General features: G+C 66.4%; 425 protein-coding genes, 12 tRNA genes and 3 pseudogenes (1 of these 440 only partly in view). 246 read left to right on the top strand and 194 right to left on the bottom strand.

The features are described 5' to 3' along the window. Positions 1–313 precede the first annotated feature (313 nt). The 5 genes from GST15_RS06300 (at position 314) to GST15_RS06280 (ending at position 3,922) form a co-directional block, all read left to right on the top strand. Positions 314–811: a hypothetical protein gene (locus GST15_RS06300; protein WP_159016348.1), complete on the top strand. Its 498-nt coding sequence runs from the start codon at positions 314–316 to the stop codon at positions 809–811. Between the two features lie 128 nt (positions 812–939). Then, positions 940–1,764, top strand: coding sequence for a hypothetical protein (locus tag GST15_RS06295; protein WP_159016347.1), 825 nt, complete (start codon positions 940–942; stop codon positions 1,762–1,764). A gap of 49 nt (positions 1,765–1,813) precedes the next feature. Further along, the gene (locus GST15_RS06290; protein WP_159016346.1) at positions 1,814–2,368 is read left to right on the top strand and encodes a hypothetical protein; all 555 of its coding nucleotides are present in this window, start codon (positions 1,814–1,816) and stop codon (positions 2,366–2,368) included. 96 nt (positions 2,369–2,464) lie between these two features. Continuing rightward, a complete protein-coding gene (locus GST15_RS06285) occupies positions 2,465–2,602 on the top strand; it encodes a hypothetical protein (RefSeq protein WP_159016345.1) in 138 nt (45 codons plus the stop codon). A gap of 66 nt (positions 2,603–2,668) precedes the next feature. Further along, positions 2,669–3,922, top strand: coding sequence for a formimidoylglutamate deiminase (locus tag GST15_RS06280; RefSeq protein ID WP_159016344.1), 1,254 nt, complete (start codon positions 2,669–2,671; stop codon positions 3,920–3,922). Between the two features lie 78 nt (positions 3,923–4,000). On the opposite strand, the gene GST15_RS06275 is transcribed toward GST15_RS06280, so the two are convergent. Continuing rightward, positions 4,001–4,504 (bottom strand): methylated-DNA--[protein]-cysteine S-methyltransferase, encoded by a 504-nt coding sequence (locus tag GST15_RS06275; protein WP_159016343.1) that lies wholly within the window; start codon positions 4,502–4,504, stop codon positions 4,001–4,003. Positions 4,505–4,597: 93 nt separating this feature from the next. On the opposite strand from GST15_RS06275, the gene GST15_RS06270 reads away from it, so the two are divergent. Together GST15_RS06270 and GST15_RS06265 are read left to right on the top strand one after the other, a co-directional pair. Further along, positions 4,598–5,155: a YybH family protein gene (locus tag GST15_RS06270; protein ID WP_233263066.1), complete on the top strand. Its 558-nt coding sequence runs from the start codon at positions 4,598–4,600 to the stop codon at positions 5,153–5,155. Positions 5,156–5,239: 84 nt separating this feature from the next. Then, a complete protein-coding gene (locus tag GST15_RS06265) occupies positions 5,240–5,551 on the top strand; it encodes a hypothetical protein (RefSeq protein WP_159016342.1) in 312 nt (103 codons plus the stop codon). A gap of 63 nt (positions 5,552–5,614) precedes the next feature. Here the strand turns inward: GST15_RS06265 and GST15_RS06260 are convergent, their stop codons facing one another. Continuing rightward, positions 5,615–6,442 carry a class I SAM-dependent methyltransferase gene (locus GST15_RS06260; RefSeq protein ID WP_233263065.1) on the bottom strand — a complete coding sequence of 276 codons (828 nt, stop codon included), beginning with the start codon at positions 6,440–6,442 and terminating at the stop codon, positions 5,615–5,617. A gap of 362 nt (positions 6,443–6,804) precedes the next feature. Here GST15_RS06260 and hutU point away from each other — a divergent pair, with 362 nt between their 5' ends. The 4 genes from hutU to GST15_RS06240 all read left to right on the top strand — a co-directional run bounded on the left by hutU (position 6,805) and on the right by GST15_RS06240 (position 12,569). Next, positions 6,805–8,484 (top strand): urocanate hydratase, encoded by a 1,680-nt coding sequence (gene hutU / locus GST15_RS06255; RefSeq protein ID WP_159016341.1) that lies wholly within the window; start codon positions 6,805–6,807, stop codon positions 8,482–8,484. An 85-nt stretch (positions 8,485–8,569) separates the two neighbouring features. Next, a complete protein-coding gene (locus tag GST15_RS06250) occupies positions 8,570–9,844 on the top strand; it encodes a M24 family metallopeptidase (protein WP_159016340.1) in 1,275 nt (424 codons plus the stop codon). Between the two features lie 195 nt (positions 9,845–10,039). Next, entirely contained in the window at positions 10,040–10,258 is a 219-nt protein-coding gene (locus tag GST15_RS06245; protein ID WP_159016339.1) for a polyprenyl synthetase, read from the top strand. Positions 10,259–10,523: 265 nt separating this feature from the next. Beyond that, entirely contained in the window at positions 10,524–12,569 is a 2,046-nt protein-coding gene (locus GST15_RS06240) for a M13 family metallopeptidase (protein WP_159016338.1), read from the top strand. A 149-nt stretch (positions 12,570–12,718) separates the two neighbouring features. Here the strand turns inward: GST15_RS06240 and GST15_RS06235 are convergent, their stop codons facing one another. From GST15_RS06235 to bla, 6 genes are all read right to left on the bottom strand, one after another. Then, on the bottom strand, positions 12,719–13,162 hold the full coding sequence (locus tag GST15_RS06235) for an SRPBCC family protein (protein ID WP_159016337.1): 444 nt from the start codon (positions 13,160–13,162) through the stop codon (positions 12,719–12,721). 303 nt (positions 13,163–13,465) lie between these two features. Then, positions 13,466–15,166: a hypothetical protein gene (locus GST15_RS06230; protein WP_159016336.1), complete on the bottom strand. Its 1,701-nt coding sequence runs from the start codon at positions 15,164–15,166 to the stop codon at positions 13,466–13,468. Positions 15,167–15,375: 209 nt separating this feature from the next. Then, positions 15,376–16,152 (bottom strand): ABC transporter permease, encoded by a 777-nt coding sequence (locus tag GST15_RS06225; protein ID WP_425482199.1) that lies wholly within the window; start codon positions 16,150–16,152, stop codon positions 15,376–15,378. Beyond that, positions 16,149–17,141 (bottom strand): ABC transporter ATP-binding protein, encoded by a 993-nt coding sequence (locus GST15_RS06220; RefSeq protein WP_159016335.1) that lies wholly within the window; start codon positions 17,139–17,141, stop codon positions 16,149–16,151. Before GST15_RS06220 ends, GST15_RS06225 begins: the two co-directional genes overlap by 4 nt. A gap of 10 nt (positions 17,142–17,151) precedes the next feature. Next, positions 17,152–18,402: a GGDEF domain-containing protein gene (locus GST15_RS06215; protein WP_159016334.1), complete on the bottom strand. Its 1,251-nt coding sequence runs from the start codon at positions 18,400–18,402 to the stop codon at positions 17,152–17,154. Between the two features lie 111 nt (positions 18,403–18,513). Further along, positions 18,514–19,377 (bottom strand): subclass B3 metallo-beta-lactamase, encoded by an 864-nt coding sequence (gene bla, locus GST15_RS06210; protein ID WP_159016333.1) that lies wholly within the window; start codon positions 19,375–19,377, stop codon positions 18,514–18,516. Between the two features lie 229 nt (positions 19,378–19,606). On the opposite strand from bla, the gene GST15_RS06205 reads away from it, so the two are divergent. Next, entirely contained in the window at positions 19,607–21,040 is a 1,434-nt protein-coding gene (locus tag GST15_RS06205; RefSeq protein ID WP_425482211.1) for an amidohydrolase family protein, read from the top strand. A 160-nt stretch (positions 21,041–21,200) separates the two neighbouring features. On the opposite strand, the gene GST15_RS06200 is transcribed toward GST15_RS06205, so the two are convergent. Beyond that, the gene (locus GST15_RS06200; RefSeq protein ID WP_233263064.1) at positions 21,201–21,725 is read right to left on the bottom strand and encodes a GFA family protein; all 525 of its coding nucleotides are present in this window, start codon (positions 21,723–21,725) and stop codon (positions 21,201–21,203) included. 55 nt (positions 21,726–21,780) lie between these two features. Continuing rightward, entirely contained in the window at positions 21,781–22,140 is a 360-nt protein-coding gene (locus tag GST15_RS06195; protein WP_159016331.1) for a DUF1428 domain-containing protein, read from the bottom strand. A gap of 266 nt (positions 22,141–22,406) precedes the next feature. On the opposite strand from GST15_RS06195, the gene GST15_RS06190 reads away from it, so the two are divergent. Next, on the top strand, positions 22,407–24,419 hold the full coding sequence (locus GST15_RS06190; protein WP_159016330.1) for a PAS domain-containing hybrid sensor histidine kinase/response regulator: 2,013 nt from the start codon (positions 22,407–22,409) through the stop codon (positions 24,417–24,419). Positions 24,420–24,563: 144 nt separating this feature from the next. Here the strand turns inward: GST15_RS06190 and GST15_RS06185 are convergent, their stop codons facing one another. The 4 genes from GST15_RS06185 to GST15_RS06170 form a co-directional block, all read right to left on the bottom strand. Next, positions 24,564–25,220, bottom strand: a complete 657-nt coding sequence (locus GST15_RS06185) for an NAD-dependent epimerase/dehydratase family protein (protein ID WP_159016329.1) — start codon at positions 25,218–25,220, stop codon at positions 24,564–24,566. Between the two features lie 80 nt (positions 25,221–25,300). Next, positions 25,301–25,561 (bottom strand): GIY-YIG nuclease family protein, encoded by a 261-nt coding sequence (locus tag GST15_RS06180; protein WP_199268717.1) that lies wholly within the window; start codon positions 25,559–25,561, stop codon positions 25,301–25,303. 57 nt (positions 25,562–25,618) lie between these two features. Next, on the bottom strand, positions 25,619–25,807 hold the full coding sequence (locus GST15_RS06175; RefSeq protein WP_159016328.1) for a hypothetical protein: 189 nt from the start codon (positions 25,805–25,807) through the stop codon (positions 25,619–25,621). Positions 25,808–26,195: 388 nt separating this feature from the next. After that, a complete protein-coding gene (locus GST15_RS06170) occupies positions 26,196–27,755 on the bottom strand; it encodes a TPR end-of-group domain-containing protein (RefSeq protein ID WP_159016327.1) in 1,560 nt (519 codons plus the stop codon). 373 nt (positions 27,756–28,128) lie between these two features. Here GST15_RS06170 and GST15_RS06165 point away from each other — a divergent pair, with 373 nt between their 5' ends. Continuing rightward, the gene (locus GST15_RS06165; protein ID WP_159016326.1) at positions 28,129–28,746 is read left to right on the top strand and encodes a short chain dehydrogenase; all 618 of its coding nucleotides are present in this window, start codon (positions 28,129–28,131) and stop codon (positions 28,744–28,746) included. Positions 28,747–28,768: 22 nt separating this feature from the next. Here the strand turns inward: GST15_RS06165 and GST15_RS06160 are convergent, their stop codons facing one another. Then, complete coding sequence (locus tag GST15_RS06160; protein ID WP_159016325.1) at positions 28,769–29,029, bottom strand: hypothetical protein; 261 nt, start codon at positions 29,027–29,029, stop codon at positions 28,769–28,771. A gap of 164 nt (positions 29,030–29,193) precedes the next feature. Between GST15_RS06160 and GST15_RS06155 the strand changes: the two genes are divergently transcribed. Further along, the gene (locus GST15_RS06155) at positions 29,194–29,871 is read left to right on the top strand and encodes a GNAT family N-acetyltransferase (RefSeq protein WP_159016324.1); all 678 of its coding nucleotides are present in this window, start codon (positions 29,194–29,196) and stop codon (positions 29,869–29,871) included. Positions 29,872–29,990: 119 nt separating this feature from the next. After that, on the top strand, positions 29,991–30,851 hold the full coding sequence (locus GST15_RS06150; protein WP_159016323.1) for a hypothetical protein: 861 nt from the start codon (positions 29,991–29,993) through the stop codon (positions 30,849–30,851). A gap of 48 nt (positions 30,852–30,899) precedes the next feature. Here the strand turns inward: GST15_RS06150 and GST15_RS06145 are convergent, their stop codons facing one another. The 3 genes from GST15_RS06145 to GST15_RS06135 all read right to left on the bottom strand — a co-directional run bounded on the left by GST15_RS06145 (position 30,900) and on the right by GST15_RS06135 (position 34,480). Continuing rightward, a complete protein-coding gene (locus tag GST15_RS06145) occupies positions 30,900–31,247 on the bottom strand; it encodes a hypothetical protein (RefSeq protein ID WP_159016322.1) in 348 nt (115 codons plus the stop codon). A gap of 173 nt (positions 31,248–31,420) precedes the next feature. Next, positions 31,421–33,643: a penicillin acylase family protein gene (locus GST15_RS06140; RefSeq protein WP_159016321.1), complete on the bottom strand. Its 2,223-nt coding sequence runs from the start codon at positions 33,641–33,643 to the stop codon at positions 31,421–31,423. A gap of 78 nt (positions 33,644–33,721) precedes the next feature. Continuing rightward, positions 33,722–34,480, bottom strand: a complete 759-nt coding sequence (locus GST15_RS06135; RefSeq protein ID WP_159016320.1) for a COG4705 family protein — start codon at positions 34,478–34,480, stop codon at positions 33,722–33,724. Positions 34,481–34,623: 143 nt separating this feature from the next. Between GST15_RS06135 and GST15_RS06130 the strand changes: the two genes are divergently transcribed. Together GST15_RS06130 and GST15_RS06125 are read left to right on the top strand one after the other, a co-directional pair. After that, a complete protein-coding gene (locus GST15_RS06130) occupies positions 34,624–34,770 on the top strand; it encodes a hypothetical protein (protein WP_159016319.1) in 147 nt (48 codons plus the stop codon). A 127-nt stretch (positions 34,771–34,897) separates the two neighbouring features. Further along, the gene (locus GST15_RS06125; protein WP_159016318.1) at positions 34,898–35,578 is read left to right on the top strand and encodes a 2OG-Fe(II) oxygenase; all 681 of its coding nucleotides are present in this window, start codon (positions 34,898–34,900) and stop codon (positions 35,576–35,578) included. A 5-nt stretch (positions 35,579–35,583) separates the two neighbouring features. On the opposite strand, the gene GST15_RS06120 is transcribed toward GST15_RS06125, so the two are convergent. From GST15_RS06120 to GST15_RS06085, 8 genes are all read right to left on the bottom strand, one after another. Continuing rightward, the gene (locus GST15_RS06120; protein ID WP_159016317.1) at positions 35,584–35,805 is read right to left on the bottom strand and encodes an RNA-binding S4 domain-containing protein; all 222 of its coding nucleotides are present in this window, start codon (positions 35,803–35,805) and stop codon (positions 35,584–35,586) included. Between the two features lie 67 nt (positions 35,806–35,872). Next, entirely contained in the window at positions 35,873–36,559 is a 687-nt protein-coding gene (msrA, locus tag GST15_RS06115) for a peptide-methionine (S)-S-oxide reductase MsrA (protein ID WP_159016316.1), read from the bottom strand. 28 nt (positions 36,560–36,587) lie between these two features. Further along, positions 36,588–37,175, bottom strand: a complete 588-nt coding sequence (msrB, locus tag GST15_RS06110; RefSeq protein WP_159016315.1) for a peptide-methionine (R)-S-oxide reductase MsrB — start codon at positions 37,173–37,175, stop codon at positions 36,588–36,590. Positions 37,176–37,343: 168 nt separating this feature from the next. Continuing rightward, entirely contained in the window at positions 37,344–37,739 is a 396-nt protein-coding gene (locus GST15_RS06105) for a DoxX family protein (protein ID WP_159016314.1), read from the bottom strand. Between the two features lie 154 nt (positions 37,740–37,893). Continuing rightward, entirely contained in the window at positions 37,894–38,607 is a 714-nt protein-coding gene (locus GST15_RS06100; RefSeq protein ID WP_159016313.1) for a general secretion pathway protein GspB, read from the bottom strand. Continuing rightward, positions 38,608–40,137 carry an ExeA family protein gene (locus tag GST15_RS06095; RefSeq protein ID WP_159016312.1) on the bottom strand — a complete coding sequence of 510 codons (1,530 nt, stop codon included), beginning with the start codon at positions 40,135–40,137 and terminating at the stop codon, positions 38,608–38,610. Positions 40,138–40,193: 56 nt separating this feature from the next. Further along, on the bottom strand, positions 40,194–41,141 hold the full coding sequence (locus GST15_RS06090; protein WP_159016311.1) for a DMT family transporter: 948 nt from the start codon (positions 41,139–41,141) through the stop codon (positions 40,194–40,196). Positions 41,142–41,215: 74 nt separating this feature from the next. Beyond that, the gene (locus GST15_RS06085) at positions 41,216–42,094 is read right to left on the bottom strand and encodes a hypothetical protein (RefSeq protein WP_159016310.1); all 879 of its coding nucleotides are present in this window, start codon (positions 42,092–42,094) and stop codon (positions 41,216–41,218) included. A gap of 279 nt (positions 42,095–42,373) precedes the next feature. Between GST15_RS06085 and GST15_RS06080 the strand changes: the two genes are divergently transcribed. Together GST15_RS06080 and GST15_RS06075 are read left to right on the top strand one after the other, a co-directional pair. Beyond that, complete coding sequence (locus tag GST15_RS06080) at positions 42,374–42,553, top strand: hypothetical protein (RefSeq protein ID WP_159016309.1); 180 nt, start codon at positions 42,374–42,376, stop codon at positions 42,551–42,553. Between the two features lie 380 nt (positions 42,554–42,933). Then, the gene (locus GST15_RS06075; protein WP_159016308.1) at positions 42,934–44,205 is read left to right on the top strand and encodes an NRAMP family divalent metal transporter; all 1,272 of its coding nucleotides are present in this window, start codon (positions 42,934–42,936) and stop codon (positions 44,203–44,205) included. Positions 44,206–44,233: 28 nt separating this feature from the next. Here GST15_RS06075 and corA read toward each other — a convergent pair whose 3' ends face one another. The 5 genes from corA to GST15_RS06050 all read right to left on the bottom strand — a co-directional run bounded on the left by corA (position 44,234) and on the right by GST15_RS06050 (position 49,041). Further along, positions 44,234–45,232 (bottom strand): magnesium/cobalt transporter CorA, encoded by a 999-nt coding sequence (corA, locus tag GST15_RS06070; protein ID WP_159016307.1) that lies wholly within the window; start codon positions 45,230–45,232, stop codon positions 44,234–44,236. Positions 45,233–45,270: 38 nt separating this feature from the next. Then, entirely contained in the window at positions 45,271–46,494 is a 1,224-nt protein-coding gene (locus GST15_RS06065) for a lipoprotein N-acyltransferase Lnb domain-containing protein (protein WP_233263062.1), read from the bottom strand. Next, positions 46,481–47,359, bottom strand: coding sequence for a CorC family transporter (locus tag GST15_RS06060; protein ID WP_159016305.1), 879 nt, complete (start codon positions 47,357–47,359; stop codon positions 46,481–46,483). The genes GST15_RS06065 and GST15_RS06060 overlap by 14 nt, the downstream gene beginning before the upstream one ends. A gap of 111 nt (positions 47,360–47,470) precedes the next feature. Next, positions 47,471–47,956: an rRNA maturation RNase YbeY gene (gene ybeY / locus GST15_RS06055; protein ID WP_159016304.1), complete on the bottom strand. Its 486-nt coding sequence runs from the start codon at positions 47,954–47,956 to the stop codon at positions 47,471–47,473. Between the two features lie 86 nt (positions 47,957–48,042). Next, positions 48,043–49,041, bottom strand: a complete 999-nt coding sequence (locus GST15_RS06050) for a PhoH family protein (protein WP_159016303.1) — start codon at positions 49,039–49,041, stop codon at positions 48,043–48,045. Positions 49,042–49,172: 131 nt separating this feature from the next. Here GST15_RS06050 and GST15_RS06045 point away from each other — a divergent pair, with 131 nt between their 5' ends. The 4 genes from GST15_RS06045 to GST15_RS06030 are packed head-to-tail and all read left to right on the top strand — an operon-like array spanning position 49,173 to position 52,909. Continuing rightward, a complete protein-coding gene (locus GST15_RS06045) occupies positions 49,173–49,850 on the top strand; it encodes a TetR/AcrR family transcriptional regulator (protein ID WP_159016302.1) in 678 nt (225 codons plus the stop codon). Continuing rightward, a complete protein-coding gene (locus GST15_RS06040; RefSeq protein ID WP_159016301.1) occupies positions 49,843–50,814 on the top strand; it encodes an HlyD family secretion protein in 972 nt (323 codons plus the stop codon). The genes GST15_RS06045 and GST15_RS06040 overlap by 8 nt, the downstream gene beginning before the upstream one ends. Positions 50,815–50,846: 32 nt before the next feature. Then, positions 50,847–51,785, top strand: a complete 939-nt coding sequence (locus GST15_RS06035) for an ABC transporter ATP-binding protein (protein WP_159016484.1) — start codon at positions 50,847–50,849, stop codon at positions 51,783–51,785. Further along, the gene (locus GST15_RS06030; protein ID WP_159016300.1) at positions 51,782–52,909 is read left to right on the top strand and encodes an ABC transporter permease; all 1,128 of its coding nucleotides are present in this window, start codon (positions 51,782–51,784) and stop codon (positions 52,907–52,909) included. The genes GST15_RS06035 and GST15_RS06030 overlap by 4 nt, the downstream gene beginning before the upstream one ends. Before the next feature lie 90 nt (positions 52,910–52,999). On the opposite strand, the gene miaB is transcribed toward GST15_RS06030, so the two are convergent. Next, on the bottom strand, positions 53,000–54,418 hold the full coding sequence (miaB, locus tag GST15_RS06025; protein ID WP_159016299.1) for a tRNA (N6-isopentenyl adenosine(37)-C2)-methylthiotransferase MiaB: 1,419 nt from the start codon (positions 54,416–54,418) through the stop codon (positions 53,000–53,002). Between the two features lie 139 nt (positions 54,419–54,557). On the opposite strand from miaB, the gene GST15_RS06020 reads away from it, so the two are divergent. The 6 genes from GST15_RS06020 (at position 54,558) to GST15_RS05995 (ending at position 59,571) form a co-directional block, all read left to right on the top strand. Continuing rightward, on the top strand, positions 54,558–55,454 hold the full coding sequence (locus GST15_RS06020; protein WP_159016298.1) for a lytic transglycosylase domain-containing protein: 897 nt from the start codon (positions 54,558–54,560) through the stop codon (positions 55,452–55,454). 154 nt (positions 55,455–55,608) lie between these two features. Further along, entirely contained in the window at positions 55,609–56,259 is a 651-nt protein-coding gene (gene petA, locus GST15_RS06015) for a ubiquinol-cytochrome c reductase iron-sulfur subunit (RefSeq protein ID WP_159016297.1), read from the top strand. Between the two features lie 3 nt (positions 56,260–56,262). Further along, a complete protein-coding gene (locus GST15_RS06010; protein ID WP_159016296.1) occupies positions 56,263–57,534 on the top strand; it encodes a cytochrome b in 1,272 nt (423 codons plus the stop codon). Beyond that, on the top strand, positions 57,527–58,288 hold the full coding sequence (locus GST15_RS06005; protein WP_159016295.1) for a cytochrome c1: 762 nt from the start codon (positions 57,527–57,529) through the stop codon (positions 58,286–58,288). Before GST15_RS06010 ends, GST15_RS06005 begins: the two co-directional genes overlap by 8 nt. Before the next feature lie 178 nt (positions 58,289–58,466). Then, the gene (locus GST15_RS06000) at positions 58,467–59,102 is read left to right on the top strand and encodes a glutathione S-transferase N-terminal domain-containing protein (protein ID WP_159016294.1); all 636 of its coding nucleotides are present in this window, start codon (positions 58,467–58,469) and stop codon (positions 59,100–59,102) included. A gap of 34 nt (positions 59,103–59,136) precedes the next feature. Continuing rightward, on the top strand, positions 59,137–59,571 hold the full coding sequence (locus tag GST15_RS05995; protein ID WP_159016293.1) for a ClpXP protease specificity-enhancing factor: 435 nt from the start codon (positions 59,137–59,139) through the stop codon (positions 59,569–59,571). A 31-nt stretch (positions 59,572–59,602) separates the two neighbouring features. Here the strand turns inward: GST15_RS05995 and GST15_RS05990 are convergent, their stop codons facing one another. Next, on the bottom strand, positions 59,603–59,929 hold the full coding sequence (locus tag GST15_RS05990; protein ID WP_159016292.1) for a DUF3301 domain-containing protein: 327 nt from the start codon (positions 59,927–59,929) through the stop codon (positions 59,603–59,605). Between the two features lie 105 nt (positions 59,930–60,034). Between GST15_RS05990 and GST15_RS05985 the strand changes: the two genes are divergently transcribed. Continuing rightward, positions 60,035–60,814, top strand: coding sequence for an FHA domain-containing protein (locus GST15_RS05985; protein ID WP_159016291.1), 780 nt, complete (start codon positions 60,035–60,037; stop codon positions 60,812–60,814). Positions 60,815–60,891: 77 nt separating this feature from the next. Here GST15_RS05985 and nadC read toward each other — a convergent pair whose 3' ends face one another. Beyond that, positions 60,892–61,773, bottom strand: a complete 882-nt coding sequence (nadC, locus tag GST15_RS05980; protein ID WP_425482210.1) for a carboxylating nicotinate-nucleotide diphosphorylase — start codon at positions 61,771–61,773, stop codon at positions 60,892–60,894. A 2-nt stretch (positions 61,774–61,775) separates the two neighbouring features. After that, positions 61,776–62,045, bottom strand: coding sequence for a Trm112 family protein (locus tag GST15_RS05975; RefSeq protein ID WP_159016290.1), 270 nt, complete (start codon positions 62,043–62,045; stop codon positions 61,776–61,778). A 59-nt stretch (positions 62,046–62,104) separates the two neighbouring features. On the opposite strand from GST15_RS05975, the gene purE reads away from it, so the two are divergent. Continuing rightward, positions 62,105–62,629, top strand: a complete 525-nt coding sequence (gene purE / locus GST15_RS05970) for a 5-(carboxyamino)imidazole ribonucleotide mutase (protein ID WP_159016289.1) — start codon at positions 62,105–62,107, stop codon at positions 62,627–62,629. A gap of 34 nt (positions 62,630–62,663) precedes the next feature. Beyond that, positions 62,664–63,806 carry a 5-(carboxyamino)imidazole ribonucleotide synthase gene (locus GST15_RS05965; protein ID WP_159016482.1) on the top strand — a complete coding sequence of 381 codons (1,143 nt, stop codon included), beginning with the start codon at positions 62,664–62,666 and terminating at the stop codon, positions 63,804–63,806. Between the two features lie 196 nt (positions 63,807–64,002). Here GST15_RS05965 and GST15_RS05960 read toward each other — a convergent pair whose 3' ends face one another. Continuing rightward, positions 64,003–64,581, bottom strand: a complete 579-nt coding sequence (locus tag GST15_RS05960; RefSeq protein ID WP_159016288.1) for a superoxide dismutase — start codon at positions 64,579–64,581, stop codon at positions 64,003–64,005. A gap of 182 nt (positions 64,582–64,763) precedes the next feature. Here GST15_RS05960 and grxD point away from each other — a divergent pair, with 182 nt between their 5' ends. From grxD to GST15_RS05910, 10 genes are all read left to right on the top strand, one after another. Continuing rightward, the gene (grxD, locus tag GST15_RS05955) at positions 64,764–65,084 is read left to right on the top strand and encodes a Grx4 family monothiol glutaredoxin (protein ID WP_159016287.1); all 321 of its coding nucleotides are present in this window, start codon (positions 64,764–64,766) and stop codon (positions 65,082–65,084) included. Continuing rightward, positions 65,081–65,836: an SDR family NAD(P)-dependent oxidoreductase gene (locus tag GST15_RS05950; protein ID WP_199268716.1), complete on the top strand. Its 756-nt coding sequence runs from the start codon at positions 65,081–65,083 to the stop codon at positions 65,834–65,836. Before grxD ends, GST15_RS05950 begins: the two co-directional genes overlap by 4 nt. Beyond that, a complete protein-coding gene (locus GST15_RS05945; RefSeq protein ID WP_159016286.1) occupies positions 65,833–66,435 on the top strand; it encodes a MarC family protein in 603 nt (200 codons plus the stop codon). The genes GST15_RS05950 and GST15_RS05945 overlap by 4 nt, the downstream gene beginning before the upstream one ends. 44 nt (positions 66,436–66,479) lie before the next feature. Continuing rightward, on the top strand, positions 66,480–67,892 hold the full coding sequence (ppnN, locus tag GST15_RS05940) for a nucleotide 5'-monophosphate nucleosidase PpnN (protein WP_159016285.1): 1,413 nt from the start codon (positions 66,480–66,482) through the stop codon (positions 67,890–67,892). A gap of 131 nt (positions 67,893–68,023) precedes the next feature. Continuing rightward, the gene (locus GST15_RS05935; protein WP_159016284.1) at positions 68,024–68,635 is read left to right on the top strand and encodes a GspH/FimT family pseudopilin; all 612 of its coding nucleotides are present in this window, start codon (positions 68,024–68,026) and stop codon (positions 68,633–68,635) included. Between the two features lie 5 nt (positions 68,636–68,640). Continuing rightward, positions 68,641–69,117, top strand: a complete 477-nt coding sequence (gene pilV / locus GST15_RS05930; protein ID WP_159016283.1) for a type IV pilus modification protein PilV — start codon at positions 68,641–68,643, stop codon at positions 69,115–69,117. Continuing rightward, positions 69,114–70,157 carry a PilW family protein gene (locus GST15_RS05925; protein ID WP_159016480.1) on the top strand — a complete coding sequence of 348 codons (1,044 nt, stop codon included), beginning with the start codon at positions 69,114–69,116 and terminating at the stop codon, positions 70,155–70,157. The genes pilV and GST15_RS05925 overlap by 4 nt, the downstream gene beginning before the upstream one ends. Before the next feature lie 53 nt (positions 70,158–70,210). Then, positions 70,211–70,708: a pilus assembly PilX family protein gene (locus GST15_RS05920; protein WP_425482198.1), complete on the top strand. Its 498-nt coding sequence runs from the start codon at positions 70,211–70,213 to the stop codon at positions 70,706–70,708. Between the two features lie 13 nt (positions 70,709–70,721). After that, positions 70,722–74,291: a PilC/PilY family type IV pilus protein gene (locus GST15_RS05915; RefSeq protein ID WP_159016281.1), complete on the top strand. Its 3,570-nt coding sequence runs from the start codon at positions 70,722–70,724 to the stop codon at positions 74,289–74,291. Position 74,292: 1 nt separating this feature from the next. Then, positions 74,293–74,751 (top strand): type IV pilin protein, encoded by a 459-nt coding sequence (locus GST15_RS05910; RefSeq protein ID WP_233263061.1) that lies wholly within the window; start codon positions 74,293–74,295, stop codon positions 74,749–74,751. A 37-nt stretch (positions 74,752–74,788) separates the two neighbouring features. Here the strand turns inward: GST15_RS05910 and GST15_RS05905 are convergent. Continuing rightward, positions 74,789–74,865: transfer RNA gene (locus GST15_RS05905), tRNA-Asn, on the bottom strand. 43 nt (positions 74,866–74,908) lie between these two features. Continuing rightward, positions 74,909–75,454: a GspH/FimT family pseudopilin gene (locus tag GST15_RS05900; RefSeq protein WP_159016478.1), complete on the bottom strand. Its 546-nt coding sequence runs from the start codon at positions 75,452–75,454 to the stop codon at positions 74,909–74,911. Between the two features lie 144 nt (positions 75,455–75,598). Here GST15_RS05900 and uvrB point away from each other — a divergent pair, with 144 nt between their 5' ends. After that, positions 75,599–77,629 (top strand): excinuclease ABC subunit UvrB, encoded by a 2,031-nt coding sequence (gene uvrB, locus GST15_RS05895; RefSeq protein WP_159016280.1) that lies wholly within the window; start codon positions 75,599–75,601, stop codon positions 77,627–77,629. 3 nt (positions 77,630–77,632) lie between these two features. On the opposite strand, the gene GST15_RS05890 is transcribed toward uvrB, so the two are convergent. Together GST15_RS05890 and GST15_RS05885 are read right to left on the bottom strand one after the other, a co-directional pair. Then, positions 77,633–78,346, bottom strand: coding sequence for a hypothetical protein (locus GST15_RS05890; RefSeq protein WP_159016279.1), 714 nt, complete (start codon positions 78,344–78,346; stop codon positions 77,633–77,635). Next, on the bottom strand, positions 78,343–78,981 hold the full coding sequence (locus GST15_RS05885) for an aspartyl/asparaginyl beta-hydroxylase domain-containing protein (RefSeq protein ID WP_159016278.1): 639 nt from the start codon (positions 78,979–78,981) through the stop codon (positions 78,343–78,345). The genes GST15_RS05890 and GST15_RS05885 overlap by 4 nt, the downstream gene beginning before the upstream one ends. Positions 78,982–79,157: 176 nt before the next feature. On the opposite strand from GST15_RS05885, the gene GST15_RS05880 reads away from it, so the two are divergent. The 15 genes from GST15_RS05880 (at position 79,158) to GST15_RS05810 (ending at position 100,142) form a co-directional block, all read left to right on the top strand. Continuing rightward, positions 79,158–79,232 (top strand) — tRNA-Val (locus GST15_RS05880). A 182-nt stretch (positions 79,233–79,414) separates the two neighbouring features. After that, positions 79,415–81,319: a threonine--tRNA ligase gene (thrS, locus tag GST15_RS05875; protein ID WP_159016277.1), complete on the top strand. Its 1,905-nt coding sequence runs from the start codon at positions 79,415–79,417 to the stop codon at positions 81,317–81,319. Between the two features lie 51 nt (positions 81,320–81,370). Then, positions 81,371–81,895: a translation initiation factor IF-3 gene (gene infC / locus GST15_RS05870; protein WP_233263086.1), complete on the top strand. Its 525-nt coding sequence runs from the start codon at positions 81,371–81,373 to the stop codon at positions 81,893–81,895. A 325-nt stretch (positions 81,896–82,220) separates the two neighbouring features. After that, positions 82,221–82,418 carry a 50S ribosomal protein L35 gene (rpmI, locus tag GST15_RS05865; RefSeq protein WP_159016276.1) on the top strand — a complete coding sequence of 66 codons (198 nt, stop codon included), beginning with the start codon at positions 82,221–82,223 and terminating at the stop codon, positions 82,416–82,418. A gap of 11 nt (positions 82,419–82,429) precedes the next feature. After that, the gene (gene rplT, locus GST15_RS05860; RefSeq protein WP_159016275.1) at positions 82,430–82,789 is read left to right on the top strand and encodes a 50S ribosomal protein L20; all 360 of its coding nucleotides are present in this window, start codon (positions 82,430–82,432) and stop codon (positions 82,787–82,789) included. A 167-nt stretch (positions 82,790–82,956) separates the two neighbouring features. Then, entirely contained in the window at positions 82,957–83,952 is a 996-nt protein-coding gene (gene pheS / locus GST15_RS05855; RefSeq protein WP_159016274.1) for a phenylalanine--tRNA ligase subunit alpha, read from the top strand. A gap of 69 nt (positions 83,953–84,021) precedes the next feature. After that, positions 84,022–86,394 carry a phenylalanine--tRNA ligase subunit beta gene (gene pheT, locus GST15_RS05850; RefSeq protein WP_159016273.1) on the top strand — a complete coding sequence of 791 codons (2,373 nt, stop codon included), beginning with the start codon at positions 84,022–84,024 and terminating at the stop codon, positions 86,392–86,394. A 45-nt stretch (positions 86,395–86,439) separates the two neighbouring features. Then, the gene (locus tag GST15_RS05845) at positions 86,440–86,742 is read left to right on the top strand and encodes an integration host factor subunit alpha (protein WP_159016272.1); all 303 of its coding nucleotides are present in this window, start codon (positions 86,440–86,442) and stop codon (positions 86,740–86,742) included. Then, positions 86,735–87,091 (top strand): MerR family transcriptional regulator, encoded by a 357-nt coding sequence (locus tag GST15_RS05840; protein WP_159016271.1) that lies wholly within the window; start codon positions 86,735–86,737, stop codon positions 87,089–87,091. The genes GST15_RS05845 and GST15_RS05840 overlap by 8 nt, the downstream gene beginning before the upstream one ends. A 196-nt stretch (positions 87,092–87,287) precedes the next feature. Next, positions 87,288–87,364: transfer RNA gene (locus GST15_RS05835), tRNA-Pro, on the top strand. A 345-nt stretch (positions 87,365–87,709) separates the two neighbouring features. Beyond that, a complete protein-coding gene (locus GST15_RS05830) occupies positions 87,710–95,893 on the top strand; it encodes a hypothetical protein (protein ID WP_159016270.1) in 8,184 nt (2,727 codons plus the stop codon). Positions 95,894–96,074: 181 nt separating this feature from the next. Beyond that, a complete protein-coding gene (locus GST15_RS05825; RefSeq protein ID WP_233263060.1) occupies positions 96,075–97,307 on the top strand; it encodes a TIGR03032 family protein in 1,233 nt (410 codons plus the stop codon). After that, entirely contained in the window at positions 97,304–97,750 is a 447-nt protein-coding gene (locus GST15_RS05820) for an EF-hand domain-containing protein (protein ID WP_159016269.1), read from the top strand. Before GST15_RS05825 ends, GST15_RS05820 begins: the two co-directional genes overlap by 4 nt. 55 nt (positions 97,751–97,805) lie before the next feature. Beyond that, the gene (locus tag GST15_RS05815; protein WP_159016268.1) at positions 97,806–98,378 is read left to right on the top strand and encodes a hypothetical protein; all 573 of its coding nucleotides are present in this window, start codon (positions 97,806–97,808) and stop codon (positions 98,376–98,378) included. Positions 98,379–98,510: 132 nt separating this feature from the next. Next, positions 98,511–100,142 carry a M4 family metallopeptidase gene (locus GST15_RS05810; protein ID WP_159016475.1) on the top strand — a complete coding sequence of 544 codons (1,632 nt, stop codon included), beginning with the start codon at positions 98,511–98,513 and terminating at the stop codon, positions 100,140–100,142. A 176-nt stretch (positions 100,143–100,318) separates the two neighbouring features. Here the strand turns inward: GST15_RS05810 and dxs are convergent, their stop codons facing one another. The 8 genes from dxs to GST15_RS05770 all read right to left on the bottom strand — a co-directional run bounded on the left by dxs (position 100,319) and on the right by GST15_RS05770 (position 109,335). Continuing rightward, a complete protein-coding gene (gene dxs / locus GST15_RS05805) occupies positions 100,319–102,226 on the bottom strand; it encodes a 1-deoxy-D-xylulose-5-phosphate synthase (RefSeq protein WP_159016267.1) in 1,908 nt (635 codons plus the stop codon). A gap of 64 nt (positions 102,227–102,290) precedes the next feature. Then, a complete protein-coding gene (locus GST15_RS05800) occupies positions 102,291–103,499 on the bottom strand; it encodes a hypothetical protein (protein WP_159016266.1) in 1,209 nt (402 codons plus the stop codon). Between the two features lie 90 nt (positions 103,500–103,589). After that, complete coding sequence (locus GST15_RS05795) at positions 103,590–104,261, bottom strand: HNH endonuclease (protein ID WP_159016265.1); 672 nt, start codon at positions 104,259–104,261, stop codon at positions 103,590–103,592. Between the two features lie 81 nt (positions 104,262–104,342). Then, positions 104,343–106,133, bottom strand: coding sequence for an acyl-CoA dehydrogenase C-terminal domain-containing protein (locus GST15_RS05790; protein WP_159016264.1), 1,791 nt, complete (start codon positions 106,131–106,133; stop codon positions 104,343–104,345). Between the two features lie 37 nt (positions 106,134–106,170). Further along, positions 106,171–106,611: an LEA/WHy family protein gene (locus GST15_RS05785; RefSeq protein WP_159016263.1), complete on the bottom strand. Its 441-nt coding sequence runs from the start codon at positions 106,609–106,611 to the stop codon at positions 106,171–106,173. Positions 106,612–106,785: 174 nt separating this feature from the next. Next, positions 106,786–107,475, bottom strand: coding sequence for a M23 family metallopeptidase (locus tag GST15_RS05780; RefSeq protein WP_159016262.1), 690 nt, complete (start codon positions 107,473–107,475; stop codon positions 106,786–106,788). 37 nt (positions 107,476–107,512) lie between these two features. Then, the gene (locus GST15_RS05775) at positions 107,513–108,517 is read right to left on the bottom strand and encodes a L,D-transpeptidase family protein (protein WP_159016261.1); all 1,005 of its coding nucleotides are present in this window, start codon (positions 108,515–108,517) and stop codon (positions 107,513–107,515) included. A 41-nt stretch (positions 108,518–108,558) separates the two neighbouring features. Further along, positions 108,559–109,335 (bottom strand): murein L,D-transpeptidase catalytic domain family protein, encoded by a 777-nt coding sequence (locus tag GST15_RS05770; protein ID WP_199268715.1) that lies wholly within the window; start codon positions 109,333–109,335, stop codon positions 108,559–108,561. Between the two features lie 189 nt (positions 109,336–109,524). On the opposite strand from GST15_RS05770, the gene GST15_RS05765 reads away from it, so the two are divergent. The 3 genes from GST15_RS05765 (at position 109,525) to GST15_RS05755 (ending at position 114,222) form a co-directional block, all read left to right on the top strand. Beyond that, complete coding sequence (locus GST15_RS05765; RefSeq protein ID WP_159016260.1) at positions 109,525–111,345, top strand: monovalent cation:proton antiporter-2 (CPA2) family protein; 1,821 nt, start codon at positions 109,525–109,527, stop codon at positions 111,343–111,345. Positions 111,346–111,465: 120 nt separating this feature from the next. Continuing rightward, entirely contained in the window at positions 111,466–112,200 is a 735-nt protein-coding gene (locus tag GST15_RS05760) for a response regulator (protein ID WP_159016259.1), read from the top strand. 12 nt (positions 112,201–112,212) lie between these two features. Continuing rightward, complete coding sequence (locus tag GST15_RS05755) at positions 112,213–114,222, top strand: PAS domain S-box protein (RefSeq protein WP_159016258.1); 2,010 nt, start codon at positions 112,213–112,215, stop codon at positions 114,220–114,222. A 12-nt stretch (positions 114,223–114,234) separates the two neighbouring features. Here the strand turns inward: GST15_RS05755 and GST15_RS05750 are convergent, their stop codons facing one another. After that, positions 114,235–114,855 carry a helix-turn-helix domain-containing protein gene (locus GST15_RS05750; protein WP_159016257.1) on the bottom strand — a complete coding sequence of 207 codons (621 nt, stop codon included), beginning with the start codon at positions 114,853–114,855 and terminating at the stop codon, positions 114,235–114,237. 246 nt (positions 114,856–115,101) lie between these two features. Beyond that, entirely contained in the window at positions 115,102–115,629 is a 528-nt protein-coding gene (locus GST15_RS05745) for a hypothetical protein (RefSeq protein WP_159016256.1), read from the bottom strand. A 197-nt stretch (positions 115,630–115,826) separates the two neighbouring features. On the opposite strand from GST15_RS05745, the gene GST15_RS05740 reads away from it, so the two are divergent. The 4 genes from GST15_RS05740 to GST15_RS05725 all read left to right on the top strand — a co-directional run bounded on the left by GST15_RS05740 (position 115,827) and on the right by GST15_RS05725 (position 120,281). Beyond that, a complete protein-coding gene (locus GST15_RS05740) occupies positions 115,827–116,483 on the top strand; it encodes a BON domain-containing protein (protein ID WP_159016255.1) in 657 nt (218 codons plus the stop codon). A gap of 86 nt (positions 116,484–116,569) precedes the next feature. Then, positions 116,570–119,113, top strand: a complete 2,544-nt coding sequence (locus tag GST15_RS05735) for a cation-translocating P-type ATPase (protein WP_159016254.1) — start codon at positions 116,570–116,572, stop codon at positions 119,111–119,113. A gap of 86 nt (positions 119,114–119,199) precedes the next feature. Next, on the top strand, positions 119,200–119,490 hold the full coding sequence (locus GST15_RS05730) for a BON domain-containing protein (protein ID WP_159016253.1): 291 nt from the start codon (positions 119,200–119,202) through the stop codon (positions 119,488–119,490). Between the two features lie 17 nt (positions 119,491–119,507). Beyond that, positions 119,508–120,281, top strand: a complete 774-nt coding sequence (locus tag GST15_RS05725; protein ID WP_159016252.1) for an SDR family NAD(P)-dependent oxidoreductase — start codon at positions 119,508–119,510, stop codon at positions 120,279–120,281. Positions 120,282–120,351: 70 nt separating this feature from the next. Here GST15_RS05725 and GST15_RS05720 read toward each other — a convergent pair whose 3' ends face one another. The 4 genes from GST15_RS05720 to GST15_RS05705 all read right to left on the bottom strand — a co-directional run bounded on the left by GST15_RS05720 (position 120,352) and on the right by GST15_RS05705 (position 122,351). Beyond that, entirely contained in the window at positions 120,352–121,194 is an 843-nt protein-coding gene (locus GST15_RS05720) for a universal stress protein (RefSeq protein ID WP_159016251.1), read from the bottom strand. A gap of 189 nt (positions 121,195–121,383) precedes the next feature. Further along, a complete protein-coding gene (locus tag GST15_RS05715; RefSeq protein WP_159016250.1) occupies positions 121,384–121,629 on the bottom strand; it encodes a hypothetical protein in 246 nt (81 codons plus the stop codon). A 131-nt stretch (positions 121,630–121,760) separates the two neighbouring features. Beyond that, a complete protein-coding gene (locus GST15_RS05710; protein WP_159016249.1) occupies positions 121,761–121,952 on the bottom strand; it encodes a hypothetical protein in 192 nt (63 codons plus the stop codon). Positions 121,953–122,138: 186 nt separating this feature from the next. Continuing rightward, positions 122,139–122,351: a hypothetical protein gene (locus tag GST15_RS05705; RefSeq protein WP_159016248.1), complete on the bottom strand. Its 213-nt coding sequence runs from the start codon at positions 122,349–122,351 to the stop codon at positions 122,139–122,141. A 344-nt stretch (positions 122,352–122,695) separates the two neighbouring features. Here GST15_RS05705 and GST15_RS05700 point away from each other — a divergent pair, with 344 nt between their 5' ends. After that, the gene (locus GST15_RS05700) at positions 122,696–123,703 is read left to right on the top strand and encodes an ArsJ-associated glyceraldehyde-3-phosphate dehydrogenase (RefSeq protein WP_159016247.1); all 1,008 of its coding nucleotides are present in this window, start codon (positions 122,696–122,698) and stop codon (positions 123,701–123,703) included. Between the two features lie 3 nt (positions 123,704–123,706). Beyond that, positions 123,707–124,930, top strand: coding sequence for an organoarsenical effux MFS transporter ArsJ (gene arsJ / locus GST15_RS05695; protein ID WP_159016246.1), 1,224 nt, complete (start codon positions 123,707–123,709; stop codon positions 124,928–124,930). A gap of 27 nt (positions 124,931–124,957) precedes the next feature. Here the strand turns inward: arsJ and GST15_RS05690 are convergent, their stop codons facing one another. The 5 genes from GST15_RS05690 to GST15_RS05670 form a co-directional block, all read right to left on the bottom strand. Beyond that, positions 124,958–125,827, bottom strand: a complete 870-nt coding sequence (locus GST15_RS05690; RefSeq protein WP_159016245.1) for a LysR family transcriptional regulator — start codon at positions 125,825–125,827, stop codon at positions 124,958–124,960. An 82-nt stretch (positions 125,828–125,909) separates the two neighbouring features. Beyond that, complete coding sequence (locus GST15_RS05685) at positions 125,910–126,968, bottom strand: YeiH family protein (RefSeq protein ID WP_159016244.1); 1,059 nt, start codon at positions 126,966–126,968, stop codon at positions 125,910–125,912. A gap of 195 nt (positions 126,969–127,163) precedes the next feature. Further along, positions 127,164–127,694: a TlpA disulfide reductase family protein gene (locus GST15_RS05680; RefSeq protein WP_233263059.1), complete on the bottom strand. Its 531-nt coding sequence runs from the start codon at positions 127,692–127,694 to the stop codon at positions 127,164–127,166. Between the two features lie 2 nt (positions 127,695–127,696). Then, the gene (locus GST15_RS05675) at positions 127,697–128,758 is read right to left on the bottom strand and encodes a transporter (protein WP_159016243.1); all 1,062 of its coding nucleotides are present in this window, start codon (positions 128,756–128,758) and stop codon (positions 127,697–127,699) included. 117 nt (positions 128,759–128,875) lie between these two features. Further along, positions 128,876–128,951, bottom strand: a tRNA-Phe gene (locus GST15_RS05670). Positions 128,952–129,156: 205 nt separating this feature from the next. Between GST15_RS05670 and GST15_RS05665 the strand changes: the two genes are divergently transcribed. Beyond that, positions 129,157–129,588, top strand: a complete 432-nt coding sequence (locus GST15_RS05665) for a DUF6491 family protein (RefSeq protein WP_159016242.1) — start codon at positions 129,157–129,159, stop codon at positions 129,586–129,588. On the opposite strand, the gene GST15_RS05660 is transcribed toward GST15_RS05665, so the two are convergent. Genes GST15_RS05660 through ftsY form a run of 4 tightly spaced genes read right to left on the bottom strand, consistent with a single transcriptional unit; the run spans position 129,582 to position 133,422 of the window. After that, a complete protein-coding gene (locus GST15_RS05660; protein ID WP_159016241.1) occupies positions 129,582–129,854 on the bottom strand; it encodes an oxidative damage protection protein in 273 nt (90 codons plus the stop codon). The two genes, GST15_RS05665 and GST15_RS05660, sit on opposite strands and share 7 nt — an antisense overlap. 2 nt (positions 129,855–129,856) lie before the next feature. Continuing rightward, positions 129,857–130,903 (bottom strand): A/G-specific adenine glycosylase, encoded by a 1,047-nt coding sequence (gene mutY / locus GST15_RS05655; RefSeq protein ID WP_159016240.1) that lies wholly within the window; start codon positions 130,901–130,903, stop codon positions 129,857–129,859. Continuing rightward, on the bottom strand, positions 130,900–132,195 hold the full coding sequence (locus GST15_RS05650; protein ID WP_159016239.1) for an AsmA family protein: 1,296 nt from the start codon (positions 132,193–132,195) through the stop codon (positions 130,900–130,902). Before GST15_RS05650 ends, mutY begins: the two co-directional genes overlap by 4 nt. A 24-nt stretch (positions 132,196–132,219) precedes the next feature. Continuing rightward, positions 132,220–133,422, bottom strand: coding sequence for a signal recognition particle-docking protein FtsY (gene ftsY, locus GST15_RS05645; RefSeq protein ID WP_159016472.1), 1,203 nt, complete (start codon positions 133,420–133,422; stop codon positions 132,220–132,222). Between the two features lie 57 nt (positions 133,423–133,479). Between ftsY and rsmD the strand changes: the two genes are divergently transcribed. From rsmD to GST15_RS05605, 8 genes are all read left to right on the top strand, one after another. Next, on the top strand, positions 133,480–134,106 hold the full coding sequence (gene rsmD / locus GST15_RS05640) for a 16S rRNA (guanine(966)-N(2))-methyltransferase RsmD (protein ID WP_159016238.1): 627 nt from the start codon (positions 133,480–133,482) through the stop codon (positions 134,104–134,106). Next, positions 134,103–134,606 carry a pantetheine-phosphate adenylyltransferase gene (gene coaD / locus GST15_RS05635; RefSeq protein ID WP_159016237.1) on the top strand — a complete coding sequence of 168 codons (504 nt, stop codon included), beginning with the start codon at positions 134,103–134,105 and terminating at the stop codon, positions 134,604–134,606. The genes rsmD and coaD overlap by 4 nt, the downstream gene beginning before the upstream one ends. Before the next feature lie 41 nt (positions 134,607–134,647). Further along, positions 134,648–135,136: a hypothetical protein gene (locus GST15_RS05630; protein WP_159016236.1), complete on the top strand. Its 489-nt coding sequence runs from the start codon at positions 134,648–134,650 to the stop codon at positions 135,134–135,136. Positions 135,137–135,181: 45 nt separating this feature from the next. Beyond that, positions 135,182–135,436 (top strand): YfhL family 4Fe-4S dicluster ferredoxin, encoded by a 255-nt coding sequence (locus GST15_RS05625; RefSeq protein ID WP_159016235.1) that lies wholly within the window; start codon positions 135,182–135,184, stop codon positions 135,434–135,436. Then, positions 135,433–137,154, top strand: coding sequence for a gamma-glutamyltransferase (gene ggt / locus GST15_RS05620; protein WP_425482195.1), 1,722 nt, complete (start codon positions 135,433–135,435; stop codon positions 137,152–137,154). The genes GST15_RS05625 and ggt overlap by 4 nt, the downstream gene beginning before the upstream one ends. A gap of 65 nt (positions 137,155–137,219) precedes the next feature. Continuing rightward, complete coding sequence (locus tag GST15_RS05615; RefSeq protein ID WP_159016233.1) at positions 137,220–138,110, top strand: MBL fold metallo-hydrolase; 891 nt, start codon at positions 137,220–137,222, stop codon at positions 138,108–138,110. Further along, a complete protein-coding gene (locus GST15_RS05610; RefSeq protein WP_159016232.1) occupies positions 138,107–138,811 on the top strand; it encodes a TMEM43 family protein in 705 nt (234 codons plus the stop codon). Before GST15_RS05615 ends, GST15_RS05610 begins: the two co-directional genes overlap by 4 nt. Positions 138,812–138,815: 4 nt before the next feature. Then, the gene (locus GST15_RS05605; protein ID WP_159016231.1) at positions 138,816–139,202 is read left to right on the top strand and encodes an MAPEG family protein; all 387 of its coding nucleotides are present in this window, start codon (positions 138,816–138,818) and stop codon (positions 139,200–139,202) included. Between the two features lie 65 nt (positions 139,203–139,267). Here GST15_RS05605 and GST15_RS05600 read toward each other — a convergent pair whose 3' ends face one another. Beyond that, positions 139,268–140,779, bottom strand: a complete 1,512-nt coding sequence (locus GST15_RS05600) for an aminotransferase class III-fold pyridoxal phosphate-dependent enzyme (RefSeq protein WP_159016230.1) — start codon at positions 140,777–140,779, stop codon at positions 139,268–139,270. A gap of 203 nt (positions 140,780–140,982) precedes the next feature. On the opposite strand from GST15_RS05600, the gene queA reads away from it, so the two are divergent. The 5 genes from queA to secF all read left to right on the top strand — a co-directional run bounded on the left by queA (position 140,983) and on the right by secF (position 146,475). Further along, positions 140,983–142,023, top strand: coding sequence for a tRNA preQ1(34) S-adenosylmethionine ribosyltransferase-isomerase QueA (gene queA / locus GST15_RS05595; protein ID WP_159016229.1), 1,041 nt, complete (start codon positions 140,983–140,985; stop codon positions 142,021–142,023). Next, positions 142,020–143,138, top strand: a complete 1,119-nt coding sequence (gene tgt / locus GST15_RS05590) for a tRNA guanosine(34) transglycosylase Tgt (RefSeq protein WP_233263058.1) — start codon at positions 142,020–142,022, stop codon at positions 143,136–143,138. The genes queA and tgt overlap by 4 nt, the downstream gene beginning before the upstream one ends. A 92-nt stretch (positions 143,139–143,230) precedes the next feature. After that, on the top strand, positions 143,231–143,584 hold the full coding sequence (gene yajC / locus GST15_RS05585) for a preprotein translocase subunit YajC (protein WP_159016228.1): 354 nt from the start codon (positions 143,231–143,233) through the stop codon (positions 143,582–143,584). Between the two features lie 58 nt (positions 143,585–143,642). Next, on the top strand, positions 143,643–145,511 hold the full coding sequence (secD, locus tag GST15_RS05580) for a protein translocase subunit SecD (RefSeq protein WP_159016227.1): 1,869 nt from the start codon (positions 143,643–143,645) through the stop codon (positions 145,509–145,511). Positions 145,512–145,524: 13 nt separating this feature from the next. After that, positions 145,525–146,475: a protein translocase subunit SecF gene (secF, locus tag GST15_RS05575; RefSeq protein WP_159016226.1), complete on the top strand. Its 951-nt coding sequence runs from the start codon at positions 145,525–145,527 to the stop codon at positions 146,473–146,475. Positions 146,476–146,571: 96 nt separating this feature from the next. Here the strand turns inward: secF and GST15_RS05570 are convergent, their stop codons facing one another. Further along, positions 146,572–147,402 carry an inositol monophosphatase family protein gene (locus GST15_RS05570; RefSeq protein WP_159016225.1) on the bottom strand — a complete coding sequence of 277 codons (831 nt, stop codon included), beginning with the start codon at positions 147,400–147,402 and terminating at the stop codon, positions 146,572–146,574. Between the two features lie 87 nt (positions 147,403–147,489). Here GST15_RS05570 and GST15_RS05565 point away from each other — a divergent pair, with 87 nt between their 5' ends. Beyond that, a complete protein-coding gene (locus tag GST15_RS05565) occupies positions 147,490–148,338 on the top strand; it encodes an RNA methyltransferase (RefSeq protein WP_159016224.1) in 849 nt (282 codons plus the stop codon). Between the two features lie 33 nt (positions 148,339–148,371). Here GST15_RS05565 and GST15_RS05560 read toward each other — a convergent pair whose 3' ends face one another. Continuing rightward, complete coding sequence (locus GST15_RS05560; protein ID WP_159016223.1) at positions 148,372–148,998, bottom strand: exopolysaccharide biosynthesis protein; 627 nt, start codon at positions 148,996–148,998, stop codon at positions 148,372–148,374. After that, positions 148,988–150,295, bottom strand: a complete 1,308-nt coding sequence (locus GST15_RS05555; protein ID WP_159016222.1) for a hemolysin family protein — start codon at positions 150,293–150,295, stop codon at positions 148,988–148,990. The genes GST15_RS05560 and GST15_RS05555 overlap by 11 nt, the downstream gene beginning before the upstream one ends. A 235-nt stretch (positions 150,296–150,530) precedes the next feature. On the opposite strand from GST15_RS05555, the gene GST15_RS05550 reads away from it, so the two are divergent. Then, positions 150,531–151,157 (top strand): DUF47 domain-containing protein, encoded by a 627-nt coding sequence (locus GST15_RS05550; RefSeq protein ID WP_159016221.1) that lies wholly within the window; start codon positions 150,531–150,533, stop codon positions 151,155–151,157. A gap of 24 nt (positions 151,158–151,181) precedes the next feature. Continuing rightward, entirely contained in the window at positions 151,182–152,300 is a 1,119-nt protein-coding gene (locus GST15_RS05545) for an inorganic phosphate transporter (RefSeq protein WP_159016220.1), read from the top strand. Positions 152,301–152,386: 86 nt separating this feature from the next. On the opposite strand, the gene GST15_RS05540 is transcribed toward GST15_RS05545, so the two are convergent. Next, positions 152,387–152,797: a YbjN domain-containing protein gene (locus tag GST15_RS05540; RefSeq protein ID WP_159016219.1), complete on the bottom strand. Its 411-nt coding sequence runs from the start codon at positions 152,795–152,797 to the stop codon at positions 152,387–152,389. Positions 152,798–152,838: 41 nt separating this feature from the next. Here GST15_RS05540 and GST15_RS05535 point away from each other — a divergent pair, with 41 nt between their 5' ends. Both GST15_RS05535 and GST15_RS05530 read left to right on the top strand, forming a co-directional pair. Next, entirely contained in the window at positions 152,839–153,183 is a 345-nt protein-coding gene (locus tag GST15_RS05535; protein ID WP_159016218.1) for an MGMT family protein, read from the top strand. 77 nt (positions 153,184–153,260) lie between these two features. Beyond that, on the top strand, positions 153,261–153,938 hold the full coding sequence (locus tag GST15_RS05530) for a rhomboid family intramembrane serine protease (RefSeq protein ID WP_159016217.1): 678 nt from the start codon (positions 153,261–153,263) through the stop codon (positions 153,936–153,938). A 116-nt stretch (positions 153,939–154,054) separates the two neighbouring features. Here the strand turns inward: GST15_RS05530 and GST15_RS05525 are convergent, their stop codons facing one another. The 3 genes from GST15_RS05525 to GST15_RS05515 form a co-directional block, all read right to left on the bottom strand. After that, a complete protein-coding gene (locus tag GST15_RS05525; protein WP_159016216.1) occupies positions 154,055–156,064 on the bottom strand; it encodes a M13-type metalloendopeptidase in 2,010 nt (669 codons plus the stop codon). Between the two features lie 262 nt (positions 156,065–156,326). After that, a complete protein-coding gene (locus GST15_RS05520) occupies positions 156,327–158,438 on the bottom strand; it encodes a M13 family metallopeptidase (RefSeq protein WP_159016215.1) in 2,112 nt (703 codons plus the stop codon). A gap of 95 nt (positions 158,439–158,533) precedes the next feature. Next, on the bottom strand, positions 158,534–160,645 hold the full coding sequence (locus tag GST15_RS05515; RefSeq protein WP_159016470.1) for a M13 family metallopeptidase: 2,112 nt from the start codon (positions 160,643–160,645) through the stop codon (positions 158,534–158,536). 256 nt (positions 160,646–160,901) lie between these two features. On the opposite strand from GST15_RS05515, the gene GST15_RS05510 reads away from it, so the two are divergent. Together GST15_RS05510 and GST15_RS05505 are read left to right on the top strand one after the other, a co-directional pair. Further along, the gene (locus GST15_RS05510) at positions 160,902–162,275 is read left to right on the top strand and encodes an MBL fold metallo-hydrolase RNA specificity domain-containing protein (protein ID WP_159016214.1); all 1,374 of its coding nucleotides are present in this window, start codon (positions 160,902–160,904) and stop codon (positions 162,273–162,275) included. Between the two features lie 319 nt (positions 162,276–162,594). Then, on the top strand, positions 162,595–163,917 hold the full coding sequence (locus tag GST15_RS05505) for a DEAD/DEAH box helicase (protein WP_159016213.1): 1,323 nt from the start codon (positions 162,595–162,597) through the stop codon (positions 163,915–163,917). 88 nt (positions 163,918–164,005) lie between these two features. Here GST15_RS05505 and GST15_RS05500 read toward each other — a convergent pair whose 3' ends face one another. From GST15_RS05500 to GST15_RS05475, 6 genes are all read right to left on the bottom strand, one after another. Continuing rightward, on the bottom strand, positions 164,006–164,731 hold the full coding sequence (locus GST15_RS05500) for a queuosine precursor transporter (protein WP_159016469.1): 726 nt from the start codon (positions 164,729–164,731) through the stop codon (positions 164,006–164,008). 44 nt (positions 164,732–164,775) lie between these two features. Then, a complete protein-coding gene (locus GST15_RS05495; RefSeq protein ID WP_159016212.1) occupies positions 164,776–165,480 on the bottom strand; it encodes a DUF502 domain-containing protein in 705 nt (234 codons plus the stop codon). 46 nt (positions 165,481–165,526) lie between these two features. Further along, positions 165,527–167,581: a bifunctional serine/threonine-protein kinase/formylglycine-generating enzyme family protein gene (locus tag GST15_RS05490; RefSeq protein WP_159016211.1), complete on the bottom strand. Its 2,055-nt coding sequence runs from the start codon at positions 167,579–167,581 to the stop codon at positions 165,527–165,529. A 78-nt stretch (positions 167,582–167,659) separates the two neighbouring features. Continuing rightward, positions 167,660–168,535, bottom strand: a complete 876-nt coding sequence (trxA, locus tag GST15_RS05485) for a thioredoxin (protein WP_159016210.1) — start codon at positions 168,533–168,535, stop codon at positions 167,660–167,662. Positions 168,536–168,648: 113 nt separating this feature from the next. Next, entirely contained in the window at positions 168,649–168,900 is a 252-nt protein-coding gene (locus GST15_RS05480; protein WP_159016209.1) for a SemiSWEET transporter, read from the bottom strand. Positions 168,901–168,916: 16 nt separating this feature from the next. Further along, a complete protein-coding gene (locus GST15_RS05475; protein ID WP_233263057.1) occupies positions 168,917–170,248 on the bottom strand; it encodes a metal-dependent hydrolase family protein in 1,332 nt (443 codons plus the stop codon). Positions 170,249–170,456: 208 nt separating this feature from the next. On the opposite strand from GST15_RS05475, the gene leuS reads away from it, so the two are divergent. The 6 genes from leuS to rlmH are packed head-to-tail and all read left to right on the top strand — an operon-like array spanning position 170,457 to position 176,524. Then, entirely contained in the window at positions 170,457–173,198 is a 2,742-nt protein-coding gene (gene leuS / locus GST15_RS05470) for a leucine--tRNA ligase (protein WP_233263085.1), read from the top strand. A 54-nt stretch (positions 173,199–173,252) separates the two neighbouring features. Beyond that, the gene (locus GST15_RS05465; protein ID WP_233263056.1) at positions 173,253–173,813 is read left to right on the top strand and encodes an LPS-assembly lipoprotein LptE; all 561 of its coding nucleotides are present in this window, start codon (positions 173,253–173,255) and stop codon (positions 173,811–173,813) included. A 19-nt stretch (positions 173,814–173,832) separates the two neighbouring features. Beyond that, the gene (holA, locus tag GST15_RS05460) at positions 173,833–174,867 is read left to right on the top strand and encodes a DNA polymerase III subunit delta (protein WP_159016207.1); all 1,035 of its coding nucleotides are present in this window, start codon (positions 173,833–173,835) and stop codon (positions 174,865–174,867) included. Next, positions 174,864–175,559, top strand: coding sequence for a nicotinate-nucleotide adenylyltransferase (nadD, locus tag GST15_RS05455; protein WP_159016206.1), 696 nt, complete (start codon positions 174,864–174,866; stop codon positions 175,557–175,559). Before holA ends, nadD begins: the two co-directional genes overlap by 4 nt. Positions 175,560–175,600: 41 nt before the next feature. Further along, positions 175,601–176,023, top strand: coding sequence for a ribosome silencing factor (gene rsfS, locus GST15_RS05450; RefSeq protein ID WP_159016205.1), 423 nt, complete (start codon positions 175,601–175,603; stop codon positions 176,021–176,023). 30 nt (positions 176,024–176,053) lie between these two features. After that, positions 176,054–176,524, top strand: coding sequence for a 23S rRNA (pseudouridine(1915)-N(3))-methyltransferase RlmH (rlmH, locus tag GST15_RS05445; protein ID WP_159016204.1), 471 nt, complete (start codon positions 176,054–176,056; stop codon positions 176,522–176,524). Between the two features lie 47 nt (positions 176,525–176,571). Here the strand turns inward: rlmH and GST15_RS05440 are convergent, their stop codons facing one another. The 3 genes from GST15_RS05440 to GST15_RS05430 all read right to left on the bottom strand — a co-directional run bounded on the left by GST15_RS05440 (position 176,572) and on the right by GST15_RS05430 (position 178,372). Continuing rightward, on the bottom strand, positions 176,572–177,231 hold the full coding sequence (locus tag GST15_RS05440; RefSeq protein WP_233263055.1) for an energy transducer TonB: 660 nt from the start codon (positions 177,229–177,231) through the stop codon (positions 176,572–176,574). A gap of 213 nt (positions 177,232–177,444) precedes the next feature. Continuing rightward, on the bottom strand, positions 177,445–177,636 hold the full coding sequence (locus tag GST15_RS05435; protein WP_159016203.1) for a hypothetical protein: 192 nt from the start codon (positions 177,634–177,636) through the stop codon (positions 177,445–177,447). Position 177,637: 1 nt separating this feature from the next. Continuing rightward, positions 177,638–178,372, bottom strand: coding sequence for an SIMPL domain-containing protein (locus tag GST15_RS05430; RefSeq protein WP_425482209.1), 735 nt, complete (start codon positions 178,370–178,372; stop codon positions 177,638–177,640). 142 nt (positions 178,373–178,514) lie between these two features. Between GST15_RS05430 and GST15_RS05425 the strand changes: the two genes are divergently transcribed. The 4 genes from GST15_RS05425 to tldD all read left to right on the top strand — a co-directional run bounded on the left by GST15_RS05425 (position 178,515) and on the right by tldD (position 186,058). Continuing rightward, positions 178,515–179,114: a Maf family protein gene (locus GST15_RS05425; protein WP_159016202.1), complete on the top strand. Its 600-nt coding sequence runs from the start codon at positions 178,515–178,517 to the stop codon at positions 179,112–179,114. Further along, entirely contained in the window at positions 179,111–180,607 is a 1,497-nt protein-coding gene (gene rng, locus GST15_RS05420; RefSeq protein ID WP_159016201.1) for a ribonuclease G, read from the top strand. The genes GST15_RS05425 and rng overlap by 4 nt, the downstream gene beginning before the upstream one ends. A 48-nt stretch (positions 180,608–180,655) precedes the next feature. Next, a complete protein-coding gene (locus tag GST15_RS05415; protein ID WP_159016200.1) occupies positions 180,656–184,528 on the top strand; it encodes a YhdP family protein in 3,873 nt (1,290 codons plus the stop codon). Between the two features lie 87 nt (positions 184,529–184,615). Beyond that, positions 184,616–186,058 carry a metalloprotease TldD gene (tldD, locus tag GST15_RS05410; RefSeq protein ID WP_425482194.1) on the top strand — a complete coding sequence of 481 codons (1,443 nt, stop codon included), beginning with the start codon at positions 184,616–184,618 and terminating at the stop codon, positions 186,056–186,058. A gap of 146 nt (positions 186,059–186,204) precedes the next feature. On the opposite strand, the gene yjgA is transcribed toward tldD, so the two are convergent. Next, positions 186,205–186,753 (bottom strand): ribosome biogenesis factor YjgA, encoded by a 549-nt coding sequence (yjgA, locus tag GST15_RS05405; RefSeq protein WP_159016198.1) that lies wholly within the window; start codon positions 186,751–186,753, stop codon positions 186,205–186,207. Positions 186,754–186,794: 41 nt separating this feature from the next. Here yjgA and pmbA point away from each other — a divergent pair, with 41 nt between their 5' ends. The 3 genes from pmbA to GST15_RS05390 all read left to right on the top strand — a co-directional run bounded on the left by pmbA (position 186,795) and on the right by GST15_RS05390 (position 189,213). Next, the gene (gene pmbA, locus GST15_RS05400; protein WP_233263054.1) at positions 186,795–188,183 is read left to right on the top strand and encodes a metalloprotease PmbA; all 1,389 of its coding nucleotides are present in this window, start codon (positions 186,795–186,797) and stop codon (positions 188,181–188,183) included. After that, complete coding sequence (locus GST15_RS05395) at positions 188,179–188,625, top strand: DUF4870 domain-containing protein (protein WP_425482208.1); 447 nt, start codon at positions 188,179–188,181, stop codon at positions 188,623–188,625. The genes pmbA and GST15_RS05395 overlap by 5 nt, the downstream gene beginning before the upstream one ends. Before the next feature lie 126 nt (positions 188,626–188,751). Beyond that, positions 188,752–189,213, top strand: coding sequence for a DUF4870 domain-containing protein (locus GST15_RS05390; RefSeq protein WP_159016195.1), 462 nt, complete (start codon positions 188,752–188,754; stop codon positions 189,211–189,213). A 39-nt stretch (positions 189,214–189,252) separates the two neighbouring features. Here GST15_RS05390 and GST15_RS05385 read toward each other — a convergent pair whose 3' ends face one another. From GST15_RS05385 to GST15_RS05350, 8 genes are all read right to left on the bottom strand, one after another. After that, a complete protein-coding gene (locus tag GST15_RS05385; protein WP_159016194.1) occupies positions 189,253–190,605 on the bottom strand; it encodes a M48 family metalloprotease in 1,353 nt (450 codons plus the stop codon). A gap of 112 nt (positions 190,606–190,717) precedes the next feature. Then, a complete protein-coding gene (locus GST15_RS05380; RefSeq protein WP_159016193.1) occupies positions 190,718–192,589 on the bottom strand; it encodes a CHASE2 domain-containing protein in 1,872 nt (623 codons plus the stop codon). A 101-nt stretch (positions 192,590–192,690) separates the two neighbouring features. Continuing rightward, on the bottom strand, positions 192,691–193,581 hold the full coding sequence (locus GST15_RS05375) for a polyprenyl synthetase family protein (protein ID WP_159016192.1): 891 nt from the start codon (positions 193,579–193,581) through the stop codon (positions 192,691–192,693). Beyond that, positions 193,574–193,846, bottom strand: coding sequence for an exodeoxyribonuclease VII small subunit (locus tag GST15_RS05370; RefSeq protein ID WP_159016191.1), 273 nt, complete (start codon positions 193,844–193,846; stop codon positions 193,574–193,576). Before GST15_RS05370 ends, GST15_RS05375 begins: the two co-directional genes overlap by 8 nt. Before the next feature lie 31 nt (positions 193,847–193,877). Then, positions 193,878–195,173 (bottom strand): tRNA lysidine(34) synthetase TilS, encoded by a 1,296-nt coding sequence (gene tilS, locus GST15_RS05365; RefSeq protein ID WP_159016190.1) that lies wholly within the window; start codon positions 195,171–195,173, stop codon positions 193,878–193,880. Between the two features lie 11 nt (positions 195,174–195,184). Further along, positions 195,185–196,144, bottom strand: a complete 960-nt coding sequence (locus GST15_RS05360; RefSeq protein ID WP_159016189.1) for an acetyl-CoA carboxylase carboxyltransferase subunit alpha — start codon at positions 196,142–196,144, stop codon at positions 195,185–195,187. Between the two features lie 155 nt (positions 196,145–196,299). Next, the gene (dnaE, locus tag GST15_RS05355) at positions 196,300–199,821 is read right to left on the bottom strand and encodes a DNA polymerase III subunit alpha (RefSeq protein WP_159016188.1); all 3,522 of its coding nucleotides are present in this window, start codon (positions 199,819–199,821) and stop codon (positions 196,300–196,302) included. 129 nt (positions 199,822–199,950) lie between these two features. Beyond that, on the bottom strand, positions 199,951–200,583 hold the full coding sequence (locus GST15_RS05350) for a YkvA family protein (protein ID WP_159016187.1): 633 nt from the start codon (positions 200,581–200,583) through the stop codon (positions 199,951–199,953). Positions 200,584–200,815: 232 nt separating this feature from the next. Here GST15_RS05350 and GST15_RS05345 point away from each other — a divergent pair, with 232 nt between their 5' ends. Beyond that, positions 200,816–203,335 (top strand): ATP-binding protein, encoded by a 2,520-nt coding sequence (locus GST15_RS05345; protein ID WP_159016186.1) that lies wholly within the window; start codon positions 200,816–200,818, stop codon positions 203,333–203,335. Here GST15_RS05345 and GST15_RS05340 read toward each other — a convergent pair. The 14 genes from GST15_RS05340 to rpsB form a co-directional block, all read right to left on the bottom strand. Next, positions 203,269–203,979, bottom strand: coding sequence for a ribonuclease HII (locus GST15_RS05340; protein ID WP_159016185.1), 711 nt, complete (start codon positions 203,977–203,979; stop codon positions 203,269–203,271). The genes GST15_RS05345 and GST15_RS05340 overlap by 67 nt on opposite strands. Further along, on the bottom strand, positions 203,976–205,172 hold the full coding sequence (lpxB, locus tag GST15_RS05335) for a lipid-A-disaccharide synthase (protein WP_233263053.1): 1,197 nt from the start codon (positions 205,170–205,172) through the stop codon (positions 203,976–203,978). Before lpxB ends, GST15_RS05340 begins: the two co-directional genes overlap by 4 nt. Before the next feature lie 7 nt (positions 205,173–205,179). Then, on the bottom strand, positions 205,180–205,971 hold the full coding sequence (gene lpxA, locus GST15_RS05330) for an acyl-ACP--UDP-N-acetylglucosamine O-acyltransferase (RefSeq protein WP_159016183.1): 792 nt from the start codon (positions 205,969–205,971) through the stop codon (positions 205,180–205,182). Positions 205,972–205,973: 2 nt separating this feature from the next. Continuing rightward, positions 205,974–206,444 (bottom strand): 3-hydroxyacyl-ACP dehydratase FabZ, encoded by a 471-nt coding sequence (gene fabZ, locus GST15_RS05325; protein ID WP_159016182.1) that lies wholly within the window; start codon positions 206,442–206,444, stop codon positions 205,974–205,976. After that, entirely contained in the window at positions 206,441–207,478 is a 1,038-nt protein-coding gene (lpxD, locus tag GST15_RS05320) for a UDP-3-O-(3-hydroxymyristoyl)glucosamine N-acyltransferase (RefSeq protein ID WP_159016181.1), read from the bottom strand. Before lpxD ends, fabZ begins: the two co-directional genes overlap by 4 nt. Before the next feature lie 22 nt (positions 207,479–207,500). Continuing rightward, on the bottom strand, positions 207,501–210,038 hold the full coding sequence (gene bamA, locus GST15_RS05315) for an outer membrane protein assembly factor BamA (protein WP_159016180.1): 2,538 nt from the start codon (positions 210,036–210,038) through the stop codon (positions 207,501–207,503). A gap of 73 nt (positions 210,039–210,111) precedes the next feature. Continuing rightward, a complete protein-coding gene (gene rseP, locus GST15_RS05310; protein ID WP_159016179.1) occupies positions 210,112–211,461 on the bottom strand; it encodes an RIP metalloprotease RseP in 1,350 nt (449 codons plus the stop codon). After that, a complete protein-coding gene (locus GST15_RS05305) occupies positions 211,458–212,684 on the bottom strand; it encodes a 1-deoxy-D-xylulose-5-phosphate reductoisomerase (protein ID WP_159016178.1) in 1,227 nt (408 codons plus the stop codon). The genes rseP and GST15_RS05305 overlap by 4 nt, the downstream gene beginning before the upstream one ends. 83 nt (positions 212,685–212,767) lie before the next feature. Beyond that, positions 212,768–213,607, bottom strand: a complete 840-nt coding sequence (locus tag GST15_RS05300) for a phosphatidate cytidylyltransferase (RefSeq protein ID WP_159016177.1) — start codon at positions 213,605–213,607, stop codon at positions 212,768–212,770. Further along, positions 213,604–214,383, bottom strand: coding sequence for a polyprenyl diphosphate synthase (gene uppS, locus GST15_RS05295; RefSeq protein WP_159016176.1), 780 nt, complete (start codon positions 214,381–214,383; stop codon positions 213,604–213,606). The genes GST15_RS05300 and uppS overlap by 4 nt, the downstream gene beginning before the upstream one ends. A 7-nt stretch (positions 214,384–214,390) precedes the next feature. Beyond that, positions 214,391–214,948: a ribosome recycling factor gene (frr, locus tag GST15_RS05290; protein ID WP_159016175.1), complete on the bottom strand. Its 558-nt coding sequence runs from the start codon at positions 214,946–214,948 to the stop codon at positions 214,391–214,393. A gap of 123 nt (positions 214,949–215,071) precedes the next feature. Continuing rightward, positions 215,072–215,794, bottom strand: coding sequence for a UMP kinase (gene pyrH, locus GST15_RS05285; RefSeq protein WP_159016174.1), 723 nt, complete (start codon positions 215,792–215,794; stop codon positions 215,072–215,074). Positions 215,795–215,906: 112 nt separating this feature from the next. After that, positions 215,907–216,776, bottom strand: a complete 870-nt coding sequence (tsf, locus tag GST15_RS05280) for a translation elongation factor Ts (protein ID WP_159016173.1) — start codon at positions 216,774–216,776, stop codon at positions 215,907–215,909. 120 nt (positions 216,777–216,896) lie between these two features. After that, positions 216,897–217,766 (bottom strand): 30S ribosomal protein S2, encoded by an 870-nt coding sequence (gene rpsB, locus GST15_RS05275; RefSeq protein ID WP_159016172.1) that lies wholly within the window; start codon positions 217,764–217,766, stop codon positions 216,897–216,899. A gap of 321 nt (positions 217,767–218,087) precedes the next feature. Between rpsB and map the strand changes: the two genes are divergently transcribed. From map to dapE, 5 genes are all read left to right on the top strand, one after another. Beyond that, positions 218,088–218,864, top strand: coding sequence for a type I methionyl aminopeptidase (gene map, locus GST15_RS05270; protein ID WP_159016171.1), 777 nt, complete (start codon positions 218,088–218,090; stop codon positions 218,862–218,864). Continuing rightward, positions 218,861–221,488, top strand: coding sequence for a [protein-PII] uridylyltransferase (gene glnD / locus GST15_RS05265; protein ID WP_159016170.1), 2,628 nt, complete (start codon positions 218,861–218,863; stop codon positions 221,486–221,488). The genes map and glnD overlap by 4 nt, the downstream gene beginning before the upstream one ends. Continuing rightward, positions 221,440–222,378 (top strand): 2,3,4,5-tetrahydropyridine-2,6-dicarboxylate N-succinyltransferase, encoded by a 939-nt coding sequence (gene dapD, locus GST15_RS05260; protein ID WP_425482207.1) that lies wholly within the window; start codon positions 221,440–221,442, stop codon positions 222,376–222,378. The genes glnD and dapD overlap by 49 nt, the downstream gene beginning before the upstream one ends. 121 nt (positions 222,379–222,499) lie before the next feature. Then, the gene (locus GST15_RS05255; RefSeq protein ID WP_159016168.1) at positions 222,500–222,865 is read left to right on the top strand and encodes a Spx/MgsR family RNA polymerase-binding regulatory protein; all 366 of its coding nucleotides are present in this window, start codon (positions 222,500–222,502) and stop codon (positions 222,863–222,865) included. Further along, complete coding sequence (dapE, locus tag GST15_RS05250; RefSeq protein ID WP_159016167.1) at positions 222,862–223,992, top strand: succinyl-diaminopimelate desuccinylase; 1,131 nt, start codon at positions 222,862–222,864, stop codon at positions 223,990–223,992. The genes GST15_RS05255 and dapE overlap by 4 nt, the downstream gene beginning before the upstream one ends. A gap of 150 nt (positions 223,993–224,142) precedes the next feature. Here the strand turns inward: dapE and GST15_RS05245 are convergent, their stop codons facing one another. Genes GST15_RS05245 through parC form a run of 3 tightly spaced genes read right to left on the bottom strand, consistent with a single transcriptional unit; the run spans position 224,143 to position 229,462 of the window. Then, positions 224,143–226,518, bottom strand: a complete 2,376-nt coding sequence (locus GST15_RS05245) for a penicillin acylase family protein (RefSeq protein WP_159016166.1) — start codon at positions 226,516–226,518, stop codon at positions 224,143–224,145. Between the two features lie 41 nt (positions 226,519–226,559). Beyond that, on the bottom strand, positions 226,560–227,216 hold the full coding sequence (locus GST15_RS05240; protein ID WP_159016165.1) for a thiopurine S-methyltransferase: 657 nt from the start codon (positions 227,214–227,216) through the stop codon (positions 226,560–226,562). Between the two features lie 2 nt (positions 227,217–227,218). Further along, positions 227,219–229,462 (bottom strand): DNA topoisomerase IV subunit A, encoded by a 2,244-nt coding sequence (gene parC, locus GST15_RS05235; protein WP_159016164.1) that lies wholly within the window; start codon positions 229,460–229,462, stop codon positions 227,219–227,221. Positions 229,463–229,618: 156 nt separating this feature from the next. On the opposite strand from parC, the gene GST15_RS05230 reads away from it, so the two are divergent. Continuing rightward, a tRNA-Leu gene (locus GST15_RS05230) sits at positions 229,619–229,705 on the top strand. Positions 229,706–229,777: 72 nt separating this feature from the next. Here GST15_RS05230 and GST15_RS05225 read toward each other — a convergent pair. Further along, positions 229,778–230,830 carry an NAD(P)-dependent alcohol dehydrogenase gene (locus GST15_RS05225; RefSeq protein WP_159016163.1) on the bottom strand — a complete coding sequence of 351 codons (1,053 nt, stop codon included), beginning with the start codon at positions 230,828–230,830 and terminating at the stop codon, positions 229,778–229,780. Between the two features lie 540 nt (positions 230,831–231,370). Here GST15_RS05225 and GST15_RS05220 point away from each other — a divergent pair. The 4 genes from GST15_RS05220 (at position 231,371) to GST15_RS05205 (ending at position 236,341) form a co-directional block, all read left to right on the top strand. Beyond that, complete coding sequence (locus GST15_RS05220) at positions 231,371–233,011, top strand: ArnT family glycosyltransferase (protein WP_159016162.1); 1,641 nt, start codon at positions 231,371–231,373, stop codon at positions 233,009–233,011. Positions 233,012–233,046: 35 nt separating this feature from the next. Continuing rightward, positions 233,047–234,105, top strand: coding sequence for a PIG-L deacetylase family protein (locus GST15_RS05215; protein WP_159016161.1), 1,059 nt, complete (start codon positions 233,047–233,049; stop codon positions 234,103–234,105). 110 nt (positions 234,106–234,215) lie between these two features. Continuing rightward, positions 234,216–234,926, top strand: a complete 711-nt coding sequence (locus GST15_RS05210) for an MtnX-like HAD-IB family phosphatase (protein ID WP_159016160.1) — start codon at positions 234,216–234,218, stop codon at positions 234,924–234,926. Between the two features lie 11 nt (positions 234,927–234,937). Beyond that, the gene (locus GST15_RS05205; protein WP_159016464.1) at positions 234,938–236,341 is read left to right on the top strand and encodes an aspartate aminotransferase family protein; all 1,404 of its coding nucleotides are present in this window, start codon (positions 234,938–234,940) and stop codon (positions 236,339–236,341) included. A gap of 11 nt (positions 236,342–236,352) precedes the next feature. Here GST15_RS05205 and GST15_RS05200 read toward each other — a convergent pair whose 3' ends face one another. The 11 genes from GST15_RS05200 to GST15_RS05150 all read right to left on the bottom strand — a co-directional run bounded on the left by GST15_RS05200 (position 236,353) and on the right by GST15_RS05150 (position 245,999). After that, the gene (locus GST15_RS05200) at positions 236,353–237,567 is read right to left on the bottom strand and encodes a beta-ketoacyl-[acyl-carrier-protein] synthase family protein (protein ID WP_159016159.1); all 1,215 of its coding nucleotides are present in this window, start codon (positions 237,565–237,567) and stop codon (positions 236,353–236,355) included. A gap of 40 nt (positions 237,568–237,607) precedes the next feature. Continuing rightward, the gene (locus GST15_RS05195) at positions 237,608–237,874 is read right to left on the bottom strand and encodes an acyl carrier protein (RefSeq protein WP_159016158.1); all 267 of its coding nucleotides are present in this window, start codon (positions 237,872–237,874) and stop codon (positions 237,608–237,610) included. 51 nt (positions 237,875–237,925) lie between these two features. Continuing rightward, complete coding sequence (locus GST15_RS05190; protein WP_159016463.1) at positions 237,926–238,321, bottom strand: DMT family transporter; 396 nt, start codon at positions 238,319–238,321, stop codon at positions 237,926–237,928. Between the two features lie 41 nt (positions 238,322–238,362). Then, positions 238,363–238,719 carry a DMT family transporter gene (locus GST15_RS05185; protein ID WP_159016157.1) on the bottom strand — a complete coding sequence of 119 codons (357 nt, stop codon included), beginning with the start codon at positions 238,717–238,719 and terminating at the stop codon, positions 238,363–238,365. After that, positions 238,716–239,555, bottom strand: a complete 840-nt coding sequence (locus tag GST15_RS05180; RefSeq protein WP_159016156.1) for an alpha/beta hydrolase — start codon at positions 239,553–239,555, stop codon at positions 238,716–238,718. The genes GST15_RS05185 and GST15_RS05180 overlap by 4 nt, the downstream gene beginning before the upstream one ends. Before the next feature lie 52 nt (positions 239,556–239,607). After that, complete coding sequence (locus GST15_RS05175; protein ID WP_159016155.1) at positions 239,608–240,564, bottom strand: HlyD family secretion protein; 957 nt, start codon at positions 240,562–240,564, stop codon at positions 239,608–239,610. After that, a complete protein-coding gene (locus tag GST15_RS05170) occupies positions 240,561–241,244 on the bottom strand; it encodes an ABC transporter ATP-binding protein (RefSeq protein ID WP_159016462.1) in 684 nt (227 codons plus the stop codon). Before GST15_RS05170 ends, GST15_RS05175 begins: the two co-directional genes overlap by 4 nt. Positions 241,245–241,315: 71 nt before the next feature. Next, the gene (locus GST15_RS05165; RefSeq protein WP_159016154.1) at positions 241,316–242,449 is read right to left on the bottom strand and encodes an ABC transporter permease; all 1,134 of its coding nucleotides are present in this window, start codon (positions 242,447–242,449) and stop codon (positions 241,316–241,318) included. A 1-nt stretch (position 242,450) separates the two neighbouring features. Further along, positions 242,451–243,830 (bottom strand): TolC family protein, encoded by a 1,380-nt coding sequence (locus tag GST15_RS05160; RefSeq protein ID WP_159016153.1) that lies wholly within the window; start codon positions 243,828–243,830, stop codon positions 242,451–242,453. Positions 243,831–243,871: 41 nt separating this feature from the next. Next, positions 243,872–245,287, bottom strand: coding sequence for a sensor histidine kinase (locus GST15_RS05155; protein WP_159016152.1), 1,416 nt, complete (start codon positions 245,285–245,287; stop codon positions 243,872–243,874). A gap of 16 nt (positions 245,288–245,303) precedes the next feature. Then, on the bottom strand, positions 245,304–245,999 hold the full coding sequence (locus tag GST15_RS05150; protein ID WP_159016151.1) for a response regulator: 696 nt from the start codon (positions 245,997–245,999) through the stop codon (positions 245,304–245,306). Between the two features lie 274 nt (positions 246,000–246,273). On the opposite strand from GST15_RS05150, the gene rnr reads away from it, so the two are divergent. Genes rnr through GST15_RS05135 form a run of 3 tightly spaced genes read left to right on the top strand, consistent with a single transcriptional unit; the run spans position 246,274 to position 249,798 of the window. Continuing rightward, positions 246,274–248,718, top strand: a complete 2,445-nt coding sequence (rnr, locus tag GST15_RS05145; protein ID WP_159016150.1) for a ribonuclease R — start codon at positions 246,274–246,276, stop codon at positions 248,716–248,718. Between the two features lie 43 nt (positions 248,719–248,761). After that, entirely contained in the window at positions 248,762–249,508 is a 747-nt protein-coding gene (rlmB, locus tag GST15_RS05140) for a 23S rRNA (guanosine(2251)-2'-O)-methyltransferase RlmB (protein ID WP_159016149.1), read from the top strand. A gap of 23 nt (positions 249,509–249,531) precedes the next feature. Beyond that, positions 249,532–249,798: a CBU_0592 family membrane protein gene (locus tag GST15_RS05135; RefSeq protein ID WP_159016148.1), complete on the top strand. Its 267-nt coding sequence runs from the start codon at positions 249,532–249,534 to the stop codon at positions 249,796–249,798. A 4-nt stretch (positions 249,799–249,802) separates the two neighbouring features. Here the strand turns inward: GST15_RS05135 and rnt are convergent, their stop codons facing one another. The 8 genes from rnt to pstS (GST15_RS05095) all read right to left on the bottom strand — a co-directional run bounded on the left by rnt (position 249,803) and on the right by pstS (GST15_RS05095) (position 257,284). Further along, positions 249,803–250,441, bottom strand: coding sequence for a ribonuclease T (gene rnt, locus GST15_RS05130; RefSeq protein WP_233263051.1), 639 nt, complete (start codon positions 250,439–250,441; stop codon positions 249,803–249,805). An 82-nt stretch (positions 250,442–250,523) separates the two neighbouring features. Further along, the gene (gene phoU, locus GST15_RS05125; RefSeq protein ID WP_159016147.1) at positions 250,524–251,222 is read right to left on the bottom strand and encodes a phosphate signaling complex protein PhoU; all 699 of its coding nucleotides are present in this window, start codon (positions 251,220–251,222) and stop codon (positions 250,524–250,526) included. Positions 251,223–251,232: 10 nt separating this feature from the next. Further along, a complete protein-coding gene (gene pstB / locus GST15_RS05120; RefSeq protein ID WP_159016146.1) occupies positions 251,233–252,048 on the bottom strand; it encodes a phosphate ABC transporter ATP-binding protein PstB in 816 nt (271 codons plus the stop codon). Between the two features lie 37 nt (positions 252,049–252,085). Next, a complete protein-coding gene (gene pstA / locus GST15_RS05115; RefSeq protein WP_159016145.1) occupies positions 252,086–252,937 on the bottom strand; it encodes a phosphate ABC transporter permease PstA in 852 nt (283 codons plus the stop codon). Continuing rightward, positions 252,937–253,902: a phosphate ABC transporter permease subunit PstC gene (pstC, locus tag GST15_RS05110; protein ID WP_159016144.1), complete on the bottom strand. Its 966-nt coding sequence runs from the start codon at positions 253,900–253,902 to the stop codon at positions 252,937–252,939. Before pstC ends, pstA begins: the two co-directional genes overlap by 1 nt. An 18-nt stretch (positions 253,903–253,920) precedes the next feature. After that, positions 253,921–255,006: a phosphate ABC transporter substrate-binding protein PstS gene (gene pstS / locus GST15_RS05105; protein WP_159016143.1), complete on the bottom strand. Its 1,086-nt coding sequence runs from the start codon at positions 255,004–255,006 to the stop codon at positions 253,921–253,923. Positions 255,007–255,069: 63 nt separating this feature from the next. Continuing rightward, entirely contained in the window at positions 255,070–256,146 is a 1,077-nt protein-coding gene (locus tag GST15_RS05100; RefSeq protein ID WP_159016142.1) for a threonine aldolase family protein, read from the bottom strand. Positions 256,147–256,264: 118 nt separating this feature from the next. Next, positions 256,265–257,284 carry a phosphate ABC transporter substrate-binding protein PstS gene (gene pstS, locus GST15_RS05095; protein ID WP_159016141.1) on the bottom strand — a complete coding sequence of 340 codons (1,020 nt, stop codon included), beginning with the start codon at positions 257,282–257,284 and terminating at the stop codon, positions 256,265–256,267. Positions 257,285–257,518: 234 nt separating this feature from the next. Between pstS (GST15_RS05095) and GST15_RS05090 the strand changes: the two genes are divergently transcribed. After that, positions 257,519–258,754: a porin gene (locus tag GST15_RS05090; RefSeq protein ID WP_159016140.1), complete on the top strand. Its 1,236-nt coding sequence runs from the start codon at positions 257,519–257,521 to the stop codon at positions 258,752–258,754. A 31-nt stretch (positions 258,755–258,785) separates the two neighbouring features. Here GST15_RS05090 and nth read toward each other — a convergent pair whose 3' ends face one another. Continuing rightward, the gene (gene nth, locus GST15_RS05085; RefSeq protein WP_159016139.1) at positions 258,786–259,493 is read right to left on the bottom strand and encodes an endonuclease III; all 708 of its coding nucleotides are present in this window, start codon (positions 259,491–259,493) and stop codon (positions 258,786–258,788) included. A 382-nt stretch (positions 259,494–259,875) separates the two neighbouring features. Next, positions 259,876–260,658: an enoyl-CoA hydratase/isomerase family protein gene (locus GST15_RS05080; RefSeq protein WP_159016138.1), complete on the bottom strand. Its 783-nt coding sequence runs from the start codon at positions 260,656–260,658 to the stop codon at positions 259,876–259,878. 191 nt (positions 260,659–260,849) lie between these two features. On the opposite strand from GST15_RS05080, the gene GST15_RS05075 reads away from it, so the two are divergent. From GST15_RS05075 to GST15_RS05065, 3 genes and pseudogenes are all read left to right on the top strand, one after another. Beyond that, a complete protein-coding gene (locus tag GST15_RS05075) occupies positions 260,850–261,530 on the top strand; it encodes an FKBP-type peptidyl-prolyl cis-trans isomerase N-terminal domain-containing protein (RefSeq protein ID WP_159016137.1) in 681 nt (226 codons plus the stop codon). 94 nt (positions 261,531–261,624) lie between these two features. Further along, positions 261,625–262,433: pseudogene (locus tag GST15_RS05070) on the top strand (NUDIX hydrolase). Then, positions 262,430–263,278: a sulfurtransferase gene (locus tag GST15_RS05065; RefSeq protein WP_159016136.1), complete on the top strand. Its 849-nt coding sequence runs from the start codon at positions 262,430–262,432 to the stop codon at positions 263,276–263,278. Before GST15_RS05070 ends, GST15_RS05065 begins: the two are co-directional and overlap by 4 nt. Positions 263,279–263,332: 54 nt before the next feature. Here the strand turns inward: GST15_RS05065 and GST15_RS05060 are convergent, their stop codons facing one another. Beyond that, entirely contained in the window at positions 263,333–264,094 is a 762-nt protein-coding gene (locus GST15_RS05060) for an enoyl-CoA hydratase/isomerase family protein (protein WP_159016135.1), read from the bottom strand. Positions 264,095–264,171: 77 nt separating this feature from the next. Here GST15_RS05060 and GST15_RS05055 point away from each other — a divergent pair, with 77 nt between their 5' ends. Beyond that, on the top strand, positions 264,172–264,618 hold the full coding sequence (locus GST15_RS05055; protein ID WP_159016134.1) for a copper chaperone PCu(A)C: 447 nt from the start codon (positions 264,172–264,174) through the stop codon (positions 264,616–264,618). A gap of 9 nt (positions 264,619–264,627) precedes the next feature. On the opposite strand, the gene GST15_RS05050 is transcribed toward GST15_RS05055, so the two are convergent. Together GST15_RS05050 and uvrA are read right to left on the bottom strand one after the other, a co-directional pair. Further along, positions 264,628–265,134, bottom strand: coding sequence for an acyl-CoA thioesterase (locus GST15_RS05050; protein ID WP_159016133.1), 507 nt, complete (start codon positions 265,132–265,134; stop codon positions 264,628–264,630). A gap of 38 nt (positions 265,135–265,172) precedes the next feature. Beyond that, a pseudogene (gene uvrA, locus GST15_RS05045) lies at positions 265,173–268,010 on the bottom strand (excinuclease ABC subunit UvrA); the annotation flags it as partial. Between the two features lie 351 nt (positions 268,011–268,361). Between uvrA and rplU the strand changes: the two are divergent. From rplU to obgE, 3 genes are all read left to right on the top strand, one after another. Continuing rightward, on the top strand, positions 268,362–268,682 hold the full coding sequence (rplU, locus tag GST15_RS05040) for a 50S ribosomal protein L21 (RefSeq protein ID WP_159016131.1): 321 nt from the start codon (positions 268,362–268,364) through the stop codon (positions 268,680–268,682). Positions 268,683–268,694: 12 nt separating this feature from the next. After that, entirely contained in the window at positions 268,695–268,952 is a 258-nt protein-coding gene (rpmA, locus tag GST15_RS05035; RefSeq protein ID WP_159016130.1) for a 50S ribosomal protein L27, read from the top strand. 88 nt (positions 268,953–269,040) lie between these two features. Further along, a complete protein-coding gene (gene obgE / locus GST15_RS05030; RefSeq protein WP_159016129.1) occupies positions 269,041–270,147 on the top strand; it encodes a GTPase ObgE in 1,107 nt (368 codons plus the stop codon). 67 nt (positions 270,148–270,214) lie between these two features. Here the strand turns inward: obgE and rpsT are convergent, their stop codons facing one another. Next, a complete protein-coding gene (gene rpsT / locus GST15_RS05025) occupies positions 270,215–270,484 on the bottom strand; it encodes a 30S ribosomal protein S20 (RefSeq protein WP_159016128.1) in 270 nt (89 codons plus the stop codon). Between the two features lie 143 nt (positions 270,485–270,627). Between rpsT and murJ the strand changes: the two genes are divergently transcribed. The 22 genes from murJ (at position 270,628) to radA (ending at position 300,012) form a co-directional block, all read left to right on the top strand. Next, complete coding sequence (gene murJ, locus GST15_RS05020; protein ID WP_199268725.1) at positions 270,628–272,220, top strand: murein biosynthesis integral membrane protein MurJ; 1,593 nt, start codon at positions 270,628–270,630, stop codon at positions 272,218–272,220. A 32-nt stretch (positions 272,221–272,252) separates the two neighbouring features. Further along, positions 272,253–273,203 carry a bifunctional riboflavin kinase/FAD synthetase gene (locus GST15_RS05015; protein WP_159016126.1) on the top strand — a complete coding sequence of 317 codons (951 nt, stop codon included), beginning with the start codon at positions 272,253–272,255 and terminating at the stop codon, positions 273,201–273,203. Further along, positions 273,200–276,058, top strand: coding sequence for an isoleucine--tRNA ligase (ileS, locus tag GST15_RS05010; RefSeq protein ID WP_159016125.1), 2,859 nt, complete (start codon positions 273,200–273,202; stop codon positions 276,056–276,058). The genes GST15_RS05015 and ileS overlap by 4 nt, the downstream gene beginning before the upstream one ends. Continuing rightward, positions 276,058–276,552: a signal peptidase II gene (lspA, locus tag GST15_RS05005; RefSeq protein WP_159016124.1), complete on the top strand. Its 495-nt coding sequence runs from the start codon at positions 276,058–276,060 to the stop codon at positions 276,550–276,552. Before ileS ends, lspA begins: the two co-directional genes overlap by 1 nt. 7 nt (positions 276,553–276,559) lie before the next feature. Then, positions 276,560–277,510: a 4-hydroxy-3-methylbut-2-enyl diphosphate reductase gene (gene ispH, locus GST15_RS05000; RefSeq protein ID WP_159016123.1), complete on the top strand. Its 951-nt coding sequence runs from the start codon at positions 276,560–276,562 to the stop codon at positions 277,508–277,510. Positions 277,511–277,557: 47 nt separating this feature from the next. After that, a tRNA-Thr gene (locus GST15_RS04995) sits at positions 277,558–277,633 on the top strand. A 133-nt stretch (positions 277,634–277,766) separates the two neighbouring features. Beyond that, positions 277,767–278,201, top strand: a complete 435-nt coding sequence (locus tag GST15_RS04990; RefSeq protein WP_159016122.1) for a low molecular weight protein-tyrosine-phosphatase — start codon at positions 277,767–277,769, stop codon at positions 278,199–278,201. A 247-nt stretch (positions 278,202–278,448) separates the two neighbouring features. Continuing rightward, positions 278,449–280,863 (top strand): non-hydrolyzing UDP-N-acetylglucosamine 2-epimerase, encoded by a 2,415-nt coding sequence (gene wecB / locus GST15_RS04985; RefSeq protein ID WP_159016121.1) that lies wholly within the window; start codon positions 278,449–278,451, stop codon positions 280,861–280,863. A 132-nt stretch (positions 280,864–280,995) separates the two neighbouring features. Beyond that, a complete protein-coding gene (locus GST15_RS04980; RefSeq protein WP_159016120.1) occupies positions 280,996–283,251 on the top strand; it encodes a polysaccharide biosynthesis tyrosine autokinase in 2,256 nt (751 codons plus the stop codon). Between the two features lie 43 nt (positions 283,252–283,294). Beyond that, positions 283,295–284,692, top strand: coding sequence for an asparagine synthase-related protein (locus tag GST15_RS04975; RefSeq protein ID WP_159016119.1), 1,398 nt, complete (start codon positions 283,295–283,297; stop codon positions 284,690–284,692). Further along, complete coding sequence (locus GST15_RS04970; protein ID WP_159016118.1) at positions 284,689–286,233, top strand: asparagine synthase-related protein; 1,545 nt, start codon at positions 284,689–284,691, stop codon at positions 286,231–286,233. Before GST15_RS04975 ends, GST15_RS04970 begins: the two co-directional genes overlap by 4 nt. Next, positions 286,230–287,366 (top strand): right-handed parallel beta-helix repeat-containing protein, encoded by a 1,137-nt coding sequence (locus GST15_RS04965; protein ID WP_159016117.1) that lies wholly within the window; start codon positions 286,230–286,232, stop codon positions 287,364–287,366. Before GST15_RS04970 ends, GST15_RS04965 begins: the two co-directional genes overlap by 4 nt. A 391-nt stretch (positions 287,367–287,757) precedes the next feature. Beyond that, complete coding sequence (locus GST15_RS04960) at positions 287,758–288,873, top strand: right-handed parallel beta-helix repeat-containing protein (protein WP_159016116.1); 1,116 nt, start codon at positions 287,758–287,760, stop codon at positions 288,871–288,873. A 417-nt stretch (positions 288,874–289,290) separates the two neighbouring features. Then, positions 289,291–290,352 carry a glycosyl hydrolase family 28-related protein gene (locus GST15_RS04955; RefSeq protein WP_159016115.1) on the top strand — a complete coding sequence of 354 codons (1,062 nt, stop codon included), beginning with the start codon at positions 289,291–289,293 and terminating at the stop codon, positions 290,350–290,352. A gap of 424 nt (positions 290,353–290,776) precedes the next feature. After that, positions 290,777–291,916, top strand: a complete 1,140-nt coding sequence (locus GST15_RS04950) for a right-handed parallel beta-helix repeat-containing protein (protein WP_159016114.1) — start codon at positions 290,777–290,779, stop codon at positions 291,914–291,916. Between the two features lie 166 nt (positions 291,917–292,082). Then, on the top strand, positions 292,083–293,465 hold the full coding sequence (locus GST15_RS04945) for a lipopolysaccharide biosynthesis protein (protein WP_159016113.1): 1,383 nt from the start codon (positions 292,083–292,085) through the stop codon (positions 293,463–293,465). Between the two features lie 74 nt (positions 293,466–293,539). Next, positions 293,540–294,694 carry a hypothetical protein gene (locus GST15_RS04940; protein WP_159016112.1) on the top strand — a complete coding sequence of 385 codons (1,155 nt, stop codon included), beginning with the start codon at positions 293,540–293,542 and terminating at the stop codon, positions 294,692–294,694. A 7-nt stretch (positions 294,695–294,701) separates the two neighbouring features. Next, positions 294,702–295,907, top strand: coding sequence for a glycosyltransferase family 4 protein (locus GST15_RS04935; protein ID WP_159016111.1), 1,206 nt, complete (start codon positions 294,702–294,704; stop codon positions 295,905–295,907). Between the two features lie 13 nt (positions 295,908–295,920). Further along, positions 295,921–296,727, top strand: a complete 807-nt coding sequence (locus tag GST15_RS04930) for a YdcF family protein (RefSeq protein ID WP_159016110.1) — start codon at positions 295,921–295,923, stop codon at positions 296,725–296,727. Positions 296,728–296,958: 231 nt separating this feature from the next. Continuing rightward, positions 296,959–298,056 (top strand): polysaccharide biosynthesis/export family protein, encoded by a 1,098-nt coding sequence (locus tag GST15_RS04925; protein WP_233263050.1) that lies wholly within the window; start codon positions 296,959–296,961, stop codon positions 298,054–298,056. Positions 298,057–298,256: 200 nt separating this feature from the next. Then, positions 298,257–298,511, top strand: a complete 255-nt coding sequence (locus GST15_RS04920; protein WP_159016109.1) for a hypothetical protein — start codon at positions 298,257–298,259, stop codon at positions 298,509–298,511. Between the two features lie 112 nt (positions 298,512–298,623). Next, a complete protein-coding gene (gene radA, locus GST15_RS04915; RefSeq protein ID WP_199268713.1) occupies positions 298,624–300,012 on the top strand; it encodes a DNA repair protein RadA in 1,389 nt (462 codons plus the stop codon). Positions 300,013–300,069: 57 nt separating this feature from the next. Here the strand turns inward: radA and GST15_RS04910 are convergent, their stop codons facing one another. The 5 genes from GST15_RS04910 to GST15_RS04890 form a co-directional block, all read right to left on the bottom strand. Beyond that, positions 300,070–301,632 (bottom strand): DHA2 family efflux MFS transporter permease subunit, encoded by a 1,563-nt coding sequence (locus GST15_RS04910; protein WP_159016108.1) that lies wholly within the window; start codon positions 301,630–301,632, stop codon positions 300,070–300,072. Between the two features lie 5 nt (positions 301,633–301,637). Next, positions 301,638–302,825, bottom strand: a complete 1,188-nt coding sequence (locus GST15_RS04905; RefSeq protein ID WP_159016107.1) for an HlyD/EmrA/EmrK family protein — start codon at positions 302,823–302,825, stop codon at positions 301,638–301,640. Then, the gene (locus GST15_RS04900; RefSeq protein ID WP_233263049.1) at positions 302,822–304,234 is read right to left on the bottom strand and encodes an efflux transporter outer membrane subunit; all 1,413 of its coding nucleotides are present in this window, start codon (positions 304,232–304,234) and stop codon (positions 302,822–302,824) included. Before GST15_RS04900 ends, GST15_RS04905 begins: the two co-directional genes overlap by 4 nt. Positions 304,235–304,293: 59 nt before the next feature. Then, entirely contained in the window at positions 304,294–304,746 is a 453-nt protein-coding gene (locus tag GST15_RS04895; RefSeq protein ID WP_159016105.1) for a MarR family winged helix-turn-helix transcriptional regulator, read from the bottom strand. An 82-nt stretch (positions 304,747–304,828) separates the two neighbouring features. Then, a complete protein-coding gene (locus GST15_RS04890) occupies positions 304,829–305,617 on the bottom strand; it encodes a cytochrome C assembly family protein (RefSeq protein ID WP_159016104.1) in 789 nt (262 codons plus the stop codon). A 101-nt stretch (positions 305,618–305,718) separates the two neighbouring features. Here GST15_RS04890 and ffh point away from each other — a divergent pair, with 101 nt between their 5' ends. The 6 genes from ffh (at position 305,719) to GST15_RS04860 (ending at position 310,192) form a co-directional block, all read left to right on the top strand. Further along, entirely contained in the window at positions 305,719–307,086 is a 1,368-nt protein-coding gene (gene ffh, locus GST15_RS04885) for a signal recognition particle protein (protein ID WP_159016103.1), read from the top strand. A gap of 340 nt (positions 307,087–307,426) precedes the next feature. Continuing rightward, a complete protein-coding gene (gene rpsP, locus GST15_RS04880; RefSeq protein ID WP_159016102.1) occupies positions 307,427–307,699 on the top strand; it encodes a 30S ribosomal protein S16 in 273 nt (90 codons plus the stop codon). A 64-nt stretch (positions 307,700–307,763) separates the two neighbouring features. After that, positions 307,764–308,258, top strand: coding sequence for a ribosome maturation factor RimM (gene rimM / locus GST15_RS04875; RefSeq protein WP_233263080.1), 495 nt, complete (start codon positions 307,764–307,766; stop codon positions 308,256–308,258). A gap of 11 nt (positions 308,259–308,269) precedes the next feature. After that, positions 308,270–309,043, top strand: a complete 774-nt coding sequence (trmD, locus tag GST15_RS04870) for a tRNA (guanosine(37)-N1)-methyltransferase TrmD (RefSeq protein WP_159016100.1) — start codon at positions 308,270–308,272, stop codon at positions 309,041–309,043. A 121-nt stretch (positions 309,044–309,164) separates the two neighbouring features. After that, positions 309,165–309,560 carry a 50S ribosomal protein L19 gene (gene rplS / locus GST15_RS04865; protein WP_159016099.1) on the top strand — a complete coding sequence of 132 codons (396 nt, stop codon included), beginning with the start codon at positions 309,165–309,167 and terminating at the stop codon, positions 309,558–309,560. A gap of 227 nt (positions 309,561–309,787) precedes the next feature. Beyond that, a complete protein-coding gene (locus GST15_RS04860; protein WP_233263048.1) occupies positions 309,788–310,192 on the top strand; it encodes an RNA-binding S4 domain-containing protein in 405 nt (134 codons plus the stop codon). On the opposite strand, the gene GST15_RS04855 is transcribed toward GST15_RS04860, so the two are convergent. Together GST15_RS04855 and mutS are read right to left on the bottom strand one after the other, a co-directional pair. Then, complete coding sequence (locus tag GST15_RS04855) at positions 310,187–310,840, bottom strand: DUF937 domain-containing protein (RefSeq protein WP_159016098.1); 654 nt, start codon at positions 310,838–310,840, stop codon at positions 310,187–310,189. The genes GST15_RS04860 and GST15_RS04855 overlap by 6 nt on opposite strands. Positions 310,841–310,913: 73 nt before the next feature. Next, complete coding sequence (gene mutS, locus GST15_RS04850) at positions 310,914–313,517, bottom strand: DNA mismatch repair protein MutS (RefSeq protein ID WP_159016097.1); 2,604 nt, start codon at positions 313,515–313,517, stop codon at positions 310,914–310,916. 208 nt (positions 313,518–313,725) lie between these two features. Between mutS and GST15_RS04845 the strand changes: the two genes are divergently transcribed. From GST15_RS04845 to GST15_RS04800, 10 genes are all read left to right on the top strand, one after another. Beyond that, on the top strand, positions 313,726–314,109 hold the full coding sequence (locus GST15_RS04845; protein WP_159016096.1) for a DUF302 domain-containing protein: 384 nt from the start codon (positions 313,726–313,728) through the stop codon (positions 314,107–314,109). Positions 314,110–314,204: 95 nt separating this feature from the next. Next, the gene (locus GST15_RS04840; RefSeq protein WP_159016095.1) at positions 314,205–315,119 is read left to right on the top strand and encodes a cation diffusion facilitator family transporter; all 915 of its coding nucleotides are present in this window, start codon (positions 314,205–314,207) and stop codon (positions 315,117–315,119) included. A gap of 85 nt (positions 315,120–315,204) precedes the next feature. Further along, on the top strand, positions 315,205–315,702 hold the full coding sequence (locus tag GST15_RS04835) for a CinA family protein (protein WP_159016094.1): 498 nt from the start codon (positions 315,205–315,207) through the stop codon (positions 315,700–315,702). Between the two features lie 45 nt (positions 315,703–315,747). Further along, on the top strand, positions 315,748–316,401 hold the full coding sequence (gene lexA / locus GST15_RS04830) for a transcriptional repressor LexA (RefSeq protein ID WP_159016093.1): 654 nt from the start codon (positions 315,748–315,750) through the stop codon (positions 316,399–316,401). A gap of 167 nt (positions 316,402–316,568) precedes the next feature. Next, positions 316,569–317,600 carry a recombinase RecA gene (gene recA, locus GST15_RS04825; protein ID WP_159016092.1) on the top strand — a complete coding sequence of 344 codons (1,032 nt, stop codon included), beginning with the start codon at positions 316,569–316,571 and terminating at the stop codon, positions 317,598–317,600. A gap of 27 nt (positions 317,601–317,627) precedes the next feature. Then, positions 317,628–318,125, top strand: a complete 498-nt coding sequence (locus tag GST15_RS04820) for a regulatory protein RecX (protein ID WP_159016091.1) — start codon at positions 317,628–317,630, stop codon at positions 318,123–318,125. A 118-nt stretch (positions 318,126–318,243) separates the two neighbouring features. Beyond that, positions 318,244–320,889 (top strand): alanine--tRNA ligase, encoded by a 2,646-nt coding sequence (alaS, locus tag GST15_RS04815; protein WP_159016090.1) that lies wholly within the window; start codon positions 318,244–318,246, stop codon positions 320,887–320,889. A gap of 130 nt (positions 320,890–321,019) precedes the next feature. Further along, positions 321,020–321,247: a carbon storage regulator CsrA gene (gene csrA, locus GST15_RS04810; RefSeq protein WP_159016089.1), complete on the top strand. Its 228-nt coding sequence runs from the start codon at positions 321,020–321,022 to the stop codon at positions 321,245–321,247. Positions 321,248–321,286: 39 nt separating this feature from the next. Continuing rightward, positions 321,287–321,379 (top strand) — tRNA-Ser (locus tag GST15_RS04805). Positions 321,380–321,436: 57 nt separating this feature from the next. Beyond that, positions 321,437–321,513 (top strand) — tRNA-Arg (locus tag GST15_RS04800). Positions 321,514–321,533: 20 nt separating this feature from the next. Here the strand turns inward: GST15_RS04800 and thiD are convergent. The 5 genes from thiD to GST15_RS04775 form a co-directional block, all read right to left on the bottom strand. Beyond that, positions 321,534–322,370 carry a bifunctional hydroxymethylpyrimidine kinase/phosphomethylpyrimidine kinase gene (thiD, locus tag GST15_RS04795; RefSeq protein ID WP_159016088.1) on the bottom strand — a complete coding sequence of 279 codons (837 nt, stop codon included), beginning with the start codon at positions 322,368–322,370 and terminating at the stop codon, positions 321,534–321,536. Continuing rightward, entirely contained in the window at positions 322,367–324,079 is a 1,713-nt protein-coding gene (locus tag GST15_RS04790; RefSeq protein ID WP_199268712.1) for a SulP family inorganic anion transporter, read from the bottom strand. Before GST15_RS04790 ends, thiD begins: the two co-directional genes overlap by 4 nt. A gap of 52 nt (positions 324,080–324,131) precedes the next feature. Beyond that, a complete protein-coding gene (locus GST15_RS04785) occupies positions 324,132–325,532 on the bottom strand; it encodes a PhoH family protein (protein WP_159016087.1) in 1,401 nt (466 codons plus the stop codon). 85 nt (positions 325,533–325,617) lie between these two features. Continuing rightward, the gene (locus tag GST15_RS04780; protein WP_159016456.1) at positions 325,618–326,082 is read right to left on the bottom strand and encodes a peroxiredoxin; all 465 of its coding nucleotides are present in this window, start codon (positions 326,080–326,082) and stop codon (positions 325,618–325,620) included. 23 nt (positions 326,083–326,105) lie between these two features. After that, on the bottom strand, positions 326,106–326,720 hold the full coding sequence (locus GST15_RS04775; RefSeq protein ID WP_233263047.1) for a glycine cleavage system transcriptional repressor: 615 nt from the start codon (positions 326,718–326,720) through the stop codon (positions 326,106–326,108). Between the two features lie 118 nt (positions 326,721–326,838). On the opposite strand from GST15_RS04775, the gene dapA reads away from it, so the two are divergent. The 3 genes from dapA to GST15_RS04760 are packed head-to-tail and all read left to right on the top strand — an operon-like array spanning position 326,839 to position 328,798. Then, a complete protein-coding gene (gene dapA, locus GST15_RS04770) occupies positions 326,839–327,744 on the top strand; it encodes a 4-hydroxy-tetrahydrodipicolinate synthase (RefSeq protein WP_159016455.1) in 906 nt (301 codons plus the stop codon). 18 nt (positions 327,745–327,762) lie between these two features. Then, positions 327,763–328,299, top strand: coding sequence for a hypothetical protein (locus GST15_RS04765; RefSeq protein ID WP_159016085.1), 537 nt, complete (start codon positions 327,763–327,765; stop codon positions 328,297–328,299). 43 nt (positions 328,300–328,342) lie between these two features. After that, the gene (locus tag GST15_RS04760; RefSeq protein ID WP_159016084.1) at positions 328,343–328,798 is read left to right on the top strand and encodes a hypothetical protein; all 456 of its coding nucleotides are present in this window, start codon (positions 328,343–328,345) and stop codon (positions 328,796–328,798) included. Here the strand turns inward: GST15_RS04760 and fdxA are convergent. Next, positions 328,795–329,118 (bottom strand): ferredoxin FdxA, encoded by a 324-nt coding sequence (fdxA, locus tag GST15_RS04755; protein ID WP_159016083.1) that lies wholly within the window; start codon positions 329,116–329,118, stop codon positions 328,795–328,797. The two genes, GST15_RS04760 and fdxA, sit on opposite strands and share 4 nt — an antisense overlap. 102 nt (positions 329,119–329,220) lie before the next feature. After that, positions 329,221–329,296 (bottom strand) — tRNA-Glu (locus GST15_RS04750). 158 nt (positions 329,297–329,454) lie between these two features. Between GST15_RS04750 and pcnB the strand changes: the two genes are divergently transcribed. The 5 genes from pcnB to panD all read left to right on the top strand — a co-directional run bounded on the left by pcnB (position 329,455) and on the right by panD (position 333,484). Further along, on the top strand, positions 329,455–330,825 hold the full coding sequence (gene pcnB, locus GST15_RS04745; protein WP_159016082.1) for a polynucleotide adenylyltransferase PcnB: 1,371 nt from the start codon (positions 329,455–329,457) through the stop codon (positions 330,823–330,825). Between the two features lie 8 nt (positions 330,826–330,833). Then, positions 330,834–331,310 carry a 2-amino-4-hydroxy-6-hydroxymethyldihydropteridine diphosphokinase gene (gene folK / locus GST15_RS04740; RefSeq protein WP_233263046.1) on the top strand — a complete coding sequence of 159 codons (477 nt, stop codon included), beginning with the start codon at positions 330,834–330,836 and terminating at the stop codon, positions 331,308–331,310. A 39-nt stretch (positions 331,311–331,349) separates the two neighbouring features. Beyond that, a complete protein-coding gene (panB, locus tag GST15_RS04735; RefSeq protein WP_159016080.1) occupies positions 331,350–332,168 on the top strand; it encodes a 3-methyl-2-oxobutanoate hydroxymethyltransferase in 819 nt (272 codons plus the stop codon). Next, positions 332,165–333,016 carry a pantoate--beta-alanine ligase gene (panC, locus tag GST15_RS04730; protein ID WP_159016079.1) on the top strand — a complete coding sequence of 284 codons (852 nt, stop codon included), beginning with the start codon at positions 332,165–332,167 and terminating at the stop codon, positions 333,014–333,016. The genes panB and panC overlap by 4 nt, the downstream gene beginning before the upstream one ends. An 87-nt stretch (positions 333,017–333,103) precedes the next feature. Then, a complete protein-coding gene (panD, locus tag GST15_RS04725; RefSeq protein WP_159016078.1) occupies positions 333,104–333,484 on the top strand; it encodes an aspartate 1-decarboxylase in 381 nt (126 codons plus the stop codon). A gap of 3 nt (positions 333,485–333,487) precedes the next feature. Here the strand turns inward: panD and queG are convergent, their stop codons facing one another. Next, entirely contained in the window at positions 333,488–334,498 is a 1,011-nt protein-coding gene (queG, locus tag GST15_RS04720) for a tRNA epoxyqueuosine(34) reductase QueG (RefSeq protein ID WP_159016077.1), read from the bottom strand. Between the two features lie 100 nt (positions 334,499–334,598). Here queG and GST15_RS04715 point away from each other — a divergent pair, with 100 nt between their 5' ends. From GST15_RS04715 to GST15_RS04690, 6 genes are all read left to right on the top strand, one after another. Next, positions 334,599–336,074 carry an NAD(P)H-hydrate dehydratase gene (locus tag GST15_RS04715; RefSeq protein ID WP_159016076.1) on the top strand — a complete coding sequence of 492 codons (1,476 nt, stop codon included), beginning with the start codon at positions 334,599–334,601 and terminating at the stop codon, positions 336,072–336,074. Then, positions 336,071–336,586: a tRNA (adenosine(37)-N6)-threonylcarbamoyltransferase complex ATPase subunit type 1 TsaE gene (gene tsaE / locus GST15_RS04710; protein WP_159016075.1), complete on the top strand. Its 516-nt coding sequence runs from the start codon at positions 336,071–336,073 to the stop codon at positions 336,584–336,586. The genes GST15_RS04715 and tsaE overlap by 4 nt, the downstream gene beginning before the upstream one ends. A gap of 48 nt (positions 336,587–336,634) precedes the next feature. Then, a complete protein-coding gene (locus tag GST15_RS12935) occupies positions 336,635–338,125 on the top strand; it encodes an N-acetylmuramoyl-L-alanine amidase (RefSeq protein WP_325064764.1) in 1,491 nt (496 codons plus the stop codon). A 90-nt stretch (positions 338,126–338,215) separates the two neighbouring features. Continuing rightward, positions 338,216–339,991 (top strand): DNA mismatch repair endonuclease MutL, encoded by a 1,776-nt coding sequence (gene mutL, locus GST15_RS04700; protein ID WP_159016074.1) that lies wholly within the window; start codon positions 338,216–338,218, stop codon positions 339,989–339,991. A gap of 32 nt (positions 339,992–340,023) precedes the next feature. Then, on the top strand, positions 340,024–340,947 hold the full coding sequence (locus tag GST15_RS04695; protein ID WP_199268711.1) for a DUF1684 domain-containing protein: 924 nt from the start codon (positions 340,024–340,026) through the stop codon (positions 340,945–340,947). Positions 340,948–340,955: 8 nt separating this feature from the next. Then, entirely contained in the window at positions 340,956–341,894 is a 939-nt protein-coding gene (locus tag GST15_RS04690) for a TraB/GumN family protein (RefSeq protein WP_159016073.1), read from the top strand. Between the two features lie 19 nt (positions 341,895–341,913). Here GST15_RS04690 and rnfB read toward each other — a convergent pair whose 3' ends face one another. From rnfB to GST15_RS04675, 3 genes are all read right to left on the bottom strand, one after another. Further along, a complete protein-coding gene (gene rnfB / locus GST15_RS04685) occupies positions 341,914–342,366 on the bottom strand; it encodes an Rnf electron transport complex subunit RnfB (RefSeq protein ID WP_159016072.1) in 453 nt (150 codons plus the stop codon). Then, positions 342,363–344,420 carry a methionine--tRNA ligase gene (gene metG / locus GST15_RS04680; protein WP_159016071.1) on the bottom strand — a complete coding sequence of 686 codons (2,058 nt, stop codon included), beginning with the start codon at positions 344,418–344,420 and terminating at the stop codon, positions 342,363–342,365. Before metG ends, rnfB begins: the two co-directional genes overlap by 4 nt. A gap of 114 nt (positions 344,421–344,534) precedes the next feature. Continuing rightward, entirely contained in the window at positions 344,535–344,978 is a 444-nt protein-coding gene (locus tag GST15_RS04675; RefSeq protein ID WP_159016070.1) for a DUF2147 domain-containing protein, read from the bottom strand. Positions 344,979–345,193: 215 nt separating this feature from the next. Between GST15_RS04675 and apbC the strand changes: the two genes are divergently transcribed. Continuing rightward, complete coding sequence (apbC, locus tag GST15_RS04670; protein WP_159016069.1) at positions 345,194–346,276, top strand: iron-sulfur cluster carrier protein ApbC; 1,083 nt, start codon at positions 345,194–345,196, stop codon at positions 346,274–346,276. Positions 346,277–346,395: 119 nt separating this feature from the next. Continuing rightward, a complete protein-coding gene (dcd, locus tag GST15_RS04665; protein ID WP_159016068.1) occupies positions 346,396–346,965 on the top strand; it encodes a dCTP deaminase in 570 nt (189 codons plus the stop codon). A 7-nt stretch (positions 346,966–346,972) separates the two neighbouring features. Here dcd and pcp read toward each other — a convergent pair whose 3' ends face one another. From pcp to GST15_RS04620, 9 genes are read right to left on the bottom strand one after another with little or no spacing between them, the layout of a single operon-like run. Further along, entirely contained in the window at positions 346,973–347,632 is a 660-nt protein-coding gene (pcp, locus tag GST15_RS04660; RefSeq protein WP_159016067.1) for a pyroglutamyl-peptidase I, read from the bottom strand. A gap of 49 nt (positions 347,633–347,681) precedes the next feature. Beyond that, positions 347,682–348,680: a DUF979 domain-containing protein gene (locus GST15_RS04655; protein WP_159016066.1), complete on the bottom strand. Its 999-nt coding sequence runs from the start codon at positions 348,678–348,680 to the stop codon at positions 347,682–347,684. Further along, entirely contained in the window at positions 348,673–349,350 is a 678-nt protein-coding gene (locus GST15_RS04650) for a DUF969 domain-containing protein (protein ID WP_159016065.1), read from the bottom strand. Before GST15_RS04650 ends, GST15_RS04655 begins: the two co-directional genes overlap by 8 nt. Next, positions 349,347–350,099 carry a 5-oxoprolinase subunit PxpA gene (locus GST15_RS04645; protein WP_159016064.1) on the bottom strand — a complete coding sequence of 251 codons (753 nt, stop codon included), beginning with the start codon at positions 350,097–350,099 and terminating at the stop codon, positions 349,347–349,349. Before GST15_RS04645 ends, GST15_RS04650 begins: the two co-directional genes overlap by 4 nt. 9 nt (positions 350,100–350,108) lie before the next feature. Beyond that, entirely contained in the window at positions 350,109–351,983 is a 1,875-nt protein-coding gene (locus GST15_RS04640; protein WP_159016063.1) for a DUF885 domain-containing protein, read from the bottom strand. Positions 351,984–352,042: 59 nt separating this feature from the next. Continuing rightward, on the bottom strand, positions 352,043–353,014 hold the full coding sequence (locus tag GST15_RS04635; RefSeq protein ID WP_159016062.1) for a 5-oxoprolinase subunit C family protein: 972 nt from the start codon (positions 353,012–353,014) through the stop codon (positions 352,043–352,045). Then, on the bottom strand, positions 353,011–353,703 hold the full coding sequence (gene pxpB / locus GST15_RS04630) for a 5-oxoprolinase subunit PxpB (RefSeq protein ID WP_159016061.1): 693 nt from the start codon (positions 353,701–353,703) through the stop codon (positions 353,011–353,013). The genes GST15_RS04635 and pxpB overlap by 4 nt, the downstream gene beginning before the upstream one ends. Continuing rightward, positions 353,703–354,128 (bottom strand): HIT domain-containing protein, encoded by a 426-nt coding sequence (locus tag GST15_RS04625; protein ID WP_159016060.1) that lies wholly within the window; start codon positions 354,126–354,128, stop codon positions 353,703–353,705. The genes pxpB and GST15_RS04625 overlap by 1 nt, the downstream gene beginning before the upstream one ends. Positions 354,129–354,151: 23 nt before the next feature. Next, a complete protein-coding gene (locus GST15_RS04620) occupies positions 354,152–354,817 on the bottom strand; it encodes a dienelactone hydrolase family protein (protein ID WP_159016059.1) in 666 nt (221 codons plus the stop codon). A gap of 70 nt (positions 354,818–354,887) precedes the next feature. Between GST15_RS04620 and rimO the strand changes: the two genes are divergently transcribed. Genes rimO through GST15_RS04600 form a run of 4 tightly spaced genes read left to right on the top strand, consistent with a single transcriptional unit; the run spans position 354,888 to position 359,268 of the window. Beyond that, the gene (rimO, locus tag GST15_RS04615) at positions 354,888–356,258 is read left to right on the top strand and encodes a 30S ribosomal protein S12 methylthiotransferase RimO (protein WP_159016058.1); all 1,371 of its coding nucleotides are present in this window, start codon (positions 354,888–354,890) and stop codon (positions 356,256–356,258) included. 47 nt (positions 356,259–356,305) lie between these two features. After that, complete coding sequence (locus GST15_RS04610) at positions 356,306–357,190, top strand: cytochrome b/b6 domain-containing protein (RefSeq protein WP_199268710.1); 885 nt, start codon at positions 356,306–356,308, stop codon at positions 357,188–357,190. Then, positions 357,183–357,953 (top strand): molybdopterin-dependent oxidoreductase, encoded by a 771-nt coding sequence (locus GST15_RS04605; RefSeq protein ID WP_159016057.1) that lies wholly within the window; start codon positions 357,183–357,185, stop codon positions 357,951–357,953. The genes GST15_RS04610 and GST15_RS04605 overlap by 8 nt, the downstream gene beginning before the upstream one ends. A 19-nt stretch (positions 357,954–357,972) precedes the next feature. Next, positions 357,973–359,268 carry an NRAMP family divalent metal transporter gene (locus GST15_RS04600; protein ID WP_159016056.1) on the top strand — a complete coding sequence of 432 codons (1,296 nt, stop codon included), beginning with the start codon at positions 357,973–357,975 and terminating at the stop codon, positions 359,266–359,268. Between the two features lie 12 nt (positions 359,269–359,280). Here GST15_RS04600 and greB read toward each other — a convergent pair whose 3' ends face one another. The 4 genes from greB to GST15_RS04580 form a co-directional block, all read right to left on the bottom strand. Further along, positions 359,281–359,784, bottom strand: a complete 504-nt coding sequence (gene greB, locus GST15_RS04595; protein ID WP_159016055.1) for a transcription elongation factor GreB — start codon at positions 359,782–359,784, stop codon at positions 359,281–359,283. A 62-nt stretch (positions 359,785–359,846) separates the two neighbouring features. Further along, on the bottom strand, positions 359,847–360,272 hold the full coding sequence (locus tag GST15_RS04590; RefSeq protein ID WP_159016054.1) for a hypothetical protein: 426 nt from the start codon (positions 360,270–360,272) through the stop codon (positions 359,847–359,849). A 187-nt stretch (positions 360,273–360,459) separates the two neighbouring features. After that, a complete protein-coding gene (locus tag GST15_RS04585) occupies positions 360,460–360,972 on the bottom strand; it encodes a copper resistance protein NlpE (protein WP_159016053.1) in 513 nt (170 codons plus the stop codon). Positions 360,973–361,007: 35 nt separating this feature from the next. Then, positions 361,008–362,522 (bottom strand): helicase HerA-like domain-containing protein, encoded by a 1,515-nt coding sequence (locus GST15_RS04580; protein ID WP_159016052.1) that lies wholly within the window; start codon positions 362,520–362,522, stop codon positions 361,008–361,010. 201 nt (positions 362,523–362,723) lie between these two features. On the opposite strand from GST15_RS04580, the gene GST15_RS04575 reads away from it, so the two are divergent. Next, on the top strand, positions 362,724–364,271 hold the full coding sequence (locus tag GST15_RS04575) for a transglycosylase SLT domain-containing protein (protein ID WP_159016051.1): 1,548 nt from the start codon (positions 362,724–362,726) through the stop codon (positions 364,269–364,271). 43 nt (positions 364,272–364,314) lie between these two features. Here the strand turns inward: GST15_RS04575 and asd are convergent, their stop codons facing one another. Continuing rightward, a complete protein-coding gene (gene asd, locus GST15_RS04570) occupies positions 364,315–365,157 on the bottom strand; it encodes an archaetidylserine decarboxylase (RefSeq protein WP_159016050.1) in 843 nt (280 codons plus the stop codon). Continuing rightward, complete coding sequence (locus GST15_RS04565; RefSeq protein WP_425482206.1) at positions 365,154–365,720, bottom strand: SCO family protein; 567 nt, start codon at positions 365,718–365,720, stop codon at positions 365,154–365,156. The genes asd and GST15_RS04565 overlap by 4 nt, the downstream gene beginning before the upstream one ends. A gap of 167 nt (positions 365,721–365,887) precedes the next feature. Here GST15_RS04565 and prmB point away from each other — a divergent pair, with 167 nt between their 5' ends. The 10 genes from prmB (at position 365,888) to glmM (ending at position 376,886) form a co-directional block, all read left to right on the top strand. Beyond that, positions 365,888–366,805: a 50S ribosomal protein L3 N(5)-glutamine methyltransferase gene (prmB, locus tag GST15_RS04560; RefSeq protein WP_159016048.1), complete on the top strand. Its 918-nt coding sequence runs from the start codon at positions 365,888–365,890 to the stop codon at positions 366,803–366,805. Then, positions 366,802–367,902, top strand: a complete 1,101-nt coding sequence (gene aroC / locus GST15_RS04555; RefSeq protein WP_159016047.1) for a chorismate synthase — start codon at positions 366,802–366,804, stop codon at positions 367,900–367,902. Before prmB ends, aroC begins: the two co-directional genes overlap by 4 nt. Before the next feature lie 57 nt (positions 367,903–367,959). Continuing rightward, complete coding sequence (locus GST15_RS04550; RefSeq protein WP_159016046.1) at positions 367,960–368,976, top strand: aspartate-semialdehyde dehydrogenase; 1,017 nt, start codon at positions 367,960–367,962, stop codon at positions 368,974–368,976. Positions 368,977–369,049: 73 nt separating this feature from the next. Beyond that, positions 369,050–370,828 carry a FimV/HubP family polar landmark protein gene (locus GST15_RS04545; protein ID WP_233263045.1) on the top strand — a complete coding sequence of 593 codons (1,779 nt, stop codon included), beginning with the start codon at positions 369,050–369,052 and terminating at the stop codon, positions 370,826–370,828. Between the two features lie 27 nt (positions 370,829–370,855). Further along, entirely contained in the window at positions 370,856–371,644 is a 789-nt protein-coding gene (gene truA / locus GST15_RS04540; RefSeq protein WP_159016044.1) for a tRNA pseudouridine(38-40) synthase TruA, read from the top strand. A 10-nt stretch (positions 371,645–371,654) separates the two neighbouring features. Continuing rightward, on the top strand, positions 371,655–372,329 hold the full coding sequence (locus tag GST15_RS04535) for a phosphoribosylanthranilate isomerase (RefSeq protein ID WP_159016043.1): 675 nt from the start codon (positions 371,655–371,657) through the stop codon (positions 372,327–372,329). Between the two features lie 56 nt (positions 372,330–372,385). Then, positions 372,386–373,600 carry a tryptophan synthase subunit beta gene (trpB, locus tag GST15_RS04530; RefSeq protein ID WP_159016451.1) on the top strand — a complete coding sequence of 405 codons (1,215 nt, stop codon included), beginning with the start codon at positions 372,386–372,388 and terminating at the stop codon, positions 373,598–373,600. A 65-nt stretch (positions 373,601–373,665) separates the two neighbouring features. Then, complete coding sequence (gene trpA, locus GST15_RS04525) at positions 373,666–374,484, top strand: tryptophan synthase subunit alpha (protein ID WP_159016042.1); 819 nt, start codon at positions 373,666–373,668, stop codon at positions 374,482–374,484. A 153-nt stretch (positions 374,485–374,637) separates the two neighbouring features. Continuing rightward, positions 374,638–375,528, top strand: a complete 891-nt coding sequence (gene accD / locus GST15_RS04520; protein ID WP_159016041.1) for an acetyl-CoA carboxylase, carboxyltransferase subunit beta — start codon at positions 374,638–374,640, stop codon at positions 375,526–375,528. Continuing rightward, entirely contained in the window at positions 375,525–376,886 is a 1,362-nt protein-coding gene (gene glmM, locus GST15_RS04515) for a phosphoglucosamine mutase (RefSeq protein WP_159016040.1), read from the top strand. The genes accD and glmM overlap by 4 nt, the downstream gene beginning before the upstream one ends. 6 nt (positions 376,887–376,892) lie before the next feature. Here the strand turns inward: glmM and GST15_RS04510 are convergent, their stop codons facing one another. Continuing rightward, entirely contained in the window at positions 376,893–377,570 is a 678-nt protein-coding gene (locus GST15_RS04510) for a DUF6445 family protein (RefSeq protein ID WP_159016039.1), read from the bottom strand. An 86-nt stretch (positions 377,571–377,656) separates the two neighbouring features. Here GST15_RS04510 and tpiA point away from each other — a divergent pair, with 86 nt between their 5' ends. From tpiA to GST15_RS12790, 9 genes are all read left to right on the top strand, one after another. Continuing rightward, positions 377,657–378,427 carry a triose-phosphate isomerase gene (gene tpiA / locus GST15_RS04505; protein ID WP_159016038.1) on the top strand — a complete coding sequence of 257 codons (771 nt, stop codon included), beginning with the start codon at positions 377,657–377,659 and terminating at the stop codon, positions 378,425–378,427. An 11-nt stretch (positions 378,428–378,438) separates the two neighbouring features. After that, on the top strand, positions 378,439–378,897 hold the full coding sequence (gene secG, locus GST15_RS04500; RefSeq protein ID WP_159016037.1) for a preprotein translocase subunit SecG: 459 nt from the start codon (positions 378,439–378,441) through the stop codon (positions 378,895–378,897). A 99-nt stretch (positions 378,898–378,996) separates the two neighbouring features. After that, positions 378,997–379,081: transfer RNA gene (locus tag GST15_RS04495), tRNA-Leu, on the top strand. Between the two features lie 177 nt (positions 379,082–379,258). Then, on the top strand, positions 379,259–380,485 hold the full coding sequence (locus GST15_RS04490) for a tyrosine-type recombinase/integrase (protein WP_159016036.1): 1,227 nt from the start codon (positions 379,259–379,261) through the stop codon (positions 380,483–380,485). A 154-nt stretch (positions 380,486–380,639) separates the two neighbouring features. After that, positions 380,640–381,131, top strand: a complete 492-nt coding sequence (locus GST15_RS04485; RefSeq protein WP_159016035.1) for a hypothetical protein — start codon at positions 380,640–380,642, stop codon at positions 381,129–381,131. Positions 381,132–381,235: 104 nt separating this feature from the next. Next, positions 381,236–381,475, top strand: coding sequence for a helix-turn-helix transcriptional regulator (locus GST15_RS04480; RefSeq protein WP_159016034.1), 240 nt, complete (start codon positions 381,236–381,238; stop codon positions 381,473–381,475). Between the two features lie 128 nt (positions 381,476–381,603). Then, positions 381,604–381,777, top strand: coding sequence for a hypothetical protein (locus tag GST15_RS04475; protein ID WP_159016033.1), 174 nt, complete (start codon positions 381,604–381,606; stop codon positions 381,775–381,777). Between the two features lie 271 nt (positions 381,778–382,048). Beyond that, positions 382,049–382,960: an AAA family ATPase gene (locus GST15_RS04470; protein WP_159016032.1), complete on the top strand. Its 912-nt coding sequence runs from the start codon at positions 382,049–382,051 to the stop codon at positions 382,958–382,960. 118 nt (positions 382,961–383,078) lie between these two features. Beyond that, positions 383,079–383,609 (top strand): HGGxSTG domain-containing protein, encoded by a 531-nt coding sequence (locus GST15_RS12790; protein WP_199268709.1) that lies wholly within the window; start codon positions 383,079–383,081, stop codon positions 383,607–383,609. Positions 383,610–383,946: 337 nt separating this feature from the next. Here the strand turns inward: GST15_RS12790 and GST15_RS04460 are convergent, their stop codons facing one another. From GST15_RS04460 to GST15_RS04445, 4 genes are all read right to left on the bottom strand, one after another. Next, entirely contained in the window at positions 383,947–384,216 is a 270-nt protein-coding gene (locus GST15_RS04460; protein WP_159016031.1) for a hypothetical protein, read from the bottom strand. A 372-nt stretch (positions 384,217–384,588) separates the two neighbouring features. Further along, positions 384,589–384,768: a hypothetical protein gene (locus GST15_RS04455; RefSeq protein ID WP_159016030.1), complete on the bottom strand. Its 180-nt coding sequence runs from the start codon at positions 384,766–384,768 to the stop codon at positions 384,589–384,591. A 113-nt stretch (positions 384,769–384,881) separates the two neighbouring features. Then, positions 384,882–385,184, bottom strand: coding sequence for a hypothetical protein (locus tag GST15_RS04450; protein ID WP_159016029.1), 303 nt, complete (start codon positions 385,182–385,184; stop codon positions 384,882–384,884). A gap of 87 nt (positions 385,185–385,271) precedes the next feature. Then, complete coding sequence (locus GST15_RS04445) at positions 385,272–385,577, bottom strand: hypothetical protein (RefSeq protein ID WP_159016028.1); 306 nt, start codon at positions 385,575–385,577, stop codon at positions 385,272–385,274. A gap of 266 nt (positions 385,578–385,843) precedes the next feature. Here GST15_RS04445 and csrA (GST15_RS04440) point away from each other — a divergent pair, with 266 nt between their 5' ends. From csrA (GST15_RS04440) to GST15_RS04315, 26 genes and pseudogenes are all read left to right on the top strand, one after another. Then, the gene (gene csrA / locus GST15_RS04440; protein WP_159016027.1) at positions 385,844–386,017 is read left to right on the top strand and encodes a carbon storage regulator CsrA; all 174 of its coding nucleotides are present in this window, start codon (positions 385,844–385,846) and stop codon (positions 386,015–386,017) included. A gap of 1,168 nt (positions 386,018–387,185) precedes the next feature. Continuing rightward, entirely contained in the window at positions 387,186–387,542 is a 357-nt protein-coding gene (locus GST15_RS04435) for an NADH-quinone oxidoreductase subunit A (protein ID WP_159016026.1), read from the top strand. Next, positions 387,533–388,108, top strand: coding sequence for a NuoB/complex I 20 kDa subunit family protein (locus GST15_RS04430; protein WP_159016025.1), 576 nt, complete (start codon positions 387,533–387,535; stop codon positions 388,106–388,108). Before GST15_RS04435 ends, GST15_RS04430 begins: the two co-directional genes overlap by 10 nt. Beyond that, positions 388,105–388,848, top strand: a pseudogene (locus tag GST15_RS04425) (NADH-quinone oxidoreductase subunit C); the annotation flags it as partial. The gene GST15_RS04430 and the pseudogene GST15_RS04425, both read left to right, overlap by 4 nt. Positions 388,849–388,952: 104 nt before the next feature. Continuing rightward, positions 388,953–390,251 (top strand): NADH-quinone oxidoreductase subunit D, encoded by a 1,299-nt coding sequence (locus GST15_RS04420; RefSeq protein WP_199268724.1) that lies wholly within the window; start codon positions 388,953–388,955, stop codon positions 390,249–390,251. Then, positions 390,248–390,775, top strand: a complete 528-nt coding sequence (gene nuoE / locus GST15_RS04415) for an NADH-quinone oxidoreductase subunit NuoE (protein WP_159016023.1) — start codon at positions 390,248–390,250, stop codon at positions 390,773–390,775. Before GST15_RS04420 ends, nuoE begins: the two co-directional genes overlap by 4 nt. A gap of 9 nt (positions 390,776–390,784) precedes the next feature. Beyond that, the gene (nuoF, locus tag GST15_RS04410) at positions 390,785–392,149 is read left to right on the top strand and encodes an NADH-quinone oxidoreductase subunit NuoF (protein WP_159016022.1); all 1,365 of its coding nucleotides are present in this window, start codon (positions 390,785–390,787) and stop codon (positions 392,147–392,149) included. Then, on the top strand, positions 392,146–394,362 hold the full coding sequence (nuoG, locus tag GST15_RS04405) for an NADH-quinone oxidoreductase subunit NuoG (RefSeq protein ID WP_159016021.1): 2,217 nt from the start codon (positions 392,146–392,148) through the stop codon (positions 394,360–394,362). The genes nuoF and nuoG overlap by 4 nt, the downstream gene beginning before the upstream one ends. Further along, positions 394,359–395,426, top strand: coding sequence for an NADH-quinone oxidoreductase subunit NuoH (gene nuoH / locus GST15_RS04400; RefSeq protein WP_159016020.1), 1,068 nt, complete (start codon positions 394,359–394,361; stop codon positions 395,424–395,426). Before nuoG ends, nuoH begins: the two co-directional genes overlap by 4 nt. Positions 395,427–395,439: 13 nt before the next feature. Continuing rightward, positions 395,440–395,928 carry an NADH-quinone oxidoreductase subunit NuoI gene (gene nuoI / locus GST15_RS04395; RefSeq protein WP_159016019.1) on the top strand — a complete coding sequence of 163 codons (489 nt, stop codon included), beginning with the start codon at positions 395,440–395,442 and terminating at the stop codon, positions 395,926–395,928. Positions 395,929–395,946: 18 nt separating this feature from the next. Continuing rightward, a complete protein-coding gene (locus tag GST15_RS04390; protein WP_159016018.1) occupies positions 395,947–396,594 on the top strand; it encodes an NADH-quinone oxidoreductase subunit J in 648 nt (215 codons plus the stop codon). Between the two features lie 8 nt (positions 396,595–396,602). Beyond that, positions 396,603–396,914, top strand: a complete 312-nt coding sequence (nuoK, locus tag GST15_RS04385) for an NADH-quinone oxidoreductase subunit NuoK (RefSeq protein ID WP_159016448.1) — start codon at positions 396,603–396,605, stop codon at positions 396,912–396,914. 3 nt (positions 396,915–396,917) lie between these two features. Beyond that, positions 396,918–399,038, top strand: a complete 2,121-nt coding sequence (nuoL, locus tag GST15_RS04380; protein WP_159016017.1) for an NADH-quinone oxidoreductase subunit L — start codon at positions 396,918–396,920, stop codon at positions 399,036–399,038. Positions 399,039–399,105: 67 nt separating this feature from the next. Further along, positions 399,106–400,620 (top strand): NADH-quinone oxidoreductase subunit M, encoded by a 1,515-nt coding sequence (locus tag GST15_RS04375; RefSeq protein WP_159016447.1) that lies wholly within the window; start codon positions 399,106–399,108, stop codon positions 400,618–400,620. A 13-nt stretch (positions 400,621–400,633) separates the two neighbouring features. Further along, the gene (gene nuoN / locus GST15_RS04370; protein ID WP_159016016.1) at positions 400,634–402,073 is read left to right on the top strand and encodes an NADH-quinone oxidoreductase subunit NuoN; all 1,440 of its coding nucleotides are present in this window, start codon (positions 400,634–400,636) and stop codon (positions 402,071–402,073) included. Positions 402,074–402,115: 42 nt separating this feature from the next. Further along, a tRNA-Met gene (locus tag GST15_RS04365) sits at positions 402,116–402,192 on the top strand. Between the two features lie 223 nt (positions 402,193–402,415). After that, positions 402,416–403,012: a ribosome maturation factor RimP gene (locus GST15_RS04360; RefSeq protein ID WP_159016015.1), complete on the top strand. Its 597-nt coding sequence runs from the start codon at positions 402,416–402,418 to the stop codon at positions 403,010–403,012. 4 nt (positions 403,013–403,016) lie between these two features. Next, on the top strand, positions 403,017–404,528 hold the full coding sequence (nusA, locus tag GST15_RS04355) for a transcription termination factor NusA (RefSeq protein WP_159016014.1): 1,512 nt from the start codon (positions 403,017–403,019) through the stop codon (positions 404,526–404,528). A gap of 91 nt (positions 404,529–404,619) precedes the next feature. Beyond that, on the top strand, positions 404,620–407,205 hold the full coding sequence (gene infB / locus GST15_RS04350; protein WP_159016013.1) for a translation initiation factor IF-2: 2,586 nt from the start codon (positions 404,620–404,622) through the stop codon (positions 407,203–407,205). A 3-nt stretch (positions 407,206–407,208) separates the two neighbouring features. Then, positions 407,209–407,586, top strand: coding sequence for a 30S ribosome-binding factor RbfA (rbfA, locus tag GST15_RS04345; RefSeq protein WP_159016012.1), 378 nt, complete (start codon positions 407,209–407,211; stop codon positions 407,584–407,586). A gap of 169 nt (positions 407,587–407,755) precedes the next feature. Next, positions 407,756–408,721: a tRNA pseudouridine(55) synthase TruB gene (truB, locus tag GST15_RS04340; protein ID WP_159016011.1), complete on the top strand. Its 966-nt coding sequence runs from the start codon at positions 407,756–407,758 to the stop codon at positions 408,719–408,721. Between the two features lie 231 nt (positions 408,722–408,952). Then, positions 408,953–409,213, top strand: a complete 261-nt coding sequence (gene rpsO, locus GST15_RS04335; protein ID WP_159016010.1) for a 30S ribosomal protein S15 — start codon at positions 408,953–408,955, stop codon at positions 409,211–409,213. A gap of 184 nt (positions 409,214–409,397) precedes the next feature. Further along, positions 409,398–411,506, top strand: coding sequence for a polyribonucleotide nucleotidyltransferase (gene pnp, locus GST15_RS04330; protein ID WP_159016009.1), 2,109 nt, complete (start codon positions 409,398–409,400; stop codon positions 411,504–411,506). A gap of 154 nt (positions 411,507–411,660) precedes the next feature. After that, positions 411,661–412,338: a guanitoxin biosynthesis heme-dependent pre-guanitoxin N-hydroxylase GntA gene (gntA, locus tag GST15_RS04325; protein WP_159016008.1), complete on the top strand. Its 678-nt coding sequence runs from the start codon at positions 411,661–411,663 to the stop codon at positions 412,336–412,338. Further along, positions 412,328–412,918 (top strand): DUF1989 domain-containing protein, encoded by a 591-nt coding sequence (locus GST15_RS04320; RefSeq protein ID WP_159016007.1) that lies wholly within the window; start codon positions 412,328–412,330, stop codon positions 412,916–412,918. Before gntA ends, GST15_RS04320 begins: the two co-directional genes overlap by 11 nt. Beyond that, positions 412,908–413,987 (top strand): hypothetical protein, encoded by a 1,080-nt coding sequence (locus GST15_RS04315; protein WP_159016006.1) that lies wholly within the window; start codon positions 412,908–412,910, stop codon positions 413,985–413,987. Before GST15_RS04320 ends, GST15_RS04315 begins: the two co-directional genes overlap by 11 nt. On the opposite strand, the gene GST15_RS04310 is transcribed toward GST15_RS04315, so the two are convergent. The 4 genes from GST15_RS04310 to GST15_RS12915 form a co-directional block, all read right to left on the bottom strand. Beyond that, positions 413,878–414,873 (bottom strand): putative bifunctional lysylphosphatidylglycerol flippase/synthetase, encoded by a 996-nt coding sequence (locus GST15_RS04310; protein WP_159016005.1) that lies wholly within the window; start codon positions 414,871–414,873, stop codon positions 413,878–413,880. The two genes, GST15_RS04315 and GST15_RS04310, sit on opposite strands and share 110 nt — an antisense overlap. Then, complete coding sequence (locus tag GST15_RS04305; protein ID WP_159016004.1) at positions 414,873–415,640, bottom strand: lysophospholipid acyltransferase family protein; 768 nt, start codon at positions 415,638–415,640, stop codon at positions 414,873–414,875. The genes GST15_RS04310 and GST15_RS04305 overlap by 1 nt, the downstream gene beginning before the upstream one ends. Then, complete coding sequence (locus GST15_RS04300; RefSeq protein ID WP_159016003.1) at positions 415,637–416,470, bottom strand: GNAT family N-acetyltransferase; 834 nt, start codon at positions 416,468–416,470, stop codon at positions 415,637–415,639. Before GST15_RS04300 ends, GST15_RS04305 begins: the two co-directional genes overlap by 4 nt. Before the next feature lie 90 nt (positions 416,471–416,560). Further along, complete coding sequence (locus GST15_RS12915; RefSeq protein ID WP_267902539.1) at positions 416,561–416,683, bottom strand: hypothetical protein; 123 nt, start codon at positions 416,681–416,683, stop codon at positions 416,561–416,563. A gap of 247 nt (positions 416,684–416,930) precedes the next feature. Between GST15_RS12915 and pgaB the strand changes: the two genes are divergently transcribed. Genes pgaB through pgaD form a run of 3 tightly spaced genes read left to right on the top strand, consistent with a single transcriptional unit; the run spans position 416,931 to position 420,752 of the window. Then, the gene (gene pgaB, locus GST15_RS04295; RefSeq protein WP_159016002.1) at positions 416,931–418,961 is read left to right on the top strand and encodes a poly-beta-1,6-N-acetyl-D-glucosamine N-deacetylase PgaB; all 2,031 of its coding nucleotides are present in this window, start codon (positions 416,931–416,933) and stop codon (positions 418,959–418,961) included. 5 nt (positions 418,962–418,966) lie between these two features. Continuing rightward, positions 418,967–420,265 carry a poly-beta-1,6-N-acetyl-D-glucosamine synthase gene (gene pgaC / locus GST15_RS04290; protein WP_159016001.1) on the top strand — a complete coding sequence of 433 codons (1,299 nt, stop codon included), beginning with the start codon at positions 418,967–418,969 and terminating at the stop codon, positions 420,263–420,265. Next, positions 420,258–420,752 carry a poly-beta-1,6-N-acetyl-D-glucosamine biosynthesis protein PgaD gene (pgaD, locus tag GST15_RS04285; protein ID WP_159016000.1) on the top strand — a complete coding sequence of 165 codons (495 nt, stop codon included), beginning with the start codon at positions 420,258–420,260 and terminating at the stop codon, positions 420,750–420,752. The genes pgaC and pgaD overlap by 8 nt, the downstream gene beginning before the upstream one ends. A 36-nt stretch (positions 420,753–420,788) precedes the next feature. On the opposite strand, the gene GST15_RS04280 is transcribed toward pgaD, so the two are convergent. Beyond that, complete coding sequence (locus tag GST15_RS04280) at positions 420,789–421,310, bottom strand: c-type cytochrome (protein ID WP_159015999.1); 522 nt, start codon at positions 421,308–421,310, stop codon at positions 420,789–420,791. Between the two features lie 263 nt (positions 421,311–421,573). Between GST15_RS04280 and GST15_RS04275 the strand changes: the two genes are divergently transcribed. Both GST15_RS04275 and GST15_RS04270 read left to right on the top strand, forming a co-directional pair. Then, positions 421,574–422,050: a YbhB/YbcL family Raf kinase inhibitor-like protein gene (locus GST15_RS04275; RefSeq protein WP_159015998.1), complete on the top strand. Its 477-nt coding sequence runs from the start codon at positions 421,574–421,576 to the stop codon at positions 422,048–422,050. Between the two features lie 97 nt (positions 422,051–422,147). Continuing rightward, positions 422,148–423,578 carry a M20/M25/M40 family metallo-hydrolase gene (locus GST15_RS04270; RefSeq protein ID WP_159015997.1) on the top strand — a complete coding sequence of 477 codons (1,431 nt, stop codon included), beginning with the start codon at positions 422,148–422,150 and terminating at the stop codon, positions 423,576–423,578. A gap of 48 nt (positions 423,579–423,626) precedes the next feature. On the opposite strand, the gene pruA is transcribed toward GST15_RS04270, so the two are convergent. The 3 genes from pruA to GST15_RS04255 form a co-directional block, all read right to left on the bottom strand. Next, the gene (gene pruA, locus GST15_RS04265; protein ID WP_159015996.1) at positions 423,627–425,264 is read right to left on the bottom strand and encodes an L-glutamate gamma-semialdehyde dehydrogenase; all 1,638 of its coding nucleotides are present in this window, start codon (positions 425,262–425,264) and stop codon (positions 423,627–423,629) included. Positions 425,265–425,421: 157 nt separating this feature from the next. Further along, positions 425,422–426,531, bottom strand: coding sequence for a DNA polymerase IV (gene dinB / locus GST15_RS04260; protein WP_159015995.1), 1,110 nt, complete (start codon positions 426,529–426,531; stop codon positions 425,422–425,424). Between the two features lie 76 nt (positions 426,532–426,607). After that, positions 426,608–428,011: a GntP family permease gene (locus GST15_RS04255; protein ID WP_159015994.1), complete on the bottom strand. Its 1,404-nt coding sequence runs from the start codon at positions 428,009–428,011 to the stop codon at positions 426,608–426,610. Between the two features lie 172 nt (positions 428,012–428,183). Between GST15_RS04255 and GST15_RS04250 the strand changes: the two genes are divergently transcribed. Together GST15_RS04250 and GST15_RS04245 are read left to right on the top strand one after the other, a co-directional pair. Further along, positions 428,184–430,430, top strand: a complete 2,247-nt coding sequence (locus GST15_RS04250) for a TonB-dependent receptor (RefSeq protein WP_233263044.1) — start codon at positions 428,184–428,186, stop codon at positions 430,428–430,430. Between the two features lie 132 nt (positions 430,431–430,562). Continuing rightward, positions 430,563–433,919 carry a hybrid sensor histidine kinase/response regulator gene (locus GST15_RS04245; protein WP_159015993.1) on the top strand — a complete coding sequence of 1,119 codons (3,357 nt, stop codon included), beginning with the start codon at positions 430,563–430,565 and terminating at the stop codon, positions 433,917–433,919. 73 nt (positions 433,920–433,992) lie between these two features. On the opposite strand, the gene GST15_RS04240 is transcribed toward GST15_RS04245, so the two are convergent. Next, positions 433,993–434,658, bottom strand: coding sequence for a response regulator transcription factor (locus GST15_RS04240; protein WP_159015992.1), 666 nt, complete (start codon positions 434,656–434,658; stop codon positions 433,993–433,995). Positions 434,659–434,674: 16 nt separating this feature from the next. Then, the gene (locus tag GST15_RS04235; RefSeq protein ID WP_159015991.1) at positions 434,675–435,439 is read right to left on the bottom strand and encodes a 3-hydroxybutyrate dehydrogenase; all 765 of its coding nucleotides are present in this window, start codon (positions 435,437–435,439) and stop codon (positions 434,675–434,677) included. Positions 435,440–435,545: 106 nt separating this feature from the next. On the opposite strand from GST15_RS04235, the gene GST15_RS04230 reads away from it, so the two are divergent. Together GST15_RS04230 and GST15_RS04225 are read left to right on the top strand one after the other, a co-directional pair. Beyond that, positions 435,546–437,375, top strand: coding sequence for a 3-hydroxybutyrate oligomer hydrolase family protein (locus GST15_RS04230; protein WP_267902538.1), 1,830 nt, complete (start codon positions 435,546–435,548; stop codon positions 437,373–437,375). A gap of 64 nt (positions 437,376–437,439) precedes the next feature. Beyond that, on the top strand, positions 437,440–437,688 hold the full coding sequence (locus GST15_RS04225; RefSeq protein ID WP_159015989.1) for a hypothetical protein: 249 nt from the start codon (positions 437,440–437,442) through the stop codon (positions 437,686–437,688). Between the two features lie 165 nt (positions 437,689–437,853). On the opposite strand, the gene GST15_RS04220 is transcribed toward GST15_RS04225, so the two are convergent. After that, complete coding sequence (locus tag GST15_RS04220) at positions 437,854–439,767, bottom strand: potassium transporter Kup (RefSeq protein WP_425482192.1); 1,914 nt, start codon at positions 439,765–439,767, stop codon at positions 437,854–437,856. A 169-nt stretch (positions 439,768–439,936) separates the two neighbouring features. On the opposite strand from GST15_RS04220, the gene GST15_RS04215 reads away from it, so the two are divergent. The 8 genes from GST15_RS04215 (at position 439,937) to GST15_RS04180 (ending at position 447,992) form a co-directional block, all read left to right on the top strand. Beyond that, entirely contained in the window at positions 439,937–441,448 is a 1,512-nt protein-coding gene (locus GST15_RS04215) for an ATP-binding protein (protein WP_159015988.1), read from the top strand. A 20-nt stretch (positions 441,449–441,468) separates the two neighbouring features. Then, entirely contained in the window at positions 441,469–442,167 is a 699-nt protein-coding gene (locus tag GST15_RS04210; RefSeq protein WP_159016444.1) for a response regulator, read from the top strand. Between the two features lie 174 nt (positions 442,168–442,341). Beyond that, positions 442,342–442,959, top strand: a complete 618-nt coding sequence (locus GST15_RS04205; RefSeq protein ID WP_159015987.1) for a CDP-alcohol phosphatidyltransferase family protein — start codon at positions 442,342–442,344, stop codon at positions 442,957–442,959. 58 nt (positions 442,960–443,017) lie between these two features. Beyond that, the gene (phaE, locus tag GST15_RS04200) at positions 443,018–444,112 is read left to right on the top strand and encodes a class III poly(R)-hydroxyalkanoic acid synthase subunit PhaE (protein ID WP_159015986.1); all 1,095 of its coding nucleotides are present in this window, start codon (positions 443,018–443,020) and stop codon (positions 444,110–444,112) included. Then, positions 444,109–445,179, top strand: coding sequence for a class III poly(R)-hydroxyalkanoic acid synthase subunit PhaC (locus GST15_RS04195; RefSeq protein WP_159015985.1), 1,071 nt, complete (start codon positions 444,109–444,111; stop codon positions 445,177–445,179). The genes phaE and GST15_RS04195 overlap by 4 nt, the downstream gene beginning before the upstream one ends. A gap of 14 nt (positions 445,180–445,193) precedes the next feature. Beyond that, positions 445,194–445,628, top strand: a complete 435-nt coding sequence (locus tag GST15_RS04190; RefSeq protein WP_425482205.1) for a hypothetical protein — start codon at positions 445,194–445,196, stop codon at positions 445,626–445,628. 441 nt (positions 445,629–446,069) lie between these two features. After that, positions 446,070–447,551 carry an asparagine synthase-related protein gene (locus GST15_RS04185; RefSeq protein WP_159015984.1) on the top strand — a complete coding sequence of 494 codons (1,482 nt, stop codon included), beginning with the start codon at positions 446,070–446,072 and terminating at the stop codon, positions 447,549–447,551. 216 nt (positions 447,552–447,767) lie between these two features. Continuing rightward, positions 447,768–447,992 (top strand): hypothetical protein, encoded by a 225-nt coding sequence (locus GST15_RS04180; RefSeq protein WP_159015983.1) that lies wholly within the window; start codon positions 447,768–447,770, stop codon positions 447,990–447,992. Positions 447,993–448,089: 97 nt separating this feature from the next. Here GST15_RS04180 and GST15_RS04175 read toward each other — a convergent pair. The 13 genes from GST15_RS04175 to GST15_RS04115 form a co-directional block, all read right to left on the bottom strand. After that, positions 448,090–448,176, bottom strand: a tRNA-Leu gene (locus GST15_RS04175). Between the two features lie 24 nt (positions 448,177–448,200). Further along, the gene (locus tag GST15_RS04170) at positions 448,201–448,794 is read right to left on the bottom strand and encodes a cysteine dioxygenase family protein (protein WP_159015982.1); all 594 of its coding nucleotides are present in this window, start codon (positions 448,792–448,794) and stop codon (positions 448,201–448,203) included. Positions 448,795–448,910: 116 nt separating this feature from the next. Next, entirely contained in the window at positions 448,911–450,032 is a 1,122-nt protein-coding gene (gene metX, locus GST15_RS04165) for a homoserine O-acetyltransferase MetX (protein ID WP_159015981.1), read from the bottom strand. A gap of 9 nt (positions 450,033–450,041) precedes the next feature. Continuing rightward, positions 450,042–451,040 (bottom strand): tetratricopeptide repeat protein, encoded by a 999-nt coding sequence (locus GST15_RS04160; RefSeq protein WP_159015980.1) that lies wholly within the window; start codon positions 451,038–451,040, stop codon positions 450,042–450,044. Beyond that, positions 451,040–451,477: a cytochrome c-type biogenesis protein gene (locus tag GST15_RS04155; protein WP_159015979.1), complete on the bottom strand. Its 438-nt coding sequence runs from the start codon at positions 451,475–451,477 to the stop codon at positions 451,040–451,042. Before GST15_RS04155 ends, GST15_RS04160 begins: the two co-directional genes overlap by 1 nt. After that, positions 451,474–452,034, bottom strand: a complete 561-nt coding sequence (locus tag GST15_RS04150) for a DsbE family thiol:disulfide interchange protein (protein ID WP_159015978.1) — start codon at positions 452,032–452,034, stop codon at positions 451,474–451,476. The genes GST15_RS04155 and GST15_RS04150 overlap by 4 nt, the downstream gene beginning before the upstream one ends. Next, positions 452,031–453,968, bottom strand: coding sequence for a heme lyase CcmF/NrfE family subunit (locus GST15_RS04145; RefSeq protein ID WP_159015977.1), 1,938 nt, complete (start codon positions 453,966–453,968; stop codon positions 452,031–452,033). Before GST15_RS04145 ends, GST15_RS04150 begins: the two co-directional genes overlap by 4 nt. A gap of 4 nt (positions 453,969–453,972) precedes the next feature. Further along, positions 453,973–454,437 carry a cytochrome c maturation protein CcmE gene (gene ccmE, locus GST15_RS04140; RefSeq protein ID WP_159015976.1) on the bottom strand — a complete coding sequence of 155 codons (465 nt, stop codon included), beginning with the start codon at positions 454,435–454,437 and terminating at the stop codon, positions 453,973–453,975. Beyond that, positions 454,434–454,598, bottom strand: a complete 165-nt coding sequence (gene ccmD, locus GST15_RS04135; protein ID WP_159015975.1) for a heme exporter protein CcmD — start codon at positions 454,596–454,598, stop codon at positions 454,434–454,436. Before ccmD ends, ccmE begins: the two co-directional genes overlap by 4 nt. Next, entirely contained in the window at positions 454,595–455,344 is a 750-nt protein-coding gene (gene ccmC / locus GST15_RS04130; RefSeq protein ID WP_159015974.1) for a heme ABC transporter permease CcmC, read from the bottom strand. Before ccmC ends, ccmD begins: the two co-directional genes overlap by 4 nt. A gap of 8 nt (positions 455,345–455,352) precedes the next feature. Next, positions 455,353–456,024, bottom strand: a complete 672-nt coding sequence (ccmB, locus tag GST15_RS04125) for a heme exporter protein CcmB (RefSeq protein WP_159015973.1) — start codon at positions 456,022–456,024, stop codon at positions 455,353–455,355. Then, positions 456,021–456,662, bottom strand: a complete 642-nt coding sequence (gene ccmA, locus GST15_RS04120) for a heme ABC exporter ATP-binding protein CcmA (protein ID WP_159015972.1) — start codon at positions 456,660–456,662, stop codon at positions 456,021–456,023. Before ccmA ends, ccmB begins: the two co-directional genes overlap by 4 nt. A gap of 30 nt (positions 456,663–456,692) precedes the next feature. Beyond that, positions 456,693–457,157 (bottom strand): DUF3293 domain-containing protein, encoded by a 465-nt coding sequence (locus tag GST15_RS04115; RefSeq protein ID WP_159015971.1) that lies wholly within the window; start codon positions 457,155–457,157, stop codon positions 456,693–456,695. 85 nt (positions 457,158–457,242) lie between these two features. Between GST15_RS04115 and GST15_RS04110 the strand changes: the two genes are divergently transcribed. Next, positions 457,243–457,416, top strand: the start of a protein-coding gene (locus GST15_RS04110; protein WP_159015970.1) for a pyridoxal phosphate-dependent aminotransferase. The gene runs 984 nt beyond the window's last position; 174 of the gene's 1,158 nt are visible here — the first part of the coding sequence; the start codon lies at positions 457,243–457,245; its stop codon lies off the right edge, out of view.

Raw genomic sequence — 457,416 nt, 5'->3', positions numbered from 1 at the left:
TCGTCTGTTTTGCCCCGCTGCATGCCGTCAGCAATCCGCGTGGATTCTGTCACAGCCGGTTTCGGGCCAATGAACATGCGGCCGCCGCGTTTCATGTCCGGTCCTCGACGGTTTTCTGGTTCTTGCATGAGGGCCGGCGATTTCCGCACAGCCCTGCTGCCGGAGCCTTCGCATGCACCCATATCATCCCCGCGGCCTGCCACGTTGCCTTGCGGCATGCATGGTCCTGGTCGGGATCGTCGCCTGTTCGAACCCCTCCCGCGCTCCGGGTGAGGCGACCGCCTCGGTTGCGACCCCATCCGCCCCGGCTGCCGTGGACGCCTCCTCCGAGCCGGCTGCCGCGGCGGTGGATCCGGACAGTCCTTGCCGCGTGCTGGGTGATGCGACGGTTCGTGCGGTGTTTCCAGATGCAAAGGCCGGCGCACGCAACCGCAGTCGCGAGGAATACGGCATCACCGCCTGCCAGTGGTCGACAGGCAGCGGCGACTTCACCGCGGAGATCTGGCAGGCGAAGGGAAGCACCGCCGACAATGAAATCCGCGGCCTGGCAACGGGATTCGTGGATCCCACGAAGCCCGATGCGCAGGGCAATGTCCGCTTCGAACCGGTGCCCGGCGTCGGCGACCAGGCGTTCGCGGTGGTTGAAAACAAGGACGCGGCGAAAGGCATCCTCGCCGATGTCGCGCTGCTGGTGGCAAGCCACGGCGACAGGATCCTCGTGCTGACCTCCACCGATCTTGCCCGCGGAGATCGCGCGGATGCGTTGAAGACGCTGGCGACACTGGGTGCCGACGCCGTCGCGCGGCTCTAGCGATGCAACGCCGCGCAGCCGATGCAGCCGGGCCAGTCGCGAACCTCAGTGCAATGCCACGGCGACCCGGCGCGTCGCAACCATCCAGCTGCATTGCGCGCCTGACCATCGCCATCGAGGAACATCCCATGCAACACACCATCGTCCCCCGCGTCACGATGCTGTCGGTCATCCTGGCTGCGTGCACCTTCGCCCCGATCGCCGCGCGCGCCGATCCACCCGGCTCACCGGCGGTGACCTGCACCGGTGGCGGCCTGTCCGCGCCACCGACATTTTCCCAGGTGTCGCCGGGCCGGGCCGAGTATCACTTCAGCGGCGTCTGCGAAACGCGTGACGGCCGATCGTTCGGCTATCGCGCCACCGCGACATGGACGCCGTCCGAAACGCGCGACGGGAACGCGAACGCGTCGGAGATCTATCGCATCGACATGCTGTCCGGCCAATCGCGGACATTCGATGTCGTGCTGGGGGGGCGCTGCGAGCGCGACCCATGGTTGCACGGCGTCAACTGCACGCGCGTGGGCGACAACATCGGGGACGACGTGCGCGAACTGTGGCCCGACCTCGCCCAATCGCCATTCCCGGCGTCCAGGCGCGGCATTCCCGATGACCAGCGCGCCGGGCTGATCGCCGACTACGATCGGGCCAACCTCGCCGTCGTCCCCTCCGGCGCATTTACCGATCGCGTTCGTGCGCACGCCGTCGACCGGTTGCGCACGACGCCCGCGCAAGCCGGCGCTGCGTCCACGCCGGCCGACGCCGTCAGCCTCAATCCGCAACCCTTGCCACCAGGCCCCCCGGACAAACAGGTGGAACCGGCGACACCCTCCCGCGCCGGGCAGGCCGGAATCATCATCGTCAGCGGCAAGGGCGCGACGCAGGTCGTGCGCAAGGTGTTGCCGCCAACGCCTGTCGACCAGCCCGTCGACCAACCCGTCGCGCCACGACCCTGACACCACTGCGGCGCGCCCGCGCTCCGCACCTCACTGGAGACACAAGCCCATGCACCACGCCATCCGCCCGCTCGCCGTCGCCGCGCTCTGCCTGCTCGGCGCGCAGGGATGTTCCAGGCCCACGCCGTCGGCAGCATCCGGTCCTGCCACCGACACCACGCCAGCGGCCGCGCCGGAGCTCAGCGCGCAAGCGATCCAGGCGAAGATCGACGCGCAGAACAAGGCGCATCCAAAGGCCTGCGACATCGTGACCGCGCAGGAGATGTCGACCATCCTCGGCACGCCGGTGAGCGGCGAGCTGCACGAAGGCTCGGTCGACAAGTCCGAGTGCATCTACAAGCCCGACAACGCGGTCAGCCCGTACGTCGAGTTCACCGTCGAATGGGGCGAGGGCGAATCGGCCATGGCCGCGGCCGGCGTGATGGGAAAGATCGCGCCGGGCATCGCCGATCCCTATGCGGGCATCGGCGACAAGGCCATCGCCGTGGGCACGGGATTGATGATCAAGACCGGCGACGACCTGGTCACCATCATGTTTTCCGGCGTGACCGACGCACCGGCGAAGGCCAGGAAGATCTTCGACACCGCCAAGCCGCGGATCTGACCTGATCCACACGTCGCCGACGGCCTAAGCCGTTGCGATGGCGGGGCGGTGCGCACGAACGACGGCGCGTCGCTCCGCGGCGCGTCGGACGCGGCCGTGACCAGCCGCTCGGCCAGGGCCTTGTACACGGGCACATGGCAGGCCAGCGCGGTCGCGCCGAGCAGCACGGCGTTCGGCGCCACCCCACAACAGCAGGGCAAGCCCGACCTTGGCATCGGGTCGCTGGCTCATTGATTCATTGCCTCACGCAGCCCGCGCGTGCTCGTGCAGAATGCCGTCCATGCCATCGGGAACGCCACCATGATCTGGACACCGCAAGGCTGGCACGGCGTGCAAGGCGATGTCGACGGCCGATGGCGCGTTCCCGGCATCGCGAACCTGCATTCGCATGCCTTCCAGCGCGCGATGGCGGGCATGGCCGAGCGCCAGACCGATGCATCGGACTCGTTCTGGACGTGGCGCGAGACGATGTACCGCTTCGCCGCGCGCTTCGATCCCGACACGCTGCACGCCGTCGCCGCGCAGTTGTACGTCGAGATGCTCGAGGCCGGCTACACCAGCGTCTGCGAATTCCATTACCTGCACCACGCGCCCGACGGCAACGCGTACGCCGATCCGGCCGCGATGTCGCAGGCACTGGTCGCTGCCGCGCGCGACACCGGCATCCGCATGACCCTGCTGCCGGTGCTGTACATGAGCGGCGGCTTCGACGGGCGCGCGCTCGGCGAGCGCCAGCGACGCTTCGGCCACGCGGTCGACGGCTTCCTCGCGCTGCTCGAACTGCTGCGCCGGCAGGAAGGCGACATGCTGCGGATCGGCTGCGCCCTGCACAGCCTGCGCGCGGTGCCGGCCGATGCGATGCAGGCGGTGATCGCCACGTTGCCAGCGCAATCCCCACTGCACATCCACATCGCCGAGCAACTCGGGGAAGTGCAGGATTGCCTCGCCCTGCGCGGCGCGCGTCCGGTCGAATGGCTGCTCGCCAACGCCGATGTCGACTCGCGGTGGACGCTGGTCCACGCCACGCATCTCACCGATGCGGAAGTCGCGGGCATCGCCGGCAGCGGCGCCACCGTCGCCATCTGCCCGACCACCGAGGCCAACCTCGGCGACGGCCTGTTCCCCCTGCGCGCCTACCTGGATGCCGGCGGCGCCTGGGGCATCGGCTCGGATTCGCAGATCTCGGTGTCGCCGGTCGAGGAACTGCGCTGGCTCGAATACGGCCAGCGCCTGGCCACGCACCATCGCAACATCGCGGTGCGGGCCGACAGTGCCAGCGTCGGCGAGACCCTGCTGCGCGACGCGCTCGCCAGCGGCGTCAACGCGACCGGGTTCGTCGCCACCGATGACTGGATCACGCTGGATGCCGATGCGCCGCAATTCGCCGGCATGACGCCAGCCGACGCGATCGATCGCTGGATCTTCAGCGGCAATCGCAACCTGGTGCGCGATGTCCACGTCGACGGACAACAGCGCGTCGCCGATGGCCGCCATCGCGACCGCGATGCCATCGCCGCGCGCTTCCGCGCCGCCATGTCGAAATTACTCGCATAGCTGCTCTTCGCAGGAGCGGCTTATAGCCGCGAGCTGTTGTTTCTTCGCGCTCGACAGGCTCGCGCCTGCAAGGTGCTCCTACGAAGAGCCGAAAAGATCCCCGGTCTCGATCGCTCCTTCCAGCTCCAGCAAAAACCGCTTCGTCGGCAGTCCGCCACCGAATCCGGTGAGGCTGCCGTCGGCGTCGATCACGCGATGGCAGGGCACCACGATCGGCAACGGATTGCGTCCATTGGCAGCGCCGACCGCGCGCATCGCATTCGGCTTGCCGATGCGCGTGGCCAGTTGCGCATAGCTGATGGTTTCGCCGTAGGGGATGGTGCGCAGTTCCTGCCAGACGTCGAGCTGGAAATCGGTTCCCCGTGGCGCGAGCGGCAGCTCGAACGTGCATCGCGTGCCGGCGAAGTAGTCATCGAGTTGCGCGCGCGTCTCGCGCAGGATCGTGTCGTCGTCGGCCGACTCCCAGTCGTTGTCGCGCCTCGCGGGATGCCGCGGACCGTCGAACTCGATCAGGCGCAGGCCGACGTGATCCGCGGCCAGCAGCAAGGGGCCCACCGGGCTGGGGACGACCGAATAGCGCATGCGCGCAGGCTAGCACCGCAGCCGCGACCGGACTTCCGGCACGGGCACGGCTTGCGCGGCGGGCCCATGCTGCAGCCACCACCGGAGATCGCCATGGATATGTCCCGATCGCTCGCCGCACTCGCGTTGCTGGCTCCCCTGGCCGCTGCGATGGCCGCAACGCCGGTCGACGTCAAACCGGCGCCACCGCAGGCACGCATGTCCGCCGCCGAGTGCGAAGTCTGGGCGCGCGAACTCAGCTTTGCCCAGTCGGTCGCCGAGCACGATGCGACCGCGTTCGCGACCCACGTCGAAGACAACGCGGCGTTTTCCGCGGCCAGTCCACAACCGCTACGCGGGCGTGACGCGATCACCAGGGCCTGGGCAGGACTGATCGTGGGCAAGCCGGTATTGCTGAGCTGGTATCCCGATCGCACCACGATTGGCGGTGCGCCCGACATTGCCGTCTCCAGCGGCCCGGCGCTGTTCGAGGACGTCCGGCCGGGGGCCGATCCGCATTTCTCGATCGGCCGCTTCCAGTCGGTCTGGCATCGCGGCATCGACGGCGTCTGGCGCGTCCTGTTCGACGATGGCGTCCCGCCGACGCCCGCGACGCAGGCGCAGGTGGACGCCTTCCATGCCGGACGCCAGCCGGTGTGTCCACGCGGCTGACAGCGGCTTAAACGCCCGGCCCCGACTCACGTCCGAAACCTTCCGCAAGGCGTATAAAACACGGGTCGACGTTGGAGGTGACCCATGAAACGCATCCTTTTCGCCAGCCTGCTGTGTGGCCTGGCATTCGCGGCGGCGGCCCAGCAACCACCGTTCGCGCAGGCGCCCGAGCCGCATGAGCTGAAGGCGGCCGACGCGAAGAACCAGGCGACCAATCCGTTCTGCCTGCAGGAAACCGGCTCGCTGATCACCAAGGCGCACAACCAGCGCGTCAAGTCGGATGCCGACAAGCGATGCGCACCGGTCCCGGGACGCGTGTGGTCGCGTCGCGACATCGAACGCACCGGCCTGGACATGGCCGATGCCTTGCGACAGCTGGATCCGTCGATCCACTGACGCGTCGCTCGAGCAATCAAGAACGCCCGGCATTGCCGGGCGTTTGCGTATCCGCAGCTTTCGTTACTTCGCCGACTTCGGCTTGCGGAACTTGTACGCGAACTGATCGGTATGGCCACGGATCGCCGGGTCGAACACCTTCAGCGTGTGGTCGTCGGCCGGATTGCGCAGCACCTCGCTCTCGCCGACATATTCGAAGCCCGCATCCGTGACCTGCTTCCTGACGAAAGCCGGATCGATGCGATGCAGCGTGTCGGTATCGCGCAGTCCCGAGCCGGTCTCGGCGGCGTGGTCGATGACGATGTAGGTGCCGCCCGGCTTCAGCGCGGCGAACACCGCCTTGTCGAGCAACGCCGGATCGGTCGGACCCATGAACGTATCCGGATAGTCGTGGTAGTTCTGCGAGGTGAACGCCACGTCGACCGGCTTCGGCACGCGCAACGCGGCCGCAGGCTGGATCAGGATCTCGATGTTGCCGTAACCCTGCTTGCCGAGCGCGCGCATCCTGTCGGCGCCTGGATGGCCCTTCTCCATCTCGGCCGGCAATTCCGCATAGACCGTGCCCTTCGGCCCGACGACCTTGCTGAAGACGCGGGTGAAGTAACCGCTGCCGGGGATCAGTTCCAGCACGCGATCACCGGGCTTGGCTTCGGAGAAAGCGACCAGCTCGGCGACGTGCCGGCGCGCGTCGATCTTCGCGTCCTCGGCACGGCCGGGGTCGGCGACCGCCTTCGCCACGGCCGCGGGCACGGAAGGCGCGGGCATGTCGTGCATCCCTTCCATGCCCGGCATCGACGCCATGTCGTGCGTGGTTGGGGCCTGGGCGAAGGCCGCTGCGGTCGCCAGGCTGGCGAGGGCAACGGCGAGGGCGGACGTGGCGAACCGGTTCATGGCGCACTCCTTGGCGGCGGGGGACAGTGACGCTAGCAAGCGCCGGAACGCGCTGCCACTGCCTGAGGTCACCGGCCGGCGCCACGCTCTTCGTAGGAGCGGCGTAAGCCGCGACCGGAAGCCCCCATGTGCTGCGGCCGCCGCTCTTCGTAGGAGCGACGTAAGTCGCGACCGGAAGCCCCATGCACATAGGCATCTCGCTCTTCGTAGGAGCGACGTGAGTCGCGACCATGAGCTTCACGGGCGCGGCGTGGCTTCCGGTCGCGGCTTACGCCGCTCCTACGAAAGGCCCATTCCATCGGCCCCGGAGCAGCCCAAACCCCCGATGCGATAATCCGGCCATCACGCGACCAGGCCCACCCATGTCCAACCGCAACGATCCATCCCGTTTTGATGCAGGCCGCCACATCCGCGCCCCGCGCGGAGCCACGCTCACCTGCAAGTCCTGGCTGACCGAGGCGCCATACCGGATGCTGCAGAACAACCTGGACGCCGAAGTCGCCGAGAACCCGGCCGAGCTCGTCGTCTACGGCGGCATCGGCCGCGCCGCGCGCAACTGGGAGTGCTACGACGCGATCCTCGAATCGCTGAAGACACTCAACGACGACGAGACCCTGCTGATCCAGTCCGGCAAGCCGGTCGGCATCTTCCCCACGCACGTCGACGCACCGCGCGTGCTGCTGGCCAACTCCAACCTCGTCCCGCACTGGGCGACGTGGGAGCACTTCAACGAGTTGGATAAGAAGGGTTTGATGATGTACGGCCAGATGACGGCCGGTTCGTGGATCTACATCGGCTCGCAGGGCATCGTGCAGGGCACCTACGAAACCTTCGTCGAGATGGGCCGCCAGCATTACGCCGGCGACCTCACCGGCAAGTGGATCCTCACCGCGGGGCTGGGTGGCATGGGCGGCGCGCAGCCGCTGGCCGCGTCCTTGGCCGGCGCGTGCAGCCTCAACATCGAGTGCCAGCAGTCGCGCATCGACATGCGCCTGCGCACGCGTTACGTCGACGAGCAGGCCAGCGATCTCGACGACGCCCTCGCGCGCATCGAGAAATACACCAAGGCAGGGCAGGCGAAATCCATCGCGCTGCTCGGCAACGCCGCCGAAATCCTGCCGGAACTCGTGCGTCGCGGCGTGCGTCCCGACGCCGTCACCGACCAGACCAGCGCGCACGATCCGGTGCACGGCTACCTGCCGATCGGCTGGACGGTCGAGCAGTGGTTCGCGGAACAAAAGAACAACCCCGAACACGTGCGCGACACCGCCAAGCAGTCGATGCGCGTGCACGTCGAGGCGATGCTCGCGTTCCAGGCGATGGGCGTGCCGACCTTCGACTACGGCAACAACATCCGCCAGATGGCCTTCGACGAAGGCTGCAAGAACGCCTTCGACTTCCCCGGTTTCGTCCCCGCCTACGTGCGCCCGCTGTTCTGCCGCGGCGTCGGCCCGTTCCGCTGGGTCGCGCTCAGCGGCGATCCCGAGGACATCGCCAGGACCGATGCCAAGGTCAAGGAACTCATCCCCGACGACAAGCACCTGCACCGTTGGCTCGACATGGCCAGCGAACGCATCGCCTTCCAGGGCCTGCCCGCGCGCATCTGCTGGGTCGGCCTGGGCCTGCGCGACAAGCTCGGCCTCGCCTTCAACGAGATGGTGCGCAACGGCGAACTGAAAGCCCCGATCGTGATCGGCCGCGATCATCTCGATTCCGGCAGCGTCGCCTCACCGAATCGCGAAACCGAATCGATGAAGGACGGCTCCGATGCCGTCAGCGACTGGCCGCTGCTCAACGCGATGTTGAACGTCGCCGGCGGCGCGACCTGGGTCTCGCTGCACCACGGCGGCGGGGTCGGGATGGGCTACTCGCAGCACTCGGGCGTGGTGATCGTGTGCGATGGCACGGTCGAAGCCGACAAGCGGATTGCGCGGGTGTTGTGGAATGACCCGGGGACCGGTGTGATGCGGCATGCGGATGCTGGGTATGAGGAGGCGAGGGAGTGTGCTCGGGAGATGGGGTTGAAGTTGCCGATGGTGTGAAACCCGCTTGCGCCCCGGCGCGGACACTCGCGCGCCGACTCGGCCGCATACTGCGAAGCATCCTTGGCATCGGTCCGGAGTCTTCATGCGTCGTCGCGACTTCCTCACTGCGGCTGTAGCTGTCACCGGCGCCGCGTCCACGTCACTCCTGCTGTTCGGCCGGTCGGCCAAAGCCGCGCCTCCTGCGCCTGCCGGGCTGGCCGGATTGACCTCCATGACCGCCGGCGCCAAACCAATCTCGGTCGAGGAGCGCCTGGCGCGCATCGCCAAGCTGCAGCGACTGATGGTCGACCAGAAGATCGGCGCCTTGATCCTGGAGTCGGGCTCGAGCCTGGATTACTTCACCGGCGTCCAGTGGCGTCGCTCGGAGCGTACGACGGCGGCCGTGATCCCGGCCCGGGGCGACGTCGTCGTCGTGACCCCGGCCTTCGAAGAACCCTCGATCCGCGAGACCCTGGCGGTGGGCGGCGACGTGCGGCCCTGGAATGAGGATGAGAGCCCGTTCGCGCGACTGGTTGGCGCGCTTCGCGACCGCGGCGTCACCTCCGGCCCGATCGCCTTCGAATCCACGACGCGTCTTTTCATCGTCGACGGCGTGCGCGACGCAAGCGCGGGGGCCTACAGCGTGGTGTCCGGCGATGCCCTGGTGAAAGCCGTCCGGCTGATCAAGTCGCCGGCCGAACTCGCACTGATGCAGACCGCCAATGACGTCACGCTGGCGGCGCTGCGCCACGTCCATGGCAACGTCCGCGCGGGCATGCGTCCCGACGAGATCGCCGCCATGGTGAACGCCGCCACCGTGGCCCTCGGCGGTGAGCCGGAATTCGCGCTCGTGCTGATCAACGAGGCCAGCGCCTATCCGCACGGCTCGAAGCAGCCGCAGACCCTGCGCGAGGGCTCGGTCATCCTGATGGACGTGGGCTGCACCGTGCATGGCTATCAATCGGACATCTCGCGCACCTGGGTGATGGGCCAGCCAAGCGCGAAACAACGAAAGGTCTGGAATACCGTCAAGCGGGGCCAGGAGCTTGCGCTGGCGACCGCCAAGCTGGGCACACCGGTCGGCGCCATCGATGACGCCGTGCGCGCCTACTACGAAAAGGAAGGCTGGGGCCCCGGCTACCACCTGCCCGGTCTTCCTCACCGCACCGGCCACGGCATCGGCCTGGATGGCCACGAGCCGCCTTATCTTGCCCATGGCGACGCCACACTGCTGGCACCCGGCATGTGTTTTTCCGACGAGCCGGGCCTCTATATCCCCGGCGAATTCGGCATCCGGCTGGAAGACTGCTGGCACATGACCGAGACCGGTCCGAAACTTTTCACCGCGCTGGCCAGGTCAATCGATGATCCGATCTGATCCAAAACAGGGTGAAAAACAGGGGTCAGAGTGCACTTTCCCGCTGGTGCCCCGGGTGCGCATTCGCTTACCCGGGCTACGTTCTTTGGCGGCTGGCGGCTTCCAACGAAAAACGCGGGTCCGAAAAACGCGGGTCGGAGTCGACTTCTCTCCGCACGGCGCACAATGCATCCCCGCGAAATCAATCGGACAGTCATGGACGCCGAAACACTCATCAGCGCTGCCTTGCGCGAAGCGGGCTACGGGCCCGACGCCATCGGCTCGGCGCTGCCCAGGATCATGCGCATCCTGGATGCGGAGGACGTTCGCGTCGCCGTCGGCCGCAGCCTGTCACGCAAGGAACGCGAATACGTGCGCGTACAACTCGAGCTGGGGCTCAGCGTGTCGGAGATCGTTGCCGGGTTGAAGCGTTGAGCCAACGTAGCCCGGGTAAGGCGAAACACGGGTCAGAGTGCACTTTCCGACCAGCCCCACTTGCCTTGTGTCTCGCTCGGGCGATGGGCCAACGTAGCCCGGGTAAGGCCGCAGGCCGCACCCGGGACGCGAGGGGGAAGCCCCGGGTGCGCTTCGCTTACCCGGGCTACGGTCAATCGTACGCCGGCCGCCCATGACCTCCAGCCCTTGCCACTGCCGGGCTTCACCGGGACAGTGCGCGACTGATCTTCCCCCGGAGCGCCTGATGGCCCGTCTCACGATTTCCCTCCGCGTCACGTTGCTGTCGGCCGCATTGGCGTTCGCCACGGGCAGCGCGTTCGCCGCTGACGCGCCGCAGGATTTCCTCGCCGCGCACATGGATATGTCGGTCGATCCGGGCGTGGATTTCTTCCAGTACGCGAATGGCGGGTGGCTGAAGGCACATCCGATCCCGGCGTCCGAGGCGGCATGGGGCATCGGCAACGAGGTCGATGACGAGCTGTACGCGCGCCTGCGCGGGATCAGCGAGTCGGCGGCGGCGCAGAAGGCGGTGCCCGGCAGCGACCAGCAGAAGATCGGCGATTTCTGGGCGACCGCGACCGATGTCGCGCAGGCCGATCGCCTCGGCCTGCATCCGCTGGATGGCGAGCTTAAGCGCATCGATGCGATCACCTCGCCTGATGGCGTGCTCGACACGGCGTTCGCGCTCCAGCCGCTCGGTGTGCGCAGCCTGTTCCGGATCGGCATCGGACAGGACGACAAGGACAGCGCGACGATGGCGGTGCAGGTCGGGCAGGGCGGCCTGGGGCTGCCGGAGCGCGACTTCTACTTCAATCCGGAAGCGGGTGTTGCGAAGATCCGCGCCGCGTATGTCGACCACATCGCGCGTACGTTCACGCTGCTCGGCCGCGACCCGGCCACGGCGCAATCGGCCGCCGCGAAGGTGATGGCATTCGAGACCGCGCTGGCGACGGCGTCGCGAAAGCTCGAGGACCTGCGCGATCCGGAAAAGAACTACAACAAGATGGCGCCGGCGGAATTCACCGCGAAGTACACGCCGTCGATCGACTGGAGCGCGCGGCTCGCGGCCTGGGGCATTCACCCCGCCTACGTGATCGTCGGCCAGCCGGAATTCTTCGCGGCCGAGGACACGCTGCTGCGCGGGACGCCGGTGCCGGTGCTGCAGGATTACCTGCGCTACCACCTGGTCGACGACTACGCGCAGTACCTGTCGAGCGCGGCGGACACGGAGTACTTCGATTTCCACGGCCGCGCGATGTCCGGGCAGCAGGAGCAGCGCCCGCGCTGGAAGCGTGCGCTGGATGAAGAGAACGACGCGATGGGCATGGTGCTCGGTCGCATCTTCGTCAAGCAGTACTTCCCGCAGGCCTCCAAGCAGCGCTACACGGCCATGGTCGAGGCGATCCGCGGCACCTTCCATGACCGCATCGAGCGCCTGGACTGGATGGGCGCGGACACCAAGGCCAAGGCGCTGGCCAAGCTTGCGGCGGTCACGCCCAAGGTCGGTTATCCGGACAAGTGGAAGGATTACTCGGCGCTGGTGGTCGGGTGCGACTCGTATGCGGCGAACGTCATGGCGGCGCAGCGCTGGCAGTTCAACGACAACCTGGCGAAGTTCGGCAAGCCCGTCGATCGCACCGAATGGGACATGACGCCGCAGACGTACAACGCCTACTACAACCCATCGAACAACGAGATCGTGTTGCCGGCGGCGATGTTCATGGTGCCGGGCGTGCCGGATGCGCAGGTCGATGACGCCGTCGCCTACGGCTACGTCGCCGCGGGCACGATCGGCCACGAGATCACCCACGGTTTCGACGACCAGGGCCGCCAGTACGACGCGAAGGGCAACCTCTCGGGTTGGTGGACCGCGCAGGACACCGCGCGCTTCAACACCGCCGCGCAGCGGATGGTCGACGAGTTCAATGCCTACGAACCGCTGCCGGGCCTGCACATCAACGGCAAGGCGAGCCTGGGCGAGAACATCGCCGATTACGGCGGCCTGCTGCTCGGCCTGGAAGCCTTCGAGAAGACGGCGCAGTACAAGAAGGGTGAAACGATTGGTGGACTGACGCCGACGCAGCGCTACTTCCTCGGTTACGCACTCGGCTGGATGAGCCAGCAGCGCGATGAACGCCTGCGCCAGCGGCTGCTCTCCGACGTGCACGCGCCGGCGAAGTGGCGCGTGCTGGGGCCGATGTCGAACATCCCCGAGTTCTACAAGGCATTCGGCGTGAAGCCGGGCCAGCCGATGTGGCGCGCGCCGCAGGATCGCGTCCGCATCTGGTGATGCCGTCGCCGGCGTCAGCGCCGGCCGGCACGGTCCGCCGAACCTTCTATCGGCGGACATCCTGCTGCGCTGGCGTGGTGGCGCCCATGAATACTGCTCGTCGGTGACGTGTTCCATCCACTCGACCGACGTGAGTGTTCGCGCGCGGCCTACCCCTGGACCTCGGCCTCCACCAGTTTGCCGAGCAGTTCCAGCGATTGCTGCCAGCCGAGATAACACTGCTCGAGCGGGATGACGTCCGGCAGGCCTTCCTGCACGACGTTGAGTTCGGTGCCGCAGGACACCGCCTTGAGGGTGATGGTGACCATGATCTCGCCGGGGAGGTTGGGATCTTCGAAGCGGTCGCTGTAGCGGATGCGTTCGTTCGGCACCAGCTCCAGGTAAGTGCCGCCGAAGGAGTGGGTCTGGCCGGTCGAGAAGTTGGTGAACGACATCCGGTAGCGTCCGCCGACACTTGCATCCAGCTCGTGGACCTTGCCGGTGAAGCCGTGCGGCGGCAGCCACTTGGCCTTGGCATCGGCATCGAGGAAGGCGCGGTAGACGCGCTCGGCCGGAGCGCGCAGCACGCGGTGGAGGCGGACGGTGCTTGGCATCGGATTCTCCTTGGGTGATGGAAGGGTGCTTCCCTGTGCGACGTTTGGATGGGACCGGAATCGACAAGCCAGCGTAGCCCGGGTAAGGCCGCAGGCCGCACCCGGGGCATCATCGCGATTCGATCCCGGATGCGCTTCGCTTATCCGGGCTACGGTGATCGACACAGGCGGCCCGAGCGGGGTTTCCTGCAGGTCCACGCCGCCCATGCCGACCATGTGGCAGGAGTTGCAGCTGATCGCGTGGCTTTCGGAGAGGCGGGGTTCGAAGTGCCGCCGCGTTTGGCATGGCCGCCTGGCGCGCCGTCAACGCACGCGCGTCAGGTAGATGCCCGCCCATCCGGCTTCCTCGCTGGCCATCGACGCATTGATGACGAGCTGGCTGCCGCGGAAGCCTTCGCGCTCGATGCCCACGCTGGTGATCGGCAGGGCGACGCCCGTGTCCGGATCGACCGCCTTCGGGTCGAGCGCGGTGCCCGGCATGCCCGTGGCGGCCAGTGTCCGCAGGGCGGGCACGATCGCGGGCCGCAGGTAGATGCCGTCCACCAGGTCCACGTAGCTGCCGCCCACGAGTGGCCCCTTGCGGGCCTTGAACGCGGCGCGGAACAGTGGGGACGAGGGCAAGCCCGAGACCGAGACGAAGGCCGCCGAGCGCCAGCGCGCCGGCTCGCCGTCCTCTTCCGTCGCCTCGCCGGGCACCTGGCCGGAGAAGGTCCAGAACAGGAAGGTGCTGAACGTCGTCGGCGACTTGGCGATCGCCCATGTGCGATGCAGCACGGTGTCGTGCACGAACATCCCCTGGTGCACCGGCACCTGCACCGTGTGGCCGTTCGGGTACTGCTGGCGGCAGAAGGCGAGCAGGTCGGCGTTGCCGTCATCCGGGCAGGTCAGCACCAGCGGCTCGGTCTCCAGGCCCCAGGCGCCCCAGAAGGCGACGAAGCGGCCGTCGAAGGAGAGCCCTTCGCCCAGCTGGCGGAAGCGCTGCCCAGTGGCTTCGCCGGGTACGTGGTCGCCGATGCGGACCAACGCGCGCAACGCCGGAAGCGGCTGCGCGAGCGGCGCCAGGTAGATGCCGCCGGCGGTCGGCTGGTCTTCGTTGTCCACGCCGAGGAACACCATCCGGCTACCGGCGGCGGTCGGCGGGGCGGTCGAGCCGAAATGCGTGGCCGTGCCGGGGATGTAGCTGTCGCTGTTGGCGATCAGCACGACCGGCAGGGTGCCGCTGCCCGGCGACAGCGGCGCGCCGTTGGCGATCGGGAAGGGGGTGTTGGTCAACCGGCGGTAATACACGCCGGTCTTGCTGGTGGTGCCGACGGTGTAGTTGCCCTTGAACACGATGGTGTCGCGGCGGGTCACCGACGGCGCGCCCGGGATGATGTCGAACGCCGTGCCCGGCTGCTCCGGGACCTGGAAGAAGGAGAACGCCGGCACGCTGCCCAGGCGGCTTTCGCCGGTCACCACCGGACCGAACGGGTTCGCATAGACGCCATTGGTGCCGACCTGCTCGACCACCTCGCCGGCGTCGTCCACCACCTGCCAGACCGGCGGATGGTTACCGCGCGTGGCCACCGTGGACGACGTCGCGTCGATGCGCGGGAACGCCGGCGTCTCTCGGAACGTGGTGCCGCGGTTGTTCGGCTGCGGCACCACCGTGGTGCGGTCGAGCACGCGGATGATCGCGCCACCCGCCGCCATGTTGCGCCTGTAGATACCTTGCAGCGGCTCACCCTGGCCGCTGCCGCCGCGGCTGCGCGCACGGAACACGACCAGGCCCGCCCGGTTCACGGACGGCTGGTTGAAGCTGTTGAACGTGCGGCAGGCCGGCGTGGGCGCGCTGGGTGCGCAGGTGGACGAGGGAATCAGGTTCCCGTTGTTCGCCACCGTCGTCCACTGCGCGTTGCTCTGGGGGGCGCCCCAGGCGAGCAGGGGCAGGAGCAGCGACAACGGCAGGACAGGTCGCGCCACGCGGAGCGCGCGGCGTGGGGTGGACGCGATGGGCATGTGCATGAAGGATCTCCGGGGAATGGGAATGGCACGCGAGCCAGCCTGCCTTCCACGCGAGAGCCGTTGTTGATCTTCGTCAATGAGGGAGAGTGTCCTGCGCGGGGCAGTCCCGCGCCTGCCCGCGGCCTTCACGCGACGCTGGCGGAGCGGCGCGCGGTCAGTTGACCTCGATCAACACCCGCGCGTGCCACGGCGTCATCCGGGCGCCTCCCTCACGCCTTGAGCTTGTATCCCGTCCGGAATACCCACCACACCGCCACGAGGCATAGCACCAGGAAGCCCAGCGTCATGCCCGCGCTGACGACGACGTTGACGTCGGAAATCCCGTAGAAGCTCCAGCGGAACCCGCTGATCAGGTACACCACCGGATTGAACAGGGTGATCTTCTGCCACAACGGCGGCAGCATGTTGATGGAGTAGAACGCGCCGCCCAGGAAGGTCAGCGGGGTGACCACCATCAGTGGCACGACCTGCAGTTTCTGGAAGTCATCCGCCCACAGCCCGATGATGAAACCGAACAGGCTGAAGGTCACCGCCGTCAGCAGCAGGAAGCACAGCATCCAGAACGGGTGCAGGATCGTGTAGGGCACGAACAGCCGTGCGGTGATGAGGATCAGCACGCCGAGCATCACCGACTTCGTTGCCGCCGCGCCGACATAGCCGATCACGATCTCGATCGGGGAGATCGGCGCGGACAACAGCTCGTAGATCGTGCCCGCCCACTTCGGCATGTAGATGCCGAATGATGCATTGGAGATGCTCTCGTTGAGCAGCGACAGCATGATCAGGCCGGGAATGATGAAGGCCGCATAGCTGACGCCGTCCACGTGTCCCATGCGCGAGCCGATCGCCGCGCCGAACACCACGAAGTACAACGACGTCGACAGCACCGGCGACGCGATGCTCTGGGTGATGGTGCGGAAGGTGCGCGCCATCTCGAATCGGTAGATCGCGCCGATGCCATACACGTTGATGCCATGCGCGTTCATGCGCGCGTCTCCCGGCCGCCGGGTGCCACCGCTGGCCTGCTGCCTTCGCGTGCGCCGGAGTGCACCAGGCTGACGAAGATGTCCTCCAGCGAGCTTTCGCTCGAGTGCAGGTCCTTGAAGTCGATGCCCTGTTCGCCCAGGCGTCGCAGCAGTGCGGCGATTCCGGTGCGCTCGGCCTGCGCGTCGAAGGTGTAGACGAGTGCCTGGCCGTCGTCGACCAGCTCCAGGGGTTCGCCGGCCAACGCGTCGGGAATGCGCCCGAGCGGCGTCTGCAGCTGCAGTGTCAGCTGCTTCTTGCCCAGCTTGCGCATCAGCACATGCTTGTCCTCGACCACGATCAGATCGCCCTTGCTGATCACGCCGATGCGGTCGGCCATCTCCTCGGCCTCTTCGATGTAGTGCGTGGTCAGGATGATGGTGACGCCGTTTTCGCGCAGCTCACGCACCATCTGCCACATGTCGCGGCGCAGTTCGACGTCCACGCCCGCGGTCGGTTCGTCGAGGAACAGGATCCGCGGCTCGTGCGACAGCGCCTTGGCGATCAGGACACGGCGCTTCATGCCGCCGGACAGGGCCATGATCCGGCTGTCGCGCTTGTCCCACAGCGACAGCGCGCGCAGGACCTTTTCCAGGTGCGCCGGATCCGGCGGCCTGCCGAACAGGCCACGGCTGAAACGCACCGTCGCCCACACGCTCTCGAACGCATCCGTCGACAGTTCCTGCGGCACCAGCCCGATCGCCATGCGTGCGGCGCGCGACTCGCGCACGATGTCGTGGCCGTCGGCGAACACCGTGCCCGACGTCGCATTGACGATGCCGCAGACGATGTTGATCAGCGTGGTCTTGCCGGCGCCATTCGGCCCCAGCAGCGCGAAGATCTCTCCGCGGCGGATGTCGAGGCTGACGTCCTTGAGCGCGTGGAAGCCCGAGGCGTAGGTCTTGCTGACGTTCTGGATCGAGACGATGGGTGCCGCGGCGGTCGACGTCATGCGTGGATCCTCACCCGGACGGAATAACGCGGTCGGCGATCGTCAGGGCTGAAGCGCGCCGGGCAATGTGGCGATCACTGGATCGGGTCGACCCCTCGCCCGATGCGGCAGCAGGCTCCTGTGCGGCAACGCAGAAGCGGTTCCGGCCCAACTCCTTGGCCTGGTAGAGCGCGATGTCGGCACGGTGGATCAGCGAGGACCACGATCGATCGCCTCCCTGATCCGGCAGCGACGCAAATCCCACGCTGATCGTGATCGGATGCTGGTCGTGCACGCGGTACTGCCGTACGGCCGCCAGCAATCGCTCGCCCAGGAGCGCGACACTCTCGCTGCCCGCGCCGGGAAAGACGAGGCAGAATTCCTCGCCGCCGTAACGTCCGACCAGATCCACGTTCCGGCACGCGTCATGGAGCAGCTGCGCGATATCCGCCAGTACGAAATCGCCGGCTTCATGCCCGAGGTTGTCGTTGACGCGCTTGAAGAAATCGATATCGACGAAGGCCACGGTCAGCGGCTGGCGACTGCGGATGGCCACCGCCACTTCGCGCTCGCCGCCGGCAACAATGGCGCGCCTGTTCAGCATGCCGGTCAATTCGTCATGCGTGGCCAGGTGGTTCTTGGCGTCGACCAGTCGCTCGAAGTACAGCAGCAACAAGCCGGTTGCATAAAGGAAGATGCCGCCCAGCGGAACGAGGTACAGGATCGTGATGCCCGTCGGCGACTGGGTCATTGGCAGGAAATCCGGATCCTGCCGGATGGCCGCCGCGATTCGCACGATGTTGTTCACCATCAGCAGCGCGGTGGCGCCCAGCGTCAGGAGGCTGCCGAAACTGTGCCGTGACGGCATGCCGATCAACAGGACGCGGCAACTCAGCACGAGCAGCAACAGCATCGTGCTCGACAGCAGCAGGATGCGGTTGAACGTCGAGGCCCCAGTCAGTCCGAGCAGGAAGAACAGCAGGCAGAAGCCGGCCCCGAGCATCCATGCCAGCTTGCTCCGCGGCATCTTGAAGAAGACCTGCAGCCCCCACAGTTGCAGGATTCCGCCAAAGACCAGGCAGGTGTTGCCGATCAGCTGCACGATTGAAGGCGCGCGGTTGCCGATGACGACCAGGAGCACTCCGATCACGATGAGGATCGCGGCCGACGCCCAGTAGCGCGTGGAGCGCTCCGGCCGCGCGGCAAAATGCGCGCCGGTCATGACCAGGGCGATGCAGAGTTGGGCGATGATGAGCGCGAAAGCAGCCGTCAATGCATCCATCGGTCGAGCCAGCCCTCTTGGTAACCGCGCTGCGTTGTACGGGCGCTCGCCAAGCGTAGCGCGCAAGGCGGATGAAAGTCGCCCTGCGGCGATCGCAGCACAGCCTGGGGCTTACCGGACCGCCGTTTCCGTGATCTGGGCCTGCAATTCCCCCTCGGCGCCGTCGGCATAAGCCTGGCAGCCCATCGGCTGCGGGTGCGGATTCGCTGCATTGGCGAAATCCCATCCACTGGCGTCCGCGTGTGGCGTCAGCAGGACATCGCAGGGCAGGGCACGGACGATCGCGAAGCTGTGATGGAAGTCGTCGACGATGTGCGGGTAGCGCGGGTTGCCGACGAGCTTGTAGCCGGGCGCCGTGAGGCTGTCGACGTAGGCGATGTGCTGCGTCTTTCCGTAGCGCGTGTCGTCCCAGGTCCACGCGATGCTGCCCGGCGTGTGCCCGGGGATGAAGTGTGCGGTGAGCCGGACGTTGCCCAGCGCCACGACCTCGCCATCGTGCAGGACGCGGTCCGTCTGCACGGGCGGATACACGAAGTCGTCGCCGAAATGGATGTCGTTGCCGCCGCCGCTGGCCATCAGCACAGCGCTCTCGGCGCTGTTGAGCACCTGGGCGCCGGTCGCGCGCTTGATCGCGGCGATCGAGCCGGCGTGGTCGCCATGCGCGTGGCTGGCGAGGATCAGTTTGAGTTCCCCGGGCGCGACGCCGAGCGCGCGCATGTTGGCCAGCAGCATGTCGGCCACCTGCGGCAGGCCGCCGTCGATCAGCAATGCGCCATCGTCGGTCCTCACCAGGAGCGCGGTGATTCCGGCGGTGCCGATCTGCCACGTGTGGTCGCTGATGCGCACCGGCGCAACCGGTTGTCGCCACGCGTCCGGCGAGTGGTAAGCCTTGCCCTGGGGCAGCAGTGGCTCGGCGGCGCCAGCGAGGCCGCAGGCGGACAGCAACAGGCACGCGAGCGACAGCGATCGGAACATTGCGCGGGATCCGTAGTGGAAAGGCGTGCCAGTGTGCATCAGACCGGCCTTGAGTCATCGACTCGTCGTCCATCGAGACCTGTGCGTCCGACGTCCGCATGGAGGATGTGGGCCAAGACCCGCACTACAATTCGCCGGTGGGCCCGGGCCCACCGAGCCCATGGTGCCGTCAACCCCAATCGAGAAAGACATGCGCCTGCATCGATCCCACAGCCGTCATTCGTTCGCCCTGCGCGCCTCCTCGCTACTGGCGTTATGCCTTGCGGCACCGATCCACGCGCAGCTGCCCACGCTCTCGACGCAGGCGCGCTCCTTCGTGACGGTCGACCAGCCACTGGTGGCAATCACGCATGTGCGGGTCATCGATGGCAACGGTGGGCCCGCGCGCGAGGACCAGATGGTCGTGCTGCGCGACGGCCGCATCGCTTCGGTGGCCGCGCATGCGGGCGCGCCGACGGGCGCGACGGTGATCGACGGCAGCGGGCACACGCTGATCCCGGGCCTGGTCGGCATGCACGACCACATGTTCTATCCGGCGCCGGCGGTGAACCCGGGCGCGAAGGAAGCGCTGTATCCCGAGCAGGCGTCGAGTTTCCCCAAGCTCTACCTCGCCGGGGGCGTCACCACCATCCGCACCACCGGCAGCACCGAGCCGTACACCGACCTGGCGGTGAAGCAGGCCATCGATGCCGGCAGGATCGCCGGCCCGAAGATGCACACCACCGGGCCATATCTCGAAGGCGTCGGCAGCTTCGCCCCGCAGCTGCATGAACTCACCGGCGCCGCCGATGCGCGCGACACCGTCGATTACTGGATCGGCGAAGGCGCGACGTCGTTCAAGGCCTACATGCACATCACCCGCGCCGAGCTGGCCGCGGCGATCGATGCGGCGCACGCGAAGCACATCAAGGTCACCGGCCACCTGTGTTCGATCGGATTCCGCGAGGCCGTGGACCTCGGCATCGACAACCTCGAGCACGGACTGGTGGTGGACACCGAGTTCCTGCCCGGCAAGATGCCGGATGTCTGCCCGGATACGAAACTCGCGGGCGCGCAACTGGCGGCCATGACCATCGACGATCCGCGCCTGCAGCAGCTGATCGCGCTGCTCGTCGCCAGGCACGTGGCGGTGACGTCGACGCTGCCGGTGTTCGAGACCTTCGTGCCGGGTCGGGCACCGATCGACCCGCGCGTGCTCGATGCGATGCTGCCGCAGGCGCGCGCGCAATACCTGGAAACACGGGAGGCGACCGCGAAGAAGACCGACTCGCCGTGGCCGAAGCTGTTCAAGCTGGAACAGGATTTCGAGCGCGCCTTCGTCGAGAAGGGCGGCACCCTGCTCGCCGGCCTCGACCCGACCGGCTACGGCGGGGTGATCGCCGGTTATGGCGACCAGCGCGAAGTGGAACTGCTGGTGGAGGCGGGCTTTACCCCGGTGCAGGCAATCCAGATCGCGACCATGAACGGCGCGCGCTTCCTCGGCGTGGACAAGGAACTGGGTTCGATCGAAGCGGGCAAGGCCGCCGACATCGTCCTCGTCAGGGGCAACCCAGCGCAGGACATCCACGATATCGAGCAGGTGGAGCTGGTGTTCAAGGATGGCGTGGGCTACGACCCGGCGAAACTCGTGCAGGCGGCCAACGGCACGGTCGGCTTGCGCTGATCATCGCTGTCCAGCAGTCAGTCCATCCACGAACCTTGCCGGTTCGTCCGAAAATTCCCCTGGCTGGTCGAGGAACGCCGCGTGCGCGGAATCCCTCGAGTGGCGCGAAGCCCCGTGGACAACGCCTCAAAATCGACCGTCTGCCATGGACTGCGCCCCGCTATTCGGGAACGGCCTCACCTGACCCGCCGAGTTCGGCCGGGAAGTCCCTCAGCTTCGGCAATCCGTCCTTCATCGGCAAGACCGTTTCCGCATAGTTCACGTGCACGCCGGGTTTGAAGTCCATGGACGGGATGATCGCGGCATACACGTCGATCAGGCCAAAGCCCGGATGGTCGGTCATCACGTGGCCGCCGCAAGTCGTGCAGAACTGGCGATCGCTCTTTTCGGTTTTCCGGAAATGGCCGATGGACCCCTGGCCCTGCGTGACCTTCACGTTTTCGGGCTTCCACAACGTGAATGCATTCACCGGTCCGGCGGACCAGGAGCGGCAGGATTCGCAGTGGCAGTAGCCCATCGCCTCGGGCGAGCCGGTGACTTCGATCTGGACGGTGCCGCAGAAGCAGGTGCCGGAATGCGTGCTGGTCATGTCGTGGTTCTCTCGGGGCACGGTGATGGTGAAGGGCGTCCAAGCTGGAATCATCAATTGCAGTGGCAAGCCCCTGGTGCGGACGATGCCGCCCACATGGGACGCATGCTCACAGCCGCGCCCTCGCTCGTCGCCTCGCGACAGCGCTGGATCAGTGGGTCCTGCCCAGTTCCGTGACCGGCGCGAAGCCGCCGAAGATCATGCGCTTGCCGTCGAACGGCATCGATTCTGGGGTCATCCGTGGATCCTTCATGACGCGCTCCATTCCGGCGTCGCGGGTGGCCTTGTCGGGCCATTCGATCCACGAGAACACCACCGTTTCGTCGGGTCTGGCCTGCACGGCGCGGCGGAAGTCGGTGACCTTGCCCTCGGGGACATCGTCGCCCCAGCATTCGACGACGCGGGTCGCGCCACATTCCATGAAGACCGAATCGCCGCTGTTGGCGTGCGCGATGAACTGGTCCTTCTTCGTGCTCGGCACGGCCATCACGAAGCCATCGATGTACGACATGGTGTTCCTCCTTTGGTTTTGGAGCTGGCGAAGGCGCCAGTGCGGATGCCATCGCTCATTGCGACGAACGCAGCGGCCCGGATCGACAGGCCACTGACCTGCGCAGCCGGGATCGCTGTCGACCAGGCTTTCGCACGGACGTGAACGCGCTGCACAATCAAACTGAACAGCCGTTTGCTTCTATCATCCGGAACCCCCATTGATCGGCGTTGATGTCCGCGCTTGCGGGCCGATCCCCTCGCGTTGGAGCAGTCGGAGTGCAATGCATGAATGAGCCGGGCGTGCCCGTGTTCCTGTCGGGCGGCGGTGAGGTCGGGGCGATGATGCGCGCGCACGACTGGTCGACATCACCGCTGGGCCATCCCGCCGGGTGGCCGCAGTCGCTGCGTTCGGTCGTCGGTTTGATCCTGAACTCGAAATTCCCGATGTTCGTCGCATGGGGTCCCGAGCTCGGGTTTCTCTACAACGACTCCTATGGGCAGATCCTGGGCGACAAGCACCCCTCGGCACTGGGTGGCAGATTCGAGGACATCTGGCGCGAAATCTGGAGCGACATCCATCCCATCATCGTCCAGGCACTGGATGGGCAAGCCTCGTTCCATACCAACCTGCCATTGACCATCAACCGCAGGGGCTTCGACGAGTCGGCCTGGTTCACCTTCTCGTACTCGCCGGTTCGTGATGAGAGCGGCGCGATCGCAGGCATGTATTGCGCGGTGAACGAAACGACGGTGGACGTGCTCAACGAGCGCAACCGGATCGAGGAGAACGAGCGGCTCCAGCGACTGTTCGAGCAGGCACCCGGCATCATGGCGGTGCTGCGTGGGCCCGATCACGTCTTCGACCTGGCCAACGCGGCCTACCTGGAACTGGTCGGCAATCGTGAGCTGGCAGGCAAGCCGGTCCGCGTTGCCCTGCCCGAACTCGGCGGCCAGGGTTTCTATGAATTGCTCGACCATGTCTACGCCAGTGGCGAGGTCTACCGTGGCCATGCGGCGCCGGTGAAACTGCAGCGCGGCTCCGGCGAGCTGGAAGAACGCTTCATCGATTTCGTGTACCAGCCGATCAGGTCGGGCGCTGGCGCCGTCACCGGCATCTTCGTCGAAGGCAACGACGTCACCGCAGCCGTGGTTGCGAACAACGAGTTGCGTGCCGCCAACCGGCGCAAGGATGAATTCCTCGCCATGCTGGCCCACGAACTGCGCAATCCGCTTGCACCGATCAGTTCTGCCGCGGACCTGCTCCGGCTCGCGGGTCCGGAGTCGGCAATGGTCCGCCAGACGAGCGAGATCATCACCCGGCAGGTCAAGCACATGATCGGCCTCGTCGACGACCTGCTCGACGTCTCCCGCGTGACCCGCGGGCTGGTGTCACTGCAGAAAGCGACGCTGGACCTCAATGGCGTCGTCGCCGACGCGATCGAGCAGGTGCTGTCCCTCGTGCAGGCCCGGCGCCAGCATCTGTCGCTGAAGCTTCCGACCGACCCGGTCCTGCTGCAAGGCGACCGCACGCGGCTTGTCCAGGTGTTCGCCAACATCCTCAACAACGCGGCGAAATACACCCCCAACGATGGGCATATCGACGTGCGACTGGATGTCGGTCCGGACTGGGTCGAGTTGCGCGTGCAGGACGACGGCATGGGGATGTCGTCGGAGTTGCTGCCGCACGTCTTCGATCTGTTTACGCAGGCCGAGCGGTCGCCGGATCGATCACAGGGAGGCTTGGGATTGGGCCTGGCGCTGGTGAAGAGCCTCGTGGGGCTGCATGGCGGGAGCGTTTCGGCGCATAGCGACGGGCCAGGCCTTGGCAGCACGTTTGTCGTCCGACTGCCGCACGTCGCGGGAGCGATTGAAACCAGGGACTGGCCAGCCACATCCGACGCGGGCGGTATTGCACCCATCCCCCTGCGCCTCATGGTCGTCGATGACAACGCCGACGCCGCGGACGTCCTGTGCCTGCTGTTGGAGGCGTTGGGACATACCACGTCCTCGGAACACGATGCCGAGCGGGCGATCGCGCGAGCGCGCCAGCAGGCGCCGCAGATGCTGTTCCTCGATATCGGATTGCCGGACATGGATGGGTACGAACTCGCGCGGCGCCTGCGGGCAATGCCCGAGACCGCCGACGCCGTCTTTGTCGCCGTGACCGGCTACGGGCAGCCCGATGACAGGGCGCGGGCAAGGCAAGCAGGCTTCGACCATCACATGGTCAAGCCGGTCAAGTTGGAGGCCGTACGCGAATTGCTCGACAACTACTCACCCGCGCGCAAGGCCGGTTGACGCGCGCGCACGGGACGGTCGACCACGTCGCGCTCGGCGACAACGAAGCCGCGCACATCCACCCGAAGGGCCGCGACGACGTCCTGCCGGTGAGACGCACCTTCCAGCATCACTTCCGGTAGATGTGACAGGCCAGGGTGACCTTCAGGCGCCGAGCCGGTTGATCTCCGCGTTCTCGACCACCGCAGGCGGATTGTCCTGCCGCAACAGTTGCAGCATCGCGCGACCGACGCGGTCGGTGGTCGTCATCAACCTTGGCAACATGCGCACGCCCAGGCCCATCAACGGGCCGGCGAGCGTGTACGCGACCGCGAGTGCGGCATGCGGCGAGCGCACGCCGTCCCCGGGCTGGATGATGCCGGGACGCAGCATCACCGTGCGGAATGGCAGGGCAGCGAGCGCGCTTTCGGTTTCACCCTTGACGCGCATCGGCATGATCCGGCTCTCGGGATCCGCTCCCGCGCCGGAAATGTAGATGAAGGTCATGCCGGGGTTGAGTTGCCCGACCGTCCGCGCGACATGCAGGGTCAGGAACAACGTCACATGACGATACGCGCCTTCCCTCGCGCCCGGCACCTGCGCACCGGCGCAGTAGAGGCAGGCATCGAATGGATGCAGGCGATCCTCGATTGCATTGAGCGCGGCGAAGTCGCGCACCACGAGTTCTTCCAGCTTGGGATGGGTCTGTCCGCTGGAGCGGCGGCCAAGCGAGACGACGTGGCTGACGTCCGGATCGTGCAGGCATTCGCGCAGCACGCCCTGGCCGACAAGGCCGGTGGCACCGGTGATCAGGATGCGCATGGCCGACTCCGCGAAAGGCAAGGAACCAAGCCTACTGCGCGCGAGGTGAAAGCGGCCGGGTGGCATGGACCACGGCTGGGCTATGCGCTGCCGCTGTCCCCTGCGCACAGCGCGCGCTTGCGCGCCGGCGTCAGTTGCTTGATCGCGTACTCGGCGCGGCTGGCGGAGGAACGGTCAGGATGCTCGAATCGCGCGAGCAGCCGCGACGGTGGCCGCGAACGGGTATAGCGGGCGCCCGTGCCGGCGACATGCTCGGCATAGCGCCGTTCCACGTCGGTGGCGATCCCGGTGTACAGGCTGCCGTCGGTGCATTCGATGATGTAGACGTACCAGCGGCCCATGCCGCGAGTGTAGCGGGGCACCGGGCGTGCGGAAAAACGCCTCCGTGCAGGCGCAGGTCAGCGTGCGATGCCACTGCCCGACAACTGCATCAGCGTGCTGGTGGCCTTCGCGCCGGACCACACGCTCCATCCGATCAGCAGGCCGAGTGCAGGCTGGCCCGTGTGTTGCTTGAGATAGCACCAGAAAACGACGGCGGCCAGATGGAAGCCGATCGCATACAGGCACAGGCGCTTGTCTTTGTTCATGGGTGTGACTGTCCTCTCGGCCGTCGCTGGGGGCCTTGCTGGTGATCGGATGGCCAGCCGTACCGCTGCTGGATGTTGCGTGGATGGATGGCGTCGTCCGGCCGATCCCGACATGGGAATGCCGACCCCGCATGGCAGCGACCTCCGACAGGAAATCATCGGAGGCGCGTGTCGTATCCGTCCAGGGATTGCGGCCGACTACTGCCGGCGCATGGACGATGTGAATCGTCCGTGCGCGGCTGCAGGCACTGCGCTCACGTGATGATTCTGTCATGACGCTCCGCGTTTTCTGTGGCTTGCGTCAGGATTCCACCACTCCGGAAACGTCGATGGCCGCTTGTTCTGCGATGTTCATCCGGCTCGCGCATTCAGGTGTTCCGGCCTGTGATCAGCCCAGTCGTGCCAGCAGCTTCTGGAACCGGGGGCTCTGGCGCAGGGAGGCGAGGTCGCTGTCGTTCTCCATCCAGGCCCGGGCGCCCCATCCCAGTTCGGCGGCACGCTCGAGCAGGTCCATCGCGCGGTCGTGCTCGTCGAGTTGCGCGAACGTGCACGCCGCGTTGTAGCAGACCATCGGCTCGTCATCGCTGGACTGCAGCGCCAGGTTGGCCCACTCGATCGCCTTGTCCCTCTCGCCCATGGTCGCGAAATTCGCCGCGCCCATGTAGCGGGCGCGCGCGTCGCCCGGATTCGCTTCCAGCGCCCGCTCGATCAATCCGATCGCGCGTTGCCGCGCCTTGCGCTCATCGTCCTTCCGGCCCATCTCGCTGTAGGCCTGGCTCAGGTAGACGATCGGCAGGTAATCGGCAGGACTGACCTCCGATGCACGCAGGAACAACCACGCGGCTTTTTCGAAGTTTCCGCGCGAGCTGCAGATCGCTCCGTAGAGGAAATAGGGTTCGAACAGGTTCGGGTTCAGCATCATGGCCGTTTCGAACTGCCGCTCGGCCAGGTCGAATTGCCTGCTCACGTACAGCGCCAGCCCGCGGGAGGCATGTGCCTCGGCGGAGTCCGGGTCCAGCTGCAGCGCCCGCTCGCTTGCACGCATGGCGTTGGCGACGTGCCCGGGGCTGGGCTCCATGAAGCGATGACGCATCGCATAGGCATCGGCAAGGCCGGCCCACGCCGCGGCGTATTTCGGATCCTTGTCGATGGCGCGCTCGTACATTTCGATGGCGCGCATGGAGTCGCGCCGGTTCCACGAGTAGAAGTACCTGCGGCCGCGCAGGTAGTCGTCGTAGGCCCCGACGTCGGCAGTCGCGACGTACTGGATCGCGCGACGTTCCTTCGGCGACAGGGTGACCTTCAATGCATCGACGATGCTCTGTGCGATGTCGTCCTGGATGGCGAACACATCCTGCAACTCGCGGTCGTAGGTCTCCGCCCACAGGGTGGAATCCGATGCCACGTCGATCAACTGTGCGGTGATGCGCACGCGGTTGCCGGAACGGCGCACGCTGCCCTCCAGGACCGTACCGACGTCGAGCTTGGCCGCGACCATCGGGATGTCGATCTCCTTGCCCTTGAAGAAGAACGACGACGTGCGCGACGCCACCTGCAGCTGCGGCAGCTTCACCAGCAGGTTGAGGATTTCCTCGGAAATGCCGTCGCTGAAATACTCGTTGTCGTGGTCGCCGCTCATGTTGACGAACGCAAGCACCGCGATGCTGCGGCGGGTCTCGTCACGCGGCGATGCCTGATGCTTCCGGCGTGCCTGGCCAACATCCACATGGAGCTGCGTGGGCTTCGTGGCTACTGGATCGTGGCCGGTGCGCTCGATGCCGCGAGGGCCGAGATCGAACAGCCAGGCCATGACCACCGCGAACGGAAACCCGAGCGCGACCAGGACGATGATCAGGGTGAGCGACCAGGCGGGGACATTGAGCGGCGGCAACACGGTGGCAGCGACTTCAACCATCACCCAGCCGATCGCCGCATACACGACGGCCACGCGGATGACACGGCGGCGGTGAAGCTCTGCGACAAAGCCCCTGTGTCTTTTTCCGCTGTCACCTGAATCCATGCGCTACCCCGGGGGCTGCCACGGGCGGGCGTCGCGGCCGGCAGGCGGGGCCGTGATTGCCGCCTGCCGCTGCCACGATCCAAGGCCTTGTTTTTCAAACGACGTGGCTGCTCGGCTCAGGCCATCGGCGACGGCCCGGCAGGTATCCTTTGCATGGCGAGCGCGTTCAGCGAGCAGCGGTGGCGACGTTTCGACGATGCCTCATCGCACGCTCGCGGCCTGGCGCGCCTGTCTGCAATCACGCGATGCAATCCGCTGGAGTGTCCACACTGCGTTATCAGCGCGCGTTGGCGAACCATGGATGACAAGGGAGACGACGATGAAGATCCTGCTGGTCGGTGCCAACGGAACACTGGGGCGAGCGGTCGCTGCGGAGCTGCGCGTGCGTCATGAATTGATCCCTGCCGGACGCAGGACCGGTGACGTGCACCTGGACCTGGCCGACGCCGACAGCATCGACGCCGCGTTGCAGTCGGTCGGGCCGCTGGATGCCGTGATCTCCGCCGCCGGCCACGTCGCTTTCGGCCCGCTGCTCGAGTTGACCGACGTGCAGTGGCATCTCGGGCTGTCGGAGAAACTCATGGGGCAGGTGAACCTGGCCCTGCTCGCCGTGCCCCACCTGCGTGATGGCGGCTCGATCACGCTCACCACCGGCGTGGTGTCGACCGACCCGATCCGCGGCGGCGCATCGGCAGCGATGGTCAATGGCGGGCTGGAATCCTTCGTGCGTTGTGCAGCGCTGGAACTGCCGCGCGGGCTGCGCATCAACGCAGTCAGCCCGGGCGTGCTGCTGGAATCCATGCACGAGTACGCACCGTTGTTTCGCGGCTTCGAGCCGGTGCCTGCCGCACGCGCGGCGCTGGGTTTCGCCCGCAGCGTGGAAGGCGGCGATACCGGCAAGACCTACCGGCTGTTCTAGCCGGCGGATCCGGGGCGCGCGCCTAGCGCCGCTCGTTGCGCTCGTCCTGGTCGCCGTCGCTGCGAACGTCGTCGAGGAAGGACGTCCCGTCGGCATTGCGATCGCCCGGCTGGTCATCGAGCGCGGCATCCAGCAGGTCGGCCTGGTCATCGACGCCGATGTTGTCGATCGCCGATTGCGAACGCGGATCCAGCGACGGCGGACGCATGGGGCGCCGCTCCACCGGTTCCGTGCGCGGATCGCCACCGGGCGCCGGCGCACCGGTTTTGTTGGTCTTTTCCATCGCACTACCTCCAGCATTGGCCGATGCCACGACAGCGACTCGAAGCCGTGCCATGACTGTCGATCACTATCTGCGCGCGGGCGTTAGCGACGCGACAAGGCCAGCCGTCGCCGGCATCGCGCCGATTGCTCGCCTGCGCGCGACCGACGAGGCAGAATCGACGGATGGAAACCTGCGAGCTCGACAATCCATTCTGGTCATCACTGGCCAGTCGCCATCGCGCGCTGGCGCAACGCTCGGGAGGTGTTGCGCGCTACCCGGCCGACTTCGCGCCGTTCATCGGCGTGCGGGATGCCGACGTGGATGTTGGCGAGGCGCTGGCTTCGCTGGTCGCGCCGGGCGAAACCCTGTTGCTGCTCGGCGTTGCGCCGCGCGTATCCGGAGACTTTCAACTCGAGCCATTCGCGGACCTGGCGCAGATGACCTGCGCCGAGCCCATCCCGGTGATCGACGGGCCGGACGTCATCGCGCTGGCCGACGCGCACCGCGCCGACGTGCTGGCGCTGACCGCGCTGGTCTATCCGCATTACTTCCGGCCGCGCACGATCGAGCTGGGCCGCTATGTCGGCATCTACCAGGATGGTCGCCTGGCGGCGATGGCCGGCGAGCGCCTGGGCATGGATGGTCACCAGGAAATCAGCGCCATCTGCACGCATCCGGATTTCAACGGACGCGGCTACGCCCGTCGCCTCACCGCCATGCTGTCGAACGACAACATCGAACGCGGCCGCATCCCCTTCCTGCATGTGAGCCACGAGAACCTGCGCGCGAAACGCCTGTACGAACAGATCGGCTATCGCCACCGCCGCGACATCGGCTTCTGGGCACTGCGCCGCGCGTAAATCCCAATCCGCGCATTGCGTCGCGGTTTGGGACCGGAGGCGGCGTCCACAATTTGCGCCGGAGCGGCGCATGCGCTGTCCTGGTCGCGGGGATTCGTGTGTCCGGACGGGGGAAACCAATGACGCGACTGGGCTTGTGGCTGTCCATGGGGATGACGCTGTTCGGGGTCCCCGGCGTGTCGGCCGCGGAAAACGCCGAATCCCCGAGCGACGTCAGCAAGGATCACCCGCAGCCATTCCTGGGCGGCTTCCTGCGCGAATCGCGGATCGTCTATCCGCTGAAGGTCGGCGAATGGGAGGCGATCGGCGAGCACCGGTTCGACGAGCAGGAATACGGTGTGTCCGTCCGCTATGCCCATGGCCGGGACAGCGATCGATGGATCGACGTCTACTTCTATCCGGCCGGCGTCCTGTCGGCGGCGCAGTTTGCCGAGGCTGCGCGCACTGAAGCCGACCTCATCGGCCAGGCCCATCGGCAGGCCGGTCACGCGGACTTCGACATCGGCGAATTGCAGGCGTTTTCTGTGGCGTCGGTTCCTGTCGCTCCGGCCGCGGCGATCCCGGCACGCGCGGTCGACCTGGGCTACACGATCCATGGCACTGCATACAGCTCGGCGATGACGCTGCTGCTCGATCACCTGTATTTCGTCAAGGCGCGCTACAGCATCGAGCAGGCCAGGCTGTCGCGCGAGGACACCCTTCGACAACTGGAGCAATTCACCGCGCAGCTGCATCCCAGCCTGGTCGTGCTCAGCACGGGCGATTGCTCGATGTCCTCGCAGATCGACGCGGGCACCGGTCGCGTCACCGCACGCGCCCCAGTTCCGGATGGCCGACTGTTGGCGGGTTGCGTTGGTGAATCGCCGGTCAACCCGGATGTCGTCGATGGCATGCGCGAAATCCGGATCGAATATCGCGCGCCGGATGGCGAGGGTCATCCTTCGCGGTCGATCGGCATCGGGCGGATCAAGGTCGGCTGAGCGCGGGGCGCTGGCCGACGTTCGGCGCCGATGAAGTCCGGCCGTGAATCAGCGACCGGTCGCCCTGTCGTCGCCGCCCGGCGCGAAATCCCGCACCCAGGTATGGGTCGGCGACGCATGCAAGGGCTGGTGGCAAACCCGGGTATCGATGATCGTGCGCAGGTCAGCCGCGCTCAGGCTGGATGTGGCCGCATCGGTCGCGTTCGCGGGCGATGACCCGGACAAGGGCGCAGACGCCAATTGCCGGGCGACGGCACTGAGCAGGTCCGCCGTGGCTTCCCGCAATGCATTGCGCTCGGCCTCGGAATGCCAGGCGCGCGCCTGCAGCTCACCGGCACGCTCATCGCAGGCCTGTGCCAGCTCGCTCAATTCACGATCGAGATAGGGATTGTCCAAGTGGCGAATCCTGCATGCCGGAAGTGGAAGGCGTGATGAACACCACGCGTGGCGCCATGGCATCGAACTGCGCGGATCATCCGCCAGCCAGCCACGCCCGGCATCTGCCGTTACGCCTATTGCGTCCGGACGCGTGATGCGCTCACGCGGCGTGCCGCGACGCGTGAGCGCAATCACAATCCGGGGTGATACACGCGCTCCGTATGTCCCTTGAGCTGTTCGGGCCAGAAGTACACCGTCCGCAGGTTGCCGGTGGTGTAACGCTCGGCCTCGTCCTTGAAGTGCGCGGAGTCGGGGTGGCCGCTTTCGCCGCCGGCGGTGATGGCGCGCGCGCTGACCTTGTCGCCGAACTCGACGACCGCGACGAAGCTGTTGCCGCTGGTGCCGTAGTAACGTTTCGTCCCGGGCCAGCGGTGCGCGCCGAACGATGCGAGCGAGCCCCATCGCGACGACACGAACGGCACCGGGATGCTGGGCTTGGCATCGTTGAACGGCTGCACGATGGCGCCGTCGATGCGCTGGAAGCGATTGATCTCGCCCCAGGGCACGCCCCAGCTGCCGAAGTCCTCCTGCAGGCGGTCGGTTGCCTCGACGAGCGCATCCAGGCGTGCCTTCGGGCCAGCCTGTCCGGCCATGTAGTCATAGATCGAGGCGTGCGCGGAATTGGCACCCGCGTGCACCTTGTCCCACAACGTGTTGCCCCAGAACACTGCAAGCGACGTCGGCATCGACGCGATGCCCCAGCGATCGTCCCAGTTGCGCAGCAGCGCGATCGGGCCGGCGAGCCGTGGCCTGAGCGGGTCGTTGGCAGGCAGTGCGTCGTAATCGCGGATGAGTACCGGAACCAGTTGCGCGAAGGCCGGCAGGTAGGAATCGAATGCCGAGGTGATCAGCGAGGGCAGGGTGAAGTCCCGTTGTCCGGACAGCACGCGCGTGGCGTGGATGCCGCGCGGATTCTCGCCGGACGTGTCCATGTAGCGCGGGTAGTCCGCTTGCTTCGGGCTGTCCGCGCCGGCGGCGGAGTAGGGCCAGTTGTTGGTGTTGAACAACCAGCCATTGGGCGGATTGAGCAGGTGCGGCGCCTCGTCCAATGCATGCAGGCCGTGCCAGTCGGTCGCCGGGTCGCTGCCGTCGACCGGCTGCGTGTAATCGAAGCGATCGTCGCGCCTGGGGATGAACTGCGGATGCAGGTAGGCGATCTCGCCCTTGTCGTCGGCGAAGATCGTGTTGTTCGACGAGTTCGCCTTCAATCCGGCGACCTTCATGTAGCTGGCGTAATCGGTCGCCCTGGTCCGCAGCCAGCTTTGTTCCAGCGCCTCGATCGGCTTGTTCATCAGCGCGACGGCAATCCACCTGCCATCCTTCGCGCGCACGATCGGGCCGTGGTGCGTTGCGTACACGGTGAAGCGGCGCTCGGCCATCGCGCCGTCCTTGCCGCGATACGGCACGACGATCTCGCGCGTCGTGACCGGCCGCAGGTCCTTGCCGTAACGGTAGGCCAGTTGCTTGTCCCGGCGCACGATCGTCTCGGCGAATTGGTCGACGACGTCGGCGCCGGTGGATGTGTGCATCCAGCCCACATGCCGGTTGAAGCCCTGGTAGACGAAGAACTGCCCCCAGGTCACCGCGCCATAGGCATCCAGCCCCGCGTCGCTCGACATCTGCAACTCGGAGCGGAAGAAAAACGACGTGTGCGGATTGATGAGCAGCAGCGCGTGGCCGTCGGCGCTGAGCCTTGGTGCGATGGCGATACCGTTGGAGCCCGTTGGCTCGTCCCAGCTCGACGGCGCCTGCGTGCTTGCGACCGCGCCTGGATTGCCGCCATAGAAGGCCGCGAGATCGTCGAGCGAAACGCGCTCGATGTCGCCGCCGATGCTGCCCTCGGTGAAGCTCAGTGCCATCCATGGTTCGAAGTGCGTGATGACGCGCGGATGCACGTCGGGATGCGTGGCGAGGTAATGATTCAGGCCGTCGGCCCAGGCGATCATCAATGCCTGCAGCCAGGCGGGGCTTTTCGCGTACAGCGCCTGCAATTGCACCGGGTCGATGAAGAGCTTCTGCCGCAGGTCCTGCCAGATCGCGGACTCGCCCTCGGCCTCGGCGAGCCGGCCCATCGCGTTGAGGTAGTTGGTCTCGACCCGATTGAAGTCGTCCTCGGCCTGCGCATACGCCATGCCGAACACGGCGTCGGCGTCGGTCTTGCCGTGCACGTGCGCGATGCCCCAGTCGTCGCGGGTGATCGTGACCGCCTGCGCCTCGCGCTGCCAGCGCGTGCTGTCGTCGGTCCGCACTTGCGCGCTGGTTGCCAGGCTGGTCGCGAGCAGCGCGACCGGCATCAGCATGGGCGCCATGCAGCGCATCAGGCGGGCGGTGTTCGTCGGGGTGCGTGCGGGCATCGGCTTCGGATCGCGGGGACCAGCCGCAATCGTAGGGGCAAACGCGGCCGGGTTCATTCCCGTCCCGCGTCTGCAGGATCAGTGCGCCCGGGCCGATGCCTTCTGCGGGAATACCAGGATGCAGGCCACCATGAAGGCCAGCAGCGCGAGCGACGCGGTGTAGCGGCTCAGGTCCAGGCCGCCGCTGGCGACTGGTTTGTCGAGGAAGTCGCCCACCACCGCGCCCAGCGGACGGGTCAGGATGAAGGCGGCCCAGAACAATGTCGTGCGCGACACCCTGGTCCAGAAGAACAGCGCGGCGACGATCGCGAGCAAGCCGGAAAAGATCAGCGCGCCGCCGCCGTAGCCGAGCCCGGCCGTGTCCGCGACCCAGTCGCCCAGCGCGGTGCCGAGCGTCTGCGAGAACATGATCGTCACCCAGTAGAACAGCTCGGATTTGGGATCGCCCACCGACTCGACCGAGATGGTGCCGAGGGTGCGATGCCAGGTGAACAGCGAGAGCAGCAGCAGCGACAGCAGGATCGTCGTGCCGCCGGTGTAGCCGATCCCCAGCGAACGATCCGCATAATCGGCCAGCGTCGTGCCCACCGTGGTGGTGGCGATGATCGTTGACCAGTACAGGAAGGGGTGGAATTTCTTCGCCGCGATCTGCGCGACGACGAAGGCGATGAAGATGGCCGCGAAAATCGCGGTGCCGACCAGGTAGCCGAGGTTCATCGACATGGTCACCGCATCGCCACCGGTTTCGCCCAGGGTCGTTGCCGCGATCTTGATGAGCCAGAAGCCGAACGTGACGTGCGGCACCTTGGCGAGCATCGATTGTTCACGTGCGTCCATGGGATTCCTTGCGATGGCGTGGGGGCATTGTGCAGTAGCCGCTGAATGCGGCCGGCGGAAGCCTGCGATGAAGGGCTTGTGATCGGGCTCTCAGACTCGGCATTGCAATGAGAGTTTCATTGCCCTCCGAGAGGGGGTATCCGATGAGCACCAAGATCCCGGGCCGTGGAGACCGGTTTGAAGCACTGATGCGGGGCGTTCTCGCCCTGGCGTTGATTGCGGGCGTGGCCTGGGCCATGACCCACGGCGGCCCGAATCCCGGCCCCGGCCTGAGCATTCCGCTGCACTGACGGCGACCTTGCCTGCTGCTGCAGGCATGCCGTTCGCGGCCCGGGCGCTGATCCCGGAGGGCCTCCGGCTTTGAAACCCGCTGGCGCAGTGGTCCAATGCGCGTCGGAGTTGCGACGCGGAGAGGACATGACGCTGCTGACAGACAGGATTGCGCCGGCCACGGTGGTGCGGGATGCGCCGTTCCCGCTGCTGGTCGCAACGGACGTCCTTGATCGCGATGCGGAGCAGGCGCTCGGCCAGGACTTCCCGCAGTACCGGGGCGCTGGCTTTTTTCCCTTCGCCAGCAGCGATTGCGGCCCCGCCATGAATACCCTCGTCGGCGAACTCACCACACCCGCATTCGCCGACCGGGTCGGCGAGCTGCTCGGCATCGAGCGGCTATCGCAATATCCGGTGCTGGTCACCATCTGCCGCGCGCTGAACCTGCGGCACGGGACCATCCACACCGACAGCCAGTCCAAGGTCGCCAGCGCGCTGGTGTATCTCAATCCCGAGTGGGCGCCATCGCACGCCGGTTGCCTGCGCTTCCTGTCGGCCAGCAACGACATCGAGGCGCTGGTCGCGCCGGAAATCAAACCGGTGTTCGGCACGCTCACGGCCTTCCGCCGCACCGACAATTCCTTCCACGGGCATCTTCCCTATGAAGGCGAGCGTCGCGTGATCCAGGTCGCGTGGGTGGTCGATGCCGCGGCCGTGGAGCGCAAGACACGCCGCGGACGTTTTTCCCGGGTGATCAAGCGAATCGCCGGCCGCCTGGATGGCTGGTTCGGCAAGGGTCGCGACAAGGACGCTTCGCACCTGGACTGATGCCGTCAGGCCGCCGCGACGACCTGGATGTCGACGTCACCGACGCGGACCGACTGTCCGGCGCGGATCTTGCAGGTCTTGCGCAGTTCGACGTTGCCGTCGACGGTGACAACGCCGCTGGCGACCAGCGCCTTGCCGGCACCGCCGCTATCGCACAGGCCAACGAGTTTCAGCAGCTGGTTGAGCTCGACATGGTCGCGCTCGAGATCGAAGCGGATGTGCTGCATGGATGATCGCGCGCAGTGGGGTGGGCCACCCTCGCAGCGTTGCGAGGGGCATGCAAGCGTTGCCGGCTCAGCCACCCTTGTAGAGCGTCGGGAACAGTTGCTTGAGATGCACGAGCTTTGGCGCATCGTTGTAGACGATGTAGGGATCGTTCGGATGCAGTTTCAGGTAATCCTGGTGGTAAGCCTCGGCCGGATAGAAGGCCTTCAGCGGCTCGACCCGGGTCACGATCGGCGCCGGAAACACCCTGGCCGCGGTCAACTGCGCGATGTAAGCCCTGGCGACCTTCTGCTGCGCGTCGCTGGTGGTGAAGATTTCCGATCGGTACTGGGTGCCGACGTCGGGGGACTGCCGGTTGAGCTGGGTCGGGTCGTGCGCGACCGAGAAATACACCTTGAGCAACTGGCCGTAGCTGACCTTCGAGGGGTCGTAGACGACCTTGACCGATTCGGCATGCCCGGTGCGCCCGGTGCTGACGGTGTCGTATTCGGCGGAGCCGCTGTTGCCGCCGCTGTATCCCGACGTCGCCTGCCGGACACCCTTGACGTGTTCGAAGACGGCTTCGACGCCCCAGAAACAGCCGCCGGCGAATACCGCGGTCTGTTCGCCCGCGGCCGCAGTTGACGGCAGGTCGAGCGTGGGATCGGGCAGGGCCACCGGCTTGCTGCGGGCGAATCCGGCACTGCAGGCCATCAGTCCCGCGAGCAATGCCGTGGCGAGGATGGACTTGCCGGCTCGAAGCGATGGCTTGCGCATGGCGACTCCAGATTTGAAGCGATGGGGATCAGGCTTTGGCGAAACGCAGCGCGGCGGAGTTCATGCAGTAGCGCAGGCCCGTCGGCCTGGGGCCGTCGTCGAACACATGCCCCAGGTGCGCGTCGCAACGCGCGCAGGAGACCTCCGTGCGTGTCATGCCGAAGGTGCGGTCGGTCTTTTCGACGACATTCTGCCTGGCGATCGGCTGCCAGAAACTCGGCCAGCCGGTCCCCGATTCGAACTTCGTCGCCGAATCGAACAACGCGGTATCGCAGCAGATGCAGCGGAAGACGCCCTTGTCGTGCACGTTGAGCAGCGGACCGGTGTATGCACGCTCGGTATCGGCATGGCGCGTGACCTGGAACGCAAGCGGCGAGAGTTGCCGGCGCCACTGCGCGTCGGTCTTCACCACCTTGTCTGCCTGCACCGTGCGCAGCCGCCTGCCGTCGTTGCTGAACTCGACGAGTGCAACCTTGCCCGGCGCCACCTTCTTGGCGGGCGCCGCGGCCTCGCTCTTGCGGGCGCAGCCAAGCGCCAGCGCCGTGACTGCCAGCGTGGACGACAGCAGGAAACCGCGGCGGGACGGATCAGGGACGCGCTTGGATGGATTGTTCATGGCAGCACATACGACCTGGATGCGGGCCCGGATGCAGGCTGGAAGCGAGTCGTTCAGCCTGGTGGTGTCGATCTGACACGCGGTGCGGCAAAAGGTTCGCAGCGGCCGGGGCGCGCGAGGCCACCGGTCGTCGGTTGAGGCGGAGCAGCCGTCCCTGGCGGGGGGTCGTCAGCGCCCGTTGGCGCTGTAGCGGCCCGGGCCGAGCAGGGCCAGGGCCACGGCCGTCGCCAGGAACATTCCCTGCAGTTCGAGCGCCCAGCCACCTTGTTCGTTGAGCTGGCCCAGCTGGCCCATGTGCGCCAGTGCGAATGCGAACAGCATGTTGATCGCAATGAGCAGCGCGCCGATCCGGGCATGGAAGCCGGCCAGCAGCATCAGCGGCCCGAGGACTTCACCAACCAGGGCCCCGTAGGCGATGTAGGACGGCCAGCCGTGCGCGGTCACCATGCCTTCGATGGGGCCGACGCCACCCCTGAGCTTGGCGATGCCGTGCAGCAGTATCAACACGCCCAGCGCGATGCGCAGGACCAGCTTGCCGATATCGGCTTGCGAATTCTGGTTCATCCCCGATTCCCCGATTCATGTTGGACCATCCGGAGGATAGCCGCAGCAACACACGCTGTCGCGTGCATCGGCCACCGAGGCGGCTGCGTCGGCCCGGGAGGAATTTGCGCCAGCGCAAGGCGGTCCGGCCGGGGCCGGGCTGCAGTCGTCACCGTCAGCGAATCGGCAACTTCAACCGGCGGCCATTCCAGTCCAGCAACACCCCGTCGGCGACGATGGCCGTGACCACCGCATCACCGATCCGATCGCCTTCATGCAGGCGGTTGCCATCGATGATGACCAGCCGCTGCGCCGGGTCGTCGTTCCACAGGTGCATGCTCATCTTCAGCGGCGGCAGTGCCTTGCGCTCGTCGACCGAGAGGTCGGACAGCGACTGTGTCGCGGCGGGGCTGGTCATCGCAGTCATTGCGGGCGCAGCCGTCACCGGTGGTGGCGTGATCGGCGCGGTCGCAGTCGCAGTTGTGGTGGCCGGTGCACGCGCGGGATCGGTCGATATGGGCTCGATACGCACGGGTGGCGAAGGTCGCGTCGTGGCGTCGGTCTTGTCGGCCATCGGCACATCGGGTTCGGTGCGCGCCGGTGACGCGGGTGGCGGCGACAGGTGTCGTACCGGGGGCAGGGACGGCACCTGTGGCGCGATGCGTGGGATGCGCGCTGCCGGCGCGGTGGCGGGCGTCGCCGGTGCAAGGGCGGTGCGGGCGATCCAGAGGGCCAGCAACAACGCGACGAGCGCGATCCACGCGACCCGGGAAGCGCCCAGGTGCGATCGTGCAGCAGGTGCAGGCGGCAGTTCGGCAAACACGTCGGGCACCGTCGCGCGTCGCCGCTGGGCTTCGGATTTCCGCAGCGCTTCGAGGATGAGCGACATTCAGTCCAGTCCCCGCGACAAGCGTGGACCGGGTGCGTCGGCGGCCAAGGCAAAACCGGTTTCGGGGCCGGCGACACCGTCGGCGACCAGGCCGTGGTCGGACTGGAACCGTCGCAGCGCATCGATGTCTGGAGGCAACGTCGCTGGCGTCGCGGGCGAGCGCCAGATGGCGGCGTATTCGCCCTTCCAGGCGCGCTGCAGCGCAACGCGCGGCACCTCCACGGCGGGACCATCCAGTTGCAGCCGGACCCGCAACGCACCCACGCCGAGCAGCTCGGCCCAGGCATCGCGGCCATCGCTGCGCAGGTGCAACAGCACCGGGCGCCCGATCGCTGCCAGCTTGTCCAGCGTGGCCCGTGCGCGCAGGCAATGCACATCCGTCGCAAGCAGTGGGGCGCATTGCATTGCGATGGCGACGTCGGCTGGATCGGTTGGCAAGCGCCACGACGCCAGCAGGCTCCGCCATGCGTCGGGCGATGCGCTACCGGCCGCCGCGATGCGCGTCGCAAGTTCACCAGCATCGAGGAAGGGCAGGGCCGGTGGCGTCGCCGGCACTGCCGCGGGCGCCATAGCGACCGGATGCGCGGTCGCCGAAGCCATGGCCGTGGGTGCCATCGGGGGTCCGTTCCACAACGCAATCGCCGTCACTGCAACGACGATGGCAAGTGCGGCGACCGCCGCGAGCAGCCTTCCGGACATCGCCTTGCGCACCGCCGATGTCGACAATGCTTCCTTCGCGGCGAGATCCACGATGCCCGCTTCCACGGTGGTGGCATCGCGCGCATAACCAGCCAGCAGGCTGCGTTCGGCCAGGACGTTGATCAGCCGTGGCACGCCGCCGGAATGGGCATGCAGGCGCCTGATCGCCGATCGCGAAAACGGCAGGTGCACCCCGCCTGCGATGGCGTGGCGATGGCGCAGGTAGCGCTCGGTCTCGCCCGCGTCCAGCGGCGTCAGGTGGAATCGCGCGGTGATGCGCTGCGCCAGCTGACGCATGTCCTCGCGCGCCAGCAGCGTGCGCAGTTCCGGCTGGCCCAGCAGGATGATCTGCAGCAGCTTCTGCGTGTCGGTTTCAAGGTTGGTGAGCAGGCGCACCTGTTCCAGCGCATCGATCGACAGATCCTGCGCTTCGTCGATGATCAGCACCACGCGCAATCCCTGCGCATAGGCGTCGAGCAGGTAACGGTTGAGCGCGTCGACCAAGCCCTTGAGGCTGCCGCGGCGTCCCTCGACGTCGACGTGCAATTCCTCGCACAGGGTCTCCAGCAGTTCGACCGGTGTCAGCCGCGGATTGAGGATGAGCGCGACGCGCGTGTCCGCCGGCAGTTGCTCCAGCAGCAGCCGGCACAGGGTGGTCTTGCCGGTGCCGACTTCGCCGGTCAGCTGCACGAATCCGCCGCCACCGCCCTGGCCGATGCCGAACAGCAGGTGCGCCAATGCGTCCCGGTGGCGCTCGCTGAGGAACACGAAGCGCGGGTCGGGCGTGATCGAGAACGGCGGCTCACGCAGCCCGTAGTGCTCGAGGTACATGCAGGTCCCGTCCGGAAGAGGCCGTTAGCCTGCCACGAAACCCACCGCGGCGAGCATCACTCGGTGATGTCCCGGGATTCACCCGTGGCCAGGACGTCCAGGTCGCGCAGCCGCTGTGGACGGCTGACCAGCGGATAGAGCACGACCGCGCCCAGGATGATCGCCACGCCGGCGTAGAAGGCTGGCGAGAGTTCGCGCTGCTCGCCCAGCAGGAGGATCGCCAGCACGATGGCGTAGACCGGCTCCAGGTTCACCGCCAGCTGCGCGGCGAACGCGCTCATGTGGCGCAGCGCAACCAGTGACAAGGTGAAGGGCAGCAGCGTGCACAGCACCGACAGCGCCAGCAGGTACAAGGCGTCGTGCATGCCCGGCAACACGAACAGCGTGCCGGCGAACGCCGGGAACAGGAATGGCATCGCAGGCGCCAGCAACGTCATTGCCAGCGTGCCGGCGCCCAGTTCGACGGCTGTCACCGTCAGCGGGTCGGCGTGCTCGACCAGGCGCTTGTTCAGCGATGAGAAACAGGCAACGAACAACGCCGAGATCGTGCCCATCAGGATGCCAAGCCGCATGCCGTGCGGGACGCCGCCGACGACGAGTGCCACGCCCGGCAGGACCGCGATGCCGAGCGCCAGTTCCCGTCGCGAGAATTTGCGGCGTGCGAGTTTCGGCTCGATCAGCGCCGTGAACACGGTCGCCAGTGCCATGCAGGTCGCACCGACCGATGCATTCGACAACTTGATCGCGCCGTAGAAGGTCAGCCAGTGCAGCGACACGAGCACGCCGATGCCGGCGTAGGAGAACAGCAGCCTGCGCGACATCGCGCGCAGTCCACGCCAGACCTGCGGGACGAGCGCCAGCGCCGCGACCACGATCAGCATGCGCCACCACACCAGCGGCAAGGCCGGCAGCGTGATGAGCTTGCCGAGGATGGCCGTGAATCCCCACAGCAGGACGCAGGCATGGATCTGCAGGAAAGCCCTGCGTGTATCGGTCAGCGGCATGTCGGCATTATCGCCTGCCGCTGGCTCCCCGCCCGGTGTCGGGCGGGACTTGTGTCAGAAACCGGTTCGCGCGATCAATTGAACGAGAAGGTGCACGGGACGGGAGAAACGACGGGGGCGCCATTGTTCAGGGCGTCCAGCCAGTTCTTCAGCTGCTCCTGGTAGGCGCGCTCGGGGTTGCCCGCCGGCGTCATCGGATCGGACAGCAGCGAATTGTTGGCCAGCGCCATCAACTGGTTGATGGAGCCGCCAAAGGGCGCATAGATCCGGTTGCCATTGACGAAGCCGGCTTCCACGTTGAGCCGCATCGCGGCCAGGTGCGACGACAGTTTGTACGCCATGTTGGTGGCGGTGCTGGCGAGCAGCCATGCACGGAATTGCGGGTAGGTGACCGGATTGAAATCCACGCCGTTGATGCTGCTCAGGTTGAGGCTCGACAACGTCGTGAATTCCGGCGCGAGGGTGCCGCCGTCCATCAGCGTGTCGAGGCCGTTCTTGTTGCTCCAGTATCCAGGCGTGCGACCGCCGCTGGGCTTGGTGCAGTAATTGCCGAATGACAGCTGTGCGGTATTGCCCGCAGCGACCTGGATGCCCGTCTGTGGGTTGATCGGGTTGCCTTGCGCGTCATGCGGTGAGGACTGTACCCAATTGGCCTGCAACGGACTGGCTTCACGCAACGAATAGTCGCTGGCGGGAAGCAGCGATCCGAAGGTGGCATAGCCGAATGAATCGGTCGGCAGGGTGGAGCTGTAGAGCTTGCTTGCCGACTCGAGGGTCATGTTCCAGCCGATCAGCCGGGGCTCGCCGGCGTCATGCACCCCGTTGGCGTTGGCGTCATAGAACTTCTTGACGGTCACCGTGCCATGGCAGACACAGCCGGCGTAGACGGCGCCGGCGAGCAGGGCGGTTGAAAGGACGACGGCCTTGGCCGTCCGCGATTGGGGCAACTTCATGTCCATATGCATCACCGGAAGAGGTTTGAGGGTGGGGCGTATTCACGATTGCGCACGGCAATTGAAAATTCGCAGCGCCGTCATAACCCCGGCCCTGTGATGAACAGGACAAATTTGAGACATTGATCACAGATCGATACTTTTCCGGTGGCGCCCCACGCGGCGGGTTTGGGGCCCCGCTTTACAGGGACACTGACGAGGGTTCAGCCTGCGACACAAGCGCGGGCGTGCCAGCCGGAGCCAGCCCCGTCCCGCGGCGGGCGACAGGGGGGAAAGGCAATGTCAAACGTATTCACGCCACCCGAGCGGTATCGCGGGCCTGACCGGCGCACCGGCAACGATCGCCGCAAGACGTCGGACCGGCGGGACGAGATCCGCTTCGACCTGACCAAGGAAGACCGGCGCAAGGGCAAGGACCGCCGCAGGCATGGCGGCTGGGACGACACTCCGATTCGCTGAGTGCAGTGCGACCCGCGAAACGAGGACGGATCGACGCGCCGGACATCGCCGTACGCTGCATCGATCCCGGTGGACAATCCGACGATGGGGCATGTATCGTGCGCCCACTTTCCTTGTTGGAACCTCAGTGGACAGCGACTGTTGTAGCCGATCCGGTATTGGCAACTGACGGCAGGGTCAACGCAGGTTCCTCTGCCGCTGCCTTGCCGCCTACATGGCGGGCTGCGGTTTCCCGGATTCATTCGATCCGGTCGTCCGACTCCCTTCTGATTTGATGAAGCCGCGTATGCGCGGTTCTTCCTGCTCGCTTCGGCGGGCGGCGAGGGCCGCCGCGTTCGCAGCCAGCGACCTGCTGCGCAGGTTCAGGATCACGGACTGTGATGACGACTTCCACGACTGCGCCCTTTTCCGTGCGTCGCATATTGCGGGCACTGGGCCCGGGGGTAACCACGGGCGCTGCTGACGACGATCCTTCCGGCGTAGCGACGTATTCGATCGCCGGCGCGCAGTTGGGGACGTCGCTGCTCTGGACAGCCTGGCTGACCTGGCCCCTCATGGGTGCGGTTCAGATGATGAATGCCCGGATCGGCATGGTCACCGGGATGGGGCTGGCAGGCGCATTCCGCACCAAGTTCCCGCGCTGGATCGTCGGAGTGCTGTCGTTGGCGTTGCTGGTCGCGAACGTCATCAATATCGGTTCGGACCTTTCCGGCATGGGCGATGCGGCCGAAATGCTTGGCGCCGGCTCGTCTCGCATCTACGTCATCGTCTTTGGCGTTGGTATCGGCCTGGCCTGCATCCGTCTTCGTTATCACCAGATCGCCAGCGTGCTCAAGTGGCTGGCGCTCGTATTGTTTGCTTACGTCATTACTGCGTTCATCCTCGAGCCGGATTGGCCGACGGTCATGCGGGCATCGGTAACTCCGTCCTGGCCCAGTGGCAAGGTGGCCTGGGAGACGCTGGTGGCGATACTGGGAACCACGATCAGCCCCTACCTTTTCTATTGGCAAGCTGGGCAGGAAGTGGAAGAAAAGAAGGCCAAAGGACGACGCATGCTGGTACAACGCGAGGGTGCGACCAGCCGCGAGCTCGCCGATCGCCGCATCGACGTCGGCGTGGGCACCTTTTTTTCGAACATGGTGATGTTCTTCATCATCCTCGCGACGGCGCTGACCCTGCACAAGGCGGGCATCACCCGGATCAGCAGCACCCGTGAAGCAGCCGAAGCTTTGCGCCCACTGGCCGGCGACTTTGCCTACTGGCTTTACACGCTGGGCATCGTCGGGGTCGGCCTGCTCGCGATACCGACGTTGGCCGGCTCGGCCTCGTACGCCTTTGCCGAAACCTTCGATTGGGCCTACGGGCTGGACCAGAGACTGCGCAAGGCCGGTTCGTTCTATGCCGTCTTCGCCTTCGCGATCCTTGCGGGAATCGCGCTCGATTTCCTCAGTGTCAATCCGATCAAAGCGTTGTTCTGGACCGCGGTCATCAACGGTGTGCTCGCCCCCTTCCTGCTCGTTGGATCGCTGATCATTGCGAGTGACCGCAAGATCATGAATGGCCAGACGAGTTCACTTCTCAGTCGCGCGGTGGTCGGCTTGACCGCGGCGTTGATGTTCGGCGCCGCAATCGGGATGTTCGTTCTGCAGTGATCCGGGCGATTGCAGCAAGCGTCATTCCCTAGAGCCAGTGGACCTTTTTCAGATAGCGGTACAACCCAACGCAGACCGCCAAGGTAATCGCGATCACCACGAAGTAGCTGTAACGCCATGAAAGTTCCGGGATCTGGTGGAAGTTCATTCCGTACCAGCTTGCAATCAGCGTCGGCGCCGCCAGCAGCGCCGCCCAGCCGGCCAGCTTCTTGACGATTTCGCCCTGGGCGATCGTCACCAGCGACAGGTTGACGCTCATCGCCGCGGTCAGCATCTCGCGCATCGTGTCCGTGGACTCGTTGACGCGCAGGGCGTGGTCGAGCACGTCGCGGAAATACGGGCGGACTTCCTTCGGGATCAGGTCGCCGTGCATGCGCGTGAGTTGCGACAGGATGTCCTGCATCGGCGCGACGGCCAGGCGCAGTTGCGTGAGCTCGCGCTTGAGCTCGTACAGCTTGATGATGGTCTGGCGCCGGTAGGCCTCGGCGAAGATGTCCTGCTCGAGCTGGTTGAGTTCCTCTCCGAACTCGGTCGCGATCGGGAGGTAGTGGTCGGTGACGAAATCAAGGATGGCGTAGAGCCCGTAGGACGGCCCCAGCGACAGCAGTTCCGGCTCGCGTTCCACGCGCGCGCGGACAGGTGCATACGACAGCGATGCTCCGTGCCGCACGGTGACCAGGTAGCGCTTGCCCAGGAATGCATAGGTCTCGCCGAAGCGGATGTGGCCCTCGTCGACCTGCGCCGTGTGCATCACCACGAACAACGAATCGCCGTAGGCCTCGATCTTGGGTCGCTGGTGCGCGTGCTGCGCATCCTCGATGGCCAGGTCGTGCAGGCCGAATTCCTCCTGCAGCTTGTCCAGCAGGCCTTCGCCGGGCTCGTGCATGCCGACCCAGACGAAGCTGCCATCGTCCACGGCCAGCACGTCGCTGATCTGGTCCAGGGTGATGTCGCGGCGCTTCCCTTGCCGGTCGTAGGCCGCGCAGTTGATGACGCAGGCAGGCAGTGGCGTGTTGGGCTCGTCCATCGGCGCATCCTCCCCCGGAGCGGCGGTCGCCGACAAGGTCAGCGACGCCGCAGCGTCGTGGAAATGGCCAGGTGGAGCGGCAACAGCAGCGCGATCCAATGCGTGTTGTCCTGCTCCGGGAACGGCAGCCATCGCATGATCCAGGCCAACATGGCGCAGACAACCACCAGGCGCAGCACGCCGTCGAACACCGCCCCGCCACTGCGGCCGCGGGCAATGCGCCACCCGCCGGGCAACAGCAGCAGGCAGGCCGGATTGAACAGCAACAGGTTCTGGTTGGCCCAGCCGGCGCGATGCGCGGTATCGAACCAGATGAACAACATCAGCGCGCCGAGCAGTCCGCACGCCGTCCAGAAGACCATCGAGATCGCGGCCAATGCCCGCGGCGAACGCCGGCCCAGCACGGCCAGGGCGATCGCGGCTGCCATGCCCCACAGCAGCCACGGCCACCAGGGCCGCGCATATTCCGCCGGCTCCGGCGCGATCCGGTGCGGCAACAGTTGCTGCTCGGAGTCGACCAGCGGACTGCCGTCGGAGGCGGTGGCCTCGCGCAGGCTGTCGGCCAGGCGCATCGGGACGAATGCTTCCTGCCAACGCGCCAGTGGAACATCAGCGAACGGCCCCAGGCCGATGTCGAATCCCAGCCACATCAGCGGCGCCGGGGACGCCAGGCGCACCGCTTCGCTGCGATAGGTGTTGCCCCGCGAGCGCGCCGCCAGTTGTTCGTGCAGGCGGCCCGCGAGCGCGCGATTGATGGCGTCGCGCACGCGCGTGGAACAGTTGTCGGTGAAATAGTCGTAGTTGTAGCGCGCCTTGTCCGGCAGCGCGTTCTGCGCCAGCGAGTCGGCCAGCTCCGCGGCCTGCGCGGGCGCCAGGTGCAGCCACTGCACCGACACGCCACGCCCGACCTCGCGGTAGTAGGCCAGGTCGTCGCGCAGCGGCAGCGCGACCAGCTGGTAGCGCATGTGCCCGTGGATGAAGCGCGACAGGAAGTCCGGCTCGGACGGATCGAAGAACCCGAAGTTGTAGGAGATCGCTTCACCACGCGCCGGGTCCTCGACGATCAGTGCGTCATGGCCGAAGCGCTCCCAGAAGATCCGGCCCGGCAGCATGGTCATCACGCCGATACGCAAGGCGGGCGTCGCCGTCGGCGCTGCGGCGGGCGTGGGTGGTGGCGCAATGGCCTGCGCCGCCGCCGCCGTGCCGGCGAGCAGCACGAACAGCAGTCCCGACAGCCATCGCGCGCGGCTAGTGATCGGCATGCACGCTGACATGCAGCGCATGCAACCGCCGCGCATCGGCGCGGGCGATCCGGAAGCTGAAGCGGCCGAGCGTCAGTTCCTCGCCGGCCTCGGGCAGGTGCCCGATCGCAGCGGTGATCAGGCCGCCGATCGTGTCGTACTCGTCATCGTCGAAATCCGCGCCGAAGCGCTCGTTGAAATCCGCGATCGGCGTCAGCGCATCGACCGCGTACTGTCCATCGGCCTGCGCCGCGATCAGCGCGGTGGTGTCCTCGGCTTCATCGTGCTCGTCGTCGATCTCGCCGACGATCTGCTCCAGGACATCCTCGATCGTGACCAGCCCGGCGACGCCGCCGTACTCGTCGATGACGATCGCCATGTGGTTGCGCGACTGGCGGAATTCGCGCAGCAGCACGTTCAGCCGCTTCGACTCGGGGATCAGGATCGCCGGCCGCAGCAGTTCGCGCACGTTGACCGGATGGCTGCCATGGTCGTAGTCGGCGACGACGCCGCGCAACAGGTCCTTGGCCAGCAGGATGCCGAGGATCTCGTCGCGGTCCTCGCCATGCACCGGGAATCGCGAATGCCCGGACTCGACGACCTGTTTCAGCAGATCGACGAAGGCATCGTCGGCGCACAGGGCGACCATCTGCACGCGCGGGATCATCACGTCGCCGACGATCATGTCGGAGACCGCGATCGCGCCTTCCATCATGCGCAGGGTGTCGGCCGCGATCAGGCCATCGCCCTGCGCATCGCGCAGCAGCTCGACCAGGTCTTCGCGGGTGGACGGCTCTCCGGACAGCATCGAGCCGATACGGTCGAGCCACGAGCGTCGTTCCGGCGGGCGCTCGGGAGGGGGGTTGCTGGTGTCGTCCTCGGACATCTTGTTCGTGCAGGCGCCCTGGGGCGGGCGAGGGAAGTCTAGCGCGCGGCGGAGCCCAGCCAATGAAACCGGCAACGGCCAGTGCCCGCCAGGTGGCCGTCGACGGCGGTTTCAGCGCTCGACATAGGGATCCTCGACGCCAATCCCGGCGAGGATTTCCCGCTCCAGCTGCTCCATGCACTCCGCCTCGCGGTCATCGCCATGGTCCCAGCCGAGCAGGTGCAGGGTGCCGTGCACGGTCAGGTGGGCGTAATGCGCCAGCAGGGGTTTCTTCTGCTCCCGGGCCTCGCGGGCAATGACCGGTGCGCAGAGCACCAGGTCGCCGAGCAGCGGCATGGTGACGCCTTTGGGCAGCTTCACCTCGTCGGTTTCGGCGGGGAAGCTCAGCACGTTGGTCGCGTAATCCTTGCCCCGGTAGTGCCGGTTGAGGGCGCGGCCTTCGCGCGCGCCGACCAGGCGCACGGCGAGGTCGGCTTCGCGGATCCGGTTCTGCAACGCCGCGGCGATCCACTTGCGGAAGCTCGCCGACGCTGGCAATCCGGCGCGCGGCACGGCATAGCCGACGGAAACGTCCAGGCTGACGGGACCCTTCGTCATCGTGGCGGGAACATCAGCGACAGGATCGGAACGGGCAACGGATGCATGACCACCTGCGGGGATTCGGACGGCGCACGCTGCGCATGCTACGCCGCTCCTGTTTCCGCATCGTGAGCATCGCGCGCTTCATATGCGTTGACGATCCGCGCCACCAGCGCATGGCGGACGACGTCGCGCGACTCGAAGAACGTGAAGCTGATGCCCTCGACGCCGCGCAGCACCTCGACGGCGTCCCGCAGCCCGGATTTCTGGTGCTTGGGCAGGTCGATCTGGGTCATGTCGCCGGTGACGACAGCCGTCGAACCGAAGCCGATGCGGGTCAGGAACATCTTCATCTGCTCGATCGAGGTGTTCTGCGCCTCATCCAGGATCACGAAGGCATCGTTGAGCGTGCGCCCGCGCATGTAGGCCAGCGGTGCGATCTCGATGACGTTCTTTTCCAGCAGCTTGATGACCTTTTCGACGCCGAGCATCTCGTAGAGCGCGTCGTAAAGCGGCCGCAGGTAGGGATCGACCTTCTGGCTGAGGTCGCCGGGCAGGAAGCCCAGTTTTTCACCCGCTTCCACCGCCGGACGCACCAGCACCAGACGTTGCACGCGCGATTCGTTCAGCGCTTCGACGGCCATCGCGACCGCGAGGAAGGTCTTGCCGGTACCGGCGGGCCCGATGCCGAAGTTGATGTCGTGCGTGGCGATTGCGTGCAGGTAACGCGCCTGGTTGGCGCCGCGGCCGCGGATCGTGCCGCGGTTGACCTTGATCGTCACCTCCTGCGGTTCGATTTCGCTGGTGGGCGCCGCCGCTGATTCGCACTCGGCAAGCCGCAGGTGGATCGACGGCGGGGACAGTGTTTCGTCGGCCGTGTCGTCCCAGAGCGTGCGCAGCAGCCGTTCGCCCCTGGCGACATCGGCCTTCGAACCGGTGATCCGGAAGACGTTGCCACGATTGGCGATCTCCACGCCCAGGCGCAATTCGACCAGGCGCAGGTGCGCGTCGAAGGGCCCGCTGAGATTGGCCAGGCGTTCGGCGTCGGGTGGGTCGAGGACGAATTCCGCGCTGGACGCGGCTGGCGTGGTACGCGAAGGCATCAGGGGCTGTCTTCAGTTCTGCGCGCGCAGGCGCGGCGTCCAAGCTTGCTACGGCGTGCCGCCAATCGCAAAAGAAGGCCACGCCGACGCATGGGCTTGCATATTTAATTAAACATGTAATTAAATATGGCATGAGCCAGGCAGCCACAGGAAAACCCCAGCCACGCCGGGCCGGTCGTCCCGCCGGCGACGGACCGGACCAGCGCGAGCGCCTGCTCGATGCGGCGGTGGCCTGCTACTCGCGGATCGGCATCGGCGCAACGTCGCTGCGCAGCATCGCCCGCGAAGCCAACGTCAACCCGGCGCTGCTGCATTACTACTTCGGCGACAAGTCGCAGTTGCAGGAAGCCGTCATGCAGGAGCGCCTGGTCGCCGCATTCGACACGGTGCGGGCGTCGCTGCAACGCGCCGACGGCGACATCGCCGCGCAGGTGGCCGCCTTCGTCCGGGGCATGGACGAAGCCATCGCCCGTTACCCGTGGCTGCCCGCCTTGTGGGTGCGCGAAGTCCTGTGCGAAGGCGGCGCGTTGCGCCCGCTGCTGGTGGATCGCGTCGCGCCGCTGATCCCGCGCGCGATGGCGGCGCGCTTCGCCCAGGCGCAGCGCGACGGCGAGATGAATCCGCGGCTCGATCCGCGCCTGCTGGTGGTGTCGCTGGTGGGGCTGACGTTGTTCCCCGCTGCCGGAGCGCCGATCTGGCGTCAGATGTTCCAGGCCGACGACATCGACGCGGACGCAATGCGCGAACACACCATCGCACTGCTCGACAACGGCCTGGCACTCGCCGCTCCCGGAGCCCACCATGCATGACGTTCGTAAAACAGCTGGAGTCCGCCGCTTCGCATTGGCGGTGCTGGTGGCCATGGCATCCGCGGGTTGTGCCCAGCCATCGAGCCAGGCCCTTGGCACGCTGGAATACGACCGGATCACGGTGCCGGCACCGGCATCGGAGCGCGTCGTCGCGGTCGCGGTGCGCGAGGGCGAGCGCGTCCGTGCCGGGCAATTGCTGCTGCGACTGGAAGACACGCGCACGCTGGCGACAACGCAGGCCGCGCAGGCGCAGGCGCGGCAACAACGCGAAGCACTTGCCGAGTTGCGTGCCGGCCCGCGCGTGGAGGCGATCGCCCAGGCGCGCGCGCAACTGGCTGCGGCGCAGGCGCAGGCGCGTGACGCCCAGGCGTACTCCGCGCGGCTGGTGCCGCTGGGACGCAGGCAGCTGGTCGCCGCCGCCGATGTCGATCGGGCGCGAGCGGCCGCCGGCAACGCACAGGCGCAGGTGCGGGCCGCCGAGGCGGCGCTTGCCGAGCTCGAACACGGCACCCGCAGCGAACGGGTCGGGCAGGGCGTGGCGGCGCTGCAGGCATCGGAGGCCCAGGCCGCGGCCCAGGTCGTGACCTTGCGGAAACTCGATGTGACCGCCACCCGCGACGGGGTCGTCGACAGCCTTCCCTACAAGCTCGGCGACCAGCCGCCGGTCGGCGCGCCACTGGCGGTGCTGCTGGTGGGGCCGGCGCCATACGCACGCATCTATGTGCCCGAACGACAGCGTGCGCGGGTGCATGTCGGCGACAGCGTGCGCGTGCAGGTCGAAGGCGTCGCCGACGCCTTCGTCGGCCACGTGCGCAGCGTGCGCAGCGAACCCAGCTTCACTCCCTATTACGCGCTGTTCGGCGCCGATGCGGCGCGGCTGAGTTACCTGGCCGAAGTGCAACTCGGGCGCGATGCGGCCCGGCTCCCGGCGGGGCTGCCGGTGCAGGCGCAATGGAACCGGTAAGCGGACGCGATGCCGCGTCCCCGGATATCGCCATCCGGGCGCAGGGATTGACCAAGCGCTTCGGCGATCTGGTGGCCGTCGACAAGGTCGACCTGCGCGTCCCCAAGGCGCAGGTCTACGGGTTCCTGGGCCCGAACGGCTCCGGCAAGTCGACCACCATCCGCATGCTGTGCGGCCTGCTGACGCCAACCGCCGGCGAGATCGAGGTGCTCGGGTTGCAGGTGCCGCGCCAGGCGGAAGCGCTGCGGCGTCGGATTGGATACATGACGCAACGCTTTTCGTTGTTCGAAGACCTTACCGTGCGCGAGAACCTGGAGTTCCTCGCGGCGGTGCAGGATGTCCCCCGCGCGAAGGCCGCCGGGCGCGTCGATGCATTGGTCGAGCAATACCGTTTCCAGGGGATGGAGCGACAGCTCGCCGGCACCCTCAGTGGTGGCCAGAAGCAGCGCCTCGCGCTGGCCGGCGCGGTCGTGCACTCGCCCGAATTGCTGTTCCTGGACGAACCGACCAGCGCCGTCGATCCGGAATCGCGCCGCGATTTCTGGGAGAGTCTGTTCCAGCTGATCGACGGCGGCACCACCATCCTGGTGTCCACGCACCTGATGGACGAAGCCGAACGCTGCCATCGGCTGGCGATCCTCGACCATGGCGTGCTGGTGGCGGATGGCACGCCGACCGCGCTGGCGGATTCGATCAAGGGCCGCACCGCCGTCGTCCACGTCGCACAGCCAAGGCGCGCGCACGCAATCCTTGGACGCTTGCCGGGCGTGCTGAGCGTCGCCCAGGTCGGCAATGCGTTGCGGATCCTCGCCGATGACAGTGGCGACATCGCGACGCGCGTCCGCGATGCGCTCGCCGCTGCAGGGATGCCTGCGCAAGTGGAGGCCGCGCCACCGAACCTGGAGGATGTCTTCGTCGCCGTGACGCGGCATCGCGGCGGTGCCGACTCGCAACGCGAGCGTGCGGCATGAACCTGCGGCGGATGCTGGCGGTCGTCGTCAAGGAACTGCGCCAGCTGCGCCGCGACCGCGTCACCCTGGCGATGATCCTGGGCATCCCGGTGATGCAGCTGGTGCTGTTCGGATTCGCGATCAACCTCAACCTGCGCGGATTGCCGGCGGCGATCGCCGACGAGGCCGGCACGTCAGCATCGCGCGCGATGGTGATGGACATGTTGGCCACCGGCGTCATCCGCCCGGTCGCCCCCGCGCGCACCCCGCAGGACCTGATGGCGTTGCTGCAGCGCGGGACGATCAGCATCGGCGTCGCGATCCCCCGCGATTTCGACAGGCGCCGCATCGATGGCCGGGAAGCCGTGCAGGTATTGGTCGACGGCAGCGACACGGTCGTGCAGAGCGCGGCGATGCAGCTGGCGCAGATGCCGCTGGACAGCACCGCCCCGGTCGCGGCGCAGGCGGCCACGCAACGGCGCCTGGGTCCGGACCAGGCCGCCGCGAACCCGGTCAGCGTGGTCGCGTTCTACAACCCCGAACGGCGCTCGGCCGTCAATATCGTCCCCGGCCTGATCGGGGTGATCCTGACCATGACGATGGTGCTGTTCACGGGAGTCGCGATCGTGCGCGAACGCGAGCGCGGCAACCTGGAGATGCTGATCGCAACGCCGCTCAGCCGCACGGAGCTGATGGTCGGCAAGGTGCTTCCGTACGTCGTGATCGGCCTGCTGCAGACGACCGTCGTGCTGGCGCTGGGTGTCTGGCTGTTCAAGGTCCCCGTCCGCGGCAGCCTTCTCGACGTCTACCTGGCCTCGGTGCTGCTCATCGTCGCCAACCTGACGCTGGGACTGCTGATCTCGACCAAGGCGCAGTCGCAATTCCAGGCGATGCAGATGACGTTCTTCGTCTTCCTGCCATCGATCCTGCTGTCGGGTTTCATGTTTCCCTTCGACGGGATGCCGGTTGCGATCCAGTGGCTGGCCGAAGTGCTGCCGCTGACGCATTTCCTGCGCATCATCCGCGGGGTGATGCTGCGCGGCGCCGACCTGTTGACGCTGTGGCCGGACGTGGTGGCACTGCTGGTATTCACCACGGTGATGATGCTCGCGGCGATCCTGCGCTTCCGCAAGCGCCTGGATTGACCTGCATTTTGTGGGAGCGACGTGAGTCGCGATCGATATCGCATTGGCAGAGTCATCGCGACTGACGTCGCTCCCACAAGAGCCGCTCTGCTAGGCGGCTTCGACCACCCGCCCGCGCAATGAATTGCTCATCGCCTGGGTGATCACGACGTCGACGAACTGCCCGACCATGCGCGGATCCCCGGCAAAATTGACCGACCGCATGTTCTCTGTCCTGCCGGTCAACTCGCCCGGGTCGCGTTTGGATGGACCCTCGACAAGGATGCGCTGCACGCTGCCCAGCATCGCTTCGGAGATCGTCGCGGCATGCGCGCTGACGTGGGCCTGCAGGCGCTGCAGCCGTGCCTGCTTGACCTGCGCCGGGGTGTCGTCGGCAAGGTCGGCCGCGGGCGTGCCGGGACGGCGCGAATAGATGAATGAGAACGACTGGTCGAAGCCGATGTCCTGGATCAACTTCATCGTCCTGTCGAAATCGGCATCGGTTTCACCCGGGAATCCGACGATGAAATCCGACGACACCGAAATATCCGGCCGCACGGCGCGCAGCTTGCGGATCTTCTGCTTGAACTCCAGCGCGGTGTAGCCGCGCTTCATTGCCGACAGCACGCGATCGGATCCCGACTGCACCGGCAGGTGCAGGTAATTGGCCAGTTGCGGGACGTCGCGATACGCCTCGATCAGCGAGTCGGAAAATTCCAGCGGGTGCGATGTCGTGAAACGGATCCGGCCGATGCCCTCGATCTCGGCAATGGCGCCGATCAGCAACGCGAGGTCGGCGAACTCTTCGCCCGGTCCGCCGTCGACCGTGGCGATCGGGCCGCGATAGGCGTTGACGTTCTGGCCGAGCAGGTTGACTTCGCGCACGCCCTGCGCGGCCAGTTGCGCGACCTCCACCAGCACGTCCTCGAACGGGCGGCTGACTTCCTCGCCGCGCGTGTAGGGCACCACGCAGAACGAACAATATTTCGAGCAGCCTTCCATGATCGAGACGAAGGCACTCGGGCCGTCGGCGCGCGGCTCGGGCAGGCGATCGAACTTCTCGATCTCCGGGAAGCTGATGTCGACCTGCGACTTGCCGGTGTCGCGGCGTGCACGGAGCAGCTCGGGCAGGCGATGCAGGGTCTGCGGGCCGAATACCAGGTCGACGTACGGCGCGCGGTCGAGGATCGCCGCACCTTCCTGGGACGCCACGCATCCGCCGACGCCGATCAGGACCGGGCGGTCGCCGCTCTTCAGCGCCTTCCAGCGACCCAGCTGGCTGAAGACCTTGTCCTGCGCCTTCTCGCGGATCGAGCAGGTGTTGACCAGGATGACGTCCGCTTCCTCGACGTTGGTGGTCAGCTCCAGGCCTTCGGAATCCAGCAGGACATCGGCCATGCGCGCCGAGTCGTACTCGTTCATCTGGCAGCCGTGGGTCTTGATGAAGACCTTTCCGCGCGGCGCGGGCGAGGACTCGACCGAGGGGGCGACGGGGACCGGATGCAGGGCGGGAAAGCTGGGTGTCGTCATGGATGGATCCGGGAGGGCGGTGGGGAGTCCGCGCCGGGCGCGCAGTGTATCCGGCCGTCGCCGGCCGGATGTCCGTGAACGTGACCTTCATACAGATCAAGTACTTGTCAAGGTCGAACCCCGGCGGTAACGTCGCCGCATGAACGGGGGCCGGGTGATCCTGACGTTGATCTGCCTGCTGGCGGCGGCCCCTGCCGTTGCCGGCACCGTCTACCGTTGCGACAGTGGCGACGGGGTCCGCAGCTATTCCAGCCGACGGATCGCCGGTGCCAGCTGTGCGGTCGTGAGCAGTTACCGGACGCAGGCCTACCAGCCGCCGCCCGCGACGCCCCGGGTTCCTTCGGCCCCGTCGGGCAGCGTCATGACGGCAAATGGAACGACAGCCGGCATCACCCGCGACGCATTGCCGGCGGCGGACAGCGCCCCCAGGCGTCCCCGATTCCTGCGCATGGGCGCCTCGACGACGTTTTCCTATGTCGATGCACGCGGCGTGCGCAATTTCAGCAACCGCCGGCCGCGTGGCGTGGCCAACGTGACGGTCAGCCGGGTCGAATATCCGATCTTCGAGATGGAGACCTGCTTCGCCTGCGCGGCGGCGCCGCAGGTGAACTTCTCCAGCATCCGCCTGAACACGGATGCCTACCGGACCGAAATCGCCGCCGCATCGCGGGATTACGGCGTCGAGGAAGCGGTCGTGCGCGCCATCATCCACGCCGAGTCCGCCTTCCGCCCCAACGCGCTGTCGCGTGTCGGTGCCCAGGGGCTGATGCAGTTGATGCCAGCCACCGCGCGCCGGTTCGGGGTCGGCAACCCCTTCGACGCCGGGCAGAACATTCGTGGCGGGGTGCAGTACCTGGCTTTCCTGCTGAAGCGCTTCAATGGCGACCTGGCCCTGGCCGCCGCCGGCTACAACGCGGGCGAGGGGGCCGTCGACAAGTACAAGGGAGTGCCGCCCTACAGTGAGACCCGACGCTACGTCCAGCGGGTGGGCCTGCTGGCCCAGCGCTACCGGGGCAGCAGCTTCGCCGCGCGCTGAGGCGGGGTCCGTATGCCCGGATCGACTCGTCGGCGCGGAAACGTTGTCGGTCGATTCAGCCTTCCGTTACACTTCCCCGTCTTTGCGGTGTCGGTTCCTGCGCAAGCGCGGTACCGGCAACCTGCCTGACTATTGAATTCTTGCGGAGTGCCTGATGGGCAATGATGCGGTCGAAGAGCGCCTGGAGGATCAGCCGATCAACCAGGGCCGGCGGCGGTTCCTGACTGCGACCACCGCCGTGGTGGGAGCGGTGGGGGTTGGTTTCGTCGCGGTTCCGTTCATCAAGTCCTGGAACCCGAGCGCGAAGGCCAAGCTGGCCGGCGCGCCGGTGAAGCAGGACATCAGCGCCTTGCAGGACGGCATGCGCATCGTCCTGGAGTGGCGCGGCCAGCCGATCTGGATCGTCAAGCGCACCAAGCAGATGCTCGACATCCTGCCGACCCTGGACTCGCGCCTGCGCGATCCCAAGTCGACGAATGCCGACCAGCAGCCGGCCTACGTGCTCAAGGGCGACTACCACTATCGCTCGATCAAGCCGGAAATCTCCGTGCTTGTCGGCATCTGCACCCACCTGGGCTGTTCGCCCGAGATGGTGGCCGAAATCAAGCCCGAGCCGTTCGATCCGGACTGGAAGGGTGGCTATTTCTGCCCCTGCCATAAATCGCGCTACGACATGGCCGGTCGCGTGTACGACGGCGTCCCGGCGCCGTTCAACCTGGCGGTGCCGCCGCACAACTATGAAAGCGACACGATGATCGTCATCGGCCTCGATCCCGGGTCATCCACCAGCACGGGAGCTGCGTAAGCCATGGCGAATGTCATCACCCGTACCGCCGGCAACGTGATGGATTGGGTCAACGCGCGCGCGCCGGGCATGATGCCCATGTATCGCAAGCACATGACCGAGTACTACGCGCCGAAGAACTTCAACATCTGGTACTACTTCGGCTCGCTCGCGATGCTGGTGCTGGTCAACCAGATCGTCACCGGCATCTTCCTGACGATGCACTTCAAGCCGGCCGCCGACCAGGCGTTCGCGTCCGTCGAATACATCATGCGCGACGTGGAGTGGGGCTGGCTGATCCGCTACATGCACACGACCGGCGCCTCGCTGTTCTTCATCGTCGTGTACCTGCACATGTTCCGCGGCCTGCTGTACGGCAGCTACCAGAAGCCACGCGAGCTGGTCTGGCTGCTCGGCATGGTCATCTACCTGGTGCTGATGGCCGAAGCCTTCATGGGCTACGTGCTGCCGTGGGGACAGATGTCCTTCTGGGGCGCGAAGGTGATCATTTCGCTCTTCGGCGCCATTCCCTACATCGGGCAGGGCCTGACCGAATGGATCATGGGTGACTACCTGCCCGCGGATGCGACGCTGGGTCGTTTCTTCGCGCTGCACGTGATCGCGCTGCCGCTGGTCCTGCTGCTGCTGGTCGTGCTGCACTTGGGCGCCCTGCACGAAGTCGGGTCCAACAATCCCGATGGCGTCGACATCAAGAAGGGGCCCAAGGGCAACCGCTGGTCGCCGACCGCCCCGACCGATGGCATTCCCTTCCATCCGTACTACACGGTCAAGGACCTCGTCGGCGTCGGCTTCTTCCTGATGCTGGCGGCCTTCATCATCTTCTTCGCGCCGACGTTCGGCGGCGTGTTCCTGGAGCCGGACAACTTCACCGCGGCCAACCCGCTGGTGACGCCGACCCACATCAAGCCGGTCTGGTATTTCACCCCCTACTACGCGATGTTGCGCGTGGTCCCGTCGTTCTTCGCGATCAAGCTCTGGGGCGTGCTGGTGATGTTCGGCGCGATCGTGGTGCTGTTCCTGGTGCCATGGCTGGACAAGAGCCCGGTCAAGTCCTATCGCTACCGCGGCAAGCTGTCATGGCTGATGCTGGGCATGCTGGCGGTGTGCTTCGTATGGCTGGGCAAGATCGGCGGAGGCCCGGGCACCGATCCGGCCGAAGTGATCATTGGCCGGATCCTGACCTTCCTCTACTTCGTGTTCTTCATCACCATGCCGCTGTGGACCAAGCTCGACAAGACCAAGCCGGTGCCTGCCCGGGTGACGACGCATGACTAAGTCCGCCATCGCCAGGGCACTGCCCGCGCTGTTTGCCGCCGTGCTGCTCACCGGCACGCTGTTTGCCGCGCCGGCCTTCGCCGAGGAGGGTGCAGACCTTCCGCGCGCCGGCACCGACCTCTCGGATCGTGCCTCGCTGCAGCGCGGCGCCGCGTTGTTCATGAACTACTGCTCGGGCTGCCACTCGCTGCAGTACCTGCGCTACTCGCGCATGGCCAGTGACCTGGGCCTGACCGAAGAGCAGGTGCAGGACAACCTCAATTTCACCGGCAGCAAGGTCGGCGAGCACATGCAGGTCGCGCTCACCAAGGACGAGGGCCAGCAGTTCTTCGGCAAGGCGCCGCCGGACCTGAGCGTGATCGCGCGCGTGCGCGGCAGCGACTGGATCTACAACTACCTCAAGTCGTTCTACGTCGACGAAGCGCGTCCGGTCGGCTGGAACAACACGATCTTCCCCAATGCATCGATGCCCAACCCACTGTGGCAGCTGCAGGGCGTGCAGCATGCCCAGCTCGGCAAGCCCGATGCCGGCGGCGACCGCCCGGTGGAGAAGCTGTTGATTCCGCAGCCCGGCGAGCAGACGGCCGAACAATTCGACCAGACGGCTCGCGACATCGCCACTTTTCTCGAGTACGCGGGTGAACCGGCTGCAATCCAGCGCGAGAGTCTCGGCGTCTGGGTGATCCTGTTCCTGGCGTTCTTCACGTTCCTTGCCTGGTTGCTGAAGAAGGAATACTGGCGCGACGTGCACTGAGCGCCCGTCACTGGCCCGTGTGCGCCCATGATGGGTGCGCGCGGACCACGGGAACGGCTGTCCTGGACGGCTGATCCCGGATAAAGGGGGGCGTGCCCGGGAGACCGCGGCGACCGACTGCAAGGGGCAGCCGGCGTCAATGCGATTGGCGGATTACCAGTCGCTGGAGAGGCCGATGATGGCTACGAGCCCGCGCATGCGTAACGCACTGACCCTGTTCTCATCCGTCGACGATGTGTTGTGCCACCGCGTGCGGTTGGTACTGGCTGCGAAGGGTGTCACCTACGACCTGATTCCGGTCGATCCGCAGAACCCGCCCGAAGACCTGATCGACCTCAACCCTTACCATTCGGTACCGACCCTGGTCGAGCGCGAGCTCGTGCTGTATGCGGCGTCGGTGGTGAGCGAATACCTGGACGAGCGCTATCCGCACCCACCGTTGATGCCGGTCGATCCCCTGTCGCGCGCGCGATTGCGCCTGGCGATGCTGCGCATCGAGCACGATTGGGTTCCCCAGGTGCAGGCGATCCAGCTGGGCAACAAGCAGCAGGCCGAAGCCGCGCGCAAGCGCCTCAAGGAACTCCTGACCGCCGCGGTTCCCCTGTTCAAGGCGAGCAAGTTCTTCCTCAATCCCGAAATGAGCCTTGCCGATTGCGCCATGGCGCCGATCATCTGGCGCCTCGATGCGCTGGGCGTCGGCCTGCCGAAGGACGGGAAGTCGATCGAGGACTATGGCAACCGCATTTTCCGCAACCCCGGATTCGCCCGCAGCCTGACCCCGCAGGAGAAGAACCTGCGCCCGATGCCCGCGTGAGCAGCCCCCTGGTGCGGACAACCCGCAGAACGGCATGACCGACGACGCAGCGCAGATGACCAGCCACCGCCCGTACCTGTTGCGGGCGCTGTACGAGTGGATCTCCGACAACGACATGACGCCGCACCTGCTGGTCGATGCCGGACAGGCCGGCGTGCAGGTGCCTTCGCACACGGTCAAGGATGGCAAGGTCGTTCTCAATATCGCCGCCCGCGCGGTTGGGTCGCTCGAGCTTGGCAATGACGCGGTGCAGTTCACCGCGCGGTTTGGTGGGGTCAGCCATCCGGTTTACGTGCCGGTTTCCGCGATCCTGGCGATCTACGCGCGCGAGACCGGGCAGGGGATGGCCTTGCCGGAGGATTCCAGTGCCCAGGGCACCGATGGCGAGCCACCCACGCCGCCCTCCGATCCGGGCGGCAGCGAGCCCGCCCCGCCCAAGCGCGGTGGGCACCTGCGCATCGTCAAATAAGTGCGGGCCGGCCCAGGCCCGCCACGCCAGATCAATGCAGTGGCATGACGCCGGTTCCCCGCACCGGACCGCTGAAGCTCACCAGGCGCTCTCCCCGCAACACCAGTCGGCCGATGTGGCGGTCGTCGCCATCGTGCGAGTACTCGAAGCGGAAGCTGCGTTCGAATCCCAGCCGGCCATCGTCGCCACGGCGGAGCCGCAAGCCGCTGGCATGGACGCTCTCGTCCAGCCATTGCACTCCCGCCGCGCGGCAAGCGTCCCGTCCAACCTGGCCGGCACGCTCGGCCGCGGCACGGGAGGCGCTCCAGGCCACGAAGCCCAGGGACAGGCAAACCATGAGGATCAGCAAGGTCGGCATCCGACCAATGTGCAGCACGCAAACGTGACGGGCAAGCCGGGCGTTGCGCCGGCTTCACGCATACACTCCGATCCTCCCCCCTCCTGTCGAGCCAGGTGACCCCGCATGAAACTCGTCTTTCCAGGTGGTGAGCATCCCCAGGTGCTGCTCGGCCCCGGGATCAACCGGATCGGATCGGATCCGCAGGCCAACATCGTGCTCGACCGGCCAGGGGTGCGGCCGCAGCACTGCGAGCTGCATGTGACGTCACACGGCGTCACCTTGCACGTCCCGCCCGGGACGACGGTCAGCGTGAATGGCCGCGCGGTGGACGGCCTCATCGCCCTGCGTCCGGACGACAGCGTTGCCTTCGACCGCGTCCTCGCGCGCCTGTCCTCGATGGAGGGCGCGCCCATCCTGCGACACGGCGATGCGCTGCCGCTTCCCGCCAATGATGATCCCGGAGCCACTGCGGTCCGTCCGGTGCTGCCGAAGTTCGTGCTGCGCTGTGTATCCGGGCAGGGTTTCGGCCGTAGTTATCCGTTGATCGGTCCGACGGTCGTCGGCCGCGCGCCCGAATGCGTGCTGCGCCTGGACGAATCCGGGCTGTCGCGCCAGCACGCGCGCCTGGTCCCGACCAGCGACGGCGTCCAGGTCGAGGACCTGGGTTCGACCAATGGCAGCTTCGTGAACGGCAAGCGGGTCCAGCGCGGCTTTGCCGGGCCGGGCGACGAAATCGGATTCGATACCTTGCGCTTCAGGGTGACATCCCCCGGGCAGCAGGAGCCGCCGGTCTCCAGAAGTGCTCCAGGTGCCAGTGTCAAAGTCGGCTTGTCGCCGTGGTGGTGGGTTGGGCTGGCGGCTGCGGGGCTGGCCGCCATCTGGGTGGCCGCGTTGCTGCGCTGATTGCATCGGCGTGCTCGTCGAGAGACGGGCAGCCTGGGAGCAGCGGCCGGCAACATCGCCAGCCAGCAATCCGGGAATCAGTCGCGTGGGGGCGGTGGTCCCAGCTTCATCGACAGGTCGATGGCGTGCACATGCTTGGTCAGCGCCCCGATCGAGATGAAGTCCACGCCATCCTCGGCGATGGCGCGCAGGCCAGCGAGACCGACGCTGCCGGAAACCTCCAGCGGGATCTTCCGCAGGAATGGCGCCGACGACGCGATGCGCACAGCCTCGCGTCGCATCGCCGCATCGAAATCATCGATCAGCACGCGATCGCAACCCGCGTGCAATGCCTGTGCGAGTTCGCCGAGGTTTTCCACTTCGACGATCAGCGGCAGTCCCGGGTGCAGCGACCGCGCGGAGGCGATCGCAGCGGCGATGGAACCGGCCGCGCGTACGTGGTTTTCCTTGAGCATGACCGCATCGAACAGGCCCATGCGGTGGTTGCAGCCCCCACCGGCGCGCACGGCGTATTTCTGCGCCTGGCGCAATCCGGGGATGGTCTTGCGCGTGTCCAGGATGCGCGTTCCGGTGCCCGCCACCGCCGCGACATGGGCGGCAGTGGTGGTCGCCGTCCCGCTCAGCGTCTGCAGGAAGTTCAGCGCGGTGCGCTCGGCGCTCACCAGCGCACGCGATCGTCCCGCCAGTGTCGCCAGGACCGTCCCTGACGCGACCCGGTCGCCATCGCTGACGTTCCATCGGATGTCGACGTCGGGATCGAGGGCGCGATGGCAGGCATCGAACCAGGGCTGGCCGCAGACGACCGCATCTTCCTTGCACAGCAGGTAGGCGATGTCCGCCACATCGGGAAGCAGGGCGGCGGTGACGTCGCCGCCGCCGAGATCTTCGGCGAGTGCCGACTGGACATCGGCACGGATGATCTCCGGTCCGGGCGGATGCAATGACGCCAGGCCGGGCACGCTCACGCGGCTGGAAAATCCGGGATCTGGCCGAGCGCGATCGCTTCCTCGACAAGCAGCACCGGGATGCCATCCTCGATGCGATACGCCAGCTTGCGGTCGCGCGTCACCAATGCTTCCTTCACGCGCTCGTCCTGGACGGATCCATCGACGCGATGGACGCCACCGTCGGCGACGGCACGATTCAGCACGTCCAGTCCACGCGCCTCCAGCATCGCCAATGGCTGGCGGGTCGCGGGGCAAGCGAGGATTTCGAGCAGCTTGCGGTCCATGGCAATACCGGACTCGTGCGGGAGGCCGGTAGAATACGTCTTTGCGACGGGGGACGACCATGCCTGCCAACCAGACAAGCCCGGCGACGGCGCACACAACCCCGACCGTTGGCGTCGTGATGGGTTCTCGCTCGGACTGGGAGACGATGCAACACGCGGTCGCGATCCTGGAGAAGCTCGGCGTCGCGCATGAAGTCCGCGTCGTCTCCGCGCATCGCACGCCCGACGTCCTCTTCGAATACGCGGCGACAGCACATGGGCGCGGACTGCGCGCGATCATCGCCGGTGCAGGCGGCGCGGCGCATCTACCCGGCATGCTCGCGGCCAAGACCGCGGTCCCCGTGCTTGGCGTCCCGGTGCAAAGCAAGACGCTCGGCGGACTCGACTCGCTGCTGTCGATCGTGCAGATGCCCGCGGGTATCCCGGTGGCCACCTTCGCCATCGGAAACGCCGGCGCCGCCAACGCCGCGTTGTTCGCGGCCGCCATGCTCGCAGCACATGACGCGGGCATCGCACAGGCGCTTGCGGCCTATCGCGAACGACAGACCGCCGATGTCCGTGCCAATGACGATCCGCGCAACTGACGCGCATGGCACCGACGCAAGCGCAGGCGCGGCGATGACGACGGTCGGCATCCTAGGCGGCGGCCAGCTGGCACGCATGCTTGCGCTCTCCGGCGCGCCACTGGGATTGCGTTTCCTGGTCATGGATTCGGCCGCCGATGCCTGCGCCGGACAGTTCGCCCCGATGGTGGTGGGCGACTACCGCGATACAGCCGCGCTGGCGGAATTCGCATCGCGCATCGACGTCGCCACGTTCGATTTCGAGAACGTCCCGTCCGAATCGGCACAGTGGCTCAGCGAGCGCGTGCCGGTGTTCCCCAGCCCGCGTGCGCTGGCGACCGCGCAGGATCGCCTGGCGGAAAAAACATTGTTCGTCGAGTTGGGCATTCCGGTGCCGCCGTTCGCGGCCATCGCATCGCGCGAGGACCTCGATGCCGCGCTGGCCCGCATCGGCACGCCTGCGATCCTCAAGACCCGTCGCCTCGGCTACGACGGCAAGGGTCAGTTCCGCATCCGTTCCAGCGAGGATGCCGGGGCGGCGTGGACGGCGCTGGGCGCACAGGCGACGACGGTCGGATTGATCCTGGAAGGTTTCGTCGCCTTCCAGCGCGAGCTGTCCGTGGTGGCGATGCGCGGACGCGACGGCGAATTCCGCGCATGGCCGTTGACCGAGAACTGGCATGTCGACGGCGTGTTGTCGGCGAGCCTCGCGCCGGCGATGGCTGACGCGGCCTTGGTCGAGACCGCACATGGCCACGCGCGCAAGCTTGCCGATGCACTCGACTATGTCGGCGTCTTCGCGCTGGAGCTGTTCTGTCGCGATGGCGTCCTGCTCGCGAATGAGCTGGCGCCGCGCGTGCACAACTCCGGTCACTGGACGATCGAGGGCGCCGAGACATCGCAATTCGAGAACCACCTGCGCGCCGTGCTCGGACTCCCGTTGGGTGCGACGCGAGTGCTTGGCCATGCCTGCATGCTCAACTGGATCGGCAGCATGCCCGATGCGAATGCGGTCCTGCGCGAGGCAGGCGGTCATTGGCACGACTATGGAAAGGATCCCCGCAAGGGCCGCAAGGTCGGCCATGCGACGTTGCGCGCCGACAGCCCCGATCAGCTGGCGGAAGCATTACGCCGGGTAGGCGAGGCGTTGGGGCGCGGGGAGCAGGTTGCTCCGGTGATCGAGCGCTTGCGGGGCTGATTTTCGCCTTCGTATTGAATCTGGGGTTTGCTTCAACGCTTTCGCCAACGGCGAAAGCGTTCAAGCGCCGCAGGCAAGCATTTGCTCAAGCGAGCGCCGCCAACTGCGAAAGCATTGAAGCGCTGCCGGCATGACCACCCACAAAACAGAAACGGCCAGGTTTCCCCGGCCGTCCCAAAATCATGAAGCTTGCGCGTCAACGCATGTTCGACGCCGCAAACTCCCAATTGACCAGGTTCCAGAACGCCTCAACGTACTTCGGGCGCGCATTGCGATAGTCGATGTAATACGCGTGCTCCCACACATCGCAGGTCAGCAGCGCGGTGTCTTCGCCCGTGAGCGGGGTGACGGCGTTGGAGGTGCTGACCAGCGCAAGCGCGCCGTCCGGTCGCTGCACCAGCCAGGCCCAGCCCGATCCGAAGGTCTTGACCGCCAGGTCGCTGAACTGCTCCTTGAAGGCGTCGAAGCTGCCAAAGGCCTTGGTGATCGCATCGGCGAGCTTGCCGGAAGGCTCGCCGCTGGCGCCAGGCTTCAGACAGTTCCAATAGAAGCTGTGGTTCCAGACCTGGGCGGCGTTGTTGAACATCGCGCCCTGCGCCTTGCGGACGATGTCCTCCAGCGACATCGCCTCGAACGGCGTGCCGAGGATCATCTTGTTGAGGTTGTCCACATAGGCCTTGTGGTGCTTGCCATAGTGGTAATCGATTGTTTCGCCGGAGATATGCGGCTCCAGCGCGGTGCGTTCGAAGGGCAGGGGTGGCAGTTCGATGGCCATGGGCATTCCTTTTGCGAGGGTAGGTCGGGCGTCGCATCGGCCTGGGTCGCCGCTTGCGGGCGCGCAGGGGCAAGGCCGGAAGCAGCCGGGTCAGGACGAAGGCTTACAATGGCGATTCTAACCCCACGTCGCGTTACCGCCCCATCAAAGGTCGATGCGGCGATCACGCAGGAGAAATATCCATGCCAGTGCTGGAGCAGCTCAAGGCCGAGGTCGAAGGCCACCCGATCGTATTGTTCATGAAGGGGACACCGCAGTTCCCGATGTGCGGTTTTTCCAGTCGCACGATCCAGGCGCTGAAGGCCGCCGGCGCCACCGACCTGCACACGATCAACGTGCTCGAAGAACCGGAGGTCCGCGCCAACCTGCCGCGCTATTCCAACTGGCCCACGTTCCCGCAGTTGTTCATCAACGGGGAGCTCATTGGCGGTTGCGACATCACCATGGAGCTGTACGAGTCCGGTGAGCTGGCGCGCATGATCGCGGAGACGCAGAAGGCGTGAGCGCGGCGACGGCGGACACTGACGGCGACATCGCTGCGACGCCCCTGCACGGCCGCGTCGTGCTGGTCACTGGCGCCCACGGCGGCCTGGGCCAGGCGGCATCCGTCGCATGCGCGAAGGCGGGCGCGACCGTGGTCCTGCTCGGGCGCAAGGTGCCGCGCCTGAACCGGCTCCACGATCGCATCGCCAGCGATGGCGGCGAGGCCCTGCTCTATCCGCTGGACCTGGAAGGCGCGTCGCCCGACGACTACGCCGAGCTCGCCACGCGCGTGGAATCCGAACTCGGGCACCTGGATGGCGTGCTGCACTGCGCGGCGCAATTCCGCGGACTGACGCCGCTGCTGCACACCGATCCGGCGGCGTTCGCACGCGCGATCCACGTCAACCTCACCGCGCCCTGGTGGCTGACGCAGGCATGCCTGCCGTTGTTGGCGAAGTCGGCGGACGCGGCAGTCGTCTTCACGCGCAATGATCTTGCGCAGACGCGCCAGGCGTTCTGGGGCGGCTATGGCGTCGCCCAGCATGGGCTGGACGCGCTGGTCGCCATCCTGCACGCGGAGCTCGCCAACGGTCCGATCCGTGTCAGCGCGCTGCAACCGGGTCCGATGCGCACCGGCCTGCGCGCGATGGCCTATGTCGAGGAAGACGACTTGCTGGCGCGCGATCCGGCGCTGTATGCCGACGCCTGCGTCACCCTGTTGTCGGCAGCGGGAATCGACCGGCGCGGGCAGGTGTGGAACCTCACGCCATGACGATCGCCTCGGCGGCGTTGCTGCTGTTCCTCATCCTGGATCCGCTGGGCAACATCCCGGTATTCCTCGGACTGTTGCGGACGCTGCCTCCGCAACGCCAGCGCGTGGTGCTCGCCCGCGAGATGCTGATCGCGCTGGTGGTGCTGATGCTGTTCCTGTGGGGCGGTCGCTATGCGCTCGGCCTGATGCACCTGCGGCAGGAATCGGTCTCGATCGCCGGTGGCATCGTGTTGTTCCTGATCGGCCTGCGGATGATCTTCCCGCCGCCGGAAGGCCTGATGGGGGAGTTGCCCGAGGGCGAACCCTTCATCGTGCCGATGGCCATTCCGCTGATCGCCGGCCCATCGGGAATGGCGGCGGTCATGTTGATGGGCAGCCAGGAGCCCGACCGCATGGGCGCGTGGAGCCTGGCGCTGATGATCGCGTGGGTTGCGACCGCCGCCATCCTGTTCTCGTCGACCTACCTGTACAAATGGCTCGGTTCGCGGGTGCTCACCGCCATCGAGCGCCTGATGGGCATGGTGATCGTCGCCATTTCGGTGCAGATGCTGCTCGACGGCCTGATCACCTACCTGCGGCTTGCCCCGGCAGCGGCGTGATGGCGCAGACGCCGCCCGCGCCGCAGTCCAAGAAGGATCCAACAATGGATGACGTGACAGTGGGCGATGCGGCGGTCAGCGACATCCATACGGCGAGGCTTCCGAGCGTCGATGCCAGCATCTATCCGCGTGGCGGGCTGGACGTGCTGTCGCGCGAGGAAGTGATGCGCCTGCGGGACGCGTCCGCCGGCGGCATGCACGAGCTGTTGCGACGTTGCGCGCTGGCCGTGCTGACCACCGGCAGCACCGCCGACGATCCCCGCGCGGCGCGCGAGATGTATCCGGATTTCGATATCCATGTCCTGCAGCAGGATCGCGGATTGCGCCTGGAACTCGTGGGCGCCCCGGGCATGGCATTCGTCGATGGCCGCATCATCACCGGCGTGGCGGAGCTGTTGTTCGCGGTCGTGCGCGACCTCGTCTACACCTCGGTCGAACTCGCGCCGGACTACGCGAATGAACTCGGCACCTCGGCCGGCATCACCGACGCCGTGTTCCGGCTGCTGCGCAACGCACGGGTCCTGCATCCATCGCAGCCCAACCTGGTGGTGTGCTGGGGCGGACATTCGATCAATCGCGACGAATACAACTTCAGCAAGGCGACCGGCTACGAGCTCGGCCTGCGCAACCTGGACATCTGCACCGGGTGCGGCCCAGGCGCGATGAAGGGGCCGATGAAGGGCGCGACCATCGGGCACGCGAAACAACGGCGGCTGCAGACGCGCTACATCGGCATCACCGAGCCCGGGATCATCGCGGCCGAATCGCCCAACCCGATCGTCAACCACCTGGTGATCATGCCGGACATCGAGAAGCGGCTCGAATCGTTCGTGCGCATGGGCCACGGTTTCGTGGTGTTTCCCGGTGGCGTCGGTACCTGCGAGGAAATCCTCTACCTGCTCGGCATCCTGCTGCGCGAAGAGAACGCGCACCTGCCATTCCCGCTGGTCTTCGCCGGGCCCACGTCGGCGGCGCCGTATTTCCAGCAGATCGACCAGTTCCTGCGGCTGACGCTGGGCGAAGCGGCGACCGCGCGCTACCGCATCGTCACCGGCGATTGCGCCGAAGTCGCCCGGCAGATCGCGCGGGGCATCCGCGACGTCCGCGAGTACCGGCTCGCCAACAAGGATTCGTTCTACTTCAACTGGTCGCTCGACATCCCGCTGCCGTTCCAGCAGCCGTTCGTGCCGACCCATGAAGCGATGGCCGCGCTCGACCTCCACCACGGCCGCAAACCATCGGATCTGGCCGCCGACCTGCGACGCGCCTTCTCCGGCATCGTCGCCGGCAACGTCAAGGAAGAGGGCATCCAGCGCGTTGAACAGTACGGCCCGTACCAGATCCACGGCGACCCGGACATGATGCAGGCCCTGGACGCGCTGCTGCGCGCATTCGTCGCCCAGCGCCGGATGAAGATCGCCGGGGACTACAAGCCCTGCTACCAGATCGTGGCCTGAGGCCAGGGGCGGCGCATCCCCCCGGCAGGTAGCGCCCGTCCACCCGGGGCCGCCGCTCGTCCGGTAGAGCTTGCAAGCTGCCCGGCCGGGCGCCAAGAGTGCAGCCTGCCCAGGGGTGGAGATGGCGGGACATGGGGAAGACGCGTCAAGCGGGTTTCACGCTGATCGAGCTGATGGTGGCGCTTGCCGTGATGGCGATCGTCCTGTCCTTCGCCATCCCCAGCTTCGAGTCGATCGTCAACTCCAACCGGCTTTCCAGCGCGGCCAACGAGATGGTCGCGTCGATCCAGACGGCGAAGATGGAATCGCTGCGCCGCAACCGGCGTGCCGTCGTCTGCCTGAGCGACGCCCCCAATCTCACGACCCCGGCTTGCAGCGGCTTGACCAGCACCACCGGCGGCTGGATCACCTTCGTCGATGAGAACGCCAACGGGACATTCGATAACACGGCGACTCCTCCCATCCCTGCCGACACGCTGTTGCGCACCAGCCTGATCAAGGCGCCGGTGCAGGTCCTGGTGAGCGCCCAGCTGCCGGCGGGGAAGCTCATCGTGCGGTCCGACGGGCTTGCCCGTGACAACACCGGCACCGCGCTTCTCAGTGGCAGCCTCGATGTCTGCATCCCGACCAGGCGCCCGGCGGAAAACGTGCGGCACGTGAACATCGGGTTCGGCAGCGCTGTTTCCATTGCCTCCGAAAACGAGAGCGCCGCCTGCAACACACCCGCGAACTACGTCCCGTGAAGCCCATGCCCATCCGACAGTCACGCCGCAGCACGCCACGCAACATCGCCGGCGTCGGTTTGATCGAAGTCCTGATCGCCGTCGTCATCCTCGCCTTCGGCATGCTCGGCATCGCCGCGTTGCAGGCGGCGAGCCTGCGCAACAGCCAGAGCGCAATGGAGCACAGCCAGGCGACGGTGCAGACCTACGCCATCCTGGACGCGATGCGCGCCAACCTGGCCGTGGCCCGTATCGGCGGATACGACCTCGCCACGATGACCTGCAACGCCCCCGATACCGGCGACCTGGCGGCAAACGACCTGCACAACTGGATCACATCGCTCCACAGCACTCTCGGCGACAGCGCCTGCGGACAGATTGCCTGCGGAAGCCTCGCCTGCGACATCAAGGTGCAATGGGACGATTCCCGCGGCACCAGCGCCAATGCGACGGACGCGACCAATGCCGCGACCCACACCGTGGAAACGCAGACCCGGCTATGAATCCAATCCGATTCCAGTTCCGCTCCCCGGCGCCGATGCGCGGCGTCACCCTGATCGAGCTGATGGTGGCGCTCGTGCTGGGCCTGATCGTGACAGGCGCGGCGTTGACGTTGTTCGTCACCAACCGCAAGACCTACACCGCGTCGGAAAGCCTGGGCCGCATCCAGGAGAGCCAACGCACGGCGTTCGAGCTCATGTCGCGCGACGTGCGCGAGGGCGCCGGCAATGCCTGCGAGAAAGGGCTCAGCGTCGCCAACGTCGTCAACTCGCCCAGCGGCAACTGGTATACGGATTTCGCGGGCGGGATCAAAGGCTATGACGGCGGAACAGATTTCAGCGGTGGGCCGCTATTCGGCACGACAAAATTCCTGCGGGTCGCCGGCACCGACGCCATCGAGCTCAAATCGTCCGTATCGAGCGGCCTGGCCGTGGTGACGATGCCAGGCCATACCTCGTCGGACATCAAGGTGAACGACCCCAACAACGACCTGCATGACGGCGACATCGCGATGGTCTGCAATTTCGACCATGCCGCGATTTTCCAGATCACCAACGTCAACCTGGGCGTCAACGTCGTCCACAACAACGGCACCGGCACTCCCGGGAATTGCAGCAAGGGCCTGGGCTTCCCGACCGATTGCACCGACACCAACGGCAATGCCTATGACTTCGGCGACCACCAGCCGGCGGTCCTGGCTAAGCTGCGCGCCACCCGCTGGTACATCGGCTACAACGGCCGCACTTACAACGGCCAGCCCAGTCGCTCGTTGTACCTGAGCAACGTCAAGAACACCGGCGGCACCCTGAGCGTCGTCAACAACGAGATCACCCAGGGCGTGCGCGACATGCAGCTGACGTACCTGGTGCAGGGCGCCTCCAGCTATGTCGGAGCCAGCGCGATCGCCACGGCCGACTGGGCGAAGGTCGTGGCCGTGAGCATCGACATGGTCATGGAAGGCGAGGACAAGGTCGGTACGGACCAGGCCGTGCTCCAGCGGGGCCTCCAACACATCGTCACCCTTCGGAATCGCGCGCTATGAATCGCGGATCATCCAGTCGTCCCCAAACCCAACGCGGTGTCGCCCTCGCGGTCGTGTTGATCCTGCTGCTGGTGATGACGCTGCTTGGCTTGGCCAGCTTGCGTGGCACGCTGATGGAAGAGCGCATGAGCGCCAACCAGGTCGATCGCAGCCTGAGTTTCCAGGCCGCGGAAGCCGCGTTGCGCGAAGGCGAAGCCGTGGCTGCCGGCAAGCCGACGCTTCCCGGCGGCGGCGTCGTGGGAAGCGGCTGCCTGAATGGTTTGTGCGCCAAGCCGGACCCGGCTGTCGTGACGCCGGTCTGGCAGGATCCGACGGTGTGGGCATCGGCTCCATCCGCCGTGGTGAACCTGGGCAACAAGACCGCAACCCCGAAGTACATCGTCGAGTTGCTGGCGGACGATGTCCCGCCCCACGGCAGCTGCACCACCAGCGGCGACGTCTCGCCCGATGCTGAATGTTCCGGTACCGAGCGCCGCTATCGAATCACCGCGCGCAGCGATGCTGCCGATCGCGCGCAGGTGATGTTGCAATCCATCTATGCAGTGCCCTGAGGCGAGACCAGCCATGAACGCGACCAAGAAAACGACTGCAGCCCGGCCGCCATCGCTGGTCAATCGGCTGCTGCCGTCGTTTGCCGCCCTGCTGTGCACCCTCATCGCCGCGCCGCTCCAGGCGGTGACGTTCCCGGCGGTTCCGCTGCAGTCCGGCGCGGCCTATCCGCCGGCGAACATCATGTTCATCCTCGATGACTCGGGATCGATGTCGTCGGACTACATGCCCGACGTCGTGCCGTCGACCAGCCCAGTCAACATCGCCCTCAACGCGTATCCGCGCAACACGCTGTATTACGACCCCAGCATCAACTACCTGCCGTGGATGAAGTCCGACGGGACGCGTTACACGGGCGGCACCGCATACACCAGCGCCTACAGCGACAGCGATGAGCTGCTCAGCGCGGTCGACCTGTCGAACAACACGCGCACGTTCTATGTGCCGAAGACCGGCGCGACCAACATGGCGCTGACCGCGAGTTACTACCGGTACCAGATCCCGGCCGGCGGCGGCGACATGGTGCGATCGGAGTACGGCGCGGCAACCCAGTCGGGCTCTGGCTTCCCAATGACCGGTTTGACTGACACAGCGGGAGCGATGACCCCTTTCAGCTTCCCCGTTCCGGCGAATGTCAACTCGTTAACGGTCACCACGGCCGGCGGTTCCTACGGGACCAACGGCGGGGCCAATAACGGCATTGGCAACGGCGCGGAGCTGTATGTCCGGTCCGGAGCGGCGCCAACGACGGGCACGTATACCTGCCGCTCCATTGGCGGCGGCAACGGCCAATCGTGCACCATCAATAATCCCGCGGCGGGCACGTGGTATGTCGGCGTGTATCGCAGTTCCAATTACAAGAACGTGACTCTCGATGTTTCGTTCGACATCCGCTGCGGAAGCGGTTCGGGAAGCAACGACTGGATCAACTGCACCTCGGCAACCCCGACCGGGCGAACCCTCGCCAACGAGTTGACCAACTACGCGACCTGGTACTCCTATTTCCGGACGCGCATCAAGCTGGCCAAAGCCGGTGCGAGCGAAGCATTCGGCCAGATCGGTTCCAACCTGCGGGTCGGCTTCGACACGATCTGGGCCCGCAATCGTTTCCCGATCCCGGTCGGCACCAACAATGGCCAGTTCACCGGCACCAACCGCGACACCTGGTACGCGCGCCTGGTTGCGGCGACCGCGAGTGGTTACACCCCGCTCAAGGGCGCCCTGCAGCGCAACGGCGAATACTTCAGCGACACGTCGGCCACCGGTCCATGGGGGCCGGAGACCGGCTCCGACCAGATCAGCTGTCGCCAGAATTTCTCGATCCTGACCACCGACGGTTACTGGAACTCCAACAGCGGCTACACCAGTCCGGTCGGCGATGCGGATGGCACCGCGGGTCCCACGATCACGTCGCCCACGGGTGGGTCGTTCACCTTCAACGCCACCAACCCGTATAAGGACAATTTCAGTACGAATCCGAATACGCAACCGAACACACTGGCCGACGTGGCGATGTACTACTGGAAGCGCGACCTGGTGACCACGCTTCCCAACAACGTGCCGACGTCGGTCGCTGATCCTGCGTTCTGGCAGCACATGGTGACGTTCAGCGTCTCCATCGGCCAGCAGGGCACGCTCAATCCGAAGACCGACCTGCCCGGCATCACCAACGGCAGCCTGCACTGGCCCGATCCGACCCCAACCGAGAACGCCACCCGCATCGATGATCTCTGGCATGCGGCGGTCAACGGGCGCGGCAGTTTCGTGGCGGCGAACAATCCCAACGAATTCGCGCAGGGCCTGGTCGACGCGCTGGCCACGGTCGCGGCGCGACTGGGTTCGGCTTCCAACGTGACCGCCAACAGCACCTCGTTCACCTCCGACACGCGCGTCTTCCAGGCGAGCTACGTGTCGGGCAAGTGGACCGGCGAGCTGTCCGCATACGACGCAACCCAGGCCGGCGTGTCCTCGACACCCGCCTGGCAGGCAGGTGCGTTGATCCCGACGTCCGGTCGCAACATCATCACCTGGAACGGGAGTGCCGGTGCCACGTTCCCGACGGTTGCGCAGACAACGGCATTGGCGCGCACCACCGGCCTCGCCCCGGTCACCGGCGCCAGCAATGCGGCCTACATTGCCGGCGCGACAACGCTGGAGAAGCGCAATGGCGGCACCCTGCGCGACAGGGCGTCGCTGCTTGGCGATATCGCGTATTCCTCGCCGATGTATGTCAAGGACAGCGAAACCATCTTCGTCGGCGCCAACGACGGCATGCTGCACGCCTTCAATGCGCTGACCGGTGCGGAGCGCTTCGCATACGTCCCCGGCGGCATCAGCTTGCCCAACCTGGCGACCTTGAGCGACCCGCAATACACGCACCAGTACTTCGTCGATGGTCCGGTGGCCGTCTCGACGCTCAAGCAGACGCCTGGCAAGAACTACTTCGTGGGCTCCCTTGGCCGCGGCGGCAAGGGCGTGTTTGGCCTCGACGTCACCAATCCGGGCAGCTTCGGCGCGAGCAACGCCCTATGGGAGCGCACGAGCGACGCGGACATGGGCCAGGTCCTCGGTGAGCCGCTCGTGGTCACGCTGAACGATGGAACCAAGGCGGTGCTGGTCAGCAACGGCGTCAACAGCAGCACCCATACCGCGGCGTTGTTCATCCTCAACATCGCCACCGGTGCGGTGATCAAGGAAATCAACACCAATGTCGGCAATGCCGGCAGCGAAAACGGGCTGTTCGCCCCGCGCGGATGGGACGAGGACGGCAACGGTACGGTCGACTACGTCTACGCCGGCGACCTCAAGGGCAATCTCTGGAAATTCGACCTGAGCGGGGCGACGTCGTCGAGCTGGAACCTGGCCCTGTCCGGCGTGCCGCTGTTCACGACCCAGAGCGGCCAACCGATCACGGCGGGACTGGGCCTGGCCCGCGATCCGCTCACCGGCAAGCGCTGGATCTTCGTGGGAACCGGCAGTTTCCTCACCACCGGTGATTCGTCCGACAACACCGTGCAGTCCATGTACGGCCTCATCGACGATGGCACGTCGACCGCAGTGCAGTTGAGCGACCTGGTCAAGCGCAACATCGTCGTGACCGGCACAGTCAACGGCAAGGCGGTTCGCGGATTCGAAGCGAATTCCACGATAAATCCCGCGAAGAAGGGTTGGTATATCGACCTGGACAACCCGACTCCCGGCGAGCGCATCGTCAGCAACCCGCGCGTCAAGGGTGCGGCGTTGCTCGTCGCGAGCATCATTCCGCCCAGCACCAATACCTGCGATGCCGGCGGCACCGGCTACATCAATGCGCTCGATGCGTTCAGCGGTACCAGCCTGACCCAGCCATTCTTTGACGTGAATGGCGATGGACAGGTCAACGCCAGCGATCAGATCAATGATTCGAATGGCAACCCCGTGCCGGTCGGTTCGGTCGACCTGGGCGTGGGCATGCCCACGTTGCCGACCGTCATCGACAAGCTGCTGGTCGTGGGCGGCTCGAAGGGCAGCCTCGGATCGGTGCTGGTCAATCCACAGGGCGGCTCCAACCAGCGAATCTCCTGGCACGAAATCCTGAGGGACTGACATGAGCACTATCGGATCCATGCATGGCCGGCGCGCCGTCGCTGGCTTCAAGAGTCCACTGGGCTCGGGCGGCTTCACCCTGATCGAGCTCATGGTGACCGTGGCGATCGTCGGGATCCTGATGGCGATCGCGGTGTCGAGCTATGAGTTCGCCACCGTGAAGACGCGCCGTGGCGCTGCCGAGGGCTGCCTGCTCGAGGCGGCGCAGTACATGGAGCGCTACTACACGACCAACCTGAAATATACCGACGCGACCATACCGACCTGTACGACGGACGTGACGCCGCACTACACGGTCGCGTTCTCGGGGACGCCGGACGCCAAGAGTTACACGCTGCTGGCTACGCCGGTCGCGGGAAGCCGCCAGGAAAGCGCGGATGCGAAATGCGGGGCGCTGGGGGTGAACCAGATCGGCACCAAGACAGCATCGGGCCCGGCGGGCGTTGCGGAGTGCTGGTAAGAAAAAAGGCCTGCATTTCTGCAGGCCTTCGCGTATCTGGCGCCCGAAGTTGGACTCGAACCAACGACCCCCTGATTAACAGTCAAGTGCTCTAACCGGCTGAGCTATTCGGGCGGGGGCGTCATTGTGACGTCCGGCGTAATCCGGCGCAACCGGCCTAACCCGGATTCACGCACGACCGAGCCGCCGTCGCGGTGGGCTTGCCTTGTCGCAGGCGCCCACTGTTCGCCAGGACCAGGGTGGTTGCCTGCGCGGGGCCGCGGCCGTCGCAGATCGTGAATGTGACGTTGGAGCCTGCGGTGGCGCCGCCATGTGGCTGGAACACGATCCGCGTGCGTTGCGGCGTGCTGCGCAGGTGCGTCCCGCCCTGGAGAGGTGATTGCCGGCGCAACAGCGTCTCGCCGGGCCCGTGCGCGCGATTGCCGTCGATGTCCGCGAACGCGATCCAGCCCCGGGTCCAGTCCACGCTGCCGCTGCAGGTGGCGCCATTCGCGCTGGAGCACACGACGACGTCGACCTGCGTCAGGACCGAATGATCCAGGGCAGCCACCAGCGATTCACCCAGGTCGATCCGGGCCGAGCCGGTATGCGTGGCTGCCGCCACGTTGCTGTAAGCCGGCACCGCGATGCCGAGGCCGATTGCGATGATGGCCATGGCGACCATCGCTTCGACAAGGGTAAAGCCGCTCTGGGGACGATGCATGTCGACAAGCTCCTGTTGGTCGGCACAGGATGCGCAGGCAGCCGCGCACGCGCCGTCGTCCCAGCCCGCCCGCGAAGGTAGGAAAAGGCCCTGATCGTCCCCATCTCCTGTGGACGCCACATCCAACGGTTCGACCACGCATCGATGAACGACCTCATCCATCCCGCAGGATTCCAGCTGGTGTCGCCGTATTCGCCGGCCGGTGACCAGCCGCAGGCGATCGAAAAGCTGATCAAGGGCTTCGAGGCCGGCGTGGCGCGGCAGACGTTGCTGGGCGTGACCGGCTCTGGCAAGACCTACACCATCGCCAACGTGATCCAGGCGGTGCAGAAGCCGACCCTGGTGATGGCGCCCAACAAGACGCTGGCCGCGCAGTTGTACGGCGAGTTCCGCGCATTCTTCCCGCACAACGCGGTCGAATATTTCGTCAGCTATTACGACTATTACCAGCCCGAAGCCTACATCCCGTCGTCGGACACCTTCATCGACAAGGACAGCTCGGTCAACGAACACATCGAGCAGATGCGCCTGTCGGCGACCAAGGCGCTGCTCGAGCGGCGCGACGCCATCATTGTGTGCACGGTGTCGGCCATCTACGGCCTCGGCGATCCCGGCGAATACCACAAGATGGTGCTGCACATGGTGCGCGGGGAGCGCATCGACCAGCGCGAGCTGATCCGCCGGCTCACCGAGATGCAGTACAGGCGCAACGAGGTCGAGCTCACCCGCGGCACGTATCGCGTGCGCGGCGAGACCATCGACATCCATCCCGCGGAATCAGACGCCGAGGCGCTGCGCATCGAACTGTTCGACGGCGAGATCGAGACGCTGACGCTGTTCGACCCGCTCACCGGTGAAACGCTGCGGCGTTTGCCGCGCTACACGATCTACCCGAAATCCCATTACGTCACCACGCGCCGCACCGTGCTGGACGCGGTCGAGGCGATCAAGCTGGAGCTGCGCGAGCGGCTGGAAGTCCTTTACTCGCAGAACAAGCTCGTCGAGGCGCAACGACTCGCGCAACGCACGCAGTTCGACCTGGAGATGATGGCCGAGGTCGGCTACTGCAACGGCATCGAGAACTATTCGCGCCACCTGACCGGGCACATGCCCGGCGAGCCGCCGCCGTGCCTGTTCGACTACATCCCGCCGGACGCGCTGCTGGTGGTCGACGAATCGCACGTGACCGTTCCGCAGCTCGGCGCGATGTACAAGGGCGACCGGTCGCGCAAGGAAACGCTGGTGGAGTTCGGCTTCCGCCTGCCGTCGGCGCTCGACAACCGGCCGCTCAAGTTCGAAGAGTGGGAAGGGCGCGCGCCACGCGCGATCTTCGTCTCGGCCACGCCCGGGCCGTACGAGCTGCGCATGTCCGAAGGCGAGGTGACCGAACTGGTGGTGCGCCCGACCGGCCTGGTGGATCCGCCGGTCGAGATCCGCCCGGTGGCGACGCAGGTCGACGACGTGCTCGGCGAGATCACCTTGCGCGTCGCGATGGGCGATCGCGTGCTGATCACGACGCTGACCAAGCGCATGGCGGAGAACCTCACCGAATACCTCGCCGACCACAACGTCCGGGTGCGCTACCTGCATTCGGACATCGACACGGTCGAGCGTGTCGAGATCATCCGCGACCTGCGGCTTGGGAAGTTCGACGTGCTGGTCGGAATCAACCTGCTGCGCGAAGGCCTCGACATGCCGGAGGTCTCGCTGGTCGCGATCCTGGACGCCGACAAGGAGGGCTTCCTGCGCTCGACCGGGTCATTGATCCAGACCATCGGCCGCGCCGCGCGCAACCTGCGTGGCAAGGCGATCCTGTATGCCGATCGCATGACCAACTCCATGCAGCGCGCCATCGACGAAACCGACCGCCGCCGCGCCCGGCAGGTCGAGTACAACATCGAGCACGGGATCACCCCGCAGTCGGTCGCGCGGACGATGGTCGACATCTTCGAAGGTGCGCGCGCCGAGCCCGGCGAGAAGAAGGGTCGTGGCAAGGGCAAGCGCGTCGCCGAAGCGGGCGAGGACTACGCGCTGATGAGCCCGACCCAGCGCAACACGCGCCTGCGCGAACTCGAGCAGCGCATGTACCAGCACGCGCGCGACCTGGAGTTCGAGGACGCGGCGAAGGTGCGCGACCAGATCCGGCGGCTCAAGGACGCCAGCCTCGCCGGCTAGCGTTCAGTCGGTCGCAATCGAAGCCGCTTCGTCGAAGCGGAAGCCGTGTCGCTGGATGAGTTCCGCATCCTTGGCCGCGACCAGCTCGCGCGTCGGCGCGTCGTAGTACGCGCTGTAATGCGCGTGTGCGCTGGTGTTGATCGGTGCGCGGTCGCGCAGCCATTCCTGCATCGTTGGCGTCAGGTCGATCCCGACCGACGGCAGGAAGTCGCGGAGGCCTTCGCGCAGGCGCGCCATGTCGATCAGCGTGGTGTTCGACACGTCGCCGTACATGCGCCGGTACAGGAAGCTGTAGAAGCCCAGGCCGCTGCCTGCCAGCGGCGCGACGCTGTCCTTGGACAGGTTGATGCCGCGATTGGGCAATTGCGACGGCAGGCGTTCCATCCATGCCGCCAGCCATCGCGGATCGTCGCCAAGGCGCATGAGGTTGCGCAGGGTGCCGGCAAAGTCCAGCCGCCGCGCGTCGCTGGCCAGCTGGAAGAGCGCATTGGGCTGCGGCATCGCGTGCTGGAAGCTGTACCAGGACACGTAGTAGTCCCAGGGATTGCGGGCCGTTCCCAGGATCGGCAACTGCCGCGCGGCCGCCGGGATCGAATCGCGGGGCAGGTGATAGCCGACCTGTTGGCAGCCGGGCATGCATTCGACCAGGAATCGATTGACGAAACTGCCGCCGGACTTGTGCAGGTGCAGGAAGACGAACCGGTCCGTGACGATCATTGCGCGGCGCCGATCCTCACCCGCTGTTCGATGTCCGCATCGACGATGCCGAGATCGTGTTCACCCGCGCGGATCAGGTCGCACAGCGCGGGGGTCGGCAGGAAATCGCAGATCAGGTGCAGCCGCGGTTCCGACCAGGCGCTGTACACGCCATGCGAGGTGGAATTGTTCAGCGCCCAGGTTTCACCGGCCTGCATTCGATAAACCCGGTCCTTGCAGAACATGGACACGGACGGATCGGTCACGATCGGCACGTGGATCCGCAGCGTGCGCAGGAAATATTCCCCGTTGTCGACATGCATCCTGATCACGCCGTGCGGGAGCAGCTTGGCGAGCAGGCAGCGCATCGGCGGCGCGGGGATCAACTCGCGGATGAGCGACTGCACGTAGGGCAGGTGCTGCAGAGGCTCGCGATCCTCGATGGGCTTTGGCCCCTCGATGGGCGCGTAGCCGCGCAGGAAGACGCCCTCGGTCGGCTGGTGCACGCCGACCCGGCCGCCGCGCGTGCCCCAGTACGAAGGCGGCAGTCGCGCCACCTCCTGCCGGAGCCGATCGAGATCGATCTTGACGGGCAGGCGAACGCAACCACCGATCAGCTGGTCCTTGTCGACGGCGGGGAGGTCGGGATCGTTCATCGGATGCATCGGCGGGGCCGGCGTCATCATTGGGCAAGCTCGCGGAAGGTGCAAACGTGATCGGTCCGGGGCCAGCCATCCAAGGCAACCGCCGCCGCCATCCGCCTTGCCCATCCGTTTTGTTGTCCGCGACTGCCGGCTGGGCTAAACTGCGCGTCCTCTTGCGAGGGGATTGCGGGCGGTTAGCTCAGCGGTAGAGCATTACCTTGACATGGTAGGGGTCACAGGTTCGAACCCTGTACCGCCCACCACGCCTCATCGGCGTGGATCCAATCCTTCACCAGCCACAGCCAGGTGGCCCGCGGAAACGCCGGCCGAGCGTGCGACATGAGCACTACCATCGCCCATCGCTGATACGCCCGAGGCTTCCGCGGATGCAGGCGCCCTCGTGGCGCCTTTTTTGTTTTTCGCACCCCCTGGAAATGCGGACCCCATGATCGCCATCACGCTCCCCGACGGCAGCCGCCGCGAATTCGACCAGCCCGTATCCGTCGCCGATGTGGCCACGTCCATCGGGCCTGGCCTGGCCAAGGCCGCGTTGGCCGGCAAGGTCGATGGCAGGCTGGTCGACACCAGCCATCGCATCGACAACGACGCCGCGCTCGAAATCGTCACCGACAAGCATCCCGATGCGCTCGACGTGTTGCGCCACTCGACCGCTCACCTGCTGGCCCAGGCCGTGCAGCGCCTGTTCCCGGGCGCGCAGGTCACCATCGGCCCGGTGATCGACAACGGCTTCTATTACGACTTCGCCTACGAGCGGCCGTTCACGCCCGAGGACCTGCCGGCCATCGAGGCCGAGATGCAGAAGATCGCCAAGGAAGCGGTGCCGGTATCGCGCAGCGTCAAGTCGCGCGACGACGCGACCGCGTTCTTCCGTGGCCTGGGCGAGGAATACAAGGCGCAGATCATCGAATCGATTCCCGCCGACCAGGATCTCTCGCTGTATACGCAGGGCGAATTCACCGACCTCTGCCGCGGTCCGCACGTGCCGTCCACCGACAAGCTGCGTGCGTTCAAGCTGATGAAGGTTGCCGGCGCGTACTGGCGCGGCGACCACAACAACCAGATGCTCAGCCGCATCTACGGCACCGCGTGGTTGAACGACAAGGACCTCAAGGCCTACCTCACGCAGCTCGAGGAAGCCGAGAAGCGCGACCACCGCAAGATCGCCAGGCAGCAGAACCTCTTCCACCTGCAGGAAGAAGCCCCGGGCCTGGTGTTCTGGCATCCGAAGGGCTGGTCGGTGTGGCAGGTGGTCGAGCAGTACATGCGCAAGGTCTACCGCGACAGCGGCTACCAGGAAGTCCGCTGCCCGCAGATCCTCGATGTCGCGCTTTGGAAGAAGTCCGGTCACTGGGACAACTACCAGGACAACATGTTCTTCACCGAGTCGGAGAAGCGCACCTACGCGCTCAAGCCGATGAATTGCCCGGGCCACGTGCAGGTCTTCAACCAGGGACTGCACAGCTATCGCGACCTGCCGATCCGCTACGGCGAGTTCGGCGCCTGCCATCGCAACGAGCCGTCGGGCGCGCTGCACGGCATCCTGCGGGTGCGCGGATTCACCCAGGACGACGGCCATATCTTCTGTACCGAAGACCAGATCGAGGCCGAGGTCACCGCGTTCCACCGGCAGGCGATGGCCGTCTACGCCGATTTCGGTTTCACCGACGTGCAGCTCAAGCTTGCCCTGCGTCCCGAGCCCCGGTTGGGCGACGACGCCACCTGGGACAAGGCCGAGGCGGCGCTGCGCAATGCACTGCGCGCCTGCGGGGTCGAGTGGGAGGAGCTGCCAGGCGAGGGCGCCTTCTACGGCCCGAAGATCGAGTACCACCTCAAGGATGCCATCGGCCGCACCTGGCAGCTGGGCACGATGCAGGTCGATTTCATGATGCCCGGCCGGCTCGGCGCGGAGTACGTGGACGAGGGCAGCCAGAAGCGGCACCCGGTGATGCTGCACCGGGCCATCGTCGGATCGATGGAGCGTTTCATCGGGATCCTGATCGAGCACCACGCGGGCAATTTCCCGTCCTGGCTGGCGCCCATTCAGGCCGTCGTGATGAATATCACCGACGCCCAGGCCGACTGGGTCGAGGAAGTCCGGAAAACCCTTGCAAATCAAGGAGTCCGCGTCAGCGCCGATTTGCGGAACGAGAAGATCGGCTATAAGATCCGCGAGCACACGCTGCAGCGGGTGCCATACCTGCTGGTGGTCGGGGACCGCGAGAAGGACAATGGCGCAGTGGCCGTGCGCACGCGGTCGGGGGAGGATCTGGGGACCATGTCCGTCGCCGATTTCGCCTCGCGTTTACATGGTGAGCACACCGCTCGTTGAAGACTGGCCCGGTCGCCCTGCGACCGGCACATTTATTCCGGAGATCGCAACATCAGCACCCCTGAAAAGCAGAACCGCAAGAACAACGAAATCCGCGTACCACGTGTGCGCGTGATCGGCAGCGATGGCGAGATGGTCGGCGTCCTGTCGCGCGAGGAAGCGCTAGCCAAGGCCGAGGAAGAAGGCCTGGACCTGGTCGAGATCCAGCCCAACGCTGATCCGCCGGTCTGCCGCATCATGGATTTCGGCAAGTTCAAGTTCGAGCTGCAGAAGAAGGCGAACCTCGCCAAGAAGAAGACCAAGCAGGTCGAGATCAAGGAAATGAAGTTCCGTCCGGTCACGGATGAGGGCGACTACCAGATCAAGCTGCGCAACATGCGGCGCTTCCTCGAGGAAGGCGACAAGATCAAGGTCAACATCCGCTTCCGCGGCCGCGAGATGAGCCATCAGGAGCTCGGCCGCGAGATGGCGAACCGGATCGAGGGTGACCTGGGCGAGGACATCGTCATCGAGTCGCGCCCGCGCCTGGAAGGCCGGCAGATGGTGATGATGATCGCGCCGAAGAAGAAGACCTGACGCCAGCGGTCGATTCCCGCGGGAACCAGGAGGGGCGCTGCGAGGCGCCCTTTCTCATTGGAGGGTGCGGGCCCAGCGGGCGCCGATCAAACCCACTGATTTCCAAGGAAATATTTGCATGCAGGCCGCCCAGCCCGCATAATGCGCGGCCCGGTTCGCCGGGTGTGATGTACCAGCAACACAGGACCTGTCGCGGACTCCCATGGTAAATCATGGGAATCAACGACTTACGACCGGCAAGGGCAGGACGGAAAGCGTGGCACCTTTCGTGAAAAACGGGAGACCACCGCCCAGCCAGTGACAGAAACCGAAAGGACCTCCCGCAATGCCCAAGATCAAGACCAATCGGGCGGCGGCCAAGCGCTTCCGGAAGACCGCTTCCGGCAAGTTCAAGTGCGGCCACGCCAACAAGAGCCACATCCTCACCAAGAAAGCGACCAAGCGGAAGCGCAACCTCCGGCAGACGAACCACGTCCGCCCCGAGGACGCTGGACGTCTGAACCGCATGCTTCCGTACTTGTGAGGAGATGAGAAATGGCACGAGTTAAACGTGGTGTACAGGCGCGTCGCCGCCACAAGAAAATCCTGAAGCAGGCCAAGGGCTACTACCACGCCCGCCGCAAGGTCTTCCGCGTCGCCAAGCAGGCGGTGACGAAGGCCCTGCAGTACGCCTACATCGGCCGCAAGCAGCGCAAGCGCCAGTTCCGTTCGCTGTGGATCGCGCGCATCAACGCCGCCGCCCGCATCAACGGCATCAGCTACAGCCGCTTCATGAACGGCCTGCTCAAGGCCGGCATCACCCTCGACCGCAAGGTGCTGGCGGACATCGCCGTGCACGATGCGGTGGGTTTTGCGGCGCTGGCCGAGAAAGCAAAGGGCGCGCTCGCAGCGTAGGTCTTGCCCCGGCTGTCGCGCTGACCTCGCGCGATGCCCGGACGATGCAATACACGCATGGGGAAGGGCGCAAGTCCTTCCCCATTCGTTTTTTGGGACGCGCATGTGCGAGGCCGGAATGCACCGCGCATGGCTGCTCTTGTCGATGACGCAGGAAACACGCGCGAATGAGCGAAATTGAAACAGTCGTGTCACAGGCGCTGTCCGATATCGCCTCGGCCAGTTCGCCCGATGCGGTCGAGTCCCTGCGCATTTCGCTGCTGGGCAAGCAGGGCAGCATCACCGCGCAGCTGAAGTCGCTGGGTGGCCTTCCCGCCGACCAGCGCAAGGCCGCCGGCGAAGCGATCAATCGGGCGCGTGACGCCATTGGCGAGGCGCTGGCCGCGCGCAAGGCAGCGTTGGAGGCGGCGGCCCTGGACGCCCGCATGGGGACCGAATCGATCGATGTCACGCTGCCCGGGCGCAACGCCAGCCGTGGTGGCCTGCATCCGGTCAGCCGCACGCTGGAACGCATCACCGATATCTTCGGCCGGCTCGGCTACGCGCTCGCCGACGGCCCGGAAATCGAGGACGACTGGCACAACTTCGAAGCCTTGAACTTCCCGCCGCACCATCCGGCACGCGCCATGCACGACACCTTCTACTTCGGTGATGGGCGGCTGCTGCGGACCCACACGTCCGGCGTGCAGGTGCGCTACATGAAGGACCACGCGCCACCATTGCGCATGATCGCCGCCGGCAAGGTCTACCGCAGCGACAGCGACCAGACGCATACGCCGATGTTCCACCAGGTCGAGGGACTGCTGGTCGACGAACATTCCAGCTTTGCCGACCTGAAGGGCACGCTGGCGGAGTTCGTCCGCGCCTTCTTCGGGCGCGACTTCGAGATGCGCTTCCGGCCGAGCTATTTCCCCTTCACCGAGCCCTCGGCGGAAGTCGATATCGCCTGGCAACAGCCTGACGGTTCGATGCGCTGGCTGGAGGTGCTCGGTTGCGGCATGGTCCATCCCAGCGTGCTGCGCAACGTCGGCATCGACCCGGAGCGTTACACCGGTTTCGCCTTCGGCCTTGGCGTGGAGCGCTTCGCGATGCTGCGTTACGGCGTCGACGACCTGCGCAGCTTCTTCGACAACGACGTGCGCTTCCTGCGCCAGTTTGCGTAGGCGGGTCTTGACCCGCCGAACCAGGTTCCAGCAATGGCGGGTCAAGACCCGCCCTACGGATTCCAAGCAATGAAATTCTCCGAAAACTGGCTGCGCGAACACGTCAAGACGACTGCGACACGCGATGAACTCGCCGCGACGCTGACGGCGATCGGCCTTGAGGTCGAGGAGATGTCGGTGCTCGGCAATGCGTTCGATGGCGTGGTCGTCGCGCGCATCATCGAGTGTGCACGGCATCCCGAAGCCGACCGCCTGCAGGTGTGCAAGGTCGATGCGGGCAATGGCGAAACGTTGCAGATCGTGTGCGGCGCGCCCAACGCGCGCCCGGGCCTGCTCGCGCCGCTGGCCAAGGTCGGATCGCGAATCGGCGACATCACGATCGGCGCGGCAAGGCTGCGCGGCGTGGAATCCAGCGGCATGTTGTGTTCTGCCAAGGAGTTGGGCCTGGACACCGATGCGTCCGGACTGCTCGAGTTGCCGTCCGATGCACCGGTCGGATCCCCGCTGGCGGGCTACCTGGGGCTTCCCGACGCCAGCATCGCGCTGAAACTCACTCCGAATCGCGCCGATTGTTTCAGCGTTCGCGGCATCGCATTCGATGTCGCGGCGGCGTGCGGAAGCGAGGTCATCGCCCACGAGGCAACGCCGGTCGCCTCGACCGTGGCGACGATGCTGGATGTCACGTTGGATGCCGGTGCGGATGCGCCGCGCTACCTCGGTCGCGTCATCGAGGGCGTCGATCCCGCGCGCAGCACACCCATCTGGATGGCGGAGCGATTGCGGCGCAGCGGCATCCGTCCGATCAGCCTGCTGGTCGATATCGCCCAGTACGTCATGCTCGAAGTCGGCCAGCCCATGCATGCCTACGATCGTGACCTGCTGCGCGGACCGATCGGCGTGCGGCGTGCGCGGGCGGGCGAATCGCTGGTATTGCTCGATGGTCGTGAAGCCGCCATCGATGCCGGCTTCCTGGTGATCACCGATGCGGATCGCCCGGTCGGACTGGCCGGCGTGATGGGTGGGATGGACACGCGCGTGACCCAGGCAACCCGGAATGTCTTCCTCGAGGCCGCGCATTTTTCGCCGGACGCCATCATCGGCCGCGGACGCAAGCTGGGCCTGCATACCGACGCCGGACATCGCTTCGAACGGGGCGTCGATCCGGAGTTGCCGCGGCAAGCCATCGAGCGGGCAACGCAGTTGGTTGTCGAACTGGCCGGCGGCGCAGCGGGACCCGTGACCGAAGCGACATTGCCCGCGCATCTGCCCAGGCCCAGGGAGATCGTGCTGCGTCGCGCGCGGCTGGCCCGCATCCTGGGCACGGCAATTGGCGATGCGGACGTGGAACGCATCCTGCGCGCACTGGGCCTGGGCGTTGCGTCGACGTCGGAAGGTTGGCGGGTGACCGCGCCGACGCGTCGCTTTGATCTGTCGATCGAGGAAGACCTCATCGAGGAAATCGCGCGCATCCACGGTTACGACCGGATTCCGTCGACGTTGCCACGGGGCGCGAGTCGCCTTGTGGCGCCGTCCGAGATGCGCGTCGACGATGCGACGGCGCGCCGTCATCTCGCCGCGCGCGACTTCCTCGAAGCGATCAACTACGCATTCGTGGATGCGGGCCTCCTGGCAACCTGGCATGCAGCCGACGCAGCCGTGCCGCTGGCCAATCCACTCAGCGCGGAACTCGGCGCCATGCGCACGCAGTTGTTGCCGGGACTGGTCGCGGCGCTTGCGCGCAACAAGGCGCGCCAGCAGTCGCGCGTGCGCCTGTTCGAACTGGGCAAGGTGTTTGCGAAGTCCGGTGCCGATGCGCCACTGGAAACCCTGCGTATCGCGGCGGTCGCGACCGGCGACGCCCTCGCCGAACAGTGGGGCGAGCCGGCGCGCCAGGTCGACTTCCATGACCTGAAAGGTGATCTGGAGAGCCTGGCTGCGCTGTCGGGAGCGACGCTGGCGTACCGCGCCTCGTCGGCGCCCTGGGCGCATCCGGGTCGCAGTGCCGACGTGTTTCGCGACGGACGCCACCTGGGCTGGATCGGCCAGCTGCATCCCCGCCTGCAACAGTCGCTGGACATCGGCGGCCAGGTCCTGGCATTCGAGCTGGACCTCGAGCCGCTGCTGCTTCGCGCCATGCCCAGGGCAACGCCGCTGTCGCGGTTTCCGTCCGTCCGCCGCGACCTCGCGTTCGTCGTCGCGGACGAGGTGTCCTGGGAGGCGTTGGAAGCAGTGGTCAAAGTGGCGGCGGGCCCTTGCCTGCAGCAGCTGCGGCTGTTCGACCGCTATGCCGGCAAGGGGGTGGAAACCGGATTCAAGAGTCTCGCTATGGGCTTGATTCTGCAGGATGAATCCCGCACCCTGACCGACCGCGATGTGGAGGCGGTGGTGGCCAATGTGACGGCCGCGCTGCAACGCGATTACAGCGCACGCATTCGTGAGTGAGATGCACGCGGCAAACACCCAGCTGATCGTTTACAGGGGAACGATATGGCTCTGACCAAGGCTGAAATGGCCGAGCGTCTGTATGACGACGTTGGACTGAACAAGCGCGAGGCGAAGGAATTCGTCGACGCGTTTTTCGACGCCTTGCGCGAAGCGCTTGAAGGTGGCCGCCAGGTCAAGTTGTCCGGCTTCGGAAACTTCGACCTGCGGCGCAAGAACCAGCGTCCCGGACGCAATCCAAAGACCGGCGAGGAAATTCCGATTTCCGCACGCACCGTCGTGACCTTCCGCCCAGGGCAGAAGCTCAAGGAGCGGGTCGAGGCTTACGCGGGGGTTGCGCATGCTTGATCCGGGCAGCAACCGCGAACTGCCGCCTATCCCGGCGAAGCGCTACTTCACGATTGGCGAGGTCAGCGAGCTGTGCGACGTCAAGCCGCACGTGCTGCGTTACTGGGAAACCGAATTCCCGTCGCTGAATCCGGTCAAGCGTCGTGGCAATCGTCGTTACTACCAGCGCCATGACGTGTTGATGGTTCGCCAGATCCGCGGCCTGCTGTACGAGCAGGGCTACACGATCGGTGGCGCACGCCTTCGGCTGGAGGGTGAGGACGCCAAGCAGGAATCGGCGCTCAGCTCGCAGATCATGAAGCAGGTGCGGATGGAGCTGGAGGACATCCTGCAGTTGCTTCGCCGATAGACGCCCGAACGCGGCGCGGCGCGCGGCGGCTTGTTGGGGGCGGTGCGTACGCGGGTTCCTCGCGGCGCGGATGGAGCTGGACGAGGTTCTCCAGCTGCTCCGTCATTGATCGCCACAATCCCTGCACGCCCGCTTTTGATGGGGCGAATGTTGCGTGCGGGTCCCGTCAGTGAGTGGGCTATAATCGTTTTTCAGTCGGGGCGTAGCGCAGCCTGGTAGCGCATCTGCCTGGGGGGCAGAGGGTCGTCGGTTCAAATCCGGCCGCCCCGACCAATCACCATTCCAAGTCCGGCCCACAGGCCGGCCGGCCTGTGCCCGTCCGGGCCCGCTGGCCCTGTTTCGTCAGTCGCCGCTGCCAAGGGCGGGCGCAAAGCGCCATCCCGCTGCGCTCCCGTTGCCGAATCGATCGCCATTTCGGACGTTCCCGCAGCGCCCCTGTCAAGCAATAAGTGACGCTGCGCGTCAATTGTGTGAGCGCATTCACAACCCCTTTGCAATGCAATTCACCCCATGTTTATACTTCGCGGCGCGCATCCCGAGGGGTGCGCGATGCAAGTAGCCAGGGGGCGCCGGATTTCGCAACGAATTCCGGATCGTACTTACATTTGTGGGGATCAAATGAGCGAATCGAAGAACCGGGCTGGGTCTGCCAAGCCACGGCATGCGCGCGTCATCAAGGTTGCACCCGTCACCCGCGCGATCCGCGCTGTGCTGGCCGTGTCGGCAACCGCCTTGGCCCTGACTGCGAGTGGTGCGGCGCTCGCCGCCAACTGCCCCTTTGCGCCAACGACCGCCATTCACTGCAGCGGTCCGACGTACGCACAGGCGCTCCCGCCGGTCTTCGATCTCACGACGATTCCCGATACGCAACCGTTTGCGCACGGCGCTGCGGGTGCGTCTGCGTATTCCATCGCCGCTCCTTCCGGCGGCATTGGCATCACCACGTTCGGCACTGCCGGATTCGCACAATCCAATGCACAGGGGCTTGGCCCGGTGCAGGACCTGCTGGCCGTCGGCTCGCTGTCGCCGGGTCCTGGCGGTGTGAGCGGTGCGGACGACAGCATCATGTACAACTGGCAGTACCCCGGATTCGTCGACTTCTGGTTCCATGCGTACAGCGGGTTCACGGGCACGGCCACGTCGACCACCGGCATTGCAGACGTGATCTTCCTTGAGGCGGATTCGCTCGGGTTCGGGCTGAACGACGGCTCGATGACTGCGTCGGGATATAGCTGGGCGGCGGGGATGGAGGTCGAGGCGACCGACTACATTCATGACCTGCGCAACACCAGTTCTGGCACGATCACTTCCAGCACCAGTGGCAATTTCGGTCAGGCGTGGGGCATCTATGCCGTCGCCGGCAACGACGTGGATGTCTACAACGACGGACTGATCAACGTATCGGCAACCGGTTACGCCGGGACCGCCGCTGGTCTGTTCGCCTATTCCCCGAACGGCACCGCCAGCACCACCAACACCGGAACCATCACGTCCACCGCCAGTGGCGATTTCGGCCAGGCATGGGGCACGTATGCGGCCGGCTACGGCGACGTCTCGGCCAGCAATTCCGGCACCATCACGTCCACCGCCAATGGATACGGCGGTACGGCGACGGGCATGTCCGCCCGGTCCGCATACGGCAACGTGCTTGCCGACAATAGTGCCAGCGGCACGATCGCCGTGACTGCATTCGGGGATGCCACGGGAATCATGGGCTATGCCGTTGGCGGCAATGCCGGCCTCTCCAACAGCGGTTCGATCACAGCCAACTCGTATGCCGGCAACGCCATCGGCATGTACGGCTATTCGGTCTACGGCGACGTCGCGATCACCAATGATGGCCATGTCGGCGCCTATTCCTCTTACGGGCTGGCGGACGGCATCTTCGCGTCCGGCTCCTCGGTCAATGTCACGACGGGTGCGTATTCCGATATCAATGCCAGCGGCTACAGCTGGGCTGCCGGCATCGAAGCGCAGGGCAACTACGCCGCGACCATCGTCAATGACGGTGACATCACCGCCAATGCCTATGGCAATGGTTACGTGTACGGCCATGCGTTCGGCATCTACGGCACGGCGGGCGCAGGTGGCCTGAGCATCGGCAACACCGGTGCGATCAATGCATCCGGCGTGTATGCCGTCGGCATCTATGGCCAGGCCGGCGGTTCGGTGTCCGTCAACAACGCAGGCACGATCACCGTAGGCGCGTCGCCTTACGCGACGACCTATTTCGCCACGGGAATCCATGCTGGCAGCAACCAGGCATACAGCGACGTCAGCGTCGACAACTCCGGTGACATCGCTGCCTACAGCATCCTCGGCGGCACGGGCATCGAAGTCATCGCGACCGGCACCGGCTCGACGGCAAGCGTGACGAACTCCGCCAACATCTATGCTGGCCAGAGCAACAAATACGGTTATGGAGCGGCTGGCATCGTCGTGTCCGCGGATGGTGATTCCACCATCGACAACAGTGGCACGATCACGGCCATCTCCGGTGGCACGGCCTATGGCGCATTGGCACTGTCGTTCAACGGCGATGCCACGGTGACCAACTCCGGCGACATCAACGTCTATTCGACCCAGTCTGCCTACAACTATGGTGCCTACGGCATCGTCGCCGCGTCTTCAAATGGCGGCGCCAGCGTCGACAACAGTGGCAACATCGTTGTCGAATCCACCTACTTCGGCGGTTACCTGGGTAATGGCATCCGCGCGTCGAGCCAGACCGGCACGACCGTGTCCAACTCGGGCAACATCGACGTCACGGCCTGGTACGGTTATGGCATCTACGCCAGCGCCGGAACCGGCGATACGTCCATCACCAATTCCGCCGCCGGTTCGCTGCTGGTTTACGGCCAGGGCTTTGCAATCGGCGCGATCGGCCTGTCGAGCTCCGGCGACGTATCGATCGACAACGCTGGCTCGATCAAGACGTATGCCAACGGTGAATCGGTCGGCACCTTCGCCTCCAGCACGTACGGCAATGCCAGCTCCACGAACAGCAATTCGATCTTCGCGTACAGCTACGCGGGTCCAGCCATCGGCTCGTTCACCCGGGCCAACAATGGCGACGCATCAGTCGACAACAGTGGCACCAGCGTCGCGGTCGCCAGGAACGGCTCGGCGGACGGCATCCGTGCGATCGGAACGACCGTGGAGGTGGCCAACAGCGGCACCAGCTTCGCACTGTCGGCCTACGGGCAGGCGACGGGCATCAGTGCCTATGGCTCCGACTCGGTCAGCGTCACCAACGACGGTTACACCGGTGCGGTGAGCTTGTACGGCGCCGCGGCGCGGGGCATCTATGCCGAAGGTGGCGACATCACCATTGGCAATGGCGCTGCAGGAGAAGTGGATGCGACGGCGCGTTACGGGGTTGCGCTGGGCATCTTCGGGTACGCCTACGCCGGTTCCGCGGTGGTCGACAATGCCGGGACCATCACGGCCATTGGCGGCTATGGTGCGGTGGGTGCGTATGCGGTCGCCTACGGCGATGCCACGCTGACCAACAGTGGGACGATCAACGCGACAGCGAACGTCGGCAATGCCATTGGCATGGGCGGGAATTCCGCCGTCGGCAACGCAAGCCTGACCAACAGCAACGTCATCGGTGTCTATTCCAGCAGTGGTAACGCGGTCGGCCTGGCGGGGTACGCCGCCACCGGCAACGTCGACCTCGAGAACACTGGCGGCATCACCGCCGGCTCGTACAGTGGCGACGCGAATGGAATGAACGGGTTCGCCCTGGCCGGAAACGTCACGCTCGACAACAGTGGCGGCCTCAATGCCTACTCCCATTACGGCAACGCGATCGGGATGTACGGCTACGCGGTCGTTGGCGATGTCAGTGCCACCAACAGCGGCGGAATCAGCGCCTATTCGTACTACGGCCTTGCCGACGGCATCTTTGCGTCGGGCGCATCGGTCGACGTCGCCAACGCGGGCACCGGGGCCATCTCGGCCAGCGGTTATGGCTGGGCAGCCGGCATCGAGGCGCAGGGCAGCGACCTGACGACCGTCACCAACGATGGTTCGATTTCCGCGTATGCATCCGCGGCGAATTACTCGACCGGCGAATACGGTCATGCGTTCGGCGTGTATGCCACCGGTGGCGCGGGTGGCGTCTCGGTTACCAACACGGGCTCGATCTACGCGTCTGCCGCCTATGGTTACGGCGTCTACGCGCGATCGGCTGGTCCAATCACGATCACCAATGGCGTTGATGGCAGCATCGACGTCGGCAGCTATGGAAACCGGGGCTATGTGGCAACCGGCATTTCCGCGGCGACGAACGACGTCGGTGGCGACATCACCATCGACAACAGCGGCGATATCAGCGCGTTCAGCATCTATGGCTCGAACGGTATCAGTGCCATTGCAACCGGCGCCGGCAGCACCGGTTTCGTCAGCAACAGTGGCCAGATCTATGCCAGCCAGAGCAACAAGTATGGCTACGGTTCGGCGGGCATCGTCGTCTCCGCGGACGGCGATTCCACCATCGCCAACACCGGCGGGATCACCACCGTCTCCGCCGGCACCGCGTACGGCGCGCTGGCCCTGTCGTTCAATGGCGATGCGACTGTCACCAACTCCGGCAACATTGACGTCTATTCCACCGGTTCGCTGCAGTACAACGGCGCGTACGGCATCGTCGCGGCGTCGTCGAACGGCGGTGCGAGCGTCGACAACAGCGGCAGCATCAACGTCACGTCCAACAAGTACGGCGTCGGGTATATCGGTAACGGCATCAAGGCCACCAGCTACACGGGGACCACGGTCGGCAACAGCGGCGACATCAATGTCACCGCCAAGTATGCATATGGCGTCTATGCCAGTGCCGGCACCGGCGACACGACCATCACCAATTCCGCCGGTGGCTCCATCGACGTGAACGGTATTGGCCTGGCGCTCGGTGCGCTGGGGTTGTCGACCTACGGGAATGTCTCGGTGGTCAACGCCGGCGACATCCGCTCGTATGCGGACGGCGAGGCGGTCTCGGTATTTGCCAGTTCGACCCACGGGGATGTTTCGGTCCAGAACAGCGGGTTGGCGCTCGCCTACAGCAACAGCAATGTCGCCATCGGCTTGTTCGGCCGTGCGAACGACGGCACGGTTTCGATCGACAACAGCAACGAAGCCATTGCGCTTTCCAACAGCGGATCCGCCTCGGCAATCCGCGCGACAGGCCTCACGGTCAGCGTCGACAACAGCGGCCTGGCGTATGCATCCAGCTATGGCGGCAATGCGAAGGGTATCGATGTCTACGCAGTCGACCTGGCGACCGTCGACAACTCCGGCGCGGCGGTGGCATTGAGCGAATATGGCAATGCGACCGGCATTTACGCCATCGGGGGCAACGACGTTTCGATCACCAATGCCGTTGGCGCGGGAATCTACGCCTACAGTGGCTATGCGAGCGCGCAGGGCGTGATTGGTTTCGCCTACGGCGATATCACCGTGGACAACGCCGGCCAGATCACTGCGGAAGGCTACAACGGGGCGGTCGGTGTGTATGCGGGCGCCAACGGCGACGCATCGCTGACCAGCACCGGATCGATCGACGCGACGTCCTCCTACTCCGGCGCAACCGGCGCGAGCGTCTACGCACGTGGCGACGCAACGGTCGTGAACAGTGGTTCGATCGATGCAATCGGCTATGGCGACACCACCGGCATCCAGGCTCACGCGTATGCGGGCGGCGCCAATGTCACCAACAGCGGTCCGGTCTACGCCTATTCCTACGCAGGGATGGCAATCGGGATCGACGGCAGCTCCAGCTATGGTGACGTCGGCATTGCCAACGGCGGCGCGATCGATGCGGTATCGCTCTATGGCACGGCATACGGCATCCGTGCCGATGGTGTGCAGGCGAGCGTCGGCAACACGGGGGACATCACGGCGACCGGCTACGATCGCGCGGTCGGCATCAACGTAACCGGCTCCGACCTGGCGACCGTCGTCAATGACGGATCGGTCAGTGCGACGGCGACCCGCCCCGGCGGTTTCGCCGAAGGCGTGTTTGCCGGCAGTGATGGCGATGTCTCGGTCTCCAATGGAACCACCGGCAACGTCGGTGCCTACGCCGACATGGGAATGGCGGTCGGGCTGGTCGGGATCTCCTACGCAGGCGATGTCCACGCGGACAACGCCGGCAGCGTGATCGCCGCCGGTGGCTACGTGGCGTTTGGCGCATACGTGCGTGGCTACAACGCCACGGTGACCAATAGCGGCTCCGTCTCCGCAACAGCGGTGTACGGTCCGGCGCTGGGCATGATTGCGCGTGCATATGCAACCGTCGACGTCGACAACGCTGGATCCATCGACGCTACGTCGACCGACGCCTATGCCACCGGCCTGGAAGTCTCGGGCACGACGGTGAATGTCACCACTTCCGGCGATATCACTGCTTACGGCTACTTTGGCGCGACCGGCATCAATGCCTACGGCTCGATGGTTTCGGTGACCAATTCGGGCGCCATCACCGCCACCAGCACTGGGGCTGGATACTCGGCTCCCCTCGTAGCCAGCCCGGGCTTCAATGTCGTGCCTAAATACGCCCAGGCGCATGGCATCTATGCCATTGGCGACGGCGTGACTGTCAGCAATGAGGCAACCGGATCCATCAGCGCAACATCGGCCATGGGCTTCGCCGAAGGCGTGATGGCTTACTCCCACTCCGGCAACACGCTGGTCAATAACGACGGCTCGATCAGCGCCGACGGCATGACGGCCTTTGGCGTCTATGCAGGCGCCTATGGCAATGCGGTGTTCACGGCGGGCAGCACGGGAACGACCACGGCGCTGGCAACGGGCGATGCCTACGGCGCGTATGTGTTCTCGTACGCGGCGAATGCGATCGTCGACAATGCGGGTGCGGTCTCCGCGACCACAACCGGCGGGACGGATACGGCGACGGGTGTTTCGGCCAATGCCTATGCCGGCAACGTCCTGGTCACCAACAGTGGGTCGATCAGCGCGAGTTCGACCGGCGATGCTTCGGCGATCGGCGTGAAGACCAAGGCCGCGGGTACCTCCTTTGTCGACAATTCCGGAACGATCAGCGCCAGCGACCCGGATTACGCAGTGGCGGTCAGCTTCGATTCTGCTGGAATCTCGACCCTGCGCAACACCGGCATCATCCGCACCGAAGCCACGACTGAAGGCCAGGTCGCGGTCCTCGGAGGCGCCGGCGTGCTTCATGTCCTCAATTACGGGGACATCTACGGCGCAGCGATTGCAGGGGCCGGCGATGATGCATTCACCAACGGCAGCGGCGGCGTCTGGCACGTCGGCAACCACATCAGCAACTTCGGTGGTGGCGACGATTCGATCCTGAACGCGGCTGGCGGCACCATTGCCCTGTCGAACGCCGCCATCTACATGGGTGGCAGCGACAGCACCGGCAACAGCTTCACCAACAATGGCTCCATTCGGGTGAACGGCGCCGGGTTGATCGACATGGGCACCACCGGCTCCGCGGCGAACGCCCAGGCGCTGATGAATGGCGGCATCATTGATTTCGTCGACGGCGCCCCGGACGACACCCTGACGATCATCGGCGACCTCGGCGGAGACGGCGCGCTCAACCTGGACGTCAGCGCACTGACAGGGGTGAGCGACAAACTCTATGTCGAGGGCAATATCGCGGATGGTTCGGTCCAGACGGTGAACGCGCAGTTCGCCGGCATTCCGATGCCGACCGACGCACCGATCCCCTTCGCTTACATCAGCGGCAACTCTGTCAGCGGCTCCTTCGTGCCTGGCCAGGTCATCGGCTTCGCTGCCGACAATTTCGTCAACCTCAATGTCGCGGTTATCAGCGACATCGACAGCAGCAATGCCAGTCCCGATGTGTTCTCGCTGGGTGTGCAGCTTGGCGGGTTGAGTGGGTCAGGCATGCTGGCGGCAACCATCGCCCCCAGCGCGAAGAGCCTGATCAACAGTTCCATCGGGACCTGGCGCCAGCGCGTCGGCGTGTTGCCGCGGCAGGATGATGGCGGGTTCAGCCCATGGATCCGCGCATTCAGCGACAAGGGCGATGTGGATCCGCAGAACACGACGCTCGACTTCGCCGACAACAGCGACCTGGGCTTCAACCAGGATAATTCCGGTCGCGAGTTCGGAATGAATTTCGCCCTTCCGGGCGGATTCAACTACGGCGTCCTGCTGGCAAAGGCCGATGGCACGCAGACGCTGCGCAGCGGCTTGGGTAGCGATCGCCTCGACCTGTCGTCGGCCGGCCTGTACGCCACATGGCTGGGGACGGCCGGCCTGTATGTCGACGTGTCGTACCGCTGGATGGACTTCGACGCCAGGCTGACCTCGTCGGGCGGCGTGCAGAAGAGCAGCGGCAATGCGAGCGCGTTCAACGTCGAGGCTGGATTCAACGCCTGGTCGGTTGCCGGCTTCAACATCGTCCCGCAGGCCCAGTACACCCGCACGGACATCACCAACATCGGTACGGTTCACGGCAGCCTGATCGACTTCGCTGCGAACGGTGGCCAGTCCACGCGCGGACGCCTTGGCGTCGGGATCGACAAGACGTTCGAGAATGGCGGGTTCACCTGGACGCCGTATGGCGCGGTCAGCGCGGTGAAGGAATTCGATGGCAAGAGCACTTACACCATCGACAGCGTCTTCCACGGCCAGACCCGCACCGACGGTACCGGCGCCATGCTGGAGCTGGGTCTTGGCACGCGGAAGGGCGGTTTCTCGGCCACCGGCGGCGTCAACTGGACCGATGGTGGCGCCCAGCAGAGCTTCACCGGCGGCCAGCTCGTGCTGCGTTACAACTGGTAAGTGATCGACAAGGGGCTCGACAGGCGGTGGCCTGTCGAGCCCTTTTTGCTGCGATGCGGATGCATGATTAGACGTGGGTCGCAGACAGCCGCATTGACGGTCCGGGATCATGCAGTTGTCCGATAATGGACGTCCGGTTCCAGTCGGAGTCCGGCACGTGAATCAGTAGTTGGAGCAGGAATTGGCAAGCAAGAACCAAGGTTCAGACGCGGACATCCAGAACGTCAGCGATACCGCCCAGATGGACGCGGGACTGGATGTAGTGGGTGCGGCGCAACCAGCCGCTGCCGATGCAGGCACCCCGGGGGCCGGGCAGCCGGGAGCTGGAAAGCCGGCAAAGGCGCCGGTCGACATCACGAAGATGCGGGTCGAGAAATCCTGCTCGCGGGGGCTGGCCGGATGGTTGGCGAGCAATCGCATTTCACTCGCCATCTCGTCCTACCAGACCGGTCGCGTGTACCTGGTCGGCAGCGACAAGCAGGGTCGCGTCTCGTTCTTCGAGCGGATCTTTGAACGCGCGATGGGCATCGTCGGCAATGCGCAGCGCATTTACCTCGGTGGGCTGTACCAGCTCTGGCGGTTCGAGAACGCCCTGCGGCCGAACGAGATCATCCACGGCCAGTTCGACAAGTGCTACGTGCCGCGCAATGCGCAGACGATCGGCGACCTGGATATCCACGAGCTTGGCATCTGCACGGATGGCAGGGTCGTCTTCGTCAACACCAAGTATTCCTGCCTTGCCGAGCTGAGCCAGACCCACAGCTTCAAGGCGATCTGGAAACCGCCGTTCATCAGCAAGCTGGCGCCGGAGGATCGTTGCCACCTCAATGGCCTGGCGATGGTCGACGGGCGTCCCAAGTACGTCACCGCCGTCTGCAAGAGCGACGCAGTCGACGGTTGGCGCGATCGCCGTCACGACGGCGGCGTGGTCATCGATGTCGAAACCGATGAGATCGTGTGCGAGGGCCTGTCGATGCCGCACTCGCCGCGATGGGCAAACGGCAAGCTGTGGGTCCTCAACGCCGGCACGGGGCATCTTGGCTGGGTCGACTTCGCCACCCGCAAATTCGTTCCCCTGGCGTTCTTCCCGGGCTTCCTCCGCGGTCTGTCGATCATCGGGAACGTTGCAGCCGTGGGCTTGTCCAAGCCGCGCAACCAACGTTTCGAGGGACTCCAGCTTGACGAGGAGCTGCGCAGCCGTGATGCAGACCCATGGTGTGGCGTGCAGATCGTCTCGCTGACCAATGGCGACGTCATGAACTGGATCCGCTTTGAAGGCGACATCACCGAGATCTTCGACATCAGCTTCCTGCCGAACGTGCGCAATCCGATGATGATCGGCCTGCGCACTCCGGAAATCCGCGACCTGATCACTTTCGAATCCGACCTGCCCAGCGAGGCCCCCGCAAAATGATTTCCGCAAAGCGTTCGCTCGCCGCCGTCACAAGCCTCGTCCTGCTGTTGTCCGCCTCGGCCGGCTGGGCACAAGGCGCAAGCACTGCCAAACCGCCGCCGGCCGTTGCCGCGCAGGTCAATGCCACCTTCAATGCCTGGGACTCGGACAAGAACGGCGCGTTGTCGCGCACCGAGTTCGAGGCCGGCTGGATGGTGCTTCGCCAGGCGGCCGAAACACAGGAGCGCCTGCGCCTGCAGTTCCACAAGGTCGATGCCAATGGCAACGGGGCGATCGATGCAGGGGAATATCCGAACCTCCTGCTGGTCAAGAACGCCGGCAGCGCCGCATTGCCGCTGTCGTCCTTCGACACCAACAAGAACCAGCGCCTGGAATTCAATGAATATGTCGGGCTCGTTCGTCGGATGTCAGCCAGCAAACCCGTCGCACCGGCAACCAAATGAATCGTCTTGAGTCCGGCTCGTCCCGGCGTGAACCACCAACGGCAGAGGCAAATCCGTGGCATTAGAAATCATCCCGGTCTGGAAGCAGGTCACCCCCGAACTCAAGGCTGAGCTGCTTGCGATGTGGGAGGCCAACCAGGCCATGCGCAACCCGGCCCAGGCCGCCGTGCGCGCCGATCAGGCGGTCTGCATCGCGCGGGACGAGGAGGGCAGGCTTTGTGCAGTCGGTACCGCGGTATTGCGCGTGTTGCCGCGCCTTCGGCAGCCGATGTACTACTACCGCCAGTTCTTCGCGACGGAGGTCCGCGGCCAGAAGCAGACGGCTCCTTTCTTCGAACGCGCGTGCAGCGTGCTGCAGAAATACAACGCAGGACTCGACAAGCCCGAGAGCCTGGGCGTACTGCTCGAGCTGCAAAATCCCCAGCTGGCGGCGCGATACAACAGTGCGCAGGGCGATAAAACGGTATTCATCGGCTACTCGCCTCGTGGTTTCCAGTTGCGGGTATCGTATTTTGAAGGAGCGACGCTGCTACCTCCTGTCGATGTCCGTCGAAATCCAATGCAGGGCATCCGTCAGCCGGGCGCTGGGTCAGCAGTGAGAAGGGCTGGTCGGTCATCGGCCAGCTAGAAGTCATTCGCCGCTTGTAGCGGGATGAGTGGGGGCGTGGTTCAACCGGTCGAAAGTCATCCACACCCGTGCCGGCAGTCCGCCACGCCATTCGAGCAACGAACAATCATTCCTTGGGGGAACACCATGCAACTGCAATCGCGCCTTCTCACCATCGCCATCGCTTCGGCACTGGTCGCATCCGCACCCGCCTTCGCCGCTACAGTGGGCAAGTCGTCGGTTGCCGTCCGGGCCAAGGGACTCGTCGATGGCCCCGCCGCGGCCGCCGTCCATCGTGCCGTCGCCGATGCGTTCACCGTCCGCACCGCGCATGTCGGATCAAACGGTACCGAGCATGTCCGTTTCGATCGCACATACCGTGGGCTTCCGGTCATCGGTGGTGATTTCGTCCTGCATTCGCGCAATGGCCGCGTTACCGGCGTCAGCCAGACGATGAAGACCAGCTTGCGTCCCGACGTCATCCCGCAAGTCAGCAGCCAGCGGGCGGTGATCGAGGCCGGTGCGCGCTTCGGGACCGGTTTTGTCGGCATGCCGACTTCACGCCTGGTGATCTACGCACGCGGAACCAAGCCAGTGCTGGCGCATGAAGTGACTTTCTCGGGCTTCAAGGCCGACCAGACGCCGACCGACATGCATTACTTCGTCGACGCGCGCAGCGGCAGGATCCTGGGCCAGTGGGATACGGTCGAAACCGCCGTACCTGGGCGCGATCCGTCTGGATGCACCAGCCCGGTCGCATCAGTCGGTACCGGCAAGTCGCTGACCGAGGGCAATGTCACGGTCAATACCATTCGCTGTGGAACGACATACCAGCTGACGGACCTGACCCGTGGTGGTGGCCGCACATCGAACATGGCGATGCGCACGTCGGGCCTTGGCAGCGTCTTCACCGATGCCGACAACACATGGGGCAACAACGCCCTGACCGATTCGGCAACGGTCGCGGCCGACGCCCATTACGGCGTTTCGGAGACCTGGGATTACTACAAGAACGTCTACGGCCGCAACGGCATCGCCGACAACGGCAATGGTGCGCTCAGCCGCGTCCATTACGGCCGCAATTACGCCAACGCCTTCTGGTCCGACAGCTGCTTCTGCATGACCTTCGGCGATGGCGACAACGGCGTCACCATCAATCCGCTGGTTGCGCTCGATGTCGCCGGGCATGAGATGTCGCACGGCGTGTCGTCGCGCGAAGCCAACCTGACCTACTCGGGCGAATCGGGTGGCCTGAATGAAGCCAACTCGGACATCATGGGCACGATGGTCGAGTACTACGCCAACAATGCCAACGATCCGGGCGACTATCTGATCGGCGAGAAGGTCTATGCGCACAATCCGGGCACCAAGGCCCTGCGCTGGATGTTCAAGCCGAGCCTCGACGGCGCGTCGGCCGACTGCTATGACAGCAACGTCGGCAACCTGGATGTCCATTACAGCTCGGGTGTTGCCAACCACTTCTTCTATCTGCTTGCCGAAGGCGCGGTGGTTCCTGCCGGTTACGGTGCGGGCACGCCGGCCAACCTGACGGCCGCGTCGCTGGTCTGCAATGGCAACACGGCGATCGTGGGCATCGGTCGCAGCGATGCGGAGCAGATCTGGTACCACGGCATGGCGGATTACATGACCAGCGATACCAACTATGCCGGTGCACGCCAGGCGACGCTGAGCGCTGCCGTCGATCTGTTCGGTGCGGGTTCCGCGCAGTACAACGCTGTCGCTGCCGCATGGGATGCGGTCAGCGTCAACGGCGCGCTCTTTTGACCTGATTGCGGTCAGTGGTTCCAACGGCCCGCGAAAGCGGGCCGTTTTTTTGTGAGGGCAGGAACCTCACTACCCATGGGTTGGTGGGGCCGTGTCCGGGACCATGCACGGGCGCCGGCGGAAAGGGCGGCGCCAACGATCCGGATGCGCCCCAGCGGGGGCTTGGCGCGGATCGCTCAGCCGGTCGCTGTGTGCACGGATCGCGGACGCGCGAGGTCGGGCCAGCGTGCCAGCAGCGACGCGCGGATGCCGGCGGGGTCGAGTCCGGCTTCCGCCAGCAACTGCTCGCGGCTCGCATGATGCTGGAAGGCGTCCGGCAGGCCGAGATGCAGCATTGAACCCGGGATGTTGTCCGCGGCGAGCAATTCAGCCACGGCTGACCCTGCGCCCCCGGCCACGACGTTGTCCTCGATCGAGACCAGTCCCTCATGTGAAGCGGCAACCTCGTGCAGCAGGGCGCGGTCCAGCGGCTTGATGAAGCGCATGTTGACCACCGTCAGGCCCAGTTCGGCGCCCACGCTTTCCGCGGCCGCAACCGTCGCGCCAAATGCGAGCAGGGCGATGCGCGTACCACGCCGGCGCAGCTGCGCCACGCCGATCGGCAAGGCATCCAGTGTTGCCGCGACTGCCACCCCCGTGCCTGAGCCGCGTGGATAGCGAACCGCTGCGGGTCCGTCGAAAGCGAAGCCGGTCGTCAGCATCTGCCGGCACTCGTTTTCGTCCGACGCGGCCATCACCACCATGTTCGGCACGCAGCGCAGGTAGCTCAGGTCGAGGTTGCCGGCGTGCGTCGCTCCATCGGGGCCAACGGTGCCGCCGCGGTCGATCGCGAACAACACGTCGAGGTTCTGCAGCGCCACGTCGTGTACGAGCTGGTCGTAGCCGCGCTGCAGGAATGTCGAATAGATCGCGACGACCGGCTTGGCGCCTTCGCAGGCCATGCCGGCCGCCAGGGTGACGGCGTGTTGCTCGGCAATGGCTACATCGAAGTAGCGGTCAGGGTATTCCCTGCTGAAGCGGACGAGGCCGGAGCCCTCGCGCATTGCCGGCGTGATTCCGAGCAGCCGCGGCTCGGCGGCGGCCATGTCGCAGATCCAGTCACCGAAGACGTCGGTATACGTCGGTTTCTTCGCACCCTGTCGTGCCGCCAGGCCTTCCTGTGGATCGAACGGCGAGACCGCGTGATAACCGATCTGGTCGCCTTCCGCGAGTTCGTAGCCCTTGCCCTTGGTCGTGATCACATGCAGCAACTGCGGACCCTTGAGGGTCTTCAATGTCTGCAGGGTCGAGACGAGCGCGCCGACATCGTGGCCGTCGAGTGGCCCGGTGTAATGGAAACCCATTTCCTCGAAGAGGGTGGAGGGGACGAACATGCCCTTCCAGTGTTCCTCCCAGCGGCGCACGAACTTCGCCGTCGGATTGTTCTTGTCGCCCAGCAGCTTCTTGCCGCCTTCGCGCAGCGCATTGAGCGTGCGGCTCGCGGTCATGCGGCCGAGCATGCGGGTCAGCCCGCCGACGTTTTCCGAAATCGACATCCGGTTGTCGTTGAGGATGACCAGCAGGTCGGGTTCCGGATCCATGCCGCCGGCATGGTTGAGCGCTTCGTAGGCCATGCCCGCCGTCATCGCTCCGTCGCCGATCACGGCGACGACCTTGCGATCGATTCCGGCCTGCGCGTTGGCGATCGCCATGCCCAGCGCAGCGGAAATCGATGTCGAGGAATGGCCGACGCCAAACGCGTCGTAAGGGCTTTCGTCGCGTTTCGGAAAGGGCGCGATGCCGTCCTTCTGCTTGACCGTGTGGATCGCGTCGCGACGACCGGTCAGGATCTTGTGTGGGTAGGTCTGGTGGCCGACATCCCAGACGATGCGGTCTTCCGGCGTCGCGTAGATGTAATGCAGGGCGACGGTGAGTTCGATGACGCCCAGGCCAGCGCCGAAGTGGCCGCCGCTGCGGCCGACCGATTCGATCAGGTAGGCGCGCAACTCCTCGGCGATCGCGGGCAGTTCGTCAGCATCGAACTGGCGCAGGTCGGCCGGGGAATCGATGCGCGAAAGGTGCGGATACCGCGAAGGATCGATCATCCCGCCATTTTCGCCGCCGACGCCGTGACGGGCAAGGAAAGTCGGGTGCGTCGCGCGGGATTGTTTATTTTCCGCGCCGACGTCCGAACAGCCCAGCGGGCTTGGGCGGTTCCACAGGCTCCGGCGGCGCGTCGGGTACCAGTTCCGCATAGCCGGTGATCAGGCTGGCATTGACGAAGTCCGCCACTTCCTGGAAGGAGACGCCGCTTGCGCCGGCCAGTTCGGCCAGCGTCGCGGGCCCTTTCATCATTGCCGTGGCGATACGGAAGTGTTTGGGGAATTCGCGCTCGGTCTGCGGCCACTTGCCCAGGCGGTAGCGGCCGGAGGTGTCGAACTCAGGCAGGAGATGGCCCTTGCCGGCGACCAGTCCGCCGAACCACTGCAGCCGATTCAGGGGTTGCGCCGCGCCAAGCGCCTCGGTCTCGCGGGCCCAGGCGGCCGCATCCACGGGCTGGAAATCCTCACGGCCAACGCGGCCCTCGATCACGCTGGCCAGCGGCTTGAGCGACGTGGTCGCAAAGTACTGACGGGCATTGGCGTCGATCAGGAGGGGCTCCTGGACGGCGCGGCGGTAGCGGAATCGCCCGCTCAGCGCGCCGGGCGCGAGCCAGTCGGCGAAAACGGGCTCCCGGGCCGGGGTTGCCGGTGCAATCGGCTCCACTGCCGGCGCCGGGTGCACGACGGCGGCTGATGGCGTGATCGTGGTCGGGGCCAGTGTCCCGGCCTCGACCGACGCAGGCAGGTGCGGTGCGGGTGCGGGCGGCTCCGCTTCCTCATCCACGGGAAGCGGATGTTCCTCGGGAAGCAGATCCTGCGGCACGGGCGACGGCGACATGCCCGATGGCACGGCAGCCACGTGCGGCGGCGCAGCAGCCGGAGCACTTGCTCTGGATTCCTTCGGCGCGGCTGCAGCTGACTTGCGTGAGGCTTGGGGCTCGGCAGCGGGCTTGCCGGCGGCCTTGGCAGGCTGGCCACCACTGACGGCCTGCAGCAGCTCGGCCACGCTGTCGGCGTCGAACGGGCGGCGGAGATGGAAATCGGTCTGCGTGCGGGCGGCCGAACTCAGCCCCACCACCTGCTTGCCTGCGGCATGCAGTCGAAGCCAGCTCATCGGGCCGTACATGCTGTCCATGTCGACGATGACCGTTGCCGCCTCTGCGTCGGGCACCAGCTGCCATGGATGACCCAGGCTGCCATTGGCCTGGTTGAAGGCCGCGGTCAACGCCGCCTCGGTGGCCGCGTCCATGCCGGTAAAACCGAGCGTCAGTGCCATGTTGCGATCCGGTTCAGATTGGGCTGCTTCGAGTGTAGCGAAGTTGCGCCTTGGCGGAGCGCCCGCGCCGACGCCATGGCCTGTCAACCATCAGGCCAGGCGTTGCCTGCGCTTGGGCAGGTGGCTTCTCAGGAAGGCCATCTGGTCGGCGAGGATGTTTCGGTTCGACAGGATCAGGTGTTCGATCCAGCTGGGGCGATAGGGGATCGCCAGTAGTGGCATCGATGCCTGCTGCGGCGTCCGGCCGCCCTTGCGCGAATTGCAGTGGAAGCAGGCCGCGACGACGTTCTCCCAGATATCGCGGCCGCCCCTGGACAGCGGCACGACGTGGTCGCGCGTCAGATGCTGGCGGCTGAAGTCGCGTCCGCAATACAGGCACAGGTGCTGGTCGCGGGCGAACAGGGCGACATTGGTGAGCGAGGGCGTGGGATCGAGCGCATGTGCGCGCGCATGGCCCCGCGCCGCGACGATCGGATGCAGGTCCAGCACGCTGCGCTCGCCGGTCATGCGGGAAATGCCGCCGCGGACGCTCAGGCAGGGGTCGCCGAGCGTCCAGGCCACCGCGCCGCGCACGTAGAGGCACGTCGCGTCCTGCCAGCTCATCCAGTCGAGTACGCGGCCATGCGCGTCCAGGGACAGCAGGCGGACGGCATCGAGTCGGGGAATGGGTTGCAACGTGTCGGCCACGTCGGCAGCGGCGAGCCCGGAATCCGCAGGGGCTCCCGCTTGGACAAGGCGCAACGTCGCTCTGTCGGTCTCCATCGGGGATCAACCTTATACCCATTCGCCGCGACTTTGTACGGCAGGCGGCGCAGATCGCGCTTGCCCGGGCGGGCGCCCGGATCAGGCGTCGAACCGCTCCGCCTCCAGCGACATCAACGGACCGGCGCCACTCTCGATCGCCGCCTTGTGCATCAGCGTCCGTGGCAGCAGCCGGGCGAAATGGAACCGCGCGGTCTCACGTTTCGCTGCCTTGAATGCGGACGAATGCGTCGACGCGTCGGCCGCCACGACGCTGCGCGCCCACCAGTACGCCAGTGCGACGTAGCCGGAATAGAAGAGATAGTCGTATGCGGCGGCACCGATCTCATCGGGATCGGCGGCGGCGCGCAGGCCGATGGTGCGAGTGAGTTCCTGCCATTCGGCGGCCTTTTCACGCAGGGGCGCGATGAACTCGCCGGCCGCCTGCTGGTTGGCGCTGTCGGCGCAGAAATCCTCGATCATCGCCAGCATCACCCGCAGTCCCGCTCCGTGTTGCTGCAGGGTCTTGCGGCCCATCAGGTCCAGTGCCTGGATGCCGGTGGTGCCTTCGTACAAGGTCGTGATGCGGGCGTCGCGCACCAGTTGCTCCATCCCGTGTTCGGCGATGTAGCCGTGGCCGCCGAAGCATTGCAGCGCGTGGTATGTGCATTCGACCGCCCACTCGGTCAGGCACGCCTTGACGATCGGCGTCAGGAAGCCCAACAAGGCATCCGCCTGCGCGCGCTCGGCTGCATCCGCGCCGTGGCTGACGATATCGATCAGCGACGCTGCGTGGTAGCCCAGCACGCGACCGCCTTCGACCAGTGCCTTCTGCGTCAGCAGCATCCGGCGCACGTCGGGGTGCACGATGATCGGATCGGCGCGTTGCTCCGGGAATTTCGGTCCCGAGAGCGCGCGCATCTGCAGGCGTTCGCGCGCGTAGCGCAGTGCGTTCTGCCATGCGCGATCCGCGATCCCGAGTCCCTGCAGGCCGACCGCAAGGCGCGCGGTATTCATCATGGTGAACATCGCGGCCAGTCCCTTGTTGGGCTCGCCGATCAGGTAACCGCGCGCGCCGTCGAAGTTCATCACGCACGTGGCCGAGCCATGGATCCCCATCTTGTGTTCGAGCGCGCCGCATCGCACGGCATTGCGCGCGCCGACGGTGCCGTCGCGATCGACCTGCATCCTGGGCACGATGAACATGGAGATGCCCTTGCTGCCCGCCGGTGCGCCAGGCAGTCGGGCCAGCACGAGGTGGATGATGTTGTCGGTGAAGTCATGCTCGCCGGCGGTGATGAAGATCTTGGTGCCGGTGATGGAATGGCTGCCATCGTCGTTGGCGACGGCGCGCGTGGTGAGCAGGCCCAGGTCGGTGCCGCATTGCGGTTCGGTCAGGCACATGGTTCCGGTCCATGTGCCCTGCACGATGGGCCTGAGGAAGGCATCCTGCTGCCACGCTTCGCCGTGGTGGAGCAGCGCCTCGGTCGCGCCGTGGGACAGCAGCGGGAAATTGCCCCACGCCAGGTTGGCTGCGTCGATCATTTCCTTGAGCGGGACACCGGCCGCATGCGGCAGCCCCTGGCCACCGAAGGCCTCGGGAGAGACCAGGCCCGGCCACCCGCCATCGACGTATTGCGCATACGCCTGGCGGAACCCCGGTGGGGTGGTCACCTCGCCGGTCTGCGCATCGAAACTGCATCCGGATGCATCACCGACCGCATTGAGTGGCGCCAGCACGGTTTCGGCGAAACGCGCCCCCTCGTCCAGCACGGCATCGACGGTGTCGCGCGTGGCGGCGTCGAATCCGAGGCGCGCGAAAAGTGCCTCAGCACCGAGGACGTCGAACAGGGCGAAGCGCATGTCCGACAGCGGGGCGCGATAGGTGCTCATGTCACTCCAGCGGGGAGGTCGTCGATATCAGGGAGTGTCAGCGCAGGACGCCGGCCAGGCCGGGGACCGGCGCCAGCGCGTTGCTGCGCTTGATCCGGTAGCTGTGCAGGCTGCCGGTTTCCAGTCCCGCGTCGACGGTGCCCTCGAGCGAATAAGTCACGCCGGTGCCGCGCGCGAGCGCGTCGGCCATGACGATCTTCGCTGCCGATGACGGGACCAGTGCGACGGTCGCGACGTCGGCGGATTCCGGGCCGATCGAAAGCCCGGCGTGTCCTTCGATGGTGCCCGCCGGCACGTCGCCGATCACCATCGCAAGCCGGATGCTGTCGAAGCGCATCGGCACGTTGCTGAAGTTGTCGATGCGCACATCCAGCGACCAGCTTCCGTTTGCGCGCACGGTCAGTTGCTGGATGTTGGCGGCCGGATCGGAGACGCGACGGGAAGGGCCACTCGCGCAGCTGGCCAGCAGCAGGGACATCACGGCGAATAGGGTCAGCGCCAGGCGTTTCATGCATTTACCGGTTCAGCGAATGTGGCTGGAGGATACACCGGCGTCGGCGGATCCCTGGACGCAGGCGGTCAGTCGATCAGGCGCATCCGGCTCGCACTCGCCGATTTGCGAATTCGCGATTGAAGGGCAAGCCGCCGCGCTTCAGCGACTGCCCGACGCGCTGGCCAGCAACGGGTAGGGGTTGATCGGAGTGCCCTTCCACCATTGCTTCTCCGGGCCGAGCAGGAAGATCGCGAAGTGCAGGTGCGGTGCGTCCGGACTGGCGTCGCCGGTGCTGCCGACATAACCGATCACGTCGCCGCGCTTGAGCGCCTGGCCCTCGACGAGTCCGTTCGCGTAGCGATCCAGGTGCGCGTAGTAGTAGCAGTAGGTACTGGCCGGATCGAACTCGTAGATGGTCAGTCCGCCGCGGACGCTGGTGAACAGCTTGGCGACCTTGCCATCGGATGCCGCCAGGACCGGTGTCCCGCGCGCGGCCATGATGTCCAGTGCTTCGTGGCGACGCGTGCCCTGGCGATCGTCGCCGAAGGTATCGGTGAGCTGTCGTGGCGCAATCCCCGCGACCGGCAGCAACAGGCCGGCGATGGCAGGAGTCGTGGCGATCGCGGACGCGGGCAGTGCGGCACCCGGTGACGATGCCACTGGCGTCCGCGCCGGCGCCGGCGCTGGCGGCAACGCCGAAGTGCCGGGCGGCATAACCGGCTGGGTGACCGGCGCCACGGACAATGCCGGTGGCGCCATGGCTGGCGCGGGGCAATCACGCCTCACTAGGAAGTACACGACATTGGCACCGACCAGCACGCCGGCAAGGAACAGCAGCACGCTCTTCATGCACACCTCCCGATGACCGGCCAGCCAGTCATGGCGCTCACTCCTGCAAGACGGCGGGCGTGCCCGGCCCGACCGAATGCGACAGCGTCAATGCATCCCAGTTGGTCAGGCGGATGCAGCCGTGTGATTCGGTCTTGCCGATCTTGGCGGGCTCGGGCGTGCCGTGGATGCCGTAGTGCTCCTTCGACAGGTCGACCCAGACCACGCCGACCGGATTATTGGGGCCGGCGGGGATCATGGCTTTCGAATGTCTTGGATTCGCGTCCCAGAACAGCGCGGGGTTGTACTGGAAGGTCGGATTGTTGCCGACGCCCTGGATCTTCCAGTCACCGAGCGGCAATGGATCATGGGAGCTGCCCATCGTCGCCGGAAACTGCGCGTAGGTCTTGCCGGCGGCATCCACCAGGCTCACCGTCGCATCGGACTTGTCCACCACGACCTTGGCGGCCTTGGGCAGGTCACCGGCAACGCCCATGACATTGGGAACGATGATCTGCTCGCCCACGGCGAACGACGTGCCCGGGTTGAGCTTCTCGAGCAGCGCGGGGCTGGCATGGAACTTCTCGCCCATGGCTTCCTGCACGGAGGAATAACCCAGCGCCGGCAGCTTGGCCTTTTCCATCATGTCCGCCGGGATCGGCTCGAACGGACCTGCCGCGTCCGCATCCGTCAACGCGTAGCTGACCAGTGCCGGCTGCGCGTCCTGGATGAGCGCGGACCACGTCGCATCGTCGAGGGTGCCGGTAACGGGGAGATCCCTGGAGGCCTGGAAACCGGAAATGGCCCGGCGCGTATTGGAACCACCGCGTCCGTCGATTTCGCCGGGGGAAAAATGCGCGCGGTCGAGGAGGATCTGCGCGCGCAGGATCGCATCGTGGCTGTCGCCCGCCTGCGCCGCGTTGATCGCGTCGACAGAGGTGGCAGGCGCAGGGGCCGGCAAGGTGGTTTCCTGCGGTCGGGCAGACGTGGCAAAAGCCGCGGTCAGCAGCAGTGATGAGACAGCCACCGCCAACTTGCGGGTTGAAGGATTGCCAGGATGCATGCTCGACCCACCGTATAAAGGAAGGTCAATGCTGCGTGATGTCAGCGCGACGTCGCGTGAAGGGCTGGCACTCGTTCAGCTGCGAATTGGCTTTGCCCGCAATCGAGGAATCGTGATTTCGACAGCCATCCACGATCCGGGTAATAGGCGAACAGCAACTGTCCCTGCTTGAGGCTGTCGATCACCGCATGCGCAACCTGCGGTCGCAGGGCAGGGCAGCCGTAACTGCGGCCGAGCCGCCCCTGTTTGAGTGCGAGCAACGGATCCACGTACCACGCACCGTGGATCACGATCGCACGCGAGCGGGCGTGGTCGTTGACGCCCGGCTCCAGTCCATCCATCCGCAGCGAGTAGCCGTTGTCGCCTTCGTAGGTCTCGGCGGTCGTGAACAGTCCCAGGCTCGACTGCAGGCTGCCTTCGACGTTGGAGAAATGCTGCGCCATGTTGTCGCCGCTACCGCGACCGTGGGCGACGTACTCGTCGAACAACAGGCTCGCCTTCTGCATGTCGAAGACCCACAGCCGTCGTTCGGTCGACGGCCGCGAGTAGTCGATGACGGCGAGTCGGGAGTCGAGCGAGGCGGCGCCGCGATTGATGGCGCACCGGCGCGCCTTCAGGGCGAGATCCAGGACCTGCGGATTTGCTTGCGGCGCGGCGGCTTCCAGCGCACCGAGCAGCATTGGCGCGGCGGTGTCCGGGGCGATGGGGGTCGATGGTTTGGCGGCAATTGCGATGTGCGCGGGCTGTGAGCGATGCGGGACGTCGGCAACACAGGCGGCCAGCAATGCCGTTGCCAGCAATAGGATGGGGCGATGCATGGCCACAGGGTACCGTGCCAAGCTCGGCAATCCCTGAACTGGACCACGGTTTTACGTAACACATCGGGGCCGCGGCCCATTCACCGACCTGTCCGGGCCCGGCCCACGTGGAAATGCAAAGCCGGGCACGTCGGCGATGGGCGCCCGGGCGCCCATCGCCACGGTTCATAATCCTGCACGGAGGTGGCCATGCACGGCGGCGGTCTTGAACTCGCACTGGTGTTCCTGCTGGCCGCGGTGATCGCGGTGCCGGTGTTCAAGCGCGTGCGCCTGGGGGGCGTTCTGGGCTATCTCGCCGCCGGGGTCGCGCTGGGGCCCTACGGCTTCGGCGTGGTGGGTGATGCGGCGCCAGTGCTCGGCGCCAGCCAGATCGGCGTGGTCATGCTGCTGTTCGTGATCGGGCTGGAGCTGTCGCCCGCGCGCCTGCGGGTCATGCGCAAGCCGGTATTCGGCGTGGGCGGACTGCAGGTCCTGTTGTCGGCCCTGGCCCTGGGCGCGTTGTCGCTGTGGCTGGGAGCCGGCTGGAAGGCGGCCATCGTCATCGGCGTGGGCCTGGCCTTGTCCTCCACCGCCATCGGCCTGCAACTGCTGGCCGAGCGCAAGGCGCTGACCAGCGACCATGGCCGCCTGGGCTTCGCCATCCTGCTGTTCCAGGACCTCGCCGCCATTCCGTTGCTGGCGGCGATTCCGCTGCTCGGCAGCGTCGACGGGCAGGCGTCGTCCCAGCCCATCGGCTGGATGGCGCTCAAGGCATTCCTGGCAATCGGCGCACTCGTGTTCGGTGGGCGCCTGCTGCTGCGGCACCTGTTTCGGTTCATCGCGCGCACGCGCATGCCCGAGGTGTTCACGGCCAGTGCGTTGCTCGTGGTCCTGGGCAGCGCCTGGCTGATGGAACTGGCCGGGCTGAGCATGGGCCTGGGTGCCTTCCTCGCCGGCGTGCTGCTGGCCGACTCGGAATTCCGCCACGAACTCGAATCGCAGGTGCAGCCATTCGAGGGATTGCTGCTGGGGCTGTTCTTCATGGCCGTCGGCATGAGCATCAACCTCACCCGTGTCCTGGCCGAGCCGCGCGTCATCGCCGTCGCGGTCGCGGTGCTGATGACGGTGAAGTTCGCGGTGCTGTTCGGCGTCGGGCGACGTCCCGGCCGGCTCGACACGCGCGAGGCCCTGCTGTTGGCCAGCGTGCTGGCGCTGGGCGGAGAATTCGCATTCGTCATCTTCGGCGAGGCACAGGCAGCCGGGCTGCTGGATGCCGTCCTGCGCGATCGGCTGGTCGCCGTCGTCGGGGTGTCGATGGCATTGACTCCGCCATTGCTGATCGCGATGTCGCGCCTGGTCGGTTCCGCACGGCCAAAGCCCGCGCCCGCCTACGACGCGATCGACGACCAGCATCCACAAGTGCTGATCGCGGGATTCGGCCGGTTCGGGCAGATCGTCGCGCGATTGCTGCTGGCCCAGCGCATTCCATTCGTCGCCATCGAACACAGTCCGGAGCAGGTGGAATTCATGCGCCGGTTCGGCAACCTGATCTATTACGGCGATCCGTCGCGGCTGGACCTGCTGCGCGCGGCAGGTGCCGCCAGGGTCAAGGTGTTCGTCATCGCGATCGACGATGTCGAGGCCAACCTGAAGGCCGTGCGGCTCATCCGCGCCGAGTACCCGGGCGCGACCGTGCTGGCGCGGGCGCGCAATCGCCGCCACGCGTGGGAGCTGATGGACCTCGGCGCCGAAGTCGTGCGCGAGACGTTTTTCTCCAGCCTCTTCATGGGGACGCGGGTGCTGGTCGCACTCGGCACGCCGGAGGCGGTTGCGAAGCAGCGTGCCGAACGCTTCCGCGAGCACGACGAGGCACTGCTGCGCACCCAGCACCTGGTGTACGACGACGAGGCGGCGTTGGTGCAGACCTCCCAGGAGGCGCGCAAGGACCTGGAGCAGCTGTTCGCCGCCGACCGTGGCGAGGGCGTGCTGGGTGGCATGGTCGAACGCGTCGGGAAACTGCCGGCCGACTGACCGTGGTGTCGATGCGTGCTCACCTTGCGCTCACGCGAGCGGGCGGATGGGTGGCGGTCCGGTCAAGACGGGCAGCACACGCGCCTGGGTCTAGAGTCGGGCGCAAGGTAAGGGTGATCCATGCCAGGACGGTCTGAATCCACTAGCGAAGCGCCGCACATCCTTGTCGTCGATGACGATCCGGAGATCGGCGCGTTGCTTGGCCGCTACCTGGGCGGGCATGGGTATCGCGTCAGCATCGCCGGCAACGGCGCCGAATTGCGCCAGCGCCTCGCCCACGAGGTCGTGGACCTGGTGCTGCTCGATCTCGGGCTGCCCGATGGCGACGGCCTCGGCCTGCTGCGCGAGTTCCAGGTGTACTGGCATGGGCCCGTGATCGTGGTCAGTGGCCGGGGCGAATCGGTCGAACGCGTGGTCGGACTGGAGCTGGGCGCGGACGATTACGTCAGCAAGCCGTTCGACCTGCGCGAATTGCTGGCGCGCGTGCGTTCGGTACTCCGGCGCGCGCAATTGCAGCGGGCTAGCAACGCGACCGCCGGCACGATCGAGTTCGACGGCATGCGCCTGGAGACATCATCGCGGCGCCTGCTGGATCGCGACGGCACCGACCTGGGCCTGACCAGTGGCGAATTCGAATTGCTGCTGCTGCTGCTCAAGCGCCCCAACCAGGTGCTGACGCGCGACCAGCTGATGAGTTCGCTGCACGGTCGCGATGCCGGACCGTACGACCGCTCCATCGACGTGCAGATCGGCCGGCTGCGGCGGAAGATCGAGGCCGACCCCGCACGGCCGCGCGTGATCAAGTCGGTTCGCGGTGCCGGTTACATGCTTGCGGCGTCCGTCAGCCAGGCCTGACCGGGACCGGCCATGTATTCCGAGCTGTTCGAGACAGTTCCCGATGCCTTGATCGTGGTGGACGACCGCGGCCGCATCGTGAAGGCCAATCGGCACTCGGAGAAGCTCTTCGGCTACACGCCCGGCTCGCTGGCGGGGAAGTCGATAGAAGTCCTGATCCCGCCCGACCTGCGCGCCCGCCACCAGGCACACCGGGCGGCATACCTGCACAACCCGCGCGTGCGGCCAATGGGCACCTCCGAGCAGACGCTCATCGGGCAGCGCTCGGATGGCCAGCAGTTCCCGGTGGAGATCGCGCTTGGGCCGGTCACCAGCCCCGACGACAAACGGCTGGTGCTGGCGTCGATCCGCGACATTTCAGAAAGCCAGCGCGCACGACAGGCGATCGTGCGTGCGCGATACGACGCACTCGTCGCCCGGGTGGGCCAGCTTGCGCTGGAAGCCGCCGATGGGGAGAGCGTCATCGGCAGCCTGCCGGCCCTGGTCGCCGAAGCGCTGCGGGTGGACGCGGTCGCCGTCGCCTTTCTCCGCCCCGAGAACGGCCGCATGCAGGTCGCCGCATCCGTCGGCCTGGATGCGCAGTGGCTGGATGTGTTGTCGGTATGGGGCACGGATGATGATTCGCTGTCGCGCGCAGTGCGCGATGGCGTCGCGATGGTGGTCGACGACCTGGAGCGCGACCAGGCGATCGGGGGCGCCATCCATGCGCCCGACGGAGCGAGCGGCAGCATCGCCGTGATGCCGTTGCTGGATCGCGATCATCCGATGGGCGCATTGATCGCAATGTCGCCCCGTCGCCGGGCATTCGCCCACGATGAGCTGCACCTGCTGCAATCGATCGCCAACCTCCTGGCGGCGCTGAGCCAGCGGCGTCGCACCGAGGAACAACTCGCGCACTCGCAGCGACTGGATGCGGTCGGCCAGTTGACGGGCGGCGTTGCCCACGATTTCAACAACCTGCTCACGATCATTTCCGGCAACCTGCAGTTGCTCGAGTCGCGCGTCGCCGGCGTGCCCGAGGCGGGCGACATGATCGCCAGTGCATCGCGCGCAGCCGGTCGCGGCGCCGAACTCACCTCCAAGTTGCTGGCCTTCGCCAGGCGCCAGCGCCTGAGGCCGCAACCGGTCGCGCCAAAGAAAATGTTGGCGGACCTCGCCGAGATGATGCGGCGGACATTGGGCAATTCCATCGGCATCGTGGTGAACGACTGCCTGGAGCCGTTGCCGGACGCCTTTGCCGATCCCACGCAACTGGACACGGCGATGATCAACCTGGCGGTGAACGCGCGCGATGCCATGCCCGATGGCGGCGTCATCACGTTGTCGGTCGGTGAGGCCTGGGTGTCCGGGAGGGACAGTCGACCGGACCTGGATCCCGGCCACTACATCGTCTTCTGGGTGGAGGACAACGGCCACGGCATGTCGGAGGAGTCGCTTCACCGGGCGGTCGAACCCTTCTTCACGACCAAGGACAGCGGTCGCGGCAGCGGCCTGGGCTTGAGCATGGTCTACGGATTCGTTCGGCAGAGCGGTGGATCGATGCTGATCGAAAGCCGCCCGGGCTACGGCTCGCGCATCAGGCTGTACCTTCCGGTGGCGCGCACCCCGGCGGTCGCGGATGTTCCCGCCACCGACATCGTCCGTGGTCGCGGCCAGGGCATCCTCGTGGTCGAGGACGACGCGGCCGTGCGCGAGGTTGCGGTCGCATTCCTTGGCTCACTTGGCTATCGCATCCATGCCGTCGGCAATGGAACGGATGCGCTGCAACACTTGTCCGATCATGCCGACACCGCATTGCTGTTCACCGACATCATGCTCGGTGACGACATGGACGGACATGCGCTGGCGACGGCAGCGCGCGACATCCGTCCGGGCCTGGCCGTGTTGATGACGTCTGGATATGACGACAAGACGCTGTCCGATGAACGCGGCGATGACGCCGTGTATCCGCTGCTTCGAAAGCCCTACAGGCGCGAACAGCTCGCGCAGGCCGTGCGCCTCTGCCTGGATCCGCAGGACTGAGGGCGATGCGGGTCAGTGGCAGGCGCGCGATGCCGAGAGGGTGGCAGCCAACCCTGCGGGGTCCTCGATGCGGATCTCGCGCCGTTCGATGCGGATGAGTCCGAGCGCCTGCAGGTGCGACAACGCACGCACCACGGTCTCCAGTTGCAGCGACAGGAAATTGCCGACATCCGCCCGGGTCATGCGCAGCGTCATGCACAGCGGGCTGAAGCCCAGGGCGCCCAGTCGCGCGGTGAGGTCGAGCAGGAAAGCCGCCACCCGCTGTTCCGCGGCCAGGGTGCCGAGCGCGAGCATCCAACCCCAGTCGCGACGGATCTCGCTGGCAAGCGCAGCGGTCAGCAGTTCCTGGAACTCCGGCACCGTCTCGCGCAGATGCGCACAGGGAAGCTCCCAGACCTCGCCGACGTCCAGTGCGACCGCGTCGCAGGCATAGGTCGCCATGTCGAGCGCGTCCAGGCCCAGCAATTCGCCGCGCAGGCGGAAGCCGGTGATCTTCTCGCGGCCGTCCTCGCTCAGCACGCTGGTCTTGAAGACGCCCGCATGGATCAGGTGCAATGTGTGCCGCGGCTGCCCGGCTCGAAAGACGTATTGCTTCGCCTTGAGCCGGCGGCGCTGCAGTGGAAGTGCACGCACGAGCGCTTCCATGGCCGACAGGGGCGGAGACTGCGCCGGTGGAATGAATTCAGGCGTGGACGCGGTTGGCTGCCGCGAATCGACAACGTCATGGGTATCGAACATCGCACCGGCACTCCGCGGGACGTCAGCCCACCTTATGCCCGGTCGGTCTCGACTGGATGTGCGGCGCGTAACGCTATGTAACGGCACGTAACAGGCATCCGGATCCGCGGCAATCCGCGGCCCGTGCGCCATCGGCCAGTGTCATCCTCCCTTCTTGTCTGCTGGCTTCTCCGGCGTCGGAGCAGGCTTTTCCGCGGGGGCCTGGCGGAATTCGGCGCGCGCCTTGCGCAGGGCCGATGCAAGCTCGTCGTAGCTCTTCCCGAATCCGGTCTTGACTTCGGTCCACGCGCCAGCGGATCCGTGCTTCATGCCGCCGACCCATTCGGCCAGCGTGTTGCGTCGTGCTTGGAGGTCCGCCATTTCCTTCCGCGACCGCTCCCTGGTCGCAGTGCTCATGCGTGACCAGCCTTCGCTCGTCTGCGTCTGCAGGCGCTCCATCTGGGTGTCCAGCTCATCCGTGGCGCGCCGGGCGGCGGCGACGGCTTCCGAGCGCCGCTCGACCGAATAGTCGCGGACCGCATCGACGGGGCTCTTCTCCTCTTTGGCAGCCGTTGTGTCCTGCGCCTGCGCCTCGGGCTGGGCTGCCTTCTTGTCGGCGTCCTGGGCCCACGCCATCGGGACCGAAGCGATCATCAGTGCGATCGCGCAATGGGTGGCCAGCGTTTTCATTGATTTCTCCGTGTGTACGCAGGTCGGATGCAGTTCCGGTCACGGCTCGACTGGACTGCGGCCACTGTGCTGATGCCGCCAGAAGAGGGGTTGATCCAGATCAACGAAGCGGTTGCGAACGCTTTCCTGATCCAGATCAACAGGCCGATGCAGTGCCATGGATCAATGATGTCTCCGAGTGACCATGGGCAAGCGACATGGACAACCACAACCGCGAACTACGGCAACGCGTCGTCGACCAGCTTGAATTCGAACCCAGCATCGATGCGTCCCACATCACCGTCGTGGCCGAGGACGGCGTGGTCACGCTTGCCGGCCACGTGCCCAGCGTCCTGCAGAAAGCGACTGCCGAACGCGCGGCATGGCGGGTGAAGGGCGTCAAGGCGATCGCGCAGGACATCGAGGTCCGGTGTCCGGAAGACAAGAAGATCAATGACGACGAGATCGCGGGTCGCGCGCTGGCGATTTTGGACTGGAGCAGTGCGATTCCGACCGAAGCCGTGCGGGTCAAGGTGCAGGACGGCTGGGTGACGCTGAACGGTCAAGTACCATGGAATTACCAGCGAACGCTGGCCGAGTACGAAGTGCGCAAGTTGAGCGGGGTCAGGGGCATCATCAACCAGGTCGTGCTGGCGCCGACGGCGCAACCCGCCGATGTGAAGCAGCGCATCCTCGGCGCACTGGAGCGGCACGCGGAAATCGAAGCGGGCGACATCGAGATCCGGGTCGGTGACGACGGCTCGGTGGAGATCCGCGGCCACGTCGACAACTGGGAAGAACGCGAGGCAGTGGAACAGGCGGTGTGGTCCGCGCCGGGCGTGAGGACCGTCGTGGACCAGGTGGAGATCGTCTGAGTCGGGCGCATGGCCGCCGATGCACGGCCAGGATTGCCCTGCGTATGATGGCTGTCGACAGGTAACGACCGATCCCGACTGCATCCATGTCGTCATTCCCGCAGGCGCCTGACGCGAGCGTGGGTACGCCCACGCCGGAGGCGTTGCCGGGACTCAGCAGCGATGAAGCAGCCGCGCGGCTGCAGCGCGATGGTGCCAACGCGCTCCCCGAGCCCGAACGAAAGCACCCGTGGGCGACGGTCGCCAGTGTCCTGCGCGAGCCGATGCTGCTGTTGCTGCTGGCCGCGACCGCCGTGTACATGCTGCTCGGGGATCCGCAGGAGGCGGCGCTGCTGGGCGCGTCGGTATTGGTGGTGATCGGCTTGACCGTGTACCAGGAGCGCAAGTCCGAGCGTGCGTTGCAGGCCCTGCGCGAAATGGCCACGCCGCGGGCGCGGGTCATCCGCGATGGCGAGCCGCGCATGGTGCCGTCGCTGGATGTCGTCGTCGGCGACGTGCTCCTCGTGGCCGAAGGCGAGCGCATCGCCGCCGACGCGCGCGTGCTCGACGAAACCGATCTGTATGCCGACGAGTCGCTGCTGACCGGCGAATCGGTGCCGGTGCGGCGCGGTGTCGCGCAGGCCGCAGACGAGGATGCATTGCTGCACGCGAGCACACTGGTGGTGCGCGGGCATGGACGGGCGGTCGTGGTGGCGACGGGATCGCGCACGGCAGTCGGGCGCATCGGCGTGGCGCTGCGATCCATCCATGTCGAGCCCACTGCGATGCAACGCGAAATGCGTCGCATCGTGGTCGTGTTCGCGGCTTTGGCACTGGCGGCGTGCGTGATGATGTCGGTGCTGTACCTGATGACGCGCGGCGGCTGGTTGCCGGCATTGCTGGCCGGCCTGACGCTTGCGATGGCGACGATCCCGGAGGAATTCCCGGTGGTGCTGGCGGTCTTCCTGGCACTGGGAGCCTGGCGCATGGCACAGCAACAGGCCCTCGTGCGAAGGACCCCGGCAATCGAAGCGCTCGGTGCGACGACGGTCCTGTGCACCGACAAGACCGGCACGCTTACCGAGAACAGGATGGCCGTCGCCGAACTGCGCAGCGATGGCGAATGCGGCGATGCGGGGTCCACGAATGCCGCGCTACGCCGATTGCTCGACATCGCGGCGCTGGCGAGCCGACTGCATTCGCATGACCCCATGGAGCGCGCGCTGCACGAGGCCGCCGGATTCACCGGCGATGGACCCGGTGCGCCGCGGCACCTGCGGGAATATCCACTGTCGCCGGGATGTCCGGCGGTTACGCATGTCTGGCTGCAGGCCGATGGCGTGCGCATCGCGGCGTGCAAGGGCGCGCCGGAAACCGTCGCGGACCTGTGTCGCCTGCAGCCGGACGAGCGCGGGCATGTGCTCGGCGAAGTCGACGCCATGGCGCGACGCGGCCTGCGCGTGCTGGCGGCGGCATCGGCGGACGCGACGACGATCCCGCCCGGGATGGGCGATTTCGCATTCCGCTGGTGCGGCCTGGTGGGGTTCGCCGACCCCTTGCGTGCAGGCGTGCCCGAGGCGGTCGCGGAGGCGCGCGCCGCCGGGGTGCGCGTGATCATGCTGACGGGCGACCACCTGGAAACCGCGCGCGCCATCGCGCGGCAGGCCGGGCTGGACGGCGAGGGCGACGTGATCCTGGGCCGGGACATCGAGGCCATGGACGACGACACCCTTGCGCACCGCGTGGCGAACAGCAACGTCTTCGCGCGCGTCCATCCCGAGCACAAGCTACGACTGGTCAACGCGCTCAAGCGCGACGGCCACGTCGTGGCGATGACGGGGGATGGGGTCAATGACGCACCAGCACTGATGGCGTCCCACGTCGGCATCGCGATGGGCGGCCGCGGTACCGACGTTGCGCGGGAGGCGGCATCGATCGTGCTGCTGGACGACAACTTCGTCACCGTGGTGCACGCCATCCGGCAGGGCCGGAACATCTACGCCAACATCCGCCGCGCCGTGCACTACATCCTCGCGGTGCACGTTCCGATTGCCGGGCTGGCGTTGTTGCCGCTGCTGGCGGGCGGCCCGCTGGTGTTGTTGCCGCTGCACGTGGTCTTCCTGGAGCTGATCATCGATCCGGCCTGCTCCATCGTGTTCGAGCAGGAGACGGCAACGGACGACATCATGCGTCGCCCGCCGCGCCCCTCCGGCGAACGCCTGCTGGGCATGGCGAGCCTGCTGGTCAGCCTCGGCCACGGCGCGGTGATGTTCCTGGTGGTGGCCGCCGTGTACGCCATCGGCACCTGGCAGGCGCTCCCGGCGCCGCAAGTGGGGTCGCTCGCGTTCACCGCGCTGGTCGCCGGCAACCTCGGTCTCATCACACTGTACCGGTCGGGTGCGTCGATGCTGACGACCTTGCGACACAGGAATGTGGCGTTCTGGGCGGTCACGGCCATGGCATCGGTGTTTCTCGTGCTGGTGACGCGCATGGCGGGTCCGGCGCGCTGGTTCGGGTTCGCTCCCGCGCCGCTCGGGTGGTGGCTGCTCGCCGTCGCGTTGCCGCTGCTCGTCGTCGTCCTGCTCAAGCGCCTTGGGCGCGGGGTTGGTGGTCGCCATCATCGCCAAGGCGTTGCCCACGCATCGGCCTGAGGCGCGTGCAGCGGCCGTTGACCTGCGTCAATATCGGCCCCACCCACGGGTCGTCTACTACTGCTCTGCCACCTGCCAGGATCGCCATGTACGACCCGCAACTGATTCGCAGGATCATCGCCGAGCTCGAATCCGAGCCGACCGTCGACGTGTCGCGCATCGACCTGAACATCGTCGATGGCATGGTCACGCTCACTGGCAGCGTGACGAGTTTCCGGCAGAAGAACACCGTGGGATCGACGGTCCGCAACGTGAGCGGCGTGGGGAGCGTGGTCAACCTGATCGAGGTCGAGCCCGGAGTGGCGACACTTCCCGATGGCGCGTCCGCCGGCAGCGTGCACGAACACGATGTCAAGCCAGGGCTGGTCGTGCCATGACACCGAAGAGAAGCCCCGTGCAACGCGTCAAGGGCAAGGTCTGCATCGTCACCGGCGCCGCGCTGGGGATTGGACGGGCGTGCGTGCATCGCCTCGCCGAGGCCGGCGCCAACCTGGCGCTGTTCGATGTCCTGGACAAGGACGGCCGCGACCTGGTGGAGGAGTTGCACGCCAATGGACGCCAGGCGCACTACTGGCACGTCAACGTGTCGCGCGAGGCGGAGGTCAAGGCGGCGATCGACGGCGTCGCCGATCGTTATGGTGCGATCGACGTCCTCGTCAACAACGCCGGTATCGCCGGGGCCAACAAGCCCACGCACGAAATCACCGAGCAGGAATGGGATGCGGTCCAGGCCGTCAACGTCAAGGGCGTGTTCTTCTGCACCAAGCACTCGATCGCGCACATGCGGCGCGCGGGCGGGGGCAGCATCATCAACCTGTCGTCGATCTATGGCCTTGTCGGGGCACCGGACGTGCCGCCATACCATGCCTCCAAGGGTGCGGTCCGGTTGATGAGCAAGACCGATGCGATGTGTTACGCGGCCGACCGGATCCGCGTCAATTCCATCCACCCGGGTTTCATCTGGACACCGATGGTCGAGCATCACCTGCGCGAGAGCGGCGCCACGGATCTTGCCGAGGCCAGGAAGGCGGTCGACCAGCTGCATCCGCTGGGCCACATTGGCGAGCCCGACGACATCGCATGGGGCGTGGTGTACCTGGCGTCCGACGAATCGAAGTTCGTCACCGGCTCGGAGCTGGTCATCGACGGTGGTTACACCGCCCACTGAGTCGTGCTGCAGGGAACATCATCCGCCCAGCGGCGGGACCATGGTCCCAGCCGCGCCCCCGGGCCGGAACTCAGTGCGAGAAGAACAACGGCAGCGCGGAGTCCATGACCAGTTCGCGGGTCACGCCACCCAGCGCCCACTCCCGGAAGCGCGAATGGCCATAGCCACCGGCGACCAGCAGTTGCGCATCCATGTCGCCGGCATGTCGAAGCAGCGCGCGGCTGATGTCGTCACGATCGGACTTGAGCACGACGACATTGACCTTGACGCCATGCCGCGTCAGGTGGGTCGCGATGTCGGCTCCCGGTTGCTCGCCGTGGCCGCGATCGCCACCGATCGGATTGACGACCACGACGTCGACGTTCTCGGCCCGGCACAGGAACGGCATCGCGTCATGGACTGCCCTGGCGGCTTCGCGCGTCGGCTTCCACGCAACCACGATGCGGCGGGGGAGCATCGGCACCTTGCACCCCTGCGGCACCACCATGACCGGCCTGCCGGATTCGATCAGCAGGCTCCCCAGGTACGAGCGGGTGGTATTGCCTTCGCTGCCTTCGCCAGCCGCGCCGGCAACGATCGAGAGGTCCGCGTAATGGGCGCAATGCGCCGCCATGTGGAATGGCTCCTCGTAGAGCGACTCGACCAGCCTGACTTCCGATGAGATGGCTTCTTTCTCCAGCCGCGCCCGCAACTGCACCACGTTGCGCTCGCCTTGCTCCCTCAGTGTCTTGTACAGGTCGACGAGCCCCACCTCGGGCATCAGCCCCCAGGGGCCTGCCGACAACATCGGCAGGTTGACCATCTCCATGACCGCCAGGTGCGCTTCGAGCCTGGATGCCAGGTCGATGGCCATTGCCAGGGCATCGGCATCGGCCGGAGTGCCCGTCCGCGGGACGACGATATCCTTGAACATGCCTGCGCTCTCCCTTGTCCGGCCCGGGCCGGGTGCAGCCATTAACCGTCCAGTCGGCGCATTGATCATTGATCCTGATCAAGGTTGGCCGGGCGGCGCCGGTCGAAGGGAAGCGAAGGCCAGCGAAGGCCAGCCAGCGATGCCATCACGATGCGGCCGACGGCACCTGGCGACCGCAATTCCAGCCGACTATCGGAACCGGTGGAAGATCGGGTTGTCGTCAACGGTGCCATCGACGCCAAGGACGGCATATTTCCGCGAGTCCGGGTCGAAGAGAACCGCTTCCTTGTGGCTCGCGCTGCCGCGAATGAACTTCAATTCCCAGCCGAACCGTTCCAGTGTGTAGAGCGTCAGCAGTTGCTCCTCGTTGAGCCCCCGCTTCAGGACGCCTGATGATTCATTGATCGGTAGTCGCCGATCCGCCGTATCCGCCATGACAGCCCCTGTTCCATCGAACCCAGGGACAATCCCCTGGGCGCGGCGAGGTTCGCAGGGACAGTGTGAAGCGGCCGTCGGGGCGGTTCAGCAGGGAGCCGGGTCTGGCCGCGCACCTGCAGACGCCGTGATCAACCGCTCCATTCCAGCGGTCCTATGCGCTCCTGTACGTCAACGTGCCAACCGTCACCGTAGGTCACCATTGCCTTGATCGAACTTCCGGCCGGGCCGGTGAAGGTCTCGAGCCGGCGCGACAGCAGTGGGCCGGGTTCGCCCAATTCACCCACGAGGCGTTCTTCGGTGAAGACTCCGACGGCATTCATGGCGATGGCATCCGGAGCCTTCGGCACAAGCCTGACCTGATAGCGGACCGTGCAGTGCGGCATGGAAGCCTCGCCAGCTGGAGTCAAGGCGGGGGATGTTGCCAGCGGGCGGATGATGGCGCCGCGATGTCGAAGCGCGATCGGCGCGCCTGCGCCGAGCGACGGCCCGGAGGGTATCGGCGCGGGTCAGCCGCAGAACCCCATCATGACGCCATCCCCGCAGAGCATGCGGACCTTGACCGCCGTGGGCTTTCCACTGGCCCGGTACTCGGCCCGTGCCAGGTTGCAGGCCACCAGGATGGCGAGCGGCATGTCGGCAATGGTGACCGGCGCGCGCTCCGGAACCTCGATCCTCCAGCCGTACTGCGCTGGTGCCATCGATACGATCTTGCGTTCCACTGCAGTACTCCAATGTTCGAGGTTGTCGCGCCTGGGTGCCACGTATCCAGGTGCCACATTCCCATGGGCATGATGCAGGGCGATGACAGGAGTGCATCGCGATGCAGCTGGCCTCAGGTTGCGCCACCCGTTCGCTGATGGCAGTCGGCCGACACGTCGCCTGCGTGTAGGGGTTTTCCCACGGCGGGGCCGGGGGGCTTGCGCGCATTGCGCGAGTCATTCGATCTGGCTGTCCAGCGATTGGCGTTCGCTAGACTGCGCGCGTGCATCGAGCCGCTGTTGCCGGCCGGGGCCAGCTGGTTCAGCTGTGTCGACGTTTTCTTTCACATTGCGTAGGGATCCAAATGACCATTCGCGTTGGCATCAATGGCTTCGGCCGCATGGGACGCCTCAGCTTGCGTGCGGCCTGGGGTGATCCCGCGATCACGTTCGTCCGGATCAACGACCCGGCAGGCGATGCGGCCACGCTCGCGCACCTGCTGAACTTCGATTCGGTGCACGGGCGCTGGGAGTACGCGGCCACCGCCGATGGCGATGCGCTGGTGATCGACGGCGCGCGCATTCCGCTCACCCGCAACAGGGAGCTGGCGGCGACGGATTGGTCGGGCTGCGACGTCGTGGTCGAATCGTCTGGAAAGTTCCGCAAGCCCGACGTGCTGCAACCCTACCTGGACCAGGGCGTGAAGCGCGTGGTCGTGACCGCGCCGGTGAAGTCCGCCGGTGCGCTGGACGTCGTCATGGGCGTGAACCATCAGCGCTTCGATCCGGCACGGCACCGCATCGTGTCAGCCGCGTCATGCACGACCAACTGCCTGGCCCCGGTGGTCAAGGTCATCCACGAGAACATCGGCATCCGCCACGGCAGCCTCACCACGATCCACAGCCTCACCAATACCCAGGTGATCGTCGACGCACCACACAAGGACCTGCGGCGTGCGCGGTCCTGCGGATCCAGCCTGATCCCGACGTCCACCGGTTCGGCAACCGCGATCGCCGAGATATTCCCCGAGCTCAAGGGGCGCCTGGATGGGCACGCCGTGCGCGTGCCGCTGACCAACGCCTCGCTCACCGACTGCGTGTTCGAGGTCGAACGGGCGACCACGGTGGAAGAGGTGAACGGCCTGCTTCGCGCCGCGGCCGAAGGCGGGCTCAAGGACATCCTCGGATATGAAACGCGACCGCTGGTGTCGATCGACTTTCTCCACGATCCGCGCTCGAGCATCGTCGATGCGCTGTCGACGCTGGTCGTCAACGGAACCCAGGTCAAGATCTATGCCTGGTACGACAACGAATGGGGCTACGTGAACCGCACGGCCGAACTCGTCCGGCTCGTCGGCAACGCGGACCGCTGACCCGTGCTTGCCCGCCTGTCGCCGGACGTCCGCCAGTACCTGCTGATCACCGGCAACTACTGGGCTTTCACCCTGACCGACGGCGCGTTGCGCATGCTCGTCGTGCTGCATTTCTACAAGCTCGGCTACGGCCCGTTGCAGGTGGCCATGCTGTTCCTGTTCTACGAGATCTTCGGTGTGATCACCAATCTGGTCGGCGGCTGGCTCGGCGCACGCATCGGTTTGAATCGCACCATGAACATCGGCCTGGCATTGCAGGTCGTTGCCCTGTCGATGCTGCTGGTGCCGTCCGCGTGGCTGGTGGTGCCCTGGGTGATGGCGGCACAGGCGATGTCGGGCATCGCCAAGGACCTCAACAAGATGAGCGCCAAGAGCAGCATCAAGCTCCTGGTGCCGGGCGACCAGCAGGGCGCGCTCTACCGTTGGGTCGCGGCGCTGACCGGATCCAAGAATGCACTCAAGGGGGTTGGATTCTTCCTCGGAGGAGCGTTGCTGACGACCGTGGGATTCGCGCCCGCGGTGGCGATCATGGCGGCTGGACTGCTGCTGGTCTGGATGGCGAGCTTGTTCCTGCTCAAGCGCGACCTCGGCAGGGCGAAGGACAAGTCGAAGTTCCGCGACATCGTTTCCAAGAGCCGCGCGATCAACCTGTTGTCCGCCGCGCGGATGTTCCTGTTCGGTGCCCGCGATGTCTGGTTCGTGGTCGCCCTGCCGGTGTTCCTTTCCGCATCGCTGGGCTGGGATTTCTGGCAGGTCGGCGGCTTCCTCGCCGCGTGGGTGATCGGCTACGGCATCGTGCAATCGCTGGCGCCATACGTGACCGGTCGGCGCACCGGCAGGCTGCCCGATGGCCGCGCGGCATTCACATGGGCAGCGGCCCTGGCTTTGGTCCCCGCGCTGATGGCGATGCTGCTCGTGCAGGGCCAATCGGCCCAGCTGGTGCTGGTGATTGGCCTGTCCGTGTTCGGCGTGCTGTTCGCGATCAACTCCTCGTTGCACAGCTACCTGATCGTGAGCTATGCCAGCGAGGACGGCGTGTCGCTGGACGTCGGCTTCTATTACATGGCCAACGCAATGGGCCGGCTCTTGGGCACGGTGCTGTCGGGCTGGATATTCCAGCGGTACGGAATCGCGGCGTGCCTTGCGGTGTCCGCCGTGCTGGTGACGCTCGCGGCCATCGTCTCCGTCGCGCTGCCACGGCATGGTCGGCAAACGGTTCGCGGATGAGCTGGCGTCGCGCCACGGCGTCGCGGACTATTCGGCAACGAGCAATTCCAGCAGCGCCTGCTGCGCCCGGTTGGGCGTCCGCTCGCGATGGAACAGGATGGTGAAGCGCCGCGGCGGAAGCCCCAGGTCGATCATTGGAAGACCGCGGCGACGCGCAGCGAGCTCCGACACCGCGGTGATGCCGGCGCCCGCCTCGACTGCCGCCAGCACCGATTCATTGGAAGGCAGTTCGATGGCGATGCGCAGCGACCGCGGGTCGACGCCTTGCGCCTGCAGCGCATCCTCGATGACGCGGCGCGTGCCGGAGCCACGTTCGCGCATCACCCACACGGCATCGCGCAACTCCTCCGCGCCGATGCGCTTGCGCCTTGCCCATGCGTGTCCGGTCGGCATCACCAGCATGAGCCGATCGCCCGGCACCTCGATGGTCGTGAACACGTCGTCATCGATCGTGCCTTCGACGACGGCGAGATCCGCCGCGCCGTCGAGGACCGCGCGCCCGGCCTGTTCGGTGTTGCATGACCGGACCTGCACGCGCATGTCCGGGTACAGCGCGTGGTAGGCGACCAGGCGCGCTGGCAGCCAGTCGTTGACCACGGTCTGGCTGGCCGCGACATGCAGCTCGCCGCGCAGATGGCCGGCGAGTTCGCCGAGCGCGAGCTCGGCGGCTGCCGCACGCTGCAGTACCGCGCGTGCCTCCGGCAGGAAGCGTTCGCCTTCGCGCGTGAGCTCGATGCCGCGGCCGACACGGTAGAACAGCTTCGTGTCGTAGCGCGATTCCAGCGTGGCGATCGACGCGCTGGCCGCGGACTGCGTCATGTGCAGCTTCTCTGCCGCGCGGGTGACGTGCAGCGCCTCGGCGACGGCAACGAACACACGCAGGTGATCGAGGGTCATCACGGGTCCAGCGCATCCGGCAGCGGTGACGCGTCGTAGTGTAGCGAGCGCCGTCACGCGCCGCGTGGCGCGGCCGCCGCCGTCAGGCGAAGAGTTTGATCGCCGACAGGCTGAAGCCGGCGATGAACAGCCATGCCAGCGCGCCAAGGGCGAACGGGCGCAGGCCCTTCGCCCTGAGCTTGCGGATGTCGGTCTCCAGGCCCATCGCCGCCAGCGCCATTGTCAGCAGGATCGTCGTCAGCAGTGCCATCCAGTGCAGGACCGGCGCCGGTATGGTGACCAGGCTGTTGATCGCGGCCAGCGCCACGAAGCCGATCACGAACCAGGGCACCGGCACCGTGTTCCGGGCTGCGTCGCCGCCGCCGGTGCCACTGCGCGCCGCGCGCCAGCCCAGAGTCAGCACGACCGGCGCCAGCAGCATCACCCGGCTGAGCTTGGCGATCGTGCCGAACTCACCGGCCTGCTGTCCGCGCTGGAACGCCGCGGCGACCACCTGCGCGATCTCGTGGATCGACGCGCCAGACCACAGCCCGAACGCGTGCGCATCGAGCTGCAGCACGCCGGCCAGCAGCGGAAGCACGAACATCGCCAGCGAGCCGAATACCGTCACGCAGGCGACGGCGTACGCGACGTCCTCGTCGCTGCCGCGTGTCACCGTGTTGGTCGCGATCACCGCCGATGCGCCGCAGATCGACGTGCCGGCGGCGATGAGTTCGGCCAGTTTGCGTTCCACTCCGAGCCGCGCGCCAAGCCAACGGGTGAACAGGAACGTCGCCACCAGCGTGGTGGCGATGATTGCCATGCCGCGACCGCCGACGGCGACCAGCTGTGCGAACGTGAGCTGCAGGCCAAGCAGCACGATCGCGATGCGCAGCAGCCGCCGCATCGAGAACTGCACGCCGGGCTTGGCGCGCAGCGGCGTCGACATCGTGTTGTGGAACACGGTCCCGATCACGATCGCAAGGATCATCGGGCTCAGCAGGCCGATTCCCGGTATCTGCCGAAGCGCGTACGCCAGCGCCGTGATCGCGGCGACCAGCAGCAGGCCCGGCAGCTTGGCGCCCAGGCTGTTGCCTGCCGCCGGCGCAAGGGCGGCCACGTCGTGGTCGGTGTCGGGCAATGACGCGATGCGGGAGCTCATGGCGGGCAATCCGTCCGGGGAGGCTGCCATGCTCGGCCGCCGCCCCCCGAGTCGTCCAACGCATTACGCCGTTGCATACGATCGGAAATCTTCATCAATGCGCGCGGGACGAAGTCGGTATCGACTGACCCGTTCGTCTGCTACGACGCCGTCAGGCCGCGTGAACCCACGGGGAGCGCAAGGCGAGCGCGCTCATTATTTGGTCTGGGGCGCCCGGAGCAGGGGCGTCACCACTGCCTCCAGGCGATCTTCCGTCCAGGCAGGCGTGCGATCTTTCCATCCGTTGTCGGCCAGGCGACCGGCGCGGTCGATGGTGAAGTTCACCGGCAAATGCCAGATGCGTCCGTACCCGGGCACATGCGGGTCACCCAGCAGTCCCACCGGGAAGCTCAGGTTGCGCGATACGGCGCGCACCTGGTCCAGGTCATCGGGGTCGTCGAGGCTGAAGCCCAGGACGACCAGGCCGTCGCCCGAATGATCGGCCGCATAACGCGAGAGCAGCGGCAATTCCTCTCGGCACGGCCCGCACCACGTTGCCCAGAAGGTGACGATGACGACCTTGCCGCGCAATGCGCGCGTATCGATATCCCGGCCATCCAGCGTGTGCAGCGTGATTGGTGGGGCTGGCTCACCGACGACCAGGCCTTTCGAATACACCGGGAATGCCGCGGCGAGCGCGAGCAGCAAGGTCATGCCGATGGAACGCGTCCGGGTGCGACACATCATCGTCAGAAGCCGACGCTCATGCCGACGGTGGCGGTCCAGCGTGGAAACAATTGGTATCCCGACAAATGGCTGTAAACCGGGATCTGCGCGAAGCCGTAGACCTGCACATTCCTTCCGATGCCGGCGCTGATTCCGGGGGCGAGGTAAGCGACCGTGCCCGCTGTATTCAACCGATCGGCCAGTGCGCCCTGGTCGGCACTCCTGCGCAGCAGGTTCAGCTGCAGCTGCGGCACCCATTTGGCATGCGCTTCGTAACGCAGGCCGAGATTGAGCGTTGCCTCGTTGCCCGGACGGAAGTCGGCGTCGCCCGCGTCCAGTCGATGCGCAATGGCGGTCTGGAATTGTCCGTCCACGACCAGATCGAAGTCCTGGCTGACCGGCTGGAAGTAGTAGCCGCCAACGATCAGGTCGGTGCTGCCAGTCCCCGCTTGCAGGCTGGCATCGAGCGCGTCCCCCACCATTGGACCCCGATCGAACGTCACCGGATGCCCCGCGCGTTCACCGGTTACCTCGTTCTGCCCGCCGTAACGCCCGGTCGGCAATTTGACGCCGACCTGCATGCCGAGATTATGCGTCGGCAGGAAACCCTGGTAGCTGGCGATGATCCTGGCATCGCCCAAGCCGGACACATTGGCTTGGCTGACCTGGTCCGGCGCGATGGCGGCAGGCGTGAAAGGCGCTTCCTGTTCGCCGTAGGTCGTATGGTCGCGTTGAACGTAGGGCAGCAGCAGGCCCACGGCCCAGTCGGCATTCGGGCGGTAACTCACTGACAGGTTGTCATACCGGTTTCGCGTGTCGCGCTCGATTTCCGCGCCGTCCGCCGCGGGGTCGACAGGATGGTCGAGGACGTCATTCGACGAGGCCGCATGGCTCCCGTGCCGCAACTGCTCCTGGTCGAGATACACCGATTCCACGGTGATTCGCCAACCCGGCTGCGACGAGTAGCCAGTCGCCGCATCGGTACTCAGCGTGCATCCGCAGGTCGCACAGGCGAGCGCCGTAGAGGGCAGGACTCCCAGCAATGCCAGGCAGGACCACGCCAACGGAGCCAGGGCAGAACGCATGTGTCGGGACACGGCTGACGAAGAGGGTCGCATTGTATGAGCCACGCGTGATCGCAGGGTCACATCATGTGCAATCGCCGCGCATCGAGGCGCGGATTGTGCGGATCTTGAATTCAATGGTGGCCGGGGACGGAATCGAACCGCCGACACGGGGATTTTCAATCCCCTGCTCTACCAACTGAGCTACCCGGCCGGGTGCAGCGTGGCCGCTGACATGGCCGGTGCTGTTGAGTGACGCCTGGCGTTTGCCCTGCGTGAGGGCGCGATGATACGGAGGCGCCCGCTTACGGGCAAGTCGGCTGCCCTCGTGGCTGTCGCGGATTGGCGGAAAATCCCGTTTTCACGGACGCACCGCCAGGCGGGGTGGACGATGTTCCGGTGCAGCGCAGGAGCTTCCAATGAAATTCTTCGTCGGTTGGATCGTCGCGGCGGTGGTGTGCGCGGGATGCTCGAGCCTGAAGCCACGACCGGTCGACCAGCGCCTCGCGCTTTACCGCGCGCACGCCGGTGCGCCGGTTCCGAGCTTCCGGTCGCTTGGGCGATTCGACAGCTGGGAGGCCTTGGGCGATGACGCCCTGGCGGTCTGGACGCGTCCGAACCAGGCGTGGCTGCTGGAACTGTACGGGCCCTGCGACGGGCTGGAATACAGCGTGGCGATCGGGGTGACCGATCACGTCGGCCAGGTGGAGGCGGGGTATGACGAGGTGCGGGTGAGCAATCCGTCACCCATCCACATGCCGTGCCGGATCCGCAGCATTCGTCCGCTGGACGTGACCGGGATACGGCAGGCGGAGAAGGCCGCGAAGTCGGCGAATCTTCCGGCTCACTGATCCGCGGGACGGTAACCCTGCGGTTTGTCCGCGCCGCCGCCGAACAGGAACTTCAGCATCTCTTCGCCAAGGAAGGCGCGATGCCCCGGGTTCAGTGGCGACAGTCGGTTCTCGTTGATCAGCATGGTCTGGTGTGCCAGCCACGCCGCCCAGGCCGGCTTGCCGATGTTGTCGAAGACCCGCTTGCCGGCTTCGCCGGGCCATGGCGAAAAATCCAGGCCCTCGGTCTCGCGTTGTTCGTACTGGCAGAAAACAGTCCGTGCCATGGTCATTGCGCCTCGAGCAGGGTGCGGATCGGCGCTGGAATGCCCAGCGAAACAAGCTGGTGCCGATCGACCCAGCGCAGGTCCGTATTGTCTTCCACTCGCGTCCTGGCCGCTATCCGACTCCAGCGCAGGGGTTGCAGCGTGACGCGGTAGTGGGTGAATGCATGGGCGATGGCGACGAGTGCTTCGCTGGCGTCGTAATCGCCATGCAGGTGCGCCTTGAACCAGTCGCGCGCGGCATCGTCGTCCTCGGCCTGCGGGAGCGACCAGAGCCCCGGCCAGATACCGGTTGGTGGTCGTCGCTGCATCAGGATGCGCGCGTGTTCATCCATCGCCAGCAGGACGAATGCGCTGCGCTCCGGCAACGGTTTGCCTGGCTTGCGGGCAGGTAGCAAGGCAGTACGCCCGGTCTGCTGCGCGACGCAATCCGTGTTCAGTGGACACCGCCCGCACGCGGGATCGTGGCGCCTGCACAGCGTCGCGCCCAGATCCATCTGTGCCTGCACGTAATCGGCCAGGCGTGCGTGCGGCAGGTGCCGATCGGCATGCAGCCACAGCGCCTTTTGCGTCGCAGGTGCGCCGGGCCAGGCCTCGATGCCGTGGTAGCGGGCCAGCACGCGCTTGACGTTGCCATCCAGGATTGGAAAACGGTCACCCCACGCCTGCGCCAGGATCGCTCCCGCGGTGCTGCGGCCGATGCCGGGCAATGCGACCAGTGCATCGAGGTCGCGCGGCAGGTCGCCATCGTGCTGCGCGACGCACAGTTTTGCGGCCGCCTGGAGATTGCGCGCGCGGGCGTAGTAGCCCAGCCCCGACCATAGTGCGAGGACATCGTCGGGATCGGCAGCCGCCAATGCCCGCACGTCGGGCAGCGCCGCCACGAATCGCTCGAAGTAGGGCACGACGACCTGGACCTGGGTCTGCTGCAGCATCACCTCCGACAACCAGACGCGATAGGGGCTGCGCGGATGCTGCCATGGCAGATCCTTGCGACCGTGTCCGTCGAACCAGGCAAGCAGCCGCGTCGCGAACGTCTGGTCGCCGCTCATGGCGTCGACTTCACGGCAGCGGCGTCGCTATCGCTGATCGAGATGTCCACGCCCTGCAGCTGCGCCCCCGCGATATCCAGGCGCGGCATGGACACGCGACCGGTCAGCGGCGGAATCGGCGATGTGCCCGGACCCGCTGCCAACCACTTGCTGACTTCAAACGCACGGAAGCTGCCGTCGAACAATGCAGCGTCCCTGCGCAACTGCAATGCGAGCGGATCGGAAAGATCCAGGCTGCCGAGATACTGCAATCCGAACGCGAGTGGCGACCGCGACGCGCCGATCGGCGGCGGCAATGCAGGCCAGCCGTCCGGCCATGTGGGCAGGGTGCCGGCAAGCTTCAATCCGAGTGTTTCCGACAAGGACGCATTGCCGTTTGCGATAAGGTCGGGAATGACGCCGCTTCCGTGCACGACCAGCGCCAGCGGCGCCAGCATGGTGCGCGCATCGCGGTATTGCAGCGTGCCGGCGATGCCCGCTGCAAACGGCGCAGACGTCCCGCCTGATTGATAGCGCGACGCCGCCGCAAGCCTGGCTCGTTCCAGCCGCCAGCCATTGGCGACATGCAGCATTCCCGACAGCACCACGCGCGACGGCATCCGCCAGCTATCGCGTTCGATGGCGACCTGTCCGGCGAGTCCGAGTGCGGCGTCGCTGGTGGGCCGCGACAGCACGACGCGCAGGTCGAACGGCAGCTGCGTGCCGCCGCTGCGGTAGCGGCCGGCCACGTGTCCGGTAAAGCGTTGATCCGGCGCCAGCAGCGGGGCATCCAATGCGAATGCGTCGAGCGACCACCCGCGTGTGGTGATGCGGCCATCGGTGACCTTCAATCCCTTCCTGAGCACGGGATACCGGGTTTTTCCCGGCGGGCGATGCGCAAGCCAGCGCTGCAACGCATCGAGGTCGAGCGATGGATGGTCGAGCTCGATGCGATCCATCGTGATCGTCGTGCCGGCGGTTCCGGCGGTCAGCGCGCGGATCGTCGACCAGGGCAAGGACACGAAGATCCGGTCCGCGCGCAACAGCGGCGCGGTGGCGCCGGGCTCGACGGCGATGACATCGCGGATGACCAGCGTCGGCGTGCCGCGGACCGAGTACTGCGTCGTTCCGGAGGAAGTGATCGTCAATCCGAGCGCGCGCCCGAGCTGATCGAGCACCAGGCGCGACACATGTTGCTGTTGCAGCACGTAGCGCAGGCCAACGCCCGCCGCCAGCGCCAGGATCAACAACGCGAGCGCAATCCAGGCGAGCTTGCGCGGGCGTTGACTGGCAGGCGTGCTGCCGCTGTTCACCGGTGGGCGCCCCTGTTGCGCCGGCTAGCTGCCGAGCGATTCCGGCAACAATGCATCGACGAACGCCTCTGCGTCGAATTCGCGGAGATCCTCGGGCCGCTCGCCGATGCCGGCGAAGCGGATCGGGATGCCGAACTCGCGAGCCAGCGCGAAGACGACGCCGCCCTTGGCGGTGCCGTCGAGCTTGGTGACGACCAGGCCGGTCACGCCGACAGCCGCGTTGAACTGGCGCAGTTGCGATAGCGCGTTCTGGCCGGTCGTGCCATCGATGACCATGAGGACTTCGTGTGGGGCGGCGGGGTCGAGCTTCTGCAGCACCCGCTTGATCTTCCCCAGCTCATCCATCAACCCCTGCTGCGTGTGCAGGCGGCCGGCAGTGTCGGCGATGAGGATGTCGGTGCCGCGGGCCTTGGCCGCCTGCAGCGCATCGAATGCAACAGACGCCGCATCGCCGCCCTTGCCGCCGGTGTTATGGCCCTGGGCGATGACCGGCACGCCGTTGCGCTCGCCCCATGCCTGCAACTGCGCCACGGCGGCGGCCCGGAAGGTGTCGCCCGCGGCGAGCATGAGGCTGTAATCCTGCCCGCGGAAACGATGTGCGAGCTTGCCGATGGTGGTGGTCTTGCCGACGCCGTTGACGCCGACGGTGAGCAGCACGAAGGGTTTCGCGCGCGGATCGATGCGCAGGGGCAGGGCAACCGGCACCAGCAGTGCAACCAACTCCCCACGCAGCGCCTGCAGCAGTTGCCGTGCATCGGCGAACTCGCGCGCCTTCATGCGCTTGCGCATGGACTCGACCAGCGACGTCGTTGCGGCGACGCCGACATCGGCCGTCAGCAGTGCCGTCTCGATTTCATCCAGCAGGTCTTCGTCGAGTTTGGGATTGCGTGAAAACAGGCCGCCGAAGCTGCGGGCGAAACCCGTGCCGCGCAGCCTGTCGCGCCAGCCCTTCTTGCCGGGAGCCGCAGCCGGGACGGTCGCGACAGCATCGGTTCGCGCAGGTTCGCTGGTGGCGGCGACCGGGATCGGGCCGGCCTCGGCAACGGCAACAGGTGCCGGTGCAGGACTCGAAACCGTTTCGGGAGTGGCAGGTGCCGGCTCGGGACGTGCAGCCTGCGGCTCGGGAAAGGCGGCCGCGAGTTCCTCGATGCTGTATCGCGGATGGGCATGCGCATCGGCCGATGCCGCGTCGGCACCAGGCTTCTTGCGGCGGAAAAAACTCACCATCGTCACTTCATCGCGCAGAATGGCGCGCATGGTAGCACCGCGCTTCGTGGACACCCGATGAGCCAGCGGCGCGACGTCGCTCCAGGCGGTCATGTCCGCATCATCGGCGGACGCTGGCGCGGCACGCGGCTGCCGGTGGCCGATGCCCCCGGATTGCGCCCGACGGCCGACCGCGTGCGCGAGACCCTGTTCAACTGGCTGCAGCCCCGGCTTGCGGGTGCGCGCGTGCTCGATCTGTTTGCCGGCAGTGGCGCGCTGGGCCTGGAGGCGCTGTCCCGCGGGGGCCGCGAGGCAGTGCTGGTGGAGTCCGATCCGCAGGTTGCGACGGCGCTGCGCCAGGTCGTCGAGCGTCTCGGCGCACAAGGGCAGGCGGAAGTGGTGCGGGCCGACGCCGTGGCGTGGTTGCGGGCGCCGCTGCACGGCCGCTTCGACGTGGTGTTTGTCGACCCGCCCTTCGACAAGGAGCTGTGGCCCGCCGTATTGGCCTCGCTGTCGCCGTGGCTGGCGCCGGAGGCCCTGGTGTACCTGGAAGCCCCGGCCGGCGCAGCGCCAATGCCCGCAGGTTGGATCGTGCATCGCGAAGGCAGCACCCGCGAGGTGCGCTATGCGCTCTACCGGCGGGTTCCAGGCGCCGCTGCTACACTTGCGCCGGATCCCGAGACCGACGGCCCGACGACTGCATGAGTGTGGCGAGCACCCGTATCGCGGTCTATCCAGGCACGTTCGACCCCATCACCAATGGGCATGTCGACCTGGTCGACCGGGCGGCGCCCTTGTTCGAGCGCCTGATCGTCGGCGTCGCCGAAAGCCCCGGCAAGGGACCGGCACTGCCGCTGGCCGTGCGCGTCGAGTTGGCGCGGGATGCACTGTCCCGGCATGCCAACGTCGAGGTGCGAGGGTTCAACGGGCTGTTGGCGTATTTCGTGCGCGACCTGGGCGCCGGCGTGCTGCTGCGCGGCTTGCGCGCCGTGTCGGACTTCGAATACGAATTCCAGCTCGCCAGCATGAATCGCCACCTGATCCCGGACGTCGAAACGCTCTTCCTGACGCCGGCCGAGCAGTACGGCTTCATCTCATCTTCGCTGGTGCGCGAAATCTCCCGCCTTGGCGGCGATGTTTCGGCTTTCGTGCCGCCGGCGGTGGCCAGGGCGCTGCAGGCCGAATGGCAGCGTATCGTTGTATGAATCGACCGTTGCATCCACTAGCGAAATCCCGGGGAAAAGTGATGAAGACATTGACTCGCATGCTGATGATCCTGTGCCTGGCGCTGCCCTTCGCGGGCTGCAAGAAGCAGGAGGCGCCGGTTGCGGCGGTGAAGGCACCGGTTCCGGCGCCCGTGAACGAGAACCGCCAGGCATGGCTCGACTACCTCAGCGATGTCGTCACCCGCAACATGGGCGGCATCCAGAACCAGCCTTATGTCTACATGCTGCCGGGCGAAAGCACCGCCGACTTCAAGGACCAGTACGACCGCCTGCTGGAGAAGGCCAAGGGCGACGTCAGCCGCGGCATCATCTCCGGCAACATGCTCGCCTATGGCTCGCCGGCGTCGGCAAAGATGGCCGACCTGGTCATCGAGTCGTTCAAGGAAGTCCCGGCGGGATCGATGAAGGGCGTCAAGGTTCTTTTCATCGGCAAGCCGGCCGATGGCGACCGCGTCAAGACCGCGCTGGCCCCGACTGGTGTCGACTACGTCTTCGTCGAAGCCAAGTAACACCGTGAACGGCGGGCGCCCGCACCTGGCGCCCGCGGAGTCCTGATGTCGCTGCGTATCACCGAGTTGTGCGTCAACTGCGATGTCTGCGAACCGGTCTGCCCGAACAAGGCGATCACGCAGGGCGAGTCGATCTATGTGATCGACCCGTCCCGTTGCACCGAGTGCGTGGGCCATTACGACGAGCCGCAATGCGTGGTCGTCTGTCCGGTGGAATGCATCGACCCCGACCCGGAACATCCGGAACACGAATCCGAACTGCTGGCCAAACTGCTGCGCCTGCAACAGGAGACAGTGTGAAACCAGTCCGCACCTGGGCAGTGGCAATCCTGCTGCCGCTGTTGTTGTCGCTCCTGGCTCCCGCGCTTGCGGGCGTGCCATCGTCGCCACCGGTCATCGCCGCCCACCCACCGGGAGCTGCAATCGCCAGTGGCCACGCGCTTGCCACCGAGGCCGGTTTGCAGATCCTGCGCGCGGGCGGCAATGCCTTCGACGCAGCGGTCACGGTCTCGGCAACCCTGTCGGTGGTCGAGCCGATCAGTTCGGGACTGGGCGGCGGCGGTTTCTTCCTGCTGCATGACGCCAGGACCGGCAAGGATGTGTTCCTGGATGCGCGGGAAACCTCGCCCGAAGCAGCCACGCCCGCCCGGTTCCTGGATGCCGCGGGCGCACTGGACAGGAATCGATCCGAGAACGGGCCCTGGTCCGCCGGAATCCCGGGGCTGCCGGCCGCCCTGGTCGAGTTGGCGCACAAGTACGGCAAGCTTCCGCTTGCGACCACGCTAGCGCCCGCGATCCGCATCGCGCGCGACGGCTTTCCCGTGTATGCGCGCATGGAAAGCGGCTACGGGGAGCGTCGCGCCGTGATGGAACGCTACCCCGGCACGCGCGCCGTCTTCCTCGCCGATGGTCATCCGCCGAAGGTCGGCGAGACATTCCGCCAGCCGGACCTGGCGCGGACGCTGCAGGCGATTGCCGACAAGGGATTCGATGGCTTCTATCGCGGGCCGGTCGCCGACCGGCTGCTGGCCGGGGTGCGCGCCGAAGGCGGCAAGTGGACGGCTGCTGAACTGGCTGGCTATCGGATCCGGGAGCGCGAACCGCTGCGCTTCCTCTACCACCAGTGGACGATCACCACGGCGCCGCCGCCGTCCTCCGGTGGCGTTGCCCTGGCCGAGATCCTGCAGATGGCGTCGGGTTGGGACCTGCGTGCGCTGGATCCCGCGCATCGGGTCCACATCCTGGTCGAGGCGATGCGCCGTGCGTATCGCGACCGCACGATCCATCTCGGCGATCCGGATTTCGTGCGGGTTCCCGTTGCCCGGCTGGCAAGCGCCGATTACGCCGCCGGCCTGCGCGCGTCGATCAATCCCGACAAGGCGACGCCAAGTTCGCTGCTGCCTGGCCAGCCAGCGCCGCTCGAGGACAATGAAACGACGCACTTTTCGATCATCGATCGCGACGGCAATCGCGTCTCGGCGACACAGACCATCAACCTGTTGTATGGCTCGGGATTGGTCGCGCCCGGCACCGGCGTGCTGCTCAACGACGAGATGGACGATTTCGCACTCAAGCCCGGCACTCCGAACGCGTTTGGCGTGATGGGCTTCGCCGCCAATGCGCCCAAGCCAGGCAAGCGCATGCTCAGTTCGATGGCGCCGACGTTCATGGAGTCGCCGGACAAGGTCGCCATCCTCGGCTCGCCCGGCGGCAGCCGCATCATCACCGAGGTGCTGCTGGGCATCCTTGGTTATGACGACGGCCTGACCGCGCAGCAGGTGACGCAGGTGCCGCGCTTCCACCACCAATGGTTGCCCGACGTCATCTCGGCGGAGAACGGCGCGCTGGATCCGGCAACGGTCAAGGCCCTGCAGGCGATGGGTCACACGGTCAATGCCGGCGAAGCGCCATGGGGCAACATGCAGACCGTGGAATGGGACAAGCGCGGCAACACCTTGTCCGGAGGCAGCGATCCGCGTAATCCGGTCGGCAAGGCAGCGGTGCTGCCACAGCCCTGACGCCGGCAAGGGCCGGTTTCCATGCGATGACAGTGCGCCACGGCCCGCGGCGTTAGAATCGCCAAATGAAGCTCTGGTCGATCCTGGGTAACTCGCAGAAGCTCGATGGCGGCGCGATGTTCGGCAACGCGCCGCGCGCGGTGTGGTCGAAATGGGCACCACCCGATGAGCAGAATCGCATCGACCTCGCCTGCCGCGCACTGCTGGCGCATCCGCTCAATGGCAAGACCGTGTTGTTCGAGACGGGCATCGGCGCGTTTTTCGAGCCGCGGATGCGCGAGCGCTATGGCGTGGTGGAAGACCACCATGTGTTGCTGGATTCGCTGAAGGCGGCAGGGTTCTCGCACGAGGACATCGACGTGGTGGTGCTGTCGCACCTGCACTTCGACCATGCGGGCGGCCTGCTCGCGCCCTGGCGCGAGGGAAGCGCGCCCGAGCTGCTGTTTCCCAACGCAACCTTCATCGTCAGCGCGGCGTGCTGGGATCGCGCGCTGCATCCGCATCCGCGCGACCGCGCCAGCTTCATCCCGGAATTGCCGGCTTTGCTTCAGGCAAGCGGACGCCTGGAAATCGTCGACGGTTGTCATTCGACATCACTGGGCCACAGCGTGCGGTTCCACTTCAGCGACGGCCATACGCCGGGCCTGATGTTGTCGGAAATCGTCGGGCCCGAACACATCGACGGGGAAGACCACGGTGGCGTGCTGTTCTGCGCCGACCTCATTCCCGGGCGGCCGTGGGTCCATGTGCCGATCACGATGGGCTACGACCGCAATCCGGAACTGCTGATCGACGAAAAGCGCGAACTGCTGGAGGACCTGCTGGCGCGCAACGTCCACCTGTTTTTCACCCACGATCCCGGGTGCGCGCTGGCGCAGGTCACCCGCGACGACAAGGGCCGGTTCGCGACCACGCATGAGGTTGCCGAACTGCATTCGCGGGCGCTGGCTGCATGAGTCGAGCCGCATGGCTGGCTGGCTTGCTGCTGGCAACCACCGCCACTTTCCCGGCAGCGGCGCAGCAGGCACCGATGGGTGCGCCGCAGCCGGACAAGACACTGCGCGATCCGGAATTCGGCGTGGTCGCGCGCCACCTGGGTCTCGAACGCCAGGTCGACATGCTGCAATGGCAGGCCGTCGGTGCCGGATATACGCAGGTCTGGAGCCCGGTGGCGATCGATTCGTCCCGATTTCCGCCAGGCCACCAGAATCCCGGTGCGCTGCCGCTGCAGGGGCGTCGCTGGCTGGCGCGGACGGTTACGGTCGATGGCAAGCCGCTGGATCCCGACGTCCTGCGGACGCTGGGCGAATGGCGTGATTTCCGCCCGTCGTTTTCCGCGCTTCCGGGAAACCTCTCCGCGACATTCCAGCCCGAAGGCATGGGCCTGGGCAGCGCCGAGAATCCGCTGCAGCCTGCCATCGGGGATCTGCGCATCCACTGGCGTGACCTGAACCTTCCGCCGCTGGACGGGCTGGTCGAGTTGCGCGACGGCCGCTGGCAACTGCTTCCCACTGCACGGGTCGATCGCCCGCAGGCTCTCGACCCGAGTGGTGTGCCGCCGACGGTTCGAGGATCGGCGCGGGGCTGGTGGCTCGGCGGCATCGCCGTCATGCTGGCCATCCTGGTGGTGGGTATCCGCCGCCGACGTCGACGCTGAGCCCATGCCGCGGATCACGCTGCTGTTCGCATCCCTGCACCTGTTGTTGCTGCTGGTACTGGTCGCACGCATCTCCCGCCATCGACATGCACATTCCATCGGCCTGGGTGCGGGTGGCGACGCGCTGCTCGCGCGCAAGATCCGGGTCCACGGAAACTTCGTCGAGAATGCGCCGGTCGCGTTGCTGGTGTTGGCGCTGCTGGAGCTGTCGGGAATGCCGCCGCCGTGGTTGTGGGGATTCGGCAGTGCATTGCTGCTCGGGCGCGTCATGCATGCCATCGGCTTGTCGAGCACGGCAGGCCGCAGCCCCGGGCGCCTGTGGGGGACAGTACTGACCTGGCTGGCCATGCTGGCGATGGCGCTGTCCGGGTTGTGGCTCGCCTTGCGCTGAGCCGCCCAGGTTCCGAAAAAAAAGCCCGGATCACCGGGCTTTTTTGATTGCAGCGGATCCTGGCGTCAGGCGGCGGCTGCCTGCTGCTGCCGCGGGCCTTCCAGCAATCCGCGCTTCACCAGTGCCACCATCAGTTCCAGTTCGTCGCGACCCACGGAGAAATGCGGCGTGAAGCGCAACGAGTTGGCACCGCCATGGATGACGCCCAGGCCACGTTCGCGCAGCCATTCCTCGGTCGAGCCCGTGCCGTAACCCTTGAATCCAGGGGCCAGTTCGCAGGAGAACAACAGGCCGGTGCCCTGGACCTTGGTGATCATGCCGCCGAGCTCGGCCTTGAGTGCTTCGAGCATGGCAATCGCATCGCTGCCGCGCTGGCGGATGTTCGCGCGCAGCTCCGGGGTGATCTGCGCGAGGACGGCGCAGGCCACGTCGAGTGCGCGCGGATTGGTCGTCATCGTGTTGCCGTACACGCCGCTGCGATACATCGCGGCGGCGCGCGTGTTCACCGCCAGCACCGACATCGGGAACTGCCCGGCGTTGAGCGCCTTGGAATAGGTCTCCATGTCCGGCGCCTCGATGCCCTCGAAGCCTGGGTAGTCGATGATCGACAGCACGCCGTGCGCACGCAGCCCGGCCTGGATGGAATCGACCAGCAACACCGAGCCATGGGCCTTGGTGAGTTCGCGGGCGGCGTTGTAGAACGCGGGAGGAACGCTGCGGCCCGGATCGCCTTCGCCCATGACGGGCTCCAGGAACATCGCCTCGATGAACCAGCCATTGCGATCGGCATCCGCGAATGCCTTCTTCAACGCGTCGATGTCATAGGGCTCGACCGTCAGCACGCTGTCCTCGCCGCGGAAGCTGGCCAGGTGCTGCATGTAGGTCTTGCGCGAGGAGTCCGAGTACAGCGCCGGGCGCTCGGTGCGTCCGTGGAAGCTGCCCTTGACCACGAGACGCTTGATGCTGCGTCCGGCGTGGCGGCCATTGGGATCTGTCATCAGCTTGGCGTTGACGTCGGCGATGCGCGAGGCCAGCGAAACCGCTTCGGAGCCGGAATTCAGGCACAGGAACCTGCTGTACGGGCAACCATCGGCGCCGCGGGTATGCCCCACCTCGGCCCGCAGCGCGCGGTCGAACCTCAGCTGCGACACGTTGGGCGTCATGATGTTGGCCATCACCTGCGGCTTTGCCATCGCCTCGATCACGGCGTCGGGCGTGTGGCCGAACCCGAGCATGCCGTAGCCGCCGGAGTCATGCAGCACGGCGCCGTTGAGGGTGACGATCCAGGGCCCGCGCGCCACCAGGGCGACGTAGGGATTGACGGTGTCTTCGGAATAGAAATTCACGTAGCCGGCCTGGACCGTCCGCGCCTGGTCGGCTTCGTCCATGTCCAGCAGGTCGGGGAACTCATCGCGCACGCGGGCATGCTCGACCGCTGCCGCTTCGATGGCGGCGACAAGGTCCGGATGCGTTGCCGCGAACTTCAGGACGGTGGCATCGTCGAGACCGGCGGTGCGCCGCTGGCCCTTGTGGGCCCGCAACGGGGTGAGTGCGTCGAGCAGAGCGTGCTGGTTCATGGCGGTGCGCCTTCCTGAAGCGGAAAACAAAAATGCGCGGCGAATGCTCGAGACAATCGGGCCGCGCACTGCCGTTTTCCAGTGATTTCAACTGTTTGCGCAATTTTATCATGCCGTTTTGGGCGCCGTAACCCCCGGGCCGGAACCCTTCGGGCCGTTACAATGCGCGCCCCAAGTGCCTGTCCGGCCTGAAGAATCCGTCGTTGAAGCGCACCGATTTCCACTATGAGCTGCCCCAGGAACTGATCGCACAGGCGCCGCTGCCCGTGCGGTCGGACAGCCGCCTGCTGGTCGTGCAGCAGGAGCCGGCGGCCCTGGTCGACGCCAGCATCCGCGACCTGCCGCAGTGGCTGCAGCCGGGCGACCTGCTGGTCTTCAACGACACCCGCGTCATCCCCGCGCGGCTGTTCGGCCAAAAACCCACCGGTGGCCGCGTCGAAATCCTGATCGAACGCCTGTTGCCCGACGACCAGGCGCTGGTGCAGATCGGGGCGAGCAAGTCGCCAAGAGCCGGCAGCCGGATCGCGCTGGACGCCGGTGGGGACGTCGAAGTCATCGCGCGCGAGGGCGAGTTCTATCGCCTGCGTTTCCACGTCACCGAACCATTGGTGGCCTGGCTGCAGCATGCAGGTCGCCTGCCACTGCCGCCCTACATCCACCGCGAGCCCGGCGACGACGATGCCGCGCGCTACCAGACGGTGTTCGCCCGTGTGCCCGGCGCCGTTGCCGCGCCAACCGCGGGCCTGCATTTCGATGCGCCGTTGCTCGATGCGCTGCGCGAACGGGGCGTGGAGATGGGGCACATCACCCTGCACGTCGGGGCGGGGACGTTCCAGCCGGTGCGCGTGGATGACCTGGACCAGCACGCGATGCACAGCGAATGGCTGGAGGTCGGTGCCGAATTGGCTGGCGCCATCCAGCGCACGCGCGCCAGCGGCGGACGCGTCATTGCCGTCGGTACCACCGTGGTGCGGGCGCTGGAAAGCGCACTGCGCGATGGCGAGGTGCGGCCGTTCTCGGGTGACACCAGCATCTTCATCCGGCCGGGGGTCGCGATCCGCAGCATCGATGCGCTGCTGACCAACTTCCACTTGCCCGAAAGCACCCTGCTGATGCTGGTCTCCGCGTTCGCAGGGCAGGCGCGCGTGTTTGGCGCCTACGCGCATGCGATCCGCGAGCGTTACCGTTTCTTTTCCTACGGGGATGCCATGTTGCTGTTTCCACAGGCGGGCCAAGGCGCATGAGCCAATCCTCGAGCAGGATGACCTTCGAGCGACTGGGCAACGACGGGCTGGCGCGACGCGGGCGGCTGACATTCCCGCGCGGCACCATCCAGACGCCTGCGTTCATGCCGGTGGGCACCTACGGGTCGGTCAAGGGCGTGCTGCCGCATCAGCTGCGCGAGCTGGGTGCGGAAATCATCCTCGGCAACACCTTCCACCTGTTCCTGCGCCCGGGACTGGACGTCATCGCCGCGCACGGTGGACTGCATGGGTTCACGCGCTGGGATGGTCCGATCCTGACCGACTCCGGCGGTTTCCAGGTCTTCTCGCTGGCGCATCGGCGCAAGATCACCGAGGCCGGCGTGACCTTTTCCGCGCCGACGGATGGATCGACGATCTTCCTGGGCCCCGAGGAAAGCATGCGCATCCAGCGCGTGCTCGACTCCGACATCGTCATGATCTTCGACGAATGCACGCCGTATCCAGCCACGCCGGACATCGCGCAGGCATCGATGCAGCTCAGCCTGCGCTGGGCCGAGCGCAGCAAGCGTGCGCATGAGGGCAACGACGCGGCGTTGTTCGGCATCGTCCAGGGCGGCGTCCATCACGAGCTGCGTTCGCAATCCGCCGAAGGCCTGAAGGCGCTGGGCTTCGACGGCTATGCGATCGGCGGGCTCGCCGTGGGTGAGCCCGAGGCCGAACGCAACGCCATGCTCGAACACACCTGCCCGCAGTTGCCCGACGACCGGCCACGCTACCTGATGGGTGTCGGCAGGCCGGAGGACCTGGTCGAAGCCGTCGCCCGCGGCGTGGACATGTTCGATTGCGTCATGCCCACGCGCAACGCGCGCAACGGCCATTACTTCACGTCATCCGGCGCGGTGCGCATCCGCAATGCGCAATACGAGCTGGACACGCGGCCGATCGAGGAAGGCTGCGGTTGCCATGCGTGCAGCAACGGCTACTCGCGCGCCTACCTGCGCCACCTGGATCGCTGCAACGAGATGCTCGCGCCCATCCTGGGGACGCTGCACAACCTCTGGTACTACCAGACGCTGATGGCGGGGATGCGCCAAGCCATCGAGCGGGGAACCTTCGGGGCCTTCCGCGACTCCTTCTACGCCGCGCGCGCCTGATTCGGCGCCCAAACCGCGTGCCGCGCGGGCCCAGGCCGGGAAATGCCGGGCGCGTGGCATAATTGCCCGTTGTATCGCGACCGGACATCCAGATGAACCTGCTCGACCTGCTCGTTACCCCCGCCTACGCCCAGGCGACCGGCCAGACCGCTCCAGGCGGCCTGTTTGGCGGCGGCATCCTCGGACTGCTGCCGATGTTCCTGATCTTCGGCGCCGTCTATTTCCTGATGATCCGGCCGCAGACCAAGCGGGCAAAGGAGCATCGCGCCATGCTCGACAAGCTCGGCACCGGCGACGAGGTGATCACCAATGGCGGCATTGCCGGCACCGTGCGGGAGATCGGCGACAGCTTCATCACCGTCGAGATCGCCGACAACGTGCGCGTCCGGCTGCAGAAGGGCGCCATCGCCAACGTGCTGCCAAAGGGCACGCTGAAATCCGCCTGAGGTTTCTTCCTTTCCACTGAATTTGCGCCGGCCACCGTGCCGCGCGTGGGGTCTTGCGATGCTTGTCTACGGCCGTTCGAAGTACATCCTTGCCCTGCTGGTCCTGTTGTTGAGCGCGCTGTATTCGCTGCCCAACCTGTATCCACAGGATCCCTCCGTCCAGGTCACGGCCAACCGCGGCTCGCAGGTCGACCAGGCGTTCCGCCAGCGCGTCGAGGACATGCTGAAGACGGCCGGAATCGCACCCAAGCAGGTCGAGCTGCAGAAAGGCGGCGAGCTGCTCGTCCGCCTGGTGACGCCCGATGCGCAGATCAAGGCGGCCGACGTGCTGCGCCAGGCGATCGGCAACAACTACGTGGTGGCCTTGAACCTGGCCTCGACCGTGCCGGACTGGCTGCGTGCGATCGGTGCGCGGCCGATGCTGCTTGGCCTGGACCTGCAGGGTGGCGTGCACTTCCTGATGCAGGTGGACCAGAAGGCCGCGCTGGAGAAGCGATTCGAGTCCTACGCTGAAGACATCCGCGTGCTGCTGCGGGAAAACCGCGTGTTGTACGAAGCCGTCGAGCGGCGCCCCGACAACTCCATCGTCGTGACACTCGCGCCCAAGGTCGATCCGGGTACCGCGCAGGGACTGATCGCCAAGAACCTGCCAAACCTCAGCAACGACCTGGTCGGCAACACGATCGTCGTCCGCGTGCCCGACGCCGAACTGCAGCGCATCACCACCGACGCCATCGAGCAGAACGTGGGCACGCTGCGCAACCGCATCAACGAGCTGGGCGTCGCCGAGCCGGTGATCCAGCGCCAGGGTACCGACCGCGTGGTGGTGGAATTGCCGGGCGTGCAGGACACCGCCCAGGCCAAGCGCATCCTCGGCGCGACCGCGACGCTCGAATACCGCGGCGTGGTCGAAGGCAATGCCTACGACGCCGTCGCCAGCGGCAACGTCCCGCCCGAGGCGCGCGTCTTCTATCGCAAGGAGCTGGGCCCGGACGGCAAGCCTGTCCCCGTGCTGCTCAACAAGCGCGTGATCGCCTCTGGCGACCAGCTGGTTGGCGCGACATCGGGCTACGACTCGCAATCGGGCACGCCGATGGTGTCGGTCACGCTCAATGGCGTCGGCGGCCAGCGCATGTTCGACTTCACCAGCCAGAACGTCGGCAAGCCGATGGCGGTGGTGTACATCGAGCGCATCCCCGAGGTCACCAAGGTCGACGGCAAGGAAGTGCGGACCACGCGGACCAGCGAACAGGTCATTTCCGTCGCGACCATCCAGGGCGTGTTCGGAAAGCAGTTCCAGACCACCGGCCTGGAGAGCCCGAAGGAAGCAGCCGACCTTGCGCTGCTCCTGCGCGCCGGTGCGCTGGCTGCGCCGATGGACTTCGTCGAGGAGCGCATCGTCGGCCCGAGCCTCGGTGCCGAGAACATCCAGCGCGGCATGGAGGCGGTCGGTTATTCCTTCCTGTTCGCGCTCGTGTTCTTCCTGTTCTATTACCGCATGTTCGGCGTGATCACCTGCGTGGCATTGCTGCTGAACCTGCTGATCGTCCTGGCGATCCTCTCGGTCATGGGCGCGACGATGACCTTGCCCGGACTGGCGGGTATCGCATTGACGGTGGGCATGTCGGTCGACGCCAACGTGCTGATCAACGAGCGAATACGCGAAGACCTGCGCCTGGGGCTGCCGCCACTGTCGGCGATCTCGGAAGGATACAAGCGCGCGACCGGCACGATCGTCGACGCCAACATGACCACCATCCTCGCCGGTGTCGCGCTCTTTGCATTCGGCACCGGACCGGTGAAGGGCTTTGCGGTCACGCTCATCGTCGGCATCGTCACCTCGATGTACACCGCCGTGTCGGTGTCGCGTGGTATCGCCGCGCTGATCTACGGCCGCCGTCGCAAGCTGCAGTCGATCTCGATCTAAGGGAACGCCAGACATGAAACCGTTCAACCTGTTCCCGTATGACAGCAATCTCAACTTCATGCGCCTGCGCTACATCTCGCTGGGCATCGCCACGCTGATCATGGTGGTGGCGATCGGCGCCATGGCGCTGAAGAGCTTCAACTTCGCCCTGGATTTCACCGGCGGAACGGTCACCGAACTGCATTTCGCCAAGCCGGCGAACGTTGATGCCGTCCGCCAGCGACTGGCGGCCGGCGGTTTCACCAACGCGCAGGTCCAGAGTTTCGGCTCGGCGAACGACCTGCTCATCCGCCTGCAGACCAAGTCAGGCAGCGGTGGCAAGGCGGCGGCGCAGACGGCGGAAGACATCCTGCGGGTCGCCTCGATGCCGGACAACGAGGCCGTTGTGACCAAGAGCGACTTCGTCGGCCCACAGGTCGGCAAGGAGCTGGCGCTCAACGGGCTTTACGCACTGCTGTTCGTGCTGCTGGGCTTCCTGATCTACATCTCGTTCCGGTTCGAGTTGAAGTTCGCCATCGCGGCGATCATCACCACGCTGCACGACGTCATCCTGGTCTGCGGCTGGTTCGCCATCAGCCGGCACGAGTTCGACCTGACGGTGTTGGCCGGCGTGCTGGCGGTGATGGGCTTCTCGATCAACGACACCATCGTGGTGTTCGACCGCGTGCGCGAGAATTTCCGTGGCATGCGCGCCGCGCCGATCGAGGTCATGAACCGCTCGGTGAACCAGACCCTGTCGCGGACGATCATCACGTCCTTCGTCGCCTTCCTGAGCATGCTGGCCCTCTACCTGTTCGGCGGCGCTTCGCTGCGTGGCCTGGCCGAGGCGCAGATCATCGGCGTGCTGATCGGCACCCTGTCGTCGATCTTCGTCGCCTGTCCGCTGCTGTTGATGATGAACGTCACCAAGCAGGACCTGATGCCGAAGTCGAAGGACGAGGCGGCATTGGCGCGACGCCCGTAATTTCCCGCACTCGCAACAAAAAAGCCACGCAATCGCGTGGCTTTTTTGTTCGGAAAGCGAAAGTCTCGCGGCTGAAGCCGCTCCCGCAGGCGGCTGTCAGGCGAAGCTGGCCGCGTATCCGGAGCTGACGATCGTCTTCTGCAGTGGCTCGATCAGCTTGATTCCACCCGCCACGACCTGATGGCCGCGCGTTGGGGCAACATCCATGCGTCCAAGCGCCGCGCCGCGGTAATCGCAGACCCGGCCGCCGGCCTCGCGGACCAGCAACACGCCCGCCGCGATGTCCCAGGGCTGCAGGCCGGCCTCGAAGTAACCGTCGCCGCGTCCGCAGGCGATGTAAGCCAGGTCCAGCGCCGCCGATCCGGTGCGGCGCACATCCTCGGCATCGCGCAGCAATTCGCGCAGGCATTCCAGTTGCGCCCCGGCACGCGAACGCTCACGCGGCGGGAATCCCGTGACCAGCATCGCTCCGGTCAGGTCCTTGCGCTCGTTGACACGGATCCGTCGTTCATTGAGGACCGCGCCAGAGCCCTTGCTGGCGGTGAACAGTTCATTGCGCAGGGGGTCGAAGACCACGCCGTGGATGGGCTCGCCGTTTTCCACCAGCGCGATGGAGACGCACCAGTGCGGGAACCCGTGCAGGAAATTGCTGGTGCCATCGAGTGGATCGATCACCCAGGTGAAGCGGCCGCCGTCGCGGACACCTTTCTGCTTGCCGCCTTCCTCGCCGAGGATGGCGTAATCGGGATTGGCGCGCTTGAGTTCCTTGATGATCTCGGCTTCGGCCAGCGAGTCGACTTCGCTTGCGTAGTCGAAGCGGTCCTTCTCGACCACGTTGATCGCGTCCAGGCGATGCATGTGGCGCAGCAGCACGTTGCCACCGGCGCGGGCCGCCTTGACCATGACATTGACGGCAGGCTTTTGCATACGCGAACGCACTCCGGGCGCGGAAGGATCAACAGGGGGAAAGAGCAGGCCGGTTCGAGACCGGGCGCGGAGTTTACCATTGCCCCCATGAGCACCCATGCCCCAACCTCCAGCGCCGGCACTGGCGACGCCCTTGCACGCGTCCGGATCGTGCTGGTGGGGACGCAGCATCCGGGCAACATCGGCTCGTCGGCGCGGGCGCTGAAGACGATGGGGCTGGCGCGGCTGGTGCTGGTCGATCCGGAGAAGTTTCCCCACATCGAAGCCAACGCGCTCGCCGCGGGGGCCGACGACGTCCTTGCCGGCGCGGCGATCCACGGGTCGCTGGCCGAGGCCGTCGCCGATTGCCGGCTGGTGCTGGGCTGCACCGCCCGCAGCCGCCGCGTGGCCCTGCCGGAGCAGGGGCCACGTGACGCGGCCGTGCGTGTGCTGGAAAAAGCGGGGCAGGGGGAAGAAGTCGCCCTGGTGTTCGGTCGCGAGCGCACCGGCCTGACCAACGAAGAGCTGCAGCTGTGCCATGGCGCGGTGCATATCCCCGCCAATCCCGATTACAGCTCGCTCAATATCGCCGCGGCGGTGCAGGTCCTGGCCTACGAGTTGCGCCTGGCTGCGCTGGATGCAAGCCGCGGCGCGGTGCAGCCGGCCCAGCCGCCGCAGCGGACAGGCGCGACGCCGGCCTCCCATGCCGACATCGAGGGCTTCTTCTCGCAGCTTGCCGAGACGCTGGATGCGATCGATTTCCACAAGGGACGGGCGCCGGAATCGGCAATGCGCAAGCTGCGCAGGTTGTTCCTGCGCGCCGAGCCCGATATCGCGGAGGTTCGCCTGTTGCGAGGGGTGCTCGCGGACGCGCAGCGCATGGCCCGCCTGGCGGGTGTGCAGCAAGCGGCTGGCGCCGGTCCGGCGGCCAGCGACACGGCGGCGGACGATCATTGAAGGATGCGGCAACCCGGCCCGGTGGGCGGGGCGTCAGGACAACCGGTCGATCCAGCGTCCCGCGGCTTCCGCCAATGATCCGGACAGAACGCCCGATACGATGACGGCGATGGAGCCGGCGATCCAGGCGATCAGCATCACCAGCCCATCGCGTTCGAGCAGGGCGACAGCGAACAGCAGCAGCAGTCCACCGAAGACGTAATTGGTCAGCGGGATCGGCAGCGACAGCAACAGCCCCAACAGCATCAGCAGCATGCCGGTGAAGACCATTGACACGCGATGGGCGAGCAGCGCGTGCAGGCGTGGACGCACCAGCAATTCCAGGCGTGCCAGCCAGGGCCCCATCCGCCGCTCGAAGGTGATGAGCACGCGCCGGTGCGGTCCGCGCTCGGCAATGAAGCCAGGCAGCCAGGGCTTGTGCCTTCCGGCCAGCAATTGCGCACCGATCAGCATGGCCAGGGGACCGCTGACCGCGCCGCCGATGGGCACCGGGATGAAGGCCGGCAAGGTCGCGATGAGCAGCAGCATGCCGAAGGCGCTGCGGTCCAGGTCGGACAGCAGGTGCCGCAGGCGCAGGACCTCGTCCGGATCGCCCTGGAGGTGCGCGCGCAGGATGGCGCGGACGCTGCCGGGACGCGGTGGCGCCCGCTCAGTCGACATCGCGCCCATTGTGTCCGGCGATCCGTTGCAGCAGCAGCTTGTCGATGCGCGGCCCGTCGAGGTCCACGACTTCGATGCGCCAGGCTTCCCACTCGAAATGCTCCGCTGCATGCGGAATCCGCCCGAACTGGGCGATGACCATTCCGGCTGCGGTGTGGTAGTCGTGCTCCTCTTCGCCTGGCAGCGAACGCCCGCCAAGGAGTTCGCGCAGGTCGTCGATGGGCAGCGATCCATCGACCAGCAGCGAACCGTCCTCGCGCGTGACCACCAGTGCTTCGGCGTCGGAACTCTCGCCCGACTGCATGCGCCCGAGCACCGCGCCCATCAGGTCGTTCAAGGTCACCATGCCGGTGACGTCGCCGTATTCGTCGACAACCAGCGCCAGCGACTGCTGTTCCTCGCGGAATATCTCCAGCAGCTTCAACGCATGCGTGGATTCGGAGACGAAGACGGCCGGCCGCAGCTTCTGGAAGAGTTCCGGCTGGGTCTGGTCGAGGCGATCGAGCAGCGTCTTGACCTCGAGCACGCCGAGCACGTCGGAATCGCTGTCGCGATACACCGGATAGCGCGAATACGGCGTCTCGCGCATGGCGGCGAGGTTTTCATCGAAGCTCGCCCCGGCGTCGAGCCAGATGATGCGCGTGCGCGGGGTCATCATGCTGTCGGCGGTGCGGTCGCCCAGGCGCATCACGCGATGCATCATGTTGCGTTCGTCCGAATCGATCACGCCCTGCTCGTGGCTTTCGCTCACCAGCATCCGGATTTCCTCTTCCGTGATCGTCGAGTGGTCGCCACGGTCCAGGCCGAGCAGGCGCATGACCGTGCGCGTGCAGAACGACAGCGCCAGCACCACCGGCTTGGCGGCTTTCGCGAAAAAATCCATCGGGTAGGCGACGGCAGTGGCGATCTGCTCCGGCCGCAGCGTGCCGATCCGCTTGGGCACCAGTTCGCCGACCAGCCCGAACAGGAACAGCATCACCAGGAAGCCGGTCGCAAAGCCCAACTCATTCGCATAGGGCAGCAGCAACGGGATCCCGCGCAGCGGCTCGGCGATCTTGGCGCCCATGGATTCGCCGCCGAAGTAACCGATCATCAGGCTCAGCAGGCTGATCCACAGCTGCACGGCCGACAGGAAACTCTCCGGATGCTCGGCCAGGTACAGCGCCTTGCGCGCGCCGCGGCTGGTTTCGGCCATGTGCCGGAGCCGGCTCTTGCGCGCGGTCAGCACCGCCATTTCCGACATGGCGAAAAAACCGTTGCACAGGATCAGTACCAGGACGATCAGCAGCTGCAGCACGCGCGCGGCTCCATGCGGGAACAATCCAGGCTGAGGGTGGGGCAGCGCAGTGTGGACGACGCCGGGTCGGCGATGCGTGCAGGGACGTCAGGGGCGTTGGGGGCGGCGTCCATAGGCTGCGCCGGAGCGCGTCGCCATCATAACAGCCGGTCCGAAGGCCCCGGGGACGTCCGGCCGGAGCGGGCATTGGCAGGGAAGCGGTCATAATCCGCCGACTCTGCCCACGGACGCGCCCATGTTTTCACTGCAGACCATCTTCGGCCAAGGCAAGCAGTTCTTCGCATACCTGGATGACGCGGCGGATGCCGCCCACGACAGCACCAAGGCCTTGTACGAGATGCTGAAGGCCCCGGAGCGCACCCCCGGGCTGGAAGCCTTCAAGCTGGCGCGCCAGCGCGAGCGCGTGGCGTCGGACAGGATCAGCCAGGCGCTGGTCGACAGCTTCATCACCCCGATGGAGCGCGACGACATCGAGGCGCTGGCCTCCGCGCTGTACAAAATCCCCAAGCAGGTGGAGCGATTCGCCGATCGCTACGCGCTTGCCCGGCACCGGCTCGATGGCATCGACTTCGCGCCCCGCGCGGCGATGCTGGAGCAGGCCGCCGGCGTGGTGGTCGAGATGGTGCACGAACTGCGCAAGATGGGCCTTGACCGCATGAAGCTGCTCAACGATCGCCTGCGCGTGCTGGAGGCCGAAGCCGACCGGCTGATCCTGGAGCTGCATCGCGACATCTATTCCGGACGGCTGGACGCCAGCGAGATGTTCCTGCTCAAGGAATTCTTCGAGATCCTCGAGAAGGCGATCGACCGCTGCCGCGAGGCTGGCGTGGTCGCCTATCGGATCGTGCTCAAGAACAGCTGAGTGCCCGCCAATGGAGATGCCGCCATGCTGACCCTCGTGCTGGTCGTGGTCGCGACCGCGCTGCTGTTCGAGTTCATCAACGGGTTCCACGACACCGCCAACTCCATCGCCACCGTCGTCGCCACCAAGGTGCTGTCGCCCGCGCAGGCGGTGATGCTGGCGGCAGGCACCAACCTGATCGGGGCGTTCTGGGGCACCGCGGTCGCCCAGACGATCGCCTCCGGCCTGGTCGACACCAACGTGGCCGCGATGACCTCGCAGGTGATCCTGTGCGCGCTCATCGGCGGCATCGTGTGGAACCTCTTCACCTGGTGGCGCGGATTGCCGGCGTCCTCCTCGCACGCGCTGATCGGCGGGCTTTGCGGCGCGGCATTGGCTGCGTCGCACAACAACTGGCACGTCCTCATCTGGTCGCAGTCGGCCGAGAAGTGGACAAAGAACAAAGGCCTGCTGTGGAAGGTCCTGCTGCCGATGGTGAGCTCGCCCGTCGCAGGCTTCCTGCTGGGCATCGCGATCATGGTGATGCTGTGGGCGATCATCGCCGCGCTGGCACGCGCCGGTGGTCCGCTGGGCCGCCTGGCGCGCCCGCGCTGGGTGAACGCCTTCTTCAACAAGGCGCAGCTCGTCTCAGCCGCATACATGGGATTCGCGCACGGCACCAACGATGCGCAGAAGACCATGGGCATCATCGCCCTGGCGTTGTTCGGTGCGCAGGCCGCCGGGGCGCTGGACCAACTGCCGGCGTGGCTGGCCTTCCTGCATCCGACCGGTGATTCGAAGCACATCGACAGCTGGATCATCGCGTCGTGCGCGCTGGTCATGGCGGCCGGTACCGCCGCTGGTGGCTGGCGCATCATCAAGACGATGGGCCACAAGATGGTCAAGCTGCACCCGATCGACGGATTCGCCGCCGAGACATCGTCGGCCACGATCCTGACGCTGGCTGCGCATTACGGCATGCCGGTGTCGACCACGCACAGCATCTCGACCGCGATCATGGGCGTCGGGTTCGCGAAGAATCCCCGCCAGCTCAAGCTGACGGTCATCGAGCGCATCGTCTGGGCCTGGATCCTGACGATCCCGGCGGCGGGCGCCATCGCCTATGGCCTTCTCGCCGGGTTCCAGTCGATGGGCTGGGCGTGACGCGATCCCGCTGCGGTTGATCCTGCGGGAACTGCTCCAGCCGTGGGCTGAAGAAGCTCCTTGCATGGAGCGGGTGCGCCCGTGTTTTACAGCAGGTCGCCGCCCGCCGACAGCGCGCGTTCCATGCGATCGCCCATGCCGCCGATTTCCAGGATCAGGCGGTCGACCTCCGCCGGCGTCAAGCCGTGATAGGGACGGTTCTCGCAAAGCTGCAGGTAGGGCACGCCATCGAGGTCGCCCACCGCCAGGTAGCCCACGCGGCTCTCCCAGTTGAAGGCCAGCGCCCGCCGGCAATCGATGCCCGTGGTCGGCGCGACGGCCGTGCTGACGCGCAGGTAGGTCCTTGCGTCGTCGTCCTCGAGTTCGGACAGGAAGATCGCCTGGTGGCGGCGGCCGTTGTCGAGCGACAGCTCGATCCCGACCACATACGGGTCCTGCATGCTGACGTGGAAGTCGCTGGTGGCCAGGTGGGAGCGGATCTGTTCGAAGTTGTGCATTGGGCATCGCGTGGGGGGCTTGGCCGCTATGCTAATCCGCTATGGCCAAGTCCGCTGTGCAACCGCCTCCAGCTGCCGAGCGGATACGCGCCGTGGTGCGGGCGATCCCGCTCGGGCAGGTCGCCGGCTATGGCGACGTGGCACGCAGGGCGGGGCTTCCCGGCCGGGCACGCCTGGCCGCGCATGTCCTGAGTGCCAACGAGGATCCGACGCTGCCGTGGCACCGCGTCGTGCGCTCGGATGGGCGGATCGCATTTCCGGCGGGATCCGACGGGTTCATCGAGCAAAGCCGGCGCCTGCGCGCCGAAGGCGTGGTCGTGCTGCATGGACGCGTCAGGATGCCCCCGCGGCCTGCATTCGACATGGATGCGGAAATCTGGGGCTGACCCTTCAGTGACAAGCGCGACCGGTATCATGTGATGCCGTGCCGGCATGTTGCCGCCGCGGACCCAGGACCCCCTCGATGTTTTCCAACATGCCCCCCATCACCAAGGCGCTGCTGATCGCCAATGCCCTGGTGTTCGTGCTGCAGCAATTGCTCGGCGATGCCATGTTCAGCCCGTTCATGCTGTGGCCACTGGGCAACGGCGGCATGGACGCGATGACCTCCGGCGCGGGCCTGTTCGATTCGCAGACGTTCATGCCCTGGCAGCTGCTGACCTACGCATTCCTGCATGCCAACCTGATGCACGTCGGCTTCAACATGCTGGCGCTGGTGATGTTCGGCTCGCCGCTGGAATACACCTGGGGCAACCGGCGTTTCCTCACCTATTACCTGGTCTGCGTCGTCGGCGCGGGGCTGTGCCAGCTGGTGGTGGCGTCATGGTTGTCGGGACGCGGATTGGCCTATCCGACGATCGGGGCCTCGGGCGGCGTCTTCGGGCTGCTGTTCGCCTACGGGCTGCTGTTCCCCAACCAGCGCGTGATGTTGCTCATCCCGCCGATCCCGATGAAGGCGCGCACGCTGGTGATCGTCTACGGCGCGATCGAGCTGCTGCTGGGCGCCAGCGGACTGCAGCCAGGCGTCGCGCATTTCGCGCACCTGGGCGGCATGCTGTTCGGCTGGTTGCTGATCCGTTACTGGCGTGGCCAGCCGCCGTTCGGCAGGAAGGGGCCACGCAGGCCCCGCATCGTCCGCTGAACTGCCGTGGATGAGCGAAGCGCATCCGGGCACTGACGGCATGACAACGGCCGGTCCCGGGTGCGGCCTGCGGCCTTACCCGGGCTACGAATCACCCATCCCGCATCCCGACCCCGTCACCGCCAGATCGACACCTGCTGTTCCGGCGAGCGTTGCATCGGCGTGCCGGCCTTGCAGGTGTAGGCCTTGCCGAATGATGGCTGGTCGGCCAGCGGTCCGTTGGTCCGCCATTGCCCGGGGGCGTGCACGTCGGTCGAGGCCAGGCGAGTCGCGACATCGCGCGACAGCTGCTGCGGCCACAGTCGCGCCCAGCCCTGGAAGAACGCCTGCTTGCCGCTGTCCGTCAGCGCCGGTTGCGCGCTCGACAGTGCGTCCCACGCCAGTTCGATGCCGGCGACATCCGCGGCATTCTCATCGCGCGTCTGCCGACCGTTGACGTTGCTGCCCAGGCCCGGCCACGGATACGCGCCGTACTGCGTGACCAGTGGCGCGGTGCGCGTTTCCCATGCCGCGGTGTCCGTCGGCGTCCACCAGTCGCGGCGATTGCCGCTGGCATCGACCATGCGGCCGCTGCCGTCGAATCCGTGCGTGAGTTCATGCCCGACCAGAGCGCCATACGCGCCGTATTGCGCGGCGGCATCCTGCGCCATGTCGAGCACGGGTGCCTGCAGCATCGCCGCGGTCACGATGAGGCGGTTGTGCGCGATGTCGTAGAACAGCGCCGGCTGCTGCGGCAACACGTCCCAGCGCCGGTTGGCGTTGGCGCGGCCGATGCGACGCATTTCCTCGCGGTGGCGCCACGTGGACGCAATGAGCATGTTGCCGCCGAAGCTGCCACGGCCCATGGGTTGCACGCTGTAGTCCAGGTCACCCGCGGGGGCGCCGATTTCGATGCCGGTCCGCGCGATCTTGGCCTTGGCTTCTGCCTTGGCCGACGGGCTCATCCAGGTGTTGCGATCCAGGCTGAGCGACAGCGTATCGCGCACCTGCGTTGCGATTTCCAGCGCGCGCGCGGATGTTGCCGCGGGCAGGTAGCGGCCCACGTATTCGCGACCGAGCATCGGGCCGGCGGCGAGATTGATGGCATCGAGCACCTGTTGCTGGCGCGAAGGTGGCGCTGTCTCGCCGCGAAGCACGCGACCGCGGAATGCGAAGTCGACGTCGCGCCAGGGCTTGGACAGGTACGGCGCCATCGCCGCGCCAACCTGGTAACGCAGGTAGGTTTTCCATTGCGCGGGTTTGATGCCGCCGACCAGTGCGTCGAGTTGCGCGAACAGCTGCGGATTGGCAAGCGACACGTTGCCATCGCTGACGCCCTGTGCCTTCAGGAAATCGTCCAGGCGCAGGTTCCTGTACTGCTTGCCCAAGTTCGCAGCCGGGACCCGCGCGTAATTGCCGCGCGGATCGCGCAGGGAATCCAGCGGGCTTGACGCCTGCGCGATGCGCGTCTCCAGCCCAAGCACGGCCTGGGCGTCTGCCTGCAGCTGGTCGGGCTTGCTGCCCGTCAGCGCCAGGATCTTCGTCACGTAATCGGTGTAGCGGGCGAGCAGGGCACGCGTATCGGCATCGGTCCGTGTGTAGAAAGCCGGATCGGGCAGTCCGAGGCCGCCCTGGCTGAAATAGCCGATATGGCGACCGGGCTCCTGCAGGTCGACGTCAGCGCTGAAATTGAAGGCGACGGGAATGCCGACCTGGTGCAGGGCCGCGATCGCCGCCGGAATGTCCTTGCCGCGCCGGATCGCGTCGATGCGCGAGAGCAGTGGCGCGATCGGGGTCGCGCCATTGCGCTCCACCGATGCCTCGTCCAGGCCGCTGGCCCAGAAATCACCAAGCAGTTTCGGCACGCCAGCCTGGGCCTGCATGTCCGCGTTGAGCAGGTCGATCTGCTGTTGTTGCGCACGCTGCGCCATCTGGCCCAGCGCCGATTGCATTCCAGTACCAACCGCTGGGTTGGCCTTGAGCCAGTCGGCATTGGCGTGGCCGTGGAAGTCACGACAGACCAGGCTGACTTCGGGGGCCTTCTTCGATGCGTGCTTCTTTTTCTTCGCGGCGTCGGCCGCCGGACTGGTCAATATCGCGGCAATGGCGAGCGACAGGATGATGGAAAGCGGGCGCGCATTGGACATGTGGGGGGTCATCTCCTGGGGTCGACCGAGTGTAGCAAGGGCTCCCGCGGCGACAATGAACACGAAGCCCGACGCAAATGAAAAGGCCGGGTTTCCCCGGCCTTTTTGCCTTGCATTTCGTGGAACGTGACGCAGCTACCAGATCTTCACCTGGGTGTCGCCGCCACGCACCATGCCGTCACCGGCCTTGCACTGGAATGCCTGCGCGAACGACGGCATGTTCGACGGCGCACCGCGCCGCCGCGCGCCCGGAAGACCCGGATTACCAGATCACCACCTGCTTGTCGGTCGCGCGAACCATCGCATCACCCGCCTTGCAAGAGAACGCCGCCGCAAACGTCGGCAGGTTCGACGGCGCACCGATCGCACGGAAGTCCGGCGGCGCGTGCTCGTTGGTGTTGACGATCACCTTCAGGTAATCGGGCGTGTACTTGCTGCGCCACACCGTCGCCCAGTTGATGAAGAAGTGCTGGTCGCGGCTCAGCCCATCGGTCATCGGATCGGGCGTGCCGGCCGTGGCGTGCTTCATCGCGTCGTAAGCGGTGGCGAGGCCGCCGAGGTCGGCGATGTTCTCGCCCAGCGTCAGCTTGCCGTTGACCTTGAGGCCTGGTGCGGCTTCGTAACCGCTGAACTGGTTCACCAGCTTGTCCGTGCGCGAAGCAAAGCCCTTCGCGTCCGCAGGCGTCCACCAGTTCTCGAAGTTGCCGCTGGGTCCGAAGCGGCTGCCCTGGTCGTCGTAACCGTGGGTCATCTCATGGCCGATCACCGCGCCGATGCCGCCGTAGTTGGCCGCGTCGTCCGCCTTGGGATCGAAGAATGGCGGCTGCAGGATCGCTGCCGGGAAGACGACTTCGTTCTGCATCGGGTTGTAGTACGCGTTGACCGTCTGCGGGCTCATGCCCCACTCGGTCCGGTCGACCGGCTTGCCGATCTTGCCCAGGTCCCATTTGTAGTTGAACTCGGTCGCCGCCAGCACGTTGCCGATGTAGCTGTCGCGCGAGGTCGCAAGGCCTGTCCAGTCGCGCCACTTGTCGGGATAACCGATCTTCGGCGTGAACGCCGCCCACTTCTCGATCGCCTTGGCCTTGGTTTCCGGGCTCATCCAGTCGAGCTTCTCGATACGCGCCTTCAACGCCTCGCGCAGGTTCTGCACGAGCGCCTCCATGCGCGCCTTGGACTCGGCGGGGAAGGCGACCTTGACGTACATCTGGCCCAGCGCTTCGCCGGCATTGCCGTCGATGGTCCTGAGCACGCGCTTGCCACGCTCCTTCTGCTCCTTCTGGCCGCGCATGGTCTTGTTGTAGAACTCGTAGTTCTCCTGCACGAAGGCATCGCTCAGGTACGGCGACGCCTCGTCGACGGCATGGAAGCGCAGGTAGGCCTTCCATGTGTCGGCCGGCACGTCGGCGAGCATCCTGCTGACTTCCTCGTGGAAGGCGGGCATCGCCAGCGAGAACTTGGCCGGGGCGGCCACGCCCTGCGACGCGAAGAATCGCGTCCACGGGAAATTCGGCGTCAGCTTGTCGGCGTCGGCCAGCGTGACCGGGTTGTAGTAGATCGACACGTCACGCTGCATTTCCTCGCGCGACTTCGATGCCTTGGCAAGCCGCGTCTCGAAGGCCAGCACCGACTTCGCCTGGTTGGCCGCATCGGCGGCCGGGATCCCCGACAACTCGAGCACCTTGGCGATGTGCGCCTGGTAGGCGTCCAGCTTGTCCTTCTTGTCCTTGTCGAAGTAATAGCCGCGATCCGGCAGGCCGAGCCCGCCCTGCGATGCGTAGGCCATGTTCATGGTCGAATCCTTGAAGTCCGGACTCGAACCGAATCCGAACAGGACGTTCTCGCCCTTGGCAGCACTGCTGCGCAGGTAGTCGGCGACAGTGTCCTTGTCCGTCAGCGCGTCGATGGCGGCCAGGCGATCCTTCAGCGGGGAAATTCCCTGCGCATTGATCTTCGCCGCATCCATTCCGGTCGCCCAGAAGTCGCTGACGATCTTCTCCACGCCCGCGGCTGCGGGATCGGCGGCTGCCTGTTCGGCCAGCTGTTTCTGCACCGCGATCGAGCGCTCGTCGAGCATGTCGAATGCGCCCCAGCTGGAGCGGTCGCCAGGAATTTCATTGGCGGCCTGCCACTTGCCGTTGACGTAACCACCGAAGTCGTTGCATGCGTTCTTGCTCGTGTCCAGGTCAGCCAGCACGAAGCGGTTGACCGGTGGCAAATGGCTTTCGTCGAGCGTGAGTGCCCTGGGTGACGCAGGGGCGGTCTTTGCGGCCGCATCGGCCATCGGCTTGTCCTGCTGTGAACAGCCGCCCAGTGCGAGCGCGGACAACATTGCAGCGGTCAGGACCGCCGGCTTGAACATTGGAGTGGTCATGGAAGTTCCGTTCGTGTGCAGCACAGGGCTGCGGAAGGGATAAAAAAACCGCGCATGACAGGCGTCATGCGCGGATGTGGGTCAGGCGCAGGTGATCACCAGATCACAACGCGCTTGTCGTCGGGGCGGACCATCGCGTCCCCCGCCTTGCACTGGAAGGCCGCCGCGAACGACGGCTCGTTCGACGGCGCGCCGATCGCACGGAAGTTGGCGGGCGCGTGCGGGTCGGTGTTCAGGCGCACCTTCAGTTCTTCCGGGTTGAAGTTGCGGCGCCACACCGTGGCCCAGTTGAGCCAGAAGCGCTGGTTCTCGGTGTAGCCGTCGATCTTCTCGTCGGGCGATTTGCCGGCATCCGCCAATGCCTTCTGCAGTGCGTCGAAGGCCACGGTGGTGCCGCCGAGGTCGGCGATGTTCTCGCCCAGCGTCAGCTGGCCCTTGACCGGCAGGTTGTCGATGGATCGGTAGTCGTCGAACTGCTTGACCAGCTTCGCGGTGCGCGATTCGAAGCCCTTCTTGTCGGTCGCCTGCCACCAGTTGGCGAAGTTGCCCTTGGCGTCGAACTGGCTGCCCTGGTCGTCGTAGCCATGCAGCATCTCGTGGCCGATGACCGCGCCGATGCCGCCGTAGTTGAGCGCCGGATCGGCCTTGGGATCGAAGAACGGCGGCTGCAGGATCGCGGCCGGGAACACGACTTCGTTCTGCTGCGGGTTGTAGTAGGCGTTGACCGTCTGCGGCGTCATGCCCCATTCGGTGCGATCGACCGGCTTGCCGACCTTGCCCATCAGCCAGTCGTAGTTGTACTTGGTCGCCGACAGCACGTTCTGCACGTAGCCCTCGCGCGAGGTCGCCAGGCCGTCCCAGCTGCGCCACTTGTCGGGGTAGCCGATCTTGGGCATGAAGCTGTTCCACTTCTCGATGGCCTTGGCCTTGGTGTCAGCGCTCATCCAGTCGAGTTTCTCGAGTCGAACCTTGAGCGATGCGCGCAGGTTGTCGACCAGCTTGGTCATTTCCGCCTTGGATTCCGGCGGGAAGTACTGCTTCACGTACATCTGGCCGAGCGCCTCGCCGACTCCGCCCTCGGTGGTGTCTAGCACGCGCTTCCAGCGTGGCTTCTGCTCTTTCTGGCCGCGCATGGTCTTGCCGAAGAAATCAAAACGCTCGTCCGCGAACTTGTCGGACAGGTATGGCGCCATGCCGTCGATGGTGTGGGCGCGGAAGTAGGCCTGCCATTGCTCGGCCGGCACGTCCTTGATCATCCTGCCGAACTCGGCGAAGAACTTCGGCTGCGACAGCGAGAAGCCGTCGACGTTCACGCCCTGCGCCTTGAGGAATTCCGACCACGGGAAGTTCGGCGACAGCTTGTCGGCGTCGGCGACCTTGACGAAGTGGTACTGGTTCAGCGGATCGCGCTGTTCGATCGGCGACAGCGACGCCTTGGCCAGGCGGGTTTCGAACGCGAGCACGTCCTTGGCCTGCTTGTCCGCATCGGCCGCGGCGACGCCGGCGTTCTGCAGTTGCTTGCTCACGTGCGCGACGTAGGCTTCGCGGATCTTCTTGTAGCTGTCGTCGCCCGCCTTTGGCCCGTCGCTGAGGTAGTACGCCTTCTCCGGCAGCGCCAGCCCGCCCTGGTCGGCGTAGGCGATCATCAACTGCGAATTCTTGAAGTCCGCGTTGGAGTAGAAGTTGAAGGCGTCGCCACGTCCGGCGGCGAATTCCTCGCGCAGGAATTGCGCGATGTCGGCCGGGGTCTTGAGCGTCGCGATCCTGTCCAGCATCGGCTGGATGGGCGTGATGCCCGCGGCATTGATCTTTGCTTCGTCCATGCCGGTGGCGTACATGTCGCCGACAAGTTTCTCCACGCCGGTGGAATCGGTCTTGGCCGCCGCGGATTCCGCAAGCTGCTTGCTGGCGGCCAGCGAGCGCTCGGTCAGCATCTCGAAGCTGCCCCATGTGGTGCGGTCGTTCGGGATCGGATGCGCGGCCAGCCACTTGCTGTTGACGAAATCAGCGAGGTTGTCGCAGACGTTCTTGCTGGTGTCCAGGTCCGCCACGGAGAAGGCGGCGGTGGGTGGCAGGTCCGTCGGTGCAGGTGCCGTCGGCGCCGCTGGTGCCGTGGGTGCGGCCGGAGCAGCTGGTGCCGCCGCCGTCTGCTGTTGCCCGGGGCAGCCGGTGAGTGCAGCGGTAACAGCGAGGGACAACAACAGCATCTGGGGCTTGCTAAGGATCACGTTGAACTCCGGCCCATCGGGCGGCAGTGGGAGGCGGTCCGGCCGGAAGCCGGGTCATGGACGGTGGCGACCAAAGCGCAAGACTTCGCGCGGTGCACCCGCGACTGTAGCGGTGCGGCCGGGACGCAGCGGGTGTCGAAGGTCATGCCAGGCAGCTAATGGAATCTTGACCGCGGCACCGCTCGCTGGACCCTGTGATAACGTGCTGGCAGTCACAAAAAACACGGGGTCGGCCATGCGCGTGCAGTTCCACGGGGCGGCTGGCGAGGTGACGGGTTCACTCCATCAGATCGATGCCGCGGGCAAGACGCTGCTCCTGGACTGCGGGATGATCCAGGGCAGGCGCGCGGACGAGGCCCGCAATGCCGAGGCCTTCGCTTTCGACCCCTCGCGCATCGACGCGCTGGTCGTCAGCCACGCCCACATCGACCACATCGGGCGGGTGCCGTTGCTGGTGAAGCGGGGGTTCAAGGGGCCGATTTTTGCCCAGGCCGCTACCGTCGACCTGATGCCGATCATGCTGCTCGACGCCGCCTCGCTGGCCGAAGCAGACGCCGAGCGCGCCAACCGCTATCGGCGCGATGGCGATCCCGAGGTCCATCCTCTCTACACCCGGGACGACGTCGGCATCGCCATGCGGCAGGTCCAGCCGCTTCCCTACGACACGCGCTCGACGATCCTGCCCGGCGTGGACCTCACGTTCCGCGACGCCGGACATATCCTGGGATCGGCGATCGTCGAGCTGTGGGCCGATGGCAGGAAGCTGGTGTTCTCCGGCGACCTCGGTCCCAAGGGCACGCCGATCCTGCGCGATCCCGAAACGATCAGGCAGGCTGACCTGGTGGTGATGGAGTCGACCTACGGCGACCGCAACCACAAGGACCGGCTGGAGACGATCCTCGAGCTGGGAAGCATCTTCGAGGCCGCCTGGCGTGATGGCGGCAACGTCTGCATTCCCGCCTTCGCGGTGGGGCGCACCCAGGAGCTGCTGTACTGGTTCGCGATGCACTGGGACGACTGGAAGCTGCAGCGCTGGCAGATCTTCCTCGACAGCCCGATGGCGTCCAAGGTGGTGGATGTCTATGCGCGCAACAGGAACCTGTTCGACACCCGCGCGCAGCAGGTCTGGAAGCAGAAACCCGATCCGTTCTCCCTGCCCAACCTGCGCGTGACCGACTCGCGCGATGAATCGATGGCCATCAACCGGATCCAGTCCGGCGCCATCATCATCGCCGGATCCGGAATGGCCGATGGCGGGCGGATCCTGCACCACTTCATGCAGAACATCAGCCGTCGCGAAACCCACATCGTGTTCGTCGGTTACCAGGCCGAAGGCACGCTGGGACGGCGCCTGGTCAACGGCGCGCCGTGGGTGCGCATCCACGGCCACGACTTCCGCGTCAACGCCAAGGTCCATACCGTCGGCGGCCTGTCCGCGCACGCCGACCAGAGCGGACTGATCGAGTGGTACGGCGGTTTCGATGCCCATCCACCGCTGGTGCTGGTGCACGGCGAGGACAAGGCGCGCGAGGCGCTGGCCGGGGAGATCGGCGAGCGGGATGGCATCACCGTGCAGCTGGCCAGGCCGGGCATGACCCTGGAGGTCTGAGTTGCAGCCTGAACGACCCCCGGGTGGGCCGCTGGCGCATTCAGCGGATTTCACGTACAGTTCGCCTCGTTTTGCGCACGGCTGATCCGTTTCCTAGGTAAGCCTGCCGCCCGGTCCACGGCTTCCGTTGACCACTCGCGGCCTTCTCCCCGCACGCCTTTCGTCGCGCAGACACGGCCCGGAACATCCGGCGCCGTCAAAAAGAACACTCGTGGCGCGGTTCAAGGAACGCTTCGGGTCAAGATCGCACCGACCTGTCGTCGGCTGGCCAATGGCCAGTCCCGCTGATCGCGCGCGGCCTGTTACGGAGCTCCACCACATGACGTTTGAAACCCTCGGGCTGTCGCCCGCGCTGCTGCGCGCGCTCGCCGAAAACAACTACACCACGCCGACCGCGATCCAGATCGAGGCGATTCCGCTGGCCATGGCCGGCCACGACCTGCTGGGCGGCGCCCAGACCGGCACCGGCAAGACGGCTGCGTTCGCGTTGCCGCTGCTGCAACGCCTGTCGAAACAGACTCCGCCGAACGGTTCGCGCAAGCCGCGCGCGCTGATCCTGACCCCGACGCGCGAGCTCGCGGTGCAGGTCGCCGAAAGCATCAAGACCTACGGACGCCACCTGCACCTGAACGTCACCACGATCTACGGTGGCGCCGGCATGGGCCCGCAGGTCGACAACCTGCGTCGCGGCACCGACATCCTGGTCGCCACGCCGGGCCGCCTGATCGATCACCTGGAGCGTGGCAGCGCCAAGCTCGACGCGATCGAGGTGCTGGTGCTGGACGAAGCCGACCGCATGCTCGATATGGGCTTCCTGCCGGCGATCAAGCGCATCATCAACCGCGTTCCGAAGGAGCGCCAGACGCTGCTGTTCTCGGCGACGTTCGAGGAGCAGATCAAGGCGCTCGCGCTGGAGTTCATGCGCGATCCCAAGCAGGTGCAGGTCACGGCGAAGAACACCATCGCCGAAACCATCGTGCATCGCGCGCATCCGGTCGACGGTTCGCGCAAGCGCGACCTGCTGATCGACATCCTGACCAAGCGCCACACCGACCAGGTGCTGATCTTCGGCAAGACCAAGCACGGCTGCAATCGCCTGGCCGAGCAGCTGGAAACCGCCGGCCTCAAGGCTGTCGCGATCCACGGCAACAAGAGCCAGGCGCAGCGCCAGAAAGCCCTGCGCGATTTCAAGACCGGCAAGGCGCGCGTGCTCGTCGCGACCGACGTCGCCGCGCGCGGCCTGGATATCCCGAACCTGCCGCTGGTCATCAACCATGACCTGCCGATGGTCGCCGAGGATTACATCCACCGCATCGGTCGGACCGGCCGCGCCGGGGCGACGGGTGAGGCGCTGTCGCTGGTCTCGCCGGAAGAAGGCGGCCTGCTGCGCCAGATCCAGCGCATGCTGAAAGTCGACCTGGTGATGGACGTGGTCGAAGGTTATGCGCCGAGCAAGCCGATTCGCCTGGACACGCCGATCCCGCGCAACGGTGGCGGGCAGCGCGACGGACAGCGTCCGCCGGCGCGACCGGGTCACCGCCCGCATGCCCGGACCGCGCCGCCGCGCACCGCGCACGCGGGTCCGAAGCAGCGCTCGGGCGGGCAGGGTGCCTACGCCGGACGGCGTGACACGCGCGCCTGATCCACGGGTGGGTTGAAAAAGAAAAAGGCCGGCAATGCCGGCCTTTTTCTTTGCTGCCTTCCAGGCGCGCCATCCTGGCGAGCCCCGGTCAGCCGGCGGCGGCGAGCTCCCGCAATTCGTGCGCGCGATCGTGGCCCAGGTAGCGGTGGATGCCGGCTCGGGCGATGTACAGCAGCGGGATCAATGCGATCGCGGCGCCCATCTTGTAGAGGTAGTTCAAGGTTCCGACCGCGAGGAACAACGACGTCGGCCAGTGCTGCGGCCCGATGACGAAGGCGATGTACAGCACGACGAAGCTGTCGATCAGCTGCGACACGGCCGTCGACCCGGTTGCACGCAGCCATGCGTGCCGCTCGCCAGTCGCGCGACGGATCCGGTGGAACACGCTGACATCGATCAGTTGTCCGAGCATGAAGGCGATCAGGGAGCCCCAGATGGTCCACAGTCCCTGGCCGAACACGGCGGCGAATGCAGCCTGGTAATCGGGAACACCCTGGTCCTTGACGACCGTGACCCACCACGTGGCCGGCGCCAGGTGGATGGCGATGAAGGCGAAGGCGAAGCCGTAGACGATCAGCCCCGCCGCCAGCCAGCTGATGAAGCGCACGCCCTGGCGACCGTAATACTCGTTGACCGTGTCGGTCATGATGAACACGATCGGCCACAGCAACGTGCCGGCGGTGAAGTTGAGCGAGCCGCTCTGTCCGAACAGGTTCCATTGCAGCGGCGCGATGCCGAGCGTGTCCTCCAGCGCGAAGATCTTGACGCCGATGAATTCCGCGAGCACGGCGTTGACGCAGAAGAACGCCGCCATCGCGATGAACAACCGCGTGCTGCGGTCGTGCAGCGGCCCCGCGCTCAATCCAGCGGATCCACGACCAGCGGACGTCGTACCGAAAAGGGAATCGTGTCGGGCGCCACGGCGCCGCCTGAAATGATGAAGCTCATCGCCTGGTCCACGGTCCAGTCGGTCGGCGTGAGTTTTTCCACTGGCACGACCTCCAGGTAGCCCGATGTCGGATTGGGCGTTGTCGGCACGTAGACCGCGGCGAGTTCACGGCCGGTGCCCTGTTCGCGCAGGATGCGGGTCACGAATCCAACGGACTTCATCTCGTTGTGCGGAAAGTCGATGAGCACCACGCGCTGCGTCCCGTCGGGTTGCGTCTGCAGGATGTCGAGCAGCTTGCGCGCGCTGCCATAGATCGTGCTGGCCAGCGGAATGCGCGCGATCAGGACCTCGAACCAGCGCAGGAGGCGCTGGCCGATGACGCGCCGGGCCATCAGTCCCGACAGCAGGATGACCGCCAGCGTGGCGAGCAATGCCAGCGCCGTCTGTACCCACAACTGGTCGAGCCAGTGCAGTGCGGGGTTCCCCAGCGAGAGTTCCAGGAGCAGGGGGCCGATCAGTGGACGGCTGATGTCCGACAGCAGCACGAAGACGAACTTGACCACGACCCACGTCAGCCATAGCGGCAACAAGGTCAGCAGCCCGGTGATGAACACCTTCTGGAAGCTGGCATGGGCGCGCGGCTGCGCAGCGGCTGTCGTGACGGGATCGGGCATCGGCGGATTCTATAGCGGACGCCGCCGTGCGCGGGCCCCGCGACGACTATTGGTCGCGCACCAGGCGGAAGCCGACGTCGTCGTATCCGCGGCTGGGATCCAGCGGACGCGTGCCGGACGTACCGCGCCAGCTTCGGCCGGTTGACAGGCGTTGGCGGCATCCCGCGGTGCATTCCTCCAGCCACGTGGCCACCGGTGTCGCCGCGCCGGCATTTGGCAGCACGCGCGCTTCGGCGTCGGTCGGCAGGCGATAGTGATGTCCGCTGCGCTGCGCGATCCAGTTTGCGTATGCCGCGGCGTCACTCCAGGACACGCACACCACGGGATGCGCGGCGGACTGCGCGAATCCGGGTTCCTTCCACGATCGCGGCGCCAGCAGGCGAAGCAATGACGTGCGCTCGCGGCACAGTGCCGCGGGGCGACCGGTGGCAAAAGCGAATCGCGCGTAGTCGGCGCGGCTCACGTCGGCGGCGGCGGCGGCGATGACCTTGTCCCCAACCCGCACGAGGCGCATGTGCTCATCGCCGGGGAGCTTGTCGCCAGCGGTCGGGATGCGCTGCGCGCGCGTGGCGAAGCCTGCGATCGTCGTGGGTGCCACGCCCAGCTCGCGAGCGGTTTCGACCGCGGCCAGGGCGGACGCGCGATTGAATTTCTTTTCCGCATCGCCGATGCGGTCGTCCAGTGCGCTGACGACGCCTGCGCGCAGCTTCGCCATGCTTGCGCTGTCACCCTGGCGGGTCTGCGCGGCGAACTGGGTGGCGTGCTGCAGGTAGTCCCTTGCGCGGCGATCGTTGCCGGCGCGCAGGTTGCGATCGGCTTGTGCGCCGAGTGCGTCGAGCAGCTGCCCGATGTCGGCTGCCAGGCGCGGATGCCCCGGATCGACCTTCCACGCCGCGACCAGGCTGTCGTAGGCATTGGCGTCGGCCGGGGCGGTCAGGTTCTGCTGGCGCAATTGCTGTTCGGCCGCCACGACCCAGCGCTCGGCTGGAGATATCGGCAACGGACGCAACATCTGCGTGCCGGGGTCGGTCGCCGTCACCGCCATGCCGGTCGGCTCGCCCGGCTGCGGCAGGTCGCGGCTGGCGCCGGGTGCGCGGAAGAAGGACGACCCGGGGACTTGCTCGGCCTGCCGCAACACCAGGCCGGTTGCGGCGGCGATCGCCAGCACCACGATCAGCCATGCTGTCTTCGGCCAACGCCGCACCTGCTCGATGCCGTACCGCAACTTCTCCCGGGCCATGACCAGTGGCTGCCCGCTGCGTCGTGGCACGCGGTCCAGCGCCTCGCGCATCTGGCGCGCGCTGCGATAGCGCTGCGCAGGGGACTTGGCCAGCGCCTTGTCGAGGAATCGCTGCCAGTGCCGCAACGACCGCGGCAATCGCGGGATCGGATCCTGCGCGTGCATGACCGCCATCGACAGCGCATCGCCAGCCATGTACGGCAACTGCCCGGTGAGCATCTCCCACGCGAGTACGCCGACGCTGTAGAGGTCGGCGCGCGCATCCACTTCTTCGCCGCGGGCCTGTTCGGGTGCCATGTAGGCCGTGCTGCCGACCGCCATGCCGGCTGTCGTGACACGCGGACCGAAGCGTCGCAACGCGATGCCGAAATCCGCGAGCAACGGGCGCTCGGCCTCGTCGAAAAGCACGTTCTCGGCCTTGACGTCGCGGTGCACGACGCCGCGCTGGTGCGCATAGTCCAGCGCGGTCAGCAAGGAGTACAGGATCGCGCGGACGCGCGCGTGCGCATTGTCCAGGCCGTCCTGGGTGAAATCGCGCTGGCCAAGATGGCCATGCGCGAGGAATGGCATCGCGTAATACGGAAGGCCATCGCGGGTGCGACCGATCTCGAAGATGCCGACGATGTGCGGATGCTCGAGGCGCGCGATGGTGCGGGCCTCATTCTCGAAGCGGCGACGGCTGACTTCGTCCGCCAGTGCTTCGGGCAGCATCACCTTGATGGCGACTTCGCGCTCGAGCGACGCCTGCTCCCCCAGGTACACGGTCGACATGCCGCCGTGGCCAATGACGCGCGACAACCGATAGCCGCTTATCTCCGGCATGGCGGCATCGATATCGCTGTCGGGCATCGGGTTTGACATGGCTTTCCAGATTGCAGCGCGAGCATACGCTGGACAAGGGCCGGGCGAACGCCGGTCAGGGGCCCCCGGCCCCACGTGTCACACCAGCAGCAAAGAGGCCATCCTGCGACGGTAGCGCCCCACCAGGTCCTCGTCCTGGACGATGCGGAAAGCATCCAGGAGCGCCTGTTTCGGCAGGCCGTTGTCGAAGCCGCGATTGCGCCGCAGCATTTCGAGGAACTGCTCCAGCCCAGCCTCGGGGTCGCCGGCGACGATCTGCTGCACGCCCAGCAGGTGGCGCGCGCGCAGGTCGTCCGGGTTGGCGGCGATCGCAGCCTCCAGGATCGTTGGCGGCGGTGCATCGCGCAGCAGCGCGGAAAACCCCAGTTGCGTGCGTGCTTTCACCGCGCGTTCGTCGGTGGCGAGGTTGGCCGGGAGTGCGTCGAGCAACTGTTCGGCTTCATGCGCGCCGCCGGTGGCGAGCAGGGCAAGCGCGAGGTCCAGCCGCAGCGCGGCCTGGTCGGGCGCGGCCTCGATCGCCTTGCGCAGGCGCATGACTTCCGCGTGCGGATCCACGGGCGGCGCGGTGTCGACAGCTGGCGGCTCCTCGACGGCGGGTGCCGGTTCGATGCCGTGGTGCTTCAGGAATTCGCGCAGCTGCGCCTCCGGCAAGGCGCCCGGAAATCCATCCAGCAGCTGTCCATCCTTGACGAGCATCACAGTTGGAATGGAACGGATCTGGAACGCGGCGGCGAGCTGCTGCTCTGCATCCACGTCGACCTTGGCCAGCAGGAAAGCGCCGTTGTAGTCCGCGGCGAGCTTTTCCAGGATCGGTCCCAGCTGTTTGCACGGACCGCACCAGGTGGCCCAGAAATCGACAAGCACCGGCACCGTCAATGATTGCTTGAGGACGTCCGCCTCGAAATTGGCCGCGTTGGCATCGAAAACGTACGAGGCTTGCATGCTTTCGGTCATGGGATCACCAAGTGGGGAAAGTGCTGGCAGGGCCGGGCATTGCGCGAAGCGGGACCACCCGCAACGCTAGCATCCCGGGGTTGCAAGGCTTCATGAAGGCGAACGCGGGATCGTCAGCCGTAGCGCAACTTCAATGCCAGGATCGTCGCCGCCAGCGCAAGGGTGACCAGGTTGGAGGCGATCATCGGGACCGATCCCAGGACCACGCCATACCCGATCCAGCAGGCGACACCGACGGTGAAGCTCAGGTACATCGGCATCGAGATGCCGCGCGTGTCCTTGCTGCGGATGATCTGCAGGGCTTGCGGCACGAACGACAACGTCGTCAGTGCCGCTGCCAGGTAGCCGATCCAGTCGCCCGTCACGACGTGGCGCGACCGGTCATGGCTGCTTGTAGACCTGGCCGCCCTTCATCACGAAGTCGACCTGTTTCATCAGCGAGATGTCGGCGGTCGGATCCCCCGGCACGGCGACGATGTCCGCGTACTTGCCGACTTCGACGCTGCCGATGTCCTTGTCCATGCGCAGCAGCTTCGACGCATTCCTGGTCGCCGTCTGCAGGGCGAATGCAGCGGGCATGCCCGCCTGCACCATCAGTTCGAATTCGTGGGCGTTGTCGCCGTGCGGATAGACCCCGGCATCGGTGCCGAAGGCGATCGGCACGCCGGCGCGGTAGGCCCTGCCGGCGGTGGCGAGGATCAATGGCCCGACCTGCGCCGCCTTCGCCGCGACCTGCGGCGGGTAGAAGCCCGGGATCTTCGCTTTCTGCGCGACATAGTCGCCAGCGATGATGGTCGGGACGAACCAGGTCCCGCGCTGCTTCATCAGCTTCATGTCGGCGTCGTCCATGTAGGTGCCGTGCTCGATCGAGTCGACACCGGCCAGCACCGCGCGCCGGATGGCTTCGGTGCCGTGCGCATGCGCGGCAACCGCGTAGCCGTAGTCCTTCGCCGCGGCAACCAGCGCGCGCAGCTCTTCCTCGGTGAGCTGTGAATTGTCGGCGCTTGTGCTTTCATCGAGGACGCCGCCCGACGGCATGATCTTGATCAGGTCGACTCCGTCCTTGTAATGCTGGCGAATCGCCTTCCACGCGTCCTGCGGTCCGTTGATGATGGCGTCCTGCGGGCCGGGATCGCCCTGCAGGTCGGCGCGATAGCCATCGGTGGGATCGGCATGTCCGCCAGTCGAGCCGATCGGCTTGCCAGCGGTCAGGATGCGCGGTCCGTCGACGATGCCGGCCTTGATCGCATTGCGAAGCGCGATCGATTCGTTCGCGGTGTCGCCCAGGTTGCGCACCGTGGTGAATCCGGCAAGCAGGGTCCGGCGCGCATAGACGGTGCCGCGGATCGCGTAGTCCGCCGGGTTCAGGCGGAACTGGTCGGAGTAGCTCGACGCGCTGAACTGCGACGTCAGGTGCACGTGGCTGTCGATCAGCCCGGGCAGGCAGGTGCCTGCCAGTTCGATCACCTTCGCACCGGCGGGTGGCGTCGCGCGGCCGGCCTGCACGGAGGCGATCCGGTCGCCCTGCACGATGATGCTGGTCTCGCCCTGCAGCTTGCCGCTGCCGGAGTCGAACAGGTGACTGCAATGCAGCATCGTCGCCTGCGCAGGCGTGGCTGGATCGCTGGCGTGGACCGGGAGCATGGTTGCCACCGCGAGCACGGCGAACGCCGGGATCGCAAGCTGGCGAAAAGCGGGCAGTCGGCTGGGCATGGCGGGGCTCGATGATGTTGTCTGGAAGGGAAGGGTTCGCGGGCGGTGGATATCGCCTGGCATGCAAGGGCTGCAGGTCGCGACGCCGCATTCTAACCACGTGGCTCTACCGTCACCGGGCACTGATGCGCGCTTTTGGCGTCTCTCGCCGTGGCGGCCCATGGTGGGCTGGGGTAGGCTTCCCGGTCCTCCCCGTTGCGTGCCTGCCGTGTCCGCCGAGCCTGTCGCCTACGATCCCTCCGCCGTCGAATCCGCCGCCCGCCAGTTCTGGGAGGACAGCCGTGCGTTCGAGGTGCGGGAGGACGCAGGCAGGCCCAAGTTCTATTGCCTGTCGATGCTGCCGTATCCCTCGGGCGCGTTGCACATGGGGCATGTGCGCAACTACACGATCGGCGACGTCATCAGCCGCTACCAGCGGATGACGGGCAAGAACGTCCTGCAGCCCATGGGCTGGGACGCGTTCGGCCTGCCCGCGGAAAACGCGGCGATCAAGAACCGCACCGCGCCGGCGAAGTGGACCTACGCCAACATCGAGCACATGCGCGCGCAGCTCAAGACGATGGGTTATGCGATCGACTGGAGCCGCGAGTTCGCCACCTGCCGGCCCGAGTACTACGTGCACGAGCAGCGCATGTTCGTGCGGCTGATGAAGAAGGGCCTGGCGTATCGCAAGAACTCCGTCGTCAACTGGGATCCGGTGGACCAGACCGTACTCGCCAACGAGCAGGTGATCGACGGTCGCGGCTGGCGCTCGGGCGCACTGGTGGAGAAGCGCGAGATCCCGCAATGGTTCCTGCGCATCACCGACTACGCCCAGGAGCTGCTTGACGGCCTGGATACGCTCGATGGCTGGCCGGATTCGGTCAAGACGATGCAGCGCAACTGGATCGGTCGCAGCGAAGGCCTCGAGTTCGCGTTCGACATCCAGGACCGCAACGGGACGCTGCACCCGCGACAACTGAAGGTGTTCACCACGCGTCCGGACACGCTGATGGGAGTCACTTTCGTCAGCATCGCGGCCGAGCATCCGCTGGCGATCGCTGCCGCGCAGGACAATCCGGCGCTTGCGGCGTTCATCGCCGAGCTCAAGCATGGCGGCACGTCCGAGGCGGAGCTGGAGACGCAGGCCAAGCGCGGCATGGACACCGGCCTGCGTGCATTGCATCCGGTCAGCGGCGAGCCGCTTCCGGTCTTCGTTGCCAACTTCGTCCTGATGAGTTACGGCACGGGCGCGGTCATGGCGGTGCCCGGCCACGACCAGCGCGATTGGGAATTCGCGCGCACCTACGACCTGCCGGTCCGGATGGTGGTCGTTCCCGACAACGTCCGCGATGCGATCGATGCCATCGGCCGCCATGCGGCCAGCCACGACGATCCCATGCGCAGCGCCCTGGGCGAAGCAGCGGCCATCGAGCTGTACGATGCCGGCGCCGCGGTCCAGGTCGTGCGCGAGTTCGAGCATCGCATCGCCGCGGAAGGCGCGTACACGGAGCGCGGGGTGCTGGTGAATTCCGGCGACCTCGACGGCATGGATTTCCAGCAGGCGTTCGATGCACTGGCCGAGCGCTTCGAGCACGATGGGCGCGGCGAGCGACGCGTCAACTTCCGCCTGCGCGATTGGGGCGTCAGCCGCCAGCGCTACTGGGGCTGTCCGATTCCCGTCATCTACTGCGAGGCTTGCGGCGCGGTGCCGGTGCCGGAAGACGCATTGCCGGTCGTATTGCCCGAAGACGTGCAGCTGATGGGAACCGGCTCGCCGATCAAGGCCGATCCCGAATGGCGTCGGACGACCTGCCCGCAGTGCGGCGGCGCCGCCGAGCGCGAAACCGACACATTCGACACCTTCATGGAATCAAGCTGGTACTACGCGCGCTACACCTCGCCGGGCGCGACCGGCATGGTCGATGCGCGGGCCAATCACTGGCTGCCGGTCGACCAGTACATCGGCGGCATCGAGCACGCGATCCTGCACCTGCTGTACTTCCGCTTCTATCACCGCCTGCTGCGCGACGAAGGCCTGGTCGGAAGCGATGAGCCCGCGCGCAACCTGCTGACCCAGGGCATGGTGATCGCCGAGACGTTCTATCGCGACAGCGACGACGGATCGCGGGAATGGATCAATCCGGCGGATGTCGAAATCCGTCGCGACGAGCGCGCGCACATCATCGGCGCGGTGTTGAAGGCCGACGGGCAGCCGGTCCGGATCGGCGGCATCGAGAAGATGTCGAAATCCAAGAACAACGGCGTCGACCCGCAGGCCATGGTCGACCGCCATGGCGCGGATACCGTGCGGCTGTTTTCGATGTTCGCCGCGCCGCCCGAGCAGTCGCTGGAATGGAACGAAGCGGGCGTGGAAGGCATGTCGCGTTTCCTGCGCCGTTTCTGGCGGGAAGTCATGACCCATGTCGGCCAGCCCGACCATCCACCGGTCGATCGCAACGCGTTGTCGCCCGCGCAGGCGACCTTGCGTCGGCAGGTGCATGAAACCATCCGCAAGGTCGGCGACGACTACGGACGCCGGCACAGCTTCAACACCGCGATCGCGTCGCTGATGGAGTTGCTGAACCACGTTTCCAGGTTCGACGACATGAGCGAGCAGGGCCGCGCGGTTCGCCACGAAGCGCTGGAGATGATGGTGCTGCTGCTCAATCCGGTGACGCCGCATGTCAGCCATGCGCTGTGGCAGGCGCTCGGGCATGGCGAAACCCTGATCGAGGACGTGCCGTTCCCCCAGGCCGATCCCGCCGCGCTCGTCCGCGACACGCTCACCCTGGCGGTGCAGGTCAACGGCAAGTTGCGCGGCACCATCGAGGTCGCGCCCGACACCGACCGCGCCCTGATCGAAGCCGCTGCGCTGGGCGAGCCGCATGTCGCACGGTTCCTGGAAGGACTCACGGTCCGCAAGGTCATCGTGGTGCCCGGTCGCATCGTCAACATCGTCGCCGGCTGACGACCGGGCAGGCCACGCTTGCCCGCCTGACCGACGTCCGCCAGACTGCCCCGCATGACCAGACTTCCGATCTCCCTTTCGATGTTGGCGCGCGGATGCAGCCTCATGCTGCTGGCATTCGCCCTGACTGCCTGTGGCTTCCATCTGCGCGACGCGCTGGCGATTCCCGCCGACCTGGGCCCGCTGCGCGTGGTCTCCCCCGATCCCTACAGCCCGCTGGCGACCGCGCTGTCCGAGGCGCTGGATCGTGCTGGCGCGACGCCGGCCGCGGACGATGCCACCACCGGCGTGGCGACCCTGCGCATCGTCTCCGAGCGATGGGGAAGCACGCCGCTGTCCGTCGACCAGGCCGGACGCGCGCAGGAATACACCCTTCGATACGCGGTGATCTTCGTCCTCAACCGCGCCGACGGCACCGACCTGGTGCCACAGCAGGTGGTCGAGTTGTCGCGCGACTACATCTCGGTGCCGACCAATTCCTCGGGCACCGAAGGCGAGCGCGAAATCCTGACCCGCGAACTGCGCCGCGAGATGGTCGCCTCGATCCTGCGTCGCATCGATGCCGCCTCGCATGATCCGACCAAGGTGCCAGCACCGGTGCCCGTCGCGCCCTGATCCGGCCTGAGGCCAACACATGGAACTGAAGGTCGATCGGCTGGAGGCGCACCTGAAGGCGCATCCGCTGCCGCCGGCCTGCCTGGTTGCCGGTCCGGAGCCCTTGCTGGTGCTGGAAGCCGCCGACGCCATCCGCGCGGCAGCGCGGTCGCAGGGGATCCTGGATCGCGAGGTCTTCGAGGCCGAAGGCCAGCGCGAGCTGGACTGGAACGCGCTGGAATCCAGCTTCCGCAGTCCGGGGCTGTTCTGCAGCCGGCGCCTGGTCGAGCTGCGCCTGCCGACCGGTAAACCTGGAGTGGAAGGCGCACGCGTGATCAGCGAGTTCTGCGCCGATCCCCCCGCCGACGTTGTCCTGCTGGTGACCGGCGGCGACTGGAGCATGAAGCACGCCGGAAAGTGGAGCCAGGCCATCGGCAGCGCGGGCCTGGTGGTCATCGCATGGGCGGTCAAGCCGCATGAACTGGTCGGCTGGATCGAACGTCGCCTGCGCGCCAAGGGTGTCGCGGCTAGCGCCGATGCCGTGCAGAGGCTGGCGGATCGCGTCCAGGGCAACCTGCTGGCCGCCGCCCAGGAGATCGAAAAACTCGCCCTGCTCAGCCACGACGGCGTCCTGGATGCCGATCGGATGGACGCGCTGGTTGCCGATGCAGCGCGCTTCGATGTCTTCCGCCTGCTCGATGCCGCGATGAACGGCGAAGCGGCGCACGTCTCGCGCATGCTGGCCGGGCTGCGGGCCGAAGGCGAAGTCGTTCCCGCCCTGCTCGGCATGATCGTCAAGGAGTTGCAGCGTGCGGCCGCTATCGCCCGCGTGCAGGCCCGCGGCGGCAACCTTGCCGCCGAATTCAAGGCGCAGCAGATCTGGGAATCGCGGCAAGCGCCTTATCGGCGCGCACTGTCGCGACACCCGGTGTCGCAATGGGAGCAGTTCGTGGCGCGGGCGGCCGTGGTCGACCAGGCCGCGAAGGGCAGGGCAGCAGGTGACCCCTGGGTGTTGCTCGAGCGCCTCCTGCTCGCCGTCGCCGATGCAAGGGCGCGGTCGCTGCTCGCCTCGTGACCGCGGACCTTCCGCTGCACGTGTTCTACGGGGGCACGTTCGATCCCGTGCACAACGGGCATCTGGCGATCGCCTGTGCGGCCCGCGACGCGCTGTCGGCCGACATCCGCCTGCTGCCAGCGGCCGATCCACCGCATCGGCCCCGCCCGGGTGCCAGCGCGACCGACCGGGCCGAGATGGTGCGCCTGGCGATCGCGGACACGCCCGGACTGTTGCTGGACCTGCGCGAACTCGCGCGCGAAGGCCGCTCCTGGAGCATCGACACCCTGACGGCGCTGCGCGCGCAACTCGGGCCGGACGCGTCGATCGCGTGGCTGGTCGGTGCCGACAGCTTCCGCGACCTGCCCAGTTGGAAGGACTGGCGGGAGCTGTTCGCGCTGACGCATTTCGTCGTCGCTGAACGCGCCGGTTTCCCACTCGACGGCGCTACGGACGCCTTGCGCCAAGCGCTCGACGGACGCTGGGTGGATCATCCGGCAGCGCTGCGCGCGGCGCCAGCCGGCCGCGTGCTTGCCCTGCACCAGACACTGCAATCGCATTCGGCGACGGGAATCCGCGATCGCATCGCCGCCGGTCGCGACTGGTCCCAGCTGGTACCACCGGCCGTGGCCGCCTACATCGTCGAACACCACCTGTACAGCATGTCCGCGGCCGACGCCGTCATCGGGCCGCGACCGGGCGCTCCGTTATAATTGCGTTTCCTCCTGAAAGCGCCGCGCAGCGAGTTTCCGCCTTGACATCCAAAGCCCAGGTCATCAAGACCCGTTTGCCCAACCCGGCTCCGCCCACCGACGTACTGTTGCAGACGGTCCTTGATGCAGTCGCCGAGCTCAAGGCGCGCGACGTGATCGAAATCGACGTGCGCGGCAAGAGCAGCGTCACCGACTGGATGGTCGTGGCGTCGGGTACATCGACCCGCCACGTCAAATCGATCGCAGATGAAGTCGTCCGCTTCGCGAAGAAGCTCGATGTGCAGCCGCTCGGCGTCGAAGGCGAGCGCGAGGCCGAGTGGGTCCTGGTCGACCTCGGCGATGTCGTCGTCCACGTGATGCTGCCGCGCGTGCGCGAGTTCTATGCGCTCGAGCGCCTGTGGACCGTCGGCGACCAGCCGCCGGACGAACACGTCATCGAAGAAGCCGCCGAAGACCGGACCTGACGGCAGCCTGCCACGGGCTGATCGCCACCCATGAAAGCGCGTCTCATCGCCGTCGGCGAGCACCCACCGTCATGGGTCGTCGCGGGATTCGACGAATACCGCAAGCGCCTGTCGCGATGGCTTCCGCTGGAGCTCGTCGAGATCGAGCCCGGCGTGCGCGGCAAGGGTCGTGACGCGTCCCGCGCGATCGCCGACGAGGGCGGGCGCGTACTCGCCGCATTGCCGCGGAACACCCACGTCGTCGCGCTCGATGGTCCCGGCAGGTCATGGACGTCGGAAGAGCTGGGCCAGCGACTGGAATACTGGCGCGGACTCGGTCGCGACCTCGCATTCCTGATCGGTGGGCCCGAGGGTCACGCCGCCGACGTCAGCGCGCGCGCGGACGAGCGCTGGTCGCTGGGGCCGCTGACGCTGCCGCACATGCTGGTGCGATTGGTCGTCGCCGAACAGCTCTATCGCGCCGCGACGCTGCTTGCCAACCACCCGTACCACCGCGCTTGACCACCGCATGGCCGACGGCGCAGGGACATCCCCGCGCCGCCGTGGGATCAACCGCCCAGGTTGAAGGCGATCGGCACCAGTCCGATGGCCTGCATCGCCCGGCCGTCCTTCATCGCCGGCCGGAAATGCCAGTGCTCCAGGACCTGCCTGCGCGCAGCGATGTCCAGCCGCCGGTCACCACTGCTGTGCTGCACATCCACCCGCAACGGGCGCCCATCGACATCGACCAGCACCTGCAGCATCACGGTGCCCTCGACGCCTGCGCGCAGCGCGTCGCGCGGGTAGGCCGGAGCCGGCGCCCGGTCGTATTCCAGGCGCACGCCCGGCAGCGGTTGGCTCACATCCTCGATGGTCCTGGTGGGCTCGGTGCCGATATCGGTATCGATGGTCATCGCCGACCGGGTGTCGGTAATGACTGGCGTCTCGTCGGTCTGTGGCGTGGCAGCCCTTTCATGGACGGGAGTGGCATGCGCAGCGGGCGGCGTGTGCGTGATGGGGACCGGAACCGGCGGCGTCGGCGGCTTCGGGCGCGCTTCCACCCAGTGCAGGACCTGCGTGATCGTGGGCAGCGGCATCACCGGTGGCGCGCTCATCGGCACCAGCAGGAGCATCAGCAGGGCGGTGTTGAGCGTGATCGCGGCCGCGAGGCCGGCAATGCGGTTGGGCTCGAGGTGGGGGCGTTGGGTGTGACGGATCGAATGCACCATGGGATTCTCCGGTTGCCTGCACAACGGTCGACAGCGCGATGGCTGCCTGGGCGTCAACGCGCCGACGGCGGAGGTGGGGTTGGGCGGCCCCCCAAGGGCTCCGCCACTCGAAGCTGCTCCGTACGCATGAGTACGGGAAGCGGCGGCTGACGATCGTCGTGAAAAGGGCGACCAGTGGTCGCCCTCGATCAGCCAGGGAACGGAGCAGAAGCCTCAGGAGCCTTTTGCGGGGTCCGGCTGCGCGTCGGGGTCGTGGCCCAGTTCGCCCGCGTCGGGCGACGGCCGAGGGGGAATGACCCGCTGGCGGGCGTCGTCCTTGTCGCGGGCCTGGTTTTCGGCATAGCCGGCATTGCGACCGGCCTTCGGATCCGCGGCGGGGGGAGAGGTCCTGTCGGGGCCGGCCATGTCAGCGACCCAGTTCGAAGACGATATCGAGGGTCACGCTCAGCGCGGTCTCGCCGGGTGAAACCGCCGTGTCGGCCTCCGCCTTGCCGCGGGCCATCGCCTGCATCGCGATCGGGCCTGGCGGACGTGAGCCGCCGCCCTCGCTGATGCTGACGATGCGGCGCACGCGCATGCCGAGCGTCTTGGCGTACATCGCCGCACGCGCCTGGGCCTTGTCCAGGGCCGCGCGGCGCGCTTCGTCATAAGCCGGTTCTGGCTGGTCGATCTCGAAGCTCGGCCCGTTGACCTGGTTCGCACCGCTGGCGACCAGTGCGTCGAGCACCTTGCCCAGTTTGGCGATGTCATGGACGCGCAGGTTGACGGTGTTGCTGGCCTGGTAACCGATGATGGTCGGGTTCTGGTTCTCGACGTACCGGTATTGCGGATTGAGGTTGATGCCGCTGGTCTGGATGTCGCGTTGTGGAATCCCGGCCGCCTGGATGGCAGCCATCACCTTGTCCATCTGCGTGGCGTTGCTGCGCATCGCCGTGTTCGCGTCCACCGCCTGGGTCACCACGCCGGCCGATATCGTTGCCACGTCGGGCACGCGCCGGGATTCGGCTTCGGCGGACACCGCAAGCAATGTCCCGTCGCCAGACGTCACCGGCGCGGCGACGGCAGCGGGAGAACCCTGCGCGAAGGCGTTGGCGACCATGAGGGAGGAGGACAAGGTCGCCGCACACAGGACAAGGCGCAGGAAACGCGTGCTGGGCAGGTGCATTGGAATCTCCGTGTGGGATGAACAGGGTTGGTACCGATGGGTGAACGAACTGTGAGCCGCACCGGGGTTATCGCCCCGGGCGACCGGTCGGCACGCGGGCGCAGGGTATTCTCCACGGATGCTGTATCTCGCCTCGCAATCTCCGCGTCGCCGCGACTTGCTGACCCTGCTCGGCTTGCGTTTCGGCGTGCTCGATATCGACGTCCCCGAAGTCAGGCGCAGCGACGAGCCTGCCGAGGACTACGTCGACCGCGTGGCCCGTGAGAAAGCCGGTGCGGGCCTGCTCGAGGTTGTAGCGGTGCCGGGCGCGTGGGTGCTCGGCGCCGATACCGAAGTCGTGCTGGATGGAGAGGTGTTCGGCAAACCGCGCGATGGCGACGATGCCGCCGCGATGCTGCGACGTCTCTCGGGCCGCACGCACCAGGTGCTGTCGGCCGTCTCGCTGGTGTCGGCCGGGCGTGAGTTGCAGGCCAGGTGCCATTCGCAGGTCACCCTGGCGCCGCTGGATGACGCCGCGATCGCCGCCTATGTCGCCAGTGGCGAGCCCGACGGCAAGGCTGGCGGTTATGCGATCCAGGGCCTGGCGCAGGCCTTCATTTCGCACCTGTCGGGCAGCTACTCCGGCGTCATGGGCCTGCCGCTGTTCGAGACCGGGCAGTTGCTCCGCCAAGCCGGTCTGATCGGCTGCGAACCACCTCCTGCCGGCGCCGGCGCATGACCGAGGAAATCCTCATCAACGTGACGCCGCGCGAGACCCGCGTGGCCGTCGTCGAAAACGGAATGCTGCAGGAGCTGCACATCGAACGCGGCTGGAGTCGCGGCGTCGTGGGCAACATCTACAAGGGTCGCGTGCAACGGGTGATGCCGGGCATGCAGGCGGCATTCGTGGAGATCGGGCTGGACCGCGCCGCATTCCTGCATGCCAACGACATCCAGCGTCCGGCCCCGGCGCGCACGATCGATGGCGTCGAAACCCCGGTGACGCCGGCCATGCCCGCGACGGTTCCCTCGATCACCGAATTGCTGCGCGAAGGCGGCGAGGTGATCGTGCAGGTGGTCAAGGATCCCATCGGCAGCAAGGGCGCGCGCCTGACGACGCAGCTGAGCATCCCGTCGCGCTACCTCGTGCTGCTGCCGCAGTCCAAGGTGGTCGGTGTGTCGTCGCGGATCGAGGACGAGACCGAGCGCGCGCGACTCAAGGGCCTGGTCGCGGAGTTGTCCGCGCCGCTGGGCAGCCCGGGCTACATCGTCCGCACCAACGCCGAAGGACAACCGGCCGAAGCGCTCGCCGAGGACGTCGCATATCTCGGTCGTGCATGGGCGCTGGTCGAGGAGCAGGTCCGCAGCGCCCGCGTCGGCGCCTGCATCTACGAGGACCTGAGCCTGCCGATGCGCGCCGTGCGCGACCTCATGCGCCGCGATGTGGAGAAGGTCAAGGTCGACTCGCGCGAAACCTGCGAACGCCTTCGCAGCTTTGCCGCGCAATACATGCCGGGCCTGGCCGAGAAGATCGAGCACTACACCGGCGCACGCCCGGTGTTCGACCTCTACGGCGTCGAGGACGAGATCCAGCGCGCGCTGGAGAAACAGGTGCCGCTCAAGTCGGGCGGCTACCTGGTGATCGACCAGACCGAGGCGATGACCACCGTCGACGTCAACACCGGCTCGTTCCTCGGGCAAAGAAACCTGGAGGAGACCGTCTACCGCACGAACCTTGAGGCCGCACAGGCGGTGGCGCGGCAACTGCGCCTGCGCAACCTGGGCGGCATCATCATCATCGACTTCATCGACATGCACGACGCCGACCATCGGCGCCAGGTGCTGCGCACCATCGAGAAGGCGCTGGCGCGCGACCACGCCAAGACCACGGTCTATGATTTCTCGCCGCTGGGCCTGGTCGAGATGACGCGCAAGCGCACCGTGGAAAGCCTCGAGCGGCAGCTGTGCGAGCCCTGCCACGAGTGCGGTGGGCGCGGCATGCTCAAGACCGCGGAAACGGTGACCTACGAAATCTTCCGCGAGATCACCCGCGCGGTGCGGCAGTTCGAGGCGGCGCGGCTGCTGGTGATCGCCTCGCCGAAGGTCGTCGCGCGCATCACCGACGAGGAGTCCGCGGCCGTTGCCGAGCTTGAGGAATTCCTCGGCAAGTCGATCCGTTTCCAGGCCGACACCCAGTACATGCAGGAGCAGTTCGATGTCGTGCTGCTGTAGTCCGGCCAGCTGTAGTCCGGCCTGCTGTAATCCGGCGCAGGGACGCTGATGCCGACACCGTTGCGCCGACGCCTGCGCATGGCGCGTCGCGGGATCTGGTACGCGTTCGCGGTCAGCCTGGTTCTCATGGCGCTCATCGCGGGCGTCGTCAGCCAGTTGCTGCCGCTGGCGCAGCGACATCCCGATCGCATTGCCGCCTGGCTGAGCCAGCGCGCCGGACGACCGGTCACCTTCAACGCCGTCGAAACCCGATGGACGCGACGCGGGCCGTTGCTGCGGCTGGATGGCATGCGCGTGGGAACCGGCAGCAAGGCGGTAGTGATCGGCGACGCGGAGATACAGGTATCGCAATACGCCGGCTTGCTCCCCGGCCGTTCGTTCACCGAGCTGCGACTGCATGGCCTGGACCTGACGATGGAACAGGGGCGCGACGGCCGCTGGACGGTGCGCGGCCTGCCCGGGCAGGCGCAACAACCCGAGGATGATCCCTTCGGCCCGCTCGAGGGCCTGGGCGAACTGCAGGTCATCGGCGGCAAGCTGTCGGTGGTGGCGCCGGCGCTGGGCATCGACACCCACCTGCCGCGCGTGGACGTGCGCTTGCGCGTGGATGGGCGCCGCGTGCGCATCGGCGCCCGCGCATGGGCGCGACTGGATCGTCCGCCCGTGCTCGGCGCCGCGGATTTCGATCGCACCGTCGGCGACGGCCGCATCTACGCCGGCGCCAAAAACGTCGACCTGTCGGCCTGGTCCTCGCTGTTGAAGATCGCCGGCGTTCGCGCCGTCGCCGGAAACGGTCGTGCCGAGGCCTGGGCGGACCTGCAGCAACATCGGATCGCCGCCGTCACGGTGGACGCCGCGCTGGACAAGCTGCAACTGCACGGGGCGCCATTGCCGTCGACGCAGGCAGCGACCACCGATGCGCAACTCCTGCTGCCCGCCGTGCAGGCACGCCTGCGCTGGCGTTCGATCGCCGGCGGCTGGCGGCTCGATGCGCCGACGTTGCGCGTCGAGGCGGGAAACCGGCGGCAGACGCTGGATGGGTTGCTGATCGGCGGCGGGCAGCGTTACGCGCTGCTGGCCGATCACGTGGATGCCGGGCCGGTGCTTGCGGTCGCGGCATTGAGTGATCGCCTGGCCCCGGCGGTGCGCCGCTGGCTGCTGGCGGCAAGGCCGGACGCTGCGCTGAGCGACGTCGTCCTGGCCGGCAATCGCTCTGGTGCACTGCGGGCTTCTGCACGCATCGACAACATGGCATTCGCCCCGGTCGGCTCCGCACCCGGCATGTCCGGCCTGGCCGGATGGCTGGAAGGCGACGAACGCGCGGCGCGTTTCCGCTTCGACGCGCGCACCGCCACGCGCGTCGACTGGCCGCTTGGATTCGGCGGCTCGCGCGATGCAAGCGTGCAGGGCGAAGTGGACGGCTGGCGCGACGACACCGGCTGGCAGCTGGCGACGCCGGCACTGCGGGTGACCAGCGCCGGTGTCTCGGCGCAGTTGCGCGGCGGCCTGCGGTTCGGGGTCGATGGTCCGCACCTGGACCTGGCCGCGCAGCTGGATGATTTTCCGGCGCTCGCCGCGAAGCAATTCTGGATCCGCAACCTGATGCCGCGGGCCACCATCGACTGGCTCGACGCGGCACTCGTCGGCGGCCGCGTGCACGATGGTCGCGTGCTGGTTTCCGGCGACCTGCGGGATTGGCCGTTCATCGCCAGGGACGGCCTGCCCGGCAAGGGCGCGTTCAAGGCGACGGCGCAACTGCAGGATGCGGTGCTGAAATTCCAGCCGCAGTGGCCCGCCCTCGAGCATGCCGACGCGGACCTTGTTTTCGCTGGCGAAGGCTTCAGCGTTGGTGGCAAGGGAGTGCTCGCCGGTGTGGGCGTGCGTCGTTTCGACGCCGGTATCGCGCGATTCAGCCGAGCGGAATTGACCGTGCATGCGCAGGGCGGTGGCGATTCGTCCCAGTTGCTGGGATTGCTCAGGCAAAGCCCGCTGCACGCGCAATACGGCGAGACGATGGACAATATTGGCGCAAGCGGCCTGGCATCGGTCACGTTCGACCTGCTGCTTCCATTCGACGACCGATCGCGCAGCAGCGTGATGGGTGGAACGGTTGACCTGGCTGGCGCGCACCTGTCCGAGAAGCGCTGGGATATCGCCTTCGACGCCGTGCGCGGACGCGCCACCTACGGCAACGGCGGATTCGCCGCGGACAAGCTCGCGGTGGTGCGCGCGGGCCAGCCCGGCAAGCTGTCGCTGCGCGCAGGGACGTTCGTGCTGGACAAGCGCCAGGCGTTCGAGGCAGACCTGCAGGCGATGCTGTCCGCCGACGACCTCGTCGCGCGCGCTCCGGAACTGGGCTGGCTCAAGCCCTACCTGGACGGTAGCTCGTCCTGGACCGTCGGCGTCGCCGTGCCAAAAACACAATCCGCCAAGACAGCGGCCCAGCCGAGCCAGCTGCAACTGCATTCGGACCTCGTCGGTACCGCCATCAGCCTGCCGGCGCCATTGCGCAAGGCGGCCGGCGTGCCGCTGCCGGCGACGATCAGCGCGGCGCTGCCGATGGGCAGCGGCGAGGTGAAGGTCGCGCTGGGCAGCCTGATGGCGCTGCGCGCGCGCAGCAGCCGTGCCCCGAACGGGAGCCAGCAGACCGGCGTCCGCGTGGTGCTCGGCGGCAACACGGTTGCGGACGCACCGCCCGCCTCGGGGTTGATCGCCAGCGGTCGTGCGGACACGCTCGACGCGCTGGACTGGATCGCCGTGACCAGGTCGGACGGTCATGGCGGTGGCGCGATGCCGTTGCGCAGCATCGACCTGAACGCCGGACGCCTGCGCCTGCTGGGCGCGGAGTTCGCGAACACGCGCATGCAGGTCACGCCGGCCGCAGGTGCAACCCTGGTCCAGGTGCAGGGCGATGCGCTCGCAGGCAGCGTGCGCATTCCCGATGCCGAGGGGGCTGCGATCAGCGGCCGCTTGCAGCACGTGCACTGGCGCATGGCGCCAGCAGCGGCGGACGTTGCCGCCAGCCGCGCCGTCGACCGTACGGCGACTGATTCCACGACGACCATCGACCCGGCGAAGGTGCCGCCGCTGGCGCTCGACGTGGTGGACCTGCGCGTCGGCAACGCGGCACTGGGCGCCGCGACCCTGCGCACGCAGCCGATCGCCGGCGGCATGCACGTCCAGCAGTTGCAGGCACGCGCGCCAGGCCAGCGCATCGATGTCAGCGGCGACTGGACCGGTCGCGGAGCCGCTGGCCGGACGCAGCTGCAGGTGACGGCCGCAAGCGACGACTTCGGCGCGCTGGTGGCGGGATTCGGCTATGGCGGACAACTGTCCGCTGGCCGCGGCACCGCCAGCCTGGCCGCTGGCTGGCCGGGAAGCCCGGCGGACTTCCGCCTCGCTGCCCTGACTGGATCCCTGCACCTGGCCATTCGCGATGGCCAGCTGGTCGAGGTCGAACCCGGCGCCGGCCGCGTGCTGGGCCTGCTCAGCCTTGCGCAGCTGCCTCGCCGGCTGACGCTCGATTTCCGCGACTTCTTCGAAAAGGGTTTCGCATTCGGCAAGGTCGACGGCGATGTCCGCCTCGGTGGCGGCCTGGCGCGCAGCGACAACCTGGTGATCGATGGCCCGGCAGCGGAGATCCGGATCAGCGGCACCGCCAACCTGCTCGAGCAGCAGTACGACCAGACCATCCTCGTGCTGCCCAAGACCGGCAACCTGCTGACGGCCGTCGGCGCCATTGCAGGCGGCCCGGTCGGCGCGGCCATTGGCGCCGCCGCCAACCAGATGTTGAAGAAACCACTCGGGCGACTGGCCGCCAAGACCTACCGGGTCACGGGCCCATGGAAGGATCCGAAAGTCGAGGTGATCAGTCGCGAGCAGTCGCGCGCCGGCACCACGACGCGGCCCGCGCCCGGTTGATTACGCTGCCTTGCGACCGCATTCCCTAAGCTGGCGCCACGCTGGTCGCCGTCCGCGACCCACGCATTCATTCCCCAAGGCCTCTTGATGACGCAAGCCCTCAGCCTCGCCGAAACCCGCCTGCTGCTGCCCGCGGGGCTCGACGCCAGCGGACTGGACCGCACCTTCGGAACCCTGCTGGGACCGGGCATCGACTTCGGTGACCTGTATTTCCAGCACATCCGTCGGGAAAGCTGGTCGGTCGAGGACGGCATCGTCAAGGACGGCGCGCATTCGATCGAGCAGGGCGTGGGCGTCCGCGCGATCTCCGGCGAAAAAACCGGTTTCGCGTATTCCGACGACATCAACACGCAGGCCCTGATGACGGCGGCGAAATCCGCGCGTGCCATCGCCCGCGACGGGGCCGCGCACAGCCCGCGTGCGCTCGTGCCTGGTGGCGGACGTGCGCTGTATGCGGGCGTGGACCCGATCGATGGGCTGGGCAACGAAGACAAGGTCGAGGCCCTGCGCAGGCTCGACAAGCTGCTGCGCGCGAGCGATCCACGCGTGCAGCAGGTGATGGTCGGCCTGTCGGGCGGCGTCGACACGGTGCTGGTTGCGCGCAGCGACGGCATCCTCGCGGCGGACATCCGGCCACTGGTGCGACTGAACGTGCAGGTGATCGTCGAGCAGAACGGTCGTCGCGAAAGCGGCTTCGCCGGCGGCGGCGGACGATATTCCTACGCGGAATTGTTCGACGGCGGAAAGCCCGAGGCATGGGCCCGCGAAGCCCTGCGGCAGGCGCTCGTGAACCTGGAGGCGATCGATGCGCCGGCGGGCGTGATGCCGGTGGTGCTGGGCAGCGGCTGGCCCGGCGTGCTGCTGCACGAAGCCGTCGGCCATGGGCTCGAGGGCGATTTCAATCGCAAGGGCACGTCGACCTATGCCGGCCGCATGGGCCAGCGCGTCGCATCCCCGGGCGTCACCATCGTCGACGACGGCACGCTGCCCGGTCGCCGCGGCTCGCTCAACATCGATGACGAAGGCATGCCGTCGCAATGCACGACCCTGATCGAGGATGGCGTGCTCGTCGGCTACATGCAGGATTCGCTCAATGCGCGCCTGATGGGCATGCAGCCGACCGGCAACGGCCGTCGCGAATCCTTCGCGCACCTGCCGATGCCGCGCATGACCAACACCTACATGCGCGCCGGCACCCACGATCCCGAGGAGATGATCCGTTCGGTGAAGCGCGGCCTGTACGCGGTGAATTTCGGCGGAGGCCAGGTCGACATCACCAGCGGCAAGTACGTGTTCTCGGCGACCGAGGCCTACCTCATCGAGGACGGCAAGGTCACCGCGCCGGTGAAGGGCGCGACCCTGATCGGCAACGGGCCGGAAACCATGCAGCGCGTCACCATGATCGGCCACGACCTCGCCCTGGACGAAGGCGTCGGCGTCTGCGGCAAGGATGGGCAATCGGTCCCGGTCGGCGTCGGCCAGCCGTCATTGCTGATCGACCAGATCACCGTCGGCGGCACGCAGGCGTGAGCGCGACGGCGGTCGCGGCAGTTCCCTTCCCCCACAAGCGGGAGAAGGTGCCCGCAGGGCGGATGAGGGCGCTGTTGTCGCCATCGAGCAGATCCTTGTCGGCGATTGCCCTCACCCCAACCCCCCTCCCGCAAGCGGGCGAGGGGCTAGAACGCGTCGTCGTCGATATTGTCGCTGGGCTCCACGAGCAACTCGCGCAGCGCACGGAACAACTCGCGCGATGCATGCGGCGGCTTGTTGCGGTTGCGCTCCTCGATCGCGTTGCGCGCCAGTTGCCTGAGGTGCTGGCGATCGGCGTCGGGAAACTCCACCAGCAGGTCGGACAGGGCCGCGTCGCCATCGGCCAGCAAGCGGTCGCGCCAGCCTTCCAGGCGATGCAGCAACGCCGTCTCGCGGCGACCGGCTTCGCCGCCGGCATCGAGCGCGTCGCGGATGGCGTCGAGCGTGGCGTCGTCTTCGCGTCGCATCTGCTTGGCCAGGAACGCCAGCTGCCGCTTGTGGGCGACGTGCGAGGTGATGCGCTGGGTGTCGACGATATGCGGCATCAGGTCGTCGGGGATCGGCAGCTTCGCCAGCTGCGCGGCGCTCAATGCGGCCAGTTGCTGGCCCAGCGCAAGCACATCCAGCGCGGCTCGGCGCTGCTCGCTGCGGCTGGGCCCCAAAAAGTCGCCGGTGTCTTCGTCGCGTCCGCGCATCAGGATTCCTGCCAAAAATCGACCCATGCAAGGATAAGGCATTGAACGCAGTCACCCCGACTCCATCCGCGCCTGCCGGTGACCACAGCGTCGCGCGCCTGGACCATCTGGCCGGCATCGCGCAGCAGCTGCTGCGCCGCTGCCGCTCGCGTGGCGCCAGCCAGGCGGAGGTGAGCTGCAGCGAGGAACACGGGCTCAACGTCAACGTGCGCATGGGCGCGGTCGAAACCGTGGAGTCCACCCGCGATCGCGGCCTCGCCGTCACCGTGTACTTCGGCCAGCGCAAGGGCAGCGCCAGCACCGGCGACCTGCGCGAGGAGAGCCTCGATGCGACCGTCGAGCAGGCGTGCGCCATCGCACGGTATACCGAAGACGATCCTGCGGCCGGCCTGGCCGACCCCGACTTGATGGCGCAATTGCCGGCGACGGGATCTTTCCCCGATTTCGACGCATGGCATCCATGGGCGCTGGAGCCCGACCGCGCCATCGACCTGGCGCTTGCCTGCGAGACGGCGGGTCGCGACAGCGATGCGCGCGTCGAGAATTCCGATGGCGCATCGGTGGGCACCAGCGCATCACTGAGCGTGTATGCCAACTCGCATGGGTTCGTCGGGCGCGAACACGGCACCCAGCATTCGATCGGCTGCGCGTTGATTGCCGGACGTGGCGACGGCATGCAGCGCGATGGCTGGTACACGACGGCGCTGGCCGTCGAGGACCTGGAGCCGGCGAACGCGGTCGGACGTCGCGCAGCGGAACGCGCGGTGTCGCGGCTGCAACCGCGCTCGCTCGCGACCGCCGAAATGCCCGTGCTGTATTCCGCCGAGATCGCACGCTCGCTGGTCGGGCACCTGCTCGGTGCGGTGTCGGGCGGCGCGCTGTACCGCAAGGCGAGTTTCCTGCTCGACAGCGCGGGCAAGCAGTTGTTCCCGGACTGGTTCGCGATCGATGAGCTGCCATTCCTGCCGCGCGGCTTCCGCTCGGCGGCGTATGACGCGGAAGGCGTCGCCACGCGCGAATCCGCGCTGGTGTCGGGTGGCGTGCTGCAACGCTACGTGCTCGGCAGTTATTCGGCGCGCAAGCTCGGCCTGCAGACGACCGCCAATGCCGGTGGCGTCCACAACCTACACGTGACGGCCAACGCGGGCGACCTGGCGTCGATGCTGCAGGGCATGGGGCGCGGGCTGCTCGTCACCGAACTGATGGGACAGGGCGTCAACGCGGTGACGGGCGACTACTCGCGCGGCGCCGCCGGTTTCTGGATCGAGGACGGCAAGCCGGTGTTCCCGGTGGATGGCATCACCATTGCCGGCAACCTGAAATCGATGTTCCAGTCCATCGAGGCGGTCGGCAGCGACGTGGACCCGCGCTCGCATATCCGGACCGGCTCGATCCTCGTTGGCAGGATGACCGTCGCCGGTACGGATTGACGTTCCTAGGGCTGGGTGGTCCGACGGACCGCCGAAACGGCTTCATCCGCGAAGAGGGGAACCCATGAGCGATTTCAACGAAACACTCGCGCCGCCGCCCGCGCCGGCGGGCACTGCGTCGCAGGAGGACAAGACGCTGGCGCTGCTGACCCATCTGTCCGGCATCGTGCTGAGCTTCATCGTGCCGCTGATCGTCTGGCTGATCCACAAGGACAAGCCCGACAAGTCCTTCCTCAACGACCAGGCCAAGGAAGCGCTGAACTTCCAGATCACCGTCGCCATCGGCTACGCGATCTGCACCGTGCTGACGGCCATCGCCATTGGCGTGTTGCTGATGCCCATCCTCTGGGTGGTGAACCTGATCTTCTGCATCCTCGCCGGCGTCAAGGCGAACGAGGGCGTGGCCTACCGCTATCCATTCGCCCTGCGCCTGATCAAGTAGGCCTGCTCAAACAGGCGCTCCGCCGCTGCCCAGTGCCGGCGACGTAGTCCATCAGTTGGCTTGCACCATGCCGGCCTGCCCCCATCATCGGGGCAGGCCGGATTTGTTTCCGGCCGGAGAAACGACATGGAACAGATCCCACAAGCCGCTGGCGGCGCCATCAGCCCGCTCGCACCGAGCAGCAGCGAACGCCACTGGGCGGCATCGGCACACATTGCGGCGCTGGTACTTGCCTTGCTGACCAGCTGGGTGGCTGGCGTCGCCGGCGTGCTCGGCGCCGGTGTCGTCTACCTCGCCAAGCGCGACGATTCCGCATTCGCGACCGAGCACGCCCGCGAAGCGATCAACTTCAATCTCAGCATGTTCATCTATGCGTGCATCGCAGTCGCTGCGGGCATCGTCCTGCTCAGCGCGACGGTGGTCACGCTCGGGATCGGGCTGATCCTCACGTTGCCGGCCGGCATCGTGCTGGTCATCGCCTGCGGCGCGATCGCCGTCACGTGGCTGGTGTGCAGCATCATCGCCACGGTCAAGGCCTTGAATGGCGAGTCCTACCGCTATCCGCTGACGCTGCGCCTGCTGAAGTAGGCGCAGCGGCCGGGCTCCGAAAGTCGCGCCACGAGGCGCCTAGTTGCGCTGCGTGTAGGGCTGCAGTCCCGCGAAACCCCGCTGGTCGATCCGGTCAAGCCGGTCGGCCAGCGGCGGGTGCGTCTTGTACAGCTGCGCAAGGCTCGCGGATGCCTTGCCCAGCGCCGTCATCTTCTGCAGCACGGCGTACAGCGACAGCGGGTTGTAGCCCGATCGCGCGAGGTAGATTTCCGCTGCTTCGTCCGAGCGGTATTCGGCGCTGCGGTCCAGGCTGGTGAGCATGACCGCCGCACCGTGGCGTCGCACGTAATCCTTGGCCATGCTGCCGGCCACTCCGCCGCCGACGCTGACGTGGCTGGCGACCGCGTCCTCCGTGGCCGACGTCATCTCCTGCTTGTGGATGACGTTGTAATGGTCGCGCTGCACGACGTGGCTGATCTCGTGGCCGAGCACGCCGGCGACCTCGCCGTCGTTGGCCAGCAGCTCGTACATGCCGCGCGTGAGCAGCACGTAGCCACCGGGCGCTGCGAACGCATTGATTTCAGAGGTGTCGATGACGCCGAACGTCCACGGCAGGTCCGGACGCGACGAATGGGATGCCATCCAGCGACCGATGCGGTTGACCCGTCGCTGCGCCGCGTCGTCATGGACCAGCGGCGCCGCACCAAGGATGCGACCGGCGATTTCCGGTCCGAGCGCCAGTTCCTCAGCGGTCTGTTCGGCTTCCGACTTGCCGGCGGCCGTGCTCGCGACTCCCAGTGCCGAATCGGCGACCGACCCCACGCCGATCTGCGACAGCAGGCTGCGCGCGATGGAGAAGCCGCTGCGTTTCTGCGCCTGGCTGGCCTGGCCCTGCGCGCTCGCTGCCACGGCCTTCGCTTCGCCCGCATAGGCGACCGCGGTGTCTTCCAGTCCGGACTGATGCGCCTGCGCCGCTGCCGCCTGGGGCGTCAATCGATAGGACTCGAGCCTGGCCAGCTGCGCGGCATCGAAGCCGGCCGACTTCAGGTCGCTCTCGTCCAGGCCACGCACGCCGGCCGTCTCGGTCACGCGGCCCTTGCCGGCTTTCCCGGTGAACAGCGCGCGGACGTTGGCCGAGGCGTCTTCCTTGCCGGCGTAGGCCATGCGGACGTCATTGACGCGGACATAGCCGGACTTGCCGGCGGGCAATTCGACACGGAACCAGAGTCCCTCCTGTCCCGCGACGCTCAGCGGGGCATTGCGCTGCAGCGTCGTCAGCTGCGGTGAGCTGAAGCTGGGTGCGCTATGCACCGCGACGGACGGCCTGGATGCGACGGCGGCCATCGAGGCAGCCACCGCGGTTCCGGCTGCGCCGAGTACGACTGCCAGCGACAACGCCGACGCCAGCCAGTGGGTGGGTGAACCATGCATGTCCGATCTCCAGCGACAGGTGTGTCCGTCAAAGGATGATTACGTCAACCGCGCCCGGGTGGGGCCAATCGGACTGCTGTCAATCCACCAGACGGCATCGGATGCGACTCGCTCACTGTGCGTCGATGGCCGTGGTGGACGAGGGCACCACCATGGCCTGGGCAACATCGTCGGCGGAGAAGGAATCGTGCGCGGACAGTGGCCTCTCGTCGGTACTCGCCAACAGCCGTCCCAGCACCGCGCAGACGCGTGCGCGGGTCTGCGCCGTGGATTCATCGACGGCGACCGCGACGCTGATCAGGCTTGCCACGCGGACACTGCCGTCGTCAGGCAGCACGTCATCGTGTCCGGCAAGATGCGCGCGCAGCGATTCCAACTCGCGCTGCGCAGTCGCGGCGACGACGTCGCGTTCGGCGCCGCCCCACATCAGCACGGTCACGTCGTTGAGCGATTCCCACAGCCAGCTCTTGTATTCGACGACGCCTTCCAGCGCCGTCGCCTCGGTGCCGCTGTAGAGGAAGCGACGCAGGCGCCGGCGGTATTCGCGGATGCGGCGCGACAGTGCACGCTCATCCAGGCCCGGGTCGGGGACGAAACGCAGTTTCGCCAGCGCCAGCCAGCGATCGTGGTCGGGATCGAATTGCGGCCGGTAGTCGTCGTTGCCCACCGCGCGGCCACGCTGTGTCGCCGCATAGGCGCGGCACAGGCCGAAGCACACACTGACGAAACCCAGCGCGGCGAAGATGTCGAAGAACACGCCGAACGCGGTCAGCCCGACGAAGGCAAGCGCCACCAGCAGCAGGTTGCTGGCGACGAAGACCTGGTCGATCTCCCACGCGGGTTCGCCGCGGAAGAAGACGAAGCCACTGAGCAGCACGAGCGCCGCCGCCAGCAGGTATTTGAAGCCAGCCGGCGGCATCCAGATCGCGCTGCCCGACAGCAGCGCCTCGACGGCTTCGGCGTGTACCTCGACGCCGGGCATGGTCGCGTTGACCGGCGTCGGCTTGGCATCGTTGAGTCCGGCGGCGGTGTAGCCGATCAGCACGACGCGGCCACGCAGGTCGGGGATGGCATGCGCGCGATCGCAGACAGCGCGGCCTTCGATCAGGTCCGCAGCGCTGATGTAAGGCAACTGGCTGTGCGAGCGCCAGTTCACCCGGACCGATGCGGGATACGAGGCCAAGGCGCGCCCGCTGGCGGTCGCCGCCAGGCGCAGGGACATCGATGGAAGCGCCCAGTCGCCGACTTCCTCGCGCAGCGGCACGTCGCGCAACACGCCGTCGGCGCCGCGGCCGACGTCGAGCAGGGCGCTGTAACGCGACATCGAGTCGCCGTAAGGCAACAGCAGGGTCACGCCGGGGCCGGGCCGGGCCGGTTGCCGGGTCAATGCGAACGCACCTGGCGCCTGGGAGGCCGGAGTCACGCTGCCGGCATCGTCGAACCCGGAAGGCACGCGCGTGGATCCGAACAGGAATCGACCACCGCCGCCCTTGGCGATTGCCTCCAGCGTGTCGTCGCCCATGGGATCCCTGCTGGAGCGATCGACGAACTGCACGTCGTAGCCGACGGCGCGCACGCCCGCGCGGTCGAGTGCGTCGAGCAGGTCGGCGTGCCGCTGGCGGCTCCATGGCCATCCGCCTTCGCCGAGCGAGCGGAAATGCTCGATCGAGCAGTCGTCGATCTCGACGACGGCGACTTGTCCCGACGGTTTCGGTTCCCACGGACGCAGGCTGATGACCTGGTCGAAGATCGCGTCTTCCGCCGCCGCCAGGCTGCGGCCGTGGTTCCAGTCCCAGGCCAGCCATCCCAGCGCCACCAGCGCCAGCAACGGGTAGAAGGCGAACCGCAGCCGCAATGCGACGCGCGCGTACGGCCGCCGGTAGCCGCGCTCGAACGCGCCCCAGCGGGTGACGAAGGTGTGGCCCAGCCAGGCGAAGCCCGCCTCCAGCCGCGACAGCACCCGCTCACGCCATGGCTTGCGCATCGAACCCCCAATTGCGCGCGTTCACCCCAGGAACAGCACCGACGGGCTGCGGAGCCTGCGTCCCGAGCATCCTTGCCGCGATGCTCGGGTGTCAAGCGCGCTCAGTGATCGCGTGCGATCGCCCGACGCCCGAGCGCGGCCAGGGATGCGGCGCCGGCACCGAACGGCTCCAGCGCCTCCGACATCGCCACCGCGAGCTCGTCCAGGCGCCTGCGTGACGCCTCCACGCCCAGCAGCGCCGGGAAGGTTGCCTTGTCCTGCGCGCGATCCTTGCCCGCGGTCTTGCCGAGCGTGGCGCTGTCGCCTTCGATGTCGAGCAGGTCGTCGCGGATCTGGAAGGCCAGCCCGAGCGCATCGGCGAATGCATCCAGCCGTGCCATGGCGACGGCGTCGACGCCGGCCGCGATGGCTCCGATGCGCACTGCCGCCCGCAGCAGCGCACCGGTCTTCAGGGCATGCAGGCGCTGCAGTGCCGCGAGGCTGATCTGTCGCCCGGTCGCGTCGATGTCGAGTGCCTGGCCACCGCACATGCCGCGCACGCCCGCGGCGACGGCCAGCTCATGCAGCATGGCCAGGCGAACGTCAGGCGCCGCGGGAGCCTGGACCAGCAACTCGAATGCCAACGACTGCAGCGCATCGCCAGCCAGGATCGCGGTCGCCTCGTCGAATGCGACGTGCACGGTCGGCTTGCCGCGACGCAGCGCGTCGTCGTCCATCGCCGGCAGATCGTCATGCACGAGCGAATACGCATGGATCAACTCGACGGCGGCGGCGGGAGCGTCGAGCATGGCGTCGTCGCAACCCAATGTCGCTCCCGTCGCATACACCAGCAACGGTCGCATGCGCTTGCCGCCATCCAGCACGGCATGTCGCATCGCGGCCTGGAGGCGTCGCGGTTCGTCCTGCGGTTCGGGAAGCGCGCGTTCCAGCGTTTGCTGGACCCTGGCGCGCCAGCGCGCGTGGGACGCTTCGACGCCCGCCGAATCAGGCATCGGGACCCGAAGGCGACGCACTGTCCGGAAACGGCTCCGCACTATCCGCGTTGCCGGGATCGCTGAGCAGGCGTACGCGCAACTCGGCCTGTTCCAGTGCGGTCTGGCACCGACGGTACAGCCCGACGCCGCGCTCGTACGCGGCGAGCGACTCTTCGAGGCTCAATTCGCCGTGTTCCATCTTCTCGACCAGTTGCTCGAGCTGGTCGAGCGACGCCTCGAAGTCGGCGACGGGGGACGGATCCGATGCGGGTTTGCGCGCCATGGGCGAAGTGTGCGGCGCAGGGCCGGGAGGGTCAATCGTTGCCCGCGACGTGCCGCAAGTGCGCGCCACGTTCATGCAGCCACGCCGCCATGGCAGCGGACATGATGCTGTCTCCCGCCGCCAGCAGTCCGCCATCGGCGGCAAACAGCAACGGCAGCTGCGCGCGCTGCCATGGCGGCACGTCACAGGCCTGCAGTACATGCTTGAGCGAGTGCGAATGCGCGCGGCCGGGCAGGGTGATGCGCTCACCGCCCTGGCGTGCGCGGACACGCATCGGTGCATCGAATGCAGGTGCGCCATCCAGGTGCAGCGATCCGTCATCGGGAAGTCGCAGCGGCTGACTCCCGTCCCATTCCACCATCCAGGCGTCTGGCCAGGGAACCTGCCGGCGGCCCGCGTGCAAGGCCGAGCGCCAGCGCCGGATCCATGCGCCGGACCATTCGACCTGCGGCTGTGCATCGGGCGCGGCGCGCAGCAACTCCGATTCAATGCGGGCAATGGCCTGCGCCGGCAGCGGTGCGAGCGCCAGGCCCGCGATCCAGCGTCGCAGGACGCGCGCCCGTCGCGCCTTCCCCAGCAGCAGCAATCGCGGCACGTCGAGTCGATGGCCATCGCCATCCCGCACCCCTGCCAGTGCGGCAACATCTTCCTCGTCCAGCAGGTCGGCAGCCTGCGCGCACAACTCCGCGCTGCGTGCGAGCGCCGCATCGGCGCTGGCCCAGCGTTCGCGCAGCAGCGGCAGCACGCGGTGCCGCAGGAAGTTGCGATCGAACGCGGTATCGGCGTTGGAGGCGTCATCGATCCATTGCAGCCCGTGTTGTTGCGCATGGCGCAGCAGTTCAGGACGCGGCACTTCGAGCAGCGGTCGCCACAACCAGCCACGGCCGAACGTACGCCAGGCGCGCATGGCTGCCAGGCCATCGGGTCCGGATGCGCGTAGTGCGCGCAACAGGAAGGTTTCCGCCTGGTCATCGCGGTGATGGGCGAGGACCAGGACATCGTCGTCGCGCATGGCGGCGTCGAAGGCCGCGTAACGGGCGTGGCGCGCGGCTGCCTCGAGGCCCTCCCCGCCATCGCGTCGCACCTGCGCGCGGATGATCGTCAGCTCGATGCCAAGGTCATCGCATAGCTGCTGGCACAGCGCGGCCCAGGTGTCGGCACCCGGATGCAGGCCGTGGTGGACGTGCAGCGCGCGCAGCCCACGCGCCCTGGCATCACTGGACGCCGCCAGCAGCTGCAGCAGGACGGTGGAATCCAGGCCGCCGCTCAGGCCGACCAGCAGCGGTCGGCCGGCGCCGGCGGCGGGAATGTGGGGGAGCGCGAGCACCGCGCTGCGACTTACGCCGCCTCGTAGGCGCCGTAACCGCGCAGGCGCTCGTAACGGCGCTGCAGCAGTTCGTCGGTGGGGCGGTGCGCGAGCGCGTCGAGCTCATTCAGCAGCACGGCCTTCAGGCGCTTCGCCATCTGTGTCGGATTGCGATGCGCGCCACCGATCGGTTCGCGGATCAGCTTGTCGATCAGGCCGAGGCCGAGCAGGCGTTTGGCGGTGATGCCCATCTGCTCGGCGGCATCCTTGGATTTGTCGGCGGACTTCCACAGGATCGACGCGCAACCTTCGGGCGTGATGACCGAGTAGGTGCTGTATTCGAGCATCAGCGTGCGATCGCCGACGCCGATCGCCAGCGCGCCGCCGGAGCCGCCTTCGCCGATGACGGTGCAGATCACCGGCACTTTCAGTTCCGACATTTCCAGCAGGTTGCGGGCGATCGCTTCGGACTGGCCGCGCTCTTCGGCGCCGACGCCGGGATAGGCGCCCGGCGTGTCGATGAACGTCAGGATGGGCAGGCCGAAGCGCTCGCCCATCTTCATCAACCGCAACGCCTTGCGGTAGCCCTCCGGCCGCGGCATGCCGAAATTGCGGCGGATCTTGCTCTTGGTGTCGCGGCCTTTCTCGTGGCCGATGATCATCACGCTGCGGCCGTCGATGCGGGCCAGGCCGCCGACGATGGCGGCGTCATCGGCGAAGGCACGGTCACCGGCCAGTTCCTGGAACTCGTCGCAGATCACCCGGATGTAGTCGTAGGTGTAGGGACGGGCCGGATGCCGTGCCAGTTGCGACACCTGCCATGGCGTCAGGTCGCGGAAAATGTGCGCCGTCCGCTGCCGCAGCTTGTTCTGCAAGGCATGCACTTCGGCGTCCACGTTGACCGCGGAACCGTGGCTGGCATGTCGCAGTTCCTGGATTTTCGCTTCCAGATCGGCGATGGGCTGCTCGAAATCGAGGTAGTTCGGATTCATCGAGGTGGCGGGCGGAAAAGGGGACAGTCTAGCGGACGACGCTGCTTCGGGCCTCTTTCGCCCGAGTCCTCTCCTGGGGTCGGGCAGGACGCGAAGTGGCTCAGGCCTGTAGCGCGGGTAAGGCCACAGCCTCGCTTACCCGGGCTGCGGATTCGTCAGCTGGCCCATGGCTTGGACAGCGCCAGCTTCACCCCGCGGACGCCGGGCAGGCTGCGCAACAGGCCGGGCAGGGCGGCATCGACGCGCACGCCCTGGCCGCCATTGATGTTCAGCCGCCCGACCGCCTTGCCGGTGATGGCTTCCAGCAGCAGCGGGGTGCCGCCGCCGTGGCTCTTGAGGACCTTGGCGAAATGCCCCAGCGCATCGTGTTCGCGCAGGTCGAGTTTCACCGACAGGCGCTGGGCATGCTGGGTGCAGACCTGCACGTAGTCCCAGCAGCGCCGGGCGCGCAGTGAAAATCCGCCGCTGAACTCGTCCTCGCGCAGGCCGCCCTCGACCAGCAGGATGCGATCGCGCGTGAGCAGCTGGGCGTACTGGTGGTAGGGCTCGGCGAAGAACGCGCATTCGATGCGGCCGCGACCATCCTCGAGCTGCACGAACGCCTGGCTGTCGCCACGCTTGCGCATGCCGATGACCAGGCCCGCGACGACGACCGTCGCCTCCTGCCGCCAGCCGCGCCGTTCGTCCTCGGGACGCTCGTTCCACAGCCGGTCCAGGTCGCCGAGGTCGTGCCCGACCAGCGCGGACAGCTCGTCGCGGTAGGGGTCCAGCGGATGACCGCTGAGATAGTGGCCCAGGGTGTCGCGCTCGCCCTGCAGCTTCTGCAGCAGCGGCCAGTCGTCGGCATCGGGAAGTTCGATGCGCAGGTCGTTGGCGGCCGCGTTGTCGGACGGCAGGCTGCCGAAGAGCGAGTTCTGCCCGGCTTCGCGTTCGCGCGCCAGTTGCTCGGTTGCCTTCATGACCTCGGGCAGCTGCAGCATCAGGGACGGTCGGTTGCGCCCGAGCGCATCCATTGCGCCGGCGTTGACCAGCGCCTCCAGCGCGCGGCGGTTGAGCCGGCCGGTATCCACGCGCCTGCAGAAATCCAGCAGGTCGGCGAAGGCGCCACCCTTGCTGCGTTCCTCGGTGATGGCGTCGCATGCCCCGCGTCCGACGCCCTTCACCGCACCCAGTCCGTAGCGGATTGTCCTGTCGTCCATCGCATCGAACATGTAGCGCGATGCATTGACGTCGGGCGGCAGCACCAGGAGGCCGAGCGAGCGGGCTTCGTCGAGGAAGCCGACGACCTTGTCGGTGTTGTCCATGTCCGAGGACAGCACGGCGGCCATGAACTCCGCCGGATGGTGCGCCTTGAGCCAGGCGGTCTGGTAGGAGACGAGTGCGTAGGCCGCGGCGTGCGACTTGTTGAAACCGTAGCCCGCGAACTTCTCCATCAGGTCGAAGATCTGCGATGCCTTGCGCGGATCCACCCCGCGCTCGGAGGCGCCGGCCTCGAACTTGGCGCGCTCCTTCGCCATCTCCTCGACTTTCTTCTTGCCCATCGCGCGACGCAGCAGGTCTGCGCCGCCGAGCGAATAACCCGCCAGCACCTGGGCGATCTGCATCACCTGTTCCTGGTACACGATCACGCCGTAGGTCGGCGCCAGCACCGGCTCCAGCGCCGGATGCGGATAGCTGACCTCGGCGCGCCCGTGCTTGCGCTCGACAAAGTCGGGGATCAGGTCCATGGGTCCCGGACGGAACAGCGACACCAGGGCGATCAGGTCGCCGAAGCGATCGGGCTTGGCGCGCTTGAGCAGCTCGCGCATGCCGCGCGATTCGAACTGGAACACCGCATGGGTTTCGCCGCGGGCGAACAGCTCGTAGGTCGCCACGTCGTCCAGCGGCAGGCTGATGATGTCCAGCGGCGGTTCCGACGGCGGCTTGCGCGCGTTGATCGCCTTCACCGCCCAGTCGATGATCGTCAGCGTGCGCAGGCCGAGGAAGTCGAATTTCACCAGCCCGATCGTCTCGACGTCGTCCTTGTCGAACTGCGTCACCGGATTGCGGCCACGACCATGGCCATCGTGTTCGGCGAACAGCGGGCAGAAATCCGACAACGGCGATGGTGCGATCACGACGCCACCGGCGTGCTTGCCGGCGTTGCGCGTGAGGTCTTCCAGTTCGCGGGCGAGCGACAGCAGGTCGCGCACGTCCTCCTCGGCCGCGTGGCGCTGGATGAGTTCGGCGGATGCGAGTTCCGGATTCTTGCGGGCCGCTTCGGATTCGCCGAGCGCATCGTCCAGTGACACACCCAGCGTCAGCGGGATGAGCTTGGCGATGCCATCGACGAAACCATAGGGATGGCCGAGCACGCGCCCGGTGTCGCGCACGACCGCCTTCGCCGCCATCGTGCCGTAGGTGATGATCTGGCTGACGCGATCGCGGCCGTACTTGGCGGCAACGTAGTCGATGACCTCGTCGCGCCGGTCCATGCAGAAGTCGATGTCGAAGTCGGGCATCGACACGCGTTCGGGGTTGAGGAAGCGCTCGAACAGCAGGTCGTACGGCAGCGGATCCAGGTCGGTGATGCCCAGCGCCCACGCCACCAGCGAGCCGGCGCCGGAGCCGCGCCCGGGACCGACGGGGATGTCGTGGTCCTTCGCCCAGTTGATGAAGTCCGCGACGATCAGGAAGTAACCCGGGAAGCCCATCGCGACGATGACGTCCAGCTCGCTTTCCAGGCGCAGTTCATAAGGGGCGTTGCCGTGCTCCGGTGCGGGCGGATGCCTGGCCAGGCGCCTGGCCAGCCCTTCGCGCGCCTGGCTGCGGATCCAGCTCTCCAGCGTGTGTTCGCTGGGCACGGGAAACGCCGGCAGGTAATAGGTGCCCAGCGACAGTTCGAGGTTGCAGCGCGTGGCCAGTGCCAGCGCGTTGTCGATCGCATCGGGCACGTCGGCGAACAGCTCCGCCATGTCCTCCGACGATTTCAGGAACTGCTCGGCGCTGTACTCGTGCGGACGCTTGGGATCATCGAGGACGCGTCCGGTCGAAATGCACACGCGCGCCTCGTGCGCGTCGAACCCGGTGGCGTCGAGGAAACGCACGTCATTGCTGGCGACAACGGGAATGCCGCGCTCGGATGAGGCCTGCAGCGCGAACGCATTGAACGCGTCCTCGCCATCGCGTCCGCTGCGGGTGAGTTCCAGGTGCAGGCGCTCGCCGGTGTGGCGCTGCCAGTCGGCCAGCCATTGCGCGGCGAGATCGTGCTTGCCCGCCGCGGCCAGCCGTCCGGCTTCGCTGTGGCGTCCGGCCAGCGTGAACAATCCCGCGTTGGAATCACGCAGCCACTCGGGCCGCACGACGACGCCATCCACGCGATGGCCTTCCATCCACGCGCGGGTCAGCAACCGCGACAACGTGAGGTAGCCGGTGTGGTCCCGGCACAGCAGGGTCAGGCGCGAAGGCGCCTCGGTGCCGTCCGCGAGCAGCACGTCCGCGCCGATGACCGGCTTGATGCCCGCCGCTTCGGCGGCCTTGTAGAACTTCACCAGCGCGAAGAGGTTGTTCTGGTCGGTCACCGCGACCGCGGGCTGGCCCATCGCAGCGCAACGCGCGACGAGTTCCGGGATCCGGATCGTCGAGTCGACCAGCGAATACTCGCTGTGCAGGTGGAGGTGGGCGAAGCGGGCGGACATGCCTTCCCGGATGGACTCGATCAACGCGACAGCGCAGATGAGCCTAGCCTCCGGACACTGCCGGGACAAGGCTTGACAGCCGTCGAAACCGGCGCGGCCGTGGCGGCACGGACGCGCCTGGCCCAGGCTTCAGTGGACGTGGAAGAGCGCCGGCGGCCCGCTCAGGTAGGTTTGCGCGCCGACGCGCTGCAAGTGCTCCAGCAACCGGGCTTCCGCTCGACGGGCGGCCAGCCATGAATCGCGGTCGTAGCCGTCGGCAGTCCCGCCAAGGGCGGTTTCAACGTGCCGCAACCGGCAGAAGTCAATGTAGTCGCCAACCTCCGGCGCCAGCGCGGGCCAGGCCACGTCGACCACGATGGCGTCGTCCAGTCGTCCAACCATCGGTAGCGCATCGGGAATCAGGTCGTTGGCGCGACGCACGTATTCGACCACCAGCTGTGCCGACGGGACGACCTGGTCGGCCGGCGTCCAGCCATGGTCGCGAAGCATGCGGTCGATCGCGGCGGCGCGCCGCATCCGCTCGAAGATGGCCGCATGGCTGCTGTCGGGTCGATTGGCCACGTCCCGGGCGGCGGTCACGAGCTGGTCACGCTCCAGCTGGGGCTGGCGAAGGTCGAGCTTCATCAACAGTTCGTTGAACAACGCCAGCGATTGCTCGTTGATCTCATGGGTGCCGATGCGATGCCGCCTGCCATGCGCGCTGTGGGCCGGTCGCGGCAGCTCGGCGGGGAGCGGATGCAGTTGTGCAAGCAAGGCGTTCATCGTGGTTCTCCCAAATGCAATTCACGTTCTCGCATCCGGATCCTGCGCTTCCTGCAGGCAATGGTCTGGATGGATGGACGATGTTTTCATGATCGCGGGATGAGGCGGCGCGTGTCGGCGCTCCCGCTGTCCAGCGGACCGGCAGGCGGCAACGGACGCTCTCACCCTGGCATCCACGGGCCCGCGCTACCTTTCACGGCCACTGCGCGGTGGACAACGATGCGGGGCGGCCATGTCGCCTGGGTCAGGCATTTACGAATTCGGCGAGTTCCGCCTGGAGCCGGACGAGGCGCGACTGACGCGTCGCGGCCAGGTCGTCATCCTCGAGCCGAAGGCGATGGAGGTGCTCGGGCGCATGCTCGAGCAACCGGGGCACCTGCATGAGCGCGATGAGCTTCTCGATGCCGTGTGGGGACACCGCCACGTCACGCCATCGGCCCTGAATCGCGTCGTGACGCTGCTGCGCCAGGCACTGGGCGACAGGCGCGACTCACCGCGATACATCGAGACCGTACCGCGCCGCGGATATCGGTTCATCGCCGCCGTGCGCAACGTCGAGCAGGTGCAGGTCGGATCGCCGCAGCCCATGCGCGGCCCCTTCAACCCGCCACCGCTACCCTCGCCGATCGGCTCGGACGTGCCACGTGACGCCGAACTCGCGACCTTGCAGCGTCTGTTGGGCGACGTGCGATTGCTGACCCTCAACGGACCGGGTGGCATCGGCAAGACGCGGTTGGCGCTGCACCTGGCCCGCCGCTGCGAGGGCGACTATCCCGACGGTGTATGGCTGGTCGACCTCACCGCTTGCCGCAATGGCGCCGAGGTCGCCGAGGCCCTGCTTGCCGCGTTCGGATTCGTGCGGCAGGGCGAGGCAAGCAACGCGGCCCTGCTCGTGGAAGCGCTGTTGCATCGCCGGTTGTTGCTGCTGCTGGACAATTGCGATCGCGTCGCCGGACAGGTGGCGATGCTGGCGGCACCATTGCTGCAACGGTGTCCGGGATTGCGCATCCTCACCACGAGCCAGGTGCGGCTCGGTGTCGAGGGTGAACAGGCTTATCGCGTCCCACCCCTGGAGTTGCCGCCCGACGATTGGGACCACGCCGACGCTCCGCTGGCCGCTGCGCGGAGCAGCAATGCCGTGCGGCTGCTGGAGATGCGTGCGCGCGAAGCCGATCCCGGTTTCGAGCTGGACGCCGGCAACATCGCCGCCGTCGTCCGGCTGTGCAGGTACCTGGAAGGGTTGCCATTGGCGCTGGAGCTGGCGGCAACGCGGCTACGCGTGCTCGGGCCGGCGGAGTTGCTCGAGCGCCTGTCGGCGCGACGCGAGGTGCTCGTGTCGGACCTGCACGGCGGCCCGGACAGGCAGCATTCGGTTCGCGAGATGCTCGACTGGAGTTTCGACCTGCTGTCGCCAGCGGAAGCGGAGCTGTTGCAGCGACTGACGCTGTTTTCCAGTGGCTGGACCCTCGAGGGCGCCGAAGCCGTCATGACCGATGCAAGCGGGAAGGCGCGCGATATCGTCGGCCCGCTGGGCTCGCTGATCGACAAGAGCTTCGTCATCGTCGAACACGATGCGGTTCCACGGCGTTTTCGCATGCTCCAGGCAGTGCGCGACTATGCAGGGGAGCGGCTGCGCAGCGATTGCGATGCCAACGTCTACCGTCTGCGGCAACTGCGCCATTACATCGCGCTGACCGCGAGCGCCGACGCCGTCCTCTACGACCGGCCGACGCACCGTTATGGGGGTCTGCTGGACCGCGAGCAACCCAACATCCGCAGTGCCTTCGACTTCGCGCTGGAACACGGACTTGCCGACGAGGCGCTGCAGCTGGCGCTCAACCTGCGTTGGTACTGGTGGGTCATCGGCAGCTTCCGCACGGCCCGGGAATGGATTGGTCGTGCGCTGGAGGCGCATCCGTCGCCGACGCTGGTGGCGCGCGCCAAGGCATTGCAGTTCATCGGCCTGATGGAGTTGCATCTCAGTCGGGCCGAAGCCGAACCGCTCCTGGAAGAGGCCGTGGCGCTCACGGCGCGGGCGGAACTGCCGCGCGAACACGGCATGGCATTGGCCGGCCTTGCAATGCTGCGCGTGGCGTCGGGACGCTATCCCGAGGCCAGGCGGATGCTGGCACATGCCATGCGCCGTGCCATCGAGGCGGGCGACATGCACGTTCGTGCCTATGCCCGCATCTGGATCACGGCCATGCACTCCACGGTTGGCGAATACCGGCTGGCGTCGATCTCGGCGCGCTGCGCTGTCTCGGAACTGCGGGCGTTCTGGCTGGAGCGAAACAGCGGACCGGGTTTCCTGCTTGGTTTCGCCGAGGTCAACTGCGGGCTGCAGGCACTGATGCTCGGTGACCCCACCGCTGCCGCGCAGGCATTCGAGCGCACCCTGTCGTTGTCCGCCACCTTGCGCAACCTGCGGATGAGCGCCGCGGCCCTGGAAGGCTTCGCCTATGTGCTGGCAACCCGCGGGCAGCAGGCCCTGGGCGCGCGCCTGCTCGGCGGGGCACAGCGATTGCGGGAGCTCACCGGCGTGCCGATGTCCCGGCATTGGCAGGATGCCCATCGGCATGTCTGGGAGGCGATGCGCCGTGGTCTTGGCGAAGCGGACGCCGAGCGGCTGTTCCAGGCGGGGCGCCATGACCGTCAGCAGCACCTGCAGTCGCTGCTGTACGCGGCCTATCCCTCGATCGGGCTGGCCGCGAATGCGATCGCATCCCCTTCGTCGCCGAACAATCCGGGCTGAAGTGACTCGCGAACGGTGACGAAGCTGCGGCGGTGGATCGGGCAGGGCCCCAGGCGCGCCAGTGCCTCGCGGTGCGCGGGCGTCGCATAGCCCTTGTGCTCGTCGAAGCCGTAGCCGGGCCATTGTCCATGCAGTACGCGCATGTGCCGATCGCGCGTGACCTTCGCCAGGATCGATGCGGCCATGATCGAGCGGTCGGTTGCGTCGCCGCCGACGATCGCCTGCGCGGGGCAGGGCAGGTCGCGCGGCAGCGCATTACCGTCGATCCGCGCGAAGCGGGCAACATGGAGCACGCCTTCCAGCGCGCGGCGCATGCCCAGCATGGTCGCGTGGTAGATGTTGATGCGGTCGATCTCATCGGCCTCGATGAAGACGACATGCCATGCCAGCGCACGCTCGATGATGCGTGCATACAGGACTTCACGTCGCTCCGCGCAGAGCTGCTTGGAGTCGGCCAGGCCGTTGATCGGGGTGCGCCCGGGCTCGAAGACCACGGCCGCCACGACCACGGGGCCAGCGAGTGGGCCGCGTCCGGCCTCGTCGATGCCGGCGAAACACTGCAGTGCATCGCGACCGGCGCAGGATGCGTCGGGATCCGTCGCTTCGGCTGGCTCGGCTGGAAGGGTTGTGGCGTCGTCGTTCATCCGCTGCTGCCGCTGGCGCGACCTCCCGGGCCTGCCTGCAGCAATTCTGCCACCACGTCCGCTGCCTGTGCGGAAGCGTCGCGTCGCAATCGGGCATGCAGCGCACGAAACGTCGGCTGCAGCGCGGCCATGGCATCTGGATGGCGCAGCCACGCGAGCACGGCATCGGCGAGCGGTTGCGGCGCGCAGTCGCGCTGCATCAATTCAGGAACCACTTGCTGTCCGGCGAGCACGTTCGGCAGCGCGTAATGGTCGACCTTCAGCAGGCCCATGCCCTTGACGATGGCGTGGGTCAGCGGCGCGATCCTGTATGCGACGACCATCGGTCGCTGCGCCAGCATGGCCTCGAGCGTGGCCGTGCCGGAAGCCAGCAGCACGACGTCGCTGGCGACCATGGCGGTGCGCGCATCACCGTCGAGGATGCGCAACGCCGGTCGCAGCAGCGCGGCGTCCTCGTGCGACTGCAGGACCTGCTCGAACACGACTCGCGCCTGCGCACTGGCCATGGGAGCGACGACCAGCAGTTGCGGGATCTCGGCCAGCACGCGCACCGCGGCCGCGATGAAGTCCGCCGCAAGCCGTCGGATCTCGCCGCTGCGCGAACCCGGCAGCAGCGCGAGCACCGGCACGTCCACGGGCAGGTGCAGGCGTTGCCTCGCCGCGTCGCGATCGGGATCCAGCGCCATGTCGTCGGCGAGCGGATGGCCGACGAAGCGCGCATCGACGCCATGCCGTGCATAGATCGCCGGCTCCATCGGGAACAGGCAGAGCACGCGCTCGGCGCTCCGGCCGATCCGCGCAGCGCGGCCCTCGCGCCACGCCCAGACCGATGGGCTGACGTAATGGACGGTGCGGATGCCGCGCTGCTTCAGCCAGCGCTCCACGCCCAGGTTGAAATCAGGCGCGTCGATGCCGATGAAGACGTCGGGCTTCCAGGCCAGTACGCGCTGGCGCAATGCGCGTCGCAGCCGCAGCAGGCGCGGCAGGTGCGACAGCACCTCGGCCAGTCCCATGACCGCCAGTGCGGACGAGTCGAACCATGTCTCCATGCTGGCCGAGCGCATCGCATCGCCGCCGATGCCCGCGAACTCGGCGTCCGGAAACCGTATGCGCAGCGCCCGGACCAGCCCGGCGCCGAGCTGGTCGCCCGATGCCTCGCCGGCAACCAGCGCGATCCTGGTGCGCCGTTCCACCCGGCCGTCAGCGCAGCAGCGGCCGCTCGCCGCTGTCGATGAAGTCCAGCAATGCGCGCACGTCATCGCTGTCGCGCGCCAGTTCGGAAAGCTGGCCGCGGGCCTCGACCATGTTGGCGCCGGACACATACAGCGCCCGATACGCACGCTTGATGAGCGCGATGCGCTCGCTGTCGAAACCGCGACGCTTCAGGCCTTCGCTGTTGATGCCGCGCGGGCGGCCGTAGCCTTCCTGCGCCACCAGCACGAACGGCGGGACGTCGCCGTTGACCAGTGCGCCCATGCCGATGAACGCGTGCGCGCCGATCCTGCAGAACTGGTGCACGCCGACGAACCCGCTGAGGATGGCGTGGTCGCCGATCTCGACGTGGCCGGCGATGGTCGCGTTGTTGGAAAACACGCAGTGGCTGCCGACGATGCAGTCGTGCGCGATGTGCACGTAGGCCAGCAGCCAGTTGTCGTCGCCGACGCGGGTGGTGCCGCCGCCATTCTCGGTGCCGCGATTGATGGTGACGAATTCGCGGATGGTGTTGCCGTCGCCGATCACCAGTTCGGTGCGGCCGCCCGCGAACTTCTTGTCCTGCGGATCCCCGCCGATGGCCGCGAATCCGTGGATCCGGTTGTCCCGCCCGATGCGGGTGGGACCGCTGATGCTGCAATGCGGCCCGATGTGTGTTCCGTCGCCGATGCTGACATCGGGGCCGACCAGGCTGAAAGCACCGATCTGCACATCGCTGCCGATCTGCGCCGATGGATCAACCACGGCACTGGGATGGATGCTGGCTGCCGCGCCGCCCACGGTCAGGCTTTCACTTCCGCGCAGAGGATGTCCGCACTGGCGACCTGTGCGCCGTCGACGCGCGCGGTGCAGTTGTACAGGGCCATGTTGCGGATGACGCGGGTGAGGGTGACTTCCAGCTCGAGGCGGTCGCCGGGGACGACCATCTTCGAGAACCTGGCGTTGTCGATCTTCACCAGGTAGAAGATCTTCCCGTTGGATTGGCCGCCATCGCTGTCCACCAATCCAGACAGCTGTGTCAGAAGACCGCCAGCCTGCGCCAGCGCCTCGATCACCAGCACGCCGGGCATCACCGGTTGAGTGGGGAAGTGACCCTGGAAGAACGGCTCATTGATGCTGACGCTCTTGATGCACAGCACCCGCTTGTGCGCCTCGAACTCGACCACGCGGTCCACCAGCAGGAACGGATATCGGTGCGGCAGCAGCTTGCGGATGGTGTTGACGTCGATCGGCAGCTCGATGGATACGCTCATTCCGGGTCCTTGTCGTCGGGCGTATGGCTGCCCATGCGTCGCGCGAGCTTGTCCAGTTGCCGGAAACGGGCAGCGCTCCTGCGCCAACTGCGATTGTCCATCAAAGGCGTGCCCGAGGAATACTCGCCAGGCTCGCGGATGGAGTGGGTGACCAGCGTCATCGCGGTCACGACAACGCGGTCGCACAACTCCAGGTGGCCCAGCACGCCGGCGCCACCGCCAATCAGGCAATAGCGGCCAATGCGCGCGCTGCCGGCGACCGCCGAGCAGCCGGCCATCGCGGTGTGGGCGCCGATATGCGCGTTGTGGCCGATCTGGATCTGGTTGTCCAGGCGGACGTCGTCTTCGAGCACCGTGTCCTCGAGCGCGCCGCGGTCGATGGTGGTGTTGGCGCCAATCTCGCAATCGTCGCCGACCAGCACGCCGCCCAATTGCGGCACCTTGATCCAGCGGCCACCCGCCATCGCGAGTCCGAAGCCATCGGCACCCAGCACCGCGCCGGGATGGATCAGGACACGCTTGCCCAGTCGCACGCGCTTGACGAGCGTGACGCGGGCGCCGAGCGAACAGCCGTCGCCGATGATGCAGTCCTCGCCGACCACGCAGCCGGGCCCGACGACCGCGTGCGCGTCGATCCGCGAGCGGGCGCCGATGCTGACGAAAGCTTCGATCCGGGCGGCAGGATCCACGACGGCAGTGGCGTGCACCACCGCATTGGGATGGATGCCCGGTTCGAACGGCTCAGCGGTGTCGAACAATGCCGACACGCGCGCGAACGCGGAGTACGGGTCGTCGGCAAGCAAGGCGGTGCGCGCGTAACCGATTGCGTCCTCGGCCCGCATGATCACGATGCCAGCCGCCGTCTCGGCAAGTTGCGATCGGTAGCGCGGGTTGGCCAGGAATGACAACTGGTCAGCCCGCGCGCCGGCGAGCGTGGCGACGCCGGATACGCCCGCCTCGCCGTCGCCGTGCAGCGCGAGGCCGAACCGCGATGCGAGTTGCGCGGCCGTGTGCGTCGCGTTGGCCTGGTTCACGATGGCGTCGTCCGGGGCGCCCTCAGAAGGCGCCGCCGAATGTGAACTGCAGGCGCTCGATCTCGTCGCCGGGTTCCTTGCGGATCGGGAACGCGTAGCTGATCGAGATCGGGCCGACCGGCGCGCGCCACAGCACGGCGACACCGGCCGACGCGCGCAGTTGGTTGGCGCTGAACGCCGTCGTGTTCGCGAAGACGTTGCCGAAGTCCACGAACGCCGAGACGCGTGCCGACGGGCTCTTGATCAGGTTCGGGAAGAAGACCTCGACCGAGCCGGTCGTCTTCACCGCGCCACCGAGAGGCTGCTTGAACGTGCTCGTCGGCGTGAAGCCTTCGCGCGGGCCCAGGGTGTTGTCGCGGAAGCCGCGCACCGAGCGCGTGCCGCCGGCATAGAAGTTCTCGAAGAACGGCAGGCCGTCAGCCGTGAGCGTCCTGACGTAATCAGGGGACGTCCCCGGAATGCAGGGGTCGCTGGGAGCCGGCCCGGGGACGAACACTGGCGGCGTGCTGGGATTGTTGTCGGTGTCCTGCAGGCTGCCCGCGGTGTAGCAGACATCGCGGGTGACGGCGCTGCCGTAGCTGTTGCCGTAACCCAGGCTCACCCGGGTATTGAGCACCAACGAGCGCGAGATCGGCCAGAACTTCGAGAAGTCGTAGTTGAGCTTGTAGTACTCGACGGTCGAGCCTGGAAGCGTGATTTCCGCCGAGATGCGCTGGAAGGTGCCGCGCGTCGGGGTGAAGTAGTCGTTCCGGGTGTCACGCGCCCACGCCAGCTGGGAGCGCCAGGAATGGAACGTGCGCTGCCCGAGGGCATCGATGTAATCGATGATCGAAGGCGGGGTGGAGCCCGGGAATACATTGATCTGGTTGCTGTCGATGCCGAACATCGCCGACACCGTGTCGGTTTCGGTGATCGGCAGGCCGAGTACGACCTGGGCCGAGGCGTTGGTGCTGGAGAACGCCGCGGTGTTGAAGTTGGAGTTGTCGAATTCCCGATAGGCAAGGTTGTAACCGAGCGACATGCCCTCGTCGGTGAAATAGGGATTCAGGAACGAGAACGAATAGCGTTGCAGGTAGACGTTGCGCTCGGCTTCCACCGAGACCTGGTTGCCGGTGCCGAGGAAGTTGTTCTGCGACAGCTGGATCGACGTGGTCAGTCCGGCGAGCTGGGAGAAGCCCAGGCCGAAGGTGAAGCTGCCGGACGTCGTCTCCTTGACGGTGTAGACGACGTCGACCTGGTCGTTGGTGCCGGCCACCGGCTGGTTTTCGACATCGACGCTCTCGAAGAAGCCCAGTCGTTGCAGGCGGATCTTCGAGCGGTCGATCGCGGCCTGCGAGTACCACGCGCCTTCGAACTGGCGCATCTCGCGACGCAGCACTTCATCGGCCGTGCTGGTATTGCCCTTGAACACGATGCGACGCACGTTGACGCGCGGGCCGGGCACGACCTGCAGGTTGATGGCGACGGTGCGCTTGTCGCGGTCGAGTTCGGGGATCGCATTGACCTGCGCGAACGCATAGCCGATGTTGCCCAGCGTCGCGGTGATCGAATCGGAGGTCAGTTCGAGCAGCTTCCGCGAGAACACCTGGCCCGGCTTGACCAGCAGCATCTTCTCGATCGAGGCCTTCGCGATGACGGTGTCGCCGGTGACCTTCACGTCCGATACCGTGTACTTCTGGCCTTCGGTCAGGCCGGCGGTGATGAACATGTCGCGCTTGTCGGGGCTGATCGCGACCTGCGTGTTGTCGACGCTGAAGTCGATGTAACCGCGATCGAGGTAGAACTCGTTGAGCTTCTCGAGGTCACCGGTGAGTTTTTCGCGCGAGTACTGGTCGTCGCGGCGGTACCAGCTCAGCCAGTTGCTCTCCTGCGACTCCCACTGGTCGACGATTTCCTTCTGCTTGTACTGCTCGTTGCCGATCAGGTTGATGTGCCGGATCTTGGCGGGCTTGCCTTCCTTGACGTGGATGATGACGTCCACCCGGTTGCGATCGAGCCGGGCCACGGCCGGCGTGATCTCGACGTTGTACTTGCCGCGGTTGTTGTACTGCCGGGTGAGTTCCTGGGTGACGCGGTCCAGGCTGAGTCGGTCGAAGGTGTCGCCTTCGGCAAGGCCGATGTCCTTCAGGCCCTTCTCCAGGTCCTCGGTCTTGATGTCCTTGTTGCCGTCCAGCGTCAGCTTGTTGATTGCCGGTCGCTCGACCAGCGTGACCACCAGGATGTTGCCCTGGCGACCCATCCTGACGTCCTCGAAGAAGCCGGTCTTGTACAGGGCGCGGATGCCCTCGGCGATCCTGGTCTGGTCGACCGTGTCGCCACGCTCGATGGGCAGGTAGGTGAATACCGTTCCCGCCGAAATCCGCTGCAGGCCGTCGACGCGGATGTCGCTGACCGTGAACGCCTCCGGCGGAGCGGGCAGGGTGACCGGTTCGGCCACCTGCGGTGCGCTCTGGGGCACGAAGGGATTGGCCGACTGCGCCATCGCGGTGAGCGCCGGAGCCGGCGACAACGCCGTGGCAAGGGCAAGGACAAGCAGGCGGCGGGCGGGCATTCGCGTCATCAGTACGTCCAATTGAGATGTGTGCCCGCGCGATGTGTCTCGCGACGGGCGGACTTGCTGGCTGGGAGTCGGGTCAGCGCAGCAGTTGCAGGATATCGTTGTAGAACGCCAGGCCCATCAGGCCGGCCAGCAGCGCCAGCCCGATGTATTGTCCCGCCGCCATCGCGCGTTCGCTCAACGGGCTGCCTTTGGCCAGCTCGATAAGGTAATACAGCAGGTGGCCGCCGTCCAAGACGGGGATCGGCAGGATGTTGATGATCGCAAGACTGAGCGACATCAGGGCCAGAAAGTTCAGGAACCACGCCGGCCCCAGCTGGGCTGACGCGTTGGCGTAACGGGCGATCGTGATCGGGCCGGAGACATTCCCCGCCGAAGCGTGGCCGCTGACCAGGCGCCCGATCATGGCAACCGAGTCGCTGCCCAGTTTCCAGGTTTCCTCCAGGGCGGCCGGCACGGCGGCGACCGGGCCGAACTGCAGCCGGGCGTCATAAGCAGGCGCCTGGCCCGGTTGCGGGCCGATTCCCAGCGCCCAGTAGCGCCCGCGTTGTGGATCCGTGCGCTGCCGGGGGGTGATTTCCAGCGCCAGCCGGTCACCGTCGCGCTGGACCTCGATCATCGCCGCGCGGGCGCCGACCTGTTGCACGAGCGGGCCGATGTCGTCGAAGGACGGCACCGGCCTGCCGTCGATGGCGGTGATCTGGTCGCCTTCGGCCAGCACGCCCCACGCAGCGGAGCCTGGCTCGATCCGGCCCACGACCGGCTTGAGCAGCTGGTGCCGGGGCGTCAGTCCGACCGCCTGCATCGCGTGCTGCTCATCGGAGCCCGCCGGCAGGCTGGAGAGCTCAAGCGTATGCACGGATTCCTGCTGGCCGGCGCTGCGGACTCGGACCGGCACATCCTCGCGGTCCATTGCCGCGGTGGCCAATGCCAGCGCGGCTTCGCTCCAGGTTGGCGTCTTCCTGTCCCCGACCGCAAGGATCGTGTCACCGGCCTCGAGTTGCGCGCGCGCCGCAATGCCCTCGACGTGGCCGATCACCGGCGCGTAATCGGGGCGCCCGATCACGAACATGCCCCACAACAGGGCGACACAGAGCAGGAGGTTGGCGAAAGGACCCGCCGCGACGATCAGGATCCTGCGCCCGACCGATTGCCGGTTGAACGCCTGTGGAAGGTCGGCCGCCGCGACCTCGCCTTCGCGCTCGTCGAGCATCTTCACGTAGCCGCCGAGCGGAATGGCCGCGATGGCGAATTCGGTGCCGTCGCTGCCGCGCCGCATCCACAGCGGTCGCCCGAAGCCGACGGAAAAGCGCAGCACCTTCACCCCGAATCGGCGCGCGACCCAGAAGTGCCCGAACTCATGGAATGTCACCAGCACGCCGAGGCTGACGATCATCCACCACACGGATCCGAAGAAATTGCTCATGCGGCGCGGGATCCATCAGGCTGGCGGCGGAACCCGCGGGCGCGATCGCTGGAGATGATGCTGTCGGCGTGCAGGCGCGATCGCGCGTCCGCGTCCAGCAATGCGTCCAGGGAGTCTGCCGCGACAGCGGGGATGGCTGCGAGCGTGTCTTCGACGAGTTCGGCGATGCGCAGGAAATCGATGCGTCCCTGCAGGAATGCAGCGACGGCGATTTCGTTGGCGGCATTGAGGACGGCAGGCGCGGTACCGCCGGTGGCCAGCGCGCCGTAGGCGAGCGACAGGCAGGGAAACGCATCGAGATCGGGCGGCTCGAAATCCAGGCGTCCGCTGGCGGCGAGATCCAGTCCCTTGACGCCCGACTCGATGCGCTGCGGCCATGCAAAACCCACGGCCAGCGCCGTGCGCATGTCCGGAAGTCCCAGCTGCGCCAGCGTCGAACCGTCGATGAATTCGACCATCGAGTGCACGAGGCTTTGCGGGTGGACGAGGACGTCGATGCGGTCGCCCGGGAGATCGAACAGGTGGTGGGCTTCGATGACTTCCAGCCCCTTGTTCATCAACGTGGCCGAATCCACCGAAATCTTCGCGCCCATCGACCATTTCGGATGCGCCACGGCCTGCGCTGGCGTCACATCGCAAAGCTGGCTGCGACGGCGTCCGCGGAACGGACCGCCCGATGCGGTCAGCACGATCCGCCGCAGACCGCTGCGCGCATCGGCGGCGGGCAGGCACTGGAAGATCGCATTGTGCTCGCTGTCGATCGGGATGATGCGGGATCCGGCGGCGCGGGCGGCGGCGGTCAGCAACTCGCCAGCCAGTACCAGCGACTCCTTGTTGGCCAGCAGCAACCGCTTGCCGGCATTGGCCGCTGCCATCGTCGAAGTCAGTCCCGCTGCACCGACGATGGCCGCGACCACGGTATCGCAGGCCTCGCTGGCAACCAGTTGCACCAATGCAGGGTCGCCGGCGTGGGGCTGCGTGGCCAGGCCGGCCTCGCGAAGGCCGTCGCGCAGGCGGGCGTACGCGGACTGGTCGGCGATCACTGCATGGTCGGGCGCATGCGTCCGGCACAACGCGAGCAGGCCATCCACGTTGCTGCCCGCGGCCAGCAATGCCGGACGCAGGCGGTCGGGATTTCGCGCGATGACATCCAAGGCCGACGAACCGATGGATCCGGTTGCGCCAAGCACTGCGATGCGGCGGGGAAGCGTCGTATTGCTCAAGACGTGGTGGATTTCCGTTGAAAGGCGATGCGGCGTGACGCAATGGGGCGATGGACGTCAGCTCACCTGTTGCGTCCGTCGGTTCAAAACCCCAGCCATGCCTTGCCAAGGGCAAAAACCGGCAGGGCTGCGATGACGCCATCGATGCGGTCGAGGATGCCGCCATGGCCGGGAATCAGGTCGCCCGAATCCTTGGCGCCGACATGTCGCTTGAGCAGGCTTTCGAACAGGTCGCCAACCACCGAGAACGCAACCGCCACGACCGCGACCAGCGCCACAGCCGGCAGTTGCGCCACGGAAGCGCCTGCGAGCGGCGCGAATGCGAGGGCAACCGCAACGCCGGCCACCAGCCCGCCGATCAAGCCCTCGACGGTCTTGTTTGGACTGATCCGCGGGCTCAGTTTGCGCTTTCCATAATGACGGCCGACGAAATACGCGCCGGTATCCGCCGCCCAGACCAGCGCCACGGCGACGAAGAGCCATCCGTGCCCATGGTTGGAGTCGCCATGGATCCAGGCCGCCGCGCACCATGCTGGAATGATGGCCAGGGTGCCGGCAGCGAGCTTGAAGACGCGCGCGTGCGTATCGTGGTCGGAGGCGAACTTGTAGCGACTCAGCCACAGCGCCGCCAGCAGCCACCAGATCACGCCGATCATCGTGGCTAGCTTGAACAGCACATAGGACAGCCCGCCGCCGGGCAGGCGCGACGCCCAGACGATCGCCACCATCAAGGCCAGGTTGACCACGAGCAGGATCGTCCGCGCGAGCGTGTCGTCGACGTCGGCCAGCTTGAACCATTCCCACAGCCCGGCGAGGAACACGACTGCCACCAGCGCCAGCAGCCATGCGGTGGGAAGCCACAGCATCGCCGCAATCGCGAATGGGGTCAGCACGAGCGCCGCGAGCACGCGGGTCTTGGTCATGCGGAAGTCTCGTCAGGGGGAAAAGCGGCGCCAGATGCATCACTGTCCGGGCGCTGGGCGCCCGTCAGCCCGAAACGGCGCTCGCGACTGGCGTAGTCCTCCAGGGCGCAGCGCAGTGTGGCTGCATCGAGGTCCGGCCACAACGTCTCGGTGAACCACAACTCGGTATAGGCGAGTTGCCACAGCAGGAAATTACTGATCCGGAAGTCGCCGCCGGTCCGGATGAACAGATCCGGCGGGGGCAGGTCGGCCAGGGCGACGCGGCTTGCGAACAGGCGTTCGTCGATCTCCGCGGGCTGCAGGCGGCCAGCCGCGACGTCCTCGGCCAATCCGCGCGCGGCGGCGGCGATGTCCTGGCGTCCGCCGTAACTGGCGGCGATGGCGAGGTTCAGCCGCGAATTGCCCTGCGTGAGGCGCTCGGCGGCATCCATGCGCTGGCGGATCTGCTCGTTGAATCGCCCGCGCTCGCCGATGAAGCGGATGCGCACGCCACGCCGATCGAGTTCGGCGACTTCGCGGTCCAGGGCGTTCATGAACAACTTCATGAGGGCGCCGACCTCGTCCTGCGGACGCCCCCAGTTTTCGCTGGAGAAGGCGAACAGCGTCAGTGCCTCGATGCCTTGCTCGATGCAGAAGTCGATGCACTGGTTGACCGCGCGCGTGCCAGCACGATGCCCGATCACGCGCGGTCGTCGGCGTTGCTGCGCCCAACGACCGTTGCCGTCCATGATGACGGCAAGGTGTCGTGGAATCCGGGGCCCCGTCGGCGTGCTCATGCGACGATCAGACCGCCATCAACTCCTGTTCCTTCGCCTTCACGACTTCATCGACGTCCTTGATCGCCTTGTCGGTGAGTTTCTGGATGTCCGCCTCGCTGCGCGACGATTCGTCCTCGGTGATCTGCTTGTCCTTCAGCAGTTCCTTGACGTGGTGGTTGGCGTCACGGCGGATGTTGCGGATGGCGACCTTGGTGTCTTCGCCGGCGCCATGGACGTGCTTGGACAGTTCCTTGCGGCGCTCCTCGGTCAGTGCCGGGAGGTTGATCCGGATCACGGTGCCCGCGGTGTTGGGGGTCAGGCCCAGGTCCGAGCCCAGGATGGCCTTCTCGACCGGGCTCACCATCTGTTTTTCCCATGGAGTGATCGTCAGCGTCCGCGCGTCGGTGACGGCGATGCTGGCGACCTGGGTCAAGGGCATGTCGGCGCCGTAGTAATTCACTTTCAGGTGGTCGACCAGCGCGGTGGACGCCCGGCCGGTGCGCACCTTGGTCAGGTCATGGCGAAGCGCTTCGACGCTCTTGCTCATGCGCGCCTGTGCGTCTTTCTGGATGTCGCTGATCATGGCCGGCTCCGAAGCGAATGCATCGGATCAGTATAAGCGAAGGCTGCGAATCGGCCGTCTTCCGCGGCCTGGGCCGGAAAACGGCAACGACGCGCCCGGCAAAACCGGGCAGGCACGATCGCGCTAGCCGCGACCCTTGACCAGGGTGCCGATGTTTTCGCCGCGCAGGACCCGTTGCAGCACGCCGGGCTGGCCCATGTCGAAAATGCGCAGGGGGAGATCGCTGTCCCTGCACAATGCGAATGCAGCGGTGTCCATGACCTGCAGGTCGCGACTGAGGACTTCGTCGTAATCCAGCGTCTCGAAGCGAACGGCATCGGCGAATTTCTTCGGATCCTTGTCGTAGACGCCGTCCACCTTGGTGGCCTTGAGCAGCAGGTCCGCGCCGATCTCGATCGCCCGCAGCGCGGCGCCCGAATCGGTGGTGAAGAAGGGGTTGCCCGTGCCCGCGGCGAAAATCACGATCCGGCCTTTTTCGAGGTGCCTGATCGCACGTCGACGGATGTAATCCTCGCAGACGTCGTTGATCTTGATCGCGCTCATGACCCGCGCCTTGGCGCCGAGCTTTTCCAGGGCATCCTGCATCGCCAGCGCATTGATGACGGTGGCGAGCATTCCCATCTGGTCGCCGGTGACGCGGTCCATGCCACCCGCGGCGAGGCCGGCACCGCGGAAGATATTGCCGCCACCCACCACCAGCGCGATTTCAGCGCCTGCCTGCTGCGCCTGGATCACTTCGCGCGCCAGTCGACCGATGACCTTGGGATCGATCCCGTAATCCTCATCGCCCATCAGCGCCTCGCCGGACAGCTTCAACACGATTCGGCGATAGGCGAGTTGCGACATGGCGGGCTCCAATTGCGGTCGGCCGATTGTAGCGGATGGCCCCGGCGACCAAGGCCAGGACAACAAAAACCCGCGTTTCCGCGGGTCCTGTCTGCAGCCTTGGGGCGGGACTTCAGGCCAGTCCGGCCTGCTTCATCACTTCGGCCGCGAAATCGTCAGCCTGCTTCTCGATGCCCTCGCCAACGGCAAGGCGGACGAACGACAGCACTTGCGCGCCGCCGGCGGCCTTGAGCGCGGCCTCCACGGTCTGGTTGGTGTCCATGACGTACGGCTGGCCGGTCAGCGTGATTTCGGAAACCGTCTTCGCCACCTTGCCGGAGATCATCTTCTCGAGGATCTCGGCGGGCTTGCCCGAGTCCCTGACCTGGGCCAGTGCGATTTCCTTTTCGCGCGCGACGAAGTCGGCCGGAACATGCGCCGGCGAGATGTACGGCGGGTTCATTGCGGCGATGTGCATCGCCAGGCCGCGCGCAAGCTCCGGGGTTCCGCCCTTGACTTCGATCAGCACGCCGATGCGGCCGCCGTGGACGTAGGCACCGATGGTGTTGTCGCTCTGCATGCGCGCCATGCGCCGCACCTGCACGTTCTCGCCGACCTTTGCGATCAATGCCGAACGCAGGTCCTCGACGGAACCGCCGTCGAGCTTTGCGACCTTGAGCGCATCGATGTCGTCGACCTGCAGCGCAGCCTGCGCGACCGCGTCCGAAAACGCCAGGAAGCCAGCGTCCTTGGCCACGAAATCGGTCTCGGAGTTGATTTCGACGATGACTGCATTGTTGCCGGACTGCGCCATGGCGATGCGGCCTTCGGCAGCGACGCGGCTGGCTTTCTTGTCGGCTTTGGCGAGTCCGGTCTTGCGCAGCCAGTCGGCCGCCGCCTCGATGTCGGCGGCGTTTTCGACCAGGGCCTTCTTGCATTCCATCATGCCGGCGCCGGTGCGCTCGCGCAGTTCCTTGACCAGGGTTGCAGTGATTTCTGCCATGGGGTAGACCTCGAAAATAGTTGTAGGGCGGGCCTTGGCCCGCCATCGCGATACGGCGGGCCAGGGCCCGCCCTACGTGGATGCGGCCGCGACAAGCGCAGCGGCCGCTTGAGCGCCGGATTACTCGGCGGCCGGGGCTTCTTCGGCCGCGGGGGCTTCGTCAGCCTTGGGTGCTTCGTCGGTCGTCGGGGCGTCGGCCTTCTTGGCCTGCGGCTTGCGTGCCGGCGCACGGCCACGGGCCGGCTTCACCGGGTTGCCTTCGGCATCGAGCTCGACGAATTCGTCTTCGCGAACCGCTGCCTGCGGGGCGGCGGCCTTGCCTTCCAGCACGGCGTCGGCGGCGGCGCGTGCATACAGCTGCACGGCGCGGATGGCGTCGTCGTTGCCCGGGATCGGGTAGTCGACCAGCGCCGGGTCATAGTTGGTATCGACGACGGCGATCACCGGGATGCCAAGCTTCTTGGCTTCCTTGATGGCGATGTCTTCGTGGCCGATGTCGATGACGAACAGGGCATCGGGAAGGCGGTTCATTTCCTTGATGCCGCCCAGCGAGGCGAACAGCTTCTCGCGCTCGCGGCGCAGGCCGAGGACTTCATGCTTGACCAGCTTCTGGAAGCTGCCGTCGGTTTCGCCGGCTTCCAGTTCCTTCAGGCGCGAAACCGACTTCTTCACCGTGGCGAAGTTGGTCAGCGTGCCGCCGAGCCAGCGCTGGGTCATGTACGGCATGTTGCAACGCTCGGCTTCTTCCTTGATGGCATCGCGCGCCGAACGCTTGGTGCCGACGAACAGGATCATGCCGCGCTTCTGTGCGATGGCCGAGATGAAGTTCATCGCGTCGCTGAACAGCGGCACGGTCTTCTCGAGGTTGATGATGTGGATCTTGCCGCGGGCGCCGAAGATGAAAGGCGCCATCTTGGGATTCCAGTAGCGGGTCTGGTGGCCGAAATGGACGCCGGCTTCCAGCATCTGGCGCATGGTGATCTGGGGCATTGCAAAACTCCGATGGGGAACCGCCGCCGATGGGTGAATGGCGGTCGTCCCGTTGCGGGGACGAAGTTCCGGGGTTGGGCCTCCCTGCTGCCACCGTGTCCGAATCCGCGCCCTTCAAGGCGTGGACACCCCGGCACGGGTGGTTGCAGCAGGTGTGGATTCGCCGGTGTCGCCCGGCGTGGGCGGCCATCCCGGGCAGGAACTCCCCGGGTCAGCCGCGGAATGGTAGCCCGAAGGATGATCCTGGGCAACCCGAGCCCCATCCCGCGGGGATTCAGCCAGCCGGGCGGGAAGCGGTAGCCGCATCGGCGATAATGGGCGATGCCCGTCGCAACCAAAGCACCCCAGGATATCGAGAAGATGCGCGTCGCCGGCCGCCTGGCCGCCGAAGTGCTGCAGGTCGTCGCACCCCACGTGAAGCCGGGGGTCAGCACCGAGGAACTCGATCGCATCTGCCACGAGCACATCGTCAACGTCCAGCAGGCGATCCCGGCCAACGTCGGCTATCGCGGGTTCCCGGCGACGGTGTGCACGTCCGTCAACAACGTCATCTGCCACGGCATTCCCAGCCCGGCCAAGGTCCTGCGCGAAGGCGACATCGTCAACATCGACGTGACCGTCATCAAGGATGGCTGGCACGGCGACACCAGCAGGATGTACTACGCCGGCACCCCGTCGGTGATGGCGCGTCGCCTGGTGGAAGTCACCCGGGAGGCCATGTTCCGCGGTATCCGTTCGGTCCGACCCGGGGCGACCCTGGGCGACATCGGGCAGGCGATCCAGCAGTACGCCGAGGGCGAGCGGTTCTCGGTCGTCCGCGAATACTGTGGCCACGGCATCGGCCGCGTTTACCACGAAGAGCCGCAGGTGCTGCATTACGGGCGTGCCGGCGAAGGCCTGGTGCTCAAGCCCGGCATGACCTTCACCATCGAGCCCATGATCAACGAGGGCGCGCGCCACACGCGCCTGCTGCCCGATGGCTGGACGGTGGTCACCAAGGATCGCAAGCTGTCCGCGCAGTGGGAGCACACGGTGCTGGTGACCGACGACGGGGTCGAAATCCTGACCAGGCTTCCGGGCGACGACAACGACCTGTGAACAAACCGGCCGCCGCAACGCAGGGTCCATCGCGGCAGCCTGGGCAATCCGACGGCCAATGGGCCGCTGCGAGCCGGGCCGCTCTTGCGGAAGCTGACGCCGTCCTCGCCGGTCGATTCGATCGCGGCGAGGATATCGACGCATTGCTCGCCTCGCGCACGCGGACCGTCGACGCCGTGGTGGCCGAGGCCTGGGCGCGATGCATCGATGCCGACGCGCCGATGTCGCTGTTTGCCGTCGGCGGGTATGGGCACGGGGAGTTGTTCCCGCAATCGGACATCGACCTGCTGGTGCTGGCCGAAGCTTCCGCGCAGCAGGCGCACCAGGAGCCGTTGGCGCGCCTGTTCGCGCTGCTGTGGGATGCCGGCCTGCCGGTCGGCCATGCCGTGCGTTCCACGGCGCAATGCACGCAGGCCGCGACGGGCGACATCACCGTCATGACCGCATTGCTCGAAGCCAGGCCACTCGTCGTGCGTGCCGATGCCGCGCGCGAACTCGCCGCGTCGATCGCGGCCGGGGCCTGCTGGCCGCCTGGCGAATACTTCCTCGCCAAGCGCGAGGAGCAACGCTTGCGGCATGCGCGCTTCGACGACACCAGCGACAACCTGGAGCCGAACCTCAAGGAAGGTCCCGGCGGATTGCGCGACGTGCAGACGCTGCGATGGATGTCGTTGCGCGTTCTGGGATCCCGCGGGCTCGAGCCGCTGATCGGACTCGGCCAGCTGGGCGCCGACGAATACGCCACGATCGAATTCCAGCGTCGCGTCCTGTCGCGCCTTCGCTTCGGCCTGCACCTGGTTGCCGGAAAGCGCGAGGAGCGGTTGCGCTTCGATCACCAGAAGACGCTCGCGCAGCGGCTGGGCTACGTCGATACGCCGGAGAGCCTGGCCGTCGAACAGATGATGCAGGGTTTCTACCGCAGTGCCGCGCTGGTGCTGCGCGTCAACGAGCGCTTGCTGCAGCGATTCGAGGAGCAACTGGAAGGCGAGGCGGTTCCGCAGCCGCTCGATGGCGGGTTCCAGTCCATTCGGGGCTACCTGCACGCCTGCGCGCCGGCCTGGCCTTCGGGCATCGATGACGTCTTCGCCATGTTCTCGACGTGGGCCGCACATCCCGAATTGCGCGGACTGCATTCGCAGACCGCACGCGCGCTCGCCGAGGCCTTGCCGCGGATGCCGGCCTATGTCGACGCGGGCGCGATGCAGCGCAATGCCTTCATGGCGCTGGTGCGCGGGCCGCAACCGGTCGAGACGGTGGCGCGCATGGCGCGGCTCGGCGTGCTCGGCCGGTGGCTGCCGGCATTCGCGCGCGTCTCGGGGCGGATGCAGTTCGACCTGTTCCACGTGTACACGGTCGACCAGCACACGCTCGCGGTGCTGCGCAATATCGCCGGCTTCGCATCGGGCGTCGTCGATGAGCGATTCTCCATCGCGCACGATGTGTGGCCGCGCTTGCGCAAGCCGGAATTGCTGCTGCTGGCCGGGCTCTTCCACGACATCGCCAAGGGCATGGGCGGGGATCACTCGCAGCTCGGTGCGGTCGAGGCACTGTCGTTCTGCGCGGCGCACGGGCTGAGTCGCGGCGATACCGACAGCGTGGCGTGGCTGGTGCGCAACCACCTGCTGATGTCGGTGACGGCGCAGAAACAGGATATCGGCGACCCCGACGTCATCCACCGGTTCGCAACGCTGGTGCTCGACCAGGAACGCCTCGACCTGCTGTACCTGCTGACCTGCGCCGATATCGCCGGCACCTCGCCCAAGCTCTGGAACGGATGGAAGGATCGCCTGCTGGCCGATCTCTACACGGCGACGCGCGTCGCGCTGGGCAGGGGGCTGGAGCATCCGTTGGCCGCCGACGAGCGCATGTCGGACACGCGCCAGGCAGCGGCGACGTTGCTGGCCCAGGCGGGTTTGACGCCCGCCCGGATCGAGGCCGCCTTCGCCCGGATGCCGGATGCGGCATTCCTTCGCAGCCCTGCGCAGGTGGCCTGGCAGGCCGGTGTCATCCGCACGATCGGCGAGCGTGACACTGCGGTCAGCGCACGATCGCTGCCCACGGCTGGCGCGCTCGAGGTGTTCGTCCATTCGCCGGATCGCGATGGATTGTTTGCCGCGATCGTCGCCACTCTCGACAGGCTGGGCTGCGCGATCCAGCAGGCGCGCCTGCTCGTCGGACCGGCGGGCAATGTATTCGACATCTTCGAGGTCGTGCCGATGGATGCGCGGCACGGCGATCCGGAAGGCATCGCGGCGGCCCTGCGCCAGGTGCTCGCATTGCCGGACCTCGACGTGGTGCGATCGGTCCGGCGCACGCGGCCCAGGCATCTGCGGCACTTCGCGACGGCGCCCATGGTCCGGCTGGACACGGCTGACCATGGTTCGGCGCGCACGACCCTGAGCCTGGTGTCCACCGACCGGCCCGGCCTGCTGGCGGATGTCGCGCGCGTGTTGCGCCGGCAGCGCCTGCGCGTACACGACGCGCGTATCGCGACGTTCGGCGCCCGCGCCGAAGACGTTTTCCAGATCACCGATGAACATGATCTTGCGCTGACCGATCCACGGCAGCAGCTCGCATTGCGCGAAGCACTGATCGCCTGCCTCCAGGGAGATTCCATCCAATGACCGAACGCAAGCCGGCAAAAAAGGTCGCCAAGGCCAAGCCGAAACCCAAGGGCCCAGCCGCGGATGAACTGCGGTTCGTGATCGACAGCGCGTGGGAACGTCGCGCGATGTTGACGCCGGAGGAGCTCGAAGGCTCGACCGCGCCCACCGTGGAACGCGTGATCACCGGCCTTGAGACCGGTGAATTCCGCGTGGCGGAGCCCGACGGCGAGGGCGGCTGGCGGGTGAACGAATGGCTGAAGAAGGCCGTTCTGCTGTATTTCCGCACGCAGGAAATGGAACTGATCGAGGCCGAACCCGCGCCCTTCTGGGACAAGGTGCCTGCGCGGTTCGCGGATTTCGACGAATCGCAGTTCCGCAAGCTCGGTGCCCGGGTCGTTCCGGGCGCGATCGTCCGGCGCGGCACCTTCATCGGCAAGGATGTCGTGCTCATGCCGAGCTTCCTCAACATCGGCGCGCACGTGGGCACCGGCACGATGGTCGACACCTGGGCCACCGTTGGCAGTTGCGCCCAGATCGGCCGGCATTGCCACCTGTCGGGCGGCGCCGGCATCGGCGGCGTCCTGGAGCCGCTGCAGGCGACGCCAACGATCATCGAGGACCACTGCTTCATCGGCGCGCGTTCGGAGGTCGTCGAAGGCGTGGTGGTGGGACACCACAGCGTCATCGGCATGGGTGTCTTCCTCGGACAGTCGACGCGCATCTACGATCGCAGCACCGGCGAGGTCAGTTATGGCCGCATTCCACCGTTCAGCGTCGTCGTGTCGGGTCAATTGCCGGCCAGCGACGGCAGCCATTCCCTGTACTGTGCCGTGATCGTCAAGAAGGTCGACGCGAAAACACGCGGCAAGACCTCGATCAACGATCTGCTGCGCGGCCTCGCGCACTGACCCCGCACAAGGAACCTCCCATTCCCATATCGCCATTCCCATTCGATCGGTTCGCGCGCATGGTGGCCAAGACGCTCATCCAGCGCGTCGACCGCATCCGCAACCCGGCATGAAAGCATCCATGACAACCCTGTACGTGTACGGCCTGGCAAATTGCGACAGCTGCAGGAAGGCTCGCAACTGGCTCGAGCGATTCGAGATCCCGCATGTCTTCATCGACTATCGCGACCAGCCGCAGTCGGCGGCAACGCTGCTGGACTGGAAGGAGCGCGTCGGCGGCTGGGACCTGATGATCAACAAGTCCTCCACGACGTGGCGCAACCTCTCGCCGCACCGCAAGGCGCCGGGCTCGGACGCGGAATGGAACCTGCTCGTGCGCGAGTATCCGCAACTGATCCGCCGTCCCGTCGTCGTGTCGGCCGATGGAACCGTGACCCAGGGTTTCAGCGACAACCTGTTCAAGCAGCGCTTCGGGGATCGCAAGTGAGCGACGTGCTCGACCTGGCCATGCAACTGATCGCGCGCGCCTCGATCACGCCGGATGACGCGGGCTGCCAGGCGCTGGTTGCCGAACGACTGCATCGGGCCGGCTTCGCGATCGAATCGATGCGTTTCGGCGCGGTCGACAACCTGTGGGCGACGCATGGGTCTGGTGGGCCGGTGCTGGTACTGCTCGGACATACCGACGTCGTGCCGCCGGGCCCTGCAGGATCGTGGAGCAGCGATCCTTTCATCCCGGAAGTGCGCGACGGCAACCTGTACGGACGCGGTGCTGCGGACATGAAGGGCAGCGTGGCTGCTTTCGTGGTCGCCCTCGAACGTTTCGTTGCGGCGCACCCCGGCCACGATGGCACCGTCGCATTGTTGCTGACGTCCGACGAGGAAGGCGATGCGGTCGATGGCGTCCGCAAGGTCGCGGAGGTATTCCGCACGCGTGGGCAGGCAATCGACTGGTGCATCACGGGGGAGCCGTCGTCGAAGCAGGCGCTTGGCGACCTGCTGCGCGTCGGGCGACGCGGCACGCTGTCGGCGACGTTGGCGGTGCAGGGCGTGCAGGGCCACGTTGCGTATCCCGACAAGGCGCGAAATCCGATCCACGAGGCGCTGCCGGCGCTGGCGGAGCTCGCCGCACGGCAGTGGGACGAGGGCCATGCATCGTTCCCGCCGACCAGCTTCCAGATCAGCAACGTGCATGCGGGCACGGGGGCGAACAACGTCATCCCGGGCGAGCTGCAGGTCCTGTTCAACCTGCGCTACAACCCCACGTGGCGCGCGGAACGACTCGAGCAGGAATGCGAAGACATCCTGCGCAGGCATGGCCTGGACTTTCGCGTCGAATGGCATCGCGGCGGCGAGCCGTTCCACACGCCTGAAGGTCCGTTGCGCGCTGCGGCGCGTGATGTCCTCACGCGCTTCGTTGGCACGCCGCCGGAGGAGAGTACCGGCGGTGGCACTTCCGATGCGCGATTCATCGCGCCGCTGGGCGCGCAATGCATCGAGATCGGGCCGGTGAATGCCAGCATCCACAAGGTCGACGAGCACGTCAGCATCGCTGACCTGGATGCATTGCCGGACCTGTACCGCGCACTCATCGAGCGACTGCTGTTGCATTAAAGGGGTCAGAGTGAAGTTTCGCGCCGGCACGCCGTGATTCAGCGGAGATCCCCATCGCGAAACTTCACTCTGACCCCTTTAATGCCCGCTTCTCAGCCCGGGAACGAAGCGCCGAAACTCCACTCTGACCCCCTTTAATGCTGGACCCCTTTAATGCCCGCTTCTCAGCCCGGGAACGAAGTGCAGCGTGTGCTCCGCCTTGCCCGGCAGGAAAGGCGTCGCGCGGCCATGGACCCAATCCTCGTGCCCGGCACCCCAGTAGGGCGATAGCGGATTCCCGCTTTGCCCGCCGGGCATGTGGATGAAGCCATCGGCTTCGTGTCCCGGCGACACGACCATGCGCTCGGAGGCGCCGAAATCCGGACCCGCGACGCGCGGCATGTTGCTGTCGCCAGGCAGCGGATCGAACGGCATGCACAACAATCCCCGTGCGAACGCCGGGAGCGCCTTCGACAGCGGATGGCAGATGCGTGCGGTGTTGCGTTCGCCCCAGGTGCGGCTGGACAAGGTCCCCTGCGCGTCCGGGTCGTCGCGAACCGCCCTGGCGGCATCCTCGAACAAGGCATTCCAGCTGGCGAAGCGCCGCGGCAGCAGGTTGCGCGGCCGCTGCGTCACCAGCGGCCAGGCCACGCCTTCGAACTGCGGCAGGTCGGGCATCAGGAAGCGCTCGCCGAGCGCGACCTGCGCGGGCGCGGTCAGGCCATCGAGCAGGCGTGCATGGACCGCCAGTCGCCACGCACGCACGACGCGGTAACTGACCGAGTCGGTGCTGGCATGCCCGTCCCAGGTGCTGGCCGCCTCGGCAAGCGCGTCGAGCGCCGGCGACCGTGTGCTGGTCGCGGTGGACTGCAGCAACTGCCACCAGCGCTGCAGGAACACCGCGCGGTCGTCGAGCTGGATCGCCAGCAGGTCGCGTTCGGTGAAGGTGTTTTTCGCCAGAAGGTCGTCGCGGATCTGCCTCGCGCGCGCGCCCAGCGCATAGCCGCCATTGCCGAGCTGCGCGAGTGCGGCGCCGTCCAGGATCCGGTTGTTGGCGGTCCACAGTCGCGAGCCATCGATCTGGCTGGCCACCTCGGGCTTGTCGCGCAGTCGCCAGCCGATGCAGCGCTGGTCGAAGGCGAGGTTGCCGCGGCAATCGGGCCGGCGATCGGGGACGCCTCCGACAAGCGTCCACGCTGCCTGCCCGGCCCGGTCGACGATCACCATGTTCTGCGTCGGGATGCGCGCCGGCGCCGAGAGGGCGATGGCGTTGTCGAGCGTATCGGCGCGCGCCAGTTCGTTGAGATCCAGGTTGACCGCGCCCTTGGCCTGCGCCGCCCAGTAGCCGACGAGATCGTCTCCGCCAGCATCGGTCTGCAACACGGGCACGGGCACGGTTGCAGTCCATTGGGCGACGGCAAGATCCACGTCAGGCGCACCGGCAACGGCGATGCGTTCATGGGCCGTGGGAAGGCACGCGGTGCGCGGACCGGTCGATTGGTGACATCCGGGAACGGCAGCCCAATCCGCGGTGTCGATGTAGCTGTTGGTGAACCCCCATGCGACATGGCCATTGCTGCCGACCACCACCATCGGCAAGCCCGGAAGCGTGAAGCCGGACGTGTCGACCTTACCCCCCGGTGCCTGCGCGTCGCGATAGCGCAGGCGCGCCCGGAACCAGATGTTCGGCACCCGCAGGGCCAGGTGCATGTCGTCGGCGACGATCGCGCGTCCGTCCCTCGTCAGTGCACCGGAGACGGCAAAGCTGTTGCTGCCGATGTCCTGCGCCGCGGCGGGCAGGTCCGCAAGCGGACGCGGTTGCCGGGGGATGGGCGACGTGCGCAGGTCGAGCTCCGCCGCGTCGGGCAGCACGGCATCACCGCGCGCCTGTCCCATCAGCGGCGCATCCCATCGGGTGCCATCGCGCGACAGCAGCGCATACAGCACGGGCGGCACGACCTGCCGGATCCGCGACATCGCCAGTTCGCGCTGGTTGCCTGCATCCTGCAGGTCGAAATACATCGCAAAACCCACCAGCGGCGTATCGGCCAGCTGCCATGGCCTGGGCTTGGTGCGCAGCAGCAGGTACGGCCACGGCCGTACCTTCAGGTCGGAAAGCCCGGCGTTGATGCCCTCGACGTAGGCCTGCAACACCGCCCGCTGGGGACCTGCAAACGTCGCAAGGTCCTCGATGGCGCGCGTGCGCATGCGATGCACGCGATGCTGCCTGTCGGTCTTCACGGCGATGGGCCCGAAGAGCTCCGCCAGCTCTCCCGCCGCGGTGCGCCGCATCAGGTCCATTTCGAAGAAACGTTCCTGCGCATGCACGTAACCCAGTGCGCGCATGGCGTCGAGTTCGTTGGCCGCGTCGACCGTGACAACGCCCAGGTGGTCGCGCTGGATCGTGACCGGCGCGGAGAGGCCGGGCAGGGACATGGCGCCGTCCAGCGTCGGCAGGCTGCCGCGCAGCAGCAGCCATCCGGACAGGCCGGCGAGCATCAGCAGGACCGTCAGCGCGACGGCGATGCGCTTCAACCAGATGGCCATGCATCCCCCCGCTTGACGTCGTCCCGCGAGGATAGCCGAGATCAGTTGCGTTGCAGGCGGTACGCGGCCGTGTGCAGTTCGGTCACGCCCTCGGCGACGAAACCTGGTTGTGAGGCCAGGATGTCGCTGCGCTCGAGCACTCCGACATTCCATGCGGGCTCGAACAGCGCACGAACCTCGTCGGCGTCAACCGAAAACGGCGGTCCGGCTTTCTGCTGTTGCGGATAGTCCAGGGTCACCAGCAAGCCGCGGCAGTCCGCGGGCAGGCGCCCATACACATGCGCGGCGTAGCGCCGGCGCATGTCCGGCGGCAATGCGATCAGCGCCGCGCGATCGTAGACGCCGGCGCATCCAGCCAGTGCCTGCGCGCCGAGCGCGAAGACGTCGCCGCAGATCACCTCGATCTCCCCGGCGACGTGGTGAACGCCGTGGCGAGATTCCCGCAGGATTGGCGCCAGGCCGTTCTCGGCAAAGAACTGCTCCACCGCAATTGGCGACAATTCCACGGCCAGGACGCGATGCCCGCGTGCGGCCAGCCAGAGCATGTCGAGCGACTTGCCGGCAAGCGGCACCAAGACGCGTGCGCCCGATACGACGCCCGTGGCATCCCAGTACCGCTCGAGCAGCGGCGTGACGCGTTGCTGGTGAAAGCCGATCTGGCCTTCGCACCACCGTTGTTGCCAGAACGCAGGATCCATGGCTATTCCACCGACAATCCGTCGACCTTCTGCCACCCGCGCGGCAACAACCCGCCACGCCCGGCGCGATGGCCAACATAGGCATCCAGGTCCTTGAACGACAGCGTCATCGTGCGGTTGCCGGACCTGATCGACAGCGTGCTGCCCGGCGCGACGACGGCAACCGCGATCACGCGCTCGGTGCCCAGCTTGGCTTTCGGGATGTCGATGATCTTGTTGCCCTTTCCGCGGTCGAGCTGTGGGAGTTCGCCGGCCGGGAAGGCAAGCAGGTGGCCGGCGGTGGTCACCGCGACGACACGTTCGTTGTCGACGGCAGTGGCGAGGGCCGGCTGCAGCACCCGTGCTCCCGGCGCGAGCGACAGGATCGCCTTGCCGGCCTTGTTGCGACCAGTGAGGTTTTCGAGCGCGGTGATGAATCCGTAGCCGTGGGAGCTGGCGAGCAGCAGTCGTGTCGCGCCGTCGCCCGTGGCGAGTGCCTGGAACGATGCGCCAGCCGGCGGCGAAAAACGTCCTGTCAACGGCTCGCCATTGCCGCGTGCACCCGGCAGCGTGTGCGCCGTCGTCGAGTAGCTGCGCCCGGTGGAATCCAGGAAGGCGACCAGCTGGTTGCTGCGTCCCTTCACCGTTGCCAGCAGGCTGTCGCCCTCGCGGTATGCCAGCGACGTTGCATCCACGTCGTGTCCCTTGGCAGCGCGGATCCAGCCTTTTTCGCTGAGCACGATCGTCACCGGTTCGCTGGCGACCAGTTCGGTCTCATCCAGTGCCTGTGCCGCGCCGCGCGTCACCAATGGTGAGCGCCTGGCGTCGCCGAAGCGCTTGGCATCGGCCAGCAGTTCATCCTTGATCAGCTTCTTGAGTTTCGACTTGCTGCCCAGCGTGGTCATCAGCCGGTCGCGTTCGCTGTCCAGCTCATCCTGCTCGCCGCGCAGCTTCATTTCCTCCAGCCGGCCCAGCTGCTTCAACTTCGTGTCGAGGATGTAGTCGGCCTGGTCGTCGCTGAGCGCGAAGCGCGCGATCAACGCGGCCTTCGGCTCGTCCTCGTGACGGATGATGCGGATCACTTCATCCAGGTTGAGGAAGGCGATCAGCAGGCCTTCGAGCATGTGCAGGCGACGCTCGACGCGTTCCAGGCGATGCTGCAGCCGCCGGGTCACGGTGTCGAAGCGGAACGCCAGCCATTCGCCGAGCAGCATGCGCAGGTTCTTGACCTGCGGGCGGCCATCGACGCCGATGATGTTCATGTTGACCCGGTAACTCTTTTCCAGGTCGGTCGTCGCGAACAGGTGGCCCATGAGCTGGTCCGCATCGATGCGGCTGGAGCGCGGGATCATCACGATGCGGGTCGGATTCTCATGATCCGATTCGTCGCGCAGGTCCTCGAGCCAGGGAAGTTTCTTGGCGCGCATCTGCATGGCGATCTGCTCGATCACCTTGGAAGGCGACACCTGGTAGGGCAGTGCGGTGATGACGATGTTGGCCTGTTCGCGCGCGAAGGTCGCGCGCGCCCGCACGCTGCCATGGCCGGATTCGTACATGGCGAGCAGGTCGCTGGCGGGTGTGATGATCTCCGCTTCCGTCGGGTAATCCGGCCCGCGAACGTGCTCGCACAGGTCGCGAACGGTCGCCTCGGGATCGTCGAGCAGGCGCACGCAGGCGCTCACGATCTCGTTGAGGTTATGTGGCGGGACGTCGGTGGCCATGCCGACCGCGATGCCGGTGGTGCCATTGAGCAGCAGGTGCGGCAATCGTGCCGGCATCCACTTGGGCTCCTCCAGCGTGCCGTCGAAGTTGGCGTCCCAGTCGACCGTGCCCTGCGCCAGTTCGCCGAGCAGCACCTCGGCGATGGGCGTCAGCCTGGACTCGGTGTAGCGCATGGCCGCGAACGACTTGGGGTCGTCCGAGGAGCCGAAATTCCCCTGGCCCTCGATCAATGGATAGCGGTAGGAGAAGGGCTGGGCCATCAGCACCAGCGCCTCGTAGCAGGCCGAGTCGCCATGCGGATGGAACTTGCCGATGACGTCGCCGACGGTACGCGCCGATTTCTTCGGCTTGGCGCCGGCATTCAGGCCCAGCTCGCTCATGGCATAGATGATCCGCCGCTGCACCGGCTTGAGCCCGTCGCCCAGGAATGGCAGCGCGCGATCGAGCACCACGTACATCGAGTAATCCAGGTACGCGCGTTCGGCGTATTCGCGTAGCGGGATCTGTTCGAAGCCGTGGAAAACGGGGCGGACGGGATCGTTCATTGCAAAGGGAGCCGTGGGTATCGAATACCCCGCGATTCTACTGGCTCGCGTTCGCCGCCCAGCAGGCGCGACCGTTGGATCCGTCCAGAACGGGCGAGGGCTGCTGGCGCGTTGACAAGGATGCCGCCGGCCCGCAACATACGCGCCCTGCACCCTGCCCGGGTGGCGGAATTGGTAGACGCACTAGCTTCAGGTGCTAGCGGGGGCAACTTCGTGGAGGTTCGAGTCCTCTCCCGGGCACCATCTAAAAGAACCCCTGAGAAATCAGGGGTTTGTTTTTTTCAGGGGCTCGAATCCGCCCCTGCCAGCCCGCCTTCAGGCCGTGAGCGACGCGTTGTCGATCACGAAGCGGTACTTGACGTCGCTCTTCTGCATGCGGTCGTAGGCAGCGTCGATCTGCTGGATCGGGATCATCTCGATATCCGACACGATGCCGCGTTCGGCGCAGAAATCGAGCATCTCCTGGGTTTCGGCAATGCCGCCGATCAGCGAGCCGGCGATGGATCGGCGCCCGAAGATCAGCTGGCCGATGTTCGGACTCGGGTGCGGATGCTCGGGTACGCCGACCAGGCACATGGTCCCGTCGCGCTTGAGCAGCTTCGTGAACGCATCCAGGTCATGGCTCGCCGCGACCGTGTTGAGGATGAAGTCGAAGCTGCCCGCGTGTTTCTGCATCTCATCGGGATTCCTGGAGATGACGACTTCGTCCGCGCCCAGGTCCAGTGCGTCCTGGCGCTTGCCCTCGCTGGTGGTGAACGCAACGGTGTGCGCGCCCATGGCGTGCGCGAGCTTGACCCCCATGTGGCCGAGGCCACCGATGCCCACGATGCCGACCTTTTTGCCTGGCCCCGCGTTCCAGTGGCGCAGCGGCGAGTAGGTGGTGATGCCCGCGCATAGCAGTGGCGCCACCGCGGCGAGCTGGGCTTCGGGATGGCGGATCTTCAGCACGAACTTGTCGTCGACGACGATGCGCTGCGAATAGCCGCCCAGCGTGTGTCCCGGCGCATCCGCGGCCGGCCCGTTGTAGGTGCCGACGAAGCCGTTCTCGCAGTACTGCTCCAGTCCGCCGTCGCAGGCGCTGCAGTGCTGGCAACTGCCGACGAGGCAGCCGACGCCGACCGTGTCTCCCACCTTGAAGCCGGTGACATCGGCACCGACGGCCGTCACATGGCCGACGATTTCATGGCCCGGCACGCAGGGGAATTTCGTCCCGCCCCATTCGGAACGGACGGTGTGGAGGTCGGAATGGCAGACGCCGCAATAGGCGATTTCGATCTGCACGTCGTGAGCGCCCGGCTCGCGCCGCTGGATGTCGATGGGCTCGAGCGGCTTGTCGCCGGCGTGGGCGCCGTAGGCTTTGGTGTTCATTCAATGCTCCTTGTTGCGTCAGCAAGATCGTTCGGCCGCATGTTCCAGTCAACGATCCTGCCGCCGGTGTGGCGATGTGTGGCTCCCGCCATGGCGGGTACGGCGCGGTGCCTGCGGCTGTGACCCATTCGGCAGGTCCTTTTGCATGGCAGCGCCTGTCATGGCCGCCAGGCCACTTTACCCTGCGCGTCGTGTTGGACGGATCGCGGTGGGCTGGATCGCACGGTCTCCATCTAGCCTGCCTGCAGGCACCGGTGGCGTACGGGAGTTCACCGCCCGGCTGCGGCCAGGTCGCGGTCGTCCCGCGATCGTCGCACCGGGGTAGGAAGTGAGATGCGGCAGCTCCGACCAACCGGCCGGGGCGCATCGCGACCCAACGCACGTCGCGACTCACGTCGACGAAAGCCTCTTGAAAGCCGTGGCGCCGAACCTGCTCGCATGACGAGTACCCAGAGTCGGGCGAGCAGGGCGGACACATCGCAGGTCGGCAAAACAGCCGAGGAGGCGTTCCGCCACGCGATGCGATGCGAGGTGTCGGACGTGCGCAGCAGCCACGTTCCGGCAAATGCCGCCGAGGCGCCATCGGTGTGGGCGGGCGTTGGCGTGCTGCTTGCCTACGCTTGCCTGCGCGTGGCTCTGTTGTGGAGCGTTCCCCTGAATTCCGACGAGCCGCAGCACGCGCACGTGGCCTGGGCATTGAGTCGGGGGCTGGTTCCTTACCGGGACGTGTTCGACAACCACGCACCACTTTTCCACCTGCTCTACGCGCCGTTGCTGGCCGTGCTCGGCGAAACCCCGGATGTGATGGCGTGGCTGCGCCTTGCCATCATCCCGCTGGCGGTTGCCGCGATCGGATTGACGATGGTGATCGCAGGCCGGCTGTGGAGTCGAAAAACCGGTTTGTGGGCCATCCTGCTGCTCTGCGCTTTCCCGCCTTACATGATGGAAGTCGGCACGTTCCGGACGGACGCGATGTGGGCGGTCGCATGGATCGGCGCGGTCGCCTGGGCGGTCCACGGCCGCTGGACGTTGCAGCGCGCATTCTGGTTCGGCGTCCTGGTCGGCACGACATTCGCCGTGTCGATGAAGACACTGTTGCTGCTTTCGGGGCTTGCGTTGACCTGGTCGTTCGTGGTCGCGGCATTACCCGCGGCCCAGCGACCCTCGTTGGGCGCCAGCTTTCGCAGTCTCGGGGCAGCGTTGTCGGGAGCCGCGATCGTTCCCGCATTGGTGGTGGGCTGGGTCGCTGCAAAGGGCGGCCTGGCCGCGATGCGTTATGGCGTCATCGAGCACAACATCCTGCCCGACGTGGGTCGGACGCACGGGATCCCGTGGCGCTTGCCGCTGATGATATTGGCGATCGGACTGCTCGCATTTGTCGTGCGCAAGGTCATTGCAGGCGCAACCGACAAGGCGCTGTCCGCGCGACGGTGCCTGGTCGCCGGTTCCGCCGTGGCTTACACGCTGCTCCTGCTGGGCATCTGGCCGCTGCTGTCGCGCCAGGATCTGCTGCCCTCGGCGCCACTGCTGGCCCTTGGCCTGGCGGCATGGTTGGCGGGCCGCCGACATCCTGCAGCGGCATGGCTGCCGACGGGCCTGGCGATTGCCGGATTGGCCTGGGTAGGCTTCGGCCACCCTCCCTGGGAGAACCGCCTCGCGCAGGAGCACGCATCGCTGGCCGACATCCTGGCCACCACCACGGATCGCGATCAGGTGATGGATGACAAGGGTGCGTCGATCTTCCGCATGCGTCCCTTTTATTTCGCGCTGGAAGACATCACGCTGGCGCGGATCAGGAGGGGCTTGATCAAGGACGATATCCAGCAGCGATTGCTGGCAACCGACACGCACCTTGTCTGGGCCAGGCGCCTCTCGCCAATGGATGCGCGGTTCGTGGCTGCAAACTACCTGCCCGCGCGCGACGGCCTGATGGTTGCCGGCCATGATTTCGGCTGGTTGCACCGCAATGCCGTCGAGACGATGCAGGTCCTGCTACCTGGCTTTTATGCGCTGGATGCCACGTCCGGCCCGGGTCAATCCGGCGTGCTCCTGGATGGCAGCGCGTACGTCACCCCGCGACTGCTCGCCGCCGGACCGCATGCGTTGTCCGTGGCCCAGGCAGGCCGCTACGCACTGGTCTGGCAACCGGCGCAATCCCTGTTGTCCTGGCGGGAGCACTGAGGGTGGAAATCACTTGCCATGCCGGCGACAGGCTATTGGTTATCGCTCCACACCCCGATGACGAAAGCCTGGCATGCGGCGGACTGATCCAGCGGGCGGTGGCGGCGGGTGCCGACGTGTGCGTCGTCATTGCCACGCGCGGCGATGCCAACCCATGGCCGCAGCGATGGTCAGAACGGCGTTGGCGACTGGACCCTGCGGCGGTCGCGCGCTGGGGTGCGCTGAGGACCAGCGAGGCACGCGCAGCACTGGAAATATTGGGCGTGGCGGACGATCGCGTGTGCTTCCTGCAGTGGGCGGACCAGGGCCTGACCACACGTCTGGTGCGCGAGGGCGATGCGAGCGTCGCGAAACTCAGGGAGTTCGTCGCGCTGCAGCGTCCCACGTTGGTCGTCATGCCTGACATTCGCGATTCGCATCCCGACCACAGTGCGCTCGCCATCCTTGTCGAGGCGGCCTTGCGGGCGGAATCGAGCAAGGCCCGCGTACTCACGTACTGGTTGCATGGTCGACGCGGAGCGCCAGTCCGTCCCTCGCCGCAAGTGACGTTGTCGCCCAGCGAGCTGGCGATAAAGCGCGCGGCGGCCCTCAGCCATGTCAGCCAGACCCACTTCGGACGATCACGGCTGCTGCGTTTCGTCGACGTGGTGGAGCGATTCCTTGAGCCGGGGTGGCCGCGGCATGAAGTGCGAGGGCAGTGGCGCTGGCGATTCGTGGCGCGCCGGTCATGGTCGATGGCGGCCGCGCGTCGGGTTCATGTCGTGGCTGTCTCGGCGACAGGGGCGCTGCATGCAGTGAGTTTCGAACTGCGTGGCGCAGGGCGGGACAACGTGCTGCGGGTCACGCGCCCCTCCCGGCTCGCGCTGGAGGTCGAAATCGGGCCGCCATGGCCGCAGTACGCGATCGTCCTGGCAAAGCTCGGTACGGACCACCGCATCAACGTCTTCGATTCCTTCGCCTGGACCGGTTGCACGGAAGCCTTGCAGGAATCCATCCATCATGCGGCGCTGCCGACCGGCTCCCGCTTGCGCCGGGTCACCGCGACTGGCGCCATGGCGCCCTCGGTAGCCGACGATGAGACCGTTCCGAGTTGATCGCATGGGGAGCCAGCGCCCGATGGACCGGCAACAGGGCGGTGCCGGGGAAAGGACGTAGAAAGACACCGTCCCTACGCTTCCCTCGTTTACTCCGGAGCAGCGAAAACGTGCATCCCTGGAAAATCCTCTGTGACTTCGATGGCACCGTGTCCATTCCCGACGCAACCGACGCGCTGCTCGAACAATACGCCCGGCCCGAGTGGAAGGACCTGGAGCGCCAATGGCACGAAGGCGCGATTGGCTCGCGCGATTGCATGTCCAGGCAGGTCGGCCTGATCGAAGCCAGCGAACGCGAGATCGATCGGGTCTGCGACGGGATCCCGATCGACCCGGCTTTCCCGCAATTCGTCGAGCACGCACGCCGGCTGGGACTGGAGCTCGTCATCGTCAGTGACGGTCTCGACCGGATCATCCACCGCATCCTCGCCAACAACCGACTGGATGGGTTGACGGTGATAGCCAACCACCTTGTGCAGGCGGGGCCGCGCAATTGGGAGATGCAATCCCCGCACGCGAACCATGCCTGTGTCGTGAAGAGCGGGACCTGCAAATGTGCGTGCGCCGCGCATTCGATCGCGGCAGGCAACAAGGTCCTGCTCATCGGCGACGGACAGTCGGACGTCTGCGTCGCGGCAAGGGCCGACTTCGTCTTCGCCAAGCGGCGCCTGCTCGCGCATTGCCAGGATGAAGGCATCGCGCACCAGCCGTTCGACGATTTCAGCGACGTGCTGGCGATGTTGCCGGACCTCGTCCAGGGCATGTTCGACCGCAATCCACTTCCGCCCCCTTCCCCCGGCCATCGGACCGAATACGCATGAACAACATCGTGATGCCAATGCCCCTGTCCTCCATTGCAGCCAACCCCGACGACGGGGAGTTGCTGGCCGACGAGGCGCTGTACTGCTCGTTCGGCGACACGGTGCATTACAGCGAACCCCCGAAGATCTTCGCGCGGTGCGAGGGCAGCTATCTCCATGACACCGCGGGGGTGCCGTTCCTCGACCTGCAGATGTGGTATTCCGCCGTCAACTTCGGCTACGCGAATCCGCGCCTCAATGCGGTCCTCAAGCACCAGATCGACACGCTGCCGCAGGTTGCCAGCCAGTACCTGCATCCGACCAAGATCGAACTCGCCAAGGTGATCTCGCAGGACGCCGAACGCAAGTGGGGCCGCAAGGGCCGGGTGCATTTCAACGTCGGCGGCTCGTCGTCCGTCGAGGACTCGCTGAAGATCGTGCGCAATGCCTCGGGCGGCAAGAGCCTCGTGTTCGCCTTCGAGGGCGGCTACCACGGCCGCACGCTCGGCGCATCGGCGATCACGTCTTCCTATCGCTACCGCCGTCGCTACGGCCATTTCGATCGCGCCCAGTTCATCGAATTCCCGTACCACTTCCGCGGCCCGAAGGGGATGTCGAAGGAGGAGTACGGCGAGCAGTGCGTGGCGAAGTTCGCGCGCCTGTTCGAGACCGAATACAACGGCGTGTGGGACGCCAAGGCGCAGCAGTGCGAATACGCCGCGTTCTATGTCGAGCCGATCCAGGGCACCGGCGGCTACGTCATCCCGCCGCCGAACTTCTTCACCGGCCTGAAGAAGGTGCTGGACCAGTACGGCATCCTGCTGGTGGTCGACGAGATCCAGATGGGGCTGTTCCGCACCGGCAAGCTGTGGGCGATCGAGCACTTCGGCGTGCAGCCGGACGTGCTGGTGTTCGGCAAGGCGCTGACCAACGGGCTCAATCCGCTGGCCGGAATCTGGGCGCGCGAAGAGCTGATCAACCCGACGGTGTTCCCCCCGGGATCGACCCATTCGACCTTCGCCTCCAATCCGCTCGGGACCGCGGTGGGACTGGAGACGATGCGCATGCTCGCCGAGACCGATTACGAAAGCATGGTGATGGCCAAGGGTGCGCATTTCCTCGCGGGATTGAAGGACCTGCAGGCACGCCACCCGGAGATCGGCGATGTCGATGGCCTGGGACTGGCGTTGCGTGCGGAGATCTGCGAAGCGGACGGCTTCACGCCCAACCGCAAGCTGCTCGACCGCATGGTCGACATCGGCCTGGCAGGCGAGCTGCGCCATCGCGGCGAACCGATAGGCCTGGTGCTCGATGTCGGCGGCTATTACAAGAACGTGATCACGCTGGCGCCGTCGCTGCATATTTCCGCAGACGAAATCGACCTCGCGATTGGCCTGCTCGACCAGTTGTTGACCCGTGCCAAGCGCTTGCCCTGAGCCTAGCGCGCTCAACAGGCCTTGAGCGCCAGCACCGCGTTCAGCCCGCCGAAGGCGAATGAATTGCTCAACACCGCGCGCACCGGCATCACGCGCGCGATGTTGGGCACGTAGTCCAGGTCGCAAGCCGGATCCGGGTCAATGAAGTTTGCGGTCGGAGGGACGAGCTGTTCGCGCAGGGCATTGATCGCCGCGACCAGTTCGATCGCGCCGGCCGCGCCGAGCGCGTGTCCATGCACGCCCTTGGTGGATGTCACCGCGAGAGCATCGGCATGGTCGCCGAAGACCTGCCGTATGGCCTGGGTTTCGGTCTGGTCATTCAACAGCGTCCCGGTGCCATGGGCGTTGATGTAATCGATGTCCTCGGGGCGAAGCCCGGCATCGCGGATCGCCTCCCGCATCGCCGCTGCCGCGCCTTCGACCGACGGCGCCACGATGTCGCCTCCGTCCGCGCCAAGGCCGAATCCCGCCAGCTCGGCGAGGATGTCGGCGCCGCGTGCGCGGGCATGGTCCATGTCCTCGAGCACGAAGATTCCAGCCCCTTCGCCGAGCACCAGTCCGCGTCGCTGCGCGCAGAAGGGCCGGCAGGTGTCGTCGGCGACCACGCGCATGGCCTCCCATGCACGGATGCCGGACAGCGTGAAGCAGGCTTCGGTTCCACCCGCCACCGCGAAGTCCGCCAGTCCGTGGCGCAGCATCAATGCCGCCTGTGCGATCGCATGGTTCGACGACGCGCATGCACTGGCAACCGAGAATGTCGCTCCCCTGAGCTTGTATCTCATCCCGACCAGGCTGGCGGGTGCGCTTGGCATGACCCGGATGATCGACATCGGGTGCACGCGTTCGGCGCGATCGCGATACAGGCGACGGGATTGTTCGTCGCGGGAGGTTTCTCCGCCGATGCCGGTGCCGACCACCACGGCCGTGCGTGCTGCCGTCCCGGCGTCGAAGGCAAGACCTGACTGCGCGATGGCTTCATCGGCCGCCAGCAGGGCGAACTGCGAGACCCGATCGAGCATCGCCAGTTGGCCGGGCGGGAAATGCGCGGCGGGATCGAATCCGTTGAATGCGGCGGCGACCTGCATGCGCAGGCCGGACTCACCCTGCGGCGGAGCCAACGGCGCGATACCGCTGCGTCCGGCGAGCATGCCGCTCCACAGCGCTGGCGCGCCAAGGCCGAGGGCGCTCACCGCGCCCATGCCGGTGATGGCGATTCGGCGTGTCATCGGCACCGTCGCATGCAGGTCGTATGCAGGTCGGGTGTGTTCAGGTCGTGGGTACCGCGCCCGCACCTGGCGCAAGGGCCTGCTGCACGGACTGGATCAGCCCGGCCAGTGTTCCGTCATCCAGGTTCGGATCCCTGTTGGGGAAATTGATGTCGAAATGCTCTTCGATGTCGAAGATGGTTTCGATGGCCTCGAGCGAATCGATGCCCAGGTCCTTCAGCGTTGAAGTGGATGTCAAGGTGGAGCGATCGATGCCGCCATGCCTGGCAACGATGTCGAACACCTGTTCTGTTATCGATTGATCCATGTCGCGTCTCCGTCCGGTCGAGCGCAGGAAGCTCCGGTTCCGGTTAGCACCCTAGTCGACCAATCTTGCGCAGGCCTTTCGCGGGAGGGATGTCGCCGCGTCCCCGGGCAGCGTCTCCCGGGCACCCGCCATGGCAAGGCACGCGATCCCGCCCACGATGACGACTGCGCCGAGTCCCTGCATGGGGCCCACGTGCTCGCCGAACGCGATGGCCGATACCAGCATCACGCTGACGACTTCCATGTGCGAGGCGGCAAAGGCCGGTCCGATGGGTGCCCGGCGCAACAGCTTGATCCAGGTGAAGAACGCACCGACGTAACCGACGACTGCCCCATAGATCCACGGGTGCCCGAACAGGCTCAGTAACCAGTGCAGGTCCGCCCGCGGGGGGAACGCGTGCATCCCGGCGAGCTTGAAACTGATCTGGGCCTCCGTGTCGAAAGCCATCAGCAACAGGAATCCAAGCCCGACCTTGAGCTTGCGGGCGGTCACGTGCCGAGCCCAACGATCGCGATGCCCACGCTGACAAGGCCGATGCCTGCCAGCCGGACTCGCGTCAGCGGCTCACCGAACAGCAGCCGCCCACCCAGCATGATCGCGACCAGGTTGATCGAGCCCAGCAAGACGCCGCGCCCCAACGGCACCAGCGAGAGGAATGCGGTCCACGCGGGGAATTCGAGTACGTAACATCCAATCCCCAGCCACAAGGCCGGTCGCCGCGCCATATGGCGCCAGCGGGCCAATCCCTCGCCGGCGCGCGGATCGGCAGCCACGGCCTTGAAGGACAGTTGTCCAACGGTACCGAGCATGCCGGCGAGCAACCACACCGGAACGAACGACATCATCCGCTGGCGTGGACGGACGCGTGGTCCTGGCGGACGATCTGCGCGAAGAACGCGCCGAGGCGGTCCGCCAGCAGGCGCCTGTCGCGATCCAGCGTGATCATGTGATAGCTGTCTTTCAACAGCAGCAACTCGACTGGCGCATTGACCCGATTCGCCACGAGGTAGGCGTTACGGACATGGGCGATGTCGTCCTCTTCGGCGTGGGCCACCAGGCAGGGGGCGGTGACATCCGGCAGGCGGCGACGCACGCGTGCGGACAGCACGTACAGATCCGCCAGGGAGTCCCAGGGATTCCCGGGCAGGCCGGCGGCAGAGCTGTCGCCGCCAAGCATCGCCCCACTGACCTGGCTGCGAATGCGTTCGTCGCGCAATCCATACGGCGGCTCTTCCTGGAAGGAACGATTGCGCGCCAGCCCCAACCGCTTGATCAATGGCAGCATGAAGGACAATCGGGCGATCGGCGGCATGTTCCAGCCGTCGTAGCGGAACGTCGCACCAAGCACGCCGACGCCATCCACAAGTTCCGACCGCTCCGCGGCGAGAAGCAGCACCAGTAGCGCGCCCATCGACAATCCGGCGACGAACAGGTGATCCACCTGCCCACGCAGGTTTCGTGCGGCCGCCTCGACGCTGGAATACCAGTCGCGCCAGCCGGTGGCGAGCAGGTCGTCCTCGTCGCCGCAATGCCCCGCCAATTGCACGCCATGCACGGTGAATCCTTCCCGGTGCATCCGCTTGCCCAGCATCAGCATCTCTGCAGGCGTGCCTGTCAGTCCATGCACCAGCAGGACGCCGCGACGATCGCCCTCGAGCTGGAAGTCTGCTTTCCGGATCATGCCGTTCCCTGGAGGCGATTGCAGGCGCGCCATCGTGACCGGCTGCGTACCGTCAAAGACTGGCGGGCCGCCATTTCGCCAACCTTTCGCTCGCGGTGCGGGGCAGGTTGGCGGGCGAAAAGCGGACGAGCACGCGCTGGCCGACGCGAACCGCGGTTGCGCGATCGAGTGCGATGATGCACTCGACGGCATGTTCGTTGATGGGTTGAAGCGGGTCGTCCTGCAACGTCGCGCGGCCGTAGGTGCCGCCGATCCGGCGCACCTGGCCGGTACCAAGGACGGATTGCCTCCCGTCGTCGCTCAGGATCTGCGCCGTGGTTCCTGGTGCGATGGCATCGACGACCTCCGGCGACAACTCCGCCCGGACAATCCGCGCGAACGATGGCAGGACGGTGAGCAATGTGGCGCCTTGCTGCACGTGCATTCCGACCCACGCGGTGAGGCCCAGCACGTCGCCATCAACCGGCGCACGCAGGTCCTGTTGCGCCAACCGGTATCGCGCCCGCTCCATGTCGGCGCGCGCGATGTCGACCCCGGCGCGCGCATTGGCCAGTTCCGCACTTGTTTCGGCCGCCGCCGCGTGGGCGTCATCGGCGGTTTGCCGATCCCCCGCATCCAGCCTGGCGGCTTCGGCGAGGCGCGCGGCATGCAGGCGCGCAGAGGCCAGCCGAGGGGACCACAGCCGCACTTGTGCCTCGGCCTGGGCCAGGTGGGCCTTCGCGAGGTCTTCGTCCAGGCGCGCGGCCGTGCTGTCCTCCGTCACCAGCACCTGTCCCTTCCTGACGCGGTCTCCCTCCTTGACGTCCACCGCGGAGACCACTCCATCCGTCGCAAGGGACAGCGCGTGGGGTCCGCCTTCGACATCGACACGGCCCCTTGCCACGAGCAGTTGCGGCGATTGCTCCTCCATCGTCGGCGGCGTCGATGTGTGGGATCCCTGGCAACCGGCAAGCAGGGCCGGCAACAGGGTCGGAAGCCAGAACAACCGGGCCGGTGCAGTGAATCTCATTGCATGTTGCTCCAGGAGGTTCGTGCCGGGAAATGGGATGGCAGCGGGCTCGAGCGCACGTCATCGAGGATGCGACCGTCCTCCATGCTCAGCACGCGGTCGGCGTGCGCGATCAGGCGCGGATCATGGCTGACGCACAACACGGTGGTCCCGTGTCGATGGGCGATTTCACGCAGCATGTCGATCACCATCTGTCCGTTGGCTGCATCCAGCGCACTGGTCGGCTCGTCGGCGAACAGCAGCGCCGGTCGCTTGGCCAGCGCGCGCGCGATCGCCACGCGTTGCTTTTCCCCGCCGGACAGTTCGATGGGCCGGAGCTGGCGTTTGGCGGCCATGCCGACTTCGTTCAATGCTTCGGTTGCCCGGATACGGACTTCCGCCCTGGCCAGGCCCATGTACTGCAACGGCAATTCCACTTGTTCGAAGACCTTCAATGCGGGAAACAGGTTGAAACCCTGGAACACGAAGCCGGTGTGCCTGAGCCTGAAGTGCTCCAGTGCCGGCAGGCCGAGCGCGGCAAGCTCCTGAGACAGTGCGACGACGCGGCCGCCGTCCGGGCGCTGCAGTCCGCTGAGGATCGACAGCAGCGTGCTCTTCCCGCAGCCGGATGGACCGGCGATCAGCGTGAGCTCTCCGGCGTGGATGTCCAGGGTGATGCGCTCGAGCACGGTGGTCCGCATGCGACCGGAGACGAAGGATTTGCTGATCGCTTCCGCCTGCAGCGCCGCCTTTGGCCCGTTGGTCGCGCCGGTCAACGCAGCAACTCGGCTGGATCGGCCCGGCGCAGGCTGCGCAACGCGACCAGGCCCGACACGACGGCGAGCAGCATGACGACCAGTCCACAGGCCACCCACAACGACGCATTGAACGCCACGGGTATGTCCCGCATGTGCGCGATGCCGATCACGACGATGCCACTGAGGCTGGCGGCGACCATTCCGACGGCACCGACCCATACCGACTGTTCGAGCACCACCCATCGCAAGGCGGCCATCCCCACGCCCAATGCGTTCAAGGTGGCGTATTCGCGAATGGAACCAAAGACCGCGGCCACGAGCGTCTGGCTGGTGATGGCCGCGCCGACGAGGAACACGACGCCCGCGAGGAACAGGACGCCGGCCCCCGCACCCGTATCGAACAACCAGAACAGCGTCGATTGCCGTGCGAAGGCGCCCGCATCCCAGGCCTGGTGAGGGGCATCGCCCGGCATGCGATTCAGTCGCGCCGCGATCGTGGCGGCCCGCTGCGGGTGCCTGAGAGTTGCCACCAGGTAGGTCGGCCAGTCCGGGCGCGCGGAGTCCGCATTCAAGCCACGCGCGGTTTCCAGCGAGGCGAGGACGTTGACGCCACCCAGTGCGCGCAGGCCCGACCCGACTCCCACGACATGCACTGGCTCGCCGTTGATGTACGCCGGGCTGCCGACACGGACCCCGAGTTTCTCCAGTTCCGCGCGATCGACGACGACCGCGCCCGGAATGCGAAGCTGCGCGCGCAGGGCAGGCGACAGGACGCGCGAGAACATCATGCCGCCGGGCCTGGCGTCGATGCCCGAGACGTACACCGCCACGGAGCCGGTGCCCGGGGGGCCACGCCAGTCGCCTTCGAACCACTGGAATGATTCAATCCGGCTGACGTCCGGATCCATTTCCAGCAGCGTTGCGACATCGGGATCGATCGGCCGACCCTGGTCGACGCTTTGCGTGCCCGGATAGCCCATCCACAGGTCCGCGCTTGATCCGGTCACGTACACGCTGGCGCTGCCGAAAATGCCGAGCACCAGCGATGCCTGGAGCAGCAGCAGCAGGCTGGCGAATGCGATTGCCACCGTTGCGGGCAGGAAGCGGCGCCATTCGTAGCGCAATGTCCGGCGTGCGAGGGCAACCATGTCAGGGATTCCGCTCCGCGGTCGCGGTCGACGGCAGGCCGGCTGCGCCGCCCAGCGCCTTGCAGACGGCGACGTAGTCGATCGCGCGGCTTGAACGCGCGCCGGCGACCTCCAGGGCCATCTCGTCGCGATCGACCTGGCTGGCCGCGACGTCCAACCCGCTGGCCAGGCCCAGGCGATGGCGACTGGCGGTCGCGCGGTCGACCGCGTCCAGTGCGTGCAATGCGCGCTCGCCTTCCTGCTCGCGCATGCGCTGCTGCTCCAGCGCCGCCAGCGAGGTTTCCACTTCCGCGACCGCGTCCAGGACGCTCTTCCTGTATGCGTAGGTCGCTGCCTTGAGCAGTTCGCCCTTGGCATCGGCGGTTGCACGCCGCATCCCCCAGTCGAAGAGCGGGATGTCGATCAGCGGCCCGAATGCACCAATGCTGCCCGTGCTCTTCTGCGTTCGCTCCGCCAGGCTCGTCGACTGGACCAGCGAGCCACCGATCGCAACGTTGGGATACATGGCGGCCTTCGCCATCCCGAGCGCACCTGCGGCGGCCAATACCGCAGCTTGCGCCCGTGCGATGTCCGGACGCTGTCGAATCAGGTCGGCCGGCGGACCTTCCGCACGCAGGTCGGGCGCCGCGGGCGTCGCGCCCGGGCGCATCCAGTCGGGATCCGGCTCGCTGCGCCCGGCGAGCACCGCAAGCGCCTGCGACGCAGTCGCGATCGCTTCGCCCGGCTCGGCGAGGGCCATTTCCGCCTTCGCAACGTCGACGTCGGCCTGCGCACCCTCTTGTGGCATGGCCAGCTGCAGCCGCTGCCTTGCATGGATCAATCGCGCCTGCTCCACGCGCCGGTCGCGGATGTCGCCAAGCAGCGACGCTCGCTCCTGCGCGCCGCGCAACAGGACCCATTGCCTGGCGACTTCGGCGGCCAGGGAAAGCTCGGCGTCGCCGACGTCAGCCTTCGCCTCCTGGAGATCGGCACGCGCCATGCGATGGATCGCGGTGCCGCGGCCAAAAAGTCCCAACTCCCACACGGAGTCGAAGCCGACGACGATGTACGACGCACTCGCATCGGGATCGACCGGATCGGTCGTCCGGATGTGGAAATCAGGCCGCAACGAGTCGCCGGCGTGACCAGACAGGGCACGGGCGGCACGCAACCTGGCAGCCGCCTGGGCAACGTCCAGGTTTGCGCCGAGCGCTTGTTCCTCCAACGCATCCAGGCGGCGATCTCCCAGCGCGCGCCACCACCGCGCATCGGCCATCGCCGCGACGGGCGCTCCAGCCGGCCCGTGTTGCCAGCGGTCCGGCAATGGCACCGCAAGGTCCGGCATTGGAGTCGATACGCAGGCAGAACCCAGCGCAGACAGCACGCAGGCCAGCAATGCCACTGCGCCATTCAGCCGAAATGCTCCCCTTGGCTGCGCGGCCATCACGCCGGAACCGTGCCTGGCGGGGGAAACAGCAACTCGACCCGAAGCCCGCCCAGTATCGATCGACCGAACGAGACCTTGGCTCCGTGTGCCTCGGCGATGCGGCGCACGATCGCCAAGCCCAATCCGCTGCCGCCACCCGGGGCGCCTGGCGAGCGGAAGAAGCGCTCGCCCAACCTGGGGATGAGGTCGTCGGGAACGCCGGGGCCGTCATCGTCCACCGCCGCGAGGATTCCCCCGCCGGATTCCGACGGCACCCGCAAGCTGATCGTGATGACGCCGCCACGCGACACATGGTTGAGCGCGTTGTCGATGAGGTTGTCGAACAATTCCTGCAGTGCGTTGGAATCTCCGCGGATCATCGCCGGCTGGTCGCCTGCGTCGTAGCCGAGGTCGACACCCGCATGCAGGGACTCTGGAATGCGCGACGCGACGATCTCCGGCAGGTGCGCTGCAAGATCCAGGTACTGCGGTGTCGACGCATCGTCCTGGCGACCTTGCGCGCGGGCGAGCGCAAGCAGTTGCGTGGCGCTGCGCGTGACGCGAGCAGTCAATGCCTGCACGTGCTGCATGGCCGCCACGAAGTCGCTCTCCGAATGGGCCTTGGACGCCCTCTCCACGTGCATCGCCAATCCCGCCAGTGGTGTTCGCAACTGATGCGCGGCGTCCGCGATGAACCGGTCCTGGAGCGCAACCAGTGCCTGCACCCGTCCGAACAGGACGTCGATCGTCCGGGTGAGTGGAAGGATCTCGATCGGGATGTCCGGACCGCTGATCGGCTCGAGGTTGCGTTCGCGAGCGGCGAGCCGGCGGATGGGTGGATCCAGTATCTGCAGGCCGAACTTCACCCCCTGCCACACCAACGCCAGCAGGACGACGATCAATGCCGATTCGATCGGAATCGTGAGCCAGAGTATTTCCTTGGCGCGCTGGTGCCTGCCATGGAGCGATTCGGCCAGCGACACGACCAGCCTGTCCCCTGGCTCGACGGGCGAGGGTATCGTCACCGATGCAACCCGCACGGGCATGGCGTCGATGGATGCGTCGAACAGGATGGGGGGGCTTCCGGTCGGCGCTTCGCGCAATGGTGGGATGCGCGCCTTGCTGCTGCTGACGACACCATGGCGCTGGCTTCGCACGGAGAAGAAGCTCTGTCCGTTCGGGTTGTATTCCAGCAGCAGATGGGCCTCCCTGGTCAGGCCGCCGCCCGAACGACCCTCCTGGAGGGCCTGCGCCAGGCCAAGCGTCGAAAACGCAAGGTCCCTGTCGTGGATGCCGTTCGAGTAGCGCAAGGCCACGTAATAGACGAAGGCGGTATCCAGCAGCATCAGGGCCAGGGTGGGAATCAACAGGAAGGCAAGCAGCCGCCTGCGCAGGCTGGGTTGTCGATGCGCCACCGCCTGCGTGGGTTCCATCACTGATGCGTGCACGTCAGGCGTCCAGGGCGATCGCCTGTCCGGTTTCCGTTGGCTCGAGCAGGTAACCAAGCCCACGGATCGTCCGGATATGCGCGCCGGAATTGTGCAGCTTGCGTCGAAGCCGGTGGATGGAGATATCCAGGCCGTTGCTGGTGAGGTCCTGCTCCCAGTCGCACAACGCCTCGGTGAGTTGCGCGCGACTGACCACGCGTTGCTGCCTGGCAAGCAAGGCTTCGAGCAGCGAGTACTCGCGGGCGGTCAATTCGAGGGGGGCATCGTCCAGCCAGGCCCTGCGCGCGCCGATATTCACCCGCAGTCGGCCCACCACCACCTCCGGCACGCCACCACTTGAGCGGCGCCGCAGGAGCGCGCGGGATCGCGCGAGGAATTCGGCAAGCTCGAATGGTTTGACGAGGTAGTCGTCGGCGCCGCTGTCCAGCATCTGCACCCTGTCGGCAACTCGATCACGCGCGGTGATCACCATCACGGCGATGTTCGATCCGCGTGCGCGAGCGAGCCGGAGCACCTGGTTGCCTTCCATCCGCGGCAACCCGAGATCCAGTACCAACAGGTCATACGCATCGTTGGACAATGCGTGGTCGGCGGAGACGCCGTCATCGACGTTGTCCACCGCGTGCCCACATTCGGCGAGGGATGCCTTCAGGGCAGCGGCGATCGCACTATCGTCCTCGGCAATCAGGATGCGCATCAGGCAGGTGTTTCCTTTTTTCGGGGAGTTCGAGGTAGGGCAGAGGCAAGACCGCGACTCCGATGCGTAGTTCAACGCGAACGCCCATCTGCTGCGTTAATGTTTTGTTGGGCACGGGTGACGCGTCGCGTCGCACAAACGGGGTGCTGCTGCCGACATTCCGCGCCAGCCGGCCTGCCTGGGACAAGGGCTGGCAGTCCGGCATCGATACCGACCATGGCCAGGGCAGGATGGTCGAGCGGGGACCGGGGACAGCGGCGTGTAAAATCGCCGGATGAACAAACCACCAGGCAAGCGTCGCAGCGGCGGCAAGGCGAAAAAGTCGTCCGATTCCTCGAGTGGGCGACGTGGTGGGGGCGATCGAAAGGCGCCACGCGCCGCGGCCCTTCCCGGCTGGATGCCCGACGCCGGGCTGGCACGGGCGATGGGCGCCAGGCAGGCGCCAGCGAGTGATCGACCCAGCGGTGCCCACCTGCAGGATCCCCAGGCCGCGCGCGAGGCGGCGCGCTACGAGCAACCGATCGCCAGCCGCGAAATGATCGTGCAACTGCTGACCGCGGCCGAAGGGCCGCTGGATGCGGGCGAACTGGCGCAGAAGCTCGGCCTGCTCGAGCTTGACCGGCTGGACGCATTGAACAAGCGCCTGGGCGCGATGGTCCGCGACGGGCAGTTGCTGCAGAACCGCCGTGGCGGCTACGCGCCAGCGGCGCGCATGGACCTGGTTCCCGGCGTCGTCATCGCCAACCCGGACGGATTCGGTTTCCTGCGTCCCGACGCCGGCGGCGGCGACGATCTGTTCCTGCCGCCCTTCGAGATGCGCAAGGCGATGCATGGCGATCGCGTGCTCGGCAGCGTCACCGGCGTCGATCGTCGCGGTCGTCGCGAAGGCGCGATCGTCGAGGTCCTCGAACGACGCCTCAATCGCCTGATCGGTCGCTACACGATCGAGGCAGGCATCAGCTACGTCGTTCCGGACGACAAGCGCATCCAGCGCAACATCATGATTCCGCCCGACGCGCGCCTGGAGGCTTCGCACGGGCAGCTGGTGGTGTGCGAGATCGTGCAGGCCCCCGATGCCAGGCGTCCGCCGATCGGGCGCGTGCTGGCGGTGCTGGGCGACAAGCTGACGGCATCGCTGGCGGTCGAGGCCGCGATCCACGGACACGAGATTCCGCACGAATTCCCGACCGAGGTGATCGCGCAGGCCGCAGCCGTGCCGGTCGATGTCGAGCATGCGACTGCCGCCGCGCGCGTCGACCTGCGTCACCTGCAACTGGTGACGATCGATGGCGAGGATGCCAAGGACTTCGATGACGCGGTGTATTGCGAGCCCAACCCGGACGGGTTCCGCCTGGTGGTCGCGATCGCGGACGTCTCGCACTACGTGATGCCGGGCACGCCGCTGGATGACGAAGCCACCAAGCGTGCGACGTCGGTGTATTTCCCTGGTTTCGTCGTGCCGATGCTGCCGGAGACCCTCTCCAACGGCATCTGCTCGCTGAAGCCCAAGGTCGATCGCCTCTGCTTCGTCTGCGACATGCAGGTCGATCGGAGCGGCGGGGTTAGCTCATCGACATTCTACGAAGCGGTGATGCATTCGCATGCGCGCCTGACCTACACGCAGGTGTGGAATGCGGTCGGCGAAGGCGTCCCGGAGGAGGACCGCGGGCACGCGCTTGGTGTGATCGGTAAATTGCTGCCGCAGATCGAACGCCTGCACCAGCTGTACCGCATCCTGGACAAGGCGCGGCAGAAACGCGGAGCGATCGAGTTCGAGACGTCGGAGGTGCGGTTCGTGCTCGGGCCGCAGGGCGAGGTCACGCAGGCCGGCATGATCCAGCGCAACGACGCGCACAAGCTGATCGAGGAATGCATGATCGCGGCCAACGTCGAGGCGGCGAAATACCTGCTCGGCGCAGCGGTCCCCGCACCCTATCGCGACCACGACAAGCCACCCGAAGCGAAGTTCACCGACCTGCTCGAATTCCTCAAGGAGTTCAAGCTGCGCCTGCCGTCGTGGGCGAAAGTGCAGCCGCGCGATTTCCGCCAGCTGCTCGAGACCATCCGCGACCGCCCCGATGCGGCATTGCTCGAATCGGTCGTGCTGCGCAGCCAGAGCCTGGCCGTGTACGCACCCGACAACATCGGGCATTTCGGGCTCGCGTTGTCGGCCTACGCGCATTTCACCTCGCCAATCCGGCGCTATCCCGACCTGCTCGTGCATCGCGCCATCAAGCACGCGCTGGTGGGTGGCCATGCGGATTCCTACCGGTACACGGCCCATGCGATGGCGGCGCTGTCGCTGCAGTGCTCGGAGCGCTCGCGCCGCGCTGATGAGGCGCAACGTGAGGTCGACGAGCGCTATCGCGCGGCCTGGATGGAACAGCACGTCGGCGGACAGTTCATGGGCACGATCAGCGGGGTGACCAGCTTTGGCCTGTTCATCGAGCTCGACGACTCGAAGGTCAACGGACTGGTGCACGTCACCCAGCTGCCACGGGATTTCTACCATTTCGACCCGATCCGAAAGACGCTGACCGGCGAGCGACGTGCCCGCGAATACCGCCTGGGCGACCGCGTTGAGATCGTTGTCCTGAAGGCGAGCGTCGAGGACCGGCGCATCGATTTCCGCCTCGTCGACGAAGCGGCTGGTGTCGCCGAAGACAGGCCACCGGCGCCGCGCGGACAGCCGGCAAAACGCAAGAAGGCGCGTTACTGATGCGCCGCCACCCAGCACGCGGCACCAAGCGGCAACCTGACGCATGAGCAAGGACAACCAGTGGATCGCGGGCATCAACTCCGTCGAGGCAGCCATCGCCAACGACGCGGAGAACGTCCGCGAAGTCCTGATCGAGGCCGGCGCGCGCAATCCGCGCATCAGCGAGATCGAGACCAACGCGCGCAGATACGGCATCGAGGTGCGTCGCGTGACGCAGCAGGCGCTGGAAGGCATCGCCGGTGGATTACGCCACCAGGGCGCGGTCGCACGCTACGCAGCCGCCAGGACGTGGGATGAGAACGAACTGCCGGAGCTGGTCGAAGCCGCAGGCGGCAAGGCCCTGATCCTGGTGCTGGATGGCGTGCAGGATCCGCACAACCTCGGCGCTTGCCTGCGCAGCGCCGCGGCGGCGGGTGTGACTGCCGTGGTGATCCCCAAGGACAAGGCGGTGCAGGTCAATGCAACCGTGCGCAAGACGTCGGCCGGCGCCGCGGACAGCATCCCGGTGATCCGTGCGACCAACCTGGCGCGCTGCATGCGCGACCTGCAGCAGATGGGCGTGTGGCTCTACGGCTTGGCCGGCGATGCCACCGAATCGCTGTACAAGATCGACCTGCGCGGCAACGTCGCGCTGGTGCTCGGCGGCGAAGCCGACGGCTTGCGTCGACTCACGCGCGAACATTGCGACCAGCTGGTGAAGATCCCGATGCCCGGCACCACGGAAAGCCTCAACGTGTCCGTCGCCACCGGCGTCAGCCTGTTCGAGGCGGTGCGCCAGCGCCAGGCGTAGACCGTGTGGCACGAGGACAACTGATGCCCGCGCTGGCATGGTTCGACTGGGTCGGGCTTGGCGGGACGCTGGTCATCCTGTCCGCGTTTTTCCTGTTGCAGTCAGGACGCATCAGCGGTACCGATCGCCGTTACCAGGTGTTCAATGCAATCGGTTCGGCCGGCGTGCTGGTGTCGCTGCTGGGGGGCTTCAACCTGCCGGTGTTCCTGCTCGAGCTGGCCTGGCTGCTGATCAGCGTCTATGGCCTGGGGCGATCGCTGCTTGCGACGCGTCGGCCCGGGCAACAGTGATCGATCAGGTCGTCGGCTGCCACGCGTTGGCGATCTTGCAGAACAGCTCGGCGGTGCGCTCGGCGTCGTAGACGGCCGAGTGCGCTTCCTCGCCGTTCCATGGCAGGTCCGCTGCCTGCATGGCGCGACTGAGCACCGTCTGTCCGTAGGCCAGGCCGGCCAGCGAGACGGTGTCGAAGACGCTGAAGGGGTGGAACGGATTGCGCTTGTGTTCCACGCGCGAGACGGCGGCGTTGAGGAAGTTCAGGTCGAAATGCGCGTTGTGCCCGACCAGGATCGCGCGCTGGCAGTTGTGGCGACGCACCGCGGCGCGCACCGCGGCGAAGATATGGTCCAGTCCTTCCTTTTCCTGCTTCGCCATCCGGAATGGATGCCCGATGTCGATGCGGGTGATTTCCAGGGACTTCGGGTCGATCAGCGTCCCGGGTGCGGGATCCAGGTGGACGCAGGCGACTTCGCCGGGGATGAAGCGGCCGTCACTGTCCAGTTCGATTGGGATCGCGGCGATTTCCAGCAGCGCATGCCGGTTCCAGTCGAACCCGCCGGTTTCCACGTCCACCACCACCGGCAGGTAGCCGCGGAAGCGTTCGCTCATCTTCCGGAAGGGCGCTGGAACCCCGGTCTGTGGATCGATCTGCGTCATTGCGCAAGCCTAGCAGAGCGCAATTCCGCTCGCGTCCACCGCTGCCGCGCTGGCCTGGCCGCGGCGCGGTTGCCAATGCGTGTCAGCCGGCGGTGTTGGTCTCGTCGCGCTTGTCCCGTGGAGGCAGGATGCCTTCGCCATGCACCCGGTACCAGACGTTCTCGGCGATGTTGGTGGCATGGTCGCCGATGCGCTCGATGTTCTTGGCCATGAACAGCAAATGCGTGCAGGGCGTGATGCTGCGTGCGTCCTCCATCATGTAGGTCAGCAGCTCGCGGAACAGGCCGGTGTACTGGGCGTCGAGTTCGGCATCGCGCTCGCGCACGCGATGCGCCGCATCGGCGTCGTTGTCGCGGTACGCGGCAAGCACGTCCCGGACCTGCTGCACGGCCAGTTCGCCAAGCGCATGCAGGCCGCGCGTGTGCGGCAATGGCGGCGCAAGGTTCAATGCCATGGAACGCTTGGCGACATTGGCGGCGTAGTCGCCGATGCGCTCGATGTCGGCGGCGATGCGCAGCGCGGCGAGGATCTCGCGCAGGTCGCGCGCCAGCGGGCCGCGCAGGGCCAACCGCATCACGTCGTGGCTGATTTCATGTTCCATCGTGTCGATCGCATCGTCGTTGCCGATGATGCGCGCCGCCGCCTGGTCGTCGCGACGGTCGACCACGTCCAGCGCGGCTTCCAGTTGCGAGGCGGCCATCTCGCCCATGCGCAGGATCTCGTTGAGCAGTCGCTGCTGCTCTTCGTCCAGGCTTCTGACGATGTGCTGGTGGGTTGGCATGTCTGTGTCCTCAGCCGAAACGGCCGGTGATGTAGTCCTCGGTCTGCTGCTTCGAGGGGTTGGAGAAGATGGTCTCGGTGGTGTCGTGCTCGATCAGGTCGCCCAGGTACATGAAGGCGGTGTAGTCCGACACGCGCGCCGCCTGCTGCATGTTGTGGGTGACGATCACGATGGTATAGGTCGACTTGAGATCCGCGACCAGCTGCTCGATCCGGCTGGTGGAGATGGGGTCCAGCGCCGACGTCGGCTCGTCCAGCAGCAACACCTCCGGCCGCAGGGCCACAGCCCGGGCGATGCACAGGCGCTGTTGCTGTCCTCCCGACAAACCAAGGGCGTTCTGCTTCAGCTTGTCCTTGACCTCGTCCCAGATCGCGGCCTGGCGCAGCGCCGCCTCGACGCGCGTTTCCATCTCCGCTTTCGACAGGCGCTCGTGGTGGCGGATGCCATAGGCGACGTTCTCGAAGATCGTCATCGGAAATGGAACCGGCTTCTGGAACACCATGCCGACCTTGCTGCGCAGCCGGTTCATGGGGTATTTCGGGTCGAGGATATTGACGCCGTCCAGCAGCACTTCACCGCGGGCGAACTGCTTGGGATACAGCGCGTAGATGCGATTGAATACGCGCAGCAAGGTCGACTTCCCGCAGCCCGACGGGCCGATCAGCGCAGTGACCTGCTTTTCGGGGATGTCGAGGTTGATGTCCTTGACCGCATGGAACTTGTCGTACCAGAAGTTGAGCTCGTGGGCTGCCAGTTTGGTGGGTGCCTGGGCGCGCGTGCTTGCGTCGCGTGCCGGCATCGACATGGCAGGGCGTGCGTCATTCATGGCGGGAGCCTGGGCAGGAGTAAGGGAAAGGGAAAGGTCATTCATTGCTGATCCTGTTGCGCGCCACGATGGCACGCGCAGCCAGGCTGACCAGCAGCACGAACAGCGTCAGCACGAAGGCGCCGGCCCATGCGAGCGTGTGCCAGCTGTCGTAGGGACTCATCGCGTACTGGAAGATCACCACCGGAACGTTGGCCATCGGACCCGACACGTCGGTCGACCAGTACTGGTTGTTGAGCGCGGTGAACAGCAATGGCGCGGTTTCGCCGCTGATGCGCGCCAGCGCCAGCAGGATGCCGGTGACGATGCCAGGCAGCGACGCGCGATACAGCACCTGCACGATCACCTTCCACTGCGGAACGCCCAGCGACAGCGCCGCTTCGCGCATCTGGGCCGGAACCAGCCGCAGCATTTCGTCGGTCGTGCGCACGACCACCGGCAGCACGATGAAAGCCAGCGAGATCGCGCCGGCGAGGGCGGAAAAATGCCCCATCGGCGCAACGACCAGCGTATAGACGAACAATCCCAGCACGATCGATGGCGCGGACAACAGGATGTCGTTGACGAAGCGCACGGTTTCGCCCAGCCAGCTCTTCTGCGAATACTCGGCGAGGAACGTGCCCGCCAGCACGCCGATGGGTGCGCCAATCGCGATGCCGAGCACGCTCATCACGGCGCTGCCGAAGAAGGCATTGAGCATGCCGCCGGTTTCGCCGGGTGGAGGTGTCATCTTGGTGAACAGCGCGGCGTTGATCGACGCCAGGCCGTTGTGCAGCGTGGTCCACAGGATCCAAACCAGCCAGAACAGCCCGAAGATCGCCGCAAGCACGGCGAGCACCTGCGCGACGATGTTCTTCGCGCGACGGAAGCCGTAGCGTGAGTCGAACATCAGTTTCCCTCGCGCTTGGCGAGCTGGCGCAGCATCAACCGGGCTGCCGCCAGCACCACGAAGGTGACCAGGAACAACACGAAGCCCAGTGCGAGCAGCGTCGACCGGTACATTTCCGAATCGGCTTCGGTGAATTCATTGGCGATGGTGGCGGCGATGGAATTTCCCGGCATCAGCAGCGAGGCCGTCAATTCGTGCGCGTTGCCCAGCACGAAGGTCACCGCCATCGTTTCGCCCAGCGCCCGGCCAAGGCCGAGGAACACGCCGCCGATCACCGCCGAGCGCGTGTAGGGCAGCACGACGTCCCAGATGACTTCCCAGCGCGTCGATCCCAGCGCGTACGAGGACTCCTTGAGCGGTCCCGGAACCGTGAGGAAGACGTCGCGCATCACCGATGCGATGAACGGGATGACCATGACCGCCAGCACCAGTCCCGCGGTCAGCATGCCCAGGCCCAGCGGCGGTCCCGAGAACAGCGCGCCGACGACCGGCCACTGGCCCATGTGCGAATCGATCCACGGATACACGTGCTCGGCCAGGACCGGCACCAGCACGAACAGGCCCCACATGCCGTAGATGATCGAGGGGATACCGGCCAGCAATTCGATGGCGGTGCCGACCGGGCCGCGCAGCCACTTGGGCGCGATCTCGGTCAGGAACATCGCGATGCCGAAGCTCACCGGCACCGCGATCACCATGGCGATGAGTGCCGTGACGATCGTTCCGTAGATCGGGACCAGCGCGCCGAACTGCTGCCCCACCGGATCCCAGGTCCGCGACCAGAGGAAGCCAAGGCCGAATTTCTGCAGCGCCGCGTGACCGCCCCAGATCATCGAGAAGGCAGCGGCGCCCAGTGCGACCAGCACGAAGACGCCTGCGGCCGTCACCAGCCAGCGGAAGCCGCGATCGGTCGCGGCGTCCCGCGTGTTGCGCTGCTCAGCCAGCGGCAGTGTGGTGGTGCTCATGCGGGGATTGCCGCCCCGTCAGTGCTTGAATTCCGCCGACCAGTACTGCTCCACCTGCTGCACGAGTTCTGGCGGCAGGGGGACGTAATCCAGCGACTTGGCCTGCGACTGGCCGTTCTCGAGCGCCCACTTGAAGAAGGCCAGCGTGTCCGCCGAGCGCTTGGCATCCTTGGGCTGCTTGTACATCAGGATGAAATTCGTGGCGGTGATCGGCCATGCGGTGGCGCCCGGCGCATTGGTGATCACCAGGTTGAAGTCGTGCGCGCTGGCCCAATCGGCGCTCGATGCCGCTGCCTGGAAGCTCTCGGCGCTTGGTTGCACCCAGTTGCCGGACGCGTTCTGCATCGACGCGAACGTCATCGCGTTCTGCGAGGCATACGCCAGCTCGACATAACCGATCGAGCCCTTGATCTGCTTGACGTAGGCCGCGACGCCTTCATTGCCCTTGCCGCCGATGCCACCCGGCCACTGCACGGACGTGCCTTCGCCAACCTTGGCCTTGAAGGTCGGGCTGACCTTGGACAGGTAGTTGACGAAATTGAACGTCGTGCCGGAGCCGTCGGAACGATGCACGACGTTGATCTTCGATGACGGCAGCGCAACGCCGGGATTGAGGGCCGCGATCGGCGCGTCGTTCCACTTGGTGATGTTGCCCATGTAGATGTCGGCCAGCACCGGTCCGGTCAGCCGCAACTTGCCGCTGGCGATGCCATCGAGGTTGACGACGGGGACGACGCCGCCGATGGCGGACGGAAACTGGCCAAGCCCGGAAGCGGCCAGTTCCTCGCTGGGCAGCGGCTTGTCGGACGAGCCGAAGTCGACCGTGCCGGCCTTGATCTGCGCGATGCCGCCACCCGATCCGATCGACTGGTAGTTGATCTTGTGTCCGGTTGCCTTGTTGTAGGCATCCGACCACTGCGAGAGCAGCGGATAGATGAACGTCGCGCCGGCGCCGGTGATCTGGGCGGACACCTGGTCCGCGGCGGGCGCCGTGGCCGTCGCCGGGGCGCCAGCGGTTTCGGTGCCGGATTGCTTGCAGCCGGCGACCAGCAGCGCGGTCGAAAGGCCGAGGGCGAGGGCGCTGTAGCGAAGAATGTGGTTCATGCGCAGATCTCCATGACTGGAGGCCGGGGTTCCGGCGGATCGCGCCATGAAATGATGTTTTTGTTACATGCCGATGACAGGGGAGGCGCGGGACCCTGGAACCGGGTGGCCAACCGCCACCTTGGCGAAATCCTGCAGGAAGCCCTGGACCGCTTCGGGGCGGGTTGCCCAGGAGGTGACCAGGCGGATCGCTGAATGCCCCGGATCGACCCGGGACCAGACGTGGAAGCCATAGAGCGACCGCAGAGCCGCGATCTGCGTGTCCGCCAGGATGGGGAACACCTGGTTGGTCACCGGCTCGCTCAGGAAGCGCGTGCCTGTGGATCGCAGCCCGTCGGCGAGCATCGCCGCCATGGCGTTGGCGTGGCGTGCAAGCTCGAAATACAGGCCGTCTTCGAGCAGGGCGACGAACTGCGCACCGAGCAATCGCCCCTTGGCCAGCAAGGCGCCCCGCTGCTTGAGGTGGAAGCGGAAGCGTTCCTGCAGCGCCGGCGTGTTGATCACCAACGCTTCGCCCAGCAGCGCGCCGTTCTTGGTGCCGCCGACATAGAGCATGTCCACCAGCGCCGAAACGTCACGCAGTGTCATGTCCGCCGCCGCGCTGACCAGCGCCGGCGCAATGCGGGCGCCATCCAGGTACAGGTACAGGCCCAGTTCGCGGCAGGTCGCCGACAGCGCCGTCAATTCGGCCTTGCTGTAGAGCGTGCCGACCTCGGTGGCCTGTGACAGGTAGACCACGCGCGGCAGCACCATGTGCTCGTCGCAATGCTGCGCGACCACCTCGCGCACCTGCCCTGGCGAGAGCTTTCCTTCGTGGCCGGGCAGGCCATGGATCTTGTGTCCCGTCGCCTCGATCGCCCCGGTCTCATGCACGAGGATGTGGGCGGTTTCCACCGTGATGACCGATTCGTATGGCTTGAGCATCGACGCCAGCGCGATGAGGTTCGCCTGCGTTCCGCCGGACACCAGATGCACCGCTGCATCGGCATTGCCGGTCGCCTCGCGCAGCAGGGACGCGGCCTGCAACGACAGCGCATCCTCCCCGTAACCGGACTCCTGCCTGAGGTTGCTGGACACGAGCAGCTCGAGCACGCGTGGATGCGCGCCCTCGGAGTAGTCATTGAGGAAGCTGTGTTTCATGGCGTCCGGCGCTGGTTTCTCGAGGTGGACATCATATCCATGTACCGCGGCCCAAAAAAAAGCGGGCCCGGATGGGCCCGCAGGTTTGCGTGGGACAGGAGGATCGGAGAGACGGTGCTCAGTACTTGAGGTTCTGCGTCCAGTAGGTCTCGATCTGCCGGACCAGCGCCGGAGGCAGTGGCACGTAGTCGAGCGAGCTGGCCTGCGGCTGGCCGTGCTCGAACGACCACTTGAAGAAATCGACCGTGGCCTTGGACTGCGCCGGATTCTTCGCTTTCTTGTACATGATCGCCCAGGTCGTCGCGGTGATCGGCCAGGCGTCGTCACCGGGCGCATTGGTCATGATCACGTTGAAGTCCTTCGCTGATTTCCAGTCGGCGGTTTCGGCAGCCGCGGCGAAGCCGCCTGCGTCGGGCAGCAGGAACTTGCCGGCTGCATTCTTCATGCGCGTGTAGGCCAGCTTGTTCTGCAATGCATAGGCATATTCGACGTAACCGATGCCGCCGTTGATCTGGCGGACATAGGCGGACACGCCCTCGTTGCCCTTGCCGCCGACGCCGGTCGGCCACTGCACGGAAGTGCCTTCGCCAACCTTGGCCTTCCATGCGCCACTGACCTTGGACAGGTAGTTGGAGAAGTTGAACGTCGTGCCCGAGCCGTCCGAGCGGTGGACGACGGTGATCTTCGCGTCGGGCAGCGTGACGCCGCCATTGAGCGCGGCGATGGCCGGATCGTTCCAGCGGGTGACCTTTCCGAGGTAGATGTCGGCCAGCAGCGCGCCGTCGAGCTTCATCGCGCCCGAGGGAACGCCCGGCACGTTGATCACGGGAACGATGCCGCCGATGACGACGGGGAACTGGCCCAGGCCGTACTTCTGCAGCTCAGCCGCCGGCAGTGGTTTGTCCGACGCGCCGAAATCGACGGTGCCCGCTTCGATCTGGGCGATGCCGCCACCCGATCCGATCGACTGGTAGTTGACCTGGCTGCCCGTGGCCTGGTGATACGCGGCCGACCACTTGGACAGGACCGGGTAGACGAAGCTGGAACCGGCGCCGGTGACATTGGTGGCATTCGCGGCCGAAGCGACGGATGCCGTGAGGACGGCGAGCGTGAAGCCGATCTTGATGCCATGTTTCATGAAGTTCTCCAAGGGAAGCAGCGTAGCCGGATGTTCGGCCGCTATTGCATGGGAACTTCGTGACAGAAGGATGTCCCTTGCGTGTCAGCCGGATGTCAGTCCCGGTTGGGGGAAAGGTGCAATGCGGTGACTCGTTGTCGCAAAACGGTCATGTTCTTAACGGAATCTACACACCGATCCGTCGTGCATCCATTGCGCAACGGCAGCCTCGACATTCCCAAACGGAGACCACCCATGCGTTACAACATGCTCACGACGGCCATTGCAGCCGGGCTCGGCCTTGCCACGGTGTTCGTGGCCAACCCGGTGCGCGCTGCGAATGCGTCCACGCAGCCGACGGCCGTGACCGCCGAGCAGCTGCAGGACCTCAAGGCGCAGATCGCGTCGCTGCAGGCGCAACTCGACACGCTGCAGCAGCGGACCGACGCGCAGTCCGACATCAACGTCGCCACCGCGCAGTCCACCGAGGCCGCGCAGGCGACCCAGGACAAGCTGGACAAGCTGGCGAAGGTGGTCAACGACACCCAGCTCAATGGCAAGATGTTCTTCGACATGACCAACATCGACCAGCAGGACAACGGCAACAAGACCAGCGCCAGCGGCACCGGATTCGACGTCAAGCGCTTCTACCTGAGCGTGACCCACCAGTTCGACCCGACCTGGTCGGCGAACCTGACCACCGATTTCCAGTACAGCTCGTCGCTGGACAGCGCCGCCGACATCTACGTCAAGAAGGCGTACCTGCAGGGCAAGTTCAGCGATGCATTCGTGGTGCGTGCCGGTTCGGCCGACCTGCCGTGGATCCCGTTCGCCGAGAATTACTACGGTTTCCGCTACGTGGAGAACACGCTGACCGATCGCCTGAAGTTCGGTACGTCCGCCGACTGGGGCGTGCACGCCGGCGGCGACCTTGCCGGGAAGAAAGTCAATTACGCCGTCTCGATGGTCAATGGCGCGGGCTACAAGAACCCGACCCGCAGCAACAGCATGGATGTCGAAGGCCGCGTGGGCTTCGTGCCGTTCGATGGCATGGTCGTGGCCGTTGGCGCTTACTCGGGCAAGCTCGGCAAGGACACCCAGAACGTCGACACGCTGCATACCGCGCAGCGCGGTGACCTGATGGTGGCCTATGCAAAGGGCCCGATTCGTGTCGGTGGCGAGTATTTCAATGCCAGCAACTGGAACAACGTGCTCACGGCGGCGTCCGACAAGGCCGACGGTTATTCACTGTGGGGCAGCCTTGGCCTCGGCTCCGGCGGCATCACCGCATTCGCCCGCTATGACCGCAGCAACCTGAGCAAGGACCTGGATCCCAGCCTGACCGACACCTACTACAACCTCGGTGTCGAATTTCCGCTGCGCAAGGGCGTCAAGCTTGCCGCGGCCTACAAGCATGACCAGCGCAAGAACGACACCGCGGTCGACCTGAAGACCCAGGAGTTCGGCATCTGGGGCGAAGTGGCGTTCTGATCGGACCTGCAGTGCAAACGAAAACGGCGAGCTACGGCTCGCCGTTTTTCTTTGTGGCCGATGCCAGCGTCTTGTGCGGATGACGGCACAGGTCACGGATGACGCAGGCGGGACATACGGGCACGCGCGCCTTGCAGACGTAGCGGCCATGCAGGATCAGCCAGTGGTGCGCATCTTGCTGGTATTCGGGCGGGACGACCTTCGCCAGCCGATCCTCCACGGCGCGGACCGTGTCGCCGCGTGCAAGGCCGGTGCGGTTGGAGACGCGGAAGATGTGCGTGTCGACTGCGATCACGGGCTGGCCGAATGCGGTGTTGAGGATGACGTTCGCCGTCTTGCGGCCCACGCCCGGTAGCGCCTCAAGCGCTTCGCGGTCGGCGGGGACCTGGCCGCCGTGGCGTTCGATGAGCAATCGGCAAGTCGCGATGACGTTCCTGGCCTTGGCGTTGAACAGGCCGATGGATGAGATGTACGGTTTCAGGCCGTCCTCGCCAAGCGCCAGCATCGTCTTCGGCGTCCGGGCGACGCGGAACAGGCGCCGCGTGGCCTTGTTCACCGAGACATCCGTCGCCTGCGCCGAGAGCATCACCGCAACCAGCAATTCGAACGGGGTCTTGTAGACCAGTTCGGTCGTGGGATGCGGGTTCAATTCGGCGAGGCGCGCGAACAGTTCGCGTACCTCGGCAGGTCGCAGGTCTGGTCCGCGACGAGGCGCGGCGCGTTTGGCAACACTGCTCATGGGCTTCGACGGCCGGCGGCCTTGTCCCGGGCGCGCGCCAGCGCAGCGGCGGCAGCCGGTGGCAATGCAGGTGCGACTGCCAACCGATCGGATGCGTCATTGCGTGCAGGGGTCGCACGACGACGACGTTCTTCCTTTATTCGTGCAAGTCGCGCCTCGCGTGCGCGGAACCGATCACGCGCCGCGAGGGCGAAGTGGCGAGCGTCGCGCGCGATGCGCAATGTCTCCCGGCAGGCTTCCGTGCAGCCGGGACAAGCCTCGCTCGTCAGCAATCCCGCTTGCAGCGCTGCGTCCACGTCATCGCTGGCCAGTGCGGCGACGATGGCGTGCGCGCCGCCATCCTGCGGGACAGTGCAGCCGCAGCGGCAGGCCGCGGCGCCCATCAGCGGCCGGAGAACGCCGGCTTGCGGCGATCCAGGAACGCGGTGGTGCCTTCGCGCATGTCTTCCGTGGCGAACATCAATCCGAATTGCGCGCTTTCATAGGCAAGGCCTTCCTCGATGCCCGATTCCCCACCGAAATTGACGCAGTCCAGGATGCCGCGCAACGCAAGTGGAGCGGCGGCGGCCAACTGCGCCGCGATTTCCATGGTGCGGTCCTCGAGCTCCGCGGCCGGAACGACCCGGTTGACGATGCCCAGCTGCTGCGCGCGGGCCGCATCGACCGGCGCACCGAGCAGGCACAACTCGAGGGTCGCCGCCCGGCCAGCCAGTCGCAGCAGTCGCTGGCTGCCACCAAAGCCGGGGATCAGGCCGAGGTTGATTTCCGGCTGGCCGACCTTCGCCGTGTCCGATGCGATGCGCAGGTGGCAGCACATCGCCAACTCCAGGCCACCACCGAGCGCGAACCCGTTGATCATTGCGATCACCGGCTTGGGCATCGTTTCGACGGCACGCATCATCCGTTGCCCGCGCTGGGAAAAGTCGCGTCCCTGCACCGGCGTCAGCTGGACCATTTCGGCGATGTCGGCGCCTGCGACGAATGCCTTCGGGCCGGCGCCCGTCAGTACGACGACATGGACACCTGCATCATTGGCTGCGGCCGTGAAGGCAGCCTGGAGAGCGTCCAGCGTCGCGGCGTTCAACGCGTTGAGCTTGTCGGGACGATTGACTGTGATGATGCGGACGGGGCCGCGGTCGCTGACCTGCAAGGGTGAATCGATCATGAGTGGAATGTCGTCGCTGGGGTGGTCGCCCAGCCCCGCCGGAACTTGTCGGCGCGGCCCGGGTCGGAAGGGTGTCGTCAGTGGCGGTTCAGCCCTGCGGCCGCTATCCTAGCGCGTCAATGTGTCTTGTCCTGCGGGGCGGCTGAGCCGCCCCGTTCCGCGACAGGACTCCAATCCGGAGGTTGTACCGAATGAAGTTGCGCTTGCTTGCTGCCACGCTCGTGGCCCTGACCCTGACCGGGGGCACAGCCCTTGCCCAGGATACGTCCTCTTCCAAGGGGCAGTTGAGCTACGCCCTGGGATTCCAGTTCGGCAACCAGCTGTTGAACAGTGGCGAGCCGCTGGACATCAATACCGTGATCAAGGCGGTGCAGGACGGCTACGCCAAGAAGGCGCCTGCCGTGCCGGTGGAGCAGATGAAGACTGCCTACCAGTCGATGATGCAGCGCATGGAGGGCAAGGCCAAGGCTGAGTTCCAGAAAGCCGCGGTCGACAACAAGGCCAAGAGTGACGCCTTCCTTGCCCAGAACAAGTCCAAGCCCGGCGTGAAGGTGCTTGCGAGCGGCGTGCAGTACCGCATCCTGGAAACCGGCACGGGCGCCAAGCCGACGCTTGCGAGCACGGTCGACCTGGAAGTCAGCACGCCGTTCCCGCTGGGCCAGCATCCGCCGCAGGCACAGCCGCCGCAGAAGACCCCGAGCATGAAGATCAGCCAGATCCCGACGCCGGGTATCCGCGAAGTGCTGATGCAGATGCCGGCTGGCTCCAAGTGGGAAATCGTCGTGCCGTCCGCGTTCGGCAACGACCCGAGCTCGGGCATGCCGCCCAACCTCGCGGCCGTGTACGAAGTGAAGCTGCTGAGCGTCAAGTAAGCAGCCTCCGGATTCAATCCGGGCTTGGACAGGATCGAACCCGGCTTGCAAGAGCCGGGTTTTTTATTGGAAGGACTTGCTGGAACGGGAATACGTGAACGACCGCTTGATCAATGCGCCCATTGCCAGCCCATGCACCGGCGTGTGCCAATTGGGCAGCGACGGATTGTGCGAAGGCTGCCAGCGCACCGCGGCGGAAATCGGCGGCTGGCTGCGCATGTCCGACCGCGAACGCCATCGACTGATGGAGTCCGTCCTGCCATTGCGCGCGCTGCGAACGACGGGATGATCGACGCGCTCGCCCGCATCCAGTCTGCACTGCACCCGCTGCAGTCGGTGCCGGCGTGCGAATGCTGGAACCTCGTTGAACTGGATGGGCTCCTGCCCGATGCCCCGCCAGTGTCGGCCGCCGTCCTCGTGGGAATGGTGCAAAGGCCAGGCGGACTGCACGTGCTGCTGACGCGGCGCACGCATGGCCTGCGACATCACGCAGGGCAGGTGAGTTTTCCCGGCGGCCGCGTCGAAGTCGGCGACGTCGATGCCTGCGCAGCCGCGCTGCGCGAAACCCATGAGGAAGTCGGCATCGCGGCCTCGCAGGTCCGCCCGCTCGGATACCTGGACCCGGTGCGGACGGTGACCGGCTTCCGGGTGCTGCCACTCGTGGCGCTCGTCACGCCCGACTACATCGCGACGCCCGATCCTCGCGAAGTGGACGAAGTCTTCGAGGTGTCCTTCGATTACCTCATGGCACCCGCGAACCTGCGCCGTATCAGCATGGACATCGGCGGCCGGCCGCGTTCGATCCTGGAGTTCGTTGATCCGGACTCCAGCGGACGCCGTATCTGGGGCGTCAGTGCCTCGATCCTGCTCAACCTCAGAGAACGCATGGAGAACACCCGATGAGTGGATGGACGACGCTGGTTCCGGCCGAAACACTGGCCATTGCAGTGGGGCGACCGGATGTCGTCGTGCTCGATTGCCGGTTCTCGCTCATGGATCCCGGTGCGGGCGAGAGGGCCTACCAGCAGGGCCATGTCCCCGGCGCCTTGTACGCGCACCTTGAGCGCGATCTCTCGAACCACCGGCAGCAGGGGCAGGGGCGGCATCCGTGGCCCGATGCTGCCGAATTCACCGCCAGGCTCGGTCAGTGGGGGATCACGCCTGACCACCAGGTCGTGGCCTATGACGACGGCGAAGGCGCCTACGCGGCGCGCCTGTGGTTCCTGCTGCGGATGCTGGGCCATGCGAAGGTCGCCGTGCTCGATGGTGGCTGGTCGCGATGGACCTCGCTCGGCTTGCCGGTGGATACGCGGAATCCGGTCCCGGCGCCACAACGATACGTCGCGCAATTCGACAAGTCGCGCCTGCTCGATGCCGACCAGGTTCAGGCCCGGCTGGATGCTGGCGACCTGTTGATCGATGCGCGCGCGCTCGAGCGCTTCCGCGGTGACGTCGAGCCATTGGACAAGATCGCAGGCCATGTGCCGGGCGCGCGAAACCGACCGTACGCCACCAACCTGACCGACAAGCGTTTCAAGACACCAGTGCAACTGGCCGCGGAGTTCCGCGAACTCCTGGGCGACCACGCCCCGGAATCCACCATCGTCATGTGTGGCAGCGGCGTCACCGCCTGCCATCACCTGCTGGCCATGGAGCGCGCCGGCATCAAGGGCGCCAAGTTGTTTACCGGATCATGGAGCGGGTGGATCGCGGACGGCAGCCGCCCAGTGGCGATGGGAAGCAGCTGAAACCCGATCCGTCGGCATCCCGGTTGCGGCGGTGCGCAACCAGCGAGTCCTGGATCACTTGCGCAGGGAAGCGACCAGCGCGTGCAACCCGGCTTGGGTGTCGGGCGAGAACCAGCCGTCGATGAAACGATCCAGCTGGATGCGTTCGGGCTGCACGGCGGCGACGAGGTCGGCGCGTGCAATCGCACGGGTCAGCAGCATCGGTTGGCGCGGCAGGGACAGCAGGTCTTCCAGCCATGCGCGCGCACGCGTGGGGACATCGTCGATGTCCGTCAGTTCGTCGACCAGGCCGATCTCCAGCGCACGCTCTGCTTCCACCAGCTCACCGGACACTAGCAGGCGCTCTGCTCGGTGCACGCCGACCACCCGGCGCAACAGTTGCGCGATGCCCTCTGGCGCCACCAGGCCAACGCGCGTCTCGTTGAGGCCGATGCGGAAGGGTCCGCTGGCCATCACCCGGTAATCGCAGCACAGGGCCAGTACGCAGCCGCCGGCTGGCGCATGGCCGGCGATTGCCGCCACCACGGGTATTGGTGACTGCGCCAGCGCGCGAGCGGCCGCGAAGAACTGCCCCCAGGCAGCCGATAGCGCGTTGCGATCGTCGCCAAGCGAGAGCAGGTAGGGCACATCCAGCCCGGCGGAAAACACCTTGGGTCCGCCCGACAGCACCAGGCCCTGCGCGCCATCGGCGATGGCACCGTCGATCGCCTGCTCCAGGTCGGCACACAGTTCAGGATCGAGGGCATTGACTGGTGCGCGCGCCATCCGCAGTTCGTGCACAGGGCCATGCGTGATGTGCTGGACAAGGTTGGTCATCGCGGAATCCCCGGGGTTTCAAGCTGAATGGCATGTCCGCACGGGACGATCCCGCGAGCCGCAGGTATCATAGTCGGATGCATTCGAATCGAACCAAGGCGGCCATTGCCGCATGCCTGTACCTGTGTGTCGGCATGGCCTGGGCGGCACCACCGTGCACGCCTGTCGTGCGCGACGGCTGGATCCGGTTGATGCCCGGCGGAATGGCGATGCTTGCCGGGTTCGGACACATCGACAACCCCTGTGGCAACGCGGCGGACATCGTTTCCGCCAGCAGCCGCGCGTTCGCCGACACGTCGATCCACGAAACCCGGATCGAGGATGGCATCAGCCGCATGCGGCCCGTTCCCGACCTCCACATCGAACCGAAGGCGTCCGCGGTACTCGCGCCCGGCGGTTACCACCTCATGCTGATGCAGCCGACCGCGACGCTGAAGGCCGGCGATCGCGTCACGATCGATTTTTCGTTGCGCGATGGCCGCAGCCTGTCGGGTACATTCGAGTTGCGTCCCGCCGCGCCCTGACCGGGCCGTTCAATTCCCCGCGCAGGCCTTGCGGACGATGTCGGGCAATCCGGCGGCTTGGCCGTCCTGCTTGCCGATCCACACCATCACCACGTTGCCGTCTGCGTAGAGCACCTTGTCGTCCCGTGCGCTGACGATGCGATGCCCGATCGTCAGGCTGGTGGTACCGAGCCGTTCGACGAACAGCTCGATGACAATCTCATTCGGCCATTCGATGGGACGCCGGTAGTTGACGTGCGCGGCCGCAACCACGGGTGCGACGTTGTCGTCGATCCATTCGCCAGGCAATGACATCATCCAGCGCAGTCGGGCTTCCTCCAGGTAACTGAGGAACTTCGAATTGTTGACGTGGTTGAAGGCGTCCAGGTCGCGCCATCGCACCGACAGCGGCACGCGGATCAGGCTTGCGGGCGCGGATCCAGCCGGTAGTTGCGGCGAATCCGCGGCAGGCGTCGCCCGCTTCCTGCGCGGAGCGGGCTTCCTGCCTTGCGGCGAAGGTTTGCTGGTTTCGCTCATGCCGCCGATTTCCTTCTTGCGGGTTTGTCCTGCATGCCAAGCGTCTTGGCCAGGAACTGCCCCGTCCAGGAATGCGGCATGCGCGCGAGGTCTTCCGGGGTTCCCTGCGCGATGATCTGGCCGCCGCGATGGCCGCCTTCGGGCCCGAGGTCGATCACCCAGTCGGCCGTCTTGATCACGTCGAGGTTGTGCTCGATGACGACGATGGTGTTGCCGTCGTTGCGCAGCTTGTGCAGGACGGCCAGCAGGTGCTCGATGTCGTGGAAGTGCAGGCCGGTCGTCGGCTCGTCGAGGATGTACAGCGTGCGTCCGGTATCGCGGCGCGAGAGTTCCTTGGACAGTTTCACGCGCTGCGCCTCGCCACCCGACAGCGTCGTGGCCGGCTGGCCAAGCTTGACGTAGCTCAGGCCCACGTCGAGCAGCGTCTCGAGCTTGCGCGCGATCGACGGCACCGGTTCGAACAGCTTCAACGCATCCTCGACCGTCATGTCGAGCACGTCGTGGATGCTGAAGCCCTTGTAGAGGATCTCCAGCGTCTCGCGGTTGTAGCGCTTGCCGTGGCACACGTCGCAGGGCACGTACACGTCGGGCAGGAAGTGCATCTCGACCTTGATCAGCCCGTCGCCCTGGCAGGCCTCGCAACGGCCACCGCGCACGTTGAAGCTGAAGCGTCCCGCGGAATAGCCGCGCGCGCGGGCTTCCGGCACCTGTGCGAACAGTTCGCGCAGCGGGGTGAACAAACCGGTGTACGTCGCCGGATTCGAGCGCGGCGTGCGCCCGATCGGCGACTGGTCGATGTCCACGACCTTGTCGAACAGGTCCAGCCCCTCGATCTCGCGGTAGGGCGCCGGCGTATGCGACGCACCGTTGATTTCGTTGGCGGCCAGCGCATACAAGGTGTCGTTGATCAGCGTCGACTTGCCCGAACCCGATACCCCGGTGATTGCGGTGAACAACCCGGCTGGAATCTCGACGTCGACGTTCTTCAGGTTGTTGCCCGATGCGCCGCCGAGCTTGAGCATCATCTTCCTGCTCGGCTTGTGGCGCTGCGCCGGGACCTCGATCCGCTTCTTGCCGCTGAGGTACTGCCCGGTGAGCGATCGGGGCGCCTTCAGCACGTCGGCATACGTGCCCTGGGCCACGACTTCACCGCCGTGGACGCCGGCGCCGGGACCGATGTCGACGATGTGGTCGGCGAGGCGGATCGCATCCTCGTCGTGCTCGACGACGATGACGGTGTTGCCGAGGTCGCGCAGGCGGGTCAGCGTGCCGAGCAGGCGTTCGTTGTCGCGCTGGTGCAGGCCGATCGAGGGCTCGTCCAGCACGTACAGCACGCCGACGAGGCCCGCGCCGATCTGCGAAGCCAGTCGGATCCGTTGCGCCTCGCCGCCGGAGAGGCTGCCCGCCTTGCGTTCAAGGGTGAGGTAATCCAGCCCGACATCCACGAGGAAGCGCAGGCGGTCGCTGATCTCTTTGACGATCTTGACCGCGATCTCGCCACGCCAGCCCGGCAGTTGCAGCTGCCCGAAAAACGCCAGGGCCTCGTCGATCGGCAACACGGCAACCTGCGGCAGCGCCGTCTCGCCGACAAAGACGTTGCGTGCGCTGCGATTGAGGCGCGCGCCGCCGCATTCCAGGCAGGGGCGCTCGCTGATGTACTTGGACAGTTCCTCGCGCACCGCCGCCGACTCGGTCTCGCGGTAGCGACGTTCCAGGTTGGGCAGGATGCCCTCGAACTTGTGCCGGCGCTGGCTGCGCCCGCCCGCATCGGTGAGGTAGGTGAAGCCGATGAGTTCCTTTCCGCTGCCGTGCAGCACTGCCTGCCGGACCTTCTCGTCGAGATCCTGCCAGGGCGTGTCGACGCCGAATCCGTAATGCCGCGCCAGTGAGGCGATCAGCTGGAAATAATAGGCATTGCGGCGATCCCACCCGCGCACCGCACCGGCGGCGAGCGACAGCTCCGGATGCACGACGACGCGTGCCGGATCGAAGAATTCGCTGACGCCCAGGCCGTCGCAGGCGGGACAGGCGCCGACCGGCGAATTGAAAGAGAACAGCCGCGGTTCGAGCTCGGGCAGCGAGTAATCGCAGACCGGGCAGCTGTACTTGGATGAGAACAGCAGCGGCGGCGCCGACGCGTCGTCCAGCGATTGCACCTGCGCCATGCCGTCGCCGAGCTTGAGCGCGGTCTCGAAGGATTCGGCAAGCCGCTGCTTGAGGTCCTCGCGGACCTTGAAGCGGTCGATCACGGCCTCGATGGTGTGCTTGGTGCGCAGGGCCAGTGGCGGCACGGCGTCGACTTCATGCAGCACGCCGTCGACGCGGACGCGCACGAAACCCTGCGCCCGCAATTGCTCGAAGACCTGCGCGTGTTCGCCCTTGCGCTCGCGGATGACCGGTGCAAGGAGCATCCAGCGCTGCTCGGCGCGCGCAGGGTCGTTGCCCAACGCGAGGACCTGGTCGACCATCTGGCTGACCGTCTGCGCCTCCAGCGGATAGCCGTGGTCCGGACAGCGCGGCGTGCCCACGCGTGCATACAGCAGGCGCAGGTAGTCGTAGATCTCGGTGATCGTGCCGACAGTCGAGCGCGGGTTGTGCGAGGTCGACTTCTGCTCGATCGAGATTGCCGGGGACAGGCCCTCGATATGGTCGACGTCGGGCTTCTCCATCACGCTCAGGAACTGGCGCGCATAGGCCGACAGCGACTCCACGTAGCGGCGCTGGCCTTCGGCGTAGATCGTGTCGAAGGCCAGCGACGACTTGCCCGACCCGGACAGGCCGGTGATCACGATCAGGCGGTCCCGCGGCAGGTCGAGATCGATGTTCTTGAGGTTGTGCGTCCGCGCGCCGCGGATGCGAATGGTGTCCATCGCCATCGGGGGCAGGGTCTCGGTTCCGGCAACAGGGGAAGGCCGGCGCAAGGCGCGAGCCAACAGGGGAGGGTAGCGAGCCATCCAGATGGGGGCAAATCGCAGGGTTTGCCAGCCTGCGGTGGCGTCATCGCAGATGCCGAGACCGCGGCCGGCTGACCCGTTCAGGATCGGCCCGGCGGGGCCCGGCCGCCCCGATGGTGACTGCCGGTCCGCCCGGGGGCGGGGCGACAGCCGGCCTGTCGAGCCGGCCGGCGCCCCAGTTGACCCTAACTAGCTGAAACCTCTACAATTCCGCTTCTGTCCGCCCTCGACGGCGTTCAGGCGACCAAAAATAACTACAGAGGAAGTCTGGTCATGTACGCAGTTGTTGTTACTGGCGGTAAGCAATACCGCGTGATGCAGGGCGAAAGGCTCCGCGTCGAATTGCTCGATCTGGAAGCCGGCAAGGAGGTCAAGTTCGACCAACTCCTGATGCTCGGCGACGGCGAGGGCGTCAAGCTTGGTGAGGACCTGAAGGGTTCCAGCGTGACGGCGAAGGTGCTCGGCCACGGCCGCGCCGACAAGATCCGCATCGTCAAGTTCCGCCGCCGCAAGCACCATCGCAAGCAGATGGGCCACCGGCAGCATTACACCGAAATCGAGATCACCGGCATTGCCGGTGGCGACAAGAAATAAGGAGCAGCAGCCATGGCACATAAAAAGGGCGTAGGTTCCTCGCGCAACGGCCGCGACTCCAACCCGAAATACCTCGGCGTGAAGATCTACGGTGGCCAGTCCATCGACGCCGGCAACATCATCGTCCGCCAGCGCGGCACGCAGTTCCATCCGGGCATGGGCGTCGGCCTGGGCCGCGACCACACCTTGTTCGCGTTGATCGACGGCAAGGTCGAGTTCTCGGTCAAGGGCCTGAAGAAGCGCCGCATGGTCAGCGTCGTCGCCGCCTGATCCATCCAGGCGAGCGCAGGAAAGCCCCGCGCTGCGGGGCTTTTTTGTTTGTACCCGACCCACTGCCTCCCCTATCTGATCGCATCCCATGAAACTCGTCGACGAAGCTGAAATCACGGTCACCGCAGGCAATGGCGGCGACGGCTGCATTGGCTTCCGCCGCGAGAAGTTCATCCCCCTCGGCGGGCCCGATGGCGGCGATGGCGGTGGTGGCGGCGATGTCTATCTGCAGGCCGACGAAAACCTCAACACGCTGGTCGACTTCCGCCACCAGAAGCAGTTCAAGGCGCAGCGCGGCGAGAACGGCATGGGCCAGCAGCGCTACGGCAAGGCCGGCGACGATGTCACGATCACCGTGCCGGTCGGCACCGTCGTGATCAACGTCGCCACCGACGAAGTGATCGGCGACCTCACCGCCAACGGCGATCGGCTGCTCGTTGCGAAGGGCGGACACGGTGGCCTGGGCAACATGCATTTCAAGAGCTCGACCAACCGGTCGCCGCGACGCGCGACGCCCGGCACCGAAGGCGAGCAGCGGCTGCTCAAGCTGGAGCTCAAGCTGCTGGCCGATGTGGGCCTGCTCGGCTTCCCCAATGCGGGCAAGTCGACATTCGTCCGCGCGGTGTCGGCAGCCACGCCCAAGGTCGCCGATTACCCGTTCACGACGCTGTATCCGAACCTCGGCGTGGTCAGCGTCGAGCCGGGCCGCAGCTTCGTCATCGCCGACATTCCGGGGCTGATCGAGGGCGCCGCCGAAGGCGCGGGACTTGGCAGCCTGTTCCTGCGCCATGTGCAGCGCACGCGCCTGTTGCTGCACCTGGTGGATATCGCCCCGATGGAAGGCGGTGTCGAGGTGCCGCCGGCCGAGCAGGTGCGCGCGATCGAGAACGAGCTGCGCAAATACGATCCGGGCATGCTGGAAAAGCCGCGCTGGCTGGTGCTCAACAAGGCCGACCTGCTGTTCGAGGACGAAGCCCGGGAGCGCGCCCAGCAGGTCGTGTCCGAGCTCGGATGGACCGAGCCCTGGTTCCTGGTCTCGGCGATTGGACGCGAGGGCACCTGGCCGATCATGCTGGCCGTGCAGGCGTTCTTCGATCGGCTGCGCGAGGATGCCGCCCAGCTCGCCAATGCGAACGGCCCGGCCGATGCCGCCGCCACGCCGTCGGTTTCCGCCGAAGGCCACGATGCAGCCTGAGCGGGTGTGCGGGACAACAAAAAACCCGGCCGGAGCCGGGTTTTTCAATTGCCTGCCGGCAGTTGACTCAGGCGGCTTGCAGCGCCTTGATGCGAGCCGTCAGGCGGCTCTTGTGCCGTGCAGCCTTGTTCTTGTGGATCAGGCCGCGCGCGCTGAAGCGATCGAGGATCGGCTGGGCGACGGCGAAAGCGGCGTTCGCGCCGGCGGCGTCATTGGCTTCGAGCGCCTTGAGCACCTTCTTGACGGCGGTGCGCAGCATCGAGCGCTGGCCTGCGTTGCGGGCATTGCGCACGACAGCCTGCTTGGCGCGCTTCTTTGCGGACTTGATGTTGGCCACGATGGAATCCTGAGAATGTTGGTTGGAGCTGAAGGTGGGGCGGAGATTCGCGCCGGTAGACAGGAAAGTATGGGGGATTCAGTGACTTGGGTCAACGCACAATCGCCAGGAACCCGGGAGGCGGGCCGATGAGCCGCCCGAACATGCTCAGGGGGCTGCTTTCGTTCGGCAGCATGACCATGGTCAGCCGGGTCTTCGGCCTGGTGCGGGACATCGTCATCAGCAGCGTCTTCGGCGCCAATGCGGCCACCGACGCCTTCTGGGTCGCCTTCCGCATCCCCAATTTCATGCGACGCCTGTTCGCCGAAGGCTCCTTCACGACCGCCTTCGTGCCGGTGTTCACCGAGATCAAGGAGACACGCCCGCACGCGGACCTGAAAACGCTGATCTCGCGTACGGCGGGCACCCTGGGCGGCGTCCTGCTGGTGGTCGTGGGGCTGGGGATGTTGTTCACCCCGCAGGTCGCCATGCTGTTTTCGCCCGGCGCCGTCGACGAGCCGCAGAAGTTCGCACTCACGGTGCAGCTGCTGCGGCTGACGTTCCCGTTCCTGATGTTCGTTTCGCTGACGGCCTTGGCCGGGGGCGCACTGAACAGTTTCCATCGCTTCGGCATGCCGGCCCTGGCGCCGGTCATCCTCAACCTGTGCATGATCGCCGCCGCGCTGTGGCTGTCGCCGCTGTTGCAGACACCGATCCTTGCGCTGGGATGGGCGATCCTCATCGGCGGCATCGTGCAGCTGCTGTTCCTGCTGCCGCAACTGGGGAAACTCGACCTGCTGGCGCTGCCGCGCTGGGGCGCCCGTCATCCGGATGTGCGCAGGGTGATGCGGCTGATGGTGCCGACCCTGTTCGGATCGTCGGTCGCGCAGATCAACCTGCTGCTCGACACCGTGATCGCGTCCCTGCTGGTGGCCGGTTCGCAGACCTGGCTGTCCCAGGCCGATCGATTCCTTGAATTGCCACTGGGCGTATTCGGTATCGCCCTGGGCACCGTCATCCTGCCGACGCTGTCGCGCCACCACGTCAACACCGACCACGCGGGATTTTCCAAGGCGCTGGACTGGGGGCTGCGCACGACGCTGATGATCGCCGTCCCGGCGATGCTCGGCCTGATGCTGCTGTCCGTGCCGCTGGTCGCCACGCTGTTCCAGCACGGGCAGTTCAAGCCCTTCGATACACGGATGGCGGCCTTGTCGGTGTTCGGCCTGAGCTTCGGCCTGCCGGCTTTCGCGCTGGTGAAGGTGATCCTGCCCGCGTTCTATGCGCGCCAGGACACCCGGACGCCGGTGCGTGCCGGCGTCGCGTCGCTGGTGGCGAACATGGTGTTCAACGTCATCTTCCTCGCGATCCTGTTCCATCTCTGGGTTCCGCGGGATCTGCAGCAGGGCTCGATCCTCGCAGCGCTCGCGCGCGTGCCGGGCCTGCACTTCGCACTGGGGCTTGCGAGCGCCGTTGCGAGCTATCTCAACCTGGCACTGCTCTGGCGCTGGCTCGGAAAGGCAGGGGTGTACGAACGGCAACCCGGGTGGGGGCGCTTCGTGCTGCGGCTGTCGACGGCCTGCGCTGCGATGGCGGCTGCGTTGCTCGCCGGACGCCATTGGGCACCGGATTTCACCGTCGTTCCGTTGACCGATCGCCTCATCTGGCTCGGCGTGCTGGTGATCGGTGGGGGACTGGTCTACCTGGCGGCGATGGTGCTGGTCGGATTCCGCTGGCGCGAGCTGCGCGAGCATTGAGCCTGGAGCGGATGGCTATACTTCAGGGTTCAATGAGCAGGCTGTTCCGTGACGTCGAAGGCGGGCCCTTGTGCCCCCAAGGCAGCGTGGTCTGCATCGGCGCGTTCGACGGCTTGCATCTCGGCCATCGCGTACTGGTGCGCCACGCGGTCGCGCGTGCGCGTGAACTGCGGCTTCCATCCGTGGCGCTGAGTTTCGAGCCGCTCCCACGCGAGTTCTTCGGCACCGGCGCACCGCCGGCCCGATTGACGCCGCCTCGCGCCAGGATCGAGGGCCTGCGGGCACTGGGGATCGATGTCGTGGGATTGCTGCGCTTCAACGCAGCGCTTGCATCGATGCCGCCGGATGCATTCGTGCGCAATGTGATCGCGCAGCGCCTGCGCGCGCGCGAAGTCTGGGTGGGCCCGGGATTTCGTTTCGGCCACGACCGCACGGGCGACCTGGAGACACTCCAGCGCCTTGGCGCCGAATGCGGATTCACGGCGGGCGCGGTCGATCCCGTGTCGCTGGATGGCGAGCGCGTCTCCAGCACGCGGGTGCGCCATGCACTGTCATCGGGCGATTTCGAGACGACGGCACGGCTGCTCGGCCGACCGTATTCCGTCCAGGGGCGCGTGGTGCATGGCAACCGGCTGGGGCACACGCTGGGATATCCCACGGCCAACCTGCGATTCCATTCGAAGAGGCCACCGGTGTCCGGCATCTTCGCGGCCATGGTGCATGGCATCGACGACAAGGCCTGGCCGTCGGTGGTCAGCGTCGGAACCCGGCCCACCGTCGGCGGCACCGAGCCGTTGCTCGAAGCGCACCTGTTCGATTTCGATGGCGACCTGTATGGGCGCCGGATCGATGTCGAGATCAAGGCCAAGCTGCGCGACGAGGAAACATTCCGCGATCTGCCGACCATGGTCGCGCAGATGCATCGCGACGCCATGCAGGCGCGCGCCCTACTCGATGATCTTCCCAGGCAGGCCTGCGCGTGACCCAGGATCCAAGCAACCTCCGCTACAAGGCGACCATCCTCCTGCCCGCGACGGATTTCCCGATGCGCGGCGATCTTCCCAAGCGCGAGCCTGAAACGCTCAAGCGCTGGCAGGACGAAGGCCTCTACGCGCGGCTGCGCGAGCAGGTTCGCGGTCGGCCCTCCTTCGTCCTGCACGATGGCCCGCCGTACGCCAACGGTGCGATCCACCTGGGCCATGCGGTCAACAAGGTGCTCAAGGATGCGGTCGTCAAGTCGAAGCTGCTCGCAGGCTTCGACGCGCCCTACGTGCCTGGCTGGGATTGCCACGGGTTGCCGATCGAGATCGCGATCGAGAAGAAGTGGGGCAAGGTCGGCGACAAGCTCGACGCCGAAGCCTTCCGCGCCAAATGCCGCGAGTACGCCAATGCACAAATCGACGTGCAGCGCGTGGACTTCCAGCGCCTGGGCGTGATCGGCGACTGGCAGCATCCGTATCGCACGATGGACTTCGGCTACGAAGCCGAGATGTTGCGCGCGCTGGCGTCGATCATCGAGCGTGGCCACCTCGCGCGCGGCGTCAAGCCGGTGCACTGGTGCTTCGATTGCGGCTCGGCGCTGGCCGAGGCGGAGATCGAGTACCAGGACAAGAAATCCCCCGCCGTCGACGTTGCCTATCGCGCGCGCCAGCCGCAGGCCCTGGCCTCGGCATTCGCGGCGACCTTGCCCGACGGCGTGGATATCGCCGTCCCGATCTGGACGACGACGCCGTGGACGTTGCCGGCAAGCCTTGCCGTCACCCTGGGGCCGGAGCTCGACTACGCCCTCGTCGAAGGCCCGGCACGCGACGGCCATCGCCAATGGCTGGTGCTGGCCGAGGCGCTGGCGGCACGCGCGCTGCAGCGCTATGGCGTGGATGACGTCGTCGTGCACGGCCGCGCGCGCGGCGTCGACCTCGAAGGCCAGCGACTGCAGCACCCGTTCTATGCGGAGCGCGAGATCCCGTTGCTGCTGGGCGACCACGTGTCGGCCGAGGAAGGCACCGGCGCCGTGCATACCGCGCCCGGACATGGCCAGGACGACTTCGTCGTCGGCCAGCGTTACGGACTGGTCGAGCAGTACGGCGCGGCGCAGCTCAATCCCGTCGACAGCCGCGGCGTCTACCTGCCATCGACGCCGCCACTGGGCGACCACGCATTGGCCGGCACCCACATCTGGAAGGCCAACGACGCCATCGTCGAAGGCCTGCGCGGCAACGGCTCGCTGCTCGCCTTCGCCACGATCACCCACAGCTATCCGCATTGCTGGCGGCATCGCACGCCGGTGGCATTCCGCGCCACGCCGCAGTGGTTCATCTCGATGGAACAGGCCGGCCTGCGTCGCGACGCGCTGGCGGCGATCGCGCAGGTCGGCTGGATCCCGGAGTGGGGCCAGGCGCGCATCTTCGGCATGATCGAAGGGCGTCCGGACTGGTGCATCTCCCGCCAGCGCACGTGGGGCGTTCCGATCGCGCTGTTCTTCGATCGCGAGAGCGGGCAGCCGCATCCCGACACGCCGGCGTTGATGCGCCAGGTTGCGGACATGGTCGAACGCGACGGTGTCGACGCGTGGTACGCGCTGGATCCGGCAACGCTGCTGGGCGATGACGCCCCGCGCTACGAAAAAGTGACCGACATCCTGGACGTGTGGTTCGACTCGGGCGTCACCCACGCCTGCGTGCTGGCCAAGCGCGCTGGCGATGGATTGCGCAAGCCGGCCGACCTGTACCTGGAAGGATCCGACCAGCATCGCGGCTGGTTCCAGTCCTCGCTGCTCACCGGGGTGGCGATGGACGGACAGGCGCCCTACCTCAACTGCCTGACGCATGGCTTCACCGTCGATGCGCACGGCCGCAAGATGTCGAAGTCGCTTGGCAACGGCATCGAACCGCAGGACATCATCGGCAAGCTCGGCGCGGACATCCTGCGCCTGTGGATCCTGTCGACCGACTATCGCAACGAGATGTCGCTGTCCGACGAAATCCTCAAGCGCACGGGCGACGCCTACCGGCGCATCCGCAACACCGCGCGGTTCGTCCTTGGCAACCTGCATGGATTCGATCCCGCGCGGCACCTGGTTGCGACCGGCGACATGGTTGCGCTGGATCGCTGGATCGTCCAGCGCGCGGCCGAGCTGCAGGGCAGGATCGCCGATGCCTACGCGCGCTACGACTTCGCCGAGGTCGTGCATTCCATCTCCAACTTCTGCAGCGTCGATCTCGGCGCGTTGTACCTGGACGTCACCAAGGACCGCGTGTACACGATGGGCGAGGATTCGCCCGGACGCCGCTCCGCGCAGAGCGCGATGTTCCATATCGCCGAGGCATTCGTGCGCTGGATCGCGCCCATCCTCGGCTTCACCGCCGACGAGATGTGGCGTTACCTGCCGGGCGAGCGCGAGGGCAACGTGCTGTTCGCGACCTGGTACACCGGCCTCGACGCGTCCGACGGCGATGCGGTGCTGTCTGCCGCCGATTTCGACCGCCTGCTCGAGTTGCGCGAGCGCATCGCCAAGGTGCTGGAGCCGATGCGCGCCAATGGCGAGATCGGTGCCGCGCTCGATGCGGAAATCGAATTGCACTGTGGCGTTGCCGATCGCAACTGGCTGTCGCCGATGATCGACGAGCTGCGGTTCCTGCTGATCAGCGGCGACGTCCACCTGCATGTGGACGATGCGGCGATGGAGATCGGCGTCAGCGCGAGCGTCTCGGACAAGCCGAAATGCATCCGTTGCTGGCAGCGACGTGCCGACGTCGGCACGAACGGCGAACATCCGGACCTGTGCACGCGCTGCGTGTCCAATGTCGATGGACCGGGTGAGACCAGGAGGTGGTTCTGATGGAGCGGAACAATGCGCTGCCCTGGCTCGGGCTCTCGGCGATCGTTGTGGTGCTGGACCAGTTCAGCAAGGCCTGGGTGCTCGCGACGTTGCCGGAGTTCCAGCAGGTGCCGGTGATCCCCGGTGTCTGGAACTGGTTCCGGACGTACAACGAGGGCGCCGCCTTCAGCTTCCTCAGCGATGCGGGGGGCTGGCAGAAGTACGTGTTCATCGTGCTGGCACTGGTGATCAGCGGGCTGCTGGGGCGGATGCTGGCGCGGACGCCACGCGCCGACTGGAGGACGGCTGCGCCATTCGCGCTGGTGATCGGCGGTGCGATCGGCAACGTCATCGACCGGCTGCTGCATGGGCACGTGGTCGACTTCATCCAGTGGTACTGGCACGACCATTACTGGCCCGCCTTCAACCTCGCCGATTCGGCGATCGTCGCCGGCGCCATCGGCATCGGCCTGTTTGGCCTGCTGCAAGGCAAGCCGGCGCAGGACGCGGGATAATCCGCGCATGGACATCACCCTCGCCAACCCGCGTGGATTCTGCGCCGGCGTCGATCGCGCCATCGAGATCGTCAACCGCGCCCTCGAGACGCTGGGCGCGCCCATCTACGTGCGCCATGAAGTCGTCCACAACCGTTACGTCGTGGACGACCTCAAGCGTCGCGGCGCGATCTTCGTCGAAGAACTCGACGAGGTGCCTGATGGCGCGACCGTCATCTTCAGCGCGCACGGCGTGTCGCAGTCGGTGCGCAGCGTCGCCTCGCAGCGCGGACTGAAGATATTCGATGCCACCTGCCCACTGGTGACCAAGGTGCACCTGGAAGTCGCGCGGCAATGCCGGGCGGGGCGGGACATGGTGCTGGTTGGCCATGCGGGCCACCCGGAGGTGGAAGGGACGATGGGGCAGTGGCGCAACGACGTCGGCCTGGGCCGGATCTACCTGGTCGAGGCGCTCGACGACGTGGCGCGGCTGGTCGTGGGACAACCGGGCAACCTGGCCTATACGACGCAGACGACGCTGTCCGTCGATGACACCCGCAATATCATCTCCGCGTTGCGCGAGAGGTTCCCGGCGATCCAGGGACCGCGCAACGACGACATCTGCTATGCGACGCAGAACCGACAGGACGCCGTGCGCGAACTCGCGGCACAGTGCGACCTGGTGCTGATCGTCGGCTCGCCCAACAGCTCCAATTCCAACCGCCTGCGCGAACTGGCGGAGCGCGAAGGCATCGATGCATACCTGATCGATGGTGCCGGGGAGATCGACCCGGCATGGCTCGACGGCCGCACGCACGTTGGCGTCAGCGCTGGCGCATCCGCGCCGGAGGTGCTGGTGCAGGGCGTCATCGACCGCTTGCGCGAGCTGGGCGCAGGATCGGTGCATGAACTGGACGGCAAGCCGGAAGACATGGTGTTTGCCCTGCCCAGGGAACTGCGGGTACAGCTGGTCGACTAGCGGTTTCATTGACCCCGTGCGGCGCCCTGCCTACACTTCGCGTCCACGCCGGAATAGCTCAGTTGGTAGAGCGGCGCATTCGTAATGCGTAGGTCGTAGGTTCGATTCCTATTTCCGGCACCATTGACTCCCCGCAGGCGGCACCGGGTCTCCCGTTGCTGGACTTGGGGATTTTCAAAGCCCGCTTGCGCGGGCTTTTTTTTGGCCATGGCCCGGCCATCGGCTTGAGCAGGCAGGCGTTCGTTAAACTGTCCGGATGATCAACCGCGTCCTGATTGTGTGCGTCGGCAACATCTGCCGCAGTCCCACCGCCGAATACCTGTTGCGCGATCGCTTGCGTGGCAAGGACAAGCAGGTCGAGTCCGCCGGCCTGGCGGCACTGGTTGGGCAGTCCATCGACCCGATGGCCGAATCGGTCCTCGCGGCAAACGGGTTGTCGGCAGCGGGTCATGTGGCGCGGCAGGTGTCCCAGGACATGATCAGCGCCGCCGACATGGTGATCGCCATGGACCGGCGCCATGTGTCGGCCATCCAGGCGCTGGCTCCGCACGCACGGGGGAAGACCTTCCTCCTGGGCCGCTGGCAGGGGGATGTGCCCATTCCAGACCCCTATGGTCGCGACCGGGCTGCCTTCGAAAAGGCCTACACGATGATCCGCGAGGCGGTCGACAGCTGGCATTCCCGCCTGTAGCCGGTCGCCAGCGGCGCCCCAACCGGGGCTGAAGCAGATCCCGCCCCCGGATTAACAGAGACGCTGGTCACGTGGTTTCCGTGACCCGTCTTCATCTTCTCATCAAGTGAAGATCACTAGCCTCCTTTCACTTCCGGAGGCTGGCTACCCGCTGGCGACGCAACATCCGGATGCAAGACAGGCCGGGGCGGACAGGCGGTTCCGCACGCCCCGATGGCCAACGTGAATGGCGATTGCAGAGGCGCACATGGATGATGCAAAGCTGGTGGCTGCAAGCGCGATTTCGCTCGCCGTTACCCTGTTCGCACTTTTCTCGATGCGCCCCGTGGCGCGCCGGCTCGGGCTCGTTGATCGTCCCGATGGCCGCAAGCGCCACCGCGGACGCGTACCGCTCGTGGGCGGGCTGTGCTTCTTCCTCGGAACAGTCGTCGGGTTCTTCTACCTGGGCTACGTGGATCGCTTCGTCGCGAGCCTGCTGGTGCCCTGCGCGCTGATCGTGATGACCGGCATGGTGGACGACCTGCATGACCTCAGCGTCCGCTCGCGACTGATCATCCAGACCTGCGCCGCCGGCATGGTCATTGCCGCATCGGGCATCTACCTGGATCACACCGGTCAGATCTTCGGCGGGCACGGGCTGGAGCTGGGTGTCATCGGCATCCCGGTGACGATCATCGCGGTGATCGGCCTGATCAACGCGTTCAACATGCTCGATGGCATCGACGGCCTGGCGGCAAGCCTGGCGATGGTGAGCATCGGCGCCATCATGCTGTTCGGCAATGCCAGCCTCCCCGTGCTTGGCGTGACGCTGCTGTTGCAGGTCCTGTTCTCGTCGCTCATTCCCTACCTCTGCGTCAACATGGGGTGGCCGGACGGACGCAAGGTGTTCATGGGCGATGCCGGCAGCACGCTGATCGGATTCCTCCTGGCCTGGAGCCTGGTGTTCCTGAGCCATCGCGGTGTGGATCGGATCGCCCCGGTCGATGCCTTGTGGTGCGTGGCCCTGCCGGTCATGGACACACTGGCCGTCATGGTGCGCCGCATGCGCAACGGGATGTCTCCGTTCAAGCCCGATCGCCAGCACTTGCATCACCTGCTGCAGGACACAGGCTGCACGCCGCGGGTGACGCTGGCCTGCATCGTCATGGGCGCTGGCGTCCTCGCCCTGGTCGGTTATGCGCTGCGCAATGCGCCCGAGACCGTCAGCCTCCTCGTGTTCGCCACGATCATGGCGCTGTACGTGCTGCGGTTCCAGCGCGTGCTGGAGGTGCTGTGCAAGTACCTGCAGGAGCGTGACCAGGACAATCGAGCGCACCAGTCGCCTGGGCCAGCGGCGATGTCGCTGGCCGGCAAGCCGGTGGCGCGGGCCGCTTCGCCATCGGGGGTGCTGAAGACGCTGTGCGTGATGGCAACGCCGCCCGACGCCATCCGCCTTGCGCCGATCATCGAGGAGTTGTCACGCGATGCACGGTTCGATATGCGTGTGTGCGTGGCAGCCCAGCCGGACCAGACCCCGGAGCAGGTGTTGAGCCTGTTTGGAATCGAGCCGGACATGCATCTGGAAATCGCAAGTCCCGGACAGGACCCCGCCGACATCGCGTCGCGCGCCCTGGGGGGCATCAAGCGCGTGCTGAACGATTTCAAGCCCGACGTGGTGCTGGTTCCCGGCAATACGTCGACTACGCTTGCGACGACGCTGGCTGCGTTCTACCAGCAGATTCCCGTCGTCTCCATCGAGCCGGGCGGGGCGCAGGCCCGGCCTGCCGCCGACCGGCTCGACGATGCCAATCGCAAGGTCACCCGAACACTGGCTTCGCTGCATTTCACCCCGAGCGAGTCCGCCGGTGAGCGATTGCAGGCGCAGGGTGTACCCGCCGAGCGCATCGTCGTTTCGGGCAATACGACAATGGGTACGTTGCGCACCGCCGCGGAACGAATCCGGCAGGACGAGATCCTCGCCAGGCACCTGGGCCAGTGCTTCGCATTCCTGCGCGAAGGCAGCCCGCTGGTGCTGATGGCCGACCGCGAGAGCATGCAGTTCGGCAATTCGGACGGCAAGCCGAGCTATCAGGAATTCCCCGTACTGCATCGTCGACGTGCCAGCGACGCGCCGATCAATGACGCATTCGAACCGATCTGCCATGCGCTGATGGCCGTGGCGACACGTCGCCCGGATGTCGACATCGTGTATCCGATCGACGAGCGCACGGTGTCGATTGCGGAGCTGAAGGAGCAGATGCGCGAGTACCCGAACGTGCACCTCATCGCACCGACCGATTACCTGAGCTTCGCCTACCTGCTCAACCATGCCAGCGTGATCCTCGCCGACTCCAGCGACCTCGCCTTCGAGGTGGCGGCGTTCGGCACGCCGGTGCTGCTGGTGCAGGAGCAGTCGGGCGTTTCGCCGGCGATCGACGCGGGCAACGTCAGCCGTGTCGGCATCCAGCAACATGCCATTGCCGCCAGCCTGCTTCGGCTGCTCGCCAACCAGGCCACTGCCGGCCAGTCGGTCGGGCTTCGTACCACCCATCGCGACGCCAGCCAGCGCATCGCGGACGCGCTCGCCAACCTGCGGCAAATGCCGCCTGCCCCGGCGACCAACCGACTGATGCCCCCCGTGCAGATCCGGCCGGTCGTGGAAGGCCTGAGGGAAGCGTCATGACATCCGCGACGATCGGGATTGACGCCCCGTCGACACCCTTATGCGTCCACTGCCTTGGGTCGGCGACTGCATTCAGGGTCGCCACACGGCTGCAAACGCCCCTCAACCACTTCTTCTCCCGGTAATCGAAACATGGCCACCCACCTGACCCCGAAGTTGGCATCGCCTTCTCCCTCGTACGCCGCGCCTTCAATGCGCGACGCCGAGATCGACCTGCGCACGCTGCTGGCGACACTGGGCGACCACAAGCGACTGATCCTCATGGGCACGGCGCTGTTCGTGCTCGTGGCCGTGCTGTACGTGGTACTCGCGACTCCGCAGTACGAGGCCAATGCGGTGGTGCAGGTCGAAAAGAAGACGCCGACGGTGCCGGGCCTGTCCAACAATCAATCGGGCCAGACGACCACCGCGCAGGATGCACCGGCGTCGACCGAGATCCAGCTGCTGACTTCCAGGCAAGTGCTGATCGATGCGGTCAATGCGCTCAACCTGGATATCCAAGTCCAGCCAAGGCGCTTCCCCCTCATCGGCAGCTTCATTGCCCGTCGCTATACGCCGGACCAGGTCGGGCAGGTTGCATCGCCGTGGTTCGGGCTCAGCAGCTACGGATGGGGAGGCGAGCGCGTGCAATTCGGGACGCTGGATGTTCCCGACGACATGACCGATATCCCCCTGCGGCTGGTTGCCGGTGAGCAGGGCAGTTACACCTTGCTGGACAACAATGGCACGCGCCTGCTCGAAGGCCGCGTTGGGGAAGTCGCCAGCGGTGGTGGTGTCACTTCCAAGGTCGACGTGCTGCAGGCCAATCCTGGCACCTATTTCGACGTGACCCACCTGAATTCCCTGGTCATCCTCGACAAGCTCAAGAGGGACATCAGTGCAGTCGAGCAGGGCCGCGATTCGGGCATCATCGAGCTGCGCTACGACAATGCCGATCCATTGCTCGCCAAAAAAATCCTCGAGCAGGTCAGCACCGCATACGTCAGCCAGAACATCGCGCGCAATTCCGCCGAGGCCGCCAAGCGCCTGCAATTCGTCAAGGCGCAGTTGCCGAAGGTGCGCGACGAACTGTCGAAGGCCCAATCGGCCCTGACTGCATTCCAGTCGCAGACGCGGACGCTGGACGTGGGCGTCCAGAACAAGGCGCTGCTGGACCAGAGTGTCGCGCTGGAAACCAACATCAACCAGTTGCGCGTGCAGCAATCGGACCTCGCGAGCCGCTTCACCCCGCAACACCCGGCGTACAAGGCGGTGGCGGGGCAGATCGCGCAGTTCCAGCGCGCGAAGGCCGCCATCCAGAGCGAGATCGAACGACTGCCTGACACGCAGCAGGGCCTGTTCTGGCGCAGCCGCGACGTCGAGGTGACCAACCAGACGTACGCGAACCTGCTCGACCAGGCGCAGCAGCTGGACATCGCCCGCGCCAGCGCGATCGGCAATGTGCGCATCATCGATCCGGCCGCCGTGGACCTCGAGAACCCGGCATGGCCCGAGCCCATCCCGGTGGTTGCCGGCGCCACGGTGCTCGGCGCGCTGTTGATGGTCGCCTTCGTGCTGTTGCAGCAGATGCTGCGTCGCGGCGTCGAGGATCCGGTGGACATCGAGCTGCTCGGCCTGCCGGTCTATGCATCGATCCCCTACAGCGACAAGGGTCGTGAGCTCTCGGTCGGGCAGGGACGCATCGGCGGTGGGACGCACCAGCGCCTGCTCGCGCTGAAGGCACCCACGGACCTGGCGATGGAGGCGTTGCGCAGCCTGCGCACCAGCCTGCACTTCGCGCGGTTCAAGACCAAGAACAACGTGTTGATGATCACCGCGCCGAGCCCCGGGGTCGGCAAGACCTTCGTCTGCGCCAACCTGGCCGTCACCATGGCCCAGGCCGGACAGCGGGTGCTGCTGATCGACGCCGACATGCGACGCGGCACGCTGCACCATGCCATGGGCGCGCGTTCGGAAAATGGCCTGTCGGAATTGATCTCCGGGCAGATCCCGCTGGCGGCCGCGGTGCGGCGTGTCGCGGGTGCGGAGAACCTGTCCTTCATCGCGCGCGGCGAGGTTCCCCCGAACCCGTCCGAATTGCTGATGCATCCGAATTTCCATGAGTTGCTCGACCAGCTCGCCCCGTTGTACGACGTGGTGGTGATCGATACGCCGCCGGTGCTGGCAGTGACCGACGCCGCGGTGATCGGCCACCAGGCGGGAACCTGCCTGATGGTCGTCCGCTTCGGGCTCAACCAGCAGCGCGAGATCGCCCTGGCCAAGCAGCGACTCGAGCAGAACGGGGTCGAGGTCAAGGGCGCGATCTTCAATGGCGTCCAGAAGCGCAGCGCGGGCCGCTATGCGTACAGCTATTACGAGTACCTCCCCGCCAAGAGCAATGCGGCCTGACCGGGCGCATTGCCCGCAGGCGATTCGCCGCAGGGGAAGACGCATGCACGTCAACTTGTCGCCTTACCACGGCAAGCCGGATTTTTCCCGGCTTGCCGGCAAGCTTGCCGGCGACATCGACCTGGTTTCCGTTGCCGACATCCTGCGCAACTCGATCGTCTTCGCCCCGCACTCCACGCTCGAAGGAGTCAAGCAGCTGCCGCTCGGTTTCACTCCCCAGCAGGAGATGGACAGCGCCCCGGAATTTCATTTCGATTTTCGCCACCAGGGACAGAGCAAGGCCGTCGACGGTGGGCAGCAGGACTGGGTCGGCAACTACCATCGGCTGTTGTGCGAGGCGACTGCGCGCGCATGCGAAGGCATGCAATCCCCATGGCTGCTGCAGAGCGGAGGCAAGGATTCCACCACGCTGGCGATCGCGCTGGCCGAATCCCGACCCGATACGACCTGCATCACCTATCTGGGAGGAACCGAGGAGAACGAGGTCGCTTCGGCGACCCACGTCGCGGCGACCCTGGGCCTGCGCCACGAGCAGCTGGTATGCGATCCCGGCCGTGCCTACGACCGCTACCTCGACCTTATCGACCGCATGCCACTGCTCAGCGCGGACTTCGCGCTGCTGTCCTACGTGGACCTGGCCACGGAGATCGCGCGCAACGGCGGCGACGGCGTGATCGACGGCCTGGGATCGGACAACTATTTCGGGACACCGGTGAAGCTGCAGCAACGCATGCTCTTCTGGCTTGCGCGCGGAATCCGCCTGCCGCCCTCCATTTTCGAATTGCCGCTGGTCAGGCGGAATTTCAAGCTCTGCTATGCCTTGTCCACGCTGCAGATGCGCGCGGTCGAGCGCGTCTTCCCGGGGTCGCGCTTCACCGACGACGAAGTGGACGCGCTGTTCGGGCGGCAGGTCGCGCAGGAATCCAGGGCGCGGCTGGGCCTGTTCGAGCCGGAGCTGGCGTCGGCATCGAGCCTGGATGAGTGGCGCGACATCTCCTTGTCCATAGCTGCCGCCACCGGCGGCTTCGGCAAGGGCATCTACACGACCAACGCGCTGTCGATGCAGATTGCCTTTCCTTTTTGCGACCGCCAGTTTCGCGATTGGGTGTATGACGAGGTTCCCCTGGACAAGAAGGTGGATCCCGCCACCAGGCTCAGCAAGGTGCTGGTGCGCGAGCATATTTCCACGCGCTTCGGGGAGTTGCCCTACGTGGCCGCCAAGGGCAGTTTCCGCTTCAGCCTGTGTGGCCTGGCCAGCGCGCGCTTCGACCAGGTCCATGCCTTTGCACGCCAGGCCAGCGACGTCCTGCCCGGTGCGGCGCGATGGCTCGAGCGCAACCGCAGCCTGCTCGACAACAAGTACCACGCGTCGAAGTTCTACCTGTTGGCGATCGTTCTTCCGTGGATCGTCGAGCACACGCACAAGCCGGAGACTGCATGACGAGGGAAACATCCGGTACGCTGCCACTGAATGCCGGCATCACTGGCGCGACTTCGGCACGCGCCACCCTCCAGCCGGCGCCGCTGGCTCGCATAGGGCCGACGACCCCGGTCGGGGATTCCATGCCGACCGGCAACATGCAGATCGCCATGTCCCCTTATTACGGCAAACCGGATTTCGCCAGCATCGATGCGCGATCGCAGCGCACGAAGATCGATCCTGTTTCGGTCGCCGACCTGCTGCGCAATGCCTTCGTCTATCCACCGCACTCGATCTACGAAGAGGTCAAGCTCGCGACGTTCGGATTTTTCCCCCACCACGACATGCAGGCGGATCCTGAGTTCCACTACCGGTTCCGCGATGCGGGGAAGAGCAGCGAGGCGGGCAAGATCGACGAGGACCTCGTGGCCACCTACCACCGGTTGCTGTGCGAGGCGGTGACGAGATCCTGTGCGGAGCTCCGCACGCCCTGGTTGCTGCAAAGCGGAGGCAAGGATTCGACGACGATGGCGATCGCCATCGCGGAAACCAGGCCGGACACCACCTGCATCACATACCTGGGCGGCCCCGAGGAGAACGAACTCGCATCGGCCGAATTCGTGGCGAGGAGACTCGGGCTTCGGCACGAGGCCCTCGTGTGCGAGCCGGGTCGGGCCTATGACCGCTATGTGGCGATCGCGCACAGGATGCCGCTCCTGACGGCCGATTTCGCGTTGCTGTCCTACGCGGACCTCGCCACCGAAGTCGCGGCCAACGGCGGCGACGGCATCATCGACGGCATGGGTTCCGACAGCTACTTCGGCGCGCCAGCGCAGGCGCGCAAGAAATTCCTGTACTGGCTGGCGCGGGGCCTGCGGCTGCCTCCGGCGATCTCGGAGCTGCCCTTGATCGGGCACAACTTCAAGCTGTGCTATCTGCTCGGCACCGTGCAGATGGACCCCATCGAGCGGATCTTCCCGGGCTCGCGCTTCACCGATGCGGAGGTTGATGCGTTGTTCGGCATGAAGATCGCATCCAGGTCACGCGAGCGCCTGAATCCGTTCAAGGCAGAGATTTGCTCCGCGACCAGCCACGACGAATTGCGCGTCATCAGCATGTCCATCTCGGGCGCTGCCGCCGGTTTCGCCAAGGGTCTCTACACGACCGATGCGATGGGGATCCATGCAGCCTATCCGCTGTGCGACCACGACCTGCGCGAGTGGGTCTACAACAACGTTCCGCGTGAGCAGATGATCGATCCGGTGGCGAAGGTCAACAAGGTCCTCGTGCGCAGGCACATCGCCGAACGGTTCGGCGTGTTGCCGTATGTCGCCAGGAAGGGCAGCTTCCGCTTCGACCTTTGCGGCCTGGCCAGGCAGCGATTCGACCGCGTCCGTGGGTTCGCGCAGGAGGCCCGCGACGTGTTGCCCGGTGCCGTCGACTGGCTGGACCGCAACCGGTGCCGGCTGGACAACAAGTACCACGCGTCGAAGTTCTACCTGCTTGCCGTGGTCCTGCCCTGGATCGCCGGGCAACCGGCCGACGACCAGCCACGTCCGTGACGGATCGCGACGAACGCGTGCTGGGAAACGTCGGCATGCAGCGCAGGCAGCTGCTGTATGCCGCTTTGCTTTCGCCACTGGCATCGGCCCGCGTCGGAGCGGCGGCCACTCTCGTGCCGATGCGGGCGAGGGGAGCGGCGCAACTGGATGTTCGGGATTTTGGCGTGCGTGGCGACGGCGTCCACGACGATACGCTGGCGTTGCAGCGCGCCGTCGACGCCCTGCCGTCCGATGGCGGGACCGTGCGCGTCGGGCCGGGCAACTACCTGGTCGACCCGGCGCGCAGCCTGCGCCTGCGCAGCCGGATGCACCTGCAGCTGGCACCGGGCGCGACACTGGTGGCGAAGAGCAATGCGCTCGAGCGCGCGTACGTCGTCCTGATCCAGGATGCGCACGACGTCGAGGTTTCCGGTGGCGCGATCGTCGGAGATCGCGATCGGCACCTGGGGCTCGGCGGCGAGTGGGGGCATGGCCTCACGTCCCGTGGTTCATCGGCGGTGACCATTCGCGACATCCGGATTTCCCGTTGCTGGGGAGACGGGATCTCCATCGGTGCGGATGCGTCGCGGCCTGGCCGTCCCGTGCCGACGAGCCGGGACGTGGTCGTGGCGCGCGTGGTGTGCGTGGGAAACCGGCGACAAGGGCTCACCATCGGCCGATCGCAGAACGTGCGCGTCTACGACTCCGAATTCAGCGACACAGGCGGCACGGCACCGCAGGCGGGGATCGACATCGAGCCTGATTCGCCCTCCGACGCAGGCGACATCCGCATCGAGCGCTGCCTGGTGCGGAACAACCGCGGCCCCGGCATCCAGGTGTACAGGCGGGTCTGGGGCGTCACGATTGCCGATTGCACCATCGCGGGAAACCAGGCGCCAGGCATCGTTGTCGTGGGGGCGAGGGACTCGGTGATTGCAGGCAACCGCATTCATGACAATCGACAGCCGGGGATTTCGCTGCGCGGGAACGCGGTCGGGGTCGAGATCCGCGGGAACCAGTTCGACGCGAACGGGATGGAAACGCTGAATGCGGGTGCTGCACGCGATACCGCTACGCCTGCGTGGAGAAGGCAGGTGCACGTCGCGGATGACGCCCACGGCGTCACGTTTTCAGACAACGTCGGCGGGGGCTGACGACCTCAGGGGGCTGGCGTCGTCCGAAAGGCGTAGTCAGTTACATGGATGAACGCTGAAGAAGCGGCCGTACCGCCGTCGCGCTTTCACGTTTTCTTTGCATTGGACTCGACAGTGGACCGTAGCCTCACGGTCCGCGCTTTCACGTGGGCTCGACATCGATAAACGTCGATCCGCAGCTCGATCGTGGCGTGGTTCGATGGTCCGTTTGGACTGAATACGTCGAGGCGCCGGCAGCAGTCGGCACAACCTGGGGTGCGGTGACTTTGCTGATCAACACAGAACTCGTGCCCAAGGCGCGCGGGGCTTGGATGCCTTGCCATGAATCTTCCCGCAACTCATCCCCCTGATGGACACGCTGTCTGTCCAACTCCCGAGAGAACCCAATTCCATGCATCGTCGCAAGTTCCTGACCTCCGCAATCGCCGCTGCCTGCGCCATCGCCGTGGCCCCGGCCTTCTCCGCAATCGTCAGCTCCGGCTTCATCCCGACGTCCCGCAAGCGCGGGACCACCGTTCGCAACGTCAAGGACTATGGCGCCAAGGGTGACGGATCCACCGACGACACCAAGGCCATCCAGGCCGCGATCAACAGCCTGCCGTCCACTGGGGGCACGGTCGCGATCCCGGCCGGCACCTACATGATCGATACCGTCACCACCATGGGCATCCGGCTGCGCAGCAACATGCTGTTGCAGATGGCCGATGGTGCGACGCTGAAGGCGAAGACGTCGTCCGTGAAGCGCGCCTACGTCCTCTACATCAACAACATCTCGGAAGTCGAGATCGCTGGCGGCCAGATCATTGGCGACCGCGCGACGCACAAGTACGCATCCGGTTCGACGGATGAGTGGAACCATGGCATCCAGATCGCCAACGGCGACCGCTTGACGATCCGCGACATCCGGATCGCGGAGTGCACGGGCGACGGGATCTGCGTTGGTGGCGGGTCGGACGACGTGATGTTCGTCAACATCATCTCGACCCACAACCGCCGCCAGGGCTTGTCCCTGACGCTGTGCAGCAACATCGCCGTCTACGACTCGGAGTTCAGCTACACGCAGGGCACCGCGCCGGAGTTCGGCATCGACATCGAGCCGCTCGGCACCTATACGTGCAAGAACGTGCACATCGAGAATTGCTGGTTGCACCACAATGCCAAGGACGGTGTCCATTGCGTCAGCAATGTGTCCCAGGTCACCGTGACCAAGTGCCTGATCGAATACAACGGCCGCAACGGCATGGTGGTCAACGGCAAGACCGGCACCAACAACATCCATTACACCAACAACGTCGTGCAGCAGAACTACGCCCCGGGCATCGCGCTCTACTACGGTGACTACATCTACATCTCGGGGAACACCTTCTACAACAACCGCACGAAGGGCGCCGCCCTCGACCGTAGCCCCGACTTCTCCTACACCGGATGGAAGTCTGCGATTTCCCGTGACATCCAGCAGCCGTCCAACACGCAGCACTTGAGCATCGGTTCCAACCTCTACAAATAACCCTGTTCCCGCGCCTGTTTCAGCGCGAAAGCCCCGGTCGCCCCGGGGCTTTCCGTTGTCCGGGACGCGCATTCACCAATGTGCAAACCGCGTAGTCAGCAACCTGCATTGAAACTGAAGAAGCGGCTGTCACGACCGTGACCTTCGCGCGCTTTTTACATTTTCTTTGCACGACGGCCCGAACTGCCCAGTAGGCTCTGCCGCACACGTTTTCACGTGGATTAGACATTCCTTTACGTCTTTCCGTTCGTGTCGTGGTTCGCTGGGCCGCCCAGGCCCAATCCCATGAGAAGACGTCGGTTGTTCATGTCCGGCGCCAGCCCAGGATTCAAAAAATTGGTCAATCAAAACGAAATCGTGCCCAGCTCGCGCGGCTCCGACATGCCCCGCAGGGAATTCCTCCGCAACTCCATGGTCATGACAGTGCCGCTGGTCCTGGGAGGCGTGAGCTTCTCGGCCGCTGCCGCCTATGCCCCGGCCCCCCGCCCCCGCGGTACCGCCTACCGCAACGTCAAGAACTACGGCGCCCTCGGTAACGGCACCAGCGACGATACCGCGGCCATCCAGGCAGCGATCAATTCGCTCCCGTCCACCGGCGGCACCGTCTACATCCCCTCAGGCACCTACCTGATCGACCCGACGAAGCGGATCACCCTGCGCAGCTACATGTTGCTCAACATGGATCCAAACGCCACGCTCAAGGCGAAGACCAATTCAGCGACGCGCTCCTACATCCTGAACGTCACCGGCCGCACCAACGTCGAGATCGCGGGCGGCAAGTTGATCGGTGATCGCGATACGCACCACTACGTCAGTGGCAGCACCTCCGAGTGGAACCACGGCATTGGCATCAACGGCGGGAGCCACATCACCGTGCGTGACCTGTACGTGGCCAAGTGCGCCGGTGACGGTGTGTGCCTGGGTGGCGGGGCGAGCGACGTCGTCATCGCCAACATCGTGTCCACCCAGAACCGCCGCCAGGGACTGTCCCTCACCCGTTGCAACGGCATCCGGGTCTACAACTCCGAGTTCAGCTACACCAAGGGCACCAGCCCGCAGTGCGGCATCGACATCGAGCCCGATGGCACCAGCACCGCCTACGACATCGTGATCCAGAATTGCAGCCTCAAGTACAACGCCATGTACGGCATCAACATCTGGAAGCGCGTCAGCAACGTCACGCTGACGGGCAATACCATCGAGCGGAACGAAAGCTGCGGGGCTGTCACCAACTACTGTTCCGGCATCCATTTCGTCGGCAACACGGTGCGCTACAACTCGGCGACGGGCATCTTCATCCGCGACGGATCGTCGAGCGTCAACGTGACCGGTGGGGTGTCCTACGGCAACTACACCCGCAGTGGCATCAAGACCCGTACACCCTTCACCCTGACGGGGTGGGCGTCGAAGATCGAACGCGACATCCTGATCCGGGGCACGGTCGGCGGTATCGCCATCCAGACGAACAGCTACAAGTAGCCGCCGCGTAAACGTGGCGGGGACCATGACGAGGGGCGTTGGCAGCAACGCCCCTTTTTTTGTGGCCGCATGCAACCCGGGGCGACGCTGGATGCCAGCTCCCGCAGGCCAGGTGCAGCGCGCCCGGATTCGGGCCTTTTCGCGGCGCTGCGCAAAGTGTGGTGCATGCACGGCGCTGCATGGATGCCAGGGGCCGCAATCACAAGATGAATGCGCGATCCACGATGTGAACTGTTGAGCCAGCGCACAGTTCGGCGAATTGGTGCATGACAAGCGCGCGACGTTCGCTAGATTCGGCCACGTCACGTTCACACCGCCTTGACATGGGAACAGGGGCCGGTCCGGCCGGTGTGAAAACCGCGTGATTCCGCTGTCATCCACCGGTGTCCGGCTGCACGCCAAGTGCGCCATGAGGGAGGTTTCCGTGAAAGAGCAACAAGTGCTGTCTGGGATCTGCAATGCAGGCATGCCCCGTCGTCAGTTCCTGCGCAATTCCGTCCTGCTGAGCGTTCCCCTCGTGCTGGGCGGGATCAGCCTGCCCGCCGCCGCATCCACTTATGTCCCACCAACCCGTACCCGCGGAACCACGGTCCTGTCGGTCAAGACCTATGGCGCGGTCGGTGACGGCATCCACGATGACACGGCGGCGTTCCAGGCGGCCATCAATGCGCTACCGGCGGCAGGCGGCACCGTCAACGTCCCGGCCGGAACCTACCTGATCGATCCGACCAGGAAGATCAACCTGCGCAGCTACATGCTGCTCAACATGGATCCCAATGCGATCCTCAAGGCCAAGTCCAACTCGGCCATCCGCGCCTACATCCTGTTTGCCAGCAAGCGCACGCAGGTGGAGATCGCCGGTGGTCAGTTGATGGGCGATCGCGACACGCACACCTATGTCAGCACCAGTACGTCGGAATGGAACCATGGCATCCAGATCATCGGCTGCACCGGCGTCACCATCCGCGACCTGTGGGTTGGCAAGTGCGCCGGCGACGGCATCTGCACCGGCGGCAACACCTCCGACCTGGTGATCGCCAATGTCGTCTCGACGCAGAACCGCCGCCAGGGACTCAGCCTCACCTGGTGCCACGACGTCCAGGTCCATGACAGCGAATTTTCCTACACCAAGGGTACGAGTCCGGAATGCGGGATCGACATCGAGCCGGACAACACCGATCCGGCCTACAACATCCTGATCCAGAATTGCCGCCTGAACAACAATGCCAAGTACGGCATCAACATCTACAAGCGCGCCTCCAACATCAACCTTGATGGGTGCACGATCGAGAGCAATGGCAGCTGTGGCGTGGTCACGCTGGGATGCTCGCAGGTGACGGTGCAGAACAGCCTGGTGCAGAACAATTCGGCCACGGGCGTCCAGTTCTACAGCGGCAGCAACCTGACGATGAAGAACAATGTCTCCTTCAACAATTACTGTCGCCTGGGCAACAAGGACCGCGTCGATTTCTACCTGACCGGATATAACAGCAAGGTCTCGCGTGACATGCTGATCAGGAGCACGGCGACCAACGTGACGATCGGATCCAACTTCTACAAGTAAGCCCCGGGGGGCGGGGACATGATCGGCCCGGGCGTCACTGCCCGGGCCGTCATCGTTTCCGGGGCCAGCCCATTGCGCCATGGGGGGTGGTAGCCCGACTGAATGTGGAGCGGTTCTTCACTTCGCCGCTTGTACATTCATGGCCGCTATCGTAGGAAGTGGCTTGATGAAATCAGATTTCGCGGCTGGGCTGGTCGCTGCCTCGGCCTCGATCACCCGCCGCACCGGCTTCAGGATGATCCCTGGCTGGCGCCGGGCACTGACGACCGTTTCCATGCTCGGCGTGGCGACGGCCCTTGGCGCGGGCATGGTTTTCGCGACGCAGACACTGCTTGCGCGCGAGCTGGGGCCGTCGGCGTACGGCTTGTTCGCCTCGTCGCTGGCGACTGTGACGATGGTCGCGCCGCTGGCAGGCTTCGGCCTCACGCAGTTCCGCCTCAAGGCCTACGGCGTTGAGGGATGGGGCGCCAATCGCTGGCTGACCCCGTCGCTGCGCTTCACCCATGGCACGACCCTGGTCGCATTCGCCATCATCATCGCTTGGGCGGTGCTGGTCGCGCCCGCCAACGGAACCCGCTTCGCACTGGTGGTGCTGTCGCCCGTCGTGCTGAGCTTCCTGGCCATCGACCTGATGAGCAACAAGTTGCGCCTGGAGGAGCGTTACGGGGAAATGGCGCTGTGGCAGATGGCCATCCCGGCGAGCCGGCTGGTGGTGGCGCTGTCGTTGCTGCTGGTGCCGCAGCTGACTGGCAAGTTCGTTGCAGTCAGCTACAGCCTGATCGCGTTGCTCGTCTTCGGCTCGGCGTTTCCGCACATCCGCCGGATGATGCGGGGGGAGATGGACCTGCATGGGCACGGGCCGCGCGAAGCCGCGGCCGTGCCGGCCGGACCGCATCCGCGAATCGGCGAGCTCTGGTCCCAGGCCTGGGCCTATGGCGTGTTCGCGATCCTGTATCCGGTCTTCTTCCAGATCAGCACGATCCTGCTCAAGTACCTGCACAGCGATGCGCAGGCCGGCATGTACAGCATCGCGCTGGCGATCATGACGGCGATCTACCTGATTCCGGCGACCATCTACCAGAAGTACCTGATGTCGAAGCTGCACCGCTGGGCGGCGCATGACGTGCCGAAGTTCTGGGCCGTGTACCGCCAGGGCAACGTGGCGATGTTCCTGCTCGGCATCGCGGTGAGCGTTGCGCTGGTGGTGGTCTCCCCCTGGATCGTGCCCATTGTCTTCGGCGAACGCTATCGCGGCGTCATCGACATCCTGTACATCCTGGCGCTGTGTCCGCCGATCCGCTTCCTGTCGACTGCCATGGGCTCGGCGTTGCTGACCGAAGACCACATGCGCTATCGCGTGTATGCGATGGGCGTGGCAACCGTCGTCGCAATCGTGCTGAACGTCCTGCTGATTCCCCGCTACAGCGGCGGTGGTGCGGCGTGGGCAACCGTTGCCGGCGAGGCCGTCCTGCTGCTGGGCACGATGCTGGGCGTCCGGCGCTTCCACAGGCGTCGCAACGAGAAAGCCGCGAGAGGAAACGCTGTGTGAACGGACCCGAGAACCCGGCGGATTTTTCGCATTCATTTACGGCTCTGTCACGCAACGGGCCGTATCAAGGCGACATGCGCCTGGAGCCCATCGACATCATTGAAGAGCGGGAGGTCGAACAGCCCCGTCGGCTGACGCTGGCCAGTACCTACGCGATCTTCATCTGCTGGACGCTGTTTTCCGTTTTCGTCTACAGCCACTTCAGCCAACTCGGCGACGCCAACTCCTACCTGACCGGCGCGTACGACGAGACCGGCGATGCCCGCACCCGGTTCATCACCCTCATCGCCACCACGTTGATGGGAATCGTCCACGTGGACCTGCTGGCGCACCTCGTGTACTCGCTGTTCGCGGCCAGTGGCGTGTGTTACCTGATCACCCAGGCGAAGGTGCACGACCGCTACCGATGGCCCCTGCTGGCCATCCTGTTGCTGCCGAATTTCGGTGTGTGGGCATCGGTCATCGGTCGCGAATCGCTGTTCATCGGCCTGCTCGGCTTCTTCATGGGCGCAGTGGTCGGTTACCTCCTGAAGAGGGGGTTCCATCGGTTGTTGCTGGCGCTGGTGTGCGTGGCCGGGATGACGTTCATCCGCGCGCCGTTCGGCATGGGTGCAGGCTTGTTCCTGCTGATGTTCCTGCTTTATGCGTGGGGACCGCGGACGCCATTGAGCGCGGGTGTCCAGGCATTGGCGTTCGCGGCGATCGCGACGATCGTGCTGTTGGCCGTGTGGCCAACCGTCGATGACTACATCGCCAACGACGTGCTTCCCAAGGCGAAGACCTTCTTCACCATTGCGTCGGACACGACCCGGACGTGGATCAACATCGACACCACCGCGGGATTCTTCAAGAGCCTGTGGTGGACGCTGCCGCTCGCGCTGGTGGGCCCGACACCCGGCGAGGTCATGGCTCGCCCGGTGATGCTGCCGTTCCTGCTGTCGGGCCTGACGGTGGTCCTCGTATTGCTGTACTCGCTCAACGTGGCGCTGCGCAGGTCGCCGCGCGGCATCGTGCGCAAGATCCTGGTGCTGGGCTGGTTGCCGGCGGTCGCGGTGATGCTCGTTTCCTACGTGCCGTTCGGCATCTACAACCCAGGCAGCGGCATTCGCTACGCCTCGTGCTTCCTGCTGTTCCTGATCCTGCCGTCGATGTTCCTGTCGGGACTGGCGGCCGCCGAGGACGAACGTTTTGTCGTCGACCCGCACAAGCGCCCGCACAGGCGAGGCTGACCCGACAATGAAGTTCGTTCTCTACGCCAACACCGACTGGTACCTCTACAACTTCCGGTTGTCGACGGCACTGGAGCTGATGGCGCACGGACACGAAGTGGTGATGCTGTCGCCGCCGGGGGAGTTCGGCGGGCGATTCGCCGGCCATGGATTGCGCTGGATCACGCTTGACATGGATCGCGCGAGCCTGAATCCGATGCGTGAGCTGCTGACTGTCCATCGGCTGGCGCGGGTATTGAAGGCCGAGCGCCCCGATGTGCTGCACAACTTCACGGTCAAGTGCGCGGTGTATGGCGCGATGGCAGCGCGCATGGCGCGAACTCCCGTCGTCATCAATGCCGTGGCGGGCATGGGTTACGTCTTCACCAGCGACCGTGCGCTCGCGCGGGCCCTGCGGCCGGTCGTCAAGCTGCTGATGCGCGGCACGCTTGGCGGCAGGAGATCGCGACTGATCCTGCAGAATCCCGACGACGCGGAAGCGTTCGTCAGCTCGCGCATGGTCCCGCTGGAGCAGATCCGCGTCATCCGCAGTTCCGGCGTCAACATCAGTCGCTTCACCCCGGTCGAGCGACCGGCCGGGCGCCCGCCGCTGCGCGTCGTGCTCGCCGCGCGCCTGTTGTGGGAAAAAGGTATCGGCGAATACGTCGAGGCGGCACGCCTGCTGAAACAGGAGGGCAGGAGCATCGATTTCCGGATCGCCGGAACGCCCGATCCCGGCAATCCGCGTTCGGTCGGCCACGAGCAGGTCGAGGCCTGGGTCAGGGAAGGGTGCGTCACCTGGCTTGGTCATGTCGACGACATGCCTGCATTGCTGCGTTCGGTCGACGTCATGGCGCTCCCCAGTTACTACCGCGAGGGCGTGCCGAAAAGCCTGATCGAAGGCGCGGCCTGCGGCTTGGCGCTGGTGACAACCAACATGGCCGGCTGCCGTGAAGTCGTGGGCACGCACGGCGTGGACGGCCTGCACGTCGAGCCGCGCAGCGCGCACTCGCTTGCCGATGCGCTCAGGCAACTGGACGACGATCGCGCGTTGCTGGCGAGGCTGGGCGATTGCGCACGCGAGAAGGCACTGGCGGAATTCGACGAACGATCGGTGATCGCCAGGACCATCGCCGTGTACGACGAATTGCTGCTCGATCGCAGCGTGGGGTCGGCTGCGGGCAGGCCGCCGTCCGCGCCGGTCGACTACTGCGACCAGCGCGCGCCGTCCTGACCGCGTTGTCGCCATGAACCTGCACAAACTGCTTGTCACGCTCACCTATCCGCTTGCCTTGTCGGCGGTACTGCTCGCGCTGGCCCTCGTGGTCCTGCTGCTGCGCCAGCGCAAGCTGGCCGTGGCCTTTGGCGCGATGGCGCTGGGCTGGTCCCTGCTCTGGTCGGTGCCGGCATTCTCGGATTGGTTGCGCCAGTCACTCGAGCGACGGCATCCCGTCGTGGCCGAAGCCACGCTCCCGCGCGCGGATGCCATCGTCGTGCTGGGGGGCGGCTCGTATGAGTGGACCGCGCGCCCGGACGTCGGTCCGGACGACCTCGTCCACAGCCGACTCGCGGCAGGGGCCCGCGCCTGGCTGGGGGGGCGCGCGCCAATCATCATCCTGTCCGGCGGTCGCGGCAGGCCAGGCCATACGGAGGCCGACCTGATGGCGCAGGCCATCGGCAGGCTGGGGATCCCCGCATCGGCCCTGCTGCTGGAGCAGCACAGCAGGAATACGCGCGACAACGCCGTCTTCACTGCCCAGCTCGCCCGGCAGCATGGCGTGCATCGGGTCCTGCTGGTGACCTCCTCGCTGCATATGCCGCGGGCGAGCCTGTTGTTCCGCGATGCAGGCGTGGAGGTGGTTCCCGTCTCGGTGCCGGAGCCTGAATTCGCGCCGATGGATTGGGAGCAGCGCTGGCTCCCGACCCGCAGCGCGTTATGGCGCAGCGGCCGCGCGCTGAAGGAGTACGCGGGCCTCCTGGACGTGAAAATCGAGAATCGGGTGGACGGGCCGGAGCCTGGCGGCCGGACGAACTGCCATTGCGGCGGACGTTGACTCCCGGCGTCGGGCATCTGGACCCGAATTTCACATCATGAACGCGGGATGCACGCTTAGGCTTCCGTTCACGGTTGCGTTGAGTGGACGCTGCCGTTGAAACAAGCAGGCGCGGTCCGTCGCTTCGGGACCACGTCCCCACACAACCGGCATGTTCGCGCGTCGTGATGCGTGATCCAGGTATTCGAACGAATCGACTGCCGGTGCCTTTTGGTCAACGAGGATGCCAACGTGAACAACTTGCTTCGTGCTTTTGCAATGCCGACGGTCGCCGTCGTCCTGCTCGGCGGGTGCATGGGTCAGCAGCTGTCGACAGGCGAGACGCCCCGCGTCAATTTGATCGAGACCGGTGAGGTCAAGGTGGTCCCGATCACCCCGGAACTCGTCGCCAACAGCACGGCCGGCATGCAGGCCCAGCAGGTTCCGGCCGAGTTGGCCAGTTACCGTCCCGAGTCGTACCGGATCCAGCCGGGCGACACCTTGCTGGTGACCGTGTGGGATCACCCGGAACTGACCGCTCCGGCTGGTTCGCAGCAGCAGGCTGTCTCCAACGGCCGGCAGGTGCAGCCGGATGGTTCGTTCTTCTTTCCCTACGCGGGCAAGATCAACGTGACCGGCATGACCATCGAGAAAGTCCGCAGCACGCTTGCGAGCAAGCTCGGCCGTTACCTCAACGATCCGCAGGTCGACCTCAACGTCGTGGGTTACGGCAGCCGCGTATCGATGCAGGGTGCTTTCACCAATACCGCCCCGCAGGAAATCACCCCGGTGCCGCTGACCTTGTCGCAGGCGGTCGGACGTGCGGGTATCAATGCAGAGCAGGCCGACATCTCCGGCCTGGTGCTGGTGCGCGATGGCAAGAGTTACCGGCTCGACCAGGACGCACTCAATCGCAATGGCACCATTGCGCCAGACATTTACCTGAAGCCGGGCGACCAGGTCTACCTGCCGTTCAACGACCGCAAGGAGGTCTATGTCGTCGGTGAGGTGACCAAGCCCCAGGCGATCAACTTCAAGACCACCGACATGACGCTGACGCAGGCGCTCGGTCGCGCAGGCGGCCTGGACCCGACCACCTCCAATGCCAGCGCCGTGTACGTCATCCGCGGCATGCAGGGCATGGAACGGGCGCCCGGGACGGTGTATCACCTGAACGCAAAGTCGCCCGTCGCGTTCGTCCTTGCCGATCGGTTCCTGCTGCAGCCGGGCGACGTCGTGTTCGTCGGGCAGGCGGGCATCACGCGCTGGAATCGCTTCGTGAGCCAGTTGCTGCCGTTCTCCGGTGTCCTGCGCAATGCGGTGAGCGCCGGCAACAACGTCGGCTTGTGATCCACGACGCCTGAACGGGGCGGCTTGCAGGTGATCTCCGGGAAAGGCCCGCCAGGCGGGCCTTTCCCGATGCCAGCAGTGCGGCGAAGGGCTTGACGTCCGGTGTGGCGAACCTACACTTTCATTTCAAACCTTCTGGTCGGGCTGCGGCGACGCGGTCCGATCGCTGCTAGCTGACGACGCGAAAGCGGGGAACATCGATGGATCCAATTTCGCTCGAAGACCTGGCATTGCTCGAGGTGCTGCAACGGGTCGACCAGCATGTGCTGCTGACCGATTCCGATAGCGCGATCCGCCAGCGGATGGTTGAAAGCGGCCTCATCTCGGAGGGCGATTACGGCCTCGAACTGACCACGGCCGGGATCGAACTGTGCAAGTCGCTGCAGCACCGCGTCGCCGCCGACGCGCAGGCCGCCAGGATCGTGCAGCAGCGCGAGGAAGCGCAGTCGCTGTAAGCCTACCGGCGTCCACGGACCCGTCGACGCTGCCCATCGCCACCATGGCGATCTCTCCGGGTGCGAATGCGTCCGGTTACAGTGGCAGCCCCAACATCATTCCGGTTTCCCGATGGCCAAGGCCGTGACGGTCAAGTCGCGCTCGACGTATGTCTGTGGCGAGTGCGGTGCGGACCACAACAAGTGGCAAGGGCAATGCGGAGAGTGCGGCGCATGGAATTCGCTCAGCGAATTCTCGGTGCAGTCCGCGGCCCGACCCGCGGCCGCCCGGCGCGATGGCTGGGCAGGGAAGGTGGACGCCCAACGCGTCACCGCTTTGAAGGACGTCGTGCAGAACGAGCAGTCGCGCGTGTCCACCGGCATCGGTGAATTCGATCGCGTACTCGGCGGAGGGCTGGTCGAAGGGGCGGTGGTGCTGGTCGGCGGCGATCCCGGCATCGGCAAGTCGACCCTGTTGCTGCAAGCCGTCGCCTCGATGGCGTCCACGCTTCCCGGGCTGTATGTCACCGGCGAGGAATCGCTGGCGCAGGTCGCCGGTCGCGCCGTGCGCCTGGGCCTGTCGATCGACGGCGTGCACGCATTGGCCGAAACCGGCGTGGAGCGCATCCTCGAGCACGCCAGCGCGATGCGGCCCAAGGTCATCGTCGCCGACTCCGTGCAGACCCTGTGGACCGAGCAGCTCAGTGCCGCGCCCGGTTCGGTGAGCCAGGTGCGCGAATCCGCCGCGCGGCTGGTCCGCTACGCGAAGGAAACCGGCACGGCGGTCTTCCTCATCGGCCATGTCACCAAGGAGGGCGGCATCGCCGGGCCTCGCGTGCTCGAGCACATGGTCGACGCCGTGCTGTATTTCGAGGGCGAAAGCGGCAGCCGCTTCCGGGTGTTGCGTGCCTTCAAGAATCGCTTCGGCGCCGTCAACGAGCTCGGCGTTTTCGCCATGGGCGAAAAAGGCCTGCGCGAAGTTCCCAACCCATCGGCGATCTTCCTGTCGGGCGGCAGCACGCCGCAAGCGGGCAGTTGCGTGACGGTGACGCGCGAGGGCACGCGACCATTGCTGGTCGAGGTGCAGGCGCTGGTCGATTCCTCGCCATTGTCCAACCCGCGACGGGTTGCGGTCGGGCTGGAGCAGAACCGGCTGGCCATGTTGCTGGCCGTGCTGCACCGGCATGGCGGCATCGGCGTCGGCGACCAGGACGTCTTCGTCAACGTCGTCGGCGGCATCCGCCTGCAGGAAACCGCCGCGGACCTGCCGGTGCTGCTCGCGGTGCTGTCGTCGCTGCGCGACAAGCCATTGGCCGACAAGACGGTCGCGTTCGGCGAAGTCGGATTGTCCGGCGAGATCCGCCCGGTTCCCAATGGCGAAGAACGCCTGCGCGAAGCGGCAACGCATGGATTCAAACGCGCGATCGTGCCGAAGGCGAACGCGCCGAAGTCGGGAAGCTACAAGGGGCTGGAGGTCATTGCGGTCGAACGGCTGGTGGATGCCCTGGCCGCCGTCGACTGACTGCCGAAGGCGCCGACGCGATCATCGAAACCGCCCGTCCGGCGTTGCGCACCCGGCTCAGTGCGCGGCTGCGCTCGATGCCTTGGCCGCGAACGGTGGCTTGGCGATCCAGACGAAGGCGATCACGATCAGGAACATGATTCCGAGCAGGTGGAAGATCTCGTTGAAGCCGATCTGCGCCGCCTGCTGGGAGATCATCTGGTTGAGCATGACCGCGCCGCGTTGCGTATCGGCGCCACCCAACGCATCCACGGCCTGCCGCACCACCGGATCGTATGCGCCGATGTGCTCGGTCAACTGGGCATGATGGACGATCGTGCGCTGGTTCCAGGCCCACGTCGTCAGCGACGCGGCGAAGCTGCCGCCAAGGGTGCGCACGAAGGTCGCAAGACCGGACCCCGCGGCGATTTCGTGCGGCTCCAGGTCCGAGAGCAGGATCGTCAGCACCGGCATGAAGAACAACGCGACGCCCAATCCCTGCCATAGCTGGACCATGGCGACATGCTGGAAATCCACATCCAGGTTGAAGCTCGACCGCACGAAGCTCGTGAACGCCATCACCACGAACGCAAAGCTCGCGACCACGCGCAGGTCGAAACGCGCCGCGTACAGGCCTACGAACGGCGTCAGCAACACCGGCAGGATGCCGATGGGAGCGGTGGCGTAGCCGGCCCAGATCGCGGTGTATCCCAGGTTGCGCTGCAGCCATAGCGGCACCAGCAAACCGACGGAGAAGAACGCCGCGTAGGCCGTGACCATCGCGATGGTGCCGGCGGTGAAATTGCGGTGGCGGAACAATCGCAGGTTGACGATCGGGTCGCGGTCGGTGAGTTCCCAGATCAGGAATACCGCCAGCGCGATCACCGCGACGACCGCGAGCATCACGATCTTGGTCGAGTTGAACCAGTCCTCGTCATTGCCCAGGTCGAGCAGGATCTGCAATGCGCCGACGCCGAGCACCAGCGTGGCCAGGCCGATGTAATCCATCTTCGGCTTTTCCAGCCGTTCCGGCCGTCCCTTGAGCTGGCGCCCGACGACCACGCTGGAAAAGATCCCGATGGGGATGTTGATGAAGAAGATCCATTCCCAGCTGTAGTTGTCGGTGATCCAGCCGCCCAGGATCGGGCCGGCGATCGGTGCCACGACGGTCACCATCGCCAGCAGCGCGATCGCCTGCCCACGTTTGTGCGGCGGATAGATCGAGATCAGCAGCGCCTGCGTTACCGGATACATCGGTCCGGCGACGAATCCCTGCAGCGCGCGCGCCAGCACCAGGAAACCCATGCTGTTGGCCAGGCCGCACAGCAGCGATGCCGCCACGAATGCCAGCGTCGCCCACATGAACAACTTGCGCTCGCCGAATCGCCGCGTCATGAATCCGGTCAGCGGCAGCGCGATCGCATTGCTGACCGCGAAGGACGTGATGACCCACGTCGCCTGGTTGGCGCTCGCACCGAGGTTGCCCGAGATCGCCGGCAACGACACGTTGGCGATGGTGGTGTCGAGCACCTGCATGAACGACGCCAGCGCCAGGCCGATCGTCGCCAGCGCGAGGCTGGGCGGCTGGAATCCCGCTTGCGGCGCCGGCACGGCGCCGACGGTGGCGGCGTTCGCTGACATCGGGATCAGCCGTGCCGTGGGTTTGGCAGGTTGTCCCGGATGATCCGCGCGATCACGGCATCCGCATCACGCAGTTGCTGTGCGAAAACCTGCGTGGACAGCACCGGCTTGGCGGGCACCGCCGCAGGCAGCACCGGCCCGGACTGGTCGCGGATGGTGACGTCCGTGGACATGCTCATGCCCAGTCGCAGCGGATGCTCGGCGAGCTGCTTTGGATCCAGTTCGATCCGAACCGGCACGCGCTGCACGATCTTGATCCAGTTGCCGCTGGCGTTCTGCGCAGGCAGCAGTGAAAACGCCGCGCCGGTGCCCAGCCCCAGGCTGACGAGCCGGCCCTTGTAGGTGACGTCGCTGCCATAGAGATCGGAGGTCAGTTCGACCGGCTGGCCCAGTCGCATGCGCCCGAGTTGGGTTTCCTTGAAGTTGGCGTCGACCCAGACCTGTTCCAGCGGAATGACGGTCATCAATGGCGTGCCGGGCTGCACGCGCTGGCCGAGCTGCACGCTGCGCTTGGCGACATATCCGGACACGGGCGCGATGATCGCCGCGCGCTGCAGGTTGAGGTAGGCCAGTCGCAACTGCCCGGCTGCGGCCTGCACCTGCGGCTGGTCGGAGAGCGTGGTGGAATCCACCAGCGCGCTGCTGCGCGACAACTCGCCGCGCGAGGACGACAGCGCTGCTTCGGCGGCCGACAGCGCTTCACGCGCATGCGCCAACTCCTCCGCCGAGACCGCGCCGGTGGCGACCAGCCCGCTGCGCCGCTGCACGTCGGCGCGTGCCTTCTGCACGTTGACCTGCTCGGCGGCGATGTCGGCGCGTCCGGACTCGACGGTGCTGTACAGGCCGCGCACCTGGCGCACGGTGTTGGCGAGGTTCGCGACAGCCTGCCCGTAGGCGACGCTGGCGTCGTTGGGGTCGAGTTGCACCAGCACCTGTCCGGCCTGGACCTTCATGCCGTCGTCGGCGCCGATGCTGACCACCGTGCCGGCCACCTGCGAGGTGATGCTGACGACATTGCCCTGCACGTAGGCATCGTCCGTGCCTTCGTGCCAGCGGCCAACGAGGAAATACCACAGCCCCCAGCCGATGCCGGCGGCAATGACGACGGCGACCAGGATGAACAATGCGCGCTTGCGCTTGCTCGGCTTGCGCTTCGCAGGTTCTGCCGCGTTGGGATTCAGTTCGGTGGTCATTGCGCGATGGCCTTGGCTGGTTCGGTGATTGGGGTGGTGGCGGCGAGGTCGAGGCCGCCGCCAAGCGCGCGATCGAGGTCGACGGTGGCCGCGAGCCGCTGCGCGTGCAGCGCGGCGAGTTGCTGTTCGGATTGCAGCAGCGGTTGTTGCGCGACAAGCACGTCCAGCTGCGTGGCGAGGCCGGCGCGGTAGCGGATCTGCGCGAGTTGCCATGCCGCCTTCGCGGAGGCCTGCGCGCGTTGCGCGGATGCGATCTGCGCGTCGAGCGAGCGCGCCGACTGCAGCGCGTCAGCGACCTGCTGCAGCGCGGACACGAGGATCTGGTTGTAGTCGGCGACCGCCAGGTCGTAATCGGCGTCGCTCCTGGCCAGCTGGTTGCGCAGACCGCCGCCATCGAAGATCGGCAGGCTGATCGCCGGCCCGCCCTGCACCAGCAATGCCTTGCTGCTGAGGAGATCGGAGAGGCCACCCGATGCCAGCCCGAGCATTCCCGACAGGTTGACCGTCGGATAGAACGCCGCCTTGCTTGCGCGGATGCCCTGGGATGCCGCTTCGACACGCCAGCGCGCGGCGACGACGTCGGCGCGATGGCCGAGCAATTCGCTCGGCAGCACCGCGGGCACGCCGGGCGAGGGCGCCGTCAACACCGTGGGTCGCGTGATTGCCAATCCGGCATCCGGTCCCTTGCCGAGCAGTGCAGCCAGGGCATTGCGTGCAGCGGCGATGTGCTGCTGCGCCGCCTCGACCTGTTGCGACGCGCTGGCGACGCCACCTTCGGCCTGGCGCACCGGCAACTGGCTGTCGAGCCCGGCCTTGACGCGTTGACCGGCCAGCGACAGCAGGTGCGAGGCGCGATCCTTGTCGGCCACCGCGACGTCCTGCGCCGCGAAGGCCTGCGCGAGCGTGATGTAGGTCGAGACGACGTTGCTCGCCAGCGCCACGCGAGCGGCCTGGGCGTCGACCTGGGCAGCGTGCGCCTGGCCCAGGGCCGCTTGCCACTTCGCACGTCGCACTCCCCAGAAATCCGGGTCGTACTTCAAATCGAGGTTGAGCAGGATGACGCCCGTGTAGGCGCCGCCGAGCGGTGCCGGCGCGACGGTTTCGGGAATCCGGATTCCCGAGTACTGCGCGCCCACGCCGAGCTGGGGCTTGCGCGCCGAGTCGGCGAGCCCGGCCTGGGCGATGGCCTGGCGCAGGCGCGCGTCGGCAACGTCCAGGGTCGGCGTGCCCTGCAAGGCCTGCGCCACCAGTGCATCGAGTTGCGGATCGCCGAACGCCATCCACCAGTCATTGGAGGGAAAGTCCGCGGGCGAGAACGCACCGAAGCTGCGTCCGGCAGACAGCTGGTCGGCATCGGTCGGGTGGCCTTCGGGAGCAAGCCCGTGCGTGCTCGCGCAGCCGGCCAGCATGACGGCGAGGGCGGCTGCCGCAACGCGCGCAGTATTGGAAAACCGGTCGCAAGGCATGGTCAGTCGTCCGAATAGAGGTTGTCGCGAACCTGCTCCAGCAGGCGGGTCAGTCGCTCCACGTCGGCTTCGCCCAGGCCGCGCATTGCGCGCTGCCTGACCCGAAGCCCCAGATGGTTGACCTCTTCCCACATGGCACGGCCGGTATCGGTCAGGTGGATATGCAGCGCGCGGCGATCGGCCGGATCCGCGACACGCGCGACGTAACCGCGTGCCTCCAGCTTGTCCAGCAGGCGCGTCATCGCTCCGGGGTCCAGCTGGGCGGAGCGCGCGAGCTCGGTCACGCTCGCCGTGCCATGGGCCAGCTCCTTGAGCACGATGTACTGGCTGAAGGTCAGCTCATGGCCGGCGCCGGCGAGTTCGTGCTCCATGCGCGCCCACATGCCGTCCCGGAGCTGCCGGAACAGCAGTCCGAGGGTGGAGCCGGTGCAGCTGGATGTCGGGGGGAGCTTCATGGCGGAGCGCATGATTCCCGCCCGAACAATATTTGTCAATGCAAATATTGTTACTACAAGGACGTGCGGCCGCCGGACCTGTTCAGGAAGCGTGGGGCAGCACGACCTCAAGCGCGAATTTGCTGCCGAAAAACGCCAGGACCAGCAGGGCCATGGCCGACAGCGTCCAGCGCACGGCCGTCGTCCCGCGCCAGCCGTAGCGCCATCGGCCCAGCAACAGTCCCCCAAACAGCAACCAGGACAACACGCTGAGGACGGTCTTCTGCACCAGTTGCTGTTGGAGGAGGTTCTCCACGAACAGCACGCCGGTCAGCAGGGTTGCCGTGAGCAGGATGAAGCCCACGCCAATCGTGCGGAACAGGAGCAATTCGAGCTCGGTCAGTGGCGGCAGCGCGCGCAGCCATCCGTGGAACCGGCGCCGTCGCAGCGCGCGTTCCTGTGCCCACAGCATCGAGGCCAGGATGGCCGCGATGGCCAGCGTGGCGTACGCGAGCAGGGCGCACCAGGCGTGGAGTTGCAGGCGCCAGTCCAATCCTTCGGGCCGGACGTGGCCGTAGCCGGCATAACCGAGCAGCGACAGCGCCGCCATCGGGAACACAACGACGCCCAGGGCCGCCATGCGCCCGGCAGCGCCAAACAGGGTCGTCAGCGCGGCCATTCCCAGCCCGACCAGCGACAGCGCCGCGAAAAAGTGCAGATCCAGCCCATTCGCCTCACGCCAGGCCGCGACGTGGAAGCCGGCGTGGGCCAGCAGTGCCAGCACGGCGGGCGCGGTCCAGCTGGTGGGTTCGGCGATGCCGCGCGACAGCGAGCGCACGAGCATCGCCGTGGCGATCGCGTAGAGGACGACGGCGAGCAGGGTGAAGGTCATCGTGGAAGTGTCGCATTAGCGTCGGCTGCTGCGAAGGCGCGGGCGCGCATCGGGCGCGCCCTTATAATTCGCGATCCCCTTGCACCGACGCGATCCCGACGATGTTCGAATCCCTGACCCAGCGCCTGTCCGGCACCATGACCCGCCTGCGCGGGCGCGGCCGCCTGACCGAGGAAAACATCCGCGAAGCCACCCGCGAGGTGCGCATCGCGTTGCTCGAGGCCGATGTCGCGCTGCCCGTGGTGCAGGCGCTGATCGAGCGCATCAAGGTCCGCGCCGTCGGCCAGGAAGTCCTGAAGTCGCTGACGCCGGGCCAGGCCCTGATCAAGGTCGTGCGCGACGAATTGACCGCGGTGATGGGCGCGCAGGCCAGCGACCTGAACCTCAACGTGCCGGCGCCCGCTGTCTTCCTCATGGCCGGCCTGCAGGGCGCAGGCAAGACGACGACCGTCGCCAAGCTCGCCAAGCACCTGAAGGAACGCCGCAAGAAGAAGGTGATGGTGGTGTCGGCCGACGTCTATCGTCCCGCAGCGATCGAACAGCTGCAGACGCTGGCCAAACAGGTCGACGTGCTGTTCTTCCCGTCGTCGGCCGACCAGAAGCCGGAGGACATCGTGCGCGCCGCGATTGCCGATGCGCGCAGGTCCTACGTCGACGTCGTCATCGTCGACACCGCCGGTCGCCTTGCGATCGACGCGGCGATGATGGCGGAGATCAAGGCGTTGCATGCGGCAATCAATCCGGTCGAGACGCTGTTCGTGGTCGATGCGATGACCGGCCAGGATGCCGCCGTCACCGCCAAGGCCTTCGGCGAAGCGCTGCCGTTGACCGGCGTGATCCTCACCAAGACCGATGGCGATGCGCGTGGTGGCGCCGCGCTGTCTGTGCGTTACGTCACCGGACGCCCGATCAAGTTCATTGGCACCAGCGAAAAGCCCGACGGGCTGGATGTCTTCCATCCCGATCGCCTCGCCAGCCGCATCCTCGACATGGGCGACGTGCTGTCGCTGGTCGAGCAGGTCGAGCAGCAGGTCGACAAGGACAAGGCGCAGAAGCTCGCGGAGAAAGTCGCCAAGGGCAAGAAGTTCGACCTCAACGACATGCGCGACCAGCTTGAGCAGATGCAGAGCATGGGCGGGCTGTCCGGCCTGATGGACAAGCTGCCGGGCATGGGCCAGATCCCGGATCACGTCAAGGCGCAGGTCACCGGCAAGGAAGTGCCGCGCATGGTCGCGATCATCAATTCGATGACGAAGAAAGAGCGTCGCAATCCGGCGCTGCTCAACGGCTCACGCCGTGCCCGCATCGCCAAGGGCTCGGGCATGGGTCCGGCCGACGTCAACAAGCTGATGAAGCAGTACCAGCAGATGGAAAAGATGATGAGCAAGATGGGCCGCGGCGGCATGAAGGGGCTCATGCGCGGCATGCAGGGAATGATGGGCGGACGTGGCGGGATGCCGTTCCGCTGAGCCATCGCGGGCTGTTCCAGTCCTTGCCGGTTGCTCATGCCCGGGAGCGCCGGCCTGACGGTGCCCCGGGAAGGGATGGACGCCAGCCATTCGTGGGGCGCGGGGCCAGAGAACACCACGATTCCGCGGTTGGAGTGCGCTCCCGGCGGGGTCCGGTGTTTGCCCCGGCGCGCATTGCCAATGCGCCGCCTGACAGGGCGACCAGCAACGCCGTCACTCCACTGACTCCAGGAACTGGCCGGGGCAGGAAGCGGCGGGTTTCACCTCGGCCTTCGATGCCTTACAATGCCCGGCTTACCTCGGCACGTCCGCCGACTGGGCAACACGGGAACATCAGCACATGGTCAAGATCCGCCTGACGCGTGGCGGCGCCAAGAAGCGCCCCTTCTACCACATCATCGTCACCGACAGCCGCAGCGCACGCGACGGCCGCAACATCGAGCGCTTGGGGTACTACAACCCGATCGCGACCGGTGGCGAGAAGCGCGTCGAGCTCGACGCCGAGCGGGTGAAGTTCTGGGTGGGGCAGGGCGCGCAGATGACCGACAAGGTCGCCGACCTGTACAAGCAGCTCGGCAAGGCTGGCGACCAGCCGGCCGCAGCCGCGGCCTGATCCACTGGCCGCATCCTCGCGCGGCCACTGACCGATGGAATCCACTCGCCCCGCTCCGCAGGGAATGATCCTGCTGGGCCGGGTGCTCGGTGCTTTTGGCGTGCGCGGCGAACTGAAGCTGGAATCGTTCACCGAGCCCAAGTCAGCGATCTTCCACTACCAGCCCTGGACCCTGCGCGACGCGCAGGGGCGTGAGCGCACGCTTGCGCAGGCACGTGGTCGTGAAACCGCGAAAGGCCTGGTCGCGACCTTCCCCGGCATCGACGATCGCGATTCGGCCGAAGCCCTGCGTGGCACCGAGGTCTACGCACCACGCAGTGCCCTGCCGCCACCGCCGCCCGGCGAGTATTACTGGGTCGACCTGGAAGGCCTGCGCGTGGTGAACCTGGAAGGCGTCGATTTCGGCACGGTATCGCACCTGTTCTCGACCGGGTCCAACGACGTGCTGGTCGCGCGGGGCGACCGCGAGCGCATGATTCCGTTCCTCGAGCCGGACTACGTCAGGTCGGTGGATTTCGAGGCCGGCCTGGTGACCGTCGATTGGGACGCCGATTTCTAGGAATGCCTGCAATGCGCGTCGATGTCGTCAGCCTGTTTCCTGAGTTCGTGGCGCAGGTCGCCGGACACGGCGTGGTCGGACGCGCGCAGGAGCGCGGGCTGTTGTCGATCCACGGCTGGAATCCGCGCGACTTCGCCACCGGCAATTATCGCCGCGTCGACGAGCGTCCCTTTGGTGGCGGGCCCGGCATGGTGATGCTGATCGATCCCCTGCGTGACTGCATCCAGGCAGCGCGCGAGGCGGATCCGGCGCCGGCGACAGTCATCTATCTCAGCCCGCAGGGCGAGCGACTGACACAGGCCAAGGTGCGCGAGCTGGCCGGCCGGGACCGCGTCATCCTCCTGTGTGGCCGCTATGAAGGAGTCGACGAACGCCTGGTCGCGGCCGAGGTCGACGAGGAGCTGTCGATCGGCGATTACGTGCTGTCCGGCGGCGAACTCGCGGCAGCCGTGCTGATCGATGCGGTTGCCCGACTGCAGGCCGGCGCGCTGAACGACAGCGAATCGGCGGCCCAGGACAGTTTCGAGCCCGCCGATGACGCCGGTTCACTGTTGCTGGACTGCCCGCATTTCACCCGGCCGGTGGAGCATGAGCTGGGAACCGTGCCCGCCGTCCTGATGTCCGGCAACCATGCCGACATTGCCCGCTGGCGGCGCCAGCAGGCCCTTGGCCGGACGTGGTTGCGGCGACCGGACCTGGTCGATCCCTCGACCCTGTCCAAGGCCGACCGGCAACTCCTGGATGCCTTCCTTGCCGAGTCCGCCTCCGATCCCAGCAGCACGTAAGCCCCTAGCACCGCAGGAAATTTTGCCGCTATAATGAGCGGCTTAGCTCCACCCATGCCCGACGCGGGTCCACGTGCACTCGCGCTTCCACACCGCCTCCAAGCACCCAACAGGCCGAGTCATGAACAAGCCCTCGATCCACACGCTGCTGCAGAACTTCGAAACCGAACAGGTCCAGCGCGAATTGCCTGACTTTGGTCCCGGCGACACCGTCGTCGTCAACGTCAAGGTCAAGGAAGGCAACCGCGAGCGCGTGCAGGCCTATGAGGGCGTGGTCATCGCCAAGAAGAACGGCGGTCTGAATTCCGCGTTCACCGTGCGCAAGATTTCGCATGGCTTCGGCGTCGAGCGCGTCTTCCAGACCCACAGCGCGATCATCGAATCGGTGCTGGTCAAGCGCCGCGGTGCTGTCCGTGCCGGCAAGCTGTATTACCTGCGTGGCCTCGAAGGCAAGAAGGCGCGCATCAAGGAAGACCTCGCCGGGAATGCCAAGGCCAAGGCAGACGCGAAAGCCTGATCTTCCCGTCAGTGTCAGCGAGCGGCCGCCCTGGGGCGGCCGTTTGCGTTTCAGGGGGGGGGATTCCGGTTTCGTCGGCAATCCGCAGCCAGCGCACGGGATTACGGAGCGGGGATTTGGCGTCTGCGAGTTGTCAGCGCATTCATCGCCGCGGCGAGCATCAGTGCCGGCGAGCAGGCGAGCCCATCCGGGTTGCCGGCATGCTGCGCAGCCGGTAGTTTGCCCTGGTGACCGAGGACTCCATTCCAGGTGCGGTGCGTCTCGACCAGTGGCTCTGGGCGGCGCGTTTTTTCAAGACGCGCAGCATCGCGCGACAGGCCGTGGACACGGGCAAGGTGGATGTCGGTGGCCAACGCGCAAAACCCGCGCGCGTCGTGCGCACAGGCGACGAACTGCGCATCGTGCGCGGCGAGGAGACCTTCGCGGTGGTGGTCCGGGCGACCAGCGCGCGGCGGGGATCGGCCAGCGTCGCGCAGGGCCTGTACGAGGAGCCGGAAAACTCGCGCCTGCGTCGCGAGGCCGAACGCGCCACGCGTGCTGCGCAGCGCGCCGGCTACCAGGCGCCAATCGTCAAGCCGGACAAGCGCGCACGTCGCCTGATCCGTGCGCTCGGGGATATCGATGCGCTATAGCCGGTGACTCGGCTGCTGGCCAAGGCCGCCCAGTACCGATCCACCCGCCTTCAGCAGGTCGGAGAAATCGACAGTGCCATCGCCGTTGCGATCGAGCACTGCGCCGAGCAGGCCGCCCGACTGGCGTTGTGCATGTTCGGCTTCCTGCCCAAGCACGTCGCTGAGAACCTGCGGGGACGCCGGCGCAGCCGCCGATGGGGCGGTCGATGCATCGGATGCAGCCGCCTGGCGACGATCGAACATGCGCTTGGCGACGTAGGCCATCGCGATCGGCGCCAACCAGCGCAACAACACGTGCGCCTTGTCCTGCCCGATGCCGGTGGTCTGGCCGACGGCTTGTTCGGCGCGCGGCGTCCGATCGCCGAAGACGTGGCCGAGGATCTGGCTGCCCTGTCCACCGCCACCCAGCACCGATCCGAGCACATTGCCGACGTCCTGGCCGGAATGATCGCGCTGCAACGCGCCGTACAGCGATTGCGCGCCCTGTGGCTGGCTGGCATTGCGGCCAAGTGCACCGAGCAGCAGTGGCAGCGCGGCGCCGATCGCGGCGCTGGCCTGCGACGGCGTGATGCCGAGGTGTTGCGCAATCTGTTGCGCGGGACCGCCTTCCAGCGTGTTGGCGAGATCGGAGGACAGGGGAGTCGTCATCGTGCGTTCCTTGGGGGACGGTAACGCACACGCTATTCCGCACGTTGTTAGCGTGCCGCAAAAACGCGGATGTTCAGCCCAGCAGCTTCAGGCGGTACAGCGCTTCGAGTGCCTGCTTTGGCGAGAGCTCATCGGGCTCCAGCGCGGCGAGCGCTTCCAGCACGGCCGATGACGGCGCGAACAACCCGATCTGTTGCGGTGCGTCCAGCGCCATGGCTGTCATCGGTGTTGAAGGTGCGTCACGGCCCTGCTGTTCGAGTTCGGCCAGGCGTGCGCGCGCCTGGCGCACGACCGATTTCGGCAGGCCGGCCAACGCAGCGACCTGCAGTCCGAAGCTGCGATTGGCCGGACCATCCTTGACGGCATGCATGAAGACCAGCGCGTCCCCATGCTCGACCGCATCCAGGTGCACGTTGGCGATGCCGCTGCCCGGTTCGGCAAGCGCGGTGAGTTCGAAATAGTGCGTGGCGAACAGCGTATAGGCGCGATTGACGGATGCCAGGTGACGCGCGCAGGCGTCGGCGAGGGCCAGGCCATCGTAGGTCGACGTGCCACGGCCGATTTCGTCCATGAGGACCAGCGACTCCGACGTCGCGTGATGCAGGATGTAGCTGGTCTCGCTCATCTCGACCATGAATGTCGATTGCCCGCGCGCCAGGTCGTCGCCGGCGCCGATGCGCGTGAGGATGCGGTCGATCGGTCCGATCAGCGCGCGCGTGGCCGGCACGAAGCTGCCGATGTGCGCGAGCAGCACGATCAGCGCGTTCTGCCGCATGTACGTCGACTTGCCGCCCATGTTCGGCCCGGTGATGACGAGCATGCGCACGTCGGGACGTTCGGGCAGGCAGTCGAGCACCAGGTCGTTGGGTGCGAAAGGCTCGTCGCGGACCGCCTCGACAACCGGATGCCGGCCGCCTTCGATTCGCAGTCCGGGGCTGTCGGCGAGTTCGGGCTGCGTCCAGTCCAGCGCCTGCGCACGCTCGGCGAAGCACACGAGTACGTCGAGTTCGGCGAGCGCCGAAGCGCAGCGCCGCAAGGGCTCCAGTTGCTCGTTGAGTCGATCCAGCAGTTCTTCGTACAGGCCCTTCTCGCGAGCCAGGGCGCGCTCGCGCGCCGAAAGCACCTTGTCCTCGAAGGACTTCAACTCCTCCGTGATGTAGCGCTCGGCGCCGGTGAGCGTCTGCCGGCGCGTGTAATGCACCGGCGCGCGGTCGGCCTGGCCCTTGCTGATCTCGATGAAATAACCGTGCACGCGGTTGTAGCCGACCTTGAGGCTCGCAATGCCGCTGGCCGCCCGTTCGCGCGCCTCGAGGTCGACGAGGAACTGATCCGCATTGGTCGACAGGCGCCGCAATTCATCCAGTTCCGCATCATGGCCGTCGGCAAAGACGCCGCCGTCGCGCGCAAGCACGGGTGGCTGTTCCGCGATCGCGGAGGCGAGAAGCCGCGCGATGCCGTCGTGCTCGCCCAGTTCCGTGGCAAGCGACTGCAGCAGCGGCGAGTCGAGCGGGGCAAGCAACGCGCGGAATGCCGGAAGCAGCGCGAGACCGTCGCGCAGCGTCGACAGGTCGCGTGGCCGTGCGCTGCGCAATGCGATGCGGGAGAGGATGCGCTCCATGTCGCCGATCGCGCGGAAGCGTTCACGCAGTGCGTCGAAGGCGCGCGCGTCCAGTAGCGTCGCGACCGCGTGGTGGCGCAATCGCAATGTCGATCGGTCGCGCAGCGGCCGATGCAGCCAGCGCCGCAGCAGGCGGCCGCCCATGGGCGCGATGGTCGAGTCGAGCACGCCGAGCAACGTGGTCCGGTTGTCGCCGTCGATGCGCGAGTCCAGTTCCAGGTGCCGCCGCGTCGCGGCATTCATGGCGATCGCGCCGTCGACGGCTTCGAATGCAATGGCGGTCAGGTGCGGCAGGCGCTGCTTCTGTGTTTCCTCGACGTAGCCGAGCAACGCGCCGGCGGCGGCAATGCTGAGCGGCTTGTCCTCGATGCCGAATCCGGACAGGTCGTGCACGCCGAAGAACTGCCGCAGCTGGCGGCGGCCGCTGTCGCCATCGAACAACCACGGCGCGCGCCGGCGTACGCCGCTGCGTCCGGTGATCGCCGTCGCCCAGCCGTCCTCGTCGGGTAGCAATACTTCGGCTGGTTCAAGACGGGCGAGCTCGGCCTCCAGCGCATCCTCGCCGTCCACCTCCGACACGATGAAGCGCCCGCCGGCCAGGTCGGCCCATGCCAGGCCGTAGCGCGGGGATTTCGGCCCGCTGGCGCCGCGTGCAATGGCGAGCAGCAGAGTGTCGCGTCGCTCGCTGAGCAAGGCGTCGTCGGTGACCGTTCCCGGCGTGACCACGCGCACGACCCTGCGTTCGACCAGTCCCTTTGCGAGTGCCGGATCGCCGATCTGCTCGCAGATCGCGACGGATTCGCCCAGCGCGACCAGGCGCGCGAGATAACCCTCGTGCGCATGCACGGGGACGCCCGCCATCGGAATGGGTTGCCCAGCCGAGTTGCCGCGCTGGGTCAGGGTGATGTCGAGCAGTTTCGCGGCCTTGCGGGCGTCGTCGAAGAACAGCTCGTAGAAATCGCCCATGCGGAAGAACAGCAGCACGTCCGGATAACCCGCCTTGGCGGCAAAGAACTGGCGCATCAGCGGCGAATGCTGGGGCGTGCCCTCGGCATTCATGGAAAACAGACGCTGGTCATGGGTGTCGACGGCTGCCGCGGGACGATGAAAAAGTGTAGAGCAAGCGGGCACCTGAAGCGATTTCGCGCAGTCCGGCGTTGGCTGGCAAGGAGATTTTTACGCGACGTTCCCAGGACTGGGGCATCCTTGCGTCGTTGCCCGGGTGCGCGGTGCCATCGCCGCGACCAGGGGCCCAGGGAGAAGAACCATGCTGTACATCAAGCCGACGTCCAAGACAGTGGACCGCGCATTCGAGGACCTTGAGGCGTCCATTGCCCGAAATGGGTTCGGTCTCCTGCACAGTTACGACTTCCGCAAGACCCTCGGTGAGAAGGGATTCCCGATGGAAAGCGAATGCAGGGTGCTGGAAGTCTGCAATCCGCGACAGGCCAGCGAAGTGCTCGCGGCCGACATGTCGCTCAACATGGCGTTGCCTTGCCGGATATCCGTCTACCAGGATGGCGGGCGGACCCTGATCGGGATGGTCCCGCCGACGGACATGCTGTCCCTGGTTTCGCAGGATCCCGCCATCGCGACGACGGCGATGGAAGTCGAACGCACGATGCGGACGATCATCGACGAAGCCGCCTGAAGTCCCCGGCGAGGCATCGACAAGCACGACTCCAGCCGCTCGGACCATTACAGAGGTGTAATTGTGTCCGTCCGGTGAGTCGCTAGACTTGCCCGATGCATGCGCACGCCGACCATCAAGCCCATTCCCACGAGGTCCGCGATTTTGGTCGCGCGTTCGCGATCGGCATCGGCCTCAACCTGGCATTTGTCGTCGTCGAGGCCATCTTCGGCGGCATCGCGCATTCGCTTGCCCTGCTCGCCGATGCGGGGCACAACCTCAGCGACGTGCTCGGGCTCGTGCTTGCCTGGGGCGCCACGGTACTCGTGCGCCGACTGCCCACGCGACGGCGCACCTATGGCTTGCGCAAGACGTCGATCCTGGCATCGCTGGGCAATGCGCTGTTGTTGCTCATTGCAATATCGGTCATCGCCTGGGAAGCCATCCGTCGCCTGCAGCAGCCAGAGCCGGTCGCCAGCGGCCTGGTGATGGGCGTGGCGGCAGTCGGCATCGTCATCAACGGCCTCACGGCCTGGCTGTTCAGTTCCGGGCGCAAGGGCGACATGAACATCCGCGGCGCCTACCTGCACATGGCGGCCGACGCGGCGGTGTCGGCGGGCGTCGTGCTGGCGGCCCTGGCCATGCGATACACCGGCTGGCTGTGGCTGGATCCGGCGGTCAGCCTGGTGATCATCGCGGTGATCGGCTGGAGCACATGGGGATTGCTGCGCGACTCGGTGAATCTCGCGCTGGATGCGGTGCCCCAGGGACTCGATCCGGAGCGGATCGAAAGCTACCTGGCAGGCCTGCCCGGCGTGATGGCGGTCCACGACCTGCATATCTGGGGCATCAGCACCACCGAGTCGGCGCTGACCGTGCACCTGGTGAAGCCCGATGCGACCATCGACGACGCATTGCTCGGACGCATCAACGCGGACCTGCATCACCAGTTCGGCATCGACCACGCGACAGTGCAGTTCGAACTGGGCGACGATGCACATCCGTGCAGCAAGGCATCGATACTCGGTTGATGCCGGCCTTCCCGCCCACGGCGGCGTGACTTTTCCATTCCGGCGCCATGGTTTACAAGGGGCGTCCTGCAACCGGATATCGCCGATGGAAACTCCCTCCGATTTTCAGCTGCAGGCCATGGCGGAGGATGTCGGCGTCCGGTTGCGTGCAGCGCGGCAAATGCTGGTGACTGCCGAAAGCTGCACCGGTGGGTGGATTGCCAAGATCGTCACCGACATCGCCGGGAGCTCGGACTGGTTCGATTGCGGGCTGGTCGCATACAGCTACGAGGCGAAGCAGGCGCTGCTCAGCGTCAGCCCGTACACGCTGGAGACCCACGGCGCGGTCAGTCGCGAGACGGTCATCGAAATGGTCTCCGGCGCACTGGTGCACTCCGGAGCCAGCGTGGCGGTCGCGGTGACCGGCATCGCCGGGCCGGGTGGCGGCACGTCGGACAAGCCTGTGGGCACTGTCTGGGTGGCATGGAAGCGGCGGGGAGGCTATCCGCAGGCGCGACTGTTCCACTTCGAGGGTGATCGGGAAGCCGTGCGGCGGCAGACCGTGGCCGCTGCCCTGGCTGGGCTCGCCGAGCTGGCCGCATGACGACGGCTTGACGCACGCGATCCATGAGTAGTATTACTACTAACCATGGAACTGACCGATACCCAGCACGCCATCCTCGCCCTGATCGGCGAGCGCATCGCCAGCGAGGGCATGCCCCCGTCGCAGGCTGAAATCGCCAAGGCATTCGGCTTCAGCGGCGTGCGCGGAGCGCAATACCACCTCGAGGCACTGGAGGCGGCCGGAGCGATCCAGCGGGTGCCGGGCAGGGCGCGCGGCATCCGGCTGGTCCAGCCGGTGATGCCCGAGCATCCTGATCATGAGCCTCCCGCCGCGGACAGGATCGATGCCGACGATGCCGTCCGCTTGCCGGTGCTGGGGCAGGTCGCGGCAGGCATGCCCATCGGGGCCGATATCGGCTCCGATGCGTTCGTGGTCCTGGATCGCGTCCTGTTCTCGCCGTCACCGGACTACCTGCTCAAGGTCAAGGGCGATTCGATGCGCGACGAAGGCATCTTCGATGGCGACCTGATCGGCGTGCATCGCACCCGCGAAGCGCGATCGGGCCAGATCGTGGTCGCGCGCATCGACGATGAGATCACCGTCAAGCTGCTGAAGATCGGCAAGGACCGGATCCGCCTGCTGCCGCGCAATCCCGACTACGCACCGATCGAGGTCATGCCCGACCAGGACTTCGCCATCGAAGGCCTCTATTGCGGCCTGGTCCGGCCGAATCGATGAGCCAGGCCTGCGCCTGCGGCAATTTCCGACGCGCCCGTGCGGTGTTGTCGGCCTGTCCCCGCACGCGACCCCTCGCTATTGTTTTTGCAGGGCCGTCGCAATCTCAGTCTGCGCGACGTCCACCCGCCAAGCTCTTCCACACCCGCTGACCACCCAAGGAATCCACGATGGACGAAAACAAGAAGCGCGCCCTGTCGGCGGCACTGAGCCAGATCGAGAAGCAGTTCGGCAAGGGCTCCGTCATGCGGATGGGCGATCGCGTCGCCGAGGCCTGGGAAGTCATCCCGACCGGCTCCCTGCTGCTGGACATCGCGCTGGGCATCGGTGGTTTTCCGAAAGGCCGCGTCGTGGAGGTCTACGGTCCTGAGTCCTCGGGCAAGACCACGCTGACGCTGCAGGCCATCGCGCAATGCCAGAAGGCGGGCGGCACGGCGGCGTTCGTGGATGCCGAGCACGCGCTCGATCCGGGCTACGCGGCCAAGCTGGGCGTCAACGTCGACGACCTGCTGGTGTCGCAGCCCGATACCGGCGAACAGGCCCTGGAAATCTGCGACATGCTGGTGCGCTCCAACGCGGTCGACATGGTGGTCGTCGATTCGGTGGCGGCGCTGACGCCCAAGGCCGAAATCGAGGGCGAGATGGGCGACGTGCTCCCGGGCCTGCAGGCGCGCCTGATGAGCCAGGCCCTGCGCAAGCTCACCGGCAACATCAAGCGCAGCAACTGCACGGTGGTCTTCATCAACCAGTTGCGCATGAAGATCGGCCAGATGATGCCCGGCCAGAGTCCAGAGGTGACGACAGGTGGCAACGCGCTGAAGTTCTATGCATCCGTCCGTATCGATATCCGTCGCATCGGCTCGATCAAGAAGGGCGATGAGATCATCGGCAACCAGACCAAGATCAAGGTCGTCAAGAACAAGATGGCACCGCCTTTCAAGGTCGTCCTGACGGAGATCCTGTATGGCGAAGGCATTTCACGCGAGGGCGAACTGATCGACATGGGTGTCGACGCCAAGCTCGTCGAAAAGGCGGGCGCCTGGTACAGCTACGGCGATGAGCGTATCGGCCAGGGCAAGGAAAATGCCCGCCAGTACCTCAAGGAAAATCCCGCGGTTGCCGTCCGGCTCGAGGCAGCCATCCGCGACAAGTTCGTGCCGAAGGACGTCGCCCCGAAAGCACCGGAAGTGATCGAGGAATAAGCGACAAGCGTCTGGTAGCCAACACAGATGGTTGATTCGGCCCAGCCCGAAAAAACCTCGCGACGCCGGCGTGAGGTCACGCCGGCGCAACGCGCGCTCGCCCTGCTCGTGCGACGGGAGCACTCGCGCAAGGAGCTGGCCCTCAAGTTGCGTGCGCGCGGTATCGAGGCGGCCGAGGCCGACGCGGCCGTCGAGAGGATGGCCAGTGCCGGCTGGCAGGATGACGCGCGTTTCGCCTGCAGCCTGGTGCGGACCCGTGCCGCCGCCGGTTATGGCCCGATCCACATCCGGGCGGAGCTGGCCAGTCACGGGATCGGCCATGAGGCTATTGGGGCGGCCTTCAGTGCGCTGTCAGAGGCCGGGGACGACGATTGGCGCGCCCGTGCGCGGGCGCTGGTGCTGCGGCGCTTTGGCAGCCAGGACAGCCTCCCGCTGCCAATGCAGCGAAAGGCGGCGGACTTCCTGCTGCGACGCGGTTATGACAGCGACTGCATCCGCTTTGCCATCGGGAATGATGGGGATTGATGCGGGCTGGCCGGCGGCCGGTCTGCTAACCTAAACGGCATTGGGTTGACCGCCTCCGCTGCGTCCGCATATTGACGGCTCGCGGCCCGGCACTGCGCCCGCCAGCCATTGATCCCAGATGAAGACCACCTCCGAAATCCGCAGCGATTTCCTCGCCTTTTTCCGCGAAAAAGGCCACACCATCGTCCCGTCGGCACCGCTGGTTCCCGGCAACGACCCGACCTTGCTGTTCACCAACTCGGGCATGGTGCAATTCAAGGACGTGTTCCTTGGTGCAGAGAAGCGTTCGTACGTGCGTGCGGCCGACGTGCAGCGCTGCCTGCGCGCGGGTGGCAAGCACAACGACCTGGACCAGGTCGGGTATACGGCACGCCACCATACGTTCTTCGAAATGCTGGGGAACTGGTCGTTCGGTGATTACTTCAAGCGCGAAGCGATCGCCTGGGCCTGGGAGCTGCTGACGGACGTCTGGAAGATCCCGGCCGAGCGCCTGCTGGTCACGGTCTACCACACCGACGAAGAAGCGCACGGCATCTGGCGCAACGAGATCGGCCTGCCGGATGACCGCATCATCCGCATCGCCGACAACAAGGGCGCGCCCTACGCGTCGGACAATTTCTGGCAGATGGCGGACACCGGCCCCTGCGGCCCGTGCACCGAGATCTTCTACGACCACGGGGCGCATATCGCCGGCGGTCCGCCGGGCTCGCCGGATGAGGATGGCGATCGCTACATCGAGATCTGGAACCTGGTGTTCATGCAGTTCGATCGCCAACCCGACGGCAGCCTGCAGTCCTTGCCGGCGCCGTGCGTGGATACCGGCATGGGCCTGGAACGGCTGGCTGCCGTGCTGCAAGGCAAGCACGGCAATTACGAGATCGACCTGTTCCATCACCTGATCGCCGCCGCCGCCGCGCTGACCGGTACGCAGGACATCGACAACAAGTCCCTGCGTGTCATCGCCGACCACATCCGCGCGTGCAGTTTCCTGATCGTCGATGGCGTGCTGCCTTCCAACGAAGGACGCGGCTACGTCCTGCGCCGCATCATCCGCCGCGCGGTCCGGCATTTCTGGAAACTGGGTACGTCGGGTGGAGAGGGCTACTTCTGGCGCCTCGTCGGTCCCTTGTGCGACGTGATGGGCGACGCCTACCCGGAGCTCGTGCAACAACGCGCATTGGTCGAGCGTGCACTCAAGGCGGAAGAAGCCGCATTCGCGCAGACGCTCGACTCGGCGATGCTGCGGCTGGAGGCATTCCGCAGCGCGTCCAACGGACTCATCGACGGCGAGCAGCTGTTCCAGTTGCACGACACCTACGGCTGTCCGCCTGACCTGATTGCCGACATCCTGCGCGAGCAGGGTGGCGAGCTGGCGCCGTCGGCCATGGCCGATTACGAGCAGCTGATGGAGCAGCAGCGGGATCGCGCGCGCGCTGCGGGCAAGTTCGGGGGTGGCGTGAGCCTGCCGGCCGAGCTCGTTTCCAAGCTGGAGCCGACGGAATTCCTGGGTTACGACAGCCTGGCCGCCGACGGCCTTGTCATCGTCGGCCTGCTCAGGGAGGGCCGCCCGGTCGACGCGATCAATGCCGGTGACAGCGCGGTTGTATTGCTCGACCGCACGCCGTTCTATGCGGAGAGCGGCGGGCAGGTTGGTGACGAAGGCGAGCTGGACGCGTCGGGAGCGCATTTCACCGTGCGTGATGTCCAGAAGCTCGCAGGGCAGTTCCATGGGCACGTCGGACAGTTGGACAGCGGGACCCTGCGCATCGGTGATCGCGTCGCCGGCGCGGTGGATGCGTCGCGCCGTTCGGCGACGATCCGCAACCACAGCGCCACGCACCTGCTCCATGCCGCACTCAGGCGCGTGCTGGGAACCCATGTGTCGCAGAAGGGATCGCTGGTGGCGCCGGACCGTTTGCGCTTCGACTTCTCCCACTTCCAGCCGGTCACGGCACGGGAGATGAGCACCATCGAAGGCATCGTGAATGCCGACATCCGCGCCAACCATCCCATCGAGACCCACCACATGGGCATGCAGGAGGCGATGGATTTCGGCGCCATGGCGCTGTTTGGCGAAAAGTACGGCGAGCGCGTGCGCGTGCTGCGCATGGGCGACGCCTCCATCGAATTGTGCGGCGGGACGCATGTCACCCGAACCGGCGACATCGGCCTGTTCAAGATCGTTTCCGAAAGTGGCGTCTCGGCTGGCGTGCGCCGGATCGAAGCCATGAGCGGTGAGGGCGCGCTCGATCACGTGGCCCAGCAGGAGCAGCGCCTGGACGAGGCCGCCCGCCTGCTCGGCGCTCCGGCGACCGAAGTCGGCGACAAATTGCGTGCGTTGCTGGATCGCCAGAAACGACTGGAGCGGGAGCTCGAGGCCGCCAAGGGCAAGCTGGCGTCCGGTGCCACCGCGGATCTCGCCCAGCAGGCGACGCTGGTGGGAGGCGTGCGTGTGCTCGCTGCCCGGATCGAGGGCCTGGATGCCAAGGCGCTGCGCGAAGCGGTCGACAGGCTCAAACAGCAGTTGGGCGACGCCGTCGTGGTGCTGGCGGGTGTGGCCGACGGCAAGGCCGCACTGGTTGCCGGCGTCAGCGGCGCTGCGGCTGGGCGGGTCAAGGCCGGGGAATTGCTGGCGCACATTGCCGGCCTGACCGGGGGCAAGGGAGGCGGCAGGGCGGATCTGGCGCAGGGCGGGGGTAACGACGGCCCGGCGCTCATCAGTGCGCTGGATGGCGTCTGCGAGTGGGTGGCCGAACGCCTTTGAACCGGAACCGCGACCGTTTTCCCTTGTCGCGCCCCGCGTCCGATATTATGTTGGCGGATCACCGACGGCCCGGGTCATCAATGACTGATGTGCACACCCGGATGAGCCGCCCGGTTACTGGAGTATTCCCATGCTGATCCTGACGCGCCGCGTCGGCGAAACTTTGATGATTGGTGACTCGGTCACCGTCACCGTGCTTGGTGTCAAGGGCAACCAGGTCCGGATCGGCATCAATGCGCCGAAGGACGTTGCCGTACATCGTGAAGAGATCTACCAGCGGATCCAGCGCGGTGACGAGGTCGATGGAACCACCCCGCATTCCGACGCAGCGCCGGGTAATTTGCCGCAGCAGGGTTGAGACGGTATTCTTTCGCGCTCGCGGAGCGTCACCCGCGTTGGAGACTTGCCCGAGAGGCCGAAGGGGCTCCCCTGCTAAGGGAGTATGGGGTCAAAAACTCCATCGAGGGTTCGAATCCCTCAGTCTCCGCCAGATTTCATCGTAAAAAAATTGACGGAATCCCTATCGATTCTGCACAATTCCGCTTCTGCGCCCGTAGCTCAGCTGGATAGAGCACCAGGCTACGAACTTGGGGGTCGGAGGTTCGAATCCTTCCGGGCGCACCAAAACACGAAAGCCGGCGAAATCAATCGCCGGCTTTTTTGTTGTGCGGATGCATCCAGGGAGGCGGCCCTGCCTGGTCGAGCACCACGACAGTGGAGCGTCCGGGCCGATATCCGGCATGCAGCGCGCCGAAGACGTAATCCCCCGCATGCCTGCACGCACTCGCAAGATCATCGCCACGGCAGCGTCGCGCGGCGATCGCCGACGCAAGCGTGCATCCCGTGCCATGCGCGTCCAATGACAGGCGCGGATGGCTGAAAGTGATCGTGCGGGTTCCATCGCTGTAGCGATCGATCACGGCGTCGCCTTCATCCAGGTGCCCGCCCTTGAGCAGGATGGCCCTGGCGCCCTGGCGATGCAGTGTCGCGATCGCCGTTTCGGTGTCCGCGCCGGAACGGATCGACATGCCCGACAGCATCGCGGCCTCGGGCATGTTCGGGGTCAGCAGGCAGGCCAGTGGCAGCAGGCGCGTGCGCAGGGCGTCGAGGGCGTCGTCGGCGAGCAACGTCGCGCCCGAGGTGGCGATCATCACCGGATCCAGGATCACGACCGCTGGCGCGTGCCGTTCGATCGCATCGGCAACCACGTGGATGACGTCCGACGTCGCCAGCATCCCGATCTTGACCGCGCCGATGCGGAAGTCATCGAAGCAGGCATCGATCTGCGCCTGCAGGAACGATACCGGCGGCACGAACACGCCAGTGACGCCGCGCGTATGTTGTGCGGTCAGCGCGGTGATGGCGCTCAATCCATGCACGCCATGCGCCGCGAATGTCTTGAGGTCGGCCTGGATGCCGGCTCCGCCGCCTGGGTCCGAGCCGGCGATGGTGAGTGCCGACACCGGCCGTGGGTCGTTCATCCTTCCGCGTCCTGCCTGGATGGTTCGTTCACCAGTTTGTTGGCCAGTGCGAGGGCTGTCGCGAAATCAGGCACGAAATGCAGGGCGCCGTCCTGTGGCGTCAGATGCATCTGGTGCACCACGCGCAATGGCTGCGTTTGCAGTCCCGACACGACCAGCACGATCCCGCGCTTGCGGCAGCGCTGCAGCAGCATCCGCAGGGCATGCACGCCGCTTGCATCGATGATCGGCACCAGCCGCATGCGCAGGATGAAGACCTTTGGTGCCTTGCGGAACTGGTCGAGCACGTTGTCCAGTCGGCTGGCTGCGCCGAAAAACAACGGACCGTTGATCTGGAAGGCTTCGACATCCGATGGCAACTGCGCGCGCTGGCCCAGCCCCTCGGCGGTTTCGCCGTTGTCGGATTCGAGCAGCTTCACCCCGGAGGTGACTTCGACGACATCCGCCATCCGGAACATGAAGACGAACGACGCGACCACGAGTCCCACTTCGATCGCCACCGTCAGGTCGATGAAGATGGTCAGGAAGAACGTCAGCAGCAGCACTAGTCGGTCGCCCTTCGGGGCCGAGAGCGTGTGGCGGAAGTGCTGGTATTCGCTCATGTTCCAGGCGACCACGAGCAGCACGGCAGCCAGCGCGGCCAGCGGCACGTAGCGCATCAGCGGAGCGAGCAGCAGCATGAACAGCAGCAGGAAGCCTGCATGCATGATCCCCGCGAGCGGCGTATGCCCGCCTGCGCGGATGTTGGTGGCGGTGCGCGCAATGGCACCGGTTGCCGGCAGGCCGCCGAACAAGGCCGAGCCCAGGTTCGCAACGCCCTGCGCCACGAGTTCGGCGTTGGAGCGATGGCGGCCGCCGGTCATGCCATCGGCAACGACCGCCGACAGCAGGGACTCGACGCCCGCCAGGAAAGCAATCGTGAACGCGCTCGGCAGCAGTTCAAAGACGCGGTCCAGGGGGATGCGCGGGACGACCAGGTGGGGCAACGTCGACGACAGCCCACCGAAGCGCGATCCGATGGTTTCGACGGGCAGCGCAAGGCCGATGGCAAGCGCCGTGCAGGCCACCAGTGCGATCAGGAAGCCGGGCCAGTTCGGCCGCCAGCGGCGCAAACCTGCGATCAGCGCGAGTCCCACGATCGCGATCACCACCGCCGACGGCTGCGTCGTGGCGACATGTTGCGCATAGGCGGTCCAGCGCGGCAGGAAATCCGCTGGCACCGTGCCCATGCGCAGGCCGAGCAGGTCCTTGACCTGGCTGGAGAAGATGCTGACCGCGATGCCCGCGGTGAAGCCGGTGATCACCGGCTGCGGCATGTATTTCATCAAGGTGCCAAGGCGCAGCAGGCCTGCGGCGATCAGCATCACGCCGGCCATCAGCGTGCACAGGATCAGCCCATCGAATCCGAATTTCTGGATGACGACGAATACCACCGGCACGAACGCTGCTGTCGGGCCGCCAATCTGCACACGTGAACCGCCCAATGCCGAGATCAGGAACCCGGCGATGATGGCCGTATACAGGCCCTTTTCGGGCGTGGTGCCGCTGGCGATCGCCAATGCCATTGCCAGCGGCAACGCCACGATCGCCACCGTCAATCCGGCGATGGCATCGCGGCGCAGGTCGACCCAGCCGTAGCCCGCGCGCAGCACGGTCAACAGCTTAGGCTCGAACATCCGCAGGTACTGCCTGGCGGCCATCGATTTCATCAGCACTCCCCAGCGTGTCCGGTCACGCGGCTCGCCCGGCGAAGACGTTTCCTTACAGGGCTTCCGACGCGTAATCAGCCAGCCTGGAGCGTTCGCCGCGGCGCAAGGTGATGTGCGCGCTATGCGCCCATGACTTGAAGCGGTCGACCGCGTAGGTCAGGCCGGATGTCGTTTCGGTGAGATACGGCGTATCGATCTGCTCGACGTTGCCCAGGCAGATGATCTTGGTGCCGGGACCCGCGCGGGTGATCAGGGTCTTCATCTGCTTGGGCGTCAGGTTCTGCGCCTCGTCCAGGATCAGCCAGCGGCTGAGGAATGTCCTGCCGCGCATGAAGTTCATCGAGCGGATCTTGATGCGGCTGGCGAGCAGGTCGTTGGTGGCCGCACGCCCCCATGAGCCACCGGACTGGTTGTGCGTGAGCACTTCGAGGTTGTCGGTCAGCGCCCCCATCCACGGCGTCATCTTTTCTTCCTCGGTGCCGGGCAGGAAACCGATGTCCTCGCCGACGCTGACCGTGGCGCGGGTCATGATGATTTCGCGATAGCGCTGCTGGTCCATCGTCTGCGCCAGTCCGGCTGCAAGCGCCAGCAGCGTCTTGCCGGTGCCGGCGGTACCCAGCAGGGTCACGAAATCGATCTCGGGATCCATCAGTGCGTTGAGCGCGAAATTCTGTTCACGGTTGCGGGCAAGGATTCCCCAGACCGCGTGCTGCGAATGCCGGTAATCGTCGACGATCTGCAACGTCACCTTGTTTTCGCCGACCTTCGAGACCTTCAATTCTGCTTCGTGGTCGCCGGGCAGGTAGAGGAATTCATTCGCGTACCAGTCGTCGTCCTTGGTGCGCGCGATTTCGTAGAAGGTGCGTCCTGAATCTGTCCAGGAGCGCAGCTCCTTGCCGTGCTGCTGCCAGAAGTCCGCGGGCAGTTCCCTGGCTCCGGTGTACAGCAGGCTGAAATCGTCCAGCGCGCGATCGTTCTGGTAGTCCTCGTTGACGATCCCGGCAATGGACGCCTTGATGCGCAGGTTGATGTCCTTGGACACGAACACGACGCGCGAATCGGGCGTGCTTTCCTTCAGCGCAAGGATGGCCCCGAGGATGTGGTTGTCCGGGATCACGGCGCCGAAGCGCTTGCCCGCATCGAAGTTGTCGGTCTGGAAGTGCAGCTTGCCGTTGCTCTGCGATCCGCGCAGCTGCAGCCCGTGCGGCAGCACCAGCGGGATTCCCGAGGTGGTGATGTTCGCGCTGCCCGCCGATTCGATCAGTTCATTGAGGAACCGACTCACCTGGCGCGCGTTGCGGCTCGCCTCGGACGTGCCCTTCTTGGCGTTGTCCAGCTCTTCGATCACCTGCATCGGCAGGAAGACATCGTGTTCCTCGAACTTGAACAGCGCGGTCGGATCGTGCATCAGCACGTTCGTGTCGAGGACGTAGATGCGGTTGCTGCGCGTCATGCGTGCGGGTTCCTGGGCTTCGGACAGGGAGGCATTACCGCGGCAGGCGAGGCCTGGCGGCAGGAAAAGATGATGGCAGGGCCGTTCACTGCGCCCGTGCTGACTGCAGGGCGGCAAGGACGGCCTGGACATGGCCGGGCACCTTGACCCGGCGCCAGGCCTGTCGCACGACGCCATCGGGGTCGATCAGGAACGTGCTGCGCTCGATGCCCACGACCTTGCGCCCGTACAGGGTCTTTTCCCTGATCACGTCGAACGCATTGCACAGGATCTGGTCGCCGTCGCTGGCAAGGTCGAACTGCAGGCCCTGCTTGGCGATGAAGTTCACGTGCGACTTCAGCGAGTCGCGCGACACGCCCAGCACCGCGGCGCCGCACTGCCGGAACTTCGGCAGCATCGCGTCGAATTCGATCGCCTCCAGCGTGCAGCCGGGCGTGCTGTCCTTCGGATAGAAATAGAGCACCAGCCAGCGGCCGGCATAATCGGACAAGGTTCCGGTGGCTCCGCCGGACAGCTGCACTGGAAGGTCGGCGACCTTCTGTCCAAGCATGCTCTCGGTGTCGTGGGCCATCGTCAAAACTTCATCGGATCCATGATCGCGTCGAGATTGAGGTGGTCGCAGAATTCCAGGAAGTCGTCGCGCAGCGCGGCGATATGCATGTCGGCGGGGATACCGATGGTGACCTGCGCGGTGAACATTTCGGCGCCGGTCTGCATCGCCCGATAACGCGAGCAATGCAGGCTTTCGATCGTGATCGACTGCCGATCGAAGAAATCCGCCAGCTGGAACAGGATCCCGGGCTTGTCCGCCGCCACCACCTCGACCACGTAGGGCAGGAGGTTGGACTGGATCGGCTTGGGACCGGTGCGATACCAGACGAGTTTCAGGCCTTCCTCGCGCTCCAGCCGCGTGAGCATGGCCTCGAGCTTGGCCACGGAATCCCAGGAACCGGTTGCCAGCGCAGTGACGGACACGTCGCGACCGACCGTGCTCAGCCGCGTATCGACCAGGTTGCAGCCGCTGTCGGCGATCCTGCGCGTCACCGCCAGCAGAGGCGACTGCGGATGCGTCGTGTAGGCGTTGATCAGCAGGTGGTTCTCGTTGGGCGAGGGACGGGAAGCTGTATCTGGATCGGTCAAGTGGGCGTCCGCCGCAAAGGAGGTTGACGACGTCCGGGCTGCTTCCATGTGGCCGGCCAGGGGTCCGGGCCAGCATACTTGCCCCTGCTTTGAGCCCGCAAGTAACATGTGGCCTGCCCAACAGGTTCCGCATGCGCATGCAGGTTGTTTCCAGATGAGCGCCCATTTGCGGATTTCCGGCAGCGTGACTGCATTGGCGACGCCGTTCACGGCGGCCGGGGAGCTCGATCTCGACGCCTGGCGCCGTTTGCTGCGCTGGCAGCTGGACAGTGGCACGCAGGCATTGGTGGTGGCGGGGTCGACTGGCGAGGCGGCCGCACTGTACGACGTCGAATACGACGCGCTGCTGCGAAGTGCCGTCGAATTCGTCGCTGGCAGCATCCCGGTACTCGCTGGCACGGGCTTGTCGAACACGGCCAAGACCATCGAGCAGACGCGCCGGGCCGCCGCACTGGGCGCCGATGCAGCGCTGGTCGTGACCCCCCCTTACGTGCGTCCAACCCAGGCTGGACTGCTCGCGCATTACCGCGCGGTCGCCGACGATGGCGCGTTGCCTGTCGTGCTGTACAACGTGCCCGGGCGCACCGGCTGCGACCTGCTGCCGGACACGGTGGCTGGTCTTGTCGCGCACGAACGCATCATCGGCATCAAGGAAGCGATCGACGATCCAGCGCGCATGACGGCACTGCTGGCGTTCCGCGACGCGGGATTCACCGTGCTCAGCGGGGATGATCCCACTGCAGCGAGGGCGATGCTGGCCGGCGCCGATGGCGTCATCTCGGTGGCATCCAACGTGTTGCCAGCATCGATGCGCAGGCTGTGCGAACTCGCGCGCGCCGGCAAGGTCGAAGACGCCAATGCCTGGGATGCCGGCCTGCGGGATGCATATGACTTCATGGGTGTCGAGCCCAACCCGATTCCGGTCAAGGCGATCCTGTCGCGCCTGGATATCGGTCGCGGCCTGCGCCTGCCTTTGACTCCACTATCGCCGGTGCACGCAGAACGTGCGGCCCGGCTGACCGATCGGCTTCAGCAACTGGAGCAATCCTGCCGCGACATCGTCGCGGCTTGACCCTTGAGGAGATTTCCAATGCGCCAGTTCCAGCTTCTTCGTTCCAACGCTCCGCGCGCAATCGCCATCGCCGCGGCCATCCTCGTCACCGTGGGCGTGTCGGGCTGCCATTGGTTCAGCAAGAAGGACAGCGCGTACCAGATGAGCCCCGAGAGCCGTCCACTGGAAGTGCCGCCGGACCTCGATCGTCCCGGCACCGAAGGCGCGATGCAGGTTCCCGATACTGGCACGCAGTCGGTGACGCGTTCGGAGATGTCGGCAACGTCTCAGGCAGCGGCCAGTGCATCGGGATTCACCGTGGGCGGTGAGCGCGACGATGTATTCGCGAAAGTGGGGACGGCGCTGGCGGGAGTCGACGGGCTCGTCATCGCCAGCAAGGCGCAACTGCTCGGAACCTACGACGTGAGCTACCAGGGCGACAACTTCCTCGTCCGCGTCACCAAGGTCGATTCGGGCGTGTACGTGTCCGCGGTCGATCCACGCGGCATGCCCGCGACCAGCGCGGCCGCGACCCAGTTGATCGCCACGCTGAAATCGGGTCTCGGCGGCAGCTGAGGCTGGTCGATTGGAAGGTGCGCGCCGCATCCGGAGTCCTTCGGTGCGGCGCGGGCTGGTGCCATCGGCGGCGCTTGCCGTCGTCCTCTGCCTCGCGGCCGGTTGCGTGTCCGTCGCGGGAAAGCAGAACCAGGTTTCACCCGTAACCAATGCCGGCACCGGCGAATTCACCGTTGCGGAGAACATGCTCGACACCTGGAACACCATCGGGCAGATACTCGTGCGGACCGATGGCGTCGAATATGAAAGCAGGGCGCAGATGCTTGGCATTTATGCGGTGCGTTATCGCGACCAGCAGTTCCTGATCCGGTCGCAGGCGCTGGTATTGCAGCGACCTGACAGCCGCATGATGACCCGCGTTCTCGCCTTGGGACTGGACGGAAAACCCGATCGCGGTGTCGCCGCGGTCGATCTGCTTGGCCGTTTGCAGCGGCGCATTCCTGCCGAGGTCGGCAAGTACCGCCAGCCCATCCGGATCGGGCCGCGCCAGCCGGGCTAGCGCTTGAGCAGGGACAGCTTGTCGGGCTTGCCTTCCCATTGCTTGGCATCGGGCAAGCCATCCTTGCGGATGGTCAGGACGGGCCAGGCTTTCGCCAGTTCGGCATTCAGGGCAACGAAGGCCTCCTGGCCGGCAGGCACGTCATCCTCGGGATAGATCGCGTTGATGGGGCATTCCGGCTCGCACAAGGTGCAGTCGATGCACTCGTCCGGATCGATGACGAGGAAGTTCGGGCCTTCGTGGAAGCAGTCGACCGGGCACACCTCGACGCAATCGGTGTATTTGCACTTGATGCAGTTCTCGGTGACGACGAATGGCATGACGATATTCCGGCGACCTGGCCCGCATAGTCTAGCGAGTTGGATGATGCGCAAAAATGAAAAGCCCGGTCAGGACCGGGCTCGTCGGGGCGCACTGGAAAATGGTGCTCCCTACGGGATTCGAACCCGTGTTTTAGCCTTGAGAGGGCCACGTCCTGGGCCTCTAGACGAAGGGAGCGGGGGTTGGCCCGGAGCAAACTCCGAAGCCTGCCGGCTGGACAACCGGCCCTTGTGCCCGGGGACTGCAGCACGAGGCTTGCTAGTATATGGGCCGCGTTTGCCGCAGGCAACGCGAATCCCGCCTCCTGGCTTAACTTTGCGGCCGCGCCGCCCTCAATGCCCATCCATCCTGACGAATCGACCGACCACGGATTGCCTGTCGACGGACAAGCGACAGCGCTGCGAACCATCGCGCGCGACTCGCATCCGATCTCGCGCAAGGACATCAGTCCCAACGCCTTGCGCGTGCTGTACCGGCTGCGCGATGCGGGGTTCTCCGCGTACCTGGTTGGCGGCGCGGTGCGCGACCTGCTGGTTGGCGGCCATCCCAAGGATTTCGACATCGCCACCAGCGCGACGCCGGAAGAGGTGCGACACCTGTTCCGCAACTCGCGCCTGATCGGGCGACGCTTCCGGCTGGCGCACGTGGTGTTCGGCCGCGAGATCATCGAGGTGGCGACGTTCCGCGCCAACGTCGACGACGGCAGCGGCGACCGCGAACTCCACGAAGGCGGTCGCCTGGTCCGCGACAACGTGTACGGCTCCATCGAGGACGACGCCATCCGGCGCGACTTCACCGCCAATGCGCTGTATTACGCGATCGACGACTTCTCCGTCCTCGATTACACCGGCGGCTTCGAGGACGTGCGCAACGGCCTGCTGCGCCTGATCGGCGATCCCGAGCAGCGGTATCGCGAAGATCCCGTGCGCATGCTGCGCGCCATCCGCCTGGCGGCCAAGCTGGGCTTCACGATCGAGCCTGCGACCGCCGCGCCCATTGCAGACCTGGCGCCGCTGCTGGGCGAGTCCGCGTCGGCGCGCTTGTTCGAGGAATGCCTGAAGCTGTTCCTGTCCGGGCATGCCGTTGAAAGTTTCCTCGGCCTGGAGCAGCACGGCCTGTTGCGCGTCCTGCTGCCGGAAACGGCAGCCGCCCTCGCATCCAATCGCAGTGGCGCGCTGCGGCGGATGCTGCTCGAGGGATTGCGCGGTACCGACGTGCGCGTCGCCAACGACGAGCCGGTATCGCCCGCGTTCCTCTTCGCATTGCTGCTGTGGCCGGCGTATTGCCGCACGCTCATGTCGCTGCAGGCGCAGGGCATGCACGCCGCCGAGGCGCAGCGCCGCGCCGCCGACAGGGTCACCCTGCACCAGCTGTCGGTGATCGCGCTGCCGCGGCGTTTTTCGCTGCCGATGCAGGAAATCTGGCTGTTGCAGTCGCGCTTGTCGCAACGCCAGCCCAAGCGCGTGTCGCGCCTGCTGGCGCACCCGCGATTTCGCGCCGCGTTCGACTTCCTGGTGCTGCGTCAGTTCGCATCCAACGAGCACGCCGAGGAAGTCAGCTTCTGGCAGGACGCGCAGGCGATGGCACCCGGGCCCGGCGGCGAAGGCGAACTGCCGGTGGTCGAAGGCGAGGACGATGCATCCAGCGACGATGCCGCGCCGAAGAAGCGACGTCGCCGTCGCCGCCGTCCCGTCGCTTCGGAATGAGCGATGCCATGCGCGCCTGGGTCGGCCTGGGCGGCAATACCGGCGATCCGGTGGCGATACTGCGCGCTGCCATCGTCGCGCTCGACAAGCTTCCCGATACGCGCTTGCTGCGATCCTCGCAGCTCTATCGCAGCCCCGCCTGGGGACCGGTTGCGCAGGCGGACTTCATCAATGCGGTCGCACTGCTCGAAACCAGCCTCGACGCCCCGGCATTGCTGGACGGGATGCTCGGGATCGAACGGGCATTCGGACGTGAGCGCCAGGAGCGATGGGGTCCGCGCAGCCTCGACCTGGACCTGCTGCTGTATGGCGACCGGATCATCGACGTTCCGGGCTTGCGCGTTCCGCATCCGCAGCTGCACGAGCGTGCGTTCATGCTGGTGCCCTTGCTCGAGCTGGACCCGCAGGCATCGATTCCCGGCGTGGGAAGCGCGCGTGACGCGCTGGCCGCGCTGGCTTCCGGGGGTGTCGAAGTCGTAGGCTAGCGGCCCGCAACCCGGGCCTCGCGCCTTCGCTGGAGCCGCATGTACGCCGATCGCCCCGCCCGCAAGGCCTGGACCGTGCCGATGCTTGCCGACGCCAGGCGCGAAGGCCGCAAGCTGGTGATGTTGACGGCCTACGACGCCAGCTTCGCGCGCGCGCTCGACGACAACGGCGTGGACCTCATCCTGGTCGGCGACTCCCTTGGCATGGTCGTGCAAGGCCACCAGAGCACGTTGCCGGTCAGCGTCGACGACATCGTCTACCACACCGCCTGCGCGGCCCGGGGCGTCTCCACGGCGCTGCTGGTTGCCGACCTGCCATTCCAGGCCGACGCAAGCCCGGAGCGGGCGCTCGACGCCGCGGTGCGCTGCCTGCAGGCGGGCGCCGGGATGGTCAAGCTCGAGGGCGCCGGATTCAAGCTCGACGTGATCCGCTTCCTGGTCGAGCGCGAGATTCCCGTGTGCGCGCACCTCGGCCTGACGCCGCAGTCGGTGCTGCGACTGGGCGGTTACAAGGTCCAGGGCCGCGACGAGCGTGCCGCCGCCACGCTGCGCGACGACGCCGTTGCCGTTGCCGAGGCGGGCGCATCGCTGCTGGTGCTCGAATGCGTTCCGTCGCCACTGGCCGCCGCGATCACGGCGGCGTCCAGCATCCCGACCATCGGCATCGGCGCCGGCGCGCAATGCGATGGCCAGGTGCTGGTCCTGCACGATCTGCTCGGCATCAACAGCGGTCATCGTCGTCCGAAGTTCGTGAAGGATTTCCTCGCCGATGGCGGATCGATCGCCGCTGCGGTCGCTGCGTTCGCCGAAGCGGTGCGCGACGGCAGCTTTCCCGATGCGGAACACAGCTACGGATGATTGCGATCGTCAGCGAACTCGCGGCGCTGCGCGCGAGGATCGGCGAATGGAAACGCGGCGGCATGCGGATCGGCTTCGTCCCGACCATGGGCAACCTGCACGCCGGTCATCATTCGCTGGTCGAGCTCGCGCGACGGCACGCCGACCGCGTCGTCGCCAGCGTGTTCGTCAATCCGACGCAGTTCGGGCCCGGTGAGGATTTCGGCCGCTATCCACGGACGCCCGAAGCGGATGCCAGCGGGCTGCAGGCAGCCGGTTGCGACCTGCTGTGGATGCCGTCGGTGGAAACGATGTACCCGCACGGTGCGCAGGCCACGGTCCAGGTGCATGTGCCGGTCATCACCGAGCTGCTCGAAGGCGCCCATCGCCCCGGCCACTTCGATGGCGTGGCGACGGTGGTGTCGCGGTTGTTCAACCAGGTGCAGCCGGACGCGGCGGTCTTCGGACGCAAGGACTACCAGCAGCTGGCCGTCATCCGCTACCTGGTGGGCGATCTGTCCTTCCCCATCGAGATCGTGGCCGGACCGACCCTGCGCGAAGCCGACGGGCTGGCGATGAGTTCACGCAACCAGTACCTGTCGCCGGGCGAGCGGCCGGTGGCGGCGACGATCCACCAGGCACTGCAGTACATCAAGACGCGGATCACGGCGGGCGATGCCCGTGCGGACGTCGAAGCGGCGGCGACACGGATGCTCCAGGAGCGCGGATTCGACGTCGACTACGCAGCGGTGCGGCATCCCGACCTGCGTGAGCCCCAGGAGGGTGACAACGGCGCCCGGGTGGCGCTGGTCGCAGCCCGGCTGGGCCAGACCCGGCTGATCGACAACATCGAGTTCGACGTGGACTGAGCGGGTCGAGCGGCGATGTTGCAGTGCCGCATACCGCTCCCTACACTGCCGTCCTCATTCACGATCGGCCGTGGCCGGAGCCCGTCCATGCAGCTCAACATCCTCAAGGCCAAGATCCATCGGGCCACGGTGACGCACGCCGAACTGCACTACGAAGGCTCGTGCGCGATCGACGGGCGCCTGCTGGATATTTCCGGTATCCGCGAGTACGAGCAGGTCCACATCTTCAACGTCAACAACGGCCAGCGCTTCGTCACCTACGCCATTCGCGGAGAGGAAGGCAGCGGGATCATCTCGGTCAACGGTGCCGCCGCCCATCGCGCGCAACCCGGCGACCTGGTGATCATCTGCGCCTATGGCACCTGCGACGAAGCCGAAGCGGCCAACTACAAGCCGACGCTGGTGTATGTCGACAGGCACAACCTGCTGACCCACACCAACCTGTCGATTCCCAAGCAGGCAGCCTGACGCTCAGGCGCGGCCGTGGCGCTCCAGCGCCCAGTGCACGTGTTCGCGGACGACGGGATCGTCCGACTCCCGGCGTGATTCCAGCGCCGCCATGACGCCTGCGGTCGTTGGTGCGTTGCCCAGTGCGACGGCGATGTTGCGCAACCAGCGCTGGTAACCGCTGCGGCGGATCGCGGAGCCTTCCGTGCGCTGCAGGAATTCGTCCGCCGTCCAGGCGAAAAGCTCGGCAAGCGTCGCCTTGTCGAGATTGTTTCGTGCGCGGAAATCCGGTTCGTCCGTGGTCTTGGCGAACTTGTTCCAGGGACAGACGAGCTGGCAATCGTCGCAACCGAAGATCCGGTTGCCGATCAGGGGGCGCAGTTCGGGATCGATCGCGCCGTCGTGTTCGATGGTGAGGTAGCTGATGCAGCGGCGCGCGTCCAATCGATACGGTGCGGTGATCGCCTGCGTCGGACAGATGTCGATGCAGCGCACGCAGGTGCCGCAGTGGGCGCTCGCCGGAGGATCCACCGGCAAGGGCATGTCGACGTAGATCTCGCCGAGGAAGAACCACGAACCTCCGTCGCGATCGATCAGGCAGGTGTGCTTGCCGATCCAGCCAAGGCCGGCGTTGCGCGCCAGCGCCCGCTCGAGCACCGGGGCCGAGTCGACGAAGACGCGATGACCGAACGGCCCGACCGTCCCGGCGATCGCATCGGCGAGTACCTGCAGCCGCCGCCGCATCAGCTTGTGGTAATCGCGGCCCAGTGCGTAGCGCGCCACGTAGGCGCGCTCGCCATCGGACAGCGTCGCCCAGGGATCTTCTCCATTGCCGGAATAGTCCATGCCGACGGAAATGACCCGCACGGTGCCCGGGACCAGCAGGTCGGGCCGCGAACGCTTGTCGCCATGGCGGCCCATCCACTGCATCGATCCGTGCAAGCCCTGCGCGAGCCAGTCGCGCAGGTGGGCCGCGTCGCCATCGAGCTGGACATCGCCGATCCCGCAGCGCTGGAAGCCAAGTTCCCGCGCCATCGTCCTGATCGTGCGCGCGAGAGCCGCGTAATCACGCTGGTCGGATGGGGTGCTGGCAGCGGCGGCGGTCGGTTGCACGGGTCAAGTATAGAATCGCGTCATGCAACACGCCGTCGCGCTCCACGACAACGCAAGCCTGCGCGACATCGAGGCTGCCGCTCGCGCGGCGAGCGGGGACAGCGGTGCCCTGATGCAGCTGGCCGGCGAGGCGGGGTGGCGCCACCTGCTGGCGTCGTGGCCGCAAGCGCAGCGCATCCTGGTGGTCTGTGGGGCCGGCAACAACGGTGGAGACGGCTACGCGCTGGCGACGCAGGCACTGCTGAGCGGTCGTGCCGTGGCTGTCGTCCGACTGGCTGCGCCGGCATCCGACGAAGCGCGGCAGGCGTGCGCGCAGTTCATCGCCGCAGGCGGGACCTGCTCGGATTTCGACGGCACGCTGCCAGGCGTGGACGTTCTCGTCGATGCATTGTTCGGAATCGGCTTGCGCCATGCGCCCGATGCCGCATCGGCGCGCTTGATCGACGCCATCAACGCGAGCGGTTGCATCGTGTTCTCGCTCGACGTCCCCAGCGGCGTGGATGCGGATTCCGGCAACGTGCCGGGCAAGGCCGTCCGTGCCGATTCGACGCTGCAATTCATTGCGGCGCATCGTGGACTGGCGACGGGAGCCGCGCTGGATCATCGCGGCGCAGCTGACGTTGCCGACCTCGGTGTCCAGCTCGACGCCTTTCCACCATCCGCATATGCATTGCCCGCGGCGTCCCTGCAGCACTGGTTGAAGCCGCGTGCGCTCGACACGCACAAGGGCGACTTCGGACATGTGTTGTGCATTGGCGGCGACAGCGGGCATGGCGGTGCCATCATCCTATGCGCGGAAGCCGCGCTACGCGCCGGTGCGGGGCTGGTCAGCGTTGCAACGCAGGCCACGACCGTTTCCGCGCTGCTCGCACGTCGTCCGGAGGCAATGGTCGCTGCGGTGGAAGATGCCGACGCACTGCACGGGATGGCTGCAGCGGCGAGCGTGCTCGCCATCGGCCCTGGACTCGGCACGCAGGCGTGGGGCAGTGCGTTGTTGGATGCAGCGCTGTCTTCCGGCAAGCCGCTTGTGATGGATGCGGATGCATTGAACCTGCTCGCCGCCTCGCCACGACAACTGGCAGCCGGCACGATCCTGACACCGCATCCCGGCGAAGCGGGCCGACTGCTCGGCATCGACGTGGCTGCAGTGCAAGCCGACCGTTTTTCCGCGGCCAGCGCATTGGTCGAGCGCCACCACTGCGTCATCGTGCTGAAGGGCGCCGGCACGATCATCGCGGCGCCAGGACAGGCACCGTGCGTCATCGCTGCCGGCAATCCTGGAATGGCGGTGGGCGGCATGGGCGACCTGCTGACCGGCGTCATCGCCGCCTTGCGCGCGCAGGGGCTCGATGCGTTCGACGCCGCGTGCTGTGGCGCGTTGTTGCACGCGGTGGCCGGTGACGTTGCCGCCGCAAGCGGTGGCCAGCGCGGCCTGTTGCCATCGGACCTGTTGTGTTGCCTGCGCGATGTCTCCAACCCGCAGCGTGGCGTGTCATGACGACTTTTCACCTGCGCGATGCGCGTGCGACCGATGCGCTTGGCGGCTTGCTGTCGCGCACGCAACCCGACCGCGCCATCGTCTACCTGCATGGCGACCTGGGCGCCGGGAAGTCGACGTTGGCGCGCGCCTGGTTGCGCGAACTCGGGGTGACCGGCGCAATCCGCAGCCCGACCTACACCCTGGTCGAGCATTACCCGCTGGATGGCGACAGGATGGCCCTGCACCTGGACCTCTATCGCATCGGTGCCCCCGGGGAGCTGGAGTTCCTCGCCCTGGACGACGCCAACGCCTCCCTGTGGCTGGTGGAATGGCCGGAGCGGGGAGGGCATGCGCTCCCGGAAGCGGATCTGCATGTCTTCCTGGAGCTTGCCGGCGAGGGTCGCCAGGCCGAGCTGCGGGAGGGGTCGCCGGTCGGCGCTGCGTGGCTGGAGCGGGTGGAAGAAAATGGGGTTTGCGAACCCTTCCTCCCTCCCGACGACAGGAACACGCCACAGCCCACGGATAAATAAGGGAAAAGAGGCTTGCAAAGCTCGACTCTTGGTGCTTGAATCGGGGCCATGCGCACCAAGGGGGCAAGCTTCCAGCAATTCCTGCTCGGCATGGCGCTGATCGCCGCCGTCTGCTGGAACCTCGCGCGTGCCGGCGAGCTGAAGGACCTGGAGCTGAGCACCGGTCCGGCCGGAACCCGCGCGGAACTCGCGTTCGACCGGGAATCCGGTTTCCAGCTCATCACGCTCGCCAACCCCGACCGGCTGGTCGTCGACCTGCCGGGTTCGCGCCAACGCCCCGGATTGCGGATGCCCGCAGGCACTGGCCTCGTGCGCCAGGTTCGCAGCGGCCAGCCGGTCCCCGGCACCACCCGGGTCGTCTTCGACCTGGCGGCGCCGGTCAGCGCGATGCACCCCCATTTCGAGCCGGGCGCCACCGGACCGCGACTGGTCCTGGAATGGCCCGGTGACGGCAACCTGGCAGCGGGCCCCGTGCAGCAAACCGCAGCTGTGGCGACAGGAATGACGCCGCCACCAACGGCTGCCGCACGCATTGAAGGCTTCGCGACCGTGCAGCCTCGCATCGCCGAGCCAGCAGCGTCCGGGGCCGCGGCGCGGGACGACATCGTCGCCAGCAGCACCGCGCCGTCCGTCCAGGCTTCCCCCGGCACAGTCGCCACCGGTGTCCCGACGCGCGTGGCGACCGGTCGACCGGCGGTAATACCGGACGTTGCGACGACGCGGGCTCCCGACGGTGCACCCGTCAAGACGATGCAGGACGTCATGCGGCGTGCCGGCCTGCGCCCGTTGATCATCGCGATCGATGCCGGACATGGCGGCCAGGATCCGGGAGCGCGTGGACCGGGCGGCAGCCGTGAAAAGATGATCACCCTGGCCATTGCGCGCGAGCTTGCACGACAGGTCAACGCGACGCCCGGGCTCAAGGCATTCCTCATTCGCGACGCGGACGTCTTCGTGCCGCTGACCCAGCGCTACCAGCGTGCGCGTTCCGCGCGTGCGGACCTGTTCGTGTCGATCCATGCGGACGCATCTCCCAGTCCGGATGCCAGCGGTTCGTCGGTTTTCGTGCTGTCGCAGCGCGGGGCGTCATCGCAGGCGGCCCGTTGGCTGGCCACCCAGGAGAACGCGGCCGACCTGGTCGGTGGCGTGAAGCTGCAGGACAAGGACGACACGCTGGCGTCGGTGCTGCTCGATCTGTCGCAAAGCGCAACGATGCAGGCGTCCGAGGACACCGCCAACCAGGTGCTGGGTGGCCTCAAGCGGCTCGGCAAGACCCACAAGCAGGAGATCGAGCGCGCGAACTTCGTCGTGCTCCGGTCGCCGGATGTTCCCTCGCTGCTGGTTGAAACGGCCTTCATCACCAATCCGTCCGAAGAGCGCCGGCTGAACGATCCCGCCCAGCAGGCGCAACTCGCGCGTGCGGTGCTGGACGGCGTCAACAGCTATTTCCGGCGCCAGCCACCCCCGGGAACGCTGTACGCGGCGCGTGCCGATGCGGCTGGCAGCTTCTCGGGCACGCCGGGTGGCGGAAGTCCCTAGTCGATCCTCACGCGCGGTCGTTATCATCCGGGCTCATCCGCTTCATGGCGCCACGCTGGCGTCCAGCGCGCCATCGAGCCTGCCGTCACCGTGACGATTCGTCAGCTTCCCGACACCCTCATCAACCAGATCGCTGCCGGCGAGGTGGTGGAACGCCCTGCGTCCGTGGTCAAGGAGCTGGTCGAGAACGCACTGGATGCCGGCGCGCGACGCATCGACATCGACCTGGAAGAAGGTGGCGCACGCCTGATCCGCATCCGCGACGATGGCGAGGGCATCGCGGCAGGCGACCTGCCGTTGGCGATTGCGCGACACGCAACCAGCAAGATCACTTCGCTCGACGACCTTGAGTCGGTCTCGACGCTGGGGTTTCGCGGTGAAGCGCTGCCGTCGATCGCGTCCGTCAGCCGCTTCATGTTGGCCTCCCGGCACGTTTCCAGTGAACACGGCGCGGCGCTGCAGGTCGACGGCGGACGGGTTGGCGACATCACGCCCCGGAACCATCCGCGCGGCACCACGGTCGAGGTGCGCGACCTGTTCTTCAACGTGCCCGCCCGGCGCAAGTTCATGCGCGCCGAGCGCACGGAACTCGGCCATATCGAGGAATGGCTGCGCTCGCTCGCACTCGCCCGGCCCGATGTCGAATTGCGCGTGTCGCACAACAACAAGCCGACGCGTCGTTACCGCGGCGATGCCATGTTCGCCTCGACCGAGCGCCTGACGGAGACACTGGGCGCCGAATTTGGCGGCAATACGCTGCGCATCGATCATTCGGCAGCCGGCCTGCGGCTGCACGGCTGGATCGCGCGACCGGTGTACAACCGCGCCAGCGCCGACCAGCAGTATCTCTACGTCAACGGCCGCGGGATCCGCGATCGCAGTGTCTCCCATGCGATCAAGCAGGCGTATTCGGACGTGCTGTTCCATGGGCGCCAGCCGGCGTACGTCCTGTTCCTGGAACTGGACCCGCGTGCGGTCGACGTCAACGTGCATCCCGCCAAGCACGAGGTGCGCTTCCGCGAATCACGCCTGATCCATGACTTCGTCTACAGGACGCTGCAGGAGGCGCTTGCCGATACGCGCGCCGGCGCTGCCATGGACGCGTCGGTTGCCTCGCCCGCGTCGATGGCTGGACCATCGCGATGGGCCATGCCGCAACCGGACCTCGCGCTGCGGATCGATGAATTGCGCTCTGGATATGCGGCATTGCACGGGTCGCGCTCCGATGGGCCGTCGTCGACGGGCGGCGACCAGCCGTCGCAGCCGGATGCCGACGAAGCGGTGCCGCCACTGGGCTATGCGATCGCGCAGCTGCACGGGATCTACATCCTCGCGGAAAACAGGGAAGGCCTGATCGTCGTCGACATGCATGCGGCGCACGAGCGCATCGGCTACGAGAAACTGAAGACCGCACATGACAGCGTCGGCCTGCGCGTGCAGCCGCTGCTGGTCCCGCAGTCGATCGCGGTTTCCGAGCGCGATGCCGACTGCGCCGAGCGCGAGTCGCGGACCTTGGCGCTATTGGGTTTCGACGTGTCGCGTGCCGGCGTGCAGTCGCTGCTGCTGCGTGGGGTCCCGGCGTTGCTTGCCGAAGGCGACGTCGCCACCTTGTTGCGCGACGTGCTGGCCGACCTGCGCGAGCATGGTGGCAGCCGCCGGGTCACCGACGCGCGCGACGGCTTGCTGTCGACGATGGCCTGCCATGCGGCGGTCCGCGCACATCGGCGGCTATCCATCGCGGAGATGAATGCCTTGCTGCGCGAGATGGAGGCGACCCTGCGCTCGGGACAATGCAATCATGGTCGTCCGACCTGGGCGCATTTCACCCTGGGCGACATCGATTCCTGGTTCCTGCGAGGACGTTGATGCTGCGTGCGCACCGACAGATGCTGGCAACGATGATCGCCTTGACGGGCCTGGCGACGGCCTGTCATCGCAACGACGACGACACCAACTCCGGGAAATCCATGCAGCCAGCCGCCGAATCGGCTTTCGCACGCACTGAGCGACTGTGGCGCGAGACACGCCGGGCGACATTGCTCAAGCCCGACGGCTGGACCAGCCTCGTCGGGCTGCATTGGCTGGATCCGGGCGCGCATTACATCGGAAGCGCGGCCGACAACGGCATCCGCTTGGCGATGGGACCATCGCACCTTGGCATGGTCACGGTCGACGCCAAGGGCGTGCGCTTCGTTCCCGACCAGTCGGCCGCGCTCACCCTGGACGACAAGCCGCTTACGGGCGAGGTGACGCTGCGAACCGACGTGGAAACCGGTGGCGCGAGCGTGATCGGATTCGACGAGGGCAAGGGGGCGGCGACCGTGGTCGAGCGCAGTGGCCGCCATGCCTTGCGCGTCAGGCATGCGGATGCCCCCACGCGCCTGCAGTTCGCAGGGCTCGACTATTGGCCGGCGGACCCATCGTGGCTGGTGAAGGCAAAGTTCGTCCCGCATGAGTCCGGGCGGACGATGGAAGTCGCCAACATCATCGGCAGCATGGATGCCATGTCCAATCCCGGAACGGTCGAGTTCGAGCACGACGGCAAGGCCTGGAAGCTCGAAGCGCTCGATGAGGGCGAAGGCGTGCTGTTCCTCGTCTTCGCGGATCGCACCAACGGCCACGGCAGCTACGGCGCGGGACGCTTCCTCGATGCACCCATGCCCGATGCGCAAGGCAACGTGTTGCTCGACTTCAACCAGTCGCGTAACCCACCTTGTGCGTTCACGTCGTTCGCCACGTGTCCCTTGCCGCCACCCGAGAACCGCTTGGACCTCGCGATCACCGCGGGCGAAAAGGCCTACGCCAAGCCGGGCAACCATTGAGCTTCCGCATGCGCGCCCGTTCTGCGTTGACTTTCCTGACGACGCTGCTGCTTGCGGTTGCGACGTTCGCTGCCTCGGCATCGCCGCCGGTTCCCTTGTTGTGGAAGGTGTCCGACGCGGACAGCAGCGTGTACCTGCTGGGATCCTTCCACCTGCTCAAGCCTGGTGACTATCCCTTGTCGGCGGATGTCGACAAGGCCTTCGGCGATGCGCAGGCGCTGATGTTCGAAATCCCGCCGCAGGAGATGGCGTCGCCGGCGCTGGCCATGCAGATGCGGCAGGCCGGATTGCGTGTGGACGGCACGCGACTGGATGACGACCTGGATCCGTTGCTGCGCCAGAAGCTCGCCGGGTGGTTCGCATCGGACGCACGCAGCGGAAAGGCATCGGGGATCACGCCGGAGATGCTGCAGCAGTTCCGGCCGTGGCTTGCCGGCTTGATGATCAGCGTGGTCGGGATGCAGGAGCAGGGGCTGGATCCCGCGCTCGGACTGGATGAACACTTCGCCAGCGCAGCGGCGGCCGCCGGCAAGCCCGTGGCAGGCCTGGAAACCGGCGCCCAGCAGATCGCCTTCCTCGCAGCCATGGATCGCGACGAGCAACTGCAGTTCCTGGCTGAAGCGCTGGGCGATTCGGAACCGGGCAACCACGAGTTGGAGACCTTGCATGCAGCCTGGCGCCGCGGGGACGCAGCGACGCTATGGACCGTGATGGCTGCCGCGATGAAGCGCGACTACCCGAAGCTCTATCGGCACATCGACATCGACCGCAACGACGCATGGGTTCCGCAGATCGAGAGACGCCTTGCGTCACCTGATCGGTCGACGACGCTGGTCGTGGTGGGCGCGCTGCATCTTCTCGGCAGCGACGGCGTTGTCGAGAAGCTGCGCGCCAGGGGTTATCGCGTTGAACGCGTGTGTTCCGCGTGCCCCGGCCGGAAGCACTGACGCAGGCCCGCGTCGCCGCTCAATCCATGCCTGCGGGCTGGGAGGCCAACGGCGGCAACAGCACGATGCAATCCACCGGGCATGCGGGAACACACAGTTCGCAGCCGGTGCATAGCGCCTCGATCACGGTATGCATGTGCTTGCCGGCGCCGATGATCGCGTCGACAGGACAGGCCTGGATGCACTTCGTGCAGCCGATGCAATCGGCCTCGACCACCATCGCCACCTGTGCTGGCTTGTGCGTGCCGCGATGGCGATCGAATGGACTGGGCGCAAGGCCGAGAACGTGCGCGAGCGAGCGTGCACCCGCATCGCCCCCGGGCGGACAGTGGTCGACGCCTGCAAGGCCGGTAGCCATGGCTGCGGCGTACGGACGGCAGCCGGGATAACCGCATTGCCCGCACTGCGTCTGCGGAAGCAGGCGGTCGAGCCGTTCCACAAGCGCGTCACGCTCGTGACTTGCCGCGCTCACTTCACCGGCATGCCCGGCTTCGCACCGGTGTCGGCATCGAGCAGGTACAGATCGCCCGAATCGGAGCCTGCCGACAGGATCATGCCTTCGCTGATGCCGAAGCGCATTTTTCGCGGCGCCAGGTTGGCGATGAAGACGACGTTGCGCCCGACGAGTGCCGACGGATCACCGTAGCTGGCGCGAATGCCGGAGAAGATCTGGCGCTTGCCCAGCTCGCCCGCATCGAGTTGGAAACGCAGGAGTTTGTCGGATCCCTCGACCGGATCGCAGGCAAGGACGCGCGCGATGCGCAGGTCGAGCCGGGCGAAATCCTCGATGCCGATGCTGGCTGCCGAGTCGCGGGGACCAGCGACAACCGCTGGCGTTGCCGTGGGCGCTGGCGCGGGGATTGCATTGGAGCCTGGCAGCGACTCCCGGCTGGCTTCGGTCATCTTCTCGAGATCCTTGGGGTCGATCCGGGTGAACAATGGGGAATACGCATGGATGCGGCGGCCAAGCAGGGGTTGGTCGAGATCGTCCCAGTGCGACACCTCCGCATCGAGGAAGCGCTCGGCCTCTGCGGCCACGCGCGGGAGCACAGGCTTCAGCATGCCGGCAATGATGCGGAACAGGTTCAGGCCCTGCGAACAGACGCCTTGCAGTGCTGCGTCGCCATCGGCCTGCTTGGCCAGGATCCAGGGCTTGCGCTCGTCGATGTACTTGTTGGCCTCGTCGGCCAAGGCCATCGCCATGCGCAGCACGGCCGCCGCATCGTTGCGTGCATAGGCATCCGCCGCCATTGCGACCTGCGCCTTGAACCGTTCGTACATCGCGGGTTCTGGCAGCGTCGACGCAAGCATGCCGTCGAAACGCTTCTCGATGAAACCAGCGCAGCGGCTGGCAAGGTTGACGAATTTCCCCACGAGGTCGGCATTGACCCGCGCGGTGAAGTCGGCCAGGTTCAGGTCGACATCGTCGACGCTGCCCGCGGATTTGGCGGCGAAGTAATAGCGCAGCGCCTCCGGATCGAGCCCGCAATCCAGGTAGGTCCGGGCCATGACGAAGGTGCCGCGCGACTTCGACATCTTGGCGCCGCCAACGGTGAGGTAGCCGTTGACGTGCAGGCGCGTCGGCGCGCGGAAGCCGGCCCCGTGCAGGACCGCCGGCCAGAACAGTCCGTGGAAGGTGACGATGTCCTTGCCGATGAAGTGGTGCAATTCGGCGTCGCTGTCATGGGCAAGGAAGGAGAAGACATTCAGTCCCTCGCGTTCGCACAGCACCTGCAGGCTGCTCAGGTAGCCGATCGGTGCATCGAGCCAGACGTAGAAATACTTGCCCGGATGGCCGGGGATCTCGAAGCCGAAGTAAGGAGCATCGCGCGAGATGTCCCACGCACGGATGCCGCCTTCCCCGTCGAGCCATTCCAGCAGCTTGGCCTTGACGGCGGGGACCGCGACGTCACCCGCCAGCCATTCGCGCAGGAAATCCGCGAATTGCCCGACTTCGAAGAAGAAATGCCCTGATTCGCGCAGTTCGGGCTCGGCGCCGCTGAGCACCGAGCGTGGTTCCTTCAGGTCGGTGGGGGCGTATGTCGCGCCGCAATGCTCGCAATTGTCGCCGTACTGGTCAGGCGTCCCGCAGTTGGGGCAGATGCCCTTGATATAGCGGTCCGGCAGGAAGATCCCGCGCACGGGATCGTAGAGCTGGGCAACGCTGCGGTGGCTGATGTGGCCGTTGTTCTCGAGCCGCGCGAAGATGGCTTCGGTCAGGGCGCGATTGTGGGCCGAGTGGGTCGAATCGTAGTGGTCGAAGGCGACGCCGAAGGCAGCGAAATCGCGTTCGTGGCCGGCCTGGATGCCGGCGATGTAGGTTTCGGGCTGCAATCCGGCCTTTTCGGCGGCCAGCATGATCGGCGTGCCGTGGGTGTCGTCAGCGCAGACGAAGTGGACGGTATCGCCGGCCAGCCTGCGTGCGCGGGTCCAGATATCGCCCTGGATGTAACCAACCAGGTGACCCAGGTGCAGTGCGCCGTTGGCGTAGGGCAGGGCGCAGGTAACGACCTTCGTGCGTGGCATGGCGGGCAGTGTCGGAGCGGCCGACGATTGTCGCACGATCAAAAATGACTATCGAAAACGCCGGATCCGAGCCGATGCGCGGCCTGCCGATGCAGGCCGCGCTGGCGACAGGTCTCAGTTCGCGGCTTCGCGTACCCAGGTCTGGCTGCGGCCCAGCAGCGAAAAGCCCATGTACCCGCGGACTTCGAGCTTCGCGCCCTGTTCGACGGGGGTCATCTTCGCCGAATAGACCTTGCCGTTCTTGGGGTCGAGGATCCTTCCGTCATCCCAGGTGTTGCCTTCGTGGCGCAGCCCCCAGGCAATGACCATTCCGGTGATCGGCTTGTTGTGGTTGGCGCCCTTGCAGGCGTCGCACAAGGGATTTGGACCCTTGTCGGAATCCAGGACCTGGACCACCTTGCCCGCGAGGGTGCCATCGGTGGTTTCGTAGATCTCGACGATGGACTTCACCTTGCCGGTCTTGTCGTCGATGGTGCGCCACTTGCCGACCGGGGTGTTCTGGGCGAAGGCCGACAAGGGCAGCAGGGCCAGAAGCAGCAGGATGAATTTCGTTCGCATGATCCCTCCAGAGGAATGGTTGGGCGAACGGCAGGCGCGTTCGACCAGCAGGATTTATACCAGCATCCGCTGGAGTACGGTCGGCGGCCAGTCGCGGTTGCGTTCAGCTGGATGGGTCTGGCGTTCAACGACCTGGGCGCGTCCGGAGATCCAAGGCATGGATCGGTACGCCGCACCGGGCTGGTCGTTACAATCACTGGTTTGGAGGCAACGACATGGGTGAGCTGGAAATCCGCCTTTCCGAGGTGGTCGATCCGGCGAGTGGCCTGTCGCTGTCGGACACCGGCGCGCGGATCGCGGTCGGCGAACAAGCAGGCGCGGCATCGCTGGCGATAACACTCGGCTATCCGCTCTCGGCGGACGGACAAGGTCGTTTGCGCGATGCCATCCAGGCTGTTGTTGTCCGCAGCGGCTTGAGGCTTGCCAGCCTGGACCTGCGGCATCGCATCGTCCCGCACGCGGTGCAACCGAACGTCTCGCCGCTGCCGCACATCCGCAATGTCATCGCGGTCGGGTCGGGCAAGGGCGGTGTCGGCAAGTCCACGACAGCCGTCAATCTGGCGTTGGCGCTGGCAGCCGAGGGCGCCAGGGTCGGCGTGCTCGACGCGGATGTCTACGGTCCGAGCATTCCAATGATGCTGGGGCTTTCCGGTCGCCCGGACAGCCCCGACGGCAAGATGATCGTGCCGATGCGGGCACACGGCATCGAGGCCATGTCCATCGGCCTGATGGTCGAGCAGGACACCCCGATGATCTGGCGCGGCCCGATGGCGACATCGGCATTGACGCAGCTGCTCACGCAGACCCTTTGGGGCGGCGAAGACCAGCTCGGACTGGATTACCTCATCGTGGACCTGCCGCCTGGCACGGGCGACATCCAGTTGACGCTGGCGCAGAAGATCCCGGTGGCCGGGGCGGTCATCGTCACGACCCCGCAGGATGTCGCCACGCTCGATGCGCGCAAGGCGCTGAAGATGTTCGAGAAGGTGCAGGTGCCGGTGCTCGGCCTGGTCGAGAACATGGCCGTGCATGTCTGCAGCAACTGCGGTCACGCCGAACATGTATTCGGGCACGGCGGCGCTGAACGGATGTCCAGCCTGTACGGGGTGCCCCTGCTCGGCAGCCTGCCGCTGGAGATCGGCATCCGCGAGCAGGGCGACGCGGGTGTGCCGATCGTCGTGTCCGCCCCGGGCTCCCCGGTGGCCATGGCCTATCGCGAGACGGCCCTTCGGATGGCCGCGCAACTGGCGATGCGTCCACGCGCGCGCGCCACGATCGGCGCCTCGCTCGCGGGCTGAGGCGCGCGTACTGGATCGCCGGCCGGCGGGTTCGGCCGGCGCGGATTCCGGGCGGCCCTTTGACGGGCGCGCGCTAGTAGAATGCGCGGCTTCGCACACGACCCGCCGGTACGCATCGCATGACCATCAAGAGTGATCGCTGGATCCGGCGCATGGCCGAATCCAAGGGGATGATCGAGCCATTCGAGCCGCAGCAGGTCAAGCACGCCGCCGACGGGCACCGCATCGTCAGCTATGGCACCTCCAGCTACGGCTATGACGTGCGCTGTTCGCGCGAATTCAAGGTCTTCACCAACATCAATTCGACCATCGTCGACCCCAAGGCCTTCGACCCCGGCAGTTTTGTCGACGTGCATGCCGACGTCTGCATCATCCCGCCCAATTCCTTCGCGCTGGCGCGGACGGTGGAATTCTTCCGGATCCCGCGCGACACGCTCGTCATCTGCCTGGGCAAGAGCACCTACGCGCGCTGCGGAATCATCGTCAACGTGACCCCGCTGGAGCCGGAGTGGGAAGGCCACGTGACACTCGAGTTCAGCAACACCACGCCGCTGCCCGCGCGGATCTATGCCAACGAGGGCGTGGCGCAGATGCTGTTCTTCCAGTCGGACGAAGTCTGCGAAACCTCATACAAGGATCGCGGCGGCAAATACCAGGGACAGACCGGCGTGACGCTTCCGCGTACCTGAGCGTCGGTCAGTTCTCTGCGCCGGCTGCCATGCGCAGGTCGGCGTCCGTGGCCAGCGCCACCTCGAGCGCGATCTGCAGCGACTTCGCCACCGCGCCCACCGACAGGCTCGGCGCACCCGGATGGCGGGCTGCCTGTTCCGGTGAATACGGGATGTGGATGAATCCGCCGCGCGCGCGCGGCCGATCCCGCAGCGCGTGCATCAGTCCATAGAACACCGCATTGCAGACATAGGTGCCGGCGGTCTGGGAAATTTCGGCGGGCATGCCTGCAGCGCGCAGCTCCACGAGCATCGCCTTGATCGGCAGCGTCGCGAAATACCCGGCAGGGCCGCCGGGAACGACCGGTGCATCGATGGGAGACGCGCCGGCGTTGTCGGGAATGCGCGCATCGGCGATGTTGATCGCGACGCGCTCGATCGACAGTTGCGCGCGGCCTCCGGCCTGGCCGACGCAGAGCACGAGCACAGGATCGAATGTGTCGATCAGGTCGCGCAGAACATCCAGCGAGTTGTCGAATTCGACAGGCAGGCGACGCGAAACGATGCGGCGCCCGCGCAGCACCTCACCATCCAGTGCCTGGACCGCTTCCCAGCTCGGGTTGATGGTCTCGCCGCCGAACGGAGCGAAGCCGGTCAGCAGGATGGGGGCAAGCGATGGATCGGACATTGGACGGTCGTCGGTTCTTCAGTGCATGGACGGGCGGGTGGAGCTGCCCTCAACGGAATACCAGCACCGCCATCAACGCCATGTTGACGATGAGCAGCGCGAGTGCGGTTGGCCATTGTGCGCGGATCACCGCATAGGGATCCTGGAGCTCCAGCAAAGCGGCCGGAACCAGGTTGAAGTTGGCGGCCATCGGCGTCACCAGCGTGCCGCAATAGCCGGTGAGCATGCCGAGCGAGCCCATGATCGCGGGATTGGCGCCATGCAGGTGCACGAGCAGCGGCAGGCCGATGCCCGCCGTCATCACCGGGAATGCCGCGAACGCATTGCCCATGATCACGGTGAACAGGACCATCCCGAGGCTGTAGGCGACAACACAGGCCAGCGCGCTCTGGGTGGGGATGACGGACGACACCAGTGCCGCGATCGCTTCGCCAACGCCGCTGGCGGCGAAGACACCACCCAGGGTCGCGAGCACCAGCGGCAGCAAGGCGGCCCAGCCCATTGCGTCCAGCAGGCGACGTCCTTCCGCTGGCGCGGCGATGACCGGCTCCCGTGTGACGAGCAGGGCTGCGATCGCGGCGATCACGCTTGCCAGCGCGAGCCCGATCAGCGTGACGCTGCCTTCGCCGAGCAATGGGTGGCCGGCGATCGACAGCCGTGGGCCGACCAGCACCGTCGCAATCGTGAGCAGCGGGATCAGCAATGCGGGCACGAACAGCCGATGGCCGAGCCGTTGCGCCGATGCCATGCGGCGCTGCGCGGGGACTTCGGCGATCGGCGCACGGTGCATGCGGATCGCCAGCACGCCCAGCGCGATGACGCCGATGCCGGCCCATTGCGCAGGCAGGGCATCCCCAGCTTTTTTTGCGGCCAGGATGGCGTCGCCGCTGCCGATCAGCACGCCGAGCACGCACCAGAAGCCGGCGTGCGTCCAGCGATGTTGGCGCACATTGCACCACGCCGCATACAGCAGGAATGCGGCCAGCACCCAGTAGAACAGTCCAATGTCGAGCAGTCCCGACAGCGGCGTCGCGGGGGCGCTAGGCATCGGTGCGCCTGCGCTCGAGCGCGCGCTGGAACAGCAGGATGCGGGTCGCGTGGATCAGGAAGGCCGCGACTGCCGTCGGCAACGCCCAGAGCGCGATCTGCAGCGGTTCGAGGATGATGCCGTTCTGCGCGTAGAAGCCCTGGATGAGCAGCACCGCACCAATCGCGACGAAGACGTCCTCGCCGAAGAACAGCCCGACATTGTCGGTTGCGGCATCCATCGCGAGGATGCGCTCGCGCGTCGCGGCATCGACCTGGCCCAGCGATTTTTCCGCAGCGGCTTCGCTCATCGGTGCCAGCAGCGGACGTACCGTCTGCGCATGTCCCGCCACGTTGGTCAGGCCGACCATGCTGAGCAGTTGTCGCAGGCCGAGGTAGCCGATCAGCAATCGGGCGAGCGTCATCCCGCGCATTCGCAGGATCCAGGCATGCACATGCTCGCGCAGGCCGGCGCGCTCGAGCACGCCGATCGCCGGGAGGGTCAGGGCGAACAGCAGCAACGCCCGGTTGGACACGAAGCTTTCGCCAAGCAGCGCCAGCAGGTCGCCAATGGGCTTGCCGGCAAGCAGGCCGCTGGCGAGCCCGGCGATCACGACCACGATCACCGGGTTGAAACGCAGCACGAAGCCGATCACGACAACGGCGATGCCGAGCAACGGCCAGTAGTTCATGGCGTGCCTCCCGGCGCGCGGATCTGGACGCCTTCGGCTTGCAGTGCAGCGCGCAACGCGGCTGCGAACGCCGCGGCATCGCTGCGGTCCCCGTGCAGGCAGAGCGTGTCCGCGCGCAGGCGCACGCGCGTTCCGTTTCGCGCGACGACGACGCCCTCGCGCAACAGCATCCGGACCTGGGCCAGCGACGCGTCGAGATCCTCGATCACCGCGCCCGGCGTCCCGCGCGGGGCCAGCCGGCCATCCGCCTCGTACGCACGCTCGGCGAACACCTCATGGGCGACGCGCAGGCCGGCACCTTCGCCAGCGTCCGTCAGGCACGAACCGGACAGCCCGTAGAGGATCAGCGACGGATCGACGCTCGCGACGGCCGCAGCGATGGCGTCGGCAACGGAGCGATCGCGGGCGGCCAGGTTGTAGAGCGCGCCATGTGGCTTGACGTGTCGCAGCTGTGCGCCGAGATCGACGCACACCGCAGCAAGGGCACGAACCTGCACCGACACCGACGTGTGGATGGCAGCGGGCGGCAATGCGATTTCGCGTCGGCCGAAATTCGTACGGTCCTCGAACGACGGATGCGCGCCGATCGCGACGCCGTGGCGCTGGCACAGCGCCACGGTCTCCCGCATCGAGGCCACATCGCCTGCGTGGCCACCGCAGGCGATGCTCGCCGAACTGATCAGCGGGACGATCGCCGCATCGCTGCCGCAGCCTTCCCCCAGGTCACAGTTGAAGTCGAGCTGCGGCAATGCGTGCGGTCAGGGCGTGATGGCAGGGGCTGCTTTCTGGGCCGAGCTTGCGGCTGAAGCCGGAGCCGTCGTCGCCGAAGCTGGAGCGGCGGAACTCGCATTGCTGGCGGGAGTTGCGCCCGCGGCGACCGTCCACAGCTTCGCTTCCGGCTTGCCGCCCAACATCTGCGCGCGGACCAGCGGAATCGGTGGACCGCCGTAGCTGAGGAACTGGTCGTGGAACGCCTTCCAGCTTGCGCGGCCGCCGTGCGTCTCCGTCCAGTCGTCGCGCAGCTGCATGATCATCAGCTTGCCCAGCGTGTAATTGAGGTAAGCCGGATCGTAGGTGCCGCGTGCCGCCTGCTGGCGCGCGTTGCCGGGATCCTGGAAGGCCTTGTCCTTGAACATCTGTTCGGACTGCGCCATGGTCATGCCGCCGGTGTGCAGGCCGATCGCGGACAGGTAGCGCACGTCGCGCAGCAAGGCTTCGCTGAGCTGGCCGATGTGCGTTTCCGGCGTCGCGCCGTCGAGCCCCGCATCGAACATCATCTCCTCGCAGTAATGCGCCCAGCCTTCGGCGTAGGCATAACCGACGAACAGCTGGCCGAACTTCCATTCGGCGCGATTGGCATGCAGGAACTGCAGGAAATGCCCCGGCCAGACTTCATGGGCCGAGGTGAACAGCAGCACTGCCTTGCCGGGGATGTAGGCCTGTTGCTCGGCCTTGGGCCAGGTCGGATCCGGCGGCGCGATGTAGTACACGGACGGCAGGTTCTTCTCGTACGGCCCCGGGATCTCGATGTAGGCGAAGTTCCAGCGGTTGAACGGTGGCGCTTCCTCGACCTTGGCTTCTTCGGTGCCCGGGATCGTGACCAGGTCCTTGTCGACGATGAACTGGCGCAGGCCGGCGAGTTGGGCGCGGGCGCCTTCCACCGCTCCGCCAACAGGCTTGTCCTCGTTGACCTTGGCGACGCAGTCGCTGAGCGACTTGCCCGCGGCGAACTGGTCGCACGCGGCCTTCAGTGCGTCGAGGTTGCGCTGCAGGTCGGATTCGCCCGCGGCTTTCAGCTGGTCAAGCGGCATGTCGACAAGCTCGGTCGCGTGTAGCATCTTCGAGAACTTGTCCGCGCCCAGCGCGAAGTCCTGCGTGGCCTGCGGCTTCTGCGCCTTCAGCCAGTCGGCGAGATCCTGCGACGCCTTGATGGCGGCGGCGTTGCTGGCCTTGAATCGCGCCTGCAATGCATCGTCCTTGACGTCGGCGAAGATCGCCGGCACGTCGGTCTTGAAGAAGCTGGCGAAGCCGCCAAAGGAATTCACGCCCAGGTCGATGTACGACGCGGGCAGCGGCAACTTGAGGTTGGCCTTGATCTGCTCCAGCGCCTTGGGCAGCGCTTCCTGGTAGGTGACGAACGCCGCCATCCGCTGCGGCAGCGGCGCGTAGGGCCGCGTGAGATACATGCTTGGCGAGAGGTCGCCGGCGTAGTAGGCGGGGTTGTTGTAGGCGAATCCCGAATCCTCGAGCCAGAACAACTGGCCGTCGATGACAGCCAGCACGTAGTCGCGCTGGAAGCGGCCCTTCTCGTCCAGTTTGTCGTCAGTGAACGCGGCGAACGTATTGCGCTGCGCGTGCAGCCAGTCGGCATTCGCTTTCAGGCCCGCGGGGCTGTAATCGGGAAGCTTTCCGTCGAATTCATGCTTGCCGGCGTTGGCGGCGAACACCGGGTTGCGCTGGAAGGCGCCGGTCAGGAACGCATCGACCGCCGAGCTGAGTGCCGCGCTGTCGTTTGCGGTCGCTGCGACGGGTGCCGGTGTCGTCGGCGCGGATGTCTCGGGTTTCTGTTTGCAGCCTGCGATGAGCGCGGCGGCGATGAAAGCGGACAGTGTGACCACGCGGAACGGGCGCATTGGACGACTCCACTCGAGGAAGCGCCGAGACTAGGCGCTTGCGCAGCGCCGCGCAACGCTCATCGGTCAGCCTTGGCGCCCGGGCTGCGGGCCGTGATTGCCAATGCAATCCGTGCCAGCCGGCGCGCCTGGTCCAGTCGCGCCTGGCGCGCCTCGTCGTGGGTGCATGGACGAAACCGCAGGGCCTCGCCCGGCCGCAACTGCGCCAGTCGCGGCCAGTCGGCACGGATGACGTGGCCGATGCGGGGATATCCGCCATGGGTCTGGGCATCGGCCAGCAGGACGATGGGGCGGCCATCGGCGGGCAGTTGGATCGTGCCGGGCGCCACCGGCTCGGAGATGCGCCCGGTCGAGTCGCCCGGCGCCAGCACCCGACCCTCCATGCGCAGCCCCTGGCGATTGCTCGCACTGGTGATGCGCCAAGTCGTCGCGAAGAGTCCGTGCGGCGATGGCTCGCTGTCCGACGGCGGAAGGACGCGTGCCACGGCAGGAACGTCCCACTGCAACTCCGGTGATGGGTCGATCCACCATCCGGGAATCCGCACCGCGTCGGTCGCGACCTGCATCGGGGGAAACGACAGCGTGTCGCCACGTTGCAGTGCCCGGCCGTGGACGCCGCCAAAACCTCCGCGCAGATCCGTGCTGGCGCTGCCAAGCACGGACGCGACAGTGAATCCGCCCGCCACCGCCAGGTATGCGCGTGCGCCGTTACGGCACGGGCCGAGCGACACGGTTGCGCCTGCCGGCACGCGAACCGGCCGCCAGCCGGGCAGGGATTGCCCATCGATGCGCGCTTCGATGTCCGCACCGCAGACGGCGATGACGGCGGCTCGCGTGCACGCGAGCGTTGGCCCGGCGAGATTGATTTCCAGTGTCGCGGCATCGACGCGATTGCCCACCAGCAGGTTGGCGATCGAATGCGAATAAGCGTCGAGTGCGCCCGCCCGGCCAACGCCGAGATGACGGCTGCCGGTCCGCCCGAGGTCCTGGATGGTCGTCAGCAATCCCGGTGCGAGGACGCGCAAGCTCATGGATCAGCAGCCGACACGAACTCGACGCGGTCGCCTGGCGCGAGCAGCGCGGGCGGCTCGCGCGCGGGATCGAACAGCAGCTTCGAGGTGCGGCCGATGATGCGCCATCCGCCGGGACCGCTGCGCGGATAGATGCCCGCCTGCTCGCCGCCGATGCCGACGCTGCCAGCCTGCACGTGCAGTCGCGGAGTGGCGAGCCGTGGCATGGCGAGCGTCTTGTCGAGCCCCAGCAGGTAGGGAAATCCCGGGGCGAAGCCGAGCATGGCGACGGTGTATCGACCCGATGCATGCAGCGCGACGACATCCGCGACGGTCATGCCCGCATGTGCGGCAACGTCTGCGAGATCGGGGCCATCATCGCCGCCGTAGCGCACCGGGATCCGGACCAGGCGTCCTTCGTCGCTGGACGATTCGACGAATGCCTGCCGTCGCAGCCACCCGATCGCATCAGCTTGCATGTCCAGGTCGGGATGCGCATCGATGTCCAGGAACAGGGCGAGAGTCGCATAAGCCGGAACGATGTCGAGCAGCCACGCCGGACGGATGCGTGCGATCTGCCGTGACAGCGCATGCACGCGTGCGTTGGTCGACGCGTCGATGGCGTCGCCAAACCGCAGCAGCAATGCATCCTCGCCGAGTCGATCGATGGCGGGCAGCTGGTCCGCGGTGGCCCGCTCGACGATCGCCATCAGCTGGACAGCAGTCCCTGCAGCAGCGAGATCCGCTCGACCAGCAGTTCGGGCGTGTAGGGCTTGGCGGCGACGCGCCCCCAGACCGGCGATGGCCATGCGGGGTCGCTTTCCTGCCGCGCGATCACGTGCACGTGCAGTTGCGGGACGAGGTTGCCCAGCACGGCGACGTTGAGCTTGAACGGCCGGAAGGCATCACGCAGCACGCGGGAGACGCGGTCGACCTCATCGGTGAGGAGATGCCGCTGCGCGAGGTCGAGGTCGATGAGTTCGCGGGCGTCCGGCACGCGCGGCACGAGGACGAGCCAGGGATAGTTGGCGTCGTCCATCAGCCGCACGTCGCTCAGATCGAATGACGCCAGTGGATGGGTGTCGGCATCGAGCTGCGGATGCAGCGCATAACGGGGCGGTTGGTCACGGTGCATGGCGGCACTCCCGGACAGATCGATCAACGCAGGGCCTCGTCGAAGAAGGCCAGCGTTCGCGTGCGTGCCAAGCGTGCGCTGGCGGGGTCGAACGCCTTGGGATCCACGTCGCGGTCGAAGGCATGTCCGGCCGGGTACACATGGATCTCGGCCGTGGGCATTTTTTCCCGATGCGTCGCGATGTCCTCCGCGCTGATGCTGCCGTCGCGCTCGCCAAAGTGGAACTGCATCTGGGCGCGCAATGGCTCATCGAGGAACGGAACATTGCGGGCGCCGTAGTAACTGACCGCCGGACAGCCGAGCCGCAGGTTGGCGAGCAGCGCGACCGTGCCACCCCAGCAGAAACCGACGACACCCACCCGCAGTCCCTCGCTGCCGAGCAGTTCCGCCGCCGCGCCGGTGATCGTGTTGGCCTGCTCGAGGCTCAGCTTGGCAATCAGGGTTTTTCCCCTGGCGAAGCCATCCTCGTCGTAGCCCAGCTCGACGCCGCGTTCGATCGGATCGAAATAGGCGGGCGCGAGCGCCACGAAGCCGGCTGCCGCATAGCGGTCGCAGACGCTGCGCATGTGCGCATTCACGCCAAAGATCTCCTGGACGACAACCAGGCCGCCATGCGGGGCGCCCACGGGATCTGAACGCCAGCCGCCAATGCTGCCCAGTGGGGTGTCGAATGCAATATCGCGGCCCATGGGACGTCCTTGCATCGGGAGGGATGATTCTAGCGCCGTATAATTCCCGGCCGTCACCGCCGTGCTGCCCATGTCCCTGGTTCCATCAAAGCTTGTTTCGCCCAAGATCGGATTCGTCAGCCTGGGTTGTCCCAAGGCACTGGTGGATTCCGAACGCATCCTCACGCAGTTGCGCGCGGAAGGTTATGCGATCGTTCCGAGTTACGACGCCGCCGACGTGGTGGTCGTCAATACCTGTGGGTTCATCGATTCGGCCGTGGCCGAGTCGCTGGATGCCATCGGCGAGGCGATGGCGGAGAACGGCAAGGTCATCGTCACCGGCTGCCTGGGCAAGCGCGCCGATGTCATCCGCCAGGCGCATCCGGGCGTGCTGTCGATCAGTGGTCCGCAGGACTACGCCAGCGTGATGTCCGCGGTGCATGCGGCGGTTCCGCAACGGCATGATCCCTTCGTCAGCCTGGTGCCGCGCCGCGCCGCGGAGGATGCGGACGACATCGGCATCAAGCTCACCCCGCGGCATTACGCCTACCTGAAGATTTCCGAAGGCTGCAACCACCGCTGCACCTTCTGCATCATCCCGTCCATGCGCGGCGACCTGGTGTCGCGGCCGGTCGACGATGTCCTGCGCGAAGCCGAGCGACTGGCGAAGAGCGGCGTCAAGGAACTGCTCGTGGTCTCGCAGGACACCTCCGCGTATGGCGTCGATGTGCGGTACGCGGAGCGCCAGTGGCGCGACAAGCCCTACCAGACCCGCATGAAGTCGCTGTGCGAAGGGCTTGGCGAACTCGGCATCTGGACACGCCTGCATTACGTGTATCCGTATCCACACGTCGACGAGATCATCCCGTTGATGGCCGATGGCGCGATCCTTCCCTATCTCGACATTCCGTTCCAGCACGCCAGTCCGCGCGTGCTCAAGTTGATGAAGCGGCCCGGCGCGGTCGACAAGACGCTTGAACGCATCCAGCGTTGGCGCGACATCTGCCCGCAGATCACGGTGCGCTCGACATTCATCGTCGGCTTCCCGGGCGAGACCGATGCCGAATTCGAGGAGTTGCTCGACTTCCTCGACGAAGCCCAGCTCGACCGCGTGGGCGCGTTTGCCTATTCGCCGGTCGAAGGCGCCAGGGCCAACGCATTGCCGGACCCGGTACCCGAGTCGCTGAAGCAGGAGCGTCTCGCGCGCTTCATGGAGCGGCAGGCGGCGATCTCGACCGCCAAGCTCGAGGCGAAGGTCGGGACGGTGCAGCGTTGCCTGGTCGATGCGATCGATGGCGAGCTGGCGATTGCGCGATCAATGGCCGACGCACCGGAAATCGACGGCCTGGTGCAGATCCAGGATGGCTTCGAGGCCGGCCTGCAGCCGGGGCAGTTCGTCGATGTCGAGATCCTCGGCAGCGACGAGCACGATCTGTACGGGGAAGTGTCCGGACTGGTTTGACTGCGCCGCATGCCGGCGTACCCTGCGATCGGCGCAGGAGGTTGGCGATGGCTTCGATCCCGATGGTGGAGAATGCGGTGCCGCCCGGCAGCCAGCAAGGCGCCTGGCGCGTCGTCGTCCGCCACCGCCTGCCATTGCGTGTCATGCACTGGATCAACCTGCTGTGCATGCTGGTGCTGGTCGGCAGCGGGCTGCAGGTTTTCAACGCACATCCGGCGCTCTATTGGGGGGCTGTCGCCAATTTCGACAATCCCGCGTTCGCCACCGATGCGGTCCGCGGGCCGGATGGCAAGGCGCGCGGCATCACCACGATCGGCGATCGGCATTTCGATACCACCGGCCTGCTCGGTGTGTCGCGCCGGGCCGACGGCATGCGGGTCAAGCGCGGCTTCCCCGAGTGGGCCACCATCCCGGGCCCGCGGTCGTTGGCGTTGGGCCGTCGCTGGCATTTCTTTTTTGCCTGGCTGTGGGTCGTCAACGGGGCTTGCTACCTGCTGTGGTCGCTGGCCAGCCGGCATCTCGGGCGCGACCTGATGATGCAGGGCCGCGACTGGCGCGGCATCGGTCGGTCCATCGTCGATCACCTGCGTTTCCGGCATCCGCAGGGTGACGCCGCAACGCGCTACAACCCGCTGCAGAAGCTGGCGTACCTCGGCGTGATCGTCGTCCTCGCGCCGCTGGCGGTGCTGACCGGCTTGTCCATGTCGCCGCAGATGGGCACCGTGCTCGGCGGCTGGCTCGACTTCATCGGCGGCAGGCAATCGGCCCGCACCCTGCATTTCATCGTGATGTCGCTGTTCGTCGCCTTCACGATCGTGCATGTGCTGATGGTCGTGTACGCCGGTCCGATCAACGAGATGCGGTCGATGATCACCGGGCGCTTCCGGGTGCGCGACCTGGATGGCGAGACTGGAGTCCAAACCCATGACTGATGACATCCAGCCCGGGCGTCGGCGCGTCCTGCGCGCGGCAATTGCCGGTACGGGAGCGACGTTGCTGGCGGGCTGCGATGCGCTGTCGAACAGTTCGCGTTTCGTCGATGTGCTGAGCCTGGCCGAGCCGTTCAACCAGCGCCTGCAGCGCGCGCTGACGGGCAAGCGGCTGGCGACGGAGTTTCCCGAATCGATGATCTCGCCGGTGTTCCGGCCCAACGGGTCGATCAACCCGCAGACGCCCGAATACCTGGCGTTGAAGGCGGGCGGATTCCGCGATTACCGCCTGCAGATTGCTGGGCTCGTGGAGCGCCCGCTGGAATTTTCGCTGGATGCCTTGCGTGCGATGCCGACCCGGACGCAGGTCACCCGCCACGATTGCGTGGAAGGCTGGAGCGTGATCGGCAAATGGAGCGGCGTGCCGCTGGCGCACCTGCTCGACCTGGCGCGTCCACGGCCGGGCGCGCGGCTGGTCGTGTTCCATTGCTTCGACGATCTCACCGGCGATGGCTCGCGCTATTACGAAAGCGTCGACCTCGAGGATGCCTATCATCCGCAGACGATCGCGGCGTTCAGCCTCAATGGATCGCCGGTGCCCGTCGCCAACGGCGCGCCGGTGCGCATGCGGATCGAGCGCAAGCTGGGATACAAGCAGCCCAAGTACGTGAAGCTGATCGAGGTCGCCGACAGTTACGCCGCCCTTGCCGGGGGCCGTGGTGGCTACTGGGAAGACCAGGGCTACGACTGGTGGGGCGGCATTTGACCATCGCGACTGACGTGCGATGACACGACGCAAGCGTCGCCAGCCGGAGAAAGCTGCCTCCGGACGCCATCGGCTTCTCGCGACCCTGGGTCCCGGCTTCATCACCGGTGCGTCGGACGACGATCCCAGCGGCATCGCCACCTATTCGCAGGTCGGCGCGCAGTTCGGCTACGGCATGTTGTGGACGATGCCGTTCTCGTGGCCGCTGATGACGGCCATCCAGGCCATCAGCGGGCGCATCGGCCGCATCACCGGGCATGGCATCGCCGGCAACCTGCGGCGCTATTACCCGCACTGGCTGGCGCGCGTCGTGGTGGCGCTGATGGTGGCCGCCAACATCGCCAACATCGGCGCCGACATCGCGGCGATGGGAGAAGCACTCAAGCTCCTCGTCGGCGGTCGGGCAATCGTGTATTCGGTGCTGTTCGCATTGCTCAGCATCGCGCTGCAGGTGTTCATCCCGTACCACCGATACGCGCGATTCCTGAAGTGGCTGACGATCGCACTGTTCGCCTACGTGGCAGTCGTCTTTGCCGTGCGCGTCCCGTGGAGCGCAGCGTTGCGTGGCACCTTCCTGCCGGCCATCAGCCTGACGCCCGCATACCTGACGGCGGTGATCGCGGTATTCGGGACGACGATCAGCCCCTATCTGTTCTTCTGGCAGGCGTCGGAGGAAGCGGAGGAAACCGCCGATGCGCCGCGCGACAAGCCCTTGAAGAAGGCTCCGTGGCAGGCGCGCTCGCATTTGCGGCGCATCAATACCGATACAGCGATCGGGATGGCGTTCTCCAACCTCGTCGCGTACTTCATCATCCTCACCTGTGCGGTCACGTTGCACGCCAGGGGCGTCGATGACATCAACAGTGCCGCGGAGGCCGCCGAGGCCCTGCGACCGATCGCGGGCAACTTCACCTTCCTGGTGTTCAGCGCCGGCATCATCGGCACCGGGCTGCTGGCGATCCCGGTGCTGGCCGGGTCCGCGGCCTATGCGGTGGGCGAGTTGATGCACTGGCATGTCAGCCTGGAAAGCAAGCCGCGCCAGGCCAAGGGCTTCTATGCCGTGCTGGTTGCAGCCGTGCTGCTCGGCCTGTCGCTGGACTTCACCTCGATCAATCCGATCAAGGCGCTGTTCTGGGCGGCCGTCATCAACGGGCTCGTGGCGGTCCCGGTGATGGTGATGATCATGCTGCTGGCCAACAACCCCAGGGCGATGGCCGAATTCACCTTGCCGCCGGTGCTGAAGATCGCAGGCTGGATGGCGACAGCGGTGATGCTGGCCGCGATGATCGGGATGCTTGTCACCTGGCTGCGATAGCCGCGATGGGCATCACGCCGGGTAATGGATGCCGATGATGGCAAAGCGCACGCCGCCGCCTGGAAGCTCCGCCTCGAACTCGTCGCCAGCGCGTTTTTTCAGCATCGCGCGTGCCAGCGGCGAATCGATGCTGATCCAGCCGAGCGTGGCATCGGTTTCGTCCGGACCGACGATCCGGTAGCGGGCCAGTTCGCCATCGTCGAGGCGCTCGACCTCGACGTGCGCGCCAAAGAACACCGCATCGGCATCGGTCGGGGCGGTCTCGACGACACGCAGTGACTGCAGGCGCTTGCTCAGGTAGCGGACGCGCCGGTCGATTTCGCCCAGTTGCTTCTTGCGGTAGGTGTATTCGGCGTTCTCCGAGCGGTCGCCTTCCGCGGCCGCGGCGGCAAGCGCGCGCACGACCTCCGGACGCCTGGCACGCCACAGGTCATCCAGTTCGGCCTTCAGGCGTGCATGGCCCTCGCGGGTGATCAGGGCCGTGCTGTGTTCGGCAGGAGGACGCCAACGGGACATGACGACAACGACGGGACGGGCCCGCCGTTATCGCAGAGCAATGCCGACAGCTCAAGTCCGACTCAGGGTTGGCTGATGCGCTGGACCAGTTCGGACGATGTGTAGGGCCCGGCCGCGATGGTGTCGGTGTGCGACGCCATCATCGTGCGCAACTCGAGTCCGCCTGCGAAACCGACCTTCAGGCCTTGCTTGCGGGCCAGCGCGTCGATCTTGTCGGATGTCGCGCTATCGCTGTTGGGCGCGATGCCGACGTAATCCCAGCTGTCGCCGTCCAGGTGGACGTACCACTGCGTCGCCGGCACGCCAGCCTGGCGAGCCACCGCATCGCGGGCGGCCATCCATTTCAGGAAATCCGCCTGCTTGCCTGGCGCGACGCGGTAGATGCTCACGATTGCCTCGTGGCCCGCACCCTGGGCCGACGCGACCTGGGGCAGGACGAATACGGCGGACAGCAGCGCCGCGTGCAACGCACGGGTGAAAGTCGACATGAAGTGCTCCTTGCGCGAAACGCGCAACGGCCGGCGAGGGGCGTCCCACCTTCCCCGGCCAAGGAGGCGACACGACACGCCATGGGCGATATCCACGATGGCCCATCGTGCTGGCATGACAACGCGGAGCGCGCCCTCGGGCGGTCAGTCGGCGGAATGCCGGCTTGGGACGTCCCGGCCGGCGGCGTCAGTTGCCGCGGGTCAGGCGCTGGGCGGGGCCGGGGAGCGGCTTGCCGTCGCTGCCGACCGCATCGAGTTCGTCGTTCGACACGATGGTGAAGACACGATCGTCCTCGCCCTTGCTGTTCGGGTCCAGGCGGATGCGGCTGTCGTTTTCCTCGGAGTTCCAGCTGCCCGCGATGTCGTGGGTGCCGGCGGGGCGATCGCGGTAGACGTCGGTCAGGCGGAAGCTGCCATCGGGCTTGAGCTCCAGCGTTTCGTCGATCCCGGGGCAGTCGGCGCAGGGCAGGGCGCCGTGGAAGGTCCCGGCGAATGCCTTGCTGCTGAAACCGGCGGCGTTGGGCTCGACGCCCGCTCCGGCCAGATCCGGCGTCGACGTCTGGGATGTCGTCGCGCTGGCGGCGGGCGCAGCAGCCTGCGGCGCAACGGCCTGGGGTGCGGCCGGGGTCGGGGCTTCGCGCTTGCAGCCAAGCAGCGCCAGGCAGACCAGTGCGGATGCAACGAGCAGCTTTCGATTCATGGGTGTTCCCGGTCGGAAGGGTTGTGCAAAGGATGTCATCGGCGACCGCCAAAGATACCGCCAAGGACGCCGCGCAGGATCTGCCTGCCCACCTGGCTGCCGACGGTGCGGGCGGCCTGCTTGGCCATCGATTCGACGACGCCCTGGCGCCGGCTGGTGCCGAACATGATGTCCTTCACCGATTGCTGGAGGCCTCCCGTCGGCGCGGGGGACGCGGGCGCCGTATTGCCCTGGCGTGTCGAGCCGCCATTGGCGGGAGCATCGACGTGTCGGGCGGCGAGCATCTCGGCAGCCGACTCGCGGTCGGCGGTCGTGTCGTATTTGCCACCGACCGGGCTGCCGGCGCGGACCTTCGCCCGCTCGGCGTCGGTGATCGCGCCCATGCGGCAGCGCGGCGGCGCGACCAGCGTCCGTTCGACCGGCATCGGCACGCCCTTGTCGAGCAGCATCGACACCAGCGCTTCACCGGTTTCCAGCTGCGAGATCGTCCGGGCCACGTCGAGCCCGGGATTTGGGACGAAGGTTTCCGCCGCGGTCTTCACCGCTTTCTGGTCGCGCGGCGTGTAGGCGCGCAGGGCATGCTGCACGCGGTTTCCAAGCTGTCCGAGGATGTTGTCGGGGACGTCGTCCGGGAATTGCGAGCAGAAGTACACGCCGACGCCCTTGGAGCGGATCAGCCGCACGACCTGCTCGATGCGTTGCTGCAACGCCGGCGGCGCATCGTCGAACAGCAGGTGCGCCTCGTCGAAGACGAACACCAGCTTGGGTTTGTCCAGGTCGCCGACTTCAGGCAGCTTCTCGAACAGTTCCGAGAGCAGCCAGAGCAGGAAACTCGAATACAGGCGCGGCTTCAGGATCAGCTGGTCGGCGGCCAGGATGCCGATGACGCCACGCCCATCCGGCGTCGTGCGCATCAGGTCGGACAGTTCCAGCGCGGGCTCGCCGAAGAAGGCGTCGCCGCCCTGTTGCCCCAGTTGCAGCAGCGCCCGCTGGATCGCGCCGATCGACTGCGTGCTGACCAGCCCGTAGGTCGCGGAGATGTCCTTGCGATTGTCCGACACGTGGTTGAGCAGCGTGCGCAGGTCGTCCATGTCCAGCAGCAGCCAGCCGTTGTCGTCGGCGAGCTTGAAGACGACTTCGAGCACGCCCTCCTGGGTGTCGTTCAGCTCGAGGATGCGCCCCAGCAGGGTCGGGCCGATCTCGCTGATCGTCGCGCGCACCGGATGTCCGAGCTTGCCGTACAGGTCCCAGAAAATCGTGGGCGCGCCCTCGGGGGCGTAATCCGCGATGCCGATCTGCGCGACGCGCGCAGCCACCTTGTCGTTGGGCGTGCCTGCGACGGCGAGGCCGGCCACGTCGCCCTTCACATCGGCCAGGAACACCGGGACACCGATCCGGGAGAAGCCCTCGGCGAGCGTCATCAGCGTCACGGTCTTGCCCGTTCCGGTCGCGCCCGCCACCAGGCCGTGGCGATTCGCATACCGCGGCAGCAGTGACACCTTGCCGCCATCCGCTGTGGTGACGGCCTTGCCGACGAGGATCGGGTCCATGTGCGTGCGCTTCCGTGGGTTCGCGTCGATTCTATGCGCAACCGGTCGATTCATTCGCGTGCGCGACCGTGCATTCGACCAGCGCATGGGCGTGTTGGCGTTTTCAAGTGCGGCGTGGCGCCCGGAAACGCACATGCGTGGTTGCCGTCGGAGCAAACACGGCGCTACCCTGCGGTTACCCCCTGCAGTGCCCTCGAATTGATGAAATCCCTTGCCGCGTGCTGTGTCGTGCCTGCTGTGCTCCTGTCGTTGCTGTTCGCCGCACCCGATGCCATGGCGTTGTCGCGTCGCGACCAGGCGAATATCGACACCCTCGACCAGAACATGGCCGCGGCGGAGGCGCGCTACCGGCAGGCGCTGGTGAAGATCGGCAACAACGATCCGACCGGCCAGAACGAGAGCAACGCGGCGCTGGAGGACATGGAGGATGCCGTCGCCGGTTGCGGCAAGCAGAAGGGCTGCCAGGTGTCGACGTTGCTGGCGACCTACAAGCGCCTGTTGAAACTGGGCGCCGACAGCGAGGCGTCGTCGGCCGGGAACGATGAAATCGATCCGAACGACCCCGATCCCGACCACGAAGGCGACGTCGCCTTCAATGCGGCGGTTCCGCAGGCCGCCCAGGCCGCGAGCCTGCTGGACAGCCACACCCACCGTTTCGACAGGATGGTGCAGTACAACCCGGCGGTGCAGGCGGGCATCCGCCGCTGGCTGACCGACATGCGCGGCGCGCTGCTGCAGAGTTACGAGAATTACGAATACATGCGCCAGATGATGTGGCCGTCCTACGGCCGCGCCGGGCTGCCCGAGGCATTGCTGTTCGGCATCATGGCCAAGGAGTCCAACGGCAAGGTGCATGCCACGTCGCGCTCGGGTGCCGCAGGACCGATGCAGTTCATGTACGCCACGGGCAAGCGCTTCGGCCTTGGCCCCGACGCGACCGGCTTCGACACCCGCTACGACCCGCGCGCCGCTGCCGAGGCGAGCGCGAGCTACCTAAACGAGCGCATGGGCGAGCTCAACCGGAGCATCGAGCTGTCGCTGGCCGCCTATAACGGCGGGGAGGGGCGCGCGCTACGTGTCTACCAGGGCGCCGGCGGCCGTGGCTTCTGGGACGCGGACATCTACAAGCAGTTCCCGCCGGAAACCCAGGATTACGTGCCCATGGTGATCGCGGCCGCCTGGTTGTTCCTGCATCCGAAACAGTACGGACTGAGCTTCCCCAATGTCGATGCCAGGCCGGCGACCTTGCGGCTGGCGAAGTCGGCGACGATCTACGAGCTGGCGATCTGCCTGGGCAACCGTGGCGTTCGCGAGGGCTACATGCGGCCGCTGCGCAACCTCAACCCCCGTTACGAGGCGGACAGCTGGCTGCCCGCCGGTGCGACGCTCAATGCGACCACGCAGATCGTCGGCCTGTACAACCGCTATTGCCTGCAGGGGCCGCGCGCGACGCTGGCCGAGCAGCTCGTGCGCAGCGACCCGAATTCGGCCATCGTGCGGACGGGCCCGGTCACGCAATTGCCGACGGCCGTGGCGATGACGACCACCGTCGCCACCGGAAGCCCCGCACCCGTCACCGGTGCGTCGAAGCAGCGCAATTACAGCGTGCAACGCGGCGAAACGCTGGTCTCCGTCGCCCAGAAATTCCAGTGCGACCTGCGCCTGCTCGCCGGTGCCAACGACATCAGCGGGCCGAGCTATTACGTCCGGCCAGGTCAGCGCCTGCGGCTGGAAGGTTGCCAGGAGTAGGCGTCATCGCGGCGGGACGGTCACCACGCGTGACCGTTCCGACTCAGGTCAGCGTGGCGAGCCTTTCGCCCAGTCGCACCGGTGATTCGGGCGACAGCTGTGCCGCCAGTGTCGCCATGCCATGCGGCAGCAGCACGATCACGGTGGAGCCGTAGTTGAATCGCCCCATCTCGGCGAAGCGCTCGAGCGTGATGCCGGCGCCGCGGTAATCCTTGACCGTGACCGCGTCGCCATAGCGGGGGATCTCGATCCCGCTCCAGACGGTTTCCACGCCGGAAACCAGCAGTGCGCCGACCATCACCACCGCCATCGGTCCGAACGAGGTGTCGAAGTGGCAGACGAGGCGTTCGTTGCGCGCAAACAGGCGCGACACCATCCGCACCGCATCCGGACCGACGCTGAACAGGCGTCCGGGAACGTGGACGGTTTCGCGCAGTGTCCCGGTCCACGGCATATGGACGCGGTGGTAGTCCTTCGGCGACAGATAGACCGTGGCGAACAGGCCGTCGTCGAATGGTTCGGCCGCGGCCGCATCGGCGAGCAGTTCGGCGGCCGTGAACGTGAAACCCTTCGCCTGGAAGATGCGTCCGTCGTCGATCTTCCCGCATTGGCTGATGCGTCCGTCCGCCGGCATCAGCAGCGCTCGCGGGTCGGGATCCGGGACGCGCGCACCCGCCCTGAGCGAGCGCGTGAAAAAGGCATTGAAGGATTCGTATGCCGCGGGATCAAGGACTTCGGCTTCGGACAGGTCGACGCCAAACCGTTGCGTGACCGTATCGATCAGCCATCGGCGCACGCGCGGATTGCCCGAGTAGGCCAGGCGGCGGGCGAGCGAGGACAGCGCACGGTGCGGCAGCACATAGGTCAGGCGGGTGAGCAGGCTCACTTCGCCGATGCCCCGGACAGCACGATCAGGTCCGAGGCGATCGCGGCGGGATCCAGTGGAGGCTGGATCACGCCGGCCATGCGGCCCTGGGCATCCAGCACCGCCAGCGCGGCCGAGTGATCGACGCTGTACTGGTCCGCGGGGGCGCCGTCCGCCGCGGGAACCTTCATGAACACCATGGACAGCGAGCGCGCGAATGCCTCGAGCGCCGGGATGTCAGCGGTCGCAGCCAGCGTGTCGCGATGGAAGGCGTGCGCGTATTCGCCGATCGCATCGGGTGAGTCGCGCTCCGGATCGACCGACACGAACAGTACCCGCGGCCGCGTCGAGTCGGGCAGCGACGCCCACTGCCGTTGCGCCTGCGCCAGTTGCGCCAGGGTCGTCGGGCAGACGTCGGGGCAATGGGTGAATCCCAGGAAGACCAGCGTCCAGTGGCCTTTCAGCTCGCCGGGGACCAGTGGCGTCTGGTCGGATTGCTGGAGGGTGAATGAAGGCAGCTCACGGGGATGGTCGAACAGCTTGACCGCCCGCAGCTGCGGCTGCGCGTGGCCGGCACGCTGCATCCAGTGCTGCGCCCCCCAGAGGGCGCTGCCGACGGCGAGCGCGGCAACCAGGATGACTGCGGTGGTTCGGTTGAACATGGCAGTCCGCGAAAAAGGTCCGCGGCCATGATACCGGGGCGGCCCGGCTATAATCGCCTGCCTTCCGATCGCCTGGGCGTGTTCGCCTCATGACCGACGAACTGCAGACGATCATCGACCTGATCCGCTACGGCGCGAGTCGCTTCAACGCGGCCGGCCTGACCTTCGGCCACAGTTTCGACAACGCGATCGACGAAGCGACGCAGCTGACGCTGCATGCGTTGCACCTTCCACACGATATCGGACCGGCATATGGCCAGGCCCGCGTGACGCTGGCCGAGAAGGAAGACGTGCTGGGATTGTTCCTGCGCCGCATCGAGGAGCGCATCCCGGCCGCCTACCTGACGGGGGAGGCCTGGTTCGCGGGATTGAGCTTCAAGAGCGATCCGCGCGCGCTGGTCCCGCGATCGCCGATCGCCGAGCTGATCGAGAACGGCTTCGAGCCCTGGCTGGGCGGCCGTGAAGTGCTGCGCGCGCTGGACCTGTGCACGGGATCGGGTTGCATCGCGATCGCGACGGCGCACTACAACCCCGAATGGCATGTCGATGGCGTCGACCTGAGCGATGCCGCGCTGGCGCTTGCCGAGGAAAACAGGGGCCGCCTGCATGCCGACAACGTGCGGCTGCTGAAATCCGACCTGTTCTCGAACCTGGTGGGCGAGCACTACGACCTCATCGTCACCAATCCGCCTTATGTCACCAACGCCGAGACCGACGCGTTGCCGCGCGAATACGCCCATGAACCCGAGCTCGGGCTGCGCGCGGGCGACGACGGCCTGGACCTCGCGCTGAAGATCCTGCGCGACGCCCCCCTGCACCTGACCGACCATGGCCTGCTGATCTGCGAAGTCGGCGAGGCCGAGCAGGCGCTGACCCGGTTGCTGCCGGAATTGCCGCTGGCCTGGGTCGAGTTCAAGGTTGGCCAGATGGGCATCTTCGTCGCCGAGCGCCACGACCTGGTCACGCACAACGCACGCATCAAGAAGCTCGCCGACAAGCGCCCGTGAACACATTCGGACAGCTGTTCCGGGTCACCACCTTTGGCGAGTCGCATGGCCCCGCGATCGGTTGCGTGATCGATGGCTGTCCGCCCGGCATCCGCATCGAGCCGGCGATGTTCGCGGCCGACCTCGCGCGGCGGGCGACGGGAAAATCGCGACACACATCGGCCAGGCATGAGGCCGACCTGGTCGAGATCCTGTCCGGTGCGTACGAGGGCACCACCACGGGCACGCCGATCACGCTGCTCATCCGCAACGAGGATGCGCGCAGCAAGGATTACGACCGCATCGCGGAGCAGTTCCGGCCGGGTCACGCCGATTACACCTACTGGCACAAGTACGGCATCCGCGACCCGCGCGGAGGCGGACGCAGCAGTGCCCGGGAAACAACGATGCGCGTCGCCGCCGCGGTGATCGCCAAACACTGGCTGGATGAGCATCACGGCGTGAAGGTGCGTGGCTACCTCGCGCAGATCGGCAGCCTTTTGCCGACCGCCTGCGAATGGGCGGCGGTCGAATCCAATCCGTTCTTCTGGCCCGATGCCGGCCAGGTCCCGGAGCTCGAGAACTACGTCGATGCGCTGCGCAAGTCGGGTGACTCGGTTGGCGCGCGCGTGACCACGGTTGCGACAGGCGTGCCGCCGGGCTGGGGCGAGCCGGTGTACGGCAAGCTCGATGCAGAACTCGCCGCGGCGATGATGTCCATCAACGCGGTCAAGGGCGTCGAGATCGGCGACGGTTTCGCATCGGTCTCGCAGAAGGGCAGCGAGCACCGCGACGAGGCCACGCCGGCCGGATTCCTGTCCAACCATGCCGGCGGCATCCTCGGCGGGATCAGCAGCGGCCAGGCCATCATCGTGTCGACGGCGTTCAAGCCGACGTCGAGCCTGCGCTTGCCGGCGCGCGGCGTGGACGTCCGCGGCGAGCCGGTGGAGATCGTCACCACCGGCCGGCATGATCCCTGCGTCGGCATCCGCGCGACGCCGATCTGCGAGGCCATGATGGCGCTGGTGCTGATGGACCAGGCGCTGCGGCATCGCGCCCAGTGCGGCGATGTCGGCGAGGTGTCGCCGCGCATTCCCGCAAGCGCGGGATCCGCCTGATTCTCCAGGCGCTTTGCCTGCCACAATCTCGATATCAACCGGAAGCACGGCACAACAATGAGCAAGACGTACAAGGTCGCCGTCGTCGGGGCCACCGGCGCAGTGGGTGAAGTGATGCTGTCGATCCTGGCCGAGCGCAGGTTCCCGGCCAGCGAGGTCGTGGCGCTGGCGAGTTCCCGCTCCGCAGGCGGCAAGGTGTCGTTCGGCAATCGCCAGCTCGTGGTGCAGGACCTGGCGACATTCGATCCGGCGGGCGTCGACATCGCGCTGTTTTCCGCTGGCGGGTCGGTGTCGAAGGAATACGCGCCCCGGTTCGCCGCCGCCGGCGCGGTCGTGATCGACAATTCCTCGGCGTTCCGTTACGACGCGGATGTCCCGCTGGTCGTGGTCGAAGTCAATCCCGAGGCAGCGCGCGATCGTCCGCGCGGCATCATCGCCAACCCCAATTGCTCCACCATGCAGATGGTCGTTGCGCTGGCGCCGATCCATCGCAAGGCCGGCATCGAGCGATTGAACATCGCGACCTACCAGTCGGTGTCCGGCACCGGTCGCCTTGCGCTGGAGGAACTCGGCCGGCAGACCGCGGCGCTGCTGAACTTCCAGCCGGCGACGCCCGAGGTGTATCCGGTGCAGATCGCCTTCAACGTGATCCCGCACGGCGGCGACTTCACCGACAACGGCTATACGACCGAGGAGATGAAGCTTGTCTGGGAAACCCGGAAGATCCTCGGCGACGACGCCATCGCGATCAACGCGACGGTGGTCCGCGTGCCCGTCTTCTACGGGCATTCCGAGGCAGTGAACATCGAGACCCGGGACAAACTTTCTGCAGCCGATGCGCGCAAGCTGCTGGAGGCCGCGCCCGGCGTGGAGGTTGTCGACGAACACGTGCCGGGTGGTTATCCGACGCCGGTCACGCACGCGTCGGGAACCGACCCGGTCTACGTCGGCCGCATCCGCGACGACATCTCGCATCCGCGTGGATTGAACCTCTGGATCGTGTCGGACAACATCCGCAAGGGCGCTGCGCTGAACGCCGTGCAGATCGCCGAATGGCTGGTCCTGAACCCTTGAACATTGCGGTTGGCGGTCGCGGACGGCTAGAGTCGGCGCAATCGGGGTCATGGGGGTGGGTGTGAGCAGCAGGTTGCCAATCGCACTGTCATCGGTGCTTGCCATTGCGCTGGCCCTTGCCGCCGGGCCTGCCGCAGCGCTGGGGCTGGGCCAGCTCCAGGTCAAGTCGAAGCCGGGGCAGCCGCTGGTCGCGGAAATCCCGATCATTTCCAGCGACCCGACCGAACTGCAGGGCCTGCAGGTCCAGCTCGCTCCGCCCGAGACCTTCACCCGCGTCGGCCTGGATGCGCCGCAAGGCGAGGTGTCTTCCCTCCGGTTCGAGCCGGCGCTGGACGCCGCGGGGCGACCGGTCATCCGTGTCACCAGTCCCGAGCCGGTGCAGGCCGCGGCGCTGACCTTCCTGCTCCAGGTGGACTGGAGCCAGGGTCGGTTGGTGCGCGAGTATTCCGCGCTGGTCGACACGCCCGAGTCGATTGCCGCCACGGCACCGCCGCCGATCCAGGCGCCATCGGTGGCGCAGCCGAATCTCGTCATCCGGCCAGCTGCGCCGGCGATCGCGACGCAGGCGCCACCGCAAGCCGCGCCACCGGCAGCCGCCGTACCGACTCCCGCGCCGCGGGCGTCCGCGCCGCCCCCCCCGCGCCCTGTCGCGGCAACACCACCGGCGTCGTTGCCCGCAGCCGAACCAACCCAGGTCGGCGTCGCGGGGCAATACGGACCAGTGCGCGCCGGGCAGACGCTGGGCCAGATCGCCGCAAACCTGGACAGCCTGCGCGGCTACAGCACCGCCCAGGCGATGCTCGCGTTGTTGCGCGCCAACCCCGATGCCTTCATCGGAGGCAACGTCAATCTCATCAAGCGAGGTGCCGTCCTCAAGGTTCCCGCAAGCGACGACGTGGCGGCGATTGGTCGCAGCGAGGCGGCCCGGTTGCTGCATGAGCAGGTCGCGCAATGGCGCGCGGCGCGCCCGCAGCCCGAGTTGGTCGCGGGCGCTGCCGCAGCTTCGCGTGGACCGGCTGCGCCGACAGCGGCCGTCAAGTCGGCGCGAACGGTCGGTGCGCGCCTGGAAATTGCTCCACCGTCGGCAGTGGGCCGTCAGCGGGCGGGTACACAATCCGGACTCGAAGCCGGTGGCGAGGGTGAGATGTTGCGACAGCAATTGCAGGAAACCAAGGAAACCCTGGCCGCGCGCGACGCCGAGGTCAACGAGCTCAAGACGCGCGTTGCCGAACTGGAGAAGCTGCAGCAGCAACAACAGCAGTTGCTGACCATGAAGGACAGCGCGCTGGCGTCGGCGCAGCAGACATTGGCGAAGTCCAACCGCGCCGTATCGCCGCCGCCTGCCGTGGCTTCGCAATCGACACCATCGACCCAGCCGCCCGCAGCGCCGCCGCAGGCTGGTGGGCTCTGGCTCTGGGGCGGGCTGGCGTTGATCGTCGCGGCCTTGCTGGGCTGGTTGATGACACGCCAGCGCCAGCGTTCCACCGTGTTGCCCAAGCGTATTTTCGATACAGAAGCCCTGGCGGCGAGCATTCCGGTGCCACAAGCATCCGCGGATCCGGCCGTGGCGAGTGCGTTCATGCCTGACCAGCCCGTCGCCCCGCGACCGATGCAGCCACCCCGCCGCGCCGCGGTGATCGATCCGGTCACCCCGCCCTGGCACGGCGACGCCACGACTGCACCGGGTGCGCAGGAGGTGGCAACGTCGACCGTCGGCCGGCAGCTGGAGATGGCCCAATCCTGCCTGGATCGCGGCGACGAGGACGCGGCACGCCTGCTGTTGCGCGAAGTCCTGGACGGCCGCGATCCGGTCGCTCGCGAAACCGCGGCGCGCCTGCTGCGCGACCTGTGATCTCCCCCGGTCGAGGGGGCTGAGCCGGTGCGGTACGCGCTGGGCGTCGAATACGACGGCAGCGAATTCTCCGGCTGGCAACGGCTGGAAGCGCGTGGTGGGCCTCGCCGGGGCGAGGCCACGGTGCAGGCTGCGGTCGAGGATGCGCTGTCGTTCGTGGCAGGGCATCCGGTTGGCGTCGTCTGCGCGGGACGCACCGATGCCGGGGTCCATGCGGCCTGCCAGGTGGTCCATTTCGACAGTGATGCCCCGCGCGAACCGCGGTCGTGGGTACTTGGCACGACCACGCGGTTGCCGGCGTCGGTCTGCATCCTCTGGTGTGTCGCGGTGGACGAGGGTTTCCATGCGCGTTTCTCGGCGCGTGCGCGGCGCTATCGCTACCGCATCCTCAACCGGCCGGTGCGGCCGGCGCTGCAGCGCCAGTACCTGTCATGGGAGCGGCGCCCCCTGGATGCACGGTCCATGCAGCGGGCTGCCCAGGCCCTGGTCGGAGAACACGATTTCTCGGCGTTCCGCACCGTGCACTGCCAGGCACCCCATGCCAGGCGCGACCTGCACGACATCCAGGTGCGCCGGACGGACGACATCATCGAAGTCGAGGTACAGGCAAACGCCTTTCTTCACCACATGGTGCGGAACATCGTTGGTAGTCTGCTCGTCATTGGCCGCGGCGAGCAGCCCGAAGACTGGCTTGCCGCCCTGCTGGCAGGGCGTGATCGAATGCTTGCCGGGCCGACTGCACCGCCCGACGGGCTGGTCTTCGTCGGTCCGCGCTATCCGCCTGCCTGCCGGCTGCCCGCCGAGGTGACCCTTTGAGGCTGGAATGATGTCCCTGACCACTGGTCAACGACGCACGCTCTTCCGCACCCGCATCAAGTTCTGTGGGATGACGCGTCCCGGCGACGTACGCCTGGCCAGCGAACTGGGCGTCGACGCAGTCGGCTTCGTGTTCGCCCAGAAGAGCCGGCGCCGCATCCGGCCGGAGGAAGCCCGGTTGATGCGCAATGCGCTGGCGCCGCTCGTCGACGCCGTGGCGCTGTTCATGGACAACACTGCCGAGGAAGTCCGCGATGCGATCCGCCAGGTGCGGCCGACGCTGCTGCAGTTCCATGGCAGCGAGGACGATGCCTTCTGCCGCGGCTTCGGGTTGCCGTGGGTCAAGGCCGTCCCGATGGGGCTGGCGGACAAAAGTTCAGCCACGGCCCTGCAGGTGCGTTACCCGGGCGCCGCCGCATTCCTGTTCGACAGCCATGGCGAGGAGGGTGGTGGTACCGGCGAGACCTTCGACTGGTCGCGCATTCCGCGCTCGCTGACCAAACCCGTACTGCTTGCTGGTGGCTTGAACCCGGACAATGTCTTCGACGCCATCATGGCGACGATGCCCTGGGGCGTGGATGTCGCCAGTGGCATCGAGGGTGCGCCAGGGGTTAAGGATGGCGACCAGATGCGCCGTTTCGTCGAGGAAGTGCGTCGCGCGGATTGCCACGTCGAGCACTCCTGAAGTCGCCGGGGATCGATTCGCTACACTGCACGGCCGCCACGAACCCCATCGTGCAGATGTACGACGCCATCAACGATTTCCACGCCTACCCGGATGCCACGGGACATTTTGGTCGCTACGGCGGGCGTTTCGTCGCCGAGACCCTGATCGGGCCGTTGCAGGAACTGGCCGCCGCCTATGACGCCGCCCGCGTGGACCCGGAGTTCATCGCTGCCTACGAACGCGATCTCGCGCACTACGTCGGCCGACCCAGCCCGCTCTACTGGGCGGAGCGCCTGAGCAGGGAAGCCGGTGGCGCGCGCATCGTGCTCAAGCGCGAAGACCTCAACCACACCGGCGCCCACAAGATCAACAACACCATCGGCCAGGCCTTGCTCGCCAGCCGCATGGGCAAGACGCGGATCATCGCCGAGACCGGCGCCGGCCAGCACGGTGTCGCCAGCGCGACCGTCGCCGCGCGCCTTGGGCTCGAGTGCGTCGTGTACATGGGTGCGACCGACATCGAGCGGCAGAAGATCAATGTCTATCGCATGCAATTGCTGGGCGCGACCGTGGTCCCCGTCACCAGTGGCTCGGCGACGCTGAAGGATGCACTCAACGAAGCGATGCGGGACTGGGTGACGAACGTCGACGACACCTTCTACATCATCGGCACCGTTGCCGGTCCGGATCCCTATCCGCGCATGGTGCGCGACTTCAACGCGGTCGTCGGCCGCGAAGCGCGCGTGCAGATGCTGGCCGAGTACGGCCGGCTTCCCGACGCCGTGACCGCCTGCGTTGGCGGTGGCAGCAATGCGATCGGGATCTTCCACGCATTCCTCAACGATCGCGACGTTCGTCTCGTCGGCGCCGAGGCGGCAGGGGAGGGGCTGTCGAGTGGACGTCATGCCGCGTCCCTTTCCGCTGGACGCCCGGGCGTCTTGCACGGCAACCGGACGTACGTGCTCTGCGACGACGACGGCCAGATCGTGGAGACGCATTCGGTTTCCGCGGGGCTGGATTATCCGGGCGTCGGCCCGGAGCATGCTTTCCTCAAGGAGTGCGGACGTGCCGAGTATGTCGGCGTGACCGACGCCGAAGCATTGGCGGCATTCCATCTGCTCGCTCGCACCGAAGGCATCCTGCCCGCGCTCGAATCCAGCCACGCCATCGCGCAGGCAGTGAAACTCGCTGCCGAACTTCCCGCCGATGCCGTGGTCCTGTGCAACCTCTCCGGCCGCGGCGACAAGGACGTGCACACGATCGCCATGCGCGAAGGCCTGCAGCTCTAGAGCCGTCGCGACAGGCACGCGCCGGCCTTCGCGTGGCCACGACACATGCCGCCCCCTGGAATCCAATGTCCCGAATCGATGCCCGTTTTGCCCAACTCAAGGCCGCCGGCCGCAAGGCGCTGGTGCCATTCTTCACCGCCGGCGATCCATCGCTGGAAGCGTCGGTCCCGGTGATGCACGCGCTGGTCGCCGCCGGCGCGGATGTCATCGAGGTGGGCGTCCCGTTTTCGGATCCGATGGCCGATGGGCCCACCATCCAGCGCAGCTCCGAGCGTGCGCTCGCGCGCGGCGCCGGGATGCGGTTCGTGCTGGACTGCGTCCGCGCATTTCGCGACTCCGACGCACACACCCCGGTGATCCTGATGGGTTACCTCAATCCGGTCGAGATCCGCGGCGCCGAAGCATTCGCGCGCGACGCGGCTGCCGCCGGAGTCGACGGCGTGCTGCTGGTCGACCTTCCCCCGGAGGAGGTCGGCGACCTGCACGCACGCTTTCGCGCCCACGGGCTGGCATTGATCCTGCTGGCTGCGCCGACCACGTCCGATGCGCGGATCGGACTGCTCTGCGATGCAGCGCAGGGTTACCTGTACTACGTCAGTTTCGCCGGCGTCACCGGCGCCGATGGGCTCGATACGGCCACGGCCATCGCGCGGTTGCGGTCGATCCGCGCGCGCAGCCCGGTCCCCGTCGTTGCCGGATTCGGCATCAAGGACGCGGCCTCGGCAGCCACGATGGCCGCGGAAGCCGACGGTGTCGTGGTCGGCAGCGCGCTGGTGGCGGCGATGGCCGGCGCCACGTCGCCACAGGACGCCTCCCGGCTGGCGCATGACTTCCTCGGGCCGCTGCGTGCGGCGCTCGATGCGCTGGCGACAGCACCGGCGTAGTGCCCGCGACATCCATGCGGAGCCGGGCACCGATGGCGTCCGGGCAGTGGAGGCGGGAGGCTGCGGTAGACTTCACGCCGGTCCGGTGAAGCATCCTGTACGCAGGACATCGCGCTCCGGCGCCAAATCTCCAATCGTCGAGGTGGCTTTCAGGTGAGTTGGCTGAAGAAACTGATGCCCGCGCGCATCCGCACCGAGGCGCCAGCCGGCCGCAAGCGCAGCGTGCCCGAAGGCTTGTGGGAAAAGTGCGGACGCTGCGGAGCGGTGCTGTACCGGCCGGAACTCGAGGAAAACCTCGAGGTCTGCCCGAAGTGCAACCACCACATGCCGATCCGCGCACGCGTGCGGTTGAAGGCATTCCTGGACCCCGAGGGCACGTCCGAAATCGGCGCGGCCCTGGGCCCGATCGATGTCCTGTCCTTCAAGGACCAGAAGAAGTATTCGGACCGGATCAAGGCCGCGCAGAAGGCCACCGGCGAACGCGATGCCCTGGTGGCGATGCAGGGAACGCTGCGTGGCCAGCCGATGATCGCCTGCGCCTTTGATTTCGCCTTCATGGGCGGGTCGATGGGTTCCGTGGTTGGCGAGCGTTTCGCATTGGCCGCCGAGCGGGCGCTCGCGATCGGGAGTCCGCTGGTGTGTTTTTCCGCGACCGGCGGTGCGCGCATGCAGGAAAGCCTGTTCTCGCTGATGCAGATGGCCAAGACCTCGGCGGCGCTCGGCCGGCTGCGCGCGGCGGGCCTTCCCTATATTTCCGTGATGACGCATCCCACGACCGGCGGCGTGTCGGCTTCGCTGGCGATGCTTGGCGACATCAACATGGCCGAGCCCGAAGCGCTGATCGGCTTCGCCGGGCCGCGCGTGATCGAGCAGACCGTGCGCGAAACGCTGCCGGAAGGATTCCAGCGCAGCGAGTTCCTCGTCGAGCATGGCGCGATCGACCAGATCTGCGATCGACGCGAGCTGCGCGGCCGGATCGCGCACCTGATCGCAATGCTCATGAAGCTTCCGCAGCCGCCGGAAGATGCCGAGGCCGCTGCATGAGTGCGCGCGCGTATTTCGGGACGGACGGCATTCGCGGCCGCGTCGGCGAGGGGGCGATCTCCGCGGATTTCGTCCTGCGGCTGGGCAACGCCTATGGGCATGCATTGAAGCTGCAGGCACAGGGCACGCGTGAATGGCGCAAGCCGCTGGTCATCATCGGCAAGGACACGCGGATCTCCAACTACATGTTCGAGGCCGCGCTCGAGGCTGGCCTGGTGGCCGCTGGCGTCGACGTGCAATTGATGGGGCCGATGCCCACGCCGGCGGTTGCGCACCTGACCCGTTCGTTGCGCGCCGATGGCGGCATCGTGATCTCGGCTTCGCACAACCCCCATTACGACAACGGCATCAAGTTTTTCTCGGCCCACGGCGAAAAGCTCGACGACGCCGCGGAGCTGGCGATCGAGGCCGCGTTGACGCGCCCCTTCGAGACGATGCCGTCGGAAAAACTCGGCAAGGCGGTCCGCACCCGCGATGCGCTCGGTCGCTATGTGGAAGCCTGCAAGAATTCCACGCCCAAGGGATTCGACCTCGGCGGGATGAGCATCGCGATGGATTGCGCCAACGGCGCGACCTACCAGCTTGCCCCGCTCGTGCTGCGCGAGCTGGGCGCGCGCGTGGATGCCATCGGCGTGGATCCCAACGGAACCAACATCAACGAAGGTGTCGGTTCGACGCATCCGGAGGGCCTCGTCGCGCACGTACTGGCGATGCATGCGGACCTCGGCATCGCTTTCGATGGCGACGGCGACCGCGTGCTGTTCGTGGATGCGGACGGTGCCATCTGCGATGGCGACGACCTGGTCTACGTCCTGGCGACCGACTGGCAACGCAGCGGTCGCCTGCGCGGCCCTGTCGTCGGCACGCTGATGAGCAACTTTGGCCTCGAGCGCGCCCTGGGCGAGCGCGGTATCGGCTTCGTGCGCGCCAAGGTCGGTGACCGGCACGTACACCAGGCGCTGTTGAAGCACGAGGGCGTGCTGGGTGGCGAGGCATCGGGCCACCTGCTGTGCCTGGATCGCGCCAATACCGGCGATGGCATCGTCAGCGCGTTGCAGGTGCTGGAAGTGCTGCGGCGGCGCAAGCTGACGCTGCGCGAGGCCTTGCATGGCATGCAGCGCGTGCCCCAGGAAACGATCAACGTGCGCTTCGACAGCGGAGCGCGGCCCGTCGAATCCCCCGGTGTGCAGGCAGCGCTGGCAATCGCCCAGCGCGCCGTGGAAGGTCGCGGCCGTGCCTTCCTGCGTCCCTCGGGGACCGAACCTGTCGTCAGGGTGACGGTGGAGGCCGACGACGTGACGCTGATGCGTGCCACGCTGGATGCGCTCGCCGATTCCGTGCGGGCGGCGGTGCAGTAAGGCCGCTCAGGCCATCCAGAAAAAGACAGCCGCCATCCGCCTGTCCTGGAGCGCATGCCCCCAGTAGCCGGTGGCGCTGTGGATGAGGTTGGCGCGATACAGCAGCAGCCGGTTGTAGCGATGCGGAACGGCGACGTCCTCGACGAACGCGTCAGGCGACACGAATCGCGTGCCAAGCGCCTCGACGAGGTTCGCATGCGGCGGCATGACGACATTGCCGCCACGCTGGCCATTGGCGAGCCGCTGGCGGTAGAAGCTGGTGCCGCAACTGTCGGGCACCATTGGATTGAGGTAGAGCACGGCGGCATAACGGCACAGCGCGCGTGAGTCGGTGTGCGGACGCGGTTCGCATTCGTCGATGCCGACGACCTGGAGGCAGTTGTGGTTCAGGCGCATGCCGTCGGCCGCCGCCTGCACCCACAGCTTCCTCGCTCCCGTGGCGCGCAGCGCATGCGATTCGACGATTGCCAGTTCGTCCGGTTCGAGGCCTGGAATCGTGCGCAGGCCCGGCCAGCTTTCCGGCTTGTGCGGATAGCCCTCGATCCAGTCGTTCCGGGCCAGGCAGCGCGCGCGTACCGCGTCGGGATCGGGCAGGACGTCGTCGATGACCCAGTAATCCCGCCCAACCGTTGGCGTGCGGTAGGGAAGGATCGGCAGGCGGACGCGTGGCGGCAACGTGCTCATGGAGGGCGACTGTATACGACGGCGCGAGCGGGAGACACGCCGCGGCTGGCTGGTAAACTGCGCGTCCCCGACGGCCAGGAATGCACATGGGATCACCGCAACGTCCACCGATCGTGGCCGGCAACTGGAAGCTGCACGGCGATCGCGTGTTTGCGCATGGCCTGCTCGATGCGCTGGTGGCGCAGCCACTGCCCCAGGGAGTCGAGCTGGTGATCCTGCCGCCGCTGCCCTACCTGGGCGAGCTGGCTGCCGATTACGCGATGCTGTCGTTCGGGGCGCAGGACGTCAGCGCCAACGTGCAGGGCGCCTACACCGGCGAGGTCTGCGCATCGATGCTGGTCGATGTCGGCGCCCGCTATGGCCTGGTCGGTCATTCGGAGCGTCGCCAGTACCACCACGAGTCGAGCGAACTGGTCGCCCGGAAGTTCATGGCCGCCCGCGCGGCCGGGCTGCGGCCCATCCTGTGCGTGGGCGAGAGCCTGCAGCAGCGTGAGGGCGGCCAGACCGAATACACCATCGAGCGGCAGTTGCAGCCGCTGTTCGACCTGGGCGGGGTCGAAGCCCTTGCCGGCGCCATCATTGCCTACGAACCGGTGTGGGCGATCGGCACCGGCCTGACCGCCTCGCCGGAGCAGGCGCAGCAGGTCCACGCCTTCATTCGTGGCGAAGTCGCTGCCCGCGATGCTAAAATTGCTGGCTCGCTGCCCATCCTGTACGGGGGCAGCTGTAAACCCGGCAACGCCGCCGCGCTGTTCGCCCAGCCGGATGTCGATGGCGGGCTGATCGGTGGCGCTTCACTGATCGCCACGGATTTCCTCGCCATCGCGGCCGCGGCGGCGCCTGACGCGGCCCAATAGAGAATTCGCAAATGCTGTTGTTGACCCTCAACGTGATTTACGTCCTGCTCGCGATCGGAATGATCGTGCTCATCCTCATGCAGCGCGGTGCCGGTGCGCAGGCGGGTTCAGGCTTCGGCGGCGGGGCCTCGGCCACCGTGTTCGGGTCGCGAGGATCGTCGAACTTCCTCTCCAAGAGCACCAAGTGGCTTGGCGTGGCGTTCTTCGTGATCAGCCTGTTCATGGCCTGGTACGCGACCCACAAGGCGCAGCCGACCCCGGCGCAGCAGGACCTTGGCGTCATGGCCCAGGTTCCGGCGACGCCCGCGCAGGCGCCTGCTTCCGGCGGTGCCGTTCCCGGCGTCCCCGTTGAGAAGGCCCCCGCGGCGGCGCCGGCATCCAGCGTCCCGGTCGCGCCGGCGCAGCAGGCGCCAGCGGCAACGACCCCTGCGCAACCGCCGGCTCCGGCAAAACCGGCTTCGGGCGGTTGATCGCCACGGCTGGCAACCTGTTGCATCGCACCTGATCCAACGCTTCAAGCGCGCGGCATGGAACGCCGGCGCAGCGGCCATGATGGCCACAAACGTTTTGCCCAGATGGCGGAATTGGTAGACGCACTACCTTGAGGTGGTAGCGACTTAGGTCGTGGGGGTTCGAGTCCCCCTTTGGGCACCATGTAACGATTCCAAGGCGTCCAAAACTCCTTGAATCAACACCTAACCCGCTGATGAGGCGGGTTTTTTGTTGCCTTGTGTTCCTGAGGCGTCCCAACGAGGCCCATTGCAGCCGGGGGTACGTGGGGGTAGCTTTGGGGGTAGGGGACGGCAGGGCGCCGTTATTTGGGGGTAGGTCATGGCGAATGACTCCGGCAAGCTAACGGCTCTGGCGATCCGCGCCGCAGGCCCGGGCAAGCATTTCGACGGCGGCGGTCTGTTCCTGCACGTCATGCCAGCTGGCCGTTACTGGCGCATGAAGTACCGCCACGGCGGCAGGGAGCGCCTGTTGTCCTTTGGGGTGCATCCCGAGGTCACGCTGGCTGAGGCACGCAAGCGTCGCGATGCTGCCCGCGATCTGCTGCGGGATGGCCGCGACCCGTCGTCTGAGCGCAAGGCGGGCAAGGCCCGTGCATCCCTCTCCGCTGCCAACACCTTTGGCGCCATCGCTACTGAGTGGCTGGACAAGCAACGGGCCACGCTGGCACCAGTCACCGCCACCAAGGCCGAGTGGCTGTTGGGCATGGCTTCCAAGCTGGACAGCCGGCCCATGGTTGAAATCGCGGCCCCGGACGTTCTAGCGGTGCTTCGAGTAATCGAGACGCGCGGACACCATGAAACGGCGCGCCGGGTGAAGCAGCGCATCGGGCAGGTGTTTCGCTACGCCATCGCCACGGGCCGCGCTGATCGCGACCCCTCGGCCGACCTGCGCGGCGCCCTAACCCCGGTTACTTCCACGGCGCGCGCGGCGATCACTGACCCCGCCGACGTGGGCGATTTGCTGCGCACCATCGACACCTACACCGGGCAGCCCGTAACGCTGGCCGCACTGAAGCTGGCTCCGCTGCTGTTCGCTCGCCCAGGCAACCTGCGGGCAATGGAGTGGGCCGAGCTCGACCTGGATGCCGCCATGTGGAGGATCCCCGCCGGCAAAATGAAAATGCGCGAGGCCCATGCCGTGCCGCTGCCGTCGCAGGCCGTCGCCATCCTTCGCGAGTTGCAACCCTTGACCGGCCCGACGCCTTCCCGACGCGGTCGCTACTGTTTCCCGAGCCTGCGCACGGGCGACCGCCCCATGTCCGAAAACACGGTCAATGGCGCACTTCGGCGGCTGGGGTACGACAAGGACACGATGACGGGGCATGGCTTCCGCGCGATGGCATCGACGCGCTTGAATGAAATGGGCTGGAAACCCGACGTGATCGAACGTCAACTCGCGCACGCCGAGCGCAACAACGTCCGGGCCGCCTACAACCGCGCGCAGTACATGGCCGAGCGCACGACAATGATGCAGGCATGGGCCGACTATCTGGACCAGTTGAAAAAAGGCGCTAACGTGATTGCGTTCAAGCGCCAGGCGAAATGACCGCATAACCGCGCCTAGCCCGACGGGGCAAAGACGCCGTGACCAAGCGGCGCTGGGGCGGCTCTTTTAAGGGCACTAGGGGGGGCACCGTGTGAAGCGACCGTATGCGAGGAACGCACTGGACGATTTAGAACTTAGGTGGATTAGGGAGTCGATGGAAAATGGGCGGCCCATATCGCCTATTTGGGTTGAGCTAGCTGCAATATGCGACGACTTTTCCTTAGATCTAACTGCGCTCTTGCGTGATTATTTTGCAAGTCGCTCGAAATTGCGCGTCAAATATAAGCCGCGCGACGTGGGTGCAATGGTTGGAGATTTAAGCGAAGAGCAGGCAAAGCGCCAGCTAATTGATCTTGTTGGGGTCGCGCGAAATCTAGCGACACTGTGCGAAGTGTTAATGGGAATTGCCGTCAAGCGCGCCGGCAAGGCTCGTCGTGCAACTGCTGCTAAAGGCGCGCAAGGGCGGCTGGCAGCTGATCCAAAACAGATCACCAGGCAAGCCGCGCGTGGCCTTTGGCCGGAAGCTAATCGGAAGGGTTGGACGGCGGTCCAGTTTCATACCGAGCTAGCACGGCGAGGGCATGCCATTGCCCCTGATACCGCCCGCAAATGGCTCACAGCGCTACGTAAAACAGGCACCTGCTAGCTAACGCCGGCATGTGCTAGCTCAGGGGCGCCACGTGGCTCTCAGGCGGCCAGCATCACTTCCCAAGCCGAAGGCAATCCCGCCACGGCTTGGGGAGACACACAATGACTCGCAACTACCTAACGGCATCCGCAACGGGCGCCTTGATCCTTGAACGGTTGCCGCAAGTTAAAGCCCGCACCGGGCTGTCGCGGTCCGAAATCTACCGACGCATCGCCGCCAATCCGCCGACCTTTCCTGCCCCATGCAAGCTGGGAACCAGGGCCAGCGCGTGGAGCGCTCTCGAAGTGGACTGCTGGATAGCAGACCGCATCGCCGCGCGCGATGCGAAGGGGCCCGCATGATCCGGCCCAATGAAATCGCCTCGACCCCAGCAAGTTTGGCGACCGATGGGAATCGAGGCGAGAGGGCAAAGGCGCTAGGCCCGTGCCACGCGGAGCATAGCCCGGAGGGAGCGCAGGCGCGAGCTAGGGTGTTGTCTTCCGTCAACCTGGCTCGCCTGCACCTGGCCCGATACGCGCGGGCTACGGACACGCCAGAGCCCGGAATGGTGGATGCGGCCGACCTGCTCGATGCAGCGGCGGATTGCCTGGCATCTACCGTCGTTTCCCACGGCATCGCCCGCGTGCGCGAGGCTGAAGCGTGAGCGTCCCGCGATTGACCGGGGGACGCTGCCAGTGTGCCGCCTGTGGCCTTTACTTCACCGGCACGCGCGAGTTTGAGCGGCATCGCCTGGGCGCTTATGCCGAGATCGGGCGGCGCAATGGAAGCCGCCGTTGCATGAGCCTTGAGGAATTGGAGGCGCACAACTGGCGAAGGACCGATCGCGGATTTTGGATGCAACCCCGTGCCCAACGTGCGCCGGCTCGCGCGCAAGGCCCATGCCACGCCGCACCGGCTAGGGTCGGGGGTGCCCCATGAAAGAGTGGGCAACCGATGCGCCGGCGCTGGCCGTGCATGATGTTCGAGACTTCATCCGCTTAGACATTCCACCACGCGAGGTGTTGTTGTCGCCATGGCTGGAGTCGGCATCGCTAGCCATGATTTATGCGGCGCGCGGAGTGGGCAAAACGCATTTCGCCATGCACATAGCACACGCCCTGGCGACAGGCGGCGCCTTCCTGCAATGGACTGCCGCGAAGCCCACGCCAGTCCTATACGTTGACGGCGAAATGCCTGCGCCTGATATGCAAGCGCGCTGGCGAGCCTTGTTCGAGGCCACCGGAAGGGAGCCGGAAAACGGAATGCTGCGGGTGGTATCCCGCGACGTGCAGCCGTTCAACGACATGCCCAACCTGGGCGATGCCGACGGGCAAAGCGTAATCGGCGGACAGGTGGGCAATGCCCGCGTCATCATCCTAGACAACCTGAGCTCGCTCATTCATGGGGCCAAGGAAAACGAGGCAGAAGGCTGGGAACCAGTCGGGCAATGGGCGATCAAGCAGCGGGCGCAGGGCCGAACCTTGATTTTCATCCATCACGCGGGGAAGGGCGGCAGCCAGCGCGGAACGAGCAAACGGGAAGATCTGCTTGACGTTGTGATCAAGCTGCAACGGCCGACGGACTACCGACCCGAGCAAGGCGCGCGTTTCTCTGTGCACTTTGACAAGGCTCGCTCGCTATATGGCGACGCGGTTGCACCTGTCGAGGCGCAGTTGATCACTGGCGATGATGGCCGCATGGCCTGGCGCTTGACGGAAGCCGAAGACCATAGCCAGCTTCTGGAGTTGCAAGCCCAGGGCTTAAGTTTGGCAAAAATTGCCGAGGTGGTGGGCTGTGACAAGTCAACAGTAAAGCGTCGCTTGGACAAGCTCCGGGATGCCGCCTGACCCGTCGTTGCGTCGTTGCGTTCCCTAGGGTGCGCAACGCCGCAACGGCTCGCCGCTTGCCCAATACGGGCTGGTGGATCTGCACTTCTAACAAGCTCGAACAGGGGAGGAAGATCGGATGAGCGATGGCTATCTGTCCAAGGACCGCGCGCACCTGGCCAAAATGCAACGCGCACGTCGCGCACGCCTGGTTCGCATCGACTACACGCCAAGTCCGCAGGCACTGGCGGCGATCGATTCCAAACGGGGGCCTTATCTACCGCTATGCACAAACAGCGGGGTTATCGATGCCATCGTCATCGAGTGGGCCGAGTTGACCGGAATAAAGTACGGCGAAGTAGAGGCGCCAATGACTTCGGCCGATGCTGCCGGAATTTCTGCTGCCATACGCGCGCCCGCGCGTGAGTTCGGTAGCGATCTGCCGTCCTGGGGGGAATCGTGGCTCGCTGAGAACAGGGCGAAACAGGCCAGCCGGCGCGTAATCTGCGGCGCCCGACGGCATCGTGATGGGAAACCGTGCCAGGCTAAGAGTCAGCCTGGCAAGCAGCGGTGCAAGTGGCACGGCGGATGCGCGACGGGTCCCCGGACGCCAGAGGGAAAGCTGCGCGCGCTGGCGAACCTGAAACAGCACCGGCAGAGACCCAGGTAAGGGGCCAATCGCTGGCGTGATCGCCGTGCGGTTTTCTCTTTAAAATTAGCGATGACTCTCGCGGCCGACTTCGCCTGGTTCCCTGACTTCCAAGCATCCGGGAAGCTGTGCCTGCGCATCGGTGGCATGTATGGGAAAGAGGTGGTGCTGGTGTCACCGCGTGTGGATGGCGCCGGCTGGTGCACAACGACCAACCGGCATAAGGATTGGGCTTGTCGGGGAACCTCAGTGCTGGCAAGCAAGGCGCTCGCCCTGCGCATGGCAAATCGATGGGCAGAGATCCATGCAGAGCGGCTGATAGCGGAAGTTGCCAGCACTGGGGTTGGTCCCCTTGCCGTTACTGGCACCTGTAAGTGACAGCCTCCTCAATCGGTGTCCAGCCACGTGCGCCGCTGGATTCCGAAGTCTGCAACACCATCGTTTTCCCAAGGCTGCCGCAATGCTCGTTAGCCTTTCTTAGTGCATCGGCGCGCACCGATCCGTGGCTCTTCATCCCGCCCATCTGTGAAATGGACAGCGTGTAAGTGTCAGGCCCCACCGCAACGGGTGCACTTGTGCTGGCGCATCCTGCAATTGCAGTAACCGCGAGCAAGAAAGGGATCTTCATGACGAAGGGACCTCCTTCGTGCAACGAAACTCTAGTTCAGCGCGGGGAAAGTTTGTGAGTATGTAAGGGGGGTGCGACTCGGTCACGTTCACCACTTGAACCGTTTCCCCGCGCTTAGTACAAAACCGCCCAGCCTCCGCCATCGCATCGGCCTTAAGTGATCCCGCCCCGGTAAATCCGGTCGCGGCTTGGCGGCTGACAAAATATGTGTCCGGCCCCATTGCGACCACGCCTGAGTTTGAAGCGCAGCCTGAAAGTGCCAGCAACATCAATCCAGCTAGTTTCCGATCCATTCCATCCTCCCCAGGATATGCGCGCGTTTGCAGATTGCATCTGCGCGCTTCAGTGAACCCAATCGTAGCCCGACTTCCGCTAGAGGTGATAAGCCTTAGACTTCGGGCGGCAGACGTCTTCGGCTTCTCCATTAAAATCGGATTCGGCCGTCGAGATCGCTTCCTCGTATTCGTCGGTCGAGTCACGCACGTCGCGCGCTTGCAGTGAGCAGTCATCGGAGTAATCTGCGCGCCGGATGCAGTCGTTGAGGTCATCCACGGCTGTTTCGACTTGATCGGCAGCATCACTGATGGCGTCGCATTGCGGTTGGGTGGCGAGGGCAGGGTGATTCGCCAGCGCCAGCAAGAGCGACGACGCAATCGCTGCCGACCTCACTTGACCATGCCCACGATGGCCGCGATTAGAAGAAAGGTCGCGACGTTGGCGCCTACGAGCAATGCCGCAAGCCCCGCATGCGATTTGCCTGGGCTACGGGCCGCCAATTTGGCAGACAGGTCGCGCGCCACTAGGTACCAGCAAGCCGTAAGCGCGAGCGGAAACGCCACGTTGACGACAAGCGAGTATTCCGGCGGAAAGCGCCCCCCGTAGGTGCCGAGTAAAAATAGTCCGGTAGCCAGGCCGACGCCGAGCGCCACCACGTCTGAGGCGCGCAACCAAGCGGATTTCCCTTGCATGCTTAAGCTCAAGCGATACCCCCCTCTAGTGTTTCGAGACCCCCACTGAAACTGGCCCGCCGAAGCGGGCTTTTTGGCGCCTAAATTTTAGTTGTTGTCATTACTGTTAGGTGTTGAATCGGACGAGTTTGGGTTCCCATCGTTATCGTTGTCGTAAGCGCCGTAGCTCGGATTGCGCTTATTCGTTGCGGGCTTTGCGCTGTATTCGTCCCGCTGGGTGCCGCCATTCGTCTGTGAGCTGCGGTTGTCGTAGCGGTAGGCATTTGGGTTCGACGCCTGATGCGGGGCAACGTAGGTTCCGTCCTTGCGGACGTACCCTTTGACTTGATGTGACTGAGCCAACGAGACGCCAGTGAAGGCGAGCAGAGCAAACCCAAGCAATGCGTATTTCATGTCTCTTCTCCTGTTGATGGATTCAAACGATCCCCATTGCCACGGCCTTCGTCGGCACATTTAAGCTTAACGGCAGGGCCGCATCCCTACGGCCCCCGTGCGCGTAGATGACCTTGAAGAGATATGCACGTTGCCAGCCGTAGTAGGTTGCGCGGAAATAGGGGCCCAACTAGTCAGCCCAAGCCCCGATGGCATGTAGGGATTTTCTGACATTCCCAAGCTATAGCCAGGCGGCTACGATGGCGGCTCACACAAGGAGAGTGAAAATGCTGATTCTTACGCGCAAGGAGGGCGAGACAATCGCTATCGGAAACGAAATTACGGTGACCGTCATCGCTGTCCAAGGCGGGCAGATTAAGCTCGGCATTCAAGCCCCTATGGACGTGCCCGTGCATCGCGAAGAAGTGTGGCAGCGCTTAAACGCTTCTGTCGCCGCGTAGCTAAGGACAGCCGAACCGCCAAGCGGTTTCGGCTTGAATGAATTGTTAGGGCACGGCCTTGCCATACATAGGGTAGACGACACCCTCAACTGGATTCTCCGGGTAGGTTGGGTTCTCCTCTCGGATTGACTCCCAAGCCCAAGCATCAATCACCGTGTCTCCAGCGCAGTCGGCATAAGGGCACATTTGCAGGTCACGCACCGGGCGGTACTCGCCACGAACGTAGGCACGCTCACAATGCAAGCACCAGAGATAATTCGGCGGATCTCCATCAATGGTGGCATCGCGGTGGAGTCCGTTTGGTTTGAACACGGCACCGGCCTTTAGCTTTGTGTCCACGCGCCCCCTCTGCCCTGGCGCCGCTTGCGCCCCCGCGCTGGACTGTCGCAAAACATGGGACGCCCGTCCATAAGCTCTGGGCATGCTCCGACAAGACTACCGCTGGATCGATTATGAGGATCGGGCCTTCCTCCATTTCCGATATGTGTGCGTTGCTACCGTTAAACCGAATGGCCGGCACTACCAAACGGAAGTGACGTGGCGCGGATGCACCTTGGTGGCCCAAGCGGCCAGCCTGGCGCAAGGCCGCCGATTCGTGGAGCGGTGGATAACGAAGCGGCAAGGTTTTCCAGGTGGTCGAGCTCGACCCTGGTGCTACCTCATGCAATCTGGGGCGCGCCGGCTGGAGGAGGTGGGCTCTAACGCCGGCAAGAGGGTAGGTTGCGGCAGGGCGGTATGTGCATAGGCTGCTGGTCCTGTCGGCGCGCGGCGAGAAGGCCGGTCGCGCACTAGCCCTGCCATCCGTGAAGTTTGCTGACGAGTACGCGCCCGCGCGCGAGGTCGCATGAAGGCGGCAGTCGGCCAAACCGGGCCAGGAGGCAGATCCCGTAAGTGAGCCGTGTATAGCTGCTGGCGTAGCGCTTGCTGGGCTGGCGTGATTTGGCGGCGCTCTTTAAACTATGCGGCTACCGCCTCATTCGCCCCTGCACATTGCCGACCGCCTAGCGGGCGCATCGTGGGGGTAGGTTTGGGGGTAGATTTCAAAGAGCGCGAGCCGGATGGTTTGCGCAAACAAGGCCTTAGGTCGACTTTTCGAGTCCCCCTTTGGCACCATTAGTTTCGACCGCCCGCGGCAACGCGGGCGCTGCAGCCAATCGAGAGGACGCGCGTGCTGGCCGAATACCTGCCGACCTTGCTGTTCCTGATGGTGGCCACCGGAATCGGTGTGGCACTGATCGTCATCGGCAATGTCCTCGGCCCCAAGCGCCCGACGGCCGAGAAGCTGTCGCCCTACGAATGCGGGTTTCCCGCGTTCGAGGACGCGCACATGCAGTTCGACGTGCGCTATTACCTGATCGCCATCCTGTTCATCGTCTTCGACCTCGAGATCGCCTTCGTGTTTCCCTGGGCACTCGTGTTCCGCGAACTCGGCGTGTTCGGGCTGGTGGAGATGGGCGTGTTCCTGGCGTTGCTGGTCATCGGCTTCGCCTACGTCTGGAAGAAGGGAGCGCTGGAATGGGAGTGAGGCAGACGATCGATGGGTTGATGAACAACCCGCTGCCGGAAGGCCGGGTCGATGACATCCTCATCCCGGACAGCGGAAACCCGCTGCTCGAGCGTGGCTTCGTCACCACCAGTTCCGATGCGCTGCTGAACTGGGCGCGCACCGGCTCGATGTGGCCGATGACCTTCGGCCTGGCGTGCTGCGCGGTCGAGATGATGCATGCCGGCGCCGCGCGCCTGGACCTGGACCGCTTCGGCGTGGTCTTTCGTCCATCGCCGCGACAGTCGGACGTGATGATCGTCGCCGGCACGCTGGTCAACAAGATGGCGCCGGCCTTGCGCAAGGTCTATGACCAGATGCCCGACCCCAAATGGGTCATCTCGATGGGCAGCTGCGCCAACGGCGGCGGCTACTACCACTATTCGTACGCGGTCGTGCGCGGTTGCGATCGCATCGTGCCGGTCGACATCTACGTGCCCGGCTGCCCGCCGACCGCTGAAGCGCTGACCTACGGCATCCTGCAGTTGCAGAAGAAGATCCGCCGCGCGACCAACTTCGGCGCCGTCAAGACGGGACTGCGCGAATGACGCCCGATCTGCCGAGGGAATCGGCTTCCGCCTTCGCGACGCGCCTGCGCCAGCGATTCGCCGATGCCGTCGTCCGCGTCGACGAGCCCCGTGGCGAAGTCGGCATGGTGGTCGAAGCCGATGCGTGGCACGACACCTGCCGCCAGCTGCGCGACGATTTCGGCTTCGAGCAGTTGATCGATGTCGCCGGGATGGACTACCTCGGCCATGGCAGCGACGAGTGGGACACCGATGTCTCGTCGGAAGGATTTTCCCGTGGCGTCGAGGGCCGGAGCACCGGCCGCCTGCGCTACGGCGACGTGCTGCGCGAACAGTCCGCGGAGCCGCAAGGCACGATCGACACGCTGGTGCCCGAGCGCCGCTTCGCCGCGGTGCTGCAGCTGCTGTCGGTTCGCCACAACCAGCGCCTGCGCATGCGCTGCTTCGCGCCGGATGATTCGCTTCCCGTGATCCCCTCGGTGACCGACCTGTGGCCGGTGGCGAACTGGTTCGAGCGCGAAGCATTCGACATGTTCGGCATCATCTTCAGCGGCCACCCTGACCTGCGCCGGATCCTCACGGATTACGGATTCGTCGGCCATCCATTCCGCAAGGACTTCCCCTTGATCGGCAACGTCGAGGTGCGCTACGACCCCGAGCGCCAGCGCGTCATCTATGAGCCGGTCACCTCGGTCGAGCCGCGCGTCCTGGTACCGCGCGTGATCCGCGACGACGCCCGCTATGCGACCGCTGCGGGTGAGGACCACGACCTGAAAATCGCCAGCACGCTGGGACCCGCCGACGCGGCGCTTCCGTCCACCGGGCCGACGCCCACGCCGGCGGGGGCCACCAGGTGAGCACGGTCATCCAGCCAGCCAGCCTCGGCTTCGCCAGCAATTCGGCCGAACTGCACAAGGAAATCCGCAACTACACGCTCAATTTCGGACCGCAGCATCCGGCGGCCCACGGCGTGTTGCGCCTGATCCTGGAAATGGACGGCGAAGTCGTCCAGCGCGCCGATCCGCATATCGGATTGCTGCACCGGGGCACCGAGAAGCTCGCTGAGTCCAAGCCGTTCAACCAGTCGATCGGCTACATGGATCGCCTGGATTACGTCTCGCCGATGTGCAACGAGCACGTCTACGTGCGTGCCATCGAAACCCTGATGGGGATCGAGCCGCCGGCGAGGGCGCAGTGGATCCGCACGATGTTCGACGAGATCACGCGCATCCTGAACCACCTGATGTGGATCGGATCGAGCGCGCTCGACCTCGGCGCCATGGCCGTCTTCCTCTACGCCTTCCGTGAGCGCGAAGAGCTCATGGACGTGTACGAGGCCGTGAGCGGCGCACGCATGCACGCCACGTATTACCGCCCCGGCGGCGTGTACCGCGATCTTCCCGAAACCATGTCGCGTTATCGCGAGTCCCCGTGGCGCAAGGGCGAGAAGCTCAAGCGTTTCAACGAGTGGCGCGATGGTTCGATGCTCGATTACCTGCACGCATTCGCTCTCGACTTCCCCAAGCGCGTGGACGAGTACGAGACGCTGCTCACGGACAATCGCATCTGGAAGCAGCGCACCGTCGGCATCGGCGTGATCCCGCCGGATCTCGCGCTCGCCTGGGGCATGACCGGCCCGATGCTGCGTGGTTCGGGCGTCGAATGGGACCTGCGCAGGAAGCAGCCCTACGCCAAGTACGCCGAGGTCGCGTTCGACATCCCGGTCGGTACGAATGGCGACTGCTACGACCGCTACCTGGTGCGTGTCGCCGAGATGCGCCAGTCGGCCAGCATCATCCAGCAGTGCGTCGCGTGGCTGAAGGCGAACCCGGGTCCGGTGATGCTCGACAACTTCAAGGTCGCGCCGCCGTCGCGCGCGGAAATGAAGGACGACATGGAAGCCTTGATCCACCACTTCAAGCTGTTCAGCGAAGGCTATTGCGTGCCGGCCGGGGAGACCTACTGCGCGGTCGAGGCGCCGAAGGGCGAGCTTGGCTGCTATCTCGTGTCCGACGGCGCCAACAAGCCGTTCCGCATGCATGTGCGCGCCCCGGGTTTCGCCCACCTGTCGTCGATGGACGAAGTGGTGAAAGGCCACATGCTGGCCGACGTGGTGGCGATGATCGGTACCTATGACGTGGTCTTTGGCGAGATCGATCGATGAAGGCAACGGGAAACTTCGAAGCAGCGCGCAATGTCGATCCGCTGGTCGCGTTGACGGATGCCACGCGCGCGCATATCGACCACTGGACCGCGAAATTCCCGCCCGACCGCAAGCGTTCGGCGGTCCTGCAGGCACTCCACGCCGCGCAGGAGCAGAACGGTGGTTGGCTGAGCGATGAACTCATCGCCGCCGTCGCGAAGTACCTGGGCATTCCGCCGGTGTGGGCCTACGAAGTCGCGACCTTCTATTCGATGTTCGAGACCCATCCGGTAGGTCGCAACAACGTCGCCTTCTGCACCAACATCAGCTGCTGGCTCAACGGCGCCGAGGCGCTGGTCGCGCATGCGGAGAAGAAGCTCGGCTGCAAGCTCGGCGAGTCCACCGCCGACGGCCGCATCTTCCTCAAGCCCGAAGAAGAATGCCTCGCGGCGTGCTGCGGCGCGCCGATGATGGTCATCAATGGTCACTACCACGAGAAACTCGACACCGACAAGGTCGACGAGTTGCTCGACGGCTTGAAGTAGGCAGCAGGCATGGCGCACGAACACACGCATCCGGCAGGCGGCGCTGGCCCGGTCGGTCCGGCCCCGCAGGAACACAACGTCGTCTACACGACGCTGCATTTCGACAAGCCGTGGTCGTACGAGAACTACCTGAAGACCGGTGGTTACAGCGCGCTGCGCAGGATCCTCGAGCAGAAGATCGAGCCGTCGGCGGTCGTCGACATGGTCAAGCAGTCGGGACTGCGTGGCCGCGGCGGGGCAGGGTTCCCGACCGGCCTGAAATGGAGCTTCATGCCCAAGGGCGCGGGCACCAAGTACATCCTCTGCAACTCGGACGAGTCCGAGCCCGGCACCGCCAAGGACCGCGACATCCTGCGGTTCAATCCGCACGCCGTCCTCGAGGGCATGGCGATCGCCTGCTATGCGACCGGAAGCAGCGTCGCCTACAACTACCTGCGCGGCGAGTTCCACCACGAGCCATTCGAGCACCTGGAAGAGGCGACGGCCGAGGCTTACAAGAACGGCTGGCTGGGCAAGGACATCCTTGGCAGCGGCATCGACATCGACATCCACAACGTGCTCGGTGCGGGCGCCTACATCTGCGGCGAAGAGACCGCGATGATGGAATCGCTGGAGGGCAAGAAGGGCCAGCCGCGTTACAAGCCGCCGTTCCCCGCGAACTTCGGCCTCTACGGAAAGCCGACGACGATCAACAACACCGAAACCTACGCATCGGTTCCGGCCATCGTGCGCAACGGACCGGAGTGGTTCCTCAACCTGGGCAAACCCAACAATGGCGGACCCAAGGTGTTCTCGGTATCGGGCCACGTCGCCAGGCCGGGCAATTACGAGGTACGGCTCGGTACGAGCTTCGCGGACCTGCTGCAGTTCGCCGGTGGCGTGCGCAACGGACACAAGCTCAAGGCCGTGATCCCCGGCGGGTCGTCGATGCCGGTGCTGCCGGGCGACACGATGATGGGCCTGACCATGGATTACGACGCGTTGCAGAAGGCCGGCTCGGGTCTTGGCTCCGGCGCTGTCATCGTCATGGACGAAACCACCTGCATGGTCCGCGCCTGCCAGCGCATCGCACGCTTCTACTACGCCGAGTCCTGCGGGCAGTGCACCCCTTGCCGCGAAGGCACCGGCTGGATGTATCGCATGCTCACGCGCATCGTCGATGGCCAGGCGTCGCTGGACGACCTGCAGATGCTGAAAGCCGCGGCTGGCCAGATCGAAGGCCACACGATCTGCGCATTCGGCGAGGCGGCAGCGTGGCCGGTCCAGGGCTTCCTGCGTCATTACTGGAACGAATTCGAGTACGCGATCGTCAACCGGCGATTCCTGGTCGATGACCAGCGCGCAGGCAACGTCATCGAGCAGGTGGCCGCATGAGCGCGCAACCGGTGACGCCGACGCCGCCAGACCATGTCTCCATCGAGATCGATGGCGTGTCGATGACCGCGCCGAAGGGCTCGATGATCATCCATGCCGCCGACAAGGCCGGCATCCCGATTCCGCGCTTCTGCTACCACGACAAGCTCGCGATCGCCGCGAATTGCCGCATGTGCCTGGTCGACGTCGAGAAGATGGGCAAGCCGGCTCCGGCCTGTGCCACGCCGGTCATGGAAGGCATGCAGGTCCGCACGCGCAGCGACAAGGCGCTCAAGGCGCAGCGCAACGTGATGGAGTTCCTGCTGATCAACCATCCGCTCGACTGCCCGATCTGCGACCAGGGTGGCGAGTGCGAGTTGCAGGATCTCTCACTCGGCTATGGCCGCTCGGTCAGCCGTTTCAGCGAACGCAAGCGCGTCGTCGCCGACGAGGACCTCGGTCCGCTGGTCGCCACCGACATGACACGTTGCATCCAGTGCACGCGTTGCGTCCGCTTCACCGCGGAGATCGCCGGTACCTACGAACTCGGCGGCATGCTGCGCGGTGAAAACCTGCAGATCGGCACCTACGACGGCAAGCCGCTGTCGACCGAGCTGTCGGGCAACGTCATCGACGTCTGTCCCGTTGGCGCGTTGACGAACAAGGTGTTCCGGTTCCGCGCACGCCCCTGGGAGCTGATCGCCCGCGAGTCGCTCGGTTACCACGACGCGATGGGCAGCAACCTGTTCCTGCATGCGCGCCGCGGCGACATCCTGCGCACCGTCCCGCGCGACAACGAAGCGGTCAACGAGTGCTGGCTGTCGGACCGCGATCGTTACTCGCACCAGGGCCTGTATGCGGAGGACCGCGCGACGCAGCCGTTGATCAAGGATGGCGGTGAGTGGCGGCCGGCGACGTGGGACGAGGCGTTCGCGCGCGCGGCGCAGATCCTGCGCGACAACGGCGCCGACGAGCTGGGCATCCTGGTGCATCCATCGACCTCGAACGAGGAGGGCGCATTGCTGGCCCGCCTCGCGGAGGCGCTGGGCACCGGAAACATCGACCACCGCATCTCGCAACTCGACCTATCCGACGGCGCGGTCGCCGAACCCTTCGCCCGATCGCTGGCCGACATCGGCAAGGCCGATGCCATCGTCATCGTCGGTTCGCAGCTGCGTTTTGAATTGCCGCTGCTGCATGCGCGCGTGCGCAAGGCCGTGCAGTCGGGGGCGAAGGTCCACGTCGTCAGCCCGATTGATTTCGACTTCACCTTCGACATCGCCAGCAAGCAGATCGTGCCGCCGTCGCAGATGGCCGACGCGCTGGCCAGGGTCGACCTCGGCGAAGCCAGCAATGCGGTGATCCTGATTGGTGCGGTCGCCGAGGCTGGCCCGCACGCAAGCGCGATCCGTGCCGCCGCGACCCGATTCGCAGCAGGCAAGGGCGCGGCGTTGTGCCGCATTCCGCAAGGTGCCAACGCAATCGGTCTGACGCGCGCCGGCGTGCTTCCGGCTTCGCGCGATGCGCGGCAGATGCTGCGCGAAGGTCGCAGCGCCTACGTGCTGTATGGCGTCGAGCCAGGCCTCGATTTCGCCGAGCAGGGCCAGGCCATGCAGGCGCTCGCCAGTGCGCAGGTTGTCGCTTTCAGCCATTTCGCCTGCGCCTCGACGCGTGCGGTGGCGGACGTGATCCTGCCGATCGGCCTGTTGCCGGAGATCGACGCGACGCTGACCAACCTCGAAGGCCACGAGCAACGAGCGGTTGCCGGCGGCAAGCTGCCCGGCCAGGCGCAACCGGGTTGGCGCGTGCTGCGCGCACTTGGCGGCATGCTCGACGCGGCCGGCTTCACGTTCACGGATTTGCCGGGACTGCGCGACAGTCTGCAGCCGCGCGAGGTGTCGGTCGCCAGGCATGCATTGCCGGCGCCGGCCGGCAAGGGGCTCGAGGTCGCCGTGTCGCAGGCCATTTATCGCACCGACGGCGTCGTGCGTCGTGCCGCGGCATTGCAGGCGCATCCACTGACGCTCGGCGCACGCGCGGTCATGCATCCCGACACTGCCCGGCAGGCCGGCATCACCGACGGCGCCGTTGCGAAGATCCGCAACGACAACGGCACGGCAACCTTGCCCGTCGCCATCACCGACAAGGTCGCGGAAGGCTGTGTGTGGGTCGAGTCGGGTTATGGCGCCACGGCCGCCCTGTCGTCCGCGCGCGTGGAGGTCGAAAGCGCATGATGCAGATCGCGCCGCTGTTCGACCCCTTCCGCGACTGGCTGCTGTCTTTCGGCGCCGCGGGCCTGCTGGTCTGGATCGTGCTGAAGGTCCTGGCGATCGCCATGCCGGTGATCATCACCGTCGCCTTCTATGTCGTCTGGGAACGCAAGCTGATTGGCTGGATGCATGTCCGCCACGGACCGATGTACGTGGGGCGGGGAATCCTCCAGGCATTCGCCGATGTCTTCAAGCTGCTGTTCAAGGAAGTCATCCAGCCGGCGAAGGCGCAGCCCGTCCTGTACGTACTGGCGCCGCTGATCACGCTGGTTCCCGCGTTCGCCGCGTGGGCGGTGGTGCCGTTCGACGCGAAGATCGTGTTGTCCAACGCCAATGCGGGCCTGTTGTACCTGCTGGCGATGACGTCGCTGGGCGTCTACGGGATCATCATCGCGGGCTGGGCATCCAATTCGAAATACGCGTTCCTGGGCGCGATGCGCGCCGCCGCGCAGGTCGTCAGCTACGAAATCGCCATGGGCTTCGCCATGGTCGGCGTGCTGATCGCGGCCGGCAGCCTCAACCTCACCGACATCGTGATGGCGCAGGCGGGCAACGCCGGGCTGTTCGAGTGGTTCTGGCTCCCGCTGCTGCCATTGCTGGTGGTGTACTTCGTGTCCGGCGTGGCCGAGACCAATCGCGCGCCCTTCGACGTCGTCGAGGGTGAGTCCGAAATCGTCGCCGGCCACATGGTGGAGTATTCGGGTTCGCAGTTCGCGCTGTTCTTCCTGGCCGAATACGCCAACATGATCCTGGTCAGCTTCCTGGCCTCGATCTTCTTCCTCGGCGGATGGCTCAGTCCGTTCCACGGCATGGGCATCCCGGTGGCGTCCGTCGACGGCTGGTGGTGGCTGTTCCCGAAGGTGTTCTTCTTCGCCAGCTGCTTCATCTGGTTCCGGGCGACGTTCCCGCGCTACCGCTACGACCAGATCATGCGGCTGGGCTGGAAGGTGTTCATTCCGATCACGATCGTCTGGATTTTCGCGACGGCGTTGATGGCGTACTACGGCGTGTTCGAGGCCGGCCGCTGATGGCGAGGATCTGATGCGCAGAATCACCCACTACTTCAAAAGCCTGCTGCTGATCGAGCTTGGTCAGGGCCTGTGGCTGACGTTCAAATACCTGTTCAAGCCGAAATACACGGTCATGTATCCCATGGAGCGCATCCCGCAGTCGGTGCGCTTCCGCGGCCTGCATGCCCTGCGCCGCTATCCCAATGGCGAAGAGCGTTGCATCGCCTGCAAGTTGTGCGAGGCCGTGTGCCCGGCGCTGGCGATCACGATCGACTCCGAGCAGCGCGCGGATGGCACCCGGCGCACGACGCGTTACGACATCGACCTGTTCAAGTGCATCTACTGCGGGTTTTGCGAAGAGTCCTGCCCGGTCGACTCCATCGTCGAAACCCACCTGCTGGAGTACCACTTCGACCAGCGTGGCCAGAACGTCGTCACCAAGCCGCAGTTGCTCGCCATCGGTGACCGCCTCGAGGCGGATATCGCCGAACGGCGTGCCGCCGATTCCCCGTACCGCTGACGCAGCACCGAGGACCCGATGGATTACCCATTGCTCGCGTTCTATGCCTTCGCCGCGGCCACCGTGATGTCCGCGGTCGCCGTCATCAGCGTTCGCAACCCGGTGCAGGCCGCGCTGTTCCTCGTGCTCACCTTCTTCACGGTGGCCTGCACCTGGATCCTCGCCGGTGCCGAATTCCTGGGCATCGCCCTGGTGCTCGTCTACGTCGGCGCGGTGATGGTGCTGTTCCTGTTCGTCGTGATGATGCTCGATATCGACGTGGCGAAGATGCGCGAGGGTTACGTCCGCTATCTTCCCGTCGGCCTGATCGTGGCCGTCGCCATGCTCGTGGAGATGCTGGTGCTGATCGGCATCCGCGCGCGCACCTCCACGCCGTTTGGCGAGAACGTCGCCATGGCGACCGGCGGTGGCGACGTGCCCAACACCACATGGCTCGCGCGCTCGCTGTTCACCGACTTCCTGCTGCCCTTCGAGGTCGCCGCCGTGATCCTGACGATCGCGGTCATCGCGGCCGTGATGCTGACGCTGCGTCGCCGTGTCGGCGCGAAGCACCAGGATCCAGCGGCGCAGTCGCGCGTCCGCCCGGGGGATCGCCTGCGGATGGTGAAGATGGCATCGGCCCAGCCGATACCTCCCGCGGCCGATCCGCAGGAGCCAACACCATGACGACGGCCATGACCAGCCTGGCGCTTGGCCATTACCTCGCCCTGGGCGCGGCGTTGTTCTGCATCAGCCTTGCCGGCATCTTCCTCAACCGGAAGAACGTGATCGTATTGCTGATGTGCATCGAGCTGATGCTGCTCGCGGTCAACATCAATTTCGTCGCGTTCTCGCGCCAGATGGGCGACGCGGCGGGGCAGGTGTTCGTGTTCTTCATCCTCACCGTGGCGGCCGCGGAAGCCGCGATCGGCTTGGCCATCCTGGTGACCTTGTTCCGCAACCGGCGCACGATCGACGTGGCCGACATCGACACGTTGAAGGGCTGACCGATGCCGGGCGTCGTACATCAAATCTCGAATGCGGTCCTCCTGGCGATCGTGCTCGCGCCGTTGCTGGGCGCGATCCTGGCCGGCCTGTTCGGCAAGCCGCTGGGACGCGTTGGCGCGCAGTCGGTGACCATCCTTGGCGTTGCCACCAGCTTCGCGCTGTCGGCGTGGGTCATGTGGCAGCTGGTGGTGCAGGGCGCGCAGCCGTTCAATGAAAACGTCTACACCTGGTTCCAGGTCGGCGGGCTGCACGCCAACGTCGGCTTCATGATCGACAACCTGACCGCGATGATGATGGTCGTGGTGACGTTCGTGTCGCTGCTGGTTCACATCTACACCATCGGATACATGGCCGATGACCCGGGCTACCAGCGATTCTTCAGTTACATCAGCCTGTTCACCTTCTCCATGCTGATGCTGGTGATGGCCAACAACTTCCTGCAGCTGTTCTTCGGCTGGGAAGCCGTCGGCCTGGTGTCCTACCTGTTGATCGGCTTCTGGTTCAAGCGTCCCAGCGCGATCTTCGCCAACCTCAAGGCGTTCCTGGTCAATCGCGTTGGCGACTTCGGTTTCCTGCTCGGTATCGCCGGCGTGTTGTTCTGGTTCGGCTCGCTCGATTACGGCACCGTCTTCGCCAACGCACCCACGATCGCCCATACGACGGTCGCGGTGTTCTCCGGCCATGACTGGTCGGTGCCGACGCTGATCTGCATCTGCCTGTTCATCGGTGCCATGGGCAAGTCGGCGCAGGTGCCGCTGCATGTGTGGCTGCCGGATTCGATGGAGGGCCCGACCCCGATCTCGGCGCTGATCCATGCCGCGACCATGGTCACGGCCGGCATCTTCATGGTGGCGCGCATGTCGCCGCTGTTCGAGCTGTCGCACACGGCGCTGAACTTCGTGTTGTTCATCGGTGCGACCACCGCCTTCTGGACCGGCCTGATCGGCATGGTCCAGAACGACATCAAGCGGGTGGTGGCCTACTCGACGCTGTCGCAGCTTGGCTACATGACGGTCGCACTGGGCGTGTCGGCCTATTCGGCCGCCATCTACCACCTGATGACGCATGCGTTCTTCAAGGCGCTGCTGTTCCTGGCCGCGGGCTCGGTGATCATCGGCATGCACCACGAGCAGGACATGCGCAAGATGGGCGGGCTTCGCAAGTTCATGCCGATCACGTTCTGGACCAGCCTGGTCGGCACGCTGGCGCTGGTCGGCACGCCGTTCTTCGCCGGGTTCTATTCCAAGGACACGATCATCGAGGCCGCCGCCGAGCATGCGCACGAGGCACACGACTGGATCGCGACCTACGGCTATTACGCGGTACTGCTCGGTGCGTTCGTGACCGCGTTCTACAGCTTCCGGCTGTTGTACCTGACGTTCTTCGGCACGCCACGCTGGCACGACGCCGCACCAGCGGGATATGTCGCGCCGGAGGCGGACTCGGTCGAGCACGAAGCCGAGCTGGCGCACGAGCATGAAGCCGACCACGGCCATGGCCATGACGACCACGCGCACGATCCGCACGAATCGCCGTGGGTGGTGACGGTTCCCCTGGTGCTGCTGGCGATCCCGTCGGTGGTCATCGGCTTCCTGACGGTTGGTCCGATGCTGTTCGGCACCGACGTGCTCGGCCAGCACAAGCAGCTTCCGTTCTTCCTCGGATCGATCGATGTGCCGGCTGCGCATGACGTCGTGGGCAAGCTCGCCGCGGAGTTCCATGGGCCGGTTGCGTACGCGCTCGCAGGATTCATGGGGCCGGCCTTCTGGCTGGCGCTGGCGGGATTCCTGCTGGCCACCGTCATGTACTGGTGGAAGCCCGAGCTGCACGTCAAGGCGCGCAAGCTGTTTGCGCTGCCTGTACGGATCCTGGAGCGGAAATACGGAGCCGACGATCTCTGGATCGGCGGATTTGCAGGCGGCGGCCTGTTGCTGGGCCGGCTGTCGCGCGCCACCGACGAAAAGGTGATCGACGGCGTGTTCGTCAACGGCAGCGCGAGCGTCATCGACATCGCCGCCGGCCTGTTGCGCAAGACCCAGTCCGGTTACCTCTACCACTATGCGTTCGCGATGATCCTCGGCTTGATCGCGATGCTCGCCGTGATCATCAGGTTCTGGCAATGAACACCTGTTCCATGAGACCTGCTGGCGCAACCACCGACCAAGGACCCGCGCAGTGAGCCCCGAGCCCTTGCACAGTGCATTTCCCTTGTTGAGCCTGCTGATCTGGCTGCCGACCCTTGGCGGCGCGCTCTGCATGCTGCTCGGCAATGGCCGCGCGCAGGCGGCGCGATGGCTGGCGCTGGCCACCGCGCTGGTGACGTTCGCGCTCAGCATCCCGCTGCTGACGGGCTTCGACATGAGCGGTGCCGGCATGCAGTTCGTCGAACTGCGGCAGTGGATCCCCGCCTACGCGATCCAGTACCACCTCGGTGTCGACGGCATATCGGTGCCACTGATCGTGCTGACGACGTTGACCACGGTGCTGGTCCTCATCGGCGCCTGGACCTCGGTCGAAAAACGTGCGAGCCAATACGTGGCGGCGTTCCTGATCCTCGAAGGCGTGATGATCGGCGTCTTCGCGGCGCTCGACGCGATGCTGTTCTACGTGTTCTTCGAGGCGATGCTGATCCCGATGTTCATCATCATCGGGGTGTGGGGCGGCCCGCGCCGCGTGTACGCGTCGATCAAGTTCTTCCTGTACACGTTCCTGGGCTCGGTGTTCATGCTGCTCGGGCTGATCTACCTGTACCTGAAGGGTGGCAGCTGGCAGTTGTCCGACATGGTCGCGTTGCCGCTGACGATGGGCGAGCAGACCTGGCTGTTCTTTGCTTTCCTGGTCGCGTTCGCGGTCAAGGTGCCGATGTTCCCGGTGCATACCTGGCTGCCGGACGCGCACGTCGAGGCGCCCACCGGCGGGTCGGTGATCCTTGCGGCCATCATGCTGAAGATCGGCGGATACGGCTTCCTGCGCTTCACCTTGCCGATCCTTCCCGACGCGGGACACCACTGGGCCTGGGTGGTGATCGCCCTGTCGCTGATCGCGGTGATCTATGTCGGCCTGGTCGCGCTGGTCCAGGATGACATGAAGAAGCTCATCGCCTATTCGTCGATCTCGCACATGGGCTTCGTGACGCTGGGTACCTTCATCGCGTTCGGGCTGGTGCGCGATTTCGGCAACGTCGACGCCGCGCGCCTCGGCCTTTCCGGCGCCATGGTGCAGATGATTTCGCACGGCTTCATTTCGGGCGCGATGTTCTCCTGCGTCGGCGTGCTGTACGACCGAATGCACACCCGGATGATCCGGGATTACGGTGGCGTGGCGAACGTCATGCCCTGGTTCGCGGCGTTCATGGTGTTCTTCGCCATGGCCAACTCCGGGCTGCCGGGTACCAGCGGCTTCGTCGGCGAGTTCATGGTGATCCTGGCGAGCTTCCAGAAGCACCCGTTGCTGGCGTTCGCCGCCGCGACGACCCTGATCACCGGCGCTGCCTACACCTTGTGGCTGACCAAGCGCGTGATCTGGGGTGACGTGGCCAATGCGCATGTCGCCGAGCTCACGGACATCAATCCGCGCGAGTGGATCGTGCTGGGCGTGTTCGCCGCCGGGGTGTTGTTCATTGGCCTGTGGCCCAAGCCCTTGACCGATTTGATGGAGCCGTCGATCGCCCAACTGGCGACCCAGCTCGCCGCAACCAAGCTTTGAGGACTGTCGCCGAATGACGACCATGCCCACCGCCGCCGAGCTGCTGCCGGTTCTGCCCGAACTGGTCCTGACTGGCGGCGCGTTCGCGCTGCTGATGCTCGATCTGTTCCTTGACGAATCGCGACGCATCGCAACGCACGTGCTGGCGATCGCCCTGCTGCTGGTGGTCGCATGGCTGTCCGCCGCGGGCATTGGCGGGCACGGCATCGTGCTGGGCGGGATGTTCGTCCGCGACGCCATGTCGGACGTGCTCAATGCCGGCTGCTGCCTGCTGACGGCGCTGGCCCTCGTCTATGCCTGGCCATTCCTGCGCCAGCGCGGCTTGTACAAGGGCGAGGTGGCGGTGCTGATGCTGTTCGCCGTCGCCGGGATGATGTTCCTCATTTCCGCCGGCAGCCTGGTCATGGTGTACCTGGGGCTGGAGATGCTGGCGCTGTGTTCGTACGCGCTGGTGGCGATCGACCGCGACAGCCCGCTCGCATCCGAGGCGGCGATGAAATACTTCGTGCTCGGGTCGCTGTCGTCGGGGCTGCTGTTGTACGGGCTGTCGCTGTTGTACGGCGCGACGGGAACGCTGGATCTGGCCGTGCTGCGCTCCGCGATCGCCGCTTCGCCCGAAACCACGCTGCTGCTCACCGGCACCGTATTCGCCGTGGCCGGAATCGCCTTCAAGTTTGGCGCGGCGCCGTTCCACATGTGGGTGCCCGACACCTACCAGGGTGCGCCGACGCCCATCACGTTGTTCATCGCATCGGCGCCCGAACTGGCGTCCTTCGCGCTCGCGTTCCGCCTGCTGGAAGGAGCGGTCGGCCCGCTGGACGAACGCTGGCGACTACTGATGGCCGGGCTGGCCGTGGCGTCGCTCGTGGTCGGCAACCTGGTCGCGTTGATGCAGACCAACCTCAAGCGAATGCTCGCGTATTCGGCCGTGTCGCACATCGGCTTCCTGTTCCTGGGCTTCGCCGGTGGCGGCACCGATGGTTATGCCGCTTCGATGTTCTACGTCATCAGCTACGCGCTGATGTCGGCGGCGGCGTTCGGGGCCATCGTGGTGTTGTCGGGGCAGGGCTTCGAGGCGGACACGCTGGACGACTTCAAGGGACTCAACGCGCGCAGTCCGTGGCTGGCCGGGCTGGTGCTGTGCATCATGGCGTCACTGGCTGGCGTGCCGCCGTTCCTGGGATTCTGGGCCAAGCTGGCCGTGCTGCGTGCCGCGATGCAGGGCGGCATGTTGTGGCTCGCCATCGTCGGTATCGTTTTCGCGGTCATCGGCGCCTTCTATTACCTGCGCGTGGTCAAAGTCATGTATTTCGACGAGCCGGTGGGTGAACTCGTTCCCCGCAACGACCGGCCGCTGCAGATCGCTTTCGGCGTCAATGCCCTCGCATTGCTGGCGCTGGGGATCTTCTGGAATCCGCTTATGAGCTGGTGCCAGCAGGCATTCGCCGGCTGATCTTGCATTCGCCGAGGTAATTCACCATAATTCCGCTCCTGTTGCGGGGTGGAGCAGTCTGGCAGCTCGTCGGGCTCATAACCCGAAGGTCGCAGGTTCAAATCCTGCCCCCGCTACCAGCTCTCGCTGGCAAAAAAGGCTCCTCGGAGCCTTTTTCGTTTCAGCCGGGAGAGTCCAGCGGGCGCAGGCTCGCCAGGGCCGGGCTTTGCAGCTGCGTATTTGACGCGGCTGTGCCGACATCCAGCGGTATCGGACAAGGGGCCCGTCGGGCCCCTTGCTGTTTTAAGGGCCCGGGTTTGCGGTACCGAGGCATTCCTTTTTGCAGGACCAGATCGACGCGACATGACCGGCAAGGCAGATGAAATCGCAGTGTTGCTGACTCCAACCGTGCAGGCGCTCGGGCTCGAACTGCTGGGCGTGGAATACCTGCCCACGGCGGGCGGCGCATTGCTGCGGTTGTATATCGACATTCCGGCTTCCGAGGCCAGCACCGAGGCGGGTGAGCAGCGGCTGGTCGGGATCGAGGATTGCGAGGCAGTCAGCCGCGAAGTTTCCGCGCAGCTGGACGTGGCCGATCCGATCAGCGCCCATTACACCCTCGAGGTGTCGTCGCCCGGCATCGAGCGCCCGTTGTTCACGCCCGCGCAATTTGCGCGCTTCGCGGGCGAGGTGGCGAAGGTCACGTTGAAACTTCCGCAGGACGGACGTCGGCGACTGCAGGGAACCATCGTGCGGGCGGATGACGACAGCATCACATTCGACATCGACGGCAATGCATTCGCCGTCGCCGCCGACAATATCGAGAAGGCCCGACTGGTGCCCGACTGGGCCGCGCTCGGCCTGGCGCCAGCCATCGACAAGTCCGGTCGCGATGCGCGACCGGGTAAACAGAAAAACCCAACCAAGAAGCCGGCGGCCAAGCCGTCCCGTGCGGAGTGAGTCAATGAGCAAGGAATTGTTGCTGGTCGTCGATGCGGTCGCCAATGAAAAGGGCGTCCCTGAGTCCGTGATCCTGGAAGCCATCGAAGCCGCATTGGCATCGGCGGCAAAGAAGCGCTATCCCGACCAGGATGTGCTTGTGCGTGTTTCCATCGATCCCAAGGACGGCAATTACGAGACGTTCCGTCGATGGGAAGTCGTCGCCGACGATGTCGTCATGGAGTCGCCGGACCGCCAGGTGCGGTTGATGGACGCCATCGATGAAAGCGAAGGCGCCGAAGTCGGCGACTACATCGAGGAGCCGATCGAGAACCCCGATTTCGGCCGCATCGCCGCGCAGGCCGCCAAGCAGGTGATCGTGCAGCGCGTGCGCGAAGCCGAGCGCGCGCAGGTCGTGGACCAGTGGAAGGATCGCGTCGGCGAGCTCGTCACCGGCATCGTCAAGCGCGCCGAGCGCGGCAACATCTTCGTGGACCTCGGCGGCAACGCCGAAGCCTTCATCCCCAAGGACAAGGGCATCCCGCGCGACGTCCTGCGCGCCGGCGACCGCGTGCGCGGCTACCTGTACGACGTCCGCAGCGAACCGCGCGGCCCGCAGCTGTTCATCAGCCGCGCCGCGCCGGAATTCATGATCGAGCTGTTCAAGCTTGAAGTACCGGAAGTCGGCCAGGGCCTGGTCGACATCAAGGCCTGCGCGCGTGACCCCGGCGATCGCGCCAAGATCGCAGTGCTTGCCTATGACAACCGCACCGATCCAATCGGTGCCTGCATCGGCATGCGCGGTTCGCGCGTGCAGGCGGTCTCCAACGAGTTGAACGGCGAGCGCGTCGACATCGTGCTGTGGTCCGACAATCCGGCGCAGTTCGTCATCAACGCGATGGCACCGGCCGAAGTGCAGTCGATCATCGTCGATGAGGAAAAGCACTCGATGGACCTCGCCGTCGCCGAGGACAAGCTCGCGCAGGCGATCGGTCGTGGCGGCCAGAACGTCCGCCTTGCCAGCCGGATGACAGGCTGGCAGCTCAACGTGATGACGCAGGACCAGGTGGCCGCCAAGTCGGAGGCCGAGCAGGCAACCGCCAAGGCGCTGTTCCAGGAAAAACTCGAGGTCGATGAGGAAATCGCCACCATCCTGGTTTCCGAAGGCTTCAGCACGGTCGAGGAAATCGCGTATGTCCCGGTCGGCGAGCTGCTGGCCGTGGAAGGCTTCGACGAGGACATCGTCGAGGAACTGCGGGCGCGCGCGCGCGACGCGTTGTTGAACGATGCGCTGGCGGTGGAGGAGGAGGTTGACGAACACCAGCCGTCCGACGAGCTGCTCGCGCTGGAGGGCATGGACGATGAAACCGCCTTTGCCCTCGCTGGCCACGGCGTTCGTACCGTCGATGACCTCGGCGAGCTGGCGGCCGATGAACTCGTCGAGTTCGGCATCGAGGGACTCGACGAGGCGCGGGCAGCCGCGCTGATCCTGGCCGCTCGCGCCGAGGAAATCGCACGGCTGGAGCGCGAAGGCTGAGTCGGCAGGACAAATGGAAGACCGGGGCTAGAATCACCTGATGCAATTCCCACGCGTGGGCACTGCCCACGCCACAGGACACGAAATCCGCATGTCGCAACAAACCACGATCCGCAAGCTGGCCGAGCTGGTGAACGCACCGGTCGAGAAACTTCTGGAGCAACTGGCCGAGGCCGGGATGCGCTTCGAAGGTCCCGACCAGGTCGTCACCAGTACCGAGAAGATGAAGCTGCTCGGCTTCCTGCGGCGCACCCATGGCAAGGCCGACAAGCCTGCCGAGGACGATGCTGCGCCGAAGAAGATCACGCTCAATCGCAGCCGCAAGCAGGAACTCACCGTCGGTGGCGGCAAGAACCGCGCGACGGTCGACGTGCTGGTGCGCAAGAAGGTGACGCTGGTCAAGCCGACGGAAATCGGTGGCGGGCCATCGCCGACCGACGAGCATGCGGAGATCCTGCGCAAGCTGGAGGAATCCAAGCAGCGCAACCTGTCCGAGCAGCAGCGCCTGGCCGAGGCTGACCAGCTTCGTGCCGCCCAGCTGGCCGAACAACTGCGCGTGCAGGACGAAGCGGCGCGCGCCAAGGCCGAGGCTGCCCGTATTGCCGCGCTTCCTGCCGAGGAAGAGGGCGCTGCGCGCAAGCCGCACGGACATGGACATGGACACCCGAAGCCGGCCCCGCCGCGCGTCGAGGAAAAGGCCGTCCACAAGCACAAGACCCGCGGCTCGCACGCGATGGTTGCCGGCGTCGAGGACGACGAGAGCGCCGCGCGATTCGCCGGACAGTTGCACCTGAGCGCGTCCGAACGCGCCCGGCGCACGACCAGCGTTCGCGGCAAGCCCAAGCCGCGTCGCCAGTCCGAGCAGGTCCGCAGTGGTGGTGGTGCGGCGCACGGCTTCTCGCGCCCGACCGCACCCATGGTCCGCGAAGTGGCCATTGGCGAGGCGATCACGGTCGCCGACCTTGCACAGAAGCTCGCCCTCAAGGGCGGCGACGTGGTCAAGGCGCTGTTCAAGATGGGCGTCATGGCGACCATCACCCAGACCATCGACCACGACACCGCTGCACTGGTCGTCGAGGAGCTCGGCCATTCGGTGGTCCGCGCCGATGCCGACGACGTCGAGAACGTATTGCTTGCGCACGTGGAGGAAGGCGACGTCGAGCGCGAGCCGCGTCCGCCGGTCGTCACGATCATGGGCCACGTGGATCACGGCAAGACCTCGCTGCTGGATTACATCCGGCGCACGAAGGTTGCTTCCGGTGAAGCCGGTGGCATCACCCAGCACATCGGCGCGTACCACGTCGAAACCAGCAAGGGTGTCATCAGCTTCCTTGATACGCCCGGACACGCGGCGTTCTCGCAGATGCGTGCGCGCGGCGCGAAGCTGACGGACATCGTCGTGCTGGTCGTGGCCGCGGATGATGGCGTGATGCCGCAGACGATCGAGGCGGTGCATCACGCCAAGGCGGCCGGTGTTCCGCTGATCGTCGCGATCAACAAGATCGACAAATCCGACGCCGATCCATTGCGCGTCAAGAACGAACTGCTGAGCCATGACGTGGTCGCCGAGGATTTCGGCGGCGATACGCAGATGGTGGAGCTGTCGGCCAAGACCGGTGCCGGCGTCGACAACCTGCTGGATGCGATTTCCTTGCAGGCCGAAGTGCTCGAACTCCGCGCCACGCGCGAGGGCCGGGCGTCCGGCGTGGTGATCGAATCGTCGCTGGACAAGGGCCGTGGCCCCGTCGCCACGGTGCTGGTGCAGCAGGGCACGCTCAGCAAGGGCGATTACCTGGTCTGCGGCGTGCAGTACGGCCGCGTGCGTGCGCTGTTCGACGAAGCCGGCAAGCAGGTTCCAAGCGCCGGTCCGTCGATCCCGGTCCAGGTCCTGGGCCTGTCCGGCGTACCCGATGCCGGCGACGACTTCGTCGTGGTGGAGGACGAGCGGCTTGCAAAGGATGTCGCTCAGCAGCGCGATGCGAAGCGTCGCGAGACGCGCCTGGTCGGCCAGGCGGGCAACCGCATGGAAGACATCATGGCGCAGATGGGTGCGGCCGAGGCCCAGCTCAGCCTGCCGCTGATCATCAAGGCGGACGTGCAGGGCTCCGTGCAGGCATTGCGTGAGTCGCTCATCGGCCTGTCGAACGCGCAGATCCGCATCAACGTCATCGGTTCGGGCGTGGGCGGCATCACCGAGTCCGACGCCCAGCTGGCGGCGACGTCGAAAGCCACGATCATCGGCTTCAACGTCCGTGCCGACGCATCGGCCCGCAAGGTTATCGAGAACAGCGGCGTCGACCTGCGCTACTTCTCGATCATCTACGACGTGATCGACCAGGTGAAGCAGGTCGCATCCGGCATCCTTGGCGTGGAGATCCGCGAAGAGATCATCGGCACCGCCGAGGTCCGCGACGTGTTCCGCAGTTCGAAGTTCGGCGCTGTCGCCGGCTGCATGGTCGTCGAGGGCGTGGTCAAGCGGAACAAGCCGATCCGCGTGCTGCGCGACAACACGGTCATCTTCGAGGGCGAACTCGAGTCGCTTCGCCGCTTCAAGGAGAACGTGGACGAGGTGCGCAACGGCAACGAGTGCGGCATCGGCGTCAAGGCATACAACGACATCAAGCCTGGCGACCAGATCGAGTGCTTCGAGCGCATCGAAGTGCAGCGGACGCTCTGAACCGTGGCCCAGAAGTCCTTCCATCGCAGCGACCGCGTTTCAGCCCAGCTGCGCCGGGAGCTGGGGACGCTGGTGCACGAGGCGGTCAGGAACCACGGGCTGCCGTCGGTGAGCGTGTCGGACGTCGAGGTCACCCGTGACCTCGAGCACGCGAAGATATTCGTCACCGCGCTGCAGCCGGAGCGTTCGAAGGAAGCGATGAAGGCGCTCAAGGCGCTGGCGCCGGAAATCCGCTACCAGCTCGCGCAGTCGGTCAAGATGCGCCACGTGCCCGAGCTGCATTTCCAGTACGACGAGTCCTTCGACCGCGGCGAGCGGATCGACAACCTGCTGCGCGACCTGCCGGATGTCGCCACGGACGGGGACGAGACACCCGAATAGGGCGCCCCGTTCGTCGTGGGAGCGACTTTGGCCGCGAGCTCCTGATCCCGGCTCTTGTGGGAACGACGCAAGTCACGATGGCAATCGGCAAGCGAGTCGATGCGGCGCGCGGCGGCGCGTTGGACGCTCCCGCAGTTGGATTCCTCCGCGGCGCCCCTACAATTCCCCGATGAGCCAGAAGCCGCGCACCGTGTTCCGCAAGCTGCACGGCATCCTGCTGCTCGACAAGCCGCAAGGCCTCAGCTCCAACCAGGCACTGCAACGCGTCCGGCATCTGTTCCGCGCCGACAAGGCCGGACACACAGGCAGTCTGGATCCGCTTGCCACCGGACTGCTTCCGGTCTGCTTCGGCGAGGCGACCAAGATCGCCGGCGGCCTGCTGGGCGCGCGCAAGGCGTACGACACCGTCGCCCGGCTGGGCCTCGTGACCGATACCGATGATGCGGATGGCCAGGTCCTGCGCGAGCGGCCGGTTCCCCTGCTGACGATTGGCCAGATCGACGCCGCGCTGCGCAAGCTGACGGGCCGGATCCAGCAGCGCCCGCCGATCTACTCGGCGCTCAAGCGTGGCGGCGAGCCGCTGTACGCGAAGGCGCGTCGTGGCGAGCAGGTCGAGGTCGACGAGCGCGAGGTGGAGGTCCATGCCTTCGCGCTGCAGTCTGCTGGCGACCTGCTGGACGCTGGCGTGCCACTGCTGCGCCTGCATGTCGAATGCGGCTCCGGAACCTATGTGCGCAGCCTGGTCCGCGACCTGGGTGAGTTGCTGGGTTGCGGCGCCCATGTGGCCGAGCTGCGACGGCTGTGGGTCGATCCCTTCCGCGATCCGCGCATGTGGACCATCGAGGCGCTGGAAGCGCTTGCCGACAGGGGAGAGCGCAGCCTGGATGCCTGCCTGCTGCCGATCGAGGCCGGGTTGACGGCATGGCCCGAGGTTTCGATCAATCCCGCGCAGGCGAACCGCCTGGGCCAAGGGCAGGCCGTCGAGGGCGGATTCAGGCCGGCCGGTGGCGTGGCCGTCTTCGATGAGGCCGGACGCGCGTTGGGGCTGGGCATGGTCGATGAGCAGGGCGCCCTGCATGCCCAGCGACTCTTCACGTGGGCCTGCGTGCAACCACTGCGCGAGGGATGCGCATAGTCGAGCCCGCCCGCGCCCGGAGGCATTCGCGAAGGATCCAACCCCGGGCAGCGGGGCAATCGCCAAGCGCGCAGCGGCCAGCCGGCGCCTTGTCCGGGAAGGCCGTCCGGGCTACAATTCTGGGGCTTTTCCAAGCCAATTTCGGCTAATCGCAAGCGGCGGGCCCGGCGGTACTCGAGCATCGAAGGACGCTCGATGTCTCTGCTGTCCACGCATCACCCAGAGGCAACAATGTCCATCGACAGCAGTTCAGTCATCGAAGAAAACAAGCGCAGCGCCAACGATACCGGCTCCCCGGAAGTCCAGGTCGCCCTGCTGACCGCGCGCATCACCCAGCTCACCGAGCACTTCAAGATGCACAAGCAGGACCACCACAGCCGCCGCGGGCTGCTGATGATGGTCAATCGCCGCCGCAGCCTGCTCGATTACCTGCACCGCAAGGATGGCGAGCGCTACAAGGCCCTGATCCAGAAGCTGGGTCTGCGCCGCTAAACCCGATTCCACGCCGCGGCGCAGCGATGCGCCGCGGTTTGTTTTTACGCCCACCACGCGGTGTGCGGGCTACTCGCGCCAAAGGCCGGAACACAGCATCAGAGGTCGTCACGATCGACGGCCGTCCACATGCGACAGGGGTCGCATGGGGTTCAACCGAAGCAAGACACCAAGGAATTCCAACGTGGCAAAAATCACCAAGACCTTCCAGTACGGCAACCATGAAGTCACGCTCGAAACCGGCGAAATCGCCCGCCAGGCGGGCGGTGCGGTCATGGTCAAGTGCGAAGGCACCGTACTGCTGGTTACTGCGGTCGCTGCGAAAAGCGCGCGCGAGGGACAGGATTTCTTCCCGCTCACCGTCGATTACCAGGAGAGGTTCTACGCCGGCGGCCGTATCCCGGGCGGCTTCTTCAAGCGCGAAGGCCGCCAGACCGAGAAGGAGACGCTGATCTCGCGCCTGATCGATCGGCCGATCCGTCCGCTGTTCCCCGATGGGTTCCGCAACGAAGTGCAGATCATCGCCACCGTGATGTCGATGAATCCCGAGATCGACGGCGACGTGCTGGCACTGCTGGGCGCGTCCGCCGCGCTGTCGCTGTCCGGCGCCCCGTTCGACGGTCCGATCGGCGCCGCGAAGGTCGGTTACAAGGATGGGCAGTACCTGCTCAACCCGACCAAGGCCGAACTGGTCGATTCCAAGCTCGAGCTCGTCGTCGCCGGCACCGCCGACGCGGTGCTGATGGTCGAGTCCGAAGCGCAGGAACTGTCTGAAGACGTGATGCTCGGCGCCGTGATGTTCGGCCACCAGCAGATGCAGGTCGCGATCGCCGCGATCAATGCACTGGTTGCCGAAGCCGGAAAGCCCAAGTGGAGCTGGACCGCACCGGTTGCGCACGAAGGCATGATCGCCGCGCTCCGCCACGCCATCGGCGAGAAACTGTCGGAGGCCTTCCAGGTCCGCGACAAGCTCGAGCGCAAGGACACGATTTCCGGCGTCAAGAAGGAAACCATCAGCGCGCTTGCCGCTGAAGCCGAGGCGAACGCCTGGACCATTGGCGACCTGGCCAAGGAATTCGGCGAGCAGGAATACCAGACCATGCGCGACTCCGTCCTCAAGACGAAGATCCGCATCGACGGCCGCGCGCTCGACACCGTGCGTCCGATCTCGTCGCAGGTCAGCGTGCTGCCGCGCGTCCACGGCTCGGCATTGTTCACCCGTGGCGAGACCCAGGCGATCGTCGCAGTCACCCTGGGCACCGCGCGCGACGGCCAGGTCATCGACGCCGTCTCTGGCGAGTACAAGGACCACTTCCTGTTCCACTACAACTTCCCTCCCTATTCGGTCGGTGAAGCCGGTCGCATGATGGGTCCGAAGCGCCGCGAAATCGGCCACGGCCGCCTCGCCAAGCGCGGCGTGCTCGCCGTGATGCCGACGATGGAATCGTTCCCGTACACGATCCGCGTCGTCTCGGAGATCACCGAGTCCAATGGTTCGTCCTCGATGGCATCGGTCTGCGGCAGCTCGCTGGCGTTGATGGATGCGGGCGTGCCGATCAAGGCGCCGGTCGCGGGCATCGCGATGGGCCTGGTGAAGGAAGGCGACGACTTCGTCGTCCTGTCCGACATCCTCGGCGACGAGGATCACCTGGGCGACATGGACTTCAAGGTCGCCGGTACCGCCAGTGGCATCTCGGCGCTGCAGATGGACATCAAGATCCAGGGCATCACCGAGGAAATCATGAAGGTCGCGCTGGCACAGGCCAAGCAGGGCCGCCTGCACATCCTGAAGGAAATGGAAGCCGCGTTGACCGCGCCGCGCGCCGAACTCAGCGAGTTCGCGCCGCGCCTGATCACCATCAAGATCCACCCTGACAAGATCCGCGAAGTGATCGGCAAGGGCGGTTCGGTCATCCAGGCGATCACCAAGGAAACCGGCACCCAGATCGACATCCAGGACGACGGCACGATCACGATTGCGTCGGTCAATGCGATCGCCGGACAGGCTGCGAAGGCGCGTATCGAGCAGATCACGTCCGACGTCGAACCGGGCCGCATCTACGAGGGCAAGGTCGCCAAGCTGATGGACTTCGGTGCGTTCGTCACCATCTCCCCCGGAAAGGACGGCCTGGTGCACGTGTCGCAGATCTCCAACGATCGCGTCGAGAAGGTCAGCGACGTGCTCAAGGAAGGCGACATCGTCAAGGTCAAGGTGCTGGAAGTCGACAAGCAGGGCCGCATCCGCCTGTCGATGAAGGCCGTCGAGGAAGGCGAGGGCGTGCCGGCCGCGTAAGCTGCCGCTTCAACGCTGTAATGACGAAAAAGCGGGCTTCGGCCCGCTTTTTTTCTTTGCGTGAGGATCGATCGGTCGGGATGAATGCCCGCGAGAGGCTCACGTTCCGTGGACCGCCATCCCGGCACGCTTCCCTCTTTGCGAGGGAACACTCTTGGAGCCAGGCAACGAATCAGCGTCATCTGCATTCCGGGCGTTCATCGCCGATGCGTCGTTCCCCTGCGCCGGCGCCAAATCGGCCCTGGCGCAAGACAACATCAGCTTCGAGGTGGCCGGTGATCTGCGGGACCCGCATGACGATGTCGCGCTGGTCGGGGCGCTCCAGGACTTTGCACGCGATGCCGGAAACGACGACGTGTTCCTGAGCAAGGTGCTGCTGTTTCCGGCGACGCCAAGGCTGGACGAGCCAGCGTTCGAAGAGGCCCTGTGGCAACGGTTGCAGGCGCTGCACCACATCGATGCCGTGCGGTTCGAGTGGGATCCGGCCGTCAGCGACGACCCGGATTCGCCGCATTTCAGCCTGAGCATCGGCCGCCGAGGGTTCTACGTGGTCGGGTTGCACCCGGGCGCGAGCAGGCCGGCGCGACGGTTTCCGTTCGCCGCACTCGTCTTCAACCTGCATAGCCAGTTCGAGGCGCTGCGCGCCGATGGCCGTTACGCGCGGCTGCGCGACGCCATCACCGAGCGCGACGTCGCCTATAGCGGCTCGCGCAACCCGATGCTGGCGATCCATGGCGAGCAGTCCGAAGCACGCCAGTACAGCGGGCGCCGGGTCGATATGCAGTGGCGCTGTCCGTTTGCCCGGGAAGCAGGACGTCACGATGCGGCATGAAATCGCGCCGCGGTCCGGCGTGGCATTCGAGCTTTCGCGCGGACAGCGCCTGCGCGTGATCGATCCGGAGGGCGAACAGGTCGCGGACCTGCTCGCATACAACCGCAATGATGTCGGCGAGGTGCTGTCGTCGGGTCGTAGCCTGGACTACGCCAGTTGCATCTACCTGAGCACGGGGCATTCGCTGTACTCGAACCGCAGCAACGTCATGTTGCAGATCGTCGATGACACGGTCGGCCGACACGACTTCCTGTTGACGCCCTGTTCGGCGGAGATGTTCCGCATCCTTTACGGCGACGCCGACCCGCACCGTGGTTGCTTCGGCAACCTCGCCGCCGCGTTGGCGCCCCATGGCGTGTCGCCCGATGCGATCCCGACGGCATTCAACATCTTCATGAACGTCCCGGTGGACGCGACGACCGGGCAGTTGCGCGTGGATCCGCCGCTCAGCCGCGCCGGCGACCATATCGTGTTCGAGGCCACGATGGACCTGGTCATCGGGCTCACCGCGTGTTCGGCCGGGCAGTCCAACAATTTCCGCTACAAGCCCATCCACTACGAGATCCTGGATGCAGGCTGAGACGCCCGCGATTGAGCACCCGCCGCCGCTGGAGGTGGGGCGCTTCGAGCAATTGCCGAAGTGGTTGAACCTCATTCCCATGGTGTTGCAGTGGATGTGGCTGGGAGTGAAGTACGGCAGCATCACCCTCCCGTCGGCCGCGAATCCCGGCATCACCTCGGGCGGGATGGTCGGAGACGGCAAGCGCGAATACTTCGGCGCCATGGGCCCGTTGGCGCGGGCGATGACTGCGGACTTCATCGCGGTGAAGAGCCGCACTGGGCTGGCGCCATCGACAGTGACGGCGCGGATGCGCGCTGCGGACCTGTGCTTTCCGGTGGTGGCCAAGCCGGACATCGGCTGGTGCGGCTACGGCGTGCGCCTGCTGGAGGACCAGAGCGGCCTTGCCGACTACATCGCGCGCTTCCCGCGTGGCGAGACATTCCTGTTGCAGCGCTACCTTCCCGATCCGGGTGAGGCTGGCCTGTTCTACATGCGCGATCCCGGTGCGCCGGCCGGGCGCCTGATCGGGATCCTGCTTCGCCACTATCCGAGTGTCACCGGCAATGGCGTGGATATGATCGACGAACTGGTCGCCCGCGATGCGCGCCTGCGCCGCGCGACGACGAATCCCCTGCACGAATGCCGCTACGACCCGCGGCGGATCCCTGCGGCTGGTGAGGTGGTGCGCTTGTCGACGGTGGCATCGACGCGCGTCGGCGGCGCCTATGAAGACGGAACGGACTACGCCACGCCTGCCCTGGTCGCGCGCGTGGATGCCATTGCCCGCGACATGGGCGAGTTCCTGGTCGGTCGATTCGACGTCCGCTACCGGACGCTGGAGCGGCTGCAGGCCGGCGAATTCATCATCATGGAAGTCAACGGCGCAGGCTCGGAGGCCGTGCATGCCTGGGATCCGCGCTACTCGATCCGAGCGGCTTACCGGATCGTGTTCGCCAAGCAGCGGCTGCTGTTCCGGATCAGCGCTGCCAACCGGCGCCTTGGCCGCCGTCCGGTTGGCATCTGGAGGCTCGCACGCCTGTACCTGCGCCAGCAACGCGCCATCCGGCGCTATCCACCGTCGAACTGAAGCCATTTCCGCGATGTCGCAGGGACCTGATCGCCACGACGCTGGCGATCGCGAACGGCAGCAGGTTGTAGATGACGCGATAGCTCAGCAGCGACACCAGCAACTCCGGCACGTGGCCTGGCAGCATCGCGAGGATGGCCGCCTCGAACACGCCGACCCCGCCGGGCGCATGGCTGACGATCCCGAGCAGAGTCGCGCCGACGAAGATCGGCACGAACTGGACCAGCGTCGGCATATCGGTCGTTGCGGGCAGCAGGACGTACAGCGCTCCCAGTGCAGCAGCTGTTTCGAGCACACCAACGATGAGCAGCCCGACCATTCGGAGCGGGCCGGGGCGTGGCCACGCGGACAGGCGGCGCACACGCTTCATCGCGGCCGGCACGACACACGCGAGCAGTGACGAGAAACCAAGTGCGACGACAAGGCCGATCACGCCAGCCTTCAGCCAGCCCTGCGCCAGCACCACTGCGGTGATCACGCCGGCGGCGAGACAAGCCGCGACCACTGCCATCAGGCGAGCGATGTCGGCCTTGCCGATGGTCTGGGGACGATACAACTGATACCGCAGCACGCCTGCCGTCAGTGCATGGAAGCCCAGGGTGTTGGCGATCGCATGCGTGATCGCGCCCACCCGCAACGCGGTCAACGCGGGAATGCGTCCCAGGGCGACCTGTTGGCTCCCAAACCATTCGTATCCGGCCAGGCACGCGAAGCTGACCGCAGTCGCCGCGAGCGACCAGCCCAATGCCGCGGGCGATGTGTCGCGCCAGGCGAGGGCCAGTTGTTCCCGTGACAATCCATGCAGCAGTCGGCGCAATTCCCACACCACGGCTGCGGCCGCGAGCAACGCGCCGCACCAGCGCGCGGATCGCCACCATCGCGCCATCAGGCGGAAGCGACCAGGGCGCTGGCGACTGCGGCCTGCGCCGCGCTGGCAAGCATCTTCCGCGACGCCGCGGCGTCCTTCGGCAATGGCGCATGGAAGGTCAGGCGGACACGTGCGCCGCGCGTGCCGAGGAACCTCATGAGGTGCGGGCCCAGGCTCGCGTCGCCGTGATACGCGTACAGGTCGCGATGGGCCACCCCGACGGCATCGCCATCGATCGATTCCACCGACAGGGTGAGCGGTTGCAGCGTGACGTCAGCCCACGCGTTATCGGCGGCGAACACTTCGAACAGGGCCGGCTTGAACGGCAGGACGGCCGAGCCATCGGATGTTGTCCCCTCGGGAAACACCACCAGGCTTCTTCCGCTGGACAATGCGCCTGCAAGGGACGTTCCCACGTCGGCAGCACGCCTTGACGCGCGGTTGATGAAGACGGTTGCCTGCAATCGCGCAAGCCTGCCAAACACGGGCCAGCCGCGTATATCGTCCTTGGCGACAAAACTGCACTTGGCGACACTGCCGATTGCCATGATGTCGAGGTAGGACAGGTGGTTGGCGATCCAGACCGTCTGCCCGCCGTGCATCGTGCCGCGAACCTCGACCACGATGCCCATCACCCGGCAGGCGAGGCGGTGGAACAGCGCGGGCAGCCATGCCGCGAAACGCACGTCTCCCGGCAAGGCCGCAACCCATTGCAGCGGCGCCAGCACGCCGATGATCGCCATGAGCGACGCCGTCTTGACCGTCTGCCGGGCGACGCGCCTCAAGCTGACCCGGCGATCGCCGCCTCGGGCGTCGCGACGTCGTCCAGCCGACACAGTGGGCGCTTCAGCGCGCGTTCGTAATGATTTACGTATCGGCGCGTGAGTTGCGCCGTTGGCATGACGATGCAGATGTCCACTGAGTTGAACGCGCGGTCGATGCAGGCTCCCTCACCAACGCTTGCGCCCAGCCGAAGGTAGCCCTTGACGAGTGGTTCCAGCTTCGAGAACGCACGCCGTGGGTCGATCCAGGCCTTTTCCAGCAGGTCCATCCGCGTGCTGTCCGCTCCGATCGCCCGCGGCCGGATGTGCCGGGGCGCCAGGTGGAAGTGGTGCAGGTAGGCTAGTTGTTCGCGCAGCTTCATGGGATCGGTACCCCGCAGGCTCGCGCAACCGAACATCAGCCCGATGCCATGGTCCGCGACGTACGCGGCGATGGCTCCCCACAACAGGTTCAGTACCGCGCGACCGCGGTACTCGCGCAGCACGCATGAACGCCCCAGTTCGAGCGTGCGCTCGCCGGTGGACACCAGCGGCGAGACGTCGAATTCGGCGCTCGTATAGCCGTCCGCGGATGCGGATTCGTTCGCGTCCCGGCGCCTGAGGCGATACGTGCCGACGACCTGTCCTTCGCACGGCGGGCGCGCATGGTCGATGACGATGAGGTGGTCCATCCGCGCGTCGTGCGCATCGGCATCCCGTCGGCTGGCCCGCTGCTGGTCGCTTGCCGTCGCGCCCCATTCCTCGTGGAAGACGCTGTAGCGCAGGCGCTGCGCTGCATCGATTTCCGCTGGTGTGTTGGCGAGGCGGGCTTCGATCCTGAAAGGGAGACTCATGGGCCGCGCACGCCGTTGGAAACGGACGTGGCGGTCATGGGCGGCAGGATCGGGCTGGGCGTCATGCGGTGGACAGTGTGGTGTTGCGCGTCAAGGCACCATGAATCGACTGGGCGCGCGCTGCTGACCATTCACGGGCCACGCGCCGATCGCCCAAGGCACTGACGCATCGCGTGGCATGCGGTTCAGGTTGTCGATGTCGCTGGCGATCATCAACGCATCCAGGACCGGCCTGGCTGCGGCGGCATCCCAGCGCCGCAGAGCGCTGCACCTGCCACGAATGGGGCCGCCGGATTACAGGATCGTAACGTTGGGGCGGCGGCCTGCCGCGATAAAATCCGCCGTGGACGCGCACGGACGTGCGTTGTCACCTGGTGCTGGCGTCCCGCCCGCATCGATTTCGATGTCCCGGGCGGGCCTCGCCCGACACACGTCCGTCGGCTCCCGCGAGAGAGTAGTGATGTTCCGCGATTCCGTTTCCCGGCTGATCGTCCAGCTGCTGGCAGGCTGCTGCTTGTTGGCGTGCGCGTCGATTGGCATGTGCACCCCACCGGTCAAGCTCACCATCCTGAGCTACCACGAGATCGCCGAGCGCAGCGATGCGCTGGCGCCCCTCTATACGGTGACGCCCGCCAATTTCGCCGCGCAGATCCACTGGCTGCGGGACAGCGGCCATCACTTCGTCAGCGTCGATGACGTCCTCGCCGATGCGCGGGGCAGCAGACGGTTGCCCACCGATGCGGTGCTCATCACCTTCGACGACGGCTACCAGTCGGTCTACACGCAGGCGTTCCCCATCCTCAAGGCGATGAAGGTGCCGGCGGTGATCGCGCTTGTCGGCAGTTGGCTGGATGCCAAGGGATCGGTCGACTTCGATGGCAGATCGGTGCCGCGGTCGGACCTGCTGTCGTGGGACGAAATCCGCGAGATGACGCGCAGCGGCCTGGTGGAAGTCGCCAGCCACACCTACGACCTGCATCGCGGCATCGTGGCCAATCCGCAGGGAAACCTGGAGCCCGCCGGGACCGCGCGCCAATGGCTGCCGGCAAGCCGCCGCTACGAGGACGAGGCGAGCTACCAGCGGCGCGTCAGCGCGGACCTGCGCCGCAACCAGCAACTGCTGAAGTCGCACCTCGGCCGCGCGCCGCGCGTGATCGTCTGGCCGTACGGGCGCTACAACGTCGAGACCACGCGGATCGCGCGCTCGCTGGGGATGCCGGTCGGGCTGACGCTCGACGACGGTCCCGACACCGCGCAGGTCCCGCTGGAAGCCCTGCGTCGCGTCCTGGTCGAACAACCCATGTCGGTCGCCGACCTGCAGCGCGACATCACGTTGCGCAACACCTTCGTCATCGATGACGGACGTCCGGCCAAGGTCATGCACCTGGACCTGGACTACATCTACGACCCGGATCCGCTCCAGCAGGAAAAGAACCTCGGTCGCTGGCTCGATCGCATCATCGCGATGGGCGTCAACACGGTGTACCTGCAGGCGTTTTCCGACCCCGACGCCAATGGCGCGGCCGACGCGGTCTATTTCCCGAACCGCCACCTGCCGATGCGAGCGGACCTGTTCAACCGCGTGGCCTGGCAGATTTCCACGCGCACGCAGGTGAAGCGCGTCTATGCATGGATGCCGGTGCTTGCATGGCAGCTGCCCGACAGCGACCCTGCCGCGCAGGACCGCGTGGTGACGCTGCCCAATGTTGCCAATCACCTGGCGATGGGCTATCCGCGGCTGTCGCCGTTTTCACCGCGTGCGCGGCAGGCGATCCGCGAGGTCTACGAAGACCTCGCGCGTGACGCGACGATCGACGGCATCCTGTTCCACGACGACCTGACGCTCTCGGACTACGAAGATGGCAGTCCCTGGGCGTTGAAGGCTTACCGCGCATGGGGACTTCCCGCGTCGGTCGCCGCCATCCGCGGAAGCGACGCGCTGTTGACGCGCTGGTCGCGGCACAAGACGGCGTACCTGGACGCATTCGCCAAGGAACTCGCGCAGGTCGTGCGCGACGAGCAGCCGGGCTTGCTGACCGCGCGCAACCTGTACGCGCAGGTCGTGCTCAACCCGAAGTCGGAAGACTGGTACTCGCAGTCGCTTGCCGGTTCGCTAGCCAACTACGACTACACCGCGATCATGGCGATGCCCTATATGGAGCAGGCCGCCGATCCAGCGGCATTCCTCGATGCGATCGTCCGCAAGGTCGCCGCGCAGCCGAACGGATTGAAGAAGGCGGTGATCGAACTGCAGACCGTCGACTGGCGCAGGCAGGACGCACCGATACCCAGTACGGAACTGGCCGACACGATCCGATCGCTTTACGCGCACGGCGTGTTGAACGTGGCCTATTACCCGGACAACCTCTACCGGAACAACCCGGACCCGGCAGTGCTGCGCCCGGTGTTCGACAGCAAGCCCGACAAGCCGCGAGCGCCAGCGATGGCGGCCCGGCACGCGGGTGCGGCCGCGGCCGCGGCCGGACGGTGACGATCATGGCGCTCGCGCTGGTCCACACGCTCTGGCTCGGCTTGCAGGGCTTCGTCTACTTCTACCCGTTGTTCATGTCTTATCTGTGGATGATGGGCGCGGCGTTGTTCTACTGGCGGTTCGAGCGACGCGACGTGGCAACCGTCGGCCAGCTCCCGACGCCGTCGCTGCCGCCCGTCAGCATCCTGATCCCGTGCTTCAACGAAGGACCGCATGCCGAGGAAACCATCCGCCATGCGCTGGCGACCGACTACCCGGAGTTCGAGGTGGTTGCGATCAACGACGGCAGTGGCGACGACACGGGATCCATCCTGGATGCGATGGTGCCGCTGCACCCCCGCCTGCGCGTCGTCCACATGGGCAAGAACCAGGGCAAGGCGATGGCGCTGCAGGCCGGATGCCTGATGGCACACCACGAGCTGCTGCTCTGCATCGACGGCGACGCCTTGCTGGACCCGCAGTGCGCGCGCTGGATGGTCCGGCATTTCGTCGGCGACGCCGACGTGGCGGCCGTGACCGGCAACCCGCGCATCCGCAACCGTTCCACGCTGCTGGGCCGGCTGCAGGTTGGCGAGTTTTCATCGATCGTCGGCATGATCAAGCGCGCGCAACGCACCTTCGGCCGGTTGTTCACGGTCTCCGGCGTGATCACCGCTTTCCGGAAATGCGCGCTGCATGACGTCGGTTACTGGAGCGCGGACATGCTGACCGAGGACATCGACATCACGTGGAAGCTGCAGCGCGCTGGCTGGGACATCCGCTTCGAGCCGCGTGCGCTGGTCTGGATCCTGATGCCGGAAACCCTGCGCGGCTTGTGGAAGCAGCGGCTGCGCTGGGCGACGGGTGGGGCGCAGGTGCTGCTCAAGAACCTCGACGTGGTCGCCCACCCGCAGCAGAACCATCTATGGCCGCTGCTGCTGGAGTTGTGCCTGAGCCTGCTGTGGTCGTACCTGATGCTGGCGCTCACCGTGATCTGGCTCGCGGGCCTGGTGCTGCCGCACGGCATCGTGCCGCTGATTGGATCGCCGCTGATCCCGCGCTGGAGTGGCGCGCTGCTGGGCACGACCTGCCTGCTGCAGTTCGCCATCAGCAAATGGCTCGACAGTCGTTACGACCACCAGCTCGGTCGCAATTACTACTGGATGGTGTGGTATCCACTGGCATTCTGGCTGATCAACATCGCAGCGACCGTCGTGGCCTTTCCGCGTGCGCTCCTGCGCAGGAGCGTCCGCGCGCGGTGGGTGAGTCCGGATCGGGGCGTGCACGTGCGCAGTGGAACGGCAATGGGGGAGACACATGTTTGACACCTTGATCATCAACGCGCGCCGGGATCTCGGCTGGGGGCGGCGCGCCGCTTCAGACCTGTCCACCGCGATGCTCTGGATCGGCTGGATCCTGTTGTGGGCACCCGTGTTCCGCAAGTTGCGGGAGGTTGTCCGCCTGCACCTGCAGTTCGAACTGGCCGCCCGGGAAATCCTCGAGATGGTCACGCCCATTTCAGTGGTGCACTCGGTGATCGCCCTGCTCGGGACGATCACGCTGCTGCTGTCGTGGTCGCTGCTGCCCAAGCGGCGCGTGGCCCACGCCCACGCCGCGTTGACGTCCGTGGACCATGCGCGTCATTTCGGCGTCGACGAGCGCCAGGTCGCTGCCGGCCTGCAGAGTCGCATCTGCGTGGTTCACCACGATGACGATGGCGCCGTCACCGGCATCACTGCGCAATACCCGTTGGTGCAGGTGCCGTCGATGCCAGTGACGCTCGTCCGGATCCCGCAGCGCGAGGCGGCCTGATCGCGGGGTAAGCGCAACCCCGCCGGCGCAGCCCGGTTATTGCGCCGGGTTTGCGTGCGCAAGTTGCTGGTACTGCGCAGGCGACATCCCCGGCAGCTTGCGCAGGAACGCCACGGCGCTCCAGATTTCGGCATCCGTGTGGGTCTTCCCCCAGGCCGGCATCGCGCTCATCTTGATGCCGTGCTTGATGATCCAGAATGCCTCGGCGGTGTCATCGATGCCGTCGGTGGACAGGTCGGGCGGCTGCGGATACAGGCCGGTCCGCAATTCGGACTGCGCGACACCGGGCGCGAGGTGGCAGCCCGTGCATCGGGTCGAATACAACCGCGCCCCCTGCGCTATCTGCGCTGGCGATTCCAGGTCGGGGACGACGATATTCCGCGAATACGCCTTGGTGGCGTTGTCGCGCAGGTTCTCCAGCAGCGTGAGGGTCAGCGGTGCATGCGGCGCGTCAGCGCCCATGTTGTACATCCCGGACCGGACAAAGACAGTCGCGCCGATCCCAAGAACGACCAGAAGGCCCAGCAGGACTGCAATCAATCGGGTGGGCGTCGACATGTCGGTACTCAGCAGCCAGGGGAACGCCAGCCTGCACCATCCGGGGTAGTCGCCGCGTTCACGTGCCGGCCTGCGTGTCGACGCCGCCGCCGCCGCCGCTCGTCGGTGAGCGGCCCGCCAACACGGATTGCTGACGCCTGTCGTCCTAGGATCGGCGGCGGTTCCTGGTGGATATCACGATGCGCGTCGGGCGAGGTTGGTTGGCGGCTGCAATCGCGGTTGTCCTTGCGATTCCGCTTGGCAGCAGTGCAAAGGAGGCTGCGATGACGCTGACCCTGGCTTCGCCTGCGTTTGCGCCGGGTGCGCCGATGCCCACCCGCCATACCTGTGATGGAGACGAGCTCTCGCCGGCGCTGCAATGGTCAGGCACGCCATCCGGCACCAGGAGCTTCGCGCTCATCGTCGATGACCCCGATGCTCCCGATCCCGCCGCGCCCAGGCGGACCTGGGTGCACTGGGTGCTGTACGACATGCCTGCGAACGCGCATGCGCTTCCCGAAGCGGTGGATGCCGCGCAGCTCCCTCCCGGGACGCGGCAGGGCGTGAACGACTGGAGTCGCACCGGCTACGGCGCCCCATGTCCGCCGAAAGGCCGCCACCGCTACGTCTTCAAGTTGTACGCACTGGATCGCACGTTGCCGGACCTGCACAAGCCGGATAAGGCGCAGCTGCTCAAGGCGATGGAGGGGCATGTCGTCGCCCACGCGGAGTTGATCGGAACGTACCAGCGCGGCCGTTGAGCCCTGGGTTCATTTCTCCCTGATCTTCGATTCAGTTCGCAGGTCAGCGGGAGGGGCTGTGCGATCATCGATGGATCGACCACCCGGGGAGTAAAAGATGGAATTGCGTGCATTGACCGTTGGCGTTGCGCTGACGCTGGGTGCGGCTTCATCCGTTGTGCTGGCTGCTCCCGCCAGTGATCCGACCGAGCCGGCGTTTCGCGCGCTGTACAAGGAGTTGGTGGAAGTGAACACCACCCGTTCGGTCGGCGACTGCACGCAGGCCGCCGAAGCGATGCGCAGGCACCTGCTCGATGCCGGCATTCCCGAAGCCGACACGCAGGTGATCGCGCCATCGGATCGTCCCAAGGACGGCGCGCTGGTCGCATTGCTGCGCGGCAGGGATGCATCCCTCAAGCCATTGCTGCTGTTGGCGCACATCGACGTCGTCGAAGCCAGGCGCGAGGACTGGGCGCGCGATCCGTTCAAGCTGGTCGAGGAGGGCGGCTGGTTCTACGGGCGCGGGTCGAGCGACGACAAGGCCATGGCGTCCGTGTTCACCGACAACCTTGTCCGCTACCGCAAGGAAGGCTACGTGCCGCGTCGCGGCATCAAGCTGGCGCTGACCTGCGGTGAGGAGACGCCGGAGGTCTTCAACAGCGTGCACTGGCTGACGACGGACAAGCCGCAGGTGCTGGATGCGGCATTCGCGCTCAACGAAGGTGCCGGTGGCGAACTCGATGCCAAGGGCAAGCCGGTCGCGCTGCAGGTGCAGGCCGGCGAAAAGGTCTACCAGGATTTCGACCTGTCGATCAGCGACGACGGCGGCCACAGTTCTCGGCCGAAGAAGCACAACCCGATCACGCAGATGGGTGCCGCGCTGGCCAGGCTGGGCGCGTACCAGTTCCCCGTCGCCATCAACGAAGCGACGCGCGGGTATTTCGAGGCGCAGTCGAAGCTCGTCGATCCGAAGGTCGCGGCCGATATGCGCGCAGTCCTGGAAAACCCGAAGGACGATGCTGCGATCTCGCGCCTGTGGGACGCCAATCCCAGCTGGAACGGCATGCTGCACACCACCTGCGTCGCCACGATGATCAATGGCGGCCATGCGCCCAACGCCTTGCCGCAGCATGTGTCGGCCAACGTCAACTGCCGCATCCTGCCCGGCGAGCACGTTGCCGATGTGCAGAAGACGATCGTGCGCGTGCTGGCCGAGGGGGCGATCACGGTCGCGCCCCATGGCGAGATCGGGGTCTCCACGAAGGCGCCACCACTCGGCGCGGACATCCTCGGCCCGGTGCGCGATGTCGCCGACACGATCTGGCCGGGCGTTGCGATCGTCCCGACCATGTCGACCGGCGCCACCGACGGGCGCTACCTCAACGCCGCCGGCGTGCCGACTTACGGAATCTCCGGGATGTTCCATGACGCCGAAGGCAGCCATGCGCATGGGCTCAACGAGCGCATCCGGGTGAAGTCGCTGCTCGATGGGCGCCAGTTCCTCTACGAACTGGTGAAGCGTTACGCCGACGCGCCAGCCGGAAAGTAACCGGCCGCGGGGCTGGCCATGGTGGCCAGCCCCGGCGGCGATGCGCGATTACGGCCTGTCGTCATCCATGAACGGATAGGCGTACCGCGTTGCCGGCACGAAGGTTTCCTTGATGCTGCGCGGGCTGATCCAGCGCAGCAGGTTGAGGATCGATCCGGCCTTGTCGTTCGTGCCCGATGCGCGCGCACCGCCGAAGGGTTGCTGGCCGACGACGGCACCCGTTGGCTTGTCGTTGATGTAGAAATTGCCGGCGGCATTGCGCAGGTGGTCCATCGCCTGTTCGATGGCATGACGATCCTGCGCGAAGACCGCGCCGGTCAGTGCATACGGACTGGTGCGGTCGACGATGTCGAGCGTTTCCAGCCATTTGTTCTCGTCGTAGACATGCAGCGTCAGCACCGGGCCGAACAACTCGTCGCGCAGGGTCCGGTAGTCCGGATTGGTGGTGACGATGATCGTCGGGCGCACGAAATAACCTTCGGAATCGTCGTAGCCGCCGCCGACGAGGATGTCCGCATCGCTCGCTGCTTTCGCCTCGTCGATCGCGGCCTTCTGCGTCCTGAAGCTCGACGCGTCGATCACCGCGCCCATGAAGTTCGAGAAGTCGGCGACGTCGCCCATGCGGATGCCGTCGACCTGCGACACCAGCGCATCCTTGATCAGGGGCCAGATGTTGCTTGGCACGTAGACACGGCTGGCGGCGGAGCATTTCTGCCCCTGGTATTCAAACGCGCCGCGCACGATCGCCGTCGTGAGTGCCACCGGATCGGCGCTGGGGTGGGCAATGATGAAGTCCTTGCCGCCGGTCTCGCCCACCAGGCGCGGATAGCTTTTGTAGGTGTCGATGTTGTCGCCGACCGTGCGCCACATCTGGTGGAACACCTTGGTCGATCCGGTGAAATGGATGCCGGCCAGGTGTGGGCTGGCGAGCACCGGGTTGCCGATGTCGGCGCCGCTGCCGGTGACCAGGTTGATGACGCCGTCCGGAAGCCCGGCTTCCTTGAACAGCTGCATCAGGAAGTGCGCGCTGTAGACGGACGTGCTCGCTGGTTTCCACAACACCGTGTTGCCGCACAGTGCGGGCGCGGTCGGCAGGTTGCCGGCGATCGAGGTGAAGTTGAACGGCGACACCGCGAACACGAAGCCTTCGAGCGGACGGTGCTCGAGTCGATTCCACATGCCCGGTGAGCTTTGCGGCTGCTCGCGCAACACCTGCTCGTAGAACGCGACGTTGAAGCGGAAGAAGTCGATCAGCTCGCAGGCGCTGTCGATCTCGGCCTGGTGGCAGGTCTTGCTCTGGCCAAGCATGGTCGCGGCGTTGAGGACGTCGCGATACGGCCCGGCCAGCAGGTCGGCGGCCTTGAGGAAGACCGATGCGCGCGCTTCCCACGGCAGGCCCGCCCAGTCCTTCTGCACGCGCAGTGCCGCGTCGATTGCGGACTGCACTTCGCCGGCGCCGCCCTGGTGGAATTCGCCCAGCACATGCGCATGCCGATGCGGCATCACCGCGCGGCCGAGCTTGCCGGTACGGACCTCCTTGCCCGCGATGACCAGCGGCATCTCGGTCTGCGTCGCCGACAGTTCGCCCAGCGTTGCCTTCAGGCTCGCGCGCTCGGCCGACCCCGGAGCGTAATTCCTGACCGGCTCGTTGATCGGGGTCGGGACTTTGGAGATGGCAAGGGACATGGCGGGCTCCGGAGCGCGAAACGCCCATTGTAAGCGGCGCGCCGGACTCGCCAAATGGCGCCTATTCGTCCTTCAGCGCCTCGACCTGACGTAGCCCGGGTAAGCGAAGCGCACCCGGGATTGCCGTTGACCGATGCCCCGGGTGCGGCCTTCCGCCTCACCCGGGCGACGAACTTCCCTCAGCGAACAACTCCGTCTGTGGATCGAAGGCATGCGGGTCGCTGAATCCGGATACCGCCACGCCGACCAGCCGGTAGCGGGTGCGCGATGGCAACCCGACGCGTTCGCGCAACCCGCAGGCCGCGTCGACCAGGTCCTCGAGCGATGCCGGTCGTCCCGGCGTCGTCACGCTGCGGGTCAGGATGCGGAAGTCGCTGGTCTTGAGCTTCAGCACGACCGTTCGCGCCAGGCGCCCGGGTGCCTGCTCGAGCTCGCGCTGGTAGCCGGCCCAGGTTTTCTCCGCCAGACGCGCGATGTGCGGCGCCAGATCATCAAGCAGCAGGTCGCTGGCGAACGTGTCCTCGGCCGAGATCTGCAGCGTGGGCCGCTCGGAGACCACGGGGTGTTCGTCGATCCCGAATGCAAGCTCGTGCAGCCGGCGCCCCCAGCGGCCGAATCGTCGCTCCAGGTCGTCCCGCGCGAACGTCCGCAGATCGCTCACCGATCCGATTCCGAGCCCGGCCAGCCTGGCTTCCATCACGCGACCGACGCCGGGCAGGCGGCCGACCGGCAACGGCGCCAGGAAATCGAGCACGTCATCCGGGCGCACCACGAACAAGCCATCCGGCTTGCGGAAATCCGACGCGATCTTGGCGACGAACTTGTTCGGCGCAACACCCGCCGATGCCGTCAGGGACGTCTCCTCGCGGATCGCCGCGCGGATCGCCTGCGCGGTGGCCGTCGCCGTCGGCAACGGCGTCCTGCACACGGTGACGTCCAGGTAGGCCTCGTCGAGCGACAGCGGCTCGACCAGTTCGGTATGCCGCTCGAAGATCTCGCGGATCTGTCGCGACACCGCCTTGTAGCGGACGAAGTCCGGCGGGACGAAGATCGCCTGTGGACACAGTCGCTCGGCGCGCACCGCCGGCATTGCCGAGCGCACGCCGAAGGTCCGCGCCTCATACGACGCCGCGCACACGACCGACCGGTTGCCCCGCCATGCGACGACCACCGGGCGGCCACGCAGGCTGGGGTCGTCCCGCTGCTCGACCGACGCGTAGAACGCGTCCATGTCGACATGGATGATCTTGCGGGGCAGGGCGGGCACCCGCCGATTTTACGGCGTTGCGGGCCTTGTTCCTGGTATCCCTGCCGGCTGTGCGGGCGACGGCGTCGCGTTGGCGTCAGACCACCCCGGTCGCCTGGAAAACGCCGATCACCACCAGCACGGCAAGGGTCTTGATGATGGTGATGGCGAAGATGTCCTTGTACGACTGGCGATGGCTCAGTCCGGTGACCGCGAGCAGGGTGATCACCGCGCCGTTGTGCGGCAGCGTGTCCATGCCGCCAGATGCCATCGCGGCAACGCGATGCAGCACCTCCATCGGGATTCCCGCGGCGTTGGCGTTGGCAATGAAGGTGTCCGCCATGGCCGCCAGCGCGATGCTCATGCCGCCCGATGCGGACCCGGTGATTCCGGCAAGCGCCGTGACGGTGACGGCTTCATTGACCAGCGGATGCGGGATCGCGGCCAGCGCATTCGCAAGCACGAGGAAACCGGGCAGGGCGGCGATCACCGCGCCGAACCCGTATTCGGATGCGGTGTTCATCGAGGCCAGCAACGCACCGCCGATCGCGGGCTTGCTGCCTTCGGCAAAGCTCGCCAAGACCGGCTTCCACGCGAATGCGATGACACAGGCGATGCCGACCAGCAGCGCACCCTCGACCGCCCAGATCGCCGCGACCTTGGAAACCTCCTGCACGACTGGCTCGGCCTTGCCGATGATCGTGGGGGCGAAGCCGACGTGCTCACCGTAGAAACGCGGGATCCACACGGTGAACAGCTTGTTGGCGACGCCGACCAGGACCAGCGGCAGGATGGCGACGAGCGGGTGCGCCAGCGTGGTTCCGGCGAAGGGGGCCGGCTCGTTGCGCAGCGTGGCGGGGTCGCCATAGCCTTCGCCCGCGCGCGCCGCGATGCGTCGGCGCCACTCCAGGTAGGCGATGCCCGCAGCGAGGATGAACACCGCGCCGATCGTTCCCAGCCAGGGCGCAGCCCATGCATTGGTGCCAAAGAACGACGCGGGAATGATGTTCTGGATCTGCGGGGTGCCCGGCAGCGCGTCCATGGTGAAGGTGAAAGCCCCCAGCGCGATGGTTCCCGGGATCAGGCGCTTGGGGATGTCGCCCTGCCGGAACAACTCGGCCGCGAAGGGGTACACCGCGAAGACCACGACGAACAGCGACACCCCGCCATAGGTCAGCAGTGCGCACACCAGCACGATCGACAGCATCGCGCGTTGTGCGCCGACGACGCGGATCGTGGCCGCCACGATCGCCTTGGAGAATCCGGACAATTCGATGACCTTGCCGAAGATCGCGCCCAGCAGGAAAACCGGGAAGTAGAGCTTCAGGAAACCGACCATCTTGTCCATGAACAAGCCGGTGAACATCGGCGCGACCAGCGACGGATCGGTCAGTAACACCGCGCCCAAGGCGGCGATCGGGGCGAAGAGGATGACGCTGTGGCCGCGATAGGCGATGAACATCAGGAAACACAACGCGGCCAGCACGATCACGAACGCCATTGCTCGATCCCCGCCCGCATCGGGCCGCTTGCATGAAGTGCGAGTGTCCGCAGCGCGCGCCAGGCGGCCCATTGTCCGAAGGTACGATGCGGCGCCGGTGCGCCGACCCCTAGGCTGCGTGTGGGCGGCCGCCGGGGCCGCGGGCACTGGCACACCTCATGGGGATCCGACGATGCGCAACAGATTGAACCGCAGCACCTTGAGCCTGGCTGTCGCGTTGGGCCTCGCCGGTCCGGCCGCATTCGCGCAGCAAGCCGCGCCGGCCCCCGCCGCGAACGCGACATCGACGCTCGAGGCGGTCAAGGTCACCGCCCGCAAGCGCGAGGAAACCATCAAGGACGTTCCGGTCGCGGTGACGGCCTTTACCCCGGAGACGCTCGACAAGCTCAACATCCGCGACATTGGTGATCTTGATACGCAGGTGCCGAACCTCACCATCTATGCCGCGCGCGGTTCCAGCAGCACCGTGACCGCCTACATCCGTGGCGTCGGCCAGTCCGATCCGCTGTGGGGCGTCGATCCAGGCGTCGGCATCTACCTCGATGACGTCTACGTCGCGCGTCCACAAGGTGCGCTGCTGGACGTATTCGACGTTGGCCGCGTCGAGGTGCTGCGTGGGCCGCAAGGCACGCTGTACGGCAAGAACACCATTGGCGGCGCGATCAAATACATCTCGCGCGGGTTGTCGAAGGACACCGAAGGCTTCGCCGAGGCGACCGTCGGCAACTACAACGAGCACGACTTCAAGGCCGCTGTCGGCGGCTCGATCGGCGGCAGCGACGGCGCACTGCGCGGCCGCATCGCGGTCGCCAGCCTCAACCGCGATGGCTTCGGCCACAACCTCATCACCGGCGAGGACGTGAGCGACAAGAACATCGACGCTTTTCGCCTCAATCTCGGCGCGTACATCAGCGACGACCTCGATGTGCAGTTCGCCGCCGACTGGATGGACGATCGCTCGGGCGTCCGGGGCGCGCAGATGCTGGCGCCCAATGCGCTGCAGCCGATCTTCTTCCCCACCCAGGGGCCGTACCTGCCGCTCGACGATCGCTACGACGTGCGCAATGGCATGCCCAACGTCAACGACACGCGCCTGCAGGGCGCATCGGCGACGGTGAACTGGCGGGCGAACGACAACTGGGCCATCAAGTACATCCTCGCCAAGCGCGAGTCCAACACCGAGACCAACATCGATTTCGACACGACGCCATCCCCGGTGGCCGACGTCAAGGCGTTCTACCGCGACCAGCAGGTCAGCAATGAGTTGCAGGTGAACTACGACGCCGGTGGTCGCGCGCGCGGGGTGATGGGGCTGTATTCGTTCGACGGCGAAGCCGGCGGGCAGGTGCTCAACAACTTCTTCAACTTCCTGTTCGGCGACACCCACGGCACCGTCTACACCAAGAGCCTCGCGGCCTACGCCGACTGGACATTCGACCTGAGCAGCCGCTGGAGCCTGGACGTCGGGGCGCGCTACACCGACGAGGACAAGCATGCGGTGGTCCTCAACCGCAGCTACAGCAACGGAACCTACACAGTGCCGACCGCGGTCGTTGCCAACTTCGACAAGACGATCAACTTCAAGAACGTTTCGCCGAAAGTCTCGCTCGATTATCAACTGACCCCCGACATCATGGTCTATGGCCTGGCGTCGCGCGGCTTCAAGTCCGGTGGCTACAACATCCGCGCGCAGTCCGCATTCGTGCCGCGCTCGGCGGAACCCTTCAGCGACGAGTCGGTCGACAGCTACGAAGTCGGCAGCAAGATGTCGTTCCTGGACCAGACGCTGATGCTCAATGCCGCGCTGTTCCACAACAAGTACAAGGACATCCAGTTGTCGGTGTTCACGGCCTACGACAGCAATGGCGACGGCACGGAGGACGCATTCTTCGGGGACTTCACCAATGCCGGCGCAGGCACGGTCAATGGCGCCGAGTTCGAATACCAGTGGCTGGCGTCGCCGCACTGGGCCGTCTCGGGCAACGTGGCCTGGCTGGATGCGAAGTACGACGAATACATGTTCAAGGGCGTCAACATCGCCGACCGGCAGAAGTTCACCAACGCGCCTGATTTCTCCGGCGCCATCAACCTGGAGTACCGCACGGACCTGGCCAACGGCGCCAACCTGGCCGCGCGCGTGGGTTACGCGTACCAGAGCGGGGTCGTGGCGACGACGGAGATCACCGAGGATCCCGTCACCCATGTCCGCACCAATCCGATCACCCAGGACGGCTATGGCCTGCTCAATGCCGGCGTCATCTGGCGGTCCGGTGGCCCGTGGATGGTGTCGCTGCAGGGCACCAACCTGACCGACAAGACCTACCGCACGACCGGCTACGTGATCCCGGCACTGGGCGTGCGCACCGGCTTCTATGGCCCGCCGCGGCAGGTCACGCTCAGCGTGCGCTACACGTTCTGACTTGGGGTGGGGCCGCGGCACCCGCGGGCTGGCGCGGGTGCTGCGGTATTCTCCGGGTGACAGCGCGTCCGTCGACGCAACGATGGCCGATGCCTTGATGAACCACCGGTCCAGCCAGATGTCGTCGCGCCGATGCTGAGCATCGGCGTCGTCGTTTTCGCCGCGGTGCTGTGGCTCGGACTGTTGTTCGGCACCGGCGTCTATGGCGAGCGGCACCCGCGCGTGCTCGCCAGGCACTGGCATCACGTCTATGCCTTGTCGCTGGCGGTGCACTGCACGTCGTGGACGTTCTTCGGCACGGTCACCCAGGCCGCACGTTACGGCTGGCCGCTGCCGCCCACCTTCGTCGGCGCGATCCTGCTGTACGTGCTGGCGGCGGGCTTCATGGCCCGGCTCGTGCAGTTGTCGCGCGAGACCAATGCGACGTCGATCGCCGACTTCATCGCCACCCGCCTGGGCAAGGATGCCTGGCTCGCCGCCACGGTGACGCTGGTCGCGGCGCTTGGCCTGATCCCGTACATCGCGCTGCAGCTCAAGGCGATGGCGATGAGCTTCGCGATGCTCACCGCCCACGGGACGACGGCAGCATCGCCGGCGTGGCACGACAGCGCGCTGTACGTCGCGCTGGTGATGGCGGTGTTCGCGATGCTGTTCGGCACGCGGCGCGCCAGCGCGGCCGAGCATAACCGCGGGCTGGTGCTGGCGATGGCATTCGAGTCGGTCTTCAAGCTGGTGGCGATGCTGGCGGTGGGCGCATTCGTCTGGTTCGGGCTCGACGCCTTGCCGCAGGTGCCGGCACCGCCACCGCCACCGCCACCGCCACCGGTGGGCGGCTTCGCGTCCCTGATGCTGCTGGGTGCGTTCGCGATGTTCATCCTGCCGCATCAGTTCCACGTGGCTGTCGTCGAATGCCGCGATGCAGGCGCGGTGCGCACCGCGCGCTGGCAATTCCCCTTGTACCTGCTGCTGATCGCCCTGCCGGTGCTGCCGCTGGCGCGCGCCGGCGAGGCCCTTCTCGCCCAGCGTGGGATTCCGTCCGACCTCTACGTGCTGGCGTTGCCGCTGTCGCAGGGGCAGCACGGGTTGGCGCTGTTCGCATTCCTCGGCGGATTGAGCGCCGCCACCGGCATGGTGGTCGTCAGCACGCTGACGCTCAGCCTGATGATCGGCAACCACTGGCTGGCGCCGGGCCTGCTGCGCGGTCTCTGGTCGCGCAACGACGGCGGCGATCTTCGCGGGCACGTGCTGGCGCTGCGGCGCGTTGGCATCATCGCGATCATGCTGCTGGCATGGGCCTACAGCCGCCTGGTCGCGGGCAGCGAGGCGCTGGCGGACGTCGGCGCGGTGTCGTTCTCCGCGTTGGCGACCCTGGTCCCGGCGCTCGGGTTCGCCGTGTGGCGTCCGCAGACACCCGCGCGCGCCGCGATCGCCGGCGTGCTGGCCGGCTTCGCGGTCTGGTGCTGGGTGATGCTGTTGCCGATGGCCTTGCAGGCACGCGGTCTTGCACCGACATGGCTCGCGCACGGGCCGTTCGGGTGGGAGTGGCTGTCGGCCGACGGCCTGTTCGGCCTGACCGGCTGGAGCCGGGTCGCGCGCGCGGTGGGCGCCAGCCTGTTCGTCGGCACCGTGGCGACCCTGGTTGCGATGTTGTGGCGACGCGAAGCGCCGCGCCGCTCGCAACGTGGACTCGATGCTCAGACCTTGCGCGACGCCGGCCTGCGTTTCCTGTCGCGCGAGCGCGTCGAGGAAGTGTTGCTCGGCGCGCCCGCGACGGGTGCGGTTTCACCAGTGATCGAGGCGGCACTGGAGCGCGAACTGGCCGCCGTGCTCGGCTCGGCTTCCGCCCGCGTGCTGCTCGATGCCGCGCGGCGCGAGACGGGCCATCTGGACACCGTTGCCGCGATCGTGGGGGAGGCATCGCGCGACCTGCGTTTCAACCAGCGCCTGCTCGAGGCTGCGCTGGAGAACATGAGCCAGGGCATCAGCGTGGTCGATGCGCAACTGCGGCTGGTAGCGTGGAATCATCGCTACGCCGAGCTTTTCGGCTATCCCGAGTCGCTGCTGCAGGTCGGGACGCCCATCGCCGAGCTGGCTCGCTGGGCCTTGCTCAGCGTGCCGCCCAAGGAGGGACAGCGGACCGCGCTGCAACGGCGCCTGGCGCACATGCGCGCCGGCACGCCGCACCTGACGGAGCGCGTGTTCCCGGATGGCAGCATCGTCGAGATCCGGGGCAACCCGATGCCCGGCGGCGGCTTCGTGGCGACCTTCACCGACGTCACCGCGTTCCGCCGCACCGAAGCTGCGTTGCTGCAATCCAACGAAACACTCGAGCAGCGCGTCATCGCGCGCACCACCGACCTGGAAGCCGCCAAGCGCGATGCCGAGCGCGCCAACGACGCCAAGAGTCGCTTCCTCACCGCGATCGGCCACGACCTGCTGCAGCCCTTGCATGCGGCGCACCTGTTCACCGATGCGTTGTCGCAGCAGCTCGATGATCCGCGCCAGCGCGATTGCGTGGTGCAGGTCCGCGGCGCGCTGGATTCGACCACCGACCTGCTCACCGGCCTGCTGGACATGTCGCGGCTGGAAGCGGGGGGGCTGGTCCCGGAGCGGCGTCCATTCGCGCTGGCCGATGTGCTGGTTCCGCTGGTCTCGGAGTTCGGCGTGCTGGCCGCCGAGCGCGGACTGCGGCTGCGCCATGTGCCCACGCGCGCCTGGGTGCACACGGATCCGCAACTGCTGCGGCGCGTGCTGCAGAACTTCCTGGCCAATGCAGTGCGCTATACCGAGCGTGGCAGCCTGCTGCTGGGCGTGCGGCGGCGCGGCGGCAGGCTGCACATCGAGGTGCACGACACCGGCGCCGGCATCGTGCCCGAGCAGCAGGCCATCATCTTCGAGGAATTCCGCCGCGGCGATGATGCGCCAGGACTGGGGCTCGGGCTCGGCCTGGCGATTGCCGAGCGCATCGCGCACTTGCTGGAAGCGCCATTGCACCTGCGCAGTCGCGTTGGTGTCGGCACCGTGTTCGCGTTGTCGCTGGAAGCCGCGCCCGCGGCCATCGCCGTGGGCGCGGCTTCCGCGGTGAAGCGTGGCGGCTTGGCAGGGACGCGCGTGCTGGTGCTCGACAATGAGACGCCCGCGCGCACCGGGCTGCGGCTGTTGCTCGAAGGCATGGGTTGCATCGTCGACGACGCCGCCGATGGCGAGCGCGCCGATGCGGCGTTGCGCCACATGCCCGCGGATCTGTGGTTGTTCGATTACCACCTGGATGCCCGCGACACGGGGGTCGCGGCGTACCACCGGCTGAGCGCGGACCATGGCGCGCGGCCGGCGGTCATCCTCAGTGCCGACGCCGGCCCGCTGGTGCGCGCCGCGGTGCACGAAGCGGGGCTGCCCTTGTTGATGAAACCGCTGAAACCGCTGGCACTGAAGTCCGTGCTCGACCGCCTGCTGGCGGCCCGCAGCGCGCAGGCCCAGCCTTCGAGCTGAGAGACGCGGTAGAGCAGGGGGCCGCGCGCCTCTGCGTGGCGCGCGATTGAATGCTTCGGCCGAAGGTCGCGGCTCAGTCTTCGAGCAGGCGCGCCGGATCGGTGAGTTCGAGTTCCCGCAGCACCACGCCCGCCTGGGTACGGTTGCGCACGCCGAGTCGTTCGAAAATGGCGGTCAGGTGCGCCTTGACGGTGCGTTCCTGGATGCCCAGCCGGTCGGCGATCTGTTTGTTGAGCAGGCCTTCGGCGACCAGCACCAGCACCCGGAACTGCTGTGGCGAAAGGCTGGCCAGGCCGGCGGCGAGTGCGGCGTCGCGCGGTGAGGAGCGGGCGCTGGAGACGGCGCCGCGCAGCACGGCGGGAAGCCACTGCTCGCAGCCCATCACGGTGCGGATGGCCTCGCGCAGTTCGTCCAGGCCCGTGCTCTTGGGCAGGTAGCCGGCGGCGCCATGATCCAGCGCGCGACGCACGACACGCGGATCGTCGTTGGCCGATACCACCACCACCGCCACGCCGGGGTGCTGGGCGCGGATCGCGGCCAGGCCGGCGAGTCCATGGTTGCCCGGCATGTGCAGGTCGAGCAGCACCAGGTCGATGCCGGGCTCTGCTTCCAGCGCCGCGAGCACGCTGTCGAGCGAGTCGGCCTCGCGCACCTGCAGGTCGGCCACCGCATCGGCGGCGGCGCCACGCAAGGCGGCGCGGAACAGCGGGTGGTCGTCGGCGATCAGCAGCGTCGGCATTGCCGGCGGCAGCCTGTCATTGGATCGTCCAGCCGCCGTCGACATCGATCGTGTGCCCGGTGATGTTGCGCGCCGATGGCGACATCAGGAAGTCGGTGATGCCAGCGAGTTCGTCGAAGCCGATGAAGACGCCCTTCGGCATCGGCTTCAGCATGACCTCGCTGACGACCTGCGATTCGGGGATGCCGCGCGTGCGCGCCTGGTCTGCGATCTGCCTGTCCACCAGCGGCGTCTTCACGTAGGTGGGGCAGATGGTGTTGATGGTGATGTCGGTGTCGGAGGTCTCCAGCGCGATGACTTTGGACAAGCCCAGCAGGCCGTGCTTGGCGGCCACGTAGGCGCTCTTGTAGGGACTGGCGACCAGCGAGTGGATCGAGCCGATGTTGACGATGCGGCCGAAACCGCGCGCGCGCATGCCAGGCAGCACGGCCTGGGTGAGGCGCGCCACGCCCACCAGCATGACCTGGACGAGGAAGTTCCATTTGTCGATCGGGAAGTCTTCCAGCGGCGCCACGTGCTGCAGCCCGGCGTTGTTGACCAGCACCTCGACAGGTCGCGACACGGCCGCCAGCGCGGCGGCGACACTGTCGTCGGCCGTGACATCGAGTACCAGTGCTTCCGCCGAGCCGCCCTGGGTGCGGATCGCGCTGGCGACCGACCCGGCCGCATCCGCGTTGAGGTCGGTCACCACGACGTGGTGCCCGGCCTTGGCGAGCTCGGTGGCAATGCCGGCACCGATGCCGCTGCCGGCGCCGGTGATCAGGATGCAGCGTGCCGTCATGTGCGTCTCGCGCAGGTGTCCGGTCGCTAGCCTAACAGCGGGCGGAAGCCCTGCATCCGGACGAAAGTACGATGCACGCCGGGCGAGTGCTTGCTAGTTTGGGCGAATGACCAGACTTCGCGCCGCCACCCGGGTTGTCCTTCTCTGCTGCCTTTCCGCCTGCGCCGCACAGCCGCCGCGACCTGCCGTGGAGCCGTCCATGTTCACCAGCCTTCGCACCACCATCCATCGCGACGACGGGGACGACCTGCTCACCGCTGGCCTCGGACTCGCCGGCCTTGCCGGGGCGAAGCCGCCGGCGTTCGCGGATCCTGCGCATCCCACGCCGGCGGAGCTGCGGCGACGCGCGATCTGGAGCAACTGGCGCGGCATCGCCGACCTGTCCGCCGACGGCGGCTACGGCACGTTGTACGGCAGCACCACGCGGGTTCCCGGGCGCGAGTTCTCGGCCTACGCCCGCATCCCCGGCGCCCACCAGCCGCATCGCGTGCTGGTGCAGGTACCTGATTCATTTGATGCGCGGAAGCGCTGCCTGCTGGTCGCGCCATCGTCCGGGTCGCGCGGCATCTACGGCGCGATCGCCGTCGCCGGCGCTTGGGGCCTGCCGAAAGGTTGCGCCATTGCCTACACCGACAAGGGAACCGGCACAGACTACTTCGACCTGGACAACCAATCCGGTGCAAGGGCCGACGGCACAGTCGGCGCCCTCGGCAGTGCCGACGATCTGGCATTCGTTCCCGACGCCGGTGTCGGCGCCAGCGGAGTCGCCGTCAAGCACGCGCATTCGCAGGACAATCCGGAAGCCGACTGGGGTCGCCACGTCCGCCAGGCCGCGGAATTCGCGCTGCAGGCGCTGGACGAAGCATTGCCGCAATCCGCGCCGTTCACCTTCGCCAACACGCGCGTGATCGCCGTCGGCATCTCCAACGGCGGCGCGGCAGTGCTGCGCGCGGCGGAGCTGGACAGCCCCGACGGTTGGCTGGATGCGGTGGTCGCGGGCGAGCCGATGATCGCCTCGCAAGGCGGGCGCGCGTTGTACGACTACGCCACCGAAGCGGCGCTGTTGATGCCCTGCGCGTTGCTCGATATCGCGGATCTGCCGAAGTCGCCCTTGTCGGCGCAGGCGGCAGCGGCTGGCGCGCAGCGCTGCGCGTCGCTGGCCGCGGCGGGCCTGCTGCAGGGCGGCGACGCGAAGGCCCAGGCGGCGTCGGCACACGCAGTCCTGCGCCGCAACGGCTGGACCGATGCTGCTCTGCATGCGGGCGCGTTGTCGGTGGATTTCGACATCTGGCGCGCGGTCGCGGTGACCTATGCATCGGCGTACGGCCGATACGGCGTTGGCGAGCATCCCTGCGGATATGGATTCGCGGCGCAGGAGCGCGACTTGTCCGCGCGCGCCGCGACCGATGCGGAGCGCGCGGCATGGTGGGCCGACAGCAGCGGAATTCCGCCGGGAGCCGGGGTCGGCATCATCGATCCGCGCTCCGCGGCACCGGATCCTTCGCTTGCGGGATTGCAGTGCCTGCGCGCGTTGTGGGACGGGTCGGGCAACGATGCGGATCGCGTGCGCCGTGGCATCGCCGAAACCCGCGCGTCGCTTCCGCGCGCTGGCCTTCCGGTGATCGTGATCCACGGACTCGACGACGGCCTCGTGCCGCCAGTGTTCAGCAGTGCCCCCTATGTCGCGGCGGCCCAGGCTGCGGGCCGTGACGTGCGCTACTGGCAGGTGCGCAACGCACAGCACTTCGACGCCTTCCTGGCGTTGCCGGACTATGGCGCGCGCTACCTGCCACTGCTGGCCTACGTCTACGCCGCGCTTGACCGCGTGGCGGCAGCTGGCGGCAGTGGCGGAACGCTGCCGGCCGACACCGTGATCCAGACGGTGCCGCGCGGGGACAAGCCGATGACGATGGACAACCTGGCGCTGCCCCGATAGCGCAGGATGCCGGTATGCCGGACCGCTTCGGCGAACCACGTTGAAACATCGCAGGGGGAATGACTTGGGAAGCCTGTTCTGGATTCGCCGCTACCTGACGGTGTTCGTATTCGCCTTCCTGGTCATTGCCGTGGCCCAGCTGCTCAAGGGCCACACGAATCGCTACGCAGTGGTTCAGGGCCTGATCTGGGCCGCCGTCTCCGCGAGCATCTTCACCGGCTCGCGCATCTGGCAGTCACGCCGCGGCCGTCATTGCGCGTTGTGTCGCGACACGCCGGAGATGCTGCAGAAGTCGGGGGCGAAGCCGGACTGACCTGCGCGTGCGTTGGAGGGCAGCGCAGCGTCCGCCTCCACCGTTGTAGCCTGGGTAAGGCCAAATGCCGCACCCGGGAGCGGGGATCGTCGGTGATCCCGGGTGCGCTGCGCTTACCCGGGCTACGTCACTGTGTCGCGATGCCCCGGGATGCGGGAGCAAGCATCAGATCTCCACTGGCGCGCCAAGTTCGACCAGGCGTGTCGTCGGGATGCGGAAGAAGTCCGTCGCCGGCGACGCATTGCGATGCATGAAGCCGAACAGGTGATCCCGCCATGCGGGCATGCCGTGCCTGCGCCTGGAGACGATGCTTTCGCGACTCGCGAAGTAGGTGGTGTCCATGGGATCGAAGCAGACGCCGCCGTTGTCCGTGGACTGCATCAGCGCCAGCGGCACGTCCGGTGTCTCCATGAAGCCGTATCGGACGATGGCACGATGGAAATCGTCGCCGATGGTGTCGATGGACAGTCGGGATGCGGGGGCGACGGCCGGCACGTCCATCGTCTCGACCGTCAGCAGCACGTTGCGTTCGTGCAGGACCTTGTTGTGCTTGAGGTTGTGCAGGAGCGCCTTTGGCACGATGCCTTGTTGCGCCGTCAGGAACACCGCGGTCCCACGCACGCGCATGGGCGGCGACAGCATCAGTCCGGGCAGGAAGGTATCGAGCCGCAGGCCGTCCTTGAAGATCTCGGCCTGCAGCAGGCTTCGCCCATGGCGCCATGTCCGCAGCAGGGTGAACACGACGATGCCGATCAGGATCGGGAACCATGCGCCATCCATGAACTTGACGAGGTTGGCGAACAGGAATGCGACGTCCACCAGGACGAACAGCGCTGCCAATGGCCAGAACAGTGCCGGGGGAATCACGGCGCGCTGGCGCATGGCCACGATCAGGATGATGCTGGTGAGCAGCATGGTCCCGGTGACGGATACGCCGTAGGCGGTCGCCAGCGACGTCGAGCTTCCGAAGCCGACCACCGTTGCGATCACCGCCAGCATCAGCATCCAGTTGATGGCCGGGATGTAGACCTGGCCGATCGTTTCCCTGGAAGTGTGGCGGATGGCCATGCGTGGCAGGTAACCCAGCTGGATCGCCTGGCGCGTCGCCGAGTAGGCGCCGCTGATGACGGCCTGCGACGCGATGACGGTGGCAGCGGTCGCCAGCCCCACCATCGGATACAGCGCCCAGGCCGGCACGCCGATGTAGAAGGGGTTTTCGACCGCGTGTGCATTGGCGAGCAGCAACGCGCCCTGGCCGAGATAATTGATGGTCAGCGCGGGCAGCACCAGGAAATTCCACGCGGTCTGGATCGGGAGCCTGCCGAAATGCCCCATGTCCGCGTACAGGGTTTCTCCACCCGTCACGGCCAGGACCACCGCGCCCAGGATGAAGATCCCATGCCAGCCGTGGCTTGCGAAAAAGTGGAATCCCCATGTCGGGCTCAGCGCCAGCAGCACTTCCGGATTGCCGCTGATGTTGCGCACGCCGATGACGGCCAGCGCGAGGAACCAGAGCACGATGACTGGTCCGAACGCGCGCCCGATGGTGCGTGTTCCAAATCGTTGCGTTGCAAACAGCGCCAGCAACACCACCAGCGTGAGTGGCAGCACCCAGCGATGCAGTTCGGGTGCCGCGACCTGCAGGCCTTCCACCGCCGACAGGACGGAGATCGCGGGTGTCAGCACGCCATCGCCGAAGAACAGGGCGACGCCGAACACGCCCAGGATGCCGATCATGTACGCAGCCCTGGAGCCTGCCGGCAGGGTCCGCTGCGCCAGTGCGGTCAGGGCCATGATTCCGCCCTCGCCATTGTTGTCGGCCCGCATGATCACCATGACGTATTTCACCGTGATCACGATCACCAACGACCAGAACACCAGCGAGAGGATGCCCAGCACGGTGGCGTGATCCGGCGTCAGGCCGTAGTGCGGGGAGAACGCCTCCTTGATGGTGTACAGCGGGCTGGTGCCGATGTCGCCGAAGACGACACCGATCGCCCCGAGCACCATCGCGCCGAAGCGCGTTTGATGGCCTTGCTGCAAGGAGGCGGGAGCGTCGATTGTCGCGGTGCTGTCCATGTCGATCGGTCGTTCGGGCGGTGTGGCACAGTGTTTTCCGGATCGCCGTAAAGGCGAAAGCCGCGGCGGCTCACGACGCGTAAATTCTTCGTAAAGGCCACGGCGAAACCCATGCCGCGCGAGTGCAGGCTTGCGTGCACAATCCCGCCAGGCCCCAGGGCGATCCGCGATGCACGCAGCGCAGCCACGCAATCTCGAGGACAGCAACCCGGCAGGTGCGGCCGGTGGTTATGCGCTGGCCGTGCTTGGCGTGCTGGTGGCGGTCGCGGTGGCCGCCGCGGCCCAGCAGTGGGTCGGGCTCGGCGATCTGTCCTTGGTGTTCATGCTGGCGGTGCTCGTCGTGGCCGTGCGCACCAGTACCGGCCCGGCCGTCTTGACCGCGGTCCTGTGCTTCCTGTCGTACAACTTCTTCTTCATCGCGCCGCGCTACAGCTTCTACATCCATGCCTGGCAAGGCGTGGCAACCGTGGGGCTCTTCCTGGCCGCGGCATTGCTGGCGGGTCGGCTCGCATCACGACTGGCCATGCAGGTACATGCGCTGCGCGTCGCCAACGAAGCCGCGGTCGCCAGGCAGGAGCTCGGCCAGAGGTTGGCGGTTGCCGCGGACGCGGACGAGGTCATGAAGGCCGCCGACGAAATCTTCCGGCGCAGGCTGGATGCGCACGTCTGGATCAGGATCGGCGACAACTCGCTGCACGTGGCGGGTATCGAACCGCCGGCATTGCAGGTGCTTCGCAGCACCGAGCGACTGGCCAGCGGGCTCCATCATGCGGAGACGATCGAGGAACACGGCTGGTGGTTCCTGCCCTTGCGCGCTCCGTCGTCGACTCTCGGCGTGATCGGTCTCAAGCTTCACGAACCATTGGGCGAATCCCGGCGCCAGCTTGCGCGGGCGATGGCCGATGACATTGCCCAGGCATTGTTGAGGACCCGCCTGGTGGCGGACCTGCAATCGGCGCGGCTCGCGAACGAGACCGAGCGTTTGCGGAACGCGTTGTTGTCGTCGGTTTCCCATGACCTGCGGACGCCGCTGGCGGCGATCATCGGTGCGGCCGGCAGCCTGGAGCTGTATCGCGAAGCCATGAGCCCCGAAGACCGGCGTGCCCTGCTCGACACGATCCGCGGCGAAAGCGAACGCCTGGACCGATATATCCAGAACCTGCTCGACATGACGCGGCTGGGTCACGGCACGTTGCTGCTCAATCGCGAATGGATCGGCGTGGATGAACTGATCGGCTCGGCCGTTGGACGCCTGCATCGCTACAGGGCCGACGCGCGGTTCGACATTTCTGTCAGCCGCGGGATCGGGGCGATCTGGGTGCAGCCGGCATTGCTCGAGCAGGCCCTGTTCAACGTGATCGAGAATGCAGCCGGATTCTCACCCCCGGGCGAGGCGATCGGCATCGACGCGGCGCTCGTCGATGGCCGGCTGCGGATCGAGGTTTCCGATCGTGGGCCCGGTATCCCCGAAGACGAGCGCGAGCGCATCTTCGACATGTTCTACAGCGTCGAGCGGGGCGATCGCAGCCAGCATGGCACCGGCCTGGGCCTGGCGATCTGCCGGGGGATGGTGGCCGCGCACGGCGGTACGGTGGAAGCGCGTCCGGGCGCCAACGGGAGCGGCACCGTCATCCGTATCACGCTACCGCTGGCCAGTCCGTCGTCGGGGCCATCGGCATGAGCGATCATCCTCTCCAGCCGATGCCAACGACGCCGCCGGTGCGCGTCCTGGTGATCGATGACGAGCCGCAGATCCGCAGGTTCCTCGACATCAGCCTGAGGGCACAGGGCTATGCGGTCTCACTTGCGGGCACAGGCCAGGAAGGCATGGATGCGCTGGCGCTCAGCGGCGCCGATATCGTGGTGCTGGACCTGGGCTTGCCGGATCGCGACGGCCAGGCCGTGCTGGTCGAGATGCGGCAGTGGTCGCAGGTGCCGGTGATCGTGTTGACGGTGCGCTCCAGCCAGGCGGAAAAAGTCGCCGTGCTCGATGCCGGTGCGAATGACTACGTCACCAAGCCGTTCGACATCCAGGAGCTGATGGCCCGCATCCGCGCCCTGATCCGATCCCACGCGCTCACCGACGAGGCGACGCCTGTTTTCGATGACGGGACCTTGCGGATCGACCTGGCGCGTCGCGAAGTCCGGCTCAACGGCGAGGGTGTCGTCCTGTCGCGCAAGGAGTACGCACTGCTCGCATTCCTGGTCCGCCACGCCGGTCGCGTGGTCACCCAGCCACAGTTGCTGCGCGAACTCTGGGGGCCGACCCACCAGGAGGACACGCACTACCTGCGGATCCTCGTCGGGAAGCTGCGCCAGAAGCTTGGCGACAACGCGGCGGCGCCACGCTGGATTGCGACCGAACCCGGCGTCGGGCTGCGCTTCCTGGCGCCTCCGTAAGCAAGCGTATGCGGCAGCGGCTGGTTTGGTGTTGCCGGTTTGCCGTCAGGAGCCTTTGCGCAAACGCCACATTTCACGCCTGAATCGTGGTGGGCTGGCAGCCGGCGAGAGACACGGTTTGCCGCCTTCACCCATTATTTGGCACGCTGGCGCCTGTCTTCGCGGAAACCCGACATGAAACGACGTCATTTCTCGATGTTGCGCGAGTTCCACCTCGCCGACTGGTTCACGCTGGCCAATGCCTTCTGCGGCACCGGCGCGGTGTTCGCGGCGATGCGATTCCTGCAGGACGGCGTGGTTCGTGACCTGTTGTGGGGGATGGCGTTGATCCCGGCGGCATTCGTCTTCGATGCGCTCGACGGCCGCATCGCGCGCTGGCGCAAGGTCGCCTCCACCCTCGGACGCGAGCTCGATTCGCTCGCCGACGTGATCTCCTTCGGCGTTGCGCCAGCCGCGCTGGGCTATGCCTGCGGCCTGCAGGGCGGCTGGGACTGGGTGGTGCTGTCGTACTTCGTCGGTTGCGGCGTCAGCCGCCTGGCGCGTTACAACGTCACCGCCGAGTCGCTGTCGGGCGATGAGGGCAAGGTCAAGTTCTTCGAGGGGACGCCGATCCCGACCAGCATCGTCATCGTGGGCCTGCTGGCCCTGGCCGCGCACCAGGATCGCCTTGGCGTGGACCTCTGGGGCGGCGTGGTCAAGCTTGGTCCCTGGTTATTGCATCCGATGGTGCTGGTATACGCGCTGTCCGGGTCGCTGATGATCAGCAAGACCCTGCACATCCCCAAGCCCTGATGCGCAAACGACAGGACAACCTGCGCGGCGCTAGCATGGCGCACCACTGGAGACGCCGATGAACACGCAATGGCCGGGTGACTTCGAATCCCTCGCACGACAGTACTGGGCGGGCTGGGGCAACGCCATGCGCAACGGCCCCGCGACTGGCGGCGCAAGCACGCCCAACTGGCAGGACGCCATCGACTGGTGGAGCAAGCTCGCGCAAGGCAAGTCGCATGACGCCAATGCCACGGTCGATCGCTTCAACGCGCAGGCGCGCGACTGGTACGGGCAGATGCAGCAGGTTGCCGCGCAGTTCGCCGGGCACGAGGCCAAGCCGCACGACATCGCCGCCGAGTGGAAGCGCGCGATGGGAGCATTCGGGGACAACCCCTTTCCCGAAATGTTCCGCGCGATGCAGGGGCAGGGTGCCCATGGGCTGGAGCAGTGGACCGAGGCAGCGGCACCGTGGCTGGATGCATGGCGTCGCGAAAGCAAGACATTGCTGGGAATGCCGACGTTCGGCATCGGCCGCGAACACCAGGAGCGGTTGCAGAAGCTCGCGCAGGCGCAACTGGACCTTCAGCAGCACGAGAACGCCTACAACGCGTTGATGCTCAAGTCCGCGGAGCGCGCCTATGCCGTCTTCGAGAGGAAGCTCGCCGAACGCGATGCGCCCGGACGGCAGCTGACGACCGCGCGGGCCTTGTTCGACCTGTGGATCGAAGCGGCCGAGGAAGCGTATGCCGAGATGGCGCTGTCACCCGAATTCCGGGACGCGTATGGCGCGCGCGTCAATGCGCAGATGCGACTGCGGCAGGCCGTGCAGGGCGAGGTCGAGCGGATGAGCGCGACCCTCGGGATGCCGACGCGCTCGGACCTGGATGCCGCCTTCCGCAAGATCGCGGACCTGGAGCGCGCCATGCGCAAGTTGCGGGACGACATTGTCGACCGCCAGCCGGATGCGCGTGCCGAGGCGAAAAGGCCAGTGGCTGCATCGACCAAGGCACCCTCCGCTGGCCGTGCGTCCGCACCGGTTGCCGCACGAAAAGCAAAACCCACAGCCGCCGCCAGGCCTGCCGCGCCCGCGCGCGCCCGGAAAACTGCCGCGAAGCAGGCCATACGCAAGGCACCCGCGAAAAAGACCACCGCGAAGGGCAGGCAGCGATGAGTGGACCGCTCGATTTCACCGCGCAGGGTCTCGCGGACGAAGCAACGCGCATGCGCGACAAGCTCGGCGCGGGCCTGGAAACCTTGCGCAACCTGGATGACGTCAACTATGGCGCCACCCAGCGCGAGGAAGTCTGGCGCGACGGCAACGTCGTGCTGTATCGCTACCACGGCGACCACGTGCCGACGGCGTCGGTTCCCCTGCTGATCAGCTACGCGCTGGTCAATCGTCCCTACATGGTCGACCTGCAGTCGGATCGTTCGATCGTCAAGGGCCTGCTGGCGCGAGGGGAGGACGTCTACATCATCGACTGGGGATATCCCGACCGATCGGACCGCTACCTCACGCTGGAGGATTACATCGAGCGTTTCCTCGGCGGCGCGGTCGACCATCTGCGCCGGCATCACCGGCTGGATGCCGTCAACCTGCTGGGCATCTGCCAGGGCGGCGTGTTCGCACTGTGCTATGCGGCATTGCACCCGGCCAAGGTCCGCAACCTGGTGACGATGGTGACGCCGGTGGACTTCCATACCGACGACAACATGCTGTCCGGGTGGGTCCGCAACCTCGATGCCGACCTCTTCGTCGACACGGTTGGCAACGTGCCCGCCGATGTCATGAACTACTGCTACCTGATGCTGAAGCCGTTTCGCCTCAACCTGCAGAAGTACGTCGGGCTGGTCGACATCCTCGACGACAGGAAGGCCGTCGAGGATTTCCTGCGCATGGAAAAATGGATCTTCGATTCGCCCGACCAGGCCGGTGAAGCCTTCCGCCAGTTCATCAAGCAGTTCTACCAGGCCAACGGTTTCGTCAACGGCGGCGTGCGCATCGGTGCCAACGAAGTGCACCTGGGCCTTGTCGAGATGCCGGTGCTGAACATCTTCGCCGAGCAGGATCATCTGGTGCCACCGGATGCGTCGCGGGCGTTGAAGGACCTGGCCGGCACCAAGGACTACACCGAGCTGTCGTTCCGCGGGGGGCATATCGGCATCTACGTGTCCGGCCGCGCGCAGCAGGAGATCCCGCGGACCATCCACGACTGGCTGGCCAAGCGGTCGCGTTGACGCCAAAGACCGCACTGCGGGGCACGGGAATGGTCCTCGGCATGCTGTGGACCCTTCCGAATACGTTGCTGGGCTTGATCGCAGGCATCGCGGGCATTGCGTCCGGGGCGCAGGTGCACTGGAGCCGTCGCGAGCTTGCGCTGGTGTTCAATCGCATGCCGTGGGGCCCCGGCGGCGCGCTGACGCTGGGCAATACGATCCTGCATACCGGCGATACGCTCGACAGCGCGTGCGTCACCTACGCACATCGCGCCGGGCGCGCCGAGCCGGCCATCGTGCTCGCCGACCACGAGCGCGGGCACGTGTTCCAGTACATGGCGCTGGGGCCGCTGTTCCTGCCGCTGTACTGGATCTGCGGCGGCATTTCGGCGTCCAACCGATTCGAGTATTCGGCCGACCGCTATGCCAGGACCGGGCATGGCTGGTGGCCATGGTGGAGCCAGACATGACAGGTCCTGGCTTGACGCCGGCATCACGACGCAAGTCGTAACCTGCGCGCGTCGGAGAAGTACGAATCGATATGTGCCGGTCATGGTGCAAACCAGCCAGCCAACTCGGTCCAGACCACTCCGGCATGGAAGGCTCAGTCCCCTCCGAGGTCAACCCTCGTGAGACTGGGCCTTCTTCCTTTGGCGCCAAGGCAACGGGACGTGGGGCGCGCGGCCACCTTGGCCTATTCGCGAGCGGAAATTCGCGAGCGGCCAGAACAGCATTGATGTCGTTCGGCTTGTCACGGCGGACGCGGCCGCTGGGGTTGCCATTCCTCAGTTGGCTTCCTTCCAAAAGCTGAATGAGACACGCTGTTTTCACGCCGCCTTCAATGACCAAAGACCCAAGCTCTGCTGCGCAATCGGCCGACGTCGGTTGGACAAGACATTCGTGGAAGAAGAGTGCAGATACAGCTATCGCCCTATCACGGCAGGCCCGATTTCACTGGCATCGAGGCGTCCTCTTCGGGCGACATCGATGCGGTTTCCGTGGCCGACATCCTGCGCAACGCATTCGTCTATCCCCCGCACTCGATCCTGGAGAACGTGAAGCTTGCGAGCTTCGGTTTCGACGCCGGGCAGGACATGCGCGCCGGGCCCGAGTTCCGGTTTGCCTTTCGCGAGGCGGACATGCAGCCCGAGCGGGACGTGCCGTCGTCCGGGGAGCTCGTCAAGACGTACCACCGGCTCCTGTGCGAGGCGATCCAGGCGTCGACCGCCGACATGCGAACTCCCTGGCTGTTGCAGAGTGGCGGCAAGGATTCCACCAGCCTCGCGATCGCAATGGCCGACGCCAGGCCCGACGCAACGTGCCTGACTTACCTCGGCGGAAGCGAGGAGAACGAAATCGAGTCCGCCTCCGCGGTCGCGCGCACGCTCGGCCTGCGGCATGAGGTGGTTGTCTGCGATCCGGGTCGCTGCTACGACCGCTACCTGGCGGTCATGCACCGGATGCCGCTGCTGACGGCCGACTTCGCGCTTCTCTCGTACATCGACATGGCGACCGAGATCGCCGCGCGGGGTGGCGACGGTATCGTCGACGGGTTGGGTTCGGACATCTACTTCGGCATGCCGGCTCCCGCGCGGAAACGCCTGCTGACGATGCTGGCCAAGGACGAGCGCTGGCCCAGGCACCTGGTAGAACTGCCGCTCATCGGCGACAACTTCAAGTTGTGTTTCCTGCTTGGCACCTTGCAGATGAATTCCCGCGAGCGATATTTCCCGGGCTCGCGCTTTTCGGACGATGAAGTGGACGCCCTGATGGGCAGGGATATCGCGCGTGCGTCACGCGAGCGGATGGCGCCCTTCGAGAAGGAACTGTCATCGGCGACAAGCGCGGACGAGCTGCGCGCCATGATGCTGTGCATCACCGAGGCCGGGGCCGGATTCGCCAAGGGCCTCTACACCGGAAATGCGCTCTCCTTGCCCATCGCGTATCCCTATTGCGATCGTCGGCTGCGCGAATGGGTTGCGCGTGATCTGCCACGCAACCAGCGCGTCGACGTCAGCGGAAGGCGGAACAAGATCCTGGTGCGCCAGCACATCGGAGCCCATTTTGGCGAGCTGACCTACGTCGTGCAGAAGAAAGGCAGTTTCCGCTTCGACCTCGTTGGCCTGGCCCGCGAGCGCTTCGACCAGGTACATGCATTCGCGCACGAAGCACGCGACATGGTGCCGGGGGCCGCGGCGTGGCTCGAGCGCAACCGGCGGCGCATGGGGAACAAGTTCCATGCGTCGCGTTTCTACCTGCTCGCCGTGGTGCTGCCCTGGCTCGCCCGCCCCGATCACGCGGCGGGCCACGGCCACGAACGGGCGATGGGACCGGCGCATCGCGTCGGAATGACGGATGCCGTGCCCGGAGAGAAGGGCGCGTGGGTGGCCTGACCGCCGAGTCGATGGTGGGCTTCCGCCGGGGTTGAGGACAATCGAGGACCGTGCGTCGTTCGCGTGACCGGCCACTTTTCCCCGGTTGCCCGATCATCGACCCGTCAGGCGGTAGTGCCGGCCCGACAAGCCGCCCGGTGAACCAGCAGCCGTGCCGCATCATTCCGGCGAGGCTGCATCGCCAGGCCTCGACCATCATTCCGCCGGGGGGCCGCCATGAATATCGAGAATCTCGAAGCCATACTCAACGACATGCGTTCGGCCAGGTTCGATGACGCCCAACACGCCACGCGGCTGGTGCGCCAATGGGCCGAGGATATCGACGCAGCCATTTCCGATCATCTGCTCGCCGAGTTGGGTATCAACTTCAGCGATGAATCGATCGACCTTGTTCCATCATTGGCCGATGGCCCCTTGCTGGAGGACGACTCTGTCGGATGAGGCACCGCGTTCGGGATGCCTGGAAACAGACGGCCCCGGATCATTCGGGGCGCTGATGCGAGTCCAAGCCGTCCCTTGATGTGCAGGAATCCAGGCTTGGTGCCGAAGGTGGGACTCGAACCCACACGCTTTTAAGGGCGGCGGATTTTGAGTCCGCTGCGTCTACCGATTCCGCCACTTCGGCGCGGACGCGCAGTATAGCCGACGCTCAGGCCGCTTCGTCGGTCAGCAGTTCCTTGGGCGTGCGCGCATACCATTCGCCGTCCTGTGGGGTGAACATCGAGCAGCAGCCCATCGGCGCCTTGTAGATGTGCAGCGAGATGGCGATGGCGTCGGCGCTGGCGTTGCGGATGCTGTGGTATTCGTGCGGCGGAATCAGGCTGCCGGCACTGCCAGGGCCTGCCTGCATGCCGCCGGCGGCGCGGAAACGGAATTGCTCGCCATCGCGTTCGAGCAACTCGTACTGGGTGATTTCCAGTTGCCCGCCCCAGACGCCCTCGACGCACCACAGCCCGCAGTGGTCGTGGATGGGCGTGCCCTGGCCCGGCCCCCATGTCATCGCGACGACGCTGTAGCCGTATCGCGCGCTGCGGTACAACTCGCGCCGCGCGTAGTGATCGGAGATGGGCTCATGCACGCAATCCGGCAGCTGGACGTCGTGGTCGCGGATCAGCCGGCACAGGGCGTTGCGAAGCGCGGACGTGACCGCGTGCTGGTCGCCGCTTTCCACCGCCGCATCGAGTTCGGCTACCAGCTTGGCGCGGCCGGGGAAGGCGAGGTCGGGGCAGGGAGATGGGTCCATGGGTGGCGATTCTACGCCGCGCAGCGATCACATTTGCCTGCAATCGAGCTTCCACGTGCCGACGCGCGAATGGATCGCGCCCGGCGGCAGCTCAGTAACCCATACCGCCGAAACCGCTACGTGGACGCCAGGAAATCGCCCACGGCCGGCCCGAAGCGGGCGATATCGACCAGGAAGGCGTCGTGTCCCTGCGGCGAGGGCAGTGGCAGGAACGTCGCCTCCGCCCCGCCTGCCCGCAGTCCGTCGGCAATCTGCTCCTGTTGCTGCAGCGGGAACAGGATGTCGGTCGACACGCCGATGGCCAGGGCGCGCTCGACCTGGATACGCGCCAGTCCGGCGATGACGTCGCGGCCGTCGGGCGCGTACTCGGCCATGTCGAACCAGTCCATGGAGCGGCTGAGATAGAGGTAGCAGTTGGGATCGAAACGACGCACGAAGCGGCGTGCGTGGGCCTCCAGGTAGCTTTCGACCTCGAACTCCAGGCCGAAGGGATCCTCGTCGGCGCGGCGGTCCGAGTCCAGCCGGACGCGACCGAAGCGCCCGTCCCATTCCAGCGCGGAGCGATAGGTGATCACGCCCAGCTTGCGCGCCATGCGCATGCCGGCTTCCGGGTAGTGGTCGTCGTCGTAACGTCCCTGGTTCCAGGCCGGATCCAGCCGGATCGCCTCGCGCTGCAGCGAGCGGATGGCGATGGAAAATGGCAGGGCGCATGCGCTGCCGCAGATGTTGATATGGCTGCGTGCGGAGCCCGGGTAGCGCAACAGGTAGGCCAGTGCGCACATGCCGCCCATGGAATTCCCGATCAGGCAGGCGAGGCGCTCGATGCCCAGCGCCGAGACGACCGACGCGGCGGCGTCGGCAACGTCCTCCAGCGACAGCGCGGGGAAGTCCAGCCGGTAGGGCTCGCCGGTTGCCGGATTGATCGATGCCGGACCGGTCGATCCCTTGCAGCTGCCCAGCGCGTTGACGCAGACCACGAACCACCGATCGCTGTCGATCGGATTTCCCGGCCCGAGCATCGGCTCCCACCAGCCGGGTTGCTGGTTGCCCGCATTCGCCGCCGCGTGGGCGTCCGGCGACAGGCCGGTCAGGATGAGGATGGCGTTGTCGCGTGCGGCATTGAGCGTGCCCCACGTCTCGTAGGCGACGCGGCCGTTGCGCAGTGCGTCGCCGCGCTTCATCGGCAGGACTGCCGGGAGTTGGTGGAACAGGGTGCCTGGCGGGATGAATTCGGTCATGGCGCAAGCTTACTTGCGCACCGTGCCCAGCGTCAGTTGCACCGTCGATGCGGCCGGCAGCCGCACCAGCACGGGCGCGGATTCGATGTCGCCGGCTTGCGGCATGGCGTTGCCGGTCATGGACAGGCGCGCGATGACTTCGACCTGCGTTTGCGTCGACAGCCGCTGCGTCGGCATGGGTGAATCGCTGTCGTCGAGCGTTGCCGTGAACGGCAGGTCCTGCACGCCGTGCCTTTCGACGGCCAGCGGCATCGGCGGTCCATTGGGCGCACGCGCGATCACGAAGATCGTTGCATTGGCGCCCACCCGCGATAGCAGCTTCGGATCGAGCGCGACAGCCACGCGCAATCCTGCGTTGGCCGAGGCCTTGGGCTCGGGGAGTATGGGCAGGCCAGCCTGTTTGCGTGCCGTGTTGATCTCGGCACGCAAGGGCACGGCTGTCCGCGCGTCCACTTGCGCCAGCAATGGCTCCCAGGTTTTGGCCGCAGCGGCGGCCTGTCCCGCCTGGAATTGCGCGATGCCCAGGAACCAGCGCGCACGCTGGTGATCGGGCTTCACGTCCAGGGCGTGCGTCAGCAGTGCCACCGCCGATGGAGCGAACCGGCGTTGCGGGTCGGCGAGCGCGCTCGACTCCGCCGCTTCGACCAGGACATCGGCCTGGTCGGGCGCGAGTTTCGCCGCGTGCGCATAGGCGTCGCGGGATTTGTCGAGTTGCTGGCTGGATGCGTAGGCACGACCCAGCAGGCGCCAGCCTTCCACCTGGGACGGGTCGCGTTGCAGGGCGGCTTCGAGTTGTCCGATCGCATCGTTGAGGGTCGCCGGGCGCTGCACGTTGGCTTCGTCCAGCGCGGCAGGCGTGCCCAGCAATGCGTAGAGACCGCTGGCTGCCAGGAGGACCACGACGCCGATGGCAGCCGTGGAACGCGGAGCCTGTCGCCAGAGCGGCCGCAGCACGACGATGAGGAGGACCAGTGTGGCCAGCGCGGCGATGGCGGCGAAGATCGGCATCACCACTCCTGCGTGTCGTCGATGGGGACGGCCCCGCCGCCGCCATGGCGGCGCACGACGCGGGCGACGAAGACTCCGCCGGCGAGCAGCAACAGCGCGGGCCCGAACCACAGCAGCCACGTGGTGGCTTCGATGCGCGGCTTGTAGAGCACGAACTCCCCGTAACGCGCGACCAGATAGTCGCGGATTTCGGCGTCACTCCTGCCCTGGCGCATCAGCGTGAGGATTTCGCGGCGCAGGTCATGCGCGATCTGCGCATTGGAGTCGGCGAGCGACTGGTTCTGGCACATCACGCAGCGCAACTCGGTGACCAGCGCATGGAACCGCTGCTCCTCCGCCGGATTGCCGAAACGCAGCGGGGCGGGATCGCCCACCGCCTGCGCACATGCGGTGGTGGCGGCGAGCAGCAGGAACAGCGACAGCAGCCATGCCTTCATCGACCGTGCTCCACCTGGATCAACGCGGGCAGCAATTCGTCGTTGACGATCGGATCGGTCAGGGCGCCGACGTGCTTCCAGCGCACGATGCCGTTGCCATCGACCAGGAAGGTTTCGGGCGCGCCATAGATGCCCCAGTCGAGCGCATAGCGGCTGTCGTAGTCGACCAGGACCACCCAGTACGGGTTGCCCAGTTGCTCGAGCCAGCGCAGTGCATCGGCGTGTTCGTCCTTCCAGTTGTAGCCGATGACGCGCACGCGCTTGGTCTCGGCAAAGCGCGTGATCACGGCGTGCTCCTCGCGGCACGACGGGCACCAGCTACCCCAGACATTGAGCACGAATGGGGCACCCTTGAGGTCGGCCAGCGACACCAGGCGGCCGGGCTCGTGCAGGGTTGGCAGCGAGAACGCCGGTGCATGCTTGCCGATCAAGGGCGAGGGCAGGGCGTCGCGGTCAGGCCGGCGACTGAGCCACACACCGGCCGCGAGCAGCACGGCCAGCAAGGCGAACATCGCCAGCGGCAGCCATTTGAGTGGGCGTCGGGAAGTGCTGGTCATGTCGTGGCCTTATCGCCTGGACGGCTGCGGAATCGGCGATCGGTGGCAGCGACGAGTCCACCCATCGCCATCAGCACCGCGCCAAGCCAGATCCAGCGCACGAATGGCTTGACATGGACACGCACCGCCCAGCTGCCACCACCCAGCGGCTCGCCGAGGGCCACGTAGAGGTCGCGGGTCATTCCGGGGGCGATGGCGGCTTCGGTCATCACCTGGCCGCCGCTTGCGTACGTGCGTTTTTCCGGATGCATGTCGGCCAATGCCACGCCGTTGCGCGACACCTGCACGGTGCCGAGGTCCGACAGGTAGTTGGGGCCGGGGGATCGGATCACGCCCTGGAAACGAAAGGCGTGGCTGCCGAGCGTCACGGTCTGCCCTGGTGCGAGGGCGAGCTCGCGTTGTCGGCTGAGGCCTTCCGTCAGCAGTGCGCCAACGAGGAAAACCGCAACGCCGACGTGGGCCAAGGTCATGCCCATCATCTCGGGGGTGAAGGCCACGCCCTTGCCGCGCAGTCGCGTCCAGAGGAATCGCATCGTGCCGAGCACCACCCACGCCGAACCGGCGACGCCCGCCGCGACTTTCCATGCGCCCTGCGGCGCGGTGAAGAAAGCGGCGACGCCGATGCCCAGCGCAAGTCCCGCCCATGGCAGCAGCATCGCGATCGGGCGCGATGCCTGCTCGCGCTGCCAGCGCGTCAGCGGACCGAATGGCAACAACAACACCAGCGGCGCCATCAGCAGGACGAACAGCAGCGCGAAGTACGGCGGACCGACCGAGATCTTGCCCAGGTCCAGCGCGTCGGCGAGCAACGGATACAGGGTGCCGAGCAACACCATGGCGCAGGCCGATGTCAGCAACAGGTTGTTGGCCAGCAACAGGGTTTCGCGCGATGCGGGAGCGAAGCGCTGTGCGGCATCGCCATCGACATCATCCGGGGAGCGCAGCGCGTACAGCAGCAGCGATCCGCCGACCACCAGCCCGAGGAAGACGAGGATGAACAAGCCGCGGGTCGGATCGGCCGCGAAGGCATGCACGCTGGTCAGCACGCCCGATCGCACCAGGAAGGTGCCGAGCAGCGACAGCGAGAATGCCGCGATCGCCAGCAGCAGCGTCCAGCCGCGGAAGGTGCCGCGTTTTTCGGTCACAGCCTGCGAGTGCAGCAACGCGGTGCCCACCAGCCAAGGCATGAAGCTGGCGTTCTCCACCGGATCCCAGAACCACCAGCCGCCCCAGCCCAGTTCGTAATACGCCCACCACGACCCCAGCGCGATGCCGACGGTCAGGAAGGCCCACGCGACGTTGGTCCACGGACGCACCCATCGCAGCCAGCGTGCGTCGATCTTCCCATCCAGCAACGCGGCGATCGCGAATGCGAACGGCACGCAGAAACCGACATAGCCCAGGTACAACATCGGCGGATGGATGATCATCCCCGGGTCCTGCAGCAGTGGATTCAGGTCCTGGCCTTCGAGTGCCGCGGGCAGCAGGCGGCTGAACGGATTGCTGGTGAAGATCAGGAAGGCGAGGAAGCCGAACGCGATCGTGCCCATGACGCCAAGGACGCGCGCGATCACGGCTTGCGGCAGGCGCCTGGAGAACAGCGCCACGGCCGCCGTCCACAGCGAGAGGATCAGCGCCCACATCAACAGCGAACCCTCGTGCGCGCCCCATACCGCGGTGTAGCGATAGACCATCGGCAGCAGTGAGTTGGAATTGACGGCGACGTAGCGCACCGAGAAGTCCTGCGTCACGAACGCATGCGTCAGGATCGCGAACGCCGATGCCACGAGCGCCAGTTGCGCGAAGGCCGCCGGCCGCGCCACCGCCATCCACGCGGCGATGCCGCGTTGCGCGCCGGCCAGCGGCAACACCGCCTGCAGGGCCGCGACGAGGAGCGCCAGGATCAGCGCGAATTGACCGAGTTCGGGGAGCATGCGGTTATTGCGCCGGCGCGTCGGCAACCGGCTGCACGCCGTGTTTCTGGTGCGCCGATGCCATCTTGTCGGCGACTTCCTTCGGCATGTAGGTCTCGTCGTGCTTGGCGAGGACTTCATCGGCGACGAAGGTGCCGCCCTGCATGTGGCCGGTGGCGATCACGGCCTGCTTCTCGCGGAACAGGTCGGGAAGGATGCCGGTGTAGGAGACCGGCAGCGTCGCGTCGCCATCGTCGACCGCGAAGTGCGCTTCCATCGACCCTTTGGCACGCTTGAACGAGCCAGCCTGGACCATGCCGCCGAGGCGGAATCGCGCGTGGTCGCCGGCTTCGCCCTTGAGCACTTCCGACGGCGTATAGAGGTAGGCGACATTGCGCTGGAGCGCCATCGCCACCAGTGCGGTCGCGGCGCCCGCTGCGGCAAGCAGCACGAGCAGAAGCAGCAAGCGGCGCTTGCGGATGGGATTCATCGAATCAACTCCGGTTGTGCGGGGCGCGACGTCTCGCGCGCGGCCCGCAGTCGCGCCGCGCGCAGTTGCGCGCGCAGCAGGAAACGTGGTGCAAGCAGGTCCCACAGCAGGACGATGCCGAAGACGGCATAGGCCGCGATGACATAGTTCTGGTAACTCATCGGCTCGCCCCCGCCATCCGCGCCACCCAGTCCTTGCCGGATTCGCGTCGCAGGTTGTCGGCGCGCGCGCGCGCCAGCAGCGACCCGACGAACCAGACATGGGTGCCGATCACCATCGCCCACAGCGGCGGCAGCATGCTGGCATCCATGTGCGACTTGCCGAACAGGCTGATCGTCTGGCCTTGGTGCAACGAGTTCCACCAGGTGACCGACCAGTGGATGACCGGCAGCAGCGCCACGCCGACGATGGACAGGAACCCGGCGGCGCGCGCGGCCGCGCGGCGGTCGTCGATCGCGTTGTAGAGGCCCATCATGCCCAGATAGAGGAACAGCAGGATCAACTCGGTCGTCAGGCGCGGATCCCAGTCCCACCAAGTGCCCCACATCGGCTTGCCCCAGATCGAGCCGGTGGCCAGCGTGATGAGGGTGAAGGCGGCGCCGATCGGCGCGCAGGCCATCGCGAGGATCTCGCAGAGCTTGATCCGCCAGATCAAGGCGATGGCCGCGTAGAACGCCATCAGCGCGAAGATGGCCATGCTCATCCATGCGCTGGGCACGTGGATGTAGAGGATGCGGAAGCTGTCGCCCTGCTGGTAATCCGCCGGCACCACGAACAACGCGCCGTAGAGGCCATACGCCATCACCAGCGCGCCGAGCACATGCGCGACGGGCGCCCAGCGTGCGGCGAACCGGTCGAAATACGGCGGTGAGCCGAGCGTGTGGAACCAGCGGATGACGGGATGCATGGGGCTGTTCAACTCAGGGCGATACGAAGGGCCGCGGCCGCGGCCAGCGGCGCCAGGACCAGCGCCAGCACGAGGCCTGCGCCCAGCAGCAGCAGGGCGCCACCCGGATCCAGTCCTTGTGCGGCGGCAGCGACACTGCCTGCACCGAATACGAGCACCGGCACGTAGAGCGGCAACGCCAGCAGTGCGACAAGGATACCGGACCCGCGCATGCCGACGGTCAGCGCGGCCACCACGGCGCCCAGCAGGCTCAGCAGCGGCGTACCAAGGGCCAGTGAGGCCATCAGCACCGGCAGTTGGACGTGTGGCAGGTGGAGGAGTTCCGCCAGGAACGGCGTGGCGACCAGCAACGGCAGCACCGTCGTCGCCCAATGCATGAAGGTGCGCACGAGCACGAGCCAGGCCAGCGGCACCGGGGCGAGCATCCACTGGTCCAGGGTGCCGTCCTCGGCATCGCCGCGAAACAGCGATTCCAGCCCCAGCAGTCCCGCCAGCAGGATCACCAGCCACAGCACCGCGGGCGCGACCTTGGCCAGGGTGCCTGGTTCCGCCCCCAGCGCCAGCGCGAACAACACCACGACCAGCAGCGCGAACAGCGCCGGCTGCAGCGCGTCGCCGCGCCTGCGCCAGAGCAGGCGCAGGTCCCGAACCATCAGCGCCTTGGCGGCCGTGGCCATCATGCGGGGCGCTCCAGGTGCAGCAGGCGCGTGCGCACCGGCGGGGCGGCATAGGCGCCGTGCGTGGTCAGCAGCGCCGCGCCGCCGTCGCGCAGATGCGCCTGGATCATCCGGTTGACCAGGTTGATGCCCTCCAGGTCGAGGTTGGCGTAGGGCTCGTCCAGCAGCCAGAGCGGGGCCGGCGCCAGCCACAGCCGCGCCAGCGCCAGCCGTTTCTTCTGGCCGGCCGACAACTGGCGCACCGGGGTGTCCTCGAATCCGGCCAGGCCGACGATCGCCAGGGCGTTGCCCGGCATCTGTCCCCGGCGACGACCATGCAGCCCGGTGAAGAAATGCAGGTTGTCCAGCGTCGTCAGATCGGCCTTGAGCGCGCCCAGGTGGCCGAGATAGGCCATGGCACGGGCGCGCAGGGCAGGGGTCGCCGCCGCTCCGTCGATGTCCACCTGGCCGCCGTCGGCGTGCAGCAGGCCCGCCAGCACGCGCAGCAGGGTGGTCTTGCCGGCGCCATTGTCGCCCTGCACCAGCAAGGCTTCGCCCGCGTCGATGACGAAATCCAGCGGGCCGAAAACAGGCTGCTCATTGCGCGCGAATACAAGGCCGCGTGCGGCAAGCAGCGGCGGGTTCGTCTGGGTCGGAAGCATTTCGTGCGGCGGTAGCCGGCGCGGAAAGCGTCATTCTACCCAGTCGGTCCACAAGTCAGGGAGCGCCTTGGTCGGGCAGGGGTGGTACATCCGCAGGCGGACGCCGTCTCCGCGCGTCCAGGCGAGCGTCCCGTCCTGGTCGAATCGCCGCGCCAGCCGGTCCAGGTCGGCCAGGGCCAGGTCCTGCACGAGCCATCCGGCTTCGCGATGGCCGCCCTGCGCGTCGTCGGCGACGGCCCGCCAGCGCGCGAGCTGCAATCGATCCAGTTCAGCCGCGAGCGCGCCATCGGCTGCGGCATTGTCCATGCGCTCCTCCGCTTCCGAATTGCCATTCCACGCGGTGATGAAGGCAAACGATCGCCCAGGCAGCGCCGTCTCGAGCGCGGAAGCGGTCGACCCGACGCGCACGCTGCCCGTGTCGCCCAGTGCGGGCACCTGATAGCGGGCCTTGCGGAAGGCAGCGGCCAGCGCCGCCAGGTCATCGGGATTGGCCATGTCGCAGTATCGCCGCGCGTCGTGCATGCAACCGGCGAATAGTCCGTGTCTTAGACTCCACCGCTTATCCACTGGCTGGCAGACGATGACTGCACCCACGCTCGCAACCAAGTTGCCCAAGGTCGGCACCACGATCTTCACCGTGATGTCGCAACTCGCGGCCGAACACCGTGCCATCAACCTGGGCCAGGGATTTCCGGATTTCCCCGTGCCCGCGCGCCTGGTCGATGAACTCGCCAATGCCATGCGCGCAGGCCAC

The sequence above is a fragment of the Cognatiluteimonas profundi genome, from assembly GCF_009792795.1.
In the GTDB taxonomy this organism is placed as follows: domain Bacteria; phylum Pseudomonadota; class Gammaproteobacteria; order Xanthomonadales; family Xanthomonadaceae; genus Cognatiluteimonas; species Cognatiluteimonas profundi.
This window is presented reverse-complemented; position numbering and strand designations above follow the sequence as displayed.

Bases quoted from the DNA above. Each gene is read 5' to 3' on its own strand.
- ccmC (WP_159015974.1), bottom strand. From the start codon at position 455,344: ATGCATCCCGTCATCCGCTGGTTCCACACGCTCGGCTCACCGCCGTAT.
- GST15_RS04655 (WP_159016066.1), bottom strand. From the start codon at position 348,680: ATGCCTAGCGCCCCCGCGACGCCGCTGTCGGGACTGCTCGACATTGGA.
- GST15_RS05520 (WP_159016215.1), bottom strand. From the start codon at position 158,438: ATGACCACTCCAATGTTCAAGCCGGCGGTCCTGACCGCTGCAATGTTG.
- nuoK (WP_159016448.1), top strand. From the start codon at position 396,603: ATGACCAGCCTGGCGCTTGGCCATTACCTCGCCCTGGGCGCGGCGTTG.
- GST15_RS04550 (WP_159016046.1), top strand. From the start codon at position 367,960: ATGAGCAAGACGTACAAGGTCGCCGTCGTCGGGGCCACCGGCGCAGTG.
- secG (WP_159016037.1), top strand. From the start codon at position 378,439: ATGCTGTTGTTGACCCTCAACGTGATTTACGTCCTGCTCGCGATCGGA.
- GST15_RS04970 (WP_159016118.1), top strand. From the start codon at position 284,689: ATGACGAGGGAAACATCCGGTACGCTGCCACTGAATGCCGGCATCACT.
- GST15_RS04895 (WP_159016105.1), bottom strand. From the start codon at position 304,746: ATGAAGCTCCCCCCGACATCCAGCTGCACCGGCTCCACCCTCGGACTG.
- GST15_RS05945 (WP_159016286.1), top strand. From the start codon at position 65,833: ATGACGATCGCCTCGGCGGCGTTGCTGCTGTTCCTCATCCTGGATCCG.
- rpsP (WP_159016102.1), top strand. From the start codon at position 307,427: ATGGTCAAGATCCGCCTGACGCGTGGCGGCGCCAAGAAGCGCCCCTTC.
- GST15_RS06155 (WP_159016324.1), top strand. From the start codon at position 29,194: ATGGAAACCTGCGAGCTCGACAATCCATTCTGGTCATCACTGGCCAGT.
- GST15_RS05425 (WP_159016202.1), top strand. From the start codon at position 178,515: ATGCTGTATCTCGCCTCGCAATCTCCGCGTCGCCGCGACTTGCTGACC.
- GST15_RS04240 (WP_159015992.1), bottom strand. From the start codon at position 434,658: ATGCCGACGCTGCTGATCGCCGACGACCACCCGCTGTTCCGCGCCGCC.
- GST15_RS04315 (WP_159016006.1), top strand. From the start codon at position 412,908: ATGCAGGCTGAGACGCCCGCGATTGAGCACCCGCCGCCGCTGGAGGTG.
- GST15_RS05390 (WP_159016195.1), top strand. From the start codon at position 188,752: ATGGAACAGATCCCACAAGCCGCTGGCGGCGCCATCAGCCCGCTCGCA.
- GST15_RS06220 (WP_159016335.1), bottom strand. From the start codon at position 17,141: ATGACGTCGACCGCCGCGGCACCCATCGTCTCGATCCAGAACGTCAGC.
- pstC (WP_159016144.1), bottom strand. From the start codon at position 253,902: ATGAGCACCACCACACTGCCGCTGGCTGAGCAGCGCAACACGCGGGAC.
- map (WP_159016171.1), top strand. From the start codon at position 218,088: ATGCCCGTCGCAACCAAAGCACCCCAGGATATCGAGAAGATGCGCGTC.
- folK (WP_233263046.1), top strand. From the start codon at position 330,834: ATGCGCGCCTGGGTCGGCCTGGGCGGCAATACCGGCGATCCGGTGGCG.
- GST15_RS06095 (WP_159016312.1), bottom strand. From the start codon at position 40,137: ATGTACCTCGAGCACTACGGGCTGCGTGAGCCGCCGTTCTCGATCACG.
- GST15_RS05550 (WP_159016221.1), top strand. From the start codon at position 150,531: ATGTTTTCACTGCAGACCATCTTCGGCCAAGGCAAGCAGTTCTTCGCA.
- GST15_RS06280 (WP_159016344.1), top strand. From the start codon at position 2,669: ATGATCTGGACACCGCAAGGCTGGCACGGCGTGCAAGGCGATGTCGAC.
- ispH (WP_159016123.1), top strand. From the start codon at position 276,560: ATGGACATCACCCTCGCCAACCCGCGTGGATTCTGCGCCGGCGTCGAT.
- GST15_RS04150 (WP_159015978.1), bottom strand. From the start codon at position 452,034: ATGACCAGCACTTCCCGACGCCCACTCAAATGGCTGCCGCTGGCGATG.
- secD (WP_159016227.1), top strand. From the start codon at position 143,643: ATGCTTGTCTACGGCCGTTCGAAGTACATCCTTGCCCTGCTGGTCCTG.
- nuoG (WP_159016021.1), top strand. From the start codon at position 392,146: ATGAGCGCGCAACCGGTGACGCCGACGCCGCCAGACCATGTCTCCATC.
- metX (WP_159015981.1), bottom strand. From the start codon at position 450,032: ATGACCGAATTCATCCCGCCAGGCACCCTGTTCCACCAACTCCCGGCA.
- GST15_RS05100 (WP_159016142.1), bottom strand. From the start codon at position 256,146: ATGAAACACAGCTTCCTCAATGACTACTCCGAGGGCGCGCATCCACGC.
- GST15_RS06235 (WP_159016337.1), bottom strand. From the start codon at position 13,162: ATGCCAAGCACCGTCCGCCTCCACCGCGTGCTGCGCGCTCCGGCCGAG.
- GST15_RS05570 (WP_159016225.1), bottom strand. From the start codon at position 147,402: ATGCAAAAGCCTGCCGTCAATGTCATGGTCAAGGCGGCCCGCGCCGGT.
- GST15_RS05990 (WP_159016292.1), bottom strand. From the start codon at position 59,929: ATGCCGACCTTGCTGATCCTCATGGTTTGCCTGTCCCTGGGCTTCGTG.
- GST15_RS04170 (WP_159015982.1), bottom strand. From the start codon at position 448,794: ATGGACCCATCTCCCTGCCCCGACCTCGCCTTCCCCGGCCGCGCCAAG.
- rimM (WP_233263080.1), top strand. From the start codon at position 307,764: ATGATCCTGCTGGGCCGGGTGCTCGGTGCTTTTGGCGTGCGCGGCGAA.
- msrB (WP_159016315.1), bottom strand. From the start codon at position 37,175: ATGAACAATCCATCCAAGCGCGTCCCTGATCCGTCCCGCCGCGGTTTC.
- GST15_RS05165 (WP_159016154.1), bottom strand. From the start codon at position 242,449: ATGGTTGCCCTCGCACGCCGGACATTGCGCTACGAATGGCGCCGCTTC.
- GST15_RS06250 (WP_159016340.1), top strand. From the start codon at position 8,570: ATGCGTCGTCGCGACTTCCTCACTGCGGCTGTAGCTGTCACCGGCGCC.
- GST15_RS04955 (WP_159016115.1), top strand. From the start codon at position 289,291: ATGACAGTGCCGCTGGTCCTGGGAGGCGTGAGCTTCTCGGCCGCTGCC.
- GST15_RS06260 (WP_233263065.1), bottom strand. From the start codon at position 6,442: ATGAACCGGTTCGCCACGTCCGCCCTCGCCGTTGCCCTCGCCAGCCTG.
- grxD (WP_159016287.1), top strand. From the start codon at position 64,764: ATGCCAGTGCTGGAGCAGCTCAAGGCCGAGGTCGAAGGCCACCCGATC.
- GST15_RS05560 (WP_159016223.1), bottom strand. From the start codon at position 148,998: ATGTCGACTGAGCGGGCGCCACCGCGTCCCGGCAGCGTCCGCGCCATC.
- GST15_RS06140 (WP_159016321.1), bottom strand. From the start codon at position 33,643: ATGCCCGCACGCACCCCGACGAACACCGCCCGCCTGATGCGCTGCATG.
- murJ (WP_199268725.1), top strand. From the start codon at position 270,628: ATGCTCAGGGGGCTGCTTTCGTTCGGCAGCATGACCATGGTCAGCCGG.
- mutY (WP_159016240.1), bottom strand. From the start codon at position 130,903: ATGAGCGGCGACCAGACGTTCGCGACGCGGCTGCTTGCCTGGTTCGAC.
- GST15_RS06275 (WP_159016343.1), bottom strand. From the start codon at position 4,504: ATGCGCTATTCGGTCGTCCCCAGCCCGGTGGGCCCCTTGCTGCTGGCC.
- GST15_RS04940 (WP_159016112.1), top strand. From the start codon at position 293,540: ATGCGCCTGGAGCCCATCGACATCATTGAAGAGCGGGAGGTCGAACAG.
- GST15_RS05380 (WP_159016193.1), bottom strand. From the start codon at position 192,589: ATGCGCAAGCCATGGCGTGAGCGGGTGCTGTCGCGGCTGGAGGCGGGC.
- panC (WP_159016079.1), top strand. From the start codon at position 332,165: ATGATTGCGATCGTCAGCGAACTCGCGGCGCTGCGCGCGAGGATCGGC.
- GST15_RS06295 (WP_159016347.1), top strand. From the start codon at position 940: ATGCAACACACCATCGTCCCCCGCGTCACGATGCTGTCGGTCATCCTG.
- GST15_RS04575 (WP_159016051.1), top strand. From the start codon at position 362,724: ATGAAATCCCTTGCCGCGTGCTGTGTCGTGCCTGCTGTGCTCCTGTCG.
- rsmD (WP_159016238.1), top strand. From the start codon at position 133,480: ATGAGCCAGCGGCGCGACGTCGCTCCAGGCGGTCATGTCCGCATCATC.
- GST15_RS04905 (WP_159016107.1), bottom strand. From the start codon at position 302,825: ATGACCACCGAACTGAATCCCAACGCGGCAGAACCTGCGAAGCGCAAG.
- GST15_RS04610 (WP_199268710.1), top strand. From the start codon at position 356,306: ATGGCTTCGATCCCGATGGTGGAGAATGCGGTGCCGCCCGGCAGCCAG.
- phaE (WP_159015986.1), top strand. From the start codon at position 443,018: ATGAACACGCAATGGCCGGGTGACTTCGAATCCCTCGCACGACAGTAC.
- rlmH (WP_159016204.1), top strand. From the start codon at position 176,054: ATGAAAGCGCGTCTCATCGCCGTCGGCGAGCACCCACCGTCATGGGTC.
- nuoI (WP_159016019.1), top strand. From the start codon at position 395,440: ATGCGCAGAATCACCCACTACTTCAAAAGCCTGCTGCTGATCGAGCTT.
- GST15_RS04235 (WP_159015991.1), bottom strand. From the start codon at position 435,439: ATGACGGCACGCTGCATCCTGATCACCGGCGCCGGCAGCGGCATCGGT.
- GST15_RS05820 (WP_159016269.1), top strand. From the start codon at position 97,304: ATGATTTCCGCAAAGCGTTCGCTCGCCGCCGTCACAAGCCTCGTCCTG.
- GST15_RS06045 (WP_159016302.1), top strand. From the start codon at position 49,173: ATGAGCCAGGCAGCCACAGGAAAACCCCAGCCACGCCGGGCCGGTCGT.
- nuoN (WP_159016016.1), top strand. From the start codon at position 400,634: ATGACGACCATGCCCACCGCCGCCGAGCTGCTGCCGGTTCTGCCCGAA.
- GST15_RS04480 (WP_159016034.1), top strand. From the start codon at position 381,236: ATGACTCGCAACTACCTAACGGCATCCGCAACGGGCGCCTTGATCCTT.
- GST15_RS04230 (WP_267902538.1), top strand. From the start codon at position 435,546: ATGACCAGACTTCGCGCCGCCACCCGGGTTGTCCTTCTCTGCTGCCTT.
- tsf (WP_159016173.1), bottom strand. From the start codon at position 216,776: ATGGCAGAAATCACTGCAACCCTGGTCAAGGAACTGCGCGAGCGCACC.
- GST15_RS06065 (WP_233263062.1), bottom strand. From the start codon at position 46,494: ATGCCGATCACTAGCCGCGCGCGATGGCTGTCGGGACTGCTGTTCGTG.
- pstS (WP_159016143.1), bottom strand. From the start codon at position 255,006: ATGAACCACATTCTTCGCTACAGCGCCCTCGCCCTCGGCCTTTCGACC.
- rlmB (WP_159016149.1), top strand. From the start codon at position 248,762: ATGAGCAAGGACAACCAGTGGATCGCGGGCATCAACTCCGTCGAGGCA.
- GST15_RS05985 (WP_159016291.1), top strand. From the start codon at position 60,035: ATGAAACTCGTCTTTCCAGGTGGTGAGCATCCCCAGGTGCTGCTCGGC.
- pgaD (WP_159016000.1), top strand. From the start codon at position 420,258: ATGTTTGACACCTTGATCATCAACGCGCGCCGGGATCTCGGCTGGGGG.
- GST15_RS05915 (WP_159016281.1), top strand. From the start codon at position 70,722: ATGAACGCGACCAAGAAAACGACTGCAGCCCGGCCGCCATCGCTGGTC.
- GST15_RS05055 (WP_159016134.1), top strand. From the start codon at position 264,172: ATGCATTCGAATCGAACCAAGGCGGCCATTGCCGCATGCCTGTACCTG.
- pgaB (WP_159016002.1), top strand. From the start codon at position 416,931: ATGTTCCGCGATTCCGTTTCCCGGCTGATCGTCCAGCTGCTGGCAGGC.
- GST15_RS05615 (WP_159016233.1), top strand. From the start codon at position 137,220: ATGAAGCTCTGGTCGATCCTGGGTAACTCGCAGAAGCTCGATGGCGGC.
- yajC (WP_159016228.1), top strand. From the start codon at position 143,231: ATGAACCTGCTCGACCTGCTCGTTACCCCCGCCTACGCCCAGGCGACC.
- GST15_RS04650 (WP_159016065.1), bottom strand. From the start codon at position 349,350: ATGAACTACTGGCCGTTGCTCGGCATCGCCGTTGTCGTGATCGGCTTC.
- GST15_RS05965 (WP_159016482.1), top strand. From the start codon at position 62,664: ATGACGACGGTCGGCATCCTAGGCGGCGGCCAGCTGGCACGCATGCTT.
- rpmI (WP_159016276.1), top strand. From the start codon at position 82,221: ATGCCCAAGATCAAGACCAATCGGGCGGCGGCCAAGCGCTTCCGGAAG.
- GST15_RS05975 (WP_159016290.1), bottom strand. From the start codon at position 62,045: ATGGACCGCAAGCTGCTCGAAATCCTCGCTTGCCCCGCGACCCGCCAG.
- GST15_RS06100 (WP_159016313.1), bottom strand. From the start codon at position 38,607: ATGTCGCTCATCCTCGAAGCGCTGCGGAAATCCGAAGCCCAGCGGCGA.
- GST15_RS05245 (WP_159016166.1), bottom strand. From the start codon at position 226,518: ATGGCCATCTGGTTGAAGCGCATCGCCGTCGCGCTGACGGTCCTGCTG.
- GST15_RS05770 (WP_199268715.1), bottom strand. From the start codon at position 109,335: ATGCATCGCCCCATCCTATTGCTGGCAACGGCATTGCTGGCCGCCTGT.
- miaB (WP_159016299.1), bottom strand. From the start codon at position 54,418: ATGACGACACCCAGCTTTCCCGCCCTGCATCCGGTCCCCGTCGCCCCC.
- GST15_RS06165 (WP_159016326.1), top strand. From the start codon at position 28,129: ATGACAAGGGAGACGACGATGAAGATCCTGCTGGTCGGTGCCAACGGA.
- GST15_RS05545 (WP_159016220.1), top strand. From the start codon at position 151,182: ATGCTGACCCTCGTGCTGGTCGTGGTCGCGACCGCGCTGCTGTTCGAG.
- GST15_RS05345 (WP_159016186.1), top strand. From the start codon at position 200,816: ATGTCGCCTGGGTCAGGCATTTACGAATTCGGCGAGTTCCGCCTGGAG.
- GST15_RS04775 (WP_233263047.1), bottom strand. From the start codon at position 326,720: ATGGAAGCAGCCCGGACGTCGTCAACCTCCTTTGCGGCGGACGCCCAC.
- GST15_RS04690 (WP_159016073.1), top strand. From the start codon at position 340,956: ATGCGCGCCCGTTCTGCGTTGACTTTCCTGACGACGCTGCTGCTTGCG.
- GST15_RS05900 (WP_159016478.1), bottom strand. From the start codon at position 75,454: ATGCATCGTCCCCAGAGCGGCTTTACCCTTGTCGAAGCGATGGTCGCC.
- GST15_RS06130 (WP_159016319.1), top strand. From the start codon at position 34,624: ATGAGCACCAAGATCCCGGGCCGTGGAGACCGGTTTGAAGCACTGATG.
- GST15_RS05800 (WP_159016266.1), bottom strand. From the start codon at position 103,499: ATGGCACTGACGCTCGGTTTTACCGGCATGGACGCGGCCACCGAGGCG.
- rseP (WP_159016179.1), bottom strand. From the start codon at position 211,461: ATGAGCAATTTCTTCGGATCCGTGTGGTGGATGATCGTCAGCCTCGGC.
- queG (WP_159016077.1), bottom strand. From the start codon at position 334,498: ATGGCGCGGGAACTTGGCTTCCAGCGCTGCGGGATCGGCGATGTCCAG.
- GST15_RS04960 (WP_159016116.1), top strand. From the start codon at position 287,758: ATGCATCGTCGCAAGTTCCTGACCTCCGCAATCGCCGCTGCCTGCGCC.
- GST15_RS04980 (WP_159016120.1), top strand. From the start codon at position 280,996: ATGGCCACCCACCTGACCCCGAAGTTGGCATCGCCTTCTCCCTCGTAC.
- nuoL (WP_159016017.1), top strand. From the start codon at position 396,918: ATGCCGGGCGTCGTACATCAAATCTCGAATGCGGTCCTCCTGGCGATC.
- glmM (WP_159016040.1), top strand. From the start codon at position 375,525: ATGAGTGCGCGCGCGTATTTCGGGACGGACGGCATTCGCGGCCGCGTC.
- petA (WP_159016297.1), top strand. From the start codon at position 55,609: ATGGGCAATGATGCGGTCGAAGAGCGCCTGGAGGATCAGCCGATCAAC.
- GST15_RS05540 (WP_159016219.1), bottom strand. From the start codon at position 152,797: ATGCACAACTTCGAACAGATCCGCTCCCACCTGGCCACCAGCGACTTC.
- GST15_RS04490 (WP_159016036.1), top strand. From the start codon at position 379,259: ATGGCGAATGACTCCGGCAAGCTAACGGCTCTGGCGATCCGCGCCGCA.
- GST15_RS06040 (WP_159016301.1), top strand. From the start codon at position 49,843: ATGCATGACGTTCGTAAAACAGCTGGAGTCCGCCGCTTCGCATTGGCG.
- GST15_RS06120 (WP_159016317.1), bottom strand. From the start codon at position 35,805: ATGCAGCACATCCGCTTCGATCTCGAGCGCGACCATGTCGAGCTCAAC.
- ccmD (WP_159015975.1), bottom strand. From the start codon at position 454,598: ATGAGTTACCAGAACTATGTCATCGCGGCCTATGCCGTCTTCGGCATC.
- GST15_RS04590 (WP_159016054.1), bottom strand. From the start codon at position 360,272: ATGTCGACTTTCACCCGTGCGTTGCACGCGGCGCTGCTGTCCGCCGTA.
- GST15_RS04790 (WP_199268712.1), bottom strand. From the start codon at position 324,079: ATGAAATCGATGGCCGCCAGGCAGTACCTGCGGATGTTCGAGCCTAAG.
- GST15_RS05350 (WP_159016187.1), bottom strand. From the start codon at position 200,583: ATGAACGCCTTGCTTGCACAACTGCATCCGCTCCCCGCCGAGCTGCCG.
- GST15_RS06190 (WP_159016330.1), top strand. From the start codon at position 22,407: ATGAATGAGCCGGGCGTGCCCGTGTTCCTGTCGGGCGGCGGTGAGGTC.
- tldD (WP_425482194.1), top strand. From the start codon at position 184,616: ATGACGCAAGCCCTCAGCCTCGCCGAAACCCGCCTGCTGCTGCCCGCG.
- GST15_RS06180 (WP_199268717.1), bottom strand. From the start codon at position 25,561: ATGGGCCGCTGGTACGTCTACATCATCGAATGCACCGACGGCAGCCTG.
- secF (WP_159016226.1), top strand. From the start codon at position 145,525: ATGAAACCGTTCAACCTGTTCCCGTATGACAGCAATCTCAACTTCATG.
- fdxA (WP_159016083.1), bottom strand. From the start codon at position 329,118: ATGCCATTCGTCGTCACCGAGAACTGCATCAAGTGCAAATACACCGAT.
- coaD (WP_159016237.1), top strand. From the start codon at position 134,103: ATGAGTGTGGCGAGCACCCGTATCGCGGTCTATCCAGGCACGTTCGAC.
- GST15_RS05780 (WP_159016262.1), bottom strand. From the start codon at position 107,475: ATGAAGAGCGTGCTGCTGTTCCTTGCCGGCGTGCTGGTCGGTGCCAAT.
- GST15_RS06075 (WP_159016308.1), top strand. From the start codon at position 42,934: ATGACGACTTCCACGACTGCGCCCTTTTCCGTGCGTCGCATATTGCGG.
- GST15_RS06270 (WP_233263066.1), top strand. From the start codon at position 4,598: ATGGATATGTCCCGATCGCTCGCCGCACTCGCGTTGCTGGCTCCCCTG.
- GST15_RS06135 (WP_159016320.1), bottom strand. From the start codon at position 34,480: ATGGACGCACGTGAACAATCGATGCTCGCCAAGGTGCCGCACGTCACG.
- GST15_RS04535 (WP_159016043.1), top strand. From the start codon at position 371,655: ATGTCCCTGACCACTGGTCAACGACGCACGCTCTTCCGCACCCGCATC.
- GST15_RS04115 (WP_159015971.1), bottom strand. From the start codon at position 457,157: ATGGCCAATCCCGATGACCTGGCGGCGCTGGCCGCTGCCTTCCGCAAG.
- GST15_RS04715 (WP_159016076.1), top strand. From the start codon at position 334,599: ATGCAACACGCCGTCGCGCTCCACGACAACGCAAGCCTGCGCGACATC.
- ccmB (WP_159015973.1), bottom strand. From the start codon at position 456,024: ATGATGGCCACGGCCGCCAAGGCGCTGATGGTTCGGGACCTGCGCCTG.
- lexA (WP_159016093.1), top strand. From the start codon at position 315,748: ATGGAACTGACCGATACCCAGCACGCCATCCTCGCCCTGATCGGCGAG.
- GST15_RS05170 (WP_159016462.1), bottom strand. From the start codon at position 241,244: ATGCGGACCACCGTGCTCGAGCGCATCACCCTGGACATCCACGCCGGA.
- GST15_RS04910 (WP_159016108.1), bottom strand. From the start codon at position 301,632: ATGTCAGCGAACGCCGCCACCGTCGGCGCCGTGCCGGCGCCGCAAGCG.
- GST15_RS05385 (WP_159016194.1), bottom strand. From the start codon at position 190,605: ATGCATGGTTCACCCACCCACTGGCTGGCGTCGGCGTTGTCGCTGGCA.
- ccmA (WP_159015972.1), bottom strand. From the start codon at position 456,662: ATGCTTCCGACCCAGACGAACCCGCCGCTGCTTGCCGCACGCGGCCTT.
- GST15_RS05510 (WP_159016214.1), top strand. From the start codon at position 160,902: ATGCGCGTGCAGTTCCACGGGGCGGCTGGCGAGGTGACGGGTTCACTC.
- GST15_RS04280 (WP_159015999.1), bottom strand. From the start codon at position 421,310: ATGTCGACGCCCACCCGATTGATTGCAGTCCTGCTGGGCCTTCTGGTC.
- GST15_RS05630 (WP_159016236.1), top strand. From the start codon at position 134,648: ATGAAGACATTGACTCGCATGCTGATGATCCTGTGCCTGGCGCTGCCC.
- GST15_RS04675 (WP_159016070.1), bottom strand. From the start codon at position 344,978: ATGCGAACGAAATTCATCCTGCTGCTTCTGGCCCTGCTGCCCTTGTCG.
- GST15_RS04210 (WP_159016444.1), top strand. From the start codon at position 441,469: ATGCCAACGACGCCGCCGGTGCGCGTCCTGGTGATCGATGACGAGCCG.
- GST15_RS06160 (WP_159016325.1), bottom strand. From the start codon at position 29,029: ATGGAAAAGACCAACAAAACCGGTGCGCCGGCGCCCGGTGGCGATCCG.
- GST15_RS05225 (WP_159016163.1), bottom strand. From the start codon at position 230,830: ATGAACACCAAAGCCTACGGCGCCCACGCCGGCGACAAGCCGCTCGAG.
- GST15_RS05375 (WP_159016192.1), bottom strand. From the start codon at position 193,581: ATGCCTGATTCGGCGGGCGTCGAAGCGTCCCACGCGCGCTGGCGCGCC.
- rpsB (WP_159016172.1), bottom strand. From the start codon at position 217,766: ATGCCCCAGATCACCATGCGCCAGATGCTGGAAGCCGGCGTCCATTTC.
- ftsY (WP_159016472.1), bottom strand. From the start codon at position 133,422: ATGGTGAGTTTTTTCCGCCGCAAGAAGCCTGGTGCCGACGCGGCATCG.
- GST15_RS06020 (WP_159016298.1), top strand. From the start codon at position 54,558: ATGAACGGGGGCCGGGTGATCCTGACGTTGATCTGCCTGCTGGCGGCG.
- GST15_RS04890 (WP_159016104.1), bottom strand. From the start codon at position 305,617: ATGACCTTCACCCTGCTCGCCGTCGTCCTCTACGCGATCGCCACGGCG.
- GST15_RS04275 (WP_159015998.1), top strand. From the start codon at position 421,574: ATGACGCTGACCCTGGCTTCGCCTGCGTTTGCGCCGGGTGCGCCGATG.
- GST15_RS05795 (WP_159016265.1), bottom strand. From the start codon at position 104,261: ATGGAGACCGACAGAGCGACGTTGCGCCTTGTCCAAGCGGGAGCCCCT.
- pruA (WP_159015996.1), bottom strand. From the start codon at position 425,264: ATGTCCCTTGCCATCTCCAAAGTCCCGACCCCGATCAACGAGCCGGTC.
- nuoE (WP_159016023.1), top strand. From the start codon at position 390,248: ATGAAGGCAACGGGAAACTTCGAAGCAGCGCGCAATGTCGATCCGCTG.
- wecB (WP_159016121.1), top strand. From the start codon at position 278,449: ATGGATGATGCAAAGCTGGTGGCTGCAAGCGCGATTTCGCTCGCCGTT.
- GST15_RS05370 (WP_159016191.1), bottom strand. From the start codon at position 193,846: ATGGCGCGCAAACCCGCATCGGATCCGTCCCCCGTCGCCGACTTCGAG.
- GST15_RS04785 (WP_159016087.1), bottom strand. From the start codon at position 325,532: ATGACGCGCAGCAACCGCATCTACGTCCTCGACACGAACGTGCTGATG.
- GST15_RS04780 (WP_159016456.1), bottom strand. From the start codon at position 326,082: ATGCTTGGACAGAAGGTCGCCGACCTTCCAGTGCAGCTGTCCGGCGGA.
- bla (WP_159016333.1), bottom strand. From the start codon at position 19,377: ATGTTCCGATCGCTGTCGCTCGCGTGCCTGTTGCTGTCCGCCTGCGGC.
- prmB (WP_159016048.1), top strand. From the start codon at position 365,888: ATGACCGACGAACTGCAGACGATCATCGACCTGATCCGCTACGGCGCG.
- GST15_RS12790 (WP_199268709.1), top strand. From the start codon at position 383,079: ATGAGCGATGGCTATCTGTCCAAGGACCGCGCGCACCTGGCCAAAATG.
- ffh (WP_159016103.1), top strand. From the start codon at position 305,719: ATGTTCGAATCCCTGACCCAGCGCCTGTCCGGCACCATGACCCGCCTG.
- GST15_RS04635 (WP_159016062.1), bottom strand. From the start codon at position 353,014: ATGAGCTTGCGCGTCCTCGCACCGGGATTGCTGACGACCATCCAGGAC.
- GST15_RS06290 (WP_159016346.1), top strand. From the start codon at position 1,814: ATGCACCACGCCATCCGCCCGCTCGCCGTCGCCGCGCTCTGCCTGCTC.
- GST15_RS06215 (WP_159016334.1), bottom strand. From the start codon at position 18,402: ATGGATGCATTGACGGCTGCTTTCGCGCTCATCATCGCCCAACTCTGC.
- GST15_RS04845 (WP_159016096.1), top strand. From the start codon at position 313,726: ATGCTGTACATCAAGCCGACGTCCAAGACAGTGGACCGCGCATTCGAG.
- GST15_RS06175 (WP_159016328.1), bottom strand. From the start codon at position 25,807: ATGAACAAAGACAAGCGCCTGTGCCTGTATGCGATCGGCTTCCATCTG.
- rng (WP_159016201.1), top strand. From the start codon at position 179,111: ATGACCGAGGAAATCCTCATCAACGTGACGCCGCGCGAGACCCGCGTG.
- GST15_RS05440 (WP_233263055.1), bottom strand. From the start codon at position 177,231: ATGGTGCATTCGATCCGTCACACCCAACGCCCCCACCTCGAGCCCAAC.
- GST15_RS05205 (WP_159016464.1), top strand. From the start codon at position 234,938: ATGCCAATGCCCCTGTCCTCCATTGCAGCCAACCCCGACGACGGGGAG.
- GST15_RS04990 (WP_159016122.1), top strand. From the start codon at position 277,767: ATGATCAACCGCGTCCTGATTGTGTGCGTCGGCAACATCTGCCGCAGT.
- GST15_RS05530 (WP_159016217.1), top strand. From the start codon at position 153,261: ATGTTTTCCAACATGCCCCCCATCACCAAGGCGCTGCTGATCGCCAAT.
- GST15_RS05845 (WP_159016272.1), top strand. From the start codon at position 86,440: ATGGCTCTGACCAAGGCTGAAATGGCCGAGCGTCTGTATGACGACGTT.
- GST15_RS06105 (WP_159016314.1), bottom strand. From the start codon at position 37,739: ATGAACCAGAATTCGCAAGCCGATATCGGCAAGCTGGTCCTGCGCATC.
- GST15_RS04605 (WP_159016057.1), top strand. From the start codon at position 357,183: ATGACTGATGACATCCAGCCCGGGCGTCGGCGCGTCCTGCGCGCGGCA.
- GST15_RS06050 (WP_159016303.1), bottom strand. From the start codon at position 49,041: ATGCCTTCGCGTACCACGCCAGCCGCGTCCAGCGCGGAATTCGTCCTC.
- GST15_RS04160 (WP_159015980.1), bottom strand. From the start codon at position 451,040: ATGCCGATCTTCGCCGCCATCGCCGCGCTGGCCACACTGGTCCTCCTC.
- GST15_RS04840 (WP_159016095.1), top strand. From the start codon at position 314,205: ATGCATGCGCACGCCGACCATCAAGCCCATTCCCACGAGGTCCGCGAT.
- GST15_RS05490 (WP_159016211.1), bottom strand. From the start codon at position 167,581: ATGTCAAACCCGATGCCCGACAGCGATATCGATGCCGCCATGCCGGAG.
- GST15_RS05565 (WP_159016224.1), top strand. From the start codon at position 147,490: ATGAGCACCCATGCCCCAACCTCCAGCGCCGGCACTGGCGACGCCCTT.
- GST15_RS04975 (WP_159016119.1), top strand. From the start codon at position 283,295: ATGCACGTCAACTTGTCGCCTTACCACGGCAAGCCGGATTTTTCCCGG.
- dxs (WP_159016267.1), bottom strand. From the start codon at position 102,226: ATGATCGATCCTTCGCGGTATCCGCACCTTTCGCGCATCGATTCCCCG.
- ccmE (WP_159015976.1), bottom strand. From the start codon at position 454,437: ATGAATCCCATCCGCAAGCGCCGCTTGCTGCTTCTGCTCGTGCTGCTT.
- GST15_RS04445 (WP_159016028.1), bottom strand. From the start codon at position 385,577: ATGAAATACGCATTGCTTGGGTTTGCTCTGCTCGCCTTCACTGGCGTC.
- apbC (WP_159016069.1), top strand. From the start codon at position 345,194: ATGGGTGAGCTGGAAATCCGCCTTTCCGAGGTGGTCGATCCGGCGAGT.
- purE (WP_159016289.1), top strand. From the start codon at position 62,105: ATGCCTGCCAACCAGACAAGCCCGGCGACGGCGCACACAACCCCGACC.
- GST15_RS05840 (WP_159016271.1), top strand. From the start codon at position 86,735: ATGCTTGATCCGGGCAGCAACCGCGAACTGCCGCCTATCCCGGCGAAG.
- GST15_RS05185 (WP_159016157.1), bottom strand. From the start codon at position 238,719: ATGATGTCGTTCGTTCCGGTGTGGTTGCTCGCCGGCATGCTCGGTACC.
- pyrH (WP_159016174.1), bottom strand. From the start codon at position 215,794: ATGTCGCAACTCGCCTATCGCCGAATCGTGTTGAAGCTGTCCGGCGAG.
- pxpB (WP_159016061.1), bottom strand. From the start codon at position 353,703: ATGGCGATCGTCGAGCGGGCCACCGCGGACCAGCTGCCCGCCATCGAT.
- truB (WP_159016011.1), top strand. From the start codon at position 407,756: ATGAGCCAGAAGCCGCGCACCGTGTTCCGCAAGCTGCACGGCATCCTG.
- GST15_RS05605 (WP_159016231.1), top strand. From the start codon at position 138,816: ATGCCGCGGATCACGCTGCTGTTCGCATCCCTGCACCTGTTGTTGCTG.
- GST15_RS05050 (WP_159016133.1), bottom strand. From the start codon at position 265,134: ATGAGCGAAACCAGCAAACCTTCGCCGCAAGGCAGGAAGCCCGCTCCG.
- GST15_RS05255 (WP_159016168.1), top strand. From the start codon at position 222,500: ATGACAACCCTGTACGTGTACGGCCTGGCAAATTGCGACAGCTGCAGG.
- GST15_RS05710 (WP_159016249.1), bottom strand. From the start codon at position 121,952: ATGAATGCCGTCGGAGTCTTCACCGAAGAACGCCTCGTGGGTGAATTG.
- csrA (WP_159016027.1), top strand. From the start codon at position 385,844: ATGCTGATTCTTACGCGCAAGGAGGGCGAGACAATCGCTATCGGAAAC.
- uppS (WP_159016176.1), bottom strand. From the start codon at position 214,383: ATGAGCACGCCGACGGGGCCCCGGATTCCACGACACCTTGCCGTCATC.
- GST15_RS06080 (WP_159016309.1), top strand. From the start codon at position 42,374: ATGTCAAACGTATTCACGCCACCCGAGCGGTATCGCGGGCCTGACCGG.
- GST15_RS05785 (WP_159016263.1), bottom strand. From the start codon at position 106,611: ATGTCCCTGCTGCTGGCCAGCTGCGCGAGTGGCCCTTCCCGTCGCGTC.
- GST15_RS05700 (WP_159016247.1), top strand. From the start codon at position 122,696: ATGACCATTCGCGTTGGCATCAATGGCTTCGGCCGCATGGGACGCCTC.
- pheS (WP_159016274.1), top strand. From the start codon at position 82,957: ATGAGCGAAATTGAAACAGTCGTGTCACAGGCGCTGTCCGATATCGCC.
- nuoH (WP_159016020.1), top strand. From the start codon at position 394,359: ATGATGCAGATCGCGCCGCTGTTCGACCCCTTCCGCGACTGGCTGCTG.
- GST15_RS04205 (WP_159015987.1), top strand. From the start codon at position 442,342: ATGAAACGACGTCATTTCTCGATGTTGCGCGAGTTCCACCTCGCCGAC.
- pstA (WP_159016145.1), bottom strand. From the start codon at position 252,937: ATGTTCGACTCACGCTACGGCTTCCGTCGCGCGAAGAACATCGTCGCG.
- GST15_RS04900 (WP_233263049.1), bottom strand. From the start codon at position 304,234: ATGCTGGCCGGCTGCGCGAGCACGCACGGGCTTGCTCCCGAAGGCCAC.
- GST15_RS05065 (WP_159016136.1), top strand. From the start codon at position 262,430: ATGAGTGGATGGACGACGCTGGTTCCGGCCGAAACACTGGCCATTGCA.
- tgt (WP_233263058.1), top strand. From the start codon at position 142,020: ATGAGCCAATCCTCGAGCAGGATGACCTTCGAGCGACTGGGCAACGAC.
- GST15_RS05775 (WP_159016261.1), bottom strand. From the start codon at position 108,517: ATGCATCCTGGCAATCCTTCAACCCGCAAGTTGGCGGTGGCTGTCTCA.
- GST15_RS05015 (WP_159016126.1), top strand. From the start codon at position 272,253: ATGAGCAGGCTGTTCCGTGACGTCGAAGGCGGGCCCTTGTGCCCCCAA.
- GST15_RS06245 (WP_159016339.1), top strand. From the start codon at position 10,040: ATGGACGCCGAAACACTCATCAGCGCTGCCTTGCGCGAAGCGGGCTAC.
- trxA (WP_159016210.1), bottom strand. From the start codon at position 168,535: ATGACCGAAAGCATGCAAGCCTCGTACGTTTTCGATGCCAACGCGGCC.
- GST15_RS05195 (WP_159016158.1), bottom strand. From the start codon at position 237,874: ATGGATCAATCGATAACAGAACAGGTGTTCGACATCGTTGCCAGGCAT.
- tpiA (WP_159016038.1), top strand. From the start codon at position 377,657: ATGGGATCACCGCAACGTCCACCGATCGTGGCCGGCAACTGGAAGCTG.
- GST15_RS05090 (WP_159016140.1), top strand. From the start codon at position 257,519: ATGCGTTACAACATGCTCACGACGGCCATTGCAGCCGGGCTCGGCCTT.
- corA (WP_159016307.1), bottom strand. From the start codon at position 45,232: ATGGACGAGCCCAACACGCCACTGCCTGCCTGCGTCATCAACTGCGCG.
- GST15_RS05910 (WP_233263061.1), top strand. From the start codon at position 74,293: ATGAGCACTATCGGATCCATGCATGGCCGGCGCGCCGTCGCTGGCTTC.
- GST15_RS05135 (WP_159016148.1), top strand. From the start codon at position 249,532: ATGCCCGCGCTGGCATGGTTCGACTGGGTCGGGCTTGGCGGGACGCTG.
- nth (WP_159016139.1), bottom strand. From the start codon at position 259,493: ATGAGCAGTGTTGCCAAACGCGCCGCGCCTCGTCGCGGACCAGACCTG.
- GST15_RS04820 (WP_159016091.1), top strand. From the start codon at position 317,628: ATGGTTGATTCGGCCCAGCCCGAAAAAACCTCGCGACGCCGGCGTGAG.
- GST15_RS05360 (WP_159016189.1), bottom strand. From the start codon at position 196,144: ATGAATCCGAACTACCTCGATTTCGAGCAGCCCATCGCCGATCTGGAA.
- GST15_RS04430 (WP_159016025.1), top strand. From the start codon at position 387,533: ATGGGAGTGAGGCAGACGATCGATGGGTTGATGAACAACCCGCTGCCG.
- GST15_RS05505 (WP_159016213.1), top strand. From the start codon at position 162,595: ATGACGTTTGAAACCCTCGGGCTGTCGCCCGCGCTGCTGCGCGCGCTC.
- GST15_RS06240 (WP_159016338.1), top strand. From the start codon at position 10,524: ATGGCCCGTCTCACGATTTCCCTCCGCGTCACGTTGCTGTCGGCCGCA.
- GST15_RS04625 (WP_159016060.1), bottom strand. From the start codon at position 354,128: ATGCACCGTGACCAACCGCCCCGTTATGCGCTGCATCCGCAGCTCGAT.
- GST15_RS05885 (WP_159016278.1), bottom strand. From the start codon at position 78,981: ATGAACGATCCCGACCTCCCCGCCGTCGACAAGGACCAGCTGATCGGT.
- GST15_RS04155 (WP_159015979.1), bottom strand. From the start codon at position 451,477: ATGAAGGCATGGCTGCTGTCGCTGTTCCTGCTGCTCGCCGCCACCACC.
- GST15_RS04450 (WP_159016029.1), bottom strand. From the start codon at position 385,184: ATGCAAGGGAAATCCGCTTGGTTGCGCGCCTCAGACGTGGTGGCGCTC.
- GST15_RS05935 (WP_159016284.1), top strand. From the start codon at position 68,024: ATGGGGAAGACGCGTCAAGCGGGTTTCACGCTGATCGAGCTGATGGTG.
- dnaE (WP_159016188.1), bottom strand. From the start codon at position 199,821: ATGTCCGCCCGCTTCGCCCACCTCCACCTGCACAGCGAGTATTCGCTG.
- phoU (WP_159016147.1), bottom strand. From the start codon at position 251,222: ATGCCAACCCACCAGCACATCGTCAGAAGCCTGGACGAAGAGCAGCAG.
- trpA (WP_159016042.1), top strand. From the start codon at position 373,666: ATGTCCCGAATCGATGCCCGTTTTGCCCAACTCAAGGCCGCCGGCCGC.
- GST15_RS05735 (WP_159016254.1), top strand. From the start codon at position 116,570: ATGTCGTCATTCCCGCAGGCGCCTGACGCGAGCGTGGGTACGCCCACG.
- GST15_RS04470 (WP_159016032.1), top strand. From the start codon at position 382,049: ATGAAAGAGTGGGCAACCGATGCGCCGGCGCTGGCCGTGCATGATGTT.
- GST15_RS05765 (WP_159016260.1), top strand. From the start codon at position 109,525: ATGCACGGCGGCGGTCTTGAACTCGCACTGGTGTTCCTGCTGGCCGCG.
- alaS (WP_159016090.1), top strand. From the start codon at position 318,244: ATGAAGACCACCTCCGAAATCCGCAGCGATTTCCTCGCCTTTTTCCGC.
- GST15_RS05675 (WP_159016243.1), bottom strand. From the start codon at position 128,758: ATGCGTTCTGCCCTGGCTCCGTTGGCGTGGTCCTGCCTGGCATTGCTG.
- GST15_RS06030 (WP_159016300.1), top strand. From the start codon at position 51,782: ATGAACCTGCGGCGGATGCTGGCGGTCGTCGTCAAGGAACTGCGCCAG.
- rplU (WP_159016131.1), top strand. From the start codon at position 268,362: ATGTACGCAGTTGTTGTTACTGGCGGTAAGCAATACCGCGTGATGCAG.
- GST15_RS05690 (WP_159016245.1), bottom strand. From the start codon at position 125,827: ATGACCCTCGATCACCTGCGTGTGTTCGTTGCCGTCGCCGAGGCGCTG.
- GST15_RS04195 (WP_159015985.1), top strand. From the start codon at position 444,109: ATGAGTGGACCGCTCGATTTCACCGCGCAGGGTCTCGCGGACGAAGCA.
- GST15_RS04510 (WP_159016039.1), bottom strand. From the start codon at position 377,570: ATGAGCACGTTGCCGCCACGCGTCCGCCTGCCGATCCTTCCCTACCGC.
- GST15_RS05790 (WP_159016264.1), bottom strand. From the start codon at position 106,133: ATGAGCACCTATCGCGCCCCGCTGTCGGACATGCGCTTCGCCCTGTTC.
- holA (WP_159016207.1), top strand. From the start codon at position 173,833: ATGGAACTGAAGGTCGATCGGCTGGAGGCGCACCTGAAGGCGCATCCG.
- GST15_RS06150 (WP_159016323.1), top strand. From the start codon at position 29,991: ATGACGCGACTGGGCTTGTGGCTGTCCATGGGGATGACGCTGTTCGGG.
- obgE (WP_159016129.1), top strand. From the start codon at position 269,041: ATGAAACTCGTCGACGAAGCTGAAATCACGGTCACCGCAGGCAATGGC.
- GST15_RS04215 (WP_159015988.1), top strand. From the start codon at position 439,937: ATGCACGCAGCGCAGCCACGCAATCTCGAGGACAGCAACCCGGCAGGT.
- GST15_RS12915 (WP_267902539.1), bottom strand. From the start codon at position 416,683: ATGATCGCCAGCGACATCGACAACCTGAACCGCATGCCACGCGATGCG.
- GST15_RS06185 (WP_159016329.1), bottom strand. From the start codon at position 25,220: ATGCGCATCCTGATCACCGGTGCCACCGGCCTTGTCGGCCAGGGCGTG.
- GST15_RS05680 (WP_233263059.1), bottom strand. From the start codon at position 127,694: ATGATGTGTCGCACCCGGACGCGTTCCATCGGCATGACCTTGCTGCTC.
- GST15_RS12935 (WP_325064764.1), top strand. From the start codon at position 336,635: ATGCGCACCAAGGGGGCAAGCTTCCAGCAATTCCTGCTCGGCATGGCG.
- infB (WP_159016013.1), top strand. From the start codon at position 404,620: ATGTCGCAACAAACCACGATCCGCAAGCTGGCCGAGCTGGTGAACGCA.
- GST15_RS05730 (WP_159016253.1), top strand. From the start codon at position 119,200: ATGTACGACCCGCAACTGATTCGCAGGATCATCGCCGAGCTCGAATCC.
- GST15_RS05610 (WP_159016232.1), top strand. From the start codon at position 138,107: ATGAGTCGAGCCGCATGGCTGGCTGGCTTGCTGCTGGCAACCACCGCC.
- uvrB (WP_159016280.1), top strand. From the start codon at position 75,599: ATGAACGACCTCATCCATCCCGCAGGATTCCAGCTGGTGTCGCCGTAT.
- GST15_RS04945 (WP_159016113.1), top strand. From the start codon at position 292,083: ATGAAATCAGATTTCGCGGCTGGGCTGGTCGCTGCCTCGGCCTCGATC.
- GST15_RS04245 (WP_159015993.1), top strand. From the start codon at position 430,563: ATGCTGAGCATCGGCGTCGTCGTTTTCGCCGCGGTGCTGTGGCTCGGA.
- rnr (WP_159016150.1), top strand. From the start codon at position 246,274: ATGAACAAACCACCAGGCAAGCGTCGCAGCGGCGGCAAGGCGAAAAAG.
- dcd (WP_159016068.1), top strand. From the start codon at position 346,396: ATGACCATCAAGAGTGATCGCTGGATCCGGCGCATGGCCGAATCCAAG.
- rpmA (WP_159016130.1), top strand. From the start codon at position 268,695: ATGGCACATAAAAAGGGCGTAGGTTCCTCGCGCAACGGCCGCGACTCC.
- GST15_RS05685 (WP_159016244.1), bottom strand. From the start codon at position 126,968: ATGAGCTCCCGCATCGCGTCATTGCCCGACACCGACCACGACGTGGCC.
- GST15_RS05415 (WP_159016200.1), top strand. From the start codon at position 180,656: ATGCCGACACCGTTGCGCCGACGCCTGCGCATGGCGCGTCGCGGGATC.
- GST15_RS04255 (WP_159015994.1), bottom strand. From the start codon at position 428,011: ATGGCGTTCGTGATCGTGCTGGCCGCGTTGTGTTTCCTGATGTTCATC.
- GST15_RS05515 (WP_159016470.1), bottom strand. From the start codon at position 160,645: ATGCTGTTGTTGTCCCTCGCTGTTACCGCTGCACTCACCGGCTGCCCC.
- panB (WP_159016080.1), top strand. From the start codon at position 331,350: ATGTACGCCGATCGCCCCGCCCGCAAGGCCTGGACCGTGCCGATGCTT.
- rimO (WP_159016058.1), top strand. From the start codon at position 354,888: ATGTCCCTGGTTCCATCAAAGCTTGTTTCGCCCAAGATCGGATTCGTC.
- GST15_RS04220 (WP_425482192.1), bottom strand. From the start codon at position 439,767: ATGGACAGCACCGCGACAATCGACGCTCCCGCCTCCTTGCAGCAAGGC.
- GST15_RS04695 (WP_199268711.1), top strand. From the start codon at position 340,024: ATGATCGCCTTGACGGGCCTGGCGACGGCCTGTCATCGCAACGACGAC.
- GST15_RS05060 (WP_159016135.1), bottom strand. From the start codon at position 264,094: ATGACCAACCTTGTCCAGCACATCACGCATGGCCCTGTGCACGAACTG.
- GST15_RS05625 (WP_159016235.1), top strand. From the start codon at position 135,182: ATGTCGCTGCGTATCACCGAGTTGTGCGTCAACTGCGATGTCTGCGAA.
- GST15_RS04180 (WP_159015983.1), top strand. From the start codon at position 447,768: ATGAATATCGAGAATCTCGAAGCCATACTCAACGACATGCGTTCGGCC.
- GST15_RS05890 (WP_159016279.1), bottom strand. From the start codon at position 78,346: ATGATCGTCACGGACCGGTTCGTCTTCCTGCACCTGCACAAGTCCGGC.
- GST15_RS06005 (WP_159016295.1), top strand. From the start codon at position 57,527: ATGACTAAGTCCGCCATCGCCAGGGCACTGCCCGCGCTGTTTGCCGCC.
- GST15_RS04935 (WP_159016111.1), top strand. From the start codon at position 294,702: ATGAAGTTCGTTCTCTACGCCAACACCGACTGGTACCTCTACAACTTC.
- GST15_RS04360 (WP_159016015.1), top strand. From the start codon at position 402,416: ATGACCGGCAAGGCAGATGAAATCGCAGTGTTGCTGACTCCAACCGTG.
- GST15_RS06230 (WP_159016336.1), bottom strand. From the start codon at position 15,166: ATGCACATGCCCATCGCGTCCACCCCACGCCGCGCGCTCCGCGTGGCG.
- thrS (WP_159016277.1), top strand. From the start codon at position 79,415: ATGATCGCCATCACGCTCCCCGACGGCAGCCGCCGCGAATTCGACCAG.
- pcp (WP_159016067.1), bottom strand. From the start codon at position 347,632: ATGTCCGATCCATCGCTTGCCCCCATCCTGCTGACCGGCTTCGCTCCG.
- GST15_RS06125 (WP_159016318.1), top strand. From the start codon at position 34,898: ATGACGCTGCTGACAGACAGGATTGCGCCGGCCACGGTGGTGCGGGAT.
- GST15_RS06010 (WP_159016296.1), top strand. From the start codon at position 56,263: ATGGCGAATGTCATCACCCGTACCGCCGGCAACGTGATGGATTGGGTC.
- GST15_RS05660 (WP_159016241.1), bottom strand. From the start codon at position 129,854: ATGGCACGGACTGTTTTCTGCCAGTACGAACAACGCGAGACCGAGGGC.
- lspA (WP_159016124.1), top strand. From the start codon at position 276,058: ATGGAGCGGAACAATGCGCTGCCCTGGCTCGGGCTCTCGGCGATCGTT.
- GST15_RS06225 (WP_425482199.1), bottom strand. From the start codon at position 16,152: ATGAACGCGCATGGCATCAACGTGTATGGCATCGGCGCGATCTACCGA.
- GST15_RS06000 (WP_159016294.1), top strand. From the start codon at position 58,467: ATGGCTACGAGCCCGCGCATGCGTAACGCACTGACCCTGTTCTCATCC.
- GST15_RS04765 (WP_159016085.1), top strand. From the start codon at position 327,763: ATGCGCCAGTTCCAGCTTCTTCGTTCCAACGCTCCGCGCGCAATCGCC.
- GST15_RS04320 (WP_159016007.1), top strand. From the start codon at position 412,328: ATGCGGCATGAAATCGCGCCGCGGTCCGGCGTGGCATTCGAGCTTTCG.
- nuoF (WP_159016022.1), top strand. From the start codon at position 390,785: ATGGCGCACGAACACACGCATCCGGCAGGCGGCGCTGGCCCGGTCGGT.
- GST15_RS05830 (WP_159016270.1), top strand. From the start codon at position 87,710: ATGAGCGAATCGAAGAACCGGGCTGGGTCTGCCAAGCCACGGCATGCG.
- nusA (WP_159016014.1), top strand. From the start codon at position 403,017: ATGAGCAAGGAATTGTTGCTGGTCGTCGATGCGGTCGCCAATGAAAAG.
- GST15_RS05995 (WP_159016293.1), top strand. From the start codon at position 59,137: ATGACCGACGACGCAGCGCAGATGACCAGCCACCGCCCGTACCTGTTG.
- parC (WP_159016164.1), bottom strand. From the start codon at position 229,462: ATGAACGATCCCGTCCGCCCCGTTTTCCACGGCTTCGAACAGATCCCG.
- ppnN (WP_159016285.1), top strand. From the start codon at position 66,480: ATGGATGACGTGACAGTGGGCGATGCGGCGGTCAGCGACATCCATACG.
- fabZ (WP_159016182.1), bottom strand. From the start codon at position 206,444: ATGAGCGTATCCATCGAGCTGCCGATCGACGTCAACACCATCCGCAAG.
- csrA (WP_159016089.1), top strand. From the start codon at position 321,020: ATGCTGATCCTGACGCGCCGCGTCGGCGAAACTTTGATGATTGGTGAC.
- pstS (WP_159016141.1), bottom strand. From the start codon at position 257,284: ATGAAACATGGCATCAAGATCGGCTTCACGCTCGCCGTCCTCACGGCA.
- GST15_RS05075 (WP_159016137.1), top strand. From the start codon at position 260,850: ATGAAGTTGCGCTTGCTTGCTGCCACGCTCGTGGCCCTGACCCTGACC.
- mutS (WP_159016097.1), bottom strand. From the start codon at position 313,517: ATGAATGCCGAGGGCACGCCCCAGCATTCGCCGCTGATGCGCCAGTTC.
- GST15_RS05495 (WP_159016212.1), bottom strand. From the start codon at position 165,480: ATGCCCGATCCCGTCACGACAGCCGCTGCGCAGCCGCGCGCCCATGCC.
- radA (WP_199268713.1), top strand. From the start codon at position 298,624: ATGGCCAAGGCCGTGACGGTCAAGTCGCGCTCGACGTATGTCTGTGGC.
- GST15_RS05740 (WP_159016255.1), top strand. From the start codon at position 115,827: ATGGACAACCACAACCGCGAACTACGGCAACGCGTCGTCGACCAGCTT.
- frr (WP_159016175.1), bottom strand. From the start codon at position 214,948: ATGATCAGCGACATCCAGAAAGACGCACAGGCGCGCATGAGCAAGAGC.
- GST15_RS05180 (WP_159016156.1), bottom strand. From the start codon at position 239,555: ATGATCCGGAAAGCAGACTTCCAGCTCGAGGGCGATCGTCGCGGCGTC.
- GST15_RS06085 (WP_159016310.1), bottom strand. From the start codon at position 42,094: ATGAAGTTGCCCCAATCGCGGACGGCCAAGGCCGTCGTCCTTTCAACC.
- GST15_RS04835 (WP_159016094.1), top strand. From the start codon at position 315,205: ATGGAAACTCCCTCCGATTTTCAGCTGCAGGCCATGGCGGAGGATGTC.
- GST15_RS05080 (WP_159016138.1), bottom strand. From the start codon at position 260,658: ATGATCGATTCACCCTTGCAGGTCAGCGACCGCGGCCCCGTCCGCATC.
- GST15_RS04390 (WP_159016018.1), top strand. From the start codon at position 395,947: ATGGATTACCCATTGCTCGCGTTCTATGCCTTCGCCGCGGCCACCGTG.
- pilV (WP_159016283.1), top strand. From the start codon at position 68,641: ATGCCCATCCGACAGTCACGCCGCAGCACGCCACGCAACATCGCCGGC.
- pheT (WP_159016273.1), top strand. From the start codon at position 84,022: ATGAAATTCTCCGAAAACTGGCTGCGCGAACACGTCAAGACGACTGCG.
- GST15_RS05755 (WP_159016258.1), top strand. From the start codon at position 112,213: ATGTATTCCGAGCTGTTCGAGACAGTTCCCGATGCCTTGATCGTGGTG.
- GST15_RS05475 (WP_233263057.1), bottom strand. From the start codon at position 170,248: ATGCCCAGCCGACTGCCCGCTTTTCGCCAGCTTGCGATCCCGGCGTTC.
- GST15_RS04270 (WP_159015997.1), top strand. From the start codon at position 422,148: ATGGAATTGCGTGCATTGACCGTTGGCGTTGCGCTGACGCTGGGTGCG.
- GST15_RS05465 (WP_233263056.1), top strand. From the start codon at position 173,253: ATGACCAGACTTCCGATCTCCCTTTCGATGTTGGCGCGCGGATGCAGC.
- GST15_RS05150 (WP_159016151.1), bottom strand. From the start codon at position 245,999: ATGCGCATCCTGATTGCCGAGGACGATAGTGCGATCGCCGCTGCCCTG.
- GST15_RS05600 (WP_159016230.1), bottom strand. From the start codon at position 140,779: ATGAACCAGCACGCTCTGCTCGACGCACTCACCCCGTTGCGGGCCCAC.
- rpsO (WP_159016010.1), top strand. From the start codon at position 408,953: ATGTCCATCGACAGCAGTTCAGTCATCGAAGAAAACAAGCGCAGCGCC.
- GST15_RS06060 (WP_159016305.1), bottom strand. From the start codon at position 47,359: ATGTCCGAGGACGACACCAGCAACCCCCCTCCCGAGCGCCCGCCGGAA.
- GST15_RS05175 (WP_159016155.1), bottom strand. From the start codon at position 240,564: ATGAGATTCACTGCACCGGCCCGGTTGTTCTGGCTTCCGACCCTGTTG.
- GST15_RS05190 (WP_159016463.1), bottom strand. From the start codon at position 238,321: ATGGCTTTCGACACGGAGGCCCAGATCAGTTTCAAGCTCGCCGGGATG.
- GST15_RS04585 (WP_159016053.1), bottom strand. From the start codon at position 360,972: ATGAATCGAAAGCTGCTCGTTGCATCCGCACTGGTCTGCCTGGCGCTG.
- GST15_RS05500 (WP_159016469.1), bottom strand. From the start codon at position 164,731: ATGGCGGCGTTCTTCTGCGTCAACGCCGTGCTCGCGGAATTCATCGGC.
- metG (WP_159016071.1), bottom strand. From the start codon at position 344,420: ATGCCACGCACGAAGGTCGTTACCTGCGCCCTGCCCTACGCCAACGGC.
- GST15_RS05535 (WP_159016218.1), top strand. From the start codon at position 152,839: ATGGCCAAGTCCGCTGTGCAACCGCCTCCAGCTGCCGAGCGGATACGC.
- GST15_RS04485 (WP_159016035.1), top strand. From the start codon at position 380,640: ATGGAAAATGGGCGGCCCATATCGCCTATTTGGGTTGAGCTAGCTGCA.
- rplS (WP_159016099.1), top strand. From the start codon at position 309,165: ATGAACAAGCCCTCGATCCACACGCTGCTGCAGAACTTCGAAACCGAA.
- GST15_RS05435 (WP_159016203.1), bottom strand. From the start codon at position 177,636: ATGGCCGGCCCCGACAGGACCTCTCCCCCCGCCGCGGATCCGAAGGCC.
- GST15_RS05720 (WP_159016251.1), bottom strand. From the start codon at position 121,194: ATGTTCAAGGATATCGTCGTCCCGCGGACGGGCACTCCGGCCGATGCC.
- GST15_RS06090 (WP_159016311.1), bottom strand. From the start codon at position 41,141: ATGCCGCTGACCGATACACGCAGGGCTTTCCTGCAGATCCATGCCTGC.
- pcnB (WP_159016082.1), top strand. From the start codon at position 329,455: ATGCCCATCCATCCTGACGAATCGACCGACCACGGATTGCCTGTCGAC.
- GST15_RS04580 (WP_159016052.1), bottom strand. From the start codon at position 362,522: ATGGACCCGATCCTCGTCGGCAAGGCCGTCACCACAGCGGATGGCGGC.
- GST15_RS04145 (WP_159015977.1), bottom strand. From the start codon at position 453,968: ATGCTCCCCGAACTCGGTCAATTCGCGCTGATCCTGGCGCTCCTCGTC.
- GST15_RS04620 (WP_159016059.1), bottom strand. From the start codon at position 354,817: ATGGGCCGCGATATTGCATTCGACACCCCACTGGGCAGCATTGGCGGC.
- trpB (WP_159016451.1), top strand. From the start codon at position 372,386: ATGTACGACGCCATCAACGATTTCCACGCCTACCCGGATGCCACGGGA.
- GST15_RS05745 (WP_159016256.1), bottom strand. From the start codon at position 115,629: ATGAAAACGCTGGCCACCCATTGCGCGATCGCACTGATGATCGCTTCG.
- GST15_RS04920 (WP_159016109.1), top strand. From the start codon at position 298,257: ATGGATCCAATTTCGCTCGAAGACCTGGCATTGCTCGAGGTGCTGCAA.
- GST15_RS04930 (WP_159016110.1), top strand. From the start codon at position 295,921: ATGAACCTGCACAAACTGCTTGTCACGCTCACCTATCCGCTTGCCTTG.
- GST15_RS04600 (WP_159016056.1), top strand. From the start codon at position 357,973: ATGACACGACGCAAGCGTCGCCAGCCGGAGAAAGCTGCCTCCGGACGC.
- hutU (WP_159016341.1), top strand. From the start codon at position 6,805: ATGTCCAACCGCAACGATCCATCCCGTTTTGATGCAGGCCGCCACATC.
- GST15_RS05760 (WP_159016259.1), top strand. From the start codon at position 111,466: ATGCCAGGACGGTCTGAATCCACTAGCGAAGCGCCGCACATCCTTGTC.
- GST15_RS04565 (WP_425482206.1), bottom strand. From the start codon at position 365,720: ATGCAGCGTGCCGGCCACGCGCAGCCGCAGCTGCGGGCGGTCAAGCTG.
- recA (WP_159016092.1), top strand. From the start codon at position 316,569: ATGGACGAAAACAAGAAGCGCGCCCTGTCGGCGGCACTGAGCCAGATC.
- GST15_RS05525 (WP_159016216.1), bottom strand. From the start codon at position 156,064: ATGTCCAATGCGCGCCCGCTTTCCATCATCCTGTCGCTCGCCATTGCC.
- panD (WP_159016078.1), top strand. From the start codon at position 333,104: ATGCAGCTCAACATCCTCAAGGCCAAGATCCATCGGGCCACGGTGACG.
- trmD (WP_159016100.1), top strand. From the start codon at position 308,270: ATGCGCGTCGATGTCGTCAGCCTGTTTCCTGAGTTCGTGGCGCAGGTC.
- pstB (WP_159016146.1), bottom strand. From the start codon at position 252,048: ATGAATGACGCACGCCCTGCCATGTCGATGCCGGCACGCGACGCAAGC.
- GST15_RS05340 (WP_159016185.1), bottom strand. From the start codon at position 203,979: ATGAACGACGACGCCACAACCCTTCCAGCCGAGCCAGCCGAAGCGACG.
- rplT (WP_159016275.1), top strand. From the start codon at position 82,430: ATGGCACGAGTTAAACGTGGTGTACAGGCGCGTCGCCGCCACAAGAAA.
- GST15_RS06265 (WP_159016342.1), top strand. From the start codon at position 5,240: ATGAAACGCATCCTTTTCGCCAGCCTGCTGTGTGGCCTGGCATTCGCG.
- GST15_RS04640 (WP_159016063.1), bottom strand. From the start codon at position 351,983: ATGCGCCCGTTCCGCGTGGTCACACTGTCCGCTTTCATCGCCGCCGCG.
- tsaE (WP_159016075.1), top strand. From the start codon at position 336,071: ATGACGACTTTTCACCTGCGCGATGCGCGTGCGACCGATGCGCTTGGC.
- GST15_RS05715 (WP_159016250.1), bottom strand. From the start codon at position 121,629: ATGGCGGATACGGCGGATCGGCGACTACCGATCAATGAATCATCAGGC.
- GST15_RS05665 (WP_159016242.1), top strand. From the start codon at position 129,157: ATGAAATTCTTCGTCGGTTGGATCGTCGCGGCGGTGGTGTGCGCGGGA.
- GST15_RS06195 (WP_159016331.1), bottom strand. From the start codon at position 22,140: ATGTCGTACATCGATGGCTTCGTGATGGCCGTGCCGAGCACGAAGAAG.
- GST15_RS05240 (WP_159016165.1), bottom strand. From the start codon at position 227,216: ATGGATCCTGCGTTCTGGCAACAACGGTGGTGCGAAGGCCAGATCGGC.
- thiD (WP_159016088.1), bottom strand. From the start codon at position 322,370: ATGAACGACCCACGGCCGGTGTCGGCACTCACCATCGCCGGCTCGGAC.
- GST15_RS04300 (WP_159016003.1), bottom strand. From the start codon at position 416,470: ATGAGTCTCCCTTTCAGGATCGAAGCCCGCCTCGCCAACACACCAGCG.
- ybeY (WP_159016304.1), bottom strand. From the start codon at position 47,956: ATGACGAAGGGTCCCGTCAGCCTGGACGTTTCCGTCGGCTATGCCGTG.
- yjgA (WP_159016198.1), bottom strand. From the start codon at position 186,753: ATGCGCGGACGCGACGAAGACACCGGCGACTTTTTGGGGCCCAGCCGC.
- GST15_RS05155 (WP_159016152.1), bottom strand. From the start codon at position 245,287: ATGGAACCCACGCAGGCGGTGGCGCATCGACAACCCAGCCTGCGCAGG.
- greB (WP_159016055.1), bottom strand. From the start codon at position 359,784: ATGTCCCGTTGGCGTCCTCCTGCCGAACACAGCACGGCCCTGATCACC.
- GST15_RS05925 (WP_159016480.1), top strand. From the start codon at position 69,114: ATGAATCCAATCCGATTCCAGTTCCGCTCCCCGGCGCCGATGCGCGGC.
- GST15_RS05200 (WP_159016159.1), bottom strand. From the start codon at position 237,567: ATGACACGCCGAATCGCCATCACCGGCATGGGCGCGGTGAGCGCCCTC.
- rnt (WP_233263051.1), bottom strand. From the start codon at position 250,441: ATGACGCAGATCGATCCACAGACCGGGGTTCCAGCGCCCTTCCGGAAG.
- GST15_RS04250 (WP_233263044.1), top strand. From the start codon at position 428,184: ATGCGCAACAGATTGAACCGCAGCACCTTGAGCCTGGCTGTCGCGTTG.
- msrA (WP_159016316.1), bottom strand. From the start codon at position 36,559: ATGCGCAAGCCATCGCTTCGAGCCGGCAAGTCCATCCTCGCCACGGCA.
- pgaC (WP_159016001.1), top strand. From the start codon at position 418,967: ATGGCGCTCGCGCTGGTCCACACGCTCTGGCTCGGCTTGCAGGGCTTC.
- GST15_RS04310 (WP_159016005.1), bottom strand. From the start codon at position 414,873: ATGGCGCGATGGTGGCGATCCGCGCGCTGGTGCGGCGCGTTGCTCGCG.
- GST15_RS04460 (WP_159016031.1), bottom strand. From the start codon at position 384,216: ATGAAGATCCCTTTCTTGCTCGCGGTTACTGCAATTGCAGGATGCGCC.
- GST15_RS05960 (WP_159016288.1), bottom strand. From the start codon at position 64,581: ATGGCCATCGAACTGCCACCCCTGCCCTTCGAACGCACCGCGCTGGAG.
- GST15_RS04855 (WP_159016098.1), bottom strand. From the start codon at position 310,840: ATGACGACTCCCCTGTCCTCCGATCTCGCCAACACGCTGGAAGGCGGT.
- bamA (WP_159016180.1), bottom strand. From the start codon at position 210,038: ATGACGCGAATGCCCGCCCGCCGCCTGCTTGTCCTTGCCCTTGCCACG.
- GST15_RS05300 (WP_159016177.1), bottom strand. From the start codon at position 213,607: ATGACCAAGACCCGCGTGCTCGCGGCGCTCGTGCTGACCCCATTCGCG.